388 protein-coding genes, 10 tRNA genes, 3 rRNA genes, 5 pseudogenes, 1 riboswitch and 1 other annotated feature (1 of these 408 cut by a window edge) are annotated in these 460215 nt (G+C 68.6%); of the genes and pseudogenes, 197 read left to right on the plus strand and 209 right to left on the minus strand.

What is annotated here, in order from left to right; all coding sequences use genetic code 11:
* Positions 1-102: 102 nt before the first annotated feature.
* Positions 103-543 (plus strand): nucleoside deaminase, encoded by a 441-nt coding sequence (locus BN940_RS11620; RefSeq protein ID WP_043683229.1) that lies wholly within the window; start codon positions 103-105, stop codon positions 541-543.
* Between the two features lie 124 nt (positions 544-667).
* Here the strand turns inward: BN940_RS11620 and BN940_RS11625 are convergent, their stop codons facing one another.
* The gene (locus BN940_RS11625; RefSeq protein ID WP_043683231.1) at positions 668-2953 is read right to left on the minus strand and encodes a nitric-oxide reductase large subunit; all 2286 of its coding nucleotides are present in this window, start codon (positions 2951-2953) and stop codon (positions 668-670) included.
* A gap of 194 nt (positions 2954-3147) precedes the next feature.
* On the opposite strand from BN940_RS11625, the gene norR reads away from it, so the two are divergent.
* The 5 genes from norR (at position 3148) to BN940_RS11650 (ending at position 9202) form a co-directional block, all read left to right on the plus strand.
* Positions 3148-4722 (plus strand): nitric oxide reductase transcriptional regulator NorR, encoded by a 1575-nt coding sequence (norR, locus tag BN940_RS11630; RefSeq protein WP_043683233.1) that lies wholly within the window; start codon positions 3148-3150, stop codon positions 4720-4722.
* A 130-nt stretch (positions 4723-4852) separates the two neighbouring features.
* The gene (locus tag BN940_RS11635) at positions 4853-6643 is read left to right on the plus strand and encodes an ABC transporter ATP-binding protein/permease (protein WP_043683236.1); all 1791 of its coding nucleotides are present in this window, start codon (positions 4853-4855) and stop codon (positions 6641-6643) included.
* 93 nt (positions 6644-6736) lie between these two features.
* The gene (locus BN940_RS11640) at positions 6737-7114 is read left to right on the plus strand and encodes a SirB2 family protein (RefSeq protein ID WP_043683238.1); all 378 of its coding nucleotides are present in this window, start codon (positions 6737-6739) and stop codon (positions 7112-7114) included.
* A 17-nt stretch (positions 7115-7131) separates the two neighbouring features.
* Entirely contained in the window at positions 7132-8031 is a 900-nt protein-coding gene (locus BN940_RS11645; RefSeq protein ID WP_043683240.1) for a LysR substrate-binding domain-containing protein, read from the plus strand.
* The gene (locus BN940_RS11650) at positions 8018-9202 is read left to right on the plus strand and encodes a DUF3734 domain-containing protein (RefSeq protein ID WP_043683243.1); all 1185 of its coding nucleotides are present in this window, start codon (positions 8018-8020) and stop codon (positions 9200-9202) included. Before BN940_RS11645 ends, BN940_RS11650 begins: the two co-directional genes overlap by 14 nt.
* Positions 9203-9289: 87 nt before the next feature.
* Here the strand turns inward: BN940_RS11650 and BN940_RS11655 are convergent, their stop codons facing one another.
* A complete protein-coding gene (locus BN940_RS11655) occupies positions 9290-10210 on the minus strand; it encodes a DMT family transporter (protein WP_043683246.1) in 921 nt (306 codons plus the stop codon).
* A 41-nt stretch (positions 10211-10251) separates the two neighbouring features.
* Between BN940_RS11655 and BN940_RS11660 the strand changes: the two genes are divergently transcribed.
* From BN940_RS11660 to BN940_RS11680, 5 genes are all read left to right on the plus strand, one after another.
* Positions 10252-10791, plus strand: a complete 540-nt coding sequence (locus BN940_RS11660) for a MarR family winged helix-turn-helix transcriptional regulator (protein ID WP_043683248.1) — start codon at positions 10252-10254, stop codon at positions 10789-10791.
* 91 nt (positions 10792-10882) lie between these two features.
* Complete coding sequence (locus BN940_RS11665) at positions 10883-12373, plus strand: efflux transporter outer membrane subunit (RefSeq protein WP_084330656.1); 1491 nt, start codon at positions 10883-10885, stop codon at positions 12371-12373.
* A gap of 19 nt (positions 12374-12392) precedes the next feature.
* Entirely contained in the window at positions 12393-13718 is a 1326-nt protein-coding gene (locus tag BN940_RS11670; RefSeq protein ID WP_084330657.1) for an HlyD/EmrA/EmrK family protein, read from the plus strand.
* 95 nt (positions 13719-13813) lie between these two features.
* Positions 13814-15340: a DHA2 family efflux MFS transporter permease subunit gene (locus BN940_RS11675; RefSeq protein ID WP_043687014.1), complete on the plus strand. Its 1527-nt coding sequence runs from the start codon at positions 13814-13816 to the stop codon at positions 15338-15340.
* Between the two features lie 106 nt (positions 15341-15446).
* A tRNA-Asn gene (locus tag BN940_RS11680) sits at positions 15447-15522 on the plus strand.
* 94 nt (positions 15523-15616) lie between these two features.
* On the opposite strand, the gene BN940_RS20330 is transcribed toward BN940_RS11680, so the two are convergent.
* The 4 genes from BN940_RS20330 to BN940_RS11695 all read right to left on the minus strand — a co-directional run bounded on the left by BN940_RS20330 (position 15617) and on the right by BN940_RS11695 (position 19649).
* Positions 15617-15733, minus strand: coding sequence for a FecR/PupR family sigma factor regulator (locus BN940_RS20330; protein ID WP_084330659.1), 117 nt, complete (start codon positions 15731-15733; stop codon positions 15617-15619).
* A gap of 29 nt (positions 15734-15762) precedes the next feature.
* Positions 15763-17688, minus strand: coding sequence for an FAD-dependent monooxygenase (locus BN940_RS11685; RefSeq protein WP_043683252.1), 1926 nt, complete (start codon positions 17686-17688; stop codon positions 15763-15765).
* A 154-nt stretch (positions 17689-17842) separates the two neighbouring features.
* The gene (gene hpaA / locus BN940_RS11690; protein WP_084330660.1) at positions 17843-18820 is read right to left on the minus strand and encodes a 4-hydroxyphenylacetate catabolism regulatory protein HpaA; all 978 of its coding nucleotides are present in this window, start codon (positions 18818-18820) and stop codon (positions 17843-17845) included.
* A 445-nt stretch (positions 18821-19265) separates the two neighbouring features.
* Positions 19266-19649, minus strand: a complete 384-nt coding sequence (locus BN940_RS11695) for an RNA-binding S4 domain-containing protein (protein ID WP_043683254.1) — start codon at positions 19647-19649, stop codon at positions 19266-19268.
* Positions 19650-19762: 113 nt separating this feature from the next.
* On the opposite strand from BN940_RS11695, the gene BN940_RS11700 reads away from it, so the two are divergent.
* The 4 genes from BN940_RS11700 to BN940_RS11715 all read left to right on the plus strand — a co-directional run bounded on the left by BN940_RS11700 (position 19763) and on the right by BN940_RS11715 (position 23315).
* Positions 19763-20326, plus strand: coding sequence for a DUF488 domain-containing protein (locus BN940_RS11700; RefSeq protein WP_043683256.1), 564 nt, complete (start codon positions 19763-19765; stop codon positions 20324-20326).
* A 210-nt stretch (positions 20327-20536) separates the two neighbouring features.
* Complete coding sequence (locus BN940_RS11705) at positions 20537-20779, plus strand: hypothetical protein (protein ID WP_043683260.1); 243 nt, start codon at positions 20537-20539, stop codon at positions 20777-20779.
* A gap of 166 nt (positions 20780-20945) precedes the next feature.
* Positions 20946-22175, plus strand: coding sequence for a DUF3422 domain-containing protein (locus tag BN940_RS11710; RefSeq protein WP_043683263.1), 1230 nt, complete (start codon positions 20946-20948; stop codon positions 22173-22175).
* Positions 22176-22199: 24 nt separating this feature from the next.
* Entirely contained in the window at positions 22200-23315 is a 1116-nt protein-coding gene (locus tag BN940_RS11715; RefSeq protein WP_084330661.1) for an AI-2E family transporter, read from the plus strand.
* Here the strand turns inward: BN940_RS11715 and BN940_RS11720 are convergent.
* Positions 23266-23634 (minus strand): MAPEG family protein, encoded by a 369-nt coding sequence (locus tag BN940_RS11720; protein WP_043683266.1) that lies wholly within the window; start codon positions 23632-23634, stop codon positions 23266-23268. The genes BN940_RS11715 and BN940_RS11720 overlap by 50 nt on opposite strands.
* 215 nt (positions 23635-23849) lie before the next feature.
* Here BN940_RS11720 and BN940_RS11725 point away from each other — a divergent pair.
* Together BN940_RS11725 and pncB are read left to right on the plus strand one after the other, a co-directional pair.
* Positions 23850-23925: transfer RNA gene (locus BN940_RS11725), tRNA-Thr, on the plus strand.
* A gap of 175 nt (positions 23926-24100) precedes the next feature.
* Positions 24101-25306, plus strand: a complete 1206-nt coding sequence (gene pncB / locus BN940_RS11730; protein WP_043683269.1) for a nicotinate phosphoribosyltransferase — start codon at positions 24101-24103, stop codon at positions 25304-25306.
* Positions 25307-25375: 69 nt separating this feature from the next.
* Here pncB and tldD read toward each other — a convergent pair whose 3' ends face one another.
* Complete coding sequence (gene tldD / locus BN940_RS11735; RefSeq protein WP_043683271.1) at positions 25376-26830, minus strand: metalloprotease TldD; 1455 nt, start codon at positions 26828-26830, stop codon at positions 25376-25378.
* Between the two features lie 65 nt (positions 26831-26895).
* Positions 26896-27714: a carbon-nitrogen hydrolase family protein gene (locus BN940_RS11740; protein WP_043683274.1), complete on the minus strand. Its 819-nt coding sequence runs from the start codon at positions 27712-27714 to the stop codon at positions 26896-26898.
* Positions 27715-27874: 160 nt separating this feature from the next.
* Here BN940_RS11740 and BN940_RS11745 point away from each other — a divergent pair, with 160 nt between their 5' ends.
* Positions 27875-28249: an H-NS histone family protein gene (locus BN940_RS11745; RefSeq protein ID WP_043683276.1), complete on the plus strand. Its 375-nt coding sequence runs from the start codon at positions 27875-27877 to the stop codon at positions 28247-28249.
* Positions 28250-28255: 6 nt separating this feature from the next.
* Here BN940_RS11745 and BN940_RS11750 read toward each other — a convergent pair whose 3' ends face one another.
* Positions 28256-28795, minus strand: coding sequence for a DUF4136 domain-containing protein (locus tag BN940_RS11750; protein ID WP_158386289.1), 540 nt, complete (start codon positions 28793-28795; stop codon positions 28256-28258).
* Between the two features lie 321 nt (positions 28796-29116).
* Between BN940_RS11750 and pepN the strand changes: the two genes are divergently transcribed.
* Complete coding sequence (pepN, locus tag BN940_RS11755) at positions 29117-31819, plus strand: aminopeptidase N (RefSeq protein WP_043683278.1); 2703 nt, start codon at positions 29117-29119, stop codon at positions 31817-31819.
* A gap of 179 nt (positions 31820-31998) precedes the next feature.
* The gene (locus BN940_RS11760; RefSeq protein ID WP_043683281.1) at positions 31999-33009 is read left to right on the plus strand and encodes a class 1 fructose-bisphosphatase; all 1011 of its coding nucleotides are present in this window, start codon (positions 31999-32001) and stop codon (positions 33007-33009) included.
* Positions 33010-33096: 87 nt separating this feature from the next.
* Here BN940_RS11760 and BN940_RS11765 read toward each other — a convergent pair whose 3' ends face one another.
* Positions 33097-34089 carry a quinone oxidoreductase family protein gene (locus BN940_RS11765; RefSeq protein WP_043687026.1) on the minus strand — a complete coding sequence of 331 codons (993 nt, stop codon included), beginning with the start codon at positions 34087-34089 and terminating at the stop codon, positions 33097-33099.
* 219 nt (positions 34090-34308) lie between these two features.
* Here BN940_RS11765 and BN940_RS11770 point away from each other — a divergent pair, with 219 nt between their 5' ends.
* The 10 genes from BN940_RS11770 to trpB all read left to right on the plus strand — a co-directional run bounded on the left by BN940_RS11770 (position 34309) and on the right by trpB (position 43921).
* The gene (locus BN940_RS11770; RefSeq protein ID WP_043683283.1) at positions 34309-35040 is read left to right on the plus strand and encodes a YebC/PmpR family DNA-binding transcriptional regulator; all 732 of its coding nucleotides are present in this window, start codon (positions 34309-34311) and stop codon (positions 35038-35040) included.
* Positions 35037-36338, plus strand: coding sequence for a phosphoribosylamine--glycine ligase (gene purD / locus BN940_RS11775; RefSeq protein ID WP_043683284.1), 1302 nt, complete (start codon positions 35037-35039; stop codon positions 36336-36338). The genes BN940_RS11770 and purD overlap by 4 nt, the downstream gene beginning before the upstream one ends.
* 22 nt (positions 36339-36360) lie before the next feature.
* Positions 36361-37263 (plus strand): oxygen-dependent coproporphyrinogen oxidase, encoded by a 903-nt coding sequence (hemF, locus tag BN940_RS11780; protein ID WP_043683287.1) that lies wholly within the window; start codon positions 36361-36363, stop codon positions 37261-37263.
* Positions 37254-37859 (plus strand): nicotinate (nicotinamide) nucleotide adenylyltransferase, encoded by a 606-nt coding sequence (nadD, locus tag BN940_RS11785; RefSeq protein WP_043683289.1) that lies wholly within the window; start codon positions 37254-37256, stop codon positions 37857-37859. Before hemF ends, nadD begins: the two co-directional genes overlap by 10 nt.
* Positions 37856-38248, plus strand: coding sequence for a ribosome silencing factor (gene rsfS, locus BN940_RS11790; protein ID WP_043683292.1), 393 nt, complete (start codon positions 37856-37858; stop codon positions 38246-38248). The genes nadD and rsfS overlap by 4 nt, the downstream gene beginning before the upstream one ends.
* 14 nt (positions 38249-38262) lie before the next feature.
* On the plus strand, positions 38263-38733 hold the full coding sequence (rlmH, locus tag BN940_RS11795) for a 23S rRNA (pseudouridine(1915)-N(3))-methyltransferase RlmH (RefSeq protein WP_043683295.1): 471 nt from the start codon (positions 38263-38265) through the stop codon (positions 38731-38733).
* A 16-nt stretch (positions 38734-38749) separates the two neighbouring features.
* Entirely contained in the window at positions 38750-40192 is a 1443-nt protein-coding gene (pyk, locus tag BN940_RS11800; protein WP_043683297.1) for a pyruvate kinase, read from the plus strand.
* A gap of 55 nt (positions 40193-40247) precedes the next feature.
* Positions 40248-40874 carry a Maf family protein gene (locus tag BN940_RS11805; protein ID WP_043683300.1) on the plus strand — a complete coding sequence of 209 codons (627 nt, stop codon included), beginning with the start codon at positions 40248-40250 and terminating at the stop codon, positions 40872-40874.
* 265 nt (positions 40875-41139) lie between these two features.
* Entirely contained in the window at positions 41140-42603 is a 1464-nt protein-coding gene (locus BN940_RS11810; protein ID WP_043683303.1) for an Nramp family divalent metal transporter, read from the plus strand.
* Between the two features lie 115 nt (positions 42604-42718).
* Positions 42719-43921, plus strand: coding sequence for a tryptophan synthase subunit beta (gene trpB / locus BN940_RS11815; protein ID WP_043683305.1), 1203 nt, complete (start codon positions 42719-42721; stop codon positions 43919-43921).
* A 268-nt stretch (positions 43922-44189) separates the two neighbouring features.
* Here trpB and rrf read toward each other — a convergent pair.
* The 5 genes from rrf to BN940_RS11840 all read right to left on the minus strand — a co-directional run bounded on the left by rrf (position 44190) and on the right by BN940_RS11840 (position 49589).
* Positions 44190-44302, minus strand: a 5S ribosomal RNA gene (gene rrf, locus BN940_RS11820).
* A 234-nt stretch (positions 44303-44536) separates the two neighbouring features.
* A 23S ribosomal RNA gene (locus BN940_RS11825) occupies positions 44537-47423 on the minus strand.
* A 340-nt stretch (positions 47424-47763) separates the two neighbouring features.
* Positions 47764-47839 (minus strand) — tRNA-Ala (locus BN940_RS11830).
* Between the two features lie 37 nt (positions 47840-47876).
* A tRNA-Ile gene (locus BN940_RS11835) sits at positions 47877-47953 on the minus strand.
* Between the two features lie 97 nt (positions 47954-48050).
* Positions 48051-49589: ribosomal RNA gene (locus BN940_RS11840) — 16S ribosomal RNA — on the minus strand.
* The 16S, 23S and 5S rRNA genes sit together here with 2 tRNA genes alongside, the layout of an rRNA operon.
* Before the next feature lie 1183 nt (positions 49590-50772).
* Between BN940_RS11840 and rng the strand changes: the two genes are divergently transcribed.
* A complete protein-coding gene (gene rng, locus BN940_RS11845; protein WP_043683307.1) occupies positions 50773-52251 on the plus strand; it encodes a ribonuclease G in 1479 nt (492 codons plus the stop codon).
* A gap of 195 nt (positions 52252-52446) precedes the next feature.
* Here rng and BN940_RS11850 read toward each other — a convergent pair whose 3' ends face one another.
* Both BN940_RS11850 and msbA read right to left on the minus strand, forming a co-directional pair.
* The gene (locus BN940_RS11850) at positions 52447-52890 is read right to left on the minus strand and encodes a hypothetical protein (RefSeq protein WP_052355816.1); all 444 of its coding nucleotides are present in this window, start codon (positions 52888-52890) and stop codon (positions 52447-52449) included.
* A 162-nt stretch (positions 52891-53052) separates the two neighbouring features.
* A complete protein-coding gene (gene msbA / locus BN940_RS11855; RefSeq protein ID WP_043683308.1) occupies positions 53053-54837 on the minus strand; it encodes a lipid A export permease/ATP-binding protein MsbA in 1785 nt (594 codons plus the stop codon).
* Between the two features lie 149 nt (positions 54838-54986).
* On the opposite strand from msbA, the gene BN940_RS11860 reads away from it, so the two are divergent.
* Complete coding sequence (locus BN940_RS11860; protein WP_084330852.1) at positions 54987-55901, plus strand: glycosyltransferase family 9 protein; 915 nt, start codon at positions 54987-54989, stop codon at positions 55899-55901.
* Entirely contained in the window at positions 55898-56662 is a 765-nt protein-coding gene (locus BN940_RS11865; protein ID WP_043683314.1) for a YdcF family protein, read from the plus strand. Before BN940_RS11860 ends, BN940_RS11865 begins: the two co-directional genes overlap by 4 nt.
* A gap of 73 nt (positions 56663-56735) precedes the next feature.
* Here BN940_RS11865 and BN940_RS11870 read toward each other — a convergent pair whose 3' ends face one another.
* The 9 genes from BN940_RS11870 to hrpA all read right to left on the minus strand — a co-directional run bounded on the left by BN940_RS11870 (position 56736) and on the right by hrpA (position 71252).
* Entirely contained in the window at positions 56736-57893 is a 1158-nt protein-coding gene (locus BN940_RS11870) for a glycosyltransferase family 4 protein (RefSeq protein ID WP_043683317.1), read from the minus strand.
* Positions 57886-58632, minus strand: coding sequence for a polysaccharide deacetylase family protein (locus BN940_RS11875; RefSeq protein ID WP_148305048.1), 747 nt, complete (start codon positions 58630-58632; stop codon positions 57886-57888). Before BN940_RS11875 ends, BN940_RS11870 begins: the two co-directional genes overlap by 8 nt.
* Before the next feature lie 70 nt (positions 58633-58702).
* Entirely contained in the window at positions 58703-59815 is a 1113-nt protein-coding gene (locus tag BN940_RS11880; protein ID WP_043683323.1) for a glycosyltransferase, read from the minus strand.
* Positions 59816-59822: 7 nt separating this feature from the next.
* Positions 59823-60578 carry a glycosyltransferase family 2 protein gene (locus tag BN940_RS11885; RefSeq protein ID WP_043683326.1) on the minus strand — a complete coding sequence of 252 codons (756 nt, stop codon included), beginning with the start codon at positions 60576-60578 and terminating at the stop codon, positions 59823-59825.
* A gap of 4 nt (positions 60579-60582) precedes the next feature.
* Entirely contained in the window at positions 60583-61425 is an 843-nt protein-coding gene (locus BN940_RS11890) for a polysaccharide deacetylase family protein (protein WP_043683327.1), read from the minus strand.
* The gene (locus BN940_RS11895) at positions 61422-62519 is read right to left on the minus strand and encodes a glycosyltransferase family 4 protein (protein ID WP_043683328.1); all 1098 of its coding nucleotides are present in this window, start codon (positions 62517-62519) and stop codon (positions 61422-61424) included. The genes BN940_RS11890 and BN940_RS11895 overlap by 4 nt, the downstream gene beginning before the upstream one ends.
* The gene (gene dnaE / locus BN940_RS11900) at positions 62516-65995 is read right to left on the minus strand and encodes a DNA polymerase III subunit alpha (protein ID WP_043683329.1); all 3480 of its coding nucleotides are present in this window, start codon (positions 65993-65995) and stop codon (positions 62516-62518) included. Before dnaE ends, BN940_RS11895 begins: the two co-directional genes overlap by 4 nt.
* A gap of 14 nt (positions 65996-66009) precedes the next feature.
* The gene (locus tag BN940_RS11905; RefSeq protein WP_148304954.1) at positions 66010-67266 is read right to left on the minus strand and encodes an ATP-binding protein; all 1257 of its coding nucleotides are present in this window, start codon (positions 67264-67266) and stop codon (positions 66010-66012) included.
* A gap of 146 nt (positions 67267-67412) precedes the next feature.
* Positions 67413-71252, minus strand: coding sequence for an ATP-dependent RNA helicase HrpA (gene hrpA / locus BN940_RS11910; protein WP_043687034.1), 3840 nt, complete (start codon positions 71250-71252; stop codon positions 67413-67415).
* A gap of 147 nt (positions 71253-71399) precedes the next feature.
* Here hrpA and argA point away from each other — a divergent pair, with 147 nt between their 5' ends.
* Positions 71400-72755 carry an amino-acid N-acetyltransferase gene (gene argA / locus BN940_RS11915; protein WP_043683331.1) on the plus strand — a complete coding sequence of 452 codons (1356 nt, stop codon included), beginning with the start codon at positions 71400-71402 and terminating at the stop codon, positions 72753-72755.
* A gap of 139 nt (positions 72756-72894) precedes the next feature.
* Entirely contained in the window at positions 72895-73167 is a 273-nt protein-coding gene (locus BN940_RS11920) for an oxidative damage protection protein (RefSeq protein WP_043687037.1), read from the plus strand.
* A 172-nt stretch (positions 73168-73339) separates the two neighbouring features.
* Here the strand turns inward: BN940_RS11920 and phoU are convergent, their stop codons facing one another.
* A complete protein-coding gene (gene phoU, locus BN940_RS11925; protein ID WP_043683334.1) occupies positions 73340-74077 on the minus strand; it encodes a phosphate signaling complex protein PhoU in 738 nt (245 codons plus the stop codon).
* 212 nt (positions 74078-74289) lie between these two features.
* Entirely contained in the window at positions 74290-74970 is a 681-nt protein-coding gene (gene rpiA / locus BN940_RS11930; RefSeq protein WP_043683337.1) for a ribose-5-phosphate isomerase RpiA, read from the minus strand.
* 211 nt (positions 74971-75181) lie between these two features.
* Here rpiA and BN940_RS11935 point away from each other — a divergent pair, with 211 nt between their 5' ends.
* From BN940_RS11935 to BN940_RS11960, 6 genes are all read left to right on the plus strand, one after another.
* Positions 75182-76006: an SIR2 family NAD-dependent protein deacylase gene (locus tag BN940_RS11935; RefSeq protein WP_043683339.1), complete on the plus strand. Its 825-nt coding sequence runs from the start codon at positions 75182-75184 to the stop codon at positions 76004-76006.
* Between the two features lie 35 nt (positions 76007-76041).
* Positions 76042-77010 (plus strand): helix-turn-helix transcriptional regulator, encoded by a 969-nt coding sequence (locus BN940_RS11940; RefSeq protein ID WP_043683342.1) that lies wholly within the window; start codon positions 76042-76044, stop codon positions 77008-77010.
* Positions 77011-77215: 205 nt separating this feature from the next.
* Positions 77216-78025: an EcsC family protein gene (locus BN940_RS11945; protein ID WP_043683344.1), complete on the plus strand. Its 810-nt coding sequence runs from the start codon at positions 77216-77218 to the stop codon at positions 78023-78025.
* A gap of 136 nt (positions 78026-78161) precedes the next feature.
* Entirely contained in the window at positions 78162-79637 is a 1476-nt protein-coding gene (locus BN940_RS11950; RefSeq protein WP_043687040.1) for an inorganic phosphate transporter, read from the plus strand.
* A gap of 127 nt (positions 79638-79764) precedes the next feature.
* Complete coding sequence (locus tag BN940_RS11955; protein ID WP_043683346.1) at positions 79765-80037, plus strand: type II toxin-antitoxin system RelB/DinJ family antitoxin; 273 nt, start codon at positions 79765-79767, stop codon at positions 80035-80037.
* Positions 80015-80335: a type II toxin-antitoxin system YafQ family toxin gene (locus BN940_RS11960; protein WP_043683349.1), complete on the plus strand. Its 321-nt coding sequence runs from the start codon at positions 80015-80017 to the stop codon at positions 80333-80335. Before BN940_RS11955 ends, BN940_RS11960 begins: the two co-directional genes overlap by 23 nt.
* A 75-nt stretch (positions 80336-80410) precedes the next feature.
* Here BN940_RS11960 and BN940_RS11965 read toward each other — a convergent pair whose 3' ends face one another.
* The 10 genes from BN940_RS11965 to alr all read right to left on the minus strand — a co-directional run bounded on the left by BN940_RS11965 (position 80411) and on the right by alr (position 91465).
* Positions 80411-82558, minus strand: a complete 2148-nt coding sequence (locus tag BN940_RS11965) for an AAA family ATPase (protein ID WP_052355818.1) — start codon at positions 82556-82558, stop codon at positions 80411-80413.
* Positions 82559-82635: 77 nt separating this feature from the next.
* Entirely contained in the window at positions 82636-83445 is an 810-nt protein-coding gene (locus tag BN940_RS11970) for an ABC transporter permease subunit (protein WP_043683353.1), read from the minus strand.
* Positions 83442-84347, minus strand: coding sequence for an ABC transporter permease subunit (locus tag BN940_RS11975; RefSeq protein WP_043683356.1), 906 nt, complete (start codon positions 84345-84347; stop codon positions 83442-83444). The genes BN940_RS11970 and BN940_RS11975 overlap by 4 nt, the downstream gene beginning before the upstream one ends.
* 44 nt (positions 84348-84391) lie before the next feature.
* A complete protein-coding gene (locus tag BN940_RS11980; RefSeq protein ID WP_043683358.1) occupies positions 84392-85516 on the minus strand; it encodes an ABC transporter ATP-binding protein in 1125 nt (374 codons plus the stop codon).
* 5 nt (positions 85517-85521) lie between these two features.
* Positions 85522-86619 carry a polyamine ABC transporter substrate-binding protein gene (locus BN940_RS11985; RefSeq protein ID WP_043683360.1) on the minus strand — a complete coding sequence of 366 codons (1098 nt, stop codon included), beginning with the start codon at positions 86617-86619 and terminating at the stop codon, positions 85522-85524.
* Between the two features lie 11 nt (positions 86620-86630).
* The gene (locus BN940_RS11990) at positions 86631-87332 is read right to left on the minus strand and encodes a 3-deoxy-D-manno-octulosonic acid kinase (protein WP_052355819.1); all 702 of its coding nucleotides are present in this window, start codon (positions 87330-87332) and stop codon (positions 86631-86633) included.
* Between the two features lie 130 nt (positions 87333-87462).
* Complete coding sequence (locus tag BN940_RS11995; RefSeq protein WP_043683362.1) at positions 87463-88239, minus strand: sulfite exporter TauE/SafE family protein; 777 nt, start codon at positions 88237-88239, stop codon at positions 87463-87465.
* A gap of 10 nt (positions 88240-88249) precedes the next feature.
* On the minus strand, positions 88250-89608 hold the full coding sequence (gene radA / locus BN940_RS12000; protein ID WP_043683364.1) for a DNA repair protein RadA: 1359 nt from the start codon (positions 89606-89608) through the stop codon (positions 88250-88252).
* Positions 89608-90324, minus strand: coding sequence for an SDR family oxidoreductase (locus BN940_RS12005; protein ID WP_043683367.1), 717 nt, complete (start codon positions 90322-90324; stop codon positions 89608-89610). Before BN940_RS12005 ends, radA begins: the two co-directional genes overlap by 1 nt.
* A gap of 25 nt (positions 90325-90349) precedes the next feature.
* A complete protein-coding gene (gene alr / locus BN940_RS12010) occupies positions 90350-91465 on the minus strand; it encodes an alanine racemase (RefSeq protein WP_043683370.1) in 1116 nt (371 codons plus the stop codon).
* A 146-nt stretch (positions 91466-91611) separates the two neighbouring features.
* Here alr and hpnC point away from each other — a divergent pair, with 146 nt between their 5' ends.
* From hpnC to hpnE, 3 genes are all read left to right on the plus strand, one after another.
* Positions 91612-92511, plus strand: coding sequence for a squalene synthase HpnC (hpnC, locus tag BN940_RS12015; protein WP_043683373.1), 900 nt, complete (start codon positions 91612-91614; stop codon positions 92509-92511).
* A gap of 32 nt (positions 92512-92543) precedes the next feature.
* Complete coding sequence (gene hpnD / locus BN940_RS12020; protein ID WP_043683376.1) at positions 92544-93407, plus strand: presqualene diphosphate synthase HpnD; 864 nt, start codon at positions 92544-92546, stop codon at positions 93405-93407.
* An 82-nt stretch (positions 93408-93489) separates the two neighbouring features.
* Positions 93490-94797 (plus strand): hydroxysqualene dehydroxylase HpnE, encoded by a 1308-nt coding sequence (gene hpnE / locus BN940_RS12025; protein WP_043683379.1) that lies wholly within the window; start codon positions 93490-93492, stop codon positions 94795-94797.
* Positions 94798-94839: 42 nt separating this feature from the next.
* On the opposite strand, the gene BN940_RS12030 is transcribed toward hpnE, so the two are convergent.
* The 4 genes from BN940_RS12030 to alaC form a co-directional block, all read right to left on the minus strand.
* Positions 94840-95961, minus strand: coding sequence for an ornithine cyclodeaminase (locus BN940_RS12030; protein WP_043683381.1), 1122 nt, complete (start codon positions 95959-95961; stop codon positions 94840-94842).
* 257 nt (positions 95962-96218) lie between these two features.
* The gene (gene thrC / locus BN940_RS12035; RefSeq protein ID WP_043683383.1) at positions 96219-97619 is read right to left on the minus strand and encodes a threonine synthase; all 1401 of its coding nucleotides are present in this window, start codon (positions 97617-97619) and stop codon (positions 96219-96221) included.
* A complete protein-coding gene (locus BN940_RS12040) occupies positions 97616-98920 on the minus strand; it encodes a homoserine dehydrogenase (protein ID WP_043683385.1) in 1305 nt (434 codons plus the stop codon). Before BN940_RS12040 ends, thrC begins: the two co-directional genes overlap by 4 nt.
* Positions 98917-100104 (minus strand): alanine transaminase, encoded by a 1188-nt coding sequence (gene alaC, locus BN940_RS12045; RefSeq protein WP_043683387.1) that lies wholly within the window; start codon positions 100102-100104, stop codon positions 98917-98919. The genes BN940_RS12040 and alaC overlap by 4 nt, the downstream gene beginning before the upstream one ends.
* Positions 100105-100333: 229 nt before the next feature.
* Between alaC and BN940_RS12050 the strand changes: the two genes are divergently transcribed.
* The 5 genes from BN940_RS12050 (at position 100334) to pdxA (ending at position 105183) form a co-directional block, all read left to right on the plus strand.
* Positions 100334-101146, plus strand: a complete 813-nt coding sequence (locus BN940_RS12050) for an alpha/beta fold hydrolase (RefSeq protein WP_158386291.1) — start codon at positions 100334-100336, stop codon at positions 101144-101146.
* 186 nt (positions 101147-101332) lie between these two features.
* Positions 101333-101782, plus strand: coding sequence for an Mth938-like domain-containing protein (locus BN940_RS12055; protein WP_043687051.1), 450 nt, complete (start codon positions 101333-101335; stop codon positions 101780-101782).
* The gene (locus BN940_RS12060; protein ID WP_043683390.1) at positions 101779-102249 is read left to right on the plus strand and encodes a peroxiredoxin; all 471 of its coding nucleotides are present in this window, start codon (positions 101779-101781) and stop codon (positions 102247-102249) included. Before BN940_RS12055 ends, BN940_RS12060 begins: the two co-directional genes overlap by 4 nt.
* Before the next feature lie 20 nt (positions 102250-102269).
* Entirely contained in the window at positions 102270-104150 is a 1881-nt protein-coding gene (locus BN940_RS12070; protein ID WP_084330664.1) for a PhoH family protein, read from the plus strand.
* Positions 104131-105183, plus strand: a complete 1053-nt coding sequence (gene pdxA, locus BN940_RS12075; protein ID WP_052355821.1) for a 4-hydroxythreonine-4-phosphate dehydrogenase PdxA — start codon at positions 104131-104133, stop codon at positions 105181-105183. Before BN940_RS12070 ends, pdxA begins: the two co-directional genes overlap by 20 nt.
* A gap of 194 nt (positions 105184-105377) precedes the next feature.
* Here the strand turns inward: pdxA and BN940_RS12080 are convergent, their stop codons facing one another.
* The 10 genes from BN940_RS12080 to BN940_RS12125 form a co-directional block, all read right to left on the minus strand.
* Positions 105378-106691, minus strand: coding sequence for an IS1380 family transposase (locus BN940_RS12080; protein ID WP_043680420.1), 1314 nt, complete (start codon positions 106689-106691; stop codon positions 105378-105380).
* A gap of 99 nt (positions 106692-106790) precedes the next feature.
* The gene (locus tag BN940_RS12085; RefSeq protein WP_052355822.1) at positions 106791-108281 is read right to left on the minus strand and encodes a cryptochrome/photolyase family protein; all 1491 of its coding nucleotides are present in this window, start codon (positions 108279-108281) and stop codon (positions 106791-106793) included.
* Positions 108278-108742: a nuclear transport factor 2 family protein gene (locus BN940_RS12090; protein WP_043687059.1), complete on the minus strand. Its 465-nt coding sequence runs from the start codon at positions 108740-108742 to the stop codon at positions 108278-108280. Before BN940_RS12090 ends, BN940_RS12085 begins: the two co-directional genes overlap by 4 nt.
* Positions 108743-108747: 5 nt before the next feature.
* Positions 108748-109530, minus strand: coding sequence for an SDR family NAD(P)-dependent oxidoreductase (locus tag BN940_RS12095; protein WP_043683395.1), 783 nt, complete (start codon positions 109528-109530; stop codon positions 108748-108750).
* 4 nt (positions 109531-109534) lie between these two features.
* Entirely contained in the window at positions 109535-110071 is a 537-nt protein-coding gene (locus BN940_RS12100) for a DUF3833 domain-containing protein (RefSeq protein WP_043683398.1), read from the minus strand.
* A 4-nt stretch (positions 110072-110075) separates the two neighbouring features.
* A complete protein-coding gene (locus tag BN940_RS12105; RefSeq protein WP_052355823.1) occupies positions 110076-111380 on the minus strand; it encodes an MFS transporter in 1305 nt (434 codons plus the stop codon).
* Positions 111377-111904 (minus strand): chalcone isomerase family protein, encoded by a 528-nt coding sequence (locus BN940_RS12110; protein WP_242404192.1) that lies wholly within the window; start codon positions 111902-111904, stop codon positions 111377-111379. The genes BN940_RS12105 and BN940_RS12110 overlap by 4 nt, the downstream gene beginning before the upstream one ends.
* 112 nt (positions 111905-112016) lie before the next feature.
* Positions 112017-113240 carry an SAM-dependent methyltransferase gene (locus tag BN940_RS12115; RefSeq protein ID WP_148304955.1) on the minus strand — a complete coding sequence of 408 codons (1224 nt, stop codon included), beginning with the start codon at positions 113238-113240 and terminating at the stop codon, positions 112017-112019.
* Positions 113237-114067 carry a DUF1365 domain-containing protein gene (locus BN940_RS12120; protein ID WP_043687066.1) on the minus strand — a complete coding sequence of 277 codons (831 nt, stop codon included), beginning with the start codon at positions 114065-114067 and terminating at the stop codon, positions 113237-113239. The genes BN940_RS12115 and BN940_RS12120 overlap by 4 nt, the downstream gene beginning before the upstream one ends.
* Positions 114064-115368, minus strand: coding sequence for an NAD(P)/FAD-dependent oxidoreductase (locus BN940_RS12125; RefSeq protein ID WP_043683403.1), 1305 nt, complete (start codon positions 115366-115368; stop codon positions 114064-114066). The genes BN940_RS12120 and BN940_RS12125 overlap by 4 nt, the downstream gene beginning before the upstream one ends.
* A 120-nt stretch (positions 115369-115488) precedes the next feature.
* Between BN940_RS12125 and BN940_RS12130 the strand changes: the two genes are divergently transcribed.
* From BN940_RS12130 to BN940_RS12140, 3 genes are read left to right on the plus strand one after another with little or no spacing between them, the layout of a single operon-like run.
* Positions 115489-116463, plus strand: coding sequence for a MerR family transcriptional regulator (locus BN940_RS12130; RefSeq protein WP_043683405.1), 975 nt, complete (start codon positions 115489-115491; stop codon positions 116461-116463).
* 16 nt (positions 116464-116479) lie between these two features.
* A complete protein-coding gene (locus BN940_RS12135) occupies positions 116480-117082 on the plus strand; it encodes a lipocalin family protein (RefSeq protein WP_043683407.1) in 603 nt (200 codons plus the stop codon).
* A gap of 15 nt (positions 117083-117097) precedes the next feature.
* The gene (locus BN940_RS12140; RefSeq protein ID WP_043683410.1) at positions 117098-118015 is read left to right on the plus strand and encodes a TIGR01777 family oxidoreductase; all 918 of its coding nucleotides are present in this window, start codon (positions 117098-117100) and stop codon (positions 118013-118015) included.
* 42 nt (positions 118016-118057) lie between these two features.
* On the opposite strand, the gene BN940_RS12145 is transcribed toward BN940_RS12140, so the two are convergent.
* From BN940_RS12145 to BN940_RS12185, 9 genes are all read right to left on the minus strand, one after another.
* Complete coding sequence (locus tag BN940_RS12145; RefSeq protein ID WP_043683412.1) at positions 118058-119428, minus strand: replicative DNA helicase; 1371 nt, start codon at positions 119426-119428, stop codon at positions 118058-118060.
* Between the two features lie 193 nt (positions 119429-119621).
* Positions 119622-120077 carry a 50S ribosomal protein L9 gene (rplI, locus tag BN940_RS12150; protein WP_043683416.1) on the minus strand — a complete coding sequence of 152 codons (456 nt, stop codon included), beginning with the start codon at positions 120075-120077 and terminating at the stop codon, positions 119622-119624.
* A 16-nt stretch (positions 120078-120093) separates the two neighbouring features.
* A complete protein-coding gene (gene rpsR, locus BN940_RS12155; RefSeq protein WP_043683419.1) occupies positions 120094-120366 on the minus strand; it encodes a 30S ribosomal protein S18 in 273 nt (90 codons plus the stop codon).
* A gap of 49 nt (positions 120367-120415) precedes the next feature.
* A complete protein-coding gene (gene priB / locus BN940_RS12160; RefSeq protein ID WP_043683422.1) occupies positions 120416-120709 on the minus strand; it encodes a primosomal replication protein N in 294 nt (97 codons plus the stop codon).
* Between the two features lie 19 nt (positions 120710-120728).
* The gene (gene rpsF, locus BN940_RS12165; protein ID WP_043683424.1) at positions 120729-121097 is read right to left on the minus strand and encodes a 30S ribosomal protein S6; all 369 of its coding nucleotides are present in this window, start codon (positions 121095-121097) and stop codon (positions 120729-120731) included.
* A gap of 214 nt (positions 121098-121311) precedes the next feature.
* Positions 121312-122124: a GTP cyclohydrolase FolE2 gene (folE2, locus tag BN940_RS12170; protein ID WP_043683426.1), complete on the minus strand. Its 813-nt coding sequence runs from the start codon at positions 122122-122124 to the stop codon at positions 121312-121314.
* A complete protein-coding gene (gene dxs, locus BN940_RS12175; protein ID WP_043687072.1) occupies positions 122121-123983 on the minus strand; it encodes a 1-deoxy-D-xylulose-5-phosphate synthase in 1863 nt (620 codons plus the stop codon). The genes folE2 and dxs overlap by 4 nt, the downstream gene beginning before the upstream one ends.
* Before the next feature lie 25 nt (positions 123984-124008).
* The gene (locus BN940_RS12180) at positions 124009-124926 is read right to left on the minus strand and encodes a polyprenyl synthetase family protein (protein ID WP_043683428.1); all 918 of its coding nucleotides are present in this window, start codon (positions 124924-124926) and stop codon (positions 124009-124011) included.
* Positions 124923-125201 carry an exodeoxyribonuclease VII small subunit gene (locus BN940_RS12185; RefSeq protein ID WP_043687074.1) on the minus strand — a complete coding sequence of 93 codons (279 nt, stop codon included), beginning with the start codon at positions 125199-125201 and terminating at the stop codon, positions 124923-124925. The genes BN940_RS12180 and BN940_RS12185 overlap by 4 nt, the downstream gene beginning before the upstream one ends.
* 288 nt (positions 125202-125489) lie before the next feature.
* Here BN940_RS12185 and BN940_RS12190 point away from each other — a divergent pair, with 288 nt between their 5' ends.
* A complete protein-coding gene (locus BN940_RS12190) occupies positions 125490-126647 on the plus strand; it encodes an aromatic ring-hydroxylating oxygenase subunit alpha (protein WP_043683431.1) in 1158 nt (385 codons plus the stop codon).
* A 46-nt stretch (positions 126648-126693) separates the two neighbouring features.
* Here BN940_RS12190 and BN940_RS12195 read toward each other — a convergent pair whose 3' ends face one another.
* Together BN940_RS12195 and BN940_RS12200 are read right to left on the minus strand one after the other, a co-directional pair.
* On the minus strand, positions 126694-127560 hold the full coding sequence (locus BN940_RS12195; protein ID WP_043683432.1) for a sulfurtransferase: 867 nt from the start codon (positions 127558-127560) through the stop codon (positions 126694-126696).
* Between the two features lie 25 nt (positions 127561-127585).
* A complete protein-coding gene (locus BN940_RS12200) occupies positions 127586-128461 on the minus strand; it encodes a DMT family transporter (RefSeq protein ID WP_084330665.1) in 876 nt (291 codons plus the stop codon).
* 80 nt (positions 128462-128541) lie between these two features.
* On the opposite strand from BN940_RS12200, the gene htpX reads away from it, so the two are divergent.
* On the plus strand, positions 128542-129417 hold the full coding sequence (gene htpX, locus BN940_RS12205) for a protease HtpX (RefSeq protein ID WP_043683435.1): 876 nt from the start codon (positions 128542-128544) through the stop codon (positions 129415-129417).
* A 25-nt stretch (positions 129418-129442) separates the two neighbouring features.
* Complete coding sequence (locus BN940_RS12210; protein WP_043683437.1) at positions 129443-131098, plus strand: Na/Pi cotransporter family protein; 1656 nt, start codon at positions 129443-129445, stop codon at positions 131096-131098.
* Between the two features lie 70 nt (positions 131099-131168).
* Here the strand turns inward: BN940_RS12210 and polA are convergent, their stop codons facing one another.
* Positions 131169-133889, minus strand: coding sequence for a DNA polymerase I (polA, locus tag BN940_RS12215; RefSeq protein WP_043683438.1), 2721 nt, complete (start codon positions 133887-133889; stop codon positions 131169-131171).
* On the opposite strand from polA, the gene BN940_RS12220 reads away from it, so the two are divergent.
* From BN940_RS12220 to BN940_RS12240, 5 genes are all read left to right on the plus strand, one after another.
* Positions 133888-134559 (plus strand): LOG family protein, encoded by a 672-nt coding sequence (locus BN940_RS12220; protein WP_043683440.1) that lies wholly within the window; start codon positions 133888-133890, stop codon positions 134557-134559. The genes polA and BN940_RS12220 overlap by 2 nt on opposite strands.
* 152 nt (positions 134560-134711) lie before the next feature.
* Positions 134712-135500 (plus strand): transporter substrate-binding domain-containing protein, encoded by a 789-nt coding sequence (locus tag BN940_RS12225; RefSeq protein WP_043683443.1) that lies wholly within the window; start codon positions 134712-134714, stop codon positions 135498-135500.
* A 170-nt stretch (positions 135501-135670) separates the two neighbouring features.
* On the plus strand, positions 135671-136360 hold the full coding sequence (locus tag BN940_RS12230) for an ABC transporter permease (RefSeq protein WP_043683445.1): 690 nt from the start codon (positions 135671-135673) through the stop codon (positions 136358-136360).
* On the plus strand, positions 136357-137067 hold the full coding sequence (gene hisM / locus BN940_RS12235; protein WP_043683448.1) for a histidine ABC transporter permease HisM: 711 nt from the start codon (positions 136357-136359) through the stop codon (positions 137065-137067). Before BN940_RS12230 ends, hisM begins: the two co-directional genes overlap by 4 nt.
* 21 nt (positions 137068-137088) lie before the next feature.
* A complete protein-coding gene (locus tag BN940_RS12240; RefSeq protein WP_043683450.1) occupies positions 137089-137856 on the plus strand; it encodes an ABC transporter ATP-binding protein in 768 nt (255 codons plus the stop codon).
* A gap of 24 nt (positions 137857-137880) precedes the next feature.
* Here BN940_RS12240 and BN940_RS12245 read toward each other — a convergent pair whose 3' ends face one another.
* A complete protein-coding gene (locus BN940_RS12245) occupies positions 137881-138255 on the minus strand; it encodes a hypothetical protein (protein WP_043683453.1) in 375 nt (124 codons plus the stop codon).
* A 79-nt stretch (positions 138256-138334) separates the two neighbouring features.
* Positions 138335-138460 carry a hypothetical protein gene (locus BN940_RS20130; RefSeq protein ID WP_276808398.1) on the minus strand — a complete coding sequence of 42 codons (126 nt, stop codon included), beginning with the start codon at positions 138458-138460 and terminating at the stop codon, positions 138335-138337.
* A gap of 507 nt (positions 138461-138967) precedes the next feature.
* Between BN940_RS20130 and BN940_RS12255 the strand changes: the two genes are divergently transcribed.
* The gene (locus BN940_RS12255) at positions 138968-140014 is read left to right on the plus strand and encodes a DUF4351 domain-containing protein (protein ID WP_052355824.1); all 1047 of its coding nucleotides are present in this window, start codon (positions 138968-138970) and stop codon (positions 140012-140014) included.
* 102 nt (positions 140015-140116) lie between these two features.
* Here BN940_RS12255 and BN940_RS19885 read toward each other — a convergent pair whose 3' ends face one another.
* Both BN940_RS19885 and BN940_RS20335 read right to left on the minus strand, forming a co-directional pair.
* Positions 140117-140596: a GNAT family N-acetyltransferase gene (locus BN940_RS19885; protein ID WP_242404322.1), complete on the minus strand. Its 480-nt coding sequence runs from the start codon at positions 140594-140596 to the stop codon at positions 140117-140119.
* Positions 140570-141298 (minus strand): annotated as a pseudogene (locus BN940_RS20335) (YqiA/YcfP family alpha/beta fold hydrolase); the annotation flags it as partial. The gene BN940_RS19885 and the pseudogene BN940_RS20335, both read right to left, overlap by 27 nt.
* A 168-nt stretch (positions 141299-141466) precedes the next feature.
* On the opposite strand from BN940_RS20335, the gene BN940_RS12265 reads away from it, so the two are divergent.
* Together BN940_RS12265 and BN940_RS12270 are read left to right on the plus strand one after the other, a co-directional pair.
* On the plus strand, positions 141467-142141 hold the full coding sequence (locus tag BN940_RS12265) for a helix-turn-helix domain-containing protein (RefSeq protein ID WP_043683458.1): 675 nt from the start codon (positions 141467-141469) through the stop codon (positions 142139-142141).
* Positions 142142-142326: 185 nt separating this feature from the next.
* On the plus strand, positions 142327-143241 hold the full coding sequence (locus BN940_RS12270; RefSeq protein WP_052355825.1) for a DMT family transporter: 915 nt from the start codon (positions 142327-142329) through the stop codon (positions 143239-143241).
* A 172-nt stretch (positions 143242-143413) separates the two neighbouring features.
* On the opposite strand, the gene typA is transcribed toward BN940_RS12270, so the two are convergent.
* The 8 genes and pseudogenes from typA to scpB form a co-directional block, all read right to left on the minus strand.
* On the minus strand, positions 143414-145234 hold the full coding sequence (gene typA, locus BN940_RS12275; protein ID WP_043683459.1) for a translational GTPase TypA: 1821 nt from the start codon (positions 145232-145234) through the stop codon (positions 143414-143416).
* Positions 145231-145989: a tRNA pseudouridine(55) synthase TruB gene (truB, locus tag BN940_RS12280; RefSeq protein WP_043683462.1), complete on the minus strand. Its 759-nt coding sequence runs from the start codon at positions 145987-145989 to the stop codon at positions 145231-145233. The genes typA and truB overlap by 4 nt, the downstream gene beginning before the upstream one ends.
* Before the next feature lie 35 nt (positions 145990-146024).
* Positions 146025-146435, minus strand: a complete 411-nt coding sequence (gene rbfA / locus BN940_RS12285) for a 30S ribosome-binding factor RbfA (RefSeq protein WP_043683465.1) — start codon at positions 146433-146435, stop codon at positions 146025-146027.
* Between the two features lie 16 nt (positions 146436-146451).
* Entirely contained in the window at positions 146452-149349 is a 2898-nt protein-coding gene (gene infB / locus BN940_RS12290) for a translation initiation factor IF-2 (protein WP_043683466.1), read from the minus strand.
* Positions 149350-149404: 55 nt separating this feature from the next.
* Positions 149405-150889, minus strand: a complete 1485-nt coding sequence (gene nusA, locus BN940_RS12295) for a transcription termination factor NusA (protein WP_043683469.1) — start codon at positions 150887-150889, stop codon at positions 149405-149407.
* Positions 150886-151356, minus strand: a complete 471-nt coding sequence (rimP, locus tag BN940_RS12300) for a ribosome maturation factor RimP (RefSeq protein ID WP_043683471.1) — start codon at positions 151354-151356, stop codon at positions 150886-150888. The genes nusA and rimP overlap by 4 nt, the downstream gene beginning before the upstream one ends.
* A 315-nt stretch (positions 151357-151671) precedes the next feature.
* The gene (locus BN940_RS12305) at positions 151672-153342 is read right to left on the minus strand and encodes a pseudouridine synthase (RefSeq protein ID WP_084330666.1); all 1671 of its coding nucleotides are present in this window, start codon (positions 153340-153342) and stop codon (positions 151672-151674) included.
* Between the two features lie 76 nt (positions 153343-153418).
* Positions 153419-154093 (minus strand): annotated as a pseudogene (scpB, locus tag BN940_RS12310) (SMC-Scp complex subunit ScpB); the annotation flags it as partial.
* Between the two features lie 67 nt (positions 154094-154160).
* On the opposite strand from scpB, the gene BN940_RS12315 reads away from it, so the two are divergent.
* Positions 154161-154237, plus strand: a tRNA-Met gene (locus BN940_RS12315).
* A gap of 117 nt (positions 154238-154354) precedes the next feature.
* On the opposite strand, the gene BN940_RS12320 is transcribed toward BN940_RS12315, so the two are convergent.
* Both BN940_RS12320 and BN940_RS12325 read right to left on the minus strand, forming a co-directional pair.
* Entirely contained in the window at positions 154355-157516 is a 3162-nt protein-coding gene (locus BN940_RS12320) for a bifunctional diguanylate cyclase/phosphodiesterase (RefSeq protein WP_043683473.1), read from the minus strand.
* Between the two features lie 271 nt (positions 157517-157787).
* Entirely contained in the window at positions 157788-159206 is a 1419-nt protein-coding gene (locus BN940_RS12325; RefSeq protein WP_043683476.1) for a 4Fe-4S binding protein, read from the minus strand.
* An 80-nt stretch (positions 159207-159286) separates the two neighbouring features.
* On the opposite strand from BN940_RS12325, the gene BN940_RS12330 reads away from it, so the two are divergent.
* Positions 159287-160306, plus strand: coding sequence for a zinc-binding alcohol dehydrogenase family protein (locus BN940_RS12330; RefSeq protein WP_043683479.1), 1020 nt, complete (start codon positions 159287-159289; stop codon positions 160304-160306).
* Between the two features lie 118 nt (positions 160307-160424).
* Here BN940_RS12330 and BN940_RS12335 read toward each other — a convergent pair whose 3' ends face one another.
* The 8 genes from BN940_RS12335 to BN940_RS12370 form a co-directional block, all read right to left on the minus strand.
* A complete protein-coding gene (locus BN940_RS12335; protein WP_043683481.1) occupies positions 160425-161282 on the minus strand; it encodes an FTR1 family iron permease in 858 nt (285 codons plus the stop codon).
* 25 nt (positions 161283-161307) lie between these two features.
* Positions 161308-161667, minus strand: coding sequence for a cupredoxin domain-containing protein (locus BN940_RS12340; RefSeq protein ID WP_409360373.1), 360 nt, complete (start codon positions 161665-161667; stop codon positions 161308-161310).
* 16 nt (positions 161668-161683) lie between these two features.
* On the minus strand, positions 161684-162220 hold the full coding sequence (locus BN940_RS12345; RefSeq protein WP_043683485.1) for an iron transporter: 537 nt from the start codon (positions 162218-162220) through the stop codon (positions 161684-161686).
* A 142-nt stretch (positions 162221-162362) separates the two neighbouring features.
* Positions 162363-162935, minus strand: coding sequence for a polyhydroxyalkanoate synthesis repressor PhaR (phaR, locus tag BN940_RS12350; RefSeq protein ID WP_043683488.1), 573 nt, complete (start codon positions 162933-162935; stop codon positions 162363-162365).
* 2 nt (positions 162936-162937) lie between these two features.
* The gene (locus tag BN940_RS12355) at positions 162938-163675 is read right to left on the minus strand and encodes a 3-ketoacyl-ACP reductase (RefSeq protein ID WP_043683491.1); all 738 of its coding nucleotides are present in this window, start codon (positions 163673-163675) and stop codon (positions 162938-162940) included.
* Positions 163676-163688: 13 nt separating this feature from the next.
* Positions 163689-165311: a PHA/PHB synthase family protein gene (locus tag BN940_RS12360; RefSeq protein ID WP_043683493.1), complete on the minus strand. Its 1623-nt coding sequence runs from the start codon at positions 165309-165311 to the stop codon at positions 163689-163691.
* Between the two features lie 154 nt (positions 165312-165465).
* Complete coding sequence (gene pgeF / locus BN940_RS12365; RefSeq protein ID WP_052355828.1) at positions 165466-166440, minus strand: peptidoglycan editing factor PgeF; 975 nt, start codon at positions 166438-166440, stop codon at positions 165466-165468.
* The gene (locus BN940_RS12370; RefSeq protein ID WP_043683495.1) at positions 166421-167398 is read right to left on the minus strand and encodes an RluA family pseudouridine synthase; all 978 of its coding nucleotides are present in this window, start codon (positions 167396-167398) and stop codon (positions 166421-166423) included. The genes pgeF and BN940_RS12370 overlap by 20 nt, the downstream gene beginning before the upstream one ends.
* 112 nt (positions 167399-167510) lie before the next feature.
* On the opposite strand from BN940_RS12370, the gene BN940_RS12375 reads away from it, so the two are divergent.
* Positions 167511-168293: an outer membrane protein assembly factor BamD gene (locus tag BN940_RS12375; protein WP_173424593.1), complete on the plus strand. Its 783-nt coding sequence runs from the start codon at positions 167511-167513 to the stop codon at positions 168291-168293.
* Positions 168294-168337: 44 nt separating this feature from the next.
* On the opposite strand, the gene BN940_RS12380 is transcribed toward BN940_RS12375, so the two are convergent.
* Entirely contained in the window at positions 168338-170338 is a 2001-nt protein-coding gene (locus tag BN940_RS12380; RefSeq protein ID WP_043683501.1) for a DNA repair helicase YoaA, read from the minus strand.
* 118 nt (positions 170339-170456) lie between these two features.
* Between BN940_RS12380 and BN940_RS12385 the strand changes: the two genes are divergently transcribed.
* Positions 170457-172832 (plus strand): Tex family protein, encoded by a 2376-nt coding sequence (locus BN940_RS12385; RefSeq protein ID WP_043683504.1) that lies wholly within the window; start codon positions 170457-170459, stop codon positions 172830-172832.
* 97 nt (positions 172833-172929) lie between these two features.
* Here the strand turns inward: BN940_RS12385 and BN940_RS19525 are convergent, their stop codons facing one another.
* The gene (locus tag BN940_RS19525) at positions 172930-173682 is read right to left on the minus strand and encodes a TetR/AcrR family transcriptional regulator (RefSeq protein WP_084330667.1); all 753 of its coding nucleotides are present in this window, start codon (positions 173680-173682) and stop codon (positions 172930-172932) included.
* Between the two features lie 60 nt (positions 173683-173742).
* Here BN940_RS19525 and BN940_RS12395 point away from each other — a divergent pair, with 60 nt between their 5' ends.
* The 8 genes from BN940_RS12395 to BN940_RS12430 are packed head-to-tail and all read left to right on the plus strand — an operon-like array spanning position 173743 to position 185489.
* The gene (locus BN940_RS12395) at positions 173743-175497 is read left to right on the plus strand and encodes a PHA/PHB synthase family protein (RefSeq protein ID WP_043683508.1); all 1755 of its coding nucleotides are present in this window, start codon (positions 173743-173745) and stop codon (positions 175495-175497) included.
* Positions 175498-175500: 3 nt separating this feature from the next.
* Entirely contained in the window at positions 175501-177030 is a 1530-nt protein-coding gene (locus BN940_RS12400; protein WP_084330668.1) for an efflux transporter outer membrane subunit, read from the plus strand.
* Positions 177031-177035: 5 nt separating this feature from the next.
* The gene (locus tag BN940_RS12405; protein WP_043683511.1) at positions 177036-178112 is read left to right on the plus strand and encodes an HlyD family secretion protein; all 1077 of its coding nucleotides are present in this window, start codon (positions 177036-177038) and stop codon (positions 178110-178112) included.
* Between the two features lie 4 nt (positions 178113-178116).
* Entirely contained in the window at positions 178117-180954 is a 2838-nt protein-coding gene (rbbA, locus tag BN940_RS12410; RefSeq protein WP_043683514.1) for a ribosome-associated ATPase/putative transporter RbbA, read from the plus strand.
* A gap of 1 nt (position 180955) precedes the next feature.
* Positions 180956-182089 carry an ABC transporter permease gene (locus BN940_RS12415; RefSeq protein ID WP_043683516.1) on the plus strand — a complete coding sequence of 378 codons (1134 nt, stop codon included), beginning with the start codon at positions 180956-180958 and terminating at the stop codon, positions 182087-182089.
* A 26-nt stretch (positions 182090-182115) separates the two neighbouring features.
* Positions 182116-182862, plus strand: coding sequence for an acetoacetyl-CoA reductase (gene phbB / locus BN940_RS12420; RefSeq protein WP_043683519.1), 747 nt, complete (start codon positions 182116-182118; stop codon positions 182860-182862).
* Between the two features lie 12 nt (positions 182863-182874).
* Complete coding sequence (locus tag BN940_RS12425) at positions 182875-184287, plus strand: bifunctional enoyl-CoA hydratase/phosphate acetyltransferase (protein ID WP_043683522.1); 1413 nt, start codon at positions 182875-182877, stop codon at positions 184285-184287.
* On the plus strand, positions 184284-185489 hold the full coding sequence (locus BN940_RS12430; RefSeq protein WP_043683525.1) for an acetate/propionate family kinase: 1206 nt from the start codon (positions 184284-184286) through the stop codon (positions 185487-185489). Before BN940_RS12425 ends, BN940_RS12430 begins: the two co-directional genes overlap by 4 nt.
* Positions 185490-185514: 25 nt before the next feature.
* Here the strand turns inward: BN940_RS12430 and BN940_RS12435 are convergent, their stop codons facing one another.
* Positions 185515-186111 (minus strand): recombinase family protein, encoded by a 597-nt coding sequence (locus tag BN940_RS12435; RefSeq protein ID WP_052355829.1) that lies wholly within the window; start codon positions 186109-186111, stop codon positions 185515-185517.
* Between the two features lie 443 nt (positions 186112-186554).
* Between BN940_RS12435 and BN940_RS19890 the strand changes: the two are divergent.
* The 6 genes and pseudogenes from BN940_RS19890 to BN940_RS19020 all read left to right on the plus strand — a co-directional run bounded on the left by BN940_RS19890 (position 186555) and on the right by BN940_RS19020 (position 191773).
* A pseudogene (locus tag BN940_RS19890) lies at positions 186555-187672 on the plus strand (EAL domain-containing protein).
* Between the two features lie 175 nt (positions 187673-187847).
* Positions 187848-188459 carry a TetR/AcrR family transcriptional regulator gene (locus BN940_RS12445; protein ID WP_043683526.1) on the plus strand — a complete coding sequence of 204 codons (612 nt, stop codon included), beginning with the start codon at positions 187848-187850 and terminating at the stop codon, positions 188457-188459.
* A complete protein-coding gene (locus BN940_RS12450) occupies positions 188456-189610 on the plus strand; it encodes an efflux RND transporter periplasmic adaptor subunit (RefSeq protein WP_043683529.1) in 1155 nt (384 codons plus the stop codon). Before BN940_RS12445 ends, BN940_RS12450 begins: the two co-directional genes overlap by 4 nt.
* Positions 189607-190809 carry an ABC transporter permease gene (locus BN940_RS12455; RefSeq protein WP_043683532.1) on the plus strand — a complete coding sequence of 401 codons (1203 nt, stop codon included), beginning with the start codon at positions 189607-189609 and terminating at the stop codon, positions 190807-190809. Before BN940_RS12450 ends, BN940_RS12455 begins: the two co-directional genes overlap by 4 nt.
* A gap of 5 nt (positions 190810-190814) precedes the next feature.
* The gene (locus BN940_RS12460; protein ID WP_043683534.1) at positions 190815-191525 is read left to right on the plus strand and encodes an ABC transporter ATP-binding protein; all 711 of its coding nucleotides are present in this window, start codon (positions 190815-190817) and stop codon (positions 191523-191525) included.
* 44 nt (positions 191526-191569) lie between these two features.
* Positions 191570-191773: a hypothetical protein gene (locus BN940_RS19020; protein ID WP_148304956.1), complete on the plus strand. Its 204-nt coding sequence runs from the start codon at positions 191570-191572 to the stop codon at positions 191771-191773.
* Positions 191774-191916: 143 nt separating this feature from the next.
* On the opposite strand, the gene BN940_RS12465 is transcribed toward BN940_RS19020, so the two are convergent.
* From BN940_RS12465 to BN940_RS12495, 7 genes are all read right to left on the minus strand, one after another.
* Positions 191917-193197, minus strand: coding sequence for a sensor domain-containing diguanylate cyclase (locus tag BN940_RS12465; RefSeq protein WP_158386297.1), 1281 nt, complete (start codon positions 193195-193197; stop codon positions 191917-191919).
* 189 nt (positions 193198-193386) lie between these two features.
* A complete protein-coding gene (locus BN940_RS12470; RefSeq protein WP_084330670.1) occupies positions 193387-194415 on the minus strand; it encodes an FAD:protein FMN transferase in 1029 nt (342 codons plus the stop codon).
* Entirely contained in the window at positions 194396-196606 is a 2211-nt protein-coding gene (locus BN940_RS12475) for a PepSY domain-containing protein (RefSeq protein ID WP_043687114.1), read from the minus strand. Before BN940_RS12475 ends, BN940_RS12470 begins: the two co-directional genes overlap by 20 nt.
* Positions 196607-196611: 5 nt before the next feature.
* Complete coding sequence (locus BN940_RS12480) at positions 196612-197088, minus strand: DUF2271 domain-containing protein (RefSeq protein ID WP_043683537.1); 477 nt, start codon at positions 197086-197088, stop codon at positions 196612-196614.
* 55 nt (positions 197089-197143) lie between these two features.
* Positions 197144-197590 (minus strand): PepSY domain-containing protein, encoded by a 447-nt coding sequence (locus BN940_RS12485; RefSeq protein WP_043683540.1) that lies wholly within the window; start codon positions 197588-197590, stop codon positions 197144-197146.
* 232 nt (positions 197591-197822) lie between these two features.
* Complete coding sequence (locus tag BN940_RS12490) at positions 197823-199154, minus strand: CaiB/BaiF CoA transferase family protein (protein WP_084330671.1); 1332 nt, start codon at positions 199152-199154, stop codon at positions 197823-197825.
* Positions 199155-199165: 11 nt separating this feature from the next.
* On the minus strand, positions 199166-200353 hold the full coding sequence (locus BN940_RS12495; protein WP_043683543.1) for an acyl-CoA dehydrogenase: 1188 nt from the start codon (positions 200351-200353) through the stop codon (positions 199166-199168).
* Positions 200354-200470: 117 nt separating this feature from the next.
* Here BN940_RS12495 and BN940_RS12500 point away from each other — a divergent pair, with 117 nt between their 5' ends.
* Positions 200471-201379 (plus strand): LysR substrate-binding domain-containing protein, encoded by a 909-nt coding sequence (locus tag BN940_RS12500; protein ID WP_043683547.1) that lies wholly within the window; start codon positions 200471-200473, stop codon positions 201377-201379.
* A 14-nt stretch (positions 201380-201393) separates the two neighbouring features.
* Here BN940_RS12500 and BN940_RS12505 read toward each other — a convergent pair whose 3' ends face one another.
* The 10 genes from BN940_RS12505 to BN940_RS12550 form a co-directional block, all read right to left on the minus strand.
* Positions 201394-202758 (minus strand): aspartate aminotransferase family protein, encoded by a 1365-nt coding sequence (locus BN940_RS12505; RefSeq protein WP_043683550.1) that lies wholly within the window; start codon positions 202756-202758, stop codon positions 201394-201396.
* Between the two features lie 92 nt (positions 202759-202850).
* The gene (locus BN940_RS12510; protein ID WP_043683553.1) at positions 202851-203531 is read right to left on the minus strand and encodes a TorF family putative porin; all 681 of its coding nucleotides are present in this window, start codon (positions 203529-203531) and stop codon (positions 202851-202853) included.
* A gap of 120 nt (positions 203532-203651) precedes the next feature.
* Positions 203652-205169, minus strand: a complete 1518-nt coding sequence (locus BN940_RS12515; RefSeq protein WP_198408269.1) for an APC family permease — start codon at positions 205167-205169, stop codon at positions 203652-203654.
* Positions 205170-205394: 225 nt separating this feature from the next.
* On the minus strand, positions 205395-206882 hold the full coding sequence (locus tag BN940_RS12520) for an aldehyde dehydrogenase (protein WP_043683555.1): 1488 nt from the start codon (positions 206880-206882) through the stop codon (positions 205395-205397).
* A 15-nt stretch (positions 206883-206897) separates the two neighbouring features.
* Positions 206898-207908 carry a methyl-accepting chemotaxis protein gene (locus tag BN940_RS20135; protein ID WP_043683558.1) on the minus strand — a complete coding sequence of 337 codons (1011 nt, stop codon included), beginning with the start codon at positions 207906-207908 and terminating at the stop codon, positions 206898-206900.
* Positions 207909-208105: 197 nt separating this feature from the next.
* Complete coding sequence (locus BN940_RS12530) at positions 208106-209569, minus strand: sigma-54 interaction domain-containing protein (protein ID WP_043683562.1); 1464 nt, start codon at positions 209567-209569, stop codon at positions 208106-208108.
* Between the two features lie 108 nt (positions 209570-209677).
* Entirely contained in the window at positions 209678-210868 is a 1191-nt protein-coding gene (locus BN940_RS18015) for a PAS domain-containing protein (protein WP_084330673.1), read from the minus strand.
* Complete coding sequence (locus BN940_RS12540) at positions 210868-211833, minus strand: electron transfer flavoprotein subunit alpha/FixB family protein (protein WP_043683565.1); 966 nt, start codon at positions 211831-211833, stop codon at positions 210868-210870. Before BN940_RS12540 ends, BN940_RS18015 begins: the two co-directional genes overlap by 1 nt.
* Complete coding sequence (locus tag BN940_RS12545; RefSeq protein ID WP_043683568.1) at positions 211830-214931, minus strand: heterodisulfide reductase-related iron-sulfur binding cluster; 3102 nt, start codon at positions 214929-214931, stop codon at positions 211830-211832. Before BN940_RS12545 ends, BN940_RS12540 begins: the two co-directional genes overlap by 4 nt.
* Before the next feature lie 78 nt (positions 214932-215009).
* A complete protein-coding gene (locus tag BN940_RS12550) occupies positions 215010-217214 on the minus strand; it encodes an oxidoreductase (RefSeq protein ID WP_043683571.1) in 2205 nt (734 codons plus the stop codon).
* A 62-nt stretch (positions 217215-217276) separates the two neighbouring features.
* Here BN940_RS12550 and BN940_RS19030 point away from each other — a divergent pair, with 62 nt between their 5' ends.
* The gene (locus BN940_RS19030) at positions 217277-217654 is read left to right on the plus strand and encodes a hypothetical protein (RefSeq protein ID WP_148304958.1); all 378 of its coding nucleotides are present in this window, start codon (positions 217277-217279) and stop codon (positions 217652-217654) included.
* 118 nt (positions 217655-217772) lie between these two features.
* Here BN940_RS19030 and BN940_RS12555 read toward each other — a convergent pair whose 3' ends face one another.
* Positions 217773-219134 (minus strand): aspartate aminotransferase family protein, encoded by a 1362-nt coding sequence (locus BN940_RS12555; protein ID WP_043683574.1) that lies wholly within the window; start codon positions 219132-219134, stop codon positions 217773-217775.
* 163 nt (positions 219135-219297) lie between these two features.
* Positions 219298-220791, minus strand: a complete 1494-nt coding sequence (gene pdxR / locus BN940_RS12560) for a MocR-like pyridoxine biosynthesis transcription factor PdxR (protein ID WP_043683578.1) — start codon at positions 220789-220791, stop codon at positions 219298-219300.
* Positions 220792-221037: 246 nt separating this feature from the next.
* On the opposite strand from pdxR, the gene capB reads away from it, so the two are divergent.
* From capB to BN940_RS12605, 9 genes are all read left to right on the plus strand, one after another.
* Positions 221038-222810, plus strand: a complete 1773-nt coding sequence (gene capB, locus BN940_RS12565; RefSeq protein ID WP_043683581.1) for a caprolactamase subunit beta — start codon at positions 221038-221040, stop codon at positions 222808-222810.
* A 36-nt stretch (positions 222811-222846) separates the two neighbouring features.
* Positions 222847-224931: a caprolactamase subunit alpha gene (gene capA / locus BN940_RS12570; protein ID WP_043683583.1), complete on the plus strand. Its 2085-nt coding sequence runs from the start codon at positions 222847-222849 to the stop codon at positions 224929-224931.
* Between the two features lie 62 nt (positions 224932-224993).
* Positions 224994-226337, plus strand: a complete 1344-nt coding sequence (locus BN940_RS12575; protein ID WP_043683585.1) for a purine-cytosine permease family protein — start codon at positions 224994-224996, stop codon at positions 226335-226337.
* A 38-nt stretch (positions 226338-226375) separates the two neighbouring features.
* Positions 226376-227320, plus strand: a complete 945-nt coding sequence (locus tag BN940_RS12580) for an AraC family transcriptional regulator (RefSeq protein WP_043683587.1) — start codon at positions 226376-226378, stop codon at positions 227318-227320.
* Positions 227321-227626: 306 nt separating this feature from the next.
* Positions 227627-228889, plus strand: coding sequence for a 4-aminobutyrate--2-oxoglutarate transaminase (gabT, locus tag BN940_RS12585; protein WP_043683590.1), 1263 nt, complete (start codon positions 227627-227629; stop codon positions 228887-228889).
* A 48-nt stretch (positions 228890-228937) separates the two neighbouring features.
* The gene (locus tag BN940_RS12590; protein WP_043683593.1) at positions 228938-230029 is read left to right on the plus strand and encodes an ABC transporter ATP-binding protein; all 1092 of its coding nucleotides are present in this window, start codon (positions 228938-228940) and stop codon (positions 230027-230029) included.
* A gap of 31 nt (positions 230030-230060) precedes the next feature.
* Positions 230061-231104 (plus strand): ABC transporter substrate-binding protein, encoded by a 1044-nt coding sequence (locus tag BN940_RS12595; protein WP_043683595.1) that lies wholly within the window; start codon positions 230061-230063, stop codon positions 231102-231104.
* 130 nt (positions 231105-231234) lie between these two features.
* Positions 231235-232470 carry an ABC transporter permease gene (locus BN940_RS12600; protein WP_043683598.1) on the plus strand — a complete coding sequence of 412 codons (1236 nt, stop codon included), beginning with the start codon at positions 231235-231237 and terminating at the stop codon, positions 232468-232470.
* A 29-nt stretch (positions 232471-232499) separates the two neighbouring features.
* Positions 232500-233339 carry an ABC transporter permease gene (locus BN940_RS12605; protein WP_043683601.1) on the plus strand — a complete coding sequence of 280 codons (840 nt, stop codon included), beginning with the start codon at positions 232500-232502 and terminating at the stop codon, positions 233337-233339.
* A gap of 131 nt (positions 233340-233470) precedes the next feature.
* Here the strand turns inward: BN940_RS12605 and BN940_RS12610 are convergent, their stop codons facing one another.
* The 5 genes from BN940_RS12610 to BN940_RS12630 form a co-directional block, all read right to left on the minus strand.
* Positions 233471-234814: a tryptophan--tRNA ligase gene (locus BN940_RS12610; protein WP_043683604.1), complete on the minus strand. Its 1344-nt coding sequence runs from the start codon at positions 234812-234814 to the stop codon at positions 233471-233473.
* A gap of 53 nt (positions 234815-234867) precedes the next feature.
* Complete coding sequence (gene zapE, locus BN940_RS12615; RefSeq protein WP_043683606.1) at positions 234868-235959, minus strand: cell division protein ZapE; 1092 nt, start codon at positions 235957-235959, stop codon at positions 234868-234870.
* Positions 235960-235969: 10 nt separating this feature from the next.
* Positions 235970-237397 carry a dihydrolipoyl dehydrogenase gene (lpdA, locus tag BN940_RS12620; RefSeq protein ID WP_043683609.1) on the minus strand — a complete coding sequence of 476 codons (1428 nt, stop codon included), beginning with the start codon at positions 237395-237397 and terminating at the stop codon, positions 235970-235972.
* A 118-nt stretch (positions 237398-237515) separates the two neighbouring features.
* Positions 237516-238727, minus strand: a complete 1212-nt coding sequence (gene odhB, locus BN940_RS12625) for a 2-oxoglutarate dehydrogenase complex dihydrolipoyllysine-residue succinyltransferase (RefSeq protein ID WP_043683612.1) — start codon at positions 238725-238727, stop codon at positions 237516-237518.
* Positions 238728-238767: 40 nt separating this feature from the next.
* Positions 238768-241647, minus strand: coding sequence for a 2-oxoglutarate dehydrogenase E1 component (locus BN940_RS12630; RefSeq protein WP_043683615.1), 2880 nt, complete (start codon positions 241645-241647; stop codon positions 238768-238770).
* Positions 241648-241971: 324 nt separating this feature from the next.
* Between BN940_RS12630 and BN940_RS12635 the strand changes: the two genes are divergently transcribed.
* Entirely contained in the window at positions 241972-244266 is a 2295-nt protein-coding gene (locus BN940_RS12635; RefSeq protein WP_043683617.1) for an NADP-dependent malic enzyme, read from the plus strand.
* Positions 244267-244434: 168 nt separating this feature from the next.
* Here the strand turns inward: BN940_RS12635 and gltA are convergent, their stop codons facing one another.
* The 7 genes from gltA to BN940_RS12670 all read right to left on the minus strand — a co-directional run bounded on the left by gltA (position 244435) and on the right by BN940_RS12670 (position 250159).
* Positions 244435-245730, minus strand: coding sequence for a citrate synthase (gene gltA, locus BN940_RS12640; RefSeq protein WP_043683620.1), 1296 nt, complete (start codon positions 245728-245730; stop codon positions 244435-244437).
* A gap of 19 nt (positions 245731-245749) precedes the next feature.
* Positions 245750-246013 (minus strand): FAD assembly factor SdhE, encoded by a 264-nt coding sequence (locus BN940_RS12645; protein ID WP_043683623.1) that lies wholly within the window; start codon positions 246011-246013, stop codon positions 245750-245752.
* 8 nt (positions 246014-246021) lie between these two features.
* Entirely contained in the window at positions 246022-246738 is a 717-nt protein-coding gene (locus BN940_RS12650) for a succinate dehydrogenase iron-sulfur subunit (protein WP_043683625.1), read from the minus strand.
* Positions 246739-246751: 13 nt separating this feature from the next.
* The gene (gene sdhA, locus BN940_RS12655; protein ID WP_043683628.1) at positions 246752-248527 is read right to left on the minus strand and encodes a succinate dehydrogenase flavoprotein subunit; all 1776 of its coding nucleotides are present in this window, start codon (positions 248525-248527) and stop codon (positions 246752-246754) included.
* Between the two features lies 1 nt (position 248528).
* Positions 248529-248909 carry a succinate dehydrogenase, hydrophobic membrane anchor protein gene (sdhD, locus tag BN940_RS12660; RefSeq protein WP_043683631.1) on the minus strand — a complete coding sequence of 127 codons (381 nt, stop codon included), beginning with the start codon at positions 248907-248909 and terminating at the stop codon, positions 248529-248531.
* The gene (sdhC, locus tag BN940_RS12665; RefSeq protein WP_043687125.1) at positions 248909-249322 is read right to left on the minus strand and encodes a succinate dehydrogenase, cytochrome b556 subunit; all 414 of its coding nucleotides are present in this window, start codon (positions 249320-249322) and stop codon (positions 248909-248911) included. Before sdhC ends, sdhD begins: the two co-directional genes overlap by 1 nt.
* Positions 249323-249388: 66 nt before the next feature.
* Positions 249389-250159: a GntR family transcriptional regulator gene (locus BN940_RS12670; RefSeq protein WP_043683633.1), complete on the minus strand. Its 771-nt coding sequence runs from the start codon at positions 250157-250159 to the stop codon at positions 249389-249391.
* Positions 250160-250354: 195 nt separating this feature from the next.
* Here BN940_RS12670 and BN940_RS12675 point away from each other — a divergent pair, with 195 nt between their 5' ends.
* From BN940_RS12675 to efp, 10 genes are all read left to right on the plus strand, one after another.
* A complete protein-coding gene (locus tag BN940_RS12675; protein ID WP_043683636.1) occupies positions 250355-251344 on the plus strand; it encodes a malate dehydrogenase in 990 nt (329 codons plus the stop codon).
* Between the two features lie 191 nt (positions 251345-251535).
* Positions 251536-252435, plus strand: a complete 900-nt coding sequence (prpB, locus tag BN940_RS12680) for a methylisocitrate lyase (protein ID WP_043683638.1) — start codon at positions 251536-251538, stop codon at positions 252433-252435.
* A gap of 53 nt (positions 252436-252488) precedes the next feature.
* Positions 252489-253727, plus strand: coding sequence for a bifunctional 2-methylcitrate synthase/citrate synthase (prpC, locus tag BN940_RS12685; RefSeq protein WP_084330675.1), 1239 nt, complete (start codon positions 252489-252491; stop codon positions 253725-253727).
* A gap of 25 nt (positions 253728-253752) precedes the next feature.
* Positions 253753-255204: a bifunctional 2-methylcitrate dehydratase/aconitate hydratase gene (locus BN940_RS12690; protein WP_043683641.1), complete on the plus strand. Its 1452-nt coding sequence runs from the start codon at positions 253753-253755 to the stop codon at positions 255202-255204.
* Positions 255194-255493, plus strand: coding sequence for a GNAT family N-acetyltransferase (locus BN940_RS12695; protein ID WP_052355835.1), 300 nt, complete (start codon positions 255194-255196; stop codon positions 255491-255493). The genes BN940_RS12690 and BN940_RS12695 overlap by 11 nt, the downstream gene beginning before the upstream one ends.
* Positions 255494-255683: 190 nt before the next feature.
* On the plus strand, positions 255684-256316 hold the full coding sequence (locus BN940_RS12700) for an OmpW/AlkL family protein (protein WP_043683643.1): 633 nt from the start codon (positions 255684-255686) through the stop codon (positions 256314-256316).
* A 177-nt stretch (positions 256317-256493) separates the two neighbouring features.
* Positions 256494-259079 carry a bifunctional aconitate hydratase 2/2-methylisocitrate dehydratase gene (gene acnB / locus BN940_RS12705; RefSeq protein WP_043683645.1) on the plus strand — a complete coding sequence of 862 codons (2586 nt, stop codon included), beginning with the start codon at positions 256494-256496 and terminating at the stop codon, positions 259077-259079.
* 104 nt (positions 259080-259183) lie between these two features.
* Positions 259184-260386, plus strand: a complete 1203-nt coding sequence (locus tag BN940_RS12710; protein WP_043683647.1) for a DUF2863 family protein — start codon at positions 259184-259186, stop codon at positions 260384-260386.
* A 94-nt stretch (positions 260387-260480) separates the two neighbouring features.
* On the plus strand, positions 260481-261566 hold the full coding sequence (gene earP, locus BN940_RS12715; RefSeq protein ID WP_148305053.1) for an elongation factor P maturation arginine rhamnosyltransferase EarP: 1086 nt from the start codon (positions 260481-260483) through the stop codon (positions 261564-261566).
* Between the two features lie 75 nt (positions 261567-261641).
* Positions 261642-262199: an elongation factor P gene (gene efp, locus BN940_RS12720; RefSeq protein WP_043683651.1), complete on the plus strand. Its 558-nt coding sequence runs from the start codon at positions 261642-261644 to the stop codon at positions 262197-262199.
* Positions 262200-262266: 67 nt separating this feature from the next.
* Here the strand turns inward: efp and mdtI are convergent, their stop codons facing one another.
* Both mdtI and BN940_RS19905 read right to left on the minus strand, forming a co-directional pair.
* A complete protein-coding gene (mdtI, locus tag BN940_RS12725; protein WP_043683654.1) occupies positions 262267-262596 on the minus strand; it encodes a multidrug/spermidine efflux SMR transporter subunit MdtI in 330 nt (109 codons plus the stop codon).
* A 4-nt stretch (positions 262597-262600) separates the two neighbouring features.
* Positions 262601-262942: a DMT family transporter gene (locus BN940_RS19905; protein WP_148304960.1), complete on the minus strand. Its 342-nt coding sequence runs from the start codon at positions 262940-262942 to the stop codon at positions 262601-262603.
* A gap of 118 nt (positions 262943-263060) precedes the next feature.
* On the opposite strand from BN940_RS19905, the gene BN940_RS12735 reads away from it, so the two are divergent.
* The gene (locus BN940_RS12735; RefSeq protein WP_043683659.1) at positions 263061-263936 is read left to right on the plus strand and encodes a LysR family transcriptional regulator; all 876 of its coding nucleotides are present in this window, start codon (positions 263061-263063) and stop codon (positions 263934-263936) included.
* 21 nt (positions 263937-263957) lie between these two features.
* Here the strand turns inward: BN940_RS12735 and BN940_RS12740 are convergent, their stop codons facing one another.
* The 3 genes from BN940_RS12740 to BN940_RS12750 all read right to left on the minus strand — a co-directional run bounded on the left by BN940_RS12740 (position 263958) and on the right by BN940_RS12750 (position 266801).
* A complete protein-coding gene (locus BN940_RS12740; RefSeq protein ID WP_043683662.1) occupies positions 263958-264437 on the minus strand; it encodes a DUF1178 family protein in 480 nt (159 codons plus the stop codon).
* Between the two features lie 2 nt (positions 264438-264439).
* On the minus strand, positions 264440-265069 hold the full coding sequence (locus tag BN940_RS12745; RefSeq protein ID WP_052355836.1) for a thermonuclease family protein: 630 nt from the start codon (positions 265067-265069) through the stop codon (positions 264440-264442).
* Between the two features lie 88 nt (positions 265070-265157).
* Positions 265158-266801: an acyl-CoA dehydrogenase family protein gene (locus BN940_RS12750; RefSeq protein WP_242404193.1), complete on the minus strand. Its 1644-nt coding sequence runs from the start codon at positions 266799-266801 to the stop codon at positions 265158-265160.
* Between the two features lie 121 nt (positions 266802-266922).
* Between BN940_RS12750 and BN940_RS12755 the strand changes: the two genes are divergently transcribed.
* The 11 genes from BN940_RS12755 to BN940_RS12805 all read left to right on the plus strand — a co-directional run bounded on the left by BN940_RS12755 (position 266923) and on the right by BN940_RS12805 (position 278364).
* Complete coding sequence (locus BN940_RS12755; protein ID WP_043683665.1) at positions 266923-267294, plus strand: DUF423 domain-containing protein; 372 nt, start codon at positions 266923-266925, stop codon at positions 267292-267294.
* 103 nt (positions 267295-267397) lie between these two features.
* Complete coding sequence (locus tag BN940_RS12760) at positions 267398-268438, plus strand: adenosine deaminase (RefSeq protein WP_043683668.1); 1041 nt, start codon at positions 267398-267400, stop codon at positions 268436-268438.
* A complete protein-coding gene (locus tag BN940_RS12765) occupies positions 268438-269076 on the plus strand; it encodes a DNA-3-methyladenine glycosylase (RefSeq protein WP_084330854.1) in 639 nt (212 codons plus the stop codon). Before BN940_RS12760 ends, BN940_RS12765 begins: the two co-directional genes overlap by 1 nt.
* A 130-nt stretch (positions 269077-269206) precedes the next feature.
* Complete coding sequence (locus tag BN940_RS12770) at positions 269207-271603, plus strand: NosR/NirI family protein (RefSeq protein WP_084330677.1); 2397 nt, start codon at positions 269207-269209, stop codon at positions 271601-271603.
* A 57-nt stretch (positions 271604-271660) separates the two neighbouring features.
* Positions 271661-273568 carry a TAT-dependent nitrous-oxide reductase gene (gene nosZ / locus BN940_RS12775; RefSeq protein ID WP_043683670.1) on the plus strand — a complete coding sequence of 636 codons (1908 nt, stop codon included), beginning with the start codon at positions 271661-271663 and terminating at the stop codon, positions 273566-273568.
* Positions 273568-274860 carry a nitrous oxide reductase family maturation protein NosD gene (locus tag BN940_RS12780; protein WP_242404194.1) on the plus strand — a complete coding sequence of 431 codons (1293 nt, stop codon included), beginning with the start codon at positions 273568-273570 and terminating at the stop codon, positions 274858-274860. Before nosZ ends, BN940_RS12780 begins: the two co-directional genes overlap by 1 nt.
* Positions 274857-275759, plus strand: a complete 903-nt coding sequence (locus BN940_RS12785) for an ABC transporter ATP-binding protein (protein ID WP_043683673.1) — start codon at positions 274857-274859, stop codon at positions 275757-275759. The genes BN940_RS12780 and BN940_RS12785 overlap by 4 nt, the downstream gene beginning before the upstream one ends.
* Positions 275756-276586, plus strand: a complete 831-nt coding sequence (locus BN940_RS12790; RefSeq protein WP_043683676.1) for an ABC transporter permease — start codon at positions 275756-275758, stop codon at positions 276584-276586. The genes BN940_RS12785 and BN940_RS12790 overlap by 4 nt, the downstream gene beginning before the upstream one ends.
* A gap of 35 nt (positions 276587-276621) precedes the next feature.
* Positions 276622-277182: a nitrous oxide reductase accessory protein NosL gene (locus BN940_RS12795; protein WP_043683679.1), complete on the plus strand. Its 561-nt coding sequence runs from the start codon at positions 276622-276624 to the stop codon at positions 277180-277182.
* Positions 277179-278186, plus strand: a complete 1008-nt coding sequence (locus BN940_RS12800) for an FAD:protein FMN transferase (protein WP_043683682.1) — start codon at positions 277179-277181, stop codon at positions 278184-278186. The genes BN940_RS12795 and BN940_RS12800 overlap by 4 nt, the downstream gene beginning before the upstream one ends.
* A 101-nt stretch (positions 278187-278287) precedes the next feature.
* A tRNA-Arg gene (locus BN940_RS12805) sits at positions 278288-278364 on the plus strand.
* 45 nt (positions 278365-278409) lie between these two features.
* Here the strand turns inward: BN940_RS12805 and BN940_RS19035 are convergent.
* Genes BN940_RS19035 through BN940_RS12815 form a run of 3 tightly spaced genes read right to left on the minus strand, consistent with a single transcriptional unit; the run spans position 278410 to position 280953 of the window.
* On the minus strand, positions 278410-278559 hold the full coding sequence (locus tag BN940_RS19035) for a DUF2474 family protein (protein ID WP_148304962.1): 150 nt from the start codon (positions 278557-278559) through the stop codon (positions 278410-278412).
* Positions 278556-279560: a cytochrome d ubiquinol oxidase subunit II gene (locus BN940_RS12810; protein ID WP_043683685.1), complete on the minus strand. Its 1005-nt coding sequence runs from the start codon at positions 279558-279560 to the stop codon at positions 278556-278558. The genes BN940_RS19035 and BN940_RS12810 overlap by 4 nt, the downstream gene beginning before the upstream one ends.
* Complete coding sequence (locus BN940_RS12815; RefSeq protein WP_043683687.1) at positions 279550-280953, minus strand: cytochrome ubiquinol oxidase subunit I; 1404 nt, start codon at positions 280951-280953, stop codon at positions 279550-279552. Before BN940_RS12815 ends, BN940_RS12810 begins: the two co-directional genes overlap by 11 nt.
* A gap of 147 nt (positions 280954-281100) precedes the next feature.
* Here BN940_RS12815 and BN940_RS12820 point away from each other — a divergent pair, with 147 nt between their 5' ends.
* Positions 281101-282036, plus strand: a complete 936-nt coding sequence (locus BN940_RS12820; RefSeq protein ID WP_043683690.1) for a DMT family transporter — start codon at positions 281101-281103, stop codon at positions 282034-282036.
* On the opposite strand, the gene bioD is transcribed toward BN940_RS12820, so the two are convergent.
* Genes bioD through BN940_RS12840 form a run of 3 tightly spaced genes read right to left on the minus strand, consistent with a single transcriptional unit; the run spans position 282033 to position 285549 of the window.
* Positions 282033-282695 (minus strand): dethiobiotin synthase, encoded by a 663-nt coding sequence (bioD, locus tag BN940_RS19455; protein WP_043683693.1) that lies wholly within the window; start codon positions 282693-282695, stop codon positions 282033-282035. The genes BN940_RS12820 and bioD overlap by 4 nt on opposite strands.
* A gap of 47 nt (positions 282696-282742) precedes the next feature.
* The gene (locus tag BN940_RS19910) at positions 282743-284374 is read right to left on the minus strand and encodes a methyltransferase (RefSeq protein ID WP_084330678.1); all 1632 of its coding nucleotides are present in this window, start codon (positions 284372-284374) and stop codon (positions 282743-282745) included.
* The gene (locus BN940_RS12840; protein WP_409360357.1) at positions 284371-285549 is read right to left on the minus strand and encodes an aminotransferase class I/II-fold pyridoxal phosphate-dependent enzyme; all 1179 of its coding nucleotides are present in this window, start codon (positions 285547-285549) and stop codon (positions 284371-284373) included. The genes BN940_RS19910 and BN940_RS12840 overlap by 4 nt, the downstream gene beginning before the upstream one ends.
* Before the next feature lie 205 nt (positions 285550-285754).
* Between BN940_RS12840 and BN940_RS12845 the strand changes: the two genes are divergently transcribed.
* Positions 285755-287029 carry an adenosylmethionine--8-amino-7-oxononanoate transaminase gene (locus BN940_RS12845; protein WP_043683699.1) on the plus strand — a complete coding sequence of 425 codons (1275 nt, stop codon included), beginning with the start codon at positions 285755-285757 and terminating at the stop codon, positions 287027-287029.
* A gap of 16 nt (positions 287030-287045) precedes the next feature.
* On the opposite strand, the gene BN940_RS18020 is transcribed toward BN940_RS12845, so the two are convergent.
* Entirely contained in the window at positions 287046-287564 is a 519-nt protein-coding gene (locus BN940_RS18020; RefSeq protein WP_148304963.1) for a hypothetical protein, read from the minus strand.
* A 265-nt stretch (positions 287565-287829) separates the two neighbouring features.
* Between BN940_RS18020 and BN940_RS12855 the strand changes: the two genes are divergently transcribed.
* Genes BN940_RS12855 through BN940_RS12880 form a run of 6 tightly spaced genes read left to right on the plus strand, consistent with a single transcriptional unit; the run spans position 287830 to position 293909 of the window.
* Complete coding sequence (locus BN940_RS12855; RefSeq protein WP_043683701.1) at positions 287830-288618, plus strand: SDR family oxidoreductase; 789 nt, start codon at positions 287830-287832, stop codon at positions 288616-288618.
* A 23-nt stretch (positions 288619-288641) separates the two neighbouring features.
* Complete coding sequence (locus BN940_RS12860; RefSeq protein WP_043683704.1) at positions 288642-289886, plus strand: styrene monooxygenase/indole monooxygenase family protein; 1245 nt, start codon at positions 288642-288644, stop codon at positions 289884-289886.
* A gap of 58 nt (positions 289887-289944) precedes the next feature.
* Positions 289945-290874 carry a SphA family protein gene (locus BN940_RS12865; protein ID WP_043683707.1) on the plus strand — a complete coding sequence of 310 codons (930 nt, stop codon included), beginning with the start codon at positions 289945-289947 and terminating at the stop codon, positions 290872-290874.
* Positions 290875-290923: 49 nt separating this feature from the next.
* On the plus strand, positions 290924-291475 hold the full coding sequence (locus BN940_RS12870) for a flavin reductase family protein (protein WP_043683709.1): 552 nt from the start codon (positions 290924-290926) through the stop codon (positions 291473-291475).
* Positions 291476-291505: 30 nt separating this feature from the next.
* Positions 291506-292297, plus strand: a complete 792-nt coding sequence (locus tag BN940_RS12875) for a cyclase family protein (protein WP_043683712.1) — start codon at positions 291506-291508, stop codon at positions 292295-292297.
* A 4-nt stretch (positions 292298-292301) separates the two neighbouring features.
* Positions 292302-293909, plus strand: a complete 1608-nt coding sequence (locus tag BN940_RS12880) for a phytoene desaturase family protein (RefSeq protein WP_043683715.1) — start codon at positions 292302-292304, stop codon at positions 293907-293909.
* A 99-nt stretch (positions 293910-294008) separates the two neighbouring features.
* Here BN940_RS12880 and BN940_RS12885 read toward each other — a convergent pair whose 3' ends face one another.
* The 6 genes from BN940_RS12885 to BN940_RS12910 form a co-directional block, all read right to left on the minus strand.
* A complete protein-coding gene (locus BN940_RS12885) occupies positions 294009-295022 on the minus strand; it encodes an AraC family transcriptional regulator (RefSeq protein ID WP_043683718.1) in 1014 nt (337 codons plus the stop codon).
* Positions 295023-295124: 102 nt separating this feature from the next.
* Positions 295125-295964: a quinol dehydrogenase ferredoxin subunit NapH gene (napH, locus tag BN940_RS12890; protein ID WP_052355839.1), complete on the minus strand. Its 840-nt coding sequence runs from the start codon at positions 295962-295964 to the stop codon at positions 295125-295127.
* Positions 295957-296571 carry a MauM/NapG family ferredoxin-type protein gene (locus BN940_RS12895; RefSeq protein ID WP_052355840.1) on the minus strand — a complete coding sequence of 205 codons (615 nt, stop codon included), beginning with the start codon at positions 296569-296571 and terminating at the stop codon, positions 295957-295959. Before BN940_RS12895 ends, napH begins: the two co-directional genes overlap by 8 nt.
* Before the next feature lie 207 nt (positions 296572-296778).
* Positions 296779-297132: a 5-oxoprolinase subunit C family protein gene (locus BN940_RS20140; protein ID WP_043683720.1), complete on the minus strand. Its 354-nt coding sequence runs from the start codon at positions 297130-297132 to the stop codon at positions 296779-296781.
* On the minus strand, positions 297117-298790 hold the full coding sequence (locus tag BN940_RS20145) for a 5-oxoprolinase subunit B/C family protein (RefSeq protein WP_052355841.1): 1674 nt from the start codon (positions 298788-298790) through the stop codon (positions 297117-297119). The genes BN940_RS20140 and BN940_RS20145 overlap by 16 nt, the downstream gene beginning before the upstream one ends.
* 58 nt (positions 298791-298848) lie before the next feature.
* Positions 298849-299658: a LamB/YcsF family protein gene (locus tag BN940_RS12910; protein WP_052355842.1), complete on the minus strand. Its 810-nt coding sequence runs from the start codon at positions 299656-299658 to the stop codon at positions 298849-298851.
* A gap of 141 nt (positions 299659-299799) precedes the next feature.
* Here BN940_RS12910 and BN940_RS12915 point away from each other — a divergent pair, with 141 nt between their 5' ends.
* From BN940_RS12915 to BN940_RS12940, 6 genes and pseudogenes are all read left to right on the plus strand, one after another.
* Positions 299800-300471, plus strand: coding sequence for a GntR family transcriptional regulator (locus BN940_RS12915; RefSeq protein ID WP_043683723.1), 672 nt, complete (start codon positions 299800-299802; stop codon positions 300469-300471).
* Positions 300472-300833: 362 nt separating this feature from the next.
* The gene (locus BN940_RS12920; protein ID WP_043683726.1) at positions 300834-301814 is read left to right on the plus strand and encodes a TRAP transporter substrate-binding protein; all 981 of its coding nucleotides are present in this window, start codon (positions 300834-300836) and stop codon (positions 301812-301814) included.
* A 74-nt stretch (positions 301815-301888) separates the two neighbouring features.
* Positions 301889-302395 carry a TRAP transporter small permease gene (locus tag BN940_RS12925; RefSeq protein WP_043683729.1) on the plus strand — a complete coding sequence of 169 codons (507 nt, stop codon included), beginning with the start codon at positions 301889-301891 and terminating at the stop codon, positions 302393-302395.
* Positions 302388-303686: a TRAP transporter large permease gene (locus BN940_RS12930; protein ID WP_043683732.1), complete on the plus strand. Its 1299-nt coding sequence runs from the start codon at positions 302388-302390 to the stop codon at positions 303684-303686. The genes BN940_RS12925 and BN940_RS12930 overlap by 8 nt, the downstream gene beginning before the upstream one ends.
* 142 nt (positions 303687-303828) lie before the next feature.
* Positions 303829-304611, plus strand: a pseudogene (locus BN940_RS12935) (pirin family protein); the annotation flags it as partial.
* Between the two features lie 95 nt (positions 304612-304706).
* Entirely contained in the window at positions 304707-305273 is a 567-nt protein-coding gene (locus BN940_RS12940) for an NADPH-dependent FMN reductase (protein WP_043683735.1), read from the plus strand.
* Positions 305274-305382: 109 nt separating this feature from the next.
* On the opposite strand, the gene BN940_RS12945 is transcribed toward BN940_RS12940, so the two are convergent.
* From BN940_RS12945 to BN940_RS12975, 7 genes are read right to left on the minus strand one after another with little or no spacing between them, the layout of a single operon-like run.
* Complete coding sequence (locus BN940_RS12945) at positions 305383-306372, minus strand: UDP-glucuronic acid decarboxylase family protein (protein WP_052355843.1); 990 nt, start codon at positions 306370-306372, stop codon at positions 305383-305385.
* Between the two features lie 4 nt (positions 306373-306376).
* Positions 306377-307396: a glycosyltransferase family 4 protein gene (locus tag BN940_RS12950; RefSeq protein ID WP_052355844.1), complete on the minus strand. Its 1020-nt coding sequence runs from the start codon at positions 307394-307396 to the stop codon at positions 306377-306379.
* The gene (locus BN940_RS12955) at positions 307393-308484 is read right to left on the minus strand and encodes a glycosyltransferase family 9 protein (RefSeq protein WP_242404195.1); all 1092 of its coding nucleotides are present in this window, start codon (positions 308482-308484) and stop codon (positions 307393-307395) included. The genes BN940_RS12950 and BN940_RS12955 overlap by 4 nt, the downstream gene beginning before the upstream one ends.
* Entirely contained in the window at positions 308481-309479 is a 999-nt protein-coding gene (locus BN940_RS12960; RefSeq protein WP_043683742.1) for a glycosyltransferase family 2 protein, read from the minus strand. The genes BN940_RS12955 and BN940_RS12960 overlap by 4 nt, the downstream gene beginning before the upstream one ends.
* Positions 309480-309497: 18 nt before the next feature.
* Positions 309498-310649, minus strand: coding sequence for a glycosyltransferase family 9 protein (locus tag BN940_RS12965; protein ID WP_084330680.1), 1152 nt, complete (start codon positions 310647-310649; stop codon positions 309498-309500).
* Positions 310646-311317 carry a D-glycero-alpha-D-manno-heptose-1,7-bisphosphate 7-phosphatase gene (locus BN940_RS12970; RefSeq protein ID WP_084330681.1) on the minus strand — a complete coding sequence of 224 codons (672 nt, stop codon included), beginning with the start codon at positions 311315-311317 and terminating at the stop codon, positions 310646-310648. Before BN940_RS12970 ends, BN940_RS12965 begins: the two co-directional genes overlap by 4 nt.
* Positions 311318-311323: 6 nt before the next feature.
* Positions 311324-312646: a glycosyltransferase family 4 protein gene (locus BN940_RS12975; RefSeq protein WP_084330682.1), complete on the minus strand. Its 1323-nt coding sequence runs from the start codon at positions 312644-312646 to the stop codon at positions 311324-311326.
* 281 nt (positions 312647-312927) lie between these two features.
* Here BN940_RS12975 and BN940_RS12980 point away from each other — a divergent pair, with 281 nt between their 5' ends.
* Positions 312928-314313 (plus strand): UDP-glucose dehydrogenase family protein, encoded by a 1386-nt coding sequence (locus tag BN940_RS12980; protein WP_043683745.1) that lies wholly within the window; start codon positions 312928-312930, stop codon positions 314311-314313.
* A gap of 48 nt (positions 314314-314361) precedes the next feature.
* Here the strand turns inward: BN940_RS12980 and BN940_RS12985 are convergent, their stop codons facing one another.
* Positions 314362-314598: a hypothetical protein gene (locus BN940_RS12985; RefSeq protein WP_043683747.1), complete on the minus strand. Its 237-nt coding sequence runs from the start codon at positions 314596-314598 to the stop codon at positions 314362-314364.
* Between the two features lie 187 nt (positions 314599-314785).
* Positions 314786-316363 (minus strand): glycogen synthase GlgA, encoded by a 1578-nt coding sequence (gene glgA / locus BN940_RS12990; RefSeq protein ID WP_084330683.1) that lies wholly within the window; start codon positions 316361-316363, stop codon positions 314786-314788.
* Between the two features lie 134 nt (positions 316364-316497).
* Between glgA and BN940_RS12995 the strand changes: the two genes are divergently transcribed.
* From BN940_RS12995 to BN940_RS13010, 4 genes are read left to right on the plus strand one after another with little or no spacing between them, the layout of a single operon-like run.
* The gene (locus BN940_RS12995) at positions 316498-317646 is read left to right on the plus strand and encodes a DUF3182 family protein (protein WP_052355846.1); all 1149 of its coding nucleotides are present in this window, start codon (positions 316498-316500) and stop codon (positions 317644-317646) included.
* Positions 317636-318952, plus strand: a complete 1317-nt coding sequence (gene clsB / locus BN940_RS13000) for a cardiolipin synthase ClsB (protein ID WP_084330684.1) — start codon at positions 317636-317638, stop codon at positions 318950-318952. Before BN940_RS12995 ends, clsB begins: the two co-directional genes overlap by 11 nt.
* On the plus strand, positions 318949-319950 hold the full coding sequence (locus BN940_RS13005; RefSeq protein ID WP_052355847.1) for a putative bifunctional lysylphosphatidylglycerol flippase/synthetase: 1002 nt from the start codon (positions 318949-318951) through the stop codon (positions 319948-319950). Before clsB ends, BN940_RS13005 begins: the two co-directional genes overlap by 4 nt.
* Complete coding sequence (locus BN940_RS13010) at positions 319940-320500, plus strand: ferritin-like domain-containing protein (RefSeq protein ID WP_052355848.1); 561 nt, start codon at positions 319940-319942, stop codon at positions 320498-320500. Before BN940_RS13005 ends, BN940_RS13010 begins: the two co-directional genes overlap by 11 nt.
* 26 nt (positions 320501-320526) lie before the next feature.
* On the opposite strand, the gene BN940_RS13015 is transcribed toward BN940_RS13010, so the two are convergent.
* Positions 320527-320712: a hypothetical protein gene (locus BN940_RS13015; RefSeq protein ID WP_043683750.1), complete on the minus strand. Its 186-nt coding sequence runs from the start codon at positions 320710-320712 to the stop codon at positions 320527-320529.
* A 79-nt stretch (positions 320713-320791) separates the two neighbouring features.
* Entirely contained in the window at positions 320792-321397 is a 606-nt protein-coding gene (locus BN940_RS19055; protein WP_148304964.1) for a PRC-barrel domain-containing protein, read from the minus strand.
* Between the two features lie 316 nt (positions 321398-321713).
* Between BN940_RS19055 and BN940_RS13030 the strand changes: the two genes are divergently transcribed.
* Entirely contained in the window at positions 321714-322448 is a 735-nt protein-coding gene (locus BN940_RS13030) for an endonuclease/exonuclease/phosphatase family protein (RefSeq protein ID WP_043683755.1), read from the plus strand.
* 101 nt (positions 322449-322549) lie between these two features.
* On the opposite strand, the gene BN940_RS13035 is transcribed toward BN940_RS13030, so the two are convergent.
* Positions 322550-324625 carry a hypothetical protein gene (locus tag BN940_RS13035; protein WP_052355850.1) on the minus strand — a complete coding sequence of 692 codons (2076 nt, stop codon included), beginning with the start codon at positions 324623-324625 and terminating at the stop codon, positions 322550-322552.
* 250 nt (positions 324626-324875) lie between these two features.
* On the opposite strand from BN940_RS13035, the gene BN940_RS13040 reads away from it, so the two are divergent.
* From BN940_RS13040 to treY, 6 genes are all read left to right on the plus strand, one after another.
* Complete coding sequence (locus BN940_RS13040; RefSeq protein WP_043683758.1) at positions 324876-325643, plus strand: alpha/beta hydrolase family protein; 768 nt, start codon at positions 324876-324878, stop codon at positions 325641-325643.
* Positions 325640-326143 carry a CinA family protein gene (locus BN940_RS13045; protein WP_043683761.1) on the plus strand — a complete coding sequence of 168 codons (504 nt, stop codon included), beginning with the start codon at positions 325640-325642 and terminating at the stop codon, positions 326141-326143. The genes BN940_RS13040 and BN940_RS13045 overlap by 4 nt, the downstream gene beginning before the upstream one ends.
* A 97-nt stretch (positions 326144-326240) precedes the next feature.
* Positions 326241-326765 (plus strand): DUF421 domain-containing protein, encoded by a 525-nt coding sequence (locus BN940_RS13050; RefSeq protein WP_043683764.1) that lies wholly within the window; start codon positions 326241-326243, stop codon positions 326763-326765.
* A 1-nt stretch (position 326766) separates the two neighbouring features.
* Positions 326767-327825 carry a mechanosensitive ion channel family protein gene (locus tag BN940_RS13055; RefSeq protein ID WP_052355851.1) on the plus strand — a complete coding sequence of 353 codons (1059 nt, stop codon included), beginning with the start codon at positions 326767-326769 and terminating at the stop codon, positions 327823-327825.
* Positions 327822-329642: a malto-oligosyltrehalose trehalohydrolase gene (treZ, locus tag BN940_RS13060; protein WP_052355852.1), complete on the plus strand. Its 1821-nt coding sequence runs from the start codon at positions 327822-327824 to the stop codon at positions 329640-329642. The genes BN940_RS13055 and treZ overlap by 4 nt, the downstream gene beginning before the upstream one ends.
* 7 nt (positions 329643-329649) lie before the next feature.
* On the plus strand, positions 329650-332220 hold the full coding sequence (gene treY / locus BN940_RS13065) for a malto-oligosyltrehalose synthase (protein ID WP_148304965.1): 2571 nt from the start codon (positions 329650-329652) through the stop codon (positions 332218-332220).
* Positions 332221-332280: 60 nt separating this feature from the next.
* Here treY and BN940_RS13070 read toward each other — a convergent pair whose 3' ends face one another.
* Positions 332281-333660, minus strand: coding sequence for a sigma-54-dependent transcriptional regulator (locus BN940_RS13070; RefSeq protein ID WP_043683770.1), 1380 nt, complete (start codon positions 333658-333660; stop codon positions 332281-332283).
* Positions 333661-333919: 259 nt separating this feature from the next.
* Positions 333920-336916, minus strand: coding sequence for an ATP-binding protein (locus BN940_RS13075; RefSeq protein WP_043683772.1), 2997 nt, complete (start codon positions 336914-336916; stop codon positions 333920-333922).
* A gap of 272 nt (positions 336917-337188) precedes the next feature.
* Here BN940_RS13075 and BN940_RS13080 point away from each other — a divergent pair, with 272 nt between their 5' ends.
* Positions 337189-338184, plus strand: a complete 996-nt coding sequence (locus BN940_RS13080; RefSeq protein WP_043683774.1) for an SDR family oxidoreductase — start codon at positions 337189-337191, stop codon at positions 338182-338184.
* On the opposite strand, the gene BN940_RS13085 is transcribed toward BN940_RS13080, so the two are convergent.
* From BN940_RS13085 to BN940_RS13115, 7 genes are all read right to left on the minus strand, one after another.
* Entirely contained in the window at positions 338162-339070 is a 909-nt protein-coding gene (locus tag BN940_RS13085; RefSeq protein WP_043683776.1) for a glycosyltransferase family 2 protein, read from the minus strand. The two genes, BN940_RS13080 and BN940_RS13085, sit on opposite strands and share 23 nt — an antisense overlap.
* Positions 339063-339833 carry a PIG-L deacetylase family protein gene (locus BN940_RS13090; RefSeq protein ID WP_084330686.1) on the minus strand — a complete coding sequence of 257 codons (771 nt, stop codon included), beginning with the start codon at positions 339831-339833 and terminating at the stop codon, positions 339063-339065. Before BN940_RS13090 ends, BN940_RS13085 begins: the two co-directional genes overlap by 8 nt.
* Positions 339830-341569, minus strand: coding sequence for a carbamoyltransferase family protein (locus tag BN940_RS13095; protein WP_052356096.1), 1740 nt, complete (start codon positions 341567-341569; stop codon positions 339830-339832). The genes BN940_RS13090 and BN940_RS13095 overlap by 4 nt, the downstream gene beginning before the upstream one ends.
* A 71-nt stretch (positions 341570-341640) precedes the next feature.
* Positions 341641-342372 (minus strand): SDR family oxidoreductase, encoded by a 732-nt coding sequence (locus BN940_RS13100; RefSeq protein ID WP_043683780.1) that lies wholly within the window; start codon positions 342370-342372, stop codon positions 341641-341643.
* A gap of 210 nt (positions 342373-342582) precedes the next feature.
* Positions 342583-342999: a PRC-barrel domain-containing protein gene (locus tag BN940_RS13105; RefSeq protein WP_043683782.1), complete on the minus strand. Its 417-nt coding sequence runs from the start codon at positions 342997-342999 to the stop codon at positions 342583-342585.
* Positions 343000-343018: 19 nt separating this feature from the next.
* Positions 343019-344206: a BON domain-containing protein gene (locus BN940_RS19925; protein WP_052355853.1), complete on the minus strand. Its 1188-nt coding sequence runs from the start codon at positions 344204-344206 to the stop codon at positions 343019-343021.
* A gap of 184 nt (positions 344207-344390) precedes the next feature.
* A complete protein-coding gene (locus tag BN940_RS13115) occupies positions 344391-347123 on the minus strand; it encodes an ATP-binding cassette domain-containing protein (protein ID WP_043683784.1) in 2733 nt (910 codons plus the stop codon).
* A 207-nt stretch (positions 347124-347330) separates the two neighbouring features.
* Between BN940_RS13115 and rpoN the strand changes: the two genes are divergently transcribed.
* The gene (rpoN, locus tag BN940_RS13120) at positions 347331-348782 is read left to right on the plus strand and encodes an RNA polymerase factor sigma-54 (protein WP_477021188.1); all 1452 of its coding nucleotides are present in this window, start codon (positions 347331-347333) and stop codon (positions 348780-348782) included.
* Between the two features lie 97 nt (positions 348783-348879).
* On the opposite strand, the gene BN940_RS13125 is transcribed toward rpoN, so the two are convergent.
* Together BN940_RS13125 and BN940_RS13130 are read right to left on the minus strand one after the other, a co-directional pair.
* Entirely contained in the window at positions 348880-351183 is a 2304-nt protein-coding gene (locus BN940_RS13125; RefSeq protein ID WP_043683788.1) for a putative bifunctional diguanylate cyclase/phosphodiesterase, read from the minus strand.
* A gap of 197 nt (positions 351184-351380) precedes the next feature.
* The gene (locus BN940_RS13130; RefSeq protein ID WP_242404196.1) at positions 351381-352145 is read right to left on the minus strand and encodes a siderophore-interacting protein; all 765 of its coding nucleotides are present in this window, start codon (positions 352143-352145) and stop codon (positions 351381-351383) included.
* Between the two features lie 122 nt (positions 352146-352267).
* On the opposite strand from BN940_RS13130, the gene BN940_RS13135 reads away from it, so the two are divergent.
* The 12 genes from BN940_RS13135 (at position 352268) to BN940_RS13185 (ending at position 363290) form a co-directional block, all read left to right on the plus strand.
* Positions 352268-352726, plus strand: a complete 459-nt coding sequence (locus tag BN940_RS13135; protein ID WP_043683793.1) for a MarR family winged helix-turn-helix transcriptional regulator — start codon at positions 352268-352270, stop codon at positions 352724-352726.
* 88 nt (positions 352727-352814) lie between these two features.
* Positions 352815-354128 (plus strand): IS1380 family transposase, encoded by a 1314-nt coding sequence (locus tag BN940_RS13140; RefSeq protein WP_043685705.1) that lies wholly within the window; start codon positions 352815-352817, stop codon positions 354126-354128.
* A gap of 284 nt (positions 354129-354412) precedes the next feature.
* The gene (locus BN940_RS13145) at positions 354413-355195 is read left to right on the plus strand and encodes an IclR family transcriptional regulator (RefSeq protein WP_052355854.1); all 783 of its coding nucleotides are present in this window, start codon (positions 354413-354415) and stop codon (positions 355193-355195) included.
* Positions 355196-355760: 565 nt separating this feature from the next.
* Positions 355761-356525, plus strand: coding sequence for an IclR family transcriptional regulator (locus BN940_RS13150; RefSeq protein WP_052355855.1), 765 nt, complete (start codon positions 355761-355763; stop codon positions 356523-356525).
* 55 nt (positions 356526-356580) lie between these two features.
* Positions 356581-356859, plus strand: coding sequence for a RhuM family protein (gene rhuM, locus BN940_RS18615; RefSeq protein WP_084330687.1), 279 nt, complete (start codon positions 356581-356583; stop codon positions 356857-356859).
* 447 nt (positions 356860-357306) lie between these two features.
* Positions 357307-358320: a virulence RhuM family protein/type II toxin-antitoxin system death-on-curing family toxin gene (locus BN940_RS13155; protein WP_043683795.1), complete on the plus strand. Its 1014-nt coding sequence runs from the start codon at positions 357307-357309 to the stop codon at positions 358318-358320.
* Between the two features lie 42 nt (positions 358321-358362).
* The gene (locus BN940_RS13160; RefSeq protein ID WP_043683798.1) at positions 358363-358656 is read left to right on the plus strand and encodes a plasmid mobilization protein; all 294 of its coding nucleotides are present in this window, start codon (positions 358363-358365) and stop codon (positions 358654-358656) included.
* A gap of 57 nt (positions 358657-358713) precedes the next feature.
* Entirely contained in the window at positions 358714-359397 is a 684-nt protein-coding gene (locus BN940_RS13165) for a TrbM/KikA/MpfK family conjugal transfer protein (protein WP_052355856.1), read from the plus strand.
* 11 nt (positions 359398-359408) lie between these two features.
* Positions 359409-360044, plus strand: coding sequence for a lytic transglycosylase domain-containing protein (locus BN940_RS13170; RefSeq protein ID WP_043683800.1), 636 nt, complete (start codon positions 359409-359411; stop codon positions 360042-360044).
* 100 nt (positions 360045-360144) lie between these two features.
* The gene (locus BN940_RS13175; RefSeq protein WP_084330688.1) at positions 360145-360465 is read left to right on the plus strand and encodes a TrbC/VirB2 family protein; all 321 of its coding nucleotides are present in this window, start codon (positions 360145-360147) and stop codon (positions 360463-360465) included.
* Positions 360466-360468: 3 nt separating this feature from the next.
* On the plus strand, positions 360469-360864 hold the full coding sequence (locus BN940_RS13180) for a VirB3 family type IV secretion system protein (protein ID WP_084330689.1): 396 nt from the start codon (positions 360469-360471) through the stop codon (positions 360862-360864).
* Positions 360861-363290: a VirB4 family type IV secretion/conjugal transfer ATPase gene (locus tag BN940_RS13185; protein WP_052355857.1), complete on the plus strand. Its 2430-nt coding sequence runs from the start codon at positions 360861-360863 to the stop codon at positions 363288-363290. Before BN940_RS13180 ends, BN940_RS13185 begins: the two co-directional genes overlap by 4 nt.
* On the opposite strand, the gene BN940_RS13190 is transcribed toward BN940_RS13185, so the two are convergent.
* Entirely contained in the window at positions 363284-363619 is a 336-nt protein-coding gene (locus BN940_RS13190) for a hypothetical protein (protein WP_043683802.1), read from the minus strand. The two genes, BN940_RS13185 and BN940_RS13190, sit on opposite strands and share 7 nt — an antisense overlap.
* A 117-nt stretch (positions 363620-363736) precedes the next feature.
* On the opposite strand from BN940_RS13190, the gene BN940_RS13195 reads away from it, so the two are divergent.
* From BN940_RS13195 to BN940_RS13205, 3 genes are all read left to right on the plus strand, one after another.
* Positions 363737-365050 (plus strand): IS1380 family transposase, encoded by a 1314-nt coding sequence (locus BN940_RS13195; RefSeq protein WP_043680420.1) that lies wholly within the window; start codon positions 363737-363739, stop codon positions 365048-365050.
* 607 nt (positions 365051-365657) lie between these two features.
* Positions 365658-366032: a hypothetical protein gene (locus BN940_RS13200; protein ID WP_043683804.1), complete on the plus strand. Its 375-nt coding sequence runs from the start codon at positions 365658-365660 to the stop codon at positions 366030-366032.
* A gap of 81 nt (positions 366033-366113) precedes the next feature.
* Positions 366114-366875, plus strand: coding sequence for a TrbJ/VirB5 family protein (locus BN940_RS13205; protein ID WP_043683806.1), 762 nt, complete (start codon positions 366114-366116; stop codon positions 366873-366875).
* Here BN940_RS13205 and BN940_RS13210 read toward each other — a convergent pair.
* From BN940_RS13210 to BN940_RS19275, 3 genes and pseudogenes are all read right to left on the minus strand, one after another.
* Positions 366795-368309 carry an IS5 family transposase gene (locus tag BN940_RS13210; protein ID WP_148304855.1) on the minus strand — a complete coding sequence of 505 codons (1515 nt, stop codon included), beginning with the start codon at positions 368307-368309 and terminating at the stop codon, positions 366795-366797. The two genes, BN940_RS13205 and BN940_RS13210, sit on opposite strands and share 81 nt — an antisense overlap.
* Before the next feature lie 339 nt (positions 368310-368648).
* Positions 368649-369532, minus strand: a pseudogene (locus BN940_RS18625) (IS3 family transposase); the annotation flags it as partial.
* Positions 369138-369254, minus strand: a sequence feature (AL1L pseudoknot). It overlaps the preceding pseudogene by 117 nt.
* 12 nt (positions 369533-369544) lie before the next feature.
* Positions 369545-369691 carry a hypothetical protein gene (locus BN940_RS19275; protein ID WP_158386299.1) on the minus strand — a complete coding sequence of 49 codons (147 nt, stop codon included), beginning with the start codon at positions 369689-369691 and terminating at the stop codon, positions 369545-369547.
* A 516-nt stretch (positions 369692-370207) separates the two neighbouring features.
* Between BN940_RS19275 and BN940_RS13225 the strand changes: the two genes are divergently transcribed.
* From BN940_RS13225 to brxL, 12 genes are all read left to right on the plus strand, one after another.
* Complete coding sequence (locus BN940_RS13225; protein WP_043683810.1) at positions 370208-371107, plus strand: helix-turn-helix transcriptional regulator; 900 nt, start codon at positions 370208-370210, stop codon at positions 371105-371107.
* Entirely contained in the window at positions 371104-371934 is an 831-nt protein-coding gene (locus tag BN940_RS13230; protein WP_242404197.1) for a hypothetical protein, read from the plus strand. The genes BN940_RS13225 and BN940_RS13230 overlap by 4 nt, the downstream gene beginning before the upstream one ends.
* Positions 371924-372487: a DUF1788 domain-containing protein gene (locus tag BN940_RS13235; RefSeq protein WP_043683812.1), complete on the plus strand. Its 564-nt coding sequence runs from the start codon at positions 371924-371926 to the stop codon at positions 372485-372487. Before BN940_RS13230 ends, BN940_RS13235 begins: the two co-directional genes overlap by 11 nt.
* 18 nt (positions 372488-372505) lie before the next feature.
* Positions 372506-375967, plus strand: coding sequence for a BREX system P-loop protein BrxC (gene brxC / locus BN940_RS13240; RefSeq protein ID WP_043683814.1), 3462 nt, complete (start codon positions 372506-372508; stop codon positions 375965-375967).
* Between the two features lie 187 nt (positions 375968-376154).
* Positions 376155-377084 carry an Abi family protein gene (locus BN940_RS18630; protein ID WP_084330691.1) on the plus strand — a complete coding sequence of 310 codons (930 nt, stop codon included), beginning with the start codon at positions 376155-376157 and terminating at the stop codon, positions 377082-377084.
* Entirely contained in the window at positions 377081-380437 is a 3357-nt protein-coding gene (locus BN940_RS13245; RefSeq protein ID WP_198408270.1) for an Eco57I restriction-modification methylase domain-containing protein, read from the plus strand. The genes BN940_RS18630 and BN940_RS13245 overlap by 4 nt, the downstream gene beginning before the upstream one ends.
* A gap of 6 nt (positions 380438-380443) precedes the next feature.
* Positions 380444-381772, plus strand: coding sequence for an AAA family ATPase (locus BN940_RS13250; protein ID WP_043683816.1), 1329 nt, complete (start codon positions 380444-380446; stop codon positions 381770-381772).
* A complete protein-coding gene (locus tag BN940_RS19065; protein WP_148304966.1) occupies positions 381769-382140 on the plus strand; it encodes an HNH endonuclease family protein in 372 nt (123 codons plus the stop codon). Before BN940_RS13250 ends, BN940_RS19065 begins: the two co-directional genes overlap by 4 nt.
* 99 nt (positions 382141-382239) lie before the next feature.
* A complete protein-coding gene (locus BN940_RS13255; protein ID WP_148304855.1) occupies positions 382240-383754 on the plus strand; it encodes an IS5 family transposase in 1515 nt (504 codons plus the stop codon).
* Between the two features lie 10 nt (positions 383755-383764).
* Positions 383765-384160 (plus strand): hypothetical protein, encoded by a 396-nt coding sequence (locus BN940_RS13260; protein ID WP_043683818.1) that lies wholly within the window; start codon positions 383765-383767, stop codon positions 384158-384160.
* Positions 384157-386493 (plus strand): BREX-1 system phosphatase PglZ type B, encoded by a 2337-nt coding sequence (gene pglZ / locus BN940_RS13265; RefSeq protein ID WP_242404198.1) that lies wholly within the window; start codon positions 384157-384159, stop codon positions 386491-386493. The genes BN940_RS13260 and pglZ overlap by 4 nt, the downstream gene beginning before the upstream one ends.
* Before the next feature lie 2 nt (positions 386494-386495).
* Positions 386496-388541: a protease Lon-related BREX system protein BrxL gene (brxL, locus tag BN940_RS13270; RefSeq protein WP_043683822.1), complete on the plus strand. Its 2046-nt coding sequence runs from the start codon at positions 386496-386498 to the stop codon at positions 388539-388541.
* Here the strand turns inward: brxL and BN940_RS13275 are convergent.
* Complete coding sequence (locus BN940_RS13275; RefSeq protein ID WP_043683824.1) at positions 388538-388774, minus strand: transcriptional regulator; 237 nt, start codon at positions 388772-388774, stop codon at positions 388538-388540. The genes brxL and BN940_RS13275 overlap by 4 nt on opposite strands.
* A gap of 176 nt (positions 388775-388950) precedes the next feature.
* On the opposite strand from BN940_RS13275, the gene BN940_RS13280 reads away from it, so the two are divergent.
* Positions 388951-390465 carry an IS5 family transposase gene (locus BN940_RS13280; protein WP_148304855.1) on the plus strand — a complete coding sequence of 505 codons (1515 nt, stop codon included), beginning with the start codon at positions 388951-388953 and terminating at the stop codon, positions 390463-390465.
* A gap of 29 nt (positions 390466-390494) precedes the next feature.
* Here BN940_RS13280 and BN940_RS13285 read toward each other — a convergent pair whose 3' ends face one another.
* Complete coding sequence (locus BN940_RS13285; RefSeq protein WP_043683826.1) at positions 390495-391730, minus strand: tyrosine-type recombinase/integrase; 1236 nt, start codon at positions 391728-391730, stop codon at positions 390495-390497.
* Positions 391731-391918: 188 nt separating this feature from the next.
* Positions 391919-392003, minus strand: a tRNA-Leu gene (locus tag BN940_RS13290).
* A 231-nt stretch (positions 392004-392234) separates the two neighbouring features.
* Here BN940_RS13290 and BN940_RS13295 point away from each other — a divergent pair.
* Positions 392235-392771: a nucleoside 2-deoxyribosyltransferase gene (locus BN940_RS13295; RefSeq protein WP_052355859.1), complete on the plus strand. Its 537-nt coding sequence runs from the start codon at positions 392235-392237 to the stop codon at positions 392769-392771.
* A gap of 212 nt (positions 392772-392983) precedes the next feature.
* Here the strand turns inward: BN940_RS13295 and secG are convergent, their stop codons facing one another.
* Entirely contained in the window at positions 392984-393460 is a 477-nt protein-coding gene (gene secG, locus BN940_RS13300; protein WP_043683832.1) for a preprotein translocase subunit SecG, read from the minus strand.
* Positions 393461-393496: 36 nt separating this feature from the next.
* Positions 393497-394246: a triose-phosphate isomerase gene (gene tpiA / locus BN940_RS13305; RefSeq protein ID WP_043683835.1), complete on the minus strand. Its 750-nt coding sequence runs from the start codon at positions 394244-394246 to the stop codon at positions 393497-393499.
* A 352-nt stretch (positions 394247-394598) separates the two neighbouring features.
* Between tpiA and BN940_RS13310 the strand changes: the two genes are divergently transcribed.
* A complete protein-coding gene (locus BN940_RS13310) occupies positions 394599-395144 on the plus strand; it encodes a cytochrome b (protein WP_043683837.1) in 546 nt (181 codons plus the stop codon).
* A gap of 124 nt (positions 395145-395268) precedes the next feature.
* On the opposite strand, the gene BN940_RS20150 is transcribed toward BN940_RS13310, so the two are convergent.
* The 5 genes from BN940_RS20150 to BN940_RS13335 form a co-directional block, all read right to left on the minus strand.
* Positions 395269-397098, minus strand: a complete 1830-nt coding sequence (locus tag BN940_RS20150; RefSeq protein WP_043683839.1) for a methyl-accepting chemotaxis protein — start codon at positions 397096-397098, stop codon at positions 395269-395271.
* A 347-nt stretch (positions 397099-397445) separates the two neighbouring features.
* A tRNA-Leu gene (locus tag BN940_RS13320) sits at positions 397446-397530 on the minus strand.
* Between the two features lie 29 nt (positions 397531-397559).
* Complete coding sequence (locus BN940_RS13325) at positions 397560-399014, minus strand: GGDEF domain-containing protein (RefSeq protein WP_052355860.1); 1455 nt, start codon at positions 399012-399014, stop codon at positions 397560-397562.
* 88 nt (positions 399015-399102) lie between these two features.
* Positions 399103-400206: a PLP-dependent cysteine synthase family protein gene (locus tag BN940_RS13330; protein ID WP_052355861.1), complete on the minus strand. Its 1104-nt coding sequence runs from the start codon at positions 400204-400206 to the stop codon at positions 399103-399105.
* Between the two features lie 20 nt (positions 400207-400226).
* A tRNA-Ser gene (locus BN940_RS13335) sits at positions 400227-400316 on the minus strand.
* A gap of 58 nt (positions 400317-400374) precedes the next feature.
* Between BN940_RS13335 and BN940_RS13340 the strand changes: the two genes are divergently transcribed.
* Positions 400375-401355 carry an NAD(P)H-quinone oxidoreductase gene (locus BN940_RS13340; RefSeq protein WP_043683841.1) on the plus strand — a complete coding sequence of 327 codons (981 nt, stop codon included), beginning with the start codon at positions 400375-400377 and terminating at the stop codon, positions 401353-401355.
* Between the two features lie 113 nt (positions 401356-401468).
* The gene (gene fliD, locus BN940_RS13345) at positions 401469-402731 is read left to right on the plus strand and encodes a flagellar filament capping protein FliD (protein WP_052355862.1); all 1263 of its coding nucleotides are present in this window, start codon (positions 401469-401471) and stop codon (positions 402729-402731) included.
* 202 nt (positions 402732-402933) lie between these two features.
* On the opposite strand, the gene pnp is transcribed toward fliD, so the two are convergent.
* The 7 genes from pnp to BN940_RS13380 all read right to left on the minus strand — a co-directional run bounded on the left by pnp (position 402934) and on the right by BN940_RS13380 (position 410686).
* A complete protein-coding gene (pnp, locus tag BN940_RS13350; RefSeq protein ID WP_043683845.1) occupies positions 402934-405075 on the minus strand; it encodes a polyribonucleotide nucleotidyltransferase in 2142 nt (713 codons plus the stop codon).
* A gap of 159 nt (positions 405076-405234) precedes the next feature.
* Positions 405235-405504 carry a 30S ribosomal protein S15 gene (gene rpsO / locus BN940_RS13355; RefSeq protein WP_043683847.1) on the minus strand — a complete coding sequence of 90 codons (270 nt, stop codon included), beginning with the start codon at positions 405502-405504 and terminating at the stop codon, positions 405235-405237.
* Positions 405505-405628: 124 nt separating this feature from the next.
* The gene (gene pssA, locus BN940_RS13360) at positions 405629-406438 is read right to left on the minus strand and encodes a CDP-diacylglycerol--serine O-phosphatidyltransferase (RefSeq protein ID WP_052355863.1); all 810 of its coding nucleotides are present in this window, start codon (positions 406436-406438) and stop codon (positions 405629-405631) included.
* Complete coding sequence (locus BN940_RS13365; protein WP_043683849.1) at positions 406419-407099, minus strand: phosphatidylserine decarboxylase; 681 nt, start codon at positions 407097-407099, stop codon at positions 406419-406421. The genes pssA and BN940_RS13365 overlap by 20 nt, the downstream gene beginning before the upstream one ends.
* A gap of 209 nt (positions 407100-407308) precedes the next feature.
* Entirely contained in the window at positions 407309-408325 is a 1017-nt protein-coding gene (gene ilvC, locus BN940_RS13370) for a ketol-acid reductoisomerase (RefSeq protein WP_043683851.1), read from the minus strand.
* A gap of 136 nt (positions 408326-408461) precedes the next feature.
* Complete coding sequence (gene ilvN / locus BN940_RS13375) at positions 408462-408953, minus strand: acetolactate synthase small subunit (RefSeq protein WP_043683853.1); 492 nt, start codon at positions 408951-408953, stop codon at positions 408462-408464.
* Between the two features lie 11 nt (positions 408954-408964).
* On the minus strand, positions 408965-410686 hold the full coding sequence (locus BN940_RS13380; protein WP_043683855.1) for an acetolactate synthase 3 catalytic subunit: 1722 nt from the start codon (positions 410684-410686) through the stop codon (positions 408965-408967).
* A gap of 636 nt (positions 410687-411322) precedes the next feature.
* Between BN940_RS13380 and BN940_RS13385 the strand changes: the two genes are divergently transcribed.
* A complete protein-coding gene (locus BN940_RS13385; protein ID WP_043683857.1) occupies positions 411323-413557 on the plus strand; it encodes an FUSC family protein in 2235 nt (744 codons plus the stop codon).
* Between the two features lie 83 nt (positions 413558-413640).
* Here the strand turns inward: BN940_RS13385 and BN940_RS13390 are convergent, their stop codons facing one another.
* Genes BN940_RS13390 through BN940_RS13400 form a run of 3 tightly spaced genes read right to left on the minus strand, consistent with a single transcriptional unit; the run spans position 413641 to position 416813 of the window.
* Positions 413641-415182 carry a malonate--CoA ligase gene (locus tag BN940_RS13390; RefSeq protein WP_043683858.1) on the minus strand — a complete coding sequence of 514 codons (1542 nt, stop codon included), beginning with the start codon at positions 415180-415182 and terminating at the stop codon, positions 413641-413643.
* Between the two features lie 58 nt (positions 415183-415240).
* The gene (gene yaaA, locus BN940_RS13395; RefSeq protein WP_043683859.1) at positions 415241-416014 is read right to left on the minus strand and encodes a peroxide stress protein YaaA; all 774 of its coding nucleotides are present in this window, start codon (positions 416012-416014) and stop codon (positions 415241-415243) included.
* A 16-nt stretch (positions 416015-416030) separates the two neighbouring features.
* Positions 416031-416813, minus strand: coding sequence for a 3-hydroxybutyrate dehydrogenase (locus BN940_RS13400; protein ID WP_043683860.1), 783 nt, complete (start codon positions 416811-416813; stop codon positions 416031-416033).
* Between the two features lie 192 nt (positions 416814-417005).
* Positions 417006-417075: riboswitch (Fluoride riboswitch) on the plus strand.
* Positions 417076-417129: 54 nt separating this feature from the next.
* On the opposite strand from BN940_RS13400, the gene crcB reads away from it, so the two are divergent.
* On the plus strand, positions 417130-417516 hold the full coding sequence (gene crcB / locus BN940_RS13405; protein ID WP_043683862.1) for a fluoride efflux transporter CrcB: 387 nt from the start codon (positions 417130-417132) through the stop codon (positions 417514-417516).
* Positions 417517-417609: 93 nt separating this feature from the next.
* Here the strand turns inward: crcB and BN940_RS13410 are convergent, their stop codons facing one another.
* On the minus strand, positions 417610-418323 hold the full coding sequence (locus tag BN940_RS13410) for a TerC family protein (protein WP_043683864.1): 714 nt from the start codon (positions 418321-418323) through the stop codon (positions 417610-417612).
* A 358-nt stretch (positions 418324-418681) separates the two neighbouring features.
* Between BN940_RS13410 and BN940_RS13415 the strand changes: the two genes are divergently transcribed.
* Together BN940_RS13415 and BN940_RS13420 are read left to right on the plus strand one after the other, a co-directional pair.
* Positions 418682-419518: a universal stress protein gene (locus BN940_RS13415; protein WP_043683867.1), complete on the plus strand. Its 837-nt coding sequence runs from the start codon at positions 418682-418684 to the stop codon at positions 419516-419518.
* Between the two features lie 46 nt (positions 419519-419564).
* Positions 419565-421421, plus strand: a complete 1857-nt coding sequence (locus tag BN940_RS13420; RefSeq protein ID WP_043683872.1) for an ABC transporter ATP-binding protein — start codon at positions 419565-419567, stop codon at positions 421419-421421.
* 12 nt (positions 421422-421433) lie between these two features.
* On the opposite strand, the gene BN940_RS13425 is transcribed toward BN940_RS13420, so the two are convergent.
* From BN940_RS13425 to BN940_RS13440, 4 genes are read right to left on the minus strand one after another with little or no spacing between them, the layout of a single operon-like run.
* On the minus strand, positions 421434-422183 hold the full coding sequence (locus BN940_RS13425; protein ID WP_043683877.1) for a sulfite exporter TauE/SafE family protein: 750 nt from the start codon (positions 422181-422183) through the stop codon (positions 421434-421436).
* Between the two features lie 4 nt (positions 422184-422187).
* Complete coding sequence (locus BN940_RS13430; RefSeq protein WP_043683879.1) at positions 422188-423324, minus strand: metallophosphoesterase; 1137 nt, start codon at positions 423322-423324, stop codon at positions 422188-422190.
* 59 nt (positions 423325-423383) lie between these two features.
* Positions 423384-423611, minus strand: a complete 228-nt coding sequence (locus BN940_RS13435; protein WP_043683881.1) for a hypothetical protein — start codon at positions 423609-423611, stop codon at positions 423384-423386.
* A gap of 1 nt (position 423612) precedes the next feature.
* A complete protein-coding gene (locus BN940_RS13440; protein ID WP_043683882.1) occupies positions 423613-424890 on the minus strand; it encodes a S8 family serine peptidase in 1278 nt (425 codons plus the stop codon).
* Positions 424891-425244: 354 nt separating this feature from the next.
* On the opposite strand from BN940_RS13440, the gene BN940_RS13445 reads away from it, so the two are divergent.
* The 8 genes from BN940_RS13445 to tnpC all read left to right on the plus strand — a co-directional run bounded on the left by BN940_RS13445 (position 425245) and on the right by tnpC (position 432933).
* Entirely contained in the window at positions 425245-426573 is a 1329-nt protein-coding gene (locus tag BN940_RS13445; RefSeq protein ID WP_043687273.1) for a ferredoxin reductase family protein, read from the plus strand.
* Between the two features lie 59 nt (positions 426574-426632).
* Positions 426633-426706: transfer RNA gene (locus tag BN940_RS13450), tRNA-Cys, on the plus strand.
* 369 nt (positions 426707-427075) lie between these two features.
* Positions 427076-427618, plus strand: a complete 543-nt coding sequence (locus BN940_RS19070) for a hypothetical protein (protein ID WP_148304969.1) — start codon at positions 427076-427078, stop codon at positions 427616-427618.
* 640 nt (positions 427619-428258) lie between these two features.
* Entirely contained in the window at positions 428259-429578 is a 1320-nt protein-coding gene (gene istA, locus BN940_RS13455; RefSeq protein WP_084330434.1) for an IS21 family transposase, read from the plus strand.
* Complete coding sequence (gene istB, locus BN940_RS13460) at positions 429575-430372, plus strand: IS21-like element helper ATPase IstB (RefSeq protein ID WP_173424572.1); 798 nt, start codon at positions 429575-429577, stop codon at positions 430370-430372. The genes istA and istB overlap by 4 nt, the downstream gene beginning before the upstream one ends.
* Before the next feature lie 96 nt (positions 430373-430468).
* Positions 430469-430822, plus strand: coding sequence for an IS66 family insertion sequence element accessory protein TnpA (gene tnpA / locus BN940_RS20340; RefSeq protein ID WP_043679159.1), 354 nt, complete (start codon positions 430469-430471; stop codon positions 430820-430822).
* Positions 430822-431178: an IS66 family insertion sequence element accessory protein TnpB gene (gene tnpB / locus BN940_RS13470; protein ID WP_043679156.1), complete on the plus strand. Its 357-nt coding sequence runs from the start codon at positions 430822-430824 to the stop codon at positions 431176-431178. The genes tnpA and tnpB overlap by 1 nt, the downstream gene beginning before the upstream one ends.
* Positions 431179-431199: 21 nt before the next feature.
* Positions 431200-432933 (plus strand): IS66 family transposase, encoded by a 1734-nt coding sequence (tnpC, locus tag BN940_RS13475; RefSeq protein WP_084330628.1) that lies wholly within the window; start codon positions 431200-431202, stop codon positions 432931-432933.
* Between the two features lie 17 nt (positions 432934-432950).
* On the opposite strand, the gene BN940_RS13480 is transcribed toward tnpC, so the two are convergent.
* The gene (locus tag BN940_RS13480; protein WP_043687275.1) at positions 432951-433196 is read right to left on the minus strand and encodes a ribbon-helix-helix domain-containing protein; all 246 of its coding nucleotides are present in this window, start codon (positions 433194-433196) and stop codon (positions 432951-432953) included.
* Positions 433197-433445: 249 nt separating this feature from the next.
* Here BN940_RS13480 and BN940_RS13485 point away from each other — a divergent pair, with 249 nt between their 5' ends.
* Positions 433446-433958, plus strand: coding sequence for a ferritin-like domain-containing protein (locus BN940_RS13485; RefSeq protein WP_043683884.1), 513 nt, complete (start codon positions 433446-433448; stop codon positions 433956-433958).
* A 305-nt stretch (positions 433959-434263) separates the two neighbouring features.
* Here the strand turns inward: BN940_RS13485 and BN940_RS13490 are convergent, their stop codons facing one another.
* The 9 genes from BN940_RS13490 to BN940_RS13530 all read right to left on the minus strand — a co-directional run bounded on the left by BN940_RS13490 (position 434264) and on the right by BN940_RS13530 (position 441667).
* A complete protein-coding gene (locus BN940_RS13490) occupies positions 434264-434473 on the minus strand; it encodes a cold-shock protein (protein WP_043683885.1) in 210 nt (69 codons plus the stop codon).
* A 93-nt stretch (positions 434474-434566) separates the two neighbouring features.
* Positions 434567-434860 (minus strand): hypothetical protein, encoded by a 294-nt coding sequence (locus BN940_RS13495; protein WP_052355864.1) that lies wholly within the window; start codon positions 434858-434860, stop codon positions 434567-434569.
* Between the two features lie 295 nt (positions 434861-435155).
* On the minus strand, positions 435156-436037 hold the full coding sequence (locus BN940_RS18040; RefSeq protein WP_052355865.1) for an AraC family transcriptional regulator: 882 nt from the start codon (positions 436035-436037) through the stop codon (positions 435156-435158).
* Between the two features lie 166 nt (positions 436038-436203).
* Positions 436204-436737 (minus strand): hypothetical protein, encoded by a 534-nt coding sequence (locus tag BN940_RS13505; protein ID WP_043683887.1) that lies wholly within the window; start codon positions 436735-436737, stop codon positions 436204-436206.
* Between the two features lies 1 nt (position 436738).
* Positions 436739-437929: a phosphotransferase family protein gene (locus tag BN940_RS13510; protein WP_043683889.1), complete on the minus strand. Its 1191-nt coding sequence runs from the start codon at positions 437927-437929 to the stop codon at positions 436739-436741.
* Positions 437930-438060: 131 nt separating this feature from the next.
* A complete protein-coding gene (locus tag BN940_RS13515) occupies positions 438061-438795 on the minus strand; it encodes a molybdopterin-dependent oxidoreductase (protein ID WP_148304970.1) in 735 nt (244 codons plus the stop codon).
* A gap of 44 nt (positions 438796-438839) precedes the next feature.
* Positions 438840-439619 (minus strand): tyrosine-protein phosphatase, encoded by a 780-nt coding sequence (locus tag BN940_RS13520; RefSeq protein WP_084330692.1) that lies wholly within the window; start codon positions 439617-439619, stop codon positions 438840-438842.
* A 4-nt stretch (positions 439620-439623) separates the two neighbouring features.
* Positions 439624-440493, minus strand: a complete 870-nt coding sequence (locus tag BN940_RS13525) for an SDR family oxidoreductase (RefSeq protein WP_043683893.1) — start codon at positions 440491-440493, stop codon at positions 439624-439626.
* A 58-nt stretch (positions 440494-440551) separates the two neighbouring features.
* Entirely contained in the window at positions 440552-441667 is a 1116-nt protein-coding gene (locus tag BN940_RS13530; RefSeq protein ID WP_043687303.1) for an oxidoreductase, read from the minus strand.
* Between the two features lie 155 nt (positions 441668-441822).
* On the opposite strand from BN940_RS13530, the gene BN940_RS13535 reads away from it, so the two are divergent.
* Both BN940_RS13535 and BN940_RS13540 read left to right on the plus strand, forming a co-directional pair.
* Entirely contained in the window at positions 441823-442740 is a 918-nt protein-coding gene (locus tag BN940_RS13535; RefSeq protein WP_043683895.1) for an SDR family NAD(P)-dependent oxidoreductase, read from the plus strand.
* A gap of 99 nt (positions 442741-442839) precedes the next feature.
* On the plus strand, positions 442840-444153 hold the full coding sequence (locus tag BN940_RS13540; protein ID WP_043680420.1) for an IS1380 family transposase: 1314 nt from the start codon (positions 442840-442842) through the stop codon (positions 444151-444153).
* Positions 444154-444323: 170 nt separating this feature from the next.
* On the opposite strand, the gene BN940_RS13545 is transcribed toward BN940_RS13540, so the two are convergent.
* The 8 genes from BN940_RS13545 to BN940_RS13580 form a co-directional block, all read right to left on the minus strand.
* Positions 444324-444809 carry a MaoC family dehydratase gene (locus tag BN940_RS13545; RefSeq protein ID WP_198408271.1) on the minus strand — a complete coding sequence of 162 codons (486 nt, stop codon included), beginning with the start codon at positions 444807-444809 and terminating at the stop codon, positions 444324-444326.
* Positions 444810-444858: 49 nt separating this feature from the next.
* Entirely contained in the window at positions 444859-445281 is a 423-nt protein-coding gene (locus BN940_RS13550; protein ID WP_084330693.1) for an FAS1-like dehydratase domain-containing protein, read from the minus strand.
* A gap of 22 nt (positions 445282-445303) precedes the next feature.
* Entirely contained in the window at positions 445304-446752 is a 1449-nt protein-coding gene (locus BN940_RS13555) for an enoyl-CoA hydratase-related protein (protein WP_052355870.1), read from the minus strand.
* Positions 446753-446765: 13 nt separating this feature from the next.
* Positions 446766-447563: an enoyl-CoA hydratase-related protein gene (locus tag BN940_RS13560; protein WP_043683897.1), complete on the minus strand. Its 798-nt coding sequence runs from the start codon at positions 447561-447563 to the stop codon at positions 446766-446768.
* 53 nt (positions 447564-447616) lie between these two features.
* Positions 447617-448387 (minus strand): SDR family oxidoreductase, encoded by a 771-nt coding sequence (locus BN940_RS13565; RefSeq protein WP_043683899.1) that lies wholly within the window; start codon positions 448385-448387, stop codon positions 447617-447619.
* A gap of 54 nt (positions 448388-448441) precedes the next feature.
* Entirely contained in the window at positions 448442-449329 is an 888-nt protein-coding gene (locus tag BN940_RS13570) for an SDR family oxidoreductase (protein WP_043683901.1), read from the minus strand.
* Positions 449330-449364: 35 nt separating this feature from the next.
* Positions 449365-450537: an acyl-CoA dehydrogenase family protein gene (locus BN940_RS13575; RefSeq protein ID WP_043683903.1), complete on the minus strand. Its 1173-nt coding sequence runs from the start codon at positions 450535-450537 to the stop codon at positions 449365-449367.
* A gap of 70 nt (positions 450538-450607) precedes the next feature.
* Positions 450608-451924: a protoporphyrinogen/coproporphyrinogen oxidase gene (locus BN940_RS13580; RefSeq protein ID WP_043683906.1), complete on the minus strand. Its 1317-nt coding sequence runs from the start codon at positions 451922-451924 to the stop codon at positions 450608-450610.
* Between the two features lie 319 nt (positions 451925-452243).
* Here BN940_RS13580 and BN940_RS13585 point away from each other — a divergent pair, with 319 nt between their 5' ends.
* The 7 genes from BN940_RS13585 to BN940_RS13615 all read left to right on the plus strand — a co-directional run.
* A complete protein-coding gene (locus tag BN940_RS13585) occupies positions 452244-452696 on the plus strand; it encodes a MaoC family dehydratase (RefSeq protein WP_043683908.1) in 453 nt (150 codons plus the stop codon).
* Positions 452693-453568 (plus strand): HpcH/HpaI aldolase/citrate lyase family protein, encoded by an 876-nt coding sequence (locus tag BN940_RS13590; protein WP_242404199.1) that lies wholly within the window; start codon positions 452693-452695, stop codon positions 453566-453568. Before BN940_RS13585 ends, BN940_RS13590 begins: the two co-directional genes overlap by 4 nt.
* 54 nt (positions 453569-453622) lie before the next feature.
* Positions 453623-454789 (plus strand): acyl-CoA dehydrogenase family protein, encoded by a 1167-nt coding sequence (locus tag BN940_RS13595; protein WP_043683910.1) that lies wholly within the window; start codon positions 453623-453625, stop codon positions 454787-454789.
* 144 nt (positions 454790-454933) lie between these two features.
* Positions 454934-456751, plus strand: a complete 1818-nt coding sequence (locus BN940_RS13600; RefSeq protein WP_043683911.1) for a DUF1302 domain-containing protein — start codon at positions 454934-454936, stop codon at positions 456749-456751.
* Between the two features lie 20 nt (positions 456752-456771).
* On the plus strand, positions 456772-458127 hold the full coding sequence (locus BN940_RS13605) for a DUF1329 domain-containing protein (protein ID WP_043683912.1): 1356 nt from the start codon (positions 456772-456774) through the stop codon (positions 458125-458127).
* Positions 458128-458218: 91 nt separating this feature from the next.
* The gene (locus BN940_RS13610; RefSeq protein ID WP_158386301.1) at positions 458219-459199 is read left to right on the plus strand and encodes a WD40/YVTN/BNR-like repeat-containing protein; all 981 of its coding nucleotides are present in this window, start codon (positions 458219-458221) and stop codon (positions 459197-459199) included.
* A 16-nt stretch (positions 459200-459215) separates the two neighbouring features.
* A protein-coding gene (locus BN940_RS13615; protein WP_084330694.1) for an efflux RND transporter permease subunit crosses the window boundary here: on the plus strand, positions 459216-460215 show its beginning. 1364 nt of this gene lie beyond the right edge of the window; only the first 1000 of its 2364 coding nucleotides appear in the window; it begins with the start codon at positions 459216-459218; its stop codon lies beyond the right edge, outside the window.

Genomic DNA, 460215 nt, shown 5'->3' on the forward strand with positions numbered 1-460215 from the left:
CGGAGCAGGACCAGAGCGCCAGGCGGGACGGTCCGGCTTCCCCCAGCCGTCCCGCGCCCGTATCATGCAGGCTTCGAGAACCATTTTCCGGGAGACGAAGCCATGAGCGACCCCTTCATGCGGGCGGCCATCGAGGAAGCGCGCCAGGGACTGGCCGAGGGCGGCATCCCCATCGGCTCGGTGATCGTGCATCGCGGCGAGATCATCGGCCGCGGCCACAACCAGCGCGTGCAGAAAGGCAGCGCCATCCTGCACGGCGAGATGGACGCGCTCGAAAACGCCGGCCGCCGCGCAGCCGACGTCTACCGCGAATCCGTGCTCTACACCACCCTGTCGCCGTGCGCCATGTGCAGCGGCACGATCCTGCTGTACGGCATTCCCCGCGTGATCATCGGCGAGAACCAGACCTTCATGGGCGAGGAAGACCTGCTGCGCTCGCGCGGCGTCCGGATCGAGGTCCTGCAGGACCCCGAATGCCTGGAAATGATGCGCCGCTTCATCGCCGAGCACCCGCGCCTCTGGAACGAGGACATCGGGGTCTGAGGACCGGCCAGCCCGCGCGGGAAGCTCCCGGCGGCGCGCACGCGGGAACGAAAAAGCCCGCCTCTTTCGAGGCGGGCCGGGTCGGGGGCCCGTTTCGGGCGCCCCTCGTGCAAGACGAAACCGTTTACGTGCGTTGCGCGGCCAGGCCGGCGTCGGTGGCGGGGGCCGGAGCGGCCTTGCCGTCCAGCAGCGCGGTCACGACCTGCCACATCACGCCCAGGCCGCCGACGATGAACACCACGTCGCCGAAGGTGCGCGTCCAGCGCAGCGTCTGCAGGATTTCCTGCTGCATGAAGACCTCGCCGCGGGCCCACCAGGTGCCCACGCTGTAGCTGGCGTGGAACTGCATCAGGCCGATGGGCAGCAGGCTCAGGGAGATCATCATCACCAGGCCGATGTTCATGCACCAGAACGCCGTCTTCATGAGGCTTTCATTGAACTGCATGTTGGGACGCAGGTAGCGCAGCACGAACAGCGTGAAGCCCAGGGCCAGGAAGCCGTACACGCCGAACAGGGCCGCGTGCGCGTGCACCGCCGTGGTGTTCAGGCCCTGGATGTAGTAGAGCGCGATCGGCGGGTTGACCATGAAGCCGAACACCCCGGCGCCGAGCATGTTCCAGAAGGCCACGGCGACGAAGAACTTCAGCGGCCAGCGCAGGTTTTCCATCCACGGCGCGCGGTCCTTCAGGCGCCAGTTTTCCCAGGCCTCGTAGCCCAGCACGACCAGCGGCACGACCTCCAGGGCGCTGAACGAGGCGGCGATGGCCATGATCGGAGTGGTGGTGCCCGAGAAATACAGGTGGTGCAGGGTGCCCGGCGTGCCGCCCAGCATGAACAGCACGGCCGAGCTCAGGCTGGCGATCGTGGCGCCGCGCTTGGACACCAGGCCCATGGTCGAGAAGATGAAGGCCAGCGCCGCGGTGGCGAACACTTCGAAGAAGCCTTCGACCCACAGGTGGACCACCCACCAGCGCCAGTATTCCATGACCGAGAGGTGGGTCTTCTCGCCGTAGGCCAGGCCGGCGCCGTAGAACAGGCCGATGCAGACCACCGAGGCGCTGAACAGGGCCAGCAGGTTCTTGTCGCCCTTCTGCTTGAACGCGGGCACGATGCCGCGCAGCATCAGGAACAGCCAGAACACGATGCCCAGGAACTTGCCGATCTGCCACAGGCGGCCGAGCTCGACGTATTCATAGCCCTGGTGGCCGAGCCAGAAATTCCATTCGGCCGGCAGCAGGTGGGCGATGGCGGCGAAGTTGCCGGTGAACGAGCCCACGACCACCAGGACCAGCGCCCAGAACAGGACGTCCACGCCGAGCTTCTGGTGCTTGGGGTCCTTGCCGCCGTTGAGGATCGGCGCCACGAACAGGCCGATCGCCAGGAAGCCGGTGGCGATCCAGAACAGGGCCGCCTGGATGTGCCAGGTGCGCACCAGGGAATACGGCAGCCACTGGGACACGTTGATGCCGTAGAAGGTCTGGCCTTCGACCGTGTAGTGCGCGGTGAAGCCGCCGATGAAGATCTGCGACACGAACAGCGCCACCACCAGGAACAGGTACTTGCCCAGCGCGCGCTGCGAGGCGGTCAGCGGAATCTGCAGCACCGGATCGCGGGCCGGCACGGGACCCGCGTCGTCGTGCTCCTTGTGCGTGAACGCCCAGCCCCAGACCAGCAGGCCCACGCCCGCGATCAGGATGATCACGCTCATCACGGACCAGATGATGTTTTCCGCCGTCGGCACGTTGTCGATCAGCGGCTCGTGCGGCCAGTTGTTGGTGTAGCTGGCGACCGAGCCCGGCCGGTCGGTCGAGGCGGCCCAGGCGGTCCAGAAGAAGAAGTTCGCCAGGCGGGCGCGCGCTTCCGGCGAGGGCAGCGTGGCTTCCTTCATGGCGAAGTGCTTGCGCGACTCGTGCAGGGAGGCGTCGTCGCCGAACAGCTTGTCGTAGTAGGCGGCCGTCTCGGCGATGGCCTGGGCGCGCCGGTCGGACACCGTGACGGCGCCGGTGGCGGCATCATAGGTGTTCTTGCGGTACTCTTCCTTCAGGCGGCGCTGCAGCACGGCCTGGGCGTCGCCGTCCAGCTGGGAGAACTTCATCCCGTACTGCTGCTCGGCGGCCAGGTCCAGCCAGGCGGACAGTTCGCGGTGCAGCCAGTCGGCGGTCCAGTCCGGCGCCTGGTAGGCGCCGTGGCCCCAGATGGAGCCGACCGTCATCCCGCCCGCGGACTGCCAGGCGCTCTGGCCGTCCAGGATCTGGGCTTCGGTCATCAGGACCTTGCCGTCGGTGGTGACGACCTGGGCCGGAATGGGAGGAGCCTGGTTGTAGACTTCCTTGCCCATCCATCCCAGGATGCCGAATGCCACCACAAGAACGCCGATCAGCGTCCACCATAACTTCTTGTACTCACCCATTCTGCGCTCCTTCTGCAGCCGCGAGAGGTTCCGGTTACGACGCCGGGGGGCGTCACGTGTGTTGCTTCATCCCTCATCAAGCAATATGCGTGCCAACTCCCTCACCTAGGGAAACTACTGATATAAATCAAAAGAGGTATTTTTTACCCTTTCTAACAGGGTATTAAATACCATTACATGGTATAAAACACCCCATGGAAACGACGCTTCTGAACGATCTGTCCGCCGATCTGCCCGACGGCGTGCGCCTGCAGCGCGCCGCCACGGCCATCCGCGAGGCCTTCGCCTGCGACGCCGTCGGCCTGCTGATGCTCGACGCCGCCGACACCCTGCACATGGTCGCCGCCTCCGGGCTGGCCCACGAAGCCCTGGGCCGGCGCTTCGTCGTCGCCCAGCATCCGCGCTTCGCCACCATCCTGTCGCGCCGCGAGCCCACCTGGTTCGATCCCGAAAGCGTGCTGCCCGATCCCTACGACGGCCTGCTGGACGACCGCAAGGGCTCGCCGCTGCCGGTGCACGACTGCATGGGCATGACGCTGTACCGCCAGGACCGCCCCTGGGGCATCATGACGCTGGACGCGCTCACCACCGGCGCCTTCGACGAGGCCGCGCGCGCGCGGCTGCGGCGGCTCGGCCTGATCCTGCAGGCCGCCGTGCGCGTGACCGACCTGGAGCGCGAGAACCGCCAGCTGCGCCAGCTGGGCAGCACCCAGCAGGGCCTGGAGCACATCGGCGAGGCCACCGAGATCCTCGGCCACAGCGAGGCCATCCAGTCGCTGCTGCACGAACTGGATCTGGTGGCCGACTCGGACCTGCCCATCCTGCTGCTGGGCGAGACCGGCGTGGGCAAGGACCTGTTCGCCCGCCGCCTGCACCGGCGCTCGCGCCGCAGCCAGCAGCCCATGATCCAGGTGAACTGCGCGGCCCTGCCCGAGTCCCTGGCCGAAAGCGAGCTGTTCGGCCACGTGAAGGGCGCCTTTTCGGGGGCGACGTCCGACCGCCCCGGGCGCTTCGAGGCCGCCCAGGGCGGCACCCTGTTCCTGGACGAGGTCGGCGAACTGCCGCTCAGCCTGCAGGCCAAGCTGCTGCGCGTGCTGCAGAACGGCGAGATCCAGCGGCTGGGCACGGACCAGGTCATCAAGACCGACGTGCGCATCATCGCCGCCACCAACCGCGACCTGAAGGCCAACACGCAGGCGGGGCTGTTCCGCACCGACCTGTACCACCGCCTTTCGGTCTATCCCATCCCGATCCCGCCGCTGCGCGAGCGCGACCGCGACGTCCTGATCCTGGCCGGCCATTTCCTGGAGTTCAGCCGCGCGCGCCTGGGGCTGCGCGGCGTGCGCCTGTCCTACGAGGCCGAGCGCGCCCTGCGCCAGTATCCCTGGCCCGGCAACGTGCGCGAGCTGGAACACGTCATCAGCCGCGCGGCGCTGAAGATGCTCAGCCGCGGCGCCTCGCGCGACCAGGTGCTGACCATCGGCCCGGAACTGCTGGACCTGGACATCCCCGCGCCCGAATCCCCGCCGCCGGCGCCGGCGCCCGCCCCCGTCGGCCCGGACGGCGAAGCCGCCCCGCCGCCGGCCGACGCCATCGTCCCGCTGCGCGACAGCGTCGAGGCCTGCCAGCGGAGCGCCATCGGCGCGGCGCTGGCCGCCCACCACGGCAACTGGGCACGCGCCGCGCGCGCGCTGGGGCTGGATTCCAGCAATCTGCACAAGCTCGCCCGCCGCCTGGGCATGAAGCCCGAGCCGGGCGCCCTGTCCTGAACCGATTCCGGCCGCCGCGCGCCGTCGCCGCGCCGGAACTATTCCGCATCGCCGCGCCTCCAACTACAATCCTCACGCTCGGCCCGGTCCGGCGGGCGCCTCCGATCGTCCTACAAGGAACCGCATCCCCATGCAATGGCAAGACGTCCTGATCGAAAGCGGCCTGTGGCTGGCCAAGGCTTACGCGCTCACCCTGCTGGCCGGCGCCGCCGTCGTCTGGGGCCTGACGCGCTTCACGCGCTGGGGGCGCCAGTTCCGCCGCCTGAGCGCCGGCTACTTCTCCCTGCGCCGCAGCTGGAAGCCGCTCGCCGGCGTCGCCCTGATCCTGCTGCTGACGCTCGCCGCCGTGCGCCTGGACGTGCTGTTCTCCAATTGGTACAACACCATGTACAGCGCGCTGCAGGCGCTGGACGAACCGGGCTTCTGGGCGGCCATGCTGCTGTTCTCGCTGCTGGCGGCCGTGCACGTGATCCGCTCCCTGTTCGATTTCTACGTCCAGCAGGCCTTCGTCGTGCACTGGCGCGAATGGCTCAATGAGCAGCTGCTGGGCCGCTGGATGCAGGGCCAGGCCTACTACCGCTCGCAGTCGCTCAGCAACCTGGCCGACAACCCCGACCAGCGGATCCAGCAGGACATCACCAATTTCGCGCAGACCTCCATGACCCTGGCCGTGGGGCTGATCAACGCGCTCGTGTCCACCATCGCCTTCACCGTGATCCTGTGGAACCTGTCGGGCCCCATGACCGTGCTGGGCCACGAGATCCCGCGGGCCATGGTGTTCCTGGTCTTCATCTACGTGTTCCTGGCCACCCTGCTGGCCATCTGGATCGGCAAGCCGCTCATCCGGCTGAACTTCCTCAACGAAAAGCTGAACGCCGACTACCGCTACGCCCTGGTGCGCGTGCGCGAATACGCCGAAAGCATCGCCTTCTACCGGGGCGAGCGCGTCGAGGGCCGCACGCTGAGAAACGGCTTCGCCCAGGTGATCGGCAACGCCTGGGACATCATCTACCGGTCGCTGAAGTTCCTCGGCTTCAACTTCGTCGTGACCCAGACCGCGGTGGTCTTCCCCTTCATCCTGCAGGCGACGCGCTTCTTCTCCAAGCAGATCAGCCTGGGCGACCTGATCCAGACCGCCCAGGCCTTCGGCCGCCTGCAGGAGAACCTGTCCTTCTTCCGCAACATCTACGACAGCTTCGCCACCTACCGCGCCACGCTGGAGCGTCTGGCCGGATTCGACGACGCCATCGACGCGGCCCGCGCCATGGAACTGCCGCGCACCCATCAGGACGGCGCGCGCCTGGCGCTGCTGGGCGTGACCGTCAACCGCCCCGACGGCCAGGCGCTGATCCGCGACCTGAGCCTGGAAGTCGCCCCAGGCCAGCCGCTGCTGGTGCGCGGCCCGTCGGGCTCGGGCAAGACCACGCTGCTGCGCATGATCGCCGGCATCTGGCCGCACGGCTCGGGCGAGATCATCCGTCCCGACACCTCCGCCCTGTTCCTCGCCCAGAAGCCCTACCTGCCCCTGGGCACCCTGCGCCAGGCGCTGCACTATCCGCAGCCCGCCGACGCGGTCCCGCCCGGCCAGGACGAGGCCATCCTGGACCAGGTGCAGCTGGGCCATCTGCGCGACCGGCTCGACGTCGAGGACGACTGGAGCCGCATCCTGTCGCTCGGGGAACAGCAGCGCCTGGCCTTCGGCCGCCTGCTGATCGCCCGGCCGCAGGCCGCGTTCCTGGACGAGGCCACCTCCGCCATGGACGAGGGCCTGGAGGACGCCATGTACCGGCTGCTGCGCGAACAGCTGCCGGAGGCCCGAATCATCAGCGTGGGCCACCGCGGCACCCTGCGCCGGCACCACCGCCACGAGCTCGTGCTGCAGGGCGAAAGCGGCGGCTGGACCTTGAATCCGATCGAATGACCCCGCGCCCGGCCCGGGCCGCGCCCGTCCGGCGGCCCGGGTACGGTACACTCGTCCAGGCCGCGCCGGCCTGCCGCACCCACTTCCAATGCCATGAATTACTACTTTCCCATCAAGCACCTGCACGTCACGGCCGTCAGCCTGAGCATCATCCTGTTCCTCATCCGGGCCTACTGGTCCGTGACCGGATCGCCCCTGCTGCAGAAGCGCCTGGTGCGCATCCTGCCGCACGTGATCGACACCGTGCTGCTCACCTGCGGCGTGATCCTGGCGGCCATGATCGGCCCCGAGCAGCCCTGGATCCTGACCAAGATCGTGCTGCTGATCGCCTACATCGGCGTGGGCACCTACGCCATCAAGCGCGGCCGCACGCCGCGCACGCGGCTGATCGCCGCCGTGTGCGCCGTGGCGATCTTCGTCTACATCGTCGGCGTGGCCCTCGCCAAGAGCCCCGCGGGCTGGTTCGCCTGACGGCGGGTTCGCCCGCCATGCTCGGCCTGAGCATCCGCCAGCTCGAAGTCTTCGTCGCGGTCGCCACCGCCGGGGGCGTGCGCCAGGCCGCCGACCAGCTGCACCTCACCCAGCCCGCCGTCAGCATGGCCCTGGGCGAGCTGGAACGCCAGCTGGGCGCCCCTCTGTTCGACCGCGAGCGGGGCCGCCTGCGCCTGAACGCCCAGGGGGCGGAACAGCTCCCCCTGGCGCGCGAGATCCTGGAGCGCCTGGGCGACATGCAGCGCCGCCACCACGAACCCGGCGGCGCCCTGGAAGGCGAACTGCGCATCGGCGCCAGCAACACGGTCGGCAACTACCTGGTGGGAGAGCTGCTGGGCCCCATCGCGGCCCGCCACCCCATGGTGGCCCTGCACCTGACCGTGGACAACACGCGGGACATCACGCGCATGCTGCTCGACCACGCCGTGGACGTCGCCTGCGTCGAAGGCCCCGTGCATCATGCCCAGCTCGAAACCCTGCCCTGGCGCACCGACGCGCTGGTCGTCTGCGCCGCGCCGGCCCACCCCCTGGCGCAGCGCGCGCGGCTGCAGCCGCGCGATTTCGCCGACGCCCGCTGGATCCTGCGCGAACGCGGCTCGGCCACCCGCAGCCTGACCGAGCAGGCCCTGACCGCCCTGCCCCCGGGCCGCATCCTGCTGGAGCTGGGCCAGATCGAAGCCATCAAGCAGGCCGTGATCGCCGGCCTGGGCATCGCCTGCCTGCCCTACGCCGCCACCCTGGACGCCGTGGCGACGGGCCGGCTGCGCGTGCTGCGCACGCCCTTCCTGCAGCTGGACCGGCGCCTGTCCATCGTGCTGCACCGCAGCCGCTATCGCGGCGCCCTGATCGAAGCCTTCCTGCAATCCCTGGAGACCGGAACCCATGCCCAAGAATGAACCCCGTCCGGCGACGGCCGCCCGCGCCTACGAAACCCGCGCCCTGGTGCTGCAAGGCGGCGGCGCGCTGGGCGCCTACCAGGCGGGCGTCTACGAAGGCCTGCACGAGGCGGGCGTCGAGCTCACCGACCTGGCCGGCATTTCCATCGGCGCGCTGAACATCGCCCTGATCGCCGGCAATCCGCCCGAACGGCGGGTGGAGCGGCTGCATGCCTTCTGGAACACCATCTGCCAGCCCTACGTCGGCCCGGCGGCCAACCCGCTGTTCGAGCACAGCCTGTTCCAGATCAACGACCTCGCGCGCCAGTTCCTGGGCGCCGTGCACGCCGGCAGCGCCCTGATGGTGGGCCAGAAGGGCTTCTTCCGCCCGCGCTTCCCGCCGGCCGCCCTGTCGGCCGCGCTGGACCCGGCCTGCGTGGGCCACTACGACACCCGCCCGCTGAAGGACACGCTGGAGGCCCTGTGCGACTTCGACCGCATCAACGACGGCGGGCTGCACGTCTCGGTCGGCGCGGTCAACGTGCGCACCGGCAATTTCGCCTATTTCGACAACCGCCGCATCCGGCTGCGGCCGGAGCATTTCATGGCCTCGGGCGCCCTGCCCCCGGCCTTCCCGGCCATCGAGATCGACGGCGAGTACTACTGGGATGGCGGCCTGGTGTCCAACACCCCCCTGTCCCAGATCCTGGAGCAGAACCTGGGGCGCGACACGCTGGTGTTCCAGGTGGACCTGTGGTCGGCGCGCGGCCCCGTGCCGCGCAGCCTGAGCGAGGTCGGCGACCGCATCCAGGACATCCGCTATTCCAGCCGCACCCGGCTGGTGACCGACCAGATGCAGGCCTACCGCAGGATGCAGCGCCTGCTGCGCGAGGTCCTGGACCAGGTGCCGGCCAGCCGGCGCAGCGCCGATCCGGCCTGCCAGAAGGCCGCCGCAATGGCCAGCGACAAGCGCAGCAACGTGATCCACCTGATCTACCGCGACAAACCCTACGAGCAGCACTTCCGCGACTACCAGTTCGGCCTGGCGACGATGCGGGAGCACTGGGCCTCGGGCCTGCAGGACATCCGCAAGACGCTGGCCCATCCGCGCTACCTGGCGATGCCCGAGAACGCGGCCGGGTTCATCACCCACGACGTGCACCGCGACGAGATCGAGCAAGGCATGAAGTGAGCCCCCGCCGGCCCGGAGCGGCGGGATGCGGGAGCGCCGCGCCCGAAAGGGACCACCGCGGGGACCGCCGCGCCGGAACGGCCGCGCTCAGCCCCGCCCCTTCGGCCGGTGTCCCAGCACGATGGCGGAAACGGCCACCAGGACCGTGCCCGCCACCTGGAGCAGCGTGATCGGCTCGCCCAGGAAGAGCCAGGCCAGGAACAGGATCGACACCGGCCCCAGCAGCCCGAGCTGGGCCGTCAGCGGCGCGCCGATGCGCGCCACCGACCACATGATCATGAAGGTCGGCAGCACCGTGTTCAGCGTGGCGTGGACCAGCGACAGGCCGTAGACCGGCAGTTCCTGATCCAGCCCGGCCAGGCCCTTGACCGCGAAGAAGTGCGCCATCGTCACCCCGGCCGACACCGTCATCGCATAGGCCGTCAGCCGGGTCGCCGTGACCCGCTCGACCAGCTCGCCCGAGCCGATCAGATACATGGAATAGGAGAACGCCGCGCCCAGCACGCAGGCCGAGCCGAGGACGACGTCCTCGCCCGAGAGCGAGAGGTCGGCCCAGAACACCAGCGCCACCCCGCCGTAGGCCAGGGCCATGGCCAGCCACTGGCGCGGGGCGATGGGCTTGCGCAGGAACCAGGCGGAGAACAGCAGCACGAAGGTCGGCGAGAGGAACAGGATCAGCCGCTCCAGCCCGGCGGAAATGTACTGCAGCCCGAGGAAATCCAGGAAGCTGGACAGGTAGTAGCCGATGAAGCCCAGCAGCGCGATGCGCAGGCTGTCGCGCCGGTCCAGCCGCGCCAGCAGCCCGCGGCGCACGCGCGCCATCTGCGCCAGGGCGATCGCGGCGAAGAACGGCAGCGCCAGCAGCATGCGAAAGCCGATCACGTCCAGCGCATCCACCCCGTGCAGGTACAGCAGCTTGGCCACGATCGCCTTGGCCGAGAACAGCACGGCTCCCAGGCCCGCCAGCACGAAGCCGGTCCAGAACATGCCCCGGGAAGGCGGTGTCATTTTATTTGCCTAGTCAGATATTGTTGGGTTAGAATTTTAACATGCAAGATACCCGGCCCGACGGCCCCCCCTCTCCTCCGCAGGGCGGCGCCTGCCAGCACTATGGCGGCGTCCCCGGCGATCTCGGTCCCGAACGCAACGTGGGCCTGCTCGTCAAGCACGTGCACGTCCTGCTGCACCGGATCATCGACCTGCAGGTCTGCCCCCTGGGCCTGACGGCCAACCAGTGGCGCCCCCTGATGCTGATCCTGCACCGCGGCATCGACACTCCGGCCGAACTCGCGCGCACCCTGGACGTGGACACCGGCGCCACCACGCGCATGCTGGACCGCCTGGAATCCAAGGGTTTCGTGCGGCGCGAGCGCGTGCCCGAAGACCGGCGCGTCGTGAAGATCGTACCGACCGAAGCGGGCCGCGCGGTGGGCGCCCGGATCCTGCCCGCCATCGCCCAGACGCTGAACATCCACCTGAGCGGCTTCTCCGAAGACGAAATCCACATGCTGATCGCCCTGCTCAAGCGCATGATCACCAACGGCGAACGGCACCTCCAGCAGGCCGCGGACCGCCCCGACACCCCCTGACGATTCCTCCAGGCACGAAAGCCGCTGCCCGCGTCCTATAACTGTCTAGTCAGATACAGACCCAATCAATAACATTCAGCTTCCTGTCAGCATGAAACCCCTCATCCCCCTGCTGCTCGCCCTGTCGCTTTCCGCCTGCGCCCCCATGGACCCGGGCACGCCCGCCACCCGCGCGCTCGACGCCCAGACCCTGGGTTTGTCCGACGACGCCATCGCCTGGCCCGGTGAACGGTGGTGGACGCGCTACCAGGACCCGCAACTGGACGGCCTGATCGACCAGGCGCTGCGCTCGAACCCGTCCCTGGACGCCGCCGCCGCCCGCGTGCGCGCCGCCCGGGCCGCCGCGCGCGGCGCCCGCGCCGTGCAGTGGCCGCAGGTCAATGCCAACTACCACCTGACGCGGCAGCGCTACAGCGAGAACTACATCTATCCGCCGCCCCTGGGCGGCTCGTACCAGACCGACACCGGACTGGGGCTGCAGCTGGACTTCGACCTGGACCTGTGGGGCCGCCAGCGCGCGCTGACCGGCGCCGCCGTCCAGCGCGCCGCCGCGGCCGAAGCCTCGCGCCGGCAGGCCCGCGTGCTGCTGGTCTCGGCGGTCGCCCAGGCCTATTTCCAGCTGCAGAACGCCCGCGCCCAGGCCGACGCCATCGGCCACATCGCCAGCAAGCTGCAGGAAGCCCTGGACATCACCCGCGACCGCTACAGGAACGGCCTGGGCACCCAGGTGGACGTGGACCAGGCCGACTCGGCGGTCTCGTCCGCGCGGGTGCAGCTCAGCCAGGCGCGCAACAATGCCCAGCTGCTGCACCACCAGCTCGCCGCCCTGCTGGGCCAGTCGCCCGAGCAACTGCCGGACCTGGCCGCGCGCCCGGGCGCCGCGCTGCCGCCCGACGTGCCCGGCCATCTGCCCATGGCCCTGCTGGGCCGGCGCGCCGACATCACCGCCGCCCGCCTGCAGGCCGAGGCGGCCGGCGCGGAAGTCTCCGCCGCCAAGGCCGATTTCCTGCCCAACATCGACCTGTCGGCCAGCTTCGGCTACCTGTCGCTGGGTCTGGACAAGCTGGTGCGCGGCAGCAGCGAGAACTACGGCGCCGGCCCGGTCATCACCCTGCCGATCTTCAACGCCGGCGGCCTGAACGCCCGGCTGGAAGGCCGCCGCGCCGAGCGCGACGAGGCCATCGCCCGCTACAACGAGACCATCCTGGGCGCCCTGCGCGAGGTGGCCGACGCGCGCGACTCGATCCATTCGCTGCAGGACCAGATCCGCCACCAGGAAGCCAGCATGAAGGCCATCGCCTCGGCCTACGACGTGGCCCTGAGCCGCTACAAGGCCGGCCTGGGCGACTTCGTGCAGGTGCTGCTGGCGCAGAGCGAGGCGCTGAAGCAGACCGTGCAGACCACCGACCTGCACGCCCGCGCCTACATCCTGGACGTGCAGCTGGCGACCGCCCTGGGCGGCGGCTACGTCCAGGACGACGGCGCGCCGCGCGCCGCCGGCGGGAATCCGGCCGCCGGGAATCCGGCCCCTTCGGCTCCGGCCGCCGGGCAGCCCGCCGCCACGCATCCGACTCAACCGTGAACCTTACCCCGACCGCATCATGACCGTATCCAGCCCCAGCACTTCTCCCGCCCGCACCCGCCTGCTGCTCTGGGCCACCGGCGTCTTCGTCCTGGCCGCCCTGCTCTACGGCGCGTGGTGGCTGCTCTTCGCCGGCCATTACGAATCCACGGATGACGCCTACGTCCACGGCAATCTGGTGCAGATCAGCGCCCAGATCCCCGGCACGGTGGTCGCCATCGGCGCCGAGGAAACCCAGTCCGTCGCCCAGGGCGCCCATCTGGTGACCCTGGACGACAGCGACACCGGCATCGCACTGGCCCAGGCGGAGGCGGCGCTCGCCCAGACCGTGCGCCACACCCAGACCCTGTTCGTGCAGAACGACGCCCTGGCGGCCGACGTCGCCGTGGGCGAGGCCAACGTCGCGCAGGCGGAAACGCAGCTCAGCAAGGCGCGCAACGACCTGCAGCGGCGCGACGCGCTGCGCGGCACCGGCGGCGTCAGCGGCGAGGAACTGCTGCACGCCCAGGTCGCCGTGAAATCCGCCGAGGCCGGCCTGGCCCAGGCGCGCGCCGGCCTGGCGGCCGCGCGCGCCAAGCTTGCCACCAACCAGGCCCTGACCCGCGGCAGCACCGTGGCCACCCACCCCGACGTGCTGCAGGCCGCCGATCAGGTGCGCCAGGCCTGGCTCGCCGGCGTGCGCACCCGCATCCCGGCCCCGGTGGGCGGTATGGTCGCCCAGCGCTCCGTCCAGTTGGGCCAGCGCATCCAGCCGGGCACGCCGCTCATGACCATCGTGCCGCTGGACAGCCTGTGGGTGGAGGCCAACTTCAAGGAAAACCAGCTCGACGCCATGCGGCCCGGCCAGCAGGCCACCCTGCGCTCCGACCTGTACGGCGGCAAGGTCACCTACCACGGCACGGTCGCGGGCATCGCCGCCGGCAGCGGCAGCGCCTTCGCCCTGCTGCCGGCGCAGAACGCCAGCGGCAACTGGATCAAGGTCATCCAGCGGGTGCCCGTGCGCATCCGCCTGGACCCCAAGGAACTCCAGGCACATCCCCTGCGCGTGGGCCTGTCCATGACGGTCGAGGTCGATCTGAACTCCGCGCCCGAACGACAGGCCACCGAAGGCGGACAGGGGCGGAGCGGCCAGGCGGCCGAAGCGGCCCTGAGCACCCCGGTCTTCGACCACGACCCGGCCGAGATCGACGCCCGCATCCGCCAGATCATCCAGGACAACATCGGCTCGGCGGACGCGCCCGGCCTTTCCCGCGGCGGCGCCGCCCCGGCGGGGACGGCCGGCACCGCCCAGGGCACGCCCGGCAGCGCCAAAGGCACGGCCGGCCACGCCAAGGAAACGCCGTGAGCAGCGCGGCCGCCACGCCGGAAGACCAGGCCGGCCCGCGCCCGGACGACGCGCCCGCCGCGCCGGCCCAGCCGGCCGCCACGGGCTATCCGCCCCTGGAAGGCAGCGCCCGCGCCTTCGGCACCATCGCCCTGTCGGCCGCGGTGTTCATGAACGTGCTGGACTCGTCCATCGCCAACGTCTCCATTCCCACCATCGCCGGCGACCTGGGCGTCAGCGCCACCCAGGGCACCTGGGTGATCACCTCCTTCGCCGTCGCCAACGCCATCACCGTGCCGCTGACCGGCTGGCTGACGCAGCGCTTCGGCCAGGTGCGCCTGTTCGTGCTGTCGGTGCTGCTGTTCGTCATCAGCTCCTGGCTGTGCGGCTTCGCCTGGTCGCTGGAATCGCTGGTGTTCTTCCGCGTGCTGCAGGGCGCGGTGGCCGGGCCGATGATCCCGCTGTCGCAGTCCCTGATGCTGGCCAGCTACCCCAGGGCCAAGGCCGGCATGGCCCTGGCGCTCTGGTCCATGACCATCCTGGTCGGCCCCATCGCCGGGCCGCTGCTGGGCGGCTGGATCTCGGACAATTATTCCTGGTCCTGGATCTTCTACATCAACGTGCCGGTCGGCCTGCTCGCCGGCTGGGCCTCGTGGCAGGTCTACAAGGACCGTGAATCGCGCCGCGTCCGCCTGCCCATCGACCGCATCGGCCTGTTCCTGCTGGTCGTCTGGGTCGGCGCCCTGCAGCTGATCCTGGACAAGGGCAAGGAGCTGGAATGGTTCGCCAGCCCGCTGATCTGCGTGCTGGCCGTGGCCACGGTGGTGGCCTTCGTCTATTTCGTGATCTGGGAGCTGACCGCCGCCCACCCGGTGGTGGACCTGACCCTGTTCGCCCAGCGCAATTTCACCTCCGGCACCATCGCCCTGTCGGTCGCCTACGGCGTGTTCTTCGGCACCGTCGTGCTGCTGCCCCTGTGGCTGCAGAACACCATGGGCTACACGGCCACCTGGGCGGGCGTGGCTTCGGCCCCGGTGGGCATCCTGGCCATCATCCTGTCGCCGGTGGTGGGCAAGCTGCTGGCCCACCACGACCCGCGTCCGATCGCCACCATCGCCTTCCTGATCTTCGCCCTGATCAGCTACATGCGCGCCCAGTTCAACACCAGCGTGGACCTGTACACGGTGATGCTGCCCACCTTCATCCAGGGCGCGGCCATGGCGACGTTCTTCATCCCGCTGACGACGATCTCCCTGTCGGGCCTGAGCCCGGACCGGATCCCCGCCGCCGCCGGCCTGTCGAACTTCTTCCGCCTGGTCTGCGGCGCCTTCGGCACCTCGATCACCACCACGATCTGGGACAACCGCGCCTCGCTGCACCACAGCCGCCTGACCGAAGCCGCCCGCCCCGGCGAACCGGCCTTCGACCACATCATGGGCGGCCTGCAGAGCCTGGGCGTGGACCCGCAGCGCGGCGCGGGCATGCTCGACCGGGTGATCAACCAGCAGGCCTACACGATGTCGGCCACCGACATCTTCTACGCCTCGGCGCTGATCTTCCTGGTCCTGATCGGCCTGATCTGGCTGGCCCGGCCGAAGTCGGCGGCCCACGGCGGATCGGGAGCGGCGGCGGGGGCGCATTGAGCCTCACTCCAGGGGATGCAAGGGGCGCGTCAAACCCGCCAACCCGCTTGTCACCCCGCTTTGCGCACACACGGAAATTTATGCTATAGTTTCGCTTCTTCGCAGTTCCCCGATAGCTCAGTCGGTAGAGCGACGGACTGTTAATCCGCAGGTCCCAGGTTCGAGCCCTGGTCGGGGAGCCAAGAAATTCAAGGACTTAGGTGAAAACCTAGGTCCTTTTTGTTTGCCCGCATGCGTTTGTCCCTATGCGCCGCGATAGGGCCGGGCGCCTGGGCGTCAGTCACGAAGGCCTTGCGCCCGGCGGTATTCCCGCGCATGCTCCGAAGACGCCCGCAGCCAGGCCTCGAACCGCCGGCGCTCGGCTTCGTCCATGCCCTCGGACTTCCCGCGCATATCCCGGCGACCATCACGGGCGCCCGGATTTACCCCAGCATGAACCCATCGAAGAACCGGCTCAGTTCGGCATGGGCATCGAGCGGCAGGATGCTGGCGATGTGCTGGTCGGGGCGGACCACCACGATGCAGCCCTTCGAGCGGTCGATGCCGCGCTGCTCGAAGATGTCGTGCGCCTCGGTCGTCTGGAAGACCTTTTCGTAATCGCGCAGGCCGTATTTTCCCTTTGCGGGCCAGAGGAAATCCGGCAGGTCCTCGATGGCCAGGTCCCGTTGCTGGAACACGGCGCAGACATCGATCACCGAATCGACGTCCGTCCCGGCCGGCGTGTATCGTTTCACCGGCGAGGTGTCCGCGCCGGCCAGGAACCCGATCAGCCGGGCCGACCCGGAAGACGCATCCAGCGGGCTTTTCGCATCGCCAAAGAGGAAGATGCGCCAGCGGCCATCCGCCTTGTTCAGGTGTCCCAGCTGCACCGGGCGGCCGTCGGCCACGCGCACGGCCTGGGCGGAATGGAAACGCTGCCCGATCGGGAACCCGCTCGCCAGCGCCTGATGCTCGTGTCCCGTGCACAGCCAGGATTCGTCATAGCCAATCGAGGTGCCGGCGATGAAGCCATTCTGGCGGGCGATGAATTTTTCTATGTCGGCGGTACTGATTTTCGCCGACGAGGCATCTCTTCCGGCCCCCGGGCGGGTGGCGACCAGCGCCGACATTTCGCGGTCGGCGTCGATCAGCATGAAGGCCACCTTGCGGCGCTCGGCCTCGTAAGTCTGCAACAGTTTCGGCTGCGACCTGCCCTGCAGCACCGCCGCCAGCTTCCAGCCCAGATTGAAGGTATCCGGCAACGAGGTATTCAGGCCCCACCCTCCTTTCGGGCTGTGGGTATGGCAGGCATCGCCGGCGACGAAGGCGCGCGGAATCAGATCCTCCGAACCCGCCGGGGTGTCGTCGAAGCGCTCGGCAACGCGCTGCCCGACTTCGTAGATCGACCACCAGGCGACCTCCTTGACCTCCAGCTGATACGGATTCATGATCTGCCGGGCCTTGGCGATGAGATCGTCGGCGTGCAGGTCCAGCTGCGAAGCGCGCTGGTCCTTGCCCAGCAGATCGAGTTCGACGTACAGGCGCACCAGGTAGCCGCCTTCGCGCGGCACCAGCATCACCGCGCCGTTGTCCTTCGACTGGATGAAGCTCTTGACCCGGATGTCCGGGAAATTCGTCACCGGCAGCACGTCCATCACGCCCCAGGCCTTGTTGGCCGAGTCGCCTTGCAGCTCGATCCCCAGACTCTTGCGCACCGTGCTGCGGGCGCCATCGCACCCCACCACATAGCGGGCCTTGACGGTTTCGACCTTGCTCGACTGGCTGGCATCGTTGCGCTCGAAGGTCGCGGTGATCGGATGCGCGCGCAGGTCCTGGGTCAGGTTCCGATCCACCACCAGTTCCAGCAAGCGGCGGTTGTAATGCGGGACCAGATGCGTGACCGAATGCGCCATGCCGTCGAGCAGGATGTCGTGCAGGCGCGCCTGGTTGACCACCCCGTGGGTGAACTCGGACAGCCCCAGCCGCGCATCCGCCACCCTGTGCGTGCGCTTGATCTGCTGCGGATTCTGCGCATCCGGCTCCCAGAAGGCGTTCTGGTGCAGCTGATAGGCTTCCTTCACCAGCAGTTCGCTGCTGTTGAAGGCCTCCATGATTTCCATGGTCCTGCAGGAAATGCCGTCCGCCTGGCCGAACAGCATCGGCCCGGACTTCTGCTCGACGATGCAGGTCCTGATATCGGCAAAATCCGCCAGTTGCCGCGCCAGCGCCAGGCCCGCCGGACCACAGCCGACGATCAGCACATCGACCTCTTTCGGCAGATCGACCATCGGCGGCGGGGGCGCGGGCTCGCGCGCCGCATCGGGAATCTGGTAATTGCCGGGCTTGAAGCCGTTCAGATGGTACTGCATGAGCGCGCTCCTTCCGTCGTGGCATCGAGATCGCGGCGCAGGCCGGCCGGACGTGCTTCGCCGGCGGGTGGGCGGCTGCCGCCGGCACGGAATTTACCGGGGCGCAGGGTTTCGGGGGGCATGGCGTCTCCGCTGTTTCTGACTGTTGGAGACACTATGATAGGAGCATGGAGGGGGTGGGCTGAATGCAGCTTTCGCCGTTAATCTTGGACTTTTCGCAAGGCTTCACGGCGATTCCCCGCCGTGAAAGATAGTCGCTCGGCGACATGCCGACATGGCGGCGGAAAAACCGCGAAAAATAGGCCGGGTCGCAAAAACCCAGGGCGAAGCCTATCTGGTTGACCGACTGGCCGCTGTGCAGCAGCAGGCGCTTGGCCTCCTGCAGCTGGCGCTCGAAGATCAGCTGCTTGGACGACATGCCCGCCAGGCGCCGGCAGATCAGGTTGAGCCGCGCGGTGGTCAGGCCCAGCTCGCCGGCATAGCGTTGCAGGGGCCAGTGCTCGGTGTAGCGGGCCTCCACCAGCTGATTGAAACGATGAAACTGCAGCAGGTCATGGGCCGGCACGGGATTGTCATGCTGCGCCTGCTCGACCAGGTGCAGCAGCTTGGCCAGGATCAGCCGCAGCAGGGCCAGCAGGTTGGCCTCGCGGCCGTCGCGCCGGCCGGCGAATTCGTCGGCCACCTGATGGAACAGAGGTTCCAGGTGCGCGGCGACGCGGGCGGCCTCGCCCCGCTGCTCGCCCAGGCTGACGCACAGCGGCTGGTTCAGCCGGAGCGACAGGGCGGCTTCGCCGTCGAACAGCTTCCATACCAACTGCTGGCGCACGGTGATGACCTGGCCCTCGCAGGCCGCATCGGTGACGAAGGCATGGGGGACGCCGGGCGGGGTCAGGAAGCACAGCGGACCGTCCAGGCGGTATTGGAGATCATCCAGGTAGAGGTGGACGTGGCCGTTGTGGAGGTAATGGATCTGGAAGAAGCGGTCATGGCGATGCACCGCCACGCTGCGGCCGAAGAATTCGCAGAGACGGTCATGGCCGTCGTAGTGAAAGTCGGCGTCGGCGTAGCGCTGATCGTAGACCTGGCCAAGATCGAGGATCGGGATGCTGGCGAGGCGTCGCCTGGAGTTCATGTCTGGCCAATGGCTCATGGCAGCTCGGAACCGGAAGTGCGGAAGGGCGAGCTCCCGCCCTGAAGGCTGAAGGGGCCCTATTTAGCTAATATGTTAACAGAACAGCTTGGGATTCTTGCAAGACATCCCGTCCAGGGGGACGCCCCGGCGGACGGCGCTCCCGCCCCTCCATGTGGACGCTCCGGCGGACGGGCGTCCGTCCCTCCCAGCGGACGATTCAGTGGCGAAAGCCTGCGGCCGCCTTCACCGCCACGATGAGCAGCGGCGGGCCATCGCCGACGGCCCGCAGGCGGCCGCGGAAGTGGATGAACGTGTCTTCGGGTCGATGCTGGAATGCATGCGCCGCGCATGCCCGGCTGTCCATGGACCGAGGCGGCTGGCCGCATGATGCGGGGGTGGAACACGGTCCGCCGGACGGATGATGGCGAGCCGGGATGGCTTGCGATCAGCGCCCCCGCCACCGGTCCATCTGCCGCCGGTCGCGCTTGGTGGGGCGGCCCTCCTCGAAATCCCGGGCCGGCTCGGGCGCCAGGCGGCGCATCTCGGCGGCCTGTTCCCGCGCCGCCACGCTGTCCGGGGTTTCCTCGTACAGCAGCGCGGCCTTGGGCGCGGGGCCGCGCACCAGGCTGAGCGCGCGCACCCGGACCCGCACCGGCGGGCTGCCGGCGCGGCGCACCTCGATCAGATCGTCCACGGCGATCTCGCGGGCGGGCTTGACCGGCTGGCCGCCGACCAGCACCCGCCCGGCGTCGACCTCGTGCGTCGCCAGGCTGCGGGTCTTGAAGAAACGGGCGGCCCACAGCCATTTGTCCAGTCGCATCCTGTCCATCGCGCCTCCATCCTGCCTGTCCGCGGCTTCCCGGGGGGCCCGCCGCCTGCCGGGGGCCGCCGGCCCTGCCGCCCGGCTTGTCCCCCACCCAAGAGAAGGATTATCGTCGATCCATGGCGAACCCCCTCTACACCATCGGCCACTCCAACCGCAGCCTGGACGATTTCATCGCCCTGCTGGCCCAGGCGGGCATCGAATGCCTGGCCGACATCCGGACCGTGCCGCGCTCGCGCACCAATCCCCAGTTCAACCGGGACAGCCTGCCCGAGACCCTGGCGCCCCACGGCATCGCCTACGAGCACATGGCCGAGCTCGGCGGCCTGCGCGGCCGGTCGAAGACCGTGCCGCCGGCCACCAACGGCTACTGGGAAAACGACAGCTTCCACCACTACGCGGACTACGCGCTGGGCGATGCGTTCCGCCAGGGGCTGGAGGCGCTGATCGCGCAGGGCCGGGCGCGGCCCACCGCCATGATGTGCTCCGAGTCGGTCTGGTGGCGCTGCCACCGCCGCATCGTGGCCGACCACCTGATCGCCCGGGGCATTCCCGTGTTCCACATCATGGGCGCCGGCCGGCTGGAGCCGGCCAGCCTGACACCCGGCGCCGTGGTCCGCGACGACGGCTCGGTCGCCTATCCGGGACCGCAGGCGGCGTTCAACCCGCCGTCAGCCTCGTAATCAGCTGCTTCCGGCACGGGTGCGCCGCCCGGCGGAGACCCGCGCCGCGCCTGCTGCCGCATGCGGCCGCTGCCGGGCGGGGCGGAACACCTGATTACAAACGGCGGAAAGACCGCGAAGAACTTCCCTCCCGCCCGCCGCTCTGAGCATCAGGTGGTCCGCCACCGGCCCGGACACAGGGGTGTCGGGGCGTTCTCTGGAGTTGATGTCATGACGACACGTTCCCGCATTGCCTTCCTGGTCGCCTGCTCGGCCGCCGCCCTGGGTCTCACCACGGCATCCGCCTTCGCCGCCGACGCGCCCGCCGCCGGCCAGCCCGCCGCGCAATCGGCACCGCAGCATGCCGGCAAGAAGATGCCCGCCCGGAAAATGGCCGCTCATCACGCCAAGACGGCCAAGAGCCACCCGGGCGCGAAGACGCACCACGCCCAGACGCCGAAAACGCCGGCCTGAGCGCCTCCCCCCACACCCCGGGCGCGCGCCCGGGCCCATCCCGACGCCGCGGGCTCCCACCCGCGGCGTTCCGCGTTTTTCATGCTGCCTTTTTCATACTGCGGGGCGGGGACTTCCGATACACTGGTTCCCTTTTCCATTTCCCCCTCTCGTCCCGACCCGCCGCATGCATCCGCACCGCAACGCCCTGCACAACGAACTGCACGCCCGTCCCTCGATGTACTTCGACGCGCCGGCCCAGGTCTTCCACCTGGCCTTCCTGGACGAGCACGAGGCGGCGGAAGCCATCGTCCGCTCGCTGTGCGACCGCCACGTCGCGCTGGCCGACCCCAGCCTGCCCCAGGGCGAGTTCCCGGTGGGCGGCGCGCGGCTGAAATGGGAGCGGCACACCGAATTCCTCACCCTGACCCTGGTGCTGCCCGGCCCCCAGGCCACACCCTGGGCCGCCCTGCCGCCCGTGCTGGCCGAAGTCGCCGAGGCCCACAGCGCCCTGCTCGTCAATGCCGACCAGGTCTGCGTGGAATCCGAGACCAGCTGGCGCGGCTCGATCGAAGACTACGGCTTCAAGGATCCGGTGGGCTCCAGCCTGGACGACGGCAAGGCCATCGTCTGGAGCGACCTACGCCTGAACGGCAACGGGCTGAACCGCATCCTGGTGCTCAACCGGCAGTTCGACGGCCGGCGGCTGGGCCGCATGGTGCGCCGCCTGCTGGAAGTCGAGACCTACCGCCTGATGGCGTCCCTGACCCTGCCCGTGGCGCGCGCCCTGAGCGCCGAACTGCGCCAGTACGAGCAGGAACTGGCCGCCCTGTCCGATGCCAACGCCCGCGCGGAATCCCAGGACATCAAGGCCCTGCTGGAACGCATCACCCGCCTGTCGGCCCGGATCACCCAGACCAGCGCCCGCACGCGGCTGCGCCTGAGCGCCACCGAGGCCTACGCCCAGCTGGTCTTCGAGCGCATCGCGGAACTGCACGAAAGCCGCACCGGCGACTGCCAGCAGCTGGGCACCTTCATCGCCCAGCGCTTCCGCCCCACGGTGCGCTACTGCGCCTCCACCGACCAGCGGCTGAGCCGCATCGGCAGCGCCGTGTCCCACCTGAGCAGCCTGCTGCAGGCCCGCGTCCAGGTCGAGATGGAGGAGCAGAACAGCCAGATCCTGCAAAGCCTGAGCACCCGCGCCGAAACCCAGATCAAGATCCAGAAGGCGGTGGAAGGCCTGTCCATCATCGCCATCAGCTATTATCTGTTCAGCCTGTTCAAGCTGCTGTACCAGGGCATGCTCACGCTGGGAATCGAGCTGCCGCCCCGCACGGCGCTGCTGGCCGGCACGCCGCTGGCGGCGCTGATCATCGGCGCGATCGCCTACCGCATCCGCAACACCCGGCGCCACTGACAGTCCCGACTTCCCTGCCCGATCATGCCCACCCTGCACTTCCGTAGTTTCCTGCTGCTGCTGGCCGCCGTCTCGATCGCCTTCATCAGCATCCTGCTGCCCTTCTACCCGGCGATCTTCTGGGGCGGCGTACTGGCGGTGATCTTCCGTCCCCTGTACCGGCGCCTGCTGCGCGCCGTGGGCGGGAACAGCCCCAGCCTGGCGGCCTTCCTCACGGTGCTGTGCATCACCCTGATCGTGATCCTGCCGATGCTGTTCATCGCCGGCGCCCTCGCCAACGAGGTCGCCGGGCTGTACACGCGCATCAATTCCGGCCAGCTGAACCTGGGCGTCTACTACGAGCAGATCGTCGGCGCCCTGCCGCCCTCCGTGCACGGCTGGCTGGATTCCTTCGGCGTGGGCGACCTGCTCAGCATCCGCGAGAAACTGTCCACCGGCGCCCTGCAGGCCAGCCAGTTCCTCGCCAAGCAGGCCGTCAACATCGGCCAGAACACCTTCCAGTTCGTGGTCGGCCTGGGCATCATGCTGTACCTGCTGTTCTTCCTGCTGCGCGACGGGGCCGCCATCGTGCCCAAGCTCAAGCGCCTGATCCCCCTGGAAGACTCGCACCGCCACGGCCTGTTCCAGAAATTCGCCACGGTGGTGCGCGCCACGGTCAAGGGCAACATCGTCATCGCCGCCACCCAGGGCCTGCTGGGCGGCCTGATGTTCGCCTTCCTGGGCATCCAGGGCTCGCTGTTCTGGGGGGTGATGATGGCCTTCCTGTCCCTGCTGCCGGCGGTGGGCGCCTCGCTCATCTGGGTGCCGGTCGCCATCTATTTCCTGGTCACCGGCGCCCTGTGGGAGGGCGTCGTCCTGATCCTGTTCGGCGTGCTGGTCATCGGGCTGCTGGACAACCTGCTGCGCCCCATCCTGGTGGGCAAGGACACCAAGCTGCCCGACTACGTGGTGCTGATCTCCACCCTGGGGGGCCTGTCGGTGTTCGGCCTGAACGGCTTCGTCATCGGACCGCTGTTCGCCGCGCTGTTCATCGCCTGCTGGGACCTGTTCCCCGACGCGGTGGCCCAGCACCAGCAGGGGCTGCGGGACATCAGGCCCACAGAATCGCCAGATTCACCGCCAGAGCGGCTCCCCAGATGAGCGAGCGCACCGTGCCGCGCCCCAGGATGTAGGCCAGCACGTACAGCACCCGCAGCGCCACCCAGGCGCCCATCAGGCCTGCCAGCCGCTCCGGCTGCGCCCCGGCGTACAGGGCGTACAGCACCGCGGCATAGAAGAACGGCAGGCCCTCGAACAGATTCGCCTGCGCCGCGTTGGCGCGCGCCCGCCAGCCCTGCTGGGCGGCCAGCCAGGGGCGCGGATCGTCGTTGTCGAACCTGCGTCCGCCCACCTTGGCCGCCACCGCGGCCCCGTACGGCAGCACGGCCGCCGCCACCATCAATCCCTGGATCCAGCTCATTCCGGCCTCGTTCTGCGAGATGTTCGATGCGGATATTATGACGGCATCCCATGAGGACGGCATCCGGGGGGGCGGATTTTGGCGCCATGCCGCCACTTGCCGTCGCCTGTCGCCTTCCAAATCGCAGAAAAAATCATGTACAATGGCTGGCTTTGGTGGTGAGCAAGAATTTGCTTTGCCGCCAGATCGGCGGGGTGCCTCATGCACCCGCCGTCGCCGGCTTAGCTCAGTTGGTAGAGCAGCTCATTCGTAATGAGAAGGTCGGGGGTTCGACTCCTCTAGCCGGCACCAGGATTCAAGCGGCTTTGCGGGCATTTCGCAAAGCCGCTTTTTCTTTGTCCGGTATTTTTTCGGTCATCGGCCGCCGCCTGGACGTGGGCGCGCATGGCCCGCGGCGGCGCCGGAATGGTTCGTTTGAAATCCGCTAACATGGACCGAATCGTCCACCCCTCAAGGCCGCCCGGGCATGCCGACCGAATCCTTCGTTCCCGTGATCGAATCCCTGCTGGATACCGATCTGTACAAGTTCACGATGTGGCAGGCCATGCTGCACCGCCATCCGGCCGCGCAGGCCGAATACCGCTTCATCTGCCGCGACCGTCCGGAATATCCGCTGGCGGCGCTGGCGCCGGAGATCGAGCGGCAGCTGGACCACCTCTGCGCCCTGCGCTTCCAGCCCGAAGAGCTCGATTACCTGCGCGGGCTGCGCTACATCAAGTCCGATTTCGTCGATTTCCTGTCGCTGTTCCACTTCCAGCGCCATTTCATCCGCGTCTCGACCCGCGGCGACGCGCTGGACATCGTGGCGCAAGGCCCGCAGGTCCACGTGATGGCCTTCGAGGTCTTCGTCCTGGCGATCGTCAACGAGCTGTATTTCCGCCGCCACCAGACGCCGGACGTGCTGGCGGAGGGACGCCGGCGACTGCAGGACAAGATCGCCCTGCTGCGGGATTTCGGCCGCGAGCCGGCGCGGCGCTTTCCCCTGCTGATCTCGGATTTCGGCCTGCGGCGGCGGTTTTCCCGCGCCTGGCAGACCGAGGTGGTGACGGCCCTGCGCCAGGCGGTGCCGCAGTTCGTCACCGGCACATCGAACGTCGCGCTGGCGCGCGCGCTGGGTCTGGTGCCGGTGGGCACAATGGCGCACGAATACCTGCAGTCCTACCAGGCCTTCGGCAAGGTGCGGCTGCGCGATTTCCAGCGCGCCGCGCTGGAGGACTGGGTGCAGGAATACCGCGGCGACCTGGGCATCGCCCTGACCGACGTGGTCGGCATGGACGCCTTCCTGGCGGACTTCGACCTGTATTTCGCCAAGCTGTTCGACGGCCTGCGCCACGATTCGGGCGACCCGATCGCCTGGGGCGAACGGGCGATCGCCCATTACCGGACGCTGCGCGTCGATCCGGCGGGCAAGCGCTTCGTGTTTTCCGACGGGCTGGACCTGCCGCGCACGCTGGCGCTGTACCGCCACTTCGCCGACCGGGTGCAGCCGGCCTTCGGCATCGGCACCAACCTGACCAACGACCTGGGCCCCATGCCGCTGAACATCGTCATGAAGCTGTTCCACTGCAACGGCATGCCGACCGCCAAGCTGCCCGACAGCCCCGGCAAGGTCCATTGCACCGACGAGACGTTCCTGGCCTACCTGCGTCAGGTGTTCGGCCGCGCGGCCTGAACCCCCCTCACGCCGCGACTTGCGCCCACCTCGCCGCTTGCGGGCGGCGGAGCGGCGAAAAGGCCCGGACTACGCCGTGCCGCCGACGGTCAGGCCGTCGATGCGCAGGGTCGGCATGCCCACGCCCACGGGCACGCTCTGGCCTTCCTTGCCGCAGGTGCCCACCCCCGAATCCAGGGCCAGGTCGTTGCCGATCATGCCGATGCGGCCCATGGCCTCGGGGCCGCTGCCGATCAGCGTGGCGCCCTTGACGGGATGGGTGACGCGGCCGTTCTCGATCAGGTAGGCCTCGGACGCCGAGAACACGAACTTGCCGCTGGTGATGTCCACCTGGCCGCCACCGAAGTTGACGGCGTACAGGCCGCGGTCCACCGAGGCGATGATGTCCTTGGGGTCGTCGCGCCCGGCCAGCATGTAGGTGTTGGTCATGCGCGGCATGGGCAGGTGCGCGTAGGATTCGCGCCGGCCGTTGCCGGTGGGGGCCTGCTTCATCAGCCGGGCGTTCATGGAATCCTGCATGTAGCCGCGCAGGATGCCGTCCTCGATCAGGACGTTGCGCTGGGTGGGATGGCCCTCGTCGTCCACGTTCAGCGAGCCGCGCCGGTCGGCCAGCGTGCCGTCGTCCACCACCGTGACGCCGCGCGAGGCCACGCGCTCGCCGATGCGGCCGGAAAACACGCTGGAGCCCTTGCGGTTGAAATCGCCTTCCAGGCCGTGGCCGACCGCCTCGTGCAGCAGGATGCCGGGCCAGCCCGAACCCAGCACCACCGTCATCTGGCCCGCCGGCGCCGGCCGGGCTTCGAGATTGACGCGCGCCTCGTGTACCGCGCGCTCCACGTAGCCGCGCAGGATCTCGTCGGTGAAATAGGCCAGGCCGGTGCGGCCGCCCCCGCCGCCGTGGCCCATTTCCCGCCGTCCCTTGCGTTCCGCGATGACGGTCAGGGACAGGCGCACCAGCGGGCGCACGTCGGCCACCAGGCGGCCGTCGCTGCCGGCCACCAGGATGACGTCGTACTCGGCCGCCAGCCCGGCCATGACCTGGATGATCTCCGGGTCGGCGGCGCGGGCCATGCGTTCGACCCGCTCCAGCAGGGCCACCTTGTCCGGGGCGGACATCGAGTCCACGGGATTGACGGCCGCGTACAGATGGTGCGGCGTATCGACCCCGCCGTCGACGCGGCAGCGGCCCGCGCCCTGGCGCGCGATGGTGCGCACCGCCGCGGCCGAGGACATCAGCGCCTGCGGCGACAGGCTGTCGGAATAGGCGAAGGCGGTTTTCTCGCCGCTCACGGCCCGCACGCCCACGCCCTGGTCGATGGAGAAACTGCCGGTCTTGACGATGCCTTCTTCCAGGCTCCAGCCTTCCGAGCAGCTGTATTGGAAATACAGGTCGGCATAATCGACCCGGTGGCTGTGGATATCGGACAGTGCGCGCGCCAGATGGGATTCGTCCAATCCCCAGGGTTCCAGCAATAATGTCCGGGCGGTATTCAGGGCATCCAGGCCCGGTTCAACAATTTTCATCTGACACCATTCATCAATCGATCGTCGCGCCGCGCCCGCGCGCGGCCTTTTTTTGCGTTTCGCATTCACAGGACCCGGTGGCGCAGCGCGGGCAGGGATTCCCGCACCGCCGCCAGGCGATCCGCGTCCAGCGTGCCCGCGGCCACGCCCGGGCCTTCGGGCACGCAATCCAGGATTTCGCCCCAGGGATCGATCAGCATCGAATGACCCCAGGTGCGCCGGCCGTTGGCATGCGTGCCGCCCTGGGCGCTGGCCAGCACGTAGCACTGGTTCTCGATGGCCCGCGCGCGCAGCAGGACTTCCCAGTGTACCGAACCCGTGGTCCAGGTAAAAGCGGCGGGCAGCACCATCAGACGCACGTCGCCCTGGGCGCGGAAGAATTCGGGGAAACGCAGGTCGTAGCAAATGCCCAGGGCGGTGCGGCCGAACGGCATGTCGAATACCGGCGGAGGCCCGTCGCCGGGACGGATGGCGCGGGATTCGTCGTAGGATTCCTCGCCGCGCTGAAAACCGAACAGATGGATCTTGTCGTAGCGCGCGCACGCCCGGCCCTGGGGATCGTAAACCAGGCACGTGTTATGGACGCGGTCCGCGTCGGGACTGCGCAGGGGCAGCGTGCCGCCCACCAGCCAGATGCCGTGGCGCCGCGCCTGGTCCGAAAGAAACGCCTGGATCGGCCCGTCGCCCGGCGTTTCGGCGAGCGGCAGTTTATCCGTATCCCGGCGGCCCATGAAACAGAAATATTCCGGCAGCGCCACCAGCGCCGCGCCGCCGGAGACGGCATCCCCGATCCCCAGCGCCGCCTGCTCCAGATTATCCGCCACCTCCATCCCGGATACCATCTGCACCGCCGCGACCGCCATCGAATGGTCCTGACCGCTCATGAATGCTCCCGATTATCGAATGAATGCCGCGCCATGGTCACACCTCGAAATGGAATGCGTCGCGCACATTGCCTGAAATAAGTTTAAAATCACTCGCCAGTATTCAAATGCCGGTTCTTTTGAATCCCGCCATATCGATCGACCACGAACGGAGCCATGAATGACCCGTACCAGCTATAACACCGAAAAATCCCGCCTCGAAAAAGAAATGGCCAAGATCCAGAAAAGGATTCAGTCGCTGCAGGCCAAACAGCGCCAGCCCAAGATCGCCGCGATCGTGCGTTCGATGCGTGAATACGACATCAGTCCGGAAGAAATCGCCGCGGCCTTCAGCCGCAAGCCGGCCAGCCGCGCACGCGTCGCCTCGCCGCGCAAGGCCGCCACCGCCACCAAGCGCGTGGTCGCGCCGAAATACCGCCATCCCGAAACCCAGGCCACCTGGACGGGCCGCGGCAAGGCGCCGCGCTGGATCACCGATGCGGAAGCCGCCGGCACCCCGCGCGAATCCTTCCTGATCGCCGCCGAATCCGCCTGAGCGGATTCACTGCACAGGATACCGCACCTCGACGACCTGGCCATTGCGGCCGGGGAAGCGGTCGAAAATGGCGCGCGCCAGATACGGCATGGCGGCGCCCAGCTGATCCTGCCGGCTGGACGCCACCGCCGTGGCGCGATAGACCTCGCGCCCCTGCTGCGTCCGGTCGTCGATGCGCACGGACAGGGTCATGCGATACACGTCCACCGCGACGGTCTGGATCGCCGGCCCCATCCCCCAGGCCCAGCGGGGATGATGAAACCCGACATAAGGCCCGTAGAAGCCCGGATACATGTAGGGATCGACGAATTCCTGGCGCCATTCGCGCTCGCGCGGGCTGCCGTATTCGATATGCACCGTGAAACGCGCCTGGGCTTCCGCATGGGCCTCGACCAGTCCGGTCGGCCCCAGGGCGGCACGCACCGTGTCGGCGTACGTCTGAAACTGCAGATTATTGCGCTGCGTCTCGTCGGCCGCGATCCAGTAGCTGGCCCCCTGGGCGTTTTCCGGCCACTGCTGATAGCGCGTGACCTGCGCGGAAAACACCGAGGCGCATCCGCCCAGCAACAGCGCCAGACATAATCCGGAAAACCACCGGATCCATCCGCGCCCCCTCTGCATCCCGCCCAGGCCACCGTCCTTCATCGCACATCCCATTCCGATTCCAAAAACCCGTCCGGCGCGAAACCATTCACGCGGCCCATTCACGCGGCCCCATTTTCGCGGTCCGCGCCGCAGCCGGTCATATCAGCCATCATAGGCGCAGCCGCGCCGCGCGAGAAGCCGGCCGTTGCACTCCGATACAGGCGGGGACGGACGCGGCGGGCCGACTACAATGAGGGCACGAAACCGCTTTCGGAACAGACCATGCGCACGGATACCGCCCCCACCATCTTCCGCCAGGACTACGTCCCCTACCCCTACCGGCTGCCCCGGGTCCGGCTGGAATTCGACCTGGCGGCGGAATCCACCCGGGTGCGCTCCGAACTGCGCTTCGAGCCCGCCCCCGGCACCGCGCCCGGCACCCCGCTGGTGCTGCAGGGCGAGGACCTGGAGCTGGTCGAGGTCCGCCTCGACGGCCGGCCGCTGGCCGCCGACGAATACCAGCTGGCCGACGACACGCTCAGCCTGGTCCCGCCGGGCCACGGCAAGCCCTTCACCATCGGCATCGTCAGCCTGTGCCGCCCGGCAGAGAACACCACCCTGATGGGCCTGTACGTCTCGGGCGACAAGCTCTTCACCCAGTGCGAGGCCCAGGGCTTTCGCCGCATCACCTGGTTCCCGGACCGGCCCGACGTGATGGCGCGCTTCGAGGTCCTGCTGCGCGCCGACCCGGCCGCCTATCCGCTGCTGCTGTCCAACGGCAACCTGATCGAGCAGGCCGGCCTGCCGGACGGCCGCCACCAGGCCCTCTGGCGCGACCCCCATCCCAAGCCCTGCTACCTGTTCGCCCTGGTGGCCGGCGACTTCGACTGCATCGAGCGCACCGAGACCACCCGCAGCGGCCGCGAAGTGCTGCTGCAGGTCTACAGCGACAAGGGCTACCGCGAGCAGACCCGCTGGGCGCTGGACTGCCTGGCCAACGCCCTGCACTGGGACGAGCGGCGCTTCGGCCTGGAACTGGACCTGGACCGCTTCATGGTGGTGGCGGCGCGCGACTTCAACATGGGCGCGATGGAAAACAAGGGCCTGAACATCTTCAACGCCGCCTACGTCCTGGCCGACCCCGCCACCGCCACGGACGCCGCCTACCGCGGCATCGAGGCCGTGATCGGCCACGAATACTTCCACAACTGGACCGGCAACCGCGTGACCTGCCGCGACTGGTTCCAGCTGTCCCTGAAGGAAGGCCTGACGGTCTTCCGCGACCAGGAATTCTCCGCCGACATGCTGGCCGCGGGCCTGCCGCCCGCCGAGGCCGCCAGCGCCCGCGCCGTCAAGCGCATCGACGACGTGCACACCCTGCGGCTGGCGCAGTTCCCCGAGGACGCCGGCCCCATGGCGCACCCCATCCGGCCCGACAGCTACCAGGAGATCGGCAATTTCTACACCGCCACGGTCTACGAGAAAGGCGCCGAAGTCATCCGCATGCAGCACACTCTGCTCGGCGAGGACGGGTTCCGCGCCGGCATGGACGAATACTTCCGCCGCCACGACGGCCAGGCGGTGACCTGCGACGACTTCGTCGATGCCATGGAATCCATCTACGCGCAACGGCACCCGGGCCAGGATTTCTCCGTCTTCCGGCGCTGGTACGAGCAGGCCGGCACCCCGCGCGTGCGGGTGCGCTCGCACTACGACCCCGCCGCCCGCGCCTGCCGCATCACCCTGGAGCAGCGCTGCGCGCCGGCGGGCCTGGAGGCCCGGCAATCCCCGCCGCCCGAAAAACCGCCCCTGCACATTCCCCTGGCCATCGGCCTGATCGACGCGGACGGCCGCTCCATGCCCATCCAGTGGGAAGGCGAAGCGCGCGACACCGTGGTCCTGGAACTGCGCGAGGCGAGCGGCACCTGGACCCTGACGGACATCCCGCGCGCACCCGTCCTGTCGCTGCTGCGCGGCTTTTCCGCCCCCGTCATCCTGGAAACCGACCGCACGGCCGACGACCTGGCCCTGCTGGCGCGCCGCGATCCGGACCCCTTCGCCCGCTGGGACGCGGTCCAGGAAACCGCCCACCGCCACCTGCAGGCCTGCATCGAGGCCGGCCGCTCCGGCGGCCCGCAGCCGGCGCTGGACACGCTGCTGGAGATCTGGCGCGCCGCGCTGAAAGACGAACGACTGTCGCCCGCCTACCAGGCGCGGCTGCTGGCCCTGCCCGCTCTGCGCGAGGTCATCGACCGCGGCGAGCCCATGGATCCGCAGGCCGCGGTGGCGGCCTGGACCCGTACCCGGCAGGCGCTGGGCGCACGGCTGGCCGATGCCTGGCGCGCCGCCTACGACGCCCTGGCCGACGACGGCGGCCCCTATTCGCCCGACCCGGTCTCGTCCGGGCGCCGCGCGCTGCGCAACCTGGCGCTGGACAACCTGCTGGCCGGCCAGGCGCCGGGCGCCGTCGAGCTGGCCCTGGCGCAATACCGCCAGGCGCGCAACATGACCGAAAGCCTGGGCGCGCTGACGGCCCTGCTGCAGCATGCGCCGCAGGATGCCGCTGGGCCGCTGGCCGACTTCCATGCGCGCTGGCGCGACGACCCGCTGGTGCTGGACCGCTGGTTCGGCGCCCAGGCGGGCGCGCCCGGCTGCACGGTGGCCGGCGTGCGCGCCCTGATGGCCCTGCCCGACTTCTCGCTGCGCAATCCCAACCGCGCGCGCGCCGTCGTCTTCCGCTTCTGCCTGGACAACCCCGGCAACCTGCACACCCCGGAAGGCTACGACTTCTGGGCCGAGCAGGTGCTGGCGCTCGACGCCCTGAACCCGGAAGTCGCCGCGCGGCTGTCGCGCGCCTTCGACAACTGGGCGCGCCACGAGCCCGTCGCCCGCGCCGGCATGCAGGCCGCCCTGCGGCGCGTGCTCGACGCCCCGGGCCTGTCGCGCAACGTCCGGGAAATCGTTTCAAAAGCACTTGCCACTTAGCATGTCCTTTTGCCGCCGTTTTGCCGCCGGGATGGGCCCGGACATGGGGCGGTCCTCATGGACTGCCCATGCCGGGCGAATCCGAGCGGCATGCAGGCCGCGAGGCGGACGCCAGTAGGCACAGCCCACGCAGCGCTACAACAAACATTTACTGATTCCATTTTCTTCAGGGAGCCACCTTGAAATACAAGACCTTGACCCAGTACCTGGTCGAACAGCAGCGCGAACACAAGGCCGTCTCGGCCGACGTCCGCCTGCTGATCGAAACCGTGTCGCGCGCCTGCAAAGCGATCAGCCACGCCGTCAGCAAGGGGGCGCTGGGCGGCGTGCTCGGCAGCCTGGGCACTGAAAACGTCCAGGGCGAGGTGCAGAAGAAGCTCGACGTGCTGTCCAACGAGATCCTGCTGGAAGCCAACGAATGGGGCGGCAACCTGGCGGCCATGGCCTCCGAGGAAATGCAGACCATCCACCGCATTCCCAACCACTACCCCAAGGGCCAGAACCTGCTGCTGTTCGACCCCCTGGACGGCTCCTCGAACATCGACGTGAACGTCTCCATCGGCACGATCTTCTCCGTGCTGCAGGCGCCCGCCGAAGCCGCCGGCCGGGAAATCGCCGAAGCCGACTTCCTGCAGCCCGGCACCCGCCAGGTCGCCGCCGGCTACGCCGTCTACGGCCCGCAGACCATGCTGGTGCTGACCGTGGGCGCGGGCGTCATGGGCTTCACGCTGGACCGCGAGATGGGGTCCTGGCTGCTGACGCACGAGAACATCCGCCTGCCCGAGCAGACCGCCGAATTCGCCATCAACATGTCCAACATGCGGCACTGGGAAGCGCCCGTGCGCCGCTACATCGACGAATGCCTGCAGGGCGAGACCGGCCCCCTGGGCAAGAACTACAACATGCGCTGGATCGCGTCCATGGTGGCCGACGTGCACCGCATCCTGACGCGCGGCGGGGTCTTCATGTACCCGCGCGACGCCCGCGCATCCGGGCGCAAGGGCAAGCTGCGCCTGATGTACGAGGCCAATCCCATGAGCTTCCTGGTCGAGCAGGCGGGCGGGCGCGCCGTCGACGGCGCCGGCCGCATCCTGGACATCCAGCCCGAGGCCCTGCACCAGCGCGTCGGCGTGATCCTGGGCTCGCGCGAGGAAGTCGAGCGCCTGCAGCGCTACCACCAGGAAGCCTGATCCGGCCCGCGCCGGGCCGGCCGGAGCGGCCCGCGCGGCCTTCGACCCGGCGGGCCCGGTGCGGCCCAGGGCGGCCTCTCGGCGGCCTCAGTCCAGCGTCAGCACCGTCGCGCCGGCCGTGGCGCGCGCATTCAGCGCCTCGTGCGCCTGCGCGGCCTGCGCCAGGGTGAAGCGCTGGCCGATGACGATGTCCAGCTTGCCGGCCGCCACCAGATCGAACAGCTCGGTGGCGGCGGCCTGCATGGCCTGGGCGGTGGCCGCGTAGGTCGCCAGCGTCGGCCGGGTGACGTACAGCGAGCCCTTGGCCGCCAGCACGCCCAGGTTCACGCCTTCGACCGGGCCGGACGCATTGCCGAAGCTGACCATCAGGCCGCGCGGCTGCAGGCAGTCCAGCGAGATTTCCCAGGTGCTCCTGCCCACGCCGTCGTAGACCACCGGGACCTTGCGCCCTTCGGTCAGTTCCTTGACCCGGGCAACGATGTCTTCCCGCGAGGAGTCGATCACTTCCCAGGCGCCGTGGCGGCGCGCCAGCGCCGCCTTTTCCGGGGTGGACGCGGTGCCGATCAGGCGCACGCCCAGCGCGCGGGCCCACTGGCAGGCGATCAGGCCCACGCCGCCCGCGGCGGCATGGAACAGGATCGTCTCGTTGCCCTGCAGCCGGTAGGTCTGGCGGAACAGGTACTGCACCGTCAGGCCCTTGAGCATCAGCGCGGCGGCCTGCTCGAAGCCCACGCCGTCGGGGATCCTCACCACCCGGTCGGCCGGCACGTTGCGCAGCTCCGCGTAGGCGCCGATGGGGCCCTGGCCGTAGGCCACGCGGTCGCCCGCGCGCAGGTGGCGCACCTCGGTCCCCGCCGACTCGACCACGCCGGCGGCCTCGAACCCCAGGCCGTGCGGCAGCGGGTTCGGATACAGCCCCGTGCGACAATAGATGTCGATGAAATTCAGGCCGACCGCCTTCTGGCGGATGCGCACCTCGTGCGGCGCGGGAGGCGGGACGTCCACTTCTTCCAGCCGCATGCATTCCGGGCCGCCATGCTCATGGACGAGGATCGCCCGGGCCTTCTCCGTTTTTTCCACGATGGACACCTCCGGCCCCGCCGGGACCCGACTGTTCGACACCGGACCAGACTAGCATGAATTCCCGCCAGGCCACGATGGCCGTCCACGCCGCCGCCGTCCCGTTCGGGCTGACCGGCATCTCCGGCGAGCCGATCCAGGGCGGCGCCGCAGACTGAATCCGCCCAAGGCGCTAAAATCCAGGGTTCGTTGAACGCTTCCTCTAGAACTCCACACATCATGGCCGGACACAGCAAATGGGCAAACATCCAGCACCGCAAAGGGCGTCAGGACGCCAAGCGCGGCAAGCTCTGGACGAAGATCATCCGTGAAATCACCGTGGCCGCCCGTGCCGGCGGCCCCGACCCCGACGCCAATCCCGCCCTGCGCCTGGCCTGGGACAAGGCCACGTCCGCCAACATGCCCAAGGACAACATCCTGCGCGCCATCCAGCGCGGGGCCGGCACCGAGGACGGCGCCAACTACGAGGAAATCCGCTATGAAGGCTACGGCATCGGCGGCGCCGCGCTGATCATCGACTGCATGACCGACAACCGCCAGCGCACCGTGTCCGAAGTGCGCCACACGCTCGCCAAGCACGGCGGCAATCTGGGTCAGGACGGCAGCGTGGTGTTCATGTTCAAGCACTGCGGCCAGTTCATCTTCGCCCCCGGCACCTCGGAAGAGCAGGTCATGGAAATCGCCCTGGACAACGGCGCCGACGACGTCCAGACGGACGAGGAAGGCGTGATCGAGGTCACCTGCGAGCCCGGCGACTACGCCGGCCTGAAGCAGGCCTTCGACGCCGCCGGCCTGACGGCCGAGATCCACGGCGTGGTCATGAAGGCCCTGTCCAAGGTCCAGCTCGCCGGCGAGGACGCCGAGCGGATGCAGAAGATCATCGACCTCCTGGAAGACCTGGACGACGTCCAGGAGGTCTACACCACCGCCGTCATGGACGAGGCCGAATGAAGCTGCTCGTCATCGGCTCCGGCGGCCGCGAACACGCCCTGGCCTGGCGGCTGTCCCAATCCCCCCGCGTGCAGAAGATCTACGTCGCGCCCGGCAACGGCGGCACCGCGCAGGCGCCGCTGATGGAAAACGTGCCGCTGCAGGACATCGACGCCCTGATCGAATTCGCCCGGCGGGAAAAGATCGCCTTCACCGTGGTCGGCCCCGAGGCCCCCCTGGCCGCCGGGATCGTGGACGCCTTCCGCGCCGCCGGGCTGCGCATCTTCGGGCCGACGCGGGCCGCCGCCCAGCTGGAAAGCTCGAAGGACTACGCCAAGGCCTTCATGGTGCGCCACGGCATCCCCACCGCCGCGTACGCCACCTTCACCGATGCCGGCGAGGCCCGCGCCTACATCCGCACCCAGGGCGCGCCCATCGTCGTCAAGGCCGACGGCCTGGCCGCCGGCAAGGGCGTGGTCGTGGCCCAGGACCTGGACGAAGCCTTGGCCGCCATCGACCACATGCTGGGCGAAAATGGCGCCTTCGGCGCGGCCGGCGCGCGCGTGGTGGTCGAGGAATTCCTCGACGGCGAAGAAGCCAGCTTCATCGTCATGTGCGACGGCCAGCACGTCCTGCCGCTGGCCACCAGCCAGGACCACAAGCGCCTGCTCGACGGCGACGCGGGACCCAACACCGGCGGCATGGGCGCCTATTCGCCCGCGCCCATCGTCACCCCGGCCCTGCACAACCGCATCATGCGCGAAATCATCCAACCGGCGATCCAGGGCATGGCGCACGACGGCATCCCCTACACCGGCTTCCTCTACGCCGGCCTGATGATCGGCCCCGGCCCCGACGCCAGCCGCAGCCTCAAGGTCCTGGAATTCAACTGCCGCCTGGGCGACCCGGAAACCCAGCCCATCATGCTGCGCGTGAAGAACGATTTTTCCGAGACCCTGGAACACGCCGTGGACGGCACGCTGGACCAGGCCGGAATCGACTGGGACCGGCGCACCGCCGTGGGCGTGGTGCTGGCCGCGGCCGGCTACCCCGACGCCCCCCGCAAGGGCGACCCCATCACGGCGCTGGCCCCGGACACCGCCGAACGCGTCACCTTCCACGCCGGCACCACGGCCGACGGCGGCCCCCTGCGCACCAGCGGCGGGCGGGTCCTGTGCGTCACGGCGCTGGCCGACTCCATCCGCCGCGCCCAGCAGGCCGCCTACGAAGCCGTCAACCAGACCCAGTTCGAGGGCCGCCAGTTCCGCCGCGACATCGGCTGGCGCGCGCTGGCCGCCGCAGGCAAGCGGCACGACTGATCACCGAAGCACAGGTCCCGCCATGCACGTCCCCGTCTCCCTGGTCCACGACACCTTCTCCGACCTCCAGGACCGCATCGTCCGGTCTCTGGAAGCGCTCGAAGGCGGCGCCTTCGGCCGCGATCCCTGGACGCGCCCGGAGGGCGGCGGCGGCGTGGCCCGGTATTGCGAGGACGGCGCGGTCTTCGAGCGGGCCGGCGTGCTGTTCAGCCACGTGCACGGCGACGCCCTGCCGCCCTCGGCCAGCGCCCACCGGCCCGAGCTGGCCGGCCGCGGCTGGGAAGCCATGGGCGTGTCCATGGTGCTGCATCCGCGCAATCCACACGTGCCGACCACGCACATGAACGTGCGCCTGTTCGTCGCCCACGGCCAGGGCGGCGACGCCGACGTCTTCTGGTTCGGCGGCGGCCTGGACCTGACGCCCTACTATCCGGTGGAGGCCGACGCGCGCCACTTCCACCAGGTGTGCCACGACGCGGTCGCCCCCTTCGGGGACGACAAATACCCGCGCTACAAGGCCTGGTGCGACGATTATTTCCTGCTGCGCCACCGGGGCGAGACGCGCGGCGTCGGCGGCCTGTTCTTCGACGACCTGAACGCGCCGGATTTCGACACCTGCTTCGCCCTCACCCGCGCGGTGGGCGACTGCTTCATCCCGGCCTACGCGCCCATCGTCCAGGCCCGCCGCGACACGCCCTACGGCGAGCGCGAACGCGACTTCCAGGCCTACCGGCGCGGCCGCTACGTGGAATTCAACCTGGTCTACGACCGCGGCACGCTGTTCGGCCTGCAGTCGGGCGGGCGCACCGAATCCATCCTGCTGTCCATGCCGCCCGTCGCCCGCTGGCGCTACGACTGGACGCCCGAGCCGGGATCGCCCGAATCGGCCCTGGCCGACTATCTGCGGCCGCGCGCATGGCTGTGACCCCCCAGGTCGGGCTGCTGGGCGGCAGCTTCGACCCGGTCCACCGGGTCCACATCGCGCTGGCGCGGGCCGCCCGGGACGCCCTGGGCCTGGAATACGTCGAACTGCTGCCCGCCGCGCGCCCCTGGCAGCGCGGCCGCCTGGGGGCCACGCCGGAGCACCGGCTGCGCATGCTGGAACTGGCCTGCGCCGGCGACCCCGGCCTGCGCGTCAATCCCATCGAGCTGCACCGCGCGGGCGACACCTACACCATCGACACCCTCGCCGCCCTGCCCGCCACGGCCCGCTACACCTGGATCCTGGGCTCCGACCAGCTCGCCAACTTCCATACCTGGCACCGCTGGCGCGAACTGCTGCAGCACGTCCGCCTGGCGGTGGCCGAACGCCCCGGCACCTCCGCCACGCCGCCCCCCGAACTCGCGCAGGCCCTGGCGCCGGGCGGACTGGTCCGGATTCCCTTCACGCCGCAGCCGGTTTCCGCCACGGCGATCCGCCGGGACCTGGCGGCCGGCCGGCCGGTGGACGCGCTGCTGGACCCCCGCGTGCTGGACTACATCCGAACCCATCGGCTCTACCTGGACCCCGAAACTCCATGAATCTGCAAAAACAGCAACGCCTCGTCATCGACGCCCTCGAGGACGCCAAGGCCCAGGACATCAAAGTCTTCAACACTACGGGCCTGACGGGCCTGTTCGACCGCGTCGTCATCGCCAGCGGCACCTCCAACCGCCAGACCCGCGCCATCGCCAGCCACGTGGCCGAGCAGGCCCGCAAGCACGGCCTGCAGATCGTCGCCTACGAGGGCGAGGACACCGGCGAATGGCTGCTGATCGACCTGGGCGACATCGTGGTGCATTGCATGCAGCCGGCCATCCGCGCCTACTACAACCTGGAAGAAATCTGGGGCGCCAAGCCGGTACGCGTGCGGCTGCTGCCCACGGGCCCGGCGCAGGCCAGCGAGCCCGGCGAGCCGGACGAAGACTAGGCGCGGCCCGCCCCATGAAGCTCCTGATCTACGCCGTCGGCACCCGCATGCCGGCCTGGGTCCAGGCGGCGTGGCAGGACTTCGCCAAGCGCATGCCGCGCGACTGCGCCCTGGAGCTGCACGAAATCCGCCCCGAGCCCCGCACCAGCGGCAAGACCGCCCAGCAGCTCATGCACGCCGAGGCCCAGCGCATCGAGGCCGCCCTGCCCGCGCAGGCCTGGCGCGTCGTCCTCGACGAACACGGCCGCGACCTGACGACCCGCGAGCTGGCCGGCCACCTGGAAGCCTGGCGGGCCGGCGGCAGCGACGTCGCCTTCGTCATCGGCGGCCCCGACGGGCTGGACCCGGCCCTGAAACGGACCGCCCGCCAGACCCTGCGGCTCTCGTCCCTGACCCTGCCGCACCCCATGGTGCGCATCCTGCTGGCCGAGCAGCTCTACCGCGCCTGGACCCTCCTGGCAGGCCATCCCTACCACCGCGACTGAAAGGAGACTCACGACCATGACCGCCCGCCGCCGCACCAAGATCGTCGCCACGCTGGGGCCCTCGACCTCCAGCCCCGAACGCATCGAAGCCCTGATCCTGGCCGGCCTGGACGTGGCCCGGCTGAACTTCTCGCACGGCAGCGCCGACGACCACCGCGAGCGCGTCCGTCTGGTGCGCGAGATCTCCGCCCGCCACGACCGCCACATCGCCCTCATGGGCGATCTCCAGGGGCCGAAGATCCGCATCGGCCGCTTCGCCGCCGGCCCGGTCATGCTGAATCCGGGTGACACCTTCACCCTGTCCATCCGGCACCCGCTGGACGCCGGCACCGCCGGCATCGTGGGGATCGAATACCCGCCATTGGTCCAGGACTGCACCCCGGGCGACGAACTGCTGCTCGACGACGGCCGGGTCATCCTGCGGGTCGAATCCGTGGACACGGAAGCCGTCCACACGCGCGTCGAAGTCGGCGGGCCGCTGTCCGACAACAAGGGCATCAACCGGCGCGGCGGGGGCATCTCGGCGCCCAGCCTGACCGACAAGGACCGCCAGGACATCCTGCTGGCCGCCGAACTCGAACTGGACTACGTGGCGGTGTCGTTTCCCCGCGCGGGGGCCGACATCGAGCAGGCGCGCCGGCTGGTGCGCAAGGCCGGCAGCTCCGCCTGGATCATCGCCAAGATCGAGCGCGCCGAGGCCGTGGCCGACGACGCCGCGCTGGACGACCTGATCCGCGCCAGCGACGGCGTGATGGTGGCCCGGGGCGACCTGGGCGTGGAAATCGGCGACGCCCGGCTCGTCGGCATCCAGAAGCGCATCATCCAGCACGCCCGCACCCTGAACAAGCTGGTGATCACCGCCACCCAGATGATGGAATCCATGATCGCCAGCCCGATCCCGACCCGCGCCGAGGTCTCCGACGTCGCCAACGCGGTGCTCGACTACACCGACGCGGTCATGCTGTCGGCCGAATCGGCCTCGGGGCAATACCCCGTCGAGGCGGTCCAGGCCATGGCGCGGATCTGCCTGGGCGCCGAACAGGAACCCACCAGCATCAAATCCCACCACCGCCTGGGCGAGACCTTCTCGCGCTGCGACGAGACCATCGCCCTGGCCAGCATGTACGCCGCCAACCACTTCCCCGGCATCAAGGCCATCATCAGCCTGACCGAAAGCGGCCACACCCCGCTCATCATGTCGCGCATCCGCTCGGGCGTGCCCATCTACTGCTACACGCGGCACCCCGCCACGCAGCGCCGCGCCGCCCTGTTCCGCGGCGTCTACACCGTGCCCTTCGACGCGGCGACGCTGCCGCCCGCGGAGGTCAGCGAGGCCGCCATCGACATCCTGCGCCAGCGGGGCCTGCTGCGGCCGGGCGACTGGATCATCCTGACCAAGGGCGATTTCTACAGCGACAGCGGCGGCACCAACGGCATGAAGATCCTGCGCGTGGCCTGAGCGCGGCTCGAACTCCGGCCCGCATCCCACCATCCCGAAACCCGTTCCAGCCGCCATGCCGCCCTTCGTCCTGCTGGCCTCCGCCAGCCCCCGCCGCCACGAGATCCTCGACCAGCTCGCCATTCCCCACGGCATCCTGCGTGTGCCCGCGCCGGCAGGCGAGGACGAGCCCCGCCTGCCGGGCGAGCCGGCCGCCGACTACGTGCACCGCACCGCGCGGGACAAGGCCGAACGGGCGGCCGCCTGGCTGGCCTCGGGCGGCACGCCCGATCCGCTGCCCGAAGCCTGGCCGCCCGGATGGCGGGACGCGCCCATCCTCTGCGCCGACACCACGGTCATCCTGGACGGCGACGTGCTGGGCAAGCCGCGCGACGCGGCCGACGCCGCCGGCATGCTGCGCCGCCTGTCCGGCCGGGAGCACGCGGTCCACACCGCCGTGGTCCTGGCGCGCGGCGGGCGCTTCCACGAGGCGGTCAGCATCAGCACGGTGCGCTTCCAGCCGCTCGCCGACGCCGACATCGCGGCCTACGTCGCCAGCGGCGAGCCCTTCGGCAAGGCGGGCGGCTACGCCATCCAGGGCCGGGCGGCCGCCTTCGTCGTCCATCTGTCGGGCAGCCACAGCGGCGTCATGGGCCTGCCGGCGCACGAGACCGCCCGGCTGCTGGCGCAAAGCCCCGGCTGAGGCGGAGCTCCGGCTGAGACCCGGCCTGGCGGCCGGTCCGGGCTCCTGGGATCCCGGCTCGAGATCCCGGCTCGAAACCGCGGGCTGGAATACCGGTCCGGCATACTGGTTAACCCTCGTTTAGGCTTCGACTATCTTGACCATTGCCGCCCGGCCCCCTAGCATGAACTGACGTCTCGCTGAATCCGGCAGGCGCGCGGTGATGGCCATGGCTGCATCGCATGACCATCGTGGCACACAACCTCACCTCGAAGAGGTCCCACACATGGTCGATCCAGCCGTCAGTCCAGACCCGTCCTCCCAGGCCGCCAGCGAAATCCGCAGCCACAATCTGCCTCCCGCCACCTACCGCGACCTGCCCGAACCGCTGCCCATGAAGAAGGTCATCGGCCCCAGCGTGCTTCTGCTGGCCGGGTCCATCGGCTCGGGCGAATTCGTGCTGTGGCCGTACATTTCCACGCAGACGGGCCTGGCGCTGGTCTGGCTGGCCACCATCGGCATCCTGACCCAGTATTTCCTCAACATGGAAATCACGCGCTACACGCTGGCCACCGGCGAGACCGCGGTGACGGGCTTCACGCGGCTGTGGAAGCCCTGGAGCTGGCTGTTCATCATCATGGCCGTGATCCCCTGGATGTGGCCCGGCTGGGCCACGGGCAGCTCCACGGCGCTGACCTACGCCTTCGGCCTGTCGGCCGATGCCGTCATCCCGATCACCATCGCCTCGCTGGTGCTGATCGGCATCATCCTGACCATTTCGCCCGTGGTCTACCAGACGGTCGAGAAGATCCAGTTCTTCCTCGTCGCCCTGATCGTGCTGTTCATGATCTACATCGTCGTCGGGCTGCTCGACGGCCAGACCTGGGGCGCGCTGGTGGCGGGCTTCACGACCGAGATCCCGAAGATCCCCGAATCCATCGGCAAGCTGCCCATCGCCCTGCTGCTGGGCGCCATCGCCTTCGCCGGGGCCGGCGGGGTGATGAACCTGGCGCAGTCGAACTGGGTGCGCGACAAGGGCCTGGGCATGGGCGCCCATCTGCCCAAGATCGTCTCGCCCATCACCGGCCAGGAAACCACCGAGGCGGCGATCGGCTATTTCTTCCGCCAGGACGAAGCCAACCTGCGGCGCTGGAAGGGCTGGTGGAAAGTCGCCGACCGCGAGCAGTTCGTCACCTTCTTCGTGCTCGGCCTGTTCGCCATCCTGCTGTTCATGATGCTCGCCTACATGTACGTCGGCGTCGGCAGCACCGCGCAGAACTTCGATTTCGTGCGGCTGCTGGGCGAGACCCTGAACGAGCGCGTCGGTCCCTGGGTCGGGCCGGCCTTCTGGTTCACCGGCGTGGTGGTGCTGCTGTCGACCAACCTGACCGTGCTGGACATGATCGGCCGCATCGTGGCGGACATCGCCAAGACCAACTGGCTGCGCGACAGCCAGACCTGGACGGAAAGCCGCCTGTACTTCCTGGTGGTGTGGCTGATGGTGGCCTTCGGCTCCATCATCCTGCTCTCGGGCGTGAGCCAGCCGCTGCTCCTGCTGGTGATCGCCTCGGCGCTCAACGGCCTGGTGATGTTCGTGTATTCCGTGCTGCTGATCCAGCTGAACCGCTGCATGCTGCCGCGCACCATCGGCCTGGGCGGCGCCCGCTACGTCGCCATCCTGTGGGCCGTGCTGTTCTACGGCGGCTTTTCGATCTACCTGGTCATCAACCAGTTCGGCAAGCTCTTCTGATCCTTTCCGATCCTTCGGCCCCGCCGCGCCGGGCCGGACGCGGCGGGGCCGATGCGATTAAACTGATCTGCAACCATTCTTTTCCAACCCAGTCTTTCAACCCGAGCTGCAGATCATGACCTCATCGTTTGCCCCCATGCCCGACGCCGAAGGGTTCTTCGGCCCCTACGGCGGCCAGATCGTCCCGCCCGTCCTCAAGCAAGTCATGGACGACATCGGCCGCGCCTACGCCGAGATCACCCGGCGCGAGGATTTCCAGCAGGAACTGGCCGGTCTGCTGGCCGACTACGTCGGCCGCCCCAGCCCGATCTTCCATGCCCGGCGGCTGTCCGAACGGCTCGGCGGCGCCCAGATCCATCTCAAGCGCGAAGACCTGAACCACACCGGCGCGCACAAGATCAACCACTGCCTGGGCGAGGCCCTGCTGGCGAAGTTCATGGGCAAGAAAAAGGTCATCGCCGAGACCGGCGCGGGCCAGCACGGCGTGGCGCTGGCCACCGCCTGCGCCCTGGTGGGCATCCCCTGCGAAATCCACATGGGCCAGGTCGATATCGAGAAAGAACATCCCAACGTCACCAAGATGCGCATCCTGGGCTGCCGGCTCGTCGCCGTGACGCGAGGCGCGGCCACCCTGAAGGAAGCGGTGGACAGCGCCTTCGAGGAATACCTCTCCAATCCCCAGGACTACTTCTACGCCATCGGATCGGTGGTCGGCCCGCATCCCTTCCCGATGATGGTGCGGGACTTCCAGAGCGTCATCGGCCGCGAGGCGCGCCAGCAGTTCATGGAACGCCACGGCCGGCTGCCGGACTACGCCTGCGCCTGCGTCGGCGGCGGCTCGAACGCCATGGGCCTGTTCACCGCCTTCCTGGGCGATGCCGAGGTCCGGCTGGTGGGCGTCGAGCCCGCCGGCGAAGGCACCGACCGGCCCGGGCGCCACGCCGCCACGCTGAGCATGGGCAAGCCCGGCCAGATCCACGGCATGAAGTGCTACGTGCTGGAAAACGCCCAGGGCGAACCCGACGTCGTGCACAGCATCGCCTCGGGCCTGGACTACCCGGGCGTGGGGCCGCAGCACAGCTATCTGAAGGACGTCGGCCGGGTGCGCTACGACACCGTGACCGACCAGGAATGCCTGGATGCCTTCATGACCCTGTCGCGCGTGGAAGGCATCATTCCCGCCCTGGAAAGCGCCCATGCGGTCGCCTGGGCGATGCGCACCGCCCCCACGCTGCCGCGCGACGGGCACATCCTGGTGAACCTGTCCGGGCGCGGCGACAAGGACGCGGACTACGTCGCACAGGTGCTGGATCTCTGAGTCCGGAACTCCGCGCCCGGAAACGCGAAGGCCCCCGGGGGACGTGATCCCGCGGGGGCCGGTTTTCTGCGGCGGCCTTGTGCCGTTTCGTGGGTGGCCGGGAGGCCGGTCTGGCCGCCCGTGCGTGGTCCGGAGACGCGCCGTGGCCGCCCGTGCGTGGCCTGGCAACGCGCCGTTGCGGGAGCTCGCGCTGCCTGGCGCGCGGCGCCCCCCCCCCCAAAGACAAAGCCCCTGCAGAGGTTATCTGCAGGGGCTTTGAGGCATAGAAGCCTGACGATGACCTACTTTCACAGGTGTCCACCCACTATCATCGGCGCGAAGGCGTTTCACTGTCCTGTTCGGGATGGGAAGGAGTGGGTCCACCTTGCTATGGTCGTCAAGCATAACTGGTTGCGGTCGAGTCTGGGGCCGCGAGGGCCTTGGACTGGATCGCCAATTTGGAAGAAGCACTGCGCGGCAAGCCTAGCGGGGCTGCGGCGCTTGCAGTGTTTGACGCGACGGGCTGCATTGTAGCAGACTCGGGGCGCCTTGCACTGGGGTTGCGTTGTTTCGTTCAATTGTGTCGGCTACACACACACGATCACTACGTTCCGTTGCGGTACTCCGCAAGGTTATAGGATCAAGCCGCACGGGCAATTAGTACTGGTTAGCTGCACGCGTTACCGCGCTTCCACACCCAGCCTATCAACGTCCTGGTCTCGGACGACCCTTCAGGGGGGTCAAGCCCCCGGGATACCTAATCTTCAGACGAGTTTCCCGCTTAGATGCCTTCAGCGGTTATCTCTTCCGTACATAGCTACTCGGCAATGCCATTGGCATGACAACCGATACACCAGTGGTACGTCCACTCCGGTCCTCTCGTACTAGGAGCAGGCTCCGTCAAGTATCCAACGCCCACGGCAGATAGGGACCAAACTGTCTCACGACGTTTTAAACCCAGCTCACGTACCTCTTTAAATGGCGAACAGCCATACCCTTGGGACCGGCTACAGCCCCAGGATGAGATGAGCCGACATCGAGGTGCCAAACACCGCCGTCGATATGAACTCTTGGGCGGTATCAGCCTGTTATCCCCAGAGTACCTTTTATCCGTTGAGCGATGGCCCTTCCATACAGAACCACCGGATCACTATGACCTGCTTTCGCACCTGTTCGACTTGTCAGTCTCACAGTCAAGCACGCTTATGCCATTGCACTATCAGCACGATTTCCGACCGTACCTAGCGTACCTTCGTACTCCTCCGTTACACTTTAGGAGGAGACCGCCCCAGTCAAACTGCCCACCATGCACTGTCCCCGACCCGGATAACGGGCCAAGGTTAGAACCGCAAACAGACCAGGGTGGTATTTCAAGGTTGGCTCCACCGAATCTAGCGACTCGGTTTCAACGCCTCCCACCTATCCTACACAGGCCGGTTCACAATCCAATGCAAAGCTACAGTAAAGGTTCATGGGGTCTTTCCGTCTAGCCGCGGGTAGATTGCATCATCACAAACATTTCAACTTCGCTGAGTCTCAGGAGGAGACAGTGTGGCCATCGTTACGCCATTCGTGCAGGTCGGAACTTACCCGACAAGGAATTTCGCTACCTTAGGACCGTTATAGTTACGGCCGCCGTTTACCGGGGCTTCGATCAAGAGCTTGCACCCCATCACTTAACCTTCCGGCACCGGGCAGGCGTCACACCCTATACGTCGACTTTCGTCTTTGCAGAGTGCTGTGTTTTTAATAAACAGTCGCAGCCACCGATTCTCTGCGGCCCCTTCATGCTCCAGGCGCGAGCCTGTCACACTACAAGGGCATACCTTCTCCCGAAGTTACGGTATCAATTTGCCGAGTTCCTTCTCCTGAGTTCTCTCAAGCGCCTTGGAATATTCATCCCGTCCACCTGTGTCGGTTTGCGGTACGGTCTCGTGAGACTGAAGCTTAGAGGCTTTTCCTGGGACAACTTCCAATCAGTCCAGGAACCGAAGTTCCTGTCCAGCCACACCCTTGAATTACGCGCCCGGATTTACCTAAGCGCCTTCTTCGATGCAGCAACGGGGACATCCAACACCCCGATGACCTTCTGCCATCCGTCCCCCCATCGCATCTCACGACGGTGCTGGAATATTAACCAGCTTCCCATCAGCTACGCATCTCTGCCTCGCCTTAGGGGCCGACTCACCCTGCGCCGATGAACGTTGCGCAGGAAACCTTGGACTTACGGCGAGGGGGCTTTTCACCCCCTTTATCGCTACTCATGTCAGCATTCGCACTTCTGATACCTCCAGCAGCCTTTACAAGCCACCTTCGCAGGCTTACAGAACGCTCTCCTACCGCGTGCACTTGCGTGCACACCCGCAGCTTCGGTAACTGGCTTAGCCCCGTTACATCTTCCGCGCAGGACGACTCGATCAGTGAGCTATTACGCTTTCTTTAAAGGATGGCTGCTTCTAAGCCAACCTCCTGACTGTCTATGCCTTCCCACTTCGTTTCCCACTTAGCCCGTTTTAGGGACCTTAGCTGGCGGTCTGGGTTGTTTCCCTCTTGAGTCCGGACGTTAGCACCCGGTGCTCTGTCTCCCACACTGTACTTGCCGGTATTCGGAGTTTGCCATAGGTTGGTAAGTCGCCATGACCCCCTAGCTATAACAGTGCTCTACCCCCGGCAGTAATCATGTGAGGCACTACCTAAATAGTTTTCGGAGAGAACCAGCTATCTCCAGGCTTGTTTAGCCTTTCACCCCTATCCACAGCTCATCCCCTAACTTTTCAACGTTAGTGGGTTCGGTCCTCCAGCACGTGTTACCGTGCCTTCAACCTGGCCATGGATAGATCGCCTGGTTTCGGGTCTACACCCAGCGACTGAATCGCCCTGTTCGGACTCGCTTTCGCTACGCCTTCCCTATCCGGTTAAGCTTGCCACTGAATGTAAGTCGCTGACCCATTATACAAAAGGTACGCAGTCACCCCTCAAGGAGGCTCCTACTGTTTGTATGCATACGGTTTCAGGATCTATTTCACTCCCCTTCCGGGGTTCTTTTCGCCTTTCCCTCACGGTACTGGTTCACTATCGGTCGATCACGAGTATTTAGCCTTGGAGGATGGTCCCCCCATCTTCAGACAGGATTTCACGTGTCCCGCCCTACTTATCTGACGCCTAGTCCCACACATTCGATTTCGTCTACAGGGCTATCACCATGCTGCGGCCGGCCTTTCCAGACCGTTCGACTATCGACTGTGCTAACTCGTCAAGGCTGCTCCGGTTTCGCTCGCCGCTACTGCCGGAATCTCGGTTGATTTCTTTTCCTCGAGCTACTGAGATGTTTCAGTTCACCCGGTTCGCCTCGTTACCCTATGTATTCAGATAACGATACTCCATCGCTGGAGTGGGTTTCCCCATTCGGACATCTGCGGATCAAAGCTTGTTTGCCAGCTCCCCGCAGCTTTTCGCAGGCTACAACGTCCTTCTTCGCCTGTGATCGCCAAGGCATCCACCATATGCACTTATTCGCTTGATCCTATAACTTTGCAGATTACAGGAACTGAGTTTCGCGTGTTTGTGCCGTTCAATTCCATCAAGGCTCGTCAAGCATCATCCCTTGCGGAACGACCCTGACTGAATCTTAAGAACTTTTGAACAATTGATTTTGCAATCACAACCCGTAAATTACCCTTCACGACAATCAAGTCGATCATGATATTTACATTGTTGTGCTTCTTCCAGATTGTTAAAGAACATGGTACTTCACCGATCGGCACCTCTCGATGCCGGTTCAGTCAGCAGCACCCTGGACTCTCGCCCAAGACGCTCTTGACTGAAGATCCTGCGTGTCCACAAAAACCCACCGCACAAATCGCTGGTGGAGGATGACGGGATCGAACCGACGACCCCCTGCTTGCAAAGCAGGTGCTCTCCCAGCTGAGCTAATCCCCCAGAACCCGTCGCCCGAGCACGCCCCGACAACGAACCGTGGTGGGTCAAGATGGATTCGAACCATCGACCCCCGCCTTATCAAGACGGTGCTCTAACCGACTGAGCTACTGACCCCTTGAGTCTGCTTTTCATGCAGGCCTGGACTTCAGACCATGTACCAAACAGCCGATAAGCGTGAGCGCTTCAACAACAGGCTTTGCTGTGAGCTCTTAAAGGAGGTGATCCAGCCGCACCTTCCGATACGGCTACCTTGTTACGACTTCACCCCAGTCATGAATCTCACCGTGGTAAGCGCCCCCCTTGCGGTTAGGCTACCTACTTCTGGTGAAACCCACTCCCATGGTGTGACGGGCGGTGTGTACAAGACCCGGGAACGTATTCACCGCGACATGCTGATCCGCGATTACTAGCGATTCCGACTTCACGCAGTCGAGTTGCAGACTGCGATCCGGACTACGATCGGGTTTCTGAGATTGGCTCCGCCTCGCGGCTTGGCAACCCTCTGTCCCGACCATTGTATGACGTGTGAAGCCCTACCCATAAGGGCCATGAGGACTTGACGTCATCCCCACCTTCCTCCGGTTTGTCACCGGCAGTCCCATTAGAGTGCCCAACTGAATGTAGCAACTAATGGCAAGGGTTGCGCTCGTTGCGGGACTTAACCCAACATCTCACGACACGAGCTGACGACAGCCATGCAGCACCTGTGTTCCGGTTCTCTTGCGAGCACTCCCAAATCTCTTCGGGATTCCAGACATGTCAAGGGTAGGTAAGGTTTTTCGCGTTGCATCGAATTAATCCACATCATCCACCGCTTGTGCGGGTCCCCGTCAATTCCTTTGAGTTTTAATCTTGCGACCGTACTCCCCAGGCGGTCAACTTCACGCGTTGGCTGCGCTACTAAGGTTAATAAACCCCAACAGCTAGTTGACATCGTTTAGGGCGTGGACTACCAGGGTATCTAATCCTGTTTGCTCCCCACGCTTTCGTGCATGAGCGTCAGTATCATCCCAGGGGGCTGCCTTCGCCATCGGTATTCCTCCACATCTCTACGCATTTCACTGCTACACGTGGAATTCTACCCCCCTCTGACGTACTCTAGCCCGGTAGTTAAAAGTGCAGTTCCAAGGTTAAGCCCTGGGATTTCACACCTTTCTTTCCGAACCGCCTGCGCACGCTTTACGCCCAGTAATTCCGATTAACGCTTGCACCCTACGTATTACCGCGGCTGCTGGCACGTAGTTAGCCGGTGCTTATTCTGCAGGTACCGTCATTAGCACAGGTTATTAGCCCGCGCCGTTTCTTCCCTGCCAAAAGTGCTTTACAACCCGAAGGCCTTCATCGCACACGCGGGATGGCTGGATCAGGGTTGCCCCCATTGTCCAAAATTCCCCACTGCTGCCTCCCGTAGGAGTCTGGGCCGTGTCTCAGTCCCAGTGTGGCTGGTCGTCCTCTCAAACCAGCTACGGATCGTCGCCTTGGTAGGCCTTTACCCCACCAACCAGCTAATCCGATATCGGCCGCTCCAATAGTGAGAGGTCTTGCGATCCCCCCCTTTCCCCCGTAGGGCGTATGCGGTATTAGCCACGCTTTCGCGTAGTTATCCCCCGCTACTGGGCACGTTCCGATACATTACTCACCCGTTCGCCACTCGCCACCAAAGAGCAAGCTCTTCGTGCTGCCGTTCGACTTGCATGTGTAAAGCATCCCGCTAGCGTTCAATCTGAGCCAGGATCAAACTCTTCAGTTCAATTCCTGTAATCGTATTTCCTCAACCATCGAGATGGTCGGTTCATACGTCGCTATGCTCAAAGAAAGACGAAGTCTGGTTAATTAAACCTTACTTCTTCATTTCTGTAGTATGAGCACTTGGTACATCGGTTGTGCTTCTCCGGGCCCGAAGCGGTTCGTGAGAACCTCATCGATCCGGTCAGCGCCGCTTGTCATCAAGCGCCCACACTTATCGGCTGTTAAGTTTTTAAAGAGCAATTCTGCGTTAAGCAGAGAAACGAGATTATGAAGAACTTTTTACGTCGTGTCAAGTGGCTGTGTTTCGCACATTTGTCAGATCGCTTTTGCGAACCGGCCCGAACTTCGTTCAAACCGCACTCAAAACCACCTGGCATCCACCTGACCGACAAGACCTTCACGCCTCGCTGTCGAGCCCGAAATTAAAACACATCAGCGTTTCAATGTCAAGCCTGACTGGCCCCGGCTGCGGATCGAAACCCCGCCGGTCTTCGCTGCCGACTGCCGTCTTCGGATCGGGCCAAACGCCTGCAAATCCGAACACTTCCGCCTGCGCCCGGTCCCTGCAACGCTTCGGTAAAACCGATTCATCTAGGGGTTAACCCGAGTGCCTGGCGGCGAAGAAACGAGACTATAGCACGCTTTTTTGGAGAAGGGCAAATCGGAGCGGACAAGCGGGCGAAAAATCCGCTTTTCTCTGGGAGGGCCCAGGAGGTTCGGTATGGGGCGCCGCTTCGGTGGGGGTTGCCGCTTCGGTGCGGGACGCTGCTTCGGTGGGGGTTGCCGCTTCGGTGCGGGGCACCGCCTGGGCAGCTCGGCCGGTGCGCGCCCCCTGCCGGAACAGGCTGCGAACAGTCCCGGCAGGGGGCGCGCACCGGCCCTACGCGAGGAGGGGCGCTGGTTAAAAAAGCGGCGGCTGAAAAAAGCACCGGCTGTAAGGAGGGGCGGCGGCTGTAAAGAGGGGCACCGGCTGTAAAGAGGGGCACCGGCTGTAAAGAGGGGCACCGGCTGTAAAGAGGGGCACCGGCTGTAAGGAGGAGTGTCGGCTGTAAAGAGGGGCGGCGGTTTTCTGGGGCGGCGCTGGACAGTCCGCGGGGGGACCCCTTCATCGGAGACTCTTCCGCCTCGTGGGCGGCCCGAGGTGATAAATTCATGGTCAATCCTCCATCAAAGAACAGGCTCTCATGCCCAGCAGCGAAGACATTCTCATCAACGTCACTCCCTTCGAGACCCGCGTGGCCCTGACCGCGCAGGGGGTGGTGCAGGAACTGCACATCGAGCGCAGCATCCAGCGCGGCCACGTCGGCAATCTGTACCTGGGGCGCGTGGCCCGGGTGCTGCCGGGCATGCAGAGCGCCTTCGTGGACATCGGCCAGGAGCGGGCGGCCTTCATCCATGTGGCCGACCTGCGGCAAAACCGCCATGCCCGCACCGGCAGCGGCGACCATACGCCGCCGACCCCCATCGAAAAGCTGCTGTTCGAGGGACAGCCGCTGCTGGTCCAGGTGATCAAGGATCCGCTCGGGACCAAGGGCGCGCGGCTGTCCACCCACATCAGCATCGCCGGCCGGATGCTGGTCTACCTGCCGCATGAGCCGCACATCGGCATTTCCCAGCGCATCGGCAACGAGGCGGAGCGCAATGCGCTGCGCGAGCGGCTGGTGGCGCTGAAGCCCGCCGACGAGCCCGGCGGGTTCATCGTGCGCACCCAGGCGGAGGACGCCAGCGACGAGGAGCTGGCGGCCGACATCGCGTACCTGCGCACGCTGTGGGCCAACATCCAGACCCGCGTGCGCCAGGTGCCGGCGCCCTCGCCCGTATACGTCGAGCCGACGCTGGCGCAGCGCGTGCTGCGCGACATGGTGACGCCCGACACGGCGTCCATCACGGTGGATTCGCGCACGGTGACCCAGGAATTGCGGGAATGGGCGCAGCGCTACACGCCGTCGGTGGTGGACCGCATCCACCATTACAGCGGCAACCGGCCGCTGTTCGACACGGCGAACGTGGACGAGGAGATCGCCCGCGCGCTGTCGCGGCGCGTGGACCTGAAATCCGGCGGCTACCTGATCATCGACCAGACCGAGGCGCTGACGACGGTGGACGTGAACACGGGCGGTTTCGTGGGCGGGCGCAATTTCGACGACACGATCTTCAAGACCAACCTGGAGGCGGCGGTCGCCATCGCCCGGCAGCTGCGGCTGCGCAATCTGGGCGGAATCATCGTGCTGGATTTCATCGACATGGACGACGCCGGCCACCAGGCGTCCGTGCTGGCCGAGCTGAACAAGGCCCTGGCCCGCGACCGCACCCGCACGACGGTCAGCGGCTTCAGCCAGCTGGGGCTGGTGGAGATGACCCGCAAGCGGACCCGCGATTCGCTGGCGCACCAGCTGTGCGAGCCCTGCCCCACCTGCGCATCGCGCGGCACGGTGCGCACGCCGCGCACGCTGTGCTACGAGATCCTGCGGGAAATCCTGCGCGAGGCGCGCCAGTTCGATCCCAAGGAATTCCGCATCGTCGCGGCGCAGGCCGTGATCGACCTGTTCCTGGAAGAGGAAAGCCAGCACCTGGCGATGCTGGGGGATTTCATCGGCAAGCCGATTTCGCTGGAGGTCGAGGCCAGCTACAGCCAGGAGCACTACGACATCGTGCTGCTGTAGCGTACTGCCGTAGCGTGCTGCTGCAGGGCACTGCCATAGCGGGCTGCCGTAGCGTACAGCCGTAGCATGCTGCTGTAGCGTACTGCCATAGCATGCCGCCGTAGCGTACTGCCATGGCATGCCGCCGTAGCGTACTGCCATGGCATGCCACCGTAGCGCACCGCTGCAGGGTACCGCCGTAGCGGCGCGGGCGCGTCAGTCTCCGATCGCGTCCAGCTTGTTTTCCCAGCTGGTGTCGGCCTGGCAGGAGTCGGGCTTCATCATGGCGGTCATCATGCGGTGCACCCGGTCCATCTGCCCGGCATGGTAGCTGTAGGCCTGGACGTTGATGCTGCGGTTGTGCAGCAGCGTGAGGCTGAGCACGATGCTGCGGTCCCAGCCGGCGTCGGGCGTGGGGCGGTAGACGACGCGCCCGAAGGCCGATTCGCCGGGCACCATCTCGAAGGTGTAGGTCTCGCCGCAGGTCCGCGCATGCCGGAACAGGTTGCGCTGGACGCCGGCGAAATCGATCGGCAGCCGGCGGCGTTCCGTCAGCAGGTACCGCTCGGTCTCCAGCTGATCGAGCCCCAGGCCGGCCGGCTGCGCGGCGCAGCCCGCCAGGACGACGGCCAGGGAGGCCAGGGTAAGGGTGATTCTCATCGTGCGACTCCGGAAATGGCTGACTGGACGGCTTGACTGAATGAACGGCTTGACTGAACGAACGACGTGAAGAACGAACGGCTTGACTGAACGAACGGCATGGCTGAACAACGACAGGGCCGAACGGCGGCGGGCACGCCCGAAGGGCTCCGGGGGCGGGCCTCAATCTCCGAGCGGGACATCCTGGAACTGCAACTGGTACAAGCGGGCGTACAGGCCGCCGGCCGCCAGCAGCTCGGTATGGCTGCCCTGTTCGACGATCTGCCCCTGGTCCAGGACGACGATGCGGTCGGCCTTCTGCACGGTGCTGAGCCGGTGGGCGATCACCAGCGTCGTGCGGCCGGTCATCAGGCGTTCCAGCGAGGCCTGGACCTGGCGCTCGGATTCGTTGTCCAGGGCCGAGGTGGCCTCGTCCAGGATCAGGATCGGCGCATCCTTGATGAGGGCGCGGGCGATGGCCAGGCGCTGGCGCTGGCCGCCGGACAGCGCGCTGGCGTTGCTGCCGACACGGGTATGGATGCCCTCGGGCAGGCCGTCGACGAATTCCAGCAGGCTGGCCGCCTCCAGCGCCGCGCGGATGCGGTCTTCCGGCACCTCGCCGAGGATGCCGTAGGCGACGTTCTCGGCCACCGTGCCGTCGAACAGGACGACGTCCTGGCTCACCAGCGACAGCTGCGAGCGCAGGGCGCCGAGCCGCAGCTCGCGCACGTCGATGCCGTCGATCAGCACCCGGCCCGCGGTGGGCTCGACGAAGCGCGGCAGCATGTTCACCAGCGTGGTCTTGCCGCTGCCCGAGCGCCCCACCAGCGCCACGGTCTGGCCGGCCGGGACCGTGAGCGTCACCTGGTCCAGGGTGTCGCGGCCCGCGTCGGGAAAGCGGTGCGTGACGGCCTGGAAGACGACCTCGCCGCGCAGGCGGCCGTCGATTTCCCGGGTGCCGGTGTCCGCCTCGACCGGCTCGTCGATCAGGGCGAAGACGCTTTCGGCGGAGATCAGCATGCGCTGCGCCGCGCCGGCGATGTTGGTGAGCCGTTTCAGGGGGTCGAAGATCTGGCCCAGCGCGGCCATGAAGGCGGCGAAGCTGCCCACCGTCAGGCCGTGGTGGTTGGCCTGGTACAGGGCCACGGCGACGACGATGGCCACCGACAGGGCGACGAAGAACTGCGAGATCGGCGACATGGCCGAATCCGCGCTGGCCGCGCGCATGGCGAAGCGGCGCAGGCGGGCGTTGACGTAGGCGAAGCGCTCGCGCTCGCGCGCGTAGCCGTCGAACAGCTTGATGACCCGCTGGCCGTCGATGCCTTCGGAGACGACGTGGGTCAGCTCCGCGTTCATGTTGATCGTGTCGCGATTGATGCGCCGCAGGCGGCGGATGAAATAGCGCCCCGTCACGACGGACAGCGGCAGCATCACCAGCACGATCAGCGTCAGCTGCCAGGACATGTACAGCAGCACCGCGAGCAGGGCCACGACCGTGAGGGATTCGCGCACGATCACGCGGATGACCTCGGTGGACAGGCCGCTGACGTTGCCGGCGTCGATGGTGAAGCGGTTGAGCAGCCGCCCGTGGTCGCGGGCGCGGAAGGTCTCGTCGGACATGCCCAGCAGGCGGTCGAACATGTCGCGGCGCAGCGCCAGCAGCATGTTGTTGGCGACCCAGGACATCAGGTAGGTGCCGCCGAAGGTGCACAGGCCGCGCAGCAGCATCAGGCCGACGACGGCCAGGGGGATGGACCAGATGTAGTCGGGCTGGGCGCCGGTGAAGCCTTCGTCGAGCAGGGGCTTCATGATGACCGCCAGCAGGGGCTGGGTCGCGGAGGCGATGCTGAGCAGCACCAGGGCCAGCAGGCCGACCTTCCAGTCCCGTCCCAGGCGGACGTAGATCTGCCGCCACAGCTCCAGGCGCACGGGGCGGCTGTCCACGGGATGATCGGTGGTGGTCTTCACCCGGCACGCTCTCTTATATACTTTGGGAACCACGCATTTTAGCCCGTTCGCGCCTCCGGACCGCGGCGGGCGCCGGAGCCGCCGCGTTGACACCCTCCCCCAGCCCCGTCCTGTACGTCCGCCTGCCCAACTGGGTCGGCGATGTCTGCATGAGCCTGCCCAGCCTGGAAGCGCTGCTGGCCACCGGCCTGCCCGTCGTCGCCTGCGCGCGGCCCTGGGCGGGTGATCTGCTGGCGGCCTATCCGCTGGCCGGCTTCGTCCCGATGCAGGGCGCCTGGCGCACCGACCGGGCGGCCGTGCGCAATGCGCGCCGGCAGGCGCGCCACGGACGGCCCCTGGGCCTGCTGCTGCCCGATTCCCTGTCCAGCGCCCTGGTGTTCCGTTTCGCGGGCATCCCCTGCGCCGGCTACCGCGACGACGGCCGCAGCCTGATCCTGCGCTGGCCCTGCGCCAAGCCGGCCGGGCCGCTGCACGCGGTGCAGTCCTGGTATCACCTGACCCGCCACGCGCTGGCGCAATGGCGCCTGCCGCAGCCGCCCCCCCAGCCCGCCGAGGAACTGCGCTGGCGCGCCGCCATTCCGCACGAGGACGAGGCGGCCCGCGCGCTGTCCCGGGCGGGGCTCGCCAGCGGCGGGTTCGTGCTGATCGCGCCGACGGCGACGGGGCTGCACAAGGGCCGCGTCAAGGTCTGGCCGGGATTCGACAGCCTGACACGCTCCCTGCAGGCGCGCGGTCTGACGGTGGCCATGGCGCCCCCCGAGGCCGAGCGCCAGGCCGCGCGCGAGGCGGCGCCCACCGCCCTGCTGCTGCCGCCCCTGGGCCTGGGCGCCTTCGCGGCCCTGACCCGGCGCGCGGCCCTGGTGATCTGCAACGATTCGGGGGTCTCGCACCTCGGCGCCGCCGCCGGGGCGCGGCAGATCACCCTGTTCGGCGTCACGGACTCCGCCCGCACCGGCCCCTGGTCGAACCGGGCCGTGCGCATGGGCCGCATGGGCGCCTGGCCGGCCGCCCCCGAGGTCCTGTCCACCGCGCTGGATCTCATCGACACGCCTCCCGCCGCATGACGCTCACCGCTTTTCTCGGCAACCTGCTGATCCCCCTGAACCTGTCGGTCACCCTGCTGGTGCTGGCGCTGCTCCTGTTCATCCTGCGCTGGCGCAAGACGGCCGGCATCCTGGCGGCCGGCGCCCTGGCCTGGGTGCTGTTCTGGTCCCTGCCGACGTCCTCGCTGTGGGCCGGAGGCCTGCTGGAGCAGCGCTACCCCTACCAGGCGGCGGCGCAGATGCCGACGGCCCAGGCCATCGTGGTGCTGGGCGGCAATTCCGCCAACGGCCGGCGCAACTGGTTCGAGCCTTACGACCGCAACACGGCGATCCCGCGCACCGACACGGCCGCCCGGCTGTACGCGGCGGGCCGCGCGCCCCTGATCGTGGTCTCGGGAGCCGCCCTGGACGGCGGCCAGAGCGAGGCGGCCATGATGGCCGCGGCCCTGGAGCGCGAGGGCGTGCCCGCCCAGGCCATCGTGAAGGAAAACCAGAGTGACACCACGCGCGAGAACGCGGTCTACACGGCCCGGCTGCTGCGCGACCGGGGCATCGAGCGCTTCCTGCTGGTGACCTCGGCCCTGCACATGCCCCGGTCCATGGCGAGCTTCCAGAAGCAGGGCCTGAACCCGATCGCGGCGCCCTCGCCCCCCCAGATCGTGGTCCCGGACGACCCCGATTTCTCGTTCTGGCTGCCGGACCTGCGCGCGCTGAACGCCAGCCGGTCGATCATCAAGGAATACCTGGGGCTGCTGGTCTACTGGGCGCGCGGCTGGGCCTGAGGCCGGGGGCCGCCGGCGAAGCGCCCGCGCGTCCGCCGCTCCCTTTGCCGGAGGACGCGGAAAGCGCCGGGATTCAGGACGGGGCGCCGGCGCGCTCGCGCAGGATGTCCGCGTACAGGTCCAGGTACCGGCGCGCCACTTCCGGCCAGGCGTGGCGCGCCAGCACGTCCTGCGCGCCGGCCAGCAGCCGCTCGCGCAGGTCCGCATCCGCGCGCAGCCGCCCGATGGCCTGCGCCAGTTCGTCCGCGCGCTCGGGATGGCTGAGGACCAGGGCTTCCGCACCCGGCCGGACGTACTGGGCGAAACCGCACCAGGGCGCGGGGCTGAGGATCACCGGCAGGCCGAAGGACATGGCCTCCAGCGGCGCCATGCCGAAGCTGTCGTTCAGGGTGGGATGCACGTACAGGTCGGCCGCCTGGTAGTAGGGCTCGACCTGCGAGGTCTCCGCCACCAGGTGGGTGCGGCGGCGCACGGACTCCGGCGCGCGGGCCACGCACTCGCGCGAGGCCGCATTGGCGCCGACCACCAGCAGCAGCACGTCGTCGGGCAGTTCGGCCAGCGCGCGCAGCACGGTGGGCAGGCCCTTGCGCATCGGATTGCGCGCCACCAGCAGGCACAGCGTGCCCTCGGCCGGCAGGCCCAGCCCGGCCCGCGTCCGGCGGCGCCGTTCGGCGGAGACCGGCTCGGCCTGCGCCACGCCCGGGGCGATGACGGGCGCGTCCAGGGCCGGGCCGTAGGCCTGCGCCAGCTGGTGGGCGATCAGCTGCGACACCGCCACCACCCGATGGCCCGGGCGCGGCGCCACGCGGCGCGCCTCCAGGCCGAGATAGGTCCGCACCCGGGGGCTGAGGCGCGACAGCCAGCGCCGCAGGCCGGGCATGGGCTGCACCCGCCAGCGGTAACGCACCGGCGTGACGTGCACGACCTCCACGTCGCCGCACCAGCCGTTCATGTGGGAATGGACGATGTCGAAGCCCGGGCGCGTGGCGCGCGCCGCGCGCCGGGCGAACAGCCAGACCCGGATCCAGCTGGGCCAGCGCCGGCCGACCGCGATCGGCCGGAACGGCAGCTTCAGGTCGCAGGCGGGGTCGTATTCCCGGGCGAAGACCGTGACCCGGTGGCCGGCGGCGGCCAGTTCGCGCATCAGCGCCACGCCGTAGGCCTCGGCCCCGCCGTAGCGGTTGCCGAAACGATCGACGACGAAGGCGATGGACAGGGGGGATTCAGCCATGCGCGGCGGCTTCGGCCTTGCGGCGGCGCCTGTCTTCGAGCTGCGTCAGGCATTTCTGCAGGAAACGCAGCAGATGGGTCGAGCGCATGACGGCCACGCGCGGCAGCGCGTAGGGATCGTCGTCCGGCCGCGCCAGGCCGCGCGCGGTGGTGGTGGCGCTGTCGTAGCCGGCGGCGCGCGCGACGTCCGCCAGCGCGGGCGTGAATTTGCCGTAGGGATAGCAGAAGGCCCGCACCGGAGCGCCCGCGATCTGCTCCAGCGCGTCGCGCGAATCGCGGATTTCGTTGACGGCGAGCTCCGGCGAGATGCGCGGCAGGACGGGATGGTTCAGCGTATGCGAACCGGCCTCGTGGCCGGCGGCCACCCAGGCGCGCACCCCGGCGGCGTCCATCAGCGGCGCGGGCGGCACGCCTTCGTCGGCGTCCCAGACGTTGCTGCCGCCCAGCTGACGCACGACGAAGTAGTTGGTGGCCTCGAAGCCGCATTCCTCCAGGACCGGAACCGCGTGTTCCAGCACGTTGGCATAGCCGTCGTCGAAGGTGATGCCGACCACCCTGCCCTGCTTTTCCCCGCGCAAATAGGGCATCAGGCGGGCCATGGACAGCCCCCGGTAGCCCAGGCGCCGCAGCCACAGCATCTGGCGCCGGAAATCCCGGGGATGCACGGTGAGGCCCCGGTAGGGCGTACCGCGCGGTCCGGGTTCCCCGATCTGGTGATACATGAGGATAGGAATCATCAGCGGATTATATCGGGCCGCCCGGGCCCGTCCATCCCCACCGCAGGCATGATGGACGGATCGCGCCGGGCCGCTAGTCCTGCGCACAGACCTGCCGGTAGAACTCCAGGGTGCGCCGCGCGAAGACCTGCATGGAGAAGCTCTCCTGCGCGCGGGCGCGGGCGGCGGCCGGCATGCCGGCCGGGATCGGCTGCGACAGCCGCTCCCGCAGCCAGGCCTCGGCCGCGTCCACGTCGCCGGCCGGGACGATCCAGCCGTCCACGCCATGGCGCACGACCTCGGGCAGGCCGCCCACGTCCGACACCAGCGTCGGCAGGCCCATGGCCAGGGATTCGCAGGCGGCGAAGGAACAGGCCTCGTGGAAGGACAGCACGAAGCCCGCGTCGGCGGCGGCCAGGATGCGCTCCGGATCGTTCACCAGGCCGGGGAACACCACCAGGCCGTCCAGGCCCAGGGCCTGAAAATCCTGCTGCAGCCGGCCGCGCGGCACGTCGCCCGCCACCAGCACGCGCACCCGCCGGCGCTGCTGCTGCGGCAGGCGGGCGAGCGCCTGGGCCAGCACCAGCCAGCCCTTGTCCCGGTCCGTGCCGCCGACGCTGGCGAGCACCAGGACATCCGCGGGCGTCTCTCCCAGCAGGGCGCGGCGGGCTTCCCGCGCGTCGGCGGGCGCCCAGGGGCGGAAGCGCTCCGCATCGACACCGTGATGGATGGCGCGCAGCGGCCGGTGACGGTAGGCCGACCGGCGCAGCATGGCGGTGACGAACTCGCTGACGCCGATCGCGCCCTCGGTGGCGCAGCGCGCCCGCAGCCAGTGGCCGAAGCCCTGCACCGGCATGGTGTTGTGCTTGGTCCAGACGATGCGCGGCGGGCGGCGCAGGCCCAGGCGGGCCAGCATGGCCTGGCGATGATCGGCCGAGCCGTTCACGTGGACCAGGTCGAAATCGCCCTCGCGCAGCAGGCGGCGCAGGTGCGCGACCTCGGCCAGCATCGGCGCCGGGCGCGTGCTGAAGGAGGCGGCCACGCAGCGCACCCCCGGAATCCGGCCGGCCTGGACATACAGGCGGCTGGTGCCGGGCGTGGCCACGGTCACCTGGTGCGCGCCCTGGAAGCACCGCGCCAGGTTGACGACGTAGGTGGCGTGGCCACCGCCGTTGCGGGGGTGGAAATTGGTGTAGAGGATCCTCATGCCTTCTTCAGGAACGCCGGGACCCGCGTCCCAGCCAATACAGTTTCACGTAACGATAGAAGCTGCCCGTGGCCGCCATGCCGGCCAGCACCAGCCCCTGCCAGCCGTCCAGGAAGCCGCGCCGCAGGACGTAATGGCGCACGAAGGTCCAGAGGCCGTGGCCGAACGGCCCCAGCGCCGTGGTGCGGCGCCCCCGCTCGAAGGCCGCGCGGGCCGCCTCCGTGGAATAGCGGTTGATTTTATCGATGAATACTTCCAGGGTGGCGTAGGGGTAATGCAGGAAGTGCCCGGACAGCGTGCCGGTCCGGCCCCGGACCTCGACCCGCTCGTGCACGGCGGCGTCGGTGAAGCGCCCCGCCTCGCGGCGGAACAGGCGCACCACGTAGTCCGGCCACCAGCCGCTGTGACGGATCCAGCGGCCGCAGAAGTTCGACAGCCGGGCGATGCGGTAGGCCTCGGCGGCAGGCGCCCCGATGGCCTGGCGGATCGCCCCGGCCAGCTCGGGCGTGACCCGCTCGTCGGCGTCGATGGACAGCACCCAGTCGCCGGTGGCCAGCGCCAGGGCGCGGTTCTTCTGCGGACCGAAGCCGGGCCAGTCCGGCGCGACCTCGACCCGCGCGCCGCGCGCCCGGGCGATCTCGCGGGTCGCATCGGTGCTGCCGGAATCGAGCACGATGATCTCGTCGGCGAAGGCCACGGAATCGAGGCAGTCGCCGATGTGCGCGGCCTCGTTCCGGGTGATGACGATGACCGACAGCGTCATGCCTTCACCCCGCGTAGCGCTGGCCGCGCTTCCACCGCTTCCAGGCGTTGAAGGCCGGCGCGACGAGGGGATGGGCCGCCACGCGGATGCGCCGGCCGACCGAGGCGCCGGAAGTGTCGCGCACGGCGAAGCGGAAGATCGAGGCCGGATCCGAGCCGGGCCGGTTGCGGCCGAAGGCGCGCGTCGTGTACAGGTGGCGGAATCCTGCCGCCTGGGCGACGCGGACGTAGTCGGGATCGAAATAGCCCTGCGGCCAGCACAGGTGGTCGGAGACCTCGCCCAGATGCCGCGCCAGGCAGGCGCGCGACTGCGCCAGTTCGTCGGCCATGCGGGCGTTCTTGTCGCCCGCCTGCTTGTCCCAGCGGGTATGGGTATGCGTGTGGCTGTGGAATTCGCAGACCCCGCCGGCCCGCATCCGCTCGATCTCCGCCCAGCGCAGGGCGATGCCGGCGGCGTCGCCCGCGGCCACGCGGCGCATGCATTCGGCGTGATCGGGCGTTTCCGGCAGCGCCGCCCCGCCCTCGCCCGCGCAGGCGCGCGCGGGCCCGTCGCCGATCCAGGACGTGACCAGGAAGATGACGGCATGGAAGCCGTATTCGCGCAGCAGCGGCCAGGCGTGGACGTAGTTGTCCAGGTAGCCGTCGTCGAAGGTGATCAGCACGGAGCGCGCGGGCGCCGGCGTGCCCGCCAGGTGCGCGGCGAATTCGTCGCAGCTCAGGCTGCGGTAGCCGTGGTCCCGCAGCCAGGCCAGCTGGTCGCGGAAATGTTCCGGCGTGACGTTGATGGCGCCCCCGGCGGGGGTGACGTGGTGGTACATCAGCACAGGGACTATGCGGTGCCTGCTCATGGGGCGCGCTCCTCCAGCCATCGTCCATAGCATTGCTCGGTGCGGCGCACCAGGCCGTCCAGGGTGAAGCGGTCGCCTTCGCGCACCGCCCGCATGCCCGCCAGGCCCATGGCGCGGCGGCGCGCCGGATCGTCGATCAGCGCCGTCAGCGCCGCGGTCAGCGCCGCCGTGTCGCGGGGGGGCACGAGCAGGCCGGTCTCGCCGTCGCGCAGCATCTCCGACACCCCGCCCACGTCCGTACCGATCACCGGCAGGCCGGCGGCGGCGGCCTCGACGAAGACCGTGCCGGAGGCCTCCTGCTCGGTGGCCAGGGCGAACAGGTCGAAGCCGGCCAGCACGTTGGGAATGTCGGCGCGGCGCCCGGTGAAGAGGATCTTGCCGTCCAGCCCGAGCGCGCGCACGTGGGCCCGCAGGTTTTCCAGGGTGGGCGAGCCGTCGCCCACCAGCACCAGGAAGACGTCCGGTCGCGCCAGCAGCCCGGCCATGGCGTCGATCAGGGCGCGATGGCCTTTTTTCTCGCGCATCACGGACACGCAGCCGACCACGACGGCGTCGGTCGGCAGGCCCAGCTCGGCGCGCAGGGTGGAGTGCTCGACCGGGTCGGGCAGCGGAATGGGGGAATAGACCGTGGCCACGCGCTCGGGCGGGGCGCCGTGCTCCAGCAGCAGGCGCCGCACGTGCTCGCTGACCGTCGTCACGCAATGCGGCACGCCGGTGTACGACACCAGCGAGCCCGGCCTGACCGCCAGGTGCCGCGTGCGCACGATCAGCGGCGTGCCCGCCAGGCGCGCCGCCACGCCCGCCAGCATCGTGTCGCGGCGGCTGTGCGTGTTCAGCACGTCGAAGCGGCCGTCCTTCAGGATGCGCCGCAGGCGCAGCACGCCGCGGAAGTAGTTGCGCGGGCCGTCCATCGGCATCGTGTGCACCGTGAAGCCCTCGTCGGCCAGGCGGCGCGCCAGCCGGGCGTGCGGCTGGCAGGCGGCTTCCATGTGATGCCCATGCGCACGCATGGCGCACATTTCCTTGAAGATGCGGTTTTCCTGGCCGCCAAAGCCGGTCGCCGCCTCGGAATGCAGGATGCGCAGCGGCTTCATCCGTAGTGGATCTCCACGTTGTCATGGGACAGCCACTGCCGCGCGTCCGCGATCAGGGTCTCGTCCATGCGCACGCGCCAGTCCTCGCCCAGGCGCAGCAGGCAGGAGAAGCGCGCGCCGTTCAGGCGCAGTTCCACCGGCACGCCGGCTTCGGCCGAGCGCCAGGGCGCCAGCAGGCCCTCCAGGCGGCCGGGGTCCAGATCGCCGGACACGGACAGGCGCAGGCTGCGGGCGCGGCTTTCGCGCACGCGCTGCAGGTCGTAGAGTTCGTCGGCCGACACGCGCAGGCCGCCGGAATAGTCGTCGTGGCTGACGCGCCCCTGGATCACCAGGGGGCGGTCTTCCTTCAGGCTCTGGCGGTGCTGCTCGTAGAGTTCGTTGAAGATCGCAACCTCGATCTGGGCGCTGCCGTCGTCCAGCAGGGCGTAGAGCATCTTGCCGCGCCGGGTCATGCGCACGCGCACTTCCGCCAGCACGCCCGCCAGCCACTGCGGCCCGCGCGAGGGCGCCAGCCGCGCCAGCGGCGTGGGCGCGATGCGGCGGATCTCGTCGCGCCAGGCATCGAAGAGGTGGCCGCTGAAATAGAAGCCCAGGGCGGTCTTTTCTTCCGTCAGGCGGGTTTCCAGGTCCCACGGCGGGACGCGCGCGAGTTCGTCGGCCACCAGCGCGTCGGTGTCGTCGTCGAACAGCGAGACCTGGTTGGCGTTGCGCTCGGCCTGCTCGGCGGCCTCGATGGCGCTGCCCAGGGCCTCCAGCAGGGCCGCGCGGTTGGGCTCCAGGGAGTCGAAGGCGCCGGCGCGGATCAGAGCCTCGATGGTGCGCCGGTTGACGGCATGGCGGTCCACCCGGGCGCAGAAATCGAACAGCCCGGTGAAGCGCCCGCCCGCCTCGCGCGCCGCGATGATGGCTTCCACGGCGGACTGGCCGGTGCCCTTGACCCCGCCCAGGCCGTAGCGGATGGTGCGCGGCGGGCGGCCCCGGGCGGTGTGCTCGTCAGCCACCGGCGCGAAGCGGTAGCCGGATTCGTTGACGTCGGGCGGCAGGACGGCCACGTCGTTTTCCAGGGCATCGCGCCAGAAGACCTGGATCTTGTCGGTGTCGTCCATGTCCGACAGCATGGTCGCGGCAAGGAATTCCGCCGGATGGTAGACCTTGAGCCAGGCGGTCTGGTAGGAAATCAGGGCGTAGGCGGCCGAGTGGCTCTTGTTGAAGCCGTAGCCCGCGAACTTCTCCATCAGGTCGAACAGGTGGGCGGCGAGTTCCGGATCGTAGCCCTTCCTGGCCGCGCCTTCCTGGAAGATCACCCGGTGCTTGGCCATTTCCTCGGGCTTCTTCTTGCCCATGGCGCGGCGCAGCAGGTCGGCGCCGCCCAGGGAATAGCCGCCGATGATCTGCGAGATCAGCATCACCTGTTCCTGGTAGACGATGACGCCGTAGGTGCTCTTGAGCACGGGTTCCAGGTCGGGGTGGAAGTAATCGACCTCGGCGCGGCCGTGCTTGCGGTTGACGAAATCGACCACCATGCCGGATTCCAGCGGCCCGGGGCGGAACAGCGCCAGCAGGGCGACCACGTCCTCGAAGGTGTTGGGCCGCATGCTTTTCAGCAGTTCCTTCATGCCGCGCGATTCGAGCTGGAACACCGCCGTGGTGTTGGCCGCCGACAGCAGGTCGTAGGTGGCCTGGTCGTCCAGCGGCAGGGCCATCAGGTCGAAGTCGCGCTTGTCCGGATTGAACTCGCGCACGTAGCGCACGGCCCAGTCCAGGATGGTGAGGTTGCGCAGGCCCAGGAAGTCGAACTTGACCAGGCCGGCGGCCTCGACGTCGTCCTTGTCGAACTGGGACACGACGCTGGACTCGCTGCCCGGCTGGCAGTACAGGGGGCAGAAGTCGGTCAGCTTGCCTGGCGCGATCAGCACGCCGCCGGCGTGCATGCCGATGTTGCGCGTCAGGCCCTCCAGGGGGCGGGCCAGGTCGATGAGGGCGTGGATTTCCTCGTCGGTGTCGTAGAGTTCGCGGAAGGCGGGCTCGTGTTCCAGCGTGCGGTCCAGCGACCAAGGATCGGCCGGATTGAAGGGGATCATCTTCGAGAGCCGGTCGCAGACGCTGTAGGGCATCTCCAGCACGCGGCCGACGTCGCGCACCACGGCCTTGGCGCCCAGGGTGCCGAAGGTGGCGATCTGGCTGACGGCGTCGCGGCCGTACTTTTCCTTGACGTATTCGATGACCCGTTCGCGGTTGTCCTGGCAGAAATCCACGTCGAAGTCGGGCATGGACACGCGCTCGGGATTGAGGAAGCGCTCGAACAGCAGGTCGTAGCGCAGCGGATCCAGGTCGGTGATCCCCAGGCTGAAGGCCACCAGCGAGCCGGCGCCCGAGCCCCGCCCCGGCCCCACCGGCACGCCGTGGCTCTTGCCCCAGTTGATGAAGTCCTGCACGATCAGGAAGTAGCCGGGAAAGCCCATGCCGATGATGGTGCGGCATTCCAGGTCCAGGCGTTCCTGGTAGGCGGGCATCTGGCGGGCGCGTTCGTCGGGGTCCGGATACAGCTGGACCATGCGGCGCGCCAGGCCCTCGTTGGCGAGCTGCACCAGGTAGTCGTCCAGCGACACGCCGTCGGGCGTGGGGAACAGCGGCAGCTGCGGCTCGCCCAGGGTCAGGGTCAGGTTGCAGCGGCGCGCGATCTGCACCGCGTTGGCCAGGGCCGAGGGCACGTCGGCGAAGCGGCGCGCCATGTCGGCGCTGTCGGGCATGTACTGCTCGGCCGTGAAGCGCCGCACGCGGCGCGGATTGCCCAGCAGTTCGCCTTCGGCGATGCAGACGCGGGCCTCGTGGGCGCGGAAGTCGGACGGCGCGATGAACTGGATGGGGTGCGTGGCCACCACCGGCAGGCCGCAGTCCGCCGCCAGGCGCAGCGCCGCCTGGACGTAGGCCTCGTCGCCGTCGAAGCCGGCGCGCTGCAGCTCGATGAAATAGCCGTCCGGGAAATCGGCGGCCCACTGGCGCGCCAGGCGGCGGGCCTCGTCGTCGCGGCCGGCCTCCAGGGCCTGGCCCACGTCGCCCGCGCGCGCGCCCGACAGGGCGATCAGGCCGTTCCTGCCCGACAGCCATTCGCGCCGCAGTTCCGCCCGGCCCCGCTGGCTGTTTTCCGTCCAGGCGCGCGACAGCAGTTCGCACAGGTCCAGGTAGGCGGCATGGCAGGAGGCCAGCAGCAGGACGCGGAAGGGCTTGTCCTCGTCGGCCGGATTGTGCAGCCAGGCGTCGCAGCCGGCGATGGGCTTGATGCCGGCCTTGCGGGCCGCCTTGTAGAACTTGATCCAGCCGAACAGGTTCGCCAGGTCGCTGATCGCCATGGCCGGCTGGCCGAATTCCCGCGCGCGGCCGATCAGGTCGGGGATGCGCGCGATCCCGTCCACCACGGAAAATTCCGAGTGGCTGCGCAGGTGGACGAACAGGGGGGTATCGGGGGACGTGGTCATAAGAGGGATTGTACTTAGGCTGGAGGACTTGCCCGCCCCCACAGGGTGGACAGGGGGGCGGCCCAGAGGCCAGGGCCCAAAGGCATCGTTTCCGCGCCGTCGTACAGCAGAACGCCCATCCTGAATCGCTCTCCCGCCGCCCCGGCCAGTTTTCTCAGGCCGCGCAAATCGCGCTCCTTGACCGTGGCCGCCGCCTTCACCTCGACGCAGACCAGCCGCCCCGCCGCATTCTCGATGACCAGATCGACCTCGAACCGATCCACGTCCCGGTAGTACAGCAGCCGATAATCGCCTTCCGATACGCCGGCATGCTTGAGCAGCTCTCCGAACACGAAGGACTCCAGCACGTGGCCGAACCGCGTGCGGTCCTGACGGATGCCTTCCTCGTTCAAGTCGAGCAGCGCGGCCAGGAGGCCCGAATCGATGAATTGCAGCTTCGGGGTCTTGACGACACGATTGAGGCGGTTGCGCGCCCAGACCTCGACCCGCTTGAGCAGGTACATATGCTCGAAAGCCGCCAGATACCGGGCGGCCGTCTTGGCATCCAGCCCCACCTCGCCGCCCAGTTGGGTGTAATTGCACATCTGCCCGGCCATCTGCGCCAAGGCCTTCAGGAAGCGGGGCAATTGATCCAGTTTTTCGATGCTGGCCACTTCGCGGACATCCCGCTGGATGAGCGCGTCCGTGTACTGCCGCATCCAGGCGGCACGGCGCCTGGACGAATGTCTGGCGATCGCTTCCGGGTAGCCGCCGGACAGCACGCGCCCGATCAGGCCATCGCCCTGCACGAGGGGTTCGGCTTCCAGGATGCGCCCGGCAAAGGCATGATCGATCCAGTTGGCGTCATGCGACACGAGTTCGCTCTGGGACAGGGGCAGCAGACGCAGGGTTTCCATCCGGCCGGCCAGGGAGTCGGCCACGGCCGGCAGGGCCATCAGATTGGCCGAGCCGGTGAGAAGGAATCGTCCGGGCCGGCGATCCTCGTCCACGCTTTTCTTGATGGCCAGCAGCAGCTGGGGCGCACGCTGGACCTCGTCGATGACCGCCCGATCGAGATCCCGGACCAGGCCCACGGGATCCTCGCGCGCCGCCAGCAGGGTCAGTTCGTCATCCAGGGTCAGGTAGCGCAGCCCCTGCTGCGCCACGCGGCGCACCAATGTCGTCTTGCCCGACTGCCGGGGCCCGGCCAGCAGCACGACCGGCGTATCGCCCAGGGCTTCGGCAATCCGCGGCTCGATCCAGCGGGGATACAGGGGCGGCGCGATCATCATCGGGGAACCCTGACGTAAATACAGGCCCATATTACCGTGAATCAGGGAATTCAATGACGTGGATTCAGGAAAACAATGACGTAAATCCGGGAATTCGCATCCGTGAATTCCGGAATCCAGAAAGCCGGAACCCTCTCCTTCTCTCTCTAGCGCGGCAGGGCGGCCCAGGCCTTCTCCAGGCGCTTGACCGAGACCGGGAAGGGCGTGCGCAGGGTCTGGGCATAGAGCGCCACGCGCAGTTCCTCCAGCTGCCAGCGGAAGGCGTCGAGCCGGGCGTCGGGCGCGCCCTTGAGCGCCGCGCGCGCGCGCTGCCAGGGCGTGGTCAGCCGGGCGATGTCGGCCATGGCGGCGGCGTCGCGCGCGGGGTCGGCGCGCAGCTTGTCGATGCGCATCTGCGCGGCCTTCAGGTAGCGCGGCAGGTGCCCGAGCTGCTCGGGCGGCGTGTCGCGCACGAAGGCCGGCCCCACCAGGGCGTCGAGCTGCTGGCGGATGTCCTGCTGTGCCTGGGGCCAGGGACGGGCCTGCGGCAGTTTCTTCAGCAAGGCGGCGCGCTCGGCCAGGATGGCGCCGGCCAGGCGGGCCAGCTCCTGGGCCAGCAGGCCCAGGCGCGCGCGGCCTTCCGCGCAGCGCCGCTCGAAGGCCGCCGCGTCGGCGGGCCAGGGCTCCATCAGGCAGGCCTGGTCCAGCGCCGCGTCGATCAGCTGGTCGCGCAGTTCCTGCTGGGTGCCCAGGTCCATGTACAGCATGCCCATGCGGGTCAGGTCCGGCAGGTTCTTTTCCAGGTAGCGCACCTGTTCCCGCAGCGCCAGGCGGAACAGCCGGCGCAGGCCGACCGCGTGCACGCGCCGGGCCTCCTGGGGATCGTCGAAGACGTCCAGGTCGCAGGATTCGCCGCGGTCGCGCAGCGCCGGGTAGCCGATCAGGGACTGGCCGCCGCGCTGGATCTCCAGCAGCTCGGGCAGCTCGCCGAAGGTCCAGGCCGTCAGGCCCTCGTGGTCCAGGACGCGCGAGGCCTGCTGGTCGCGCGCGGCCAGCTGCTGGAACGAGGCCTGGGCCTGGCGGCCGTGCTCGGCGCGCAGCTGGTCCAGATTGCGGCCGCCGGAGAGCATACGGCCGTGCTCGTCCACCACCTTGAAGTTCATGAACAGGTGCGGCGGCAGGGTCTCCAGCTTGAAGTCGGTAGGCTGGACGCGCACCCGGCACTGTTCCCAGATGTCCCGCGCCAGGGCGTCCAGCAGGCCCATGCCGGGATCGGCGGCGCGCTCGAACCAGCGCTCGTGGAAGCCGGCCGCGTAGTCGGGCAGCGGCACGCAATGGCGGCGCAGCTTCTGCGGCAGGGATTTCAGCAGCAGATGGACTTTTTCCTTGAGCATGCCCGGCACCAGCCATTCGCAGCGCGCGGCGTCGATCTGGTTGAGCGCGAACAGCGGCACGGTCAGCGTCATGCCGTCGCGCGGCGAGCCGGGCTCGAAATGGTAGTCCACCGCGAGTTCGGTCCCGGCCCAGGCCAGGCGGCGCGGAAAGACCTCCGTCGTGACGCCGGCGGCGTCGTGGCGCATCAGTTCGTCGCGGCTCAGGTTCAGCCGCGCGGCCGCCTCGGCGTCCAGGCCCTTGTACCAGGCCTCCAGCGTGGCCGTCTGGCACACGTCGGCGGGGATCTGCCGGTCGTAGAAGGCGTGGATCAGCGCGTCGTCCACCAGGATGTCCGGGCGGCGGCTCTGGTGCTCCAGCCGCTCGATGGACGCGATCAGCCGCCGGTTGTGGGCGATGAAGGGCAGCTTGCTGTCGATGTCCCCCGGCACCAGGGCGTCGCGGATGAAGATTTCCCGCGCGGCCCTGGGATCGACGCGGCCGTAGTGCACGCGGCGCCCGGTGTACACCGGCAGGCCGTGCACGGTGCCGCGCTCGTTGGCGACGACCTGGCCGGCCTTCTTTTCCCAGCGCGGGTCGGACCAGGCGCGCTTGAGCAGGTGGGCGCCGGCCCGTTCGACCCAGGCCGGCTCGATCTGCGCCACGCAGCGGGCATACAGGCGGGTGGTCTCCACCAGCTCGGCCGCCAGCACCCAGCGGCCGGCCTTCTTCTGCAGGGGCGAGCCCGGATGGATGGCGAAGCGGATGTCGTGCGCGCCCTGGTACAGGCCGCCGTCCTCGGATTTCATGCCGATGTTGCCCAGCAGCCCGGCCAGCAGGGCCATGTGGATCTGCTCGCGCGTGGCCGGGGTCTGGTTCAGCCGCCAGCCCTGCTCGCGCGCCAGGGTCAGCAGCTGCGTGTGCGTATCGTGCCATTCGCGCAGCCGGATGGGCGAGAGGAACTTCGCGCGGATCTGGTCCACCAGCTTGCGCTGCGAGGCCTTGTGCGCGACCTGCTCGCCATACCACTGCCAGAGCTTGAGCCAGGCGAGGAATTCCGACTGCTTGTCGTTGAACTGGGCGTGGGCGTTGTCGGCGGCCTCGCGCGCCTGCATGGGACGGTCGCGCGGGTCCTGCACGGACAGCGCCGCGGCGATGACGAGGATTTCCGCCAGGCACTGGTGTTCGTGCGCGGCGAAGACCATGCGCGCGATGCGCGGATCGACGGGCAGCTTGGCCAGGACGCGGCCCACGTCCGTCAGGCGGTTGCGCTCGTCGAGCGCGCCCAGTTCCTGCAGCAGCTGGTAGCCGTCGGCGATGGCCCGGCCGGTGGGCGGCTCGACGAAGGGAAAGGCCTCGATGTCGTCCAGGCGCAGGGATTTCATGCGCAGGATGACGGACGCCAGGGACGAGCGCAGGATTTCCGGGTCCGTGAAGGCCGGCCGCTGCTTGAAGTCGTCCTCGGCGTACAGGCGGATGCACACGCCCGGCCCCAGGCGGCCGCAGCGGCCGGCGCGCTGGTTGGCCGAGGCCTGGCTGACGGGCTCGATGCGCAGCTGCTCGACCTTGCTGCGCCAGGAATAGCGCTTGATGCGCGCCAGGCCGCTGTCCACGACGTAGCGGATGCCCGGCACGGTGAGCGAGGTCTCGGCCACGTTGGTGGCCAGCACGATGCGCCGGACGTTGCCGCGCGGATGGAAGATCTGCTCCTGCTCCGCGCGCGACAGCCGCGCGTACAGCGGCAGCACCAGGGCGCCGGCCGGATGGCGCTTGCGCAGCGCCTCGGCGCATTCGCGGATTTCGCGCTCGCCGGGCAGGAAGACCAGCACGTCGCCGGTGCCGTGGCGCGCGCATTCGTCCACGCCGTCCACCACGGCATCGACCAGGTCGCGCTCCTCGTCGCCCTGCGCCGGCTTGCGGCCGGCGGAATCCTCGTCCCCGTCGCGCCGCACGGGACGGTAGCGCAGTTCCACCGGGAACAGGCGGCCCGAGACCTGGATCACCGGCGCCGGCCGCTCCGGCGTGCCGAAATGCCGGGCGAAGCGGTCCGCGTCGATGGTGGCCGAGGTGATGATCAGCTTCAGGTCCTTGCGGCGCGCCAGCAGGCGCTTGAGGAAACCGAGCAGGAAATCGATGTTCAGGCTGCGCTCGTGCGCCTCGTCGATGATGAGGGTGTCGTAGCGGCGCAGCAGCGGATCGCGCTGGGTCTCGGCCAGCAGGATGCCGTCGGTCATCAGCTTGATGGCCGTCGCCGGGCCGGCGCGCTCGGAAAAGCGGATCTGGTAGCCCACCCAGTCGCCCAGTTCGGTCTTCAGTTCCTCGGCCACGCGCTGCGCGACGGACGTCGCGGCCAGGCGGCGCGGCTGGGTGTGGCCGATCATGCCGGCGCGGCCGCGCCCCAGCTCCAGGCAGATCTTGGGCAGCTGGGTGGTCTTGCCCGAACCGGTCTCGCCGCAGACGATGACCACCGGATGCGCGGCGATGGCGCGCGCGATCTCCTCGCGGCAGGCGCTGACGGGCAGGTCTTCCGGATACTGGATGGGCGGCAGGGGGCGGTCGCCGGCGCCGGCGGGCGGGCGCGGCTGCGCGGCCCGGGCGGGCGTCCGGCGGGTCGGCTGCGATGGATTTTCTGGCAAGACGTCGGGTTCCACGAAGGGATGAAGCGTGCTGTCCGCCCGGCGCCACAGAATGCGGCCGGGAAAGGACAATCGCTCATTATAATTTCGCTATCGCCCGAGACGCCCTTCCCCCTTCATTCCCCGCCGCCGAATCCGCCGCCCGCCATGAGTTCCACTGAAACCGACACCTATTCCGCCCAGGACGCCCCCGAATTCGCCCCCGCGCAGTTCGTGCGCTGGTTCCGCGAGGTCGCGCCCTACGTGCACGACTTCCGCGGCAAGACCTTCGTGGTGGCCTTCGGCGGCGAACTGATCGAGGACGGCGGACTGGAGGACCTGGTGGCCGACCTGTCCCTGCTGTCGGCGCTGGGGATCAAGCTGGTCCTGGTGCACGGCTCGCGTCCCCAGGTCAACGAGCAGCTGCGCCTGAAGGGCCAGACCACCCAGTTCGGCCGCGGCACGGAGCCCACCAGCCCGGAAGCCCTGGAATGCGCCAAGGAGGCCGCCGGGGAAATCCGCCTGGACATCGAGGCCGCCTTCAGCCAGGGGCTGCCCAACACGCCCATGTCGCACGCCAAGATCCGCGTGATCTCGGGCAATTTCGTCACCGCGCGGCCGGTGGGCGTGATCGACGGCGTGGACTACCGGCGCGCCGGCACGGTGCGCAAGCTCGACATCGAGGCGATGCGCAACGTCATCAGCCAGGGCGCCATCGTGCTGCTCTCGCCGCTGGGCTTCTCGCCCACCGGCGAGGCCTTCAATCTGGCCATGGAAGACCTGGCCACCAACGCCGCCGTGGCGCTGCGCGCCGAAAAGCTGATCTTCCTGACGCAGAACCGCACCGTCACCGAGACCGACGGCTCGGTGGACACCGAACTGGCCCGCAAGGACGCCGACGACCTGCTCGCCCAGGGCATCCTGGACGAGGACACGTCCACCTTCCTGCGCCACGCCTCCCTGGCGGTCAAGCGCGGGGTGGCGCGCGCGCATCTGGTGCCCTACACCATGGACGGCAGCATCCTGCTGGAAATCTTCACCCACGACGGGGTGGGCACCATGGTGGTCGAGGACACCCTGGAAGACCTGCGCCCGGCCATGGCCGACGACGTGGGCGCCATCGTCCAGCTGATCGAGCCCCTGGAGGCCGACGGCACCCTGGTGCCGCGCGGCCGCGCCGTGATCGAGCGCGACGTGGAAAAATTCACGGTGCTGGAGCACGACGGCGTGATCTACGGCTGCGTGGCCGTGATCCCCTACCTGGAGGACGGCATGGCCGAGATGGCCTGCCTGATCGTGCACCCCGAATGGCAGGGCACGGGCGACGGCGAGAAGCTGCTGCGCCACGCCGAGACCAGCGCCCGCGCCCTGGGCGCCCGGCGCCTGTTCGTGCTCACCACGCGCACCTCGCACTGGTTCCTCAAGCGCGGCTTCGTGCAGGGCGGCGTCTCCGACCTGCCCCACGAGAAGCGCGCCCACTACAACCATTCGCGCAACAGCCTGGTGTTCATCAAGCGGCTGTAAGAAACCGGACGGCGGGACGGGCGCCTGGCGGGATGCCATGTCCGGGCGGCGGCGCGATCACGGCCCGGCGCGGCCCCGGCCCGCGGCCCCGCGGGGCTACAATGCCGGCTTTCCCCACAGCGATGACGAGGCGCCCGACATGGCACGCATGATCCAATGCCGCAAACTCAAGCGCGAGGCCCAGGGCCTGGACTATCCCCCGTACCCCGGCGAACTGGGCGTGCGCATCTGGCGCGAGATTTCCAGGGACGCCTGGGCCAAGTGGCTGGACATCCAGACGCGGCTGGTCAACGAGAACCACCTGAGCCTGGCCGACCCCGAGGCGCGCAAGTTCCTCGCCGGACGGATGCAGGCGTTCCTGTTCGACGACCAGGACGTCGAGGCCCAGGGCTACGTGCCGCCCGGGGCCTGAGTGCCGCCCGGGGGCTGAGTGCCGCCTGGGGCCTGAGCGCGGCCCCGACTCGCCCCGCCGCTGCGTGAACGCCAGGCGGGCACCGCGGCGCGGGGCCGCCTGCGTCCTTCAGGCCCGCCCTGCGGCGCGGGGCCGTCTGCGCACGGCCTTCGGGCGTGTCCCGCGGCGGGGATCAGCCGCGCGTGTCCTTCGAGGCGTCGCGCGGCTCGGGCGGCTCGCCGCGCGCCAGCCGTTCGGTGTTGGTGACGCCCGTGTGGCGCACATCGTCGCCGCGCACCATGTAGATCACGCGCTCGGCCATGTTCTTGGCGTGGTCGCCGATGCGCTCCAGCGCGCGGGCGATGAAGATCAGGTCGATGGAGCGCGAGATCGTGCGCGGATCCTCGATCATGTAGGTGATGATGTGGCGCAGGGAGGCCTTCCATTCCTTGTCCACGTCCTTGTCGTTGCGCACCACCTGGGCGGCGGCGACGGGATCCTCGCGGGCGAAGGCGTCCAGCGCCGCCCGGATCATGCTGGCCACCGCGTCGGCCATGTGGCGCAGTTCCACCACCGGCTCGTAGGATGAATCGGACTCGTGCAGGCGGCGGGCCACCTTGGCGATCTTCTCGGCCTCGTCGCCGCAGCGTTCCATGTCGGTCAGCATCTTCGAGATCGACAGCAGCAGGCGCAGGTCGCCCGCGGTGGGCTGGTTGCGCGCGATCAGCTGGCTGATGCGCTCGTCGATGTCGACCTCGAACTGGTTGACCTGCCGCTCGTGCTCGCGGACCCGGTCCACCAGATGCAGCTCGCCGCGGGACAGGGCCTGCATGCCGTCCAGCACCATGGATTCGACCAGCCCGCCCATCTGCAGGAACATGGACCGCGTCGTTTCGAGCTCGCTGTGAAATTGCTTGTTGGTGTGTTCCAATCCGGGACCTCTGTCTGCCTGTGTCTGGGGGCCGTCCAGGCGCGTTCAACGAGCGCAAAGCGTACCATCGCACCCGCCGCCTGGGAAGGAACCCCCAGCATAGCAGCGCCATGTGACGGAAACATGACGGCGGGCCCACGTCCCGTCCCGGCCCGGTCCCGCCCTCCCGCAGGGCAAGGGAGAGGGAGAGCGGGGGCGCCGCCGGGCCGGCTTCAGTCGAGCAGTTCCAGTCGCGACACGCCGTCCTGCCCCGCCACCAGCGCCACCTGGGCGCCGGAGATCGCGAACAGACCGCAGCAGACCACGCCCGGGATGTTGTTCAGCAGCGCCTCGAATTCGGCGGGATCGCCGTAGTTCAGGCCGGAAACGTCCAGGATCTGGTTGCCGTTGTCCGTGACGAAGCCTTCGCGCAGGCACGGCTGCCCGCCCAGCTGGCGCACCTGCCGGGCGACGGCCTCGCGCGCCAGGGGGATGACCTCGATGGGCAGCGGAAAGGCGCCCAGGCGCTCGACCAGCTTGGACTCGTCGACGATGCAGACGAAGCGGTCCGCCACCGAGGCGACGATCTTCTCGCGCGTCAGCGCCCCGCCGCCGCCCTTCACCATGTTCAGCTGGGGGTCGATCTCGTCGGCGCCGTCCACGTACAGCGCCAGCGCGGCCACGTCGTTCAGGTCCAGCACCTCGATGCCCGCCGCCCGCAGGCGGCGCGTGCTGCGCTCCGAGCTGGACACCGCCGCGCGGAATTCCTGCCGGTGGGGCGCCAGCAGGTCGATGAAGCGGTCCACCGTCGATCCCGTTCCCACCCCCAGGATGCTGTCGGGCTGCAGTTGCGGCAGCACGTGGTCGAGGGCGGCCTGCGCCGCCTGTTGCTTGAGTTCGTCCTGAGTAAGCATGGGGATGTCCGGAGAGGGTCTGGGAGGCCCGTATTGTAATTTGCAATGGTCCCGTTCCTCGCAATGGCCCCCGTTCCGTCATGGCACCCGTCCCGTAACGGCGCCGTTCCGGCGACGCATCTTTCCGGCGACGCATCCTTCCGGCGACGCATTCTGTCGTGGGCCGCCGCTAGACTGGCTTTGTGTCCCCACTCGCAAAGGAATCGCAGCAATGCCGCCCACCGAAGCACAATGGAACCGCGCCCTGGACTACCTGCGCGCAGCCCAGGGGCTGCTGATCACCGCCGGCGCCGGCATGGGCGTGGATTCGGGCCTGCCGGACTTCCGCGGCAAGGAGGGCCTGTGGAAGGCCTATCCCGCCCTGCGCCAGGCCCGCCTGGATTTCAAGCGCATCGCGCAGCCCGAGGCCTTCGACCGCTGGCCCGCGCTGGCCTGGGGCTTCTATGGCCATCGCCTGTCCATGTACCGCCGCGCCGTGCCGCACGCAGGCTTCGGCATCCTGCTGCGCTGGGCCGAACGCCTGCCCCATGGCGCCTTCGTCTTCACCAGCAACGTCGACGGCCAGTTCCAGCGGGCGGGCTTCGACCCGGACCGCATCCTGGAATGCCACGGTTCGCTGCACTGGATGCAATGCCACGCCCATTGCCGGTCGCGGATCTGGCCGGCCGACGGCTTCGAGCCGGATGTCGATCCGCATACCTGCCGCCTGCGCTCCCCGCTCCCGCTTTGTCCCGACTGCGGCGCCCTGGCCCGCCCCAACGTCCTGATGTTCAACGACCTGGACTGGGAAATGGCACGCATGGTGGCCCAACGCGACCGTCTGAACGCCTGGCTGGAATCCGTCGGCGGCGACCGCCTGGCCGTCATCGAACTGGGCGCGGGCCAGGCGATCCCGTCGGTGCGCCACTTCAGCCTGCGCACCGGCCACCCCATCCTGCGCATCAACGTCCGCGACAGCGCCATTTCTCCGCGCTGGGGCGTGGGCCTGGAAGGCACGGCGCTGCAGACGCTGCGATGGCTGGACGCCCGCATCTGATCCATACTGGCGGTTTTACGCGCCCCGCCCCCGACATGGCCAAACGATCCTCGACCCTGGAAACCACCCTGCTGGCACTGGAAATGCTGCGCCGGATTCCACGCGCCCCCCGCTCGATCACCGCCGGCGAACTGCACGCGCAACTGGTCGCCAGCGGCTTTGAACGCGACCTGCGCACCATCCAGCGGCAGCTGGACATGCTCAGCACGCACCTGGGCATCGAACGCGACGACGGGAGCGCCCCCTACCGCTACCGGTGGCTGCCGCACGCCAGGCCGCTGGCCATCCCCCACCTGAGCCCGCAGGAATCCCTGCTGCTGAAGCTGGCCGAGGAACACTTGCGCCCCCTGCTGCCTGCCCACCTGATGAAATCCATGGAAGGTTTCTTCGTCCAGGCGCGGCACAACCTGGAACCCGATGGCAATGCCCGGCTGGAACGCGAATGGCCGTCCAAGATCCGCACCGTCGCCACCAGCCAGCCGCTGCTGCCGCCGAAAATCGTGCCCGGCGTGCTGGAGACGGTCAGCGAAGCCCTGTACCATAACCATTGGCTGCGGCTGGACTACAAGAATGCCGCCGGCCGGCGCACGACGGTCGAAGTCATGCCCCTGGGCCTGGCCCAGCAAGGCCCCCGCCTGTATCTGGTGTGCCGCTACCGGGGGTTCGACAACGAGCGCAGCCTGGCCCTGCACCGCATCCTGAGCGCCGGGCAGGCCTCCACCATCCCGTTCGACCGGCCCCGGGATTTCGACCTGGCACAATACGACGCCGACGGCCGCTTCCGCTTCGGCGAGGGCGCGCTCATCCGCCTGCGCTTCCGGATCGACCGGCGTACCGGCCATCATCTGCGGGAAACGCCGCTCTCCAAGGACCAGACGGTCACCGAGTGCGACGGCGACCGGCTGGAAATCGCCGCCACCGTGGTCGACAGCGCCATGCTGGACCAGTGGCTGAAGGGCTTCGGCGACGCGGTGGACGGGGTGCAAAAGGAGGCGGTGGCCTGAGCCGCTGCGCCGGCGTGGCCGGGCGGCGCGCGTCGCTGTGGCTGCAGGCGCGCGTCGCCTCCCCTATCCGGGGGCGCGGGCATGCGCGATGCGACATGCACGGCGCGATTCATAGAATCAGTGTGACGACAAAGCCCTGGCGTCACATTCTGTCGCGTACCGGTCCGATCATGGCTCCGTTCCCATTGTCTCCAGGAGTTTTCCGATGAACGTCACGCCCTTCTCCCCAGCCGACCTCGACGCCCTGCGCCAGGCCCACGCCCTGCTTGAAAACCCGGGCCTGGCCGCGCGCATGACGAACCTGGTCGGCACGCCCATCGAGAAAGTCCTGGACCGGCTGCCCGAAGGCTGGAGCGCCCAGATCGGCCAGGTCACCCGGCTGGCGCTGAGCAAGGCCGCCGACGCCGCCCTCTTCACGATGGACGACAAGCCCCGCGACCGCAGCTCGAACTGGTGGCACAAGGTGGGCGCGGCCGCCACCGGCGGCGTGGGCGGCTTCTTCGGCCTGCCCGGCCTGGCGGTGGAGCTGCCGATCTCCACCACGATCATGATGCGCTCGATCGCCGACATTGCCCGCAGCGAAGGCGAATCGCTGGCCGATCCCGGCACCCGGCTCGCCTGCCTGGAAGTCTTCGCCCTGGGCGGCAAGAGCGCGGCCGACGACGGCGCGGAAAGCGGCTACTACGTGGTGCGCGCGGCGCTGGCGCGCGCCATCAGCCAGGCCGCGGAATACGCCGCCGGCAGCGTCGCCGTCGAGAAAGCCGCCCCGCCCGCCCTGATGCGCCTGATCACGATGGTGGCCGAGCGCTTCGGCATCCAGATCACCGAAAAGGCCGCCGCCCAGGCCATCCCCGCCCTGGGCGCGGCGGGCGGCGCCCTGATCAACACCCTGTTCATCGACCACTTCCAGGACATGGCGCGGGGGCACTTCATCATCCGGCGGCTCGACCGGCGCTACGGCACGGAGGTGGTGCGGCTGGCGTACGAAGACCTGCACGGGCGGCGCGCGGACTGACCCTCCGGCGGGGAACGGTCCGCCGGCGCGGGCGGAAACGGCCGCACGGCCGCCGAAGGGAATGCAGAAAAAGGGGTATTCAAACTTTTTTTCGCAAATTTGCAATAATTCCGCGTCTCCCGAACGTTCCTCCATCATGCTCGACCTATTCTCCGGCTTGCCCCTTTCGGTCGGGCTCAGCCTGGTCCTGGCGCTGGCCCTCGTCCTGGTCTTTGAATTCATCAACGGCTTCCACGACACCGCCAATGCCGTCGCCACGGTCATCTACACCAAGGCCATGCCGCCGCACCTGGCGGTGCTCTTCTCGGGCATCTGCAACTTCCTGGGCGTGCTGCTGGGCGGCGTGGGCGTGGCCTACGCCATCGTCCACCTGCTGCCCGTGGAACTGCTGCTCAACCTGGACAGCGGGCGCAGCCTGGCCATGGCGTTCTCCATGCTGGCCGCCGCCATCGTCTGGAACCTCGGCACCTGGTATTTCGGCATCCCCGCATCCAGCTCGCATACGCTGATCGGCGCGATCCTGGGCGTGGGCCTGGCCAACGCCCTGCTGACCGGCCTGCCCGTGGGCATCGGCGTGAACTGGGGCAAGGCCATCGACATCGGCCTGTCGCTGATCATCTCGCCCGTGGCCGGTTTCATCGTCGCGGCGCTGCTGCTGCTCGGCCTGAAGAGGCTGTTCGCCGGCTCGAAGATGCACAAGACGCCCGAGCAGCGCCGCGCCATCGACAACAAGAAGCACCCGCCCTTCTGGAACCGGCTGGTGCTGGTGCTGTCGGCGATGTGCGTGAGCTTCGTGCACGGTTCCAACGACGGGCAGAAAGGCATCGGCCTGATCATGCTGGTGCTCATCGGCATCGTCCCGGCCAAGTTCGTGCTGGATCCGGCCAGCACGCCCTACCAGGTCCAGCGCACCGTCGACGCCGCCGCCCACCTGGGCGACTTCTACCAGCGCAACGCGGATACGCTGGGCGACTACCTGGCGCTCAAGCGGCCGCTGCGCGCCGATCCGCCCCAGACGGCCCACTGCGATCCCCAGGATACGATGAGCGTCATCCGGGCGGTGCGCCGCAGCCTGGACGGCGTGCGCGTCTATGACGACCTGCCGCCCGACGCGCGCGTGCGCCTGCGCCGCTACCTGCTCTGCCTGGACGACACCGCCCGCAAGGTGGCCGGCCTGGACGCGCTGTCCCTCAGCGAAAAAGCCGATCTGCGGCGCCTGCGCGCCGACCTGACCGCCACGACGGAATACGCGCCGCTGTGGGTGATCGTCGCCGTCGCGCTGGCCCTGGGCGCCGGCACCATGCTGGGCTGGCGCCGCGTGGTGCTGACCGTGGGCGAAAAGATCGGCCGGCAGGGGATGACCTATGCCCAGGGCATGTCGGCCCAGATCACCGCCGTCGCCGCCATCGGCGTGGCCAACGTGTTCAGCCTGCCCGTCTCGACCACCCAGGTGCTGTCCTCGGGCGTGGCCGGCACCATGGTCGCCAACCGCAGCGGCCTGCACAACGGCACCGTGCGCATCATCCTGCTGGCCTGGCTGCTGACCTTCCCGGCCAGCATGCTGCTGTCGGCGGGGCTGTTCAGCCTGGCGGTGTGGGGGTTGGGGGTGTGAGGGGGGCATCGCCGGTATCCTCGGCATCGCTGGTACCCCCGGTATCGCGCATCATGGCATCCGCTCTCTGGCGGCTTGACAGTATCTCAATGGAGATACAGAATCCATGGAAAGGGAGGATCGGCTCATGGCCCATTCCACGATGCTGCACGTCCGGGTGGACGAGGAAATCAAGACGCAGGCCAGCGAAGCACTGGCGGCGATGGGGCTGTCCGTCTCCGACGCGGTACGCATCCTGCTCAAGCGCGTGGTCAACGACCAGGCTTTCCCGCTCGAACTGAAGGTGCCCAACGCGGCCACGCGCGCGGCCATGGAAGAAGCCCGCGCCATCGCACAGTCTCGTGCAGCACGTTTCAGTTCCGCGGACACGCTGCTCGATGGCCTCGAAAAAACCCGCTGACAGCAGGCGGGCCAGGCCTCCCAGGGCGTGCGACTATACCCGGGTTTTTCTCAAGGATTGGGAACGTCTTTCCCGCTCGGGCCGCTACGATCTGACACGCCTGAAGGACGCAATGCTGCTGCTCATCGCGGACGATGCGCCGCTGGGCCCCGAATGGCGGGACCACCCGCTCAAGGGCGAGTGGACCGACCACAGGGAATGCCATATTGGCGGCGATTTCCTGCTGATCTACCGGACGGATGGCCATGCCGTCATCTTCGTGCGGACCGGCACGCATTCGGAATTGTTTGAAGAATGAGGGACGAGGCTTGTCAAGCGACATCAGGAATCGCCCCCTGATAATTATCGATATCAAACACAAACGACAAGTTCTTCAAACAAACCCAATCCCCCTCTTCCCGGCATCCGGCTTCAAATCCATCTCCATCCGCAAAGCCCCCAACACCCCCACATGATCCGCAAAGGGCTTGAACCGGTGCTGACGCGCGATGACGGCGAAATCCCCCGGAGCCAGCATGCGCATTCCATCCAGCACCCGCCAGACGGACTCGCTCGGTTCCAGCAAACCCATCGCCTTGCTGTGCCGCTGATACAAGGCCCGTGCCTGCTCCGGCCTCAGATAATGAAACCGGACCTTCAGGTCGAACCGGCGCAATGCCGCCTCATCCAGGTTGTCCATCAGATTGGTGGAGGCGATGAAAATCCCGGTGAAGGATTCCATTTGCGTCAGCATTTCATTGACCTGGGTGATTTCCCAGGACCGGCTGGCCCCCCGGCGGTCCTGCAGGAAACTGTCGACCTCGTCGATCAGCAGGATCGCACCGTCCCGCTGGGCGGACTCGAAGGCCTCGGCGATCTGTTTTTCGCTTTGACCCACCCACATGGACAGCAGATCGGACGCGCGGCGTACCAGCAGCGGCTTGTCCAGTTCGCGCGCCAGCCACTGCGCCCAGGCGGTCTTGCCGGTGCCGGGCGGGCCGTACAGGCACAGGCGCGCGGATTCCACACGCGCCAGCCCCTGGACCAGGGACGGCAGGTCGGCATCCGCGCAGGACAATGCGGGGTCGTAGGTGTCGGGCAGATCGGCGGCTGACGCCCGCAGCAGCGCATCCTGGCCACAGGCTTTCAATGTGCCGCCGATCAGACGCTCGATGACCGCGCCGGTGTCGGCGTGCGCGGCAGCGCCCGCCGGATCGGATTGCGCCAGATGCACGACATCAACAGCCCGAGTCAACAAGGCCGGCGGCAACTGTTCGATGGCGGACAGGCGCGCCTTGGCGCGCGGCGTCAGCAGGTCCCCGACGGCGGATTCGATCAGTTCCGCCCGCTGACGGCGTGCGGGCACGGGGATTTCGATGACCAGATCGAAGCGGCGCAGGTAGGCCGGATCGATACAGGACACCGAATTGCTGATCCAAAGGGTCGGGACGGGGTTTTCCTCCAGCAGGCGATTGACCCAGGCCTTGCTGATCTGCATATGGGCACTGCCACGGGACACCAGGAATCGGCCCGCCCCCGCAAACACGTCTTCGGCTTCGTCGAACACCAGCACGGGCCGGGGGCTGCGTGCGAATACGCACTGTGCGGTCCGGTAGGCGCGCAGACGCTTGTCGCCGCCAATGGCGTCACCGTCCTCGTCCTCGATGCAGACCTCGAAGGGCGATGCGTCCAGCATCTGGGCCAGCAGGCGGGACAACTGGGTCTTGCCGGTGCCCGGGCGGCCATGCAGCAAGACATTCACGCCGGGACGTCGGTGCGCCAGGGCCTGGCGCAGATAGGGAATCAGGGTGTCCAGCCAGGGCTGCACGTGAACATAGTCGTTCAATGACAGTTCCGGTGCGGGCGGCATGGACACGACACCTTCCAGCAACTCGACAGGTTCCGCATCGCGCGAGATCAGCGTGGCGGCAAACTGATCCGAGACGAACGAGAAAGCGCTTTTGTTGTATTTGGAGCCGACGGACCAGAAGATGCTCAGGAGGCCACTGCGGACCAGGCGTCCTTTGGAAGACAGCGCGGCCTGGATATCGGCCGGCGCGTGCTCCAGCAAGGAGCCCAGGACACGATACATGCGGCTCGGACTCAGGGCATTGCCCAGCAATTCCATGGTTTCGCCCAGCAGCGAGTTATTGGCCAGCAATGCCGTGAATTCCAGGATGGTCCGCTCGGCCGCGGTCAGCCCCATCAAGGGCGCCAGGCGATCCAGGTTGCGACGCAGAGGACTGTCGTCCTCGTCCTGCTCGGCCTGTTCTTGCTCAGCCGCCTCATGCTGTTCGCGCAGCAACCGCAAGACAGTCCTGGGGTCGAAGTCCTCTTCGTCCATATCGACCCAGTCATCCAGGCCCAGAGCACGCGCGATGTCATCGTCATAAAGGCGGTCCTTGTCGATGAATTTGCGATGGCCCTGCAAGGGCACCAGGATGCGCAGCATCCAGAGGTGCGTCTGACGATCCAGGGAACGCTCCGGACGGGCGCTCCCGTTCTTGATCCGGCTTTTTTTGGGGCTGGCGATACGCGACATGAAAAGCTCCTGTGATGAGCTTTCATTGTCCGCATGCGGGCGACAGAATATGTCGCCATCAGAGGGCCGTCAGCCCCCTACCCCGCCCGCTTCGCCGCCTGGATCTGCATGCGGTTGACCGCCACCACGACGATCCCCACGGCGACCATGAACAGGGTCGCCAGGGCGTTGATCTCGGGTTTCAGGCCCAGGCGCACGCGGGAAAAGACTTCCAGCGGCAGGGTCGTGTAGCCCGGGCCGGACAGGAAGGATGCCACCACCACGTCGTCCAGCGACAGGGTGAAGGACAGCAGCCACGCGGCCAGCAGGGCCGGGGCGATCAGGGGCAGCGTGATCTGGAAGAACACCCGCAGCGGCGAGGCGCCCAGGTCCAGGGCGGCCTCTTCCAGCGAGCGGTCCAGGTCGCGCACGCGCGACTGGATGATGACGGCGACGTAGGCCGTGCACAGGGTCACGTGGCCCACCCAGATGGTGAACATGCCGTTGCCGTCGGGCCAGCCGAACACCTTGGACATTTCCACGAACATCAGCAGCAGCGAAATGCCCAGCACGACCTCGGGCATGACCAGCGGGGCGCTGAGCATGCCGATGTACAGGCCGAAGCCGCGGAACCGCCCCATGCGCGCCAGCACGTAGCCGGCCCAGGTGCCGACCGCCACCGCCGCGGTGGCGGTCAGGGTGGCGATGGCGAGCGAGAGCTTCGCCGCCGACAGCAGCGCCTGGTCCTGGAACAGTTCCGCGTACCAGCGCAGCGAGAAGCCCGACCACGAGGTCATCAGCGTGGAGTCGTTGAAGGAGAACACCATCAGGCACGCGATGGGCACGTACAGGAAGCCGTAGCCGACCACCAGCGTGAGGAAGCGGAACCAGCCGCCGCCGCGCTTCATGTCCGCGCTCCCAGCTGGCGGGCCTGGTTGTACTGGAAGATGGACAGGGGCACGAGCAGCAGCAGGACCATCACGCAGGTGACGGCCGCCGCCATCGGCCAGTCGGCGTTGTTGAAGAATTCGTTCCACATCACGCGCCCCATCATCAGGGTGTTGGCCCCGCCCAGCATTTCAGGGATGACGTATTCGCCCACCGACGGAATGAACACCAGCATGGCGCCCGCCACCACGCCGGGCATGGACAGCGGCAGCGTGATCCGCAGGAAGGCGCTCCAGGGCCGCGCGCCCAGGTCGTAGGCGGCTTCCAGCAGGCGGTAGTCCAGCTTCACCAGGTTGGCGTACAGCGGCAGGATGAAGAACGGCAGGTAGGCGTAGACCAGGCCGATGTAGACGGCCAGGTCGGTGCGGTAGATTTCCAGCGGCGCGTCGATCAGCCCCAGGCCCATCAGCAGGTGGTTCAGCAGCCCGTCGTTGCGCAGGATGCCGACCCAGGCATAGACGCGCAGCAACAGCGAGGTCCAGAATGGCAGGATCACGCCCAGCAGCAGCAGGTTGCGGATCTCCGGCCGCGCGCGGGCGATGTGGTAGGCCATGGGATAGCCGATCAGCGCGCAGCAGACGGTGGTGACCAGGGCCATCTTCACCGAGTTCAGGTACACGGCGGCGTACAGGCTGTCGGTGAACAGCAGCACGTAGCCGCGCAGGTGCAGCGCCAGCGTCAGGGTCTGGTCCTGCAGGGTGGCGATGGGCGTGTAGGGCGGGATGCCGAACTGCAGGTCGGAAAAGCTGATCTTCAGCACCAGCAGGAAGGGCACCAGCAGGAACAGCGCCAGCCAGGCGTAGGGCACGCCGATGGCGAACTGCCGGGCGCTGGGGCGGTGGCCGGGAATTTTCAGGTGCATCGGCGGCTCCGGATGCGGGGGGCGGTGAAGGCGGCGGGCCGGCGTCAGGACGCCAGCACGGTCCCGGCGTCGTGGGACCAGGTGACGTAGACTTCCTCGTCCACGCCGGGCGCGTCGGACTGGCTCCAGTCCAGGCTGGGCACGCTGGCCTCGATGGTCTGGCCGGCGTCCAGGCGGATCTGGTAGCGGGCATAGCTGCCCATCCAGGCGACGTGCGACACCATGCCGTGGCCCCAGTTGGATTCGGCCTCGGGGACCTGGCGGCCGACGCGGATCTGCTCGGGTCGGATGGAGACGTGGACTTCCATGCCCAGGGGCTCGCTGATGCCGTGGCTGACGTACAGCGGGCGCGACAGCGCGTCGGTCTCGATCAGCACGTGGTCGGGCTCGTCCACCACGATGGTGCCGGTGAAGAGATTGGTCGATCCGATGAAGCCGGCGACGAAGCGGGAACTGGGAAAGGTGTAGACGTCGTGCGGCGTGCCGCACTGGACGATCTGGCCTTCGGTCATGACGGCCAGGCGGCTGGCCATGGTCATGGCCTCTTCCTGGTCGTGGGTGACCATGATGCAGGTGACGCCGACCTGGCCCAGGATCTTCACCAGCTCGATCTGGGTGGCCTGGCGGATCTGCTTGTCCAGCGCCGACATGGGCTCGTCGAGCAGCAGCAGCTTGGGCCGCTTGACCAGGCTGCGCGCCAGCGCCACGCGCTGCTGCTGGCCGCCGGAGAGCTGGTGCGGGCGGCGGCGCGCGTAGCCGGCCATCTGCACCAGGTCCAGGGCCTCGAACACGCGTTCGTGGATCTCCTGGCGCGGCACGCCTTCCTGCTTCAGGCCGAAGGCCACGTTGGCCTCGACCGACATGTGCGGGAACAGGGCGTAGGACTGGAACATCATGTTGACCGGCCGCCGGTGCGGCGGCAGGGCCGTGATGTCCTCGTCGTCCAGGATGATGCGCCCGGAGGTGGGCTCCTCAAAGCCCGCCAGCATGCGCAACAGGGTCGATTTGCCACAGCCCGAGCTGCCCAGCAGGGCGAAGATCTCGTGGCGCCGCACCGACAGGGAGACGGACTTCACGGCCACCGTGTCGCCGAAGATCTTGACGACGTCGTCCATGCGCACGAAGTCGTCGGCCTCGCCCTGGCGAGGCATGCCGCGCGGATCCTGCATCGCCGTCAGCGCCCGGTCTTGAGCTGCGCCCACATCTGCGTCTGCAGGCGCAGGATGTTCAGGGGCTGCGGCTTGATGACGAACAGGGTGCGCGAGACCTCGGGCGAGGGGTAGATCATGGGGTTGCTCGCGACTTCCTCGACCACGTACTTGCGCGCCTCCTTGTTGGCGTTGGGGTAGTACATGGTGTTGGTGATGGCCGCGTGCACCTGCGGCGTCTCGATGTAGTTGATGAAGGCGTGCGCCTCGTCCACGTGCTCGGCGCTCTTGGGGATGGCCATGGTGTCGAACCAGACCGGCGCCCCGCCGTCGGGGATGACGTAGTCGATGGCGTAGGACTTCTTGGCTTCCTTCGCGCGCGACGAGGCGATCATCACGTCGCCCGAGAAGCCGTAGACCATGCACAGGCCGCCCGAGGCCAGCTCGTCGATGTAGCCCGAGGAGCTGAACTGGCGCACGTAGGGCCGGATGGTCTTCAGCAGGGCCAGCGCGGCCTCGTAGTCCTTGGGATCGCTGCTGTTGGGATCCTTGCCCAGGTAGTGCAGCGCGGCCGGGAAGACCTGCGCGGCCTCGTCCAGGATGGAGATGCCGCAGGACTGCAGCTTGGCCGCGTTTTCCGGCTTGAACAGCATGTCCCAGGAATTCAGGGGCGCGTCCTGGCCCATGAGCTCGCGCACCTGGGTGACGTTGTAGCCCAGGCCGTTGGTGCCGTAGCCCCAGGGGATCAGGTACTGGTTGCCGGGATCGACGGTGGCCACCAGGGCCATCAGGTCGGGGTCCAGGTACTGCCAGTTGGGGATCTTGGAGCGGTCCAGCTTCTGGAACAGGCCGCCCTGGATCTGGCGGGCGGCATAGTGCGTGGACGGCACGACCACGTCGTAGCCCGACTTGCCCGTCAGCAGCTTGGCCTGCAGCGTGTCGTTGGTGTCGTAGACGTCGTAGCGGATCTTGATGCCGGTGGCCTTCTCGAAACCGGAGAGGGTGTCGGGCGCGGTGTATTCGGCCCAGTTGTAGACGTTGACGACGCGATCCTGTGCGGACGCCGGAACCGCGGCGATCAGCGCGGCGGCGGCCAACAGGGTGTGTACGGTGCCGATTTTCATGGCATGGGCCCCTAGCATGGAGGAAAACAACGGGATAACGCATCCCACCACTGCGCTCCGCGCGCGCCGGCTACCTTAACCAAAGACCGACGCAGGCGCAACCGGTTTTTTTCCGCCTGTCCCGGGGATACCACACCCAGACGCGCGCGGTCGAAGTCGATCAGCCAGACTTGATCGTCGGCGTCGAACAGGATGTTGTAGGCGTTCAGGTCCGCGTGCCAGACGCCGGCCGCGTGCATGGCGGCGATGGCCTGTGCGACGGCGGCGGGATCGGCCCGGTCCAGGCGGCCCGCCAAGGCCTGCGCGCCCGCGATCCGGGCGATCAGGATGGCGTTGCGGTAGAACGGGGAAGCGCCCGGGCGCCAGTAGGCCGCGCCCAGCGGTTCGGGCACGCGCAGGCCGGCCCGGCGCAGATGGTCCAGCACCCGGACTTCGGCATAGGCCCGCACCCGGGATGCGCCCAGCCACAGGTAGGATTCGCGGCCGCCCAGCCGGGCGCGCAGGCCGCCGCGCCGGTAGTGGCGCAGGACGGCGGGGCCGTGGACGCCGTCGACGAACCAGGCGGCCTGGCGGCCGCCCTCGCCCACCGGCGCGGCATCGGGCCGGTGGGCGTCGAACCAGCCCGCATCGGCCTGGCCGGCGAAGCGCGCGGGCACGCAGAAGGCGCCGCCTGGGAAACGATGCGCTGCCCAGCCCGGTGGAGTGCAATTCATCGTTCATCTCTCCTTGGATTTGATCGGCATGGCCCGTCTCGACATGAAGCATCCCCCCACCTCGTGCCTTGCAAGGCACTCGGATTCGGCAGGCACAGGACAGTCCGCAGGGACTGTCCTGTGTCCTGCCTCATCCCCGCATCAGCAATAGTCCCATGATGACCAGCAGCATGCAGGCGAAGATCAGCTTCAGGCGCGCCTCGGGCAGCGCATAGGCCAGGCGCACGCCGTAAGGCACGCACAGCAGGCTGCCGGCCGCCAGGGGAATGCCCACCAGCCCATGCGCCTGGCCGTGCCAGGCGTAGGTGGCCAGGGCCACGCAGGTGCCCGGTACGATCATCGCCAGCGCCACCGCCTGGGCCGAGGTCTGGCGCAGGTGGAAGAACGCGGTCAGGAACGGCACCGCCAGCACCGCGCCGCCCACGCCGAAGATCCCGCCGGTCAGCCCGGCGAAGACGCCGACGCAGAAATACCAGCGCTTGCGCACCTGGCCGACCTCGCGGTAGAAGGCGGCCGGGCGGGGCCGGGCGCGGCGCCCCAGGCTCTCGCGGAAATAGAACAGCGCGATCAGGAACACGAAGCCGGCGTAGATGCGGCGCAGCAGCCAGGGGTCCAGGCCCAGGGCGATCCGCGCGCCGATCCAGGTGCACAGGATCGAGCTGCACGCCCCCGCCGCCGCCGAGCGCCAGTCGATGGGCGCGTGCTGATGGTATTTGCGCAGGGTGAGCAGAATGGCCGGCAGCACCATGATCAGCGCCGTCCCCTGGGCGGCCTGCTGCTCGTAGCCCAGGACCAGCCCCAGCAGCGGGATTGCGAACAGGCCGCCGCCGATGCCCAGCACCCCGCCGGAGAACCCGATCAGGCCGCCCGCCGCGAGGCAGGCGGGAATCAGCCAGAGCCCGTCCATCGCGCGCCTTTCAGGACAGCACGCCGAGCACGTCCTCGACGCGGTCGACGGCCTGGATGCGCAGGCCCTCGATGGGCTGGCGCGGCAGATTGGCGCGCGGCACGACGGCCAGGCCGAAGCCCAGCTTGGCGGCCTCGCGCAGGCGTTCCTGGCCGCGCGGGGCCGGACGGATCTCGCCCGCCAGGCCGATCTCGCCGAAGGCCAGCAGGCCGGCCGGCAGCGGCCGGTCGCGCATGGACGACAGGATCGCCAGGGCCACGGCCAGGTCGGCGGCCGGCTCCATGATGCGCACGCCGCCCACGGCGTTGACGAAGACGTCCTGATCGTAGGTGGCGATCCCCGCGTGGCGGTGCAGCACGGCCAGCAGCATGGCCAGGCGGCTGCTTTCCAGGCCCACGGACAGGCGGCGCGGATTGGGCACGTGGGCCGTGTCCACCAGGGCCTGGACTTCGACCAGCAGCGGACGGGTGCCTTCCTGGGTGGCCATGACGCAGGAGCCGGCGACCTCGCGCGAGTGTCCCGCCAGGAACAGCGCGGACGGATTGCTCACCCCGCGCAGGCCTCGGTCGGTCATGGCGAACACGCCCAGTTCGTTGACGGCGCCGAAGCGGTTCTTGATGGCCCGCACCAGGCGGAACGAGGAATGGGTGTCGCCCTCGAAGTACAGGACGGTGTCGACGATGTGCTCCAGCACGCGCGGGCCGGCCAGCGCGCCGTCCTTGGTGACGTGGCCGATCAGGATCAGGGTGACACCGGTCTGCTTGGCGATGCGGGTGAGCTGGGCGGCGCATTCGCGCACCTGCGACACTGAGCCGGGCGCGGCGGTCAGCTCGCCGGAATAGAGGGTCTGGATGGAATCGATGACGGCCACGCCGGGCCGGCGCTCGACCAGGGCCTGGGTGATCTGCTCCAGGCGGATCTCCGCCAGCAGGTCCACGCCGTCGCCCGACACGCCCAGGCGCTGGGCGCGCAGGGCGACCTGCTCGGAGGATTCCTCGCCCGTGACGTAGAGCACCGGGCCGCGTTCGGACAGGCTGGCCAGCGCCTGCAGCAGCAGGGTCGATTTGCCGATCCCCGGGTCGCCGCCGATCAGCACCACCGCGCCGGCCACCAGACCGCCGCCCAGCACGCGGTCGAATTCCTCGATGCCGGTGGGGTTGCGGGCCTGCTCGCGCGCCTCGATGTCGGACAGGCGGCGCACCGGAGTGGAGGCGGCCAGCGGCGCGTAGCGGTGGCCGGAGGATCCCGCCGGCGATTCGCGGGTTTCCTGCAGCGTGTTCCAGGCGCCGCAATGCGGGCAGCGGCCTTCCCACTTGGCGGAGGTGCCGCCGCAGTCCGAGCAGAGGAACAGGGTGCGCGCCTTGGCCATCAGCGGCCCGCCAGGCTGCCGCCGCCGTCCACGCCGATTTCCTGGCCGGTGATGAAGGCCGCCCCGTCGCCCAGCAGGAACACCACGGCGGCCGCGACCTCGTCGGCCTGGGCCAGGCGCCCCATGGGGATGGTGGCAAGCACGGCTTTTTCGGCATCGCTGCCGACCGGGCATTCGGCGCGGAACAGGCCGGTTTCCACCGGCCCGGGCGAGACCGCGTTGACCGTGACGCCGTAGGGCGCCAATTCCAGCGCCCAGGTGCGGGTACAGCCCAGCAGCGCGCTCTTGGCCGCCGCATAGCTGGTGTGCCCGGCCTGGCCATGCACCACGCGCCCGCACAGATTGACGATGCGGCCGGACTTGCGCGCCTTCATGCCCGGCACGAAGGTCTGCACCGCCTGGACGGCCACGCGCACGTTCAGGTCGAAGGCCTGGTAGAGCGAGGCCAGATCGACCTCGCCCAGAGGTTCGGGCATCGCGGGCCCGACGCAGTTCACCACCGCGTCGACCGGGTACTTTTCGCGGATGACGCGCAGCAGTTCCTCGGTCTCGCCGGCGTTGGCCAGGTCGCAAGCGTACAGGTAGCCGGGAAAATCGATGTCGGCCACGTGCCGCGCCAGGCCGACGACGTGACAGCCCTGGTCGGCCAGGCGCTGGCTGACGGCCCAGCCGATGCCCTTGGTGGCGCCGGTGACGAGCACACAACTGTTTTTCATGAAGCATTCCTCCGCAGGCGGGGATTCACAGGACGCGGCGCGGCACCCGGGGCGTCACGGCGGTGAGCAGTTCGTAGCCGATGGTGCCGCAGGCGGCGGCGACCTCGTCCACCGACGGGCCGCCCTGCCCCCACAGCACGACCGGAGCGCCCACCGCCGCCTCGGGCACGGGGTCCAGGTCCACGGCCAGCATGTCCATGGACACCCGGCCGACCAGGCGGGTGCGCACCCCGTCCACCACGATCGGCGTGCCGGTGGGCGCGTGGCGCGGATAGCCGTCGGCATAGCCGCAGGCGACGATGCCGACCCGCATGTCGCGCGGCGCGCGGAAGGTGTGGCCATAGCCCACCGATTCGCCCGCCGGCACCCGGTGCGCGCCGATCAGCCGGGCGGACAGGGTCATGGCCGGGCGCAGGCCGAAGGCATCGGCCGGCTGGTCGGCGAAGGGCGAGGAGCCGTACAGGCAGATGCCGGGACGCACCCATTGCGGGTCGCCGGCGATGCCCGCCGCCAGCCCGGGCGTCAGGGTGGCGGCGGAATTGCACAGGCTGACCGGGCCGGACAGGCCTTCGGTGGCCCGCAGGAAACAGTCGATCTGGGCCCGCGTGACGGCGGGATCGTCGTCCGCGCGGGCGAAGTGGGTCATCGCGCCGACCTGGCCCAGCACGCCGTCGGCCTGCAGGGCCAGGGCGCGCGCGTGGGCCGCGCGGAATTCGTCCGGCTGGAAGCCCAGCCGGTGCATGCCGGTGTTGAGCTTGACGAAGGCGTCGATCTGCCGGGCGACGGGGCTGGATTCCAGCATGTCGAACTGCTCGGCGCAATGCAGCGCGGCGCCGATGCGGTAATGGACCAGCGTGTCGAGGTCGGCGGGCTCGAAGAAGCCTTCGAGCAGCAGCAACGGCCCGGTCCAGCCCAGCTCGCGGCAGCGCACGGCTTCTTCCAGGTCCAGCATGGCCAGGCCGTCGGCCTCGGCGAAACCGGCCAGGGCGGCCTCGATGCCGTGGCCGTAGCCGCGCGCCTTGATCACCGCCCAGATGAAGGGCGCGGCGCCGGAGGCGTCCCGCCGCAGGCGGCCGGCCACCGTGCTCAGATTGTGGGACAAGGCTTCGGTGTCGATCGTCGCCAGGATCGGGCGCGGCATGTAATCCCCCGGAAAGCGGAAAAGGAGGCGACGGCCCCGGAACCGGGCCGCGCGGGCACTTTGAGAATCAGCCCGTCGGGCCGCGGTTGCATCGAGATGAAAAACCACGGCCGGACAGGCTGTCCGGCTAAGTATACTGCCTCATCATGGCCGTCGATCACTACGAAAATTTCCCCGTCGCGTCCCTGCTGCTGCCCGCCCGGCTGCGCCCTGCGGTGCGCGATCTGTACGCCTTCGCGCGCGGCGCGGACGACATCGCCGACGAGGGCGACGCCCCCGCGCCGGCGCGCCTGGAACGGCTGGAAGCCTGGCGCGCCGCGGTCCGGGACCTGGGTGCCGGGCGGCCGATCCGGGCGCCGCTGTCCGACGGCGACCGCGCGATCTTCGCCCGGCTGGGCGACACCGCCGTGCGCCACCGGCTGCCCGTCCAGCCGCTGCTGGACCTGCTGTCGGCCTTCATCCAGGACCTGAGCGTCACGCGCTACGCCGACGAGCCGGCCCTGCTCGACTACTGCCGCCGCTCCGCCAACCCGGTCGGGCGCCTGATGCTGCACCTGTTCGGCCGCACCGACCCCGCGGACCTGGCCCAGTCCGACGCCCTCTGCACCGGACTGCAGCGGGTCAATTTCTGCCAGGACGTGGCCCTGGACCAGGCCAAGGGCCGCTGCTACATCCCCCTGGACTGCCTGGAACGCCACGGCCTCGACCCCGCCGCCCTGGACGCGCGGTGCGCCGATGCGGCCGCGCCGCCGTCCGACACCTGGCGGGACGCGGTGCGCGAGCAGGCCGCGCAGGCCCGCCGCGCCCTGCTGGCCGGCAGCCCGCTCGCCTGGCGCCTGCCCGGCCGCATCGGCCTGGAACTGCGCCTGGTGGTGCACGGCGGCCTGCGGGTCCTGGAAAAGCTCGCCGCGGGCGGCTACGACCCTTGGCGCAACCGGCCCATCCTGGGCCGCGCCGACGCCTTCCTGCTATGCTGGCGCGCATTCTGTACGCCGCGCCCCCGCGCCGCATCGCCCCATGGCTCCTCTGAATCAGTCGAGCGTTAAGCAGGCGCTGCGGATCGGAGAGAATCCATACCATGACGCCTGACGAATACTGCCAGCAGAAGGCCGCGCGCAGCGGCTCGAGCTTCTACTACGCCTTCCTGTTCCTGCCGCCGGAGCGGCGCCGCGCCATCACGGCGCTGTACGCCTTCTGCCGCGAGGTGGACGACATCGTGGACGAGGTCGGCGAGCCCTCGGTCGCGCGGATGAAGCTCGCCTGGTGGCGCGACCAGGTCGGCCTGATGTTCGACGGCAAGCCCGACCATCCGGTGGCCATCGCCCTGGCGCGGCACGTTCCCGCCTTCGGGCTGCGCCCCGAGCCCTTCTACGCCGTGATCGAAGGCATGGAAATGGACCTGGACCAGTTCCGCTACGCCGACTGGAACGCCCTGCGGGAATACTGCTGGCGGGCCGCCGGCGTGGTCGGCGACCTGTCGGCCGCCATCTTCGGCCACACCGACCCGCGCACCCTGGAATACGCCGAGACCCTGGGCCTGGCCTTCCAGATGACGAACATCATCCGCGACGTGGGCGACGACGCCCGGCGCGGGCGCATCTACCTGCCGGCCGACGACATGGCGCGCCACGGCGTGACGGTGGACGACATCCTCGACGGCCACTACACCGAAGGCTTCCAGGCCCTGATGCGCCAGCAGACCGAACGCGCGCGCGCGCTGTACCGCGACGCCATGCGCGCCCTGCCCGAGGCCGACCGCCGCGCGCAGCGGCCCGGCCTGATGATGGCCGCCATCTACGTCGCCCTGCTCGACGAGATCGAGCGCGACGGCTGGCACGTGCTGAACCAGCGCATCGCGCTGACGCCGATCCGCAAGTTCTGGCTCGCCTGGAAGACCTGGGTCGGCGGCGGCCGGGGGCTGGTGCGCCGTCTGGCGCAATGAGCGCGCCGGGCGGCGCCCCCGCGCGAATTCCCTCTCCGGAAGAAGGCGCGCAGCGCCAGGGGGCCGGCATGAGCGCGCCGCGATGAGCATCGCCGTCGTCGGCGCCGGCTGGGCGGGCCTGGCCGCCGCCGTGCGCCTGCGCCGGGCGGGCCGGGCGGTCCGGGTCTACGAGGCCGCCACCGCGCCGGGCGGCCGGGCGCGGTGGATCGACCATCCCGGACTGGGCCTGCGGATCGACAACGGCCAGCACATCCTGCTGGGCGCCTACAGCGCCACCCTGGCGCTGATGCGGTCCCTGGACGTGGACCCGGCGCGGGCCCTGCTGGCCGGGGACCTGGACCTGCGATCGGCCGACGGCGGCCTGAGGCTGCGGTTCTGGCCGCTGCCCGCGCCCCTGCACCGCCTGGGCGTGCTGCTGGGCAGCCGCGGGCTGGACGGCGGGCGGGGCCGGCGCCACCTGGCCCGCGTGTTCGGCGCGCTGGAGCCGCAGCGCGTCGATCCGTGCGCGACCGTCGCGGACTGGCTGGCCGGCCTCGGCTGCCCGCCGGACCTGATGACGCGCCTGTGGGAGCCCCTGTGCGTGGCCGCCCTGAACACGCCGGCGCGGGCGGCGCAGGCGCGCCTGTTCGTCCGCGTGCTGGCCGACAGCCTGGGCGCGGGGCCGGCCGCCAGCCGCATCCTGATCCCGCGCGACGGCCTGCATGCGCTCTGGCCCGCCCGCGCCTGCGCCCTGCTGGGCGAGGGCCTGCGGCGCCAGCGGGTGCGCGCGATCGCACCCGGCCCGGCGGGCGGCTGGCGGGTGGACGGCGAACCGCACGCAGGCGTCATCCTGGCCGTGCCGGCCGCCGAAGCCCGGCGCCTGCTGGCGCCGCTGCCCGGGGCGGCGGACTTCCTGGACGGCTGGACGGAGCCGGCGCACTCCGCCATCGGCACCCTCACCCTGCGGCTTGCCCGGCCCTGGGATTCGGGCCGGCCCATGCTGCTGCTGCGCGACGAGCCGGCGTGCGACGCCTGGGGCCAGTGGCTGTTCGACCGCAGCGCCAGCGCCCGCGCGCACGCCGAACGCCGGCTGGTCCACGTGGTCATCGGCACGGCGGACCGCTACGCGGGCCGGGATCCGGCGCGCCTCGCGGCCGGCGTCATCGCCCAGATCCGCGCCCAGGCGGCCGCGGGATCGCTCCCGCCGCTGCCGCAGATCGAGGCCCACGCCCTGGTCACCGAGCGGCGCGCGACCTTCGACGCCGTCCCGGGCCTGCGGCGCCCCGGCATGGCCACCCCCTGGCCCGGCCTGCTGCTGGCCGGCGACTGGACCGACACCGGCTATCCGGCCGTGCTGGAAGGCGCGGTGCGCAGCGGGCTGGCGGCGGCCGACGGCATCCTCGCCGCCTGAGACCGGCCGGCGCGCGGCGCCCGCGGCCTCACCGACGCGCCGTCACGAGACCAGCGCGGGCCGGCTCTGCGGTTCGCCCCTCTGCTCGCCCCTTTGCTCGCCCCGAAGTTCGCCCTGCAGCCAGCCGTACAGGTCGCGCGGATCCGCCTGCCCCGGCGTGACCTCCACCCAGGTACCCACCTGGTGGGCCTCCGCCTGGGCCTGCAGGAAGCGCAGCGCGGAATAGTCCTCCAGCGCGAACCCGACCGAGTCGAACAGCGTCACCTGGTCCGCCCGCGTCCGCCCCGGCGCGTCGCCCGCCAGGACGCGCCACAGTTCGGTCACGGGGAAATCGGCCGGCATCTGCTGGATCTCGCCTTCCTTGCGCGTCTGGGGCGGGAATTCGACGAAGACCTCGGCCCGGCGCAGGATCGCCGGATCCAGCTCGGTCTTGCCGGGGCAGTCGCCGCCCACGGCATTCAGGTGCATGCCCGGCTCGATCAGGGCGTCGTCCAGCACCTGCGCCCGGCCCTGGAAGGCCGTCACGGTGGTGACGATGTCCGCGCCCCGCACGGCTTCGGCCACCGAATCGCAGAGCCGCACGGACAGCGGCCGCCCGGGCAGTTCGGCCGCCGCCAGATTGCGCGCCAGGCGCTCGGAGGCGCGGCGGTCCAGGTCGTGGAGACGCAGTTCGCGCACGCCCAGCAGGGTGGCGAAGGCCAGCGCCTGGAAGTCGCTCTGCGCCCCGTTGCCGATCAGCGCCATCGAATGGCTGTCGCGCCGCGCCAGGACCTGCGCGGCCAGGGCCGACATCGCGGCCGTGCGCAGCGCCGTGGTCAGGGTCAGCTCGCTCAGCAGGCGGATCATGCCGGTGTCGCAATCCAGCAGCGCGCCCATCGCCATGACGGTGGGCAGGCCGTGGCGCCCGTTGCCCGGGTGGCCGTTGACGCATTTGAAGCTGTAATGCGTGCCGTCGGTGATGGGCATCAATTCGATGGTGCCCTGCTCGGAATAGGCGGCGATGCGGGCTTCCTTGTCGAACTCGGGCCAGCGCAGGTAATCGGCCCGCAGCGTGCCGGCCAGGCCCCGCAGGCAGGCGGGCAGGCCCAGCACGCCGATCAGCCGGGCGACGTCGTGGGTGTCCAGGAACAGGGTGCGGGGCAGCACCGGAGCGGGGGCGTGCATGGCGTGTCTCCTTGGGATGTGATGTTCTGCATGCAGTGTGGCCCAAGGGTAAGACAATGTATATCGCCAATCCTGCCGCTATTCCGCCATGAAACTGGCAGAACGGCACAAGGAATTGGACAGAGTGATCAGTGCGGTCCGCTTCCGCCCGTTCCGCCGTTCATTTTTCCGCCCGTTCTTCCGCCCGTGCCGATGCGCCGCATCCGGCGGCGCGCACGCGCCGCCGGACCGCTCCGGCTCCGGGACGGGCGGCCGCGCTACAGCGCGTGGCGATGCACGTAGTCGGCCACCAGGCGGGCGTCGCAGTCCATGACCTCGACGCGCTGGGGCAGCCGGTCCAGGTCGCGCAGCGCGGCCGGGACTTCCGGCGATTCGCCGGTGGCCTCGACGATGGTCTCGGCGAACTTGGCCGGCAGGGCCGTTTCCAGCACCAGCATGGGCACGCCGTCCTCCAGGTGCTCCAGGGCGACCTTCACGCCGTCGGCCGTGTGCGGATCGATCAGCACGCCGGTCTCGCGGCGGATGTCGCGGATGGTGCGCAGGCGGTCGGCGTGGGTGCTGGCGCCCGCCACGAAGCCGTAGCGCTCCGTGAACGCCGGCCGCAGGCCGGACAGATCGAACTGCCCGGTGGTGCGCAGTTCCTCCATCAGCGCCTGCACGCGGGCCGGATCGCGGCCCACCAGGTCGAAGACGAAGCGCTCGAAGTTCGAGGCGCGCGAGATGTCCATCGACGGGCTGGAGGTGGCGTGCGTCTGGCTGGCCGCGCGCGGCCGGTAGACGCCGGTGCGGAAGAATTCTTCCAGCACGTTGTTTTCGTTGGTGGCCAGCACCAGGCGGCGGATCGGCACGCCCATCTCGCGCGCGATGTGGCCGGCCAGGATGTTGCCGAAATTGCCCGAGGGCACGGCGAAGGACACCGGCTCGCCGGGCCCCTGCGTGGCCCGCAGCCAGCCCCAGACGTAGTACACCACCTGGGCGGCGATGCGCGCCCAGTTGATGGAATTGACGGCGCCCAGACGGTGGGCGCTCTTGAAATCCAGGTCGCCGGCCAGCGCCTTGACGATGTCCTGGCATTCGTCGAACACGCCGCGCACGGCGATGTTGTGGATGTTGGCGTCCTGCAGCGAGTACATCTGGGCGCGCTGGAAGGCGCTCATGCGGCCGTGGGGCGACAGCATGAACACGGCCACGCCGCGCTTGCCGCGCAGCGCGTATTCCGCCGCCGAGCCGGTGTCGCCGGAGGTGGCGCCCAGGATGTTGAGCGTCTGGCCGCGCCGCGCCAGCACGTATTCAAAGACCTGGCCGAGGAACTGCATGGCCATGTCCTTGAAGGCCAGCGTCGGCCCTTCGGACAGGCCCAGCAGCGACAGGCCCGGGCGCAGCGGCTTGACCGGCGCGATGCGCGGGAACACGTCGGGCGCGTAGGCCGCGTGCGTCATGCGCGACAGGTCGCCGGGCGCGATGTCGTCGATGAACAGGCCCAGCACGCGGGCCGCCAGGTCGGCGTAGTCCAGCCCGCGCCAGGATTCCAGGGTGGCCGCGTCCAGCTTCGGCAGGGTTTCGGGCAGCGTCAGGCCGCCGTCGGGCGCCAGGCCTTCGAGCAGGATGTCGCAGAAAGGCTGCGGGGCCATGCCGCCCCGGGTGGACAGGTATTTCACGTGATGTTCTCCACGCGCAGGCGGGTCACGTCCGAACGCACGAAAGGCAGGCCATGGATCGCGCGCAGGGCCTGGTCCACGTCGCCCTCGCGCGCTTCGTGGGTGAGGAAGATGATGTCGGCCTGGTGCTCGCCGTGGGGCTGCTGGAACATCGAGCCCACGGAAATGCCGGCGTCCGACAGCACGCGCGCCAGGTCGGCCAGCACGCCGGGGCGGTCGTCCACCCGCAGGCGCAGGTAGAAGCAGGTGCGCACGTCCGCCATGGGCAGCACGGGAATGTCGGCCATGGCGTCGGGCTGGAAGGCCAGGTGCGGCACCCGGTGCTCGGGGTCGGCCATCTGCAGCCGGGTCACGTCGACCAGATCGGCCACCACGGCCGAGGCCGTGGGCAGCGCGCCCGCGCCCTGGCCGTAGTACAGCGAAGGGCCGACCGCGTCGCCGCGCACCAGCACGGCGTTCATGGCGCCTTCCACATTGGCCAGCAGGCAGTGGTCGGGCACCAGGGCGGGATGGACCCGCAGCTCGATGCCTTCCGGGCGGCGGCGGGTGATGCCCAGCAGCTTGATGCGGTAGCCCAGGCGCTCGGCGTGGACGATGTCCTCGGAGGCCAGGCGGGAAATGCCTTCGATGTAGGCCTTGTCGAACTGTACCGGAATGCCGAAGGCCAGCGAGGCCAGCAACGTGAGCTTGTGGGCCGCGTCCACGCCCTCGATGTCGAAAGTGGGGTCGGCCTCGGCGTAGCCCAGGCGCTGGGCCTCGGCGAGCACGGCGTCGAAGGGCAGGCCGCGCTGGCGCATTTCCGACAGGATGAAATTGGTGGTGCCGTTGATGATGCCGGCCAGCCACTGGATGCGGTTGGCCGTCAGGCCCTCGCGGATCGCCTTGATGATGGGGATGCCGCCGGCCACGGCCGCCTCGAAGGCGACCATCACGCCGCGCGCCTGGGCGGCGGCGAAGATCTCGTTGCCGTGCACGGCCAGCAGGGCCTTGTTGGCCGTGACCACGTGCTTGCCCTGGGCGATGGCTTCCAGGATGCAGTCGCGGGCCACCGTGTCGCCGCCCATCAGCTCGACGATGATGTCGATGTCCGGGTCGCGCGCCAGGGCCATGCCGTCGGTGGTGACGGTGACGTCCGGCCCCACCAGCGCGCGCGCCTTGGCCACGTCGCGCACTGCCACCGCGGCGACCTCGATGCGCCGTCCGGCGCGCCGGGCGATCTCGCCGCCGTTCTGGGCCAGGACCGTCCAGACGCCGCCGCCGACGACGCCCAGGCCGAGCAAACCTACGCGGATCGGTTTCATTTGAGCAGCCCGTCCTTGCGGAACATGTCCTTGATGCCGCGCACCGCCTGGCGGGTGCGCTGTTCGTTTTCGATCAGGGCGAAGCGCACGTATTCGTCGCCGTATTCGCCGAAGCCGATGCCCGGGGACACGGCGACCTTGGCGTCGGCCAGCAGGCGCTTGGAGAATTCCAGCGAGCCCTGGGCGCGGTAGGGCTCGGGGATGCGCGCCCAGATGTACATGGACGCCTTGGGCACGTCCACCGGCCAGCCGGCCTCGTGCAGGCCGCGCGCCAGCACGTCGCGGCGGCTGCGGTACTGCTCGACGACTTCCGCCACACAGTCCTGGGGCCCTTCCAGGGCGGCGATGGCCGCCACCTGGATGGGCGTGAAGGTGCCGTAGTCGTGGTAGCTCTTGATGCGCGCCAGCGCGTTGACCAGCTCGCGGTTGCCCACCATGAAGCCGATGCGCCAGCCGGCCATGTTGTAGCTCTTGCTCATGGTGAAGAATTCCACCGCCACGTCGCGCGCGCCGGGCACCTGCATGATGGACGGCGCCACGTAGCCGTCGAAGGTGATGTCGGCGTAGGCCAGGTCGTGCACCACCAGGATGCCGTGCTCGCGCGCCAGCGCCACGATGCGCTCGAAGAAGGACAGCTCCACGCACTGGGCCGTGGGGTTGCTGGGGAAGCCCAGGATCATCATCTTGGGCTTGGGGATGGTCTCGCGCACCGCGCGCTCGATCTCCTCGAAGAAGTCCAGTCCGGGCGTCATCGGCACCGAGCGGATGTTGGCGCCGGCGATCACCGCGCCGTAGATGTGGATCGGGTAGCTGGGATTGGGCACCAGCACCGTGTCGCCCCGGTCCAGCGTGGCCAGCATCAGGTGGGCCAGGCCTTCCTTGGAGCCGATGGAGACGATGGCCTCGGAATCCGGATCGATGTCCACCCCGTAGCGGCGCTCGTACCAGGTCGAGATCGCGCGGCGCAGGCGCGGGATGCCCTTGGACACCGAATAACCGTGGGTGTCGGGGCGGCGGGCGACTTCCACCAGCTTGTCGACGATGTGCTGCGGCGTGGGGCCGTCCGGATTGCCCATGGACATGTCGATGATGTCCTCGCCGCGCCGGCGTGCGGCCATCTTGAGTTCCCCTGTGATGTTGAACACGTAGGGGGGCAGGCGCTCGATGCGCGGAAAGCTCGTCATGATGGTCCTCGGCAGGTGGGCTGGAGTCGTGCGGATGGATGCGGTGCAGCAAACTCGATAATCTATCGCATGCGTCCGCGACTCGCAAATGGGTCGGCGGCAATGGGCGGACGGGGACGACGATCTCGACGAGCCGGAAGGAAATTCGGCGGTTCCCCGGAATACAATGGTCGGCCTGCATCGGCGCGGCCATCCGCCCTCCGGGCGGCCGTTGAACGAGGAACCGCCCATGACGCAATCGCTCCGCCTGGTTCTTGCCCTGCTTGCGGCCGGCATCGCCCTCGCCGTGTCCGGCGGCGCGCGGGCGCAGGCGCCGGCGCCGAAGATCGGCGTGGTGGTGATGCACGGCAAGGCCGGCTCGCCGAGCCGGCACGTGGCGGAACTGGCGGCCGCGCTGGAGGCCAAGGGTTGCCTCGTCGCCAACCTCGAAATGCCGTGGTCGGGACGGCGCAACTATGATGTCGGCGTCGCCGCCGCCGAGCGGGAAGTCGCCGCCGCACTGGACGCCCTGCGTGCGCGCGGCGCGCAGAAGCTGTTCGTCGGCGGACACAGCCAGGGCGGGCATTTTGCCCTCTACCTCGGCGGCCGGCTGCCGGTCGATGGCGTGATCGCCATCGCGCCGGGAGGCAATTCCAACAGTCCGCAAGCCCGCGAGCAGGTGAGCGAGGCCGTGGCCCTGGCTCGCAAGCGGGTCGGCGAAGGCCGGGGCGAGACCAGGACGCGGCTCGTGGATTACGAGGGTGCGCGCGGCGCCTATCCCGTCGCCGTGGCGCCGGCGGTCTATCTCGACTGGTTCGCCCCCGACGGCCCGTTGAACCGGGTGAAGCCGGAGCACGCGCTGAGCCCCGCCGTGCCGGTCCTGTTCATCGTGCCGACCAGGGACTATCCGGGTCTGCTCAAGGCCAGGCAACAGCGATTCGCCGCCCTGCCGCCGAATCCGCGAACCGAGCTGTACCAGCCGGAGGCCAGCCACACCGGCGCGCCCTCGGCGTCGATCGACCGGATTGCCGAGTGGATGGCCGCCGTGGCAGAGGCCCGCTGAGCGGCGCAGGATGCGCACGGCGCAACACCCATGCAGCCGATTTTTCAACGCCTGGGAGAAAGCCGGCCGCTGCGCGCCGGCACCCCCCGCACGCGGGCTCCGGTCCCGCGGGAAAAGCGCCCCGGCGCCCCGGCACGATCGCCCGATCGATTGCGCTATCATCACGAGGAACACCGGAGCTTGCCCGTGCTATTGCAAAAAGACCTGAATCCCGCGCTCAACACCGTCACCGCCTACGGCGACGGCTTCCTGGAAATCAATCGGGTCCGCTACGACGGCGCCATCTGCTTCGCCCCCGAAGGGCCGGTGCGCGGCCTCGCCCTGCGCGACGTCGCCGACATCGATGCCGCCTTCCTGCAGGACCTGGTCGGCCTGAAGCCGGCCGCGCGCGATCCGCTCGCCTTCCTCGACGACGCGGCCCCCGCCGCCGAGCTGCCCGCGGGCGCGCCCGAGGTCCTGCTGATCGGCACCGGCCCGCGCCAGATCTTCCTGCGTCCCGAAGTGCTGCGGCCGCTGCTGGCGCTGGGAATCGGCATCGAAACCATGACCACCCAGGCCGCCGCCCGGACCTACAACATCCTCATGTCCGAGGAACGGCGCGTGCTGGCCCTGCTGCTACCCGGAGACCCCTCATGACCCCCATCGCCATCGGCCGCCCGCTGCCGCCGCTCACCGCCGAAACCACCCAGGGATCCTTCGATTCCGCCGCCCTGCGCGGCAAGCCCTTCGTGCTGTACTTCTATCCCAAGGACAACACCCCCGGCTGCACCACCGAGGCGCAGGATTTCCGCGACCGCCACGCGCAGTTCCTGGCCCTGGACTGCCAGATCTTCGGCATTTCCCGCGACACCCTGAAGTCCCACCAGGGCTTCGCCGACAAGCAGTGCCTGCCCTTCCCCCTGATCGCCGACTCCGACGAGGCCCTGTGCGCCCTGTTCGGCGTGATGAAGCAGAAGAACATGTACGGCAAGCAGGTGCGCGGCATCGAGCGCAGCACCTTCCTGGTCGACCGCCAGGGCGTCCTGGTCCAGGAATGGCGCGGCGTGCGCGTTCCCGGCCATGCGGACGAAGTCCTGCAGGCCGCGCAAAACCTGGCCGCCTAGGGCCTGTCACAGGAGCCTACATGCCCCTTCCGAAACCGCCGGCCCGCCCGGGCGACATCATCGAAACCGCCGTCCGCGCCGCCCCGCGCGAGACGGCCCCGGCCCCGGCCGTGCCCGGCCCCGCCCTGGACACCTCCCGCTCCACGTCCCGCGGACGGGGGTCGAAAGCCCGCCCGCTCGCCGCCATCCTGTCCAGGCCCGCCGGGCGCGCGGCGCCGGCCGCGCCTGCGCCCGCTCCCAAGCCCGCCCAGGCCTCCACCCCCGCCCAGGCACCCGCCCGCGCACCAGCCCCCGCCGCGGCACCAGCCCCCGCCGCGGCACCGGCGCCCGCCGCGGTGCCGGCCCCCGCCACGGCCGCGGTGCCGGCCGCCCCCGCCCGGACCGCCCGGGCGCCGGCCACGGACAAGCCCGCCCCCGCGAGCCCGGCGCCGGCCGGCGCGGCGCCCGCTCCGGCCCGCCCCGCCGCCGCCCGCGCACGGCCGAAACGCCTGCCCACGGCGCAGCGCAAGCTGTTCGTGCTGGACACCAACGTGCTGCTGCACGATCCCTCGTCCCTGTTCCGCTTCGCCGAGCACGACGTCTTCCTGCCCATGATCGTGCTCGAAGAACTCGACCACCAGAAAAAGGGCATGTCGGAAGTCGCGCGCAACGCCCGCCAGGTCAGCCGCCACCTGGACCAGCTGATCGGCACCGCCGATCTGTCCAAGGGGGTTCCGCTGGATGCGCTGGGCAATGCCGACGCCCTGGGCTCGCTGTATTTCCAGACCCGCCCCACCGACACGCGCCTGCCCCTGGAACTGCCCATGGGCAAGGCCGACAACGTGATCCTGGGCATCGTCCACGGCCTGCGCGAGGAAAACCCCAAGCGCGAGATCGTGCTGGTGTCCAAGGACATCAACATGCGCCTGAAGGCGCGGGCGCTGGGCCTGCCGGCCGAGGACTACCTGAACGACCACGTCCTGGACGACTCCGACCTGCTCTACGACGGCGTCATGCCGCTGCCGGAAAACTTCTGGAACAAGCACGGCAAGGACATCGAATCCTGGCAGCAGAACGGCCTGACCTGGTATCGCGTGCGCGGGCCGCTGTGCGGCCAGTTCATCGTCAACGAATTCGTCTACTACGAAGGCGAGATGCCGCTGTACGCCCAGGTGCGCGAAGTCACGGGGAAAAGCGCCGTGCTCTCCACCCTGCGCGATTTCAGCCACGCCAAGAACAGCGTCTGGGGCATCACCACGCGCAACCGCGAGCAGAATTTCGCCCTCAACCTGCTGATGAACCCGGACATCGACTTCGTGTCGCTGCTGGGCCAGGCGGGCACCGGCAAGACCCTGCTGGCCCTGGCCAGCGGCCTGGCCCAGACCTTCGAGACCAAGCGCTACACCGAAATCATCATCACCCGCGCCACCGTGCCGGTGGGCGACGACATCGGCTTCCTGCCCGGCACCGAGGAAGAAAAGATGCTGCCCTGGATGGGCGCGCTGGAGGACAACCTGGAGGTCCTGCACCAGGGGGCGACGGGCGCGCTCGGCGCTCCCGGCAGCGGCAACGGCCAGGACTGGACCAAGACGCCCGCCATGGACCTGATCCGCTCGCGCATCAAGCTCAAGTCCATGAACTTCATGCGCGGGCGCACCTTCCTCAACAAGTTCCTGATCATCGACGAGGCCCAGAACCTGACGCCCAAGCAGATGAAGACACTGGTCACCCGCGCGGGCCCCGGCACCAAGATCGTCTGCCTGGGCAACATCGCCCAGATCGACACGCCCTACCTCACCGAGGGCAGTTCGGGGCTGACCTACGTGGTGGACCGCTTCAAGGGCTGGCCGCACGCCGGCCACATCACCCTGCAGCGCGGCGAGCGCTCCCGCCTGGCGGACTATGCCAGCGACGCCCTCTGATCCCGGCATCCCGGCCGCGCCCGCCGGCGCGCCCCTGGCCATCACGCTGGGGGACGCCGCCGGGATCGGTCCGGAGCTGATCGCACACCTGTTCGCGGAAGGCCTGCCCCACCCCGCCGTCGTCTACGGCGACGCCGGCGCCCTGCGCCGCGCCTGCCGGGCGCTGGGGCTGGACGGCCGCCTGGAGATCCGTCCGCTGGACGCCCCCGGCGCGGGCACGACGCAGGGCGTGATCGGCGTGCTGAACCGCTGGGACGCGCTGCCGGCCGACCTGCCCTGGGGCCGCGAGGACGCCCGCGCCGGGCGCGGCGCCTACGAATACCTGTGCCACGCCATCGACGACGCCCTGGCGGGCCGCGTGCGGGCGCTGGTGACGGCGCCGCTGCACAAGGGCGCGCTGCACGCGGCCGGCATCGATTTCCCCGGCCACACGGAAATCCTGGCGCGGCGCAGCGGCACGGCGGACTACGCCATGATGCTGGCCAACGACGAACTGCGCGTGCTGCTGGTGACCATCCACATCGCCCTGGCCTCGGTACCGGCGGCGCTCAGCGCCGCGGCCGAACTGCGCGCCATCCGCCTGGCGCAGCGGGCCTGCCGCCAGGCCGGCATCGCCCGGCCGCGCATCGCCGTGGCGGGCCTGAATCCGCACGCGGGCGAAGGCGGCGCCTTCGGCGACGAGGAAGCCCGCCACATCGCGCCGGCCCTCGCCGCCGCGCGCGCCGAGGGCCTGGACGCCAGCGGCCCCTGGCCGGGCGACACCGTGTTCATGCGCGCACGCCAGGGAGAATTCGACATCGTGGTCGCCCAGTATCATGACCAGGGCCTGATCCCGGTGAAATACCTCGGCCTGGACGAAGGCGTGAACGTCACCGTGGGCCTGCCTTTCGTGCGCACCAGCGTGGACCACGGCACGGCCTTCGATATCGCCGGACGAGGCCTCGCCAGCCCCGCTTCGCTGCGCGCGGCCATGCGCATGGCGCTGCGCATGACGGGCGATGCGCCCGGCCGCGCGCCGGTCCCGCCAGGCTGATCCGCGCGGAATCGCGACAGCTAACCCGGACATTTCGTCAGCAAGCCTGTTTAAGTGATTTCCCGGTAGTCCGGCTGCCTCGGCGACGCGGCGGAGGGGATCGGCGGCGCGGGAAGCTGTTTTTCAGTACCGCAGGCGCAATGGTCCCTACCCCCGTTGCTTTATCGCGTGCCGGGGACAGCACTTTCTCGGCGCTACGGGGCCATGGCGCGCGCGGCGTGCGCGTAGACGTGGCGCAGCGGATGATGCGAGGCCAGCAGGATGCGGACCCGCCGGGTATTGCGCACGATGGCCGCACCGACCTTCAGCAGGCGCACCCGGATGGTGGCGGCGCTGGCGCGCTCCAGTTCGGTGCCTCGTAGCGCCGTCTCGCGCAGCCGCTGCATCAGCGTATAGGCCAGGGCCGCCAGCAGCAGCCGGAACTGGTTGGCGGCGAACCGGTGGCAACTGGCGCGCGTACCGAACAGATCGAGTTGCGCTTCCTTGATGCGGTTCTCGGCTTCGCCCCGGGCGCAGTACAGCTGATCGTACAGTTGCATGGCATCGCAGTCCCGGATGTTGGTGACCACGAAGCGCGGGTTCACGCCCTGGGCACCGTACTCCAGGCGGGTGAGCACGCGCCGGGGCCGATCCCACGACCCGGCCGCGTAGGTGAACTCACTGACCAGGCGCTGCTTGCGCCCGGTGCGCTCGTAGCCGTCCTTGAGGATTTCCTCGGCCTGCGCAACGCGCGCCTGAAGCCGTTTATTGCGTGCCAGGCCGATGATGTATTGCACGCCGCTGCGTTCGCACCAGCGGATCAGCGGCTGACGGCAGAACCCCGAGTCCCCACGGATGATGATCCTGACCTCGGGCCATGCCTGACGCAGCCGGTTCACCAGCAGGCGCAGCACCGCCGCCGCGTGCCTGGCCCCGTCAATGCGGCTGGGGCGCAGCAGGCAGGCCAGCATCGACTGGCCGCAGAACACGTACAGCGGCAGATAGCAGTGGTGGTCGTAGTAGGCGTGGAACTGCTTGAGCTCCTGCTCGCCGTGCAGCGGGATATCCGAGGCATCCACATCCAGAATCAGTTGCCTGGGCGCGGTGGCGAAGCTGGCGATGAAGTGTTCAACCAGCACCCCATGCAGCGCCCACGCATCGGCGCGGGTCGCCCCCGTCTCCAGGCGGCTGAGCGTGGGTGAACTGGCCAGGGCACGATCTCGCCCAACAGCCGTTTGCATCAGCAGATCCCCGCGCAGCGTATCGTGGTCGTTCAGGTCTTCGTAGCCGCAGCACAGGCCGTACAGGCGCTGGGCCAGCAGATCGCGCAGGCGGTGATGAATGCGGCCAGCGGCCCGGCGCTCGGTCAAGGCCTTGGCCGCCATGCGCGACAGGCCCGTGCGCGCATCAATTCTTCGCAGCAGCATCAGCCCGCCGTCGGAGCTGAGATCGCCGCCTTGGAAATTGGCCTGTAAATGGCGCCGTCCAAGGCGTCCAAAGTCCAGTTCTTCAGTGGTACGATTTGGCATAGGCGGTTCTTTTTGGTTGTATGGCGTGAGACCCAATAACCATAAGCCCTCGGGCAGGAATCGCCTATTCCTTTTTACCCGCCTGACGAAATTTCCGGGCTAATCCGTTTTGCGCCTGTCGGCAAGAAAGGAAAACCGCCTCAGCGTCCGTTCCCTGGCCTGCGCATGGTCCACGATGGGCAGCGGATAGTCGATGCCCAGGCGCAGGCCACAGGCTGAGAGCGCCGCCGGCTTCATGGCGGCGGGATAGTGGATGTGCGCATCCGGCACGCGCGCCAGTTCGGGCACGTACCGCCGGATGAAACGCCCATCCGGATCGAAGCGCTGCGATTGGGTCACCGGATTGAATATCCTGAACCAGGGCTGCGCATCGCACCCGGTTGAGGCCGCCCACTGCCATCCGCCATTGTTCGCCGCCAGATCATAGTCGTTCAGATGCAGGGCGAAGAAACGCTCGCCCCGGCGCCAGTCGATCCCGAGATCCTTGGTCAGGAAACTGGCTACCACCATGCGCAGGCGGTTGTGCATGTAGCCGGTGTGCAACAACTGCCGCAGGGCGGCATCCACCAGCGGATAGCCGGTGCGCGCCTCGCACCAGGCCTGCCACGCATCGGGCGCCTCATCCCACTGCACCTGATCGAATTCCGGCCTGAACGACTGTGTGGTCACTTGCGGGTGGTGACACAGAATCATGAAATAGAAGTCCCGCCACGCCAATTCGGAAAGCCAGGTCTGCGCGCCGGGACACCCGCCGGCCGCCTGCCGGGCGGCCAGCGATGCCAATCGGCGAATGGACACGGTGCCAAAGCGCAGGTGGACCGACAAGTACGAGACCCCTTTGCGACCTGGATAATCGCGGGCCTCGTGGTAGGCCCCCATGCGCGGCACGAAGTCCCGCAACAATTGCCGCGCACCGCTGATCCCCGTGGGCAGGGGCAATGCTTGCAGGTTCGTCGGGACGAACCCCAGCTGTGACAGCGAGGGGAGCGACTCGCCCTGCGGCGGCGGAGCCAGGTGGCCGGCATGGCGCTCGACCGGGTAGGACTCGAGCTGGAATCCGTCGAGCTTCTCGAGCCAGGCGCGCTTATAGGGCGTGAATACGCTGTAAGGCCGGCCTTGCCGGGTCAGCACTTCATCCCGATCGAGCAGTGCCTGATCCTTATGATCGCTGAAAGCGATGCCTTGTGCGCGCAAGGCATCGGCCACACGCTGGTCGCGTGCGATGGCCTGGGGCTCATAGTCGCGATTCGCCAGCACTTCCCGGACACCGAGCGCCAGGGCCAGTTGCACAATGCAGGCCGGCGCCGGACCATGGCGCACGATGAGTCCGCCGCCGGGCGCCCCGCTCTGCGCCGCCAGCCGCCGCAGGGCCTCGTCGAGTTCCAGCACGCTGGCATGAATGAACTCCACCCGCCGATCATGCCGGGTGGGCAGCGCGTCCAGAATATCGGTATCGAACACGAACACGCAGTAGACGCGCCCGTACCTGCGCAACGCATGATAGAGCGCGGCATGGTCGTCACAGCGCAGATCCCGCCGAAACCAGACGAGCGCACCGGGAGGATGAACAGCGACGGTCAAGTCTTTCATTTGGCGGAGAGCGTTTTGCGCAGCCAGCGCATCAGTCGGCCGAGCACGGGCAATTTTTCATACAGTTCTTCTGCCGCGTCCCAATAATCGCGGTGAAAGGACACGAGGCCCTGGGCATCGAAACGCACCCAGGTCGCGCCATGGATGCACTGGTCCGCTCCGGCGCGCCACCGCCGCATGCGATAGTGGAACTCCCAACACAGAAAGGCCTGATCCGCCTGCGAGCATTGCTGTGTGATCACAAATCGCGGCTGATCCAGCGTGGCGAACATGTGCGCAAAGATCCGGGCGATCGCCGGCACGCCGCGCACTTCGTTGAATGGATCTTTGAATCGCGCATCGGGCGCATAGTAGTGTTCAAGCTGTTCCAGGCGGTCGGGCGAGAGATGCTCATAGAGCCTCACCAGACGCGCCACCGCGGCCCGGCTATCGGTGGCAACACCGGAGTCAATGGATTCCATGCGCGTCAAAGACCTGTCATGCGGTGAACGAGTGCAAAATACCAGCGGTAGGGAAGGATGCGCAGCAGTTTGAGCCAGCACGTGAAACGGCGCGGAAAATGCACCTCGAAACCACCACGCGCCCACCCCCGCAGCATGGCGTCCGCCGCTTGCGCCGGCGTGAGCAGCGCAGGCATGGCGAAATCGTTCTGGCGGGTCAGGGGCGTATCGACGAACCCGGGGTTCACGATACTGACGCCGATGCCATGAGGCCGCAAGTCCAGGAACAGCGTCTCGGCCAGATTGATGAGCGCCGCCTTGGTCGGACCATAGGCCAGCCCTTGCGGCAAACCACGCCAGCCAGCCACACTGGCCACCAGGCTCAGGTGCGGCGCGCGGCCGGCCCGCGCCGACTCCAGCAGTCCCGGCACCACGGCGGCGACCACATGCAGCGCCCCCGTCAGATTGACCTGCTGGTGCTTCAGCAACTCGGGCAGCGCCAGCGAATCCGCCCGCATGGGCCGATAGTGGCCGGCGCAATAACAGACCAGATCCAGAGGGCCTTCGGACCGCAGACGCACGGCGGCTTCCCGCACGGCCTGTGCGTCGGTCACGTCCAGAGCCACCGCCTCGCTTCCCGGGTGGGCCTCGACGAACGCCTGCAGCAAAGGTTGCTGGCGCGCGGACACGATGACCCGGGCGCCACGGGCGTGCAATTGTTCGGCCACCGCCAGGCCAATGCCGCTGGACGCGCCCACCAGCCACACGCGCTTGCCACGCCAGTCCGTCAATGAAGGGTTGAGAGACACCGCGCTATTCCTTTGTGAATGACAGCAGCACTTCACCCAGCGTGATGCCGAACTTGCTCATGGTGGCCCGGTTGAGCATCACCTGCTCATCGACCAGGAACATCCAGTCGTCAAATTGCACCTCATATTCCTTGCCGTCCACCGGCAGACGCAGGGTGTAGTTCCAGCGGAAGGCATTGCCGGATTCCTGGCCCCGGGCCTCCCCGACCACGTCATCGGCGCGTCCCACGTAGCGCCCGCCGTCGAGTTTGGTCAAATGCCAGACACGTCGCTGCTTCGTGCCATCCGAATAGGTGAAGGCTTCGTCGAGCACCCCCTGATTGCCCTCCCAGCGGCAATCCATGATCACGGTAAACCGGCGGGCCACTTCCCCGCTGCGCTTTTGAAAAATGCCATGGGCCCTGATACGGCCATTGAAATAGCGGTCCAGCTCCAGTCTGGGCCGTTGTTCCGCATAGTCGACCACTTTGGGGCCGGCGCATCCAGCCAGCACGGCGGGGCCCGCGATCAGGGCACAAAGAACATGGCGGCGTGTGGTCATGATGTCATCCTTCGGTAGAGTGAGAGGCAATGAACAGCCGGTGCAGCAGCCAGGCGGCGCCCAGCTTGAGTACGCAAGGCAAAAGACCGTAGGTCCAGGCCAGAAGCCGCAGTGCGTGGGGATCCTGGCTGCCGGGCTCATAGCCCAGCCATTGCAGCAAAGGCAGCGTCACCCCGGCGGCCAGCGCGAGGTTGAGCTTGGTGGCCAGATTCCACCACCCCAGGTACGCGCCGTCGCGCACGCCTTGGGCGCCATGGCGCTCGATCAGCAAGCCCAGCAGTGCGCCCGGCACGACCAGATCGGCTCCCAGCGCCGCGCCCGAGAGCACGCAGATGATGGAAAAAGCCGCCACCTGACCGCTTCCCAGGCCCGCCACCCAGCCAAAACAGACCACAGCCAACAGCATGCCGGCGCGCCATGTCCGCTCCAGGCCGAGGCGACGCACGACACGCACCCACAGCGGCATGGAAAGCGCTCCGCTGACGAAGTAGAGCACCAGGAAAAGTGCGACCTGAGACGAGCTGGCCTGAAGCCGATCCTGAGCGAAGAACAGCATCAGTGCGGCCGGGATGGCGCCGGCGATGCCATTGAACAGGAACACGGCCAGCAGGCGCCGGAATGGCCGCTCCTTGAGCGGTTGCCAGAGAAGAACCGCACCGGCGGCCTTCCCCGCCGGCGGCAGGGTCCGCGCCATCGCCGGCGGCCGCGGGGCATGCCACAACGCGAGCCAGGCGAACAGCAGCGCCAGGGCCAGAACCTTCAGCGTATTGTGGGGGCTCCCATTCACAGCGATCGCGCTGGCCGTGATCACGCCCACCAGACCCAGGCCCTCGCGCCAGGCGACGATGCGGCTGCGCTGAACGGCATCCCCTCCGAGACGCACTCCCCAGGCCTGATGCGAAATGATCAGCTGGCTGTGGGCCAGACAAGTGAACAGAAGGCCTGCGACCATCCAGGCCGCCAGGGGCGTCTCCCCCCGCGTCTGGGGGAAAAACAGCCCCGTCATGCCCAGCCCCAGCAGCAGCGCCGAGGCGCCCGCCACCCACATCACGGCCAGGATGCTGTGACGATACAGGTGATCGCTCAAACGCCCCAACAGGGGTTCGACACCCGCGTCCATCAGACGCACGAGCAGCAGCAGCGCGCCCACCAGCGCCAACGGCAGCCCAAGATCACTGGCGTAATAATGGGGCATCACCACATAGATCGGGATCGCGGCAAAAGCCAGGGGCAGCCCCATCAGACCATAGGCCAGGCCATCGCCTGGCGCCATGGACCGCGCCGTTTCCAGGACGGAGGGACGGCTCATGGCCTGGCCTGCGCGAGATGGGACAGCAAGGCGCCGCGCAAATCCGGCTCGGATGTCCGGGGGGACAGCCAGATGCCAAAAAACCGTCTCGCCAGTTCGGCGTCGTCGATGGAGCCAAGCAACTGCGGCCCTCGCCAGACCGACATCCCGCGTCCGGGCAGATACAGCCCCGTGAGACGATCCCCAGGCTGCACATCGGGCAGCACCCCGGCCAGTTCCTTGCGCCAGCGCAACGCCTGACCGGGCATCAGGCCGCCCTGCTGTTCGATTTCTTCGATGGACCGTTTCGCGATGTCGACGCCGGCGAAAGACCGGTGATAGGTCAGTTCCAGAGCCAAGGGGTAGGCACCGAAATCGTCCGCGTCGAACCGCCGCCCCACCCACAGACGGGCATCGTAGATGCGCAGCCCGAAAAAGCGCAGCCGCCCCTCTCCCGCCAGTGCCGCATCGGGCAGCATGCGGCGCACGAAAGCCGGAGGGTCACCCGCCGCGGCTTGCGTCCGGTCCGGCTCGGCGGCCACCACCGGAGCCGCCAGGACAAGTCCGCCGATGAGCAGACGTCGTCTCAGCGTCGAGTGTCCGGGCGGAGCCGGGCGGCCAGCAGGCATGGGTATCGGTCGAGAGGGCATTGCGGATTCAATCTTTGACCAGCGTGTACTGGACCACGTCGATGTTGCCGGTATCGAACGCCGCCTCGCAGTAGGCAAGATAGAATTCCCAGGTTCGCAGAAAACCGGCATCGAACCCTTGGGCCAGCACCTCGGCGCGATGCTGCGTGAAACGCTGACGCCAGCGGCGCAGGGTTTCCGCGTAGTCGGTGCCGAAGGCGAATTCATCGGTCACGCGCAAGCCCGCCTGCCGGGCTTGCGCACGGAACTGCTTCGGGCTGGGCAGGCAGCCTCCCGGGAAGACGTACTGCTGAATGAAGTCCGTGCCCTGGACATAACGTTCGAACAGCGCATCGTCGATGACGATGCTCTGCACGCAGGCCTTGCCACCCGGTTTCAACAGGCGCGCCAGGGCGCCAAAATAGTCAGGCCAATAGGATTGGCCCACCGCTTCGATCATTTCAATGGAGCAGATCGCATCGAACGGCTCGTCCTGGATGTCGCGATAGTCCTGCAGGCGCAAGTCGGCCCGGGGCGCGAGCCCGGCACGCAGCATCCGCTCCCGGGCCCAGGCCAATTGTTCGGAGGACAGGGTGACGCCCGTGACATGTGCCTGGAACTCGCCCGCCGCCATTTCGGCCAGCGCCCCCCAGCCACAGCCGATCTCCAGGACACGGCTGCCGGGTCGCACTTCGGCGCATCGCAGTGCGCGACCGATCTTCGCGCGCTGGGCCCGGGCCAGATCGCCGGACAGATCCCCCTGAAACCAGGCGGCGGAGTAATTCATGCCCGGATCGAGCCAGAGCTGATAGAAGTCATTGCCCAGATCGTAGTGGGCCTGGATATTGCGCTGGCTCCCGGGGCGGGTATTGCGGTGCATCAGGTGACGCAAGCGATAGAGCAGCCGTCCCCACCAGCTTCCATACACCAGCGTTTCCAACGTGTTGCGATTGGCCACCAGCAGGCGCAGCAGATCGGCCAGATGCGGAGTGCTCCAGTCGCCCGCGATATACCCCTGTGCCAGACCGATGTCGCCCGAGCGCAGCACGGAGCCAAACACGCGCCAGTCGCGCAGCCGCAAGCTGGCGTGAGGCTGCCCCCCCTGGCCCAGCTGCAGCATGCGGCCATCGGGGGCTTCCAGATGGAGCGTGCCATGTTGCAGGTGCTGCAACCAGCGCAGGCAGGTGCGCGCGGCGGCGGGCATGTCGGCAGTAAACCCGGATGGAAATGAGGAAGACGTTTTAATGTTCATTGCCAGTCGTCCGAGGGAAAGGAACGGGAAACGGGCTGCGCCGGCGTTTCGGGTTTCGCGTGAACAGGCACCCGTTTCAACCAGAGCAGAAAGGCATTCCAGAGAATGCGGGCCATGACACCCAGCGTCAGCAGGGGGTAGCGCCAGAGCGCGCGGCGACGGCTGGCGGCATTCAACGGTTCGAGCCGCCCAGCCACGCCCGTCAGCAGCATGGGGCCTGCGCTGTCGTGATAATCGACTTTCACCCGGACCGATCGCAGCCCCTGGGGGCCGGTGCGGCGGAATTCGAAGCGGTAGCCGCCCTCCAGGGGGCAGAACGGCGAGACATGAAAGACTTTCCGCGCCTGCAGCACCTGGCCATAGCGGGGGTGATCCAGCACGTAGACATGCCGTTCGCCGAAAGTATTGTTCACCTCGGCCACGATGACGCGCAAACTGCCGTCGGACCGGTGGCAATACCAGAAACTGACCGGTTTGAAGGTGTATCCCAGCACACGGGGATAGCATTGCAGCCAGATCTCGCCTTGCGCATCGTGAATGCCCTCGGCACTCAACAGCGCCTCCAGCCAGGCCAGCGCGCCCCCCTGCAGCGGACCGCGTCCATCGCCATGATCGGTGTCCCGGAAGGCAAGCGCGCCGCTGCGGTTCAACGCCAGGGGCTTCGCCGACTGCGGCCGCTGGCGCAATGTGCGCATGGGCAGCATGAGAAAAAACGTCGGCACGACGAAACGATGGAGGCGCGGACGCAAGCGGGTATGCCAGACGTGGCCGAAACCGATATACGGCTGATTGCCCGGCGGGACATGATGATCGAGGCTCAGGTTCATGCCGCCTCCCGGCGCCGCCATTGCGCCAGCAACAGATCCGCGGCGCGGTAGCCAGACTGCAGGCCATCCTCATGAAAGCCATACCCAGCCCAGGCGCCTGCGTACCAGGTATGCCACACACCCTGCAACTGCGGCAGACGCCGCTGCGCCGCCATGGCCCCGATATCGAATACCGGATGATCGTAATCAAACTCGCCCAGCACCCGCATGGGATCGATGCCGCGGACCGGATTGAGAGACACCAGCACGGGCTGCGCGAACGGCAGCGGTTGCAGACGGTTGAGCCAGTAGTGAAGACAGACGCTGGCAGACTCGCGGACACCATCCGCGGAACGCTCATAGTTCCACGCGGCCCAGGCGGCGCGATGCCGCGGCATCACGGTGGTGTCGGTATGCAGGATGGCGCGATTCGCCTGGTAGCGGATGGCCCCTAGCACCGCCTGCTCTTGCGCGGTGGGATGCTCCAGCATGCGCAGGGCCTGATCGCTGTGTACCGCCAGCACCACGGCATCGAAACGTTCGGTTGCACCCGCCGCATGAATGTATACGCTTGCCTCGTCGCGCCGAACCCGCTCGACAGGTGTCGCCAGGCGGGCATCAAGACCCTGGAGCAGCCTGGCCACATACTGGTGCGCGCCACCGGCCACGGTATGCCATTGCGGCCGGTCCTGCACCTGGAGGAGCCCATGGTTGTGACAGAATCGCACCATGGTGGCCACGGGAAATCTCAGCATCTGATCGGTGGGACAGCTCCAGATGCAGCCCAGCATGGGCAGGAAATACCAGTGCCGGAAGGCCTCGCTGAAGCCATGATGATCCAGAAAATCGCCCAGCGGCCGGACCAAGGCGTCGTCGTCTCCCCGGGTCGCGAGCTGGGTGCACAAGCGGTTGAAGCGCAACAGCTCGCAGAGCATCCCCAGAAAACGCGGGCGCAGCAGATTGCGCCGCTGGGCGAACACCGTGCCAAGACTGGAGCCGCTCCATTCGAGGGCGTGGGCGCCCGCTGGACCGGCGCCCGGCACCTGGACGGAGAACGACATGTCGGAAGGGGCGGTAGTCACGCCCAACTCCTGGAACAGGGCAATGAGTCCAGGATACGTCCGTTCATTGAAAACCAGGAACCCCGTGTCGACCGCATGAGAAACCTGACGGCCATGGACATCCGGCAAATCGACCTGCACAGAGTGCGTGTGGCCACCGAAATAGTCTCCCGCTTCGAACAGCGTCACCCGCGCGTGACCTTTCAGGCGGTGAGCAGCCGCCAAGCCTGAAATGCCCGATCCAATGACAGCGACTTTCATGGTTTTTCCGATTCATCGTCACGCACAGGCACAACCCCGCACGCTACACTGATGACGTAATATACTAGACAAAACCATTTTTGTCCTAGACAATTCAATCAATCCATTCTTCATCCCACCATGAGCCAGATCGCTTCCAACCTCAGCGACACACAGCCTTCCGCGGACGATGCCGGCTTGTCGATCGCCACCGTCGCACGCGAAACAGGCTTGGCCAAAGACACGCTGCGCGTCTGGGAGAAACGCTATGGTTTCCCCAGGCCGGACAGGGATGCTTCGGGCGACAGGCTCTACAGCGCCGCGCAGGTTCAACGACTCAAACTGATCGCGCGGCTATTGGATGCCGGCATGCGGCCCGGAAAGGTCGTCGGACTGGACCTTGAACAGTTGCAAGACATGCTGGCACGGCGTACGGCTGACGTTTCTTTTGATTTGTCCAGGACAAAACAGAAAAATCATGCGACTGACCCATTGCTCGAGGAACTGCTCGACGCCATCGCCACGCATGACCCGAGGGCACTGCGGCATGGACTTGGTCATGCCCAGATGCGCATGGGTCTGGCGCCCTTCGTGACCGATCTGGTCGCCCCGCTGACCACCGCCGTCGGCGATGCCTGGTCTCGAGGACGCTTCGAAATTTACGAAGAGCATCTGTACACCGAGATCATCACCGGCGTGCTGCGTCACGCCATCGCATCGCTGACGCCCCAGCCTGTTGCGCAAAGCCCCAAGGTACTGCTCACGACGGTGCCGCAGGAGCAGCATGGCCTCGGCCTGCTGATGGTCGAAGCCTTGCTGGTGCTGGAAGGCTGTTCCTGCGTCTCTCTGGGCACGCAGACTCCCGTGACCGATATCGTCCAGGCCGCACAGGCCCACCAGGCCGATGTGGTGGCCCTCAGCTTCAGCAATGTGCACAAAGCCGCAGAAGTGCGCACCCACTTGCGCGAGCTTCGCACCCAACTGCCCGCCGCGACGGCGCTATGGGTCGGCGGCTCATGCGCAGCCCTGTACCAATGGTCCATGCCCGGCGTCAGCGCCATCCGGCATCTGTCCGGCCTGCAGCCGCTGGTGGCCCAATGGCGGCACGCCCACTGAATCGATCGAGGACATCATGCGCCCGCTTTCCGACATGCTTCGCACCCTGTTCGCAGGCCTTTCCCGCCGTCAAAGGCGGACGCTTCCCGCCCTGCTGGCCGCCAGCTGCGCGCTGCTGCTGGCAGGCTGCGCAAGCACCCGCCCCCCTCCCGGCGTGACCGCCGTCACCCCATTCGATCTGCAGCGCTACCAGGGGCACTGGTACGAACTGGCCCGGCTCGATCACTCTTTCGAGCGGGGCATGACCGATGTCTCGGCTACCTATACGCCGCTGCCCGATGGCAGTGTGCGCGTGGTGAATCGCGGCTTCCTGCCCGCCAAGGGCCAATGGCGCGAGGCGGTCGGCCATGCGCGGTTCATCGGTTCACCCACGACGGGCTCACTCAAAGTCTCTTTCTTCTGGCCATTCTACGGTGGCTACCACGTGGCCGCGCTCGATCCCGACTACCGGTGGTCGCTGGTGATCGGACCGGATACAGGCTATGCCTGGATCCTCGCTCGCGACAAACAGCTCGACGCCGGGCAGCGCGAAGCCATTCTGGCCCGCGCCCAGGCGCTGGGCGTCGACACTTCGGCACTGATCTGGGTATCCCAGACGCGCCGTGACCCGGCATCGTAACGAGGGGGAAACGCCATGCGTATTCTGCTCACCGGCGGCACAGGCCTGATCGGCCAGGCGCTCTGCCGATACTGGCGGCCGCGAGGGCACCAGCTCTGGGTCTGGAGCCGCAATCCGCTCCAGGTTCCCGAACTGTGCAGTGGCGCGCGGGGCATCGCGCGGCTGCAGGATCTCGATGACGTCGGCCCCATGGACGCCGTGGTCAATCTGGCGGGCGCACCCATCGCCGACCGTCCCTGGACCGAAGCCCGCCGCAGCTTGCTGTGGCGCAGCCGTGTGGATCTCACGCGCACGCTGGTGGACTGGATGGGCCGGCAGGCCGTTCCCCCGGGTATCCTGCTGTCGGGCTCCGCGGTCGGCTGGTATGGCGACCGGGGCGACGAACGGCTGGACGAGGACAGCGCGCCGGGACAAAGCGATTTCGGCAGCCGCCTGTGCATCGCCTGGGAACAGGAGGCGCAACGCGCGAGTCAGTGGGGCGTGCGGGTGGCGCTGCTGCGCACCGCGCCCGTCCTGGCTTCGCAAGGCGGCATGCTGACTCGGTTGTTGCCCGTTTTTCGCCTTGGGCTGGGCGGACGGCTGGGTGACGGCCGGCAATGGATGCCCTGGATCCACATTGACGATCAGGTGGCACTGATCGACCACCTCCTGCGGAACGAATGCAGCGGCGCTTTCAATGCCTGCGCGCCCGAGGCCGTGCGCAACAGCGACTTCACCCGGAGGCTGGCCCGAACGTTGCGGCGCCCCGCGATTCTGCCCGTTCCGGCCTGGACGCTGCGCCTGGCCCTGGGCGAAATGTCCGTGCTGCTGCTCGGCGGTCAAAGACTGGCGCCCGTACGGACGGAAGCGTCCGGATTCGCCTGGATGCACCCGGAACTGACAGAGGCGCTCGCGCAACTGCTGCACGCCCCGCAAGCGCCGGCGGCGCAGTGATCCGCGGGGACCGGGCGGCAGTCCGCCCTTGCTGGCGACTGGTCAGAACCCCGGCGCGGCGGAGAAATTCAGGAAGCGGGTGCTGGAACCCTGGAATGTCAGGCGCACCGTGCCGATCGGACCGTTACGCTGCTTGCCGATGATGATCTCGGCCGTGCCCTTGTCGGGCGAATCGGGGTTGTAGACCTCGTCGCGGTAGATGAAGATGATCACATCGGCGTCCTGCTCGATGGCGCCGGATTCGCGCAGGTCGCTCATGACGGGCCGCTTGTTGGGGCGCTGCTCCAGGCTGCGATTGAGCTGCGACAGGGCGATCACCGGGCAGTTCAGCTCCTTGGCCAGGCCCTTCAGGGACCGGCTGATCTCGGAGATTTCGGTGGCGCGGTTTTCCCCGCCCGAGCCGGACATCAGCTGGATGTAGTCGATGATGATCAGGCCCAGCTGCCCGCACTGGCGCGCCAGCCGCCGCGCCCGCGCGCGCAGTTCCATGGAACTGAGCGCCGGGGTCTCGTCGATGTAGATCTGCGCTTCCTCGACCTTCTGCACGGCGTGGGTCAGGCGCGGCCAGTCGTCCTGGTTCAGCTTGCCGGTGCGCATGCGGTGCTGGTCCAGCATGCCGACCGAGCCGATCATGCGCATGGCCAGCTGCACGGCGCCCATTTCCATGGAGAACACGGCCACCGGCAGGCCCTGCTCGATGGCGACGTGCTCGCCGATGTTCATGGAAAACGAGGTCTTGCCCATGGACGGCCGCCCGGCCACGATCACCAGGTCGCCGGCCTGCAGGCCCGAGGTCATGCGGTCCAGATCGTTGAAGCCGGTGGGCACCCCGGTCACGTCGGAATCGCCTTCGCGGTGGTAGAGCTCGTCGATGCGCTCGACCACCTGGGCCAGCAGCGGACGGATCTCCTGGAATCCGGCCATGCCGCGCGCGCCTTCCTGGGCGATCTGGAACACGCGGGACTCGGCCTCGTCGAGGATCTGCCGGGCTTCCTTGCCCTGGGGATTGAAGGCGGCCGAGGAGATCTCGTCGGCGATCGAGACCAGCTTGCGCAGCATGGACCGCTCGCGCACGATCTCGGCGTAGCGGCGGATGTTCGCCGCCGAGGGCGTGTTGTGCGCCAGCGCGTTCAGGTACGGCAGGCCGCCGCATTCGTCGGACTTGCCGGCCGTGGCCAGGGATTCGTGGACCGTGACGACGTCGGCCGGCCGCGCCAGCGCCACCAGCCGGGCGATGTGCTGCCAGATCAGGCGGTGGTCGTAGCGGTAGAAGTCGTCCTCGGTGAGGACGTCGGCGACCCGGTCGAAGGCGGCGTTGTCCAACAGCAGCCCGCCCAGCACCGACTGCTCGGCCTCGATGGAGTGCGGCGGCACACGCAGGTAATCCAGTTGCGCGTCGGCTTCGATTTCCAAACCCTGTCCTCGATACGGGGGCGCGGCACGGCGCCCGATGAAAGGCCCCCGCGCGGCGCGGGCCGGCGGCGGGCCGCCCGGATCCGCCGAAGCTCGCCGGGCGAATGAAAAAGGGCCGGCGCAATGCCGGCCCTTTCAGCGGCGCCGCGCCATTCCCATCGTGAGAAATGTAGCACGGCGGCGCGGCGGTGCCTCAGGCCATTTCGCCCTGCACGTTGATCGTGATGTCGGCCACCACGTCGGCGTGCAGCGCAACCTGCAGCGGGAACTCGCCCACGGCCTTGATGGCGCCGTCGGGCATGCGGACCTGGGCCTTGTGCACGTCGGTGAAGCCGGCGGCCTGCAGCGCGGCGGCCACGTCCATGTTGGTGACCGAGCCGAACAGGCGGCCGTCGACGCCGGCCTTCTGGCTGATGGTCAGCACGTAGCCGGACAGCTTCTCGCCCACGGCCTGGGCCGCGGCCAGCTTTTCGGCCTGGTGCTTTTCGAGTTCGGCGCGGCGGGCCTCGAATTCCTTCAGGGCGGCGTCGGTCGCGCGGCGGGCGATCTTCTGGGGGATCAGGTAGTTGCGGGCGTAGCCGTCGCGCACACGAACCACGTCGCCGAGGTTGCCGAGATTGACGACTTTTTCAAGCAGAATGACTTGCATGACGGGAGACCTCGGATCAGTTGTGGTTGTCGGTGTACGGCAACAGGGCCAGGAAGCGCGCGCGCTTGATGGCGGTGTCCAGCTGGCGCTGGTAGTGCGCCTTGGTGCCGGTCAGGCGGGCCGGGATGATCTTGCCGTTTTCCTGGATGAAATCGCGCAGGGTGTCCAGATCCTTGTAGTCGATCTCTTCGACCTTGGCGACGGTGAAGCGGCAGAACTTGCGGCGCTTGAACAGCGGATTCTGCTGCCCGAACTTGCGCTTTTCCTTGGTTTTCTTGAAGTAAGCCATGATGGTTGCCTTTATCTCTCTAGGGCCGGGCCCTGCCCGGCATGTTCATTCAGTGTGCCTGCGCGATCCGCTGGATGTGGAACACCAGCCGGTCCGAACCCTGCCGGAGGGGCGCCAGGAATCCGACGGCCTGGACCAGCGCGCCGATCGGCGTCCCGGCCAGTTCCCGGGCCACGTCCCCCAGGGCCACCGCCTGCAGTTCCATGCGGACGGTGCGGGGGGATCCGGCTTCCAGGACCTCGGATTCGTGTGCCATCCGGAGCCGCAGCACCGGCGTGCCCGCCGGCGTGTGGCGCAGCGGCTCGGCCTCGGCCACGCGCGCTGCGATTTCGACCCGGTTCACGGAATGCGCGGGCTCCGGATCAGGAATTCGTGGACTCGGTGGCGGTCGCCTTGCGGGCTTCCTCGCGCTCGACCGACTTCATCATGATCGACGGCTCGGTGTGGGCGTGCCTGGTCTTGACGAACAGGTGGCGCAGGATCGCGTCGTTGTAGCGGAACGAGTGTTCGAGTTCGTCCAGGGCGGTCTGGCCGCACTCGATGTTGAAGCACACGTAGTGGGCCTTGACGAGCTTCTGGATCGGGTAGGCCAGCTGGCGGCGGCCCCAGTCCTCGACGCGGTGGATCTGGCCGCCATTGCTGGTGACCATGGCCTGGTAGCGCTCGATCATGGCGGGCACCTGCTCGCTCTGATCGGGATGCACGATGAACACTACTTCGTAGTGGCGCATGTAAGACTCCTTGTGGATATCTGTGGTGTGGACAGACAGCCCGCCGGCACGATGCGAAATCCCGTCCTGGGAATCACGGACACGCCAAAAATCGGCATGCCACAAGCACGGTCGAGCAAGTAACCCGGCATTCTAGCACATCGGCCGGGGTGAGGGAGTGGACGGCGCGCATCGTCCCTCCGAGGGGTGACGCGCCGGCGTTCCGGCGCCGGCGCTAGGCGCTGCGCACCACCGCGTAGGCGGAATGGTTGTGGATGGACTCGAAGTTTTCCGCCGTGACCTGGTAGGACGCCACGCCGGGCAGGCGCTGCAGCATCACGGCCACGTCGCGCACCAGGTCCTCGACGAATTTCGGGTTCTCGTAGGCGCGCTCGGTGACGAACTTTTCGTCGGCGCGCTTGAGCAGCCCCCAGAGCTCCGACGAGGCCTGCGATTCCACGCCACGGATCAGCGCGTCCAGGTCCACGGCATCGACCGCGTCGTATTCCAGGTCCACGCAGACGTGCGAGCGCTGGTTGTGGGCGCCGTAGTCCGAGATCGCCTTCGAGCACGGGCACAGGCTGGTCACCGGCACCTGGACGGACAGGGAAAAGCGCGGCGCCTCGCCGCGGCGCACGCCGACGCGCCAGCGTACCTGGTAGTCCATCAGGCTGCGCACGCCCGACACCGGCGCGGGCTTCTCGATGAAATAGGGAAAGCCGGCCGCGACGTCGCCCGCGTCGGCGTGCAGCAGGTCGAGCATAGACCGCGCCAGGGCGCACAGGGCCGCGGGCGTCATGGGCTCGCCGCGGTGCGCTTCCAGCAGGGCGATGAAGCGCGACATGTGCGTGCCTTTTTCGTCGGCCGGCAGGGCCACGGTCATTTCCCAGTCGGCGACGGTCGCCTGGGGCCGGCCGGCGCCGGACGCGACCACCAGGGGGTGGCGCACGCCGCGCACGCCCACCCGTTCGATGGCGATGCGGCGGGTGTCGGGTCCGCTTTGCACGTCCGGCATCGACATCGCCACCGGATCCAGCAGGGTGTTCATGAAGCATTCCTTTTCAAGCGCTGGCGTATCGACGCCTCGATTCCACCGGCATCCAGGCCGAGCCCGGCGAGGATGGCCTTCTGGTCCCCGTGATCGATGAATTCGTCCGGCAGGCCCAGCTGCAGGATCGGGCGGACGATCGCCTCCCGGTTCAGCCATTCGGCCACGGCGCTGCCGGCGCCGCCCATGACGGCGCCCTCCTCGACCGTGACGAGCAGGCCGTGGGTGTCGGCCAGCCGCCGCAGCAGGGCCTCGTCCAGCGGCTTGACGAAGCGCATGTCCACCAGCGTGGCGTCCAGCGCCTCGGCCGCCCGCGCGGCTTCTGGCAGCAGCGTGCCGAACACCAGCAGCGCCACGTCCCGGCCCTCGCGCCGCACCACGGCGCGGCCGAGTTCGACCGGCTCCAGGCTGTCGCCGGGATCGGCGCCGCAGCCGGCGCCGCGCGGGTAGCGCACCGAGGCCGGGCCGGGATGGAGGAAACAGGTGTTGAGCAGCAGCCGGGCCTCGCGTTCGTCCGAGGGCGTGGCGATCACCAGGTTCGGGACGCAGCGCAGGTAGGCGATGTCGTAGTTGCCGGCGTGGGTCGCCCCGTCGGCGCCGACGATGCCGGCCCGGTCCAGGGCGAAGGTCACGTCCAGGTTCTGCAGCGCCACGTCGTGGATCAGCTGGTCGTAGCCGCGCTGCAGGAAGGTGGAGTAGATGGCCACCACGGGCTTGCAGCCCTCGCAGGCCAGGCCGGCGGCGAAGGTCACGGCGTGCTGCTCGGCGATGCCGACGTCGAAGTAGCGCCGCGGGAACCGACGCTCGAACTCGACCAGGCCGCTGCCTTCGCGCATGGCGGGCGTGATGCCCATCAGGCGCGCGTCGGCGGCGGCCATGTCGCACAGCCAGGCGCCGAAGACCTGGGTGAAGGTGCGGCGCGCGGGCGTGGCGGGCTTCTGGATGCCGACCGAGGGATCGAACTTGCCCGGGCCGTGGTAGAGCACCGGATCGGCCTCGGCCAGCTTGTAGCCCCGGCCCTTGCGCGTCACGACGTGCAGGAACTGCAGGCCGCCGAGCCGGCGCAGGTTTTCCAGGGTGGGGATGAGCACGTCCAGGTCGTGGCCGTCGATCGGGCCCATGTAGTTGAAGCCCAGTTCCTCGAACAGGGTGGCCGGCGACAGCATGCCCTTGGCGTGGCCTTCGAGCTTGCGCGCCAGCGCCAGCACGGGCGGCACGTGCTGCAACATGGCCCGCCCCATGTTCTTGGCGCGGGCGTAGAACTGGCCCGACAGCAGGCGGGCGAAGTAGTAGTTCAGCGCGCCCACCGGCGGCGAGATCGACATGTCGTTGTCGTTCAGCACGACCAGCAGATTCACGTCGGGGGTGACGCCGGCGTTGTTCAGGGCCTCGAAGGCCATGCCGGCCGTCATCGCCCCGTCGCCGATCACGGCGACGTGCTGGCGATCGATGCCGGCGTTGCGCGAGGCCACGGCCATGCCCAGCGCGGCGGAGATCGAGGTCGAGGAATGCGCCGTGCCGAAGGCGTCGTACGGCGATTCGGCGCGCCTGGGGAAGCCCGAGATCCCGCCGCGCTGGCGCAGGCCGGCCATGGCCTCGCGGCGCCCGGTGAGGATCTTGTGCGGATAGGACTGGTGGCCCACGTCCCAGACCAGCCGGTCGTGGGGCGTGTCGAACGCGTAGTGCAGCGCCAGGGTGAGCTCGACCGTGCCCAGGTTCGAGGACAGGTGGCCGCCGGTGCGCGACACGGAGTCCAGCACGAACGCGCGCAGTTCGACGGCCAGGTCCTTGAGCTCCCGGCGGTCCAGCCGGCGCAGGTCCGCCGGCGACTGGATGCCTTCCAATAGTCTAGTCATGATGCCTTGGATGCAGGGTCTGTCCACGCTAATGGGACCTGCCGATGATGTAGTCGGCCAGCTCGCGCAGGCGGCAGGCCGACGGCCCCAGCGGCAGCAGCGCGGCGCAGGCCTGCTCGCGCAGGCCGGCCAGCAGTTCGCGCGAGCCGTCCAGCCCCATGATGGAGACGTAGGTCGGCTTGCCCTGGGCGGCGTCCTTGCCGGCGGTCTTGCCCAGGGTGGCCGAATCGGCGGTCACGTCCAGGATGTCGTCCACCACCTGGAAGGCCAGGCCCATGGCCGAGGCGTAGGATTCCAGGCCGGCGCGCACGGTGCTGCTGGCGCCGGCCACCACCCCGCCCAGCAGCACGCTGGCTTCCAGCAGGGCGCCGGTCTTCATGCGGTGCATGTGCTGCAGCGCCTCGATCGGCAGCGCCTGGCCGACGCTGGCGCAGTCGATGGCCTGGCCGCCGACCATGCCCTCGCTGCCCGCCGCGCGCGCCAGCAGCCGGACCGCCTGGACCGTCAGGGCCGGCGCGATGGGCATCTGCGCCAGGCAGTCGAAGGCCAGGGGCTGCAGCGCATCCCCGGCCAGCATGGCGAGCGCCTCGTCGTCGAACTGGCGATGCACGGTGGGCCGGCCGCGCCGCAGGTCGTCGTCGTCCATGCAGGGCAGATCGTCGTGGATCAGCGAATAGGCGTGGATCAGCTCCACGGCGGCGGCGGCGGCGTCCAGCGCCAGGTCCTGGGCGGCGGCCGTGCCGTTGGAGGTGCGGCTGGCTTCGCCGGCGGCGTAGACCAGGGCGGCCCGCACCCGCTTGCCCGGCCCCAGGACGGCATAGCGCATGGCTTCGTGCAGGCGCGCGGGATCGTCCTCGGCGGGCGGCAGCAGGTCGTCGAGCACCGTCGCGGTGTGATCCACCCGGTCGCGCAGCCAGGCGTCGAAATTCCCCGCGACAGCGCTCATGTCGCGTCCCGCGCCGCGGCGTCGTCGAAGGGCTGGAGCAGCTGGCCCTGGAGCACCTGGACCTGCTGTTCGACGGCTTCCAGCCGCCGCTGGCACACCTGGGCCAGCGCCACGCCGCGCTGATACAGGGCGATGGACTCGTCCAGGCCCAGGTTGCCGTCGTTCATGCGGCCGGCCAGGTCCTCGAGTTCGGCCAGCGCCGTCTCGAAGTCCTGGGGCAATGGATCGGCGGGCCGGGAAGCCGGGGCCGGCGGCGGGGTTTGATCGTTGACCATGGGTTTCATCTGAGCATTCCAGACTGGATTGTACGGGAACCCCGCCGGACCATGAAACCGCCCCGGCCCCGATCGCCTACGGGGTGGGGTACAATTTCGACCCCTGTCCCGGACCGGGCTTCGCGCCGGGCCGGGACCATGCGGTCCGGTCGCGCCACGCGACCGACCGGCTCGGGCGTTTTTCTTCGCACCGACCCGGCCGCCGTCCCTCGTTCCGCCCGCCAGGATCGCCGGCGCCGGGGCATCCCGGCGGCGATCCGGGCGGTTCCATTCTTGCGGGGGGAACCAATGACCAACCCTTACATCCCTTCCGGCGCCGATCTGGCCAGCCAGCTTCCGGTCCACCACTACTTCGATCCGGCCGTCCTGGCCCGGGAACGGCGCCGCATCTTCGAGCGCAGCGCATGCTACGTGGGCCATGAGAAGATGGTGCCCGACCCCGGCGACTGGCGCACCCTGGCCCACGAGGGCGGCGGCCGGGTCCTGCTGCGCGACCGGACCGACGTGCGCCTGCTGTCGAACGTCTGCCGCCACCGCCAGGCCCTGATGCTGGGCAGCCAGACGGGGCGCGACGCCGATTGTTCGGCCGGCAACCTGTGCGCCACGGGCGGGCGCATCCTGTGCCCGATCCACCAATGGAGCTACGACACCCAGGGCCGGCTGCTGAACGCCCCGCTGTTCCCGGAAAAACCGGACCTGCGGCTGCGGGAATTCCCGCTGCGCAACTGCCACGGCCTGCTGTTCGAGGGCGCGCGCGATCCGCTGGGCGACCTCGGCGGCCTGTTCGAGCGGCCGGAATTCGATTTTTCCGACTACGTGCTCGACCACGTGGAAGTCCATCCCTGCCACTACAACTGGAAGACCTTCATCGAAGTCTACCTGGAGGACTACCACGTCGGCCCCTTCCACCCGGGGCTGGGGCGCTTCGTCACCTGCGACGACCTGGAATGGGAATTCGGCGAATTCCACAGCATGCAGCGCGTCGGCGTCCACCAGGCCCTGGGCCAGCCCGGCACCGAGGTCTACCGCCAGTGGCACGACCGCCTGCTGCAGTACCGCTCGGGCGCCGCGCCCGATTTCGGCGCGATCTGGGTGACGTATTTTCCCACCCACATGATCGAGCTCTATCCCCACGTCCTGGTGCTGTCCACGCTGCACCCCGTCAGCCCCCAGGAGACCGTCAACGTGATCGAGTTCTACTACCCCGAGGAAATCGTCGCCTTCGAGCGCGAATTCATCGAGGCCCAGCGCGCGGCCTACCTGGAGACGGCGATCGAGGACGACGAGATCGGCGAGCGCATGGACGCCGGCCGCCGCGCCCTGATGGAGCGCGGCGAAAACGAATGCGGCCCCTACCAGAGTCCCCTGGAGGACGGCATGGCGCACTTCCACGCCTGGTACCGCCGCATGATGAACCCGGTCACGGATCAGTCCCCCGCGGACTGATCCGTGCCTGGTGAATCGGAGCGCCTTGCAAGGCGCGAGGCGGGAGTCAATCGCCTTTCGCCACCGGCCGGGCGGCGTCGGCGCACCATTCGCTCCAGGATCCCGGATACAGGGCCGAGCCGCGCAGGCCGGCCAGTTCCATGGCGAAAAGGTTGTGGCAGGCGGTGATGCCCGAGCCGCACTGATGGACGATGCCGCGGTCCAGCCGGCCGCCCAGCAGGGACTCGAATTCCGCGCGCAGTTCGGCGGCGGGCTTGAAGCGCCCGTCCGGGCCCAGATTGCGTTCAAACGGCCGGTTCAGCGCCCCCGGGATGTGCCCCGGCACCGGATCGATGGGCTCGACCGCGCCGCTGAAGCGCTCGGGCGCGCGCGCATCCAGCACCGTGAAGCGCGGCTCGTCCAGGTTGGACAGCACGGCGCGGGCATCGACCACGGGCATCGAGGGCTTGCCCGAGAGGACCAGCCCCTGGATCGCCTGCGCCTCGCTCAGCGAGGGCGCGCGCGCGCCGGTCTCGACGGCGCCGCCGGCCGCCAGCCAGGCGGCCCAGCCGCCGTCCAGCACCGAGACGGATTCGTGCCCCAGCCAGCGCAGCATCCACCACAGGTGCGCCGCGAACATGGCGTTGCCGGCGTCGTAGACCACCACGTCGGTGCGGGCCGTCAGGCCCTGGGCCCGCATCAGGGCGGCGAAATCGGCGCGATCCGGCAAGGGGTGGCGGCCGTTGCGCCCGGTCTTGAGGGCGCACAGCTGGGTTTCGTGGTCCAGGTACAGGGCCCCGGGGATGTGACCCGCTTCGTAAGCCCGCCGGCCCGCCTGATGGTCCGCCAGGTCGTGGCGCACATCGAAGACCAGGCAGCCCGGCCGGGTCAGGCGCTCGCGCAGGGCCTCGGGCTGAATCAGCAATGCGGTCATGACGGGTTTACCTCCTTCGTGAAAACTAGGCCGCGCCGCGGACGCCCCGCAGGGCGCGCGCCTCGGTGTATGTGCGCCAGACCGACAGGAGGCCGGAACCGATGATCAGCGCCATGCCGGCCCAGGCCAGCGGCGCCGGCCGGTCGCCCCAGAACAGGACGCCGATCAAGGCGGCAAAGATGATGGTCATGTACTGCAGCGCCGCCGTCAACAGGGTAGACCCCAAGCCGAAGGCCCGGGTCATGGCCAGCTGGCCCACCAGCCCCGCCACGCCCAGCCCGACGAGCGCCAGCAAGGCCAGGGGGTCCGTGGTGCGCCAGCCCTGCAGCGCGATGCCGCCCAGGCCGCTCAGGCAGACGCCCAGGGAGAACAGCAGCACCGTGCGCCATTCGGGCTCGCCGATCTGGCCCAGCTGGCGGATCTGCATCATGGCGACGGCCGCCAGGCCGCCCGCCCCCAGCCCCATCAGGGCCGCGATCCACTGGTCGTGCTGAATGCTGGGGCGCAGCACGCCCAGCACCCCGAGAAAACCCGCCAGCACGGCCAGCACGCGCACCGGGTCGCGCTGCGCGCCGCCGAAGAACAGCATCCAGCCGGCGATGAACAGCGGCGCGGTGTAGTTCAGGCTGACGGCCGTGGGCAGGGGCAGGCGGGACAGCGCGAAGAAGCCCAGCCACATGGACGTGATGCCGCTGAGATTGCGCCAGACGTGCAGGCGCCAGCTGGACGGACGGATCGTGCGCCGCGTGGCGCGCGCCCAGAAATACAGCAGCAGGACGGAGGGGATGCCACGGAACAGGACGATTTCCGGCAGCGTGGCGCCGATGTCGGCGGCGACCTTCACGAAGGCCCCCATCGCGGCGAACATGGCGCAGGCCAGCAACATCCACAAAGACTGCATGCGTCACCACGACACGAACAGGAAGCCGATACTATACACTTTGGCCATCATCGTTCCTTTCCTGCGGAGCCCTGCCCCACATGAAGCGCATCATCCTGTTCCTCGCGACCAATCTGGCGGTCGTGCTGGTGCTCAACATCGCCATGAACCTCCTGGGGGTCGGGCGCTATCTCACGGCCAACGGCATCGATCCGGCCGCATTGCTGGTCTTTGCGGCGCTGGTGGGCTTCACCGGCTCGTTCATCTCGCTGCTGATGAGCAAATGGATGGCCAAGACCAGCACCGGCGCCCGGGTCATCGATCCCCAGGCGCCGCGCGACCGGCGCGAGGCCTGGCTGGTGGCCACCGTGCACCAGCTGGCCGACCGGGCCGGCATCGGCCGCCCCGAAGTCGCCATCTACGAAGGCGCGCCCAACGCCTTCGCCACCGGCGCCTTCCGCAACGAGTCCCTGGTGGCGGTGTCCACCGGCCTGCTCTCGTCCATGACCGAGGAGGAAGTCACCGCCGTCCTGGGCCACGAAGTCGCCCACATCGCCAACGGCGACATGGTCACCCTCACCCTGATCCAGGGCGTGGTCAACACCTTCGTCATCTTCCTGTCGCGCCTGGTGGGCTACTTCATCGACCGCGCCGTGCTCAAGAACGAACGCGACGTCGGCATCGGCTATTACGCCAGCGTCTTCGTCTGCGAGATCCTCTTCGGCGTGCTCGCCTCGATCATCGTCGCCTGGTTCTCCCGCCGGCGCGAATTCCGCGCCGACGCGGGCTCGGCGCACCTGCTGGGCGCGCGCGAGCCCATGATCCGCGCGCTCGCCCGCCTGGGCGGGATCGAGGCCGGCGAACTGCCCAAGTCCTTCGCCGCCTCGGGCATCACGGGCGGCGCCCTCGGCGCCCTGTTCGCCTCGCATCCGCCGATCGAGCAGCGCATCGAAGCCCTGCGCCGGCAGGCGGCCTAGGGCGGGCACCGGACGGCCGCCCGCCGTGCGCGAACTCCAGGTCCTGGTCGCCTTCGGCGGCTTCGTCGCCCTGCTGCTGTGGGGCGTGCACATGGTGCAGACCGGCGTACAGCGGGCCTTCGGCAAGGCGCTGGGCCTGTGGATGGGCCGCGCCATGGGCTCGCCCCCGCGCGCCTTCGGCACGGGGCTGCTCATCACCGCCGCCATCCAGAGCAGCACGGCCACCGGGCTGATGATCACCGGCTTCGCCCTGGACGGCCTGGTGCCCCTGGTGCCGGGTCTGGCGGCCATGCTGGGCGCCAACGTCGGCACCACCCTGATCGTCCAGGCCCTGTCCTTCGACCCCACCGCGCTGGCGCCCGGGCTGGTGCTCGTCGGCGTCTGGATGTTCCGCCACTACGAGCCGGGCCGCGCCCGCGACCTGGGGCGGGCCCTGGTCGGCCTGGGCCTGCTGCTGCTGGCGCTGCACGAGCTGGTGACGCTGTTCGAGCCGCTGCAGAACGCGCCGCTGCTGGGCGGCGCCCTGCTCGCCCTGGCCGACGCGCCGGTGATCGCCCTGGCGGCCAGCGCGGCGCTGACCTGGGCCTCGCATTCCAGCGTGGCCGTGGTGGTGCTGATCATGTCGCTCGCCCATCACGACCTGGTCCCGCCGGAGCTGGCCTACGCGCTGGTGCTGGGCGCCAACCTGGGCACCGCCATCAATCCGGTCCTGGAAGGCGGCGGCGAGGGCAACCCCGCCGCCCGGCGCCTGCCCATCGGCAACCTGGGCACGCGCGCCGCCGGCTGCCTGCTGGGTCTGGCCCTGCTGCCCTGGGCCGGCCCGATCATGGCGGCGCTGGGCGACGCCGCGCACGCCGTGGCGAACTTCCACCTGCTGTTCAACCTCGTGGTGGCCGCCTGCTTCATGCCCGCGCTGGAACCCTACGCCCGGCTGCTGCAGCGGCTGCTGCCGGCGCGCGCCGATCCCCACGACCCGGCCCGCCCCCAGTACCTGGACGAATCCGCGCGCGAAGTCCCGTCCGTGGCGCTGGGCCAGGCCGCCCGCGAGGCCCTGCGGCTGACGGACCTGCTGCGCGAATCGCTGCGGCTGACCGGGCAGGCCCTGCTGCGCGACGATCCCCGGGCGACCAGCCAGGCGCGCTACCTGAACGGCGCCATCAGCCAGCTGGACCGCTCGGTGACCGCCTACCTGGCGACCCAGGACCAGGAAAGCCTCAGCGCCGACGACGCGCAGTACCTGAAATCCATCCTGACCTTTTCCATGAACGTCGCCCACGCCGCCGACGTGTCGGGCATGGGCCTGCTGGGCCACGCGGGGCGGCTGCACAAGAAGCACTGGGAGCTGGATCCCGAGCAGCAGGCCGAGCTGGCCGACGTCCTGGAGCGGCTGCAGCGCAACCTGCGCCAGGCCGCCGCCGTGTTCGTCTCGGGCGACCGCGCCGCGGCGCGCGCCCTGGCCTTTGAAAAGGAACACTTCCGCGCCCTGGAAGCCCGCGCGGCCGAGCGCCACCTGGACCGCATCAAGACCGGCCGCATCGACGCCGCCGACATCGGCGCCTTCTACCTGGAAATCCTGCGCGACGCCGGCGGGGTGAACGCCTGCCTGGTCAACGCGGCGGCCTACCCCGTGCTGGACCGCCACGGCGAACTGCGCCCCAACCGGCTGCGCGAATCGGAGTGAGCCCGCCGCGCCGTGCGCGGCGCACGCGGCACGAGCCCGCCGGCCGCGGGACGCGCCCGCGCACCGCCGCTCAGTGCGCGGCGCCCCAGTCGGGGCCGACGCCGACCTCGGCCACCAGCGGCACCGCCAGTTCCGCCACCCCCGCCATCAGCACCGGCACCCGCTCGCGCAGGGCCTCGATCTCGTCGTCGGCGGCGTCGAACACCAGTTCGTCGTGGACCTGCATCACCATCAGGCTGCGCAGGCCCTCGGCGTCCAGCCAGTCCTGCACCGCCACCATGGCCATCTTGATGAGGTCGGCCGCCGTGCCCTGCATGGGCGCGTTGATGGCGGCCCGCTCGGCGGCGGCCGCGCGCGGCCCCTTGGCGCCGGACAGTTCCGGGAAATACAGGCGCCGTCCGAACACGGTTTCCACGTAGCCCTGCTCGCGGGCCTGGCGGCGGATGCGGTCCATGTAGTCGGCCACGCCCGGGTAGCGCATGAAATAGCGGTCGATGTAGGACTTGGCCGCCGCCCGGGTGATGCCCAGGTTGCTCGCCAGGCCGAACTCGCCCATGCCGTAGATCAGGCCGAAGTTGATGGCCTTGGCCGCCCGCCGGTGCTCGGCGTCGACCTGGTCCAGGGGCAGGCCGAAGACCTCGGCCGCCGTGGCGCGGTGGATGTCCAGTCCCTGGGCGAAGGCCTGGCGCAGATTGGCGTCGCCCGACACGTGGGCCATCACGCGCAATTCGATCTGCGAGTAGTCGGCCGACACGATCTTCCCCAGGCTGGACACGAAGGCCGAGCGCACGCGCCGGCCCTCGGCCGTGCGCACGGGGATGTTCTGCAGGTTCGGGTCGGACGAGGCCAGCCGTCCGGTCACCACGGCGGCCTGGGCGTAGCGCGTGTGCACCCGGCCGGTGCGCGGATCGATCATGCGCGGCAGCTTGTCGGTGTAGGTGGATTTCAGCTTGGCGATGCCGCGGTAGTCGAGCAGCAGGCGCGGCAGGGGGTAGTCGGCCGCGAGGCGGGTCAGGACGTCCTCGTCGGTGGAGGGCGCGCCGCCCGCCGTCTTGCGCAGCACCGGCAGCTGCATGCGCTGGAACAGGATCTCGCCCAGCTGCTTGGGCGAATTCAGGTTGAAGGGCTGGCCCGCCAGGGCGTGGGCCTGGGCCTCGAGGTCGATCATCTGCCGGCCCAGCTCGTGGCTCTGCGCCGCCAGCACCTTGGCGTCGATGGCCACGCCGTTGCGCTCGATGCGCGTGAGCACGTCGGAGGTGCGGATCTCCAGTTCGTAGATGCGCTTCAGGCCGGCCTCGGCCTCGACCTTGGGCAGGAGGACCTGGTGCAGGCGCAGGGTGAAGTCGGCGTCCTCGGCGGCGTAATGCGCCGCCTGGTCCAGGGCGACCTCGTCGAAGCCGATCTGGCGCGCGCCCTTGCCGCACAGGTCCTCGTAGGTCGTGCCCGTCAGCCCCAGCCACTGGATGCACAGTTCCTGCAGGTTCACGCGCCGGTGGGACTGCAGCACATAGGCCTGCAGCATGGTGTCGTGGCGCACCCCGCGCAGGGCGACCCCTTCGTTGGCGAACACGTGGGCGTCGTACTTGGCGTGGTGCAGCAGCTTGGGCGCGGCGGGGTCCTCCAGCCAGGGACGCAGGCGTTCGAGCACCAGGGCGCGGTCGAGCTGCTCGGGCGTGCCCGGCCCGCGGTGGCCCACCGGCACGTAGGCCGCGCGGCCGGGCTCGATGGCGAAGGACAGCCCCACCAGGCGGGCCGCCATGGGATCCAGGCTGGTGGTCTCGGTGTCCAGCGCGGCCAGGGGCGCCGCCCGCAGGCGCGCCAGCCAGCGGTCCAGCGCCGCCTCGTCGAGGATGGTTTCGTAATCGATGGCGTCGGGCGCGGGCGGCACCTCGCGCGCCGCGCGGGCGTCCTGGACCGGAATGCGGCCCGGCTCGCCGGTTTCCTCGCGCAGCCAGGTCCGGAAGCCATAGGTCTCGTACAGCCGCACCAGCGTCTCGTGGTCGGGCGGCCGCAGGCCCAGCGCCGCCGGCACCCAGCCGTCCTGCAGCTCGCAGTCCAGGCGCACGGTGAGCAGGTCGCGCGTCATGGGGAAATTCGGCGCCGCCGCGCGCAGGTTTTCCCCGGCCACGCCGCGGATCTCGCCCGCATGGGCGACCAGGGTGTCGATGTCGCCGTATTCGTTCAGCCACTTGACGGCGGTCTTGGGGCCGACCTTCTCCACCCCGGGCACATTGTCCACGGCGTCGCCGGTCAGCATCAGATAGTCGACGATGCGCTCGGGCGGCACGCCGAACTTGCGGATCACGCCCTCGCGGTCCTGGCGCTCGCCCGACATGGTGTTGATCAGCTCCACCCGGTCGTTGACCAGCTGGGCCAGATCCTTGTCGCCCGTCGAAATGATGGTATAAAAGTCGTTTTCGCCCGCCTGGCGCGCCAGGGTGCCGATGATGTCGTCGGCCTCCACGCCCGGCGCCGCGATCACGGTCCAGCCCAGCGCGGCGGCGGCCTCGTGGATCGGTTCGATCTGGGCGCGCAGGTCGTCGGGCATCGAAGGACGATGGGCCTTGTAGTCGGGGTAGATCGTTTCCCGGAACGAACCGCCCGGGGCGTCGAACACGCAGGCTCCGTGGGTCGCCACGTCCTTGTAATCCAGCAACAGCCTCCGTAACATGGAAACGACGCCATACAGGGCTCCGGTGGGTTCGCCGCGCGCATTGCGCAGATCGGGCATCGCATGATAGGCGCGGTACAGGTAGCTGGACCCATCCACGAGCAACAAGGTTTTTTTCATGACGGACAATAAGACGAAACGCGTTTCGGCCGAACAACAGATTCCCACGATTATTGCAGAGATGCGCGCGGCGGCCTCGGCCTTCCAGAAAATCGGCCTGGGCGTGAGCATCTTCGGCAGCGCCCGGGTTCCCCGCGGCCACCCCTTCTACGCCCTGGGCATGGAACTGGGCGCGCGCATCGCGCAGCTGGGCCTGCCGGTGATCGCCGGCGGCGGCCCGGGCCTGATGGAGGCCGCCAACCGCGGCGCCTTCGAGGCGGGCGGGCGCAGCGTCGGGCTGAACATCCGCCTGCCGCGCGAAAAGACCGACAATTCCTACCAGACCGACAGCCTGCACTTTGAATATTTCAATTCGCGCAAGGCCTCGTTCTTCATGCACAGCCTGGCCTACGTGGTGCTGCCCGGCGGCTTCGGCACGCTCGACGAGCTGTTCGAGGCCATCACGCTGGTGCAGACCATGAAGCAGCCGCCCGCCCCCATCATCCTGGTGGGCGTGGAATTCTGGTCCGGCCTGATGGACTGGGTCCGCGACCAGCTGCTGACCCACGGCATGATCGGCCCCTTCGACCTCGACCTGCTGCTGGTCTCCGACGACATCGACGAAATCGTGCGCCTCATCCAGGAAGCCGCCCAGATCGAGCAGCGCCGCGAACCGGCGCTGCCGACCTGAATCCGGCCGCGGCCGGCGCCGGCTCCGCGGCCGGGGCCGGGCATCCCTAGGGGTAATGCTCGATGCGCCCCGGCAAAAACCTGGGTTAACATCACGCCTTGTCACCGTCGGCCGGCGCCACCCGCCGCCCGACCACCCAGGAGAACCATGCGATGAAAACCACCCTGCTCGGGGCCGCGCTGCTGATCGCGGCCGGCCTGATCCCCGCCGTGGGCGCCGCCGCCGACGCCAAGGAACTCAAGATCGCCACCGAAGCCGGCTACCCGCCGTTTGAATACCGCAACCCCAACGGCCAGCTCGAAGGCTTCGACATCGACATCGGCAACGAGCTCTGCAAGCGCCTGAACCGCACCTGCGTGTGGATCGACCAGTCCTTCGACAGCCTGATTCCCGGCCTGCAGGCGCGCAAGTTCGACCTCGCCAATTCCACCATGACCGCCACCGAGGCGCGCAAGAAAGTCATCGACTTCTCCACGCCCATGTACATCGTGCCGGTCAAGCTGATGGTCAAGAAGGGCAGCGGCCTGCAGCCCACCGCCGAATCCCTGAAGGGCAAGCGCGTCGGCGTGCAGCAGGGCACCACGATGGAAACCTACGCGCGCAAGCACTGGGCGCCCAAGGGCGTCGAGGTCGTCGCCTATCCCAGCTACACCAACGCCTACGTGGACGTCACGGCCGGCCGCCTGGACGCCACCTTCCAGGAAGCCCAGAGCGCGGTCGAGGGCTTCCTGAACAAGCCCGAAGGCGCCGGCTACGAGCTCGCCGACATGACGCTGGATGACCCGATCCTGAACGAGCCCATCGCCATGGGCATCCGCAAGGGCAATGCGATCAAGGCCGACGTGGACAAGACCCTCAAGGCCATGCTGGCCGACGGCACGATCCAGGGCTACGCGAAGAAATATTTCGCCGAAGGCCTGATCCAGTTCCCCGCCCAGTGATTTCGCGCCCGCCGCGCCATGCCGCCTGAGCGCGCGCCCGGGCCCGGCCTCCCCGGAGGCGGCCTGGCGGGCTCCGTCCGGCGCGGCGCGGCCGGCTCATCCCGGGCAGGGCGCCGCCGCACCGGCCCGCGGGCCGGAATCCTCCACTCCATCGTCCATCCCCGATACCCATGTTTCTAGACGGCTACGGTCCCCTGCTGCTGGAGGGGACGTGGGTCACCATCAAGCTCGCGCTGCTGTCCCTGGCCGTGGCCGTGGGGCTGGGGCTGCTGGGCGCCTGGGCCAAGCTGTCGGCCTCGTGGGGCGCCCGCCTGGCCGCCACCGCCTACACCACGCTCATCCGCGGCGTCCCGGATCTGGTGCTGATGCTGCTGATCTTCTTCAGCATGCAGATCTACCTGAACGACCTGACCGACCTGCTCGGGCTGGACCCGATCGACATCGATCCCTTCGGCGCCGGCGTGCTGACGCTGGGCTTCATCTACGGCGCCTACTTCGCCGAGACCTTCCGCGGCGCGTTCATGGCCGTGCCCTACGGCCAGATGGAGGCCGCCACGGCCTACGGCATGCGCGAATTCCAGGTCTTCCGCCGCGTGCTGTTCCCGCAGATGATGCGCCACGCCCTGCCCGGCATCGGCAACAACTGGCAGGTCCTGCTGAAATCCACCGCGCTGGTGTCGCTGATCGGCCTGACCGACCTGGTCAAGGTCGCCCAGGACGCGGGCAACGTCACCTTCCGGGTGTTCCTGTTCATCAGCCTGACCGGCCTGATCTACCTGGCCCTGACCACCCTGTCCAACGGCATCCTGTACTGGCTGGACCGCCGCTACAGCGTGGGCGTGCGCGAGGCGCAGCTATGACCGACGTGCTCGAACAGTTCTGGCGCGCCTACCTGTACGCCAGCAACGGCAGCCCGTCGGGCATGGCCATCACCCTGTGGCTGCTGGTGCTGTCGGTGTCGATGGGCTTCTTCGTCTCGATCTTCCTCGCCGTGGCCCGGGTGTCCTCGCGCCGCTGGCTGTCGGTCCCGCTGTGGGCCTTCAGCTACGTGTTCCGCGGCACGCCGCTGTACGTGCAGATCCTGTTCATCTACGCCGGCATCTACAGCCTGGACTTCGTCAAGGGCACCCCGCCGCTGGCGGCGTTCTTCCAGAGCGGCTTCAACTGCCTGGTGCTGGCCCTGACGCTGAACACCGTCGCCTACACCACCGAGATCTTCGCCGGCGCCATCCGCGCCACCAGCGCCGGCGAGATCGAGGCCGCGCGCGCCTACGGCATGACGCGCTTCGCGATGTACCGCCGGGTGATCCTGCCCTCGGCCCTGCGCCGCGCGCTGCCGGCCTACAGCAACGAGGTCATCCTGATGCTGCACGCCACCTCCCTGGCCTTCACCGCCACCGTGCCCGACATCCTCAAAGTCGCCCGCGACGCCAACTCGGCCACCTACCAGACCTTCGCGTCCTACGGCCTGGCCGCCCTGCTCTACCTGTGCCTGTCGTTCGCACTCATCTGGCTGTTCCGCCGGTTCGAGCGCCGCACGCTGGCCTACCAGGGCACCCACCGCTAGGGCCTGTTCATACCGATCCCCATGTCCAAACTCGAAGTACTCAACATCCACAAGCGCTACGGCGACAACGAGGTCCTCAAGGGCGTCTCCCTGACGGCCAACGCCGGCGACGTGATCTGCATCCTGGGCTCCAGCGGCTCGGGCAAGTCGACCTTCCTGCGCTGCATCAACTTCCTGGAAAAGCCCAATCAGGGCTCGGTGTCGCTCAATGGCGAAATGCTGAAGATCGTCCACGACAAGCACGGCGAGCCTCATGCCGCCGACCTGGACCAGCTGCGCCGCCTGCGCTCGAAACTGGCGATGGTGTTCCAGCACTTCAATCTGTGGGCGCACATGAACGTGCTGGGCAACGTGATCGAGGCGCCGATCCAGGTGCTGAAGCTGGGCCGCGCCGAAGCCGTCGAACGCGCCCGCCACTACCTGGCCAAGGTCGGCCTGGACCCCAAGGTCGAAACCCAGTATCCCTCGTCCCTGTCGGGCGGCCAGCAGCAGCGCGTGGCGATCGCCCGCGCCCTGGCCATGGAGCCCGAGGTCATGCTGTTCGACGAGCCCACGTCCGCACTGGACCCGGAGCTGGTGGGCGAGGTGCTGAAGGTCATGCAGAAGCTGGCCGAGGAAGGCCGCACCATGCTGGTCGTCACCCACGAAATGGGCTTCGCGCGCAACCTGGCGTCACAGGTCATGTTCCTGCACCAGGGCGTGGCCGAGGAGGTCGGCGCTCCGGCCGATATTTTCGACAACCCGCAAAGCCCGCGGCTGCGGCAGTTTCTGTCGGGGAATCTGAAGTAGGGCCCGGTCCCGTGCCGGAACGATTCACCATCCGTGGCCGATCACGAAACCGGCCAGGCCCGCAATGGCCATCCCGAAGATGAACAGCATCGCCCAGAGCGGCGCGATGACGTATTTCCTGAAATCCCGCAGCAGGATCTGAACCGCATCCACCATCTCCCCCTTCGCCACGCGGATCGTGTCGTCGAACTCGCGCTTGGCGAACTGGATCTGCTCGTGCAGTTCGCCGGACAGCGTCCGGATGTTGTTGCCGGCCGCCGCGTCGAACTGGGCGGCCGCCTGCTGGATGGAGCGGTCCAGCGCTTCCTGGACCTTGGGCAGGTTCGCGTCCAGGATGTCGGTCGCCGCCGTTTCCAGGGCCTGGCCGAAGTTCTGCGAGGTTTCTTTGAAGTCGAACACGGGCGTGATCCTTTCGGGCGGTTCTTTCGGGCGATCCTTTCGGGTGATCGGTCGGGGGGAGTCCGCGAGCGCGCGGGGTTCAGGCGTCCTCCCGCTGCCTGCGCAGGGACTCGTTTTCCTTTTTCAGCGCCTCGTGGCTTTCGTACAACTCCCAGCCTTTGCGCAGGACGGCGTAGAGTCCAATGATGGCCAGCAGATTCTTCATGGTCAACTCCTGAAAGGATGAAGGGCGGCATCCACCGCCTTTTCCAGAGCGGTCAGGCGGCGGGTCTTGACGGGCCTGTGGCCGCAGCGCGCGCAGACCGGGGAATGCGGGAGCATGCCGCTGGTCTGGCAATGCCAGAACACATTGCCGGCGGGACGGCTGGCGGGCCGGTGGACCCGCTTCCAGCCGCAGGCCGGACATTGCAGCATGAAAGGTTTGGGCGGAACGAGCATGGGGCGGCTCCTGGTTTGGAATGTCCACGGATCGATGCTAGGCGCGGGGCGCGACATTTCGTGTCGCATCGAACGAAAGCCGGGACTGCGCGTTTCATGCCTGGGATATTTTCGTCCGTTCGTACTTCCCAGTCTGGCGAGGAGATCTGGGCGTCTCCAGAATGGGGCTTCCTGCATTCGGAAGCCCGCCATGTCCCATCGGAATGATGCCCCGCCTGCCACCGCCGCTTCTACTGCCGCCCCTGCTGCGGCTGCTCCGGCCGCTCCCGCCGTAGTGGCTACGGATGCTGCTGCCGGTCCCGCTGCCTCCGCCGTTACCTCTGCCGCTGCCGTCCCCGCCGACGACCACGACAGTCCCTGGAAGGAGGCCCTGGAACTCTTCTTCCGCCAGGCCATCGAACTGCTGGCGCACGCTCTCTACCAGGTCATCGACTGGTCCGTGGCCCCCCAGTTCCTGGACAAGGAACTGCAGGCGCTTGATGTGCCCGACGGCCCGCCCGGCCATGGGCGCCTGCATGCCGACAAGCTGGTGCGGGTGCGCCACAAGGACGGCGCCGACGCCTGGATCCTGGTCCACGTCGAGGTCCAGGGCGGGGGCATGGGCGCTCGCGCGATGGCCCGGATCGCCCAGCGCATGTACCGCTACAGGACGCGCATCGAACACCGCCACGAAGGCCTGAACGCCCGCGCCGGGCGCGCGCCGCCGGCGCTGTTCAGCCTGGCCATCCTGGTGGCCAGCCGATCCGGCCCCGATCGCCTGGAATACCGGCGCGAGTTCCTCGGCCAGGGTGTGTATTTTTCCTTTCATGCCGTACACTTGTCTCAGTGGCTGAGCCGCTGGGGCGAGCTGGAATCGCTGGCGCGCACGAACCCGTTTGCCGTGGTGATCCTGGCGCAGCTGCAGGCCCTGCGGTATCGGACCGGGGCGCAGCGGCTGGAGCCCACCGTCTCGCTGGTGCGGCTGCTGTACGGATACGGCTACGACCGGGAACACATCCAGCCGCTGCTGCGGCTGATCGAATGGATGCTGCGGCTGCCTGCGCAGCAGGAGCCGGCCTATCTGGCGGCGGTGGAACGCCTGGAACAGGAGCGCAAGATGAGCTATGTGATGATTGCCGAACGCCGCGGCATTGCGAAAGGACTGGAACAAGGCCAGGTCAAAGGCCAGGCCGATCTGCTGCTGCGCCTGATCGAACGGCGCTTCGGCCCGGTGGATGCGGAAACCACGCAGCGCATCCGCGCCGCGGGGGCACCGGAACTGGAAGCCTGGTCGCTGAACATCCTGGACGCCCCGACCCTGGACGAGATCTTCCGCTCCTGATCCCTGGCGGGATCGCTCCCGCATCGTTCAAGACCGCTGCCGCATCACCCGGCGCGGGATGATATTCGCGCCCACGCCCTCGCGGGGCTGCTCCGGCAGCCTTCAGAACCGCCGCCGCATCACCCGGTGCGGGATGCCCGCGTCCATGAAGGTGTCGCCCTCCTCCACGAAACCGTGGCGGGCGTAGAAGGGCCGGGCCTGCAGTTGCGCGTCCAGCACGACTTCCGCATCGCCACGGCGGCGGGCCGCATCCATCAATGCGGTGAGCAGCAGCGAGCCGACGCCCTGGCCGCGCCAGGCCCTGCGCACGGCCATGCGGCCGATGTGGCCGTCGGGCAGCAGGCGGCCGGTGCCCATGGCCTGCCCGTCGGCATCGTAGGCGATGGCGTGCAGGCATTGCGCGTCGCGGGCGTCCAGCTCTTCTTCCAGCGGCACGCGCTGTTCCTCGACGAAGACCTCCAGGCGGATGCGGCTGGCCTCGACGCCCAGCGCGTCCCAGTTGCCCGTGACGACGCACCGGCCAGCGGCATCCCGCGCTGCCTCGGCCGATGATCCCGGATCGCCCAGGGCGAAATCCAGCACCTCGGGCAGCCAGTCGGCGAAATCGGACATGCCGTGGTCGCTGCCCTCGATGATGCGCTGGCGGCAGCCCGCGAAGCGCGCCCGCATCTCGCGCCAGTCCAGGACCTCGTCGCCGGTGGCGGCCAGCAGGAAATAGCGTTCCGGCCGCGTCAAGACCTGGATGTCGGCCTCGGCCCGCGCCAGCTCCTCCACGTAGCCAGGCAGGAATTCAAACGGCGCATCGCCGTGGAAGGTGCGGTGCGAGCCCACCTGGGTCGCCAGGTCGCGCGCCGCATGGACGACGGGATTGAGCAGCACGGCGCGGCAGCCCAGGCGCTCGGCCAGCCAGGTGGCGTAAAAGCCGCCCAGGGACGAGCCGACGACCGTCAGGCGGTCCGCAGCGTCCTCGCCGGACGGCGCCCGGCCCCCCTGCCCCTCTCCGGCGGGCGTATCGTCGCCGGCTGGCGGCGCACCGCCCGAACGTCCGTCGCCGGACGGCGCATCGGCAGCTTCGGGCGCCGCGCCTGGGCATGGGCCGGCAGCCCCCGCGCCCAGGCGGTCCCGCACCAGCCCCAGGGCCAGTTCCAGCGCGGCGGCCGGACTGGCGGGCAGCTGCGGGCAGCACCAGTCGGACGCCAGGCCGCGCTCGGCCAGGGCCCGGGCCATCAGGCGGGCCTTGAAGGAATCGGGAGAGGATCGGAATCCGTGCAGGTAGAGGATCATGAAAAACGCGGCGCGGCGTTCCGGGCGCCACGGCGGCGCGCGACGGAGCCGTGGGCCCATTTTAAGCGGCCCCGCCGCCAGCAGCGCCGTGCGGCACACCGCCGGCGCGCCGCAAGACGCTGTAAGATCGACGCATCCGCATTCCCGCATCCCGATCCCTTCCCCGCCATGCCGCTACTCGAACCGGTCAGCACGCTGCGCATCTACGATGGACAGGCGAACGTCCACGTCCACGATCATGCGCAGGTGATGATGCCGCTGGCCGGACGCATGGAACTGGAAGTCGACGGGCATGCCCTGTTCACGGATCCGTCCTGCGGCATGCTGATTCCGGCGGGCGCCCGGCACGCCTATTGCGCGCAGCCCGGCACCCGCATCCTGGTGATCGACGCGCCCGAATCGGCCGGGCTGGAGCGGCTGCGGCGTTTCGCCCTGACGCCGGCCTGCCGCGCCCTGGGCGGCCAGGGCGACGCCGCGCGGCAGCTGGCCCTGCTGCTGGACCTGCCCACGGTGCTGGCCTCGCGCCGGGGCCTGGATCTGGCGCGCCTGGACGCCGCCCTGGCCGGGGCGCTGCACGAGGCCTGGCCGACGGCCCGCATGGCGCGGCTGTTCAACCTCAGCCCGCAGCGCTTCCACGCCCGGCTGCTGGAGCTCACCGGCCGCACGCCGGGCGACCACCTGCGCGCCCTGCGGCTGGAGCGCGCCAGCCGGGCGCTGGCGCGCGGCGCGACGCTGGAAGCCGTCGCCGCGCAGGTCGGCTACCGTTCGGGCAGCGCCCTGGCCTATGCGCTGCGGCGCGACCGGGGGACCGGCGCCCGCGCGCTGCGCCAGCCCGCATCCTGAATCCGCCTGCGGCGCGGACGCCTCCGGCCACCGCCACGGCGCGGCACATACCCGAGCGCCACCGCACCATCGCCTCCACACCATCGCCGCCGCACCATCGCCACCGCACCATCGCCGCCAGCCCCCGGACGGACCATGAGCGTTTCTCGACAGACGCCCGGCGCTGGATACGCCATCATGAGGACATGAGCACGACATCGAATCCTTCCCCCGCCGCCTCGCAGGCGCGGCCCCTGCAAGGCATCCTGCTGGTGCTGGGCGCCGGCATGCTGTGGGGCACCACGGGCACGGCCCAGAGCTTTTCCGACGGCGCGCTCTCGCCCTACTGGGTGGGCGCCCTGCGCCTGGGGGTTGCGGCCCTCTTCTTCCTGGCCTATGCCGGCTCGGTCAATGGCCTGCCCCACCTGGGCCGCCAGCTGGCGGGCCTGGACTGGCGCCGCACCGCCTGGGCCGGCGCCTGCATCGCGGGCTACAACCTGGCGTTCTTCGCCGGGGTGAAAGCCACGGGCGTGGCGGTGGGCACGGCGCTGGCCATCGGCAGCGGCCCGATCTGGGCCGGCCTGCTGCAGCTGGCCGGCGGCGCGCGGCCCGGCGCCGGCTGGTGGGCCGGCACGCTGCTGGCGGTGGGCGGCGGCGTGCTGCTGGTGTTCGGCCGCGCCGGCGCGCTCCAGGCCGATCCGCTGGGCATCGCGCTGTGCCTGGCCGCCGGCCTGACCTACGCGCTCTATACCCTGCTGAACAAGCGGCTGGTGGACCGCTCGGCGCCGGCCGTCACCACGCTGGGCGTGTTCCTGGTGAGCGCCCTGCTGGCCCTGCCGGCCGCCGCGCTATGGGCCGGGCCGCTGCAGATCACGGCCTCGGGCTGGCTGGTGGTGGGATTCCTCGGCATCGCCTCGACGGGGGTCGCCTACCTGCTGTTCACCACGGGCCTGCGCAGCATCAGCGCCGCCAGCGGCGTGTCGCTGGCCCTGATGGAGCCCGTCACCGCCTTCCTGCTCGCCCTGGTGGTGGTGGGCGAGCGGCCCGGCGCGCTGGCCTACGCCGGCCTGGCGGCACTGCTGGCCGGACTGGCGATCGTGATCCGCGCCGAGACACACTGACATCTCCGCCCGCCGCCCGTGCGGGCAACCTCACACCCTGCGTCGACCTGCGCGTCCAGGTTCCCCGGGACGCTGTTGGAGCCTACCCCCACATTCCCGGCGAAGCCGCCAAAATGCGACCTGCGTCCCGGGGAACCTGGACGCGCAGGTGAGATCTCCCTTGAAAGCCCGATCAGGCCGATTCGCGCAGGCTGCGGCGGCGTTCGTGCTCTTGCAGATAGCGTTTGCGCAGGCGGATCGACTTGGGCGTGACTTCGACCAGCTCGTCGTCGGCGATGAACTCGACGGCGTACTCCAGGCTCATGGCGATGGGCGGCACCAGGTCGATGTGCTCGTCCTTGCCGGAGGCGCGGACGTTGGTCAGCTTCTTTTCCTTGATGGGATTGACCACCAGGTCGTTGTCGCGCGAATGGATGCCGATGATCATGCCTTCATAGACCGGATCCTGGGGCGACACGAACATGCGGCCGCGCTCCTGCAGCTTCCACAGGGCGTAGGCCACGGCGGTGCCGTCGTCCTGGCTGATCAGCACGCCGTTGCGGCGCTCGCCGACGCCGCCCTCGCGCACCGGCGCGTAGTCGTCGAAGATGTGGCTCATCAGGCCCGTGCCGCGCGTGAGCGTCATGAATTCGCTCTGGAAGCCGATCAGGCCGCGCGCCGGGATGCGGTATTCCAGACGGGTGCGGCCGCGCCCGTCGGGCTGCATGTCCTGCAGGTCGCCCTTGCGCCGGCCCAGCTCTTCCATCACGCCGCCCTGGTGCGCATCCTCCACGTCCACGGTCAGCAGCTCGTACGGCTCGCACTTGACGCCGCCGATCTCCTTGAACATCACGCGCGGACGCGACACCGCCAGCTCGTAGCCCTCGCGGCGCATGTTCTCCAGCAGGATGGTCAGGTGCAGTTCGCCCCGGCCGCAGACCTCGAACACGGTGTCGTCGTCGGTGTCGTTCACGCGCAGGGCGACGTTGGACTTCAGCTCGCGGTCCAGGCGGTCGCGCAGCTGGCGGCTGGTGACGAACTTGCCTTCGCGCCCGGCCAGGGGCGAGGTGTTCACCATGAAGTTCATGGTCAGCGTGGGCTCGTCGATGCGCAGCATGGGCAGCGCCTCGGGCACGGCCGGGTCCATCAGGGTGCAGCCGATGCCGATGTCCTCGATGCCGTTGATCAGCACGATGTCGCCGGCCTCGGCCTCGTTCACCAGCTCGCGCTCCAGACCCTTGAACTTCAGCACCTGGTTGACGCGGCCCTTGAAGGACTCGCCCTCGGGGCCGAACTTCACCGCCACGTCCTGGCCGGCGCGCAGACGGCCGCGGTTGATGCGACCCACGCCGATCTTGCCGACGTAGCTGCTGTAGTCCAGGGAAATGATCTGCAGCTGCAGGGGACCGTCGGCGTCGTCGTCGCGCTGCGGCACGTATTGCAGGATGGCGTCGAACAGGGGCCGCATGGTGCCCGAGCGCACGTCGTCGGTCAGCCCGGCGTAGCCCGACAGGCCCGAGGCGTAGATCACCGGGAAATCCAGCTGCTCCTCGGTCGCGCCCAGCTTGTCGAACAGGTCGAAGGTGGCGTTGACGACGTAGTCCGGGCGCGCGCCCGGGCGGTCGACCTTGTTGACCACCACGATGGGCTTCAGGCCCAGCGCCAGCGCCTTGCGCGTGACGAAGCGGGTCTGCGGCATCGGGCCTTCGACGGCATCGACCAGCAGCAGCACGCCGTCCACCATGGACAGCACGCGCTCGACCTCGCCGCCGAAGTCGGCGTGGCCCGGGGTGTCGATGATGTTGATGTGCGTGCCTTCGTATTCGACGGCGCAGTTCTTGGCCAGGATCGTGATGCCGCGCTCGCGCTCGATATCGCCCGAATCCATCACCCGCTCCGACACCTGCTGGTTGTCGCGGAAGGTGCCGGACTGCCGCAGCAGCTGGTCGACCAGTGTGGTCTTGCCATGGTCCACGTGGGCGATGATGGCCACGTTGCGCAAAGCTCGTTTCATAGAATGTTGTCCTCGGTGGAAGCGCTTGCCGGGCGCAGACCGTCCGGCAAGGCGTGTAAAGGGATCAGCGCCGCGGCCGGCGCTTCCATGGCCTGCAGGGCTTCCAGCCCCACGGCCTGCTCGATCGAAAACGGCCCGACGGCGGTGCGCCGCAGGGCCGACAGGTGCGCCAGGCAGCCCAGGCGGCGGCCGATGTCCTGGGCCAGGGTGCGCACGTAGGTGCCCTTGCTGCAATGCACCCGCAGCCGGGCGCTGCGGCCGTCGCAGGCCAGCAGCTCCAGCGCATGGATCACGATCCGGCGTGGCGGGCGCTCCAGCTCGATGCCCTGGCGGGCGTATTCGTACAGCGGCCTGCCGTCGCGCTTGAGCGCCGACACCATGGGCGGGATCTGCTCGATCTCGCCCCGGAACGGAGCCAGCGCGGCTTCCAGCGCGGCGGCGTCCACGCCGGCGAAATCGTCCGGCGCGCGCGCCGTGACGTGGCCCGTCAGGTCGCCGCTGTCGGTCTCCTCGCCGAAGGCCAGGGTCGCCTCGTAGACCTTGTCGGCCTCCAGCATGGCGGCGGAAATCTTCGTCGCGCGGCCGAAGCAGCAGATCAGCAGGCCCGTGGCGAACGGGTCCAGCGTGCCGGTGTGGCCCGCCTTGCGGGCGTCCACCGTACGTTTGGCGCGCTGCAGCGCATGGTTGCTCGACAGGCCCTCCGGTTTGTCCAGCAACAGGACTCCGTCGAGCATCTGCCCGCGTCGGGAAGCCATCGTTCAATCCGTCCAGATGAGTGACGACCGCCCTGTCAGGGCTGGCCGTCCGGGTCTTCGAGTTCGGGGATGTCCGAAGCGCCCGCCTGGGGACGGTTGGCCCGATCGATCAGTTGCGTGAGTTCGATGCCGCGTGCCAGCTGCGCGTCGTGCACGAAGCGCAGGGTGGGCACCGTATGGATGTGCAGCAGCCGGAAGAGCTGCGAGTGCAGCCAGCCCGCCTTGTCGTTGAGGGCCTGGGCGGCGGCTTCGGGCTCGGCGCCCAGCACGGTGAAGTAGACCTTGGCATGGGCGTAGTCGGCCGACAGATCGACGCCGGTGAGCGTGATCAGGCCGGCGCGCGCGACGTCGAGCTCGCGCTGCACCAGGGCCGCCAGGTCCTTCTGGATCTGGTCGGCCAGGCGCGTGTTGCGTCCGGGATTCGGCTTGGATTTATGACGACCCATGATTCATGCCGCGCGCTCAGAGCGTGCGGGCGACTTCCTTGATTTCAAAGACTTCGAGCTGGTCGCCCACCTGGATGTCGTTGTTGCCCTTGAGCGTGATGCCGCAATCGAAGCCCGCCTTGACTTCCTTGACGTCGTCCTTGAAGCGGCGCAGCGAATCCAGCGAGCCGGTCCAGTGCACCACGTGGTTGCGCAGCAGGCGGACCTGGGAATCGCGGCGCACGAGGCCTTCGAGCACCATGCAGCCGGCGATGTTGCCCACGCGCGACACGGTGAAGATCTCGCGGATCTCGACCAGGCCGATGACTTCCTCGCGCTTTTCGGGCGCCAGCATCCCCGACATGGCGTTGCGCACGTCGTCGATCGCGTCGTAGATGATGTTGTAGTAGCGCAGGTCGATGTCGTTGGTCTCGGCCAGCTTCTTGGCCGGGGCGTCGGCCCGCACGTTGAAGCCGATCACCACGGCGCCCGAGGCGATCGCCAGATTGACGTCGCTTTCGGAGATGCCGCCCACGGCCGCGTGCACCACCTGCACCCGGACCTCGTCGGTGGAGAGCTTGAGCAGCGACTGCACCAGCGCTTCCTGGGAGCCCTGGACGTCGGTCTTGACGATCAGCGGCAGGGTGCGCACGCCCTCGCCCAGGTTGTCGAACATGGACTCCAGCTTGGCCGCCTGCTGGCGGGCGAGCTTGACGTCGCGGAACTTGCCCTGGCGGAACAGGGCGATCTCGCGCGCCTTGCGTTCGTCGTTCAGGACCAGGACCTCGTCACCGGCGGCCGGGACCTCGGCCAGGCCCTGGATCTCGACCGGGGTCGAGGGGCCGGCTTCGGAGGTGGGCTTGCCGGTGTCGTTCAGCATGGCGCGCACCTTGCCGAAGGCCACGCCCGCCAGCACGGCGTCGCCGCGATGCAGGGTGCCGCTCTGGACCAGGATCGTGGCCACGGGGCCGCGGCCCTTGTCCAGCCGGGCCTCGATGACGATGCCCTTGGCCGGCGCGTCGACGGGCGCCTTGAGCTCCAGGATCTCGGCCTGCAGCAGGACGTTTTCCAGCAGCTCGTCGATGCCCTGGCCGGTCTTGGCGGACACGGGGATGAAGGGCACGTCGCCGCCGTATTCTTCCGGCACGACCTGCTCGGCCACCAGTTCCTGCTTGACGCGCTCGGGATTGGCTTCCGGCTTGTCGATCTTGTTGATCGCCACGACCAGGGGCACGTTGGCCGCGCGGGCGTGGTGGATGGCTTCCCGGGTCTGGGGCATGACGCCGTCGTCGGCCGCCACCACCAGGATGACGATGTCGGTGGCCTGGGCGCCGCGGGCGCGCATGGCCGTGAAGGCCTCGTGGCCCGGGGTGTCCAGGAAGGCCACCACGCCGCGGTCGGTCTTGACGCTGTAGGCGCCGATGTGCTGGGTGATGCCGCCGGCCTCGCCGGTGGCGACCTTGGTGCGGCGGATGTAGTCCAGCAGCGAGGTCTTGCCGTGGTCGACGTGGCCCATGACGGTGACCACCGGCGCGCGCGGCAGGGCCTCGGCCTCGTCGGAGGATTCGGTGTCGGCGAGGAAGGCTTCCGGATCGTCCAGCTTCGCGGCGATGGCGGTGTGGCCCAGTTCCTCGACCACGATCATGGCCGTTTCCTGGTCCAGGATCTGGTTGATGGTGACCATCTGGCCGAGCTTCATCAGATGCTTGATGACTTCGGCCGCCTTCACGGACATCTTGTGGGCCAGGTCGGCGACGGAAATCGTCTCCGGCACGTGGATCTCGCGGGCGATGAATTCGGCCTGCATCGGTTCCTGGTGCTCGGCCTGGCGGCGGCCCTTGCCGCGCGCGCCCTTGCCGCTGCTGCGGCCGCCCTTGCCGCCCGCGCGCCAGGCATCGCGCCCGGCGCCCGGCGACAGCGTCTCGGCCTTGGAAGGCTTCTTGCGGCCGTCGTTGGACCAGCTCGAGGACACGTCGGCGGTCTTGATGACCTTTTTGCCCTCGGATTCCTTCTTGGCGGGAGCCGCCTTGGTGCCGGCGGGCTTGTGCAGCGTGCCGGTGGTGGCGGGCTCCTCGGGTTCCGGCGCGCGCAGGACCTTGCGCGGCTGGCGCATCATTTCGCGCAGGGCGGCGGCCTCGGCCTCGGCGGCGCGGCGGGCGCGCTCGCGGTCGGCGTCGGCCGGCGCGCGGCGGGCCTTGCCCGGCGTGGCCTGCGGCGCAGCCACCGGCGCGGAGGATGCGGCTGCGGGTTCGGTACGCGAAGCCGGCGGTTCGGCGGCCGGCGCGGGTTCGAGCGCGGCGGGCGCCTGGGCCGCGGGCTCGGCAACAGGGGTTGTGCTCACGGTGTCCTGTTTGGTTGCGGTCGGGGCCTGGGCCTCGGCGGGTTCGTTCTGCTGTGCGTCGGGCTCGGCCGGCGCGGGGGCGGCCTCGGCCGCCGGCGCGGCCGGCGCGGCCGGCGCCGCCTGGGGCGCAGCGGGCCCGGCCGGGCGGCTCTCGGCGGCCGGCTGGGCCGCGGCGGCGGGCTCGGTCCGGACGGCGGGCGCTTCCGGCGCCGGCGCGGCGGCGGCCGGGGCGGCCGGGGCGGCAGGCGCTGCGGTCTGGGCGGCGGCTTCGGCCCGGGCGGCCTCGGCCGGCTCGGGGCGGTCGCGCTTGACCAGCACGCGCTTCTTGCGCACCTCGACCTGGATCGTGCGCGAACGGCCGGAACTGTCGGCCTGGTGGATCTCGGACGTCTTGCGGCGCGTCAGCACGACCTTCTTGCCCGTGTCGGAACCGTGCGAACGCCGCAGGGATTCGAGCAGGGCGCTCTTGTCTGCTTCGGTCACGTCGGCGTTCACCGAGTCCAGCTCGACGCCGGCCGAGCGGAAATGATCCAGCAGGACGTTGGCGGGCATGTTCAGTTCTTCGGCGAATTGGGCGACGGTGTTACTCGGCATTCGACTCTCTCTTTCACTACGTTGAAGGGCTGCGCGGTTCGATGCGACGTGGCGATCAGGCCTCGTCGTCCTCGAACCAGTGGGCCCGCGCCTGCATGATCATGTCGCTGGCGGTGTCCTCGGGCAGCCCGGTCAGTTCGGCCAGCTCGTCCGCGGCCAGTTCGGCCAGGTCGTCGAGCGTGGTGATGCCTTTTTCGGCCAGCTTCGCCACCAGGGCCGGGTCCATGCCCTTGATTTCCAGCAGGTCGCGGGCGGTCTGCACGCGCTCTTCCTGGGCGATGGCCTCGGTCAGCAAGGCGTTGCGCGCACGCGTGCGCAATTCGTTGACGGTTTCCTCGTCGAAGGCCTCGATATCCAGCAGTTCCTGCAGGGGCACGTAGGCGATTTCCTCGAGACCGGTGAACCCTTCGTCGATGAGGATGTCGGCGACTTCCTCGTCCACGTCGAGTTTCGTGATGAAGGTGTGGCGCAGCGCCGCGCGTTCGGCATCCTGGCGGCTCTGGCTTTCCTCGGGCGTCATGATGTTGATCTGCCAGCCGGTCAGCTCGGACGCCAGGCGGACGTTCTGCCCGCGCGCGCCGATGGCCTTGGGGAGGTTTTCCTCGTCCACCACCACGTCCATCGCGTGCTTGTCCTCGTCCACCAGGATCGATTCGACGTGCGCCGGCGCCAGCGCGCCGATCACGAATTCCGCCGGGTCGTCGGCCCACAGGACGATGTCCACCTGCTCGCCGCCGAGCTCGTTGCGCACGGCCGTGACGCGCGAACCACGCATCCCGACGCAGGTGCCGATCGGATCGATGCGCTTATCGTACGCCACGACGGCGATTTTGGCACGCACGCCCGGGTCGCGGGCGGCCGCCTTGATTTCGAGCAGGCCCTGCTCGATCTCGGGGACTTCGTTCTCGAACAGCTCGCGGATGAAGTCGGGCGAAGTGCGCGACAGGATGACCTGCTGGCCGCGCGCGGCGTGATCGACCTTCAGGACGTAGGCGCGCACGCGGTCGCCGGCGCGGATGTTTTCCTTGGGGATCATCTCGGTGCGCGGCAGGCGGGCCTCGACCTTGCCGATCTCGACGATGGCGTCGCCCTTGTCCAGGCGCTTGACGGTGCCGGACACGATGGTCTCGCCCCGGTCCAGGAAGTCGTTGAGCACCTGCTCGCGCTCGGCGTCGCGGATCTTCTGCAGGATGGCCTGCTTGGCGGCCTGCGCGCCGATGCGGCCGAATTCGATGGGTTCGAGGGGTTCTTCGATGTATTCGCCGACCTCGATGCCCGGCACGATGTCCTGGGCGTCGGTGAGGAGTTCCTGGGCGTCGGGCTCCTGCAGGCCGGCCTCGTCGGGCACGACCAGCCAGCGGCGGAAGCCTTCGTGCTCGCCGGTCTGGCGGTCGATGGCCACGCGGATGTCCACGTCTTCCTTGAACCGCTTTTTCATGGCCGAGGCCAGCGCGCTTTCGAGAGCGCCGAACACCACTTCGCGTTCGACGTTTTTTTCACGCGCCAGGGCGTCGACCAACAGCAGAATTTCGCGACTCATCGCTTCTTACCCTTGAAATCGAGAACGGGGTCCAGCCGAGCCCGGTCCACATCGTCAAAAGAAAACGGCAGCGTCCGTGGCTGGCCGGACGGGTCTTCCCAATCCAGGCTGAGCACGGGCGGTTCGTCCCCGCTGGCCCGCAGGATGCCGGTGAAGGTCTTGCGGGAATCGACCGGCTCGCGCAGGCGCAGTTCGATGCGCTCGCCGGCGAAGCGGACGTAGTCCGCCAGGCGGCGCAGGGGCCGGTCCACGCCGGGGGAGCTGACCTCCAGGCGCTTGTAGTCGATGTTTTCGACCTCGAACACATGCGACAACTGGCGGGAGACCTGTTCGCAGTCCTCGATGCGCACCCCGCCGGGGCGATCGATCACCACACGCAAAAGCCCCAGGGGCGCGCGTTCCACATCGACCAGTTCCACATCGAAACCCAGCAGGGCCTGCTGGGCGACCGTCAAGATATCCGCCATAAATTCCAAAAAAAAGGGGCTGTCCCGCAGCCCTTTGTTCGCCCCGGGAAAACCCGAAGCCCATTCAGGAACCGCCGAAGGCTCGCACGTATCGGCCATTGGCCGGCATGCTGGCTGACGTGGCGCCGCTGGCGCGCACGCTGGCAAAACCCCCGGTGGACACAGCACAAAGGTGCTGTAAAGCCTTACATTATAACAGCATTTCTTTGCCCGAAGACCCTTTTTCATGGAAGCCCGCGCACGGGCCGGATCCTGCGGGGAATGGGGCGGACCGCCGCTTCGCCCCGTACCCGCCGCCCGCGGCCTTCCGCGAAATCAGCGGCCGCGGCCGAGGAAGCCCAAACGGGACTCGTGCGCATGGGCGCCCCGGGGCTGGCGTTCGCCGCCCTCGCCGCCCGCCTGCTTGCGCGCGGGCTTGCCACCTGGCTTGGCGCCCGGCTTGCGGCCGGATTTCTGGGCCGCCTTGGGCGGACGCGCCGCCGCGGGCGCGCCCTCGGCGGGGGGCTGCCCCGCCCCGCCCTGGGCCGGCTTGCCCGACTTGCCGGAGCGGGCCGGCTTGCCGGCGGACTTGCCCGCCGGTTTTCCGGCCGCCTTGCCCGCGGGCTTGCCCGGCTTGCCGGGACGCGCGGGACGGGCCTTCGCGGGCCGGCCTTCGGCATGCGTCTCCGCGGCCTCGAAGCCGGGGGCATGGGATTTCCGGGCCGGCTTGCGGCCGGGCTTCGCGGCCTGGCCGGACTTGCCGCCGTCGGGATGGCCGTTGGCCAGTCCGCCGCTGATGAGCAGCCCGGTGGTGAACGGATCGATGCCGCCCTTGCGGCCGCCCGACACCTTCCCCCGGCGGTTCAGGCGCGCGCCGTTCTGGCCGTTCTGGCCCGGCGTGCCGAACCCCGGCGGCAGGGCGCTGGCGTGCGACAGCGGCTGGCGCTCGGACTGGCTGTCGTCCTCGTCGGCGCCGCGCAGCAGGCCCAGCTGCACCATCAGCGCGCCGACCAGGCTGGAATCGAGCTCGTCCCAGCGCCCGCGGCGCAGATTGGTGGGCAGCATCACGTCGCCGAAGCGGGTGCGGATCAGGCGGCTGACGGTCACCCCCGCCGCCTCGAACATGCGCCGCACCTCGCGGTTGCGGCCTTCGCTGAGCGTGACCCGGTACCAGCGATTGCTGCCTTCGCCGCCGATGTAGTCCAGGGAATTGAAATGGGCCTCGCCGTCTTCCAGCTGAATGCCGCTGGTCAGGCGGGCCTGCGCGTCTTCGCCCAGCTCGCCCAGGACGCGGACCGCGTATTCGCGTTCGGCTCCGTAGCGCGGATGCGACAGCCGGTTGGCGAGGTCGCCCGAGGTGGTCAGGATCAGCAGGCCTTCGGTGTTCAGGTCCAGGCGTCCCACCGACAGCCATTTGCCGGTGCGGATGCGCGGCAGGCGGGCGAACACGGAGGCGCGGCCTTCGGGGTCGTCGTGGCTGACGATCTCGCCGGCCGGCTTGTGATAGAGGATGACGCGGGGCAGCTTGCCCGCCTTGGGGCGCGCCACCAGGCGGCCGTTGACGCGGACCTTGTCGTCCGGGCCGATGCGCTGGCCCACGTGGGCGGGCTCGCCGTTGACGGAGACGCGGCCGGCGATGATCAGCTCTTCCATCTCGCGCCGCGAACCCACGCCCGCGTCGGCCAGGACCTTGTGCAGCTTCGGCATGAGGACGTCGCTGTTCAGGTAGCGGTCCAGCCGTTTGGCGGTCGGGTGGGCGTCGTTCAGGTAGTTCAGGGCGCGGTCGGCTTCTTCCGCCGTGCCCGCATCGATGCCCGCGCCGGGATCGGCTGCCCGGGCTTCGGCGCCCGGGGCATCGCCCTGCTGCGCGTCTCCCCGGCGGCGGCGAAACGGCGTACGCAGCTTGCGTCCGCGCGGCTTGCCGTTTTCCGGCCGGCTGTCGGCGGCGGGCGGGGTTTCGGGCGCGTCCGTTCCGGCGCGCGGCATCGTCTCTATTTCTGCTGTCATGGGGTTCGGTGACTCCTACACAAAATTCTGTTCTTCATTCGTCGGGGCCTCGCGGCCGCGGTGCCGGGGGATCGAGCGCATCGGCGCACGCCGCAGCTTCCTGCGCGGGCGCCGGCCCGGCCGCATCCGCGCCGGCCGCCTCGCCGGCTCCGTCCCCGTCATCCACGGCGTCCGCTTCCTGCGCGGCCCGCGGTCCTTCCGCCGCGTCGAACGCCAGGACGCCCAGCGCTTCCGCAGGGTCCTCCGCGTCGAGCGCGGGCAGTTCGTCCAGCGCCCGCAGCCCGAGGTCTTCGAGGAAACGGCGCGTCGTCCCCAGCAGGGCCGGACGCCCCGGCGCGTCGCGATAGCCCAGGGTTTCGATCCAGCCCCGGTCTTCGAGGGTGCGGATGATCTGTGCCGAGACCGTGACGCCGCGGATGTCCTCGATGTCCCCGCGCGTCACGGGCTGCCGCCATGCGATGATGGCGAGCGTTTCGAGCACGGCGCGAGAATAGCGAGGCGGTTTTTCGGGGTTCAGGCGCCCCAGGTAACGCTGCATGTCGGGACGGCTCTGGAAGCGCCAGCCACTGGCGATCTGCACCAGTTCGAGCCCCCGTTCCTGCCAGTCGAGCTGCAGGGCAGCCAGATGGCGGCGGATGTCGTCCCCGGAAATCGTGTCTTCAAAGAGACTGCGCAGATCGGCGACCGAGAGAGGCGCATCGGCGCACAACAAGGCCGTTTCCAATACGCGCAGGATTTCCGTTTCCGTCATTTTAGCTTGAACTCCGCTCGGTTGCTTGCATTATTTTCGCAGACTTGCTATAGTCTTGCTTTCCAGACGCGGGGTGGAGCAGTCTGGCAGCTCGTCGGGCTCATAACCCGAAGGTCACAGGTTCAAATCCTGTCCCCGCAACCAGATTCAGAACGCAGGCCGGATTCCCGTGGAATCCGGCCTGTTTTCGTTTCGGGTGCGGGTATCCGACCCCGGTATTCCGACCCCCGACCGCCAACCCCCGACCGCCCATCCTCCCCGCTACGCCTCGACCCCCGGGGGGGCGTGCGAGCGCATGGCCTGCTGCCGCACCAGGGCCTCGAATTCGGCGGCCGGCAGCGGGCGGCTGAGCAGGTAGCCCTGCCAGGCATGGCAGTGGTGCCGCTCCAGGAAGGCGCGCTGGGCTTCGGTTTCCACCCCTTCGGCGATGACGCGCAGGCCCAGGCTGATGCCCAGGGCGACGATGGTGCGCGCGATGGCCGCGTCGTTGGGATCGGTCAGCACGTCGCGCACGAAGCTCTGGTCGATCTTCAGCTGGTCGAGCGGCAGGCGCTTCAGGTAGGCCAGCGACGAATAGCCCGTGCCGAAATCGTCCAGCGAGAAGCCCACGCCATAGCCCTTGAGCTGCACCATCTTGCGGATCGTGTCCTCGACGTCCCGCAGCAGCAGGCCTTCGGTGAGTTCGAGTTCGAGCCGGCTCGCGTCCGCGCCGCTGCCCGCCAGGGCCGCCAGGGTCTGATCGACGAAGCCGGGCTGGTGGAACTGGCGCGGGCTGACGTTGACGGCCAGGCTCAGGTGCGCGAACACGGGATCCCGGGCCCAGCGGGCCAGCTGCTCGCAGGCGGCGCGCAGCACCCATTCGCCCAGCGGCAGGATCAGGCCGGTTTCCTCGGCCAGGGGGATGAAGGCGGCCGGCGAGACGAAGCCGTCCTGGGGATGGTGCCAGCGCAGCAGCGCCTCGCAGCCGATGATGCGATCCCGGTCCATCTGCGGCTGGTAGAACAGCTCGAACTGGCCCCGCTCCAGGCCGATGCGCATGTCCAGCTCCAGCGTGGCCCGCCGGTGCACCGCGGCCTGCATCAGCGGATCGTAGAAGCGCAGCGTATTGCGCCCCGCCGCCTTGGCCTGGTACATGGCCAGGTCGGCCCGCTTGATGTGCTCGTCCACGCCCTGCTCCAGCCCCTGGAACACCGCCGCCCCCATGCTGACGGTGGCGTGGTAGTGCTCCGCCCCCAGCAGATAGGGCGCGCTCAGCAGCGCCAGGATGCGCTGGCCGATTTCCTCCGCCTGGGCGGCGGCCTCTTCGGGCGAGGCGCCCAGGTCCTCCAGGACGACCACGAATTCGTCGTCCCCATGCCGCGCCACGGTCTGCGAATCGGGCAGGCTGGTCCGCAGGCGCTCGGCCACCTGGCGCAGCATCAGGTCGCCGCTGTCGTGGCCGCGGGTTTCGTTCAGGGTCTTGAAATGATCCAGGTCCAGCATCAGCAGCGCGCCCCAGCGCTGATGGCGCGCCGCCGACGCCAGGGTCTGCTGCAGCCGGTCCAGCAGCAGGCGGCGGTTGGGCAGGCCGGTCAGGGAATCGTAGAAGGCCAGGTAGTTGATTTCCTCCTCGGCCGCGCGGCGCTGGGTGAGGTCCTCCAGGGTCAGCAGGTAGTCGTCGCCCAGCAGGACGCCGGCGACCTCGATCGTCCGATGGCGGCCGTCGCCGCACAGGATGCGGTATTCGCCCGCCGCGATGACGCCTTCACCCGACCGGCGGGCCGCGTCGCACAGGCGCGACCAGCGCTGGCGCGCCCGTTCGCGCACGGCCGGGTCGGGACAGATCCGCGCCCACCAGGCCTGCACGTCCGGGACGTCCTGCTCGGTGTAGCCGAAGATCTGCACGAACTGCCGGTTGCGGAACGCGATGCGTTCGTCGTGCCGCACCAGGCACACGCCCACCGGCAGGTGGTCGAGGATGCTGCGCAGGCGCCGCTCCCGCTCCCGCAGCGCGTCCTGCATGCGGCGCCGCTCGTCGATGTCCTGGATGACGGCGATGTGGTAGTCGGGCGCCTCGCCCGGCTGCCAGATGGGCGAGACCGTCAGGTCCACCCAGATCGGCTCGCCGCTCTTGCGCAGCACGCGCTTCTCGATGCGGAATTCACGGATTTCCCCCGCCTGGACGCGCTGCATCTGTTCCAGGTCCAATGCCAGGTCGTCCGGATGGGTCAGCTGCTGGAAGTCCCGCCGCAGCAGTTCGTCGCGCGCATAGCCGAGGATGTCGCAGTATTTCTGGTTGACGCGGACCAGGCGGCCGGTCTTCACGTCGGTCAGGGATACGCCCACCGCCGCCTGGTTGAAGACGGCGCGGAAGCGTTCCTCGCTGCGCCGCAGGGCCTCGTGGGTGGAGGCGACCTCGGTGTAGGCGCGCGTGCGCTGGCGCGCCGCCAGGGTGGCCAGCGCCGCCAGCAGCAGGGTCAGGACCGCGCCCGCGCCGCCGATCCACCAGGGCATGCGGCGCTCGGTGGGCGACAGCAGGGGATGGCTGGGCGTGAAGCTCAGGCGCCAGGTGCGGCCCATCACGTCCAGCAGGCGGGTTTCCTTCAGCGCCGTCTGGGAGGCGGAATCGCCGGGCGGCAGCACCGAGGCGCCCAGCGCGGCCGGCACCCCCGGCACGCCCGCGCCGCCGACGTCCTCCAGCCGCACCGACAGGCCGCGCAGAAAGCCGGAGGCGCGGATGGCGTCCAGCATCCCGCTGACCCGCACCACGGCGGCGACCGCGCCGATGAAACGGTCGCCCTCGCCGCGATGGAACACCGGGAAGCGCAGGACGAAGGCCGTGCCGTCCTCTTTTTCCTGCAGCAGGGCGAAAGGCGCGGAGGCGGCCGGATGGCCAGTCGCCCGCCCCATCAGCAGGGAGGCCAGGTTGGCGGGCTGGGAGGCGATGTCCAGGCCCCACACGCCCGCGTTGCCCTCCCTGGGCCAGAGGTATTCGACGATGTAGTGGTCGGGCCGTTCGATGCGCGGATGGATGACGGGCACGGCGGCGGCAGCGGGCGCCCCGCTGCGGGCGCGCAGCCGCGCCTCGTAGGCGGGCAGTTCGCGGGCGGGCACCCAGCGCACAAAGGACAGGTTCACCAGTTCGGGATAGCTCTTGCGAACGTCGTGCTGCGTCACCACGCGGTCGAACAGCCGGTCGTCCAGTTCGGGATTCACCGTGAACAGGTCGCGCAGGCCGGCCACGACCTCGGCATAGGCCACGATGCGCTGGGCGATCGCGTCGGTGGAGGAACGGACTTCCTCGGAGAACCGGAGCTGGGCGATCGACCGCCCCGTATCCCGTTGCTGCAGCGCCAGCGCGTAGGTGAGACCGAATCCGAACACGGCCACCGCGAGGCCGGGAAACCAGAGGTTGAATGTTCGTCTTGCGGAAAATGCCGCCATGAGGCTCCTCGATCGTAAGGGCAGGCAAAGACGCAGGGGGTATTCATGCGCACCCCGCCGGGCGGCGGCGCTCCCGGGATAAAGAATAGCGGTTTTTGCCCGGTTGTCGTGGAATGTTTCAAATAGCGGCGCTTGCGGCCTCGAAACGCGCGGTCCCGCCGGGGCGCGTCCCGGCGGGACCGCGGACCCGCCGGCGCGCGAGGCCTGGCGCAGCACGGCGGGCCGGCCCCCAAGCGGCCCGCCGCATCCGGCCCGCCGCGCCGCCGCGGATTCACCAGCGCACGAAGAACAGCACCCAGGCCCAGCAGAACGGCAGCAGGCCGGCGGCCACCAGGACCACGGCCGCCAGCCTGCGCAGCGGCTGGCGCGTGCGCAGGCCCGCCAGCCGCCACTCGAAGCGCAGGCTCCAGGCCAGCGCCAGCGCCAGCAGCGTGAAGCGCACCGGATTGGCCCAGCCGGTGGAGACGCCCTCGTGCTGCAGCAGGGTCAGCGTCGTGGCCGACAGCCCCAGGAACACCCCGGCGCCCGCGGCCGGGATGAGGCCCTGGGCGAGCTTGTGCACGCCCGCCAGGCGGCTGCGCAGCAGCCGGCCGTCCGCATCGCGGACGCCGGGCCGCTCGGCCGCCGGCAGCGCGCGATCGGCCAGCCACAGGCCGCAGAACACGGCCCCGCCCACGACGGCCGCCGCGCCGCCGATGAAGCACAGGATGACGGCGCCGTCCAGCCAGCTGAAGCTGTCGTTGACTTCCGGATAGTGGGTCAGGATGAACCAGGGGGCGCCGTCGGCCAGGGGCCAGTAGATGTCCCGCGCCACCAGCCAGGCCGCGGCGGACTGCTTGAGAGACACGAACCAGGGGCTGGCGCTCCACAGGAAGGCGCCCACCGCCAGGCCCATCAGGCCGAAGACGATCAGCGCCGTCTGCCAGCCGCCGCCTTCGGCCACGTGGACGATCTCGGCTTCCGGCGAGCGCGGCGTCAGCGTGATGGCGCCGCGGTAATCGCTGCAGCGGCCGCACATGTGGCATTCGGCCGCGCCCTGCATGTTGCGCAGGGGCAGCAGCGGCGCGCAGTTGATGGTTTCGGTCCGCCGCACGGGCGCGCGCCAGGCGGCGGCGTCCACCCGGTAGTGCCAGGGCGCGAGCTTGGCCAGCAGGTTGAACACCCCGTTGACCGGGCAGAGGTACTTGCACCAGACGCGCTTGTCGCGCCCGTAGAGCCAGCCGACGATCATGGCGGCCACGGTGGAGCCGCCCAGCACGGCCGCGACCGCCCAGGGATACTGGTAGACGCTGACCAGCTGGCCGTAGATCGTGGTCAGGCTGAAGGCCACGAAGGGCCAGCCGCCCCAGCGCATCCAGCGGGGGATGGCCCGGCCGCGTCCGTGCCGGCTGGCCCATTCGGTCAGCGCGCCCTCGGGACAGAACAGGCCGCACCAGGCGCGCCCGAACAGGGGGATGGACACCAGCACGAAGGGCCACCAGATGCCCCAGAAGGCGAACTGGGCGAGGACGGTGAGGTTGTTGAAGACGGAGGCGGTGCGGTCCGGCAGCGGCATGGCCGCCGGAATCGCCAGCAGGGCGACGTAGACGGCGACGATGGCCCACTGCATCCGCCGGATCGCGCGCTGGTGGTCGCGCAGGAAATCCCCCGCGCGCGCGACGCCGGAACGGAAGGAATGTGACGAAATCATGCGGCTATGCCATTTCACGTCTTGAGGCCAAGGCGGTATTCTCCCCGCATCCCCTCTTCCAAGCAAACAGGAGTTGCCTCATGAAAGCCATCGGATACCGGCAGGCCGGCCCCCTCGACCGCGACGACGCGCTGCTCGACATCGAACTCGATCGTCCCGCGCCCCGGGGCCGCGACCTGCTGGTCGAAGTCGCGGCGGTGTCCGTCAACCCGGTGGACACCAAGATCCGCCGGAACGTGTCGCCCGAGCCCGGCCAGTGGAAAGTGCTGGGCTGGGACGCCGTCGGACGGGTGGCGGCCGCCGGCCCCGAGGCCACGCGCTTCCAGCCCGGCGACGCGGTGTTCTACGCCGGCGCGCTGGACCGGGCGGGCGCCAACAGCGAATTCCACCTGGTCGACGAGCGCATCGTCGGCCGCAAGCCCCGTTCGCTCGGCGACGCCGAGGCGGCCGCCCTGCCCCTGACGGCCATCACCGCCTGGGAAATGCTGTTCGACCGGCTCGACGTGCGGCGCCCGGTGCCCGGCGCGGCGAACGCCGTCCTGATCGTCGGCGGCGCGGGCGGCGTGGGCTCGATCGCCATCCAGCTCGCCAAGGCGCTCACGGACCTGACCGTCATCGCCACCGCGTCCCGTCCCGAAACCCGTGCCTGGGTCCAGGCGCTGGGCGCCGACCACGTCGTGGACCATGGCCAGCCCCTGGCCGCACAGGTCGCGGCCCTGGGCCTCGGCCAGCCCGCCTTCGTGTTCTCGACCACCGCGACCGACCGGCACGCGGCGCAGATCGCCGAACTGATCGCGCCGCAGGGCCGCCTGGGCCTGATCGACGACCCCGAGGCCATCGACGTGAAGCTGTTCAAGCGCAAGTCGGTGTCCATCCATTGGGAATTCATGTACACCCGCTCGATGTTCGGGACCGTGGACATCGAGGAACAGGGCCGCCTGCTGGACGAGGTCTCCCGGCTGGTGGACGCGGGCCGGCTGCGCACCACGCTGACCGAGACCCTGCGGCCGATCGACGCGGCCAATCTGCGAAAGGCGCACGCCTTGCTGGAAAGCGGCCGCGCCCGGGGCAAGATCGTGCTGGAAGGCTTCCGGGCCTGAAGGGCCGAGGCCCCCGGGCCCGGACGCCGCGGACGGGGCGCCGGCGCCCGGGAGCCCACGAACGGGCCCGACGGCGCGCGGGGACCAGCGACCGGCGGCGCGCCAGACCCGCGGCGCGCTACGCCGCCGCGCCCGCCTTGGCCCCGGCGGCGGCCGGCGCGCCCCCGCGCGAGGCGCGGCGCAGCAGCCATGCCACGATGCCCCAGTACGCCAGCCAGATCAGCAGCTGCGACAGCGCGGGGTAGGCGCGGTAGCCGGCGAAATCGGCCAGGACCTTGCCCAGCCCGCCTTCGGTGTCCAGCAGCCAGGACGTATCCCACACCGGGTCCATCAGGGTCGGCAGCACGTCGAGCGAAATCAGCCGGTCCGTGGCCGACACCAGCAGCGCGCCGGCCAGGAGCAGCAAGAGGATTTCCGTCAGCTTGAAGAAGCGCCGCCAGGTGATGATCCGCCCACCCAGCTGCAGCAGCCAGAAGGTCAGCAGCGCCGCCGCGAACCCGCCCAGCCCGGCCAGCACCATGGCGCCGACGCCACCGGCGTCCTGCGAGGACAGGACGGTGCCGTACAGGAAGACCACGGTCTCGCTGCCTTCGCGCGCGACGGCGATCATGACCAGGGCGAGCAGGCCCCACCAGTGATCGCCGCCGACCTGCTCGGACGCGCCCGATTCCAGCTCGCGCTTCAGGCCGCGCCCGTGGGCGCGCATCCAGACGACCATCTGCACCACCAGCCCGCAGGCCGCCAGCGCCATCAGGGCCTGGAACCATTCCTGGCCCTCGTCGGACAGCCAGGAGGAAATCCCCAGCAGCACCAGCGCCAGCGCGCCGGCCAGCAGCAGCCCGGCGCCGACGCCGCCCCACAGCCAGGGCAGGCCGCGCCGGCCTTCCGGCGAGGCGCGCAGCCAGGAATACAGGATGCCGACGACCAGCAGGGCCTCGACACTTTCACGCCAGACGATGAAGCCGACTTGTTCCATGATGATCAGGATCCATCCATGCTCGTCAGGGCTTGGGCAGCACCACCAGGGTGCCCTTCACCTGGGGATGGAAGTCGTCGAAGAAGGGATATTCGCCCGGCCGCGACAGGGTCAGCACCACGAACGAGGTGACCCCCGGCCCGAGCACCTTTTCCTTGCGCAGCGGCAGGCTCTCGAATTCGACAGCCTCGCTGCTTTCGTTGACCAGGACGATCTTGAAGCGGCCCGCCGGTACTTCCAGGCGGGCCGGCTCGAAGGTGCCGTCGGCCTTGAAGGTCAGCGTGTAGACCGGCATGTCGGCGGCGCGGGCCGCCGGCAGCGGCGCCAGCCAGCCCGCCCACGCCAGGGCCGCCAGGGCCATCCAGACGCGCATGCGTGTCGTCATGACAGCCGCCCCGCGATCAGTAGCCGCCCTTCTTGCCGGTGCCGGCATAGACGAACTCGTATTTGACCTCGAAGGTCTTGAACCACGGCGCGACGCCGGTTTCCTTGTCCACGTGGCGGCCGAAGTGGTTGTTGTGCACGGTCTCGGGCGAGCCGATGACGAAGGTCAGGTTGTATTTGCCCGGGCCTTCGAGCTTGACGTTGTCGCCGTAGTGCGGACCGTCGTTGGCCACCATGGGCATCAGGTCGCCCTTGAGGACCTTGTCGCTGCCCTGCTTCTGCAGCACGTACTGGATGTTCAGATACGGCGCCCAGGCGCCTTCGGGCAGGCCGTTCTTGTTGTCCGCCGTGGCGTGGATGTCCGCTTCCAGGTGGATGTCGGAATCCTTCGCGGCGCGCATCATGCCTTCCGGTTCCATTTCCACCGGCTGCAGATAGACCGCCGCCACTTCCAGCCCGTTGAGCTCGCTGGGCTCGCCGATGGGGTATTCGGCCGCCAGGGCGGAAGAAGCCAGGCCGATGCCAGCCAGCGCGACGAACAGTTTTTTCACCATGAACGATCTCCGTGGTAATAAGAGGAATGATTCTCGTTACGAAACTATAACACCCGGAGGCCGGATTGGAACGGGGTTGGATCAAAAAGAATGCGCCGCGAAGGTGCGGCGCGACCGGGCGCGGGGCCCGGCCGGTCCGCGGTCATTTCTTTTTCTTTCCGCCTTCGGGCGGCTGCCCGGCGAAGGGAAAGGCCGAGAACATGGTGCGCGTCTGGTCCTGCATCTGGTCCTGCATCTGGACGAACAGGCCGCGGCTTTGCTCGATGTAGTTGTTCATCATGTTCTGCAGGGCCGGGGTCTGCATGCTCATCAGCTGGGCCCAGGCTTCCGGGCCGAAATGCTGCTGGTACAGCCCCTGGGACTGCTCGGCCATGCGGTCCTGGATGTCCATCAGCACCTGGATGTTCTTTTCCAGGAAGGTGCCCATCACGCCCTGCATGGCGTGGCCGTAGAAGCGGATGATCTGCGCCAGCGCCTCGGCCGAGAACATGGGCACGCCGCCGGATTCTTCTTCCAGGATGATCTGGAGCAGGATGCTGCGGGTCAGGTCGTCGCCGGTCTTGGCGTCGACGACCTTGAACACCGCGTTGTCCAGGACGAGCTGCTTGATGTCGGCCAGCGTGATGTAGGCGCTGGACTGGGTGTCGTAGAGGCGGCGGTTGGGGTATTTCTTGATCAGCCGTTCCGCCTGGGGTGGATGGGTGTGGCGTGCCATGATCAACCCATGTGCAGGCCGCCGTTCAGCGAGAAATCCGCCCCCGTGGCAAAGCCTGAATCGTCGGACGCCAGCCAGGCGACGATGGAGCCGATTTCCTCCGGCGTGCCCAGGCGCTTGACCGGGATGGTGGCGACGATCTTTTCCAGCACGTCGGGGCGGATGGCCCGCACCATGTCGGTGCCGATGTAGCCCGGCGAGACGGTGTTGACGGTGACGCCCTTGCTGGCGACTTCCTGGGCCAGGGCCATGGTGAAGCCGTGGATGCCCGCCTTGGCGGTGGAATAGTTGGTCTGGCCGAACTGGCCCTTCTGGCCGTTGACCGAACTGATGTTGATGATCCGCCCCCACTGGCGGTCCACCATGTCGTCGATGACCTGCTTGGTCACGTTGAACAGGCTGTTCAGGTTGGTGTCGATGACGGCGCGCCAGTCTTCCTGGCTCATCTTGCGGAAGACGCCGTCGCGCGTGATGCCCGCGTTGTTCACCAGCACGTCGACCGGACCGAATTGTTCCTTGACCCTGACGAAGGCCTCGACCGTGGAATCCCAGTCGGACACGTTGCCCACCGAGGCGCTGAACTTGTAGCCCAGCGCGGCCTGCTCGTCCAGCCACTTGGCGTGGTCCCGGCTCGGGCCGCAACCGGCCACCACCGTGAAGCCTTCTTTCGCGAGGCGCTGGCAGATCGACGTTCCGATGCCGCCCATGCCCCCCGTCACGTAAGCCAGTTTGCCGCTCATGGTGTTCTCCTTTTCAGACTGCTTTGACTTTGACATAGCGCCCGGGTGCGGGCTCTATGGCGGGATATTTTCGATTGCCCGGGGTGCGGCGGGCGGGCCGCCAGTCCTCCGAGTGCCCGGCCAGCCATTCCAGCCAGTCGGGCCACCAGCTGCCGCGGGCATGGGCGGCCTGTTCCAGCCAGGCGTCCGGATCGCCCGGCAGGGCGGCGTCCCGATCCTGGGACCAGTAGCCGCGGCGGCCGCGTTCGGGAGGGTTGACCACCCCCGCGATGTGGCCGGATTCGCCCAGCACGAAGCGCAGCGGCCCGCGCAGCAGCCGCGTCGAGGCGTAGGCCGAGGTCCAGGGCACGATGTGGTCTTCGCGCGAGGCGTACAGGTAGGCGGGCATGTCCAGGGCGCCGAGATCGGCGGCTTCGCCGCAGATGCGCAGCTGCCCGGTCATGAGGCGGTTTTCCAGGTAGGTATTGCGGAAATACCAGGTGAAGAACGGCCCCGGCAGGTTGGTGCCGTCGGCGTTCCAGGCCAGCAGGTCGAAGGCCCGGGGGGATTCGCCCAGCAGGTAGTTGGAGCCGACGTAGTTCCACACCAGTTCGGAAGGCCGCAGGAACGAGAAGGTGGTGGCCAGCTCGCCCGCCGTCATCAGGCCGCCCGCGCCCAGCTGCTGCTCGCGCGCGCGGGCATGCTGCTCGTCGACGAAGACGTCGAGGATGCCGGTCTCGCGGAAATCCAGGAAGGTGGTCAGCAGGGTCAGCGCGGCCACCGGGTCTTCGCCGCGCGCACGCGCCACGGCCAGGGCGCTGGCGAGCAGCGTGCCCCCCACGCAAAAGCCCAGGGCGTTGATCTGCGGCTGGCGGGTCACGTCGCGCACGACCTCGATGGCCCGCAGCACGCCGTCCTCGACGTAATCGTCCCAGGTCTTGCACTCGATGCCGTCGGTGTCGTCCGGCAGCGGGTTGCGCCAGGACACCATGAAGACCTCGAAGCCGGCCTGCACGGCATGCTGCACCAGGGAATTGGCCGGCTGCAGGTCGAGGATGTAGAACTTGTTGATGCAGGGCGGCACCATCAGCAGGGGCCGCCGGCGGACCTTCGCCGTCTGCGGCCGGTACTGGATGAGCTGCATCAGGGCGTTTTCGTGGATCACCGTCCCCGGGGTGACGGCGAGATTTTCGCCCGGCGCGAAGGCGGATTCGTCGGTCTGGGTGATGCGGCCGCGCGTCATGTCGCGCATCAGGTTCGCCAGCCCGCGCTGCAGGGATTCGCCGCCGCTGTCGGCCAGGGCCTTCAGGGCGTCGGGGTTGGACGCCAGGAAATTGCACGGCGCAGCGGCCTCGATCCATTGCATGACGGAGAACTGCAGGCGTTCGCGCGCGGCCTCTTCGAGATCGGCGGCCTGCGCCAGGCGCCGCAGCGCATCGGCCATGAGCAGATAGGCATGCGCCGAGAACAGGGCCTGGGGACTGGCGGCCCAGGCGTCGGAAGCGAAACGGCGGTCGGCCGGCGGGGTCAGCGCGCCTTGCCGGAACCGGTCCAGCAGCGCCTGCCACGCCTGGGTGAAATCTGACTGAATGGACGCCAGTTGGGCGGGTGCGACCCCGGGCGGCGTCCGCCTGTGTGAAGAATTCCGATCAGCCATTCCACCATCCCTTGTACTGCAAGGACCCCGAAACGACCCGGGACCTTTCGTTCGTCTATTCTGTCATTGTGGCAAATTGCGTCAATTCGGGTAAGTCGCTAGCCCGAATAGAGCGCATGCCGGAGCCGGCGTGGGTCAAAATAACGGCCCTCCTCTATGTCCACCTCGCGCCTTGCAAGGCACCCGGATCCGTCAGGCACGCCAGCGTCGCCTGGCGGCCCGATCCGGGATCGCGGCGATGGGAAAAATACCGGTCCGCCCGCGTCCAGGTGCATTCTCCGCTCGCCTCCACCCGTTCGACGCCGGCGCGCAGCAGCCGGGCGCGCGCCAGGCCGGCCAGGTCGGCCAGCCATCGAGGCCCCCACGCCGCGCAGCCTTCGGCCGCTTGCATCCACCTCGCGGCCTGCATGCCGCTCGGATTCACCAGGCGCAGGCCAGTCCGCAGAGACTGCTCCGCGTCCAGGCCCATTCCCCCGGAGGGGCGCTTTTTGCCTTGGGGCGGCCCAGCGGCAAAAAGACCGCGATCCGGCTGGAAAACGAAGCAGGCCGCCAGCCCCGGGTCCTGGTCCAGGAAGGCGTCCCGCACTTCCGCGCCGACCTGGAAGGCGGCGGGACCGATGCCCGGGCCGATCCAGGCGCGCCAGCCGTGCGCCGCAGGCGCCCGGCGGCGCATCGCGGCCAGCGTATTTTCCAGCACCCCGGCCGCCAGCCCGCGCCAGCCCGCGTGGGCCACGCCCAGCACGGTGCCGGCCTCGTCGGCCAGCACCACCGGCAGGCAGTCGGCGGTCATGATCGCCAGGGGACGGCCGCGCCGGGTCGTCACGGCGGCGTCGGCGCGGGGGGCGGGTCCGGCCGCGGCGTCCTCCGGCGCGGCATCGGCGTCGAACACGTCGGTGCCGTGCACCTGCTCCAGCCAGAGCGGATCTCCCGGCAGGGCGCGCCGCAGCCGCAGGCGGTTTTCCCGCACGGCCAGCGGATCATCGCCGACGTGCAGGCCCAGGTTCAGGCTGTCGCGGGGCGGCAGGCTCACGCCGCCGACGCGCCAGGTCGAGAAATAGCGCACGCCGGGCCAGGGCTCGCCCGTGACGCCGCGCAGGCCGGGGGCCGGTTCAAGCACGCTCGTCGCCATCGCCGTCCCAGAGGATGCCGTCGAGCACGCGGCGGAAGTCGTCCGGCGGCTCCGCCGTGAAGGCGCAGGGCCGTCCGCTGGCGGGGTCGTCGAAGCCCAGGGCGCGCGCATGCAGCATCTGGCGCCCGGCGCCGGCTTCGTGCCGGCCGCCGTACAGGGTGTCGCCCAGCAAGGGATGGCGCAAGCGGGCCATGTGGACGCGGATCTGGTGGGTGCGGCCGGTTTCCAGGCGGCACAGCACGCGGGACACGACGGTCCCGCCGCAATGGCCGACGCCCAGCGATTCGTAGTGGGTGACGGCGGGCTTGGGCGCCACCGGGCGGTCGGCGCTCATGCGCACCGGCACCCGGGCGTCGCGCCCGATGGGCGCATCCACCGTGCCGCGCCCCGCCAGCGCGCCGTGCACCAGCGCGCAGTATTCGCGCCTGACCGTGCGCGCCTGGAGCTGGCGCACCAGTTGCGTCTGGGCGGTCTCGGTGCGGGCCACGACCAGCAGGCCGGAGGTGTCCTTGTCCAGCCGGTGGACGATGCCCGCGCGCGCCACGCGGGCCAGTTCGGGGTAGCGGAACAGCAGGCCGTTGAGCAGCGTGCCGTGCCAGTTGCCCGCGCCCGGGTGCGTCACCAGGCCGGCGGGCTTGTCCACCACGATCCAGTCGGGCGCGTCGGCCACGACGCGGAAGGCGACGTCCTCGGGCACGAAGGCCTGGTCCTCGGGGGCCTGCTGGGGCCAGACCCGGATGAGGGCGCCGGGCCCCACCCGGGTGCGCACCTTGCCCACGGCGCCATCGACCTCGACGTGGCCGTCCTCGATCCAGGCTTGCAGGCGGCTGCGCGAATGCTGCGGCATCAGGCGGGCGAGCGTCTTGTCCAGCCGGTCCGGCAGGACGTCCAGCGGCAGCTGGAAAACCTCGGGCGCGTCGGGGCCAGTGTCTTCGGTGGCGATATCCGTGTACGGCATGGCGACTAATCATATAATCTGCCGACAATGCTAACACCTTGACCAAGGACGCCCCGTGGCCGCGCATGCCCCCGTTTTCCCGAAAGCCCTGTCAACCCATGTCCGGCTGATCCTGGCTTGCCTGTGCATGGCCCTCGCGGCGGGCTGCAGCTCGACCAAGACCAACGTCGACCCGACCGCCGGCTGGAGCGCGGAACGCCTCTACAGCCAGGCCCGCACGGACATCAGTTCGGGCAACTGGTCCGAAGCCCGCAAGAATCTGGAAGCCCTGGAAGCCCGCTATCCCTTCGGCATCTATGCGCAGCAATCCCTGATCGACCAGGCCTACGTCAACTGGAAGGACGAGGAACCCGAGCAGGCCAAGGCCGCGATCGACCGCTTCATGCAGCAGTACCCCAACCATCCCGGCACGGACTACATGCTGTACCTGAAGGGCATGATCACCTTCACGCCGCCCAGCGCCGTGCTGTCGAACTTCACGCGCCAGGACCCCAGCGAACGCGATCCCAAGGGCCTGCGCGAATCCTACGAAGCCTTCAACGAACTGATCAAGCGCTACCCCGACAGCCGCTACACGCCCGACGCCCGCAAGCGCGCCGCCTGGCTGGTCAACACCATCGCCGAAAACGAAGTCCACATCGCCCAGTACTACTACGAGCGCGGCGCCTACGTGGCGGCGGCCAACCGCGCCCAGACCGTGGTCACCGACTTCGAGGGCGTGCCCGTCGCGGAAAAGGCCCTCTACCTGATGATGCTGAGCTACGACAAGCTCAACCTGCCGGAACTGCGCGACGACGCCAAGCGCGTGCTGGACAAGAATTTCCCGGACAGCAAGTACTACAAGCAGGGCCTGGACGAGCCCGTCAACCGCTGGAACCCCATCAACTGGTTCTGACGCGAAGCCACTGGTTCTGACGCCGGCCCGCCGCCGGGCGCGGCTCAGGCCCCCGCGACATCCTGCCCGGCCGGCTCCCGCCGGCCGGGCGGATGGCCCAGGAAATCCAGGGCCACCTCGGCGTCCCGGGTGCGGGCGAAGGGCGGCAGCCCCTGCCACAGCAGCCGCCCGTAGGGCTTGTCCACCAGGCGCCCGTCGCCCACCACCAGCACCCCCCAGTCGGTCTCGGACCGGATCAGGCGCCCGGCGCCCTGCTTGAGCAGCAGCGCCGCCTGCGGCAGCTGGTATTCCATGAAGGGATTGCCGCCCTCGGCGCGGCAGGCGTTCAGGCGCGCCTCCAGCACCGGATCGTCGGGCGGGGCGAACGGCAGCTTGTCGATCGCCACCAGGGTCAGCGCGTCGCCCGGCACGTCGATGCCTTCCCAGAAACTGGTGCTGCCCACCAGCACCGCGTTGCCGGCCGCGCGGAAGCGTTCCAGCAGCACGCCGCGCGAGGCCTCGCCCTGGCGCATCACCGGCCGGTCCGAGGCCAGCATGCCGCGCAGCAGGACGTCGGCCACCCGGTCGACCGCGCGCAGGGTGGTGCACAGCACCAGCACGCCGCCCGCGCAGGCGTCCACCAGCGGCAGCAGGGCGCGCGCGAACGCGTCCGTGAAGCCGGGGTCGCCCGGCCAGGGCAAGGCGCGCGGCACGTACAGCAGCCCCTGCGCCGGATAGTCGAAGGGCGAGGCCCAGCTGCGCGTCTCGGCGTCCGCCAGCCCCAGCTGGCGCTGGAAATGCTGGAAATCGCCGCGCACCGACAGGGTGGCCGAGGCCAGCACCCAGGACTGGCCCGGCCGCCGGAACCCGGAAAAGATGCGCGCCACCGACAGGGGCGCGCGCTGCAGCCGCACCGAGTGCGCGCTGTGCTCGATCCAGCGCACGGCGGCCTGGTCCTCGGTTTCCGCTTCGCCGCGGGCCGGATGGGCCCATTGCCACAGGCGGGCCCGCAGGGTGCGGGCGGTCCGGGCGGCCGCCGCCAGGTCCGGGTGGCGCTCCTCCTGGGTGCCCAGGGATTCGGTCAGCCCGTCCAGCGCCTGCGCCAGGCGGTCGAGGGACTGGTCGAAGGCCTCGGGCTCGGGGATCTGATCAAAGGTCGCCCGGCCGCCCGGCAGCTTGCCCACCGGGGCGCTGACCAGGCGCAGGTCGCGCGCGGCGGCGTCCAGGGCCTGGCACAGCTCGCTCCAGCGGACGGTTTCACGCGCATGGGCCAGCCCGGCCGCTTCCGCCTGGCGGGCGCAGTCCAGCACCTGGTGCAGCGACAGGCTCTGCCCCAGGAAACGGGTGGCGGTGTCGGGCAGCTGGTGCGCCTCGTCGAAGACCACCAGCCGGGTCTCGGGCAGCAGGTCGGTGATGCCTTCTTCCCGCAGCGCCAGGTCCGCCATGAACAGGGCGTGGTTGACCACCACCACGTCGGCCTCCTGGGCATGGCGGCGCGCCTTCAGCAGGAAGCAGTCGCGCACGTGGGGGCAGTCCTGGCCCAGGCAGTTTTCCCGGGTGGAAGTCACGCGGCTCCAGATGTCGGCGGTTTCCGGCACCTCGGGCAGGTCGGCGCGGTCGCCGCTGCCGCTCTCGCGCACGAAGCGGCGGATGGCGCGCAGCTGGGAGATCTCGTCGCGCGACTTCAGGGCGCGCTCGTCCTGCTCCAGGCGTTCCAGGTGGTAGTGGCAGACGTAGTTGCCGCGCCCCTTGAGCAGCGCCACGTCCACCGGCAGGGCCAGCGCGGCGCGCAGGCGCGGGATGTCGCGGCGGAACAGCTGGTCCTGCAGGGTGCGGGTGCCGGTGGACACCAGCACCTTGCCGCCCGAGAGGAAGGCGGGCGCCAGGTAGGCCCAGGTCTTGCCCGTGCCGGTGCCGGCCTCGGCGATCAGCACGCCGCCGCTGTCGAGCGTGTCGCGGATGGCCTCGGAAAGCTCCAGCTGGGCCGCGCGCGGCACGTAGCCCGGCAGCTGGCGGACCAGCGGGCCGTCGGGGCCGAAGAGGTCGGCGAGGTCATCGGAAAACATGGCGCGGGCACGGCGTGGATAGGGTTCGACCCCCGGATGATACGCCACGCATCCCGGTCCGGCGGGCCGGGTGTGGCAAAATGCGCCGCTTGTACCGGTACTTTGCTTTGCGATATCCATGACTCAGACCAGCCCCGACTCCCAGACCCATGCCGTCGATCCCGCCCGCATCCTGCGGCTGCTGACGGCGGAACTCGACGCGCGGCCCGCCCAGGTCGCGGCCGCCGTGGACCTGCTGGACTCCGGCGCCACGGTGCCCTTCATCGCCCGCTACCGCAAGGAAGCCACCGGCGGGCTGGACGACACGGTGCTGCGCCAGCTGGAAGTGCGCCTGCTCTACATCCGCGAGCTGGAAGGCCGCCGTGTGGCGATCCTGGACTCCATCGCCGGACAGGGCAAGCTGGATGACGCCCTGCGCACGCAGATCCTGGAGGCCGACAGCAAGCAGCGGCTGGAGGACCTGTACGCCCCCTACAAGCCGAAGCGGCGCACGCGCGCCCAGATCGCCCGCGAGGCGGGCCTGGAGCCCCTGGCCGACGCCCTGCTGGCCGATCCCGCGGCCGAACCCGAGGTCCTGGCGGCCGGCTACCTGAACCCCGAGGCCGGCTTCGAGGACGCGCGCGCGGCCCTGAACGGCGCGCGCGACATCCTGGCCGAGCGCTTCGCGGAAAACGCCACGCTGCTCGACACGCTGCGCACGGAGCTCTGGAACACCGGCCGGATCACCGCCCAGGTCGTGGCGGGCAAGGAGACCGAGGGCGCGAACTTCCGCGACTGGTTCGACTTCAGCGAAAGCCTGCGCACCCTGCCCTCGCACCGCATCCTGGCGTTGCTGCGCGGCCGCCAGCAGGGCATCCTGGACCTGCGCCTGGGGCTGGACCCCGAACGCGAGGCCGAAACCCCGCACCCCTTCGTGGCGCGCGTGGCCGACATCCTGGACCTGGACGCGCGCTTCGACGCCCGCGCCACCCCGCGCCAGCACTGGCTGGCCGAAGTCTGCCGCTGGACCTGGCGGGTCAAGCTGCTGACCGGCTTCGAGACCGAGCTGATCGGCCGGCTGCGCGAAACGGCCGAGGCCGAGGCGATCCGCGTGTTCGCCGCCAACCTGAAGGACCTGCTGCTGGCAGCGCCCGCCGGCCCGAAGGCCGTGCTGGGCCTGGACCCCGGCATCCGCACGGGCGTCAAGGCCGCCGCCATCGACGCCACCGGCAAGCTGCTGGAGACCGCCACGATCTACCCCTTCGAGCCGCGCCGCGACGTCGAGGGCAGCCTGCGCACCCTGGCCGCGCTGGTCGCGCGCCACCGCATCGGGCTGGTGGCCATCGGCAACGGCACCGCCTCGCGCGAGACCGAGCGCCTGGTCGCCACGCTGCGCGAGCGCCACCCCGAACTGGCCTTCGAGCGCGTGGTCGTGTCCGAGGCCGGCGCCTCGGTCTATTCGGCCTCCGAGCTGGCGGCCCAGGAATTCCCCGAGCTGGACGTCAGCCTGCGCGGCGCGGTCTCCATCGCCCGCCGCCTGCAGGATCCGCTGGCCGAACTGGTGAAGATCGAGCCCAAGGCCATCGGCGTGGGCCAGTACCAGCACGACGTCAACCAGCGCGAGCTGGCGCGCTCCCTGGACGCGGTGGTCGAGGACTGCGTGAACGCCGTCGGCGTGGACGTGAACACGGCCTCGGCGCCGCTGCTGACGCGCGTGTCCGGGCTGAACCAGTCCCTGGCGCGCAACATCGTCCAGTGGCGCGAGGCGCACGGCGCCTTCCGCAACCGCCAGGCGCTGCGCGACGTGCCCCGCTTCGGCGACAAGGCCTTCGAGCAGGCGGCCGGCTTCCTGCGCATCCCGGGCTCCGACAATCCGCTGGACGCCTCGGCCGTGCACCCGGAAGCCTACCCCGTGGTCGAGCGCATCCTGCACAAGATCGGCCGGCCCGCCACGGCGGTGATGGGCCATGCCGATTCCCTGAAAGGCCTGTCCCCGGCGGACTTCACCGACGAGCGCTTCGGCCTGCCCACGGTGCGCGACATCTTCGCGGAACTGGAAAAACCAGGCCGCGACCCGCGCCCCGAGTTCAAGACGGCGACATTCAAGGAAGGCATCCACGACATCAAGGACCTGGCGCCCGGCATGGTCCTCGAAGGCGTGGTCAGCAACGTCGCCAATTTCGGCGCCTTCGTGGACATCGGCGTGCACCAGGACGGCCTGGTGCACGTGTCCGCCCTGGCCGACAGGTTCGTCAAGGACCCGCGCGACGTGGTGCGCGTGGGCCAGACGGTGCAGGTGCGCGTGCTGGAGGTGGACGTGGCGCGCAAGCGCATCGCCCTGAGCATGCGCAAGGACGATCCGGAGCCGCGCGCCGCGGGCGGCGCGGCCGGCGCCGCCGCCGGCAACGGCCGGCCGGGCGGGCGCGGCGGCCCGCGCGGCGGACGGCCCGACCGGCCCGCCGCCGCGCCCCAGGGCGCCATGGCCGAAGCCTTCGCGCGGCTGAAAAAGGGCTGAGTCCGCATACGGGACGGTCCCCGGCGGGCCGTCCCGTGCCGGCACGCCGCGACGCGGATGCGGGCCGCGAGGCGGACGGCAAGCAGCCCGGCCGGCCTCAGGCGGGATCGGGCGGCAGCAGTTCCAGCAGCAGGCGGCGATGGGCCGCCCGCAGACGCGGCAGCACGGCGCGCACGTGCTCGTCGTCCTGCAGCATCCTCAGCACGGCGCCCAGCAGGACGGGGGCGTGGATCAGCTGCACCATGTCGGTCAGCGCGCTGTCGCGCAGCGCGCCGCTTTCCACCGCGCGCCGCATCAGGGCCTGCTGGCTCTGCAGCAGGCGCAGATGGTTGTCGCGCCAGCCGCCGAGGACATCCGGCATCCGCGGCCCTTCGGCGATCAGCAGGTGCAGCGTACGGATGAAGCGATCGTCCTCCAGCCGCGCATAGGCGCGATCCAGGAAACCGTCCACCAGGTCCGCCAGCGCGGCCTGCGGCTGCCGCGCATCGCCCTGGGGAGCCCGCTCGGGCGGCCGCTCGCCGAACAGCAGGTCCGGCAGCAGCATGCGCTGCATCAGCGCCTGGAACACGGCGTCCTTGCTTTCAAAGTGCGCATACAGGCCGCCCTTGGACAGGCCGGCGCGGGCGGCGATGTCGTCCATCCGCGCCGCGCCGAAGCCGCGCTCCGAGAATTCGTGCAGGGCCGCGTCCAGGATCTGGTCGCGGCGCTCGTGGGCGGGCAGGCGCCGGTTCCTGGGCTGGCGGCCGGCGGGGGCGGCGCGGCGCCCGGCGGCTGGCCAGCGGCGGGCGGATTCGAGGGCGGCGTGTTCGGCATGGCGATTGATTCTGGAAGAAAAGTTCGGCGGCGCCATTGATCTGCATCAGGACTGGCAGGTGAATTATCGACTAAAAAGTCGTTAAGGGGGACCGCCATGCCACCATCTTCCAACGGCCGCACCATCGATTCCCGGGCCGCCGCCCGGGCCACCGATCAATATTTCCACGCCAGCCAGGCGCGCGCCTTCGCGTCGCTCTCGCCCGCCTCGCTCAGCCTGGCGTGGCTGGACTGGGCCCTGCACCTGGCGGCCTCGCCCGGCAAGCAGACCGAACTGCTGCGCCTGGCCGCCAGCCACCAGGGCGAACTGGCGCACTATCTGTACGACTGCCTGCGGGCGTCCGGCGATCCGTCGCGGGTCTGCGTCACGCCGCCCGAGACCGACCGCCGCTTCAGCGATCCGGCCTGGTGCCGCTGGCCGTACAACCTGCTGCACCAGGGCTTCCTGCTGACCCAGGCCTGGTGGGAGGAAGCCACGTCCGACCTGCACGGCACCGATCCGCATCACCTGCAGCAGGTCTCGTTCTGGGCGCGGCAGTGGCTGGACATGATGTCGCCGGGCAACCAGCTCTGGACCAATCCGGTCGCCCTCGACCGCACGGTCCGGGAAGGCGGGATGAACCTGCTGCGCGGCGGCGGCTATCTGCTGGAGGACATCGTCCGCCACCAGGCCGAGATGCCGGTCGCCGGGGCGGACAAGTTCCGTGTCGGGCGCGACGTGGCCGTCACCCCGGGCAAGGTGGTCCTGCGCAACCGGCTGATCGAGCTGATCCAGTACGCCCCCACGACCGAAACCGTGCGCCCGGAACCGGTCCTGCTGGTGCCCGCCTGGATCATGAAGTACTACATCCTGGACCTGTCGCCGCACAATTCGCTGGTCCGCTTCCTGCGCGACCAGGGCTACACCGTCTACTGCATCTCCTGGAAGAATCCCACCGACGAGGACGCCGACCTGGGCATGGACGACTATCTGCGCGACGGTTTCTTCGCCGCCCTGGACGCCATCGGGCGCATCCAGCCGAAGCACCGCGTCCACGCCACCGGCTACTGCCTGGGCGGCACGCTGCTGGCGGTCGCGGCCGCCGCCATGGCGCGCGACGGCGACAAGCGGCTCGCCAGCATCAGCCTGTTCACGGCCCAGGTCGATTTCAGCGAACCGGGGGAAATCGGCCTGTTCATCGACGAAGCCCAGGTCCACATGCTGGAAGCCCAGATGGGGCGGCGCGGCTACTTCAGCGCCGAGCAGATGGCGGGCGCCTTCCAGATGCTGCGGTCCTACGATCTGCTCTGGTCGCGCGCCATCCACGAATACCTGCTGGGCGAGCGCCGGCCCATGAACGACCTGATGGCCTGGAACGCCGACGCCACCCGCATGCCCGCCCGCATGCATTCGCAGTACCTGCGGCGGCTGTACCTGAACAACGACCTGAGCGCCGGCCGCTACCCGGTGGGCGGGCGGCCCGTGTCCGTGGGCGACATCCGGCTGCCGATGTTCGCCGTGGGCACCGTCACCGACCACGTCGCCCCCTGGCGCTCGGTCTACAAGCTGCACCAGTTCTTCCCGGGCGAGCTGAGCTTCGTGCTCACCAGCGGCGGCCACAACGCCGGCATCGTCAACGAGCCCGGCCATCCCCGCCGCCAGTACCGCATCCGCGTCCGCCAGCCCGGCGACCCCTTCCTGCCACCCGACGAATGGATGGCCTCCACCCCGGTCAACGACGGGTCCTGGTGGACCGCCTGGTCGCAGTGGCTGGCGGAGCGCTCGGGCGAGCCCGAGGCCCCGCCGCCCCTGGGCATCCCCGGCCGGCCGGCCCTGGAAGACGCCCCCGGGCGCTACGTGCGGGAGACCTGAGCCATGTCCCGGCAGACTCCGCACCGCCCCTCCCCGCGCGGCGCGCGCACCTCCGGGGCCGGCATCGCCGGCGGCCGGCTCCTGCTGCGCGCCCTGGGCGCCGCCGGCCTGCTGGCCCTGTCGGCCTGCGTCAGCCTGGCGCCCGAGACCCGCCTGCCGCCCCCGCCGGTCGCCGACGCCTGGCCCGCCGACACGGACACGGCCACCGTCCGCGCGCTGCACGACCTGGACTGGGCGCACTACTTCCAGGATCCCGACATGCGCCGGCTGATCGGCCTGGCGCTGGAGCACAACCGCGACCTGCGGCTGGCCGTGCTGCGCGTGCGCGAGGCCGAGGCCGCCTACCGCATCCAGCGCGCCGACCTGGCGCCGTCGGTCGGCGCCCAGGGCAGCATCGAACGCAGCCGCGTGCCCGGCGACCTCACCCTGACCGGCCAGCCGCAGATCCAGTCGCAGCACCAGGCGAGCATCGGCCTGACCGGCTGGGAAATCGACCTCTGGGGCCGGATCCGCAACCTGAAGGACGCCGCGCTGGACGACTGGCTGGCGACCGACGCGGCCCGGCAGGCCGTGCAGGTGGCGCTGGTGCGCCAGGTGGCCGATTCGGTGCTGGCCCTGCGGGAACTGGACCAGCGCGCCTTCCTGGCCGACGAGGCCGTGCGCAACCGGCGCCAGTCCCTGGACATCTTCCAGCAGCGCAAGGCGGTCGGCTCGTCCTCGGAGCTGGAACTGACCCAGGTGCGCACCCTGCTGATCCAGGCCGAATCCCTGCAGGCCCAGCTCAAGCAGGAGCGGGCCGCCGCCGCGCACGCACTGACGCTGCTGGCGGGCACCGACCCCGGCATCGCGCCGACCCGCGGCATCGACCTGGCAGCCACCCGGCTGGCCCGGCTGGAACCCGGCCTGCCCTCCGAGGTCCTGCTGGCCCGGCCGGACATCCGCGCCGCCGAGCATCAGCTGCGATCCGCGCACGCCCGCATCGGCGCCGCGCGCGCCGCCTTCCTGCCGCGCATCGCGCTGACCTCGGGCTTCGGCACGGCCAGCGCCGAGCTCGACGGGCTGTTCGGCGACGGCAGCAAGGCCTGGACTTTCGCGCCGGTCATCGAAGTCCCGATCTTCACGGCCGGCCGCCTGCGGGCCAACCTGGACGTGGCCGAGGTGCGCCGCGACATGGCGGTGGCCACCTACGAGAAAAGCATCCAGACCGCCTTCCGCGAGGTGGCCGACGCCCTGTCGGCCCGCCAGGGCCTGGCCGGGCAGATGGAGATCCAGGCCCGCATGGCGCGCACCCAGGCCGAACGCGCCGACCTGGCCCAGCTGCGCTACGACAGCGGCGCCGCGCCCTACCTGGAAGTCCTGGACGCCAAGCGCGACCTGCTGACGGCCCAGCAGCAGCTGGTGCAGGTCCGCCGCGCCTGGCTGTCGAGCCAGGTGGCCCTGTACGCCGCCCTGGGCGGCGGCGCCGGCCAGGCGCCGGACGCCGCCGCGCCGGCCGCGGGCCGCCCCGCCTCCATCCCCCATCCCGATCCCTGAGCCACATGAACCTCACCGACACAATCAAGAAATCCCTGCCGCTGGTCCTGCTCGCCGCCGTGGCCGCCGGCGCCTACGGCGCCTGGCTCTGGTCCCAGGACCGCGGCCCCGGCCCCGGCTTCATGCAGGGCAACGGCCGCATCGAGGCCACCGAGATCGACATCGCCACCAAGCTGCCCGGCCGGGTCGACCGGATCCTGGTCGACGAGGGCGACTTCGTCCAGGCCGGCCAGACCCTGGCCCTCATGAACCCGGATTCCCTGCAGGCCCAGTTCGAGGAAGCCCAGGCGCGCCAGCGACAGGCCGGCCATGCCGTGGTCGCGGCCCAGGCCCAGGTCGCCCTGCGGGAAAGCGACGTCGCCACCGCGCAGGCCGTCGTCAGGCAGCGCGAGAGCGACCTGTTCGCCGCCCGGCAGCGCCTGAACCGCTCCAGCTCGCTGGTCAAGCGCGGCGCCGCCTCGCAGCAGGAGCTGGACGACGACCAGGCCCGGCTGCACAGTGCCGAAGCCGGCCTGGCCGCCGCCCGCGCCCAGGTGGTGTCGGCCCAGGCCGGCGTGGCGGCGGCCAGGGCCGACCAGGTGGGCGCCGAATCCGCCGTGGCGGCCGCCGCCGCCACGGTGGCGCGCATCCAGGCCGACCTGGAGGACAGCCGCCTGAAGGCCCCGCGCGACGGCCGCATCCAGCTGCGCGTGGCCCAGCCGGGCGAAGTCCTGGCCGCCGGCGGCCGCGTGCTCAACATGCTGGACCTGTCCGACGTGACCATGACCTTCTTCATGCCCGAGGCGGTCGCCGGCCGCATGGCGCTGGGCAGCGAAGTCCGCATCGTCCTGGATGCCGCCCCGCAGTACGTGATCCCCGCCGAAGTCGCCTTCGTCGCCAGCCAGGCGCAGTTCACGCCCAAGACGGTGGAGACGGCCAGCGAGCGCCAGAAGCTCATGTTCCGCATCAAGGCGCGCATCCCCCGGGACCTGCTGCAGAAGCACCTGGAGCAGGTCAAGACCGGCCTGCCCGGCGTCGCCTGGGTGCGCACCGACGCCTCCCGGCCCTGGCCCGACACCCTGACCGTCCGCCTGCCCGGGTAAGCCCATGACGCAGGACGCTTCCGTCGCCCGGATCCAGGGGCTGAGCCACCGCTACGGCAAGACCCGGGCGCTGGACCGCATCGACCTCGACATCCCGGCCGGCCGCATGGTCGGCCTGATCGGCCCGGACGGCGTGGGCAAATCCACCCTGCTGTCGATCCTGGCCGGAGCCCGCGTCATCCAGGAAGGCCGGGCCGAGGTCCTGGGCGGCGACATGGCGCGGCGCGCCCACCGCAAGCGCACCTGCCCGCGCATCGCCTACATGCCTCAGGGGCTGGGGAAGAACCTCTACCCCACTCTCTCGGTCGAGGAAAACCTGCAGTTCTTCGCCCGCCTGTTCGGCCACGGGGCCGCCGAGCGGCGCCGCCGCATCGACGACCTGACCCGCAGCACCGGCCTGCACCCCTTCCTGGCGCGGCCGGCCGGCAAGCTCTCGGGCGGCATGAAGCAGAAGCTCAGCCTGTGCTGCGCCCTGATCCACGACCCGGACTTCCTGATCCTGGACGAGCCGACGACCGGCGTGGACCCCCTGGCCCGCGCCCAGTTCTGGGAGCTGATCGCCCGCATCCGCGCCGGCCAGCCGGCGATGAGCGTGGTCGTCGCCACCGCCTACATGGACGAGGCGCAGCGCTTCGACTGGCTGGTCGCCATGGACGCGGGCCGCATCCTCGCCACCGGCACGCCGGCCGAGCTGCTGCGGACCACGGGCCAGGCGACGCTGGAGTCGGCCTTCATCCACCTGCTGCCGGCCGCCCGGCGCGAGGGCTACGCCCCCGTGGAGATTCCGCCGCTGCCCGGAGACGGCGAGCAGGACATCGCCATCGAGGCCCACGACCTGACCATGCGCTTCGGCGATTTCGTCGCCGTCGATCACGTCAGCTTCCGCATCCGCCGCGGCGAGATCTTCGGCTTCCTCGGCTCGAACGGCTGCGGCAAGTCGACCACCATGAAGATGCTGACCGGACTGCTGCCCGCCAGCGAAGGCCGCGCCTGGCTGTTCGGCCGCGAGATCGATCCCGACGACCTGGACGTGCGCCGCCGGGTCGGCTACATGTCGCAGTCCTTCTCGCTCTACGGCGAGCTGACGGTGCGCCAGAACCTGGTCCTGCACGCCCGCCTGTTCCACGTCCCGCCGGAGCGCATCGACGAGCGCGTCCGGACCATGGTGGCGCGCTTCGGCCTGGGCGAGGCGCTGGACATGCTGCCCGACAGCCTGCCGCTGGGCATCCGCCAGCGCCTGTCGCTGGCCGTGGCCATGGTGCACGAGCCCGAGCTGCTGATCCTGGACGAGCCGACCTCGGGCGTGGACCCGGTGGCCCGCGACGAGTTCTGGCGCCTGCTGATCGCCCTGTCGCGGCGCGACCGGGTGACGATCTTCATTTCCACCCACTTCATGAACGAGGCCGAGCGCTGCGACCGCATGTCCATGATGCATGCGGGCCGCGTGCTCGACAGCGACCGGCCCGCCGAGCTGGTGCGCAAGCGCGGCGCCCGGACGCTGGAAGAGGCCTTCATCGGCTATCTGCTGGAAGCCAGCGGCGAGCCCGCGCCGTCCCCGGGGACCGTCGCGCCCGAGGCCGCCGCGCCTGGGACCAGCGTACCTGGGACCGCCGCACCTGGGACCGCCACGCCCGAGGCGCCGGCGACCCCCGCCGCGGGCGCGGGCGCGAACCCCGGAACCCCCGTCCCCGCGCCCCGCCGGGCGCCGCGCATCCCCTCCTTCAGCCCGGGCCGCCTGTTCAGCACCATGCGGCGCGAATCCATGGAACTGCGCCGCGACCCGGTGCGCGGCACGCTGGCCCTGCTGGGCTCGCTGGTGCTGATGTTCGTCATCGGCTTCGGCATCAGCATGGACGTGGAGAACCTGAGCTTCGCGGTGCTGGACCGGGACAACAGCACGATCAGCCGCGACTATGCGCTGAACCTGTCGGGCTCGCGCTACTTCGTCGAGCATCCCCCCATCCTCGACGAGGCCGACATGGACCGCCGCATGCGCAGCGGCGAGCTGTCCCTGGCGATCGAGATCCCTCCCGGCTTCGGCCGCGACCTGCTGCACGGGCGCACGGCCGAGATCGGCGCCTGGATCGACGGCGCCATGCCGCAGCGCGCCGAGACCCTCAAGGGCTATGTCCAGGGCATGCACCAGCAATGGCTGGCGCAGCAGGCGCGGGAACGCCTGGGCGTGCCGGTCGCCTCGGCGGCCGACCTGGAGACGCGCTTCCGCTACAACCCGGACGTGCGCAGCCTGCCGGCCATGGTGCCGGTGGTCATCCCGCTGCTGCTGATGATGCTGCCGGCCATGCTCACGGCCCTGGCCGTGGTGCGCGAAAAGGAGATCGGCTCGATCATCAACCTGTACGTCACTCCGGTGACGCGGACGGAATTCCTGCTGGGCAAGCAGATCCCCTACATCGGCCTGGCGCTGCTGAACCTCGCGGCGATGTGCCTGCTGTCGGTCACGGTCTTCGACGTGCCGATCAAGGGCAGCGTCGCCACCCTGGCGCTGACCGGCGTGCTCTACTGCGTCGCCGCCACCGGCCTGGGCCTGCTGGCCTCGGCCATGACGCGCAGCCAGATCGCCGCCATGTTCTTCACCATGATCGCCACCCTGATCCCGGCCATCCAGTTCTCGGGCCTGATGGACCCGGTCAGCTCGCTGGAGGGCCTGGGCCGGATCGTCGGCCAGACCTACCCGGCCGCCTACATGTTCACCATCAGCCGGGGCGTCTTCAACAAGGCGCTGGAATTCCGCGACCTCTGGCCCTCGATCTGGCCGATGATGCTGTCCATCCCGGTCATCCTGGGCGCGGCCATCGCCCTTCTGCGCAAACAGGACCGCTGACATGAGGCTGCAATCTTCCCTCGGCACGATCTGGCGGCTGGGCATCAAGGAGCTCTGGAGCCTGTGGCGCGACCCCGTCATGCTGGTGCTGATCGCCTTTTCCTTCACCGTCTCGGTCTACACCGCCGCCACGGCCGTGCCCGAGACCCTGCACCACGTCGCCATCGCCATCGTGGACGAGGACCATTCCCCGCTGTCCCAGCAGATCACGGCCGCCTTCTATCCGCCCCAGTTCATCCCGCCCGCCATGATCGGCCACGAGGAAGTGGACCCCAGCATGGACATCGGCCGCTATTCCTTCGTGCTGAACATCCCGCCGAACTTCCAGCGCGACGTGCTCTCCGGCGGCGCGGCCGAGATCCAGATCAACGTGGACGCCACCCGCATGAGCCAGGCCTTCACCGGCAACGGCAACATCCAGCGGATCGTCCTCGACGAGATCGAGACCTTCCTGCGCGGGCGCAATCCGTCGATGGCCCCGCCGGTGGACCTGGTGCTGCGCGCGCGCTTCAATCCCGCCCTGGAAAAGTCCTGGTTCGGCGGCCTGATGGAGATCATCAACCAGATCACCATGCTGTCGCTGATCCTGACCGGCGCCGCCCTGATCCGCGAACGCGAGCACGGCACCATCGAGCACCTGCTGGTCATGCCCGTCACGCCGGCGCAGATCATGCTCTCCAAGGTCTGGTCCATGAGCCTGGTGGTGCTGGCCGCCGCCGCCCTGTCGCTCAACGGCATCGTGCGCGGCCTGCTGCAGGTGCCGATCGAAGGCTCGCTGCCGCTGTTCTTCACCGGCGCCACGCTGCACCTGTTCGCCATGACCGCCATGGGCATCTGGCTGGCGACCCTGGCGCGCAACATGCCGCAGTTCGGCATGCTGATGATCCTCATCCTGCTGCCGCTGCAGATGCTCTCGGGCAGCACCACGCCGCGCGAGAGCATGCCGCGGTTCGTCCAGGACCTGATGCTGGCCGCGCCGACCACGCACTTCGTCGAGCTGGGGCAGGCGATCCTGTACCGGGGCGCCGGCTTCGAGGTCGTCTGGCCCTCGTTCGCCGCGCTGCTGGTCATCGGTTCCATCATGTTCCATCTCTCGCTGCGGCGGTTCCGTTCGACCATCGGCAGCATGGCCTGATTTCCCACCCCACCAAGGAGCCCACCATGTCCTCTTCCCATACCGCACTGGTCACCGGCGGCACCGGCGGACTCGGCCAGGCCATCGCCCGCGCCCTGCACGAGCAGGGCCACACCGTCCTGGTCGCCCACTCCCCCGGCAACGACCACGTCCCCGCCTGGCTGCAGGCCCAGGCCGGCGACGGCTACACCTTCCACGCCTACGGCGCCGACGTGGCCGACGAAGCCTCGTGCCTGGCCATGGCCGAACGCATCCGGGCCGACGGCCACCGGGTGGACATCCTGGTGAACAACGCCGGCATCACGCGCGACGGCACCTTCCGCAAGATGCGGAAATCCGCCTGGGACAGCGTGCTGCGCACCAACCTGGACTCCATGTTCAACGTCACCCATCCCTTCGTCGACGACATGGCCGAGGCCGGCTGGGGCCGCATCGTCAACATCGCCTCGATCAACGGCAGCAAGGGCCAGTTCGGCCAGACCAACTACGCCGCAGCCAAGGCCGGGATCCACGGCTTCACCAAATCGCTGGCGCTGGAACTGGCGCGCAAGGGCATCACCGTCAACACGGTATCGCCCGGCTACATGGACACGGCCATGGTCGCCGCCGTGCCGCCCGACGTGCTGGAGAGCCAGATCATTTCCCAGATCCCGGTCGGCCGGCTGGGCCGCCCCGAGGAGGTCGGCGCCCTGGTCGCCTTCGTCTGCAGCGACCTGGCGGCCTTCATGACGGGCAGCAACCTGGCCATGAACGGCGGCCAGCACATGTACTGAGGCGCGCACCCCATGAGCGATTCCTCTTCCCTCGCGCCCCTGCGCAACCGCACCTTCGACGAACTGGCCGTGGGCGACCGCGCGCGCATCGAACGCACCCTGGGCCTGCGCGACATCCAGCTGTTCGCCGCGGTCTCGGGCGACGTCAACCCACAGCACCTGGATCCGGACTACGCCGCCCACACGCCCTTCCAGGGCATCATCGCCCACGGCATGTGGGGCGCCTCGCTGATTTCCGCCGTGCTGGGCACGCAGCTGCCCGGCCCGGGCACCCTCTACCTGAGCCAGAGCCTGACGTTCCGGGCGCCCGTCCGGGTCGGCGACACCGTGGCCGTCGAGGTCCGGATCACGGCGCTCGAACCGCAGCACCGGCACGTGCGCCTGGCCTGCGCCTGCACCCTGCCCGACGGCACGGTCGCCATCGAGGGCGAGGCGCTGGTGCAGGCGCCGCTGGAATCCATCGAGTGCGCCCGCACCACGCTGCCCGAGATCCACATCCAGGATCCCGCCCACGGCGGCCTGCACACGCTGCTCGCCCACGTGCGCGGCCTGGAGCCGATCCGGGTGGCGGTGGTGCATTCCTGCGACGAGATCAGCCTGCGGGCCGCCCTGGATGCGCGGCGGGAAGGCCTGATCGACCCGATCCTGGTCGCCCCGCGCGCCCGGCTCGAACGGACCGCGCAGGCCCTGGGCGCCACGCTCGACGGCCTGGACATCCGCGACGTGCCCCACAGCCACGCGGCCGCCGGCCAGGCCGTGGCGCTGGCCCGCGCCGGCGAGGTCGAAGCCCTGATGAAGGGCAGCCTGCACACCGACGAACTGATGGCGGCCGTGGTGGCCGGCGACGGCCTGCGCACCAAGCGCCGCGTCAGCCACTGCTACCTGATGCAGACGCCGCGCTACCCGCGCCCCTTCATCATCACCGACGCCGCGATCAACATCGCCCCCACCCTGGACCAGAAGGCCGACATCATCCGCAACGCCATCGACCTGGCCCACGCGATCGGCGTGGCCGAACCGCGCGTGGCCATCCTGGCCGCGGTGGAAACGGTCAGCGCCGCCATGCCCGCCACGCTGGACGCCGCCGCCCTGTGCAAGATGGCCGACCGCGGCCAGATCACCGGCGGGCGCCTGGACGGGCCGCTGGCCTTCGACAACGCCGTGTCGCTGGCGGCCGCCCACGTCAAGGGCATCCGCTCGGAAGTCGCCGGCCTGGCCGACATCCTGGTGACGCCCGACCTGGAAAGCGGCAACATGCTGGCCAAGCAGCTGATGTACCTGGGCGATGCCGCCAGCGCCGGCCTGGTGCTGGGCGCCCGCGTGCCCATCATCCTGACCAGCCGGTCCGACACCTACGAATCCCGCATCGCCTCGTGCGCCCTGGCCCTGCTGCTGGCGCGCCACTACCGGAGCACCCCCCTATGACCATCGGCCAGACCTCCACGTCCGGGCAAGCCCTGATCCTGGTGCTGAACTGCGGCTCCTCGAGCATCAAGTTCGCGCTGTTCGACACCTCGGCCGATCCGCTGCCGCGCCGCCCGGCCTGGAACGGCAAGGTCCAGGGCATCGGCGGCGAGCGGCCCGACTTCGGCGAGACCGGCGTGGCGCCGTTCGCCGTCCGGCTGGATCCCCAGGCGCCCTACCGCTGCGCCCTGGACCTGATCCTGCGGCGCGTGCACGCCCGGCTGGGCGACGGGCGCCTGGTGGCCGTCGCCCACCGCGTCGTTCACGGCGGCAGCAAGTACTTCGCGCCGGTGCGCATCGACGCCGGCGTCCTGGAGGATCTGCGCGGCTACGTCCCCCTGGCGCCGCTGCACCAGCCCTTCGCGCTGGAGGCCATCGACATCCTGCTGAGCGAACGGCCCGGCCTGCCCCAGATCGCCTGCTTCGACACCGCCTTCCACCATACCGTGCCGCAGGTCGAGCAGATGCTGCCGCTGCCCTACGACGCCTGGGAACGCGGCCTGCGCCGCTACGGCTTCCACGGCCTGTCCTACGAATACCTGTCCATCGCCCTGCCCGAGCGCCACGGCGACCGGGCGCGCGGCCGCGTCATCGCCGCCCACCTGGGCAGCGGCGCCAGCCTGTGCGCCCTGCGCGACCTGCGCAGCCAGGCCACCACCATGGGGTTTTCCGCGCTGGACGGCCTGATGATGGGCACCCGCACCGGCTCGCTGGACCCGGGCGCCGTGCTCTACCTGATGGAGATCGAGCGGCTCAGCCTGGAGGAAGTCGGCCGCATCCTGTACCACGAATCCGGCCTCAAGGGCGTCTCGGGCATCTCGCCCGACCCGCGCGACCTGCTGGCCGCCGAGGCCCGCGCGCCCCGCGCGCGCCTCGCGCTGGACCTGTACGTGCGCCGCATCGTGCGCGAGATCGGCGCGCTGACGGCGGTGCTGGGCGGACTGGACATGCTGGTCTTCACCGCGGGGATCGGCGAGCACAGCGTCGAGCTGCGCCGGCGCGTCTGCGAAGGCCTGGCCTGGCTGGGCGTGGCGCTGGACCCGGAGGCCAACGCGGCCCAGGCCACGACGCTGTCGACGCCGGACAGCGCCGTACGGGTCGCCATGGAGCCCACCAACGAGGAATGGATCGCCGCCCGGCACGCCCTGGACCTGCTGGGCTGAGACGGTGCGCCGGGCGGACGGCCGGCTACACCGAAGGGGAAGCGGCCAGCCGCCTCAGCGTGGCGACCGACACGCCGAACTGATCGGCGACCCGCGCCGCCGGCTGGCCCTGGTCGAGCAGCGCCCGGGCCGCCAGGCGCTGCTGCGGCGTCAGCGAAGGCGGGCGGCCGATGCGCTGGCCCCGCGCCCGCGCCGCCGCCATCCCCGCCCGGGTCCGTTCGCTGATCAGGGCACGCTCGAATTCGGCCAGCGCCGCCATCATGTGGAACACCAGCTTGCCGCCGGGCGTGCCGATGTCGATCTGCTCGCACAGGGAACAGAAGCCGATGTGCCGCTCTCCCAGGCTGTCCAGCAGCTGGATCAGCCCCGACAGCGAGTGCCCCAGGCGGTCCAGCCGCCAGACCACCAGCCGGTCGCCGGCGCGCAGCGAGCGCAGCAGCCGATCCAGACCTTCCCGGCGCATCGTCGCGCCCGACACCCCGCGATCCACGAAGATCGGGTCACAGCCCGCATTCCTCAGCGCGCGCATCTGCAGGCCCATGTGCTGCTCGTCGGTCGATACCCGGGCATAGCCGAACACCCTGCGGGCCGCACCCGCGCCCTGCGTCTTGCCGATCGCCATGACTCGCTACCTTGACTTCCATTCGCCTTCCCGTCCAGCAGAAAGCGGGCGAACTATAGGGCAGCACGGGCCGGGACAGCGGCGCCACTTATGAGAAAAAGTTTCTTTCCGCCAACGGCGACCCGGCGCCCATCCCGATGATGGGGCGAAGGGCCTCATTCCGACACGGGTCGATCGGATAATTATTTGAAACCTAAATAGTTTCTATTTAATTTTCCTGGATGCACCAAATCGACAATTGTTTTCTCTATATGTTGCCAAAAAACATCGTTTCTTCATGCCAAGAACTTTCAAAAGGGAACCCTTTTGAACACATGGAGAGCGGCGGCACGGCCCGCTCCCCGCTGGATTCCCCGGTGATGAGCGGCGCGCGGGCGCAGATCCGGGTCGGCAACCTGCACCAGCTGGCCCAGGCCCGCGGCGGCGGCCCGCCCGCGCAGGTGATGCGGGCGCTGCGCGATCACCTGATCACGGCGCGCGTCCCGCGCGGATCCATCCGGTTCGCGGGCAATGCCATCGAAGTCGATCTGGCCGGCATCTGGCCGTTCAGCGTGTACTCGGTCTCCCTGGCCGATCAGTTCTGGCGCACGCTGTGCGCCGACCTGGGCGACGCGCCCATCGATTGCGGGGACGACCGTTTCTATCCGCTCCTGCACATCGCCCTGTCGGGCCTGAGCCTGCACGAAGTGCCCCAGGACAGCCTCGACCCCCTCGATCCCGATCCGGCGTTCGCCCCCTGCCAGGCCACCCCGCTCCTGCGCAACGACATCGCGCTGTGCGCGCGCTGGCTGGACGAATTGCGCGCCGGACAGCTGCAGCTGGCATTCCAGCCGGTCCTGCGGATCGATCCCGGGGACGGCGCCTGCCTGTACCAGGAAGCGCTGCTGCGCCGGGCGGAGGATCCCGCGGAATCCCCCGCCGCCGCCATCCAGGCGCTGGAGCGCCAGGGGCTGATCGGGCGGCTGGACTGGAGCGTCCTGTGGACCGTCATCGGCCTGCTGGAAATCCATCCCGACCGTGAACTGGCGTGCAACATTTCGGCGCTGACCCTGCGGCCCAACGCCTGGTGGCGCGAATTGGTCCGCTACCTGTGCGGCCGGCGCGCCGTGGCATCGCGCCTGCTGATCGAACTGACCGAAACCAGCCCATCGCCCACCCGGGATCCGCCCTGCGGCTGATGCGCGAACTGCAGGACACCGGGGTGCGCATCGTGCTGGACGACATGGGCAGCGGACACGCCGAACTGTCGGCCCTGAACGGCGCACGCTACGACGCCGTGAAGATCGACCAGTCCCTGCTGCGGCAGGCGCGCCAGGGCCCCGCCGGACGGGAAACCCTGAAATGGGTCACGCGGGCCTGCGCCCATCGCAGTCCCTGCGTCGTCATCGAAGGGGTGGAAAGCCCCGACGACCTGCACCTGGTGCGATACGCCGGCGCCCAGGCCGCCCAGGGCCATTTCCTGGGCAGGCCAGAAACCGGGCCGGAGTGGAACTTCCGCGAACCCTGCACCGTGCTGAACCGCCTGCAGGAATACCTGACGGATCAAAGGCCCGCGCGGTGATGCGCAGGGTGCATTGAGCACCGGCGGGGCCGGGGCTCCCCTGGACGACACCCTGGACGACGTGTTCCGCGGCTGATTCCGGTCCGCGGCGCGTCCGCGCGGCAGACGGGACCATCGCCACTCCGCGCTTCCCGTGATAAGATAGTAATCAATTACTCTCTTTGCGAGAAACGGGATGCCGCAATCCACTCCGAAACACCTGCCGGCGGACGAACGGCGGGCGGCCACCGTGCGGGCGGTCATCGAGCTGGCCGCCGACCGCAACCCGGCCGACATCACGACGGCCGCCATCGCCCAGCACATGCGGCTCACCCAGGGCGCGCTGTTCCGGCATTTCCCCAGCAAGGAAGCCATCTGGGACGCGGTGATGGCCCACACCAGCGAGACGCTGCTGGCGCGCATCGACGCGGCCGCCGCGCGGGCCGTCGGCCCGCGGGCGGCGCTGGAGGCCATGTTCCACGCCCACGTGGATTTCATCGCCAGCCACCCGGGCGTGCCGCGCATCCTGTTCGCCGAACTGCAGCACGACCGGGAGACGCCCGCGAAGACCCGCGTGCTGGCCCTGCTGGAGCACTACCGCGAACGGCTGCTGGAGCAGGTCCGCCGCGGCATCGACCGGGGGGAATTGCAGGACACGCCGGATGCGGACGCCCTGCCGGTACTGTTCGTGGGCATGATCCAGGGCCTGGTGATCCAGTCCATGCTGGCCGGCGACATCCGGCGCATGAAGCGCCAGGCGCCCGCCCTGTTCGCCCTGTTCCTCCAGGGCATCGGAGCCCGCCCATGAAAGCCCCGCGCATCGACAGGAAACGCGTGCTGCTGGCCGCGCTGGCCCTGGTCCTGCTGGGGCTGTTCCTGTACGTCGCCCTGCAATCCGGGCCGCTGGCCCGCATCCCGGTCACCACGGCCCGGGTTGAGGAAGCCTCCATCCGTCCGGTGCGCTTCGGCATCGGCACCGTCGAGGCCCGCCAGATCCACCGGATCGGCCCGGCCCTGACGGGCCGGCTGCTGCGGCTGGACGTGGAAGTGGGCGATGCCGTGCGGGCCGGCCAGGTGCTGGGCGAGATCGATCCCGTGGACCTCGACGACCGCATCCAGGCCCAGGTGGCGGCGCTGTCCCGCGCGCGCGTGCTGGCGCGGGAATCGGGCATCCGCCAGGACCGGGCCGAAGTCCAGCTGCGCCGCTACGAAACGCTGCTGAAGGCCTCGGCCATCAGCGAGGAGACCGCCAGCGACAAGCGCCACGAGCTGAAACTGGCGCAGGCCGCCCTGGAGGCCGCCACGCGGGAGGCCGAACGGCTGCAGGCCGAACTGGCCGCGCTGCGCGCGCAGCGGCGCAACCTGGCGCTGGTCTCGCCCATCGACGGCTTCGTCCTCACCCGCGACGCGGACCCGGGCACGATCCTGATGGCCGGGCAGGCCATCGTCCAGGTGATCGCGCCCGGCGCGCTCTGGATCGACGCGCGCTTCGACCAGGCCGGCTCCGCCGGCCTGTCCGCCGGGCTGGCGGCCCGGATCGTGCTGCGCTCCCGCGGGCGGGAGCCGGTCGAGGGCCGGATCGTCCGCATCGAGCCGGTCGCCGACGCCATCACCGAGGAACTGCTGGCCAAGATCGCCTTCGACGCCCCGCCCGCGCCGCCGCCCGCCCTGGGCGAGCTGGCCGAAACCACGGTGGAACTGCCGCCCACCCCGCCGGGCCCCGTCGTCTCCAACGCCGCCCTCCGCCACCAGGACGGACGGCCCGGCGTCTGGCGCATCCAGGACGGGCGGCCGGTCTTCGTCCCCATCCGCGTCGGCGCCGCCGACGCCCGGGGCATGGTCCAGGTGCTGGACGGACTGAACGCCGGCGATCTCGTCATCGTCCACAGCGCCAGCCCGCTGACCGCCCGCAGCCGGGTCCGCGCCACCGGTCCGGCGCAGGCGGAGCCAGCGGCATGATCAGCCTGGCCGGACGCGACATCCTGCATGCCTGGGGGAAATTCCTCTTCACCGGCATCGGCCTGGGGCTGCTGATCGGCGTCACGCTGATCATGGCGGGCGTCTACCGGGGCCTGGTGGCCGATGCGCGGGCCCTGCTGGACAACAGCGGCGCCGACCTGTGGGTCGTGCAGAAAGACACCCAGGGACCCTATGCCGAGAACTCCAGCCTGCCCGACGACGCCTACCGCGCCATCCTGGGGCTGGAGGGCGTGGACCAGGCGGCCAACGTCACCTACCTGACCATGCAGGCGCACCATCGCGGCCGCGACGTGCGCATCATGGTGGTGGGCGTGGCCCCGGGCACGCCGGGCGCGACGCCGGGCTGGCCGCCCGGCCTGGTGGCCGGCCGCCAGATCGTCCTGGGCCACTACGAGGCCGTGGCGGACGTGGCGGCCGGCTTCGCCCTGGGCGACCGGATCACCATCCGCCGCCACGAATACGCCATCGTCGGCCTGACCCGGCGCACGGTGTCCTCCAGCGGCGACCCGATGGTCTTCATCCCCCTGAAGGACGCGCAGCAGGCGCAATTCCAGAAGGACAACGACGCCATCCGGCAGAGCCGCCGGCGCGCCGCCGCCAATCCCGGGCTGAACCGGCCCGGCAACGATTCGGCCCTGCGGGCCGTGCTCGACAGCCAGGCGGCCAATCCCTACGTCAACGCCGTCCTGGTGACGCTGGCTCCGGGCGCGGACGCCGCCGAGGCCGCCGCCCGCATCCAGCGCTGGACGCGCCTGTCCGTCTACACGCGCGCCCAGATGGAAACCATCCTGGTGGACAAGCTGGTGGCCTCGTCGGCGCGGCAGATCGGCATGTTCCTGGCCATACTGGCCCTGGTCAGCGCGGCCATCGTGGCCTTCATCATCTACACCCTGACCATGGACAAGATCCGCGAGATCGCCGTGCTCAAGCTGATCGGCACGCGCAACCGCACCATCGCCGGCATGATCCTGCAGCAGTCCCTGGCCCTGGGCCTGATCGGCTTCATGGTGGGCAAGATCGCGGCGACGTTCTCCGCCCCCGTCTTCCCCAAGTACGTGCTGCTGACGCCGGCCGATTCCATCGCGGGCCTGGCCGCCATCCTGCTGATCTGCGCCCTGGCCAGCCTGGTGGCCATCCGCATCGCCCTGCGGGTCGATCCCGCCAACGCCATCGGATGAACGCCATGACCGGTTCCGGCATCCTGATCGAGGGCCTGAGCAAGCGCTATGGCCAGGGCGACACGGCCGTGCTGGCCCTGCGCGACGTCAACATGTCGGTCGCGCCCGGCGAGGTCGTCGGCCTGATCGGCCCCTCGGGCTCGGGCAAGAGCACGCTGCTGAAGTGCCTGGGCGCCGTGATCGACCCGACCGGCGGGCGCATGACGCTGGGCGGCGAGCTCATCTACGACGAGGGCTGGCGGGTGAAGGACCTGCGCGCGCTGCGCCGCGACCGGATCGGCTTCATCTTCCAGGCACCCTACCTGATCCCGTTCCTGGACGTCACCGACAACGTGGCCCTGCTGCCGATGCTGGCGGGCGCGGGCAAGCGCGAGGCCCGCGCCCGCGCGCTGGAAGTGCTGGCCTCGCTGGAAGTCGGACACCGCGCCCAGGCCATGCCCCCGCAGCTGTCCGGCGGCGAACAGCAGCGGGTCGCCATCGCGCGCGGGCTGGTCAACCGCCCGCCGGTCATCCTGGCCGACGAGCCGACGGCGCCGCTGGACAGCGAGCGCGCCATGGCGGTCGTGCGCATCCTGCACCACATGGCGCGGCAGTACCGGACGGCCATCATCGTGGTGACGCACGACGAAAAGATCATCCCCACCTTCAAGCGGATCTACCGCATCCGCGACGGCGCCACCCACGAGGAAGCGGGCGAAGGCCGGCCCTTCGACTGAGCCCGCATTGTCCTGCCTCAACACCGGCGCGCCCCGAATTGCCTATGATCCCCCCATCAGCCCCCATCGAGCGCGACGCCATGTTCTTCCACAGCAACCTGCTCCTGGTCCTCTTCATCCTGGGGATCATCGCCATGTTCATCGGCTTCGGTTTCCGCGACCGGAATCCCGGCATCATCCTGCTGGGCACCGGTTTCCTGGTGGCCCTGTTCGTCGTCATCCGCAAGGCGATCGACGTCTTCGGCTGAGGATTCCCCAAAAGACGCCCCGGGGACGAACAGAACGGCGCGCGCAGGGGAGGCCGCCAGGACGTCGTTGCGCGCCAGCACCCCGTCGGGCCGTCCGCCGTTGCGCGCGACCGCCTGCTTCAAGCGGGCCTCGGCCCGCCCCGTCATGCGGACATTTCCGCCCCGTCCCCGGCCGGGCCGCTCCAGCGGCGATACCGGTTCTTGCCGGATTTCTTCGCCTCGTACATGGCCCGGTCGGCATGCGTCATCAGTTCCTCGACCGTCTCGCCGTCTTCGGGGTGGCGGGCGATGCCGATGCTGCAGCGGACCTGCGCCCGGTGCCGCCGGTCGATGGAAACGGGCCGGCCGACCGCTTCGATGACCCGCCGGGCGATGTCTTCCAGGGCGGCGGGATCGGCCGTCGGCACGCCCAGGGTGAACTCGTCCCCGCCGAGGCGGGAGGCGATCGCGTCGCGGCCCACCAGGTCCCGCAGCCGCCCGGCCACCACGCGCAGCACCTTGTCGCCCCCATCGTGGCCGAAGGTGTCGTTGACCGGCTTGAAATCGTCCAGGTCCAGCAGGAGCACCCCCACCCGGCCGCCCGCCTCCAGGCGCCGCGTGAGCCAGTCCTTCATGCCCCGGCGGTTCGCCAGCCCGGTCAGTTCGTCGCGCAGCGACTGGTGCATGAGCTGGCGGTACACGGTCGCCATGTTGACGGCGACCCGCGCCATCTCGACCGCGGCGTGGATGGTCAGGCGCTCGCCGCGGGCCGGCAGGCGGGGCTGCTCGTTGTAGACCGCGAAGGCCCCCATGGCCTGGCCATCGTCGTCCAGGATCGGGCTGGACCAGCAGGCCCGCATCCCCGTGGTCAGCACCAGGTCGCGGAACGGCGCCCAGTTCGGATGGCGCAGGATGTCTTCGATGAACACCGGCTGGCGCAGATGCATGGCGGCGCCGCACGAGCCCACCGTGGGGCCGATCTCCAGCCCCAGCAGGGCCTGGTTGTAGCGCTCGGGCAGGCCGGGAGCGACGGACTTCCCCACCGTCCTGCCCTCGGGGCCCAGCATCAGGACCGAGCACCGCGCCCCCGGGATCCGGTCCTCCACGAAGCGGCACAGGATGCTCATGGATTCGTCGAGCGGACGGCGCCGGGAGATGGCGCGCAGGATCCGGGCCTGGCCGCGCAGGTAGTGGACGCGCTTGCGCTGGCGGTCGTTGCGCGCGCGCAGGGCGGCGAACTTCGCGCAGCATGCCTCGCGCGCCCGTTCCCGCAACACGAACAGCGCCAGGAAGCCGCAGGCCGGCAGGATCGCCAGCCACAGATACGGCGTCCCGCGGCAGAGCGCCGGCACGACCATGAGCAGGCCCGCCGAGGCGAGCCCGCCGGAGATCAGCAGAACGCGGGAGAAAAAGGGAGAAGCGGACGGCCGGAGCGAGCGGAGCATGGAGGATTCTGAGGTCACGAGCGCGATCCCCTGCATGCCCGTGGAGTTTGAAGCGTGAAGCTATATGTCAAAAATTTAACGGAAAAGACCATCCGCATCCTTAATGGAAGTCAACTGAATTACAGTTATATGCAATGACAAAATAGTCATAATCGCCTCGATGACCCGGCGTTCCGGGGCCCGCCCGCCCTAAGACGCGAAGCGGCCCAGCCCGAACTCCACCAGCCGGCCGCCGCGGCGCAGCAGGAACAAGGCATCCAGTCCCATGCGCCGCGCCAGGGCCGGTCCTTCGTCCGGCCCCGCCACCAGCAGGGCCGTGGCCCAGGCGTCGGCGTCCATGCACTCGGCCGCCAGCACCGTGACGGAGGCCACCGGATTGCGCACCGGCGCCGCCCGGCGGCCATCCATGGTGTGCGCCAGGCGTTCGCCGCCGATCCGGACCCAGCGGCGGTAATCGCCCGAGGTCGCCACCGACAGGTCGGCCAGTTCGATCACCCCGTGCGCCGCGCGGCGTCCCTCCTGCGGGCTTTCCAGGGCCACGGCCCAGGGCCGGCCGTTGGCGCGGGCGCCGCAGGCCCGCAGTTCGCCGTCCAGGCCGACCAGGGCGTGGCCCACGCCATGCAGGGCCATGACCTGGGCCATCCGGTCCACGGCGTAGCCCTTGGCGATCCCGCACAGGTCCAGGGTCAGGGGCGCCCGCTTGCGCGCGCGGCCCTGCTCCCGGTCGAGGTCCAGCCAGAGATGGGCGGGACGATGGTCCGCGGCGGCGTGCCGGATGGCGGCCGGATCGGGCGTGTCCGCCGCCGCGCCGAACCCCCAGGCATCGACCAGGCCGCCGACGGCGACGTCATAGGCGCCGCCGCTCAGCGTGCCGATGTCCAGCGCCCGCGCCAGCACTTCGAGCACGGCCTCCGGCAGCGTCACCCAGTGCCCCGGCTCGGCCCGGTTCAGGCGCATCAGGTCGCTGTCCGGCTTCCAGGGCGACATCTGCGCATCCACCGATTCCACGACCCGCGCCAGGCCGCGCGACAGCGCCCCATGGTCGAAGTCCGGCTGCGCCTGATAGCGCGCCGACCAGCGCGTACCCATGGCCGGACCGCTCAGGGTGGATTCGGAAAACGCGGTCGGCGCGGGGCGGGCGGGCGGCGCCGCGCCGCGCGCCGCTGCGGGCCGGACGGCGGGCGCGGCGGCCGCCGGATCAGAATACGTCTTCGGCATAGCGTCCCCTTTCCCGCAGTCCCCGCACGTCCAGGCCGAGCGGGCGCAGGATCTCGTCCAGCGCCTCGGCGACCCCGGCCGCCATGGGCCGGCTGCCGCAGACGCGCAGCACGGCGCCCTGGGCCACCAGCGCCCGCAGGCGGTCCGCATCGCGGCGCAGGGCGTCCTGCACGTAGCCGCCGCCCTCCTTGATCCTGGAAAAGGCCGTGCGCAGCGCGGACAGCCGCCCTTCGTCCAGCCAGCGGCGCAAGGCGGCGCCGAAATAGAAATCCTCGTCCGGATTGCGCGCCCCGAAATACAGGAACATGGGCGTCTTGCGGACGTTGTCGCGGATGAAGCCCGCCAGGGGAGCGACGCCGGTACCCGCGCCGATCAGCACGACGGGACGGCGCGCGGCATCCAGGGTGAAGCCCGGATTGGGCTTGATGAAGGCCTGGACAGGATCGCCGGGCTGCAGGCCGTGCAGGAAGCCGGAACAGACTCCGCCAGGCATCCGCCGCACGCAGATTTCCACGAAGCCGTCGTGAAATCCCGAGGCCAGGGAATAGTAGCGGGGCACCGGGCTGCCGGGCGGCACGATGCCCACCAGGTCGCCCGCCTTGAAATGCGGCATGCCGCGGCCCCGCAGCCGCGCCAGCGGGCCATCGTCCCGCCAGCGCAGGCGCAGGATGGCGGCCGGGCCGGCGGCGCCGCCCGCATAATCCAGCCGTTGCGCCAGTTCCAGGGAAAAGGTCGGCGGAATGCGCGGCACGTAGTCCAGCACCAGCGCCTCGCCCAGGGCTTCGGACAAGGCCGCGCCCCAGCGGCCGAACTGCTGCGCCGACTGCTGGTGGATGCATTCCAGCGGCAGGGTTTGCGGCCAGCCGGCATCCCGCAGGGCACGCTCCAGCGCCTCGGCGTAGCCGCAGAAGGCCGGGAACTGGCGGTCGCCGAAGCCCAGCACCGTCACCGGCGCGGTCCCGGCCGTCTGGCCGGCGATCCGCTCCAGCGCCCGGGCGGCATGCGCCGGAGCCTGGCCATCCCCGTAGGTCGCGGCCAGGATGAATATCTGGCGGGCCGATCCGGGCGCCTGGAATTGTTCCAGCGGCGCGGTGTGCACCGCATGGCCGTTGCGCGCCAGGGCGTCGTGCAGCGCCTTGGCGAAACCCCAGGTCGTGCCGCCCTCGCTGGCCACGAAGATCAGCATGTCGGCCCGCCGCGCCGGCCCGTTGTTTTCCAGACGCGGCGCCTGGGCCCTGCCCTGCCGCCAGATCAGGAACCCGGTGATCCAGAACACCGGAATGCACAGGCCCGCCAGACCCAGGATCAGCGCCCAGGCCCACAGGCCCTGGCCGGTGTGCAGGGCGTAGACCCAGTCGTAGAGGACGCGCGCGGCGGGGGCCGGCTGCCAGGCCAGCACGTGGCCGCTGCGCCGGTCGATCCAGCCGTCGCCGGCGTCGGTGGACACGGTCCAGACGTCCTCCGGATCGTCCGCCGCCGGAAAGTTCAGCTTGCGCAGGCCGTCGGCCGACAGGGCCTGCAGCAGCGGCAGGGCGTCCGCCGTCCGGTCGGGCTGTTCGCCGGGCGCGGAGACGGCGTCCGGATCCGCGTCCGCATCGGCCGGAATCAGGCCGAAGGTCGTCGCGCTCATGTAGAGCGCGGTCAGCGAGGAGAGGGCCAGGACCAGCACCAGGACGCGGCCGCCGATCCCGTGGAGGCGCTGGACCGGAGTCCCGCGGATGCGGCCGGACACGAGGCGGCGCCAGCCGCCCAGGCGCCAGGCCAGCATCAGGGTTCCGGACAGCGTCAGCAGCAGCATGGCCAGCGCGACCCCGGCCGCGCCCAGGCGGCCCGCATCGTCCAGCATGAAGGAGCGGTGCAGATTGCGCACCCAGCGTTCGACGGCGGACGCCTGGTAGTCACCCAGCACCTGACCGCTGGCGGGGTCGATCCGGCTGGCGCGTGCCTGGCCGCCGTCGAAGGAGTACGCGACGATGTCGCCCGAGGGCAGGCGGCGGATTTCCTCGATCCCGGGCACCTGGGCCGCCGCCCGCTGCGCCAGGACCGCCACCGGCAGGCCGGGTTCGGCCTGGACGGCCCGCCAGGTGTCGCGCACCGGGAAGAAAGCCAGGATCAGTCCGGTGAGACCGACCAGCAGGGCCAGGGCGCCGGCCCACAGGCCCAGCCAGCGATGAATCTGCCGCCATTGCATGACGATCACTGCGCCTGATAGCTGAAGGACTGGATGAACTGGCGCCCGGCGGTGGACTGGCCGGCGCCGGCCGCGGTCAGCGGCACACGGATTTCGGACGGGCTGTCGCGCATGTCCTCCACGGCGGCGTCGATGCGGATCTCGTAGCCGGCGTCGAACAGGGCGTCGGCCAGATCGGCGGTCACCTTCAGCGTCCGGCCCTCGCCCACGCTGGCGCCGGTCACGCCGTCGAGCCGTGCCGCATCCCCGGCCGACAGCCGGTTCCAGTCGCTCAGATGCTTGTAGTACTTGGCCTTGCCGCCGGCCACCCACAGGGTGCCCGCGTAGGCGCCCTGGGCGTCGGTCAGGTAGACCGCCAGGTAGGCGCCGTCGCCGCCGTAGTTCTTCAGGGTCGTGGACAGGGTCACCGTGCGGCCCTGCGCCAGGGCGGGAACGGCCAGGGCGGTGGCGGCCAGCAGGGCCGCGATCGAACAGGTCTTCATGGGTTGCGAGGTTTTCATGGACTATGCTCCTGTGGAAATTTCAGCCGGGGACGGATCATTCGATCCGGGCGCCGGAGACGGACACCGCGGCGGACGGCTTGCCCGCCCCGGCCGCCGGGGCGGCGGACGGCAGGGCGCTTGGCGCCGCATCGCGGGGATTGCGTGAATCGCGGTGATCGCGGTCCCGGTCGCGGCGGCGTTCGCGGTCATGATCGTCGTGGTCGCGGTACTTGATCTTCACGATTTCCAGCGTCGCGGGATCGAGCTTGGCCTTGAAGGCGCGGCCCTGGGCGTCCTCGCCGCGGACCTCGTAGCAGCCGTCGTCGATCTTGACGCGCTTCAGGTTCCAGCCTTTCTGGCGGGCCATCTGGGTGACGGCCTCGCGGGTCTGCCAGCGCTCGATGGGCACGTCGCAATCGTCGCCGGCCGCGGCCGGCGCGGCGGCCAGGCCCAGCGACGCGGCCAGCAGGCAGGCGCCGAGCGTGTTCCAGGCTTGCTTCATGGAAGGTCCCCCATTCATCCGGCCGCCGGGCGGCGGCCATCCATGCTTCCATCGTAGGGACGGAAACATTGACCTCAGATGAACGCGGGGGCGATCCGGGCGCCGATGGGCCCGGACCTTGATACGGATCAAACCCGCCGGGACGCGGGAGCCGCGCCGGCCAGGCCCGCGGGGGAAAGGACCGCGCCCGGGCTCGCCCCGCAGGGTGGGGCTTGCGCCCGGGCAGGCGCGGTCAGACCACGCCGCGCGCGCGCAGGGCCTCGATTTCGGCCGGCGCCAGTCCCAGCACTTCTTGCAGCACGTCGGCCGTGTGCGCCCCCAGGGGCGGGGGCGGCAGGCGGTAGTCCACCGGGGTGTCCGACAGGCGGATGGGGCTCGCCACCAGCGGCACCGCGCCGGTCTCCGGATGCGGCATCTCGATGCGCAGGCCGCGTGCGCGCACCTGGGCGTCGTCGAACACCTGCTCCATGGCGTTGATCGGGCCGCAGGGCACGGCTTGGGATTCCAGCGCTTCAACCCAGGCGGCCGTGGTGCGGGCCGTGGTCAGGTGCCGCAGGAGGGGGATCAGCGCGTCGCGGTGCTCCACCCGCGCGCGGTTGGTGGCGAAGCGGGGGTCCCGCGCCAGGTCCGGCCGGCCGGCTTCCTCGCAGAAGCGGGCGAACTGGCCATCGTTGCCGATCGCCAGGATCATGTGGCCGTCGGCCGTGGGAAAGTCCTGGTAGGGCACGATGCTGGGATGCGCGTTGCCCAGCCGCCCGGGGCTGCGGCCGGTGGCCAGGTAGTTCATGGCCTGGTTCGCCAGGCAGGCGACCTGCACGTCCAGCAGCGCCATGTCCACGTGCTGGCCGGCGCCCGTACGCTCGCGCGCGGCCAGCGCGGCCTGGATGGCGTTGGCCGCGTACAGGCCGGTCAGGATGTCGGTCAGCGCCACGCCGGCCTTCATCGGCCCGCCGCCCGGTTCGCCGTCGGGCCGGCCGGTGACGCTCATCAGGCCGCCCAGGCCCTGGATCAGGAAATCGTAGCCGGCGCGCGCCGCGTAGGGCCCTGTCTGGCCGAACCCCGTGATGGAGCAGTACACCAGGCGCGGGTTGATGGCACGCAGGCTGTCGTAGTCCAGGCCGTAGCGCGCCAGCCCGCCCGCCTTGAAGTTTTCCACCAGCACGTCGGACCGGAGGGCCAGCCGGCGGATCAGGTCCTGGCCCTCGGGGCTGGCCATGTCCACCGTCACCGAGCGCTTGTTGCGGTTGGCGCACAGGTAATAGGCCGCGACACGCGACTCGCCGCCGTGGTCGTCGGGCATCCACGGCGGCCCCCAGCCGCGCGTGTCGTCGCCCTCCCCGGGGCGCTCGATCTTGATCACGTCCGCGCCCAGGTCGCCCAGGATCTGCGTGGCCCAGGGGCCGGCGAGAATGCGCGACAGGTCCAGGACGCGGATGTGCGACAGCGCGCCGCGGGGGGCGGCGCCCAGGCCGGCGCCCAGGCCGGCATCCGATCCGGCGCCGGGCCCGGCCGGGCCGGCGGCCTGTCCGTCCGGGCCCGGCGCGGCGGGAGTCTCTTGCGCCATGGCCGCGCTCCTCAGTTGGCGAAGGCGGCGATGCCGGTGATGGCGCGCCCCAGGATCAGGGCGTGCACGTCATGCGTGCCCTCGTAGGTGTTGACGACTTCCAGGTTGACCAGGTGGCGGGCGATGCAGAATTCGTCGGAAATACCGTTGCCGCCCAGCATATCGCGCGCCGTGCGGGCGATGTCCAGAGCCTTGCCGCAGGAATTGCGCTTGATGATGGAGGTGATCTCCACCGGCGCCTGGCCCTCGTCCTTCAGGTGGCCGACGCGCAGCACGGCCTGCAGGCCCAGGGTGATCTCGGTCAGCATGTCGGCGAGCTTCTTCTGGATGAGCTGGTTGGCGGCCAGCGGGCGGCCGAACTGCTTGCGGTCCAGCACGTACTGGCGCGCGGTCTCGTAGCAGGCCTCGGCCGCGCCCAGGGCGCCCCAGGCGATGCCGTAGCGCGCCGAATTCAGGCAGGTGAAAGGCCCCTTCAGGCCGCGCACGTCGGGGAAGATGTTTTCTTCCGGCACGAAGACCTCGTCCAGCACGATCTCGCCCGTGATCGAGGCGCGCAGGCCGACCTTGCCGTGGATGGCCGGCGCCGACAGGCCCTTCCAGCCCTTTTCCAGGATGAAGCCGCGGATGTCGCCGGCCTCGTCCTTGGCCCAGACCACGAACACGTCGGCGATCGGACTGTTGGTGATCCAGGTCTTGGCGCCCGTCAGGCTGTAGCCGCCCGGCACTTTCTTCGCCCGCGTGGCCATCGAGCCCGGGTCCGAGCCGTGGTCGGGCTCGGTCAGGCCGAAGCAGCCGATCCATTCGCCCGAGGCCAGCTTCGGCAGGTATTTTTCCTTCTGCGCGGCGGTGCCGAAGGCGTCGATGGGCACCATGACCAGGGAGCTCTGCACGCTCATCATCGAGCGGTAGCCGGAATCCACCCGCTCCACCTCGCGGGCGATCAGCCCGTAGCAGACGTAGTTCATGCCCGCGCCGCCGTACTGCTCGGGAATCGTGGCGCCCAGCAGGCCGAGTTCGCCCATCTCGCGGAAGATCGCCGGATCGGTCTTTTCATGGCGGAAGGCTTCCTGCACACGGGGCAGGAGGCGGTCCTGGGCATAGGCGCGCGCGGCGTCGCGCACCATGCGCTCGGTGTCGGTGAGCTGCTGGTCCAGCAGCAGGGGATCGAGCCATTGGAACTGGGCACGGGATGCGGACATGGGAGTCTCCGGAAAAGAAAAGTTCTGTATGAGTGATATTCACGCATCCTATCGGGATATTTTCCAGGACACAAACGATATAAACTGCGTTATCTGTGACTTTCAATCACTCCGGACATGCGCAAACGACTGCCCAGCACCCAGGCCCTGCAGGCCTTCGAGGCCGCCGCGCGGCACGAGAGCTTCACCCGCGCCGCCCAGGAACTGTCCCTGACCCAGGGCGCGATCTGCCGCCAGGTCGCGGGCCTCGAAGCCCTGGTCGGCGTGCCGCTGTTCCAGCGCGCGCGCCGGGGCGTGCGCCTGACCGACGCGGGCGAACGCTACAGCCGGCTGGTGCGCCGGCAGCTGGACGCGCTCGAACGCGACACCCAGGCGGTCATGGCGCACCAGGGCGGCGGCGTGCTGGAGCTGGCCGTGGTGCCGACCTTCGCCACCCGCTGGCTGCTGCCGCGCCTGGCGGCGCTGCGCGCCGAGCGCCCCGGCCTGCAGGTCAACATGTCCACCCGCACCCATCCCTTCCTGTTCGAGGACACCGAGTTCGACGCCGCCATCTACTCGGGCGACCCGCGCTGGCCCGGCACCCAGGCCCACTTCCTGATGCGCGAGAATCCGGTCCCGGTCTGCAGCCCGAAACTGGCGCGCGGGCCGCTGGACGCCGCCGGCATCGCCGCCCTGCCCCTGCTGCAGCAGAGCACCCGGCCCACCGCCTGGCGCGAATGGTTCGCCTCGGCCGGCGTCGCGGCGCCCGCCGCCATGGCGGGCATGCGGCTGGAGCTGTTTTCCATGCTGTCCCAGGCGGCGGGCGACGGGCTGGGCGTGACGCTGATTCCGCCGTTCCTGATCCAGCGGGAGCTGGCCCGGGGCACCCTGGCCGTGCTCAACCCGCACAGCGGCCCGGGCCAGCGGGCCTTCCACCTGATCGTTCCCGAGCGCAAGGCCACCCTGCCCGCCCTGGTGCATTTCCGCGACTGGCTGGTCGGGCAGGCGCGGGATGGCGGCGCGCCGGCGGACGAGCCCGCGGCCTGATCCAACGCGCCGGGTCACGGCAGCCGGGCCGCTTCTTCCTCCAGCGACCGCGCGAAGCGGTCCGCCAGCGTCTCGACCTGCGCCTCGGTGATGATCAGCGGCGGGCAGAAGGCCACGCTGTCCTGGATGCCGCGCAGGATCAGGCCGTTGTCCTGGGCGCGGCGCACGACCTGCGCACCCGCCCGGCCCGGCGGATCGAACGGCGCACGGCCCGCCTTGTCGGCCACCAGCTCCACCGCCGCGATCAGCCCCACGCCGCGCACCTCGCCCACCAGCGGATGATCCCCCAGCTCCCGCAGCCGGCGCTGCAGCACCGCGCCGGCCGCGGCGGCGTTGTCCACCAGCCCGCGTTCCTCGATGATGCGGATGTTCTCCAGCGCCACCGCCGCCGCCACCGGATGGCCGCTGGCCGTGTAGCCATGGCCGAAGGTGCCCAGCTCGCCGCTGTGGCGCGTGATCACCGAGGCCACCCGCTCGTTCATCAGCACCGCCGCCAGGGGCTGGTACGACGAGGTCAGCTGCTTGGACAGCGTCATGAAGTCCGGCTCGATGCCGTACAGCTCGGAAGCGAACATCCGCCCCGTGCGCCCGAAGCCGGTGATCACCTCGTCGGCGATCACCAGCACGTCGTACTTGCGGCACACCGCCTGCATCTTCGGCCAGTAGGCCTCGGGCGGCACGACCACCCCGCCCGCCCCCATCACCGGCTCGCCGATGAAGGCCGCCACCGTCTCCGGCCCTTCGGCCAGGATCAGCGCCTCCAGCTCGGCGGCCAGCCGCTCGGCGAACGCCGCCTCGGTCTCGCCCGGCAGACCCTCGCGGTACCAGTGCGGGCAGCGCGTGTGCAGGATGCGCGGCAGCGGCAGGTCGAAGCTGCGGTGGTTGCCCGCCAGACCCGTCAGGCTGGCCGAGGCCACCGTCACGCCATGGTAGCCGCGCTGGCGGGCGATGATCTTCTTCTTGTCCGGACGGCCCAGGGCGTTGTTGTAGTACCAGACCATCTTGACGATGGTGTCGTTGGCCTCGGAGCCCGAATTGGTGAAGAAGGCCTGGGCCATGCGCCCGCCCGTCAGCCCGATCAGCTTCTCGGCCAGCTCGATCGAGGGCACGTTCGATTTGTGGCTGAAGGTGTGGTAGAAGGGCAGGCGCTGCATCTGCTCGTAGGCCACCTGCGCCAGGCGCGGCTCGCTGAAGCCCACCGCCACGCTCCACAGCCCGGACATGCCCTCGATGTATTCCTTGCCCCCGGTGTCGTACACGTGGATGCCGTGGCCGCGGTCCATGATGCAGGGGCCAATGCCCTGGTGCTGAACCGCGTTGGTGTAGGCATGCAATTGGTAGCGCACATCCTGCCGCGCCAGCGTTGCCGCTCTGTTCATGATGACTCCTGTCGATGCCGCCCCCGGGGCGGGAAATGCGCCCCGGGGCGGAACGGTCCATGCGGATGAACGAAAACGATTCATCCGCCGATTCAGAAAGCGGCGGTCAAGCCGAGGATGAAGCGGGTATCCCTGGAATGATCCACCACATCATTCTTGCGATTGGCCCCGGCGATCGTCCCGGACAGGGAAACGGATTCATTCAAGGCGTAGTCCAGGCCGATGCTGTAGTCGAACTTCCCCCGCAAGTCCGCGGCGTCGAAATCCTGGTAGCCCACGCCAGCCGTCAAGTTCAACCGCTCCATGAGCGGATGCGTATAGGTCAGCCGGTAGTACATATCGTTCTTGTTGATCTCTTCCCGCACGCCGCGATAGACCTTGAACGTCAGCCTCTGATAACCGAGGCTCGCGTAGATCTCGCCCGCATTCCACGAGGCGTCCCCTGGATAGATGTAGTGGACGTAGCCCACATCGAACAGCCAGTCCTGGGCGAACCCGAGCCGATATCCCGCGTACAGGTCCACCTCCATGCCCGCATTGCCGAACTGGCCGGTGGAGTTCCAGTTTCCGACGTACAGTCCATTGTCGAAGGCATAATCCAGCCCGCCCTGGAGGGCTGGCCGGATCGCGTCGTCCCGCCCCTCCTGGTCGACTCCGCGGTCCTTGTACAAGGAGACGACGCCAAGATTCGCGCTCCATTCGGCGGACGACACCAGGGGCAAGGAAAGGGCCAGGCACCCGAGGGCGACACCAACATAGTGAGAGATTTTCATTTTTCTCGTTTCCAGATCAGTTTTTCGATGACCAGCCGCCACCCGGCGGCCGGATCCTCTACACGGAAAAACCGCACGCGACACGAAGGCCCAAGGTCCCGGGTCCCGTGCATGGGGGCATTACCGCGTCACGCATATGGCGTCGCCATGCGCCGCGCTGCTGCGGCAATAAGGCCGGTGCGTGAGCATGTAGAAAAACCCGACGCCCAGGACGATAGCCATCGAAAGCAGCACGATATAGTTGTCATACCAGGCGGCGTCCGGCGTACGCGGCCATGCGATATTGACGATGGCGGCCACCCCATAGGCCAATGCCAGCACATTCACCAGCAGGCCCCAGCCGCCCAGGGTGAATTCACCGGACGGCTGCCAGCCCTTCAAGCGCGCCCGCAGCGCAGCCAGGACCACCATCTGGAAAGCGATGTAGATTCCGACGGCGGCAAAAGAAATGATCTTCACCAGCGCATCCGTCGAAACCAGGGCGCTCAGGACCACGATTCCGGGGACGATGCCGGCCAGGATCAAGGCGTAGGGCGGCACGTGCCTGGCGTTGGAAAAGCGGGAAAAGATCCCGCTGCCAAAGATCATGTGATCGCGGGCATAGGCGTATACCATGCGGCTCGCCGCCGCCTGCAGGCTCATCGCGCAGGAGAGGAACGAGATCAGCACCACGCCGATGACCAGCCAGCTGCCCACGCCGCCAAACGCATTCTTCAGGAGAATGGGGACGACATCCCCCTGGACGCGGCCTTCGATGACATCCCGATAGTCGACGACGGACAGCAGCAGGGCGAGACAGACGAAGGTGGCGGCGACGCCACCGATATAGATCGTCCGCCGCATGGCCTTCGGGATGCGGCGTCCGGGATTGGGCACTTCCTCGGCGACATCGCCACACGCCTCGAAACCATAATACTGGTACACGCCGATCAGGCTGGCGGCAAGGAAGGCCCCCAGATACGAACCATCGGTGTTCGCGCCGAAAGTATCGAAAATGACCCCGATGCCGTGATGGCGCTCGAAGATCAGGAGATATCCGCCCACGAAAATGGCGCCCAGGATTTCGGCGATGAAGCCGATCATGGCGGCACGGGCCAGAACCTTCGTGCCCATCATGTTGATGATGGTCGCCACCAGGATGACCAGCAGGGCGAACAGGACCGTGTTTTCGGTCGATGGTTCGAAACCGGCCAGTATCGCGGTGTAGGGCGCCGCGCCATACGTCACCCCGCCGATGGTGGCGAACAGGGCCATGATATAGATCCAGCCCGTCATCCACGCCCATTTCCGCCCCCAGAGGCGCCGGGCCCAGGGATAGACCCCGCCGGCCAGCGGATACTGGGACACGATCTCGCCGAAAACCAGGGCCACCAGGAACTGGCCCGCCCCCGCGACCAGCAGGGCCCAGATCATCGGCGGCCCGCCCACGGCCAGCGAAGACGAGAACAGCGAATAGATACCCACCACCGGCGAAAGGTAGGTGAATCCCAGCGCGAAGTTTTCCCAGAGCGTCATCTCCCTGCGAAACTCGGATTTATACCCCAGCCTTGCCAGTTGCTCGGCGTCACTGTCGATGACACCACTCGTGATTTTATGTCCCACCATGTTCTCCTTGAAATTGACGACATCTTTTTGCAAGATGGTTCTTTATGGAATCTCTGAACAAGTCATCACGCCGCATGCATCTGCTTGCCGCTCGACTTGTTCAGAGGCTCCTTATGAAGACAGCAAGAAAGTCGATACCGGAAACGCTCCTCGACGGCCGGTATTCGCACGCGGCCGCACGGATTTCTCACAAAAGGCACGCACCGGATCCTGTTCCGAAGAACGGGATCCCCCGCACCCGGGCGTCGCCCTCCCCGATCACCCCAGATTGATCCAGACCGATTTCGTCTGCATGTGCGCCAGCATCGTGTCGAAACATTTGTCCCGCCCCTGACCGGATTGCTTGTACCCGCCCCACGGCTGGGTCATGTCCCCATGCTCGTAGCAATTGACCCAGACGATGCCCGCCTGGATGTCCCTGGCCATCCGGTGGGCGGTATTGAGATCCCGGGTCCAGATGGAGGATGCGAGGCCGTAGATGCTTCCGTTCGCGATTTCGATGGCCTGCTCCTCCGTCTCGAATGACATGACCGCGCCCACGGGGCCGAAGATCTCCTCGCGTGCGATCTTCATGTCGGGCGTGACATCCTTGAACAGAGTGGGCTGCACATAACTGCCCGCCGACAACCCGTCCGGCCGCCCGCCCCCCAGAACCAGTTCGGCGCCGTCCTCCCTGCCGCTTTCGATGTAGCCGAGCACCCGGGTCTGCTGCTCCCTGGTCACCAGGGGCCCCATCGTGGTTTCGGGGTCCAGAGGATCGCCCGGCTGGAAGCGTCCCGCCTCGCGCAGGAATTTCTCGACGAAATCCGGATAGATGGATTCATGCACCAGCAGCCTGGAACCTGCGCTGCAGACTTCGCCCTGGTTGGTATAGATCCCATTGACGGCATACGTGACCGCCATATCCAGATCGGCATCCCGCATGAGGATCTGGGGGCTCTTGCCGCCGCACTCGGTGGTCACCCTTTTCATGTTGGACTGGCCGGAATAGATCATCATCAGCTTTCCGACTTCGGTGGAACCGGTGAAGCTGATCTTGTCCACATCCATATGCAGAGCCAGGTGGCGCCCAATCTCCTCGCCAAAGCCGTTGACGACATTGAAGACGCCCTCCGGAATGCCGGCCTCCGCCAGCAGACGGGCCAGGAGAAGCGCGCTCATCGGGGTCTGCTCGGCCGGCTTCAGGACCACCGAATTCCCCGCCGCAAGGGCGGGCGCCACCTTCCATGCGGCCATCATCAGGGGATAATTCCAGGGCGTCACACAGGCGACGACGCCCAGCGGCTCCCGCACGATCATGTGCAAGGCGGACGGGTCCGTGCTGGTGACCATGCCATCGATCTTGTCGATCGTCTCGCCGAAGTACTGGAACGTCAGTGCCGAGAAAGGCACGTCGCCGCTCACCAGTTCGGTGATCGGCTTGCCCATGTCCAGGCAGTCCAGCACGGCGAACTCGTCGGCATGCTTTTCGATCAGTGCCGCCGCGCGGTAGAGCACCGCCATGCGGTCCCGGGGCGCCATCCGGGACCACACGCCGCTCCTGAAGGCGCGCCTCGCGGCCGACACCGCGCGGTCGACATCTTCCACGCCACCCTGCGCCATTTCGGCCAGGACGCGCCCGGTCGCCGGATTGACGCTCTCGAAGCGCCGGCCCTGTGCCGCATCGACGAATGCCCCATCGATGAACAATCGGGTCTCGGGCCGAATTTCCGCCGCCATGTCGTGCCAGTATTTAAGGGATTTCATGTGCTCTTTCTCCTGTCAGGTCAACAATTTCTGAATGGTTCTCGCGGCATCCACGGACTCGGCTGCCAACGTCTTGATCTCGCGCGCGACCACTGAAAATCCCCTGCCGGCCTGTCCCGCGCGGGCGGCCTCGATCGCGGCATTGATCGCGAGCAGGTTCGTCTGATCCGAAATGTTCTTGATCACGTCGATCACCTGGGAAATCCGGCCATGCTTTTCCTGCACCGAGGAAATGGCCTCGTCGTGCAGGCATGCGGCCCGCTTCTCATCCGATATGTCGCGCACGGCGCCGATGAGATAGCGCAGCTTTCCCCCGGCATCGACGAATCCCTTGCCCCGCTCCCGGTACCAGACGTCGCCGCGCGTCTTGTGGCGCATCCTGTATTCAATGGTGTAGGCATCCGACCAGTCGGCCCTGGCCACATAATCCTGGATGGCCTGGATCAGCCTTTCGTAGTCTTCCGGATTCACGATCCTCTGGTAATCATCCCAACTGTCCGTGAATTCCTCGCGGGTATACCCGATCAGATTCCTGAATTGATCGGACCAGCGCAATTCGTTCTCCGGATGATCGATATCCCCGCCGATGATCGCCAGTTCGTAGCAGCCTTCCGTCAGCGTCTGCCGCATCAATTCCGCCATCGCATTCCTGGCCCGCAGCCGCTCGATTTCCGCCTGCTGGGAAAGCGCGGCATCCCCGAGGCGCCTTATTTCCAGTTCCAGCGCCTCGCGGGACTGGATTTCCCGCCTTGCGCTGGCCCGCAGGCCCTCCACCACCCGAACGAAATCGACGGCCCCCTCCGTTCCCGCGGGCGCCGCCTCCCCGACGGCCGATCCGAACGCCCGGGAGATGCCCTGCCATTGCGCCCGCAGTTTCTTCAACGCGCCGTGCAGCCTGGGATAACACGCCAGGCGATCCAGGCCGCCGTCCGGATCAGGCGCCGGACCCGGGCCCTCATTCATGATGGTTTCGATGGACAGCGCAATCCCGTCGCACAAATCGCGCCTCATGCGATCTCGCAGCATCCTGTCTCCTGTGGTTCATGGATGTCATCGTTCTTATTCCATTACCAAAGAAGCAAGACCCATGCCAACTCAAGATGAAACTCTTAAGTCCATGAAATAAAAGGCCTGGATTTATACTCTTGATTTGAATCAATACGATTCAGCGCGCAAAACCCCCATTCCCGATGGCGTCATGCAACGGTCGCTGCATCCGCGCATCAAGAACCGTCGGCATTGCTCTTGCGAACGATCGTCGCGATATCCACGTTCAGCAGTTTCGCCGCTCCCCGCTTGCTGCCCGCCTGGAGGATGGCCGAATCGATGAGTTCCTTTTCGTAGGCGCGAACCGCCTGCCGCAAATCGAAACCCTCGCCGAAAGAAGCCGCGGCGGGCTTCGGGCCGGACGGCGGACAGGGGCACACGTCGAATTCGTCGAGGGGACCATCCAGGTCTATCAGGTGCTCCGGCAGCGAATCGGCGGAAGCCACTTCCTCGCACATCACGGACAGGTATTCGATGATGTTCTGCAATTCCCGGATGTTTCCCGGGAACGAATACGACAGCAGCCGATTCCGGCAGCCCTCGTCCAGGCACAGGGGCACCGGCCGCCGGGCATTGACTTCGCGCAGGAAATGATCGATCAGCAGCGCCAGCAGATTCTTCCGCTGCCGCAGCGGCGGAACGACCAGCGTGATGACGTTGAGGCGGTAATACAGGTCCCGCCTGAACGCCCCGGCCCGGACCGCAGCCCGCAAATCGCAATTGGTCGCGGCGATGACCTGCATCCGCAGGTGCCGGGGCGCCGTGGCCCCCACACGCTGCACCACGCCCTCCTCCAGGACCTGCAGGATCTTGGCCTGGGACTGCAGGGGGATCTCGCCGACCTCGTCGAGAAACAGCGTGCCGCCGTCGGCGGCCTCGATCAGGCCTTTCTTGCCGCGAGTCGACGCGCCCGTGAACGATCCTCTTTCGTACCCGAACATCTCGGATTCGAACAGGGTATCCGGGATCGCGCCGCAGTTGATGTGCACGAAAGGACGGCCTTCCCCCTGGCTGGAAGCCTTGTGCAGATACACCGCGAGCTGCGATTTGCCCACACCCGACTCGCCCAGCAGAAGAAGCCGGCTGCCCAGGGCCATCGCGCGCAACCCTTGCTCCAGCAGGCGCGAGGTATCGGGACAGGTGACGAACGGAATTTCCAGGTCTCCGGCATCGTCCTTCTTGAGACCGGAGATCATGCCCCTGCCAAGCAGCTTCGACGTCTTTTGCGACGTGGACACCCGCCCGGCATTGTTCTGGATGATGATCAGGAAATACCTGCCGTTGTCGTTCGGCGAGCCCAGGACGCGAGTGATCAGCGTGTAGCTGCGGTCGTCCGCATCGAATACCTCCCGGCTGATCCTGAGACCCTGGATGACATCGTCCATCAAGGCGTCGTAGATGATCTGGCTCTGGGACAGCAGGTTGCGCAAGGGCTGCCCCACGGCCATCTTGCGCGAGACCTCGTTCATGCTCTCGGCGGCCGTGTTCATGTAGGCGATCAGGCCGGTATTGTTGACCACGATCAGGCCGTCGGGCATCTGGTCGCACAGGGCCCACAGGCGGTCGTCGGCAAAAAACTGATCCAGATCCTCCGCGCTGACCGCGCTTGGAAACGCGTCTCTCAGGCTGAAAAATTTCATCTCCCCTCCACGCAGGGGATGCCCTGCACAAGTCCATCCGACCGCCGTATTCCCGCTCGCGGCGCGCATCCGCCGCCCGGTCCGCCGATCACGCCGGCGGCGGACCGGTCAGACGGCGGCCGGGCACAGCATCAGTACGAACCGATCCGGTACGTCGTCGCCGATGGGAAAACTCTGGGCGTTGCAAGCGATGCGCGACCCATCGGGCACCCGCACGGTCGTGACCCACCGCTGATGGTTGATGCCATACCACTTCCTGTCATTTGGCAGCGGGGTATTCAGATCCACGATCGACTGGATGTCCTGCCCGAAGAAATCATAGGGAGACCAGCCGAACAGCTTCTGAAAGGCGGCATTCACGGCCAGCAGCCGGCGGCCTCTGTCGATCACCAGGATGGCGTCGGGCATGGCGTCCAGGATGCTGCGCACGTCGGAGGCTTCCCGGGCCAGGCGGGTCCTGGTCCGGCGGTAGCCGGTGACATCCCGTGTGGTGCCCCACATGCGTATCAGGAACCCGTCCAGGATCTTGCAGTGCACGGTGTTTTCCATGTACATGATGGAGCCGTCATGATCCGTATCGATGCTCAGCGCATTCTCGACATGACATCCCGACTTGATGATTTCCATGACGAACGCTTCGTTTTCCTGATTGCGGGGAAAATAATGCGAGACCGGCTGTTCGTTCAGATCCATGCCCTCCGGCAGGTCGTACAGCCGGGCCATGGCTTCATTGCACATGAACCAGCGGCATTCGTTCTCGAAGACCTGCCGCACGATTTCATGCATCCCCCGGCCCAGATCGACCGGCTCGGAGAAATCGATGCACCACATGGCTTCCGAAGCCGCCTGGACCAGTTCCCGATTGATTTCCTCGGAACGGATCAGTTCTTCGAGTTCGGGGCTGGCCTGCACACCCAGGGGAATAGTCGCGCGCAGGCGATACTCCGGTCCGGCGCCCACGTTCTCGATCAGGCCGATCAGCCGGGCGTGGCGCGCCTCTCCCGGAAACCTCAGGCCCAGCACCCGATAGGCGGAACGCATGCCCGCGGCGCGATTCCGCATGAACTCCCGGATGTCGAAGGCCGAGCGCACATCCAGGACGTCGATCGCCCGGCAGGGCACCCCGTCGCCGAGCAGGCCGGCCGCCGTCCGGTTCATGGCAACGATTTCCAGATCGGCATCGATCTCCAGCACCAGGACGGATGCGTCCATCGCAGGCGCCGCCGGCCTTCCGGATGCAGCCGACGCCGAACGGGACTGAAGCCGGGGTTTGCGCCCGGTCGCGGGATCACGCAGCATCAGGACAGTTTCTCCATGGCGTCGGCGAAATCGAACACGTCCATGACCGCCCCGTACGTGGCAAAGTTGAAAATCGGAGCGTTGGGATCGGTATTGACGGCGATGATCGTCTCGACATGCTTCATGCCGTGCAGATGCTGCACGGCCCCGGAAATCCCCAAGGCGACATACAGCTTGCAGCTCGCGGCCACCTTCCCGGTCAGACCGACCTGATGCGCCTTGTGCAGCCAGCCCGAATCGGCCACCGGCCGCGAACAACCCAGCGTCGCCCCCAGTCTTTCAGCCAGCGCCTGGAACCGCGGGATATTTTTCTCATCCTGAACGCCGCGGCCGACCGACAGAATGAACTCGGCCTTGCCGATGTCCACGCCCGCGGCCGGCGCCTCGACGAAATCCAGATGCCGGGTCCGGCGCCCGGCCACGGGCGCCAGATCGATCTCGGCCTCGCGGATTGCGGCGGCGCCCTCGCCGGACGGCGCCTTGAAGGTGGCGCCCCGCACCGTCATGACCACCAGGGGCTTGCCGGGAAACTCGAGCTCGATGTTCACCTTGCCCGCGTATCCGCTGCGCGTGGCACGCAGCCTGCCCTCTTCAAGACCGATCCCGAAGACATCCGCGGCGAACCCGCTGCCCAGCCGCGCGGCAATGCCCGCGGCGATGCCCAGGCCGCTGGCCGAATGGCCGATCAGGACCAGCCGGGGCCGCTCCGCCTCGATGATCGAACACAATGCCTGTTCAGCGGTCGCCGCATCGAAGTGCTCATCGCCCGCCGCGGCCAGCACGACGGAGTCGACGCCCGGCAGATTCATCCGCGCCCCGAACGATGCGGCGTCCCGGCCGACGATGGCCACGCTCACGGGACCGCCGATGGCGTCCTTGACCGACAGGGCCGCGCCGACGAGCTCGCCGCTGACATCCGACAACACGCCGCGCGTATGCTCGGCAACGACAAGTATTCCGCTCATGCCTTGGCCCCCATCTTTTCCTGAATGATCCTGATCACCCGGGAAGCGACTTCCTCGGCGCTTCCTTCGAGCATTTCGGCGCGATTCGCCTCGGGCACCACCAGCCGGTGAACCAGCGCGGCGCCCTGGCCCACGGCGTCGGCCCCCACATCGATATTTAATATTGGCTTGGCCTTGGCCAGTTTGATCATGCGCATGGTTGCGTACCGGGGGGTATTGGCCCCGGTCTGCATCGTGACCAGGGCGGGCACGGGCAATCCGACCCGATGCCCCACGCCCCCTTCGAGTTCCCGCGTGACGACCATCTCCGCGCCGCCGTCCCATTCCGCCTTGACGACGAGCGCCGCCGAAGGCATGTCCAGCAGCCTGGCCAGCGCGATGCCCGTCGAGCCCTGTGCGAGATCCCCGGACTGGGCCCCGGCGATGACGAGATCGGGCGTCTCGGCCATGACGAAGCCGGCAAGCACCCGGGCAATCGTGATCGGATCGGCACCCGCCAGCGCCTCACCCCAGATCCGGACGCCCCGGTGCGCGCCCTTGCCCAGCGCCTTGCGCAGGCCATCCTCCGCCTCTTCCGCCCCCACGGACACCACGACGACCTCTCCGCCGCCCAGTTGCTCGGTGAACAGCAGCGCCTGCTCGAGCGCCGTGTCGTCCCATTCGTTGAGCAGGTACTCGAAAGATTCGGGCGTGATCGTCCTGCCATCGCCGGAGAACCGGAAATCATCGCTCAGCTTGCCGATCTGCTTGATGGGCACGACGATGCGCAATCCCTCCTTGGCGGGCGCCTGGTAGCCGGGCAGGGCGACCGGCTCGACGGGCGCGACGCGCCACGGCGCCGCCTCCGGGGGAGACGCCTCATGCGCCGCGGGGGCCGCCATGGCCGCCCCTTCCCCCGCCGCGATGCTTTCCGCACGAGGTGCGGCCAGCAGCCCCGCGGCATGCTGCTCGAGCCATGCATCCAGGCGGTGCTGCACCGATACCATCACCCGGTCCGCCATCGAATCGGCGATTTTTTCCATCAGGACGGGCAGGTCCCGCAAGTCGAACTCCTCCAGATCGATGGCTCTGGCAACCAGTTCCGCAATGTCTTCCACGACGAGCATCTCCTCCAATCCAGCCGTTTTACGTGCATCCTCGAACATCGTCAGGTCTTTCGGGCAGCAGGTCGCAAAAACCTGGATGCCCAGCTCCGCCGCTTCCCGCATGCGCAGCTCCGACGGCTTGGCGGCGCCCGGCTGATCGGGAATCCAGAACCTTCCGCCGCCGGCGCCGCAGCAGAACGAGTTGTCGCCATGGCGCGGCATTTCCACCAATTCGCACCCGATCAGGCCAAGCAGCCGGCGCGGCGCCTCGTAGACCTTGTTCAGGCGGCCCAGATGGCAAGGGTCGTGATAGGTCACGCGCAACCCGAGCGGCCGTACCGCCTTCAGGGCGCCGGATTCGAACAGTTCGCACAGCACTTCCGTGTAGTGCAGGACCGGCGCCATCCTGCCGAACTCCGGATATTCGTTGCGCAGGGTGTTGTAGCCATGCGGGTCCGTCGTGAAGATCCGCTGGAAAGGCCTGGCCCTGGCCATCTGGTCCAGGTTGTGCTCGACCAGGGACTCGAACAGGCCTTCCTCGCCGACCCGGCGCACATCGTTGCCCGCCGTTCTCTCGCCGTCGTACAGCAGGCCGAAGTCGAAGCCGGCCGCCTTGAGCAGGCGCGCCACCGTGCGGCTGACGCGCTGATTGCGCGGGTCGAACGACGCCTGGTCGCCGACGAACCACAGGGAATCCGCCGGCTCCTTGCGGATGTCCTTGACATGGAATTCCAGTTCCGCCGTCCAGGCTCCCCGCTTGCGGGCGGGCTCCCCGAAGCTGTTTCCGCAGACGCCGATCGTATTGAGGACATTGCGCAGCAAGGGGTCCAACTGATCGTTTTCCACCAGCCGGCGGCGCATCTGCAGGATCTTCACCGGATGCTCGACGCCCACCGGGCATATTTCCAGGCAGGCGCCGCACATGCGGCAGGCCCACAGCGTGTCGGGATGGATCACACCCCCTTCCAGCAGGCCCTTTTCCTGCGTGCAGGACTGGGCGCGGTCATTGTGCAGACGCAGGTCCAGGATGAAATCCCTGGGGCTGAGCGGATATCCCGCCGTCCGGGCGGGACAGGCCTCATGGCAGCGGCCGCACTTGGTGCAGGCGTCCAGATCGAGCATGTCCTTCCAGGAAAACTCGGCGATGTCGCCCACCCCGACCGCCGCCGCCCCGGGATCGACCTTCGGCAGGCGGCGCAGCGCCAGGGGATCGCGCGAAGCCAGCGAACCCAGGGCGGCGATCATGTGCTTGGCCTTGTACCAGGGGATCGTGGCGACGAACGCCAGCGCGGCCACGCCGTGCACCCACCAGTTGACGGCCCGCAGGCGCGACAGGGCGCCGGCATCGAGGCCCAGCGCCCGCAGCGACCCGCCGATCGCCCGGCCCACCGGCTCCCATGCAGCCCACGAGGGGCTCTCCATCGCATGGCGCACGCCTTCCTGCAGGAAGCCCGTCAGCACGATGACCAGCAGCGCGCTCAGAAAGATCCAGTCCTCGATCCGCCACGCGGCGGCGGCTTTCCTGAGCGTGTCCTCGCCGGCATAGCTGCGCAGATAATTCAGCTTGGGCAGGCCGAACCGGGCGCGCCGCACCATCATCATGGCCAGCCCGGTGGCGACCGCCACGCCCGCCAGGTCCAGGACCAGGCTGAAGACCAGGAAAAACCCGCCCTTCCAGAACGACACGCCGAACAGAGGCCGGACGATGTCGTAGTCCAGCGTGATGACGGACGTGCCGATGAACAGCAGCACGAAGCCGAAGAATATGCCCGCGTGCGCCATGCCCGCATACCGGTCGCGCCGGCGGACCGTGCGATGGGTCAGCATGTCCGCGACCATGCGCCGGACGCCTCGCCACAGATCGAGCGGTACGGGCGAAGCCCTGCCGCGCGCATATTTCAGGATGCTCCTTGCCACCCCCAGGACCGCCGCACCCATGGCGGCGATCCCGATGACGTAGAAAAAGAACAGCCCGGACGACGGCAGCGCCCAAAAAAGCTCCCTGGTTTCCATTGCTCTCTTTCCGAATGATGGAGGTCGCCGGGTCCGTCACGGGACGGACCCGGGGGTGCGGCCCTCAGGCGGCCGGACTCAATCGACCTCGACCTTGGGCCGCGGATCTCCCAGCTTCGGGAAGGTGTCGTGTCCCCACACCTGGCGCTCGCGAATCCACGGCAGCGGATATTCCGGATGCGGGCCATCGAACTCGCGCGCCAGGCGGTGGCCTTCGAACATCGCCTGGAGCGCCTGCATCGGCGCCTTGCAGTCGCCGATCCGGTAGACGGCTTCGATGCCGTTGGGCTCCCACTCGGCCTTGCGCTGCTTCAGTTCGCGATACAGCGCGTCCTCCGAGATGCGGGACGTCAGCAGGATGACCGAATCCGCCTCGACCTCCATCGTTCCGGGATTCAGGCGGCGCGGCACCGCGCCCGTGGTGGGGCCGGCGAGGTCGGGGCCATGGCGGTACATGTAGCCGAGCGTCACCTTGCCGGGCTCGATCCTGTCGATCCAATGATTGCGGATCGTGGGGATGCCTTTCTCATTGAGCATCCGCTTGTTGTTCTGAACCTCCAGGGTGAACTGCCCGTAGTCGGCGATTTCCGAAAGGTTCGTGACATAGGTGACCTGCATCCCGAGATCCGCCATCATTTCGGTCAGCGTGATGCCCAGGAAATGGCCCTCGGCATCCATCACCAGGACCCGCTTGCCCACCAGCGGCTTGCCCGCCACGATCTGTTCCGGCGTGAAGACATGCGGCAGCGAAGTGTCGGCACCCGGGATCGGCCGATGGCCCTCCGGCCCCACCCCATCCGTGCGCCAATGGGAACCGGTCGCGACGACCACCCGGTCCGCGCCGTATTCCAGGATATCCTGGGCCGACATCTTGCCGACGCCCAGATGGATCTCCACGTTCTTCATCTTGCGCAGCTGGATTTCCCGATAGGTGATGACGCGGCTCCACTCGTTCAGGCGAGGCAGCTTGCTGACCCAGCGCCAGTGTCCGCCCAGCTCGGCCTCGGCCTCGCGCAGATGCACCGTATAGCCGCGCTCGCCCAGGACACGCGCGCATTCCAGGCCGGCCGGCCCGGCGCCGACGACGAGCACGGAACAGGGATCCCGCGCCGGCTCGAATTTCTCCGGGTGCCAGCCGCGCCGGTATTCCTCCATCGCCGTCTGGTTCTGCGTGCATTGCAGCTGCCCGACCTGATTGAACTTCGAGACGCACATGTTGCAACCGATGCATTCGCGGATGTCTTCCAGCCGGCCCTCGGAGATCTTGTTGGGCAGGAACGGGTCGGCGATCGAGGGACGCGCGGCGCCGATGATGTCGGCCACGCCGCCGCGGATGATGGCGACCATGTCGTCGGGGCTGGTGAACCGGCCGTTGGCGACCACCGGCACGCCCTCCACCACGCTCTTGGCGTCCTTGACGAAGGGCGTCATCCAGCCCGATTTGCGATAGCGCGATACGCCGGCGTCCTCTCCCCATTCCTCGTAATCACCGATCTTGACCGACCAGAGATCGCAGACTCCCTCGCGGTGCATGAGCTCCATGAAGCGGACCCCGTCCTCCTTGGCCTCGATCCCGCCGTCCGGACCATGCAGGGTATCGACCTCGAAACGGGTCGTGATGGCGCAGGAGTGCCCCAGTTCCCTCTTGAGCGCCGTCATGAGCTCGATGTAGAAGCGCGCCCGGTTTTCCAGGGAGCCGCCGTATTTGTCGGTGCGGTGGTTGTAGCGGGGTTCCAGGAACTGGATCGGCACGGTGCTGTCGCCGCCCGACACCTCCAGCAGATCGAAACCCGCCTGCTCCGCGCGTTTCGCGGCCAGCACGTACATATTGATGACGGCCTTGATGTCGTCATGATCCATCTCGCTGCCATACACCGTGCGGGACGGGAACATATTGGACACCAGGCCGGTGGGCGCGCGCCCGACTTCCCGCGATTCGAGGCAGGGCGCATGGATCCCGCTGTACCAGAGCTGCACGCCCACCAGGCTGTCGTGCCGATGCGCCATATCGCACATGTAGCGCAGATTGATCACGTCGCCCTCGTCCCACAATCTGGCGGACGTATAGGGATATTCGTCGGCTTCCGGGTGGATCGAACAGTATTCGGTGAATACGACCCCCCAGCCGCCCTCGGCCTTCATGGCGCGGAAATGCGCCTGGGTCCCCGGACGCTCCGAGCCCGGCCCCGCGCAATGCGAAGTCTGGAAGAACCGGTTGCGCGAGACCTTGGGGCCGATCTGGATGGGGTCGAAGAGAATGTCGTATTTGGGATCGCGAGCCATGAATTGTCTCCAATGTACTGGTTGGGAAAACGGCCCTGCATCCTGCGGCGCCCGCTCTCAAAATGATCGCAGGCGCCGCCGATGATCGGATGCACGGCAAGGAACGAGGACGATTCCTTTCACGATCATTCAAAGCAAAACCCATGCCAACATCGGAAACACGTGCCCCACGACAAGCGTCGCAAAAAAATCAGGACATCGGCCGGAAAATCGCTGCATATCTGCATACATGCGCCGCCTGGCGATGCAATAAATCATCGGCATCCGGCATGCCGCCCATGGACCCTATTGATTCGCATCAAGAACGCGCTCTGAAAATCGGCTCTCGAGGCAATCCCCCGCCGCTCCACCGCCTTTTTCAATCTCATGTTTTTTCGGCGCGTATCGGAAAATGGGCGGTAAGAAAATCCGATATGAAAATGATTCCCGGCATCGAATGAAACGCGCACGGCCCCGGAAACGGCCCTCGCCGCCTGAATCAGGGACGAATGCCGCTCCCGGAGCCGTGCCGGATGGATGGCCCCGCCCCGAAGCATGGGGACGGGGCCAGGCGTGAGATCAGAGAGACCGGGCCGCTTCCTCCAGCGACTGCGCGAACCGGTCCGCCAGCGTCTCGACCTGCGGCTCGGTGATGATGAGCGGCGGGCAGAAGGCCAGGCTGTCCTGGATGCCGCGCAGGATCAGGCCGTTGTCCTGGGCGCGGCGCACGACCTGCGCGCCGGCCTTGCCGAGCGGATCGAAGGGCGTGCGGGCCGCCTTGTCGGCCACCAGCTCCACCGCCGCGATCAGGCCCACGCCGCGCACCTCGCCCACCAGCGGATGATCCGCCAGTTCCCGCAGCCGGCGCTGCAGCACGGCGCCGGCCGCCGCGGCATTGGCCACCAGGCCGCGTTCCTCGATCACGCGGATGTTCTCCAGCGCCACGGCGGCCGCCACCGGATGGCCGCTGGCCGTGTAGCCATGGCCGAAGGTGCCCAGCTCGCCGCTGTGGCGCGCCAGCACCGAGGCCACGCGCTCGTTCATCAGCACCGCCGCCAGGGGCAGGTACGAGGAGGTGAGCTGCTTGGACAGGGTCATGAAATCCGGCTCGATGCCGTACAGCTCCGAGGCGAACATCTTCCCCGTGCGGCCGAAGCCGGTGATGACCTCGTCGGCGATCACCAGCACGTCGTACTTGCGGCACACCGCCTGCATCTTCGGCCAGTAGGTCGCGGGCGGCACGACCACGCCGCCCGCGCCCATCACCGGCTCGCCGATGAAGGCCGCCACGGTGTCCGGCCCCTCTTCCAGGATCAGGGCCTCCAGTTCGGCGGCCAGGCGGTCGGCGAATGCGGTCTCGGTCTCGCCCGGCAGGCCCTCGCGGTACCAGTGCGGGCAGCGCGCGTGGCGGATCTGCGGCAGCGGCAGGTCGAAGCTGCGGTGGTTGCCTTCCAGGCCGGTGAGGCTGGCCGAGGCCACCGTCACCCCGTGATAGCCGCGCTTGCGGGCGATGATCTTCTTCTTGGCCGGGCGGCCCAGGGCGTTGTTGTAGTACCAGACCATCTTGACGATGGTGTCGTTGGCCTCGGAGCCCGAATTGGTGAAGAAGGCCTGGGCCATGCGCCCGCCGGTCAGGCCGATCAGCTTCTCGGCCAGCTCGATCGAGGGCACGTTCGATTTCTGGCTGAAGGTGTGATAGAAGGGCAGGCACTCCATCTGGCGGCGCGCGGCCTCGGCCAGCCGCGGCTCGCTGAAGCCGACCGCCACGCTCCACAGTCCCGACATGCCCTCGATGTATTCCTTGCCCTCGGTGTCGTACACGTGGATCCCGTTGCCCCGGGCCATGATGCAGGGGCCTTCCTCGCGCAGCCGCGGCGCGTTGGTGTAGGAATGGAATTGATAGGCCACGTCGTTGCGGGCCAGGGTCTCGTTCGTCGTCATGTCAGGGTTTCCTTCAAGTTCCGTCCGTGGAAATAATCAATCGATCGGGCAATGCGGGTGATGCGGGGGTGAAGCGGGTGATGCGGGTGATGCGGCCCGCGCGGGCCTGTGCGGACCCGTGCGGGCAATATGGCAAACCGGGCGGCGCGCCCCCTGCGGGGCGTCAGACGTAGCGGCGGATGACGCGCGCCAGGGCGTCGAAGGCCGGCCGGATCTCCTCGGGCGTGGCGCCGGCGTAGCCCAGCAGCAGGCCGGGCCGGGCATGCGTCCGATCCATGTAGTAGGTGCTCAAGGCGCGCGTGACCACGCCCTGCTGCAGGGCGTCGCGCTCGACCAGGACGTCGTCCACGCCTTCGGGCAGGGCCAGCACCAGGTGCAGGCCGGCGGCGTCGCCGACGATCTCCAGCGTGTCGCCGAAATGGCGGCGGATCCCGTCGATCAGGCAGGCGCGCCGTTCGGCATAGCGGCGGCGCACGCGGCGGATGTGCGAGCTCAGGTGGTCCTCGCGGATGAATTCGGCGAGCACCGAGTGCAGCATCATGTTGCCCTCGCGGTAGAGTTCCGCCACCGCGTTGGCGAAGGCGCCCGACAGCGCCTCGGGCACCACCAGGAAGCCCACGCGCAGGCCCGGGCACAGGGTCTTGCTGAAACTGCCGGCGTACAGCACGCGCCCGTCCTCGTCCATGCCCTGCAGGGACGGCAGCGGGCGGCTGCCGTAGCGGAATTCGCTGTCGTAGTCGTCTTCCAGGATCCAGCACGAGACCTGGCGCGCGTAGTCCAGCAGCATGCGCCGGCGCGCCAGGCTCATCACCATCCCCAGCGGATACTGGTGCGAAGGCGCCACGACGATGAGGCGCGGCGGCTGAGCGCGCTCGGCCTCGCCGGGCCACAGGCCCTCGTCGTCGACCCGGATCGGCACGAGCTTCAGCCCCGCCGACGCCAGCAGGTTGCGCACGCCCCAGTAGGCCGGCTCTTCGATCCAGACGGTGTCGCCCGGATCGCACAGCAGCCGGACGGTGACGTCGATGGCCTGGTGGATGCCGGTGGTCATGACGACCTGCGCGGCCGTGCTGCGCACGGACCGCACGCTGCCGAGGTAGTCGGACAGCGCCTGGCGCAAGGGGCCGTAGCCGCCCGCCGGCGCGTAGCGCATCAGGTCCCAGGGACCTTCGCGCCACTGGCGGTTCTGGATGCGCGCCCAGGTCTTGAGCGGAAATTCGCGCACGTCCGGGATGCCGGGCATGAAGGCGCCCGACTGGCGGTTGGAAAAGCCCAGGTGCGCCAGCAGCCGGCTGCCGCGGCGCGACAGGTGCGCGTCGCGGCCCGCGCCGTGCGGCGCCTGCTCTTCGCGGGCGTCTTCGGGGGCCACGGGCGCTTCGACCAGGTCCTGGCTGATGTCCTGGACGTAGGTGCCGCGCCCCACGCCGGCGTGGACGTAGCCTTCTTCGGTCAGCTGGTCGTAGACCTGGAGCACGGTGTTGCGCGCGATGCGCAGGTCGGCCGCCAGGTCGCGCGTGGACGGCAGCCGCGCGCCAGCCGCCATGCGGCCTTCGAGAATGGCCCTACTGATCAACGCATAGAGCCGCTGATAGGCAGGACTATCGCCCGCAGGATCAAAGTGCTGCTGCAGCCATTCCGAAAGAACAAAGGATTCCAAATTGGCTCCATTAATATAATTTAAAATGGTTTAAATACAGAACCATATGGACAGTATAGGTGAAACCGATCCGCAGGGGAATAGCCCGGACAGGTCTTCGCATGGCTGTTCCTTCAGCGGCAACCCGTCCTTCCTCCGGCGCCAATTTTCTCCAGGACCAAATCTTTAACCTAGGAGGTACCGAGCCGCACGCGGCGGAAACGAATCGTGCGGCTGCTCATACCAAGAACTCTCCTGGAGACATGCATGACCCAGCAACTCGACCCCATCACCCTGGCCGTCGTCCGGGGCGCGCTCGAAACCACACAGCGCGAAATGACGATGACGCTGGAGAAAACCGCCCGCTCCAGCGTCTTCAACGTGGCCCACGACTACAGCAACGCCCTCTTCAACCACCGGCCTGAAATGATCCTGCAGGGCCAGGACATCCCCATCCACCTGGGCGGCCTGATCCCCGCCATGAAGGCCGTGGCCGCGTTCTTCGGCGACGACATCCACGAAGGCGACATCATCTACCACAACGATCCGGCCTACATGGGCAGCCATATCCTCGACTGCTGCATGTACAAACCCGTCTTCCACGAGGGCCGACTGGTCTTCTGGGCGGTCTGCAAGGGCCACGTGACGGACATCGGCGGCCCCGTGCCGGCCGGCTACAACCCGGACGCCAGGGAAATCTTCGCCGAGGGACTGCGCATCCCGCCCGTGAAGCTCTGGGAAAAGGGCAGGCCCAGGGAAGACGTCATCAACTTCATGCTCACCAACATGCGCTCACGCCGCGACCAGGAAGGCGACCTGAGGGCCCAACTGGGCGCGGTGAACGTAGGCGCGCGCAACCTGAGCGCATTGCTGAGGAAATACGGTGTCGAGACCGTGCAGGCCTGTATCGACGAACTGCTCGACATGGCCGACCGCCACATGCGCGACATCATCCGTTCGGTGCCGGACGGCAGCTACCGGGCCGAGGCGGTGCTCGAAGACGCCGGCCACGGCTACGGCGATCTGACCATCGGCGCCCAGGTCGACATCCGGGGCGATACCTGCAGCATCCGCATCTCCAGCCCGCCCCAGATTCCCTATTTCATCAACTCCTACGCCGGCAACTCGATCTCCGGCGTCTACCTGGGACTGATGATGTTCGCCCAGCTGGATCCGCCCTACAACGAGGGTCTGTATCGCTGCATCCACGTGGACCTGGGCCCCGAAGGCACGCTATGCAACGCCGCCGAGCCAGCGCCACACGTCAACAGCACGACGACCCCCATGGAAACCCTGGCCGATGCCGTGCGCCTCGCCCTGGAGCAGGCGGACCCGTCGCGCGCCGTGGGGTCCTGGGGCCATTCGAGCGGCCTGAACATCGCCGGCATCGATACGCGCAACCAGGAAGAATACGTGACCATGGTGCTCGCCTCGCTCATTTCGGGCGCGGGCGCCACCGCGTACATGGATGGCTGGAATGCCTGCGGCCCGCAATGCTGCTTCGGCGCCCTGTATTCCGGCGACATTGAAATGCTGGAACATTCCTACCCGATCCTGATCCACCGCTACGGCCTGATTCCCGACAGCGGCGGCGCCGGCAAACACCGCGGCGGCTGCGGCACGGTCTGGGAAGTCGAACCCCTGGACCACACCATGACGGCGGTGAGCTTCGGCGAAGGCCGCTTCCAGCCCGCCCTGGGCGCGCGCGGTGCGGTCAATGCCCGACCTGGACTGAAGGTGGGCCGCATCGAGATCCGCGAGGGTGCCGGACGGGTGCGCACCGTGAAGGAGAACGCGATCTTCACACTGAAGGAAGGCCAGCGGATCGCCAGCTACAACCCCGGCGGCGGCGGCTGGGGGCCGGCGCGGGAGCGCGATCCCGCCGCCGTGCTGCGCGACGTGCGCAACGGCCTGGTGTCGATCGAAGCCGCGCGCGACGAATACGGCGTGGTCATCGACCCCGACACCCTGGAACTGGACGGCAAACGCACCCGGGACCTGCGCGCAAACACCCCGCAATCCGATGCGCTCGTTGCCTGAGCCGCCCCAGCCCGACACAACACAGAGGAAGACATCATGACGACTTATCGACTGGGCGTGGATGCCGGCGGCACCTTCACGGACTTCATCCTGGCGGACCAGACCGGCAACGTGCGACTGTTCAAGGCGCTGTCCACTCCCGAGGACGGCACGCACGCGATCTCGGACGGCCTGGGCCAGATCTCGGAGGCGCTGGGCCAGCCGGTCTCCGCCATCCTGGCGAACACGGAACTGTGCGTGCACGGCACGACGGTGGCCCTGAACGCGCTCATCCAGCACAAGGGTGTGAAAACCGGCCTGATCTGCACCGCGGGCCACGAAGATTCCATTGAAATCCGCCTGGGCCACAAGGAAGAAGGCCACCGCTACGACGGCCAGTATCCTCCGGCGAAGATGCTGGTCGAACGCCACCTGCGCCGCCCCATCCGCGAACGCACCCTGAGCGACGGATCGGTGCGCGAGCCGCTGAACGAGGACGACGTGCGCGCGGCCTGCGAATTCTTCCGCCGGGAAGGCGTGGAGGCGGTCGCCATTTCCTTCCTGTGGTCGGTGCTGAACGACGGCAACGAGCGCCGCGCGGCGGAAATCGTGCGTGAAATGCTGCCCGACGTCTACGTGTCGGTCGGCACCGAGGTCTACCCGCAGATGCGTGAATACACACGGACCTCCACTGCCGTCACCAATGCCTACCTGGGACCGGTCCTGCGCCGCTACGTGACGCGCATCGACCAGTATTTCCGGGACCAGGGCGCCGTGACACCCGTGCGCTACTACCAGTCCAACGGCGGCATGGCCTCGCTCGAAGTCATGGCCTCGCGCGCGGTCAACGCCATCAACTCCGGTCCCGCCTCGGCGCCCCAGGCGGCCATGCACATCGGCAAGCCCTTCGGCCATGAGAACCTGATCACCGTCGACATGGGCGGCACGTCGTTCGACATGACGCTCACGCACGGCGGCGTCACCAACGTCAGCAAGGACATCGATTTCCTGCGCTATCGCATCGGCACCCCCATGGTGCAGGTGGAGACGCTGGGCGCGGGCGGCGGCTCTCTTGCCTGGATCGATGCCATGGGCGTGCTCAACGTCGGTCCCGGCAGCGCCGGCGCGAATCCCGGGCCGGCAGCCTATGGCCGCGGAGGCACCGAGCCCACCGTCACCGACTCGAACGTGGTGCTGGGCTATCTGAATCCGGAATACCTCCTGGGCGGGCGGCTGAAGATCGATCGCCAGGCCGCCTACGACGCGATCGACAGGGTCATCGCCCGGCCGCTGGGCATCTCGCCGGAAAAAGCCGCCTATGGCATCCACAGCATCGTCAACCACAACATGGTGAGCGGCATCCGCCGGGTGACCATCGAACGCGGCCATGATCCGCGCGACTTCGTGCTGGTGGGCGCGGGCGGCGCCACCAGCCTGCACATCACCGCGCTCGCGCGCGAAATCGGCATCCGCACGGTGCTGATCCCCAAGCTCGCCTCGGGCCTGTGCGCCTTCGGCCAGATCCTGTCGGACATCAAGTACAACCTCATGGCGGCCTGCCCGATGCGCCTGGACGGCCATGCCTCGCTGGACCGCATCGAACGGAGATTCCAGGAGCTGCGTGACCAGGCCCTGACCCTGCTGGAAAAAGAGGAAGGCATCCACCGCGACCGCGTGTCCTTCAGCCGCGGCATCGACATGCGCTACGTCGGCCAGATCCATGAATGCTCGGTCAGCATCGGCTCCCTGCCCGTGAACGCCGACACGATCGGCGAAATCCGCCGCGCCTTCGACGCCATGCACGAGCAGCTCTTCACGTACTCGGAGCCCGAGAGCGAAGTCGAGATCGTCAACATCGAGAGCATCGCGCTTCTGCGCAGCGATCATGCCGTGCGGCAGAAGATCCCGCCGGGAGGCCGGGTGGCCGACGCGCTGCTCACGCGCCGTCCGATGATCTTCAGCGCGGACGGCTCGGCCATCGACGCGCCGGTCTACGACGGCGCCAAGCTGGGCGAGAACGACGAACTGGCCGGCCCGGCCGTCATCGAAGAGGTCACCACCACCATCGTCGTCGACCCCGACTGGCACATCCGCCTGGATGCGAGCGGCACCTACATCCTGCGCGACCAACGAACGCCATGAACGCGCGCCATTGAAACAGACCTTCCGCACACCACAAGACCAGCGGAACAGGAGGAGACAAAATGACAACGCAAGCGCAAGGCGGGGCGCAGGCCGCCGCCGAGGAAATCGCCGGGGCGATCCCGGCCCGCGCCCGCATGGGCAAGCTGGGATTGACCATGGCCTGGTGGGGCGTGTGCAGCGCCATGTTCTACCTCGTCGTGGCCGCATCGCTGGCACACCAGTTCGGCACCCTGAACGCCATCATCGGCATGGCGCTCTCGGTGCTGACCTATGGCGTGATCAACGGCATCATGGCGCGCTACGCCATCCGCACCGGACTGTCGGTCGCGCTCTTTTCCCGGGTGCTCTTCGGAGACTTCGGGGCCTCGCTCGCCACCCTGATCTTCTTCGCCACCGCGCTGTACTACGGCGTGTTCGAGAGTTCGGTGATGGCCGTGGCCCTGCAGGCCTACTTTCCGTCCGTGCCCCTGAACCTGGCCTACCTGATCGTCATCGTCTACGGCATCGTCCTCGTCTTCGGCAGCATCCAGACCTGGCTCGACAAGCTGAACGGCGTCCTGCTGCCGATCTACCTGGCCGGACTGGCGGTCGCCGTGCTGCTCACGATCACGAGCCGCGGCTACAGCAACGACTGGCTGTTCCTGCAGCCCGGGGGAGGGCCGGTCGAACACGGCTGGTGGCACTGCTACACCTATTACATGGGTGTCTGGATCCTGATGATGTACACGTTCGACTACGCGCGCTATGGCCGCAAGGAGGACGAGTCCTACCATGCCCGCTTCAACTTCGGCATTCCCTTTTACCTGGTCACCTTCCTGCTGAGCGGCCTGGCCGGCATCTTTCTGGCGTCCGCGCTCGGCACCACGGGCGAAGCGGGCGTGGTGATCAGTCTGGTGCAGCTCATGGGTTTCGGCGGCCTGGTATTCGCCTGGGTGACGCAGACACGGATCAATACCGCCAATTTCCACCTGGCCACCACCAACATGCATGCCTTCTTCGAGCGTCTGCTGCGCCTGCGGCTGCCGCACTGGACATGGGCGATCCTGGTGGGCGCGCTCGCCTACGTGATCATGCTGGCGGACGTGTTCAGCTACATCCTGCAGGCCCTGGCCTACCAGGGGGTCTTCGTGGTCGCGTGGGTGGGCGTCGCCCTGGTGCATATCCTGCTGCACCCGGCCGGCACCGATGCCGCGCGGGCGCTCACGGCCGGCGCCGCGGCGCATCGGACGTTCAACCCGCACGGCCTGCTGGCCTGGTTCACGGGCACGGCCAGCGGCCTGCTCCTGATGCACGATGCCGGCGTGGCCTCGTTCTCGGCTCCCGCCACCTTCATCGTCTCCTCGATCGTGTACGCGGCCGCTGCGCGCCGTGGTTCCGGATTGCGCCAGGCAGGCCTAGAATGAAGCGGGCGACGAATCCGACAGATCCCGGAGGGACGAGCATGTACAGCCGATACTCCACTCGCGGCATTGCCGACCAGGACAAGTCCCGCTACTGGGAGGCCGCGGTCAACGATGCCTACTTCGATCTGAAGCTCACCTTCCAGGAAACCCGCACGTTCGATGCCACACTGGATTTCTGGGAAATCGGCCGCCTGTCCCTTTCGCGCCTGTATTCCCAGGCGCTGCAATATCAGCGCCTGGGCCAGCATTGCACCAATGAAAGCGACAGTTTCCTGGTCAATGTGCCCGAACTCAGCGAAATCCACTTCGAGCAGATGGGACGCAGCACCTGGTGCGCACCAGGCGGCTTCATCCTGGAAGACAGCCGCGAACCCTTCCTCTTCCAGCATCCCAAGGCAAACGCCATGTGGGTGCTGAAGATCCCTGGCGACCTGCTGCGCTCGCGGCTGCGCAATCCACGCGCCTATTGCGCCACATTGTTCGATGCCCGCGATGGCGCGGGCTCTTTGTTCGTCAACTATCTCAAGCTGCTCATCGAGCACCGCCAGGATCTGCCCGAAACGACACAGGCGCTGATGGGAATGCACACGGTCGATCTGCTCGCCGCCACGCTCGAACGCAACCCCAAGGTCCTGCATTCGGAAGACTCGGCGGTCCGCAACGCGCACCTCAAGCGGGTGGAAACCTATATCCGCACACACCTCGACAACCCCAACCTGAAGCCCGACCTGATCGCCCAGGCCTGTCATCTGTCCACTCGCTACCTGCACATGCTGTGCCGCGAAACAGGTTGCAGCGTGTCGGATTGGGTCCGTGAATTGCGCCTGCAGGAAGCCCATGCGCAACTGCGGTACCGCCCCGCCAGCACCCAGATCGGCACCATCGCCTACCAGCTCGGGTTCACGGACCAATCCAAGTTCTGCAACCAGTTCAAGGCCCGCTTCGGCATGACACCCGGCGAGGCGCGCAATCCGGCGCGCTAGCGGGCCGCCTGGCCGGTCCTCGCCGTCGAATCCGGCGCACGTCCAGTGAACGGCGCGCCGATGCAGCCGCTTCCGCGCTTGCGGACCCTGTGGGATCGGGCCGATTGGCTCCCGCAGACCAGAATGGATAAGGGAAAATCCCAGGTCCACAGGCCGCCATCCTGATTTCCCTCTGCTTCCGAGTGAAATCGGTATTTTCCGCCAATTGGTTCCTTCAATAATAATTAAATGGGTCTATTTGACAAACCAAAATAAAAGTATATTGGCCGAAAAAACAGAACCACGCATCACCCAGCGGAGACAAGCATGACGCAACACAACCAGGACTGGCAGGTCCGCAAGAACGCGGCCATCCCCGACGGCATCGGCATCGCCTGCGATTTCTATGCCAGCCGCGCGCTGAACGCCGAACTGTGGGACGTGGAAGGCCGGCGCTACATCGACTTCGCGGCCGGCATCGCCGTGGCCAACACCGGCCACCGCCACCCGCGCATCGTACAGGCCATCCGCGCGCAGCTGGACGCCTTCACCCACACCGCCTTTCAGGTCGCGCCCTACGGCTCCTACGTGGAATTGGCCGAGCGCATCAACCGCCTGGCGCCCGGCGCGCACTCCAAGAAGACCGCCTTCTTCACGACCGGCGCCGAGGCCCTGGAAAACGCCGTCAAGATCGCGCGCGCCGCCACCGGCCGCACCGGAATCGTGGCCTTCTCCGGGGCCTTCCATGGCCGCACCTTCATGGGCATGGCCCTGACCGGCAAGGTCGCCCCCTACAAGCAGGACTTCGGCCCGCTGCCGGCCGAGGTCTACCACATCCCCTTCCCCACTCCGCTGGACGGCGTCACCACGCAGGATTCGCTGCGGGCGCTGGACCTGCTGTTCAAGGCCGACATCAGCCCGCAGCGAGTGGCGGCCATCGTCATCGAGCCGGTCCAGGGCGAAGGCGGATTCAACGTCGCCCCGCCGGAACTCCTGCGGGCGCTGCGCGAACGCTGCGACGCCCACGGCATCCTGCTCATCGCCGACGAGGTCCAGACCGGCTTCGCCCGCACGGGCCGGATGTTCGCCATCGAGCATTCGGGCGTGACGCCCGACCTGATCACCATGGCCAAGAGCCTGGCGGGCGGCATGCCGCTGTCCGGCGTCTGCGGCCGCGCCGAACTGATGGATGCCGCGCCGCGCGGTTCGCTGGGCGGCACCTACGCGGGCAATCCGCTGGCCATCGCCGCCGCCCTGGCCGTGCTGGACGTGATCGACGCAGAGGGCCTGATCGCGCGCGCCGAGGCCCTGGGCCAGCGCCTGCGCCAGGCGCTGGCCGGGTTCGGGCACCCGCGCGTGGCCGAGATCCGCGGCCTGGGCGCCATGGTGGCCGCCGAATTCCGCCAGCCCGACGGCCGGCCCGACCCCGACACCGCCGCCCGCATCCAGCGCCGCGCCCTGGAGCGCGGGCTGGTCCTGCTGACCTGCGGCGCCTACGGCCAGGTCATCCGGTTCCTCTTTCCCCTGACAATCCCCGATGGCCTGCTGGAGGAAGGACTGGCTATCCTCCGGGAATCCATGGCCGGCTGAAGTCCGTTCCGGCCGTATCCCGTCCATCCGCATCCGGAGACACTCCCAATGTCCGCAGTTCTCCCTCCCGAGCCCCTGGTCCGGTTCCAGGGTGTCCAGAAATCCTACGACGGCAGCCACCTGGTGGTGCGCGACCTCAACCTGGACATCCATCCCGGCGAGTTCCTCTCGCTGCTCGGACCCTCCGGCTCGGGCAAGACCACCTGTCTGATGATGCTCGCCGGCTTCGAGTCCCCCACCCGCGGCGACATCTTCCTCGAAGGCCGGCGCCTGAACGACGTCCCGCCCCACCACCGCAACCTGGGCATGGTGTTCCAGAACTACGCGCTGTTTCCCCACATGACCGTCGAGCGCAACCTGGAATACCCCCTGAAGGTGCGCAAGATGCCCGCCGCCCAGCGCGCCCAGCGCATCCACGAGGCCCTGTCCATGGTGCAGATGCAGGACTTCGCCAAGCGCTACCCCGCCCAGCTCTCGGGCGGCCAGCAGCAGCGCATCGCCCTGGCGCGCGCCCTGGTCTTCCAGCCCAAGATCGTCCTCATGGACGAACCGCTGGGCGCGCTGGACAAGCAGCTGCGCGAGCACATGCAGCTCGAGCTCAAGGCGCTGCACCGCCAGCTGGGCATCACCTTCGTCTACGTCACCCACGACCAGAGCGAGGCGCTGACCATGAGCAACCGCATCGCGGTGTTCAACCAGGGCGTCATCCAGCAGGTCTGCGCCGCCGACACCCTGTACGAAACCCCGTGCAACCGCTTCGTGGCCGGCTTCGTGGGCGACAGCAACCAGTTCCCCGGCACCGTGCGCGCCCTCGAAGGCGAGCGGTGCCTGGTCGAGCTGGCCGGCGGCATCCAGCTGCGCGGCCTGAACGTCCAGGGCCTGGCGGCCGGCGCCGCCTGCGTCGTGGCCATGCGCCCCGAACGCATCCAGGCGGCCCCCGAGGGCGGCGCCAACGCCTTCCGGGCCCACGCGGTCGACGAGGTCTACTTCGGCGACCACGTCCGCCTGCGCTGCCGCCTGGACGGCGGCGACACCTTCTTCGTCAAGATGCCCCTGGCCGCGGACGCCGGGGCGCACGCTCCGGGCACGCGCATCCCCCTGCGGATCGACCCCGGGCACGTCCGCGTTTTTCTCCCCTGACACACCCCCACCAAGACACAGGAGACATGCCATGAAAACCCAACCCATGCTGACGGCCCTGGCGCTCGCGCTCCCTCTGGCGCTGGCCCAGGCGCCCGCCCAGGCGCGCGACCTGACGGTCGTGAACTTCGGCGGCGCCAACGGCGATGCGCAGAACGCGGCCTTCATCCAGCCCTTCGAGAAGGAGACCGGCAAGAAGGTCATTCCCGTGGCCTACAACGGCGAGCAGGCCAAGGTCAAGGCCATGGTCCAGGCCAAGAACGTCGTCTGGGACGCCGTCGAGGTCGAGACCGGCGACCTGGGCCGGGGCTGCGACGAGGGCCTGTACGAGAACATCGACTGGGGCACCATCCTGAACAAGGGCGACCTGGTGCGCGGCGCGCTGAAATACTGCGGCGTGGGCACCTTCGTGTGGTCCACCGTCCTGGCCTACAACGCCGAGACGCTCAAGACCCCGCCCACCGGCTGGGCCGACTTCTGGGACGTGAAGAAATTCCCCGGCAAGCGCGGCCTGCGCAAGGGCGCGCACTACAACGTCGAATTCGCCCTGATGGCCGACGGCGTGCCGCCGCAGGACGTCTACAAGGTCCTGGCCACGCCCGAAGGCGTGGACCGCGCCTTCAAGAAGCTCGACGAGATCAAGCCCTACGTGCAGTGGTGGGAGGCGGGCGCCCAGCCGCCGCAGATGCTGAGCGCCGGCGACGTCGTCATGTCCGCCGCCTACAACGGCCGCATCGACGCGGCGCAGCGCGAAGGCCGGCCGCTCAAGGTCGTCTGGAACCAGAGCGTCTACGACTTCGACTACTGGGTGATCCCGGCCGGCTCGCCCAACAAGGACCAGGCGATCGAGTTCATCCGCTACGCCAGCTCGCCCAAGGCGCAGGCGGCCTATTCCCAGCACATCGCCTACGGCCCGATCAGCAAGGAAGCCATCGGCATGCTCAAGCCGGAGATCCTGGCCAACGTGCCCAATTCCCCGGCCAATGCGCGCAACGCCCTGTTCAACGACCTGGAGTTCTGGACCGACCACGGCGAAGAGCTCGAGCAGCGCTTCACCGCCTGGGCCGCACGCTGATCCGACGCGGGGCCGGCCGCGCGCCGGCCCCTTCCGACCACCCGGGCCCGTTCGCACGGATCCACACGAATTCGCGCGAATCCACGCCGTCTCCGCGACCGGTGCGGACGGACTCTACAGGAATTCCGCCATGGACACGACCCTCGACGATCCCGGCGCCATCCGGCGCGCCATGCAAGCCGCGCAGCGGCGCCGCACCTGGCGCGCCCTGCTGCTGGTCGGGCCGCTGGCCCTGTTCCTGCTGGCGATCTTCGTCATCCCCATCGCCGCCCTGCTCACCCGCGCCGCCGACAACCCCGAAGTCATCGACACCCTGCCCCACACCCTGCAGGCGCTGACCCGCTGGGACGGGCGCTCCCAGCCGCCGGACGCCGCCTTCGCCGCCCTCGCCCAGGACCTGGCCCACGCCAAGAACTCCCCCGCCGCCGGCGAACTCGCCCGCCGCCTGAACTACGAGATCTCCGGCTACCGCTCGCTGATCTTCAAGACCCTGCGGCGCATGCCGCTCGACGCGGCCGACGCGGCCGACGCCCGCGCGCAACTCACCACCCTGGACAAGCGCTGGGCCGATCCCGCCTACTGGGCCGTCATCGCCAGCAACGACCGCGCCTGGACGCCCTACTACCTGCTCGCCTCCCTGGACCTCAAGCTCGACGCCGACGGCCGCATCGTGGCCGCGCCCCCCGACACCTCCGCCTTCCAGGAAATCTTCTCGCGCACCTTCGTCATCAGCCTGGTGGTCACCCTCGTCACCCTCGCCCTGGGCTATCCCCTGGCCTACTGGATCACCCGCCTGCCCAAGCGCCAGGCCAACCTGGTGCTCATCTGCATCCTCATCCCCTTCTGGACCTCGGTGCTGGTGCGCATCGCCGCCTGGGTCGTGCTGCTGCAGCGCGAAGGCCTGATCAACGGCGCCCTGGGCAGCCTGGGCCTGATCGCCGAGCCCCTGCCGCTGCTGTTCAACCGCCTGGGCGTCTACATCGCCATGGTCCACATCCTGCTGCCCTTCATGGTCCTGCCCCTGTACAGCGTCATGCAGTCCGTGCCGCCCACCTACCAGCGCGCCGCCGTCTCCCTGGGCAGCCACCCCTTCGCCGCCTTCTGGCGCGTCTACGTGCCCCAGACCTACCCCGGCGTGGCCGCCGGCTCGCTGCTGGTGTTCATCATCGCCATCGGCTACTACATCACCCCCGCCCTGCTGGGCGGCGCCGGCGACCAGATGATCAGCTACTACGTCGCCTACTTCACCAACCAGACCATCAACTGGGGCATGGCCAGCGCCCTGGGCCTGATCCTGCTGGCCGCCACCCTGCTGCTCTACACCCTGTACCGCCGCATCTCCGGCAAGGAACTGGCCCTGAACTGACCCAGGCAGGCCCCGCAAAGGACACGACCATGTTCAAGACCGATTTCCCGCCCTACCTGTCCGCCACCGAGCGTGCCTGGCATTACGCCCTGCGCATCCTGTGCGCGCTGATCCTGCTGTTCCTGCTGCTGCCTATCCTGGTGATCGTGCCGCTGTCGTTCAACCAGAGCTCGCTGCTGCTCTACCCCATCGAGTCGTTCTCGCTGCGCTGGTACCAGACCCTGTTCCACTCCGACGAGTGGGCCCGCGCCACGGCCAACAGCTTCATCGTCGCCCCCGCCGCCACCCTGCTGGCCACCGTCCTGGGCACGCTGGCCGCCGCCGGCCTGCACCGGGCGCAGTTCCGCGGCAAGGGGCTGCTCATGGCCGTGCTCATCTCGCCCATGATCGTGCCGCTGGTGGTCACCGGCCTGGGCATCTACCTGTTCTTCGCCCCCTACGGCCTGGTCAACAGCTACAGCGGCCTGATCCTGGCGCTGGCCGCCATCGGCGCGCCCTTCGTGGTCACCACCGTCTCGGCCACGCTGCAGGGCTTCGACCCCAACCTGCTGCGCGCCAGCTACAGCCTGGGCGCCGGCCCCGTCCAGACCTTCTTGCGCGTGACCCTGCCCATCATCGCCCCGGGCGTGATCGCAGGCGCCCTGTTCGCCTTCGCCACCGCCTTCGACGAGATCGTCATCACCCTGTTCCTGGCCGGCCCCGAGCAGACCACCCTGCCGCGCCAGATGTTCACCGGCATCCGCGAGAACATCAGCCCCGTCATCGCCGCCGTGGCCACCATCCTGATCCTGTTCTCCACCGCCCTGCTGCTGGCCCTCGAATGGCTGCGCGGCCGCGTCGAGGCCAAGACCGTGCGGCTGAACGGCTGAAGAACGGGGCGGCTGAATGGCTGGAGGACCGGGCGGCGAACGGCCGGACGGCCCGGCCGCCACACGCGCCGCGCCGGCGGCGCGCGGCGGACCGCGCGCCCTGTCAGACCCGGGCTGTCGGACCCGGGCTGTCAGACCTGCGCCAGGGCCTCCAGGACCGCCGCCAGGCGGTCGGCCGGCACGCGCGCCCAGCGCAGGCCGTCGGCCTCCAGCTCGACGTGGCCGTCGGCCCCGGGCGCCAGGCCCGACAGGTCGCGCTCGGCGAAGGAGCGGCCCAGGCTGTTCAGCACCTTGGGGTCGCCGAAGGGCTCGGACAGCAGCAGCTCGGCGCCGTCGGCGCCGAACAGGCGCTGGCGGAACCGGCCGTCCTCGTCCCGGAACGACACGATCCGCGCGCGTCCCGCGCGCGCCGCGCCGGCGGCCCCGGACGCCGCGTGCGGCGCGGCCGCGCCGGCGACCATGCGCAGGCCCACGGCCTCGCGCAGGCGGGCCATCATGGGGGTGGCGATGCGCCGCGCCTTGGCCGCGCCGGCCTGCAGGATGTCCTCGATCCGCTGCGGATGGGCCATCAGCTCCGCGTAGCGCGCGCGCATCGGCCCGATCTGGGCCTCGATCCGCTCGCACAGCGCCTGCTTGGCCTCGCCCCAGCCCAGCCCGCCTTCCAGGGCGGCGCGGAAGTCCGCCGCCTGCGCCGGCGTGGCGAAGGCCTGGTACAGCGTGTACAGGTGCGAGCCCTCGGCGTCCTTGGGCTCGCCGGGCAGGCGCGAATCGGTGACGATCCGCGCCACGGCCGCTTTCAGCGCCTTGGCGCCGCCCTCGAACAGGGGGATGGTGTTGTCGTAGCTCTTGGACATCTTGCGCCCGTCCAGGCCCGGCAGCGTAGCGACGGCCTCGTCGATCTGGACTTCCGGCAGCACGAACAGGTCCTCGCCGCCGCCGTACAGGTGGTTGAAGCGCTGGGCGATGTCGCGCGCCATCTCCAGGTGCTGGATCTGGTCGCGCCCCACCGGCACGCGGTGGGCGTTGAACATCAGGATGTCGGCGGCCATCAGCACCGGATAGGAAAACAGCCCCATGGTGACGCCGTCGTCAGGCTCGACGCCCTTGGCGACGTTGGCGTCCACCGAGGCCTTGTAGGCGTGCGCACGGTTCATCAGGCCCTTGGCCGTGACGCAGTTCAGCATCCAGCACAGTTCCGGGATTTCCGGGACGTCCGACTGGCGGTAGAAGGTCGTGCGCTCGGTGTCCAGGCCCGCGGCGATCCAGGTCGCGGCGATCTCCAGCCGCGAGCGCGCGATGCGCGCCGGGTCGTCGCACTTGATCAGCGCGTGATAGTCGGCCAGGAAGAAGAAGGCGTCCACGCCCGGCTGGGCGCTCGCCTGGATCGCGGGGCGGATGGCGCCGGCGTAATTGCCCAGGTGGGGGGTGCCCGAGGGGGTGATGCCGGTCAGGACGCGGGTGACGGGTGTGCTCATGGGGTTTCCAGGGGAATTGCCAGACATTGCCGACGGCGGGGCGCGCCGCGCCCCTACAGGACGACCGAGGCCCGGCGCGTCTCGGCCAGGTATTCGCGCGACTGCATCTCCATCAGGCGCGACACGGTGCGGGAAAACTCGTTCGCCATCGGGCCTTGAGTATATAGCTCATCGGCCGGGCACTGGGCCGACAGGATCAGCTTGACCTTGTGGTCGTAAAGCACGTCCACCAGCCAGGTGAAGCGGCGCGCCTCGGAGGCCTGGCGCGGGCTCATGCGCGGCACGTCGGACACGATCACGGTCTGGAAGCGGTCGGCCAGCTCCAGGTAGTCGTTCTGCGAGCGCGGCGTGCCGCACAGCGCCATGAAGTCGAACCAGACCACGGTGCCGGCCAGCGCCACCGCGCGGATCTCGCGGTTCTCGATGGTCAGGACGGGCTTCTGCCCGGCGGTGTCGGCCAGGCGCTCGAAGGCCGAGCGCAGTTCGTCGTGCGTCGCGGCCACGATGGGCGTGATGTAGGTGCGCAGCTGCGCCAGGGTGCGGCGCCGGTAGTCCACGCCCGCGTCCACGTTCAGCACGTCCATCTTTTCCTGGATCAGGGCGATGGCCGGCAGGATGCGGTCGCGGTGCAGGCCGTCCGGGTAGAGCGTGGAGGGCTCGTAGTTCGAGGTCATGACGAAGGAGGTGCCATGCTCGAACAGGCGCAGCAGCAGCCGGTACAGGATCATGGCGTCGGCCACGTCCGACACGTGGAACTCGTCGAAGCAGATCAGGCGGTAGCGCGCGGCGATCTTGCGCGCCACGTGGTCCAGCGGATCGGCCTCGCCGCTGACGGCGCGGATCTCGCGGTGCACCCCGCGCATGAACTCGTGGAAATGCAGGCGCACCTTGCGCTTGACGGGCACGGTCAGGTAGAACGCGTCCATCAGGAAGCTCTTGCCGCGCCCGACGCCGCCCCACAGGTAGACCCCGCGGGGCACGGCCGGGCGCAGGAACAGCTTTTTCAGGCCGTTGGAGCGCTGGCGCTTGAACTCGATCCAGTCGTCATAGTACCGCTGCAGGCGCGCGACCGCCGCGCGCTGGGCCTCGTCGGCGACGAAGCCCCGCTCGCGCAGGGCCTGCGCGTAATACGCGCTGACATCCATCGTCAGCGGCTTACAGGTTCAGCGTGCGCTTGTCGACGGCCAGGGCGGCTTCCTTGACGGCTTCGGACAGGGTCGGGTGCGCATGGCAGATGCGCGCGATGTCCTCGGCGGCGCCGCGGAATTCCATGATGGTCACGGCTTCGGCGATGAGTTCGGAGGCCATCGGCCCGACGATGTGCACCCCCAGGACCTCGTCGGTCTTGGCGTCGGCCAGGATCTTGACGAAGCCGGTGGTGTCGCCCAGCGCGCGGGCGCGGCCGTTGGCCATGAAGGGGAAGCTGCCCGCCTTGTAGTCGCGGCCCTCGGCCTTCAGCGCCTGCTCGGTCTTGCCGACCCAGGCGACCTCGGGCGAGGTGTAGATGACCCAGGGAATGGTGTCGAAATTGACGTGCCCGTGCTGGCCGGCGATGCGCTCGGCCACCGCCACGCCCTCTTCCTCGGCCTTGTGCGCCAGCATCGGGCCGCGCACCACGTCGCCCACCGCCCAGACGTTGGCCAGGTTGCTGCGGCAGTCCTCGTCCACGACCACGAAGCCGCGCTCGTCGAGTTTCAGGCCCACCACGTCGGCGCCCAGGCCGGCGGTGTTGGGCACGCGGCCGATGGACACGATCAGGTGGTTGACCGACAGCTTCTGCTCGGCGCCGGCCGCGTCCGTGTACTGCACGCTGACGCCCTTGGCGGAGGTCTTGACCTCGCCGATGCGCACGCCGGTCTGGATGTCCAGGCCCTGCTTGGTCAGCGCCTTCTGGGCTTCCTTGGCGACGTCGCGGTCCACCGCGCCGAGGAACTCGGGCAGGGCTTCCAGGATGGTGACCTCGGCGCCCAGGCGGCGCCAGACGCTGCCCATTTCCAGGCCGATGACGCCCGCGCCGACGATGCCGAGCTTCTTGGGCACGGCGGGGATCCGCAGCGCGCCGTCGTTCGACAGGATCAGTTCCTCGTCGAAGGGCACGCCCGGCAGCGCGCGCGCGCTGGAGCCGGTGGCGACGATCACGTGGCGGCCTTCGAGGTCTTCGTCGGTCTTGCCGGAGACCTTCACCGACCAGCCGAAGTCGGTCTTGGCGGCCAGCGAGCCGGTGCCGTGGAAGAAGGACACCTTGTTCTTCTTGAAGAGGAACAGGATGCCTTCGTTGTTCTGCCTGACCACCGTGTCCTTGCGGCCGATCAGCTTGGCCAGGTCCAGGCTGACGCCCTTGGCCGTGATGCCGTGCTCGGCGAAGTGGTGGTTGAGCTGCTCGTAGTGCTCGGACGACTGCAGCAGGGCCTTGGACGGGATGCAGCCGACGTTGGTGCAGGTGCCGCCGGGCGCGGGCTTGCCGGCCGGGCTGGTCCAGGCGTCCACGCAGGCCACGGCCAGGCCCAGCTGGGCGGCGCGGATGGCGGCGATATAGCCGCCGGGGCCGGCGCCGATCACGATCACATCGAATTGTTTTGCCATGATGAATTCTCGAATGGGTTGGGGATCCCCTGCATCGGGGGATCCGGCGGGCACGGCTCAGGCGCATGCCCGCCGGGCGCGCCCCGGACGGGCGCGCGAAGCGAAGCACTGTCCGGAATCAGACGCCCAGCAGCAGGCGCTGCGGATCTTCCAGCGCGTCCTTCATGGCCACCAGGGCCAGCACGGCCTCGCGGCCGTCGATGATGCGGTGGTCGTAGGACAGGGCCAGGTAGTTCATCGGACGGATCACGATCTGGCCGTTTTCCACCACCGGGCGGTCCTTGGTGGCGTGGATGCCCAGGATGGCGGACTGCGGCGGATTGATGATCGGGGTGGACAGCATCGAGCCGAACACGCCGCCATTGGAAATGGAGAAGGTGCCGCCGGTCAGTTCGTCGAGCGTGAGCTTGCCGTCCTGCGCGCGCCGGCCGAAGTCGGCGATCTGCTTTTCGATGTCGGCCAGCGAGAGCTGGTCGGCGTTGCGCAGGATGGGCACCACCAGGCCGCGCGGGCTGCCGACCGCCACGCCGATGTCGAAGTAGCCGTGGTAGATGATGTCCTTGCCGTCCACCGAGGCGTTGACGACCGGGTAGCGCTTGAGCGCCGCGACGGCCGCCTTGACGAAGAAGGAGGTGAAGCCGAGCTTGACGCCGTGTTCCTTTTCAAAGGAGTCCTTGTACTTCTTGCGCAGGTCCATGATGGCCTGCATGTTGACCTCGTTGAAGGTCGTCAGGATGGCGTTCTCGGATTGCGACTGGATCAGGCGCTCGGCCACGCGGGCGCGCAGGCGGCTCATGGGCACGCGCTGCTCGGGACGGCCGTCCAGGCCGACCGGCACCGGGGCGGCCGGCGTGGCGGGCGCCGACGGGGCCTGCGGCGCCTGGGGCGCGGCGTTCAGCGCGTCGGCCTTGGTCACGCGGCCGGCGCGGCCCGTGCCCTCGACGGTGGCGGGATCGATGCCTTTTTCGGACAGGATCTTGCCGGCGGCGGGCGAGGCCACGGCGGACTTGGCCGCCGGCTTGGCGGCCTCGGCGGGCGCGGCCGGGGCGGGCGCGGGCGCCGCGGCGGCCGGAGCGGCCGCCGCCTTGGCGTCGGTGTCGATGCGGGCCAGGACTTCGCCCGAAGTGACGGTGCTGCCATCGCCCTTGACGATCTCGGAGAGCACGCCCGAGGCCGGCGCCGGGACTTCCAGCACGACCTTGTCGGTTTCGACCTCGATCAGGATCTCGTCGGCCTGCACGGCTTCGCCGGGCTGCTTCTTCCAGTTGAGCAGGGTGGCTTCCGACACCGATTCGGAAAGCTGCGGGACGAGGACTTCGGTAATGGCCATGATGATTCTTCCGTTTTGTCTGTATTTGAAGGAGGTCGGATTACTTGATCAGCGAGAAGCTCTTGAGCTTGGGCGAAAAGGCCTGCTCGATCAGGGCGCGCTGCTGCTCCTGGTGCTTGGCCAGGTAGCCCACGGCGGGCGAGGCCGAGGCCGGGCGGCCTGCGTAGCCGAGCTTCTGGCCGTCGCTCATGTTCTCGTACAGGTGGTGCTGCACGTAGAACCACGGCCCCTGGTTCTGCGGCTCGTCCTGGACCCAGACCAGCTCCTTGGCGTTGGGATATTTCTGCAGTTCGGCCTGGAAGGACTTGTGGGCGAAGGGATAGAGCTGCTCGATGCGCAGGATGGCCACGTCCTTGCGGCCCTGTTCGGCCCGCGCGTGGACCAGGTCGTAGTAGACCTTGCCGGAGCACACCTGCACGCGCTTCACGTCGGCCGGCACGATCTCCGCGTCGGTCTCGCCGATCACGGGCTGGAAGGTGCCGGTGGCCAGGTCCTCCAGGGGCGAGGTGGCGTTCTTGTTGCGCAGCAGCGACTTGGGCGTGAAGAGGACCAGCGGCTTGCGGAAGGGCCGGATCATCTGGCGGCGCAGCACGTGGAAGATCTGCGCGCCGGTGGTCGGCTGCACGGCCTGGATGTTGTTGTCCGCGCACAGCTGCAGGAAGCGCTCGATGCGCGCCGAGGAGTGCTCGGGACCCTGGCCTTCGTAGCCGTGCGGCAGCATCAGCACCAGGCCGCACTGGCGGCCCCACTTGGCCTCGCCGGAGGTGATGAACTGGTCGATCACGACCTGGGCGCCGTTGGCGAAGTCGCCGAACTGGGCTTCCCAGATGGTCAGCACGTTGGGCTCGGCGGTGGCGTAGCCGTATTCAAAGCCCAGCACCGCGGCTTCGGACAGCACGGAGTCGATCACCGTGAACGGCGCCTGGTTCTCGGAGACGTTCTGCAGCGGCACGTAGGTGCCGTCGTCCCAGCGCTCGCGCTTCTGGTCGTGCAGCACGGCGTGGCGGTGGGTGAAGGTGCCGCGGCCGGAATCCTGGCCGGTGATGCGGATGGCGTAGCCGTTGGCCACCAGGGTGGCGAAGGCCAGGTGCTCGCCCATGCCCCAGTCCACGGGATGCTCGCCGCGCGCCATGGCCAGGCGGTCGGCCAGCAGCTTCTTGACCAGCGGATGCACGGTGAAGCCGTCCGGCACCTGGGTGAGCCGTTCGCCGATGCGGGTCAGTTCGGCCAGGGGCACGCCGGTGTCGGCGTGGTCCGTCCATTTGGCGCCCAGGAACGGCGACCAGTCGGTGGAATACTTGTTCTTGTAGTCGGTCAGCACCGGCTCGACCGTGCGCTGGCCGTCTTCCATGAGCTGGCGGTAGTCCTTGACCATCTGGTCGGGCTCGTCCTCGGCCAGCACGCCCTGCGCCACCAGGCGGTCGGCGTAGAGCTTGCGCGTGCCGGGGTGCGTGCCGATGCTCTTGTACATCAGCGGCTGGGTCAGGGACGGCGTGTCCTGCTCGTTGTGGCCCAGCTTGCGGAAGCAGACGATGTCCACGACCACGTCGTGCTTGAACTGCTGGCGGTAGTCCAGGGCCAGGCGGGTGACGAAGACCACGGCCTCGGGATCGTCGCCGTTGACGTGGAAGACGGGGGCCTCGATCATCTTGACCACGTCCGTGCAGTACAGCGTGGAGCGCGTGTCGCGCGGGTCCGAGGTCGTGAAGCCGATCTGGTTGTTGATGACGATGTGCAGCGTGCCACCCGTGCCGTAGCCGCGCGTCTGGGCCAGGTTCAGGGTTTCCATCACCACGCCCTGGCCGGCGAAGGCCGCGTCGCCGTGCACCAGCACCGGCAGGACCTGGTCGCCGGCCGCGTCGCCGCGGCGATCCTGGCGGGCGCGCACGCTGCCTTCGACCACCGGGTTGACGATTTCCAGGTGCGAGGGGTTGAAGGCCAGCGACAGGTGGACCGGGCCGCCGCGCGTGGACAGGTCGCTGGAGAAGCCGTTGTGGTACTTGACGTCGCCGTCGCTCAGGGACTGGGCGTGCTTGCCCTCGAATTCGGCGAACAGGTCGCCGGGCATCTTGCCCATGATGTTGACCAGCATGTTCAGGCGGCCGCGGTGGGCCATGCCCACGACGATTTCCTGGACGCCGTTCTCGCCGGCGTGGTTCACGACCTCGTCCATCGAGGCGATGAAGCTCTCGCCGCCTTCCAGGGAGAAGCGCTTCTGGCCGACGTACTTGGTGTGCAGGAAGCGTTCCAGGCCTTCGGCCTCGGTCACCTGGCGCAGGATGTTGCGCTTTTCGTCGACGGAGAGCTCGGGCACGCCCAGCGTGGATTCCAGGCGCTCCTGGATCCAGCGCTTGACCGCCGGATCGGAGATGTGCATGAATTCGGCGCCGACGTTGCGGCAGTACGTGTCACGCAGGGCCTTGAGGATGTCCCGCATGGTCATCGTGTCGGCCTTGGTGAAATACGTGTTCGTGGCCGAATAGATCTGGTCGAGGTCGGCCTCGGACAGGCCGTAGAAGGCGGGATCCAGTTCCGGGATTTCCGGACGGTCGCGGCGCTTCAGGGGGTCGAGCTGGGCGATGCGCGAGCCCAGCGAGCGGTAGGCGGCGATGATCGACTGGACGTAGACCTGCTTGCTGGCGATGGCCAGGGACTGGTCGGAGGCCTGCGCGGGGCGGATCTGGAAGGCGTTCTCGCGGGCGCGCTGGGCGAAGGAGGCGACGATCGGGGCGTGGGCCTGGTCGCGGGTGGCTTCGCGGCCATCGACGGCGGGCTGGTGCTGCAGCTGATCGAAGTAGGAACGCCACTGGTCCGGAACGGAACCCGGGTTGTCTAGATAGGCTTCGTAGAGGTCTTCTACGTAGGGCGCATTGGCGCCGAACAAATAGGAATTGGACTGGAGTTCTTGTTCCGTGGACATTGTGCGCTTCACCTGACGGGTGCTTCACCCGAACGATGCAGATTGAAAAACCTTCCGCGACTCGGCCAGACCGATGGGCGGATAGCAGGGGCAGAAGGCAGTGGTACGACGCCTTGCATAAGCCGTATTAAGGCCAGAGTATACCCGCCCCACGACACGGGTTTAAACTGGTCGGCCGAAAACGCCCGTTCCAGGCCGCTTTTCGCCCGGCTGGCGTTGGGATTAACAAACACTCCGGCGGCCCGGCGGCGAAAATCCGATGCGGGCGAATCATTCCCTCACCGACACGAACGATATAAAAACCTCGCAGGAGCACAGGCACCCATGGACCTGAAGAACGACCGCGCCAAGATGGCGCTCGACTACCACGCCTACCCCACGCCCGGGAAGATCTCCGTGGTCCCGACCAAGCCGCTGGCCAACCAGGACGACCTGAGCCTGGCCTATTCCCCCGGCGTGGCGGCGGCCAGCATGGCCATCCACGCCGAGGGCGAGGCGGCCGCGGCGAAATACACCTCGCGCGCCAACCTGGTGGGCGTGGTCACCAACGGCACCGCCGTGCTCGGCCTGGGCAACATCGGCCCGCTGGCGGCCAAGCCCGTGATGGAGGGCAAGGGCTGCCTGTTCAAGAAATTCGCCGGCATCGACGTCTTCGACATCGAGCTGAACGAGCGCGACCCGGACAAGCTGGTGGACATCATCGCCGCGCTGGAGCCCACCCTGGGCGGGGTCAACCTCGAGGACATCAAGGCGCCGGAATGCTTCTACATCGAAAAGAAGCTGCGCGAGCGCATGAAGATCCCCGTCTTCCACGACGACCAGCACGGCACCGCCATCATCTCCTCGGCCGCCGTCCTGAACGGACTGAAGGTCGTGGGCAAGGACATCGGCCGCATCAAGCTGGTGTGCTCGGGCGCGGGCGCGGCCGCCATCGCCTGCCTGGACCTGATGGTCAAGCTCGGCGTCTCGCGGGAAAACGTCTACGTGGTCGATTCGCGCGGCGTGATCTGGGAAGGCCGCGACGAGCAGATGGAGCCCAACAAGGCCCGCTACGCCCAGAAGACCGACGCCCGCACCCTGGCCGACGTCTGCAAGGGCGCTGACGTGTTCCTCGGCTGCTCGGCCCCCGGCGTGCTGACCCAGGACATGGTGCGCACCATGGCCGACCGCCCGCTGATCCTGGCCCTGGCCAACCCCGATCCCGAGATCCGCCCCGAGGACGCCAAGGCCGCCCGTCCCGACTGCATCATCGCCACCGGCCGTTCGGACTACCCGAACCAGGTCAACAACGTGCTGTGCTTCCCCTTCATCTTCCGCGGCGCGATGGACTGCGGCGCCACCGTCATCAACGAGGAGATGAAGCTCGCCTGCGTCAAGGCCATCGCCGATCTGGCCCAGGCCGAGAGCAGCGCCGAGGTCGCCGGCGCCTACGCCGACCAGGACCTGTCCTTCGGCCCGGAATACATCATTCCCAAGCCCTTCGACCCGCGCCTGATCGTGCAGATCGCGCCGGCCATCGCCGAGGCGGCGGCGGCCTCCGGCGTGGCGCGCCGCCCCATCGAGGACATGGACGCCTACCGCCAGTCCCTGATGAGCATCGTCTACCACTCCGGCCAGCTGATGCGCCCGCTGTTCCGCCAGGCCAAGTCCGCGCCCAAGCGCGTGATCTACGCCGACGGCGAGGACGAGCGCGTGCTGCGCGCCGCCCAGACGGCGCTGGACGAGAAGATCGCCTTCCCGATCCTGATCGGCCGCCCGGCCGTGATCGACATGCGCATCCAGAAGTTCGGCCTGCGCCTGGTGCCCGGCGAGAACGTCGAGATCGTCAACCCCGAGGACGACTCGCGCTTCAACGAGACCTGGAGCGCCTACTACAAGCTGCGCGGGCGCGACGGCGTCACGCCCGACATCGCCAAGGCCATGGTGCGCAAGCACAACTCGCTGATCGGGGTGATGCTGCTGCAGCGCGGCGACGCCGACGCCATGCTCTGCGGGGTGGCCAGCCGCTTCGACAACCAGCTGAAATACGTCGAGGAAATCATCGGCCTCAAGCCCACGGCCCGCACCTACGCGGCCATGAACGTGCTGATGCTGCCGACCCAGACCCTGTTCATCTGCGACACGCACGTCAACGAGGACCCCACCGCCGAGCAGATCGCCGACATGACCATCCTGGCCGCCGAGGAAGTCCGCCGCTTCGGCATCGTGCCCAAGATCGCCCTGCTCTCGCACTCCAACTTCGGCAGCCGCCCCACGGCCTCGTCGCGCAAGATGGCCGAGGCCCGGCGCCTGATCGCGCAGCGCGCGCCCGAGCTGGAAGTCGACGGCGAGATGCACGCGGACTCGGCCCTGTCCGAGACCATCCGCGTCAAGGCCTATCCCGACACCACCCTGAAGGGGCCGGCCAACCTGCTGATCACGCCCAATCTGGATGCCGGCAACATCACCTACAACATGCTGAAGATGACCGGCAGCCACGGCGTGGCCATGGGCCCGGTGCTGCTGGGCGCCGCGCGCCCGGTGCACATCCTGACCACCAGCTCCACGGTGCGCCGGATCGTCAACATGACGGCCCTGGCCGTGGTGGACGCCCAGCAGGAGGCGGGCGAGACGGTCTGATCGAAGGCCCCGGCCGTCCGGGCCGGGAAGTCTTCCGGGCCGGGAAGTCGTCCGTCCGGAAGTTCGGAAGATCCCCGCCGGGCCGCCCGCGCGGCGGGGCCGGACAGGAAAAACGGGCCTTGCGGCCCGTTTTCATTGCTGCGGCGAAACGGAAGGGAAACGGAAGGATTACTTCACGTCGCGCACCGCGGCGCCGGTGTACAGCTGGCGCGGACGGCCGATCTTGTAGTTGGGATCGGACAGCATCTCGTTCCACTGGGCGATCCAGCCCACCGTGCGGGCCAGGGCGAAGATCGCCGTGAACAGCGAGGTGGGGATGCCGATGGCGCGCTGCACGATGCCCGAATAGAAGTCCACGTTCGGGTAGAGCTTGCGTTCCACGAAGTACGGGTCTTCCAGGGCGATGCGTTCCAGTTCCATGGCCAGCTTGAACAGCGGGTCGTTGTGCAGGCCCAGGGAATCCAGGACTTCGCGGCAGGTTTCCTGCATCAGCTTGGCGCGCGGGTCGTAGTTCTTGTAGACCCGGTGGCCGAAGCCCATCAGGCGCACGCCGGAGTTCTTGTCCTTGACCTTTTCCATGAACTCGCCGACCTTGGCCACGCCGCCCTGGGCCTGGATGCTTTCCAGCATGTTCAGGCAGGCTTCGTTGGCGCCGCCGTGCGCCGGACCCCACAGGCAGGCCACGCCGGCCGCGATGGCGGCGAACGGGTTGGTGCCCGAGGAGCCGCACAGGCGCACGGTGGAGGTGGAGGCGTTCTGCTCGTGGTCGGCGTGCAGGATGAAGATGCGGTCCAGCGCGCGTTCGACCACGTCGTTGACCTGGTAGTCGTCGCAGGGCGTGGCGAACATCATGCGCAGGAAGTTGCCCGTGTAGGACAGGTCGTTCTTCGGGTAGATGATGGGCTGGCCCAGCGAGTGCTTGTACGCCATGGCGACCAGGGTCGGCATCTTGGCGATCAGGCGGATCGCGGAGACCTCGCGGTGGTGCGGGTTGGTGATGTCGGTGGAGTCGTGGTAGAAGGCCGACAGCGCGCCCACCAGGCCCGTCAGCACCGCCATGGGGTGCGCGTCGCGGCGGAAGCCCTGCAGGAAGGTGTGCATCTGCTCGTGCACCAGGGTGTGGTGCGTGACGATGTCGTCGAATTCCTTCTTCTGGTCGGCCGTCGGCAGCTCGCCGTTCATGATCAGGTAGGCCACCGACAGGAAGTCGCAGCTCGTCGCCAGCTGGTCGATCGGGTAGCCGCGGTACAGCAGCTGGCCCTTGTCGCCGTCGATGTAGGTGATGGCGGATTCGCAGGAAGCCGTCGCCATGAAGCCGGGGTCGTAGGTGAACATCCCGGTCTGGCCGTACAGCTTGCGGATGTCGATCACATCCGGGCCGACCGTGCCCTGGTAGACGGGGAATTCGACCGAGGGGCTGCCGTCGGAGAACGATAGCGTGGCTTTTTTATCGGATAGCTGCATGTGAATCTTCCTTTAAGTATTACATCGCTTTCATCTGCTCGACGAGCCGGCGGATGTCGGGGTCGTCGTAGGAGCCGGACAGGTCCACGCGTCCCAGCAGCACATCGAGCAATTCGTTGTCGCCCATTTCAAAAAGCCGCGTCAGTGCCCGGACGTCGGTCTCGGTCAGCCGCGCTTCGTGGGCGTCCAGGAAGCGCGTGATGATGAGATCGTTCTCGAGCAGGCCGCGGCGCGCCCGCCAGCGCAGGCGGGCGCGGTCCAGGACGGACAGGTCGCCAGACATGACCGTTCCTAGACCGTGCGGCGCACGAGCATTTCCTTGATCTTGCCGATCGCGGCCGACGGGTTCAGCCCCTTGGGGCAGACGTCCGTGCAGTTCATGATCGTGTGGCAGCGGAACAGGCGATAGGGATCTTCCAGGTTGTCCAGGCGCTCGCCGGTGGCCTCGTCGCGCGAATCGGCGATGAAGCGGTAGGCCTGCAGCAGGCCGGCCGGGCCGACGAACTTGTCCGGATTCCACCAGAAGGACGGACAGGCGGTCGAGCAGCAGCCGCACAGGATGCACTCGTACAGGCCGTTCAGTTCCTCGCGTTCCTCGGGCGACTGCAGGCGTTCCTTTTCGGGGGGCGGCGTGTCGTTGATGAGGTAGGGCTTGATCGAATGGTACTGGTCGAAGAAGAAGGTCATGTCCACGATCAGGTCGCGCACCACGGGCAGGCCGGGCAGCGGCTTGAGGACGATGGGTTCCTTCAGCGTCAGCAGGTTGGTCGTGCAGGCCAGGCCGTTCCTGCCGTTGATGTTCATGGCGTCGGACCCGCACACGCCCTCGCGGCAGGACCGGCGCAGGGCCAGGCTGTCGTCGAGCTCGTTCTTGATGCGCAGGATCGCGTCCAGCAGCATCTTGTCGGTCGGCTGCAGCTCGACCTCGAACTTCTGCATGTACGGCCGCTCGTCCTTGTCCGGATCGTAGCGGTAGATCTCGAATTTCACGATGCGTTTTTCACTCATGACGATGTCCAGATTAGAAGGTGCGCGGCTTGGGCGGGATGCTTTCCATGGTCAGGGGCTGCATGCGCACCGGGGTGTATTCGAGGCGGTCGTCTTCGGCGAACCACAGGGTGTGCTTGAGCCAGTTCACGTCGTCGCGTTCCGGGTATTCCTCGAGCGCATGGGCGCCGCGCGATTCCAGCCGGTTGGCCGCCGACTTGGTGGTGGCGCGGGCGACCTCGATCATGTTGGCCACTTCCAGGGCCTCGATGCGGGCGGTGTTGAAGACCTTGGACTTGTCCGAGAAATAGATGTCCTGCACTTCCGGCACCAGGCCGGCGATGACTTCCGCGCCTTCCTTGAGCAGGTCGAGCTTGCGGAACACGCCGCAATGGGCCTGCATGGCCACGCGGATCTTGTTGGCCACGTCCTGCGCCTTCTCGCCCGAGGTGCGGGATTCCAGGCGGTTGACGCGGTCCAGGGAAGCGTCGATGTCGGTGTCCGGCAGCACCTTGTGGCTGTGCTCGCGTTCCGGGTGCTGGGAGACGATGAAGTTGCCCGCCGAGCGGCCGAACACGATCAGGTCCAGCAGGGAATTGGTGCCCAGGCGGTTGGCGCCGTGGACCGAGGTGGCCGCGCATTCGCCGATCGCGTACAGGCCGTTGACGATCTTTTCCTGGCCGTTGACGCGCGTGACGACCTGGCCGTGGTAGTTGGCCGGGATGCCGCCCATCTGGTAGTGGATCGTCGGCACGACCGGGATCGGGTCCTTGATCGGGTCGATGTTGGCGAACTTGATGGCGATCTCGCGGATCGAGGGCAGGCGCTTGGTGATGGTTTCCGCGCCCAGGTGGTCGAGCTTGAGCAGCACGTAGCTGCCGTCGCCGCAGCCGCGGCCTTCCTTGATTTCCTGGTCCATCGAGCGCGACACGAAGTCGCGCGGAGCCAGGTCCTTGAGCTGGGGCGCGTAGCGTTCCATGAAGCGCTCGCCGTCCTTGTTCAGCAGGAAGCCGCCTTCGCCGCGCACGCCCTCGGTGATCAGCACGCCCGCGCCGGCCACGCCGGTGGGGTGGAACTGCCAGAACTCCATGTCCTGCAGCGGGATGCCCGCGCGCGCGGCCATGCCCAGGCCGTCGCCGGTGTTGATGAAGGCGTTGGTGGTGGCGGCCCAGATCCGGCCGGCGCCGCCGGTGGCCAACACGGTGTGCTTGGCTTCCAGGACGTAGATCTCGCCGGTTTCCATTTCCATCGCGGTCACGCCCAGCACGTCGCCGTCGTTGTTGCGCAGCAGGTCGAGCGCCATCCATTCGACGAAGAACTGCGTGCGGGCGGCGACGTTGCGCTGGTAGAGCGTGTGCAGCATCGCGTGGCCGGTGCGGTCGGCCGCGGCACAGGCGCGCTGGACGGGCTTTTCGCCGAAGTGCGAGGTGTGGCCGCCGAACGGGCGCTGATAGATGGTGCCGTCCGGGTTGCGGTCGAAGGGCATGCCGAAGTGTTCGAGCTCGTACACGGCGTTGGGCGCTTCGCGGACCATGAATTCGATCGCGTCCTGGTCGCCGAGCCAGTCGGAGCCCTTGACGGTGTCGTACATGTGCCATTGCCAGTGGTCTTCGCTCATGTTGCCCAGCGAGGCGCTGACGCCGCCCTGGGCGGCCACGGTGTGCGAGCGCGTGGGGAAGACCTTGGTGAGCACGGCCACGGACAGGCCGGCCTGGGCCAGCTGCAGCGAACAACGCAGGCCGGCGCCGCCGGCACCGACGACCACCACATCGAACTGGCGGCGCGGAAGGGATTTTTTGACAGCGGCCACGTTATAGACTCCAGAGAATTTGACCGAAGAAGACCACCGCGGCCACCAGCCAGAGGATGGTCAGGACCTGCAGAAACAGGCGCAGGCCGTCGGAATGGGCGTAATCCATCCAGATGTCGCGCACGCCGACCCAGGCGTGCCAGGCGAGCGACAGGAAGGCCAGCGTGGCGAGCAGCTGCCCGACCGGCAGCGTGCCGACGGTGAAGGCGAAGAAGGCGCGCCAGGACTCGAAATCCAGGCTGGGGACCAGGACGGCGTACAGGACCAGGACCAGGGTGTAGACCGCCATGATGACGGCGGTGGCGCGCTGGACGATGAAATCGCGCGTGCCATAGTGCGCGCCCACGACCAGGCGCTTGCGACCGATGCGTTCTTGAGCCATTACCATGCTCCAAAGAGTTTCAGACCGAAGATCACGGTCAGGGCCAGGGCCACGCCGATCACCAGGGCGCCGGAGCGCTGCGAGGGCTCGCGCGCATTGCCGACGTGCAGGTCCAGCGTCAGGTAGCGGATCCCGGCGCAGAAATGGTGGAAGTAGCCCCACATCAGCACCAGCAGCACGATCTTACAGGCCGGGCTCGCCACCCATTCCTTCATGGCGGCGAAGGTCTCGGGCGACTGCACGCTTTGCGCGAACAGCGGCACGATCACCAGCGGCAGCGCCAGGAACAGCAGCGCGCCGCTGATCCGGTGCATGATGGACGCTTTGGCAGCCGGGGGCAGCCGGTAACTCATGAGGTCGGTCAACCCCAGGTTACGGAACTGCGGGCGCGGCTTTGTGGCTGATTCAGACATGATGGCCTCGTAGTTGGAAAATGGAAGGAATTCTGGACTCAACCGGCATTTTCGCCGATCCGCGGGTCAATTCAAACTGTTCCGGTAATGGTACCGCTCCGTGACGTAATGGCCGCGGCGCAATTCCATGGGGCGGTCGCCGTAGGTGTAGGCGATGCGCTCGACCTGCAGCAGCGGGCTGCCGGGCGGGATCCGCAGCAGTTCGGCCTGGACGTCGGTCGCGGCCACGGCGCGGAGCTTTTCCTCGGCGCGCACCATGCTGACGCCGAATTCCGTTTCAAACAGGGCGTACACGGGGCCGCGGTAGCGCAGCAGCGATTCCAGGGTCAGGCCCTTGAAGATGCTGCCCGGCAGCCAGATGTCGTCGAGGATGGTGGGCACGTCGTCGAAGGACAGCACGCGGCGCATGTTCACGACCGCGTCGCCGGCGCGTAGGTCCAGGGCGGCGGCGATCTCGGCCGAGGCCTTGGCGCGGCGGCAGTCGAGGATCTGGCTGCTGGACACGCCGGTGCGGCCGTCGTCGGGCGCCAGGCGCAGAAAGCGGTAGCGCACCTTGGCCTCGTTGTGCGTGGCCACGAAGGTGCCCTTGCCCTGGCGGCGGATGAGCAGGTTTTCGGCGGCCAGTTCGTCGATGGCCTTGCGCACGGTGCCCTGGCTGACCTGGAAGCGGGCCGCCAGTTCGAGTTCGCTGGGGATGGATTCGCCCGGCTTCCATTCGCCCCGGTCCAGGCCCTGCAGGATCAGACCCTTGATCTGCTGGTACAGAGGACTGAACGCGGCGCTGTGGGGCGCGCGGCTCGGCGTCTGCGGGCGATCGATCGGGGGGGAATCGGACATGTCGGTCAGGGGTGCTGCGGGGCGGCCGTGCTACGGGATGAAACAACGCATTTTCGCACTTCCGGGGCCGGATGTCTAATACTCTTCTGTCTTATATAAGATATAAGACCCTTGACGCTGGCCGATGAAATACACTACTCTTTTCGGCGATTTCGCATACCACCGGATATCCTCTCACCCTATCGGAGAATCACCATGTCCAAACCCGCCATGCGCGTCGCGGTCACCGGCGCCGCCGGCCAGATCGGCTATGCCCTGCTGTTCCGCATCGCCTCGGGCGAAATGCTCGGCAAGGACCAGCCCGTCATCCTGCAGCTGCTCGAGATCCCCGACGAAAAGGCCCAGAAGGCCCTGCAGGGCGTGATGATGGAGCTGGAAGACTGCGCCTTCCCCCTGCTGGCCGGCATGAGCGCCCACAGCGACCCGCGCACCGCCTTCAAGGACGCGGACGTCGCCCTGCTGGTCGGCGCCCGTCCGCGCGGCCCCGGCATGGAGCGCAAGGACCTGCTGCACGTCAACGCGCAGATCTTCACCGCCCAGGGCAAGGCCCTGAACGAAGTCGCCAGCCGCGACGTCAAGGTGCTGGTGGTCGGCAACCCGGCCAACACCAATGCCTACATCGCCATGAAGTCCGCCCCGGACCTGCCGGCCAGGAACTTCACCGCCATGCTGCGCCTGGACCACAACCGCGCGCTGTCGCAGATCGCCACGAAGACCGGCAAGGCCGTGGCCGACATCGAGAAGCTCATCGTGTGGGGCAACCACTCGCCCACCATGTACCCGGACACGCGCTTCGCCACCATCGGCGGCCAGTCCGTCCAGGCCCTGGTCAACGACGACGCCTGGATCCGCGACACCTTCATCCCCACCGTGGGCAAGCGCGGCGCGGCCATCATCGCCGCGCGCGGCCTGTCCTCGGCCGCCTCGGCCGCCAACGCCGCCATCGACCACATCCGCGACTGGGTGCTGGGCTCCAACGGCAAGTGGGTCACCATGGGCGTGCCCTCCGACGGCTCCTACGGCATCCCCGAAGGCATCATCTACGGCGTGCCGGTCACCACGGCCAATGGCGAATACACCCGCGTCGCCGGCCTGGAGATCGACGCCTTCTCGCGCGAGCGCATGGACTTCACCCTGAACGAACTGCTCGAAGAGCGCGACGGCATCGCCGAACTGCTGAAGTAAGCCCCCCGGCGGCGGGTACGCGGCCGCGAGGCCGCCGCGCCCGCCGCCGAATGTCCGGCCGATGACAGACAGCCCGGCCCGCCGTGGCCAGAATGCCCCTGCCATCGACTGGTACCGCGCCCCGCGTCCGGGGCGCATGCTGCCGCGAATCCGGGCACGCCGGGCGCCGGCGGCCCACCGGAGCGTCCATCATGACCCGTCCCGCCTCCCCCGGCGCCCTGCTGCGCCAGGCGCTGACCGAAGAATCCCCCCTGCAGATCGTGGGGACCATCAACGCCAATCACGCCCTGCTGGCCCAGCGCGCCGGCTACCGCGCCATCTACGTGTCGGGCGGCGGCGTGGCCGCCGGCTCGCTCGGCCTGCCCGACCTCGGCATCAACACGCTCGACGACGTCCTGACCGACGTGCGCCGCATCACCGACGTCTGCGACCTGCCGCTGCTGGTGGACATCGACACCGGCTTCGGGCCCTCGGCCTTCAACATCGCCCGCACCGTCAAGTCCCTGATCAAGTTCGGCGCCGCCGGCTGCCACATCGAGGACCAGGTCGGCGCCAAGCGCTGCGGCCACCGGCCCGGCAAGGAAATCGTCAGCACCGAGGAAATGGCCGACCGCGTCAAGGCCGCCGTCGATGCCCGCACCGACACCGATTTCTACGTCATCGCGCGCACCGACGCGATCGCCGTCAGCGGCGTGGACGCGGCCCTGGAGCGCGCGCACGCCTGCGTCGAGGCCGGCGCCGACGCGATCTTCGCGGAGGCGTCCTACGACCTGGACACCTACCGCAGGTTCTCCGACAGCCTGGGCGTCCCCCTGCTGGCCAACATCACCGAATTCGGCAAGACGCCGCTGTTCACGGTCGACGAGCTCAGGAGCGCGGGCGTGGGCATCGTGCTCTACCCCCTGTCGGCCTTCCGCGCCATGAACAAGGCCGCCGAGGCCGTCTACCAGGCCATCCGCCGCGACGGCCACCAGCACCAGGTGCTCGACCTGATGCAGACGCGCGAGGAGCTCTACGACCGGATCGGCTACCACCGCTACGAAGAGCAGCTCGACGCCCTGTTCCAGCAGGGCAAGAACAAGGCGTCCTGACCCGGACCCGACCCCGAACCGAATTTCGTCACACCCGCTCAAGGAGACTCCCGATGGCGACCAAGAACACCCCCGCAGCCCGGAAAACCCCCGCCCGCAAGGCCGCCGCGCCCCAGGTGCCCGCCGTCCAGGCGGACGCGCCCGCCGCCGCGCCCGCCGGCCCCAAGCCCAAGAAATCCGTGGCCCTGTCGGGCATCGTCGCCGGCAACACCGCGCTGTGCACGGTGGGCCGCAGCGGCAACGACCTGCACTACCGCGGCTACGACATCCTGGACATCGCCGACACCTGCGAATTCGAGGAAGTCGCCCACCTGCTGATCCACGGCAAGCTGCCGACCCCGGCCGAGCTCAAGGCCTACAAGGAAAAGCTGCGCCGCCTGCGCGGCCTGCCGGTGCAGGTGCAGATCGCCCTGGAGGCCCTGCCCGCCGCGAGCCACCCCATGGACGTCATGCGCACGGCCGCCTCGGTGCTGGGCTGCGTGCTGCCCGAAAAGGACGACCACAACCTGCCCGACGCGCGCGACATCGCCGACCGCCTGATGGCCAGCCTGGGCTCGGCGCTGCTCTACTGGTACCACTACAGCCACAACGGCCGGCAGATCGACGTCGAGACCGACGACGACAGCATCGGCGGCCATTTCCTGCACCTGCTGCACGGCGAGACGCCGTCCGACGAATGGGTCCGCGCGATGCACACCTCGCTGATCCTGTACGCGGAACACGAATTCAACGCCTCCACCTTCACCGGCCGCGTGATCGCCGGCACGGGCTCGGACATGTACTCGGCCATCACCGGCGCCATCGGCGCGCTGCGCGGCCCCAAGCACGGCGGCGCCAACGAGGTCGCCTTCGAGATCCAGAAACGCTACGACACCCCCGACGAGGCCGAGGCCGACATCCGCCGCCGCGTCGAGGCCAAGGAAGTCGTGATCGGCTTCGGCCACCCGGTCTACACCGTGTCCGACCCGCGCAACCAGGTCATCAAGGCCGTCGCCAAGCGCCTGTCCAAGTCCGCCGGCTCGACGAAGATGTTCGACATCGCCGAGCGCCTGGAATCCGTGATGTGGGACGCCAAGAAGATGTTCCCCAACCTGGACTGGTTCTCGGCCGTGTCCTACCACATGATGGGCGTGCCCACCGCCATGTTCACCCCCCTGTTCGTGATCGCCCGCACGGCCGGCTGGTCGGCGCACATCATCGAGCAGCGCATCGACAACAAGATCATCCGCCCGACGGCCAACTACGTCGGCCCGGAAGACCGCAAGTTCGTCCCCCTGGCCAAGCGCAAGTAAACCGCACTTCTCTTCAGGAACATCCATGTCCGCTCCCATTTCCAACGTCCGTCCCCAGCCCGACCAGGTGCTGGTGGACATCGTCGACTACGTCCTCGACTACAAGATCGACAGCGCACTGGCGCTGGAGACCGCCCGCAACTGCCTGATCGACACCCTGGGCTGCGGCCTCGAGGCCCTGGAATACCCGGCCTGCCGCAAGCTCATGGGCCCGATCGTGCCGGGCACCATCGTGCCCCACGGCGCCAAGGTCCCGGGCACGCAATTCCAGCTGGACCCGGTCCAGGCCGCCTTCAACATCGGCTGCATGATCCGCTGGCTGGACTTCAACGACACCTGGCTGGCCGCCGAATGGGGCCACCCGTCCGACAACCTCGGCGGCATCCTGGCCGTGGCCGACTGGCTGTCGCGCAACGCCGTGGCCGCCGGCAAGCAGCCGCTGACCATGCGCGCGGTGCTCGAAGGCATGATCAAGGCGCACGAGATCCAGGGCTGCATCGCGCTGGAGAACTCCTTCAACAAGGTCGGCCTGGACCACGTGGTGCTGGTGAAGGTCGCCTCCACCGCCGTGGTCTCGCAGATGCTCGGCCTGTCGCGCGAGGAAACCATCAACGCCGTGTCGCTGGCCTGGGTGGACGGCCAGAGCCTGCGCACCTACCGCCACGCGCCCAACACCGGCAGCCGCAAGTCCTGGGCGGCGGGCGACGCCACCAGCCGCGCCGTGCGCCTGGCCCTGATGGCCCGCACCGGCGAAATGGGCTATCCCTCGGTGCTGACCGCGCCGGTGTGGGGCTTCTACGACGTGCTGTTCAAGGGCCAGCCCTTCAAGTTCCAGCGCCCCTACGGCAGCTACGTGATGGAGAACGTGCTGTTCAAGATCTCCTTCCCCGCCGAATTCCACTCGCAGACCGCGGTGGAATGCGCCATGCAGATCCACGACAAGCTCAAGTCCCTGGGCAAGACCGACGCCGACATCAGGAAGATCACGATCCGCACGCACGAGGCCTGCATCCGCATCATCGACAAAAAGGGTCCGCTGAACAACCCCGCCGACCGCGACCATTGCATCCAGTACATGGTGGCCGTGCCCATCCTGTTCGGCCGCCTGACCGCCGCCGACTACGAGGACGGCGTGGCCGCCGACCCGCGCATCGACGCGCTGCGCGACAAGATGGTCTGCGTGGAAGACCCGGCCTTCACCGCCGACTACCACGACCCGGACAAGCGCTCCATCGCCAACGCGCTGACGGTCGAATTCACCGACGGCACCAAGCTCGACGAGATCGTCTGCGAATACCCGATCGGCCACAAGCGCCGCCGCAAGGACGGCATCCCGCTGCTGGAAGCCAAGTTCCGCAGGAACCTGGCGCGCCAGTTCCCGGCCCGCCAGCAGCAGCGCATCCTGGACGCCTCGCTGGACCAGGCGACGCTGGAAGCCATGCCGGTGCACGAATACGTGGATCTGTATGTCATCTGACGCCCATCCCGGCCCGGCCCGGGCCATCCGCCACGACGAGGCCGCCCGCCGTTTTGAATGGACGGAGGAAGGCCACGCCTGCGTGCTGGACTACACGCTCGACGGCGCGGTCGCGTCGTTCACGCACACGGGGGTGCCGGCCGCCGTGGGCGGGCGCGGCATCGCCGCCGACCTGGTGCGCTGCGGGCTGGAGACCGCCCGCGCGCGCGGCTGGAAGGTGCGCCCGCTGTGCTCCTACGTGGCGGCGTACATGCGGCGGCATCCGGAATACCAGGATCTCGCCGCCTGAGCGGCCCGGGCGTCGGCCCCGCGCGCCGCGGCGTGCGGGGCCGGCCCGCCCGCGCGGAAGCGGGCGGACGGCGGAAACGCTAATAAAGCAGCGAGAAATGCGGTTTCCTTGATTCTGATTAAGTCTCCGGAATCCGCCTTTCGACACAATACGATCTCCCATAACCACACCATACCTAGGGAGATCCCTCATGGCATTCCGCCTTCGCCACACCGCCCTCGCCTGCGCACTGGCAGCCGGCTCGATCGCCGCCGGCCCCGTTCTGGCCCACGAAGCGGGCGACATCCTGCTGAAGGTCGGCGTCACGCACGTCGAGCCCAAGTCCGACAACGGCACCGTCGCCGGCGGCACCGTCAATCTGGACATCGACGGCAGCACCCGTCCCAGCTTCAGCCTGACCTACATGGCCACGCGCAACATCGGCATCGAACTGCTGGGCGCCTACCCCTTCAAGCACACCATCAACGCCGACGGCATGGGCAAGATCGGCTCGACCCAGCACCTGCCGCCCACCCTCAGCCTGCAATGGCACTTCCTGCCGGACGCCACCTTCCAGCCCTACGTGGGCGTGGGCCTGAACTACACGACCTTCTTCGACACCAAGACCAGCGGCGCGCTGTCCGGCAACGACCTCAGCCTGGACGATTCCTGGGGCGTCGCCGCCCAGGTCGGCGTGGACTACAAGCTCAACGACCGCTGGTTCCTGAACGCCGACCTGCGCTACATCGACATCCGCTCCACCGTCCACCTGAACGGCGCGGACATCGGCAAGACCAAGATCAATCCCTGGGTCGCCACCATCGGGGTCGGCTACCGCTTCTGAGCGGCCTGCCGACGTCCCCCGGGGCCGGGCGCCGCCCGGCCCGCATGGAATCCGGAGACACGGAGAACGGGCGCTCGGGTCTTTGGTCTTATATCTTATATAAGACTATTGCCTGATGGCCGGGCTTGCCGGTAAAATAGCGCCGTTCTCCAACCCTCTCTCCTGGGGCATCACTCCATGCTGGACTCCTACCGCACCGAAGCCGCCGCCCGCGAGGCGATCGGCATCCCGCCGCTTCCCCTGACGGCCAAGCAGACGGCCGACCTGATCGAACTGCTGAAAAACCCGCCCGCCGGCGAAGCCGAATTCCTGCTGGACCTGTTCACGCACCGCGTCCCCGCCGGTGTGGACGATGCCGCCCAGGTCAAGGCGTCCTACCTGGCCGCCGTCGCGCTGGGCAAGGAGTCCTGCCCCCTGATCGACGCCCGCCGCGCCACCGAGCTGCTGGGCACCATGCTGGGCGGCTTCAACATCAGCGCCCTGATCGAGCTGCTGGACCACGCCGACCTGGCGCCGGTCGCCGCCGAGGGCCTGAAGAAGACCCTGCTGGTCTTCGACGCCTTCCACGACATCGAGGAAAAGGCCAAGGCCGGCAACGTCCACGCCCAGGCCGTGCTGCAGAGCTGGGCCGACGCCGAATGGTTCACCAGCCGTCCCGAAGTCCCGCAGAGCATGACCCTGACCGTGTTCAAGGTCACCGGCGAGACCAACACCGACGACCTGTCGCCCGCCCCCGACGCCTGGAGCCGCCCCGACATCCCGCTGCACGCGCTGGCCATGCTGAAGAACCCGCGCGACGGCATCGTGCCCGACGCCCCCGGCCAGGTCGGCCCGATCAAGCTGCTGAACGAGCTCAAGGCCAAGGGCCACCTGGTCGCCTACGTCGGCGACGTGGTCGGCACCGGCTCCTCGCGCAAGTCGGCCACCAACTCCGTCATCTGGCATACCGGCGAGGACATCCCCTTCGTGCCCAACAAGCGCTTCGGCGGCGTCTGTCTGGGGGGCAAGATCGCCCCGATCTTCTACAACACCATGGAAGACTCCGGCGCGCTGCCCATCGAGCTGGACGTGTCCGCCATGAACATGGGCGACGTCATCGAACTGCGCCCCTACGAAGGCAAGGCCCTGAAGAACGGCCAGGTGATCTCCGAATTCCAGTTGAAGTCCGACGTGCTGCTGGACGAAGTGCGCGCCGGCGGCCGCATTCCGCTGATCATCGGCCGCGGCCTGACGGCCAAGGCCCGCGCCGCGCTGGGCCTGCCGCCCACGACCCTGTTCCGCCTGCCCGAGGCCCCGGCCGACAGCGGCAAGGGCTATTCCCTGGCGCAGAAGCTGGTCGGCCGCGCCTGCGGCCTGCCCGAAGGCCAGGGCGTGCGCCCCGGCACCTACTGCGAGCCGCGCATGACCTCGGTCGGCAGCCAGGACACCACCGGCCCCATGACCCGCGACGAACTGAAGGATCTCGCCTGCGTGGGCTTCTCGGCCGACCTGGTGATGCAGTCCTTCTGCCACACCGCCGCCTATCCCAAGCCCGTGGACGTCAAGACCCACCACGAACTGCCCGCCTTCATCAGCACGCGCGGCGGCGTGGCGCTGCGCCCGGGCGACGGCATCATCCACTCCTGGCTGAACCGCATGCTGCTGCCCGACACGGTCGGCACCGGCGGCGACTCGCACACCCGCTTCCCCATCGGCATCAGCTTCCCGGCCGGCTCCGGCCTGGTCGCCTTCGCCGCGGCCACCGGCGTGATGCCGCTGGACATGCCCGAATCCGTGCTGGTGCGCTTCAAGGGCGAAATGCAGCCCGGCGTCACGCTGCGCGACCTGGTCAACGCGATCCCGCTGTACGCGATCAAGCAGGGCCTGCTGACGGTCGAAAAGAAGGGCAAGAAGAACATCTTCTCCGGCCGCATCCTCGAAATCGAAGGGCTGCCCGACCTGAAGATCGAACAGGCCTTCGAGCTGTCCGACGCCTCGGCCGAGCGCTCCGCCGCCGCCTGCACCGTGCGCCTGAACAAGGAGCCGATCATCGAATACCTGAACAGCAACATCACGCTGCTCAAGTGGATGATCGCCAACGGCTACCAGGACGCCCGCACGCTGGCGCGCCGCATCAAGAACATGGAAGCCTGGCTGGCCAACCCGCAGCTGGTCGAGCCCGACGCCGACGCCGAATACGCGGCGGTGATCGACATCGACCTGGCCGACATCAAGGAACCCATCGTGGCCTGCCCGAACGACCCGGACGACGTCAAGACGCTGTCCGACGTGGCCGGCACGGCCATCGACGAGGTCTTCATCGGCAGCTGCATGACCAACATCGGCCATTTCCGCGCCGCCGCCACGCTGCTCAAGGGCAAGCGCGACCTGCCCTCCAAGCTCTGGGTCGCCCCGCCCACCAAGATGGACGCCGGCGAGCTGACCAAGGAAGGCCACTACGGCACCTTCGGCACGGCCGGCGCGCGCATGGAAATGCCGGGCTGCTCGCTGTGCATGGGCAACCAGGCCCAGGTGCGCGAAGGCGCCACGGTGTTCTCCACCAGCACGCGCAACTTCCCCAACCGCCTGGGCAAGAACTCCAACGTGTTCCTGGGCTCGGCCGAAATGGCGGCGATCTGCTCCGGCCTGGGCCGCATCCCCACCCGCGAGGAATACCTCGAGGCCATGGGTCTGCTGGCCAAGGACAGCGAAACCATCTACCGCTACATGAACTTCGACCAGATCGAGGACTTCACGGCGGTGGCCAGCACGGTCGAGGCCTGATCCGCGCATTGCAGGCATCGCACGCACGAACCCGGGGCCTCGGTCCCGGGTTTTTTTCATTTCAGTGCAGGTACACTAGGGTCTGCTCTGTTTACCGATCCACCATGCCCCCTCGTTCCCGTTCCTCGTCCCTGTCGCGCACGTCGCAAACCCTGATTTCCCTGGCCGAGGCGCTGTCGCGCTCCGGCAGCCACCTGGAAGACGTCTACTGGGAAGGCCGTCTGGGCGAAGCCCTGGACAAGGCCCTGGGCGCGCGCCACGGCCGCGCCGTGGAATCCGCCCTGGACGTCCTGCTGGAGCAGCGTTCGGCCGCCTATGAAATCCTGGTCGAACTGGCCGAAGCCCGTTCCGAATCGCTGATGCCCGGGCCCGACGGCCAGGACTGCGACACGCTGCTGATCTCGGCGCCGGTCCTGGCCTGGTCCCGCTACCGGCTGCCCCCCGGCCGGCTGGACGCGGCCCAGTCGCAGGCGCTCGAAACCCTGCTGGCCGAAACCGTGCTGGGGCCCGAGGCCCGCGTCGCCCTGCTGCCGTCGCTGGTCCGCTTCGACCGCCTGCCGCAGTCCTTCCAGGAAACCCGCGGCTGGACCCAGGCGCTGGCGCAGCGCGCCCTGGGACTGCGCCGCGACGGCCCCGCGCTGCGCGACGCCGAGGCCCCGGAAGACCTGCTCGCCGATGTGTTCTTCCTGGTCGGCGCGGTGGTGGTGCCGCGCGGCGGCGCCGTGTTCCAGTGGCAATCCCCCCTGCCCGCCGAAGCCCCCGACCAGGAAGCCGTCACCCGGCGCTGGGCCGAGGGCTGCGCGCGCATCCTGGAGCCCGTCTTCACCGGCTGCCAGCTCGAATACCTGCGCCCGGAGGCCTACTACACCAGCACCCGCCAGGCCGACCAGGGCATCCGCCCCCTGACGCTGAAGGCGGCCGCCACCTGGCTGCAGACCGCCGCCCGCATCCCGGGCACGGACCTGCGCGCCGCGCTGGTCGCCTGCGGCGAGCAGTCCGTCGAGGAATACCGCATCGGCTTCTGTACCCGCCAGAGCAACGACGTGATCTACGGCTGCGTCTGGCCCGCGCTCAGCCGCGAGGAATCCCAGCCCGAGCCCGACGCCGAGGGCCAGGTGGACACCTGGGACACGATCGCCGCCCTGCTGCGCGAATGCGGCATCCAGGACATCCGCCGCCTGCCCGGCCTGCAGCCCATGGAGTTCTGCGAGGACTGCGGCACGCCGTACTTCCCCAACATGCTGGGCGACATGCAGCACCCCGAGCTGCCGGAGGAAATCGATCCGGAGCCCGTCCAGTTCCACTAGGGAACCCCTGAACCCGGCCCGCCCTCGGCGCCACGGATCCGCGTGACGGCCGCCGTCATCGCCGCGGCGCGCCCCGCCTGACGCCATGAGACTCCTGTCCTTCGACCTGTTCTGCCGCGTCGTCGACAACTACGGCGACGCGGGCGTGTGCTGGCGCCTCGCGCGGCGGCTGGCGGCGCTGGGCCAGTCCGTGCGCCTGTGGATCGACCGGCCCGAGGTCCTGGCGCGGCTGCTGCCGGCCCTGGACGCGCGGGCGGACGAACAGGTCCTGGACGGCGTGCGGATCGGCCCCTGGAGCCATGCGGAACACGCCGCGCCGCCGCGCGGCGGCGTGGTGGTCGAGGCCTTCGCCTGCGCCCTTCCGCCCGCCTACGAGGCCGCCATGGCCGGGCGGGACTGCCTCTGGATCAACCTGGAATACCTCAGCGCCGAATCCTGGGTGGAAGGCTGCCACGGCCTGCCTTCGCCGCAGGCCAACGGCGTGCCGAAATTCTTTTTCTTTCCCGGCTTCACGCCGGCCACCGGCGGGCTGCTGCGCGAACCGGACCTGCTGGCGCGGCGCGACGCGGAGCAGGCGCGCGACCGCGGCCCGCGCCTGCGGGCCCTGACCGGGCTGGCGGCGGCGCCGCCCGCCGACGCCCTGTGCGTGCTGCTGTTCTGCTATCCTGATGCGCCGCTGGCCGGCCTGGGCGCGGCGCTGGCGGACCTGGACCGGCCCGTCTGGCTGCTGGTCCCCGGCGGCGCGCCGCCGGCCGCGCTGCGCGACCAGGGCGGCCTGCGCGTCGTGCCCGTCCCCTTCGTGCCGCAGTCCCGCTTCGACGAACTGCTGTGGTGCTGCGACCTGAATTTCGTGCGCGGCGAGGATTCCCTGGTCCGGGCGACCTGGGCCGGCGTGCCCCTGGTGTGGCAGATCTACCGCCAGGCGCAGGACGCCCACCTCGACAAGCTGGAGGCCTGGCTCGCCCGCGCCCGCTGGCCCGCCCCCGCCGCCGCGCTGATCCGCGCCTGGAACCGGCCGGACGACCGGGCCGTGACCGAAACGCTGCCGGCCGCCCTGCGCGAGCCGGCCTGGACCCGCTGGCGGGCGCGCAGCCGCGCCTGGTGCGCCGAACTGGCTGGCCAACCCGATCTGGGTCAAGATTTGCTGGATTTTTGCCTGCGGCGTCACCAAACGCGCTAGAATGTACAGTTAACTTTTTCAGCATTGCCTCGGAATGCGTTTTGGCACGGGGCACACATCCCCGGAGTTTTCCCCATGAAAATCGCACAGGAACTGCGCGTTGGCAACGTCGTCATGGTCGGCAGCGATCCCCTCGTCGTCCAGAAGGCCGAATACAACAAGTCCGGCCGCAACGCCGCCGTCGTCAAGCTCAAGTTCAAGAACCTGCTCACCGGCAGCGCCAGCGAATCCGTCTACAAGGCCGACGAAAAATTCGAGCAGGTCGTGCTCGAGCACAAGGAATGCACCTATTCCTACTTCGCCGATCCGATGTACGTCTTCATGGACGAGGAATACAACCAGCACGAAGTCGAAGCCGACAGCATGGGCGACGCGCTGAACTACCTCGAAGAAGGCATGACGGTCGAAGTCGTGTTCTACGACGGCCGCGCGATCTCGGTGGAACTGCCCACCATCATCGTGCGCGAGATCACCTACACCGAACCCGCCGTCAAGGGCGACACGTCCGGCAAGGTCCTCAAGCCCGCCAAGATCAACACCGGCTACGAACTGTCCGTGCCGCTGTTCTGCAACATCGGCGACAAGATCGAGATCGACACCCGCACCAACGAATACCGCAGCCGGGTGATGTGATCCCCGCGCAGCGCGCATGAAAAAACCGGGCTCAGGCCCGGTTTTTTCATGCCGTCCGGTTCCCCTGCTACGACAGCTCGAGCAGCAGGACGCCCGATACGATGGCGCAGACTCCCAGCCAGCCGACGCGGCCGAGCCGCTGCCGGAACAGCGCCCGGCCGGCGAACGCGGTCAGCACGATGCCCATGCCGCCCCACAGCGCATAGGCGACGGACAGGTCGATGCCCCTGACCGCCTGGGACAGCGAGGTGAACGAGGCCAGGATGCAGAAGATCCCCAAGGCGCCGGCGGTGCGCCGGCGAAAGCCGTCGGAATATTTGACGAAGACGTTGGCGGCGACCTCCAGGACGATGGCGGCGGCCATGAAGGCGTAATGCACGAGCTCGGCGTTGCGCATGGCGTCATTCCCCCTGCGCCTCGGGCGCGCCGATGCTGACCAGGACGACGCCGACGAGCAGCGCCGCCAGGCCGAGCGCCTTGGCCGGACCCAGGTCTTCGCCGAAATAGCGCAGGCCGATGAAGGTGACGCAGGCGAGGCCGAGCGTTTCCCAGGCGGCATAGGCCAGGGCGATGGGCAGGCGCCTGACGGCCAGCGCCAGGAAATAGAACGACAGCCCGATCAGGGCATACATGAACAGGAACGGGGCAAGGGCGCCGGAATCGGCCACGCGCTTCATGAGCGTCACGCCGGATACTTCGACCGCGACGGCCGCCAGCAGGTACAGCCAAGGGCGCAATGTCATGGTGGCCTTCTTTCAGAAAAGGGTTTTCAGGATCGAGCCAAGTCGATACCCTTATTTTCCACCTGCATTCTGGATTCAAAAAGTTTGAATCCATCTATTTATTTGATAGCATCCTGGCATGCAATGGAATCTCGAGCAATTGCGCCAGTTCGTCGCCACCGTGGAACACGGCTCCATCAGCGCCGCGGCCCGCCGGCTGGGCAAGGCGCAATCGGCCGTGAGCACGGCCATCGGCCTGCTGGAAGCCGATCTGGGCGTGGCGCTTTTCGATCGCGCGAAGCATCGGGCCACCTTGTCCGATGCGGGCCGGGTACTGCTGCTGGAAGCCCGCGAAGTGCTGCGGCAGGCGCAGGCGCTGGACCAGCGCGCCCGATCGCTGGCCGCGGGCGACGAACCCAGGCTGGCGCTGGCCCTGGACGAGGCCTTGCCCTATACGGCGATCCGCGCCCTGCTGCGCGAGCTCTCCGGCCGCTTTCCCGACCTGGAACTGACGCTGCTCAACGGCACCGCCACCGAAGTGGCGGACTATGTCGGCCAGGCGCGCGCCGACGCCGCGTTCCAGTTCGACCGGGGACCGCTGCGGGACGGCTTCGATCAACGCCGCATCGGGACGCTCGCCCAGGGAATCTTCGTGGCCAGCGGCCATCCCCTGGCGGAAAAACCGGCCGTCAGGCGCGAGGACCTGGCCCGCTACCGCCAGCTCGTGATGCGCGCCGAGGATGTCGAGGAAATCATCTACAGCCCGAAGGTCTGGCGTTCGGACAGCTTCTATACCATCGCGGAGATGGTCGCCGACGATCTCGGCTGGGCCACCCTGCCGATCAACGTCGCCGCGTACGACGGCTATCCCAAGCCTTTGCGCCAGGTTTGCTGCCCGTCGCTGGCCCTGCCCCTGTTCTCGATCCGCATGATCTGGCCGCAGGGGCGGGAACTGGGCGCGGCGGCGCGCTGGGCCGGGCAGCGTTTCGCGGAACTGATGCGCGCGTGGGCCTGACGGCCCCGCCATCGCCCGCGCCTACTGCAGGCGGTCGTCGTCCAGGATGTCGGGGATCGGCATGATGGAAATGCCTTCCTCGACCAGCTCGCGGCATTCCTCGGCCGAGGCCGTGCCGCGGATGGGGCGTTCCTCGATCTCGCCGCTGTGCATGCGGCGGGCCTCGTCGGCGAAGCGGGCGCCGACGTCGTCGGTCTGGCGCACGATGCGGCGGATCTGGCGCAGGACTTCGGCCTGCAGGCGGGCCATCTGGTCGCCGGACGGCGCCGCGACCGCCGCCCGCGCCTGGGGCGCGGATTCGGCGCGCGGGGCCGGCTCTGCGCGCAGGTGGCTGACGTTCAGATGCGGCGCCGAGACCCGGCGCGTGATCTGGCCGCTGTGACAGACGGGACAGCGCACCAGCCCCCGGGCCAGTTGGTCCTGGTAGCTGTCCTGGGACGAGAACCAGCCTTCAAAGACATGGTCATGCTCGCACGAGAGGTCGAATACTTTGAGTGCCATGGTCAGCAGATGGAGGTGGGGCGGCCGTTTTCAAGGGCGTCCCAGCATTGCCAGCGCCAGTCCCAGGGGGCGACGGCCCCGGCCTGGCGCCACAGGCCCAGGCGCCGCTCGCGCGCCCGGCGTTCCAGATCCGCGATGGCCTCGTCGCGCAGGTACTTGCCGCCGCCCTGCCGGTTGGCCCAGGCCAGGCCGGCCTCGACCATGGCGCGGTTGGCGGTGCGGCCGTCGGCCAGCGGCACGTCGCAGACGTCGCGCTCGTAGCGGTCCCGCTCGAAGCAATGCAGCGTGAGCGTGCGGCCGGCCACCAGCTCGGCCAGGGCCTTGCGGGCGGCCTGGCCGAACGGCTGGCCGGGCCGCCGGCGGCCATGGCCGGTTTCGGGGGCGTCGATGCTGGCCAGCCGCACCCGATGGCGCGTGCGGCCCGCCAGCAGCGTCAGGGTGTCGCCGTCGGACACGTCCACGACCCGGCCGGACAGGGCATAAGGCTCGCCCGCCTGCGCCGCCGGGGCTGGCACGGCCAGGAACAGCGCGGCGGCCAGCAGCGCCGGCGGGGCGGCACGGGCGCAGACGCCCGGCGGAGCCGCGCGGCCGGGTCGGGCGCGGCGCGAGAAGGAAAAACGGCAGATCGGCATGGAGCAGCGAGAACGGAACGAGAACGGAGCGAGGACGGACCGCAGCGGGAAGCGCGGCCGCTGCCGGCCATTGTAATGGGGCCGCCCGTCACTCCGGCCAGGCCCGCCGCAGCAGGGCGTCCGTGGCCAGCGCCACCGGCCGCACGCCGAACGCATCGCCGCCGGGCGCGCCCAGGCGGCTGTCCACGAAGGCCCGCGACAGCGCCTCCGGCGCATGGCGCAGCAGCAGGTCGGCCTGGACCAGCAGCACCAGATCGCGGGCGATCATCCGGCCCATCGCCTGCTGCTCCTCGGCGCCGAGCGCCAGGGCCGCCAGCAGGCGGTCGGCCGCGGCCCGCAGGGCCGGCTCGCCCGCATGGGCGCGCGCCAGCCCGTCCACCGTCTGGGCGGCAAGCTGGGGCTCCTGGCGGGCGGCGCGCAGGACGTCCAGGCACATGACGTTGCCCGAGCCTTCCCAGATGGAATTGACCGGGGCCTCGCGGTACAGGCGCGCCATGGGGCCGTCCTCGACGTAGCCGTTGCCGCCCCAGACCTCCATGCATTCGGCCGTGACGTCGATGGCGCGCTTGCAGACCCAGAACTTCGCCGCCGGCGTCAGCAGGCGGCGCAGCGCCTGCTCGGCCGGCTGGTCGGCGCGGTCGAAGGCGCCCGCCAGGCGCAGCGCCAGGGCGGTGGCGGCCTCGCTTTCCAGGGCCAGGTCCGCCAGCACCTGCCGCATCAGCGGCTGGTCGATCAGCAGGCGGCCGAAGGCGCGCCGATGGCGGGCGTGATGGATGCCCTGGACCAGCGCCTGGCGCATCAGCGCCGCGCTGCCCAGCACGCAGTCCAGGCGGGTGTAGGAAGCCATTTCCACCAGGGTGGCGATGCCCCGGCCCGGCTCGCCGATCCGGCGCGCCAGCGCGTCCTCGAACTCGACCTCGGCGCTGGCGTTGGAGCGGTTGCCCAGCTTGTCCTTGAGGCGCAGGATGCGCACCGGATTGCGGCGGCCGTCGTCCAGCCAGCGGGGCATGTAGAAGCAGGAATGGCCGTCGCCGTCGCGCGCCAGCACCAGATGTGCATCCGACATGGGCGAGGAGAAGAACCACTTGTGGCCCGTCAGGCGGAACCAGCCCCCGCCCTGCGGCTCGGCGCGGCTGAGGTTGGCGCGCAGGTCCGAGCCGCCCTGGCGCTCGGTCATGCCCATGCCGATCATCATCGCGCGCTTCTGCGCCAGCGGGCGGTCGTGCGCGTCGTATTCGCGGCTGGCGAGCAGCGGCCGGACCGTGGCGAACCAGGATTCGCGCGCCAGCAGCGGAATCGCGGCGCTGGTCATGGTCACCGGGCACAGGGAACCGGCCTCGACCTGGCCGTGCATCAGGTAGTGCGCCGCGCGGGCGACGTGGGCGCCCGGCCCCGGCTCGGTCCAGGCGGCTCCGTGCATGCCCTGGGCGAAGGCCAGCGACAGGAATTCGGTCCAGCCGGGATGAAAATCCACCACGTCGATGCGCACGCCCCGGCGGTCGTAGGCCCGCAGCGCCGGCCCCTGGCGGTTGACCTCGGCCGCCAGCCGCGCCAGATCGGCGCGGCCCAGCCGGGCGCCCCAGGTTTCCAGCTCGGCCTCGCGGCCGCCGGCGCCTTCGCGGCGCACGCCTTCGACCAGGGCCTCGTCGGTGAGATACAGATTGCAATCGGGCAGGTCCGGCACCTGGTTGTCGGCCCCGGGCGCCGACTGCGCCATGTCTTCGCGATCCATGTTCGTGTCCTCCGGCCGCGCGCACGTCCCCGACGCGCTCGACCCCAGTCTACCCGCGATTCCCTGCGGCGGACAGGTCGCGCGGATACAATCGATCCGTCCTTCATCCCGGAGACCCGACGTGACTCCCCGTTTCCTGATCCTGTGCGGCGCCCTGGTCCTGGCGCTGGGCGTGGCGGCCGGCGCCTTCGGTGCGCACGGGCTGAAACGCCTGGTCGCCCCCGAACTGCTGGAGGTCTGGCGCACGGCCGCCCACTACCAGCTGATCCACGGCGCCGGGCTGCTGCTGGTGGCGGCCCTGGCGCCGCGCCTGGCGCCCGCCCCGGCCGCCTGGGCGGGCGGCCTGATGCTGGCCGGCCTGATCGTCTTCAGCGGCAGCCTGTACGCGATGGTGCTGACGGGCGCGCGCGCCCTGGGCGCCATCACGCCGGTGGGCGGGCTGCTGATGATCCTGTCCTGGCTAACGCTCGCCTGGGCGGCTTACATGAAATGATCCCTGCGGATCATTTCATGCCGATCGAATCCGAGCGCCTTGCAAGGCGCGAGGTGGCCCCCCCGCCTATAATGGAGGCCTGCCTAGCACGACTGGAATCCCGATGGCCGCCTCTCCCGATCACGAATGGCGCGACTGGCTGCGCGCCCTGCCCAAGGCCGAACTGCACCTGCACATCGAAGGCACGCTCGAACCGGAACTGATGTTCGAGCTGGCCCGCCGCAACGGCATCGCCCTGCCCTACGCCGACGTCCAGGCCGTGCGCGACGCCTACCGCTTCACCGACCTGCAGTCCTTCCTGGACGTGTACTACGCCGGCGCCGGCGTGCTCGTCACCGAGCGGGATTTCTACGAACTGGCCATGGCCTACCTGCGCCGCGCCCAGGCCGACGGGGTCGTCCACGCGGAACTGATGTTCGACCCGCAGACCCACACCGCGCGCGGCGTCGCGCTGGAGACCGTGTTCGCCGGCCTGGCGCGCGCCCTGCGCGAGGCCCGCGGCGGCCTGGGCATCAGCGGCTACCTGCTGCTCAGCTTCCTGCGCCACCTGTCCGAGGACGAGGCCTTCGCCACGCTGGAGGCCGCCCTGCCGCTGCGCGAAGCCTATGGCGACCTGTGGATCGGCATCGGCCTGGACTCGTCCGAACGCGGCAACCCGCCGGAAAAATTCGCCCGGGTCTACGCCCGCTGCGCGGCGCTGGGCTTTCGCCTGGTGGCCCACGCGGGCGAGGAAGGCCCGCCCGACTACGTGCGCGGCGCGCTGGACACGCTCAAGGTCGCCCGCATCGACCACGGCGTGCGCAGCAGCGAGGATCCCGCACTGGTGCAGGAGCTGGTCCGGCGCCGCGTGCCCCTGACGGTCTGCCCGCTGTCGAACCTGAAGCTGGGCGTGGTGCGCGACCTGCGCGACCACAACCTCGCCAAGCTGCTGCGGGCGGGCGCCATCGTGACCCTCAATTCCGACGACCCGGCCTATTTCGGCGGCTACCTGCTGGACAACTACATCGCCAGCGCCGAAGCCCTGGACCTGGCGCGCGACGAGCTCGTCACCCTGGCCGCCAACAGCCTGAAGGCCTCGTTCCTGCCGCACGCCGAACAGGCCCCGCTGCTGGACCGGCTGTGGGCCGCGGCGGGCCGCAGCTGATGGCCGCAACCGCCCCGCTGTCCAGGCTCGTCACGCCGGCGGATCCGCTCCAGGGCGACTGCCGGCGGCTCGATCGCGCCTTCTACGACCGCCCCGTCGAAACCGTCGCCCGCGACCTGCTGGGGCGCCTGCTGGTGCACGCCACGCCGGCCGGTCCGCGGATCGGCCGCATCGTCGAAGTGGAAGCCTACCTCGGCCCCGGCGACCTGGCGGCCCACACCGCGCGCGGCCGCACGGCGCGCACCCGGGCCATGTTCGGGCCGCCGGGCCACGCCTACGTCTACCTGATCTACGGCATGCACCACTGCATGAACGTGGTCACCGGCCCCGAAGGCAGCGGCACGGCCGTGCTGCTGCGGGCCCTGGCGCCCGTCCTGGGGCTGGACGCCTCCACCAGCGGCCCCGGCCGGCTGTGCCGCGCCATGGGCGTCACCCGCGACCACTACGGCATCGACCTGTGCGGCGACACGCTGTGGCTCGCGCGGGACGACGCCCCGCCGCCCGCCGAGATCGCCGCCGGCCCGCGCATCGGCGTGGACTACGCGGGCGAATGGGCGGCCAAGCCGCTGCGCTTCTTCGTGCCGGGCCATCCGGCCGTCAGCCGCGCGCCGAAGAAAACCGGCCCGACTGCCGCCTGAACGGCGGCGCAAGGCCCGCGGGGCCGCATATTCAGCCGCGTTTAAGATTTCCTTGATCCGGCGCAAGACCAGGGTTAACCCGCACGGCTAGGATGGTGACATTCCTCAGCCACCCATCCCGTCCCCCTTCATGCGCCGCTTCGCCCTCCCCCGACAGTCCCGCTTCGCCAGCCTGCTCTGGATCGCCTCCCTGCTCCTGCTGTGGGCCTGTCTGATCGCCCCGCCGGCCGGGGCGGCCTCCACCCCCCAGGCGGGCGGCGCGCAGCAGGCCTACAAGTTCGGCCAGAGCGGCACGCCCCTGGGCGCCGGTCCCCGGCTGGGCGCCTTCCTGAAGAACATGCGGCCCGCCGACATCTTTCCCGGCGCGGACCGCATCGGGCCGCCGGAGGGCAAGCCCGCCGTGGCCCGCGCCTACGCGGGCGACAAGATGCTCGGCTACGTCTACCTGACCACCGACATCGTCAACACCCGGGGCTATTCCAGCAAGCCCATCGACGTCCTCGTGGGCCTGTCGCAGGACGGCGAGATCGTCGGCGCCAGGCTGGTCGAGCACCACGAGCCCATCGTGCTGATCGGCATCCCGGAATCCAAGGTCCAGGCCTTCATCGACGGCTACGTCGGCAAGAACTACGTCAAGGAGCCCCCGCGCCCGGGCGCCCCGCCGCCCGTGGACATCATCAGCGGCGCCACCGTCACCCTGATGGTCATCGGCGACAGCCTGACCCGCTCGGTGCTGGCCGTGGCCCGGCACTACGGCATCGGCCGGGAAGGCCCGGCCCAGGTCGCCGCCGCCGAGCACCGCGTCCTCGACATGGCGCAGACCGGCACGCAATCCTGGGACGCCCTGCTGCAGTCCGGCGCCGTCGGGCACCTGCGCCTGACCGTTGCCGACGTCAACAAGGCCTTCGAGGAGACCGGCCGCCAGGGCGCCATCGAGCACCCGGAGCCCGGCGACCCCGAGGACACCTTCATCGACCTGTACGCCGCCCTGGTCAGTGCGCCGGCCATCGGCCGCAGCCTGCTGGGCGAGGCCGAGTACGGCTATCTGCGCGACCGCCTCGCGCCCGGCCAGCAGGCCATCCTGATCGCCGGTAACGGCTATTCCTTCAAGGGCTCGGGCTACGTGCGCGGGGGCGTGTTCGACCGCATCGAGATCATCCAGGAAGAAAACAGCTTCCGCTTCACCGACCTGGACCACCAGCGGCTCGCCGACCTGATGGCGGCGGGCGCCCCCGGCTTCCGTGAAGTGGCGCTGTTCACCGTCCCCACCGACGCCGCCTTCGACCCGGTCGAGCCGTGGCGCCTGCAGCTCACCGTGCAGCGCGTGGTCAGCGTGAAGGAAAAGGCCTTCACGGCCTTCGTGCTGAACTACGACCTGCCCAAGGTCTACACTCAGGTCGAGGCCCCGGCCGCGCAGGCCCCGGCGGCGGACGGCGGCGCGGCCGCAAGCGCAGCCGGTGGCGCGGCCGCGGGGCCGGCCGCCACGGACGCGCAGCAGGACGAGGGCGCGGGCGCGGAAGAAGCCGCCCCGGCGCTGTGGAAGCAGATCTGGCTCGCCAAGACCGTGCAGATCGCCATCGTCTCGATCGCGCTGCTGACCCTGATCGCGGTGTTCTTCTTCCAGAACCAGATCGTCAAGCACGAGGTCTTCTACAAGCGCTTCCGCACGGTGTTCCTGATCTTCACGCTGTTCTGGATCGGCTGGTACGCCCAGGCGCAGCTCTCGGTGGTGAACGTGCTCACCTTCACCACGTCGCTGCGCACGGACTTCAGCTGGGAATACTTCCTGATGGACCCGATCGTGTTCATCCTGTGGATCGCCACGGCGATGTCCCTGATCTTCTGGAACCGCGGCGCATTCTGCGGCTGGCTGTGCCCCTTCGGCGCCCTGCAGGAACTGACCAACCAGGTCGCCAAAAAGCTGCACGTGCCGCAGATCAAGGTGCCGCACGGCCTGAACACCCGCCTGGCCGGCCTGAAATACCTGATCTTCCTGATCTTGTTCGGCATCTCGCTGTACGAGCTGGGCACGGCGGAAAAATTCGCCGAGGTCGAGCCCTTCAAGACCGCGATCATCCTCAAGTTCGTGCGCGACTGGCCGTTCGTGATCTTCGCCGCCGTACTGCTGCTGGCCGGGCTGTTCATCGAGCGCTTCTACTGCCGCTACCTGTGCCCGCTGGGCGCGGCCCTGGCCATCCCCGCGCGGCTGCGCATCTTCGACTGGCTGCGCCGCTACAAGACCTGCGGCAACCCCTGCCAGCTGTGCGCCGTGGACTGCCCGGTGCAGGCCATCAATCCGGAAGGCGACATCAACCCGAACGAATGCATCCAGTGCCTGAACTGCCAGCAGCTCTACCACAACGAGAAGCGCTGCCCGCACCTGATCCAGAAGAACGCCAAGCTCAAGCGCCACAAGGCGCCGCCGCCCGACGCCGGCATCCCCGGCGAGGTCGTCGCCAGCCGCAAGCCGACCGTGCGTCCACGCGATCCGTCCGCCGAGCCGCAACCCATTTCGTCGAACCCATAGCGCCCACCCCCGGCGATCCCGCCGGAACGCTATGCCTGCAACCCTAGGGAGTACATCATGTCCGACCACACCAGCGACAAACCCGGCCTGAGCCGGCGGGGATTCCTCGGCACTGCCGCACTGACGGGGGCCGCCGCCGTCGGCGCGACCCACCTGACGGCCAATGCCAAGGACGACAAGAAGAAGGGCCACCAGAGCGTCGAGGTCGCCCCCGGCGAGCTGGACGAATACTACGCCTTCAATTCCGGCGGCCAGTCGGGCGAAGTGCGCATCCTGGGCCTGCCGTCCATGCGCGAACTGATGCGCATCCCGGTCTTCAACATGTGCAGCGCCACGGGCTGGGGCCGCACCAACGAAAGCCGCAAGATCCTCAACGAAAGCCTGACGCCCGAGACGCGCAAGTTCCTCGAGGAAAACCACATGCCGGTGCTGCCCAACGGCGACGCGCACCACCCGCACATGTCCTTCACGGACAACACCTACGACGGCCGCTACATCTACATCAACGACAAGGCCAACACCCGCGTGGCCCGCATCCGCTGCGACGTGATGAAGACCGACAAGATCGTCGAGATCCCCAACGCCGACGGCATCCACGGCCTGCGCCCGCAGCGCTATCCGAAGACCGGCTACGTCTTCTGCAACGGCGAGCACATCGTGCCGCTGCCCAACGACGGCTCCGTGATGGACGACCCGAAGAAGAACTTCTGGGCCATCTACACCGCCGTGGACGGCGAGACCATGAAGGTGGCCTGGCAGGTGCTGGTGGACGGCAACCTGGACAACGGCGACGCCGACTACCAGGGCAAGTATTCCTTCGCCACGTGCTACAACTCGGAAAAGGGCCTGAACGTCACCGAGATGTCGGCCAACGAGCAGGACTGGGCGGTGGTGTTCAACATCAAGCGCATCGAGGAAGCCGTCAAGAACGGCGACTACAAGGAAATGAACGGCGTGCCCGTCATCGACGGCCGCAAGGGTTCCAAGTACACGCGCTACATCCCGGTGCCCAACTCGCCGCACGGCTGCAACGCCGCGCCCGACGGCATCCACGTGGTGTTCAACGGCAAGCTCTCGCCCACCGTCACGGTGATCGACGTGCGCAAGCTCGACGACCTGTTCGACGGCAAGATCAAGGAGCGCGACGTGGTCGTGGCCGAGCCGCAACTGGGCCTGGGCCCCCTGCACACGGCCTTCGACGGCCGCGGCAACGCCTACACCACGCTGTTCATCGACAGCCAGATGTGCAAGTGGAACATCGAGAAGGCCAAGCGCGCCTACCAGGGCGAGAAGGTCGATCCCATCGTCCAGAAGCTGGACGTGCACTACCAGCCCGGCCACAACCACACCACGATGGGCGAGACCAAGGAAGCCGACGGCAAGTGGCTGGTGTCGCTGAACAAGTTCTCCAAGGACCGCTTCCTCAACGTCGGCCCCCTGAAGCCGGAAAACGACCAGCTGATCGACATCTCCGGCGACGAGATGAAGCTGGTGCACGACGGCCCCAGCTTCGCCGAGCCGCACGACATGCTGCTGGTGCACCGCTCCAAGGTGCGCCCCAAGCACATCTGGGACCGCAACGACCCGATGTGGGAAGAGGCCCGCCAGATGGCCGCCAAGGATGGCGTCACCCTGGAATCCGCCGCGAACGTCATCCGCGACGGCAACAAGGTGCGCGTCTACATGACGGCGGTCGCTCCGGTGTTCAGCCTGTCGAACTTCGAGGTCAACGAAGGCGACGAAGTCACGGTGGTGGTCACCAACATGGAGCGCATCGAGGACCTGACCCACGGCTTCACGCTGGGCGGCTACGGCATCGCCATGGAAGTCGGCCCGCAGGCGACCTCCTCGGTCACCTTCACGGCCTCGCGCCCCGGCGTGCACTGGTACTACTGCCAGTGGTTCTGCCACGCGCTGCACATGGAAATGTCCGGCCAGATGTACGTCAAGCCGAAGAAGGCCTGATGTCCATGCGTTCCTTCACCGTCTCCGGCCTGCGGGCGGCCCTGGCCGCCCTGGCGGTCCTGTGCGCCATGCCCGGGACGGTGGCGGCCGCCGTGATCGACGTGCCCGCGGGTTCCGACCTGCGGGCCGCCGTCGCGGCGGCGGCGCCGGGCGACATCCTGAACCTGGCGCCGGGCGACTACCCCGGCAACCTCGTCATCGACAAGCCCTTGACGATCCAGGGGCCGGCCGACCGCAGCGCCCGCATCCTGGGCGAACGCACCGGCCGCACCCTCTGGGTCCAGGCCGAGGACGTCGTCCTGCGCCACCTGACCGTCCGCCATTCGGGCCTGAGCCTGCCCGACATGGACGCGGGCATCTTCCTGGACAAGACCGCCACCCGCGCCCACGTCGCGGACAACGACATCATCGACAATTCCGTCGGCGTCTACCTGTGGGGCGCGCGCGACGCCCTGGTGGAACGCAACCGCATCGTCGGCAACACCGGGCTGCGCGTGAACGAGCGCGGCAACGGCGTGACCGTCTGGAACGCCCCCGGCTCCAAGGTGCTGGACAACGACATCTCCGAAGGCCGCGACGGCATCTTCTCCAACAACAGCCGCGAGAACGTCTTCAGCCGCAACGTCTTCCACAAGCTGCGCTACGCGGTGCACTACATGTACACCAACGACAGCGAGGTCAGCGACAACGTGTCGCGCGGCAACGAGATCGGCTACGCCATCATGTTCTCGCGCCGCCTGGTCGTGCGCGACAACATCGCCGTCGACAGCGCGCACCAGGGCCTGATGCTCAACGCCACGGACGACTCCGTCATCGACGGCAACGTCATCGTGCGGGCCGAGAAGTGCGTGTTCGTCTACAACGCCAACCTGAACGAGCTGGCCGACAACCACTTCCAGGACTGCGGCATCGGCGTCCACTACACGGGCTCCGAGGGCAACCGCATCCACGGCAACGCCTTCGTCGGCAACCAGAACCAGGTGAAATACGTCGGCACCCGCTACCTGGAATGGTCGCAGGCCGGACGCGGCAACTACTGGTCCGACCTGTCCGCCTTCGACCTGGACGGCGACGGCATCGCCGACACCGCCTACCGCCCCAACGGCCTGATCGACCAGGTCGTCTGGCGCGCGCCCAACGCGCGGCTGCTGCTCAACAGCCCGGCCGTCACCATCGTCCGCTGGGCCCAGTCCCAGTTTCCCGCGATCCTGCCCGGCGGCGTGATCGACAGCGCCCCCCTCATGGCGATCCCGGCCACGCCGACCCTGAAAAAATTCGAGGCCCTGCAATGACCGTCACAGCGCCCCCGATCGAACTGCGATCCGTCACCAAACGCTACGCCGCGATGCGGGCCGTGGACAACGTCAGCCTGTTCATCGAACCGGGCGAATGCGTGATCCTGGCCGGCCACAACGGCGCCGGCAAGAGCACCCTGATCAAGCTGATCCTGGGCCTGATCCGCCCCGAGGCCGGCTCGGTGCGCGTGCTGGGCGAGATCGCCGGCACGCCGGCCGCCGCCCGCGCCCGCCGCCACATCGGCTACCTGCCGGAAACCGTGGCCCTGCACCCCTCGCTGACGGGCACCGAGACGCTGGCCTTCTACGCCCACCTGAAGGGCCTGTCCACCGCCGGCAACGCCGCCCTGCTCTCGCGCGTGGGCATCGCCGAAGCCGCGCGGCGGCGGGTGGGCGGCTATTCCAAGGGCATGCGCCAGCGCCTGGCCCTGGCCCAGGCGCTGCTCGGCTCGCCCCGGGTGCTGCTGCTCGACGAGCCCACCACCGGCCTGGATCCGGCCTCCCGGCTGCTGTTCTACGACATCGTCCGCGAACTGCGCGACGCCGGCGCCGCCATCCTGCTGTCCACCCACGCCCTGGCCGAGCTCGAAGGCCTGGCCGACCGCGTCATCGTCATGTGCAAGGGCCAGAAGATCGCCGACGGCACCCTGGGCGACCTGCGCCGCGAGGCCGACCTGCCGGTGCGCATCCGCCTGACGCTGGACACGGACCCCATCCAGGTCCCCGAAGGCTGGCGGCGCCTCGGCGCCGGCCGCATCGAACTGACCTGCTCCGAGGCCGACAAGCTGCGCCGGCTGCGCGACGCCCAGGCCATGCCCGACATCCGCGACATCGAGCTGGAACACCCCGGCCTCGACGAAATGTACGCGCAGTTCCTGCGCCGGGAGGACGCATGAATCCGACCCTGATCCTGATCCGCAAGGAAATCCGCGACGGCCTGCGCAACCGCTGGGTGCTGGCCATCACCGCGCTGCTGGCCATGCTGGCCCTGTCGCTGGGCTTCCTGGGCAGCGCGCCGACCGGCACCGTCAAGGTCGATCCCCTGACCGTCACGGTCGTCAGCCTGTCGAGCCTGTCGATCTTCCTGATCCCGCTGATCGCCATGCTGCTGTCCTACGACGCCATCGTGGGCGAGATCGACCGCGGCACCATGGCCCTGCTGCTCAGCTACCCCATCGCGCGGCGCCAGGTCATGGCGGGCAAGTTCCTCGGCCACCTGGCCATCCTGGCGCTGGCCACGGTGGCGGGCTACGGCATCGCCGGGCTGGCGCTGCAACTGGTGCATGGCGGGCTGGACCTGGAGGCCTGGACGCCCTTCGCCCTGCTGATCGCCGCCAGCATCCTGCTGGGCGCGAGCTTCCTGTCGCTGGGCTACCTGATCAGCGCCCTGGTGCAGGAGCGCGCCACGGCCGCCGGCGTCGCCATCGGCGTCTGGCTGTTCCTGGTGGTGATCTACGACATGGTGCTGCTGGGCGTGCTGGTGGCCGACCAGGGCCGCATCATCACGGCCCCGCTGCTCAACGGCATCCTGCTGTTCAACCCGACCGACGTCTACCGCCTGCTGAACCTGACCGGCCACGAGAACATCGCCATGTTCGCCGGCATGGCCGGCCTGAGCGACCAGGCCTCGCTGTCCACCGGCGTGCTGCTGCTCGCCCAGATCCTCTGGATCGCCGTCCCCCTCGGCCTGGCGGCGCTGGTCTTCAACCGGAGGTCGCTATGAACGCGCCGGACCATTCCCGGCTTCCGGGAAGCGCCATGAAGACGCGCGCGGCGCGCCTGCTCGGCGCGGCCCTGCTGGCCGCCGCCCTGGCCGGCTGCGGCGACGGCGGCGTCACCTCCTCCCTTCCTCCCTCACCCGTGGCCATGACCGACGACGCCGTGGGCCACTATTGCGGCATGAACCTCTACGAACACATCGGCCCCAAGGGCCAGATCCTCCTGCGCGACCGGGACGTCCCGGTCTGGTTCTCCACCATCCGCGAGCTCTTCGCCTACACCATCCTGCCCGAGGAGCCCAAGGCCATCCTCGCCCTCTACGTGCAGGACATGGGCCGCGCGGGCCCGGACGGCAATCCGCCGGCCGACGCCTGGATCGACGCCCGCACCGCCCACTACCTGATCGAAAGCAACGCGGTCGGCGGCATGGGCGCGCCCGACGCCCTGCCCTTCGCCCGGCTGGAGGACGCCCGCGCCTACGCCGAGCGCTACGGCGGCCGCATCGTCGGCTTCAAGGACATGCCGGAGGACTACGTCCTGCGCGCCCCCGAACTCTCTCCCCTCACCACGGGCCGGGAGCCCGTCGGAGCCCCCTCATGAACACGCCTCTTCTTCCCCGCCGCCGGCGGTTCCTCGGCATCCTGGCGGCCAGCGCCGCGCTGGTCGGACCGGGGCCCCTGCGCGCCGCCCTGCGCGATCCCGCCGCCCTGCCCGAGCCGGTCGTCTGGAACGGCGTCGCGCTGGGCGCCGACGCGCAGCTGCAGCTGCTGCATCCCGACCGCGCCCACGCCGAACGGCTGGTGCGCATGGCCGTCGCCGAAGTCCACCGCCTGGAACAGGTCTTCAGCCTGTACCGCGAGGACAGCGCGCTGGCGCGCCTGAACCGCGCCGGCCGCCTGGACGCGCCGCCCCCGGACCTGAGCCGCCTGCTGTCGCAGGCCGTCGCCTTCGGCGAACGCACCGGCGGGCTCTTCGACCCCAGCGTGCAGGTGCTGTGGGACCTGTACGCCGCGCGCGTGCTCGCCGGCCGGCCGCTGCCGCCGGACCCCGCCGAACTGCGCGCCGCGCTGGCCAAAGTGGACTACCGCGCCATCCGCCTCGAGGAAGACGCCATCGTGCTGGAACGCCCGGGCATGGCGCTGACCCTGAACGGCATCGCGCAGGGCTACATCACCGACCGGGTGACCGAACTACTGCGGGCCAACGGCCTGGAACACGCCATGATCGACCTGGGCGAGGCCCGCGGCCTGGGCGCGCCCGCGCCGGACCGCCCCTGGCGCGCCGGGATCGCCGACCCCCGGGAACCCTCCCGCGTCCTGGAGACCATCGACCTGGGCGACCGGGCGCTGGCCACCTCGGGCGGCTACGGCACGCCGCTGGATCCCGCCGGGCACTTCACGCACCTGTTCGACCCGCACACGGGCCAGGCGACGCCGCGCTGGCGCAGCGTCACCGTGCGCGCCGCCGACGCGACGACCGCCGACGCGCTGTCCACGGCCTTTGCCCAGATGCCCGCCGACACGATCCGTGGTATGATTTCGCGCTTTCCAGTCCAGGCATGGCTGATGGCGCCGGATGCCGGCACGCTGATCCGCCTGGGGTGATTGGAAAATGCGCTGAAAAGCGCGTTGAAAGATGCGCTGAAAAGCGCAGCAAGAAGCGGCATGACAAGCCTTGAAAAGCACGTTATAATTTCGCTTCTTTAGCGGCTGTAGCTCAGTTGGATAGAGTACTTGGCTACGAACCAAGGGGTCGTGGGTTCGAATCCTGCCAGCCGCGCCATACAAATCAAGGGCTTACGATGGAAACGTCGTAAGCCCTTGTCCATTATGGCGGCATGATCCCGCGCACCAGCGTGCGCAGCAGCCAGGCCGCCGCGGCGAACGCGGCGAGGCCGCCGGCCCACAGCGCCAGCAGCCACGCCAGCCGGCGCAGCCAGGGGCCCGGCGCGTTCGATTTCCGCGCGTCCGATTTCAATGGTAGCCCTCCCCGGCGCGCACCTTGCCGCGGAACACCCAGTACGACCAGCCGGTGTACGTCAGGATCATGGGGATGACGAGCAGCGCGCCCACCAGGGTGAAGCCCAGGCTCTGCGGCGGCCCGGCCGCCTCCCGGATGGTCAGGATGGGCGGCACCACGTAGGGCCACAGGCTGATGCCCAGGCCGCTGTAGCCCAGGAACACCAGCAGCAGGGTCCACAGGAACGGCGCGGCGCCGGAATCGCGCCGGAGCGCGGCCCGCAGCTGCCACAGCGCCACGCCCACCAGCAGCGGCACGGGCGCGAACCAGAGCAGGTTGGGATAGGAGAACCAGCGCTCCGCGATCCGGGGATGGGCCAGCGGCGTCCACACGCTGACGATGACGATGACGCCGAGGAAGGCCCAGGCCAGCGGCCCGGCGATCCGCACGCAGCGCGCCCGCAGCCCGCCCTCGGTCTTCATCGTCAGCCACGTCACGCCGAGCAGGCCGTAGCCGACGATCAGCCCCAGTCCCGTGAACACCGGAAACGGCGCGAGCCACGGCAGGCCGGCGCCGGAGCGCGTGCCGGGCGCGGCGAAACCGTCCACGAAGGAGCCCAGGACGATGCCCTGGAAAAAGGCCGCGACGACCGATCCGCCCCAGAAGGCGAGATCCCAGCGCCCCCGGGCCGCCGGCGGCGCCTTGAAGCGGAACTCGAAGGCCACGCCGCGGAACACGAGGCCCACGAGCATCAGCACGATGGGCACGCTCAGGGCTTGCAGCACGATGGAATAGGCCAGCGGAAAGGCGGCCAGCAGGCCGGCGCCGCCCAGGACGAGCCAGGTTTCGTTGCCGTCCCACACCGGCGCCACGGTATTGACCATGACGTCGCGGTCGCCGCGGTCCCGGACGAAGGGAAACAGCAGGCCGATGCCCAGGTCGAAGCCGTCCATCACGATATACATCATCACCGCGAAGAGGATGATGATGGCCCAGATGAGGGGAAGATCAATGCCCATGGTCGTCTCGCTCCTGCGCGGCCGAGAGCGGCCGCATCGGCTGGCTGGCCTGGCCCGCGCCGCCGTCGGGTTCGGGCGCCGAATCCAGCGGGTCCTGCGCGAGCAGGTGCATGCCGTACGTCGTGCCGGCGCCGAACACCGCGACGTACACCAGCACGAACAGGGCCAGGGTGAACGCGACCTGCCCGGCCGGATGCGGCGACGCGGCCTCGCTGGTGCGCAGCAGCCCGTACACGACCCAGGGCTGGCGGCCGATCTCGGTGGTGTTCCAGCCGGCCAGGATGGCCGCGAGGCCCGCGGGCGACATGGCCACGGCGAACCGCAGAAAGCGCCGGTTCAGGTACAGGCGCCCGCCCCGGCGCAGCCACGCGCCCCAGAAGGCCAGCGCGATCATCAACAGGCCCAGGCCGACCATGGCGCGGAACGTCCAGAACACGACCGTCGAATCGGGCCGGTCGGCCGCGGGGAAATCCTTCAGCGCGGGGACCTGCCCGTCCCAGCTGTGCGTCAGGATCAGGCTGCCGAGCCGGGGCACCTCGACGGCGTAGCGCGTCTCCTCGGCGCCCATGTCGGGCCAGCCGAACAGGATCAGCGGCACGCCTTCGCCCGGCAACGCCTTTTCCCAGTGTCCCTCCATCGCCGCCAGCTTCGCGGGCTGGTACGCGAGCGTGTTGAGGCCGTGGAAATCGCCGATCACGGCCTGCGCCGGCGCCGCGCCGAGCAGCATCCACATCGCCATCGACAGCATCGTCCGCACCGGCGCGTTGCTGCGGCCCCGGAGCAGGTGCCACGCGCCGGTGCCGCCCACGATGAGCGCCGTGGCGACGAACGCGGCGACCACCATGTGGCTCAGGCGAAACGGAAAGGACGGATTGAAGATCACCCGCAGCCAGTCGACCGGAACCGCCACGCCCCGCACGATCTCGTGGCCCTGCGGCGTCTGCATCCAGCTGTTGGAGGCGAGGATCCACGTGGCCGAGATCAGCGTGCCGAGCGCGACCACGCAGGTCGACACGAAATGCAGCCCCGGGCCGACCCGCTTGAGCCCGAACAGCATCACGCCCAGGAAGCCCGCCTCCAGGAAGAAGGCGGTCAGGACCTCGTAGGTGAGCAAGGGGCCGGTGATGGCGCCCGCGAAGCGCGAGAATCCGCTCCAGTGGGTGCCGAACTGGTAGGCCAGGACGATGCCCGACACCACGCCCATCGCGAACGCGACGGCGAAGGGCCGCAGCCAGAAGCGGTACAGCGTCATGTAGACCGGCCTGCCCGTGGCCAGCCACAAGGCCTCCAGCACCGCCAGGTAGCTGGCCAGTCCGATCGTGATCGCCGGAAAGATGATGTGGAACGAAATCGTGAATCCGAACTGGATGCGCGCAAGCAGGACTGCGTCCATGGGGGCCTCCCTCCTCGCCGACCGAGGGGCGCAGCCGGGCAGCAAGTTTCGTTCCAGGGGACTTCGGTCCGGGCGACCCGGGAATGCCCGGGATTGCCGGGGAATGGCCTATAGTAGCGAGGCCGAACGCCCCGCCGGAGACGACCCTTGCCCCCCACCCCCACTGGAACCCCCGCCCGCCGCACCCTGGCGGGCGTCCTGCTTCTGGTCGTGTCCATGTGGGCGCTGTCGGGGCTGGACGCCAGCGGCAAGTACCTGATGGGCCCCGACGCCGGCGTCGCGCTGTTCGTGGTGTGCCTGGTGCGCTACGGGGTGCACATGGCGCTGGCCATGATGGTGGTCGTCCCGGCCCGCGGCTGGCGGGCCCTGCGCTGCAGCCGCCCGCGCGCGCAAGTGGCGCGCGGCCTGTCCATGCTGGCCGCCACCCTGCTGTTCTTCACCACCCTGCATTACCTGCCACTGGGCCAGGCGACCGCGATCAATTTCCTCGCGCCCCTGATCGTGCTGGCGATCGCGCCCTGGGCGCTCAAGGAGCCGCCCTTCCTGTCGCGCTGGGTGGCGGCGGGCGTGGGCCTCCTGGGGGTGCTGGTGGTGGTGCGGCCGGGCGCGGGGCTGGACCCGGCCGGCACGCTCTTCGGCCTGCTGACGGCCTGCGCGCTGGCGTCGCAGTACATCGCGTCGCGCCGGGTGGCGGTGGACGATTCCTACACGACACTGATCTGGAGCGGCGCCGTGGGCAGCGCCGTCATGGCGCTGGCCCTGCCCCTCTACTGGCAGGATCTCGCGGCGCTGTCCGCGCGGCTCTCCCCGACGCAGTGGCTGGTGCTGCTGAGCACGGGATTCTGGGGCTGCCTGGGGCATTTCCTGCAGATCCAGGCGTACCGGCAGGCGCCCGCCTCGCTGCTGGCGCCCTTCATCTACTTCCAGATCGTCAGCGCCGCCGCGCTGGGCTGGCTCATCTGGGAACAGTTCCCCGATCCGGTGTCCTGGCTGGGCATCGCCGTCGTCTGCGCCAGCGGCATCACGATCGGCCTCGTCGAATGGCGCCGCAACGGCGCCGCGCGCGCCGCCGCGGCATCCTAGGCGGGCGGGAACCCCGCACGCCGCCGCCGGGACCGCCGCACGTCCCGCATCAGGGTGTCCAGCGCGGGGATGCCCGCGGCCACGCGGGCGACCGCGGCCGCATCGACCCGGGCCAGCGGCGGAATCTCCGCGATGATGCGCACCCGCCCGAAACGTTCCAGCGCCTCGCGGTTGCCGGGCGAGGGCGGGCCGTTCATCACCACGCCCAGCACAGGCAGGCCGCGCGCGCGCAAGGCCCGCAGGCTCAGCAGCGTGTGGTTGATCGTGCCCAGCGTGCTGCGCGCCACCAGCACCACGGGCAGGCCCAGGCGGGCGGCCAGATCGATCATCATGCAATGGGCGTCCACCGGCACGTACAGCCCGCCCGCGCCTTCCACGACCAGCGGGACGGCCGTCCGGGGAGGCCGCAGGCCGGATACGTCGAGTGTCACGCCCTCCGCCCGCGCCGCCGCCCACGGGGCCAGCGGCGCCGCCAGCACGCAGGCGGGGGCGTGCAGCACGTGGCCGCCGCCCGGACCGAGCAGGGCCGCCACGGTCTCGGTGTCGCCGGGGGCGGCCGCGACGCCGGTCTGGTATGGCTTCCAGTAGTCGCCGCTCCAGGCCTTGACCAGGATCGCCGCCACCAGCGTCTTGCCCACGTCGGTGTCCGTGCCCGTCACGAACGCGCCCGGGCACGGCCCGGCGCCGGATCCGGCTGCACGCGGCCTCACGGCGAGGCCTCCCCGTGCGCACCGGCCTCGTCCCTGCGCCACAGGCTGAACGCGATCCGGTAGGAGCAGCGTGCGCCGGCGCGGTCGAACTCGGCGCACACGCGGCGCAGCAGCGGCACGGGCAGCGGCCGGCCGTCGGGCCGGGGCGCGGTCGCGCCGATGCCCTTCAGGCCGCGCAGGAACGCCCGGGCGCTGCCGCACTCGTCGACGATGCGCTCCACGTCGATCCGCGCCGCGACGTCCGGGCGGCGGGGGCGCAACGCCCCGGCGGCGGGAAAGCGCATCATGGCCGGGCGCAGCCCCAGGACCTCGTGCGCCCGGCGCCACTCGGCGAACGTCCCGCGCGTCGGCAGGGCGACGGCCAGGTGCCCGGCCGGCGCCAGCAGGGCCGCCAGCCGCGCCAGCCCGCGCGCGGGGTCGCCGAACCACTGCAGGGCCATGCTGGAACAGATCAGGTCGAAGCGCCCGGGTCCGTCCGCCAGCGCCGGATGTTCCCCGTCCATGACCTGATAGCGGCTCGCCCGCCCCGGGCGCAGGCGGCTGCGGGCCTGCGCCAGCATGGCGGGGGACAGGTCCGTGATCGTCCAGTCCGCCTCGGGGAAATGCGCGTCCACCATGCCGGTGAGCAGCCCCGTGCCGCAACCGATCTCGAGGATGCGAGGCCGCACCGGCAGGTCGAGCCGGGCGATCCGCGCCGCCAGCCGGGCCGCGACCTCGCGCTGCACGCCGGCATGGCGGTCGTAATGGGCCGCCGCCGCGCCGAAGCGCGCCGCCACGCCGCCGGGGCGGACGCACGGCGCTTCACCGCCCTCCCCGCCCGCCGGACGGCCAGCCCAGGTCCCCTCCCGCGCTGCCGATGCCGATGCCGGTGCCGGTGCCGGTGCCGGTGCCGATGCCGATGCCGATGCCGATGCCGATGCCGATGCCGATGCCGATGCCGATGCCGATGCCAGCCCATGATGCGCCAGGAAGCCGGCGATGCGCGCGGCGCACCAGTCGGGGGCCTGCAAGGGCAGCAGATGCCCCCCGCCCGGCATCCAGCCGATGGCGCGGCCGGGAAAGGCGTCCGCGGCCATCGGCGCCGGCACCACGGGGTCCGCCGTGCCCGCCAGCACCAGCAGCGGCGCGGCGAGGCCGCGCACATGGGCACGCAGGTCGAGTTCCCGCAGGGCCCGCAGGTCGCCCGCCAGCACCCCCGGGCGCGGCGCCGCGCCCGCTGGGGCCGCGCCGCAGCGCCGCCGGAACTCGTCCACCACGGCCGCCGGCACGGCCTCCAGCCGGTCCGCCATGCGCTGCAGCAGGCGCGGCGCCGCGCCATGGCGGAAGTCGTCGCCCGCACTGAAGCGGGCGAAGGCGTTGATGCCGATCCAGGCGCACGGCCGGCGGCGCGACGGCGCCAGCCGCGCCAGCAGGCGCATGCAGCCGAACGAGTGGCCGATCACCACCAGCGGGCCTTCCGGCAGCGCGTCGTCCGCCACCGGGCCGGAAAAGTAGCCCCGCTCCAGGACCCGCTGCGGCCAGGCCCGCAGCCGGATCCGCAGCGCGTCCCAGAAGCCGGCGTCGAACCCCCAGCCATGCGCGAACACGAGCGTGGGCGGTGCGCGCCCGGGACGGTCCGCGGCATTCATGCGACAGCCTCCAGCGCGCCCGACAGCGCATCGGTCAAGCGGCCGATGTCCGCGCGCGTGTGCGCCGCGCTGAGCGCGATGCGCAGGCGGCTGGTGCCGCGCGGCACGGTGGGCGGGCGGATGGCGGTCACCAGCACGCCGCGCGTCTCCAGCGCCTCGCTCAAGGCCAGCGCCCGGCGCTCGTCGCCGACCAGGACGGGCACGATCTGCGTGCTCGACGCGCCCGTGTCCAGCCCCATGGACCGCAACGCGCCGCGCAGCGCGTCGGCCTTGCCGGCCAGCGCCTCGCGCTCGGCGCGCATCCCGGGCACGAGGTCCAGCGCGGCCTCGATGGCGCCCAGCACGGCCGGCGGCAGGGCGGTCGTGTAGACGAAGCCGGAACAGGCGTTGGCCAGGTAGTCGCACAGCGCCCGGGAGCCGGCGGCGTAGGCGCCGAAGCTCCCCATCGCCTTGCTGAACGTCCCCATGGCGAGATCGACCCGCCCCCCGGCCAGGCCCGACAGGCCCATGCCGTCCGGTCCCAGCACGCCCGTGGCGTGGGCCTCGTCCAGGTAGAGGAACGCCCCGTGCCGCTCTGCCAAGCCGGCCAGCGCCGCCACGTCGCAACGGTCGCCCTCCATGCTGAACACGCTTTCGGTCACGATCACGCGCCGTCCCGGCCGCCCGGCCCGCGCGCGCAGCAGGGCATCGAGGTGATCCAGGTCGTTGTGGCGGAAGCGGATCTGCCGGATGCCCGCCGCCCGGCAGCCCTGGTGCAGGCTGGCGTGGGCCAGCCGGTCGACGTAGACCTGCGCATCGGCGCCCAGCCCCCGTACCAGCGCCGGCAGGATCGCCGCATTCGCCTGCCATCCCGAGGAAAACAGCAGCGCGGCCTGCGTGCCCTTGGCGCGCGCGATCCTGTCCTCGGTCGCGGCGCAGGCCGGCCCGGTGCCGCAGACCAGCCGCGAGGCGGTCGCGCCCGCCCCGTGGCGCCGGGCGTGGCCGCACGCCCGGGCGACGAGCGCCGGATGCAGGGACAGCCCGAGGTAATCGTTGCTGCAGAAATTCAGGAGCTCGCGGCCGCCGAGCCTGCTGCGCCCCGGCGCCGCAGGCTCGAACACGCGCACGCTGCGGCGCAGGCCCCGCCGCTGCGCCTCGCGCAGATGATGCTCGAAAACCGGGTCGAACAGGTCCACCGCCATGCCGCCCTCCCTCCGGGTGAAAAATCCATTGGGAAGCGATAATAGCAAGATGAATGAAATAAACCTGTTTTCGTCACATTTAGATAGGAAATGACGACAAGACGGAGTTGAACGATTTTCCCGCCCATTCGCGCCGAACAGGCCGCATCCGCCCACCAACCCGCCGCCGTCTCCGGCGCCCCTCCAATTGAAACAAATCATGAAAACCGCCCTTCCCGCCTGGCTGGCCGACGGCCATCGCCACATCTGGCTGCCCTACACCCAGATGAAGACCGCCGCCGCGCCGATGCCGGTGGTCCGCACGCAAGGCACCCATATCGAACTGGCCGACGGCCGCATCCTGATCGACGGCATCGCCTCGTGGTGGACCGCCTGCCACGGCTACAACCATCCCCACATCGCCCAGGCCGTCCGGGCTCAGCTCGACAGCCTGCCCCACGTCATGTTCGGCGGGCTCGCGCACGAACCCGCGCTGACGCTGGCCCGGCGCCTGTGCGGCCTGCTCGGGCCGGGCCTGGAGCGCGTCTTCTTCACGGAATCGGGCTCCGTCTCGGTCGAAGTGGCGCTGAAGATGGCCATGCAGTACTGGTTCAACCAGGACGAACCGCAGCGGCGGCGCATCGTCGCGTTCCGCGGCGGCTACCATGGCGACACCTTCGGCACCATGGCGGTCTGCGATCCCGGGGTGGGCATGCACGCCGCTTTCGACGGCGCCGTGCCGCGGCAGGACCTGCATGAACTTCCCACCGACGACGCGCGCGCCGAGGCCCTCGACGCCTGGCTGCGCGGCCATGCCGATCACGTGGCGGCCCTCCTGGTCGAGCCGCTGGTGCAGGGCGCGGGCGGGATGCGGATGCACGCACCCGCCGTGCTCGCGCGGCTGCGCGAGATGGCCGACCGCCACGGCATCCTGCTGATCTTCGACGAGATCTTCACCGGCTTCGGGCGCACCGGGACGATGTTCGCCTTCGAGCAGGCGAGCGTGCGGCCGGACATCGTCACGCTGTCCAAGGCGCTCACGGGCGGCACCCTGCCGCTGGCCGCAACCGTGGCCAGCCGGCGCGTCTTCGAGGGCTTCTGGTCCGACGACCCCGCGCACGCGCTGATGCATGGGCCGACCTACATGGGCAACGCGCTCGCCTGCGCCGCCGCGCTGGCCTCGCTGGACCTGTTCGAGACGGAGCCCCGGCTGGCGCAGGTGCGCGGCATCGAGCGGGCGCTGCGCGACGGCCTGGCGCCCTGCAAGGCCCTGCCCCACGTGCGCGACGTCCGCGTCCAGGGCGCCATCGGCGCGGTCGAGCTGGACCGCGCGCCCGACCGCGCCGCCCTGTGCCGGGCCTTTCTCGATGCGGGCGCATGGATCCGGCCCCTGGGCAGCGTCGTCTACCTGACGCCCGCCTTCGTGATGCCGCCGGAGGAATTGCGGCGGCTGACCGACGCGGTGTGCACCGTGCTGGCCGCGCCACCCGCCTGAGGGCGGGGGTGGCGCGCTACTTCAGCGCCAGCTGGGCGGCGGCCATCTGCTGCGCCTGGTCCAGGGCCATCTCGCGCATCAGCCCGGCGAGCTTGCGGGTGGCCATCATCAGCGCGCCGTTCAGCGCGCTCATCTGCGCCTGGATGCGCAGCAGGCGGGCGCGCCGGACCTCGGGATCCATGCCCTGGTCGGCCTGGACCGCCTGCAGTTCGCGCATCAATTCGGCCAGCCTTTCCCGCAGGTCGCGGATCATCCGCAGCAGGTGCTTGACCGCGTCGGGCAGGTCGCTGTCGTCGATGTCCTGGTAGCGGCCCGAGGCGCCCGAGGCACTGGCAGCGCCCGAGGTGCCCGGGGACGCCGCGGAGGCGGCCCGGGACAGCGCGCGCCCCAGCTCGGAAATCGACGCCCAGGCCGAGGCCGACGCATCCGCGGCGGCACTCCCGGCGGCATTTCCGGCGGCCGCCCTACCGCCGCCGGCGGACGCGGGGCCGGTCGCCGGCGGCAAGGCGGAAGCGAGCGAATCGAGGAGTTTCATGGCGTGATCCCGGCCGCGGGTCCCGACAGGCGCAGCGGCGCCGGCGGCCCCGTCTCCGGCTCTACGGCGGCACGGCCACGATCTTTAATCCGCCCCCTCCCTCAACAAGCCGCAATTCCCGGATAGCCGCCGCAGGATCGAGATATGCGCGGCATGAATTATTCATCACTATTCAATTCATAACTAAAGCAAATCCGCGGGAACGGATCTTCGCCCCGAAGTTCCCCCCGGATCAGGATCAGGACATGGAATCCAAGGAGGCAGCATGAAAGGACTGGCAGGCAAGGCGGTGATCGTCACCGGCGGCGCCACGTTGATCGGCGCGGGCGTGGTGCAGGCATTGCGCGGCTACGGCGCCCGGGTGGCCGTGCTGGACATCGACGCGGCGGGCGGCAGGCGGCTGGAGGACGCCGATCCCCAGGGCATCCGCTTCTGGACGGCGGACATCACCGACGACCGGCAGCTGGAAGAGGCCATCGCGGCCGCCGCGGCGCACTTCGGGCGCCTGGACGGCCTGGTCAACCTGGCGGCCACCTACCTCGACGACGGCCCGCAGTCGGGCCGGGCCGACTGGCTCAAGGCGCTGGACGTCAATCTGGTGAGCGCCGTGATGGCCGCGCGCGCCGTCCGCCCGCACCTCGTGCGGGCCCAGGGCGGGGCCATCGTCAATTTCACCAGCATTTCCTCCAAGGTGGCGCAGACCGGGCGCTGGCTCTATCCCGTCTCCAAGGCGGCGCTGGTGCAGGCGACGCGCAACATGGCCATGGACTTCGCCGCCGACGGCATCCGCGTCAATTCCGTGTCCCCCGGCTGGACCTGGTCGCGCGTGATGGACGAGCTCACCGGCGGCGACCGCGCCAAGACCGACCGCGTGGCGCGGGACTTCCACCTGCTGGGGCGCGTGGGCAATCCGCAGGAAGTGGGCGACGTCGTCGCCTTCCTGCTGTCGGACCACGCCTCCTTCGTGACCGGCGCCGATTACGCCGTGGACGGCGGCTACTCGGCCATGGGGCCCGAGCAGGCCAGCCCGGCCATTCCGCGCCTGGCGCAATGACTTTTCACCCAAGGAGCACCACCATGCCGCGCATCGCAATCGTGGGGGCGGGCCAATCCGGCCTGCCGCTGGCTTTCGGCCTGCTGGCCGCAGGCTACGACATCACCCTCGTCACCAACCGCTCGCCCGACGACATCCGCAAGGGCACGATCCTGTCGAGCCAATGCATCTTCGACCCCGCCCTGCAGATCGAGCGGGACCTGGGCATCAACGACTGGGACGACGTGTGTCCGCCGGTCGAAGGCATCGGCTACGCGGTGCCCCACCCCGAGCAGCCGGGCCGCAAGGCCATCGACTGGAGCGCGCGCCTGCACCGGCCCGCCCAATCCGTCGACCAGCGGGTGAAGATGCCCGCCTGGCTGGAGAAGATCGAGGCCCGGGGCGCCCGGGTCCTGATCCAGAACGTCGGCGTGCCGGAACTGGAAACCCTGGCGCAGGAGCACGACCTGGTCATCCTGTCGGCCGGCAAGGGCGAGGTCGTGCGCCTGTTCGAGCGCGACGCCGCGCGCTCCCCCTTCGACAAGCCCCAGCGCGCCCTGGCCCTGACCCAGGTCCACGGCCTGGAGCCCACGCCCGACTACTCGCGCGTCTCGTTCAACCTGATCCCCGGCGTCGGCGAATACTTCGTCTTCCCCGCCTACACCCTGAGCGGCCCCTGCGACATCATGGTGTTCGAGGGCGTGCCCGGCGGCCCGCTGGACATCTGGCGCGACGTGCGCACGCCGCAGGAGCACCTGGCCGCCTCGAAGCGCTTCCTCGACACCTTCCTGCCCTGGGAAGGCGCGCGCGCGGGCCGGGCGGAGCTGACCGACGACAAGGGCATCCTGGCGGGGTCCTTCGCGCCGACGATCCGCAAGCCGGTGCTCACCCTGCCGTCGGGCCGCATGGTGTTCGGCCTGGGCGACGCCGTCTGCGTCAACGATCCCATCACCGGCCAGGGCTCAAACAACGCCACCAAGGCGGCCAGGATCTACCTGGACGCCATCCTGGCGCACGGCGACCGGCCCTACACCCGGGAATGGATGGAGCAGACCTTCGAGAAATTCTGGGACTACGCCCGCTGGGTGGTGGCCTGGACCAACTCGCTGCTCACTCCGCCACCGCCGCAGGCCCTCAGGCTGCTGGGCGCGGCCAACGAATCGCCCGCGCTGGCCAGCTTCCTGGCCAATGGCTTCAACCATCCGCCCGCCTACTTCCCCGCCTGGACCGACATGGAGGCCACCGAACGCCTGATCCGGGAGCACCAGGCCGTGCCGCTGGCGAGCTGAACACGCCGCCCCCGCCGGGAAGCGGAGCGGAAAAACAGACGACGAAAGGAGACAACCCATGAACACCAAGCAGCTCGCCGCCGCGCTGACGCTGGCGCTGGGCCTGTGCGGCCTGGCCCAGGCCAAGGAAGGCGGCGACCAATATCCCAACGGCGCCGAGAACTGGATGGCGGGCGCCGTGCCCCCGCCGGGCGGCTACTTCATCAACTACGCCGGCTACTACTCCGGCAAGCTGCGCGACGGCAACGGCGACAAGGTCCCAGGCGCCAGCGTGGACGCCTGGTTCGACGCCCTGCGCTACGTCCACGTCACCCCCCACCAGATCCTGGGCGGCAACTGGGGCTGGCACGTCATCGCGCCCCTGGTGCACCAGCGCATCCGCATGGGCGGGGGCTCGGACACCGAGGCCAGCCTGGGCGACGTCACCGTCAGCCCCTTCATCCTGTCCTGGCACCGCGGCAACTGGCACTGGGCCGCGGCGCTCGACGTCTACGTGCCGCTGGGCGAATACCACTCGGGCGAGCCGCGGCGCAGCATCGGCGCGAACTACTGGAGCTTCGAGCCGCTGTTCGCGGTCACCTACCTCGATGAGCAGGGCTGGGAGGCCTCGGCCAAGTTCATGTACAACTTCAAGAGCACCAACACCTCGTTCAGCCCGTTCCAGGGCGGGCCCAAGATGGACTACCGCTCGGGCGACGAGTTCCACATGGACTTCCTGCTGGGCAAGCACTTCGGGCCCTGGGGCGTGGGCGTCTCGGGCTACTACGTGCAGCAGACCACCGACGACACGCTCGACGGCGAGACCGTGTCCTCGGCCTTGGGGCCGTGGTCCGACGGACGCAAGGGCCGGGTGCTCGCCTTCGGCCCCAGCGTGAACTACGCCGCCAAGAACGGCATGCAGTTCATCGCCCAGTGGCAGCACGAGACCCTGGTCAGGAACCGCTTCGGCGGCGACAAGTTCTGGCTCAAGCTCATCATGCCGCTCTGACCCCGTCCGGCCCCGAGGGCGCTCGGGGCCTCTTTCACCAGGAGCCCTCATGCCGTATCCGACCGCCGCCGCGCCCCGCCTTGACGCGGGCGCCTGCCCGCCGCCCCCGCAGGCCCCGGGCGACCTCGACCCGCGCGCCCTGCGGACCCTGCTGGGCAGCTACCCCACGGGAGTCGCCATCGTCACGACCCGCGCCTCCGGCGGACGGCGCGTGGGACTCACCATCAATTCCTTCGCCTCGCTGTCGCTCGACCCGCCGCTGGTACTCTGGAGCCTGGGCAACCACTCCCCCAGCCTCGGCATCTTCCGCGACAGCCGGCACTTCGCCATCCACGTGCTGGCCCGGGACCAGCAGGCGCTCGCGCGGCGCTTCGCCGATCCCTCCGTCCGCGACAAGTTCGAGGGGGTGGCGACCCACGACACGCCCGAGGGCGTGCCCCTCATCGACGGCGCGCTGACGGCGCTGGTGTGCGCGCACGACCGCTGCTGCGACGCGGGCGACCATCTGCTGCTCATCGGCCGCATCGTCGGCACCCGGCAGTGCGGCGGCACGCCGCTGGTTTTCCATGCGGGCCGCTACGCCGCCCTGGCCCCGGCCTGAATCTCTCTCTCCCGAAGGAGGCGCCTTCCCATGACGACCGACACCCAGACCCTGCTGCCCCGACTCGCCGCCCGCCTGGCCGACGGCGGCATCCGCGTCATCGACCTGACCCAGACCCTGAGTCCCTCGTTTCCCGCGCTGCAGCTGCCGCCGCAGTTCGGCCAGGTCCAGCCCTTCAAGATCGAGCGCATCTCGTGCTACGACGAGGCCGGGCCGGCCTGGTACTGGAACAACTTCTCCTGCGGCGAACACACCGGCACGCATTTCGACGCCCCGGCCCACTGGATCACCGGGCGCGACCATCCCGGCAACGGCGTGGACACCATCCCGGTCGAGCGCTTCATCGCCCCCGCGGTGGTCGTCGACGCCAGCGCCGAAGTGGCCCGCGACGACGACTGGCTGCTCACGGTGGAATTCCTGGAAGCGTGGGAGCGGCGCCACGGCCGCATCCCGCAAGGCGCCTGGGTGCTGTTCCGCACCGACTGGTCATTGCGCGCCGACCGGCCGGACGTCTTCCTCGGCATGCGCGAAGACGGCGCCCATACCCCCGGCCCGACCCAGGCTGCGGTCGAATGGATGATCCACGAGCGCCAGGTGCACGGCTTCGGCGTCGAGACCATCAACACCGACGCGGGCCAGTCGTACGCCTGGCCCGTGCCCTACCCCTGCCACACGCTCATGCACGGCGCCAACCGCTACGGCCTGCAGTGCCTGAAGAACCTCGACCAGCTGCCGCCCCGGGGCGCCCTCATCCTGGCGGCGCCGCTGAAGATCGAAGGCGGCTCGGGCAGCCCCCTGCGCGTCCTGGCCCTGGTGGAGTGAGCCCATGAAATACACCGCCGATCCGCAGGCCATTTTCGTCGGCAGCGGCATCAACTCGCTGGTGTCGGCCGCCCTGCTGGCGACGCGCGGCCTGCGGGTCCTGGTGCTCGAGCGCAACGGCCGCCCGGGCGGCTGCATCCGCACCGAAGAGCTGTTTCCCGGCTACCGGCACGAAATCATGTCGTCCTGGTATCCGCTGTTCGTCGGCAGCCCGGGCCATGCCGAACTGCGGCCGGCGCTGGAGGCCCTCGGCCTGGAATTCGTCTCCTGCGACTACGCCACCGGATGGGTGCACCCGGACGGTCGTTCCATCGCCCTGCGCCAGGACCTGGCCGACGCCGCGCGGCGCCTCGACGCCCTGGCCCCGGGCGACGGCCAGGCGCTGGCGGCGGCCGCCGCCCGCCTGTTCGGCGAGGATGCCGCGCTGACGTTCGGCCTGCTGGGCCAGAACCTCTACGGGCGCGGCGTGCTGCGGCTGCTGTTTTCCGAATGGCGCAAGCGGGGCGTGGACGGCCTGGCGGCCTACGCAGCCGGCGCGCTGGAGAGCTTCCGCCACTGGTCCGAGCGCAGCCTCGCGGCGGACGAAACGCGCGCCCTGATGGCGCCCTGGACGCTGCACTCGGGCCTGGGTCCCGACGACGCCACGTCGGCCCTGATCGGCAAGCTCACGCTGGCGGCCGTGGTCGGCTCCGGCATGCCCGTGGTGAAGGGCGGCGGATCGCGGCTGGTGGAAGCGCTCGTCGGCCTCATCGAAGCCCGCGGCGGCCAGGTCCTGACCGATGCGCAGGTCGAGGAGGTCGAACTCGCCGGGCAGGGGCGGCGCCGGCGCGCCACGGGCGTGCGGCTGGCCGACGGCCGGCGCTTCGCCGCCGGCCGGGCGGTCGTGTGCAGCGTGACGCCGCAGCAGCTCTACGGCAGGCTCCTGCCGCACATGCCCGGGCTCGTGCGCGAGCGCGCCGAGGCCTACCGCTACGGCCGGGGCGACATGCAGGTCCATTTCGCCCTGGACGCGCCGCCGGCCTGGCGCGATCCGGAACTGCTGCGGGTGCCCCTGGTGCACCTCACCGAAAGCCTGGAGCAGGTCTGCCTGTCGGTCACGGAGGCCAGCAACGGCTGGCTGCCGGCCCGGCCCACGCTGGGCATCGGCCAGCCGGTGGCGGTGGACGCCAGCCGCGCGCCGCCGGGCGGCTGGATCCTCTGGATCCAGATGCAGGAGCTGCCCACCCGCCTGAAGGGCGACGCCGCCGGCCGCATCGCCATCCCGGCCGACGGCCGCTGGAACGAGGCGGTCCGCGAGGCCTACGCCGACCGGGTCCAGGCGCGGCTGGAACAGGTCATGCCGGACCTGCGCGCCCGCATCGTCGGCCGCCGGGCCTATTCGCCCGCCGACCTGGAGGCGCTGAACTGCAATCTGGTGGGCGGCGACCCCTATTCGGGCAGCTGCGCGCCCGACCAGTTCTTCTGGCTGCGGCCCTTCGCCGGCGGCCAGGGCGCGCGGGGCCACCGCACGCCGGTGGCGAACGTGTACCACATCGGCGCCAGCACCCATCCGGGACCGGGCCTGGGGGCCGGCTCCGGATACCTGGTGGCCGGGATGATCCAGCCCCGCTGAGCCGGCGCGCCTTGGGGCCGGGCGGGCCGCCGCGCCCGGCCCTGCCGAACCCACCGCCCCCGAACCCGCCGCCTCCGATGCCGCCGGCGCCGGCGCGCCTCAGCCGCGGCGGCGCAGGGTCTGGCTGGGGGTCTCGCCGTAGCGCCGCTTGTACTCGCTGCTGAAGCGCCCCATGTGGGAAAAGCCCCAGCGCAGCGCCACGCCGGTCACGTTGCCCGCATCGCCGCCGAGCAGCTCGGCGCGCACGCGTTCGAGCCGCAGCGCGTGCAGATAGCCCATGGGACTGACGCCGAGGAAGTCGCGGAAACCGGCATACAGGCTGCGCACGCTGATCCCCGCCACCTGCGCCAGCCGCTCGACGCTCACCGGCTCGTGGACGTGGGCCTGCAGGTAGTCCTGCACCCGCCGCACGTGGCGCGGCAGCACGGTGCTGCGGCGCGCCGGCGCCGTGGCGGAATAATTGTGCCGCTGCGAGGACAGCAGCACCGACGCCGCCAGCTGTTCGAGGTTGGACAGCACCAGCGGGTGCCGCCCGAGGTCGGGGCACTGCACCGCGCAGTCGGCCAGGTAGGCCAGCAGGCAGCGCCAGGCGGCGCTCTCGCGCCAGCGAAAGCCCGGCTCGAAACGCAGGGGCTCCGCGAGCGGGTGGCCCAGCAGGCCCACCAGCGTGCGCTCGACCAGCGACTGCGACAGCCGCAGCATCAGCTGGTCGTTTCCGGCCAGCCAGCGCATGCGGACCGCCTCGTCGGGATTCAGCACGGAAGCCAGGGCGGCGTCGGAATCGATGTTCCGGCCGTTGCTCTGGATGTGCGCGCAGCCCGCGACCGGCATCTGCACCAGGTAGAAGTCCTCCAGCGGATCCGGATCGATGGACACCGTGGCGCCATAGCGCAGGCGGCTGAGCGAGACCTCGCCGAAACCCGCATGATGCATGCGCGCGTCGAGGGTCTCGCCGGCGCGGAGCAGGCCCAGGCGGTGGGACTTCATCACGCCGCTCACCCGCAGGCGGGTTTCGTCCACGTCGGCGGAGGCGAACAGCAGGCGCTCGGGGTCCTGCAGCAGGCGCTCGATGGAGGTGGATCGCTGACCGTCGCGGATGGATGAGGGTGGCATGTTCGGTCCCCGGCATGTGAAACTTATAGCGGCCCCGGATTCTTGAGCTCCATCAAGAAAAACCCTGAACAAGGCCCTGGCATTATCCGCCGGCCGCGGCGGCTATCCGGAATCCGCAGGAAACCGCGCCGCGGCCCGTCCGGCGACCGAAAACTCGAACACCCGCTGCTCGCAGACGTCGATGCAGCGGCCGCAGCGCAGGCAGTCGATCGCGTCGATCCCCACGCCATGGCCGTCGATCGCCCGCAGCGCCGGGCTGATCACCTGCGGCTCGGGGCAATAGGCGAAGCAGTCGCCGCAATCGTTGCAGGCATCGCGCCGCACGGCCGCCACCCGCACCACGGCATGGCGGCCCACGGCGCCGTAGAAGACCCCGACCGGACAGACGTGCCCGCACCAGCCGTTGGACAGCGCGAGGAAATCGAACAGGAAGATGCCGAGCGCCGCCGTGAGCCCGCCCAGCCACAGGCCGAAGACCAGCGCGCGCATGATCAGGTTGATGGGATTGACCGCCTCCCAGAGCACCACGCCGCCCGCGGCGCTGCCCAGCAGGGCGAGCGCCAGCACCGCGTAGCGCAGCCGCTTGTCGATCCGCAGCATACGGGCCTTGCGCCAGCCCAGGGCGCGGCGCAGTCCCTGGGCGGCGTCGGTCACCAGATTGACGGGGCAGACCCAGCCGCAGAAGGCGCGGCCGCCCACCAGGGCGTAGAACGCCAGCACGGCGAAGCCGCCCCAGAGGGCGCCGCGGGCGAGCGGATGGCCGGCCGCCAGGCTTTGCAGCAGCACGAAGGGATCGGACAGCGGCACGGTCCCGAACCAGACGCTGCTGGCCAGGGTGCCGCTGGCGAGCGGCGCGCCCAGCCAGGAACCGAGCGCGAAAGCGGCCAGGATCAGCCCCTGGCAGACGCGCCGCAGCAGCAGGAATTTCTTCTTTTCAAGCATGGCGGGGCGCGACGCGGATGGCGGCGGAAGGAGCGATGCAATCGTGCTCGCACTTGCCGCAGCCGGTACAGACGTCGGGATCGACCGTGGGCGTGAACAGGCCCCCCATGGGCGTGGGGCCCACCGCCAGCGAAATGGCCCGGCCCTGCAGCGGACAGGCGCGCACGCAGCTGTCGCAGAAGGAATTGCCGACATAGCTGTTGCAGAATTCGGGATGGCTGAGCACGGCCACGCCCATGGCGGCGTCCTCGATGCGCTCCAGCCCCGGGTCGAGCGCCCCGGTGGGACAGGCCCGCAGGCAGGGGATGTCGGCGCACATCTCGCAGGGCACTTCGCGCGCGACGAAATAGGGCGTGCCGCCCTGCGCCGAGCCGTCGGATTCCAGCAGGCGCAGGGTATCGTACGGGCAGGCCTCGACACAGAGCCCGCAGCGGATGCAGGCCGCGTCGAAATCGCGGGCGTCGAGGGCGCCGGGCGGACGGATGCGGGTCAGCGCCCAGGCGGGGGAGGATTCCCGCACCAGCGGCAGGCCCAGGCCGGCCCCCGCCGCCAGCCCGCACAGCCCGGTCTGGAGGAATCGCCGACGAGAAACCTGCCTGATGACCATCGTCCTTCCTGTTCACGCCCCCGATTCCATGATAATGAATGGATTCAGCTCTGAACAATCCGGACTAATACCCAAGCATCCGGGCGGAACGCGGCCGGATGGCGGAGACCGGCCGGCTGGAATCCGGCAGCCCGGAACCTCCTTCCCCGGTCCGCAGCCCGGGCCCATGCTCCGCAGCCCGGGACCCGCGCCCGGCGGCCGGACGGCCTACAGCGGGCGCGGCGCGCGCCGGAAGCGCAGCACCGCGCCGACCGGCACCTGCGCCAGCCGGTCCAGCTGCCCGACCGGCACCACGGCGATGACCGGATAGCCGCCGGTCAGCGGATGATCGGCCAGGAACAGGACGGGCTGCCCGCTGGGCGGCACCTGCAGGGCGCCGGCGACCGTCCCCTCGCTGGGCAGCTCGCCCGCGCGGCTGCGGACCAGGGGCTCGGCGCCCGCCAGCCGCATGCCCACCCGGTTGGACTGCGGCGTCACGATCCAGTCCTGCGACAGCAGCCGGTGCAGGGCGCCGGCCTCGAACCAGTCGTCGCGCGGGCCGGGGATCACGTCGAGGAACACCCGCTCCCCGGCGCGCGGGGGGGCGTCCTCGGGGGCCTCGGGGCCTCGGGGGCCTCGGGGGCATGGGGGGCATGGGGAGCGGCGGCGGCACCGGAGGCCTCGGGGGCGTCGGCGGCATCGCCACCGGGAGCGTCGAGGGCGCCGCCACGGTTCGGGACAAGGCGGCCGATCGGGATCCGGTCGCCCCGCCTCAGGGGCGCGGGCCCCAGGCCGGCCAGGATGTCGGTGGCGCAGCTGCCGAGGACGGGCCGCACCGCCCAGCCGCCGCGCACGGCCACATAGCAGCGCACGCCGGCGCGGACGCGGCCGATCCGCAGCTCGTCGCCCTCGCGCAGTTCGATGGGGTGGCCGGCCGCGGCGGGCAGGCGCATGCCCGAGGCCGAGGTCGCCACCACGGGGGCCGTGGCGCCGGTCACCGCCACCACGGCCCGCCCGCGGCAGACCAGCCGCAGCCCGCCCAGCGCGTGTTCCAGCACCGGCAGGCCGGGCGGATTGTCCACCAGCCGGTTGGCCCGGCGCATGGCCCCGCGATCGAGCGCGCCGGAGCGGGAGACGCCCAGGCGCGTCAGGCCGGGCCGGCCCTCGTCCTGGACCAGGGTCTGCAGGCCCGCGTCCAGCACCTCGCAGGCCGCCGCCGGCTCGGCCGCGGCCGCAGATGCGGCTGCGAGGGCCGATACGGGGGCAGAGGCGGCGGAAGGATCGGAGGAATCGACGAGACCGGAGGACTTGGACAGGCCGGGGAGCGCCGAGGGCGCGGGCGCACCGGCCGCCTCGCGCGACGGCGCCTGCGCCGCCGCGGCCGCCAAGGCCGCCGAACCCGCCAAGGCCGCCAAGGCCGCCGAACCCGCCGAAGCCGCCGAACCCGCCGAAGCCGGCAGGCTCCATACCGCCCCGGGCGCGTCCAGGTCGCGGAAACGCACCTGGAACCCCGGCTGCACCAGGGCCGGCTCGGCCCGGTCCATGTCCCACATGCGCCAGGGCGTCGCGCCCAGCAGCTGCCAGCCGCCGGGGCTGTCGGACGGATAGACGGCGCTGAAATCCCCGGCCACGGCCACCGACCCCGCCGGCACGCGCACGCGCGGCGCGGCGCGCCGGGGCACGCCGTGGAAACAGGGATCGCCGCCCGCCAGATAGACGAAGCCCGGTGCGAAGCCGGCGAAGGCCGCCAGGTAGTCGGTGCCGGTGTGGCGCTCGATCAGCTCGGCGCGCGTCAGGCCGAGCAGGCCGGCGACCTCTTCCAGGTCCTCGCCCGCATAATGCACGGGAATCTCCACCCGGCGCCCGGCGCCCGCCGCCAGGCCCCCAGCCGATGGGCCGGACGGGTCGCCGCCCGCTGCCGGACCGGCATGCGGCAAGCCGGACGGGCCCTTCGCCAGGCCCGCACCTGGCGAACCGGACACGCCACCCGCTGCCACCAGGCCGCCCGCGGAGCCCGCCGCCACGGCGGAGGCGGCGCGCCGCAGCCAGGCGGCCACCGCGCGCGCGGACAGGACGGCCGGATCGAACGGCACCAGCAGGGTGCGGGCCGCGGGGATCACATCCTCCACGCCCGCGGGCCGTGCGCCCAGCGCCTGGAACAGCGCCAGGGTCTCGGCGAGCGAGCCGAGTTCCGCCAGCACCGCGCCGTCGCCGGCCGGCAGGCAGCGCAGCGCCGTCACCGGGCCCCCCGCTTCGCGCCGCGCGCCGGGGCGCGGGCCGAAAAGCCGCCCGGCGCGTTCATGTGGCTCGCGTGTCCGGGGTCCGCGCGCCTTTGGCCTGCCCGTCTTCGACCCGCGCGCCCGCGAACGGCGCCAGGGCGACGCCGGCCGCTTCCAGCCGCTGGCGCACCGCGCGCGCCAGGGCCACGGCCCCCGGGCTGTCGCCGTGCACGCAGATGGAGTCGGCCCGCAGGCGCACGCGGCTGCCGTCGATGGCGGTGATCTCGCCGGTGCGCACCAGGTCCAGCATGCGGTCGGCGACCTGGGCGGGATCGTGCAGCACGGCGCCCGGCTCGCGGCGCGACACCAGCGCTCCCTCGGGCGTGTAGGCCCGGTCGGCGAAGGCCTCGGCCACCACCCGCAGGCCGCGCGCCCGCGCCCGCGCCAGCAGCGGCGAGCCGGCCAGGCCCATCAGGATCAGGTCCGGGTCCAGCGCCAGCAGGGCGGCGATGACGTCCTCCGCCTGGCGCGCGTCGTGCGCGATGGTGTTGTACAGGGCGCCATGCGGCTTGACGTAGCTCACGCGGGTGCCGGCGGCGGCGGCCAGGCCCTGCAGGGCGCCGATCTGGTAGATGACGTCGGCCGCCAGCTCGCGGCTGGTCGGGTCCATGTTGCGCCGGCCGAAGCCGGCCAGATCGGGATAGGCCACGTGCGCGCCGATCGCCACGCCGCGCGCCGCGGCCGCGCGCAGGGTGTCCAGGATGCCGGCCGGGTCGCCGGCATGAAAGCCGCAAGCCACGTTGGCGCTGGTGACGAGGTCCAGCATGGCGGCGTCGTCGCCCATGCGCCAGGCGCCGTAGCTTTCACCGAGATCGCTGTTCAAGTCCATGAGCGTTCCTTATCATTGCAAGACACAGGCCGGATCGTTGAACGATCCGGCAAAAACAGGCCTCCAAAACATTCCGTTCCACGATTCCATCCACTTCCGTTCCACGATTCCACCCACATCCGCCCGATTCCCAGGACAGCCATGAATCCCCGCCATTATCCCAGTCCCGGCACCGCGCCGAGCCTGACCGACACGGTCGCGGAAACCATCCGCCAGCAGCTCATCCACGGCCAGCTGCGGGCGGGACAGCGGCTGTCCGAGGCCGGCCTGAGCGAACAGCTGGAAGTCTCGCGCAACACCCTGCGCGAGGCCTTCCGCATCCTGTCCAAGGAAGGGCTGCTGCGCCACGAACCGAACCGGGGCGTCTCGGTGGTGGTGCCCTCGATCGCCGACATCATCGACATCTACCGCGTGCGCCGGCTGATCGAATGCCAGGCGCTGGCGCAGGCCTGGCCGCGCCATCCCGCCCACAAGCGCATGGAACAGGCCATGACGCACGCGCGCCGCATGCGCGACGCCGGCGACTGGCTGGAGGTGGGCTCGGCCAACATGCTGTTTCACGCCGGCATCGTGGCGCTGGCCGACAGCGCGCGCCTGTCGGCGATGTTCGCCGACATCTCGGCCGAACTGCGGCTGGCCTTCGGCCTGCTGGACGATCCCGAATATCTGCATGCGCCCTTCGTCGATCTGAATGCCCGCCTGCTGGAACTGTTCGAGCAGGGCGACACGGCGACGGCGGCCCGGGATCTGGAGAACTACCTGATCCAGTCCGAGCGCATGGTGCTGTCGGTCTATTCCGCCCGCGTCGATTGAATTCCGCCCGCACCGCCTGAACCATCCCGCACCGCCTGAACCGTCCCGCGTCGGCTCAACCGTCCAGCCTCGGCTGAACACCCCCCCGCCTTGCCGGTGCCCCGGCCGCGCCCCGCCGCGTTCCATGCCGTCAACCCACGCCGGCCATCTCCTTGAACGATCGATGTCCCTGAATTATCGTTGAACAATACAAATAATAAACTCAACGATCAAAGACTACATCCGCTACAAGATCATTCTTATTGTTGATAACCCTGATCGACGCGGGGAGAGGGATGGTCTATCTTTATCGTCAGCCATCGCCGGGGCCCACGCGCGGCCATGCGGCGATGCCCACCCGATCCTTCTCCAGGAGCCCCCCCATGAAGCGTCGCACTTTCTTCGCCACCGCCCTGGTCGCCGGCCTGGGCCTCACCGTCCAGGCCCGTGCCGCCACGCAGTGGGACCTGGCCTCGGCCTATCCGGCCTTCAACTTCCATTCGCAGAACCTCGCCCAGTTCGCCAAGGACGTGGACGCCGCCACCCAGGGCGAGCTGAAGATCACCGTCCACGCCGGCGCGTCCCTGTTCAAGATGCCGGAAATCAAGCGCGCCGTGCAGGGCGGCCAGGCCCAGGCGGGCGAATTCTTCATGGTCAGCTTCCAGAACGAATGGCAGCCCTTCGGCGTGGACGGCCTGCCCTTCCTGGCCGGCAACTACGACGAGGCCTGGAAGCTCTACCAGGCGCAGAAGCCCGCCCTGCAAAAGAAGCTGGACCAGCAGGGCATGGTGCTGCTGTACGCCGTGGCCTGGCCCCCGCAAAGCATCTACAGCAACAAGCCCATCCATTCCGGCGCCGACCTGAAGGGCCTGAAATGGCGCGTCTACAGCCCCACCACCGCCCGCATCGGCGAACTGGTCGGCGCCCAGCCCGTCACCATCCAGGAAGCCGAGCTGTCCCAGGCGCTGGCCACCGGCGTCATCGAAGGCCTGATCACCTCCAGCGCCACCGGCGCGGACAACAAGCTCTACGAAAACATGAAGTACTTCACCAACGTCCAGGCCTGGATCCCGAAGAACGCCGTGGTCGCCAACAAGAAGGCCGTCGAAGCCCTGTCCCCCGCCGCGCGCGACGCGCTGCTGAAGGCCGCCGCGGCCGCCGAGCAGCGCGGCTGGGAAGCCTCGCGCAAGGTCGATGCCGACTCCATCGCCAAGCTGAAGGCCGGCGGCATGGAAATCGTCGAGCCCTCCGCCCAGCTGAAGGCCGACCTGGCCAAGGTCGGGGACACCGTCATCCAGGAATGGACCGCCAAGGCGGGCGACGAGGGCAAGCAGATCCTGGACGCCTACCGCGCCAGCCGCTGACCGATCCACGGGCGGCCCCCGGCCGCCGCCGCGCGCCGGACGGCGCGCGGCCCTCCGACCGCTAGGAACGCATCATGCGTCGATTTCTCGATGGACTCTACACCGCCAGCGGCTGGCTGGCGGGCCTGGGCATGATCGGCGTGCTGCTGATGGTGACCCTGATGATCCTGGGCCGCCTGCTGGGCTTCCCGGTCGGCGGGGCCGACGCCTACGCCGGCTACGCCATGGCCGGCGCCGGCTTCCTCGCCCTGGCCAGCACGCTGAAGCACGGCGAGCACATCCGCGTCACCCTGATCCTGGGCATGCTGCACGGCAAGGCGCGCCGCGGGCTCGAACTCGCGGCGCTGCTCGTCGCCGTGGCGCTGTCGGGCTTCCTGGCCCTGTATTCCGCGCGCCTGGTCTGGCAGTCCTGGTCCTTCCAGGACATCTCCACCGGCATCGACGCCACGCCGATGTGGATCCCTCAGATCCCCATGGCCGTGGGCACCCTGGTCTTCTTCATCGCCTTCCTGGACGAGTTCTGCCTGGAGCTGCTGGGCAGGCGCGCGCCCCCCGCCTCGGAGGAACCCCACCATGAATGAGATCTCGGCCAGCATCGCCCTGATCGTCGTCCTCTTCGCGCTGCTGGGCGGCGGCGTGTGGGTCGGCCTCACCCTGGCCGGCGTCGCCTGGTTCGGCATGGAATTCTTTTCCAGCCGCGCCGCGGGCGACGCCATGGCCATGACCATCTGGGGCAGCTCCAGCAGCTGGACACTGACCGCGCTGCCGCTGTTCATCTGGATGGGCGAGATCCTCTACCGCACCAACCTGTCCGAGAACCTGTTCCGCAGCCTGGCGCCCTGGGTCAATCGCCTGCCCGGGCGCCTGCTGCACACCAACGTGCTGGGCTGCACGATCTTCGCCTCGGTGTGCGGCTCCTCGGCCGCCACCTGCGTCACGGTGGGCCGCATGAACCTGCCCGAACTGCGCCGGCGCGGCTACCCCGACGCGCAGATCATCGGCTCGCTGGGCGGCCCCGCCACGCTGGGCCTGCTGATTCCGCCGTCCATCATCCTGATCGTCTACGGGGTGGCTGCGGAAACCTCGATCGCCAAGCTCTTCATCGCCGGCGTCGTCCCCGGACTGCTGCTCGCCCTGCTGTTCAGCGGCTGGATCGCCGGCTGGGCGCTGCTGCACCCCGAGCGCGTGCCGGACTCGGCCGAAGGACACCTGCCGCTGATGGGCAAGCTGCGCGAATCGCGCCAGCTGATCCCGGTGGTCCTGCTGATCCTGGGCGTGGTCGCCAGCATCTACAGCGGCGTGGCCACGGCCACCGAGTCGGCGGCCATCGGCGTCATCGGCGCCTTCCTGCTGTCGGCCTGGCAGAAGACCCTGAGCTGGAAATCGTTCCGCGATTCCCTGCTGGGGGCCACGCGCCTGTACTGCATGATCGCCCTGATCCTGGCGGGCGCGGCCTTCATGACCCTGTCCATGGGCTACATCGGCCTGCCCCGCCAGCTGGCGGAATTCGTCGGCGGCCTGCACCTGTCGCCCGGCATGCTGATCGTCGCGCTCGCCCTGTTCTACATCGTGCTGGGCTGCTTCCTGGACGGCATCTCCACCATCGTCCTGACCATGGGCGTGGTGCTGCCCATCATCCAGGCGGCCGGCATCGATCCGATCTGGTTCGGCATCTTCCTGGTCATCACCGTGGAAACCGCCCAGATCACGCCGCCGGTGGGCTTCAACCTGTTCGTGCTGCAGAGCATGACCGGCAAGGAAATCACCTACCTGGCGCGGGTCTGCGCGCCCTACTTCGGCCTGATGGCCCTGCTGCTGGTGGTCCTGTGGCATTTCCCCGCGCTCGCCACCTGGCTGCCCGGCCACATGTAGCGCCGCCGGCCCCGCGCCGCGGGCCCCCTGCCGGGGGCCCGCTTGTTTTCCGGGCGCATTCCCGATTATCGTAATCGCGGGGCCGCCCCCACCGGCCCGCACGAGGAACCCCATGACCGCCACCCTGCTGATCGACCGCCGCATGCACGACCTGGGCGGGGGCTTCGTCGTCGGCCGCGTGCTGCCCTGCCGCAAGCGCCGCATGGTCGGGCCCTTCATCTTCTTCGACCACCTGGGCCCGCTGGACGTGGCGCCCGGCGCGCCGCGCGAACTGGACGTCCGCCCGCACCCGCACATCGGCCTGTCCACCGTCACCTACCTGTACAGCGGCGCCATCACCCACCGCGACAGCCTGGGCTCGAACCAGGAAATCCGCCCCGGCGAGGTCAACTGGATGACCGCCGGCAGCGGCATCACCCACAGCGAGCGCCTGGAATACGCCCGCGCCCACGGCGCCACCATGCACGGCATCCAGGCCTGGGTCGCCCTGCCGCGCGAACACGAGGAAACCGCGCCCGAATTCCATCACCATCACGGGGCCGGCGAACTGCCGGAATTCCACGAGGACGGCGTCGCCGGCCGCCTGATCGCCGGGTCCATCGAGGGCGCCGCCGCCCGCGTCCGGACGCATTCGCCGCTGTTCTACCTGCACTGGGACATGGCCGACGGCGCGCGCCGCGCCCTCGGCACCGACTACTCCGAACGCGCCGTCTACGTCGCCCGGGGCGCCGTCGAACTCGACGGCCACCCGCTGGCCGAAGGGCGGATGCTGGTCCTGCAGCCGGGCCGCGCCGCGCAGGTCCGGGCCCGGGGGCCCGCGACCGTGATGCTGCTGGGCGGCGAACCGGTCGGCGAACGGTTCATCTCCTGGAATTTCGTGTCCTCATCCAGGGACAGGCTCGAACAGGCCCGCGAGGACTGGCGCGCCCAGCGCATGAAGCTGCCCGTGGGCGACGACCGCGAATTCATCCCGCTCCCGGGCCGCACGGACGGGCCAACCCCCCAGCAAGGAAACACACGATGTCGCTCAAGCTCCAAGTCATCATCTGCAGCACCCGCCCGGGCCGCGTCGGCCCCGCGGTCGCACGCTGGTTCCACGAATTCGCTCGCAGCCACGGCCGGTTCGACGCCGCGCTGGTGGACCTGGCCGATTTCAACCTGCCTCTCTACGACGAGCCGGTGCACCCCCGCATGCAGCAGTACGCGCACGACCACACCAAGCGCTGGAGCGCCAGCGTGGCCGGCGCCGACGCCTACGCCTTCGTCACGCCCGAATACAACTACAGCCCGCCGCCCGCGCTGGTGAACGCGCTGGACTTCGTCTACAAGGAATGGAACTACAAGCCCTGCGGCTTCGTCAGCTACGGCGGCGTCTCGGGCGGCCTGCGCGCGGCCCAGGCGGCCAAGCTGCAGGTCACCACCCTGAAGATGATGCCCATGGCCGAAGGCGTCGCCGTCCCCATGGTGGCCAAGCATATCCAGGACAACGGCGAATTCGCCTCCAACGAACTGATCGACGCCTCGGCCACGACGCTGCTGGACGAACTACTGCGCTGGGCGACGGCGCTCAAGACGATGCGCGCCTGATCGCCGGATCGCCCATCCGCACCGGATCGTCCATCCGCACCGGATCGTCCAGCGCGCCGATCGCCCAAGCACGCCTGATCGACCCCGGCCGCGCCCGCCCGGGCGCGGCTCAGGGGACTTCGACCTCGACCCGCAGGGCGAAATCGGCGATCGTCCTGCGCAGGCCATCCTGCAGGCCCGTGGCGGGCCGCCAGCCCAGGTGGCGCTGCGCGAGCACGATATCGGGGCAGCGCCGCCTGGGATCGTCGGGCGGCAGGGACAGGCGCACCAGCGGCGCGGACGTCCCGGTCAGGGCGCGGATGGCGCCGGCCACGTCCAGCACCGTGATCTCGCTGGGATTGCCCAGGTTTACGGGCCCGCGGAAGGATGGCGGGCTTTCCATCAGGCGGATCAGGCCCTCGATCAGGTCGTCCACGTAGCACAGGGACCGCGTCTGGCTGCCGTCGCCATAGAGGGTCATGGCATAGCCCTTCAGGGCCTGGACGATGAGGTTGGAGACCAGCCGGCCGTCGTCCAGCGCCATGCCCGGGCCGTAGGTGTTGAAGATGCGGGCGATCTTGGTGCGCACGCCGTAGCGCGCGCCGTAGTCGGAGAACAGCGTCTCGGCGCAGCGCTTGCCCTCGTCGTAGCACGAGCGCAGGCCGACGATGTTCACGTTGCCGCGGTAGGACTCGTGCTGCGGATGCTCCAGCGGATCGCCGTAGACCTCGCTGGTCGAGGCCTGGAGGATGCGGGCGCCGGTGCGGCGGGCGAGTTCCAGCAGATTGCGCGCGCCGTCCACGCAGGTCAGCAGGGTATGCGGCGGATCGGCCTGATAATGCCGCGGCGAGGCCGGGCAGGCCAGGTTGTAGATCCGGCTCAGCGGCCCGTCGATGGGAATGGGATCGACGACGTCGTGATGGATCCAGGAAAACCGCGGATACGCCCGCAGCGCCTCGACCGCGTCGCGCGAACCCGTGTCCAGATTGTCGAGGCAGATCACCACGCATCCCATGTCCAGGAGGCGCCGGCACAGATGCGCCCCCAGAAAGCCGGCCCCCCCCGCCACCAGCACCGGGGCGCGCAGCATGGACCGAAAGTTCTTGTCCTGTCCTTCCATGGCCTTATTCCTGCTCCTGTCCGCCGACCAGGCCGGCCAGCAGTTCGTTCCAGTCGCCGATGTAGCGCTCGATGGAGAAGCGCCGCAGGGCGGTCTCGCGGGCGGCCTGCCCCCAGCGCCGCGCCAGTGCCGGCTCGTCGATCAGCTGCCGCATGCAGGCGACCAGGCGCTGCGGCTGGCTGTCCACCCAGCCGTTGACGCCGTTGGCGATCACGCAGGGCAGCTCGGTGGCGGCGACGCCGACGATCGGCAGGCCGGCCATCATCGCCTCGACGAGCGACAGCCCCAGGCTGGCGTAGCGGATGGGGCTGAAGAAGAAGCGGTATTCCGCCATGTACGCCGCCACCTCCATGTTGGGGACCTCGCCCCGCCCGCCCACCAGTTCCTCGGAGCCCATGCCGATGAGGTCCAGCGGCACCTGCCGCGCGGCCCATTGGTAGAGGTCGGCCCCCACCCGCCGGCCGCGCCGTCCCAGGTGATTGACGACCACGATGCCGCGCGGCCGCTCGCCCGTGTAGAGCGGCCGCGGCGGCGCCACGAGGCCGTGTTCGATGACCTGCGTGCGCACGTCCGCGCAATCCCACATCAGCGCGTTGTGCGGCGTCACGTGCACCAGCACGCCCCGTTCGTGGCGGAACCAGTGCACCGTGCCGGTCGGATGCGGCTCGGGCGGATTGTGTTCGATGTACGCGCAGGGCAGCGCCCGCTGCTCGGGCGTGAGCAGCAGCAGGCGGTCGCGCTCGAAGGCGGCGCGCGACTGGTAGATGACGCAGTCCAGCGCCTCGCGGCACACCTCCCGGGCCGGCACGGGATGCACGTTGGGGCCCCACGGAATGCGCGGCCCGGGCGTCGCGTAGCCCGGCGGGTCGCCGGGCAGCACGGGAATGACGAAGTCGTGCGGCAGCTGGGTGAGGGCATGGAGATAATTGCCGTGCACGTGCCACGTCAGGATGCGCAGGCGGCGGCCGCCGCGCCCACGCCCGCCGCCCGGCGACCCGCTGGGCGCGCCTTCCTCGCGGCTCATGGCCGCTCTCCCCCTGCCAGCAGGCCGCGCGCCAGGCGCAGGACCTCCTCGGCGCCGACCCGCGCGGCGCAGGGATGGCCGGGCACGGGACAGTGATCGTGGGCGCAGGGCCGGCACGGCACGTCCGCATGCAGGACGGGATGCAGGCGCGTATCCAGGGGAGCCCAGCGGGCCACGTCGCTGCCGGAGGCGATCACCACGCTGGGCGCGCGCACCGCCGCCGCGACGTGCGAGACGCCCGTGTCGTTGCAGATCAGCAGGCGGCCGCGCTGCAGCAGGCTGGCCAGCGTGCCCAGGTCCGTGCGGCCGCCCAGGTCGAGCGCCGCCGCGCCGATCGACGCGGCCAGGGAAGACGTCAGCGCGCGCTCCCCCGCGCTGCCCGTGACGCCGATCCGCCAGCCTTCCCGCGCCAGGCGCCGGCCGACCGCCGCGTAGCGCTCCGGCAGCCAGCGGCGGGACGCGAGCCGCGCGCCCGGATGCATGAAGACCATGCGCCGCAGGTCCATGCGCAGGCGCCGCGCCAGTTCGTCGGCCCGTTCGTGGTCGGCGGCCTCCAGCGGGAACTCCATGCCGGGGTCGTCGGGACCGGGCACGCCCAGGTGGCGCAGCAGCAGCAGGTAGCGGACGATTTCCGGCCGCGTGTCGGGCCACGCCATCGCCCAGGGCGCCTGCGCCGACCGGTCCGGCACGAAACCCGCCCACCGGCGGGCGCCCAGCGCCTGGACGATGGCGTTGGAGCGGGCGCCGCTGCCATGCAGCTGCAGCGCCAGATCGAAGCGCCGCTCCCGCATGGCGCGATAGAAGCCGGGCAGTTCGTCCAGGCGCGGGGGCTGCTCCGGAAACGCCGGGTCGCCGGGAAATTCGACGAACTCGTCGATGTAGCGGCGAAAGCGCGGCAGGCAGGAGCGCACGCTCGCCAGGCCGATGAAGGTGATGCGGGCGGCGGGCGCGGCGCGGCGCAGCATGCGCAGGGCCGGCACGGCGCAGAGGAAGTCGCCCAGGTTCAAGGCCCGGAAGACCGCGATGCGGCTCGGCCCGGCGGCCCAGAAGGTCGCGGGATCGCTCATGGCGCCAACGGGATCGCTCATGGCGCCACCCGGCCGAAGCGCCATGCGCCCACCAGCCGCCAGAAAATGGACAGCAGCGGGATCAGCGCGGAGGTCAGCGCCAGGTCGGCGACGTTGCGCACGCTCAGCGCCGTGCCCCGCAGGCGGCGCAGGAAAAAGCCCAGCGTCAGCGCCAGCCACGCCGCGGCCGCCGCCGCGGCGGCGGCGAACCAGCCCGCCAGCAGGCAGACCGGGGCGGCCAGCGCCACGGCGGTGACCAGCAGATAGAACCAGGGCGGCCGCCGGCGGATGCGCTGGCGGTAGTGCAGGCGGTGCTTGCGGTACAGCAGCGCATCGAACATGACCTTGCGCTGCATGGACAGGCCCGCGGCGAAGCGCACGGGCCGCAGCGGATGCACCACCACGGCGTCCGGCGCCCGCTCGATGCGGCAGCCGCCCTCCAGCAGGGAAAAATGCAGGTCGGAGTCCTCCCGCCAGGCCTGGCTGTAGCGCTCGTCGAAGCCGCCCAGCCGCTCCAGCACTGCGCGCCGCAAGAAGCAGTTGGCGGTGACGAACTCGGCCTGCGCCAGCCGCCCGGCGTCCCGTTCGTAGTCCGTGGGCGGATCGGGCACGGGCATGACGACGCGCCCCGTCGCGGCATCGACGTCCGGCGTCATGGCGGCCAGGCCCGCCTCCAGCCAGCGCGCATCCGGCACGGTGTCGTCGTCGGTGAAGGCGACGACCGGCGCGCGCGCCGCGCGCCAGCCCCGATTGCGCGCCCCCGCCGGCCCCTGGGTGGCGGTCACCGGCAGGTAGTGCAGCGCCGGCCGGCCGGCGCCTTCCGGCGCGAGCTGCTCCAGCAGGGCGCGCACGGCCGGATCCGGCGCGTCGTCACAGACGATGATCTCGTAGCGCCCGCCCGGCAGCGTCTGGGCGAGCAGCGCGGCGAGGCACCGCGCCAGCATGCCGGGGCGCCGGTAGGTCGGCACCACGACCGATACGTCCGGGAGCGTGGAGTGCGGGGTTGCTGCGGACATGGATCCTCCTCGTTGCGCTCAGGCGACCAGCGGCCGGGGCGATACGCCGGCCCGCCACGCGAGCAGTTCATGGGCGGCGGCCACGACCCTGCGCGGATCGACGCCCTCCAGGCAGGCATGGGTGCCCTCGCGGCAGACGCTGCTGTAGCAGTTCCTGCAGGGCACGTCGTGATACAGCAGCCGGTGGGGCACCTGCCACGGCTGGTGCTGGGGATTGGTCAGGGCATACAGATCGACCAGCGGCGTCCCCACGGCGGCGGCGATGTGGGCCGGTCCGGTGTTGTTGGAGATCAGCAGGCGGGCATCCTCGATCAGGCACGCCAGCTCGCCCAGGGTGAGCCGCCCGGCCAGGTCGATGACGTGCGAGCGCACCGTGCATTGCGCCAGGATGCCGGCGGTCAGGGCGCACTCGCCGGGGCCGCCCGTCAGCAGGATCTTCAGGCCGCAGCCGTGCAGCAGGGAAATGGCGCGGGCGTACAGGGCCGGGTTGTAGCGCCGCGAGGGCGCGCTGGCGCCGCAATGCGCCACGATCCAGCCCTGGCCGCCGCCCAGTCCGTACGCCGCCAGGATCGCGCCCAGCGAGCGCCGGTCGGCGTCCTGGGTGGCGAAGGACAGGCGCGTGTCCGTGCACGCCGCGCCGACCGTCGCCACCAGGTCCAGCTGGCGCTGGACTTCGTGGCGCACGTACTGGCCGGGCTCGGGATCCCGCACCCAGTGGCTCAGCAGCCGGTACGGGTTCTCGTGCGCATGCGCCAGCACCCGCGGGATGCCCGCCAGGCGGCACATCATCGCCGCCGGCAGCGGGCTCTGGCTGTAGACGGTGAAGATGACCGCCGCATCGAAGTTCCGCTGCCGCAGCGCCTCGATCATGCGCCGGTCCTCGGCGGGATCGTCGGCGGCGTTCTTGACCCACGGCGCATCGTAGGCCACGACTTCATCGACTTCCGGCACGTAGGGCGCCAGCGCGGCGCCCGCGCGCGAGGCCAGCAGCGTGATGCGCCGGCCCCGCGCCGAGCGGCGCAGCGCCCGCAGGGCCGGGGTGGTCATCAGCACGTCGCCCAGATTGTCCAGGCGCACGCAGAGAATGGCGCGCGCGTCGCGCCAGGGATCGGCGGGGCGTGCCGCATCGGACCGCGCGCCCGGGGCGCCCTCCCGGCGCCGCGCGCTCATGCCGTGCCTCCGGATCCGGTGCGCGGGCACTGGACGCTGATCCAGCGGCTGGCCGCGTCCAGGTCGGGCTCGATGCGCTCGGGAATGCGCCAGGCGCCGGCCAGCCACTCGGTCTCGTGGCCGTTGTCCAGCAGGATGGTGCGGCATCCGGCCCGCCGGCCCGCCTCCACGTCGTCCAGGATGTCGCCGACGAACCAGGACTGGCGCAGGTCCACGTCATGGCACGCGGCGGCGAGCCGCAGCAGCCCCGGCGCCGGCTTGCGGCAGGCGCACAGGCAAGCGTAGCGGGCCACGGTCGCGCGCGGATGGTGCGGACAGTAGTAGAAGCCCGCCAGCGCGGCGCCCGCCTCGCGGAACATGTCGGAGAGCCGGTTGCGCACCGCCACCAGGTCCTGCGGCGCGATCTTCCCCAGCCCGATCCCGGGCTGGTTGCTGATGACGATCAGCGGCATCCCGAGCCGGGCCAGCCGGGCCAGCCCCGCCCGCGCCCCCGGCTCGAACCGCATGCGCCCGGGATCGGCGTTGTACGGCACGTCCTGCAGCACCGTGCCGTCCTTGTCGAGGAACACGGCCGGGCCGCGCACCGGCGGGCGCGCGGTCCCGCCCGCGCCCTGCGGCCGCCCGGACGCCGCACCGGCACCGCGCCTGTCCAGATGGTCCACGTTCATCGCCGCTCAATCCTTGGTGGTTTCGGCCGCTTCCCGCGCGGCGCGCGCCAGCGGCAGATCGTAGGACAGCGGCACGCGCGGACCCGAGAGCCGCGGACGCCGCCGGATCAGCACCTCGAAGACTTCGGCCAGCTCCTCGCCCACCTCGCGCCAGGTGAACAGCCGGTTGGCGCGGCGCACGCCCGCCTGCCCCATGCGGCGGGCCAGTTCCGGATCGCGGGCCAGGACGGCCAGCTTCTCGGCCAGGCGGTCGGGGTCCCGGGGCGGCACCAGGAAGCCGGTCTCGCCGTCGGCCACGCTGTAGCGGATCCCGCCGGTGTCCGCGCCCACCACCGGCGTGGCGCAGGCCATGGCCTCGACGGGCGTGATGCCGAAGGGCTCGTACCAGGGCGTGGAGACGAACACGTCGGCCGCGCAGTAGTAGCGCCGCAGCTGGGTGCGGCCGCGCCGGCCGGTGAACTCCACGCGGTCCGGCACGCCCTCCTCGCGCGCGATCTCCCGCAGCCGCAGCAGTTCGGGCACGTCCTGGTCCGTCGGCCGGGCGATGTTTCCGCCGACGACGCACAGGCGCGCATCGACGTGATGGTGGAAGCGCAGCCGGGCCAGCGCCCGGATGACGTTGTCGATTCCCTTGCGCGGCACCATGCGGCCCAGCTGCAGCAGGTAGAAGGCGTCGTCCGGCCAGCCGACCAGCCGGCGCGCCTCGCGCCGGTCCATGGGCGCCATCTCCTCGCCGTCGAAGCCGCAGGGCACCATGCTGATCCGCGCGGGGTCCGCGCCGTACAGTTCGATGAGGTCGCGCCGGTCCTGCGGGCATTCGGCGATGAGGCAGTCGGCGCGGCGCACGATTTCCTCCTCGATGGCGAAGCGGCTGTCGGGAAACCGGTCCGCCCGCGCCTGGTGGCGGCGACGCACCCGCCCGAGCGCGTGGAACGTCACGGCCAGCGGGATGCCGAACCGGCGCGCGACGGGCATGGACGCCATGGCCGACATGAAGAAATTGGCGTGAATGAGATCGTAGGGCTCCTCGGCCACCTCGAAGCAGTCCTCCAGGAAGCGGCCGAACGCCCCCATCAGCGGCAGCAGCTCCTCCTTGGGCAGGTAGCGGGCGGGACCCGCGGGCACGTGGATGACGCGGACGTTCTCGCCCCAGTCGATGACCGGCGGCTGGGACGGGCTGTCCAGCCGGGTGTAGACGTCCACGCGGTAGCCGCGGGCCGCCAGCTGGCGGGCGACGTTGGCCACGTAGATGTTCTGACCCCCGCTGTCCACGCCGCCCGCCGGCGCCAGCGGCGATGCATGCTCGCTCACGATCGCAATTCTTTGCATGAATGTTCTCCGGTGATTGCGGTGCCATGGCCTGGGCGCGGGGGCCTGGCGGCTGACCGCGCCCGGCGACATGGGCGTACGGCGGGGCACAGCAATTTCCGTGCCGCGCCGCTGCTCCGGTCTGCTTCTCCGCCTGGCCGCCGCGCCGCCATTCCGCCGCGCTGCCGCGCCTCCGTCGCCCGCTTCCGGGGCGTTGCCGCGGCACCGTCCGGGCACGCGGATTGCTTCCCGCCCTGGGACGCCGCGACGGCGCCGCCCTCATTCACCCAGCGGGAGGCCTGATGAACATTGCAATAATCGGAACCGGCTATGTCGGACTGGTCACGGGCGCGTGCTTCGCCCAAGCGGGAATCGACGTGACCTGCCTGGACAAGGACCTGCGCAAGATCGAGATGCTGCGGCAAGGCAGGGTGCCCTTTCACGAACCGGGCCTGGAAGCGCTCATCGCGGCCGGCCGCGCGAGCGGCAGGCTGGCGTTCCAATCGACCCTGGAGCCCGACCTGAGCCTGGAGCGGGCCGAGGCGATCTTCCTCGCGGTGGGCACGCCGACGGGACCGGACGGCCGCGCGGCCCTGACCGACCTGCTGGACTGCGCGGCGCTGCTGGCCCGGACCCTGACCCATGGCACGCTGGTGGTGGTGAAATCCACGGTGCCGGTGGGGACCTGCGAGCGGATCCGCACCCTCCTGGAGACGGAGTCGCTGGAAGCGCAGTCGGCCGTTGTCCCCCGGCCCCGCTTCACCGTCGCCTCGAATCCGGAATTCCTGGCCGAGGGACGCGCCGTGGAAGACTTTCTGCATCCGGGCCGGATCGTCATCGGCTGCGACGATCCGGCCGCCTGCCGCCTGCTGCGCAGGCTGTACGCGCCCTTCGACCCGGACGGCAGCCGCACCCTGACCATGGACGTGCGCAGCGCGGAATACGCCAAGTACGCCTGCAACGCCGCCCTGGCGGCCCGGATCTCGATGGTCAACGAGCTGGCCTGCATCGCCGGGCCGCTCGGCGTGGACATGCATGCCGTCTGCAAGGTGCTGAAGACCGACCCGCGCATCGGACCGCACTACCTGCGGCCGGGGGCCGGCTACGGCGGCTCCTGCCTGCCCAAGGACCTGCGCGCGCTGATCGCCATGGCGCAGGATCACGGCGAGCCCGCCTACATGCTGCACAGCGTGGAGACGGTCAACACCGGCCAGTGCGAGCGCCTGCTGGACACGCTGCTGGCCTGCCTGGCCTACGATTTCAAGGGCCGCTGCGTCGCCCTGTGGGGGCTGGCCTTCAAGGCCGGCACCGACGATCTGCGGGAGGCGCCCAGCCTCGCGCTGGCGCGCAGCCTGCTGGAGGCCGGCGCGCGGGTGCGCGCCTACGATCCCGTGGCGGGACGGTCCGCCGAGGCGCTGATCCCGGATTCCATGTTCGAGCTGTGCCCCGACCCCTATCTCGCCTGCGAGGATGCGGACGTGCTGGTCGTGATGACGGAGTGGGAGGAATTCCGCGAGGCGGACTTCGCCCAGGTGGCGGAAAAGCTGAATCTCGCCACCGTCTTCGATTGCCGGCAGCTCTACGACGCCGCGCTGCTGGAGCGGCACGGCCTGCGGCATCTGGAGATCGGCCAGCGTCCCGCGTCCATCTCCCAGCCGCTCACCGACGCGCTGCAGAACGCCGTGTAGCGGGGCCGCGCGGACCGGCGGACCGGCCCGCGGCCTTGCTCCCGCGTCCTACCCGGCGCGGTCGCGCAGGCCGGTGACCCGCTCCTGCTCGGCGCAGCGCGCGCAGCAGAAGATCTGTCCGTCCTTTTCCACGCCGTGGCCGATGACCGGCGTGTCGCAGTGGTCGCAGTGCGGCGCGGCGCCGGCGATCGCGCATTCAAAGCTGTCAAAGGTGTAGGTCCTGCCTTCGCGGGTCAGGGTGAAGGCCTTGTCGTATTCATTGCCGCAGGTATCGCATTTCGCCATCGGAGGCTCCTTCGCTGAAAGTGGTCCAGGGAGCCCCCGACAGGCAAGCGCCATGCCCGGGGCCCGGCACGGAGGCCGGGGCCCGCGGCCCCGGGACGCACGTTCCACGCCTCCTCCACGCCCCCCGTCCCGCGGCTTCCGGGGCGGCGCCGTCCGTCCCGGAAGCCCTCGGCCCGCCGCTCGCCGATCAGGGCCGGGTCCAGGCGGGATCGGCATACCCCAGCAGGCCGGCGCGCCGGCCGCGGCTTTCCTCCTTCACGCCCACGGCCGGGACGCGGGCCGCCGACACGCCGGCCGGCCGCTGGGGGCACAGGGCGCGGTATGCGCGCAGGTACAGCGGCGCCGCCCGCGACCAGCTGAAATCGGTGCGCATGGCGTTGCGCTGCATGGCCTGCCAGATGTCCGGATGGCGCCGGAGCGCCAGGGTCCGGTCGATGGCCGCCGCCATGTCGGCGGCGGAATCGCCGTCGAACAATACGCCGGTCGCCTGGCGCATCGATTCCAGCCCCCGGGCAACGCCCGGGTCCCGGATCGTGTCGGCCATGCCGCCCACGCGCGAGCCGATGGGGATGGTGCCGTAGCGCATGGCATACAGCGGCGTGAGGCCGAAGGGCTCGAAGCGGCTGCCGTGCAGCAGGATGTCGGCGCCCGCGTGCAGCAGGTGCGCCTCGGGCTCCTGGAAGCCGACGTGCACGGCGCAGCGCCCGGGATAGCGCCGGCCGAGATCCTGCAGCGCCGCCTCCAGGGGCTTTTCGCCCCGCCCGAGGATGCACACCTGCAGCTCGGGGTGGGACTCCAGGGCGCCGGGCAACGCCTGCGCCGCCACGTCGGCCATTTTCTGCCGGGTGACGCGGCTGCCCAGCGCCATGACGGCGGCGCCGGAATCCGGCGCCAATCCGAAGCGCTCCTGCAGCCGGCGCTTGCAGACCGCCTTGTTCTCCATCCGGCCGATGCTGAAGTCCAGGCCCGGCAGGTACTCGTCGGCCTGCGGATTCCAGACCGACACGTCGATTCCGTTGGGTATGGAGATGGAGTCGCCGGCGCGGTCGGCCAGCACGCCTTCCAGTCCGCAGCCGAACGCGGGCGTCAGGATCTCGCGGGCATAGGTGCGGCTGACGACGCTGATCAGGTCCGCATGGCGGATGCCGGCCTTCAGGAAATTGAGCCGTCCCCAGAACTCGGCGCAGTCGCTGGTGCAGAAGCTCGGCCGGATTCCCAGGGCCGGCGCGAGGTCCAGGGGAAAGACGCCCTGGAAGGCGATGTTGTGCAGCGTCAGCAGGGTCTTGGGCTCGTCCGCCCGCATCTGCCGCAGATACAGCGGCACCAGCGCGGCGTGCCAGTCATGGGCATGCACGATGTCCGGCCGCTGCACGCCGGGAATGCCCCACGCCACCCGGGCGGCCGCCTGCGCCAGCGCCGCGAAGCGCTCCGCGTTGTCGGGATATTCGTTGCCTTCGGCATCCGCGTACAGGCCGTCGCGGCGGTACAGCGCGTCGTTGCGCAGCAGCAGCACTGGCAGGCCGAGCGAGGGCATGGTCCCGGCCAGCAGCGTGGCCGTCCCGCCCGCCAGGCCCTCCAGCCGGGCGCATTCGTGCAGCGGCCCCGCCTGCTCCAGCGCGGCGGGATAGGCCGGCAGCATCAGGGTGACGTGGGTGTGGCCGGGGCGATGCAGGGCCCGGCACAGGCCGCTCACGGCGTCGCCCAGCCCGCCCGTCTTGGCCAGGGGAAATGCCTCGGCGGAGACCACCAGAATGTTCAGGATCACGGGAACCCTCCCTTGTCGTCGATACCGCAGTGGAGCAATTCGCGTGCCCGGCGCCTCCCGGCAGCCCGGTGCGCACCCCTGCGCGCGGGCATGGCGCTTGCTTTTGCCGGGCTCATCGCGTTTCGGAGAACGACATGGGCAGTGAAGCCATCCCGCGGCGGGACGCGCCGGACGCCGCGCGCATCGTGCTCGCGCATCCCCGCCGCCCGGACGCTTCGGCGCACGAAACGGCGTCCCAGGACGAACTGGCGCGCCGCATCGCCCGGCTGCTCGACTGTCCGTTCCTGACGGAGGCCGAATTCCAGCGGCTGCCGCACGCGGTCCAGCCCTACTGCGTGCCGGCGGAGACCCTCACCGAACGCGAATGCCTGAGCGACTCCAGGCTGGCCGGCATCCGGGGCGAGCAGGATTTCTTCGGCGGGCGGGTGCCGTACGGGTTCGTGGCCAGCAAGGCGATCACCCATGCCCTGGTCGACGCGCACGCCCTGCGGCCGCAGGGATGGTCGCTCCATTTCGGTGCGCGGGTGCGGGACGCGGTCCTGCGCGGCTACACGGCATTTTCCCGGGCGGAAGCCGTCCGCGCCGCGCGCCTCCTGCTGGAGACGGGTCCCGTGCGCCTCAAGCCCGCCCAGGGCAAGGGCGGCCGGGGCCAGCGCGTGCTGGAGAGCGAGGCCGCGGCGCAGGCCGCGCTGCTGGAATGCAGCGGCGCCGACCTGGTCAGGCACGGCGTGGTCCTGGAGGAAAACCTGGCCGACATCCGCACCTACAGCGTCGGACAGGTGCGCGTGGGGCCTCTGGTCGCCAGCTACGTGGGCGAGCAGATCCTGACGCGGGACAATGCGGGCGAGCCGGCCTACGGCGGCTCGGATCTGCGCTTCGTGCGCGGCACGCTGGCCGCGCTGCTGGCCGCCGGCCTGGAGGAAGACGAGCGCCGGGCCGTGGCGCTGGCGGCGGCCTACGACCAGGCGGCCGCCGACTGCTATCCCGGGCTGATCGCCTCCCGGCGCAACTACGACGTCGCGCGCGGCCTCGACGGCTCGGGGGCGGTGCGCTTCGGCGTGCTGGAGCAGTCCTGGCGCGCGGGCGGGGCCAGCATGGCGGAGCTCTGCGCCCTGGAGGCCTTCCAGCGGGAGCCGGCGCTGCGCACGGTGCGCGCCTATACCCTCGAACGGTACGGCGAGGCCGAGGCGCCCCCGCCGTCCGCGCAGCTGGTCTACCGCGGCGAGGACGAACGGGAAGGCCCGATGGTCAAATACGTCGGAATCTGCGCCCATGACGGCTGACGGTCCGGCCGACGGCCGCAACGCCCTCACCCTGCTCGTCAACGGGGAGCAGTATTTCCCGCGTGCGTGGCGGGTGATCGAGGAAGCGCGTTCGGAGATCCTGCTGGAGACGTTCATCCTGTTCGACGATCCGGTGGGACGGGAACTGCGGCAGGCGCTGATGGCGGCGGCGCGCCGCGGCGTCTCCGTGGACCTGACGGTCGACGGCTACGGCTCCGAGGGCCTGTCGCCGGAATTCATCGCGGGGCTCACCGAGGAAGGCGTGCACTTCCATATCTTCGACCCGCGCCCCCGCCTGCTGGGCGTGCGCACCAACATCTTCCGCCGCATGCACCGGAAGATCCTCGTGGCCGACGGCCGGGTCGCCCTGATCGGCGGCATCAATTTCTCCGCCGACCACCTGTCGAGCCACGGCCCCCTGGCCAAGCAGGATTACGCCCTGGAGGTCCGCGGGCCGCTGGCGGCCGACATCCGGGAATTCGCCCGCAATGCCCTGCGCGAGCCAGGCAGGACAGGCCGGCGCAGGCCGGCGCACGCGCTTCCGGACAGGCACGACGTCGCGGAGGGCGCCAACGCGCGCCTGGTGGTGCGCGACAACGGCCGCCATCGCAACGACATCGAGCGGACCTACCGCGCCGGCATCCGCCTGGCGCGCAGCGACATCATCATCGCCAACGCGTACTTCTTCCCGGGCTACCGCCTGCTGCGCGACATCGTGCGGGCGGCGCGCCGCGGCGTGCGGGTCCGGCTCATCCTGCAGGGGCAGCCGGACATGCGGATCGCCCGCTGGGCGGCGCGCCTGCTGTACCAGTACCTGAACGACGCCGGCGTGGACATCTACGAATACTGCAAGCGCCCCCTGCACGGCAAGGTGGCCTGCGCGGACGAGGCCTGGTCCACCGTCGGCTCCAGCAATCTCGATCCCTTCAGCCTGGCCCTGAACCTGGAGGCCAACGTCTTCGTCCAGGATGCCGAATTCACGGCGACGCTGCGCGAGGCGCTGGAGACCCTGCTGGCGCAGGACTGCCAGCCGGCCGCGATCGTCCGGCGGCCGCACGGCGGACTGCGCCACCTGTGGACGGCGGTGGTGGTGTTCCACGTGCTGCGGCGCTTTCCCGCCTGGTCCGGCAGCCTGCCCGCCCACCGGCCGCGGCTGGAGTCGGTGGCCGCGCCGGATCCCGTGCCTGATCCCGCGCCTGACCCCGTGCCCGATCCTGCACCGGGCGCCACGCCGGGCCCTGCGCCACATCGCACGCCCCATCCCGGCCCGGACGCCGGCGGCACCGACGGCCGGACCGATCCATGACGCCCCCGGTCGCCTCCCTCTGGCGGCGCCTGCTGGACTGGTGGCCCCGCATCGCGCGCATCCTGACGCTGGCCGTCAGCATCGTCGTGGTCGTGCTGCTGGTCAAGCTGGGGCGCGGGATCGACTGGCGCGAAGTCTTCCTGGCCGCGCGCGGCATATCCGGTCCGACCCTGTGGGCGGCCGGCGCGCTGGCGCTCTCGGGCTATGCGGCCTATTCCGGCATCGACTACCTGGCGCGGCGCTTCCTCAACCACGCGCAGACGATCTGGAAGACGCTCGCCATCGCGGCGGCCAGCTACGCCTTCAACGTGAACTTCGGGGTGCTGCTGGGCAGCGTGGGCGTGCGCCTGCGGCTGTACCGGACGCTGGGCCTGCGCCACGCGGCCACCGCCGGCGTGGTGCTGTTCGGCTCGGTGACCAACTGGCTGGGCTACTGCTGGATGGGCGGGATCTTCTTCTTCGGCGCGGTGCCGCGCACGCTCGCCGCATGGGGCATCCGCCCCGAAGCCACCCGGGCCGCCGGCGCGGTCCTGCTGCTGGTGGCCTGCGCCTACATGTTCCTCTGCGCCACCGCCGCGCGGCGCCGCTGGACGTTCCGGGGGCATCCCCTGGCGTTCCCCTCGGTCTGGATGGCGCTCGCCCAGAGCGGCCTGGCCGTGGTGTCCTGGAACATCGTGGCCCTGATCCTCTACCTGCTGCTGGAGCGGCAGGTCTCCTATCCGGACGTGCTGGGCATCACGCTGCTCAGCAGCGTCGCCGCCCTGGTGGCCCACGTTCCGGGCGGCCTGGGCGTCACCGAAGTGGTGTTCGTCGATGCCCTCAGCGGACAGCTGGGCGCCCACGAAGTGCTGGGCGCGGTCCTGATGTACCGCGTCCTCTATCAATGGGTGCCGCTGTGCGTCGCCCTGCCCGGCTACCTCGCCGTGGAGCTCCGGGCCAGGCACGCCAGTTGCGGTGCCGGCGGACACGACTTACCGGAGGAACCCTATGAACGATGAAATCAGGCAGGCGCCGCCCTGTCGCCCGAACGCGCTGGACACCCCCATCGACGTCGCCGCCATCCGCGCGGTGGCGCGCAACCTGGAGGAAGGGGCGGTCACGTCCGATTACGCCGGCCACCGCGAGGAAATCCTGGCGCTGCTCGACAGCGCCCTGGCCACCGAACTGCTGTGCGTGCTGCGCTACAAGCGCCACTACCACACGGCCACCGGCCTGGCCAACATGTCCATCAAGGCCGAATTCCTGGAGCATGCGCGCGAAGAGCAGGAGCACGCCGACCAGATCGCCGAGCGCATCGTGCAGCTGAACGGCACGCCGGACTTCGATCCGGCCACGCTGGCGCAGCGCAGCCACGCGGAATACGACGAATCCCTGGACATCCGCGACATGATCCGCGCCAACCTAGTCGCCGAACGGGTCGCGGTGGAATCCTACCGCCAGATGATCGAGAAGATCGGCGACGTCGATCCCACGACCACCCTGCTGCTGACCCGCATCCTGGCCCAGGAGCAGGAACACGCCGACGACATGCGCGACCTGCTGGATTGACTGGCGGGCGCCCGCGGGCGCCCGCCTCATTTCCCCGGCTTGGCGGGGGGCTGGGGCGTGGTGGAGACGGGGTCGCTCGCCGGAAAGGTGTCGTCGAGCGCGTCGTCGAGCGCTTCTTCCCTTTCCTCCACCGTCTTTTTCTCGTGCTGCCGCCGCTGGGGCGAATCGGGCGAAACCGGTTTGCCGCGGGGGTCCTGATGGGCTGCTTGCATGGTGTTCTCCTGCTCGGGTCGGAAGGAAACGGAGGCGCCGCGCGCCGCCCGCCCCTTCCGGGTTTGCCGGCCTGCCGGCCTACTGGACGATCTTCGCGCGGGGCAGCGCCTTGAGCTGATCCTTGGTGTAGCCCTGCAGGATCAGCTTGTCGTCGGAGCGCATGACCTTGTTGAAGGGCACCGCCACGTCGTGCTCGCCCATGCCCAGGAAACCGCCCGCGCCGATCACCACGTCGGTCACCTTGCCGCCGTTGTCCAGGACGACGTCCTTGACGCTGCCGACCTTTTCATCGTTCTCGTTGTAGACCGTTTCGCCGATCATGTCGCTCTTGACGCTCTTGCCGCTGATCTCCTGCGCCGCGGGGGAATTGGCGCCCGAGGCGCCGGCGCCGGCCGGCCCCGTGGTGCCCGGGCCCGCGTCCATGCTCCCGCCATTGCGGGTGGTGCCGGAAGGCGTGCCGGACGTGCCGCCGGTCGTGCCGAACGTGTTGCCGCTGCTGCTGTCGGTGCCGCCGCTGGCCGCGCCGGAGCCGGAACTGCTGCTCGCCCCGCTGGAGCCGCCGGGGGCGGTGGTGGATGGGGGCGACGAAGGGGAGGCCGGAGACGAAGGGGACGTCTGGCCATAGGCCGCGGACATCACCAGCGGCAGGGCAGCGCAAAGGCTGAGGGCAAGGGTTTTCTTCATGTGGATCTCCTGTGTAACGCGCCGGTATTGGCTGCATCCAGGCTCAAGCAAGCCCCATGCCCGGGCCGGCCGCGCGGGCCGGGCAAAGTACTTGCTGCGCAGGGGCGGCGGGCGCCGGGCCCGCCGTGGGCGCACCGGCAGCGAGGAAAGCCATGAATCGGGGAAAGCCATGCGTCGAGGAGAAACATGAATCGAGGAAAGCCATGAAAGCGAGCGAAAACGGCGGAAACGACGGAAACGGCGAAATCGGCGGGAACGACGAAAACGGCGGCGCGGCGGCGCACTCCGGCGCCGGGAGAGGAACGACGGGCCGCCCATGATGCTGCTCACGGTCAACGCCCACAAGGGATTTTCGAGCTTCAACCGCCGCTTCATCCTGCAGGACCTGCGCGCGGCGCTGCTCCAGGCCGCGCCCGACATCGTCTTCCTGCAGGAGGTGATCGGCGCCCACTCGGGCCATGCCAGCAGCCGGCCCGACTGGCCCACGCTGTCGCAGTACGAGTACCTGGCGGACACCGTGTGGCCCGAATATGCCTACGGACGCAACGCGGTCTATCCCGCGGGCCATCACGGCAACGCGGTCCTGTCCCGCTATCCGATCGTCTCGGCCGTCAACCACGACGTCAGCATCGCCGGTCCCGAACCGCGCGGCCTGCTGCATTGCGTGCTGCAGCCGCCCCAGATGCCCCGGCCGCTGCATGCCGTCTGCGTCCACCTGGGGCTGCGCGAAAGCCACCGGCTCCAGCAATTGCAGCGCCTGTGCGAACTGGTCACCCGCCAGATCCCGGCCGGGGAGCCGCTGCTGGTGGCCGGGGATTTCAACGACTGGCGCCAGCGCGCCAATGCCCTGCTGGCGGACTGTGGACTGCAGGAAGTCCATACCCGGCATTTCGGCCGCCCGGCGCGCAGCTTCCCCGCCTTCTGGCCGCTGCTGCGCCTGGACCGCATCTATGTGCGCGGCGTGCGCCGCTCCTCGCCGGGGGCGCGCGCCTCGCGCATCTGGGCGCGCCTCTCGGACCACGTGCCGCTGGTCGCCGAGTTCGATCTGTGATCCGTGCGCGGTTCCGGCCTATGAACATCCGTGTGCCTTGCCGGCCGGTGAACGTTCCCGGCCTGTGAACGTTCCCGGCCGGTGAACGTCCCGCCGACGGTTCACGCGAGGGCGCCGGCCTCCGCGCGGCCGCGCGCTCCCCGGGGAAGGGAAGCCGGGGCCGCCCGCGCGGCGCTTCCCGGCCGGTCGGGGCCATCCGGGCCGCCCAGGCCGGCCGCCTGCGCAAGGGCGCCTTCCAGCAGGCGCGAGAGGTCCTGCAGACCCTGTTCCAGGCTTGCGCCGAACCGCACGGAGACGCACGCCCGGCCGCGCGCCCGCAGTTCGCGCAGATCCGCCTCGGCCTGCGCCGCGTGGCAGGCGGCCAGCGGCTCCGGTGCGCCGTCCGTGCCGTCGGCCCACGCCGCCATGCGCACGAACAGATAAGCGCCGCACGCCGGCCCGCCTTTGTGGAGCTGGCCGCAGGAATGCAGGTAGCGGGGGCCGAAGGCCGCCGTCACCGCCCCGCCGCCGGCATCGCGCAGCTTCTGCTGCCAGCGGGACAGCCACGCCTGCGTCCCGGCGGTGCGCGGCAGGTAGAACAGCAAGGCATGGTAGCCGCCCGGGCCGCGGCGCAGCCACTGCGCCAGCGCCTGCTCGGGACCGGCCGGCGAGTCCGCGGCGCCGCGCGCGCCGGCATCGCGCGCGGCGGCATCACGGGTGCCGACATCGCCCGCACCGCCATCGCCCGCACCGCCATCGGTCGCACCGCCATCGGTCGCGCCCACATCGCTCACGGCGGGCTCGCTCGCACGGACATCGTCCGCGCCAGCACCACCCGCACCGGCTTCGCTTGCGCCCACATCCAGCAGCAGACTGCCCCAGCGCTGCCCGGCGGGCCGGTCCGCAGGCTCCGCTCCCTGCGCCAGCAGGCCGCGGGTGCGCTGCTTGGAGGCCTCGACGTCGGGCTGGTCGAAGGGATTGACGCCGAGCACGTGGCCGGCCACCGCGGTGGCGTACTGCCAGCGATAGAACTCCTGCGCGAGCGCATAGGGCGTTGCGATGCGCACGTGGACCACCGGATGGCCCGCGCGCGCCAGTTCCCGGCCCAGGCGGGTCCGCTCGTCTCCCCGCGCCGGCGATCCCGGCCCCTGCAGCACGACGAAGAGGCGGTCGGAGCCGTACCGGCAGGGCGGGCCGGGGGGCTCGCCGCACACCGGCACCAGGCCCCGCCCCTGCTTGCCGGTGGACTCCGCCAGCAGCTGCTCCAGCCACTCGGCCAGCGGCGCCAGTTCCTCGTCGGCCCAGAACGTGATCTTGTCGCGCCCCATCAGGGCCGCCTCGCCCAGCAGGGCGCCCAGGCGCAGGCCGACGTTGGCGTGGCCGTGCGCGCGCGGGCCGCAGAAGTCGCGCATGGTGCCCGCTTCGCGCAGGAAGGCGATGGGATCGTGGCCCATGAGCGCCAGCGGCACCATGCCGAAAGGCGACAGGACCGAATAGCGTCCGCCGATGCGCGGATCGCCGAGGAACACGGCGGCATAGCCGCCGGCCTCCGCGCGCGCGTGCAGCGGGGTGCCGGGATCGGTGATGGCGCAGAAGCGCTGTCCGACCCGCTGCCGCCCTTCGACCCGGGCCACGTGATCCTCGAAGTGCTGCGCCAGCAAGGTGGACTCCAGCGTCCCGCCGGACTTGCTGGCGACAAGGTACAGGCAATGCGCGACCGGCACCCGCGCCTGCAGCGAGCGCACCTGCTCCGGATTGGTCGAATCCAGGACGTGCAGGCGCAGCCCGCCCTGCGCCGGGGCGAGGACGCTGGCCAGCACCTGGGCGCCCAGGCTGGCGCCGCCCATGCCCAGCAGCACGGCATCGGTGCGCCCCCGGCTGCGCAGGCGCGCGCACAGGCCTAGCCAGCGGTGCGCCACCGCCGCCAGCCGCGCCGGGTCGGTCCAGCCCAGCCATCCGGCCTCGTCCCCGCCGCTCCACAGGCTGGCATCGCCGCGCCAGAAGCGCGCGCTCCAGTGCGCGCCGTCGAGCCGCCGCATGCGCTCGGTCAGGTGCTCGTGCAGGTCCTGCGGCAGGACCATGCGCAAGCGGTTCAGCGCGGGCGCCAGCCGCGAGGCGGAGGAATACAGCGGCGCGAGCCGGGGATGCGGCGCCGGGCCGGCCTCGCGCGCGGCGCGATCGATGAGAGACTGCATCATGACGTTCCTGTGCGTTCCTGCTGTGGTGAGACGCCGGCGGCAGGAGCAAGCCGCGTACCCGGGCAACCGGCAGCCGCCCGGCGCCCCCGGACACGCGGACACGAACCCGCCCGAATCCCTGAACCCCCTGAACCCGCGCCCGGACCCGCGCGTACCCGCGCAGAACCGGGCATGTCGCTTGCTCGCCCAGGCGCGCCGCCGCCTCCCCGGGCGGCGCCCGGGCGCCGCGGGCGCCGGAATGGAGGAATGCATGGCTCAAAGCGACACGGTACGGATCCAGGTGGCCGAGGACGCCATCGAGGGCACGTTCCTGACGCCCCGCAGCAAGGTGCCGGGCGTACTCTTCATCCACGGCTGGGGCGGCCATCAGGACTTCGACCTGAATCGGGCGCGCGGCATCGCCGCCCTGGGCTGCATCTGCCTGACCTTCGACCTGCGCGGACATGCCGCCACCGAGACGCGGCGCTCCCAGGTCTCCCGCGAGGACAATCTGCGCGACGTGATGGCGGCCTACGACACCCTCGCCGCGCATCCGGCGCTCGACAGCGGCGAGATCGCCGTCGTCGGCAGCAGCTACGGCGCCTACCTGGCCGCCATCCTGACCGGCCTGCGCAAGGTGCGCTGGCTGGGGCTGCACGTACCGGCCCTGTACCGCGACGATGAATGGTTCATGCCCAAGGACCAGCTCAACCGCGACGTGCTGCGCACCTACCGCAGCACCCACGTGGCCCCGGAGGGCAACCGCGCGCTGACCGCCTGCGCCAGCTTCCCGGGCGACGTGCTGATCGTCGAATCGGAACGCGACGACTTCATCCCCCACTCCACCATCATGAGCTACCGCTCGGCCTTCCGCCGCGCCCATTCCCTGACCCACCGGATCGTCGACGGCGCCGACCATGCCCTGACCGACAAGAAGGCGCAGCGGGCCTACACCGCGCTGCTGGTGAACTGGATCACCGAGATGGTCACGGGAGCCCGCCTGGCCGGCGCGCCCGTCCCCGGCGGAGAACGCCCATGAGCCGGGTCGAGGACGTCGCCCGCTACATGGGCCTGCAGCGCCTGACCCTGGCCACCGCCGAGTCCTGCACGGCGGGCCTCATCGCCTCGCTGCTCGCGGAAGTGCCGGGCGCCGGGCAATTGCTGGAGTGCGCGTTCGTGGTGTATTCGCCGCAGGCCAAGCTCCATTGCCTGGGCGTCGCGCCCGAGGTGCTGCAGCGGCACAACCTGACCAGCACGGCCGTGGCCCGCGCCATGGCGATGGGGGCCGCCGAGCGCGCGCGGGCCGGGGTGATCGTGGCCAACACCGGCGTGGCCGACGGCGGCGGCGCCGGCGTGCCGGCCGGCACGCAATGCTACGCCTGGCTGCTGCGCGGCGAAGCGGGCAGCCCCACCCCGCGGATCTTCGTCGAGACCTGCCGCTTTCCCGGCACGCGCAACGAAGTGCGCAGCCTCGCAGCGAACTACGCCATCGCGCGCATCCCCCGCTATCACGCGTTGTGGGTGAAGGGCGGCGCCTGAGCCGCCGCGGCCCACGGCGCCGGCCGGAACGATGCCGGCCGCGCGGGCACGGCGCTTGCTCCGCCCCGGGCATCCCCGTTCGCCCGAAGGACGCGCCATGCACCTGCTCACAAGCCCCGACTGGTCGGAAATGCTCGCCTTCTCAGTCCCGCCGCTGGAAACCGTGATCCGGGGCAGCCTGATGTACTGGTTCATCTTCGTCCTGCTGCGGATCGCCGGGCGGCGCGACATCGGCTCGCTGGGCGTGGCCGACATGCTGGTGCTGGTGCTGATCGCCGACGCCGCGCAGAACGGCATGGCGGGGGACTACGTCTCCGTGATCGACGGCATGCTGCTGGTCGCCACCATCGTCGGCTGGACCGTGCTCATCGACCGCGCGGTCTACAGCATCCCCGCCCTGTCGCGGGCGCTGGCCATCGACCACATCTGCCTGGTGCGCGACGGCACCCTCATGCGCCGCAACCTGCGCCGCGAGGCCATCACCGAGGAAGAGCTGATGAGCGAACTGCGGCTGCAGGGCATCGACCGCCTGGCCCTGGTGCGGCGGGCCTACATCGAGGCCGACGGCAACATCAGCGTGCTGCGCGCGCACGGCGCCGGCGCCGCGGCGAAAGGCCGCTGACATGGTCCTGGCCGAGCTTTCCGCCCGCTACGGCGACATCTGGGGCGCCTGGTTCGGCGCCCTGATCCTGGCCGCCCTGATCTACCTCGGCCTGGCGACCCTGCTCAACGCGCTGCAGCGGCGCGCCCACGCCGAAACGCCCCACCGCGCCTATTTCAGGTCGCTGCTGGCGATCCTGGCGCGCAGCAACCGCCTGATTCTCGCGCTGCTCGCGCTGCTGATCGCCGCGCACGCCACCGGCGCCCTCCTGCCCTGGTGGCGCTGGCTGGACGCGCACGTCTGGTTCGCCCTGGTGGCCGTCCAGGCGGCGCTCTGGCTGGATGCCGCCTGCCTGTCGTTCCTGTCCATCGCCAAGGCCGGCACGCGGGCCAGCCCCGTCACCACCCTGCTGCTGTCCTACCTGCTGCGCACCGTCATCTGGATCGTGGCGATGCTCGCGGTGCTGGACAATCTCGGGGTCAACATCACCACGCTGGTGGCCAGCCTGGGCATCGGCGGCGTGGCGGTCGCCCTGGCGGTGCAGACCATCCTGAGCGACCTGTTCGCCTCGATCGCCATCGGCCTGGACAAGCCCTTCGAGCCGGGCGATTTCATCGTGTTCGGCTCGGTGGCGGGCAGCATCGAGCACATCGGCCTGAAGACCACCCGCATCCGCAGCCTGGGCGGCGAGCAGATCGTCTGTTCCAACACGGAACTGCTCAAGCAGACGATCCAGAACTACAAGCGGATGGAGCAGCGCCGCGTGGTCTTCACGCTGCACCTGCCCTACGGCGTGCCGGCCGACACGCTGGCCGCGCTGCCCGGCGACGTCCAGGCGCAGATCATGGCGCAGCCCGATACCCGCCACGACCGGGCGCACATCGCCCGCCTGGGCGACTGGGCCCTGGAACTGGAAGCGGTCTACTACGTCCTGAGCGCCGACTACAACCAGTACATGGACATCCAGCAGGCGATCAACCTGGGCATCCTGAAGGCGCTGGAGGCGCGCGGCATCGTCCTGACGCCGATGGAACGCACCGTCCGGCTGCGGCGGGATCCTCTTGCGCGGCCGGCCTCATGAGCGCCGCCCTGCGCATGGACGCCGCCCCGCACGGCGCCACCGCGGCGCGGCCCTGGGGCGCATTCGCCCAGCCGGACGGCGCGACGCTGTTCCGCCTCTGGGCGCCGCAGGCGCCGGCCGGGATGACCCTGGAAGTGGAGGGCCGGCCGCCGCTGCCCGCCGTCCCCGATGCCGAGGGCTACGTCGAGATCCGGGTCGCCGGCTGCCCGCCGGGCACGCGCTACCGCTACCGCCTGGCCGACGGCACGGCGATGCCCGATCCGGCCTCCCGGCTGCAGAACGGCGACATCCGCGATCCCAGCATCGTGGCCGATCCGGCGCCCTACCCCTGGCGCCACCCGGACTGGCGGCCGCGCCCCTGGGAGGAGTCGGTCATCCAGGAAGTGCACGCCGGCCTGTGCGGCGGCTACGCGGGCCTGTGCCGGCGCCTGCCGGACCTGGTGGCCCTGGGCGTCAACCTGATCGAACTGATGCCCATCGCCGACTTCCCCGGCGCGCGCAACTGGGGCTACGACGGCGTGCTGCCCTACGCGCCCGACCGCAGCTACGGCTCGCCCGAGGACCTCAAGCGCTTCGTCGATTGCGCCCACAGCCTGGACATCGGCGTCATGCTGGATCTCGTCTGCAACCACTTCGGCCCGGACGGCAACTACCTGCCCCGCTACGCGCCCTCGTTCTTCCGCACCGATGTCACGACGCCCTGGGGCGCCGCGATCGACTTCGGCCAGCCCGCCGTGCGGCGGTTCTTCGAGGACTGCGCCCACCGCTGGCTGGACGAATTCCGCATCGACGGCCTGCGCCTGGACGCCGTGCACGCCATCTTCGACGAGGACTGGCTGCGCGCCCTGCCGCGCCGGCTGCGCGAGCGGCTGCCGGGCCGCCGCGTGCACCTCGTGGTCGAGGACGACGCCAATCGCGCCGGCCTGCTGGAAGCCGGCTACGACGCGCAATGGAACGACGATCTGCACCACGTCCTGCACCATCTGCTGACCGGCGAGCGGCAGGGCTACTACGGCGACTACGGCCAGGAGCCCGCCGCCATCCTGGCGCGCTGCCTGGCCGAAGGCTGGCACTACCAGGGCCAGCCCTCGGCCCACCGGGGAGGCGCGCCGCGCGGCACGCCCAGCGCGCACCTGCCGCCCACGGCCTTCGTATCGTTCCTGCAGAACCACGACCAGATCGGCAACCGGGCGCACGGCGAACGGCTGACGGCGCTGTGCCCGAGCACCGCGCGCCTGCGCGCCGCCATCGCCCTGCAGCTGCTCTCCCCCGCGGTGCCGCTGCTGTTCATGGGCGAGGAATGCGGCTCGCGCACGCCCTTCCTCTATTTCACCAGCCATGCGGATCCCGCGCTGGCGGAGGCCGTGCGGCGCGGTCGCAGGGAAGCCGCCGAGGTCCTCATGAACGACGCGGCGCCCCGATCCGAACTGCCGGACCCGAACGCCGAGGCCACCTTCGCCGCCAGCCGGCCCGAGCCCTGCAACGACGCGGGACGCGAGTGGATGGGCTACTACGCCCGGCTGCTGGACCTGCGGGCGCGCTGCCTGGCGCCGCGCCTGCGCGGCGCCCGCTCGCTGGGCGCGCAGGCGCTCGGGCCGGCCGCGGTGCGGGCGGCCTGGCGCCTGGGCGACGGCTCCCGCCTGACGCTCTACGCCAACCTAGGATCCGCGGCCTGCCCCCTCCCGCAGGACCTGCGCGCCGCCGCGCCGGACGGCGGCGCCCTGCGCTTCGAGACCGACTGCGAGGCGCTGCTGCGGTTCCGGCTGGGCGAACTGGCGCCCGACTGCCTGCTGTGCTTCCTGGAGTCCGCGGCATGAGGGCGGCATGATCCCGCGCGCCACGGCCCGCCTGCAGCTGCACGCGGACTTCACCTTCGACGATGCCCGCGCCGTGCTGGACCATTACGCGGCCCTGGGCGTGAGCCACCTCTACCTCTCGCCCCTCACGCGCGCCCGGCCCGGCTCGACGCACGGCTACGACGTCATCGACCCCACCCGCGTCGACGAGGCGCTGGGCGGGCGGGCGGGGCTGCGCCGCCTGGCCGAGGATGCGGCCGCGCGGCGCATGGGCCTGATCGCCGACATCGTGCCCAACCACATGGCCGCCGATGCCCGCAACCCCTGGTGGCGCGACGTCCTGGAGCACGGCGCGGCCAGCGCGCACGCACGGGTCTTCGACATCGACTGGGCCGCCGGCGAGGGGCGCATCCTGCTGCCCCTGCTGCCCCGGTCCTACGGCGACGCGCTGGCGGCGGGCGACATCCGGCTGGTGCGCGGGCACGGCGCCGCCGCGGTGCTCGCGGGCGGGCAGACGCTGCCCCTGGCGCGCGGCGACGGGGACGCCGATCCGCGGGATTTCGATCCGGCCAGCGACGCCGGCCGCGCCCGCCTGCACGCGCTGCTCGAACGGCAGCACTACCGGCTGGCCTGGTGGCGCGCCGCCGCCTGCCGGCTCAACTGGCGGCGCTTCTTCCTGGTCAGCGAACTGGTGGGCGTGCGCGTCGAAGACCCCGCGGTGTTCCAGGCCACCCACGCGCTGATCCTGGACCTGTACGGCGAGGGCCTGCTCGACGGCCTGCGCATCGACCACATCGACGGGCTGGCCGAGCCGGGCGCGTACCTGCGCCGGCTGCGCGCGGCGCTGCAGGCCGCCGCGCCCGACCGCAATCCCTATCTGGTCGTGGAAAAGATCCTCGCCCCCGGCGAGACGCCGGACCGCCGCTGGCCGATCGAAGGCACCACCGGCTACGACTTCATGGACGATGCCGGGGCGCTGCTGCACGCGCCGGCGGCGCGCCGCCCCCTGCTCGCGTTCTGGCGCGCCTGCGGCGGATCGCCGCACCGCCACGCCCGCCAGCTGCGCGCCATCCGCGCCTCCCTGCTCGACCGGCAGATGGCCGGCGAATTCCGCGCCCTCGTCCAGGCCTGGGCGGCGGCGGCCCGGCACGACCCGCGCGCGCGCCGCTGGGGGACGGACGCCTGGCGGCGCCTGCTGCGCACCTGGCTGGCCGGCTTTCCGGTCTATCGCAGCTACGCCGAGGACGGCGGCCCCTCGGAGGCCGACCGCGCGGCATGGGCCGAGGCGGGCCGCGTCGCGCGGACCCGGCTGCCGGCGGAAGACGCCGGCCTGCTGGACCTGTGGCTGGCGTGGCTGGCCCCTCCGTCCCCGCGGGTCCTGCCCGCCCTGCGGCGCCTGCAGCAGCTGACGCCGCCGCTGGCCGCCAAGTCGCTGGAGGACACGCTCTTCTACCGCTACGGACCGCTGCTCTCGCGCAACGAAGTGGGCGCCTCGCCGCGGCGCTTCTCGCTGGACGGAGCGGCGTTCCATCGGCGCAACCTGCGCCGGGCGCGCGACTGGCCCCTGGCGATGCTGGCCACCGCCACGCACGACCACAAGCGCGGCGAGGACGTCCGCGCGCGCCTGGCGGCGCTGACGGAAATGCCCGGCCCCTGGACGCGCTTCGCCCTGCGCTGGCTGGAGCTGCCGCCCCGCAACCGGCTCGTCCCCACGGACCGGTACATGCTGTTGCAGACCCTGGTCGGATCCTGGCCCTCGGCCTGGCCGGCCGACGCGACGCGCCTGGATCCCCGGGCCGTGCGCGCCTGGCTGGCGCGCGTGGCGCAATGGCAGCGCAAGGCGCTGCGCGAGGCCGGGCTGCGCAGCTCGTGGACCGATCCCGATGCCGCCTACGAAGCCGACGCGCAGGCCTGTCTGGACGCCCTCGACCCGGACGCGGAAGACCCGCGGCCGCTCAAGACCCTGGCCGCCTTCGTGGCCCCGCTCGCGGCGCCCGGATGGATCAACGGCCTGGCGCAGGCCCTGCTGCGCAACACGGCGCCCGGCATCCCCGACCTCTACCAGGGCACGGAAACCTGGGACGAAAGCCTGGTCGATCCGGACAACCGCCGCCCGGTCGATCATCGCCGGCTGGATCGGCTGCTGGCCGGTCCGCCACCCCACGCGCCGACGCCGGCCGACTGGCGCGGCGGCCGCGTCAAGCAATACCTGATCCAGACCGCGCTGGCCCTGCGCGCCGCCCATCCCCGGCTGTTCTGCGCCGGTTCGGGCTACGTCCCCGTGGCCGCCGAAGGGCCGCGGGCGCGGCACGTGGTGGCCTTCCTGCGCGGCGGGGGGGACGACTGGGCGCTCGTCGTGGCGCCGCGCCTGTGCGCCCTGCCGCTGGCGGGCTACGCCCGGGGCGAGGCGGCCGAGGCCTGCCGCTACTGGGAGGGCACGGCCCTGGTGCTGCCGCCCGCGGGCGCCGGCGGCTGGAAGGACGTCCTGGGCGCAGGCGCCGCGGAGGCCGGGTCCGACGGCCGTCTGCCGCTCGCCGCGCTGCTGCGGCGCTGGCCGGTGGCGCTGTGCGTCAGGGCGGCCGGGGCTTCCGCACCCTAGGCCCGGGGATCCCCGGCCGCGAAGGCGGAGGCGGAGGCTGCGCCCGGGCCTCCCCGCGGATCAGGTCTCCGCGCAGCTGGTATCGCCGTGCAGGTCCGGCACCTCGTAGCCCGCCGCCGCATAGGCTTCGAGGCGGTTGTAGAGCGTCTTGGGGCTGACGCCCAGGATCGCGGCGGTCTGCTTCTTGACGCCGCCGCAGCACGACAGCGTCGCCAGGATCAGGCGCCGGTCCGCCTCGGCCAGGGTCTCGCCCACCCGCAGGGTGACGCTGCCGGCGGCCTCTTCCTCGTCGTCTTCCCGCATCGCCGAGGGCACGAGCAGGGCGTCGAGCTCGTCGCCCTCGGCCATGATGTAGGAGCGGCGCACCGCATTGCGCAGTTCGCGGACATTGCCCGGCCAGTCGTGCCGCCGCAGCCGCTCGATCGCCGCGTCGCTGAACCGGTTGTTCGTCCCGCCATCGGCGTTGAGCTCGTCCAGGAAGCGGTTGGCGAGCAGGATGACGTCGTCCCCCCGCTGGCGCAGCGGCGGCAGGACCAGCGGAAACACCGCCAGCCGGTAATACAGGTCTTCGCGCAGCTTGCCCTCGCGCACCGCCTCCTCGGGCGAACGGTTGGTCGCCGCCACCACCCGCACGTCGCAGGCGATCTCCTGGTGCGTGCCCACGCGCATGAAGCGGCCGGTCTCCAGTACCCGCAGCAGCTTGACCTGCAGGTCGAAGGACATCTCGGTGATCTCGTCGAGGAACAGCGTGCCGCCGTCGGCGCGCTCGAAATAGCCCTTGTGCTGCCGGTCGGCCCCGGTGTAGCTGCCGCGCTCGTGGCCGAACATCTCGTTCTCGATCAGACTGGGCGCGATGGCGCCGCAATTGACCGCCACGAAGGGCTTGCCGCCCCGCGGACTGCTCTGGTGGATGGCCTGCGCCACCAGCTCCTTGCCCGTGCCGCTCTCGCCCACCACGAACACGGTCATGGCGCTGGGGGCGACGCGCGAAATCTGCCGATAGACGTCCTGCATGGCCTCGGATTCGCCGAACATGCAGCCGAAATGCCCCTGCTCGCCCGACGCGCGGGGCCGGGGCGGCTTGCCGCGGGTGCCCGCCACGCGGCTCATCAGGGTGCGCAGCCGGTCCATGCAGACCGGCTTGACGAGATAGTCTCTGACCCCCAGGCGCAGCGCCTGCACCGCGTTGTCCATGTTGCCGTGGCCGGTGATGATCACCACTTCGCTGCCGACGGCCGCCGCGTTGCGGCATACCTCCATCCCGTCGCCCCCCGGCACGCACAGATCGGCCAGCACCAGATCGGGGGGACGCATGTCCAGCTGGATCAAGGCGTCCTTCACGCACGCTGCCTGAGCGACGGTGTAGCCGCACTCGCGGCCCAGCTCGACAAGCATCTCGCGCACCAGATCATCGTCATCGAGAATGAGCAGATGTGGCATGGCATGTCCTGATCAAGAAGAGATTGGACACCCGAGTGGCCGTTACTCCCGGTTTCGTTATCGATCGGCCCAGGTGCCAAACATAAGCTGCGGGGAGGACATCTACTATGCCTCATCCGGCCTGGACTGTCGGCGATTCCGCGCGAACATTTTCGTTTGTTAGCATTTGCACGCAGTCTGGAAAAAGACTGTGTGCGGATGCGCGGCGTCTTTTCCCGCGCCGCCCTTCCCCGCGCCGGCGGCCGGCGCGGGATTCCCGTCACGGCGCCGGCGGCTCCCGCCCGGCGCCGTCCGCCCCCGCGAGCAGCATGGCGCGCACGCGGGCCGCCAGCACGTCCAGGGTGAACGGCTTGACGATCAATTCCATGCCCGGAGCCGCTCCCGCCGCGTCCTTCGACGCCGCTTCGAGGTGTCCGGTCATGAAGAGCACCGGCAGGCCGGGGCGGCCCTCGCGCGCGCGCTCCGCGAGCGCGCGGCCGTCCATGCCGGGCAGCCCCACGTCGGTGATCAGCAGGTCCACCCGCCCGGCCCGCTCCAGGACGCGTACGCCCTCGACCCCGTCGGCGGCGCACAGCACGGTCGCCCCCAGCCCGGCGATCGCCTCGGTCATCATCTCGCGGACGGACTCGTTGTCCTCCACCAGCAGCACGACCGCCTGCGGCGGCACCTGCCGCTCGTCCGCCGCGGGTTCGGACACGGCCGCGGGCGCAGCCGCCGGCGCCGGCTCTCCGCTGCGGTCCTCGGAATGGCGCGGCAGCCAGATGCGCACCACCGTGCCCTCGCCGACCGTGCTCTCGATGTCCACCGCGCCGCCCGCCTGCTGCGCGAAACGGTAGCAGGTGGACAGGCCCAGGCCGGTGCCCGCGCCCACCGGCTTGGTCGTGAAGAAGGGCTCGAAGGTGCGCGCCAGGACTTCCGGCGTCATGCCGCCGCCGGTGTCGGCCACGGCCACCTCCACGAACTCGCCCGACAGCAGCCGGGGGAAGCGGCGCAGGCGCAGCCCGTCGAGCCGGACGTTGCGTACGCGCAGCGTGATGCCGCCGCCTTCCGGCATGGCGTCGCAGGCATTGATGACCAGGTTGAGCACCACGTTCTCGAACTGGCTGACGTCGCAGCGCACGGGCCACAGCCCCTCGTCGAACTCCATGTCCAGGACGACGCGCTCCCCGGTGTAGCGGCGGAACAGTTCCAGCATGGACCGCAAGGCGCCGGCGACGTCGCAGACGCGGGGATTGACCGGCTGCGGCCGCGAGAAGGCCAGCAGGCGCTGGGTCAGCTGGCCCGCGCGCTCGCAGGCGTCGGTCGCCATGCCGACGTAGCGCGGGATGGCGGCCACGTCGCCGCGGCGCAGGTGGCGCTCGACCAGGTACAGGGCGCCGGAGATGCCCTGCAGGATGTTGTTGAAATCGTGCGCGATGCCGCCCGTCAGGCGGCCGACCGCCTCCAGCTTCTGCGCCTGGCGCAGGGCGGTCTCGGCCTCGCTCAGCGCCTCGGCCTGGGCTTTCGCCTGCGTGTCGTCCCGGCCCGCCAGATACAGCAGCCCCTGGGCGAAGGAGGCCGTCCAGGTGATGCAGCTGTAGCCGCCGTCGCGCCTGCGCAGGCGGTTCTCCAGCGGACGCAGGCCGGAACTCCCGCTCTGGGCGGCCTGGGCCAGGAACAGGCGCGTCATGCGGCGGTCGTCCGGATGCAGCAGGGTCAGGAAGCCGCGCGCCAGGAACTGCTCCGGCGTCCAGCCCAGGATCGCGCGCACGGCGGGGCTGACGTTCAGGAAGCAGCCGGCCTCGTCCATGATGGCCAGGATTTCCGGCGACAGGCGCCAGATGCGGTCGCGCTCGGCGATGGTCTGCTCGACGCGCTCCTGCAATTGCAGCGGATGCGCCGCGCGTTCGGTCGCGTCGCACAGGCGTTCGGCGACTTCCTCGATGCAGGTCAGGTCCGCCAGCTGCGGCCGGAAGGTCTGCGCCGAACGCAGCACCAGGCCCTGGCCGGGCCGGCCCCAGCGGCCCAGCGGCACGACCAGGCCGTTCTCCTCCACGTCCGCCACGCGGGACAGGAACACGCTGCGCTCGCGCAGGATGGCCTTGCGCAGCGCCAGCCGGACCGCGCGCGACAGGGGCGCCGGCACGCCGCTGGGCGACCAGCTCGCCAGCACGCGGATGCCGTCCTCGTGGGGCTCCGGGCTCAGCAGGCAGACTTCGCTCAGCTCGAAATGCCGGCCCAGTGCCTCGCACACCGTCGATTCGATGCGCGCGGGCAGCTCGATGTGCCGCAGCCGGTCGCCCAGCGTCAGCTGGAAATTCTTGCGCCGCTGCTCTTCCAGCAGATTCTTCTCGGCCCGCTTGCGCGCCGACACGTCCAGCTGCATCGCCATCACGCGGTCCGTGCCCTCCCGCCGCAAATGTACTTCGTACCAGGCCGGTATCGGTCCCTCCACGCAGTATTCGATCTGCGCATGCTCGCCGGAGGCGAGGACTTCCGTGAACCGGTCCAGCAGTCCCGCCGGAGCGCGCCGCAGCACCTCCCTCAAGGTCCGGCCCACGCAGGTGCCGGGGGGAAGGCCGCATTGCAGCTCGAAGGCGGGATTGGCCTCCAGCAAGCGTAGTTCCCGGCACGCGCCCGCCTCGTCGCGCACCGCCTCGGCCATGAAAAATCCTTCCCGCATGCCCTCGAACATGCTGCGCCAGCGGCGGGCGCCTTCCCGCAGCGCCTGCTCGGTGCGCTGGCGCTCGATCGCCAGCGCCGCGGTCCGCGCGACCAGGGCGATGGCCTCGACATCGTGCTCCGTCGGCAGGCGGGGCTGGCGATAGTAATTGGAGAACACCCCCAGCAGGCGTCCGCCCACGTGCCGGATCGGCGAGGCCCAGCAGGCGCGCAGGCCGAAGGCGAGCAGGGGATCGCGCCACGCCGCCCAGTCCGGGTGCGCCGCGATGTCTTCGACGTAGACGGGTTCCCCGCTGCAGGCGGCCAGGCCCCAGCCCGCGGCATGCGGCCCCACGGGAACGCTGTCGAGCGCGGCCCGGCACTCGGCCGGCAGGCGCGGCGCAGCGCCCAGGCGCAGCCAGCCTGCCTCGTCGAGGAGATGGATGGAGGTCCACAAGGGTACGCTGGACTGCGCCTCGACCGTGCTCAGCATGTAGGCCAGCACGTCCGCCAGGGACTGCCCGGCGGCAATGCGCTGCAGCATGATGCTTTCGTCTTCCAGCCGCGCCCAGGTGTCGGACCACGGCTTGCCCCGCGAATGGGACCGCGTCAGCATGGCGTCTCCTCTCTGCGAGGCGTCGGCTGTCGGAACGGACCCTCGATTGCCCCCCCTGGTGAACGGCCGGGTTTGCGGCATCATGCGCGCGTTCGATTCCCCGGGCTGTTGCAATGTGAACCAATGTGTAAACACATACGAAGCCCCATGCGAAGCCCCCTGCGCAGCGCGGGCGGGGGAGCCCCGCGAGGCGATCCTTCCGGCACGGGCCTTGCTGGAACGCCGGCTCACGCGCGCATCCGCGAGCGCGCCTCATCACAAGGAGATCCGGCATGAGCGACCCCACTTCCGGCAAGGATGCCGACGCCGCGGCCCAGCGCCAGCGGACACTGCAACGCGAACAGGACGAACGCGACGCGCGCAAGCAGGCGCAGGGCGGCTCGAACCCGCGCGCTCCCGCCCAGCCCGGCACGCACGCGGAACCCGAGCCGCCGCTGCCGGCCCAGCACCAGGAGAAGCCCGGCGACGAATCGCGCCTGAATCCGGCGCCCCGCTACGACGCGCCGGACTATCGCGGCAGCGGCAAGCTGGAAGGCCGGACGGCCCTCATCACCGGCGGGGATTCGGGCATCGGCCGGGCGGTCGCCGTCCTGTACGCGCGCGAAGGCGCCGACGTCGCGGTGGTCTACCTGAACGAGCACGAGGACGCGGACCACACCCGCCGGGCCGTGCTGGCCGAAGGCGCGCGCTGCCTGACGATCAGCGGCGACGTCCGCGACACCCGCTTCTGCGAGGAAGCGGTGGCGAAAACCTTCGAGGAATTCGGCCGCCTGGACATCCTGGTGAACAACGCCGCCTTCCAGGAGCACGCCGACTCGCTGGACGGCCTGACCGACGAGCGCATCCGCGAGACCATCGACACCAACATCGGCGGCTATTTCCGCATGGCCCGCGCCGCCCTGCGCCACCTGCCCGAAGGCGGCTGCATCATCAACACGGGTTCCGTGACCGCCTTGCGCGGCAGTCCCCGGCTGCTGGACTATTCGGCCACCAAGGGCGCCATCCACGCCTTCACGCGCTCGCTGGCGGCCAATCTGGTCGAGCGCGGCATCCGCGTGAACGCGGTGGCGCCCGGCCCGGTCTGGACGCCCCTAAACCCGGCCGACAGCCCCGCCGGCAAGGTCGCGGACTTCGGCCGCAAGACCCAGTACGGGCGCCCGGCCCAGCCCGAGGAGCTGTCGCCCGCCTACGTCTTCCTGGCGGCGCCGAGCTGCTCGAGCTACATCACCGGCATCGTGCTGCCGGTCACCGGGACGGCGGGCGACTGACCGGGGCCGGGCGGCGCTGCGCCAGCCTGACCCGGGCCAGCTGGCGGGCCACGCCGGGGCCGACCGGCCGGCGGCACGCCCCCGTGGCGCGGCCATGCCGGACGGCGTCGCGCAGCGCGAGCCAGCGCGCGCGCCAGTCCGGCAGCCCCGCCAGGACGTTCCAGGCGCCGCTCAGCACGGCGCTCCACGGCAGGCGCATCCACGCCACCAGCAGGGCATTGCGCGCCAGCAGCCGGCGGCGGCCGGAGGCATCGCGGCGGGCCGAGGGCCAGTGCCGCGCCTCGATCTGGGGGGCATACAGGATGCGCCAGCCCCGCTCCAGCAGGTCGAGCGCCAGCAGCGATTCCTCGCAGCCGATGAACAGGGCCGGCCAGTAGCCCCCCGCCTGGCGGAAGGCCGATGTACGAAAGACGCAGGCTCCCGCCAGAAACCCGACCAGGGCCGGGCCGACATCCGGCTCTCCGTCCAGCGGACTGGCGGCCATCAGCGTGCAGGCCGGGTCGACGGCCCCTGACGCCCCCACCAGGACGCGCGCGCTCAGCACGGCGACGTCCGGATGGCGGTCCAGCAGGTCCTGGGCGCGCGCCAGGGCGCCGGGCAGCCAGCACACGTCGTCGTCGCAGAAGGCCACGTATTCGCTCGACACCGCGCGCACGCCCAGGTTGCGGCCCGCCGCCCCCAGGTTAGCGGGCGCGCAGACCAGATGGGCGCGCGGAAAGCGCCGCCGGATCTCGCGCACCGTGTCGTCGGTACTGGCATTGTCCACCACCACCAGCGGCACCTCGGGGGCGGCCGCCCCCAGGCGGCCGAGGGTGCGCAGCACCTCGTCGCGGCGGTTGTGGGTCAGGACGACCAGGCTCAGCCTGGACGGCGCGCGCTCAGCCATCGGCCTGCCCTTCGAGGCTGAGCCGCCAGTAATGCTCCGGCAGCGCGTCGTCGCCCCGCCCCGGCGTCAGGCCGAGGGGGCCGAGCTGGCTGGCGTAGGCCGCCACGGCGCGGCGCTTGACGGGCAGGTCGGCCGGCACGGTCAGCCAGGGCGTGGCGCGGATCCCCCGGGCGCGCAGGGCGGCCAGCCGCTGCTGCACCAGGCCCGAACGGCGGCGATAGAGCGCGTCCTCGTAGGCCACCCACAGGGGGCGGTCGCCCAGGACGCGCCAGGCCATCAGGGCGGCGTCGCTGACCCGCACGTGATCGTCGTGGAACAGGCCCAGCGGCAGCAGCACCAGCCGCGGGCGGATCCGCGCCAGTTCCCGCGCCAGGCGCGGCCCCAGCCCGTCGCAGCATCCCCCGTACTGGCTGTCGAGCAGGTCCAGCCGGATCTCGTCCGCGCGCAGCTGCGCCATGGCGTGCCGGTTTTCCTCGATGCGCGCCAGCACGGCGGCGCGGGCGCTGGGAAAGCCGCAGCGGCGGTCCCAGTCGGGCAGCGGCATGTCCTCCGGCGGCAGGCCGGCGCACACCGTCATGACGATGCTGCCCGGCCGGCCGGCCAGGAAGGCGCCGCACCCCAGCACCGCGTCGTCGAAATGGGGGGAAATGACCAGGATGCCGCCCTCGGGCAGGTCGCGGCGGACTACGTGCGGCGCCTCGGGCTGCGGCGCGGGCCGGCGCGCCGCATGCGGCCGCGGGACGTCCGGCGGGCCCGGGCTCATTGCGGCTTCTCCACGAGGAAGCTGCCGATCGCCAGGGCGTCCAGGGGCGAGGTATAGAACGCCTCCAGCGCATCCCGGGGCGTGCAGACCACCGGCCTGCCGCGCGTATTGAAGGAGGTGTTGACCAGCACCGGCACTCCGCAGCGCGCCTCGAACGCGCGCAGCACGTCGTAATAGCGCGGATTCTGCTCGCGCCGCACGGTCTGCACGCGGGCGGTGCCATCGATGTGGCGCACCGCGGCGATGCGGCCGGCGCACTGCGGCAGGACGTCGTAGACGAACAGCATGAACGGCGAACGCAGCTCGGCGCGGCCCATCGCATCGAACCATTCATGCGCCCGCTCCTCGATCACGACGGGCGCGACCGGCCTGAAGTCCTCGCGGTCCTTCAGGCCGTTGAGGCGCGACTGCATCTGCGGATCGAGCGGCGAGGCCAGGATCGAGCGGCTGCCCAGCGCGCGCGGACCGAATTCCATGCGTCCCTGGAACCAGGCCACCACCTTGTTCTGCGCCAGCAGGCGCGCGGCGGCGGAGGCGATGTCGTCCTCGCGGCGGTATTGCAGGTGGGCCCGCTCCAGCGTGCGGCGGATCTCCTCGTCGCCGTAGGCCGGGCCCAGATAGGCGTCTTCCATGACCCAGCGGCGGCCGTCCGCACGCACCTGGTAGTCGACGTACAGCGCCGCGCCCAGGGCGGTCCCCGCATCGCCGGCGGCGGGCTGCACCCAGACCCGCTCGAAGGGGCCGTCGCGCGCCACGCGCGAGTTCATCACGCAGTTCAGCGCCACGCCGCCGGCCATGCACAGCTCCGCCGCGCCCGTCCGCCGCCACAGCCATTGCGCCATGTGCAGGACGGTTTCCTCGAGCACGGACTGCAGCGAACTGGCGATGTCCATGTGGCGCTGCTCCAGCGGCTCGCCGCGCCGGCGCGGCGGCCCCAGGCGCTCGGCCAGCCGGGCCGGCTGGAGCGCGAATCCGCCGTTGTCGTCCAGGCGCAGGATGTCGCGGAACACCGAGCGGAACGCCGGCCGGCCGTACGAGGCCAGGGCCATCACCTTGTACTCGTCGCTGGCGTGCAGAAAGCCCAGGTAGCGCGTCGCTTCCTCGTACAGCAGGCCCAGCGAATGCGGCATCGAGATCTGCTTGAGGCGGGAGTACTCGCCCGCGGAAAAGTGCCCGTAGCTGGTGGTGACGCCCTCGCCGCGCCCGTCCATCGTCAGCACGGCGGGAGACTGGAACGGCGAGGCCAGGTAGGCGCTGGCCTCGTGGCACAGGTGGTGGTCCAGGAAGACCCAGCGTTCCTGGATGGCTTCCACGGTGGCGCCCTGGAACCGCGCGGCCAGGTGCAGCGGCGCGGCGGCGGCCAGCTGCCGCGGCGCGTTGAGCACGTAGCACAGGAAGAGCGGGTCCCACGGCGAATGGCCGTCCCGGGGCGCGCCGCGCAGCGAGGGCTCCAGCGGCAGGCGGATGTCGCCCTCCGGGGTGACCGAACCCTGGTCCAGCAGGGCCGGATCGAAGGCGTAGGCGATGCGGTGCACGTCGCCCAGCACGATGCCGGCTTCGCGCAGGCAGTAATCGATCGCATGGAACGGCAGCTGCCACGCCGTGAACGGCACCGGCCGCTTGCCGTGCTTGATGCCCGTGAAGCGCTCTTCCTCGGCGGCCGCCACGACCCGGCCGTCGCACACGAGCGCGGCCGAGCAATCGTGGAATGCCGCATTGATGCCCAGGGTGTACATGTTCATTCCCTCCCGTTTCCGCCTCGTTCCCTCGTCCGCATGTCCCTTCCTCGTCCGCGTCCCGGCCGCCTTCACGGCCAGGACGTCTCCTTCATGGGCAGCACCATGATTTCCGGAATGACGCTGTCGTCCGGCTGGGTCAGCACGCAGCAGATCGCCCGGGCCACCCGGTCCGGGTCCTGCAGCGTGCTCACGTCGATGTCGGAAAAGCGCTCCAGCAGGAAGGGCGTGCGCATGCCGCCGGCGATGACGGCGCTGACCTTGATCCCGGTCGGGCGCAGTTCCGCGTGCAGGGCCTGCGTCAGCCCCATCAGGCCCCATTTGCTGGCGTGATAGGCGCAGGCGTTCGGCCAGGCGCGGCGCGCCGCCGTCGAGGCGACGTTGACGATGTGGCCGCCCGCCCGCAGCGACCGGCACGCCTGCCGGGACACCACGAAGGGCCCCGTCAGGTTGGTGCGCAGCACCCGTTCCCAGGTGTCCTCGTCGATCTGATCGATGGGCGCGGTCACGTCGATGGCGGCGCAGTTGATGACGGCGTCCAGCCGGCCATGCCGCTCCAGCACCTGGTCCAGGGCGCGGCGCACCTCGGCGGCCGCGCCCACGTCGGCGACGAAGGCCCGGACGTCGGCGCCGTCGGCGCACAGGTCCTCGGCCACTTCGCGGACGCGGCGCTCGTTGAGGTCCAGCGCGGCGACGTGCGCCTGCGCCGCGCCCAGCCGCGCGCACAGGGCCGCGCCCAGGCCGCTGCCGGCGCCCGTCACGAGCACGACGCGGTCGGCCAGGGGAATGGAATCATCCTGCATGCAAAGAACTCCTGATGGATAGTCGGTCGGATGGGAAATCGGCCGGATGGGAAATCTGTCGGATGGGAAATCTGTCGGATGGGAAATCTGTCGGAAGAAAAACCGGTCGGAAGAAAAGCCGGGCGGCGACCGCTCCCGCGGCCGCTCTGCGCGGCCGCGGGGCGGGACGAGGCCGGGGAGAGTGCCGGCCGCGCCTGCCACCGGCCGCGCCTACCAGTACGGCGGCTGGTCGTAGAAGTCATGGACCCGCCGGGCCCAGGCCTCGTCGGCCATGGACGGCCAGTCGTCCTTGTCGAAGCCGTCAGCCTGGCTCAGGCGCTCGGCGCTGACGTCCAGCACGAAGCACTTGCGGTCGGTGTCCAGCACCAGCGCGTGCCACGGAATGGCATACAGCTTGTCGCCGATGCCCAGCACGCCGCCGCGCGACAGCACGGCATAGGCGATCCGGCCATGGGGCACGTCCAGCATGATGTCCTCGATGGAACCGAGCGTTTCGCCCTGCGGGTTGTAGACTTCGTTGCCTTGCAGCGTATCGGCCGCCATCAGCTCGGGACCCGGTCCCTTGAAGTCGGCCTTGGGGCCGCCGACGATGCGCGCGCCGGCCGCCTGTTGTGTCGTCTGCACCATGGATGTCCTCCTCGATTCATCAAGTATGCTGGCCCGGCGCCTGGCGGCCCGAGCCGGCGCCGGCGGAAGTCCCCGAACCGCCGGAAGATCCCGCGCCGCTGGACGAACCCGAACCGCCCGACGCAGCCGAGCCGCCGGAAGATCCCGTGCCGCCCGAGCGTCCCCGGCCCTCGTCCGCGCTCACCTTGAGCCGGTTCTCCACGTCCTTGACCCCGACGCATTGATCGGCGCAGTCCTCGACGGCATGCTTGGTATGCCGGTCGGGCACGTGGCCCTGCAGCGTGACCTGGCCGTCCTTGACGTTGACTTCCACGTCGCGCACGTCCAGGCCGCTTTCGCTCAGATGCTCGCAAACGTGCTCGCGCACGCGCTCGTCGGAACGCGTGTAGCCCTTGGGGTCCATGCGCTGCTGGTGTCCGGAATGCCGATGCATCCCGCCCTGGCCGGAACCGCCGTAGCCGCCGTACTCGCCGCCCCGGCCGGAACCGCGGGACTGGCCGTAGCCGCCGAATTCGCTGCCCTGCCCATAGCTGCTCTGGCCGTAGTCGCCGTACTCGCTTCCCTGGCTTCCCTGACCGTACCGGCCGCGGCCGCCGCCGTAGCCGCCCTGCCCGCCATAGCCGCCATGCTCGCCGCCGCGGCCGTAGCCGCCGTATTCGCCGCTCCGGCCATAACCACCGTATTCACCGCCGCCGCGGCCATAGCCGCCGTATTCGCCGCCCTGCTGGCCGCGCCCCTGCTCGCGCCGGCCGTAGTCGTAGGGCATGCGGTCTTCGCTGCTCATGCCGTAGCTCTGGCCGCCTTCCAGGTCCCAGCCGCCGCCCGAGCGGCCGCGACGTCCCTGGCCGTATTCCTCGTCCCGGCCCAGCCATTGCCGGTCGCCGTACGGCCGCGTGCCGGGGTAGCGGCCGCCCTGCTCGTACTGCGCCCCCTGCGGGTTGGACTGGCCGTAGCCGTACTGCCCGCGCCGGTGATGGGACGGGCCGCGATCACGCGAATAATCGTCCTGCTCCCAGTAGTCGCCCCGCGACTGCAGGTCGGAGCGGCCGCCGCGGCCCTCGTCGCCCCACGCATCGCGCTGCGAACGCCGCTGGCCGTAGTCGTCGCCGAAGCCTTCGCGCGGGCCGCTATAGTCCTCGCGCTGCCCGCCGTACCTCTGGCCACCTTCCTGCGTCCACCGGTCCCGATATTGATCATCCCGTTGCATATCGACTCTCCTGATTTGAGTGGCACCACGAAAGGCAGCGCCGCATCCCTGCTTGAGCAAGTACCGTGCCGCGACCGGCGCGCGGGTGGCACCGGGCGGAACCTGGCCGAACTGGACCAAGCCGGGCGGAACCTGCCGGACCGGGCGGGACGCGGCGCGAAACCCCGGCTGGGCGTACCCGGCCTCACGGGCTCCCGGCCGGGGTTTCCTTCGCCGGCCGGCGCGAGCGCGCCAGCGTCGCCACGCTGGCCAGCAGCTCGCGCGCGTCCACGGGCTTGCTCAGATGCATCTGGAAGCCCGCCATCAGCGCGCGCAGGCGGTATTCCGGCGACGCATGGCCGGACACGGCGATGGCCGGCAGCTGGCCGGACAGGGCGACGCGCGCCTCGGATTCGCGCGCCCGCACCCGCGCGACCACCTCATCGCCGTCCATGTCGCCCAGGGAGATGTCGCAGACCAGCACGTCGGGCCACTGCGGAAACGCCCGCCCCAGCAGCGCATCCAGCGCCTCGCGGCCGCTCGAATACACCTCGGTGCGCGCGCCGCCGTCGCGCAGCACGGCCGAGAGCATGTCGCGCGCCTCGTCGTGGTCGTCGACCAGCATCACGGCCAGCCCCGACAGGTCGGTCAATCCGGACAGTTCCGCCGACGTCGGCTCCGCCGGCGCGGACGCGGCCGGATCGGGATCGGCCAGGGGCCGCAGCGGAAATTCCACCGACGCGGTCATCGCTCCATCCGCCTCGCGCATCTCGGAGAAATGCCCGCCCTGCCGCTGGATGTCGGCCGCCAGCGCGGCCGGGTCCAGCGCCGCGGCGCGCGCCAGGGCCGGATCGTCGAGCGGCGCCTGGACGATGGCCCCGTCCGGCGAGGCGCGGCCGTCGGTGATGGACAGGCGCGTCACCGGGCCGTCGCGGGCGAGCTTCAGCGCCATGCGGCCGCCCGGCGGCGTGAAGGCCAGGGCGCGCAGGTGCAGGTCCAGGATCAGGCGCTGCAGGGCGCCGGGGTCGCCCGTGATGCGGGCCGCCTCGGCGCCGATCAGGGTATAGAGATTGACCCCGCGGCCACGCAGCAGGTCGCGCGAGGCGTCCAGCACGCCGGCCACCAGGGCGACGAGATTCACGGGCAGGCGCTCGGACTGTCCGCCCGCCGTCTCCAGCGCGCTCAGCTGGCGCTGCAGCTGCCACATCTGCGCATACACGGCGCCGCGCGCGAGCAGCTCCTCGTGCGTGCCGGATTCCGCCACCCGGCCCCGGTCCAGCACCACGATGCGGTCCGCATCGACGATGGTGGACAGCCGGTGGGCGATGATCAGCGTGGTGTGGTCGCGCGCGATGCGGTCGAGCTCCTGCTGGATCGCCCGCTCGGTGCGCGTATCCAGCGCCGAGGTCGCCTCGTCGAAGATCATGATGGAGGGCCGCTTGAGCAGGGCCCGGGCGATGGCGATGCGCTGGCGCTCGCCGCCGGACAGCTTCAGCCCCCGTTCGCCCACCGGCGTGTCGTAGCCGGCGGGCAGGCCTTCGATGAAATCGTGGATGCGGGCCGCCGCGGCGGCCTGGCGGATCTCCTCGCGCGTGGCGCCCGGGCGGCTGTAGCCGATGTTGTAGGCGATGGTGTCGTTGAACAGCTGCGTGTCCTGCGGCACGATGCCGAGCCGGCGGCGCAGGCTGGCGATGCCCACCGCGCGCACGTCCTGGCCGTCCACCAGCACCCGGCCTTCGTCCGGATCGTAGAAGCGCAGCAGCAGCCGCGCCAGGGTGGACTTGCCCGAGCCGCTGCCGCCCACCACCGCCAGGGTGCTGCCGGCCGGGATGCGCAGGTCCACGTCGTGCAGGATGCGCCTGCCCGGCTCGTAGCCGAACGACACGTTCTCGAACGCCACCTCTCCCGGCCCCTGGGCCAGCGCCGGCAGGCCGGGCTCCGCGCCGGGCTCGGGCGGCAGGCGCAGCAGGGCGCAGACCCGCTCGGCCGCGATGAAGGCCTCGCGCGACTGGCGCACGATCAGCCCCAGCATGTTCAGCGGCAGGCAGATCTGGATCATGTAGGCATTGATCAGCACCAGGTCGCCCACCGTCATGCGTCCGCCGACCACCTGCTGCCCCGCCAGCAGCATGACGGCGCCCAGCCCCACGGCGATGATGCCCGCCTGCCCGACGTGCAGCAGCGACAGCGAATTCTGGTTGAGCACCGCCGCTTCCATCCGCTGGCGCAGCACGCCTTCGAGCCGGTCCGATTCGCCCGCCTCGGTCCCGTTGAGCTTGACCGCCTCGTAGTTCAGCAGGCTGTCGACCACCTTGCCGCCCGCCTGGGAGTCGAGGTCGTTGAGGTGGCGCTGCAAGGGGATGCGCCGGCCGATCTGCACCGAGGTATGGACGCCGTACAGCACGAAGGTCGCGGCCACCACGCCGGCGAACGCCAGATCGTAGCCGAACACCAGGATGCCCACCACCGACACGATCTCCACCACCGTCGGCAGCAGCGTGAACAGCGCGGTGCCCACGAGGAAGGAGACGCCCGCCGTCCCCCGGTCCAGGTCGCGCGCCATGCTGCCGGTCTGCCGCGTCCCGTGGAAGCGCGCGCCCAGGGACTGCAGATGGCGGAAGACCCGCAGCGTGAAGATCACCACCGCCCGCTGGGCCACCGGGGAAAACACCACGTCGCGGATCTCCGTGCCCAGGCTGCCGGCAAAGCGCAGCAGCACGTAGCCCAGCAGCAGGAAGACCGGCAGCACCAGCCCGGCCGGCGCGCCGAGCACGTCCACGATCCGCTTCAGCGCGATCGGCACCGCCACCATGAAGAGCTTGGCCGCCACCAGCAGGACCAGGGCGAGCCCGGTGCGCCAGCGCTGCTCCCACAGCACGCCGCCGATGATGCGCAACACCTCGCGCCGGGCAAACGCCGCATCGTCTTCCTTCTCCATGCCGGCACCTCCGCGCCACGTAAAAACTACCGACGATGCGCAATTTCTGTACCCGGGCATCGGCGCCCGCGCGGCGCTCGTCCGGCGCCTCGCGCGCGCGTCCTCTCGGAGGGCCGCCGGCCGCCCACTTGGCATGGATATTGCTTGAAATGAAGTCGTTCCTTGCGACTTCAATGAATGTCGCCACTTCGATGAATGGAGGAAACGTTGAGCTACGCCGGTCCGGAACTACAGCTGCGCCATGGCATGGCGCTCGCTCCCCGTCTGCAGCAATCCGTGAAGTTCCTGCAGATGTCGACCCTGGAATTCCAGCAGGCCGTCCGGCATGCCCTGGAGACCAATCCCTTCCTGGAAGAAGCCGAGGAAGAGTCCGATCCCGTCGCCGCCTGCGCCGACATCGCCCTGTCCACGGCGCCCGCCGCCGGCGGAGAACTGCTGCCCGCCGGGCCCGCCGACACGCTGGACGAGCCGGCGCCGCCCGCCCCGGACGCGCCCGACGCGCCCTACCCCGGCGACTATCCGCAGCCGGCCGCGCAGGGCGACATGGATCCCTTCGCGCACAAGCCCACCCGCCGGTCCCTGCGCGACCGCCTGCTCGGGGCGCTGGGCACGCTGCCGCTGTCGGAGCGCGACCGCATGCTGGCGAGCTACCTGATCGACTCCCTGGATCCGGACGGCTACCTGCGCCAGCCCCTGGATTCGCTGTCGGAGGACGGCGCCTTCGATCCGCCCGCCGAGGAAGCCGAGTGGCGCATGGCCCTGGGTCTGGTGCAGCAGCTGCACGCGCCGGGCATCGGCGCGCGCGACCTGCGCGAATGCCTGATGCTGCAGCTGCGGGCGCGGGAGGACGCCGGCGATCCGGCGCACCGGCTGGCGCGGGCCATCGTGGACGGGCACCTGTCGCGGCTCGCGCGCAACGACTGGGCCGGACTGCGGCGGGAACTGGGGGCGGACGACGCCACGCTGAGGCAGGCCTGCGAACTGATCCGCACGCTCGACCCCAAGCCGGGCCTGCGCTACGACGACAGCCCGATCTCCTACCCGATCCCCGACGTGGTGATCGACAAGGTCGGCGCGCGCTGGCGCGTGCGCCTGAACGAAGCCGCCATCCCCAGGGCGCGCCTGCACCGGCAATACGCGGACTGGTTCCAGCGGGCGCGCTGCGACAGCCGCGAGCCGCTGCAGCGCGAGCTGCAGGAAGCGCGCTGGCTGATCCGCAACGTGGAGCAGCGCTACGCCACGATCCTGCGCGTGGCCGAGGCGATCGTGCTGCGCCAGCGGCGCTTCTTCGACTACGGCGACGTGGCCCTGCGCCCGCTCATGCTGCACGAGATCGCCGAGGACCTGGACATCCACGAGTCCACCGTCTCGCGCGCCACGGCCGGCAAGTACATGCTCACGCCGCGCGGCCTGTACGAATTCCGCCATTTCTTTTCCCGCGAACTGGGCACCGAGGGCGCGGGCTCCTGCTCGGCCGGCGCGGTGCGCGCGCTGATCCAGGAACTGATCGACGCCGAGGACCCGGCGCAGCCGCTGTCGGACGTGGACCTGACCCAGCAGCTGGCGCGCCACGGCATCCTCGTGGCGCGGCGGACCGTCACGAAGTACCGGGGGCAGCTGAAGATTCCCGCGGTGGAACTGCGCAGGGTCCATTACTGAGGACTGGGCCGCTTCCGGACGCCGCTGCCGGACGCCGCTTCTGGGCGCCGCGCCGCGGAGCGTGGGACGCAGAGGGCAACCGCCCGTCCGGACGCGCTCAGCGGTCCGGCCGCGCCGCGCGGACGTGCTGCTCGAACGCCTCCAGCGCCATCGGGCGGCCGAACAGGTATCCCTGGAAGGCCGGGCAGCCGTGCCCGAGCAGGAAGCGGCGGTGCGCCTCGGTTTCCACGCCCTCGGCGATCACGCCCAGGCCCAGGCTGTCGGCCAGCGCGATGATGGAGCGCGCGATGGCCGCGTCGCTGGGGTCCAGCAGCACCCCGCGCACGAAGCTCTGGTCGATCTTGATCTGCGACAGCGGCAGGCGCTTGAGGTAGTTCAGCGAGGAGTAGCCCGTGCCGAAATCGTCCAGCGAGAAGCCCAGGCCGTGCGCCCGCAGCGCGCGCATGGTCTCGATGGCGCTGTCCACGCTGTGCAGCAGCAGGCTCTCGGTGAGTTCGAGCTTGATCCGCGCGGGATCGGCACCGGTCTCGCGCAGCAGCGCGAGGACCTGCGTCACGAAGTTTTCCTGGCGGAACTGGCGCGGACTGACGTTGATCGCCAGGTCCAGGCGGCCGAACGCCGGGTCCGTCCGCCAGCGGGCCTGCTGGCGCAGCGCCGTGTCCATGACCCAGTGGCCCAGCGGCAGGATCAGCCCGGACTCCTCGGCCAGGGGGATGAATTCGGCCGGCGGCACCATGCCGTGCACCGGATGGCGCCAGCGCACCAGCGCCTCGGCGCCGGTCACGCGCCCCTCGCCGTCCACCTGCGGCTGGTAGAGCAGCAGGAACTGGCCCTGGCGCAGGCCGTTGCGCAGCTCGGTCTCCAGCGCCGCGCGGCGGGTCACGGCCTGCTGCATGTCCGGATCGAAGAAGCACAGGGTGTCGCGCCCGGCGTCCTTGGCGCGGTACATCGCCATGTCCGCCCGCTTGAGCGCCTCGTCCACCGACTCCGAGGCGCAGTCCAGCAGCGCCACGCCGATGCTGGCGGTGCAGTGGTATTCCTGCCCCGCCAGGTCGCACGGCTCGCGCAGGCGGGCCAGCATCAGCTCGCCCAGCGCGCGCGCCTGGCGGGCCGCCTCCGGCGCGCTGTCGCTCAGGCCCGGCGCCACCACCACGAAGGCGTCCCCGCTCAGGCGGGCGACGGTGTCCCGTTCGCGCACGCTCTCGCGCAGGCGGCGCGCCACCTGCCGCAGCAGCTCGTCGCCCACTTCGTGCCCCTGGGTGTCGTTCAGGGTCTTGAAATCGTCCAGGTCGAGGAAGAACACCGCCGTGATCAGGCCCGAGCGGGCGCCCTCGGTCAGGACGCGCTGCAGCCGGTCGGCCAGCAGCCGGCGGTTGGGCAGCTGGGTGAGCGCGTCGTAGGAGGCCAGGTGGCGCGCCTCCTCCTCGGCGGCCTTGCGGCCCGAGATGTCCACGTCGAACGAGAACATCTCCGGCGGCTGGCCGGGCGCATCGACGAAGGCATGGCTGGAGAACACGTCCACCGGCGAGCCGTCCTTGCGCCGCAGCCGCGTCTCGCGCGCCGCGGCGACCTCGCCGGTGGCGAACATGCGGGCGATGTCCTCGCGCATCCGCTCGCGCAGGGAAGCCGGGGCGATCAGGCTGGGCAGGCTGCGGCCCATGGCCTCTTGCGCCGTATAGCCGTAGAGCCGCTCCGCCGCCCGGTTCCAGTAGGTCGTGGTGCCGTCCGCGCGATAGCCCTGCACCGCGATCGAAGGGATGTTGAGCAGCACCGAACGGAAGCGCAGTTCCGATTCTCGCAGCCGGGCCGCCGTGTCCGCCAGGACGCGCTCGGTGGCCAGCCGGTCGTCCATGTCCCGCAGCAGCAGGCCCAGCACCACCGTGGCGGACGTGAACGTGAGCAGGAACGGCTGGGCGACCATCGCATTGAAATGCCGCGCCACATCGGCGGGCAGGAACTGGAACAGGCCCAGCACCGCCGCATGCGTCAGCAGCCCGAAGCACGCCAGCGAGACCGGATCCACGTCCAGCCATCCGAGCGTCCGCGCACGGCGGTAGAGCAGGCCCGAGACGGCGCACAGCAGGATCACCAGCAGGCCGACCAGGGCGCCCTCGCCCGCCAGCGACAGCCGCGCCACGGCCGCCATCGCCGCCGCCACCCCGGCCACCAGCGGGCCGCCGAACAGGCCCGCCATGCTGAGCACCACCGAGCGCGCATCGAAGATGACGCCGCGCTCCAGCGCCAGCGGCGTCAGCATGCCGACCACGCAGATGCCGCCGAAGATCAGGCCCGAGAACACCTGCCCCGCCAGCGGCCGCGAACGCCACAGCCGGACGTTCACGCCGTGCAGGAAGCACAGCGCCAGCAGCAGGGAAACTCCTTTGACGAGCTCGATGAACATAGGCTGTCGCGCTTCCGGGGGGGCCCGCCATGCGGGTCGGTGATCCACGCCAAAGCGCAACTATAGCGCACGGGAACGCGGCTTCAGCGCGCCTGCGCATCGATCCGGCCGGCATCGGCCTGCCCCGCTCGCGCGGCGGCGCGAGCCCCGGCGGACAGCGCCCGATCACGAGCGGGCCGCCCCCTCCCGGCGCAGCCTCAGCCGCCGGCGCCGAGTTCCTCGTGGTGCCCCGCCTCGCCCTGCTTCCAGTACGAGGCGATCCGCATGCGGCGCGGATCGGCGCCCGGCCGGGCGAGCAGCCGCTTGCGCAGCAGCGCCATGACGCGGTGCTCGCCGGCGGCCCAGATAAAGCCGGGGCCGGGCGGAATCTCCAGCGCGTCGGCCGCATCGGCCAGCGACTCCACCCACTGCAGGTCCAGCGCCGCGGCGCTGCGCCAGGCGCGCCGGTCGGCGGGGTCGCTCAATTGCACCCGCACCACGGCGCGCGTCCCCGCCGGCAGCTCCGCCAGGCGGCGCTCGATCGCGGGCATGGCCGTCTCGTCGCCCAGCAGCCAGTGCCATTGCAGATCCTCGGGCAGCAGCAGGCTGCCGCGCGGGCCCGCCAGGCCCGCCCATTGGCCGATCGGGGCGCTGCGCGCCCATTCGGCCGCCGGCCCCGTGCCATGGAGGGCGAAATCCATCAGCAGCGTACGGCTGGCGGGGTCGAAGCGCAGCGGCGTATAGTCCCGCATCACGGGGCGCGGGCCTTCGACGTGCGGCCGGCCGTCGACCAGGACGGGCAGGCGCGGCTTGTCCAGTCCCGCCTGCGGCAGGATGAGCTTGACGTGATCGTCGAAGCCGGCGCTCGTGAAATCATGCAGTTCCGGTCCGCCCAGCGTCAGGCGGACGAAGCCGGGGCTGAGGGACTCGCGCGCGAGCACCTGCACGTGGCGCGCCCGGAAAGGATGGCGCACGCGCCGCATGACCGCTTGTTCGTCTGTTTTTCCGGCTGTTTTTTCGTCTGTGGACATGGTTCCCTATTGGTTGTTAAAGTCCACTATTATTGTGCCAATAAGTTGATATAGTCAACAATTAACCGGTCGCCATGAACCCCTCCCTGCCCATCGAGGTCTTCGACAGCCTGCACGAGCTGCTGCACCTGTTCCGCGCGCGCATGCGCAAGGCCATGGAAGCCGTGCACCCCGAACTCACCTTCAACGAGATGCGCATCCTGCTGCGCATGGGCCGCCAGCCCGGCCTGACGCAGAAGGGCCTGGTGGAGCGCAGCCACGCCGACAAGGCCCAGATGGCGCGGCTCCTGGCCCACCTGGAGGAACGCGGCTGGCTGATCCGCAGCGCCAGCGAAAGCGACAGGCGCGTGCGCTGCCTGCGCCTGAGCGCGCAGGGCGAACGGCTTTTCGCGCAGCTGCGCACGCTCCAGGAGCGCGTGGCCACCGAGCTGCTGCGGGACTGTCCGCCGTCCATGCAGGCGGACCTGCTGGCGCTGCTGCGGCAGGCGCGCGACAGCGCCGGCCATTCGGACCGGCCGGGCCGGCCGGACTAGCCTGGATTTTTCACCAAAAGGAATCGGCACATCCCTGAAACCCGCATAAAATCAAGGTGCGAACAAGATTTTGGGGAAAGATGTGCCGATACCAGATCGTACCACCGAACAACTGGACTTTGGGCGGCTTGGACGGCGCCATTTGCAAGCGAATTTCCAGGGTGGCGATCTCAGTTCCGACGGCGGGCTGATGCTGCTGCGAAGAATTGATGCGCGTACCGGCCTGTCGCGCATGGCGGCCAAGGCGCTGACCGAGCGCCGAGCCGCTGGTCGCATCCACCACCGCCTGCGCGATTTGCTGGCCCAGCGCCTGTACGGCCTGTGTTGCGGCTACGAAGACCTGAACGATCACGATACCCTGCGCGCCGATTCTCTGATGCAAACGGCGATCGGGCGGGATCGTCCCCTGGCCAGCTCGCCCACGCTCAGTCGTCTGGAAACGGGTGCGACCCGCGCCGATGCGTGGGCACTGCATGGGGTGCTGGTTGAACACTTCATCGCCAGCTTCGCCACGGCCCCCAAGGAACTGATTCTGGACGCGGATGCCTCGGATATCCCGCTGCACGGCGAGCAGGAGCACAAGCAGTTCCACGCTTACTACGACCACCACTGTTATCTACCGCTGTACGTGTTCTGCGGCCAGTCGATGCTGGCCTGCCTGCTGCGGCCCAGTCGTATTGACGGGGCCAGGCATGCGGCGGCGGTGCTGCGCCTGCTGGTGAACCGGCTGCGCCAGGCATGGCCAAAAGTCAGGATCATCATTCGCGGGGACTCGGGATTCTGCCGTCAGCGATTGATACGCTGGTGTGAACGCAGTGATGTGCAATACATCATCGGCTTGGCTCGCAACAAGCGCCTTCAGGCGCGCGTTGCGCAGGCTGAGGAAGTCCTCAGGCGCGACTACGAGCGCACCGGGCGCAAGCAGCGCATGGTCAGTGAGTTCTCCTACGCGGCCGGCTCGTGGAACCGCCCCCGGCGGGTGCTGACCCGCCTGGAATATGGCGCCCAGGGCGTCAACCCGCGCTTCGTGGTCACCAACCTTGCTGATTCGGATGCCATGCAACTGTACGAACGCTTGTACTGCGCCCGGGGCGAAGCGCAGAACCGCATCAAGGAAGCCCAGCTCGATCTGTTCGGCACACGAGCCAGCTGCCATCGCTTCGCCGCCAACCAGTTCCGACTGCTGCTGGCTGCCCTGGCCTATACGCTCATGCAGCGCCTGCGCGAGACGGCGCTACGAGGCACTGAACTGGAGCGCGCCAGCGCCGCGACGATCCGGGTACGTCTACTGAAAATCGGTGCGGCCATCGTGCGCAATACCCGGCGCGTTCGCATCCTGCTGGCCTCGCATCATCCGCTGCGCCATGTCTACGCGCACGCCGCTCGCGCCATGGCTCCGTAACGCTGAAAAAGTGCTGTCCCCGGCACGTTATAACGCAACGGGGGTAGGGGGAATTGCGTCCGCGGCACTGAAAAATTGCTCCACACACCGCTGATCCCTACTGCTTCATCGCCGGGGCAGCCTGCGCACCCAAAAATCGCTTCAGCAGGTTTGCTGAAGAAATCTTCGGGCTAAGGCGCCGCGATGCCTTCGCCGCGCCGGCGACCTCGCTATCCTTGCTGCGGACACCATGGGATAATTCCGGGTTTCTGCTGATCCCCATACTGGCATCCAGGAGAATCCGCATGCCCCGAAGCGGCACCCAAGCCTCCCTCCAGCCGAATCCCCCGGACAAAGGCGGCATCCAGGTCATTTCCCGCGCCGCCGCGATCCTGCGGATCCTGCAGCGCCACCCCGAAGGACTGTCGCTGGGCGAAATCGGCAAGCTGGTCGGGCTGCCGCGGTCCACGGTCCAGCGCATCGTCGATGCGCTGGACCAGGAAAACCTGCTGATCGCCTCCTCGCCGACGATGGGCGTGCGCCTCGGCCCCGCCCTGCTCTCCCTGGCCGCCGCCACGCGCTTCGACATCGCCGACGTCGCCCGCGGGACGCTCGAAGCCCTGGCCAAGGAAACCGGCGAAACCGTCGATCTGTCGCTCCTGGACCAGGACAAGGCGGTGTTCATCGACCAGATCGCCAGCAGCCACCGCCTGGTCGCCGTCTCGGCGGTCGGCGCCTCTTTCCCGCTGCATTCCGCCGCCAACGGCAAGTCCATGCTGGCGCTGCTGAGCCCGCAGGAACTCGCCCGGCTGAAAAAGCGCATCAGCCTGGGGCGGCACACGCCGAACACGCTCACCACCTGGGATGCGCTCGAACGGGAACTGGCCGGGATCCGCGCCACGGGCATCGCCTTCGACCGCGAGGAGAACTCCGAGGGCATCTGCGCCGTCGCCATGGCCTTCCGCTGCCGCGGCGACGAAATCGCCGCCCTCTCGATTCCGGTGCCGACCCAGCGCTTCGCCGTCCGCGAGCAGGAACTCATCGCCGCCCTCCCCCGGCACTGCAGCACGCTGATCGCCAAGCTCTGAACGCCTGCAACTGCTGCGGTTCGGCATCGGCCAGCGGCTTGGCGAAGCGTTCACGCTCGGTGTGCCGGTGCGTGCAGCACGCGGACAAAAGCCGCCCGCATGCGCGTGTCCAGCGCATCGGTCTTGGCCTGGGTGCTGCTGACCGAACTTCAAGTTCCTGCAACCGCTCGGGCGGCAAGAAGGGACGGTCCGGCTCAGGCGTCCAGTGATCAGAGGCGGGCTTCACACATTCCAGAGGCCGCTCGGACTGCCCGGAGCGGTCCGAGGCGGTCCGAGGCGTAAAGATACAAGGCGGATGTTGGTCTTCTCGCGCAGGCACGGCGGGCAGTGCTCGCGGCAATGGGTGGGGCGGACCGCAGAGGATCTGCTCGCCGGGCAGGAACCCGGCGAGGCCTTCGCCCACCCGCGCCACCGTGCCCCCCTTCCCGTGGCCGAAGACCCGGACCGGGGCGATGATGCCCGCACGCGCGATCCGGCACCCCGCCGGACGACAGCCAGCCCAAAGAAACCATAGTACAATACAATTGTATTGAAACCACACCCTACCGCCAGGCCAGAAACCCCCATGAACGACGTCACCCGGTACGCCGAAAAGCAAGGAATCCAGGTCATCGCCCGGGCCGCAGCGCTGCTGCGGGTGCTGGAAAAGCACTCCGAAGGCATGACCCTCACCGCCCTGGCGCAGCAGGTCGGCCTCGCCCGCTCGACGGTACAGCGCATCGTCGACTCGCTGTCCGACGAGTCCCTCGTGTTCATCGGCACCAGCGGCGGGCGCATCCGGCTCGGCCCCATGCTGCTGTCCCTGGCGGCGGCCACCCGCTTCCCCGTCACCGAACTGATCCGCCCGATCCTCTCCGCGGTGGCCGACGACACCGACGAGACCGTCGCCCTGGGCGTGGCCGAAGCCGATCACGTCGTCTTCGTCGACCGCATCCTCGCCCGCCAGCGCGTCACCTCCATCATCGAAGTCGGCGCCACCCTCCCCCTGCACTGCTCGGCCAGCGGCAAGGCCATCCTCGCCGCGCTGAGCCCCGCCGAACTCCAGGCCGCCCGCGAAACCCTGACCCTGGAAAAGTACACCGCCAGAACCATGACCACCTGGCCCCGGCTGGAAAAGGAACTGGCCGGCATCCGCGCCCAGGGTATCGCCGAGGACAACGAAGAGCACTCCGAAGGCATCAGTTCCCTGGCCATCGCGTTCACCGTCCCCGGCGGCACCCGATGCACCCTGGCCATCACCCTGCCGACCCCGCGCTACCGCGATACCAAGGAAACCCTGCGCGACGTGCTGCTCCACGCCCTCAGGACGATCGAAAAGCGCTTGAACTGAGGGGATCGGCTTTCTCCAGTCCCGCTTTTCTCCAGCTTAAAAGAGGAAATCACGCTTGCCGCCGGGCAGCGCGGCGTCGCGGTCTACAAAGGCTCCGTCATGTTTCTCGGTAGTTCGCCAGGAGGGTCACCGCCAGGAGCGACGAAAACTGAAACACTACAACCTGGACGCCATCATTTCCGCCGGCTACCGCGTCAACTCGACCCGTACCACCCGCTTTCGCCAATGGGCCACACAGGTGCTGCGCCAGCACCTGACCCAGGGCCATACCCTGAGCCAGCAGCGTTTTGAACAAAACGCCGCTGAATTGGAAGTCGCCCCGACCTTGGCATGACCCAGAATCGGCTGCAAACGGCCACGCACGATAAAAATCGATCACACGGTTGCCGCGCTTGCCCTCCGGGGTGCGAAACCGCACCGACCACCGCTTCGTACCAATTGTGGGACCCGACCCGGAACACCCAGACAAGAAAAAACCCGCAAGAACCAGTGTTCATGCGGGTTTTCTTTGATTTCCCGGACTGATCCGGATCAGCCTGGACTATTCGGTGGGTCGGCGAGACTCGAATTGTCGGGTTTCATGCGGGTCTTGAAAGGCCTTTGCCGACGAAATACCCAAACAGATACCCAAAACGACGGGCTTGGCACTTATGTGCTGAAAGCCTCCCGGGACATGCCTGGGTATCCGCGAGGTACTGTATAACGGATCTGCTCCGTACTGAACCACCCCTTTCACTCGTTATTCTACTGAACCCTGCTGCCGCACAGGCGGGAATACGCCATGACCGAAGGACAACAACTGATCATCTTTGAAGCCGAAGCCGGGCAGGTGGAAGTACGGCTGGAAGGCGAAACCGTCTGGCTGTCACAGGCACAGATGGCTGAACTCTTTACGACATCAACCGATAACATTGGCTTGCACCTGAAGAACATCTATATAGAGCAAGAACTCCAGGAAGCAGCAACTACCGAGGATTTCTCGGTAGTTCGCCAGGAGGGTCGCCGTCAGGTGCGACGAACGCTGAAGCACTACAACCTGGACGCCATCATTTCCGTCGGCTACCGCGTCAACTCCACCCGTGCCACCCGCTTTCGCCAATGGGCCACACAAGTTCTGCGCCAGCACCTGACCCAAGGCTATACCCTGAGCCAGCAGCGATTTGAACAAAACGCCGCTGAATTGGAAGCCGCCCTGACCCTGGTGAAAAAAGCCGCCGCAGGCGCAGCCCTGACGACCGATCAAGGGCGTGGCCTGGTCGATGTGATTGCCCGCTACACGCATACGTTTCTGTGGCTGCAACGCTATGACGAAGGTCTATTGGCCGAACCCACCGGCAGCCCGGGCGGGGTGCTACCCTCTCCCGATGAGGCCCACGCAGGCATCGCACGGCTGAAAGCCGACCTGATGGCCCGCCGGGAGGCCACCCCTCTGTTCGGCAACGAACGCGACGACCATTTCACCGCGATCCTGGGCAACCTGGACCAAACCGTATTTGGGGAACCCGCGTACCCAACCGTTGAAGCCAAGGCCGCCCATCTGCTGTACTTCGTCATCAAGAACCATCCGTTTTCGGACGGCAACAAGCGCATCGGCTCCTATCTGTTCGTCGATTTCCTGGCCCGCAATGGCCGCCTGTTGCGCCACAACGAACCTGTGATCAACGATGTCGGCCTGGCCGCATTGGCCTTGCTGGTGGCGGAATCAGACCCGAAAGCCAAAGAGGTGATGATCCGCCTGATCGAAAACATGCTGGCCCCCGCCCAGCCCCGTCAGCAGGTTTCCCCCCACACCTGACTGACACACTGGCGCATAACGCCACCATTTTCAGGAACCCCCATGACTGAACCTCTCTCCGAGGTCATCCGCATCCGGGTGACCCCATCCCATGCTGCGCGGCTGGGCGAAGCCGCAGCCCTGTCCGGCCTGTCCCTGTCCAACTACATCCGCCGCCGCCTGGCTGCCGACGATACCCTCCAGGAAGAACTGACGCTGCTACGCCAGATCGTGGCCGAATTGGGCCAGCTCCGCGATACCCGCACCGCTGCGGTTGAAACCGCCCATCTGGTGCGGGCCATGGCCAAGCCCGAACACATCGCCCTGGCCCAACAGACACTGCTGCAACACCGCTAACCCCTCCCAGGCCACCCTTCGGCCACCTGCTGTCCCCTCTCCCCAGGAAATCTCCCCATGCATACCCTTCCCGCCTTGCGGGCCGGGACGCTGGCGCTTGCCTGCGTCCTGGCTCCCCTTGCCCATGCCTCCGGCACCGCCGACGCTGACCTGTTGACCGGCATCCCGCGCCTGGCCTGCGAAGCCACGCTCTGCCTGTCGTCCAGCCTGCGCCCAGGCGAATGCAGCCCATCGCTGGATCACTATTTCGGCATCCTCAAATACAACCGTCATGGCCTGGATTGGGATGCAACGGTCGCCGCCCGCCGCGCCTTCCTGGCGCAATGCCCTGCGGCCGCAGAACCCGGCATGGCCGAGCGAGTGGACGCCATTTCCCGCGGCGCAGGCAAGTGCGATGCCGACTATCTGAATCGCAGCTACGCGGACACCGCCTACAAATGGCGGCAGCGCGGCTACCGATACGACGCATCCACCGGCAACCGGGAACCCGTCTACGAAGTCCAGCCGCTGCCCACGGTGACGCTGACGCAGTTGCCCGCCTGGTGCGTGGCCTACAACGATCACGCCTGGACTTACGAACTGTCCATCCGCTATGTCGGTCGCCCGACCATGGGCGGGCGCTGGGTCAAGGCTGTGGACTATGACGCGGCCCAGGCCAAATGGGACGCGGATCACAACGGCCAATGGGCCTCTGGCTGGAATTTCTCATTGTCCGACCCCAGGCACCGGGCCGGTTTCTAAGGGGTCGCGCCATGCTTTCTGCCCTGGCCTCCCTCGCCCTTGCCTGCGCACCGCACATTCACCCGGTCACGCTGGACGCACTGATTCGCCACGAGTCGGGCGCACGGCAATACGCCATTGGGGTGAACAGCAAGCGCCAGGCCTCCATCCAGCAACCCGGCACCCTGGAAGAAGCCCAGCGCACCGCCCAGGACCTGATGGCCCGGGGTGTGGATTTCGACGCAGGCCTGGGCCAGATCAACGTGCGCAACTGGCGCTGGCTGGGCCTGGACAGCACCACGGTTTTCGATCCCTGCAAGAATCTGACCGCTGCCCAGACCGTGCTATCCGCCTGCTACGCCAGGGCGCTGCGCCACCATCGCCAGCCGCAACAAGCCTTGCGGGCGGCACTGTCTTGCTACAACACCGGCAACCTCACGCGGGGCTTTGCCAATGGCTATGTGGGCAAGGTACTGGCCCAGGCGGGCATTGTGGTCCCGGCCCTCAAGCCAGACCCCGACAATGCGGCATCCGCTGACGACGCGCAACCCGCCAAGACGGACAGCCCGGATACCGCGTCAGCCCCAACGCCCACCCAGCCACCCGGCACCCCGGACGGCTTCACAGCACATCCCATCGCCGATGGCTTTCAGCCACCGGCCCACTGATCCCTCCGCAGCACCGCATCCAGCGGCCCGCTGCCCTTCCCATTCTTTTCCCACCACACACCCCAACACGCCTGCCGGCGTCTGGGGCAGGAGTCATGCCATGCAAAAAATGCCACACCTCACACTCCAGACAACCCCGCGACATTTCATGGACAGGCTGGTGACACTCTGGATACTGGCAATGGTCAGTCACGCGACATGGGCGCAAACGCTGGGGGGCCTGTCTCGCGCCCGGACCACGCTGCAAACCCTCAAAGACAATCTGGACATCATCCTGCCGATTGCCGCCGTCATCATCGGCGTCATCATCTTCGTGCTGTATTCGGCGGAAGTCATGCGAAAGGATGACGCCATCCGCTGGGGCATCAGCGTCCTGCTGGCTGGTTCCGCCGGTGAACTGGTGGTCCTGCTGTGGAAATAAGCCATGGCTACCCGCAGCACACCGGACGCCCGCACAGGCCACGCCAACCAGCCGCCCGATCACCAGCCCCCGAACACCTATCCCGTATTCAAGGGACTGGGCCGCAAGGCCACCTTCATGGGCATCCCCACCACCCTGATGCTCGGTGCGTTCGTATGCGTGGCCATCATTGCCATGACTGCCGGACTGGCCTGGTGGGGACTGCTACTGGTCGTGATGCCCACGCTGGCCATGCTCACCCGCGATGACGACAAAGCCATCGACATCCTCTGGCTGGAACTCAAGACCCGGCGCACGAATCGCCAGCAGCGATTCTGGCGCGGTTCCAGCTATGCCCCGCAGGGCTACCACCGCCACCGACCCTGGCGCCGTTTGCTTTCCCGAAGGACTCTGCCATGACCGCAGCCACCGCACTGGCCGTTGATGAACGGCTGGTTTCCCGCTATCTGCCCTATTCCCACCATGTCACCGACCGCATCATTGCCTGCGACAACCACGAATACCTGGCGGTCATCAAGGTCGCCGGTCGGGCACCGGACGCCTACGGACAGGCTGAACTGAAAGACTGGATCGAGGCCCTGCACAATGTGCTGCGCGGCCTGCCCATGGGTTCGCTCGGCCTGTATTCTCACATCATCCGCAGGCGTGTGACGGAATACCCCGACAGCACATTTGCACAAGCTTTCGCCACCCGCTTTGATGCGGCCTACCGGGCGACGTTCGACACCTCGGGGCTGATGGTCAATGACCTGTACCTGAGTGTGCTGATCCATCCCGTCGCAGACCCCGTGCTGGGTACCTTCGCCAGCCTGGAAAAGGCGGATGCAAAACGCCTGGCTCACTGGCAGGACGAATCCATCGAACGCCTGGACAGCGCCGTGCGGGCACTGACCGCAGGCCTGTACCGCTACGATCCGCAGATCCTCGGCATCGTGGATCGCCGGGGGCTGGCGTTCAGCGAAACGGCTGAACTTATGGGGTTCCTGCTGTCGGGCACCCATCGGCCCGTGCCGATCAGCCGGGAACGGCTGCGCGAAACCCTGCCGCAGGCCCGTCCCATCTTTGGCCGCCACGGCGAGTTGGGCGAACTGCGCACCGTCGCCGGGTCACGCCTCTTTGGCATGATGGAATTGCGCGACTACCCGGAAGCCACCAAACCGGGCCACCTGGACCGGCTGCTGGGCCTGCCCCATGAGTTTGTGCTGACGCAATCCTGGGGCAGTCACACAGGAGCCGCCGCCAAGAAACTCGTCAAGAAACACCACAAGCTGCTTGTCGACTCGGGTGACGATTCGGTCAGTCAGGTCACGCAACTGACCGATGTGATGGACGATCTGACCTCGGCCCGCCTGGGTCTGGGGGATCACCATGCCACCCTCCTGGTGTATGGCACCTCGGCGGACAGTGTGCGTCAGGCATTGGCGCAGACGGCCACCGCCCTGGCCGAAGACGCCGTAGGCTTTCGGCCCCTGGATCGGGCCTTGGAAGCCGGGTTCTGGGCGCAACTGCCGGGCAACTGGCATTGGCGGCCCCGGCCCGTGCCTGTGACCTCCCTGAATTTCCTGTGCTTTTCCAGCCTGCACAACCAGCTGACGGGCAAGCCTGCCGGAAACCCCTGGGGGCCAGCCGTCACCATGCTGAAAACGCAGACGGGATCGCCCTTTTTCTTCAACTTCCATGCCTCCACGGAAGACCTGGACGAAACCGGCAAACGCCGCCCGGGCAACACCCTGATCATCGGCATGACCGGCACCGGCAAAACCGTGCTGCAAGGCATGTTGCTGACCCAGGCGCAGAAATTCGGGGCTGCCTGCGTGGTCTGGGACAAAGACCAGGGCATGCAGGTACTCATCATGGCCCTGGGCGGGCGGTACTTCAATATCCGCCTGGGGGAGCCGACCGGCTGGAATCCCTTTCAGATGGAAGCCACCAAGGGCAATGTGGCCTTCATGGTGCGTCTGGTCACCTACCTGGCCGAACGCCAGGGCGAAGCCGTCACCACCCGGCAACGGGCGGACATCACCCAGGCGGTCCAGCAGCTGACCACGCTGATTGACCGACCGGCCAGAACGCTGTCCACCCTGAACACCTTGCTGCCCAACCCCTACAGTGAGGACGACACCCGCAGCACCATCCACGCCCGCCTGGCCCCCTGGTGCCAGGGGGGTGAATACGGCTGGGTATTCGACAACCCCACGGACGATCTGGACCTGCAAACCAGCAGTGACCGGCCCGCCCTCTTTGGCTTTGATCTGACGGAATTGCTGGACGATGACGAAGTACGCGGCGCAGCCACCCTGTACCTGAAACACCGCGTCGATGCGCTGCACGATGGGCGGCGCATCATCAATCTGTACGACGAGTGCCAGCACCCGTTGAAGGACGCGCATTTTCAGGAGTCCATGCAGGACGCGGCCCGCACGATCCGCAAGAAAAATGGGGTGCTGGCGCTGGCGACCCAGGAACCGGGGGCCATCATCGACAACCCCGTCGGCGCATCCCTGGTGCAGCAAACGGCCACCCTGATTCTTTTGCCCAACCCCAAGGCCCGCGCCCGCGACTACATCGAGGGCTTTGGCCTGACGGTCGCGGAATTTGAACTGCTCCAGAGCCTGGGTGAAGCCAGCCGCAAGTTTCTGGTCAAGCAAGGGGCCAGCGTCACCGTCGCCCAACTGGATTTATCGGGCTGCGACGACGAACTGCTGGTGTTCTCCGGCAGTCCGGACATGGCGGAAATCGCCGAAGCCGCCGTCGCCCAGGCCGGGACCGACCCTGCCGCCTGGTTGCCGGTCTACCTGGCCGCCGTCAAGCAAGCCCGTCAGTAAACCACGCCGGTCACGCATGACCGGCCCTCCCCATAGGACATCCCACCATGCAGCATGACGCAGATCGGCTGCGGGCTGAACGCGCCCGTAGCCAGGACCAACACCAGGCCCGGCAGGATCAGCAGGCGCACCAGGACCCCGGTTTTTACCAGCGCCTGGGCCTGGAAATGCCGGAATCGACGACCGCAGCAGACACCTTCCTGATCTCGATCTACTGCGAACGCTGGACCCAAGATGATCTGGATCGAGGGCAATTCAGCCAAGGCGAAGCCGTCATCGAGCGCGAAGCCGTCGATGCGGATGAATTGCAGCGTATCGCCCAGGATCACGGCATGGATTCGCCCTCTCCCGGAAATTTCGTCAGGCGGGTAAAAAGGAATAGGCGATTCCTGCCCGAGGGCTTATGGTTATTGGGTCTCACGCCATACAACCAAAAAGAACCGCCTATGCCAAATCGTACCACTGAAGAACTGGACTTTGGACGCCTTGGACGGCGCCATTTACAGGCCAATTTCCAAGGCGGCGATCTCAGCTCCGACGGCGGGCTGATGCTGCTGCGAAGAATTGATGCGCGCACGGGCCTGTCGCGCATGGCGGCCAAGGCCTTGACCGAGCGCCGGGCCGCTGGCCGCATTCATCACCGCCTGCGCGATCTGCTGGCCCAGCGCCTGTACGGCCTGTGCTGCGGCTACGAAGACCTGAACGACCACGATACGCTGCGCGGGGATCTGCTGATGCAAACGGCTGTTGGGCGAGATCGTGCCCTGGCCAGTTCACCCACGCTCAGCCGCCTGGAGACGGGGGCGACCCGCGCCGATGCGTGGGCGCTGCATGGGGTGCTGGTTGAACACTTCATCGCCAGCTTCGCCACCGCGCCCAGGCAACTGATTCTGGATGTGGATGCCTCGGATATCCCGCTGCACGGCGAGCAGGAGCTCAAGCAGTTCCACGCCTACTACGACCACCACTGCTATCTGCCGCTGTACGTGTTCTGCGGCCAGTCGATGCTGGCCTGCCTGCTGCGCCCCAGCCGCATTGACGGGGCCAGGCACGCGGCGGCGGTGCTGCGCCTGCTGGTGAACCGGCTGCGTCAGGCATGGCCCGAGGTCAGGATCATCATCCGTGGGGACTCGGGGTTCTGCCGTCAGCCGCTGATCCGCTGGTGCGAACGCAGCGGCGTGCAATACATCATCGGCCTGGCACGCAATAAACGGCTTCAGGCGCGCGTTGCGCAGGCCGAGGAAATCCTCAAGGACGGCTACGAGCGCACCGGGCGCAAGCAGCGCCTGGTCAGTGAGTTCACCTACGCGGCCGGGTCGTGGGATCGGCCCCGGCGCGTGCTCACCCGCCTGGAGTACGGTGCCCAGGGCGTGAACCCGCGCTTCGTGGTCACCAACATCCGGGACTGCGATGCCATGCAACTGTACGATCAGCTGTACTGCGCCCGGGGCGAAGCCGAGAACCGCATCAAGGAAGCGCAACTCGATCTGTTCGGTACGCGCGCCAGTTGCCACCGGTTCGCCGCCAACCAGTTCCGGCTGCTGCTGGCGGCCCTGGCCTATACGCTGATGCAGCGGCTGCGCGAGACGGCGCTACGAGGCACCGAACTGGAGCGCGCCAGCGCCGCCACCATCCGGGTGCGCCTGCTGAAGGTCGGTGCGGCCATCGTGCGCAATACCCGGCGGGTCCGCATCCTGCTGGCCTCGCATCATCCGCTGCGCCACGTCTACGCGCACGCCGCGCGCGCCATGGCCCCGTAGCGCCGAGAAAGTGCTGTCCCCGGCACGCGATAAAGCAACGGGGGTAGGGACCATTGCGCCTGCGGTACTGAAAAACAGCTTCCCGCGCCGCCGATCCCCTCCGCCGCGTCGCCGAGGCAGCCGGACTACCGGGAAATCACTTAAACAGGCTTGCTGACGAAATGTCCGGGCTCTGCCTCTGACCCACGGCATCAGCCGTACCTCTGGTTTTCGTCCTCGTCCCCGCGTGAGGATCAAGAATATTTCGAGCAAGGTGTGCATAAGTATTACAGCCTGCACATCCATGAGGCCGATGGCCACCGCCCGCAACCGACCGACTGGCAACGCATCGCGGACCTGATCGGCGTGCGCTTCGATCACCCCCTGCAACCCCAGGGACCAGCACACGAAACGGAGGGTCCAGATCTATGCCCGTAAATCCTTCAGGCCTGAACCGACCGCCCACTGCGGACGAGGCCATGGGCATGGCCTGGTGGAACATCCTGAAACCATCTGAGCGGGCGTACTGGCTTACAAAAGCTGGACCCACCAGCAGCGTGGCCGACGCCTCGGCAATCTTCAAGCGGCACCAGAGACACCCCATCAACCTTTCACCATAGGACACCTCATGAACCGACGATATTTCATTGCCGCCTCTGGCGCTTCCTTGCTGACTATCCTGGCCGGATGCAAGACGGAGCCTGACGGGGAGAAGTTCGTGGGGTATTGGAAATCCGATAAGGGAAATCACCCTGCCCTGATCCACATTGAGCGCAACGGCGACAGCTTCCTATTCAAGGAAACGGCCTGGAGCATCATTGGGACGGTCGGCTATCAAACCCGTACCGTCCCTGCCACCATCCAGAAGGCAGACAACATCCTGGTTGTCGCCGATACCGTTCACTTGGCATACAACGAAAAAGAAGATGCCATCGTCTCTGGCCGTATGAAGGCTCACCGCATCACCGAAGCCCAATACCAAAGCGCAATCGGCAAGGAATAGCCATCTGCAGCCCACTTCCTGGCTGCACGACCCAAAAGCCGACGCCTGTCAGCTTTTCATTACCCCTTCGGAGTTCACCTCATGACACGCTGCAAATCATTTGCGGCGGGCATTGCCCTGTCCGCCGTATTCCTCTCACCCGTCCACGCCAGCGGCATCCCCACCGTCGATGCGGCCACTATCGCCCAGCTGCAAGAGCAACTGCTAACCGCCAGAGACCAGCTGAAAAATCTGACCGATCAGTTGGCCACGGCCAAAAGCCAACTGGCTGCTTTCACGCAGTCCAGCGGCTACGGCAACGTGGTCGGCAATCCCGACATCCGCAATCAGCTACGCGCGGCGCTGCCTGCCAGCGCTGAGGATCTGCTGAACCGATCTGGCAGCTCCAGTTTGGATGGCGATGTGGGCCGCATCACGGACGAAGTGATGGCCCCTGTAAATTTCCAGGAGGATCGCCAGGCGCTCTCGAAGCGCGCACTGAATATCGAAGCCACATCCAAGGCCATGAGCGAACGCGCCTACGACTCGATGACCCGACGCCTGGCCAACGTGGATGCCTTGCAAGACAAGATCAACCAGACCACCAACCCGAAGGAAATTGCCGAGCTACAGGCCCGCATCCAGATCGAACAGGCCAACATCCAGGCAGAACAGACCCGGATACAGCTCGCCGGCCAGCAGTTGGATGCGGAGCGCAACCTGCTTCAAGCCCGTGCCGAACGGGTCTACGGCGTCGTCCCTGAAAAATTCATTTGTCCTGTTTCAGGCCGAATTTCCGGCGATCCGAGGCCACGGATTTCGATAGGGCAGGCAGCCCACCGGATCAACCCAATCGCCTCTTGAGCCCATCATGGGCATCAGGCGTTGAATCTGACGACCAATCCACGCAATAAATCGGCACAAAAATAAAGGGCCGATGCCCTTGCGGGCAATCATGCGCAGCAGCCACTTGATATTGAAGCCTGCCGCGCACAACACCGCATGGATCGCATCACCCGTTTGGCCTTTCAAATGACAGCGATTCATTCCATGATCGCTTTTCAGATGCCCAATGACCGGCTCCACCGCCTGGCGCCGTTTAAGCATTCGGCGCTCCTGGTCGGTGAGACGTTTGAATTTGCCTCGGTGTTTAAGGCTATATTCCGGGATCTCGGCATCAACGCCTCGATAGCCCAGATCCGTGTAGACGGTCTGCGGAGCCACGTCCACCGCCTCCATCAGGATGCGGGACTGCTCCAACTGCTCGGCCAGTGTGTGGCCATCGTACGGATTGCCAGGGAAGCTGCGTGCTCCCACGATCAGATTCCCCTTCAAGGTGGTGACAATGCCCACCTTCACTCCAAACTCATAGGGCGTACGGGCCTTGCCCTTGCTGATGCACTCCACCTCATCGGCGTGCCAGCTGTAGACCTTGTCTTTTCCCTTCACCTTCGCGCCCCGACGGCTCTGAGCCGCGATCTTATGTGCGCGAGCCAATAACGGGTCCAAGGCGTCCTGGATGCTCTGCGCCAGCACTGTCTTGTTGCGCTCAATGTCACGCGCCAGACGGCCCAGAATCGTGCGCTGGCGCTTGATCGTCTTATGCATGCGCCGATACTGCTTGGCATGCGCATAGCGGCCCGCTTTCCTGGCCAGCTCCCGGCCTTCCTTGGCGTAGCTCTGCTTTAACGCAATGCCGTGCGCCTTGGCCGCGCAGGCGATCTTCTGGCGCGCCACCTCCAGCAAACGGCTGTCGGTGGGATGCGCCACCGCCTTGGCTTGCACGGTGCTGTCCACTATCACCGACTGCATCGCCGTGCGCTCGATCAGCCCCAGCTTGATGGCCACCACCAAAGTCTGCACCAGCAGCTCTTCGACGCCTTCCTCACCCAACAGCCCCCGGAATCGGCTGATGGCGCTGGGATCGCACGGCAGGCGATTCTCGAAATACTCCTGCCCCGAAAAATACTGCCAGGTGGGTGCATCGCTCCAGCGTTCGCAGACGCCTTCATCGCTCTCGTTGAAGGTGTGCTTCAGATACAGCAGCGAAATCATCAGCCGCATCGGCAGCCGGGGACGCCCCGCGTTTGAATGGCCGGCCCCTACCACGGCCATCGTCGGGCCAAACAGATCAATATCCTCAACCTGCCGGCCGGTGCGCACCTGACGCGCAAAACGGTGTGCGACAGCCGCCTCCAGTTCCTGCCAAGGAATATGCGTGGCAAGCACCGCCAGGGGTTTACGCAGATCAATCATCTGGTCCAGGCGGCTGCGGAAAAAATCGTCAATCTGACTCATGCGGTTTCGGGGCAATCTCCCAGAAAATGAGCCCCAGCGGGCTGTTTTTGGGGGATTTGATAGTCTGGAGTGGCTTTATTTTACAATAAAATCAATGAGTTATTTATAATTCAGGGCCGATTACGGCGGCTGGTTTGGCAACGAAACAAAAGCCAGCAACACGAATGACACGACGAACTGAGGCTGAGTCATGGCCGGCATAACTCCCCCAGTTACTCCACCCTCTGCCCCCAGTGATATTGCTCAATGGGTCATGACTCAGACTGAGAATGTTCTGAGTAACGCTGTCAATGGCCCGATGCAGGCGCTCTTTGAGGCTCTGGCCCCCGTCAAAGGATCGGGTCGCCGGTCATACAAAGCTTGCTCCAGGGCATCGAGCACGAAGTCGGTGGTCATCGACGAACTGGCCCGCCAACCCACGATCCGCTTGGCATAGGCATCGATCACGAAGGCCACATACAGCCACCCTTGCCAGGTCGAGACATAGGTGAAATCGGCCACCCACAGACGGTTGGGTTGATCTGCATGGAAGGCCCGGCGCACCAGGTCACGCGGGCATGGCCTGGAGGCGTCCGGGATCGTCGTGCGCACCCGCTTGCCCCGACGCACGCCTTCGATACCCATGTGCCGCATCAAGCGCTCGACCGTGCAGCGGGCAATGGGCTTGCCCTCCCGACACATCTGGCGCCAGACCTTGCGCGCACCATAGACCTGGAAATTCTGATCCCAGACGCGGCGGATATCCACCATCCGCTGTTCGTCCCTCTGCGCACGATGGCTGCGTAGCGCCGGATTGCGGCACCGGGCGGCGTGACGCCTGTAGGCTGACGGGGCAACCTGCAAGACCCTGCAGATCGGCTCGACCCCGTACAGGTCCCGATGTCCGTCGATATAGGCGTTCACTTCTTCAGTTGGCGGTCGAGCTCCGCCTGGGCAAAAAAAGCGCTCGCCGTCTTCAGGATCTCATTGGCCCGGCGCAACTCCTTGACCTCGCGCTCCAGCGCCTTGATGCGCTCGCGTTCCTCGCTGGTCACGCCAGGGCGCACACCGCTGTCGATCTCCCTGCGTTTGACCCAATCCAACAGCGTGGTCGGCGTGCAGCCGATCTTCGGGGCGATCGAACCGACCGCAGCCCACAATGACGGGTACTCGCTGCGATGATCCTGCACCAGCCGCACCGCGCGTTCGCGCACTTCGGGGGAAAACTTCGTTTGATTTGCCATGACTCCATTCTCTCAAAGCTCGGAGCTTCCGCAAAACCCGGGGTGATTCACCTGATCATCGGACGCCAGCCGATAGCGCCCGCTGGGGCTGCGGACATACAGCGTATGCACATCGTTCATATTGTCGTAGCCCAGCGCGGCGGTGCTGATTTCTTTCATGGTGCTCTCCTTTCGGGGTTATCCGGCTACCGGGGCCGAAGATTCCGAGCCTTCTGTAGGTTTTGCGGTGTTCGCAGTCCTACTGTCTGGCCCGGAGTGCCACCGTTGCCGTGAGTTCGTCGCCTTGCCGCGCTGGATCACGCAGGGACGACCGGAAAGGGGCGGGCACGGAAGCCGCAGCCCGCAGGAGAACGAAGAGAAACGAAGGGACCGGGTGAGTACCCGGCGAAGCGCACCCCTTGCAGGAAGGAGCGCAGTGATACAGTCGGCGTTTTAGGCGGCGCACTCAGGGCAATGGCTGCCCGCACCATGGAGATGGACTGGGAACACTGGCCGCGCGGCGAGCGCCCCTACCGCCAGAGGGCGGTCTGACATAAATCATGCCGTACCCTGCAGGTGCGCTTTCTCGAAGCGCAAAACCAGAACCTTTGTTGTTTTGCTCGATGCACATCATTTTGATGACACCACCGCACTAATCCGATAAACTGGGCAGGTTTGTCACACCTTGCTGCCCATATGCTATCCAGCCCGCCCACGACGCTGTCGCACGCCCAAAAAGACCGCCTCAAGCACATCGAACTGCGCTTGCGGTTTTTGGGCGAAATCGGTCGGGCAGAACTCATGCAGCGCTTTGGCATGGCGTCTGCGGCCGCCTCACGCGATCTGGCGCTGTATAAAGACCTGGCCCCACGCAATATCGACTACGACAGTCGCAACAAACGCTATTACCTGGGCAGCCCCTTCAAACCCCTGTTCAACGTCCCCACGGATCAGATCCTCAGCTGGCTGGCCGAACAGACCGGCGACACGACCGCGCCATCGTCCGATGCCCTGCTGCCCTGCGCAGCCCCTACATCGCTGTCACTGCCCAACCCAGATACCCTGGCCACCGTGACCCGGGCCATCCATGCCCAGCAAGCCCTGCACATCACCTACCACGCACTGACCAGCGGCACCAGCCAGCGTGAGATCGTCCCCTTTGCGCTGCTGAACACCGGCTTGCGTTGGCACACTCGCGCGTTTGATCGCAAAAGCGGCCAGTTTCGTGATTTTGTCCTGACGCGCATCATCAAGCCCAGCCCCAGTCGTACCCCACCCCAGGCGCATGAACGCCCCGAACACGATCTGCAATGGGGGCGCATTCTGGACCTGACCTTGGTGCCCCACCCGGATCGCCCCTACCCCGATACCACCTGTCTGGATTACGGCATGACCGACGGCATGCTGCGCCTGCGGCTACGGGCTGCGGTGGCGGGCTATGTGCTGCGTCTGTATAACGTGGACTGCACGCCCGATCACCACCTGGACGGGGAGGAATACCGTCTGTGGCTGCAAGATGCCCTAGTCCTGTATGGCGTCGATAGCGCGCGGGTGGCCCCCGGTTATCAGGCCCCTAGCACTACGGGGGCCGCATGAGCACGCCGCCCTACCTCCCAAGCCAGCAATCGGCCACGCGGCAAGCACTCCTGGCCCAGCTAGGGTTTCGCTTTGGCATCAACGGCCCCCATGCGGCGCGCACCATGATGCTGGACGATATCCGCCGCCTGCTGGATCACATGGCAGCCAGCGCCGACACAGCCGACTACGCTCAGGCCATCAAAACGCAAAACGTGCTGGGCAAGCCCAGCCAGAAGGCCCGCGACCTGGCCTGGCGGCACTTGCATGGGCTGTATGGCCTCAGCCACGACAACCCACTCTTTCGCCTCATGCGTACGCTCTGGCCACTGTCTGACGCCGCCCAGCCGCAACTGGCCCTGGCGATGGCGATGGCGCGCGATCCCTTGTTGCGCGATACCCAAGCGCTGATTCTGGATCAAGCCATCGGCACCTTCCTGCCCCGCACCGCGCTGGAACACGAACTGGCGCACCGCTATCCCGACCGCTTCAGCACAGCATCACTGAAATCCTTCGCCCAGAACATCGCTGGCACCTGGACTGCCGCCGGGTTTCTGCTGGGCCATACCCGCAAACACCGTGCGCAGCCAGCGCTGACGCCTGAAGCCCTCGTGCTGCTGCTGCTGATGGCCTACCTGGAAGGCCGCAGCGGCCCGCGCCTGTTCACCTCACTGTGGCTGGCCCCCTACCAAGTCGGCCCAGACGCCTTGGCTGCCCTCGCCCAGACCGCCTCACAACGAGGCCTGCTGGTCTTCATGAATGCGGGCGGTGTGCAGGAAATCCGCTTCCCAGGCGCACTCACCCCCGCAGAAGACGCTATTCGCCAGGAGCTCATCCATGTCCTCTAAGATCAACAAACTGGCCAATGCCTGGCGCAATCAGCTCACCGTGCCCTGGCAAGCGGGGCTGGCCGCCATCCAGCGGGTCATTTTTGCGGTGTACGACAAAACCGACGAATTGCGCCTGCGTGCCAGTCTGGGCGAATTTGAGCTGATCACCCAGCAGGCGGGCAAAGACTGGCTGCTGCTGGATGTGACCGATGCCTTTCCGCGCTGGATGGCGGCCCAGGAATACCGCAATGCTTATTTTGAATCCCCAGAAGACCTGGCGGGCTACCCAAGCGGCGAAATTACCGAATTCACGGCAGATCTGACCGCCCAACTGAATACCCAGATCCAAGCACAAGCCACCGCTGACACCGTCGTCGCATTGCTGGGCGTAGGAACACTGTTCGGCCTGGCCCGCGTGTCCACCTTGGTTGAAGGCATCAAAGAATCCGTCCCGGGGCGATTGTTGGTGTTTTTCCCCGGCGAACACCACCCTGAAACCCACGCCTACCGTTTGCTGGATGCCCGCGACGGTTGGAACTACCTGGCCATGCCATTGCTGGCCCGCGACTAACCCCTTCATTCACCTGCCATGCTCAATCAAGAAATCTACCAAAAAGCCCCGGAAGCGACCCATTTGGTGAACCACGGGGTGGCCGAAGTTTCGGAAGACCACTCGCAAGCCGCCCAGGCAATCCTGCGCTACGAGCTGGAAACCTTTGTCTGCGATGGCCAGTACGCCAAAGGCCTGGATTCCATCCTGGAAAAATTCCTGCGCAATCTGGACAGCAACACCGAACAGCCCGGGATCTGGATTTCCGGCTTTTACGGTAGTGGCAAATCCCACCTGGCGAAGATGCTGCGCACGCTCTGGACGGACTACACCTTCGACGATGGGGCTACCGCTCGCAGCCTGGCCGTCTTGCCCGACACCATCCGCGATCACCTGGCTGAACTCTCCACCCAGGGCAAGCGCTACGGCGGGCTGCACGCGGCCGCTGGCAAACTGGGGGCCGGAGCGGGCGACAAAGTCCGCCTGGCGCTATTGGGCATCTTGTTTAAATCCAAGGGCCTGCCTGAAGCCTACAACCAGGCGCAGCTGGTTCTGTGGTTAAACCAGGAAAACCTCCTCGCCCCGGTACAAGACAGTCTGCAGGCTGCAGGCCGTAGCCTGACCCAGGAACTGCCCCATATGTATGTGTCGGGCCACCTGGCCCGCGCCCTATTGGCCGCACGGCCTGATTTGGCAGGCTCCGAAGCCGATGTCCGCAAACTGATCAAAGAACAATTCCCGCAAGTCACCGACATCAGCAGCGACGAACTCATCCGCAGCATCGAATCCACGCTCAGTCTGGACGGCAAGTTTCCCCTGACACTCATCGTGCTGGATGAAGTGCAGCAATACATTGGCACCGACGCCGAACGTGCGTTTCAAGTGCAGGAAGTCACTGAAACCCTGACCAAGCACTTCAACGGCAAACTGCTGTTTGTGGGCACCGGCCAGTCGGCGCTATCGGGCATGCCGAACCTGCAACGCCTGATGGGGCGTTTCCCGGTGCCCATCATGCTGGGTGACTGGGACGTCGAGCACGTCACCCGGCGCATCATCCTGGCCAAAAAGCCTTCGGCACAACCGGCGGTGGAGGCCGTCTGGCGCAACAACCTGGGCGAGATCTCGCGCCACTTGCGCGGCACCAAACTGGAACACGCCACCGACGACGAGCAGGTGATGACCTCCGACTATCCCCTGCTGCCCGTGCGGCGCCGGTTCTGGGAACGAATCCTACGCACCATCGACGCGACGGGCACGGTTTCGCAGTTGCGCAGCCAACTGCGAGTGGTCCACGAAGCGGTGCTGGCTACCGCGAAAGACCCCCTGGGCCATGTGGTCGCGGGTGATTTTCTGTACGACCAGATCGCCGCCAACCTGGTCTCCACGGCGCAGCTCCCCAAGGAAATTTTCGATTACGTCGAGCGCTTTGCTGCGGGTGACGGCACGCAGCCGCTCAAAGCCCGCGTGCTGAAACTGATTTACCTGATCAACAAGCTGCCCGCTGATACGGCCCTGGACCTGGGTCTGAAGGCCACCGAAGACGTGCTGGCCGATCTACTGGTCACAGATCTGGCCGAGGGCTCGGCGTCCTTGCGCAAGCAACTGCCCGATCTATTGACCCAATTGCAGCAAGACGACCGCCTGATCATGGCCTTATCGGGCAGCCAGGGGACCGAATACCGTCTGCAAACCCGCGAGTCAGGTTCATGGTATGACACCTTCCGTGCCCACGAAGCCGAACTGAAAGGGGCCCCGCAGCAGGTAGAACAAAAACGCGCCGAAGCCTTGCGCACCCGCCTGGGTGACGTGCTGAAAAAAGTACGCGTCACTCAGGGTCAGGATCACACCGAGCGCAGCCTGCGCCCCAGCTACGATGAAACCCTGCCGCGCGACCATGCCCAGAACGTGATCCTGTGGATTCAAAATGGCTGGCAAACCGAAGAAAAATCCGTACTGGCCGAAGCCCGCCGCCTGGAGGCCAGCGACCCCACTGTCTTGATCTATCTGCCAGCACAGCACAAAACCGAACTGGCCGATACGCTCGTCACGCTGGAAGCTGCCCGCACGACGCTGCAGCGCAAGGGTAGCCCCACCACCGAAGAAGGCCGCGACGCCCAGCGATCCATGGAAACCCGCCTGGTCACCGCCGAACGCAATCTGGCCAATATCCTGGACAAATTGGTCGCAGACGCCCGCGTCTTCCAGGCTGGGGGCACCGAAATCACTGAAGGCACCGACCTGGCCCAGCGTATTGGCCGAGCCGCCCAGGCCTCGGCCATCCGGCTGTACAGTCAGTTTGATCTGGCCGACCAAACCCACTGGAACAAAGTGCTGGACGAAGCCCGCAAAGGCAACCTCGAAGCCCTGAAGGCCGTGGGCCATACCCGCGATGCCGACCAGCACCCAGTCTGCAAAAAAATCCTGGACTTTATCGGCGCAGGCAAGCGCGGCAATGAAATCCGCGATCATTTTGATGCGCCGCCCTATGGCTGGCCGCGCGATGCCATCGACGGGGCGCTCTACGCCCTGCTGGCCTGTGGGCACCTCAAGGCCCACGACGCCGCCCAGCGGCCAGTCGATGCCAAAAGCCTGGATCGTGCCAAGCTGACCCAGGCACACTTCCAGCGTGAAAGCATTACCATCACCCCACCGCAGCTGATCAAAATCCGCAAGCTGTTTTCCGAAGCGGGGGTGCCCTGCCAACCCAAGGAAGAAGCCCAGAAAACCCCCACACTGCTGGCCAAACTGCGCGAGCTGGCCCAGCACGCCAGCGGCCCGGCACCGGCCCCTGAGGCCGCCGACCAAAGCCTGATCGACAACCTGGCGGCAGAATCAGGCAACGCCCAACTGCTGGCGCTCTATACCCACCAGCAAGACCTGATCGACTTGGCGCACACCTGGACTGCAACTGCCCAGGCCATTGCTCAACGCCTCCCTGCCTGGCAGCAACTGATCACCCTGTTGGATCACGCCAAACACCTGGGGCCGTATGACACCCTGCACGCTGAAACCGAAGCGATTCGGGCGCAGCGCAGCCTCCTGGCACAGCCCGACCCGGTGCGGCCGGTGCTAGACCAAACCGTGCAGCTATTGCGCACGGCCTTGAATGAACACCTACACGCCTACCAGGCAGCGTACCAGGCAGCGGATGCCCAGCTACAGGCCGATGCCGATTGGCAAAAGCTGGACCCCACACAACAGCAAACCTTGCGCCACGCGCACAACCTAGATGCCGAAGCCATCCCCGACCTGTCGTCCACTGAGCGGCTGCAGGATGCCCTGGACACCTGCGGGCTGGAACACTGGGCGTCGCGCACGCAGGCGCTGCCCAACCGCTTTACCGCCGCCCGCATGGCCGCCGTACAACTGCTCAAACCCAACGTGGTGTCCGTGACCCTGCCACGCCGCACCCTGAACGATGCGGCTGAAATTCAGGCCTGGCTGGACGAAGTCAGCGCCCTGCTTCACGCAAAAATTCAAGAAGGCCCTGTGGCACTATGACCCTCACCCATCGACTGATCCAAGAGGGACAAGCCTGCGACCAAGTGCTTTCCATCCACTTTTTGTTTGCGCTCTTTGGTGCAAGCGATGCTACAATGTGCCTAACAACACCCGCCACACTTCAGGTCGGCGCGCAAGCGTCGGTACAGTGCTCCCAGGGCGGGTTTCTCTTTTGTAGGGCCTGCTGATGAAATACACCAAGCAGGCTCTCTCTGAGGCCCAATTATTGGCTCGCTGGCGAGACAAGGGCCTTATCATCAAAGATGAACCAGCAGCGCTGAATGCGCTGCAATTTGTGGGCTATTTCCGCTTGCGTGGATATGCCCTATCCTTGATGACAGCAGCCAACGGCCAACGCATGTTCAGGCCCGGCGTGACGTTCGATGACATCATCCGCAGGTACGATTTTGACCGCGAACTCCGCCGTATTACATTAGGTCAGCTGGAACGAATCGAAGTCGCTATTCGTACGGTCATCAGCAACCACATGTCGTTGCACTACGGGCCGTTTTGGTACATCAACCATCCACAGCAGGTCTTAGGGCAGGCCCCTGGACCTCGCGGAAAACCTGTCCCCTTTCAAATCGGCAAGCTGTTGGCTGATATTGAACGCGACACCCACCGCAGCAAAGACCTGTTCGCACAGCATTACTACGCGAAATATACCGACCCGCTGCTGCCTCCCAGCTGGCTGGTCGCAGAGTGCATTACCTTTCGCCAGTGGTCAAACATCTACGAACATCTCCAAAAGGCTGACCCCCAACAGCCCAACCCCAAAAAAGAAGTCGCCAGGACATTTGGGCTGAGCGTCCCGCTGGTTGGGTCTTGGCTGCATGTCCTGTCTATTTTGAGAAATACCTGCGCCCATCACGGCCGGATCTGGAATCGCCGATTCGTCTTGACTCCAGAAACCTATCAGCAGGCTCAATCGCACTTCGCAGACCCCAGAAGCTATTACTGCCTCGCCGTGGTGATGCGCTTGTTCACCAAACCTGTAGACATGAACGATGAATGGCCCATCCGTTTGTCTGATCTCTTGAAGGCTTACCCGGACATTCCGCCACAGGAAATGGGATTTCCCAACAATTGGGACGCTGACGATCTTTGGAATTCATGATGCCTCACATCCGCCAACCCTTGAGCAAACCCCTGCGCACCCAACTGGAAGCCACCGTCAAGGCGGCGCGTGATGCAGCAGAAACCGGCGCAACAGCAGCCATTGAACAACTGGCGGTCGCTGAATCCCGTGCGCCAGACTACCTGAACGACGAGCGCCGGTCCTTGCGCCGCCGCCTGCGGGCGCATGGCCGTGCATTAGGGGACCCAAAGCATGCCGATGACACCCAGGCGGTGCAACACCTGATCTGGGAAATTGCCTATCAGCACTGGCACCGCATGCTGTTTGCCCGCTTTCTGGCCGAAAACGGCCTGCTGCTCTGGGAACCAGGAGCCCCCGTCTCGCTGGAAGACTGCGAGGCCCTGGCACAAGACCCCGACCCGGACAGCAATCTGGGGGCCCGCACCCGCTGGGAACTGGCAGGAATCCTGGCCGCCCGCATGCTGCCGCAGGTGTTCCAACCCAGCAGCCCCGTGTTCGCGCTGGCCCTGGCCCCCGAACACCAACGCCAGCTGGAAAAACTGCTGGCGGCCCTGCCGGCCGAGGTCTTCCAGGCCAGCGACAGCCTGGGCTGGGTGTATCAATTCTGGCAAGCCAAACGCAAGGACGCGGTCAATGCCTCCGAGGTCAAAATCGGTGCCGACGAACTGCCCGCCGTCACACAGCTCTTTACCGAGCCGTACATGGTGGATTTCCTGCTGCACAATTCCCTGGGGGCCTGGTGGATCACGCGCCACCCGGAGACCCCATGCCCCATACCACTGCCCTATCTGCGGATGACGGACGACGGTACGCCTGCGGCTGGGCGCTTTGAAGGCTGGCCCGCGCATTTGCGTGACTTCAAACTGCTGGACCCCTGCTGCGGTTCAGGCCATTTTCTGGTGGCGGCCTTCCTGATGCTGGTCCCCATGCGCATGGCCGCTGAGGGTCTGAGTGCGCTGGATGCCGTGGACCATGTGCTGGCCGAGAATCTGCATGGCCTGGAACTGGACCCGCGCTGCGTGGAAATCGCCGTCTTTGCTCTGGCCCTGGAGGCCTGGCGTTACCCGGACGAAGGGGGCGATGCCCTGGGCGTACGCCAGGATATGCCCAGCCCGCAAATCGCCTGCTGCGGGCTGGAGGTCGCCGCCACCCCACAAGACTGGATGGCCCTGGTCCCCGATGACGCCCCTCGGGCTGATTATTTGCGCCAGGAACTGCGCCTGCTGCACGCCAGCTTTGCCCAGGCTCCCTTGCTGGGCAGCCTGCTGGACCCCATCCGCAGCCTGAAGAACGATCTGGCCAGCACCAGCTTCGAGACACTCCGAACCCTGCTGCAGGACGCCCTGGCCATTGAAGATGACACGGACAATGAAGCGGGCAGTGCCCAACACGAAGCCGCCCTGGCGGCCCAAGGTCTATTGGACGCCGCCCACCTGCTGGAGCAACGCTACGATCTGGTCGTCACCAATGTGCCCTACCTTTCGCGGGGCAAACAGAGCGACGCACTAAAAGCCTATTGCGCCCAGCACTACCCCGATGCCAAGAACGACCTGGCCAATGTCTTTCTGGAACGCTGCCTGGAACTGGTGCATGGGCCCCAAGGCCCCGCCGGAGTCGTGCAGATTGTCATGCCGCAGAACTGGCTGTTCTTGACCAGCTACAAGAAGCAGCGAGAGGCCTTATTAAAGCGTGTGGAGTGGAACTTGCTGGCGCGGCTTGGGGCAAAGGGGTTTCAAACACCGATGTGGGACTTCAACGTCCAATTGCTCACGGTCACCCGCCGCCCCGCCGCCGAAGGCTTTGTGCTTCATGGTCTGGACGCCAGTGCCCCTAAAGTCGCACAGGAAAAGGCGGCGCTGCTGCGCGAAGACCCATTGGTGGCGGTGGAACAGGCGGGGCAGTTGGGGAATCCGGATGCGCGTATTGCCTTTGAGTCGGTTATTAGTGACAAGCTACTGCGTTCCTATGCAGATGGTTTGGTCGGACTACAAACGAGTGACGACCCAATGTTCACCAGTGGATTTTGGGAGCATCCAAAGCGAGATCAAAGCATCTGGGAGTTCATGCAGGGAACACCAGCAGAACTCAAGCCTGATGCGGGAATGTCATGGCTCGTCCGGTGGGAGCAAGGAAATGGCCTTCTGCTATCACTCCCGTCTGCCTATCCCACCAAAGGTCTTAAAGCATTAGGGAAAGAAGGCGTCGCAATCCATCGCATGCATGTTCTATTCCCATACCATTTTTCTGGGACTCGCTTTCACCAAAACGTGGCTGTAGTTGTTCCCCACGACCCCGTCCACCTCCCCGCCATCTGGTGCTTCTGCTCATCGCCCGAATACAACGAAGCGGTCCGCCGAATCGATCAAAAGCTGAACGTCACCAACGCCACGCTGGTGAAAGTACCCTTCGATCTCGCCCACTGGCAGCAAGTGGCCGCCGAGCGTTACCCCAACGGCCTGCCTAAGCCTTATTCCGACGATCCCACGCAATGGCTGTTCCACGGTCACCCGCAACCGTCGACCGATCCGCTACAAGTCGCCGTAGCGCGCCTGCTGGGCTACACCTGGCCCGCAGAAACGGATCCCGAGATGGCGCTTTCGGATGAAGCGCATGCCTGGATCGGACGGTGCGCAGCCTTGGCCGAGCATGTGGACGACGATGGCATCGTCTGCCTGCCCTCCGTGCGCGGTGAACGCCCGGCCCATGAACGCCTGCTGAACCTGCTGATCGCCGCCTGGGAAACCGTGCAACCCGGCAGCTGGAAACCCGCCGTACTGGACCACCTGCTGGCTGATGCCGACTGCGCGGGCAAGGATCTGGAAATCTGGCTACGCGACAAATTCTTCGAGCAGCACGCAAAGCTTTTCCATCACCGACCCTTTATCTGGCATGTCTGGGATGGCCTGAAAGACGGCTTTTCTGTCCTGGTGAACTACCACAAGCTGGATGCCAAGAACCTGGAACGCCTGATCCACACCTACCTGGGCGACTGGATCCGCCAACAGGAAGACGGCGTGCGCAGCAGCGTCGATGGTGCCCCCACCCGCCTGGCGGCCGCACAAGACCTGAAGCACCGCCTGATGGCGATCCTGGAAGGCGAAGCGCCCTACGATATTTTCGTGCGCTGGAAACCGTTGGCAGAACAAGCGATCGGTTGGAACCCGGACCTGAACGACGGCGTGCGCCTGAACATCCGTCCCTGGATGACGGCTGAAGTGCTGCGCCACAATAAAAAGCCGAAGCTGAACATCACCTGGCAAAAAGATCGCGGCAAAGATGTGGAAAGTGCCCCCTGGTATCCCGTCTTCAAAGGGGATCGCATCAACGATTATCATCTCAGTTTGGCTGAGAAACAGGCCGCCAGGGGGTAATTGCGCATGCACATCGAACGACTCCTGCTCAAAAACTTCCGGGGCATCCGTGATCTGGAAGTGCACTTTACAGAGCGCACGACCACCTTTGTGGGTGTCAATGGGGTGGGCAAATCCACCATCCTGGATGCCTTGGCCATTGCGTTGTCTCAGCTGACCTGGCGCATCAGCGGCAACGCTCAAAAAGCACGTCCGATCAGTCCAAATGATATTCATATCGGCGCCGATTTCGCCCGAATTGAAGTCACTGCGGTCGGTATTTCCAAGCAGCCGGTCACGTGGGGGATCACCACCAACCTTGTCAAAGACGTACAAGACGATCCACTGCGCCGCAGCGACTTGGAAGCACTAAACAAGACCGCCAAGCAGCTTGCCATCGGTTGGCAGTCCATTGATTTGCTGACTGCACTGAACAAAGCGATCAAACAACAGCCTTTGGATGGGAAACCTAAGGCGTCATCAGGATTCCCGTCTTTGCCCTTGGCCGTGTTTTATGACGTCAACCGTGCCGTATTGGACGTGCCCATGCAGATACGGGAAAAATTGCAAAACACTTTTCAGGAAGCCTATCAAGACGCCTTGAGCCACGGTGGCGCGGATTTCAAACGCTTCTTCATCTGGTTTCGCAATCTGGAAGACGCCGAAAACGAAGCGCGTATCGACCAGCCCGAATACCGCGACCCCAAACTGGACGCCGCGCGCAGCGCCATCGAGCAGTTCACTGGCTTTACCGATCTACGCATCCGCCGAAAGCCCAAATTACGCATGACGCTGCGCAAACACGACGAGGAATTCAACGTTGAGCAACTGTCTGACGGCGAGCGCAATATGCTGGCGCTGGTGGGCGACATGGCTCGGCGGCTGAGCATTCTGAACCCGCAGGCGCAATACCCTAACCAGGGAAAAGGGGTCGTCATTATCGACGAAATCGACCTGCACCTGCACCCCCGCTGGCAGCGCGAAGTCGTTGGCAAGCTGGAAAGTGTGTTCCCTCACTGCCAATTCATCCTGTCCACCCACTCGCCCCAAGTCATCAGCGAACTGAAGCCAGAATCCGTCATGCTACTGAAAGATGGGCGCTTGCTGGGACATGCGCCACGGGCGCTGGGCCTGGACAGCAGCGAAGTGCTGGAAGAACTGATGGAAGGTGACGCCCGCAATGTGGAAGTCGCGCAGCAAATCCAATCCATCCACCACCTGCTGGCCCACGATAAAATCCAGGATGCCCAAGTGGCTCTGGACGCACTCAAGGCAAGCACCGGCGATATCCCCGCTACCCTGGAACTGGACGCCGCCATCCAAAGCCTGAAATGGCTGGAGGATGACGCCTCGTGAGAAGCATCCACAAACGCGGCGAGCCGCGCGAACTGATCCAATGGAAGGTCAATAACAAAACCACACCGCAGAACCTGGTCTATCACGGCGGTGGCTTCCCCGCGGAAGCGGTACGCCAGGCGCTGTTGGCAGAACAAGGCCATCTGTGCGCTTACACCATGCGGCGCCTGAAAACGGCCCGCGACTGCCAACAAGCAGGCCAAGACACCACCGCCGCCTGTCATATCGAGCATATCCTGCCGCAACACCGCAAAGTGTCGGGCGAAGACATCGACTATCAAAACATGGTGGCGTGCTTTCCCCCCAGTCAATCCCGTGCGGCTTGCCCATTTGGCGCACATAAAAAATCGGCCCTGAATTATAAATAACTCATTGATTTTATTGTAAAATAAAGCCACTCCAGACTATCAAATCCCCCAAAAACAGCCCGCTGGGGCTCATTTTCTGGGAGATTGCCCCGAAACCGCATGAGTCAGATTGACGATTTTTTCCGCAGCCGCCTGGACCAGATGATTGATCTGCGTAAACCCCTGGCGGTGCTTGCCACGCATATTCCTTGGCAGGAACTGGAGGCGGCTGTCGCACACCGTTTTGCGCGTCAGGTGCGCACCGGCCGGCAGGTTGAGGATATTGATCTGTTTGGCCCGACGATGGCCGTGGTAGGGGCCGGCCATTCAAACGCGGGGCGTCCCCGGCTGCCGATGCGGCTGATGATTTCGCTGCTGTATCTGAAGCACACCTTCAACGAGAGCGATGAAGGCGTCTGCGAACGCTGGAGCGATGCACCCACCTGGCAGTATTTTTCGGGGCAGGAGTATTTCGAGAATCGCCTGCCGTGCGATCCCAGCGCCATCAGCCGATTCCGGGGGCTGTTGGGTGAGGAAGGCGTCGAAGAGCTGCTGGTGCAGACTTTGGTGGTGGCCATCAAGCTGGGGCTGATCGAGCGCACGGCGATGCAGTCGGTGATAGTGGACAGCACCGTGCAAGCCAAGGCGGTGGCGCATCCCACCGACAGCCGTTTGCTGGAGGTGGCGCGCCAGAAGATCGCCTGCGCGGCCAAGGCGCACGGCATTGCGTTAAAGCAGAGCTACGCCAAGGAAGGCCGGGAGCTGGCCAGGAAAGCGGGCCGCTATGCGCATGCCAAGCAGTATCGGCGCATGCATAAGACGATCAAGCGCCAGCGCACGATTCTGGGCCGTCTGGCGCGTGACATTGAGCGCAACAAGACGGTGCTGGCGCAGAGCATCCAGGACGCCTTGGACCCGTTATTGGCTCGCGCACATAAGATCGCGGCTCAGAGCCGTCGGGGCGCGAAGGTGAAGGGAAAAGACAAGGTCTACAGCTGGCACGCCGATGAGGTGGAGTGCATCAGCAAGGGCAAGGCCCGTACGCCCTATGAGTTTGGAGTGAAGGTGGGCATTGTCACCACCTTGAAGGGGAATCTGATCGTGGGAGCACGCAGCTTCCCTGGCAATCCGTACGATGGCCACACACTGGCCGAGCAGTTGGAGCAGTCCCGCATCCTGATGGAGGCGGTGGACGTGGCTCCGCAGACCGTCTACACGGATCTGGGCTATCGAGGCGTTGATGCCGAGATCCCGGAATATAGCCTTAAACACCGAGGCAAATTCAAACGTCTCACCGACCAGGAGCGCCGAATGCTTAAACGGCGCCAGGCGGTGGAGCCGGTCATTGGGCATCTGAAAAGCGATCATGGAATGAATCGCTGTCATTTGAAAGGCCAAACGGGTGATGCGATCCATGCGGTGTTGTGCGCGGCAGGCTTCAATATCAAGTGGCTGCTGCGCATGATTGCCCGCAAGGGCATCGGCCCTTTATTTTTGTGCCGATTTATTGCGTGGATTGGTCGTCAGATTCAACGCCTGATGCCCATGATGGGCTCAAGAGGCGATTGGGTTGATCCGGTGGGCTGCCTGCCCTATCGAAATCCGTGGCCTCGGATCGCCGGAAATTCGGCCTGAAACAGGACAAATGAATTTTTCAGGGACGACTAAAAAGGCAGACTTCGACCCCAGCCAAGGCGGCTTCGTCTCGCCTTTGAGCATCGGCGTCGAGTCGCACTTTACATTCAGCGCTGACGGTGCCATCCAGGGCACGACAGCAGACGGCGCCCACACGATTCAAATCCTGGCCCTGGATCACGCCAGCCTGGTGAACGACCGCGCAGCCGCCATCAAGGGGTGGCTGTCCCCGAAAGGAAAACCGCTGGGTGCCCAGCAAGCACGGCGCTTGATACAAGCGCTACAAGTCCCTGATGCCCAAGACTGCCTACAGCCCTACTGTGAAGCCATCATCCAGGTACTCAGCAAACACGCCACGCGCGAAGAGCGGCGGGCTGCTAGGTTAAAACACAAAGGCAAGTCATGAGTATGCCCGCATCCCTTTCCCAGGCGCTCGCAAACGCACTGCTCACCACCGCCAGTGGCAATACCCATACCTCCGTACCGGTGGCGGCCGTCCTCTGGCCAGACAAAGAATCCGTCTGGCAAGCTGCCCTGCCCGCCATTCGTGAACAGATACCCAACCTGCTGACCCTGGGCGACTATGACCCCGCCACCCGCACCGGTCCGGCCATCTGGCTCAAGGCTGCGCTTGCGGGTGCACTGGATGATGTCCCACTGACAGCAAACAGCCCCGTCATTCTGTACTTGCCCGGCGTCGGCCGCACTGACCTACGGGCTATCGAAAGCTGCCCACGCACGCTGCAACCTCTGGCCGAATTGCAATACCGGGGCGCGTTCTGGAGTCAAACCAATGGCAAAGACTGGACGATCTCGGCCTGGCTGGGCTCAAAAAACGGCGGTCTGGGGTTGAATGTTACCCAGAACCGTGAAACTCAAGAAGCCTTACGCCAGGCACTGGAGGCGGGGGTCTTGCTGGCCCAAGACATCCATAGTTTGCAAGGCCGCACGATTGACGCGCCCTGGTTGCTAAGCCTGATGGCCCCCAATCCCAGCCGCGACGTGCTGGCCTGGATGAACGCCCCCTCTGCGTTTCAAACCCAGTACGCAGGCGTGCGTTGGGACATTTTTGTCCAGCGCTGCCAGACCGATTTTGGCTTCGATCCCATCGCCGACGGGGTCCTCACGGCCGCCGAGCGCTTCACACAAGGATCAGGCCCTTGGGCTGCCGTAGCAGAACTGTACGCAGACTCTTGGCCCAGCTTCCCGGGCCTGCTTGAACTGCTGCGTCGCGTCCAAGCCCCCGATCTGGGCCTGTTTCCAGACCCCGACATCCAGGCAGCCTACCCACAGATCAACGAACGCAGTGAAGCAGCCCTGCGCTACCAGCTGGCCGCCTGCAAGGACATGGACGCGGAGCAGGCCCGACAGACCATCCTCGCACAAGAGCAGGAACACGGCCTGCGCCGCGACTGGCTCTGGAACCGCATGGGGCAAGCTCCCCTGGCTCAGGCACTGGGCCACCTGGCGGCCCTGGCCGAACAGTCACGCCAACTGCCCACCGGCACGACACCCGACGAGCTGGCCAGCGCCTACACCCAACACGGCTGGCAGGTGGATGATGCCGCCTTGCAATCCCTGGCCAGCATACACACGCGGGAAGATACGGAAGCGGTCAGCGCGGCACTGCGCACGGTGTACTTGCCCTGGTTGCAAGAATCCGCGCGGCGGCTACAACACGCCGCCCAGGCACAGGCGGGTCTACCCAGGCCCGCTGCGGTGGCCTCCACGGCGGGCACCTGCACGGTCTTTATCGACGGGCTGCGCTATGACGTGGCGCAGCACCTGGCAAAACGCCTGCAGGCCCTGGGGAATGTCAGCCTCGACCATCAATGGACGTGTCTGCCGTCGGTCACAGCCTCGGGCAAACCGTGGTGTTCGCCGATTACCTCGGCCATCACCGGCCAGCCTGAGGACACCGAATTCAACCCACGCGTGGCAGCCGATGGCAAGCCCCTGTCCAGCCATCATTTTGAACGGATCCTGGCCGAACACGGCATCCAGAAGCTGAAGTCTGCCGAAACGGGTGACCCCCAGGGCCAAGCCTGGGCTGAAGCAGGTGATCTGGACCACTATGGGCACGAGCACGGAATTCGTCTGGCCAAAGACATGTCCCAGCAACTGGATCACATCCTGGAGCGCCTGCACGAACTGTGGGAAGCAGGCTGGACTTGTCTGCGCATCGTGACCGACCACGGCTGGTTGCTGCTGCCCGGTGGCCTGCCCAAAAGCGAATTACCCCGGCATCAGACGGAAACCCGATGGGGCCGATGCGCCGTCTTGAAAGGCAGCGCCATGGGCACGCCGCTGACCTTCGGATGGAGCTGGTGTGACACCGTGCAGATTGCCTTTGCGCCGGGGGTCTGCTCGTTTGTAGCAGGTGCTGAATACGCGCACGGCGGCCTGAGCCTGCAAGAAAGCCTGGTGCCCGTCATCGAATTACGACGTGACCAGAACGCCCCCGCAAGTATCCAGGCCACCATTACAGACATCACCTGGAAGGGGCTGCGCTGCATCGTGCAGGTGGATAGCTCGGCCCCAGATCTGCTGGTGGACATCCGCACCAAAGCAGCCAGCGCCGACACCAGCATTGTGGCCAATCCCAAACGACTAGAATCCGGCAAGGCCAATCTGGCAGTCGCCGATGATGGCAACGAAGGCTGCGCAGCCGTGGTCGTCGTGCTATCTGCGAATGGCCAGGTCATCCAAAAACGGCCCACCACGGTAGGGGAACCCTAAGCATGCAACTTGACGAACTGGATCAAAAAGCCACCCAAGCCTTTGAAGGCTATGTCGTGCGCAAAGACCTGGTGCGCACCTTCAGCCGCCAATTCCCTGTCCCCACCTATGTGGTGGAGTTCTTGCTGGGACGCTATTGCTCCACCACAGACGAAGCGGAAATCCAGGAAGGCCTGGACATCGTGCAACGCCAATTGGCATCGCGCACGGTGAAAGCCGGCGAAGAAGAACTCTTCAAGGCCCATGCCCGCGAAAAGGGCTCGGTCAAGATCATCGACATCATCACGGCCCGTCTGGATTCTAAGACAGACTCATACCTGGCCACCCTGCCCAGCCTGCGTTTGAACGATGTGCGGCTGACGCCCGAGATGGTCAACAGCAACGAACGCATGCTGACCGGTGGTTTTTACGCGGAAGTCACGCTGGGCTACGATGCCTCGATTGCCCAGGAAAAAAACGGCCGCCCGTTCAGCGTAGACGGACTGCGGGCGATTCAGCTTTCCCGCCGCGATGTGCTGGCCGAAATGGGCAAAGCACGCGAATCATTTTCCACGGCAGAATGGCGCCAGCTGCTGCTGCGCAGCGTCGGCTTTGAGGCCGAAACCCTGGACGAACGCGCCCAGGATGCCCTGCTGTTGCGCATGGTGCCCTTTGTCGAACGGAACTACAACCTGGTCGAACTGGGCCCTCGCGGCACCGGCAAATCACACTTGTTCCAGCAAGTATCCCCCTACGCCCACCTGATTTCGGGAGGCAAGGCTACGGTCGCCCGGATGTTCGTTAATAACGCCAGCGGCCAACGTGGCCTGGTCTGCCAGTACGACGTCGTCTGCTTCGATGAAGTCTCGGGCGTCTCCTTCGATCAGAAGGACGGCGTGAACATCATGAAGGGCTACATGGAAAGCGGTGAGTTTTCACGGGGCAAAGAAAGCATCCGCGCGGATGGATCCATCGTCCTGGTCGGCAATTTTGATGTGGACGTGGAGCACCAGCAGCGCGTCGGCCATTTGTTTGGCCCGCTCCCGCCGGAAATGCGCGACGACACAGCTTTTATGGACCGCATCCACGGCTATCTGCCAGGTTGGGATGTCCCCAAACTCAGCCCCGCCCTGCTGACCAATCATTTTGGTCTGGTCAGTGATTTTCTGTCTGAATGCTTCACACAACTGCGCAACCAAAGCCGCGTCGCAGTCTTGCAGAACCGTGTCTTCTGGGGAGGAGCCCTGTCTGGACGAGACCTCACTGCGGTCAACAAGACCGTCAGTGGCTTGCTGAAACTGCTCTACCCCAACCCCGAAACACCCGTCAACGACGAAGATCTGGAATGGGCAGTACGGCTGGCGCTAGAAGTGCGTCGCCGCGTGAAGGAGCAGCAAAAGCGGATCGGATCGGCCGAGTTTCGCAACACGCACTTTAGCTACACACTGGGCACAGAAGGCGTTGAAAAATTCGTTGCAACGCCCGAACTGCAAAGCCAGTCCGGCATCGGCGACGAACCGCTGGAATGCGGTCAGATCTGGGTCATGAGCCCCGGCAACGAGGAAGAACACGCAGGACTGTTTCGCCTGGAAGTCAATGAAGGCCCAGGCAGTGGGGTACGCGTTTTAAATAACCCCGTGCCTGCCCCATTTCGGGAGTCTATCCGTTACGCCGAACAGAATCTGTACGCCCGCGCACAGCAACTGGTCGGCGACCGTGACCCGCGCGCCCATGAATTTTCAGTACAGTTACGCGGCTTCGATGCCACTAAAGCCGGTGCCAAGACGGGCGTGGGGGCCTTGATCGCCCTGTGCAGCGCATTACTGAAGAAATCCGTGCGAGGGGGGCTGGTCGTGGTGGGCGAAATTACGCTGGGCGGCACGATAGAACCCTTGCATAACGCCGTAACCCTGGCCGAGATGGCGGTGGAAAAGGGAGCCCAGGCACTGCTGCTGCCCGTCGCTTGCCGACGCCAGCTATTTGATCTATCGGATGACATGGCCACCAAACTGGATATCGAGTTTTACCAGGATGGCCGCGACGCACTGCTGAAGGCCTTGGCAGATTAACCCTCCCCCCGCAATTCCGGCCAAATCTGCCACCAGTCATCCGGGCGCAACTGCTTCCGGGTGACCTCCCCCCCCGTCAGTTCCTCGATCTCTACACAGCGAATGATCGGCACCGGTCGCGTACCAGCTGCCCAGCCGCTGACGACCTGCACCGGCAGGCCAAGTTTCTGGGCGAGTGGTGTCATCCCGCCCATCAAGGTACAGGCGTGACGTACAGGTTGGAAGTCAGGCATATCTGTTCATAACCATGGCATGAACATGGATTCTATTAGATAAATCAGCTATTTGATCGGCCCTGAATTATAAATAACTCATTGATTTTATTGTAAAATAAAGCCACTCCAGACTATCAAATCCCCCAAAAACAGCCCGCTGGGGCTCATTTTCTGGGAGATTGCCCCGAAACCGCATGAGCCAGATTGACGATTTTTTCCGCAGCCGCCTGGACCAGATGATTGATCTGCGTAAACCCCTGGCGGTGCTTGCCACGCATATTCCTTGGCAGGAACTGGAGGCGGCTGTCGCACACCGTTTTGCGCGTCAGGTGCGCACCGGCCGGCAGGTTGAGGATATTGATCTGTTTGGCCCGACGATGGCCGTGGTAGGGGCCGGCCATTCAAACGCGGGGCGTCCCCGGCTGCCGATGCGGCTGATGATTTCGCTGCTGTATCTGAAGCACACCTTCAACGAGAGCGATGAAGGCGTCTGCGAACGCTGGAGCGATGCACCCACCTGGCAGTATTTTTCGGGGCAGGAGTATTTCGAGAATCGCCTGCCGTGCGATCCCAGCGCCATCAGCCGATTCCGGGGGCTGTTGGGTGAGGAAGGCGTCGAAGAGCTGCTGGTGCAGACTTTGGTGGTGGCCATCAAGCTGGGGCTGATCGAGCGCACGGCGATGCAGTCGGTGATAGTGGACAGCACCGTGCAAGCCAAGGCGGTGGCGCATCCCACCGACAGCCGTTTGCTGGAGGTGGCGCGCCAGAAGATCGCCTGCGCGGCCAAGGCGCACGGCATTGCGTTAAAGCAGAGCTACGCCAAGGAAGGCCGGGAGCTGGCCAGGAAAGCGGGCCGCTATGCGCATGCCAAGCAGTATCGGCGCATGCATAAGACGATCAAGCGCCAGCGCACGATTCTGGGCCGTCTGGCGCGTGACATTGAGCGCAACAAGACAGTGCTGGCGCAGAGCATCCAGGACGCCTTGGACCCGTTATTGGCTCGCGCACATAAGATCGCGGCTCAGAGCCGTCGGGGCGCGAAGGTGAAGGGAAAAGACAAGGTCTACAGCTGGCACGCCGATGAGGTGGAGTGCATCAGCAAGGGCAAGGCCCGTACGCCCTATGAGTTTGGAGTGAAGGTGGGCATTGTCACCACCTTGAAGGGGAATCTGATCGTGGGAGCACGCAGCTTCCCTGGCAATCCGTACGATGGCCACACACTGGCCGAGCAGTTGGAGCAGTCCCGCATCCTGATGGAGGCGGTGGACGTGGCTCCGCAGACCGTCTACACGGATCTGGGCTATCGAGGCGTTGATGCCGAGATCCCGGAATATAGCCTTAAACACCGAGGCAAATTCAAACGTCTCACCGACCAGGAGCGCCGAATGCTTAAACGGCGCCAGGCGGTGGAGCCGGTCATTGGGCATCTGAAAAGCGATCATGGAATGAATCGCTGTCATTTGAAAGGCCAAACGGGTGATGCGATCCATGCGGTGTTGTGCGCGGCAGGCTTCAATATCAAGTGGCTGCTGCGCATGATTGCCCGCAAGGGCATCGGCCCTTTATTTTTGTGCCGATTTATTGCGTGGATTGGTCGTCAGATTCAACGCCTGATGCCCATGATGGGCTCAAGAGGCGATTGGGTTGATCCGGTGGGCTGCCTGCCCTATCGAAATCCGTGGCCTCGGATCGCCGGAAATTCGGCCTGAAACAGGACAAATGAATTTTTCAGGGACGACTACTCTGCCTGTTCGTGCAGAAAATCCGCCCAGACCTGCATGACCTTCCGGCGCTCGTCTTCAAACTTGGCCCGGTCATACGCAGCCTGAACATCATCAGCCTTGGCATGGGCCAACTGTGCTTCCAGCACATCAATATCCACCTTCATGCGCTCACGCGCCACGGTGCGCAGCATGGCCCGAAATCCATGGGTCGCATGCTGCCCCTTGAATCCCATATCGCGCAACGCCTTGCTCAGCGCGTCACGATGCAGATGCGGATTGCCCCGCTTCCCGACGCCAGGGAACACATATTCCCCGCCTCGGTACTGCTGCATCTCCCGGAGCATGACGACCGCCTGACGCGGCAAGCTCACGACATGCTCGACTCGGGTTTTCATTTTGCTGGCCGGAATGAACCACTCCGCCCGGTCCAGATCCATTTCCTCCCAACGGGCAGACGCAACGATACCGGGACGGCAGGCCGTATAGGCTGCCAGCAACAGTCCACCGCGCACAATGCGCCCCTCATGGGCCATGACGGCCTGCATCAGCGGGCCGACACCCTGCACCTTGGTGACCGCAGGAATATGTCCACCTCGATAGCGCGGCAACACACGCTGCAATCTCAGCACCTGGTCATCCCCTCGGATGCCACGCACGATGCAATATTCGACGATGCCATTCAGGCACTGCCGCGCCTTGATCGCAATCGACGGGGTGTCATGCGCCAGCCGGATCAAGACAGGCACCACATCCTTGCTGGCCAGCGTCCGGACATCTGCATGCCCCAGAATCGGCTGCAAACGACCACGCACGATAAAAACATTTTTGTCGTAGGTCGCAGGAGCCCACCCAGGTTTTCGATCTTCCAGCCAGGCATCTGAGATCACGGCGAACGAAAATTTCCTGGCCTCCTCCGCCGCCTGCTGGGCTGCGGCCTCTGCTTCCGTCTGCGAGGCCTTTGCAGCCCGCTGGCGGTCATACAAGCCATCAGGCCGCTCACCCATGCGAACCTGCTGATGCAGGTCCTCAGCGGCCTTATGCGCGTCCGCAACCCCCATATCAGGATAGATCCCGATGACACGGTTGCCACGCTTGCCTTCTGGAGTGCGAAACCGCACCAACCACTGCTTCCCGCCAGACGGCAGCACCACGAGATGAAGGCCTCCCCCTGAGGCCAGCATATAGGTGGCATCACGCGGTCTAGCCTTCCGTACAGCAAGGTCAGTCAACTGTTTCGCAATTTTGGGCATGTTTCGGGTCTCTATGAGGGCCATCCTTGGGCATTTATTTTTTAACATACCCAAACACATACCCAAAAACGTGGGATTGTGTGACCCGACCCGGAACGCCCAGACATGAAAAAACCCGCAAGAACCTAGTGTTCATGCGGGTTTCCGGTACTTTCAGGCTCGTTATGAAACGTCCTGATTTTTAACTGTGGTGCCGTCGGCGAGACTCGAACTCGCACAGCTTTCGCCACTACCCCCTCAAGATAGCGTGTCTACCAATTCCACCACGACGGCGTTTTGCCCTGCGGCAAAGACGGGCATTCTAGCACAAAGACGAGGCCATGGCCGGGCGGCATCGCCGGCCTGGCTCCGCAGGGAGCCGCCGGCGCCCGGCAGCACATCCCGCGAAACGTTAACATCCCACCACCGGAGGCAGGAACAGGCGGCCCCGCCCCTGTCGCCCGCGGAAACGCCCGCTTCACCGGCCGCCCGAACCCATGACCAAGCGCCCACCCGGCTGACGCCATGACCCATGCCACCCACGCCTCCCCCGCGAACCCCTCCGTCTACCTCGCCGGCTTCGATGTCTTCCGCCCGGACGCCATCGAACACGGGCAGCATCTGAAGCGGCTCTGCAGCCGGTACGGATTCGAGGGACTCTATCCGCTGGACAACGCGGCGCCCGCCGGGCTGGCCGGCCGGGCGCTCGCCCGATGGATCTTCGAGGCCAACGTCCAGCTCCTGCGACGTGCGGACTTCGTCATGGCCAATCTCAATCCCTTCCGGGGAGCGGAGCCCGATTCGGGCACGGTGTTCGAGGTGGGTTTCGCGGTGGCGCGCGGGACGCCGGTATGGGTCTACACCGACGTCGCGGCCCCGCTGACGGCGCAGATTCCCTGCGTTCCCCAGGGATCGAGGCTCGCCGACGCGCAAGGCTACACGGTGGAGGACTTCGGCCTGAACCTGAACCTGATGATCGCCTGCAGCGTGGAAGTCGTCATCGGCGATGCGGAAGCATGCCTGCGGCGGATGGCGGCGGACCGGGACGGCCAGGCCGGCTGACGCCGGCGGGCCGGCGCGAAGACGGACTCAAACGCCGGCAGGATCAAACAGCGGCAGACCCAAGCGGCGGCGGGCTCAAAGCCACGGCAGGCTCAAACAACGGCGGACTCGGGCAAGCGCGGCTGACTCCGCGGAAGCGGCGGCAGACTCAAGCGACTGCGGGCTCGCGCAACCGCGTGCGCCGCGCGGCCCGCCGCAATGCCATGCCCGCCTTATTTCTTCTCGGCGGGAGCCGCCGGCACGGACGGTACCGAGGCGTCGCCCGCCGACGGTGCCGCAGGCGCTGCGGGCACCGCAGCAGCAGGCGCGGCGCCCGTGGACGGGGCGGCGGGAACGGACGGGACGGCGCTGCCGCCGCCCACGTCGGGCACAGCGGAACCCGCCGGAGCGGCTTCCTTGGCCGGCGCGGTGAAGCCCTGCATGATGCCGGACTCGATCGGCGAGCCGGCGGGATGGTGGGCCACCCAGGCCAGGCCGCCAGTGGTGACGAAGAACACGATGGCCGCCCACTTGGTGGCGCGCGACAGGAAGTTGGCCGCGCCGGCGGAGCCGAACACGCTGCCGGCCGAGCCGCTGCCGAAGGCGGCGCCCATGTCGGCGCCCTTGCCCTGCTGCAGCAGCACCAGCACGATGACCAGGAGCGAGGAGATGACCTGCAGCGTCAGCAGGATCGAGGAAAGCCATTGCATGATGATAGGACTCCGGACCTTATGGGTGTTCTCGGATCAGGCGGCCGCGGCCGCGATGCCGAGGAATTCTTCGGCGACGAGCGAGGCGCCGCCCACCAGGGCGCCGTCGATGTCGGGTTGGGCGAACAGGGACGCCGCATTGGCGGGCTTCACGCTGCCGCCGTAGAGGATGCGCGTCTGCCCGGCGCCGTGCTGGTTCAGGGACGCGCGGATGAAGGCGTGCACGGCCTGGGCCTGTTCGGGGGTGGCCGTGCGGCCGGTGCCGATCGCCCAGACGGGCTCATAGGCGATGACCATGCGCGCCAGGGCCTCGGCGCCCAGCGCCAGGACCGGATCGAGCTGGTCGCCGATGACGCACTCGACCTGATCGGCGTCGCGGTCGTCCAGGGTTTCACCCACGCAGACGACCGGGGTCAGCCCCGCCGCCAGTGCGGATGCGGCCTTGGCCGCCACCACGGCGCTGGATTCGCCGTGCAGGGCGCGGCGTTCCGAATGCCCGCACAGCGCCCAGGTGCAGCCGAAATCGGCCAGCATGGCCGGGGCGACTTCGCCGGTGTAGGCGCCGTGGGTGTGGACGCTGACGTCCTGGGCGCCCCAGGAAATCTGCGTGTCCGCCAGGGCGTCGCGCGCCTGCGCCAGGTAGGGAAACGGCACGCACACGGCCAGCTGGGCGTCGCCCGCCCGGGCCGCGCCCGCGACCAGTCCGTCGAGCAGCGCGGCATTGGCCGCGAGGCTGCCGTGCATTTTCCAATTGCCCATGACAAGGCGCGTGCGAGTGTGGCTCATTGGTGTCGTCGATCCAGTCAAAGCGGGATGATTGCGGAACGCGCCCGCTTTTCTCGGGGAAAAGCAGGCCCGACCCCGCAAAGAGTAACCCTGAATTGTAGCGTGTTTGCGCGTGCCGCGCCGACTCCGCCCGTCCTGCCGGCCTGGCCGCCGCATCCGGAGGCACGAGGCGAACGAGGCCGGCGCGCTCGCCTGCCCTCCCTTCCGGGCAGGCCATCACATCCTGTATCTTGTACGTGCAAAATGCGTTCCCATTCAGGCTATAGTCAGAACGGCCATTCGGCAGAATCGCATTCGGCAGAATCGCCATTCCATCATCCGCTTGCATCGCTCAGACCAAGAGGGGGATCACATGCCTGCCACACCCACCACCTGGAGCCCGTCGCTCAAATTCCTGCACTGGTCGCTGTTCGTCATCATCGCCGCGGCGGTGGTCTGTGTGGTCGCCGCCGGCGGCTACGAGCGCGGCGATCCCGTCAAGGGACAGCTCATGTTCTTCCACAAGAGCTTCGGGCTGACGGCCCTGGCCTTGATGATCGCCTGGGTGGCGACGCGGCTGAACACCGGCCGCCCGCAGCCTGTCGGTCAATCCTGGCAATTGCGCCTGGCATCCACGGTCCACTGGGCCATGGTCGTCCTGGTGCTCGCCCTGCCGCTGGCCGGCCTGCTGATGTCGCAGTTCGCGCAGCAGTCCGTGAGCTTCTTCGGCCTGTTTTCCATCCCGGTCTGGCTGGACGAGGACAAGGCGGCGGCCAAGGCCATCCACACGGTGCACGCCGGCTTCGCCGGACCGATCCTGGTCGGTCTGGTCGTGCTGCACACCGTCGGCGCCCTCTGGCACCATTTCATCGACCGCGACGGCACCCTGGCGCGGATGCTGCCCGGCAAAGACCGCTGACACATCCGGCCGCAAGGCCGCCGTGCACGCCGCGGCGCCTCCCGCCGCCCGCGAGGGCGCGCGTCTCGGAACCCGCTCCATTCCTCGGTGGCGGCAGGGACGGGAGCGGCCCTCGGGAACGGGCTCAGAACTCGGTCCACTCCTCGGTGCCGGCCGAGGCCGGAGCGGGCTTGCCGGGCGCGCGCAGGGCCGGCTTCGCGGCCGCGCGCGGCGCGGGCGCATCGGCCGGTGCGCCGGAGCGGGGCCGGTGCGGCGCGGGGCTGACGACCTTTTCCGGCGCCGAGGGAATGCGCGCCGGCTGGGCCGCGCGCGCGGCGCCGGCGCCCGCGGCGGCGGCCTCCGCCTGGGCCGCGCGCGCGCCCGCCTGGGCACCGGCCTGCGCACCGGTCCGGGCGCGCGCATGGGCGCCGGCCGCATCGCCCTGGCTCAGCGTGAAGGTGGCGACCAGGCGCGCCAGGGTGTCGGCCTGCTCCTGCAGGCTGGAGGCCGCGGCGGCCGATTCCTCCACCAGGCTGGCGTTCTGGCGCGTGACGTCGTCCATCTGCGTGACGGCGGCATTGATCTCCTCGATACCGGTGGTCTGCTCGCGGCTGGCCGCGCTGATCTCGCCCATGATGTCGGTGACGCGGTTGATGCTGTCGACGATGTCCTGCATCGTGGCCCCGGCGCGCGAGGCCTGCTCGTTGCCCTTGGCGGTCGATTCGACCGAGGTGTCGATCAGGCCCTTGATCTCCTTGGCCGCGCCGGCCGAGCGCTGGGCGAGCGCGCGCACCTCGGAGGCCACCACGGCGAAGCCGCGGCCCTGTTCGCCGGCGCGCGCGGCCTCGACCGCGGCGTTCAGCGCCAGGATGTTGGTCTGGAAGGCGATGGAGTCGATCACGCCGATGATGTCGGCGACCTGCTGGGACTTGGTGTTGATCTCGCTCATGGTGGAGACCAGCTCGGCGACGATGGCCCCGCCGTCGGTGGCGGTCTTGGCGGCCGAGGCGGCCAGGGTGTTGGCCTGCTGGGCGTTGTCGGCGTTCTGGCGTACGGTGGCGGTGATTTCCTCCATCGTGGCGGCGGTCTCGGCCAGGGAGCTGGCCTGCTGCTCGGTGCGCGAGGACAGGTCCAGGTTGCCGGCGCTGATCTGCGCCGAGGCCGAGGCGATGGCGTCCGAGCCGGTGCGCACCTCGGTCATGGCGCTGCGCAGGTTGCGCGTCATGGTGGCCAGCGCGCTCAGCAGCTGGCCGATCTCATCGCTGCCGCGGGCGACGACGTCGGCGCTGAGATCGCGGTGCGCCACGGCTTCCGCCAGTTTCACGGCATGCCGCAGCGGATGGGTGACGGAGCGCGTCACCCGCCAGGCGAACAGCGGCGCGAGGATCAGGGCCAGCAGCGTGGCCACGGCCAGCACGGTCAGGCCCAGCCGGCTCGTGCGCGCGCTCTCCTCGAACAGGCGCTGCACCGAATCGGTCTGCAGTTGCGACAGGCGGTCGATCCGCTCCATCAGCCCCGCCGTCTGCTTGGGCATTTCCTGATTGAAGAAGGCGTCGGCCTCGCCGTAGTTGCCGCTGTCGAGGTCCTTGAAGGCCTGGCTGCGCCGCTGGACGAAGGCCTCGCGGGCCTGGCCGATCTCTTTCAGCAGGCCGGCGGCCTGCGGCTGGGACAGCGCCGCCGCCAGCTGGCCGTCCACCTCGACCGTCTGCCCGTCGGTGGTCTCGATGTCCTGCTTCAGGCGCCGCAGCGTATCGGGATCGGCCGACAGGGTCGCCTGGGTCAGGTTGGCGCTCTTGTTGATCTGCCGCGCCAGCTGCTGGATCAGCGCGGTGGTGCGCAGCCGCTGGTCCAGCGCCTGGTTGTCCTGCTGCGTGTCCAGGATGCGCCAGGCGCCGATGCCCGACAGGACCAGCAGCAGGACGATCACGAAGCCGAATCCCAGGGTCAGCCGGGTGCCGATTTTCAGGTTGCGCATGGTGTGGTCTCGCTGTCGATGGGGACATTGCGGGTCCGACCGAAAACCCCCGTCGCCGACCCGGTCTAAGGATGTTCAATCTTAAAGGGAAGCTCTGCCGCGGCCATCCCGTATCGAATTCTTTCTGTTATGCCGTTCTGCGATAACCGTACCGGGAAACTACCATCCAGGCGGGAATCGAGCACCGCTGCGCTGACGGATGATGCGGCACCGAACAATGTCTTATCGAACAATGCGCTGCCTGGTGATGCACCGCCGAAGATGCGCCGGCGGATGATGCACGGCGCCCCTTCAGCCCCTACGGCAAAAGACGGACGTCCGCAAGACGGACGGGACGCGGAAAACCGTGGTGCCCGAGGCCGGACTCGAACCGGCACGCCTTGCGGCGAGGGATTTTAAGTCCCTTGTGTCTACCGATTTCACCACTCGGGCGCGATGTGATGCGGCATTGTACCGAATGCTCAATCCAGCACGACGGTGTGGACGCGATCCCGCCCCGCCCGCTTGGCGGCGTACAGCTGCGCATCGGCGGCGGCCAGCAGATCCTGGGCGCCGGCGTGGCCGCCCGCCAGGGTGGCGATGCCGATGCTCAGGCGCACGGGAGCGTGGTCCGCCTCGGGGACGCCCGGCAGGTCGAGCCGCGCCACCTCCTCCCGGATGCGCTCGGCCACGGCCCGCGCGGCCTCGGAACCGGTGTCGGGCATCAGGCAGGCGAACTCCTCGCCGCCGTAGCGCGCCGTCAGGTCGGCGGGCCGGACCACGCTGCTGCGCAGCGCCTGGGCGATGGCGCGCAGATAGTCGTCGCCGACCTGATGGCCGTAGTGATCGTTCACGCGCTTGAAATGATCCACGTCCAGCAGCATCAGACTCAGCGGCGCTCCCGTGCGCCGCCAGCGTGCGTGTTCGCGCGCCAGCGCCTGGTCGAAATGCCGGCGGTTGGCCAGCCGGGTCAGGCCATCGGTCTGGCTCTGCCGCTCCAGCTCCCGGTTGGCGGCCCGCAGGGCCTCCTGCTGGCGTAGGATGTACTGGTTGCGCTCGGCCAGCAGGCGGGACAGGCGGCGGTATCGGCGCAGGGCCAGAAAGGACGCCAGGGCCAGCAGCACGGCGACGCCGCTGGCGACCTGCAGCAGCACCCGCTGGCTGCGCTGGGCCACGTAGCGCTCGATGAGCTGGCTCTCGCCCTCTTCGTGCTGCGCGACGGAGTCCGACACGTCCATCGCCGCGAGGTAGCGATCGAACGCCCGCACCAGGCGCCGGTGCTCGGGCGTGTCGCTGAAGTAGAACCGGTAGGCACGCGGGTATTCGCGCAGGATCAGGACGACTTCCAGGTCGAAATACTCGTGGCTGTAGCGCTTCTCGGCGAAAATGCCCCGGTTGTACACCGCCACATCGATCGCGCCCTCGCGCAATGCCTCGAACATCCCGTCGCTGGAGGCCTGATCGTAGGCGACCAGCCGCTCCGCCGGCACGAGCCCCCTGAGGATGGGCTCGAACGCGACGCCGTGCACGACGCCGACCCGGTAGCGCGCCAGGTCTGCCATCTGGTGGATCGCCAGTTCCCGCCCCTTGCGGGCGATGATGGCGTAGCGGCTTTCGTAATAGGGCCGGGTGAACAGGCCGCGCCGTGCGCGCTCGGGCTGCAGGCTCAGCGGCACCAGGACGTCGGCGCCGCCCTCCTGGATCCGGCCGATCTTCTCCGCCACCGTCAGGCCCGGTTCCGGCTCGATCACGTAACGCAGACCGAGCCGCAGCGCGACGAAACACCACACGTCGATGCCGATGCCGGTATAGGTGCGTCCATCCGCCTCGCGGCGCGCCATGGGCGGCGCATCCAGCGCGAGCACGCGCAGGGGCGGCAGGGCGCTGAATTCCGCCAGCGCCTCGGGACTGACGACGACGGATTCCCGCAGGTGCACGCGCCATCGCAATCGGCGACCGGTGCCGCCGGCGCCTGCTGCAGGCCTCCCAGCAGCAGGCCCGCAATGGCCGCCGCCGTCCTCGGGCTCACAGCAGGGAGCCTTCCCCGGTGTCCAGGAAGCGCTCGATGCGCGCGCGCCAGCCACCGATGTCCAGCCGCTGCGCGCGCAGCCAGCCCTCGTCGTAGTAGCTCGTGGCGTACCGGTCGCCGCTGTCGCAGATCAGGGTGACCAGCGAGCCGGTGCGCCCCTGCTCGCGCATGAGCGAGGCCATGCACAGCACGCCCATGAAATTCGTCCCCGTCGAGCCGCCCACGCGGCGGAACAGGCGGTCGGACAGCACGTGCGCCGCGGCGATCGAGGCCTCGTCGGGCACGCGGATCATCTCGTCGATGACGGTCGGGATGAAGGAGGGCTCGACGCGCGGGCGCCCGATCCCCTCGATGCGCGAGCCGGTCGCGGTGACGTCCATGTCGCCGCTCTGCCAGGCCTCGTAGAAGGCCGAGCCCTCGACGTCGACCACGCACAGCCGGGTATCCAGGTTGCGGTAGCGGATGAAGCGCCCGATGGTGGCCGAGGTGCCCCCCGTGCCGGCGCTCATGACCACCCAGGCGGGGACGGCGTGGTGCTCGCCCGACATCTGGCGGAAGATGCTTTCGGCGATGTTGTTGTTGCCGCGCCAGTCCGTGGCCCGCTCGGCATGGGTGAACTGGTCCAGGTAATAGCCGCCCGCCTCGTCGGCGATGGCCTGGGCCGCGCCGTAGACCTCGCGGGCGTGCTCCACGAAATGGCAGCGCCCGCCGAAGCGCTCGATCGCCTGGATCTTCTGCTGGCTGGTCGAGCGCGTCATCACGGCGACGAAGGGCAGCCCCAGCAGGCGGGCGAAATAGGCTTCCGACACGGCCGTCGAGCCCGAGGAGGCCTCGACCAGGAGAGTGCCCTCGCGGATGCGGCCGTTGCAGATGCCGTACAGGAACAGGGAACGCGCCAGGCGGTGCTTGAGGCTGCCGGTGGGGTGCGTGCTCTCGTCCTTGAAGTAGATGTCGATGCCGCGCAGCCCCGGAAAGTCCGGCTTGACCAGGTGCGTATCGGCGGAACGCCTGCCGTCGGCTTCGAGCACGCGGATGGCCCGGCGCGTCCATTCCCGGTTTTCCGGCGTCAGCGCGCTGCGCCCCTTGATGCAGTGATCCATGTCGTGGCTTCCCCGATCAGTGGCGGAAGCGGTGAGATTCGAACTCACGGATGGGTTGCCCCATCGCCGGTTTTCAAGACCGGTCCATTCAACCGCTCTGGCACGCTTCCGCATCGAAGACCGAAAGTGTAGCGCATAATGCCCCGTGCACATTCCAAGGAGCGCCATATGCAAGCCATTGAAATCACTGCGCCGGGCGGCCCCGAAGTCCTGCGCATGGCGGACCGCCCCACCCCCGTTCCCGGCCCCGGCGAAGTCCTGATCGAGGTCGAGGCCGCCGGGGTCAACCGGCCCGACGTGTTCCAGCGCCAGGGCAGCTATCCGCCTCCGGCCGGCGCATCCGACCTGCCCGGCCTGGAAGTCGCCGGCCGCATCGTCGGCGGCGCGCCGGAATCCGCCGGATTCAAGCCGGGCGACGCGGTCTGCGCCCTGGTGGCCGGCGGCGGCTACGCGCAATTCTGCACGGCGCCGGCCGCGCAGTGCCTGCCGGTGCCGGCCGGGCTGTCCATGGTCGAAGCCGCCGCGCTGCCGGAAACCTATTTCACCGTCTGGAGCAACGTCTTCGACCGCGGCGCCCTGGCGCCCGGCGAGACCCTGCTGGTCCACGGCGGCGCGAGCGGCATCGGCACGACGGCCATCGCGCTGGCGCGCGCCTTCGGCCACACGGTCTACGCCACCGCCGGCAGCGCCGAGCGCGTGCGGGCCATCGAAGCGCTGGGCTGCACGCGCGGCATCGACTACCGCGCGCAGGACTTCGTCGCGGAAATCAAGGCGCTGACGAACGGACGCGGCGTGGACGTGATCCTGGACATGGTCGCGGGCGACTACCTGGCGCGCAACATCGAGGCCCTGGCCGACGACGGCCGGCTGGTGATGATCGCCCTGCTGGGCGGCGCGCGCGGCACGCTGAACTGCGGCCAGGTGATGCGCCGCCGCCTGACGGTGACGGGCTCGACGCTGCGGGCGCGCCCGGTGGAATTCAAGGCCCGCATCGCCCGCGCGCTGCGCGAGCGCGTCTGGCCGCTGCTGGAATCCGGCGCGGTGCGGCCCTCGATCCACGCGACCTTCCCGCTGTCCGAGGCCGCGCGCGCCCACGCCATGATGGACGCGGGCGAACAGATCGGCAAGATCGTGCTGACCCTGCGGTAGCGCGGCGTGCCTGCGGGGGCCGGCCCGGCCGGCGGAAACATTCATTTACCAATGGATCACTGAACTTTTCCGCCGGGCCGCTGTCCCAGGGAAACCGCTCACGGGAGTTCATCATGGCCTTGTCCGCAATTTCAGCCGGTTCCCCGGATGTCTCCACGATTTCGTCGCTGGGCGTGGGCTCGGGCCTGCCGCTCGGCACCCTCCTCGAACAACTGGAAACCGGCGAAGACGCGGCCTTGCAGCCCATCCAGAACCAGGAAGACTCGCTCAATGCCGCCCTGTCGGCCTACGGCAAGCTGCAAGGCGCACTCGGCGGCCTGCAGACCGCCGCGCAGACCCTGGCGAGCGCCGGGCAAGCCAGCCGCACCGCCAGCAACGGCACGGGCGGCACGATCACCTTCACCCTGGCCGACGGCACGAGCCACGTACTCGACCTCACGGGCAAGGACACTTCGCTCGGCGGCCTGGCCAGCGCCATCAACGCGGATGCGTCGCTCGGCGTATCGGCCACGATCATCAACGACGGCTCGGGCACCCCCTATCACCTGCTGCTCATCGCCCGGCAGACCGGCACCCAGGCGGCGGTCGCCAGCATCGGCAGCGACAACGCCAGCCTGCAGGACATCCTGGGCTTCACCCAGGGCGCCGGTTCGAGCGTCACCGAAAACCCGGCCAGCAACGCCCTGCTGCACATCGACGGCATCGCCATCACCAGCCAGAGCAACACGGTGGACGGCGCGGTGACGGGCGTCACGCTCGACCTGAACGCGGTGGACGCCTCGCCCGCCACGCTCTCCCTCACCCACGACGACGCGCAGACGATACAGGCCGCGCAAGGCCTGGTGACGGCATACAACAGCGTGCTCTCGACCCTGCAGTCGCTCACCGCCTACGACACCACGACCCAGACCGGCAGTCCCCTCACGGGCGATCCGCTCGCCCTGGAAGTCCAGGAACGGCTGTTCGAGGCGCTCGACACGTCCGTCCCGGGCGGCGCCATCGGCTCCCTGTTCAACCTCGGCCTGAGCACCGATCCCGCCAGCGGGCAGCTTTCGCTGAATGCCGATACCCTGTCCGCCCTGCTCGCCAGCGATCCCGCGGACGTGCGAAGCCTCCTGGGCGGATCGACCGGCATCGGCGGCGCCTTCCAGACCCTGACGGCCGATCTCCTGCAAAGCGGCGGGTCGTTTTCATCGGCCACTGCCGGCGCCAACGACATGTTGAACGACCTGAAGGCCCAGTACGACCAGACCTCCGACCGCATCGCCGCCCAGATGGACACCTATCGCCAGCAGTTCACCGCGCTGGACGCCGCGATGGCGCAGATGAACTCGTTGAGCACCTACCTGACGCAGCAGCTGTCCGGCCTGGGATAGGCGGGCGCACAGACAGGCGGACACGCGGGCAGGCGCCCCGCGCCACGGCGCAAGACACGCGGCGCATGCCCGAAGACACGCGGCGCACGCCGGTTTTCCGGCGCCACATGCGCCTTTTCTCCGGCCGGAACGAAAAAAACGCCACGAAGGCGTCTTTTTCGTTCGCTTCCGCGGCCCCGCGGGCCGCGGAGACGATGCGGGATTACTGCGCGGCCGGAGCGGAGGGACCGCCCTGGGCCTCGATCCCGCCGATCGCCTTGACCGACAGGCGCAGGCGGCCGCGTTCGTCGGCTTCCAGGATCTTGACGCGCAGCGTCTGGCCGACCTTCAGCACGTCGTTGATGTCGGCGATGCGGTAGTTGGCGATCTCCGAGATGTGCAGCAGGCCGTCGCGGCCGGGCAGGACCTGGACGATGGCGCCGAAATCCAGCAGGCGCTGGACGGTGCCCTGGTATTCCTGCCCCACCTCGACGTCGGCGGTCAGTTCCTTGATGCGGCGCTCGGCTTCGTGGGCGCGGTCCAGGTCGGCGCTGGCGATGGTGATGCTGCCATCGTCGCTGATGTCGATCTGGCAGCCGGTTTCTTCGGTCAGCGCGCGGATGGTGGCGCCGCCCTTGCCGATCACGTCGCGGATCTTTTCCGGGTTGATCTTGATGCTCAGCATGCGCGGCGCGAAGTCGGACAGTTCCTGGCGGGAGCCGTCGATGGCCTCGCGCATCTTGCCCAGGATGTGCAGACGGCCTTCGCGGGCCTGGGCCAGCGCCACCTGCATGATTTCCTTGGTGATGCCCTGGATCTTGATGTCCATCTGCAGGGCGGTGATGCCGCCGACGGTGCCGGCCACCTTGAAGTCCATGTCGCCCAGGTGATCCTCGTCGCCCAGGATGTCGGTCAGGACGGCGAACTTGCCGCCTTCCTTGATCAGGCCCATGGCGACGCCCGCCACGTGGTCCTTGACCGGCACGCCGGCGTCCATCATGGACAGGCTGCCGCCGCAGACCGAGGCCATGGACGAGGAGCCGTTGGACTCGGTGATCTCGGACACCAGGCGCAGGGTGTACTGGAAGTCTTCCGCGGCGGGCAGCAGCGGCGACAGGGCGCGCTTGGCCAGGCGGCCGTGGCCGATCTCGCGGCGCTTGGGCACGCCGAAGCGGCCGGTCTCGCCGGTGGCGAACGGCGGCATGTTGTAGTGCATCATGAAGCGGTCGCGGTACTCGCCCATGATCGAATCGATGATCTGCTCGTCCTGCTTGGTGCCCAGGGTGGTGACCACCAGCGCCTGGGTTTCGCCGCGCGTGAACAGCGCCGAGCCGTGGGCGCGCGGCAGCACGCCCAGGCGGATGCTGATCGGGCGCACGGTGCGCGTGTCGCGGCCGTCGATGCGCGGCTCGCCGTTCAGGATCTGGCCGCGGACGATTTCCGATTCCAGGGCGAACAGCATGTTCTCGACTTCGACGCTGTCGGGGGCGTCGTCGCCCCGGGCCGCCGCGTGCTCGGCCAGCTTGGCCTTGACGTCGGCGTAGACCTGGCGCAGGCGCGTGGTGCGCTCCTGCTTGTCGCGCAGCTGGTAGACGGCCTTCAGGGGCTCGAAGGCGGCCGCGCGCACGGCGGTGGCCAGGACCTCGTTGCGCGGGGCGGGCTGCCAGTCCCATTCGGGCTTGCCGGCCTCGGCCACCAGTTCATGGATGGCGTTGATGGCGGCCTGCATCTGCTCGTGGCCGAACACCACGGCGCCGAGCATGACTTCCTCGGACAGCTGTTTGGCTTCGGATTCGACCATCAGCACGGCGGCCTCGGTCCCGGCCACCACCAGGTCCAGCTGGGATTCGCCACGCACCTGCGAGGCGCTGGGGTTGAGGACGTACTGGCCGTCGATGTAGCCCACGCGGGCGGCGCCCACCGGGCCGTTGAAGGGGATGCCGGAGATCGCCAGGGCGGCCGATGCGCCGATCAGGGCGGGGATGTCGGGATCGACTTCGGGATTGACCGACACCGTATGGATGATGATCTGGACTTCGTTGTAGAAGCCTTCCGGGAACAGCGGACGCAGCGGACGGTCGATCAGGCGGGAGGTGAGGATTTCCTTTTCGGAGGGCTTGCCTTCGCGCTTGAAGAAGCCGCCCGGGATCTTGCCGGCCGCATAGGTCTTCTCGACGTAATCGACGGTCAGCGGGAAGAAGTCCTGGCCGGGCTTGGCGGTCTTGGCGGCCACCACCGTGGCCAGCACCACCGTGTCGTCGACGGACACCATCACGGCGCCGCCGGCCTGGCGGGCGACTTCGCCGGTTTCCAGGACGACAGTGTGCTGACCGTACTGGAACGACTTGCTCACTTTATTGAACATTTTCTGATCCTATAAAAGGGGCGCCCGCGAGGCTCCTGCCCGCGACCCGCCCACCGGAGGCGGGGCTGATTGCGGCGACCCATGACAAAAAGCCGCGCACGCTGCGCAAAACGATGCAGCGGGCACGGCTCGTGCGAAGGGGAGCAAAGCCCCCGGGCATTACTTGCGCAGGCCGAGTTTTTCGATCAGCGCGCGATACGAATCCGGGTTGCGGCCCTTCAGGTAGTCCAGCAGCTTGCGGCGGCGGCTGACCATGCGCAGCAGGCCGCGACGCGAATGGTGGTCCTTCTTGTGGGTCTTGAAGTGGCCGGTCAGCTCGTTGATGCGGGCCGTGAGCAGGGCCACCTGGACTTCGGGAGAGCCGGTGTCGCTGGCGGCGCGCTGGAATTGCGCAACGATGTCGGATTTGACGATATCTGCAACAGACATTTTATTCCTCAATGGACAGGCGGCAGCACCGAGGCGCGCTGCCGTGGGATGAAATGAAAACGCCACGCAAATCGTGGCGCGGGGAAGATTATAGCGGATTGCGGCCCGGAACGCGCACATCCGTTCAGGATGGCCCGCTCCCGGCGTCGTCGGCGCCTTCGGCGCTGCGCATGCGCTGCCCCAGGCGGCGCGCCCGGCGCACGCGCCACAGCAGCAGCACCCAGCCCGACAGGCTGTAGAGCACGAACAGGGCGAACAGCACCACCGGCGGATCGCTGGAGACGAAGACGAACACCGCCACCACCACCAGCATGACCCAGAAGGGCACGCTGCGGCCCAGCGCGAAGGACTTGCCGCTGAAGAACGGCGCGTTGGACACCATGGCCACGCCGGCGTAGACCGTCATCGCGAAGGCGGCCCAGGGGATGACGCCGTCGGACAGGGACAGCTTGTTGTCCACCGACAGCCAGACGAAGCCGGCGACCAGCGCCGCCGCCGCGGGGCTGGGCAGGCCCTGGAAGTACTGCTTGTCGACCTTGCCGATGTTGGCGTTGAAGCGCGCCAGGCGCAGGGCGGCGCCCACCACGTAGACGAAGGCGGCCAGCCAGCCCCAGCGGCCCAGGCCCTGCAGCGACCATTCGTACATCACCAGCGCGGGCGCCATGCCGAAGGAAATCATGTCGGCCAGGGAGTCGTACTGCTCGCCGAAGGCGGACTGGGTGTTGGTGAGCCGCGCCACGCGCCCGTCCATGCTGTCGAACACCATCGCCAGGAAGATGGCGATGGCCGCCACGTCGAAGTGCTGGTTCATGGCCTGGACGACGGCGTAGAAGCCCGCGAACAGGTTGGCGGTGGTGAAGGCGTTGGGCAGCAGGTAGATGCTGCGGCGGCGCTGCGGTTCGTCAGGCATGGATTCAGGCTGCTGAGGCGTCATCGCGGGGCGGGACGGGCAGTTCGGCCAGGACCGTGCGGGTGGCCTTGACCTTGTCGCCCAGGGCGACCCTGGGCCGGGTCCCTGGAGGCAAGTATACGTCCACCCGCGAACCGAAGCGGATGAAACCGTAGCGCTGCCCCGCGTACAGCTTCTGCCCCACCTGGGCATGGCACAGGATGCGCTTGGCCACCAGGCCGGCCACCTGCACGGCCGTGACGATGTGGCCGCCGGGCGTGCGCAGCACCATGGCGTTGCGCTCGTTCTCCAGCGAGGACTTGTCCAGGGCCGCGTTGAAGAACCGGCCCGGGAAGTATTCGATGGACTGGACCTCGCCGTCGACCGGGACGCGGTTCGAGTGGACGTTGAACACGTTCATGAAGACGCTGATCTTCAAGGCGGGACGCCCGCCCGCGTAGGGATCGGCCGCGTCCACGACGCAGACGACGCGGCCGTCGGCCGGGCACAGCACCAGGCCCTCGCCCTCCGGCGCCTCGCGCGCGGGATCGCGGAAGAACTGCAGGGCGAACAGCGTGAACACCCAGAACGGGATGGAGACCCAGGGCGACCACCAGGTCACCAGCAGGGAAACGATCGCCGCGCCGGCCAGGATGAGCCAGCCCTCGCGGGCGATCAGGGGATGGGGGTACGGGGGGATTTTCATGGTAGGCGCAAGAATAACCCAATTCGGCATGGGGAGACACGCAAGCGGCATGCCGCCGGACGACGCCGGACGCCGGACGCGGCGCCGGGCCCGCGCCGCGCGCGGACCGGTCCGGCGCGGGGCATGCCCGCTCGCAGACCCGCCGGCGCCCCAACGAAAAACAGCCGGCCCCTCGGCAAGGTGGCCGGCTGTCCGCAGCGTGGAAAGGATCAGTTCTTGGACTGATCCACCAGCTTGTTGGCCGCGATCCACGGCATCATGGCGCGCAGCTTGGAGCCGACCTGCTCGATCTGCGATTCCGCGTTCAGGCGGCGGCGCGAGGTCAGTTCCGGGGCGCCGGCGGCGTTTTCCAGGATGAAGTTCTTGGCGTAGACGCCGGACTGGATGTCGGCCAGGCACTGGCGCATGGCGGCGCGCGTCGCGTCGGTGACGATGCGCGGGCCGGTGACGTACTCGCCGTATTCCGCGTTGTTGGAGATCGAGTAGTTCATGTTGGCGATGCCGCCTTCGTAGATCAGGTCCACGATCAGCTTCAGCTCGTGCAGGCACTCGAAGTAGGCCATTTCCGGCGCGTAGCCGGCCTCGACCAGGGTCTGGAAGCCGGCCTTGATCAGTTCGACGGTGCCGCCGCACAGCACGGCCTGTTCGCCGAACAGGTCGGTCTCGGTCTCCTCGCGGAAGTTGGTCTCGATGATGCCGGCGCGGCCGCCGCCGTTGGCCATGGCGTAGGACAGGGCCAGGTCGCGGGCCTTGCCCGAGACGTCCTGGTGCACGGCCACCAGGTGCGGCACGCCGCCGCCCTGGGTGTAGGTGTTGCGCACGGTGTGGCCCGGGGCCTTGGGGGCGATCATGATGACGTCCACGTCGGCGCGCGGCACGACCTGGCCGTAGTGCACGTTGAAGCCGTGGGCGAAGGCCAGCGCGGCGCCCGCCTTCAGGTTGGCGGCGACTTCGCTGCGGTAGACCTGGGCGATGTTCTCGTCGGGCAGCAGCATCATGACCAGGTCGGCGCCCTTGACGGCCTCGGCGACTTCCTTGACGGCCAGGCCGGCGTTCTCGGCCTTCTTCCAGGACGCGCCGCCCTTGCGCAGGCCGACGACGACCTTGACGCCGGAATCGTTCAGGTTCTGCGCGTGCGCGTGGCCCTGCGAGCCGTAGCCGATGATGGCGACGGTCTTGCCCTTGATCAGGGACAGGTCGCAGTCTTTGTCGTAGAAAACTTTCATGTTGGATACTCCGATTTATTGATTCTGAAACGAGAGGTTGGGATGAGGGGGGGACATGAAATAGCCCCTGCGGACTATTTCATGCCTGAAGCATCCGAGCGGCATGCAAGCCGCGAGACGGGCCGCAGCAGGGGGCTCACAACTTCAATACGCGCTCGCCGCGCCCCACCCCGGAGACGCCGGTGCGGACCGTCTCCAGGATGGCGCTGCGGTCCAGCGCCCCGATGAAGGCGGCGATCTTGTCCTGCACCCCGGTCAGCTCGATGGTGTAGGTCTTGTCGGTGACGTCGATGATGCGCCCGCGGAAGATCTCCGCCATGCGCTTCATTTCCTCGCGTTCCTTGCCGACCGCGCGCACCTTGATCAGCATGAGCTCGCGCTCGACGTGGGGGCCTTCGGACAGGTCCACGACCTTGACCACGTCCACCAGCCGGTTCAGGTGCTTGGTGATCTGCTCGATGATCTCGTCGGAGCCGACCGTGACGATGGTCATGCGCGACAGGGTGGCGTCCTCGGTGGGCGCGACGGTGAGCGTCTCGATGTTGTAGCCGCGCGCCGAAAACAGCCCCACCACGCGCGACAGGGCGCCGGGTTCGTTTTCCAGCAGGATGGAAATCACGTGTTTCATGTCTTATCCCCTCACAGATCCTCGGAACCCAGCAGCATCTCGGTCAGGCCGCGGCCCGCCTTCACCATGGGCCAGACGTTCTCGGTCTGATCGGTGATGAAATCCATGAACACCAGACGGTCCTTGTATTTCGTGAACGCCTCGCGCAGGGCCGGCTCGACGTCGGCCGGCTTGTCGATGCGCATGCCGATGTGGCCGTAGCTCTCGGCGAGCTTGACGAAGTCCGGCAGGGCGTCGACGTAGGATTCCGAATAGCGCGAACCGTACTCGATTTCCTGCCACTGGCGCACCATGCCCAGGTAGCGGTTGTTCAGGCACAGGATCTTGGGCGTGAGGCGGTACTGGCTGCAGGTGGACAGTTCCTGGATGTTCATCTGGATCGAGCCCTCGCCGGTGATGACGGCGACGTCGCGGTCCGGATTGGCCATCTGCACCCCCATGGCGTAGGGCAGGCCCACGCCCATGGTGCCCAGGCCGCCGGAATTGATCCAGCGGCGCGGCTCCGGGAAGGGATAGTACTGGGCCGCCCACATCTGGTGCTGGCCCACGTCGGACGTGACGAAGGCCTGGCCGCGCGTGATTTCCCACAGCTTCTGGACCACGAACTGGGGCTTGATCACCGTGTCGGACGCCTCGTAGTCCAGGCACTTGCGGCCGCGCCAGGCGTCGATCTGCTTCCACCAGGCGTCCAGGCGCCGTTCCGCCACGCCCTGTTCGGCCATGGACTGGGCGTACAGGCCGAGCAGGTCCTGCAGGACTTCCTTGACGTCGCCCACGATGGGCACGTCCACCCGCACCCGCTTGGAGATCGAGGACGGGTCGATGTCCACGTGCACGATCTTGCGCGGCACCTGGGCGAAATGCTTGGGATTGCCGATGACGCGGTCGTCGAAGCGCGCGCCGATGCCGATCAGCACGTCGCAGTGCTGCATCGCCATGTTGGCTTCGTAGGTGCCGTGCATGCCGGGCATGCCGACAAAGCGCTCGTCCGTGCCCGGATAGGCGCCCAGGCCCATCAGGGTCGTGGTGCAGGGCGCGCCGGTCATGCGCACCAGCTTGCGCAGCTCGTCGGCGGCGTCGGCCAGCACGACCCCGCCGCCGGCGTAGATCATCGGACGCTCGGCGGCCAGCAGCATCTGCACGGCCTTCTTGATCTGGCCCTGGTGGCCCTTGGTGACCGGCGCGTAGGAACGCAGCTGGACCGGGGCGCGCGGCGGCGTGTACTTGCACATCGCCACGGAGACGTCCTTGGGGATGTCCACCAGCACCGGGCCGGGACGGCCGGAGCGCGCGATGTAGAAGGCGCGGCGCATGGTCTCGGCCAGGTCCTTGACGTCGCGCACCAGGAAGTTGTGCTTGACGCAGGGCCGGGTGATGCCGACCGTGTCGCATTCCTGGAAGGCGTCCTGGCCGATGGCGTGCGTGGGCACCTGGCCGCTGATCACGACCATGGGGATCGAGTCCATGTAGGCCGTGGCGATGCCGGTGACGGCATTGGTCACGCCCGGACCGCTGGTCACGAGGCAGACGCCGACTTTGTTGGAGGAGCGGGAATAGGCATCGGCGGCGTGGACGGCCGCCTGTTCGTGCCGCACGAGCACGTGCTGGAATTTGTCTTGCTTGTAGATCGCGTCGTAGATGTAGAGGACCGCGCCGCCGGGGTAGCCAAACACATGGTCTACGCCTTCCTCGATCAGACAACGCACGACGATGTCGGCGCCATTGAGTTCCATGATGATTCCTTTCTTGACCCGTATCGAGCACCAAGCGGCCTGATCGGCGGCCCGGGCCAGTCCCGGCGATCCGCGACATGATCCGACGCTGGGCGATTCACGGAATCGCTTTGCCCGGACACATTGCGGGACCAGTCTGCGCCCCTTGGCACAAGACACACGCGCCCATGGGGCGCAACGTGGTGGAAATGGACGCCCCGGACCGCGCTTGTGACACATCCTGGGACATAAAGACGGAAGACGAAAAAAAACCGGGCGTGTGACCCGGGAGCATTCGCCGTATCGGATGGCCGCCATGGGGCCGGCCGATGGGCTAATTTACCGCGTTGCAACATCGGCCGCAAGCGAGCCGGTGCACGGGCCGTGCAAGAGCCGGTGCGCGGGCGGGTCCATGGACCGCTGCAAGGGCCGATGCGAGGACCGGTGCAAGGACCGATACAAGGACCGATACAAGGACCGATACAAGGACCGATACAAGGACCGATACAAGGACCGATGCACAAGCCGGTGCGCGGGCCGGTGCCAGGGTGCAAAGACGCAGCCGGACACCGTTTTTCGCCGCGCACCCGGCCGATCCGGCGGCAATTTTCTATACTGGCGCCATCGCCCCTCCCCTCCTTCCCGGACGCGGCCCGCATGATCTCGCCCACCTCGCAGCTGCAGCGCTTCTTCTACAGCCACTATTTCTTCGGCGGGCTGCGCCAGGCCACGGGCGTGCTGCTGCCGGCCCTGGTGCTGTCCGGCGTCTTCGGCTGGCACGCCGGCGGCTTCGTGGCGGCGGTCGGCGCGGCCTGCGTGGCCATCCTGGACCAGCCCGGCGGCCCGCGGCGCTACGGCATCAACGGCATGTTCGCCGCCCTGTGCCTGGGTTCGGCCACCACGGCCCTGACCGGCCTGGCCTCCAGCCACGTCCTGGCCGTCTGGCTGATCGTGCCCGCCCTGTGCTTCGGCTTCTCGATGCTGACGGTCTACGGCAAGCACGGCGGCCTGCTGGGCTTCGCCTGCCTGCTGATCATGACCCTGACCCTGCGCACGCCGCTGACGCCGGCCGACGTGCTGCAGCACACGCTGACCTCGTTCCTGGGCGGAGCCTTCTACCTGCTCTACAGCGCCGCCGCCCACCGGCTGCTGTGGCACCGCGAAGAACAGCAGGCCCTGTCCGTGGCGCTGTTCGCCACGGCCGACTACATCGCCGCGCGGGCCCGCTTCTACGACGTCCACCAGGACCTGGACGACAGCTACCGCAACCTGATCCGCCGCCAGGCCCTCATGACCGAGGCCCACCAGGCCGCGCGCGACATGGTGCTGCGCGAGCAGCCGCGCGGCACCGCCTCGCGCGCCGACCGCCTGCGCCAGGGGCTGCTGAACCTGTTCGTGGACATGATCAACCTGCTCGACAGCATGGTGGCCACCCACACGGACTACGCCACCCTGCGGCGCGCGCTGCCCGACAGCGACGTCCTGCTGTTCGTGCGCGACGCCATGATGAAGCTCGCCGCCAACCTCGACGGCCTGGCCCTGAACGTGGCGCGCAACCGCCACCACCGGGTGCGCAACAGCGTCAAGGCCGAACTGCGCGCCCTGGAATTCGAGCTGCAGCAGCTGCGCGAGGGCGGCATGCCGCAGTCCGATCCGGAACTCTACGCCCTGCTGGTCCAGGTGCTGCGCCGGCTGCGCAACATGACCCGCCAGGTGGACCGCATGGCCGACCATTCCGTGAACCCGGTCCCGCCGCAAACCGATCCGGAACGCGCGCGCCAGTCGCTGAACCGCTTCCTCACGCGGCAGAAATGGCGCGCGGGGCTGCTGACGCGCAACCTGAACCGCAAGTCCGCGCATTTCCGCTACGCGCTGCGCGTGGCGGTCGCGGCGCTGCTGGCGATGATGGTGGGCGCCCTGCTGGCGCGCACCCCGCTGGTGAACGCGCTGGACCCGGGCATGGCGGGCCACGGCTACTGGATCATCCTGACGGTGCTGGTCATCATGAAGCCCGGCTTCGCGCTGACGCGCCAGCGCAACGGCTGGCGCCTGATGGGCACGCTGATCGGCTGCGGCCTGTCGCTGCCGCTGTTCGCCCTGGTGCACAGCCCCGACGCCTACCTGGTCATCCTGGTGGCCTGCAGCATCCTGGGCTACAGCCTGGTCCAGGTGAACTACACCCTGTCGGCGGTGTTCAATACCCTGTTCGTGCTGCTGGTGTTCCATTTCCTGGCGCCGGGCTCCAACGCCGTGGTGGGCGAGCGCCTGGCGGACACCGTGATCGGCAGCATCCTGGCGCTCACCTGCAGCTACATCCTGCCGTCCTGGGAACGCAACACCCTGGGCGAACTGGCCCGGGCGCTGCGCGCCGCCAACCAGGCCTTCCTGGACAGCGGGCTGGAGCACGTGCGCGCCTGCCGCGCCGCGCGGGCGGCGGGCGCGGCCGACTCTCCGGAGCGCCAGGAAACCGAGGTGCGCTGGAAGCTGGCCCGCAAGAACGTGCACATCGCCTTCAGCAACTTCGCCTCGGCCTTCTACCGCATGATGGACGAGCCCGTCAGCCGCCAGCGCCACGTGCCGGAACTGAACCGCCTGCTGATCCAGAACCACACCCTGGCCTCGCAGATCGCCGCCGTGATCCCGCACCTGGCGCTGATCGACGACGCCCCCGCGGGCATCCGGCAGGCCCTGGCGGCCACGCAGGACGCGCTGGCGGGCCGGGCGGCCGCGCCGCCCAACGTCATCGAGACCGAGGGCGATCACGCCGCCCTCGCCTATCCCCTGCGCCAGATGATCAAGGCCGCGCAGCGCATCGACGAGGAAATGCGGGCGCTGGAAGCGCCGCCGGCCCCGGCGGCCGCGCGGAGCCGGACGGCCGTCTCCGCAGGCTGAGGGCGCGGCCGGGAGCCGGCGGCGCAAGCGGCCCCCGGCCCCCGGCCGACGGCGAAGATGAAGGGATGCCGGCTGGACCGCCCTCAGTCCAGGCCGGCGTACTGCTGCCGCAGCACGTTCTTCTGGACCTTGCCCATGGCATTGCGCGGCAGCGCATCGATCACGTGGATCTTCTTCGGAACCTTGAAATTGGCCAGGCCGGATCTCAGGCCCGCCTGGATGGCGGCCGGATCCACCGACGCCCCGGCGCGCGGCACCACCACCGCCACCACGGCCTCGCCGAAATCCGCATGCGGCACGCCGATCACGGCCGATTCCTGGACGCCGGGCATGGCATCGATGACCATCTCGATTTCCTTGGGGTAGACGTTGTAGCCCCCGGAGATGATCAGGTCCTTGCTGCGGCCCACGATGCTCAGGTAGTCGTCCGGGATGCCCGGCCCGCCCAGCGCGCCGATGTCGCCGGTGCGGAACCAGCCGTCGGCGGTGAATTCCTCGCGCGTCTTTTCCGGCATGCGCCAGTAGCCGGCGAAGACATTGGGGCCGCGCACCTGGATGTGGCCCGGTTCGCCGACCGGGGCCGGCCGGCCGGCGTCGTCCACCACCCGCACGGCCTGGCCGGGCAGCGCCGGCCCCACGGTGCCGGGGATGCGCTCGCCGCGCGCGGCGTCCCAGGGGTTGGAGGCGATCATGCCGGTCTCGCTCATGCCGTAGCGCTCCAGGATGGTCATGCCGGTGCGCGCCTGGAATTCGCGGAAGGTGTCCACCAGCAGCGGCGCCGAGCCGGAGATGAAGAGCCGCATGTGGGCGCAGGTCTCGCGCGTGAAGCGGGGGTCGGCCAGCAGCCGGACATAGTAGGTGGGCACGCCCATCATCAGGGTGCAGCGCGGCAGGTAGCGCAAGGCCTGGTCCACGTCCAGCTTCGGCAGCCAGATCATCCGCGCGCCGGCCAGCAGCGCCCCGTGGGACGCCACGAACAGCCCATGGATGTGGAAGATCGGCAGCATGTGCAGCAGCACGTCGTCGGCGCGCCAGCCCCAGAAGTCCCGCAGGGTGAGCGCGTTGGCGGCCAGGTTGGCGTGCGTCAGCATGGCGCCCTTGCTGCGCCCCGTGGTGCCGGAGGTGTACAGGATGGCGGCCAGGTCGCCGGGGGCGCTGTGCGCGGTCTCGAACGCCGGGTCCATCTTCGCGGCGGCCTCGGCCAGGGAGCCGCCGCCGTCGGCGTTCAGGGTCAGCACCCGGACGGCGCCCCGGGCGCGCGCCAGGGATTCGCACCCGCTTTGGGCGCCGTCCCCGCAGACCACCACGGCGGGCTCGGCATCGCCCAGGAAATAGGCCACCTCGGCCTCGCGGTAGGCGGTGTTCAGCGGCAGGTAGACCAGGCCGGCGCGCAGGGTCGCCAGGTACAGCATCAGGGCCTCGGGGGATTTCTCGACCTGGACGGCGACGCGCGCGCCCGCCGGCACGCCGAACGAGCGCAGCAGCGCGGCCATGCGGCCGCTGATGGCATCGATGTCCGCCCAGCTGTAGGTGCGCCCGGGCGTCTCGATCGCCACGGCGTCCAGGTCGGCGGGGAAGCCGCCCCGCAGCACGGTGTAGAGGTTCGCATTCGCGTCGCGTGCCAATTCATGTCTCCTGTGAGAGCGGCGCGGCGCCGGGCCGCCGCCCGGACCGCCGAACCGCTCAGGCCGGGCGCCGGAACACCAGCCGGTCGGCGGTGGATTCGCGCGGCGCGTAGGCGTAGCCTTCCGCTGCGAAATCGCGCAGGCCCGCGACGGCGTCGATGCCGTGGTCGATGACGTGGCGCGCCATCAGGCCGCGCGCCCGCTTGGCGTGGAAGCTGACGACCTTCCAGGCGCCGTTCTTCTCGTCCTGGAAGACGCATTCGACCACGCGCGCGTCCAGCGCCCGGCGGTCCACGGATTTGAAGTATTCGCCCGAGGCGAGGTTCAGCAGGATGCGCTCGCCGGGCAGCGCGTCCAGGCGCCGGTTCAGTTCGCGGGCGATCCGGTCGCCCCACCAGGCGTACAGGGTGGCGCCCCGGCCGGTGCGCAGCCGCGTGCCCATCTCCAGCCGGTGGGGCTGGATCAGGTCCAGCGGCCGCAGCACGCCGTACAGGCCGCTCAAGATGGCCAGATGGTCCTGCGCCCAGGCCAGCCGGGCGTCGGACAGCTCCGCCGCCCGCAGGCCCTCGTAGACGTCGCCGTTGAAGGCCAGCACCGCCTGGCGCGCATGGCGCGCGTCGGGCGCGTCCACCCAGGCGGCGTAGCGCTGGGCGTTCAGGCGCGCCAGCGCGTCGGACAGGCCCATCAGGGCGGCCAGGTCGTCCGCCGACAGCGTGCGCAGGATCCCGGCCAGTTCGCGCGTCTGCTCGGGAAACACCGGCTGCGACTGCAGCGTCGTGCGCACCGGCGAGTCGTAGTCCAGCTTCTTCGCCGGGGACAGGACCATCAGCATGCGTCGGCCCCCGGGTTCAGCGGGCGGTCCAGCCGCCGTCGATGGACAGCGTGGTGCCGGTCATCTGCGCGGCGGCGTCCGAGGCGATGAACACGGCGGCCTGGCCGAGCTGCTCGGGCGTGACGAATTCCAGCGACGGCTGCTTTTCGGCCAGCAGGTCCTTGGCGGCGGCTTCGATGTCGATGCCCTTCTGCTGCGCCAGCGCCTGGATCTGCTTTTCCACCAGGGGGGTGCGCACCCAGCCCGGGCAGATGGCGTTGCAGGTCACGCCGGTGCCGGCGTTCTCCAGCGCGGTGACCTTGGTCAGGCCGACCACGCCGTGCTTGGCGGCGACGTAGGCCGATTTGTTGACCGAGGCCACCAGGCCGTGAGCCGAGGCGATGTTGATGACGCGGCCGGATTTCTGCTTTTTCATCGCCGGCAGCGCGGCGGCGGTGCAGTGGAACACGGCCGAGAGGTTCAGGGCGATGATGGCGTTCCACTTGTCGACCGGGAAGTCCTCGATCAGGGCGGTGTGCTGGATGCCGGCGTTGTTGACCAGGATGTCGATGCCGCCCAGCGCCTGGATCGACTGCGCGATGAAGTCGCGCGCGGCCTGCGCGTCCATCAGGTCGGCGTTCAGGTAGACGGCCTTGACGCCGAAGTCCTTTTCCAGGCCGGCGCGCTCGCGCTCGATGGCGTCGGCCTCGCCGAAGCCGTTGATGACCAGGTCGGCGCCCTGGCGGGCCAGTTCACGGGCGATGGCCAGGCCGATGCCGCTGGTGGAACCGGTGACGACCGCTTTTTTACCTTTGAGCATGGATGCACTCCTTCCGCAAGATTCGGGAAAACGACCGGTCCAGTGTAACGCGGGACCGCTGAACGGCGCCTTTTGCCACCGGGCCGCCCCAAGGCAAAAGCGCCCCCGTGAGAACCAGCAAGCGGCCGCTGCGCAGCGGGGGGCCCCAGCGTGGGGCACCTTGCGGAACCGGCGGCGGCGCTGCTAACATCGCCCTCATCTGGAGATGGCATTCCTCCACGAAACCGCCGCGCGCGCCGCGGCTGATGATGCCTACGGCCCCCGGCGCACCGCCGGGCCCGTAGGCATTTTTCATTGTCAGACACCGGAGATCGCCATGCCCAGTTCCATCCTCGCCATCTCGCTCGGCGCCTCGCTCGGCGCCCTCCTGCGCTGGGTGCTGGGGCACGCCCTGAACGACGTATTCCCCAATCTGACGCTGGGCACGCTGGCGGCCAACCTGCTGGGCGGCTACATCATCGGCGCGGCCATCGCCGCATTCGGCGGGCACACGGGCCTGTCGCCCCAGATGCGGCTGTTCGTCATCACGGGGTTCTGCGGCGGCCTGACGACGTTCTCGACCTTTTCCGCCGAGCTGGCGGTGATGCTGGAACAGGGCCGGCTGGGGTGGATGGCCACCGCCATCGTCGTGCACGTCGCCGGCTCGCTGGCCATGACGCTGCTAGGCATGGCCACGGTGGCCTGGCTGCGCGCCCTGTCCTGAGACGGGCGCCGCGGCCCGGCCCGCGGGCTCGGCCGGGACAACCTCCGAGGCGCCCCGCACGGGCGCCCCAGGCCCGCGTCCCGGCCCCTTCGGTCAGCCAGCGCTGCCGGCCGCCCGCGCCGCCTTGCGGCTCGCCAGCCAGCGGCCGAGCACGACGACCAGCAGCGCGCCGGCGGCTTCCACGGCCAGCTTCAGCGCCGTGGAGGGCGGGCCCAGGCGATCCGTGACGACGACGTCGGTGACGAGCATGCCGCCCGCGATCCAGCCCAGCAGTCCGGCGCCGAAGGTGACCACCAGCGGATAGCGGTCGATGAGCTTCAAGACCAGCGTGCTGCCCCAGATGATGATGGGCACGCTGACCAGCAGCCCGAAGATCACCAGGCCGAGCTGGTGATCGAGATGGGCGCCCTGGGCCGCGCCGGCGATGGCGATGACGTTGTCCAGGCTCATGACGAAGTCGGCGACGAGGATCGTCTTGACCGCTGCCAGGACCGAGGCGCCTCCGGCGATCTTGCCGTGTCCGCCGTCCTCGGGCAGCAGCAGCTTGATGCCGATCCACAGCAGCAGCAGCGCGCCGACGATCTTCAGGAAGGGGATGTCAAGCAGCGTCAGGGCGAAGGCGATCAGCGCCACGCGCAGGATGATGGCCCCGGCGGTGCCCCACAGGATGCCCTGCATGCGCTGCGCGCGCGGCAGGTTGCGGCAGGCCAGGGCGATGACCACGGCGTTGTCGCCACCCAGCAGGATGTCGATCAGGATGATCTGGAAAACGGCCGCCCAATGGAGCGTCTGAAGAAATTCGAGCATGGGTCCCCCGGTTGCGGGTAGTCGGTTGTCGGAAAAACCGCCGGGAGGATCGGGCCATCTGCATGGCGGGAAGACGAACCTTGCCCTGGGCGGCAAGGTCTTGCTCGCAACCGGATCCGTTCGCTGGATCCCGGGCTGCCCGGGCACCGGGCGCCGCGCAAGCGCGAGACGCCGTCATGACGATGCCGCGGAAAGTGAGCTACTCCCCTTGAGGAGCGGATTATAGACGAATTGCGCCCGTGCGCGGGCTTGCGCTGCGTCAGCCGGGCGCGCGCGGCCGAACCGCACAGGACCCCGGGCCTGGGATAAGATGGGGGGAACGCAGCACAGATTCCACCACACCACGAGGGAGTTTCGTATGCCGGGCCGTATTGCCATCCACCTCAACGACGACACCGTTTGCGAACGCCGCATGGACATCGGCCTGCGGCTGGCCAGGGAGCGCGAGGCCGAAGTCGTCGGCGTCTACCCCTCCGCCAGCGTCGCCGGCCTCCAGCAGGATGAAAACATCCTGCCCCAGGACATCCGCAACAGCCTGCGCAAGCGGCGCGACGAGCACCGGGAGGCCACCCGCACGCTGTTCCTCGACAAGGCCCGTGAAGCGGGCGTGCGGGCCCACTGGCGCGCGCCCCACGGCGACTCCGAGGACGGCCTGACGATGCACGCCCGCCACTGCGACCTGCTCCTGATGAGCAAGGCCGACCCGAACGACAACCTGTCGGCGCTGCGGCCCAATCTGCCGGAATCCGTGGTCATGGCCTCGGGCCGACCGGTGCTGCTCATCCCCAACTTCGGCCCCATCGACACCATCGGCCGGCGCATCCTGTTCTGCTGGGACCAGCGCCGCGAGGCCGCGCGCGCCTTCTCCGACGCCGCGCCGCTGCTGCGCCACTGCCAGGCGCTCGTCGTGCTGGAAATCGACCGCGACGACAAGCTGATGCGCGAGCGCGACATCCACGAGGACGACTTCTCCGACTACTGCGTCAGCCTGGGCTATCCCAAGCCCCGCCACCTGCTGAAGGACAGCAAGGGCTACGGCGTCGGCAACGTCATCCTGAACACCGCCACCGACACCGACACCGACCTGATCGTCATGGGCGCCTACGGCCACAGCCGCATGCGCCAATGGATCATGGGCGGCGCCACCAGCACCCTGCTGGCCTCCATGACGGTGCCGGTGCTGCTCGCCAACTAGATGGAAAAAGGACGGGCGGATCCTCGTCCGCCCGCCGGAGCTTCATTTGCTGCACAGGTTTGAACGTCTGCTCGACCCGTTCCCGCCCGAGGACGCGCCGCTGCCGCCCCAGGGCCTGTTCCCCTTTCTGTGGGCCTGCACGCGCGGCACGCGGCGCTACATCGCCGCCCTGGCGGCGCTGAGCGCGGCCGTCTCGATCTACGAGGCCTGGCTGTTCGCCTTCCTCGGCCAGGTGGTGGACCTGCTGGCCGCCTGGCAGACGGGCACGCAGGCCGCCGCGCACGTCCAGCGCGTGCTGTGGGGCATCGCCATCGTGCTCGTCGCCAGCATCGCCCTGGTGGCGCTGCGCACCACGATGCAGCACCAGGTGCTGGCGATCAACCTCCCCCTGCGGCTGCGCTGGGACTTCCACCGGCTGATGCTGCGCCAGAGCCTGTCCTTCTTCTCCAACGAGTTCGCCGGCCGGGTCACCACCAAGGTCATGCAGACCGCCCTGGCGGTGCGCGACGTGCTGCTGACCTTCAGCGAGATCGTGCTCGGCATCGGCGTGTATTTCTTCACCCTGATCGCGGTGGCGGGCGGCTTCGACGGGCGGCTGATGCTGCCCTTCATCGGCTGGCTCGCGCTCTACGGGCTGGCCATGGCGTATTTCGTGCCGCGCCTGGGCAAGGTCGGGCAGGAGCAGGCCCACGCCCGCTCCTCGATGACCGGGCGCGTGACCGACGCCTACGCCAACATCGCCACCGTCAAGCTGTTCTCGCACACCCGGCGCGAGGCCCGCTTCGCGCGCGCCGCGATGGAGGACTTCCAGGACACGGGCTACCGCCAGATGCGCCTGGTCAGCCAGTTCGAGATCGTCAACCAGACGCTGGTGGCGGGCCTGATCCTGTCGGCGGGCGGCTACGCCCTGTGGCTCTGGCAGGGCGGGCACGTCGGCACCGGCGCGGTCGCCGCGGTCACGGCCATGGCCCTGCGGGTCAACGGCATGTCGCACTGGATCATGTGGCAGATGGCCACGCTCTTCGAGAACATCGGCACCGTGCAGGACGGCATCGCCACCCTCACCCACCCGCCGAAGGTGCTGGACGCGCCCGATGCGCGGCCCCTGGAAGTGCGCCGCGGCGAAGTGGTCTTCGAGGCGGTGTCCTTCAACTACAACGGCGAACGGCAGGTGTTCGACGGGCTCGACCTGACCGTGCGCCCCGGCGAGAAGATCGGCCTGGTCGGGCGCTCCGGCGCCGGCAAGTCCACGCTGATCAACCTGCTGCTGCGCTTCTACGACGTGGACGGCGGCCGCATCCTGATCGACGGCCAGGACATCGCCCACGTGACGCAGGACAGCCTGCGCGGCGCCATCGGCATGGTGACGCAGGACACCTCGCTGCTGCACCGCTCGATCCGCGACAACATCGCCTACGGGCGCCCCGACGCCAGCGACGCGGAGATCCGCGCGGCGGCGGTCCGCGCCCAGGCCGACGAGTTCATCCGCGAACTGGGCGACCCGGGCGGGCGCACGGGCTACGACACCCTGGTGGGCGAGCGCGGCGTCAAGCTCTCCGGCGGCCAGCGCCAGCGCGTCGCCATCGCCCGCGTCATGCTCAAGAACGCGCCGATCCTGCTGCTGGACGAAGCCACCAGCGCGCTGGACTCCGAGGTCGAGGCGGCGATCCAGGAAAGCCTGGACGAAATCATGCAGGGCAAGACGGTGATCGCCATCGCCCACCGCCTGTCCACCATCGCCGCCATGGACCGGCTCGTCGTCCTGGACGAAGGCCGCATCATCGAGCAGGGCAGCCACGCGGAACTGCTGGCGAAGGACGGCACGTACGCGCGCCTGTGGCGCCACCAGAGCGGCGGCTTCCTGGCGCAGGAGCCCGACGAGGCCCTGGAAGCGGCGTCGTGACGCTGCGCGGATTCAGCCGTACGCGCGCACGAAGAACGCCACCGTGATGGCGATCGTCAGGGCCAGCGTACCGTAGCGGACCACCGGCCCCGGGATGCGCCTGCCCACGAGCGCCCCGGCGTAGCCGCCCAGGCTGGCGGTCACCAGCATGACGGCGGTGGCCGGCCAGTCCACGGCGCCGGCGGCGATGAAGATCAGCACGGCCATGGTGTTGGCCGCCGTCACCATCAGCACGCGCGGCCCGCTCATGCGCTTGAGGTCGTGCGCGCCCAGCAGGCCCCACACCGCCACCATCATGATGCCCACGGCGCCGCCGAAGTAGCCGCCGTAGGCGCCCAGGCAGAACTGCAGGCACAGCACCACCGCGCGCGGCAGGCGGCAGCGGGTGCGCACCCATTCCCCGATCCGCCGCCCGAACCCCAGGGCGAACGTCGCCATCAGCAGCAGCCAGGGCAGCGCCGCGTCGAAGGAGCGCGAGGGCAGGGTCAGCAGCAGCAGCGCCCCCGCGATGCCGCCCAGCACCGTCACGATCAGCAGCGGCCGCAGGGGCACCTCGGCCACCCCCGAGAGATTGTCGCGGTAGGCCCAGGCGCTCGCCATGCTGCCCGGGTACAGCGCCACCGTGCTGGACGTGTTGGCCAGCACCGGCGGCACGCCGGCCGCGATCAGCGCCGGCAGGCTGACGAAGGAGCCGCCGCCGGCCAGGGCGTTCATGGCGCCGGCCATGAAGCCGGCGCCGGCCAGCAGCCACAGGGAGTCCATGCGCCTATTTCCCCGCCCGCAGCACGATCCGGGTGATCTCGGACGGCCGCCCCAGGCGGATCGCCAGGCCGTTCCACAGGCCCGTGCCGTTGCTGACGTACAGCTGCATGGGCCCCACGCGGTACAGGCCGGAGACGTAGCCCTCGTTGGCCCACTGCGTCAGCAGGTGCGGCCCCAGGATCTGCCCGCCATGCGTGTGGCCCGACAGCTGCAGCGCCACCCCGGCCTGCGCGTGCCGCGCCGCGCCCTCCGGGCGGTGGGCCAGCAGGATCACCGGCACGCCCGGCGGCAGGCCTTTCAGGGCCGCGTCCAGGTCGGGCCGCGGCTGGCCGAACGACGCCGCCTGGCGGTCCGTGATGCCGGCCACCGCCAGCGCCGCGTCGCCGCGCCGGATGACGACGTGGGCGTTTTCCAGCATGTCCAGGCCCAGCGCCCGGTAGGCGGCCATCCAGCGCCGGTAGTCGGCGTAGTATTCGTGGTTCCCGGGGATCGCCAGCACGCCGTCGCGCGCCCGCAGGTCGTGCAGGGGGCGCACGTCGGCCGCCCGGGCCTCGGGCGAGCCGTCGGCCAGGTCGCCCGTGATCACCACCAGGTCGGCGTCCAGCGCATTGGTCTTCGCCACCACGGCGGCCACCCAGGGCTCGGGCAGCAGGCGGCTGACGTGCAGGTCGGTCAGCTGCACGACGCGGTAGCCGTCGAAGGCCGGCGGCAGGCCGGGCACGGTCAGCTCCAGGTCCTTGACGTCCGGCACCCGCACCGCCTGCCAGGTGCCGATGGCCGACAGGACCAGGGCCAGCGCCCCCAGGGACAAGTTCAGCGTCCGCCCGACCAGCATGGCCCGCCCCGCGCCGCGCGCGAACAGGAACACCAGCCCCGCCGCCACGTCGCGCAGCAGCAGGAGCATCGCCAGCAGCAGGAGCGCGCCGAAGGCCCAGCCCAGGCCGACGAGGATGTCCTGGGGCAGCTCAGGGGAAGCCAGCGAGCCGAAGAAGCTGCGGACGATCCAGTGGTACTGGGCCACCAGGAGAAGCACGCAGGCCAGCGCGGCGCGCGCGCCGATCCCCCACGGCAGAGGCCAGACGAAGCGCACCAGCACGTACAGCCAGATGGTGCCGGTGATGAGCGGCAGCAAAGTACCCATGGATCGAAGCGGAATGCGGTAAAGGCGTCATCTTAACAACAACGCCGCCGCGGCCCCGTTCAGGAGTCTCCCAGGGCCCGGTTGACGCGCTCGGGCTCCACGGCCGACACGCCTTCGACCCGCGCCAGGCCGGGCACCCGGTCTTCCTCGATGCTGCCGGCGATGACGCCCACGGCGACCAGTTCCCGCTCCACCGCCAGCCCCGCCTGCCGGCAATGCTCCACGACCAGGGGATAACGGTCGCGCCACGTCTCGCGCACCAGGACGGTCAGGCGGATCCGGGCCATGTCATGCCTCCGCGGGCGCCCGCGCCAGGCCGGCGCCCACGTCGCGGGCGGGGTCGCTCAGGGCCTGCGCGGACTGCGCCAGCCGCTCGCCCAGGCGGGCGGCGCGGGCGGCGGGATCGGCCTGCGCATGCAGCGCGGCCACGCCCGCCACGAACGGCGTGGCCATGCTGGTGCCGCTGATGCGGTGGTGCAGCTCCGGCGCGGGCCAGGCCGAAAGGACATCGACGCCGGGCGCGGCGATGTCCACCTCGCCGCCCTCGCCCGCCAGGCCGCCGCAGGAGAACGGCGCCACGCGCAGCGCCTCGTCCACGGCGGCCACGGCCAGGATCGAGGGGCAGTTGGCCGGATGGCCCACCGGCGCCACGGATTCCGGGCGATGGCTCTCGTTGCCCGCGGCCGCCACGATCAGGGTGCCGGCCGCCAGCGCGCGCCGGGCAACCGCCTCGAACACGGCCGAATGGCCCTGGCCCGGCTCCACGGGACTGCCCAGCGACATGGAAACGATGTGGCAGCCGTGCTCGACGGCCCAGTCGATGCCTTCCAGGATGCCGCCGTCGCCGCCGCTGCCCTCGTCGTTCAGGACCTTGCCCACGTACAGTTCCGCCTCGCCGGCCACGCCGTAGCGCGGCTGCGCGGCGGGGGCCGCCGGGCCGGCGGCGATGCCCGCGCAATGCGTGCCGTGGCCGTTGCCGTCCTGCACGGACTGGCCTTCCACGAAGGAGCGCGTCTCGATGGCACGGCCGGAGAAATCCGGGTGGGACAGGTCCAGGCCGGTGTCCAGCACCGCGATGCGGATGCCCTTGCCGGTATAGGGCGAGACATCGGCGCCGACCGCGCGCACGCCCCAGGTCGCGCCGGAGCCGGCCTGGCCGCCGGACCGGCTGCCGCTCCGGCCGCGCCCGGCGCGCCCGCCTCCGGCCGGCGCGTCCCCGGCCTGGCCGCACACGGGCGCCCGCATGCGGAAACCGGCGGCGATGGCGTAGACCGTCCGCTCGGGCTCGACGGCCAGGATGGTGCCGTCGCCAGCCGCCGCCGCCTCGGCCAGGCGCTGCCCGACCTGCTCGGTGCAATGCACGCGCGCGGCGCCGATGCGTTCAAAGACCAGGGCGCATGGGGCTTGCCGCGTAAAAGCCGCCATGGCGGCCTCGTCCGAACGGCTGACCACGGGCACCCGGGTCAGCTCGGCGAGTGTCCGGACGCTTCCCGCGGGGTCGTCGGACCGCAACAGGACGAGATAGCGCCGCGTTCCGGCCTGGTCCGTGGACTGTGTGCTGGGCATGGCTTCCTCGCTGCCGGCTGAGGGGATGTTCCACCTTAGCACGGCGGCCGCCGCCGTCCGGCTCCCCGATACGCGCGCTTGCAACATGAAGGATCCTGCCACGTCCGGGGCTACCGCTCCGCTCCACGGGCGGGTCGGCCGTCCCGCCCTGCTGCCCTGCCCCGCTATCCTGCGGCGCTACCTTGCCCGGCTACCTTGCCCTGCCGCGCCGTTCTGCCTCGCCGCGCTACTCCCCGCCTCGCCAGCATGAACCGCGGATGAATGCCGGCTTCACCGCCGATTCAGGCGCCGGATCCCATACTGCCTCCATCGCCGAACCGTTCGGCCATGCGAATGATGAACATGGAACCCCTCATGAAAACCCGGCACCTGCTGCTCGCCTTCCTCGGCATCCTGACCCTGGCGTGGTCCTGGGACGCCTTCTTCCTGAACCCCATCGCCGGCGACGCCCCCTGGGTCGCCCGCACCCAGGCGATCTACCTGACCGGCGTCTGGTCCATGGGCCTGATGTCCCTGGTCATGATCCTGGCCACCCGCCCCGCCTGGCTCGAACCGGCCCTGGGCGGCATGGACCGCATCTACCGCTTGCACAAGTGGGCCGGCATCCTCGCCATCGGCCTGGGCGTGGCGCACTGGCTCATCAAGCTGAGCAAGGGGGTGATGACCGGCCTGATCGGCGCCGCGATCCAGAAGCCCGAGAAATTCCCCGCCCTGGATTTCCTGCAGCCCGGCCACGGACTGGCCAAGGACGTCGGCGAATGGGTCATCTACGCGCTCATCGCCTCGCTGGTGGTCACGCTGTGGAAAGCCTTTCCCTATAAGTCCTGGCGCATCCTGCACCGCGTGATGCCCGCCCTCTATCTCGCCCTGGTGTTCCACACCGCCGCCCTGACCCCGGCCAACTGGTGGCTGCAGCCCCTGGGCCTGATCATGGGCGCGCTGATGCTGGGCGGCAGCGTGGCGGCCGTCCTGGCCCTGGGCCAGCGCATCGGCACCCGCCGCCGCCACGCCGGCCGGATCGAATCCGTGCGCGCCCTGCCCTCGGGCATCACCGAAGTCGAATGCGCGATGGACGCCGGCTGGCCCGGCCACCGAGCGGGCCAGTTCGCCTTCGTCACCTTCGATGCCGCGGAAGGCGCCCACCCCTTCACGATCGCCTGTGCCGACCAGCCGGGGGCGCGGCGCCTGTGCTTCCAGATCAAGGCCCTGGGCGACTACACCAACGGGCTGGCGCGGCACCTGCGCCCCGGCCAGCCGGTGCAGGTGGAAGGCCCCTACGGCCGCTTCGACCACCAGCGCGGCGGCGCCAGCCAGGCCTGGGTCGCGGGCGGCATCGGGATCACGCCGTTCCTGGCCTGGCTCGAATCGCTGCAGGCCCAGCCCGAACGGGCGCCGTGCGTCCAGCTGCACTACTGCGTCCGGGACGCCGCGCACGATCCCTTCGTCGAGCGCCTGCGGCGCCTGTGCGCCCCCCTGCCCCGGATCACCCTGCACGTGCACGACGCCAGCGCGGGCCAGCACCTGGACGCCGAGACCCTGCGGCGCGACCACGCCCAGGCCGGCGGCACACTCGACGTCTGGTTCTGCGGCCCCGCCGGGCTCGCCCACAGCCTGGAGTCCGGCCTGCGCTCCCTGGGCCTGGGAGACGTGTCGGTGCACCGGGAGGCGTTCGAGATGCGGTAACGAGAAATATCGTATAATGCTGGACTTGGCCGGGCCTCACCCGGCCATCGGACATCACCGGCGCAATGGCAGAGTGGTGATGCAGCGGATTGCAAATCCGTGTACGTCGGTTCGATTCCGGCTTGCGCCTCCAAATGAAATCAAGGACTTGCGTTTATGGCGTAGGTCCTTTTTTCGTTTGGGTGCCAACGAAGTGTCAACCGGTGGCGGGCAACGGCCAGGCAGTGGCAGGCTGTGGCGGTTGTTGACACTCGAGGGGCGCTTGGTGCTGGGTGCGGTTGCGGTCTCATATCACAATGGAACCTTAGAGACAAATTTGAGTCCTATGTGATAGAGTCGTGGTACTGCGCTGGTTGGGGGAGCTCTCCTGCAAGTCCTCCGAAGCGCCGAATCTCGTATGTGGATAACTGACCTTCTTGTCTGTTTCCGCTCTTTCGCTGTGCGCGAAACATACCCAAAAATTAGGCTATCCACAACCAGATTAGCGATTCTGGAGCGGTTCGTGCGTCAGAAAATGGTGGTGAGGTTAAAAATGCAAAATCAGAAAAGAGTACAAGTCGGCTTAGTCCGATTCGTTGTCGAGGGCGCAGCCCAAGATAGCGCGCGCTCTCTGGATTTGCTGCGAGACATCGAAACAACCGTCGAAGTCAACGCAATGCTATCTGAGCTGTTCGGAACGGTGGCGGAACGCTGCAAGACGGCCACCCGGGCCATCTGCGCCAAAGACGTGCATGCTGCAAACGAACCGATTGATGATGACGGCGGCCGACTCCACGACATTTTCGACCACGCAATGAGCGTTTTTGAAAGCCTGTATGGCATCATCTCCTCGCGACAAAAATCTGCCATAAGCGATCGATCCCTGCGTCCCGATGACGGAGTTGTTGAGTCCTTTGAACAAGTGCTGATAAACCTAAAAGACGCTCACGATTCTCTCAACGAGATGCTGTGGGCAGTTCTTGAGCACGACGCGAATCTATCTCCTTTATCCGGGAAAGGTCCATTCACGTCCGTAGCGGACCTAATGGCGGCGATCAAGTCCTGATTCAATGGGGCGCGTTCAGATAGACGCCATAGACTACCGTGCGTCGTTCAAGCAGGATCTTTTCAAGGCGCCATCAGATGTGCAGCGTGCCGTCCCGAGGGTTCTGGCACTGCTACTGCAAAACCCGCAGCCGGCAAAATTGCGTCTCCACTCCCTGCAAGGATGTTTCGACCCAAGAATCCTCAAGGTCGATGTTTTTCCGAACAGGTCCTGGCAAATAACCTTCGAAATGGACGGCACAACCGCCACGCTTCGACGTTTGGCCAGGCACAGGGACATAGACCGCCGCCCATAGACCATCAGCCCTCTTCAGAGGGCTTTTTCATGCCATGGCAGGCCTTGGGTCGCCAAGCCTTCGCAATACGTGACGATGGCATCGGTATAGTCCGCCGCGATGTTCGGCGAGGCCGCCTGAGCGACATAGCGATATGGATCCCCAGTTGCTCCAACGCCTCGGGTGAAAAAACCACGCGGTCACTCATCGGATCTTTGCGTGCTCGGCAGCCAGACGTGCGTAAGCGCTCCATCTCCTCCATAATTGTTCGCTCTCGGGCCTTCCGGTGTCAGGCGACATGACAAACTGACCCCCTGGCGACATGGAGAACTGACCCCTTCATGATCACATCAGGAGGGATCATCCATGCAAGAAGCCGAGTACAACCAACCCCTTGTTCAGTCACGGGGGGAACCGATGCAAAGCCCAGAGGATGTCGTCGCCATCGGTCGGCTCAAGGCCTGCGGCTGGGGAACCAAGCGTATCGCCGCCGAATTGGGGATCAGTAGGAACACCGTCAAGCGCTATCTGCGCCAGGGCGGTTGGGCACCGTACGCAAGCCCGCAGCGCATGCGGGCACTCGACGGCGTGGCGCCGTGGCTGCGCGAGCGCTTCATGGCCCATGCAGGCAACGCCGCTGTCGTGCAGCAGGAGCTGCGCAGCGAGCATGGCATCACGGTGAGCTTACGCACGGTGGAGCGGGCCTGTGCCCCGTGGCGCCGGGAGCTGGCCGCCTGCGCTCAGGCCACCGTGCGCTTCGAGACGCCGCCGGGCCAGCAGATGCAGATCGACTTTGGCAGCCGTAAGGCCCAGATCGCTGGTGCGGAAGTCGGCGTGCAGCTATTTGTTGCGACGCTGGGCCACAGCCGTCGCATCTTTGTGCAGGCCTTCCCGCACCAGCACCAGTCGGCCTGGTTTGCTGGGATCGAGGCGGCGCTGCAGCACTTTGGGGGTGTTCCCCGCCAGGTCCTGGTCGATAACGCGCGGGCGCTAGTCGAGCACCACGACGCGGCCAGCCGCGAGGTGGTCTTCAATGACCGGTTCCGCGCGCTGGCGCATCACTGGGGGTTCCGGCCCGTGGCCTGCGCCCCCTATCGGCCGCGCACTAAGGGCAAGGACGAGAGGAGCGTGGGCTACGTCAAGCGCAACGCCATGGCGGGCCACACCTTCGAGTCCTGGGCGCACCTGCAAGCCCACTTGGACTGGTGGATGCGCGAGGTGGCCGATCAGCGGGTGCACGGCACCACGGGCGAGATCCCCGCAGAGCGCTTCCGTCTCGAGCGCCTGCACCTGATGCCGCTGGCGGATCGGCCGCCCTTCGAGCAGACGCGCAGTCTGTCGCGACGCGTCGCGCGCGACGCCACCGTCGAGGTCGACACCAATCGCTACAGCGTGCCGTGGCGCCTGGCGGGGCGCCTGGTACAGGTTCATATCGCGGGCTGCGAGCTGCGCGTGCTCGATGACGGGCGCGAGGTCGCTTGCCACCCCGAGCTTGCCGGGCGGCGCCAGACGCGCTGCCTGCCCGAGCACCTGCAGGGCATCGTTGGCTACCGAGCCCCGGGGCAGCCCTCAAGGTCCACGGCACCCGGCGATCAGGTGCAGGGACCCATTCCCGTCGTGCCACAGGCACTGCTGCAGCGCGACCTCTCGGTCTACGAGGCGATCACCGGCGGAGGCTGGCAATGATCATCCAGGATCCAGACCGGCTCGACGCCATGCTTGGGCGCCTGAAGCTCACGGCGATCCGCGAACGGCTCGATACCCTGCTCGATGAGGCGGCGCGCCAGGAGCTGAGCCTGCGCGAGGCGCTTGCCTACCTGTGCGCGCAGGAGGTGGCCCGCAAGGAGGACCGCCGCATCCAGATGGGGCTGTCGATTGCCCGCTTCCCGTTCGTGCGCACCCTGGACGGGTTCGACTTCAGTGCCCAGCCCGCTGTAGACCCCGCGCAGATCAGGGAGCTTGCCTGCGGGCGGTGGATTGCCAACGGCGATGCGCTGCTGCTGCTTGGGCCGCCCGGGGTGGGCAAGAGCCACCTGGCCGTCGCCCTGGGGCGTGAAGCCGTTCGGGCGGGCTACTCGACGCTGTTCACCACGGCCACGGCGCTGATCACGCAACTGGTGAGTGCACATGCCGCGGGCAGCCTGGAGGAACGCCTGCGTCACTTCGCCAAGCCCAAGCTGCTGATCATCGATGAGCTGGGCTACCTGCCCCTGGAGCCGGGGGCGGCAAACCTGTTCTTCCAGCTTGTCTCGCGGCGCTATGAACGGGGCAGCCTGCTGGTGACCAGCAACCGCGCCGTGAGCGAATGGGGCGAGGTCTTCGGCGACGCCGTGGTGGCTACCGCCATCCTCGATCGGTTGCTGCATCACAGCCATGTCCTCACCATCCGGGGCGACAGCTACCGGCTGCGTACAAAGCGTAAGGCAGGGCTCATCAAACCCAGTTCTGCTGCCATCGGGCAGCCGTTCGTTCAACCGTAGGGGGGGTCAGTTTTAGGTGTCGCCAGGGGGTCAATTCCTGGTGTCGCTTGACATCCGGCATCGTATCGGTGTTGAACAAATACCGGAGAATCGAGAATGTCAGATGGAAAGGAAAGGGATCAGGCTTACTGGGAATCTCATCTGGAGTCGATCACCCGCGAAGGGATCGGCACCAAGGCTTACGCCCAACGTGAGGGTATTGCCGTCTGCAGCCTGTATTATTGGCGCCGACGTCTGAAGGCTCAGTGCCATGGGCCGCAGTTGCCGACCCAGAGCGCGAATGCCACGGCCGCACGGTTGTTCGTGCCTGTGAGCATGGACGCCGGCAGCGTCCCGGTCAACCGCTATATCCTGTCGCTGGGCTGCGACCTGCGCCTGGAGCTACCCGGGCTGCCCAGCCCACAGTGGCTGGCCCAGGTCAGTCAGGCGCTGCAAGGGCAGGCGCGCTGATGCACCCGGGCGCTTCAATCGGGCAAGTCTACCTGTGCTGCCTGCCCGTGGACTTCAGAAAGCAGATCGACGGCTTGGCGGCGCTGGTGGAAAGCGAACTGGAGCTGAACCTGTTTGGCGATGCGCTGTTCGTGTTCGCCAATCGGCAACGCAGCCGGATGAAGATTCTTTACTGGCATCGAAACGGCTTTTGCCTATGGCAAAAGCGGCTGGAGAAAGCACGTTTTGCGTGGCCGGCGCCGGGCTCTGGCCCCACTGTAACGCTCACGCCCAAGGAGCTGGAGTGGCTGCTGGAGGGCTTCGATCTATGGGCAAATTATCCTCACAAAACTCTGGAATATCAATCAGTTATGTAATATTTTGAGGTATAATGTCGCATGTCTGAACGCCATGCGATTCCCCTCCTATCGAACGTCGAAACGGCGCCCCAACCGGGGGGGTTGCCGACCACCATCGAGGCCTTCCACCTGGCCTTACAGGCCGAACGCGAAAAGGTGTTGGCTGAACTGCGGCCTACGCTTGAGCGCGAAATCACCGAACACGTCACGGCACAAATCGAACGCACCGTGGCCGCACAAGTCGAAGCGCATCGCCAGGCCCTTGAGGCGAGCTTCGATCAACGGGTCGCCGCTGGCGTTGCACAAAAGGTTCAGGAAATCCTTGAGCAGTGGCGCCTGAGCCGCCACCGGATGTTCGGCCCCAGTAGCGAGTCACATCAAGGCGAACTGTTTAACGAAGTCGAAGCCCTGGCTGACCAGGCCGCCGGCACTGAAGACGAGCACGAAGGGGAACCAGCGCCTGTACAAGACAAGGCCCGCCCCAAACGCGGCCACCGCCGTGCATTGCCTCCGGAACTGCCGCGCGTTGAGCTCGTGATTGATGTACCCGAAGATGAGCGCCAGTGCCCTTGCGGCACACCTATGGTGCGCATCGGCGAAGACGTGAGTGAACAACTGGACATCGTGCCGATGCAGATCCGTGTCATCCGCACGGTGAGGCCGCGCTACGCCTGCCCCAAGGGCGACCAGGCTCCGGTGCAGCCACCGGCACCGGCGCAGATCCTGCCGCGCAGCAACTTCAGCGCCGGCTTCCTGGCGATGATGGCGGTGGTGAAATACGTGGACGGCCTGCCGCTGGCGCGCTTTGAAAAGGTCTTGGCTCGCCACCAGGTCGAGGTGCCGCGCCAGAGCATGGCGCGGGCCATGATCAAGCTTGCCCAGGCCTTGCAGCCGCTGCACAATCTGGCGCGCGACACCTTGTTGGAGGCGCCGGTCATCTACATGGACGAAACCACGGTGCAGGTCTTGAAAGAACCGGGGCGAAGTCCGACGGCAAAAAGTTATATGTGGGTGCAGCGCGGGGGGCCGCCGGGGCGTACGGCGGTGCTGTTCGATTACGACAAGAGCCGTTCGGGGAAGGTACCGTTGCGTCTGCTGGAGGGCTGGCAGGGCTACCTGATGACGGACGGCTACGAAGGCTATGCGCCGGTGGCCCGCTTGCCCGGTGTGGAGCACCTGGCGTGTGCAGCGCACGCGCGGCGAAAGTTCGTCGAGGCCAAACGCTCCAGCCCCAATGGCAAGAGCGCCCGCGCCGACTACGCGCTGGATCTGTTTGCCCGGCTTTACCGTATCGAGGCCAAGGTGAAAGACGCGAGCGATGCGCAGCGCTTCGAGGCGCGCCAGACGCACAGCTTGCCGATCCTGCAGAAATTGCGCGCCTGGCTGGATGAGACCTTGCCGCTGGTCACCCCCAGGAGCAAGCTGGGTGAGGCGCTGGGGTATTTGTGCAAAGTGTGGCCGCGCCTGATCCGTTACACCGAACGCGGCGACCTGCCCATCGACAACAACCTTCTGGAAGGCGGGGCGATCAAGCCGTTTGTGATCGGACGAAAGGGGTGGCTGTTCAGTGACACCCCCGCCGGGGCGCATGCCAGTGCGGTGCTGTACTCGTTGCTGCAGACGGCAAAGGCCAATGATCGCGAACCCTATGCGTGGCTGCGCTTCGTGCTGGAACGCCTGCCGCTGGCAAGAACGGTCGATGAAATTGAGGCCTTGTTGCCGTGGAATACCCATGACCAGGATTTAGCCATGAATCTGGCTGCCTCGGAATAATGGGGTAGATGCACCGCTTACAGACGTGCGCGTACCTGTTCCGGCGTTACCGCGCGGGACGGATCAGCCTTGAGCGCGTCATAGGCAGGGACAACCTGATGCTGTAGCCAGCTTTCGACAGCACGATCCCGGGCCAGCAGGGCACGCAGCCCATCCCGGATGACCTCGCTTTCGCTGGCATACTCGCCTGTCCGCACCTTGGATTTCACGACATCGGCCAATTCATTGGGCAAGGTGATGCTGAGTTGCTGCGTGGTTCGCATGATGGCTTCCCTTCTTGAAAGCAGGATTTGATCCTGCCGAACCCTGCCGAACCAGAGAAGGAAAATCCAGCCGTCCCAGGCGCATCTCCACTCCCATTCCATGGGGCTCCTCAAAGGCAGCGATTTCCCCACGACCGGGCACAACCCTTGCTGCGGCTTCCCGCAGGGTGGGCCGCGCAATGCCGGCTGCTCCTGCGCGACGCTGCCGCCGGCAGCGTGCCCGACACTGCTTACGCGAAGAGGAAAACCATGGCTACCGAAATGAAAGAGAATCTGCTGGACTGGCTGCGCGACGCCCATGCAATGGAAGAGCAGGCCGAGAAGATGCTGACGGCCACCGCCGAGCGGCTGCAGCACTATCCCGAGCTGCGGGCCCGGATCGAGCAGCACGTCGAGGAGACCCGGCAGCAGGCGCTGCGCGTCCGCCAATGCATCGAACGGCTGGGCGGCGACACCTCGGCCATCAAGGACATCACGGGGAAGATGATGGCCATGGCCCAGGGCCTGAGCGGCATGTTCGTTTCCGACGAGGTGGTCAAGGCGAGCCTCGCCAGCTACGCCTTCGAGCATATGGAGATCGCCAGCTACAAGGCGCTCATCGCCGCCGCCGAGACCTGCGGGGACACGGAAACCAAGCGGCTGTGCGAGCAGAGCCTGGCCGAGGAGGAAGCCATGGCCGATTGGCTGGCCGCCCACCTGCCCGCCACGGTGCGGCAGTTCCTCCTGCGCGACGAAGCCCCCAACACGACAGCCAAGCACTGACCGGCGACGAAGCACCCACACAACGGTCAAACGCTCGACGGCCAGGCACTGACCGCAACGGCGCGGCACCGGCAGGCGGCAGAGCGACCGACCAGCAACCGAGCGACTGACCGGCGGCAGCGCAGCATTAGATGCAGTCCGGCGCCGGTGCGGGTGCGCAGGTCCCGCGACTTGTCCGCGGCCTGCTCCGGCAGGCGGGCGCCCCGCCGGGCGCCCGCAAAAAAGCCGGGCCCCCTGTTTCAGGGGGCCCGGCCGCACTGTGACTTCCCGCGGATCACCGCCCGGAGGCGGTGACTCGCCGGACATCAGAGAATTTGGATCTTGGTGGCCTGCGGGCCTTTCTGTCCGACTGCGGACACGAAAGAGACGCGCTGGTTTTCTTCAAGGGATCGGTGTCCGGAGCCTTGAATCTCCGAGTAGTGCGCGAACAGGTCCTTGCCGCCGGATTCGGGCATGATGAAGCCGAATCCCTTTTCGCTGTTGAACCATTTCACGATGCCGATTTCTGTAGTCAATGTCTTTCCTAAAGGTAAAAGGGAAACTTTCCCCACCCCCACTATGGGGGTTTACTGCGTGCGACACAATCACACTTTCAATTTGTCGCAATTTCAGTTGGTCGCAAATGAAGGGCCGGACGCATGCGATGCGCCGGCCGCCTGCGGGCGCAGCCACGCCGGCCTGGCCGGCTGCGCGCACGCCCGGATGTAGCTGAATGCCTCGGCCTTGGCGAACTCGGCCGCGGCCTGGGCCGACTCGAAGAGCGGCGTGAACCGCATCAGGCGGTCGTGGGTCATGCTGGCGCGGCCGCTGCGGATGGAGACGGAAGCAATATACCGGCCGCCATGATCGCGACGGACCAGGGGAGAGACCAGGTACTTGCCGACCTGTATGGATGGATACATGAAAACCTTTCGATGCCGTCAATGGAGCCGGACATCCGATGAAACAATGGGGGCGCAAAGCGCGTGCGGTTGAACTCTGCCCGCGGCTGGCTCGCAGGGGTGTTCGCTGCAAGCGAGGTGCTGCCGGAAACGAGGGCCCGGGATCGGGCGCGGCCGGCAAAGGAAGAAGGACAAGATCAGTGCCGCGCGTTTTTCATGGAATCATTCTGCACGTCGCGGCAAAGACGGATAAGTGTACCACAACTTACCGTCCACGGCACAAGCCCTTTGACGAGGCATCCATCGGACCGGCGCCTCAATCAGGCGCCGCACTCTTCTTGCGATAGGAGCCGGGCGTCACGCCCAGCACCCGCTTGAACGTCGAAACCATGTGGGCCAGGGAGGAAAAGCCGCACTGGGTGGCGATCTTGGTCAGGGGCAGGCTGCTTTCCTCGATGAGGTGATGCGCCAGTTTCACCCGATACTGGATGATGTAGCGGTGTATCGGCATGCCCATCACCGCCAGGAACCGGTGCCGCAGCAGGCTGGCCGACATCTTCTGCAGCAGGGCGAGATGGGCGATCGTCAGCGGCTCGCTCACATGCGCATGGATATACAGCACCGTCTCGTTGATCGCCGGATCCGAGGTGCGCATCATGTCGCCGCTGCGGTTCCCCAGCGCCAGCCATTCCAGCTGGGCGGTGATGGCGTCGATGATGCGCTCCACGTACCGCACCGGCCGCGGCGCGGTGGGCGAAGAGGAAATCTCGAACATCTGGCGCGACAGGGCCGGCAGCAGCGCATCGTTGATCTGCAGCGGCACGCGATGATCGCCGATCACCTTTTTCAGGGCCTGGTGGGCGTCCCCGGACGTATACAGGAGCTGGAACCAGAGGATCTTGTCGGGGCTGCGGAAATGCATCTCGACGTCGCCGGGGACCAGCATCACGCGATAGGGCATGGCGACGGTCGGCATGTCCTGGCTCGACGGACCGGCATAGGCGTCGATCTTCGTGCCGAAATGCACCGCGATCATCGCCATGGGCAGCGGCGGAATGATGATGACGGACGGCGGCACGGTCACGTACGACTCGATCGCCAGATGATTCGGTCCGCGATTTTCCCAGCGGGAGACGGGTCTCGCATTCACGGCCCGCTGCACCAGCGCCGAGACTTCCTTGAACTGCGGATCGATCATCCCATCCACTCCGGTCGGGTACCAGGCAAGCGCCGCGGACCTGGCCCGGGAAGGGGGCAATTATATCGGACGGCTGCCACGGACGATACGGCGGTCGTCCGAGCCGCTGTCCGGCCGACCGGCGGCAGCCCACGGAGATGCACGCGGAGGATGGGGCCGGCCCGGCTCAATCGAGCAGCGCCTCGATGTCGGGCGGGGCCGAGGCGGCGGACTCCCAGCACTGCGGTTTCATCAGGGCGCGGTCGCGCAGCAGCTGCGCTTCGGACATGGCGAGCAGCACGGACTCGATATGCTCCCGCTCGTCGGCGGAGCCGCCCGCGGCGCAGGCATCGACCAGCGCGCACAGAGAAGCGCGCATCTCCATGATCGCGGCATGGAGCTCCCCGGGATCGGCCCCGCAGCGGCCCAGGACGTCCGCCGCCCGGTCGCGGGCCGCCGCGACTTCGCCGAGGGCCGCGAGCGTGCCGCCGTCCACGGCGTCCAGGGCCGCGAGCGTGCCGGCCGTATCGACCAGGCGCTTGAGCTCGTCCACGTCGAAGCGGAACTGGAGGGGAATCTGGGCCTGCATCAGCTTGAGCATGCCGACGACGAGCTGCGCCTGCTCCACCGCCAACTTGTTGTCGCTCGACACGGCGGGGATGACCACTTCGGTCAGAGCCTTGATCATGGAGCGGATCTGGATTTCGGGCCGCATCTGCATGTCAGTTCGCCTCCTGAATCAGGGTTCTCATTTCATCGACGATCATCCCGCCGATGCCGATCAGCCAGGTGACCAGAATATCCTGGTGGGTTTTGCCGTTCAGGGCGATCCGATAGCCGGTGCCCAGCGTCAGCACAGCGATGCTATAGGCGTTGTAGACTTTGTACCAATGTACTTTCCCCGGATCCACGGTCAGGCCCGAGGCCTTTTCGTACTGTTCGTAGAAGTCTTCCTCGGGCAGCAGGCCGCACACCAGCCGGGTGGTGCCGTCCTCGGCCATGGAAGAAAATACGCGGTTGGTCGTCCAGGCCAGATCCTGGTGGCGGTCGCCGATCCGTCCCAGTTCCCAATCCAGCAGGGCCGTGATCCGACGGTCGTGTTCGGTGTACAGAAAATTGCCGGTCCGGTAATCGGAATGCACCACCGAGGCCCGATCGAGCACCGGCAGGTTGCGCCGCAGCCAGGCGGCCGCGAGGTGCATCATCGGCACGTCTTCCTCGCAGTCCTCGGTCCACACCCGCTCCCACCAGTTCACGCCCCACTCGGCGCACTGGGTCGTGCCCGTGGCGGGATGCTCGAAGGCATCGAGCGCGTCACCGGAATAGTCATGCCGATGGATCCGCGCCAGCAAATCGACGAACTGCGGCGCCAGATCCGCGCGCAGCGGCGCGGGCAGGACGGTCCCCAGCCCGGAGACACCGCTGGCCCCCTGGTCGGGCTTGGTCACCCCCGGGGCGAAGCCGTAGATGAGCGCCGGATAGGGCAGGAATTCGCCTTCGGCGTCACACCAGAAGACGGGCGGCACGGGCACCGTGCCCTCGAGCGCCTTGATGATCTGGAATTCCCGCAGGCGGCTGGTCTCGACGATCGATTCGGCCGGCTCCATCCGCAGCACCATGGCGGTTTTCTCCCGGCCGGCGCCCGGGCGCTCCCATTCCAGATCGAACGCCATCTGCAGCTTGGAAGCGCCGCCGGAAAGCCAGCGGGGGGCATGGATCGCATGGTCGCCGATGCCTTCGGCGCGCAACAGGGCCTCGATGCCGCCGACCAGCTGCTCGATCGTCACCGGAGCGAAAGGCGGCCCGGCACGCCGGCTCAGCTTGCGCGTCAGGATGCGGTCGATTTCCCGTTCACAGGGAAAGCGCCGGCGCAATTGCCCGATCCATGCCGGATCGGGGCGATTCTTGTCCATATCCACTGATGTCTCCTGTTCTTTGGCCTGTCGCCGCCGGACCCCGCCTGGGGGGACACATGCTGCGCAAAGCCGGATCCGGCACGATTATTTTAATTTAGAACTGTATCATACCATATGTATTAGTATTATTACAAGCCGTCCCTGTAATGCTCAAGCGCCTTGCGCATCTTGCGCCGCGCCCCGGGCATCAGCGCGCGATACACGATCCTGATCAACCACGCCGGCACATATCTGGCCCGTTCCTCGAAGGCCACCCTGCCGCGCGGATGATCCATCAGATCCGGATAGGGAAAGGGAAAGCGGTAATTGCGCCTGTCCTTCCAGAACTCGATCGCGGCGAGATGCTTGACGTTCTTGTATCCATAATGGGCCGGCGCCACCAGGCGCAGCGGCGCGCCATGTTCGATGCCCAGCCCCCCGTCGCCGATCCCGTCGGCCAGCAACACATCGTCGGCCAGCAAGTCGCACAACCGCATGCAGCAGGCATAGCCGTCCTGGGCCCGAAAGACGACGAATGTCGCACCATCCAGCGGCTGGGCCAGCGGCACGACCAGACGATGATAAAAATCCGAAAACCGCACTCCGCGCCAGCGCACCCCCCTGTACGACCAGGTCGTCACGCAGTGGAAATCGGATATCTGCTCCACTCGGGGCAGGGTTTCCAGTTCCGCGCCCAGTATCACCGCCCGCCGGACGTCGCCGCCAATGGAGAGTTCGACGTTATCGGGGTTATGGGGGAACCGTCCGGCAAAATGGCCAAGGCCGAAACGGTCGAAACTGGGGTATTCGAACTGCCCGGGCGGCAGCGGTTTTCTTCCGGCATGCATCAGACACCTCCCGAAGGGGCCGCGGCGCGCCGCCACAGCCTTGCTCTCGATACGCCATCCAGAGAAGGACGGCCCAAGGATCAGGCCAGCAAACGCATGCGCAAGCCCGCATGCCCGGCCGCAGTCAAACCGCAGGCGACCCTGAAATAGGCGTCGATGCCGCCGAAATCCCGCCCGATGCAATCCAGGGCCGCCATCAGGTATTCTTCGCGCACGTCGGCCATGACCAGCAACGCATCCAGCGCACGCGGCGGCAGCCCTTCCAGCTCGTCCCCCAGCAGCCCGCGGACCAGCTCGGCCGGCGGGCAACGGGCGCGGGTCAGCAGGTAGTTCTCGAATACATCGTCGCGCGAAACGCCGAGGGCGAAGAGCAGTATGGCGCAGACGAACCCCGTGCGGTCCTTGCCGGCCGTGCAATGCACCAGCGTCACCGGCGATGCGGGGCCCTCCAGTGCCGCGAACAGCTCGGCGAGCACCTCGGCAAACAGACGCGGCATGGCGGCATAGGCGCCCAGGATCCACTGGCGCGCCGCCTCGGCATCGAACGCCGGATCGGCGATGCGTTCGCGCCAGCCGGAAATCCGGACGGCCGCAAGCGCATCGGCCCGCGCGCTGTACAGGGTCCTGGCCGCCCGCCCGGCAGGCCAGCGGCTCTCCGCCCGCTGCCGCTCGTCGGCGGCCCTCAGGTCGCAGACGAGCCCGATGTCCAAGGCCGCGACCCGCCGCAGGTCCTCGTCGGTCAGGCGCGCCAGCGCCTCGGAGCGAAACACGCGCCCCGGCCGGACCGTGCCGCCCCCGGCGCCACGGCACCCGCCGAGGTCCCGGAAATTCGGTGCGCCCATCAGATCCATACGCGCCATGGCCTCAATCCGCTTCGCTCAGCATGGCGGGCGCCTCGGCCCGGTGGAACCCTTCGAACGGCCGGCTGCGCGACGTTTCACCCAGCGTCCAGGTCTGGCGGGCGTTGGGCGTGCCGCCATCCACCCGGATGCAGGTCCCGGTGATGTAGGCCGCCGCCGGCGACAGCAGGAAGACGATCGCGGCCGAGACCTCGGCCTCGGTGCCGAAGCGCTTGAGCGGCACCTTGGCGGCGTATTTCCGCAGCTCGCGGCGCGCCTCCGGGGTATAGCGGTCGAAGCCGCTGGACGCGATCCCGCCGGGCGCCACGGTATTGACGCGCACGCCCTCGGCGGCCCACTCGCAGGCCGCCGTTTCGGACAGCGTGAGCATGCCGCCGCGCGCCGCGGCGGAATGGCCGAAATTCGGCCAGCCATGCCAGATGTCGGCGATGATGTTGACGATCGCGCCGCCATGCGCCGCCATCCAGCGCACATAGGCTTCGCGCATGAAGATGAAGCCGCCCGTCAGGTTGTTGCGCACGACCGCGTCGAAGCCGTTCGTGCTGATGTCCCGCAGCGGCGTCATCCACTGGCCGCCCGCATTGTTGACCAGGCCGTCGAGCCGGCCGGTCAGCTCCAGCACGCCGTCGATCGTGCGGATCACCGCGCCTTCGTCGCGGATGTCGCACGCATGGACGCTGGCGCGCCCGCCGTCCTGGACGATCTCGTCGCGCACCCGCGCGCACTTTTCCTCGGTCCGCCCGACCAGCGCGACGTGCGCGCCCAGCGCCGCGAGTTCGTGCGCGGTACAGCGGCCGATCCCGCTGCCCGCGCCGGTGACGACGATGGTCTGCCCGCTGAAGACCTCGGGATGAAACACGGATGCATACCGCATAGCCATACTCCTCATGATTGGATTGGCGCCGCCTTCGGAAGACGCGGTCCGCCCGCTTTCAGGCCGGTTCGTTCAGGGCCGCGGCCAGGGCCCTCCCGGGATGCCAGCGGGCGGGCCCGGCAAGCTGGAACTGCCGCGAAAACAGATCTCCCGCGCCCAGGACATGCGCGGCCTTCATCGCCCAGCGGGGATCGAACAGGAAAGACCGCCCCAGCGCCACGCAGTCGGCGTCGCCGTCGGCGACCGCCCGCTCGGCCATGCGGGGCCGATGCAGCATGCCCACGGCGCGCACCGGCATGCCGGTCTTCCGCCGGACGCGCCCGGCGTATCCGAGGAGATAGCCGGGGGCCGCGGGGATCCGCACCCCCTCGGCGACCGCGCCGCTCGATATGCAGACGAAATCGACGCCCGCCCCACGCAGCGCCGCGCACACTTCGAGCGTCTCGGAAAAAGGCCGCCCGCCTTCGATCCACTCGTGCGCGTCGATGCGCGCGCCGAGCGCCTTGTGCGCGGGCCACACGGCGCGCACCGCGGCCGCCACGGCCAGGGGGAAGCGCAGGCGGTTGGCCAGCGCGCCGCCATAGGCGTCCGTGCGGCGGTTGGCGAGCGGCGAGAGAAAGCTGGCGAGCAGATAGCCATGCGCCAGGTGCAGTTCCAGGTAATCCAGCCCGGCGCGCAGGGCGCGGCGCGCGCTGCCGGCAAAGGCCTCGGTCACGCGCTCGATATCCGCTTCGTTCATCTCGACCGGCAGCGGACGCTCAGCGCCGAAGGGCAGCGCCGACGGCCCCAGGACCGGCCAGCCCGTGCCGATGGACAAGGCGCCGCCGCCATCCCAGGGGGTGCGGCAGGCCGCCTTGCGGCCCGCATGGCTGAGCTGGATGCCGATGGGAATCGACGCCAGCCGCTTGAGATGGGCCACCAGCGCGGCCAGCGCGGCTTCCTGCCGCGGGTCGTAGAGCCCCAGACAGCCGGCCGTGATGCGGCCTTCCGGCGCGACCGCGGTGGCTTCGAGGGTGAGCGCGCCGGCACCGCCGACCGCCAGCGAGCCGTAGTGCTGCCAGTGCCAGTCGCCGGCCAGGCCGCCCCGGGCGCTGTACTGGCACATGGGAGAGACGAAGACCCGGTTGTCGAGCATCATCGGGCCGATCCGCAGCGGAGAGAACAGGATGGACATGGCGCCCCAGCACGGCTTCAGGACAGGCGGCCCATGCATCCGGCGATGCGCGCGGCCGCCCCACATTAATTAGTATCATATCATACCATATGATATGATTACAATACTCGCCGCGGCTGCCGCGGCGAGGCCCGACATTCAATTCCGGAGACACAATGGAACACAGACTACTGAGCGGAAAAGTCGCCCTGGTCACAGGGGCCGGCCGAGGCGTGGGCCGCGGCATCGCCCTCGCCCTGGCCGCCGCCGGCGCCAAGGTGATCGTCAACGACATCGGCGCATCGGCCGCCGGCGAAGGCCTGGACCAGGGGCCCGCCCACGAGGTCGTCGCAGAAATCCGCGCGGCGGGCGGCGAGGCCGCCGCCGACACGCACTCGGTCGCCGACTGGGACCAGGCCCATGCCATGGTCCAGGCCGCCATCGACGCCTTCGGCCGGATCGACATCGTGGTGAACAACGCGGGGATCGTGCGCGACGCGATCTTCCACAAGATGAGCCGCGAGGAATTCGACGCGGTGGTCGCCGTCAACCTGAGCGGCGCGTTCCACGTCAGCCGCGCGGCGGCCCCCCACTTCAAGGCCCAGAACGGCGGCGTCTACGTCCACATCACCTCCAGTTCCGGATTGATCGGCAATCTCGGCCAGGCCAACTACGCTGCATCCAAGCTCGGGGTGGCGGCGCTCTCGAAAGCCATCGCCATCGACATGCAGCGGTCCAATGTCCGCTCCAACGCCATCGCGCCCTGGGCCTGGACGCGCATGGTCGGCACCATTCCCGCCGACACGCCCGAACAGCAGAAGCGCGTCGAAGGGCTCAAGAAACTGATCCCGGAAAAGATCGCGCCCTTCGTCGTGGCCCTGGCCAGCGACCAGGCGCGGGAAGTCACGGGACAGATCTTCGGCGTGCGCAACAACGAGATCTATCTGTTCACCCAGCCCCGCCTGCTGCGCACGGCGCACACCTCCGACGGCTGGACGCCGGAGACGATCATCGAGCGCGTCCTGCCCATGTTCCAGAACGACTTCTATCCCCTCGCCCGCTCGGGCGACGTCTTCACCTGGGACCCCGTCTAGCCCGGAAATTTCGTCAGGCGGGTAAAAAGGAATAGGCGATTCCTGCCCGAGGGCTTATGGTTATTGGGTCTCACGCCATACAACCAAAAAGAACCGCCTATGCCAAATCGTACCACTGAAGAACTGGACTTTGGACGCCTTGGACGGCGCCATTTACAGGCCAATTTCCAAGGCGGCGATCTCAGCTCCGACGGCGGGCTGATGCTGCTGCGAAGAATTGATGCGCGCACGGGCCTGTCGCGCATGGCGGCCAAGGCCTTGACCGAGCGCCGGGCCGCTGGCCGCATTCATCACCGCCTGCGCGATCTGCTGGCCCAGCGCCTGTACGGCCTGTGCTGCGGCTACGAAGACCTGAACGACCACGATACGCTGCGCGGGGATCTGCTGATGCAAACGGCTGTTGGGCGAGATCGTGCCCTGGCCAGTTCACCCACGCTCAGCCGCCTGGAGACGGGGGCGACCCGCGCCGATGCGTGGGCGCTGCATGGGGTGCTGGTCGAACACTTCATCGCCAGCTTCGCCACCGCGCCCAGGCAACTGATTCTGGATGTGGATGCCTCGGATATCCCGCTGCACGGCGAGCAGGAGCTCAAGCAGTTCCACGCCTACTACGACCACCACTGCTATCTGCCGCTGTACGTGTTCTGCGGCCAGTCGATGCTGGCCTGCCTGCTGCGCCCCAGCCGCATTGACGGGGCCAGGCACGCGGCGGCGGTGCTGCGCCTGCTGGTGAACCGGCTGCGTCAGGCATGGCCCGAGGTCAGGATCATCATCCGTGGGGACTCGGGGTTCTGCCGTCAGCCGCTGATCCGCTGGTGCGAACGCAGCGGCGTGCAATACATCATCGGCCTGGCACGCAATAAACGGCTTCAGGCGCGCGTTGCGCAGGCCGAGGAAATCCTCAAGGACGGCTACGAGCGCACCGGGCGCAAGCAGCGCCTGGTCAGTGAGTTCACCTACGCGGCCGGGTCGTGGGATCGGCCCCGGCGCGTGCTCACCCGCCTGGAGTACGGTGCCCAGGGCGTGAACCCGCGCTTCGTGGTCACCAACATCCGGGACTGCGATGCCATGCAACTGTACGATCAGCTGTACTGCGCCCGGGGCGAAGCCGAGAACCGCATCAAGGAAGCGCAACTCGATCTGTTCGGTACGCGCGCCAGTTGCCACCGGTTCGCCGCCAACCAGTTCCGGCTGCTGCTGGCGGCCCTGGCCTATACGCTGATGCAGCGGCTGCGCGAGACGGCGCTACGAGGCACCGAACTGGAGCGCGCCAGCGCCGCCACCATCCGGGTGCGCCTGCTGAAGGTCGGTGCGGCCATCGTGCGCAATACCCGGCGGGTCCGCATCCTGCTGGCCTCGCATCATCCGCTGCGCCACGTCTACGCGCACGCCGCGCGCGCCATGGCCCCGTAGCGCCGAGAAAGTGCTGTCCCCGGCACGCGATAAAGCAACGGGGGTAGGGACCATTGCGCCTGCGGTACTGAAAAACAGCTTCCCGCGCCGCCGATCCCCTCCGCCGCGTCGCCGAGGCAGCCGGACTACCGGGAAATCACTTAAACAGGCTTGCTGACGAAATGTCCGGGCTAGGACTCGACCGGGGAGTGCAATGCGGGGCGGAATCTCCGCAGGAGCTCCTCCTCGGAGAGCCGGACGTCGGCATGGCCGCTGACGATCCGCCGCCCGTCCTGCGCCCGCATCAGCAGCGCCACCCTGGCCACGCCGCCTTCATATCCGGTCAGGCTCATGCCGATCGTCGTGGCCTGCCCCACCAGCAGCACGCTCTCGAAGCGGGCGCCGAAGCCGCGGATGCTGCCGGCATCGAAATGCCGCGTCAGCATGCGCCCCAGGCGCGCCATGTTCAGCATGCCATGCACGACGAGGCCGTCGAACCCGGCCCTGCGGGCGAAGGCGGGGTCCAGATGCAGCGGGTTGTGGTCGCCGGACGCCTGCGCATAGCGCCTCAGATCCTCGGGCGAGAATGCGGCGCCGGCCTCGTGCAGCACGGCGGGGCCGGACACCGCTTCCGGCATGCGCACGGCAGCCGTGCCTCCCCCATCGACCACAGCCATGCTCCCTCCATCGACAGCAGCCATGCTCCCTCCATCGGCACTCATGAACTCATGCCTCCTCCTTCGGATGGCGCACCAGCACCAGCTGGCGCGAACGCCCCAGCACCTCGCCCTCGTCATTGGAAAACGTCGTCTCGATCGACACGAATTCGAGCGCGCCCCGGCGCCGCTCGTAGATGTCGGCGATCCGGCGCGCCACCTGGACCCGCATGCCGGCCCGGATGGGCGCCAGGTACTCGAAATGCTGTTCGGCATGCAGGATATGCGCCAGATCCGCGCCCAATACCGTCTGCATGATGTGGCGCGAGCTGTCGTTGCGCCCCTCCAGCACCTTCATGAAGGTCGGCGGCGCCCCTTCGTCCGGGCCGGGCGCCGCCACACCGACGGCGGCGGCGAATGCCGCCAGCTCCGCAGCGCTCACGAGCTCCGTGAACACCGGCAGCCGATAGCCGATCAAGTCGCGGTTCAACACGGGCCCGGTCTCCTGCGAAGCGTCACGGGCAGTCCGCGGCCGCCCGGGGCCGGTCGCCGGCCGACAGGCCGGCGGCTTCGGCCCGCCGCTCGCACTCGGCCCGGCCGACGCGCTGCAGGAACGCGAAAGGTCCGCCCGTCCATGCGGGCATGATCCCGGCGACCACCGCCGCGCTGTCGAGCAGCGCCTCGTCGGTCACGCGCCCCGCTTCGGCGGCCTCCTGCGCCCGCAGCGCCACCCCGTACTCCGGCGGCAGGCCCCGGGCCTGCGCCGCCTGCGCGGCCCGCGCCAGGGCGGCCAAGACCAGATCCCTGCCCGGCGTCACCAGGACCGCGTCGGGCCGCAGGCTGCGCGCGGCGATCAGGGCGGCGACGCGCGCCTGGGGATCGCCGTCCCAGAGGATCTCGACCGCCTGGCCGTACGGGCCGCGGGGCGCCGCCCACACGCCGGCGGCGCAGCCGGCGGCCAGCCCGGCCTCGTCCGGGCCGCACGTCCCGACCGGCACGCCGCCGGCCTCCGGCGGAACCTCCAGCGGAATGTCCAGCGACTTCAGGGACCGCTGGCGGTCCAGGAACAGCGCGCGCACCATGTTGCCCGCCACCGGATCCTGGATCAGGCGCACGAAAACATCCATCTCGTTGTCGAGCGCGAGGTCGATCGGCATGGCCCAGCCCTGGATGACGCAGTCCATGATCGCCCGATAGGCCGGATAGCGTTCCAGCAGGGCGTCATCGAGCGCCAGCGCCCGGGCGATGCGTTCATGCGCCCCCGCGTCGCCGGGCCGGATCTCCTCGTCGTCGGTGTCGTAGAACGCGCCGGTGAGATGGCGGGGCTTGCCGCCGTCCATGCCCAGCGCCTTGGCCCGCGCCCGGTCGATCAGCTGGTCGGCGGGCACGATCTCGTCGGCCAGCCCGCAGGCGAGCGCCGCACCCGCGCGCACGGGCTCGCCGCGCAGCAGCATGTCCAGGCCGCGCCGGACGCCGATGAGCCGGGGCAGGCGCTGCGTGCCCCCCGCCCCCGGCAGCAGGCCGAGCTTGATCTCGGGCAGCCCCAGCGCGACGCGCTTGCGGTCGGACAGCACCCGCGCATGGCTGGCCAGGCACAGTTCCAGCCCGCCGCCCAGGGCCAGGCCGTCGACCGCCGCGACGAACGGCTTGGCCGAGCGTTCCAGCCGCCGGAAGAGCCGGCCGAGCCGGCCGCAGAGGTCCACGAGCTGGTCGTGCGTGTCGGTCCGCGCCCGCTCGGTGAACATCCGGATCATCGAAAGATCCGCGCCCACCAGGAAGGAATCCTTGCCCGAGGCGAGGACCACCGCGACGATCCGTTCATCGGACTCGACCCGGTCGAGGAGGCGCTCCAGGGAGTCCATCATCTCCAGGGAGAAGACGTTCATGCTGCGGCCCGGCATGTCGATGCGGGCCAGCAGGACGCCGTCCTCGCCCAGCGCCGTCTTGATGTTCTGATCGGTCACGGCAGGCCACGCCTCACGATGCGTATTTCTTGAAGTCGGGCTTGCGCTTCTCGTTGAACGCGCGCACGCCTTCCTTGGATTCCTCGGTCTGGTAGAACCCCTTGACCGCCGCGACGCCCATGAAGCTGATGCCGCGGATGTTCTCGCTGTCGGCATTGAACGAACGCTTGCTCAGCGCGAGCGCGGTCGGACTGAGCGCATTGATCTCGGCCGCCCAGAGCTCGCACTCGGCATCGAGCTCGTCCTTGGGCACGACCTTGTTGACCAGCCCCATCTCGAGCGCCTGCTGCGCCGTATAGCGGCGGCACAGGAACCAGATCTCGCGCGCCTTCTTCTCGCCGACGATGCGGGCCAGGTAGGCGGTGCCGAAGCCGGGATCGGCGGAGCCGACCTTGGGGCCCATCTGGCCGAACTGCGCCGTATCGGCGGCCAGCGTCAGATCGCAGATCGTGGCGAACACGTGGCCGCCGCCGATCGCATAGCCCTGGACGCGGGCGATCACCACCTTGCGGCAGTCGCGGATGGCGGACTGCAGCTCCTCGATGGGCAGGCCCACCATGCCGCGCGGGCCGTACAGGCCGTCGTCGGACAGGTGGACCTTCTGGTCGCCGCCGGTGCAGAAGGCCTTGTCGCCCGCCCCGCCGAAAATCACGCAATTGACGGTCTTTTCCTCGTCGGCCATGCGGAAGGCCTGGATCAGTTCCTCGACCGTCTGGGTGCGGAACGCGTTGTACACCTCCGGGCGATTGATGGTGATGTGGACGGCGTTCTCGCTCACCGTATAGAGAATGTCCTTGAATGTCTGGCTCATGTGCTCTGCTCCTGAAATCGTGAATGTGAAAAGACCGGCGGGCCGCGCGCCGCTCAGCCGTGCATCGTCAGGCCGCCCGAGATGCTCAGCGTCTGGCCGGTGATGAAGGCCGCGTCGTCGCTCGCCAGGAAGGCCACCATGCCCGGATAGTCCTCGGGCACGCCGATGCGCCCCAGCGGCACGCCGCGGACCATCGCGTTGCGGATCTTCTCGCCCTGCTCGCCGGTGCCGACGAACGCCGTCATCGCCGGGGTATCGGTGGGCCCGGGGCAGACGCAGTTCAGCAGCACGTTGTTGCGCGCGACCTCGCGCGCCAGGGCCTTGGAGAACGCGATCGTGGCGCCCTTGCAGCCCGAGTAGACGACCTCGCCGGAGGAGCCGACCCGGCCCGCATCCGAGGCGATGAAGATCACGCGCCCGCCGCCGCCCCGGCGGACCATGCCGCCGACCACGGCATGCGTCATCTGCAGCGGTCCGAGATAGTTGATGTCCACGACCTTGCGCCAGAAATCGGGCCTGGTCTCCAGAAACGCCATCGGCGTATCCCAGCCGGCGTTGTTGACCAGCGCCCAGGTGGGGCCCAGCCGGGCCTCGATCGACTCGACGGCACGCGTGACCGAACCGAAGTCCGTGATGTCGCACGTCTCGGCCTCGGCCGTGCCGCCGGCGGCGCGGATCCCTTCCACCGCCGCGGCGGACGCCTCGGCGTTCAGGTCGAGCACGCCCACCGCCATGCCCTCCGCCGCCAGGCGCCGGGCGATCGCCAGCCCGATGCCGCTCGCCGCGCCCGTCACCAGCGCAACCTTGTCCTTGAGTCCTCGCACACCTGTCTCCTTCGTCTTCGATAAAAATCCGTTCGTCCGCGCCGGCGGCGGCATTCACACGCTGCGCTGCGCCTTGCTCTGCTCGCTCGCCGCCTTGGCCTTGGCCTTGGCCTGCTCCCATTGCGCATCGCTCATGGCATTGAGGCCGACGAAGGTCGAGGGCGCCGCGAGATGGTGGCCGCCATCGATGGCGATCGTCTCGCCGGTGATGTAGTCGCAGCCGTCCGACAGCAGCAGCAGCACCAGATTGCCCAGCTCGGAAATTTCGCCGTAGCGGCCGGCGGGCACCTGATCGGCCTGGGTGGCGCCCACCGAGCTTTCCTCGGTCGGATTCAGCATCTGCCAGGCGTAGTCGGTCGGGAAGGGACCGGGGGCCACCGCGTTCAGGCGGATGCCATGGCGCGCCCACTCGACGGCCAGGGACATGGTCATGGCATGCACCGCGGCCTTGGCCATGGCGGAAGGCACGACATAGGGCGAGCCCGTCCAGATCCAGGTCACCAGCGTGGACACCACCGAGCCCTTGAGCCCCTGGTCGATCCAGCGCCTGCCGGCCGCCTGGGTCGTGAAGAAGGCGCCGTCCATGACCGTCGAGGAAATCGCCTCGTACCCGCGCGGGCTCAGGTTCTTCGTTGGAGCGATGAAATTCGCGGCCGCGTTGTTCACCAGCCCGGTGAGCGGACCGTGGCCGGACCAGATCTCCGCCATGGCGTCGTCCACGGCCTGGGCATCGCGGATGTCCACGGCCTGCCAATGGACCCTGTCGCCCACTTCCGCGTTGATTTCGGCGGCGGCGTCCGCCAGCACCTGCGAACGCCGGCCCCAGATGTGGACCTGCGCGCCATGGGCCGCGAGGTGGCGGGCCAGGCCCTTGCCGATGCCCGTCCCGCCGCCGGTGATGAGGATGCGCTTTCCGGCCATACAGTCTTCAGCGAACAGCATGTTCTTGCCTCCTTGAGAAACGCGCGGCCGGCGGCTCAGCGGCCGGCGGTCCGGGGGGATTTGCGGGCATCGAAGAGCGCGCGGCCGATCAGGTGCTTCATGATTTCGATCGATCCGCCGGCGATCTTGACGATGCGCGCATCCGCGTAGGCGCGCGCGATCGGGTATTCCCACATGTAGCCCCAGCCGCCGAAGAGCTGCAGGCATTCGTCCACCACCTTGCAATGCAGGTTGGAAAGCCACATCTTGGCCATGGCCGCATCCAGCGCGTCGAGCTTCCCGTCCATGAAGAGCTGGATGCAGTGGTCGGTGAACACCCGGCCGATGACCGCCTCGGTATGCAGCTCGGCGAGCTTGAAGCGCGTGTTCTGGAAGTCGCCGATCGTCTTGCCGAACGCTTCGCGCCCGGCCGTGTATTCCACCGTGTAGTCGATCACCTCCTCGGCCACGACCGCGGAGCGGATCGCCTGGGCCAGGCGCTCCTGCGAGAGCTTGGTCATCATCAGCGCGAAGCCCTGCCCTTCCTCCCCGAGCATGGCGTCGGCCGGCACCCTGAGGTCCTCGAAGAACAGTTCGGACGTGTCCTGCGCCTTCAGTCCGAGCTTTTCGAGATTCCTGCCCCGCTTGAAGCCCGGCAGGCTGGTGTCGACGAGGAACAGCGTGATGCCCTTGGCGCCCTTGCTGGAATCGGTCTTGGCCGCCAGCACGAGGACGTCGCACATCTGCCCGTTCGAGATGAAGACCTTCTGGCCGTTGATCACGAAGTCGTCGCCGTCGCGCACCGCGCGCGTGCGGATGTTCTTCAGATCGGAACCCGCATGGGGCTCGGTCATCCCGAGCGCGCCGATCGCCTCGCCGCTGACCATCTTCGGCAGCCAGCGCTGCTTTTGCGCCTCGGTGCCGAACGATTTGATGTAGGTCGCAACCAGATCGCAATGGATCAGGAAGCCCGGCCCGGTGTACCCGCAGCGCGCGATTTCCTCGAACACGATCACGTCGAAGAGATAATCCAGGCCCAGGCCGCCGTACGCCTCCGGGACGGTGCAGCACAGCAGGCCGGCTTCGCCCGCCTTGAGCCAGACATCGCGCGACACGATGCCGTCCTTTTCCCATTGCTCGTGATAGGGGCGGATCTCCCGATCGATGAATTTCCGCACAGTGTCACGGAACATCTCGTGTTCTGGTCCGAAAAGCCTGCGCTCGATCATTCAGTTTTCCATCAGTAGGTTCGATTTAAGTACGATAGCATACTATATGCTATCAATCAATACATCCACCCTAGACGGCGCCCAGCTGCCGGCCCAGGCGCAGCGCGGCGCGCTCGCCGCTGAACACCGCCGCCTCGACCCCGGCCTGGGAGAAATAATCCCCCGCGAGGCACACGCCGCGCGGCATGGCGGCATGCACCGCGTCGAGCCGGCCATAGTGGCCGGGCCCGGCGATCGTCAGGCCGCGGTCGTAGCGGAAGAGATGGACGAAATCGGGCGCCGGCGCGGGGCCGAAGGCCCGCAGGGTCTCGGCCAGGGCTTCGCGCTCGATGTCCGCATCGCTCATCTGCGCCAGGGGAGGCGTGTTGAAATAGACCCCGACGACCTCGCCGCCCGCCGGCACCGAGCCCGGATGGCGCCGGCTGTGCAGCACCAGGGCGCCGACATTGCGGGTCTCGCCCGGGCCGACCGGCAGGACGATGTCCGAGCGGTGGCGCGGCCAGGGGTTGGTCCGGTAGCCGATGGCGACGTGCGCATATTCGGTATAGGGCGCCTCCATCAGGGTCCGATGGGCGGCCTCGGGGAGATGGGGCTGCAGGAGCCGCGCCGCGACGAAGGCCTCCGTCGCCATCACCAGGCCGTCCGCCTCGTAGGACTGCCCGTCCGCCCACACGCGCCAGCCCTTGTCCAGGCGCTCGACGCGCTCGACCGGCGTGGACAGGTGCAGTTCGGTGCGCCGGGCCGCCCCGATCAGCCATTCGCTGACCTGGCCGACGCCGCCGGGCGGCACCGACAGCCGCATGCGGTGCGCCTGGCGGATGATGGCGTGCGGAAACGGCGTCGACAGCCAGGAAGCGGGCACCGCATACAGGAAATCCATGATGGGGCGCACGATGTATTCGTAGGGCCGCTCGCCCAGGCTCCTGCGCGACCAGGACTCCAGATCCTCGCCGGAATCGAAACGGGCCAGGTCGCCGCCGTCGAAGGGATTGGCGGCCCCGCCGCCGAGCATGAGGCGGACCATGCTCGCCACCATCCTGAGGCGGTCGCCCAGGGTCAGCGTCGGCACCTTGAGATAGCTGGGCAGGGACACGAAGCTGACCGGGTAGCGCGCCCCGTCGCTGTCCAGCAACTCGGCGGCGCCGCCCCAGGGGACCAGCTGGGCATCGCAGCCCATTTCCCGGAGCAGGGCCGAGGTCCGCGGGTAGATCCCCCCCATCAGGAACAGCGCGCCCGTGGCCAGGTTGAAACCGTCCCGGTGGAGCTGCCTGGTCCTGCCGCCCACCCCGTCCGCGGCCTCGAACAGCTGCACCGCATGCTTCTGCTTGTCGAGCGTGTAGGCGGCCGCACAGCCGGCGGGCCCGCCTCCGATGACGATGACCTTCATCGTTGTCTCCCTGTCGTTTGTCGATGTCCGACTGTTTGTCGATGTCCGACTGTCTCCCGGCGGCGCCCAAAGATCACCCACCCTAAGTTAGGCACCGGCCCCCTCCGCCGCACCCAACTTTAGTTAGGCGCCATCCGCGCAGCCTTTGTGCACCATCGAAAAACGGCATCCCCAAAGGACATCCGCCCATTCGAGGCCCTTCGAGGCCATTCGGAGCCATGCGGAACGCGGGACGGCGGGGCAAAGAGCGCTTGCATAGTACGCAAGCATGCTGTAATGTACCATACTATATTCCTAGTTACTTATTCCGGAGACTGGCATGGCCGGTTTGTTCTTCGAGGAATTTCAGGTGGGGCAGGAAATCCGCCATGAAATCCGGCGCACCGTCACCGAGGCGGACAACGTCTGGTTCTGCGGGGCCACCTACAACCCCGCGCAGATCCATATCGACGCCGATTACTGCGCCCATACCGAATTCGGCCGGCCGCTGATCAACAGCATCTTCACGCTGGGCCTGATCATCGGCCTGTCGGTGCAGGACACGACCCTGGGCACCACCGTGGCGAACCTCGGCATGAGCGAAACCCGCTTCCCCGCGCCGGTGTTCGCGGGCGATACGCTGCGCGCGGCCACCACGGTGGTGGCGCTGCGCGACAGCCAATCCCGGCCGCGGCAGGGCATCGTCACGTTCCGCCACGAAGGATTCAACCAGGCGGACGAACTGGTCGTCACCTGTACACGGCAGGCCCTGATGCACCGGAGGCCCGCATGATGAGACTGCGCTCCCTGCTCTTCGTGCCCGGCGACAGCACCCGCAAGCTCCTGCGCGCGCGCGACAGCGCCGCCGACGCCCTGATCCTCGACCTCGAAGACGCCGTCGCGGACGCGCGCAAAGGCATCGCCCGCTCGACCGCGGCCGCCTTCCTGCAGTCGGCCCATCCGAAATCGCGCCCCGCCCTCTTCGTGCGCGTCAATCCGCTGGACACGCCGCACTGCCTGGCCGATCTCGCCGCCGTCGTCGGCCCGGGACTGGACGGCATCGTGCTGCCCAAGGCCAACGGCATCGAGGACGTGACCCGCCTGGGCCACCATCTCGACGCGCTGGAAGCGCGCGCCGGGATGGCGCCCGGGTCGGTCGGCATCCTGGTGGTAGCCACCGAAACCGCGGCCGCCCTGCTGAACGTCAGAGGATACCGGCGCGCGCATGCGCGGCTGCTCGGCCTGACCTGGGGCGCCGAGGATCTGTCGGCCGCGCTCGGCGCGAGCACCAACCGCCGCGAGGACGGCGCCCTCGCGGACGTGTACCGGCTGGCGCGGGCCGCATGCCTGCTGGGCGCGGCGGCCGCGGCGGTGGCGCCGATCGACACCCTGTACGCGGATTTCCGCGATGCCGAGGGCCTCGAACGGGACTGCATCGCATCCCGGCGGCAGGGATTCGCCGGCCGCATCGCCATCCATCCCGCGCAAGTGGACACCATCAACCGCTGCTATTCCCCCAGCGACGAGGACCTCGCCTTCGCCCGGCGGGTGGTCGACGCCTTCGCCGCCGCGCCCGAGGCCGGCACCATCGGCATCGACGGCCGGATGTACGACAGACCCCATCTCACCCAGGCTCGGCGCGTCCTGGCCGCCGCGCAGGCCTGACCCCGCGGCGGCGCGCGCCGGCTCATCGCCCTACTGAAAAACAGGAACGCAGTCATGAATTTCTCCATCGACCCAGATCACCAGGCCATCCGCGACGGCGTCGCGGCGGTGATCGGCCGCTTCGACGACGAATACTGGCTCGCCCGGGACGCCAGCGGCGAATTCCCCCGCGAGTTCCACCAGGCGATGGCCGCCGCCGGCTGGCTGGGCATCACCATGCCGGCGGAATACGGCGGCGCCGGCCTGGGCGTGACCGAGGCGGCGATCATGATGCACGAGGTCGCCTCCCACGGAGGCGGCATGGCCGCGACCTCGACCGTGCACATCAACCTGTTCGGCCCCCACCCCATCGTCGTCTTCGGCTCGGACGAGCAGAAGGCGCGCTGGATCCCCCGCCTGATCCAGGGCCAGGACCAATGCTGCTTCGGCTTCACCGAGCCGGACGCGGGGCTCAACACCACGGCGATCAAGACCTTCGCCGAGAAGGTCGATGGCGGCTACGTCGTGCGCGGGCAGAAGGTCTGGACGTCCACCGCCCAGGTCGCCAACAAGATCATGCTGCTCGCGCGCACCACGCGCCTGGAGGACTGCGCACGGCCCACCGACGGGATCACGATCTTCTACACCGACCTGGACCGCTCGAAGATCGAAGTGCGCCGCATTCCCAAGATGGGCCGCGCCGCGGTCGATTCCAACGCCATTTTCATCGACGAGCTGTTCGTGCCCGAATGCGATCGCATCGGCGAGGAAGGCAAGGGCTTCAGCTACATCCTGCACAGCCTGAACCCCGAACGGATCCTGATCGCCGTGGAGGCCATCGGCATCGGCCAGGACGCGCTGCGCCGCGCGACGCAATACGCCAAGGAGCGCGTGGTGTTCGGTCATGCCATCGGCCAGAACCAGGGCATCCAGCACCCGCTGGCCGAACGCTGGATGGCGCTGGAGGCCGCCTGGCTGATGGCGATGAAGGCCGCCTGGCTGTACGACGGGGACAAGCCCTGCGGCGCCGAGGCCAATACCGCGAAATTCCTCGGCGCGCGGGCCGGCTACGACGCGGCCCTGCAGGCGGTGATGACGATGGGGGGCTTCGGCTACGCCAAGGAATACCACGTCGAACGCCTGCTGCGCGAAGTCACCGTCACCCGGATCGCGCCGATCACCGAGCAGCTGATCCTGTGCTTCATCGGCGAAAAGGTGCTCGGCCTGCCGAAATCCTATTGAGCCCGCCGAAATCCTATCGACCATCCCAAACCGACGGACCCCATTCCATGACCCACACCCACCCGCCGTGACAGGCGCCCCTCGTTCCCACAGAGGAAGCGGCCCCCAGGAGGGCAGCCGTACCCAACCACAGAGGAGACACACATGAAGAACCGAGAAAGCATTCTCGCGCTATGCCTGGCCGGCGCATTCGGCGCGGCCGCCCCGGGTGGCGCGCAGGCCGTGGATTTCCAGCTGGGCGACTGGCAGGGCAACTGGAGTTCCAACGTATCGCTGGAAACCAGCATCCGCGCCCGCGGCCAGGATTCCGCCCTGTACGGGCAGGGCAACGGGGCCGCGCGCGGCCGCACCGACGGCACCGGCAACAACACCATCGACGAGGGCAACCTCAACTACGACAAGGGCGACGTGATCTCGTCCCGCCTCAAGCTGATCTCCGAGGTCGAGCTCAAGAAAGGCACCATGGGCGCCTTCCTGCGGGGCCGCGCCTGGTACGACTACGCGCAGAAGAACCTCGACGTCCGCCTGGGCAACCAGCCCAACGGCTATCGCAAGGACCACCCCCTGTCGGACGACGGCTTCGAGCGCCTGAACCGCTTCAGCGGCGTGGACCTGCTCGACGCCTACGTCTACGACACCTTCACCCTCGCGGGCCAGCCGCTGCAGGTGCGCGCGGGCAACCAGGTCATCAACTGGGGAGAGAGCCTGTTCATCCAGGGCATCAACCAGATCAACCCGATCGACGTAGGCTCGGCCCGCACGCCAGGCTCCCAGGTCAAGGAAATCCTTCTGCCCGTGCCCCTCGTCTCGCTCAACCAGGGCCTGGGCGATATCGGCAGCCTGGAGATGTTCTACCAGCTGCAGTGGAAAAACACGGTGATCGACGCGGGTTGCGGCAATTACTGGGGCATCGCGGGCGGCTCGGTCGGCCTGTATCCCAATAACTGCACCAATGCGATGAGCGTCGCGGGCAGCAGCGCGGACGGCTACCGCACAGGCGCCTATGTGCACACCCTGGACGGCACCAAGCCCGGCAACGCCGGCCAGTTCGGCGTCGCCTTCCGCACCTACGCCGAGCCGATCGACTCCGAGATCGGCATGTACGCGATGAAGATCCATTCGCGCACCCCGAACATCTCGCTGCAATTCGGCGATTACACCGGGTATGGATCCGTCATCCCGTTCGCGGGCAAATGGGAATATCCCGAGGACATCAAGATCTACGGCCTGAGCCTGGCCACCAATGTCCTGGGCGTGTCCGTGGGTGCCGAACTGAGCCACAGCCGGGGCGTTCCCGTCCAGATCGACGGAAACGACCTGCTGTTGAGCGGCATGGGCGCCGGCGGCGCCATCATGCCGGGGGTGTCCATTCCCTTCGGCCCGTATGGACAGGGCGCGCTGGCCGCAGTGGGCGGCGACGGCTACCTGACCGGCTACACCCGCGCCAACAAGACCCAGTTCCAGCTCAACGGCATCAAGGTCGGCAACCGCATCCTGGGCGCCGACCAGTACCTGCTGATCGGCGAAGTCGGCTTCCAGTGGAACGACCTGGACACCGACGCGTTGCGCTACGGCCGTCCGTTCATCTTCGGGCCCGGGCCGGACGCGAGCTACGGCGTGCCGTGCTCGGCAATCAACATTTCCGAGGAAGGCTGCAAGAACAAGGGCTACATGACCAACTTCGCCTGGGGCTACCGGCTCAAGGCCGAGCTCACCTACAACAACATCTTCAACAGCGGCGTCACCTTCCAGCCCAGCGTGTTCTGGTCGCACGACGTCCAGGGCTGGTCGATCGACGGCCAGTTCGCCGAAGGACGGCAGGCCCTGGGCCTGGGCGCGCGCTTCTCGTTCAACAAGAACTACGCCCTGAGCCTGAACGCGGTCCGGTTCAACCGCGGCGCGGACTACGACCCGCTGCGCGACCGCGACTTCTATTCCGCCACCCTGAGCATGAACTTCTGAACCCCCGAGGAGACCAGAACATGAAGAAGCACGCACTTCCGGCGCTGGCCTGCGCCCTGACGATCGGCCTGCTGGCGCCCGGGGCCCATGCCGAGATGAGCCCGGACGAACTCGCCCGCCTGGGCAAGGACCTGACGCCGAACGGCGCGGAGATGGCCGGCAACGCCGACGGGTCCATCCCCGCCTGGACCGGCGGCCTGGCCCAGCCGCCCGCCGGCTGGGACCCGAAGATGGGCTACGTCGATCCCTTCAAGGACGAAAAGCCGCTCTTCACGATCACCGGCGCCAACGTCGACAGCTACGGCGACAAGGTCTCCCCCGGCATGGCCGCGCTGTTGAAGAAATTCCCGAACCAGGCCATGCCGGTCTACAAGACGCACCGGACCTTCGCCAACCCGCCCGAAATCTACGCCGCCACCAAGGAAAAGGCGGCCAAGGCGAAAATCGTCGGCCTGGGCATCGAAAACTACGATGTGCCCGGCACGCCCTTCCCCGTGCCCAAGACCGGCGTCGAGGCCATCTACAACCAGACCACCAAGTATTTCGGCGGCTACAAGGCCTGCCGCGACTGGCTGCCGGTGCGCGCCTCGGGCGACTACTACCGCGTGGGCTTCTGCGAGCACATGGTCCAGGGGCAAAACGTCGTCCCCCACGAGGAGAATCTGGCTTTCATGATCTACGCCGGATACGACGCGCCCTCCACCCTGCTGGGCACCATCTACCTGGTCCGCGACTCGGTGGACTACACCAAACCCGGCGCGGGCCGCCAGGCCTGGATCTACAACGCCGGGCAGCGCCGCGTGCGCCGCGCCCCCGACCTGGCCTACGACAACGTCGACGACGGCACCGAAGGCATGCGCACCACCGACGACTACTGGGGATTCCAGGGCGCGATCGACCGCTACGACTGGAATCTGGTCGGCAAGAAGGAGATGTACATCCCCTACAACGCCTACCGCCAGATGGATCCCTCGCTCAAGTACGCGGACATGATCGACAAGGGCGGCCTCAAGCCCGAGCTGACGCGCTGGGAGCTGCATCGGGTGTGGGTGCTGGAAGCGACCCTCAAGCCCGGCATGTCCCACGTCCTGTCCAAGCGCGTGTTCTACCTGGACGAGGACAGCCACATCATCGCGCTCGCCGACGGCTACGACGGGCGCGGCAATCTGTGGCGGGTCTACACCTATCCGCTGGTCCAGGCCTATGACGCCGGCGTCATGTTCCAGACCAACTTCGTGACGGCCGACCTGAGCAACGGCAACTACATGGTGACCGCCGTGACCAACCAGCGGCCGCAGCCGGCCTATCAGTGGAACGTCAAGGGCGAGGCCAAGGACTTCACCACGGAAGCCATCCGCCGCCGCGGCGTGCGCTGACGCCCCGCTCCGCCCCATGGCGCACCCTCCGCGCACGCCGGCAAGCCGGCGCGCGGCGGGTGCCTGTCCAACCCTCTAGGTAATGACGCGCATGACCACAGTCCGAAGTTCCCTGCTCGCCATGCTCCTGATGTGCGGCGCGCAACTCTGCCTCGCGGCGGGCGCCGCGCACCGCCCGACGGAAGTCCTCTCCGCCGATCGCATCAAGGCGGACCGCACGGCGCTGTTCGACCTGGAGCTTTTCCATGGCGAACTGTTCGCCGTGGGCGAGCGCGGCGTCGTGATGAGCAGCGCCGACGGCGGCAAGACCTGGCTGGGCCGGCAGGCGCCGACCGGCCGGACGCTGGTGCGCCTGCTGCCCATCGACCAGAACACGGCCATCGCCGTGGGCCATGGCGGCACGATCGTGCGCACCGCGGACGGCGGCCACAGCTGGCGGAAGATCGTCGTCGGCGCCGTGGGCGACGATTCGCTGCTGGGGGCGCTGCAGCTCTCCAGCGGGCGCCTCATCGCCTACGGGGCCTACGGCCTCTACATCCAGAGCGACGACCAGGGCAGGACCTGGCGGCGCCGGAAAATCCTCGGAGAGGATTTCCAGTGGCACATCAGCGACGTCATCGAGGTCGGGCGCACGCTCTACCTGAGCGGCGAAGCCGGCACCCTGGCGGTGTCCGCCGACCAGGGCGAAACCTGGACGCCGCTCCCCTCGCCTTACGAGGGCTCGTTCTTCGGCCTGCTGGCGTTGCGCGACGGCGCCCTGCTGGCCTACGGCATGCGGGGGCACGTCTTCCGCTCCGAGGACCGGGGCGCCAGCTGGCGCGCCGTTCCGCTGGGCTCCCAGAGCGCCCTCAACGGCGGCACGGTGAGCGCCGACGGCCGCGTCGTGCTGACGGGCAACAACGGCCTGCTGGCGATCAGCAGCGACGGCGGGCGTTCCTTCAAGCTGCGCACCATGCCCGAGGGTACGCCGCTGGCCAAGGCGCTCTACGCCCCCGACGGGGCACTGGTCTATGTCGGTTATCTGGCCACGGGCCGGATTCCCGCGGAATCCACTGCGGCGCATCATGAATAAGGCGCTTGGAGGCACTATGCATCTCATCGATGAAGCGGGCGCCCGCAAGGTCGAGGAACGGCTCGGCCGCCGGATCGCCACCGCGATCTTCCGCCACCGCCTGATCCTGCTGATCGTGGGGATCCTGCTGACGCTGGGCCTGGGGCTGTCGGCGCTGAACCTGCGGGTGAGCGCGGGCTTCTCCAAGATGATCCCGATCCACCACGAATACATGCGGACCTTCGAGGACTACAAGGCCGATTTCGGCGGCGCCGACAAGGTCCTCGTGGCCATCAAGGTCAAGCAGGGCGACATCTACACCAAGGAAGCGATCGACACCATCCGCGGCGTGACGGAAAGCCTGTTCTACATCCACGGGGTCGAACGCAGCTCGCTGACCTCCCTGGTCACGCCCAACGTGCGCTACAACGAAGTCGTCGAGGAAGGCTTCAAGGGCGGCAACCTGGTGCCGGGAGACTTCGCCGGCACGCCGGAGCAGTTGAAGCAGGTCCGGCTCAACGTCCTGAAATCGGACTGGGTGGGCCGCATCGTCTCGGCCGACATGACCGCGACCATGGCCGTGGCGACCCTGCTGCCCACCGACCCCGACACGGGCCAGCCGCTCGACCTGAACGCCGTCGGCCGGCAGCTGGAGGACATCCGCGCCAAATACACCAACGACCAGGTCTCGGTGCACATCATCGGCTTCGCCAAGTCCACCGCCGAGATCGCCGAGGGCGCCTCCAGCGTGCTGGTGTTCTTCGCCGCCGCCTTCCTCGTCACCGCCCTGCTGCTGTACTGGTATTCGGGCTCCTTCAGGCTCGCCGCCTGCGCGCTGATCGCGGCCCTCGTCCCCGTGGTCTGGCTGTTCGGCACCCTGCCGCTCATCGGCATGGGCCTGGACCCGATGTCGATCCTCATCCCCTTCCTGATCTTCGCCATCGGCGTGTCGCACGCGGTCCAGATGACCAACGCCTGGAAGATGGAAGTCCTGGACGGCCACGACGGCATCGGCGCCTCGCGCAACGCCTTCCTGA

It is taken from the genome of Castellaniella defragrans 65Phen, from assembly GCF_000612685.1.
Taxonomy (GTDB): Bacteria; Pseudomonadota; Gammaproteobacteria; order Burkholderiales; family Burkholderiaceae_B; genus Castellaniella; species Castellaniella defragrans.

What these genes read in the sequence shown, in the direction of transcription:
- BN940_RS11620 (WP_043683229.1), top strand. Translation starts at nt 103, where the DNA reads ATGAGCGACCCCTTCATGCGGGCGGCCATCGAGGAAGCGCGCCAGGGA.
- BN940_RS11625 (WP_043683231.1), bottom strand. Translation starts at nt 2,953, where the DNA reads ATGGGTGAGTACAAGAAGTTATGGTGGACGCTGATCGGCGTTCTTGTG.
- norR (WP_043683233.1), top strand. Translation starts at nt 3,148, where the DNA reads ATGGAAACGACGCTTCTGAACGATCTGTCCGCCGATCTGCCCGACGGC.
- BN940_RS11635 (WP_043683236.1), top strand. Translation starts at nt 4,853, where the DNA reads ATGCAATGGCAAGACGTCCTGATCGAAAGCGGCCTGTGGCTGGCCAAG.
- BN940_RS11640 (WP_043683238.1), top strand. Translation starts at nt 6,737, where the DNA reads ATGAATTACTACTTTCCCATCAAGCACCTGCACGTCACGGCCGTCAGC.
- BN940_RS11645 (WP_043683240.1), top strand. Translation starts at nt 7,132, where the DNA reads ATGCTCGGCCTGAGCATCCGCCAGCTCGAAGTCTTCGTCGCGGTCGCC.
- BN940_RS11650 (WP_043683243.1), top strand. Translation starts at nt 8,018, where the DNA reads ATGCCCAAGAATGAACCCCGTCCGGCGACGGCCGCCCGCGCCTACGAA.
- BN940_RS11655 (WP_043683246.1), bottom strand. Translation starts at nt 10,210, where the DNA reads ATGACACCGCCTTCCCGGGGCATGTTCTGGACCGGCTTCGTGCTGGCG.
- BN940_RS11660 (WP_043683248.1), top strand. Translation starts at nt 10,252, where the DNA reads ATGCAAGATACCCGGCCCGACGGCCCCCCCTCTCCTCCGCAGGGCGGC.
- BN940_RS11665 (WP_084330656.1), top strand. Translation starts at nt 10,883, where the DNA reads ATGAAACCCCTCATCCCCCTGCTGCTCGCCCTGTCGCTTTCCGCCTGC.
- BN940_RS11670 (WP_084330657.1), top strand. Translation starts at nt 12,393, where the DNA reads ATGACCGTATCCAGCCCCAGCACTTCTCCCGCCCGCACCCGCCTGCTG.
- BN940_RS20330 (WP_084330659.1), bottom strand. Translation starts at nt 15,733, where the DNA reads ATGCGCGGGAAGTCCGAGGGCATGGACGAAGCCGAGCGCCGGCGGTTC.
- BN940_RS11685 (WP_043683252.1), bottom strand. Translation starts at nt 17,688, where the DNA reads ATGCAGTACCATCTGAACGGCTTCAAGCCCGGCAATTACCAGATTCCC.
- hpaA (WP_084330660.1), bottom strand. Translation starts at nt 18,820, where the DNA reads ATGAACTCCAGGCGACGCCTCGCCAGCATCCCGATCCTCGATCTTGGC.
- BN940_RS11695 (WP_043683254.1), bottom strand. Translation starts at nt 19,649, where the DNA reads ATGGACAGGATGCGACTGGACAAATGGCTGTGGGCCGCCCGTTTCTTC.
- BN940_RS11700 (WP_043683256.1), top strand. Translation starts at nt 19,763, where the DNA reads ATGGCGAACCCCCTCTACACCATCGGCCACTCCAACCGCAGCCTGGAC.
- BN940_RS11705 (WP_043683260.1), top strand. Translation starts at nt 20,537, where the DNA reads ATGACGACACGTTCCCGCATTGCCTTCCTGGTCGCCTGCTCGGCCGCC.
- BN940_RS11710 (WP_043683263.1), top strand. Translation starts at nt 20,946, where the DNA reads ATGCATCCGCACCGCAACGCCCTGCACAACGAACTGCACGCCCGTCCC.
- BN940_RS11715 (WP_084330661.1), top strand. Translation starts at nt 22,200, where the DNA reads ATGCCCACCCTGCACTTCCGTAGTTTCCTGCTGCTGCTGGCCGCCGTC.
- BN940_RS11720 (WP_043683266.1), bottom strand. Translation starts at nt 23,634, where the DNA reads ATGAGCTGGATCCAGGGATTGATGGTGGCGGCGGCCGTGCTGCCGTAC.
- pncB (WP_043683269.1), top strand. Translation starts at nt 24,101, where the DNA reads ATGCCGACCGAATCCTTCGTTCCCGTGATCGAATCCCTGCTGGATACC.
- tldD (WP_043683271.1), bottom strand. Translation starts at nt 26,830, where the DNA reads ATGAAAATTGTTGAACCGGGCCTGGATGCCCTGAATACCGCCCGGACA.
- BN940_RS11740 (WP_043683274.1), bottom strand. Translation starts at nt 27,714, where the DNA reads ATGAGCGGTCAGGACCATTCGATGGCGGTCGCGGCGGTGCAGATGGTA.
- BN940_RS11745 (WP_043683276.1), top strand. Translation starts at nt 27,875, where the DNA reads ATGACCCGTACCAGCTATAACACCGAAAAATCCCGCCTCGAAAAAGAA.
- pepN (WP_043683278.1), top strand. Translation starts at nt 29,117, where the DNA reads ATGCGCACGGATACCGCCCCCACCATCTTCCGCCAGGACTACGTCCCC.
- BN940_RS11770 (WP_043683283.1), top strand. Translation starts at nt 34,309, where the DNA reads ATGGCCGGACACAGCAAATGGGCAAACATCCAGCACCGCAAAGGGCGT.
- purD (WP_043683284.1), top strand. Translation starts at nt 35,037, where the DNA reads ATGAAGCTGCTCGTCATCGGCTCCGGCGGCCGCGAACACGCCCTGGCC.
- hemF (WP_043683287.1), top strand. Translation starts at nt 36,361, where the DNA reads ATGCACGTCCCCGTCTCCCTGGTCCACGACACCTTCTCCGACCTCCAG.
- nadD (WP_043683289.1), top strand. Translation starts at nt 37,254, where the DNA reads ATGGCTGTGACCCCCCAGGTCGGGCTGCTGGGCGGCAGCTTCGACCCG.
- rsfS (WP_043683292.1), top strand. Translation starts at nt 37,856, where the DNA reads ATGAATCTGCAAAAACAGCAACGCCTCGTCATCGACGCCCTCGAGGAC.
- rlmH (WP_043683295.1), top strand. Translation starts at nt 38,263, where the DNA reads ATGAAGCTCCTGATCTACGCCGTCGGCACCCGCATGCCGGCCTGGGTC.
- pyk (WP_043683297.1), top strand. Translation starts at nt 38,750, where the DNA reads ATGACCGCCCGCCGCCGCACCAAGATCGTCGCCACGCTGGGGCCCTCG.
- BN940_RS11805 (WP_043683300.1), top strand. Translation starts at nt 40,248, where the DNA reads ATGCCGCCCTTCGTCCTGCTGGCCTCCGCCAGCCCCCGCCGCCACGAG.
- BN940_RS11810 (WP_043683303.1), top strand. Translation starts at nt 41,140, where the DNA reads ATGGTCGATCCAGCCGTCAGTCCAGACCCGTCCTCCCAGGCCGCCAGC.
- trpB (WP_043683305.1), top strand. Translation starts at nt 42,719, where the DNA reads ATGACCTCATCGTTTGCCCCCATGCCCGACGCCGAAGGGTTCTTCGGC.
- rng (WP_043683307.1), top strand. Translation starts at nt 50,773, where the DNA reads ATGCCCAGCAGCGAAGACATTCTCATCAACGTCACTCCCTTCGAGACC.
- BN940_RS11850 (WP_052355816.1), bottom strand. Translation starts at nt 52,890, where the DNA reads ATGAGAATCACCCTTACCCTGGCCTCCCTGGCCGTCGTCCTGGCGGGC.
- BN940_RS11860 (WP_084330852.1), top strand. Translation starts at nt 54,987, where the DNA reads ATGAGCCTGCCCAGCCTGGAAGCGCTGCTGGCCACCGGCCTGCCCGTC.
- BN940_RS11865 (WP_043683314.1), top strand. Translation starts at nt 55,898, where the DNA reads ATGACGCTCACCGCTTTTCTCGGCAACCTGCTGATCCCCCTGAACCTG.
- BN940_RS11870 (WP_043683317.1), bottom strand. Translation starts at nt 57,893, where the DNA reads ATGGCTGAATCCCCCCTGTCCATCGCCTTCGTCGTCGATCGTTTCGGC.
- BN940_RS11880 (WP_043683323.1), bottom strand. Translation starts at nt 59,815, where the DNA reads ATGAGGATCCTCTACACCAATTTCCACCCCCGCAACGGCGGTGGCCAC.
- BN940_RS11885 (WP_043683326.1), bottom strand. Translation starts at nt 60,578, where the DNA reads ATGACGCTGTCGGTCATCGTCATCACCCGGAACGAGGCCGCGCACATC.
- BN940_RS11890 (WP_043683327.1), bottom strand. Translation starts at nt 61,425, where the DNA reads ATGAGCAGGCACCGCATAGTCCCTGTGCTGATGTACCACCACGTCACC.
- BN940_RS11895 (WP_043683328.1), bottom strand. Translation starts at nt 62,519, where the DNA reads ATGAAGCCGCTGCGCATCCTGCATTCCGAGGCGGCGACCGGCTTTGGC.
- dnaE (WP_043683329.1), bottom strand. Translation starts at nt 65,995, where the DNA reads ATGACCACGTCCCCCGATACCCCCCTGTTCGTCCACCTGCGCAGCCAC.
- BN940_RS11905 (WP_148304954.1), bottom strand. Translation starts at nt 67,266, where the DNA reads ATGATGATCGCGCCGCCCCTGTATCCCCGCTGGATCGAGCCGCGGATT.
- argA (WP_043683331.1), top strand. Translation starts at nt 71,400, where the DNA reads ATGAGTTCCACTGAAACCGACACCTATTCCGCCCAGGACGCCCCCGAA.
- BN940_RS11920 (WP_043687037.1), top strand. Translation starts at nt 72,895, where the DNA reads ATGGCACGCATGATCCAATGCCGCAAACTCAAGCGCGAGGCCCAGGGC.
- rpiA (WP_043683337.1), bottom strand. Translation starts at nt 74,970, where the DNA reads ATGCTTACTCAGGACGAACTCAAGCAACAGGCGGCGCAGGCCGCCCTC.
- BN940_RS11935 (WP_043683339.1), top strand. Translation starts at nt 75,182, where the DNA reads ATGCCGCCCACCGAAGCACAATGGAACCGCGCCCTGGACTACCTGCGC.
- BN940_RS11940 (WP_043683342.1), top strand. Translation starts at nt 76,042, where the DNA reads ATGGCCAAACGATCCTCGACCCTGGAAACCACCCTGCTGGCACTGGAA.
- BN940_RS11945 (WP_043683344.1), top strand. Translation starts at nt 77,216, where the DNA reads ATGAACGTCACGCCCTTCTCCCCAGCCGACCTCGACGCCCTGCGCCAG.
- BN940_RS11950 (WP_043687040.1), top strand. Translation starts at nt 78,162, where the DNA reads ATGCTCGACCTATTCTCCGGCTTGCCCCTTTCGGTCGGGCTCAGCCTG.
- BN940_RS11955 (WP_043683346.1), top strand. Translation starts at nt 79,765, where the DNA reads ATGGCCCATTCCACGATGCTGCACGTCCGGGTGGACGAGGAAATCAAG.
- BN940_RS11960 (WP_043683349.1), top strand. Translation starts at nt 80,015, where the DNA reads ATGGCCTCGAAAAAACCCGCTGACAGCAGGCGGGCCAGGCCTCCCAGG.
- BN940_RS11965 (WP_052355818.1), bottom strand. Translation starts at nt 82,558, where the DNA reads ATGTCGCGTATCGCCAGCCCCAAAAAAAGCCGGATCAAGAACGGGAGC.
- BN940_RS11970 (WP_043683353.1), bottom strand. Translation starts at nt 83,445, where the DNA reads ATGAAGCGCGGCGGCGGCTGGTTCCGCTTCCTCACGCTGGTGGTCGGC.
- BN940_RS11975 (WP_043683356.1), bottom strand. Translation starts at nt 84,347, where the DNA reads ATGCACCTGAAAATTCCCGGCCACCGCCCCAGCGCCCGGCAGTTCGCC.
- BN940_RS11980 (WP_043683358.1), bottom strand. Translation starts at nt 85,516, where the DNA reads ATGCAGGATCCGCGCGGCATGCCTCGCCAGGGCGAGGCCGACGACTTC.
- BN940_RS11985 (WP_043683360.1), bottom strand. Translation starts at nt 86,619, where the DNA reads ATGAAAATCGGCACCGTACACACCCTGTTGGCCGCCGCCGCGCTGATC.
- BN940_RS11990 (WP_052355819.1), bottom strand. Translation starts at nt 87,332, where the DNA reads ATGAATTGCACTCCACCGGGCTGGGCAGCGCATCGTTTCCCAGGCGGC.
- BN940_RS11995 (WP_043683362.1), bottom strand. Translation starts at nt 88,239, where the DNA reads ATGGACGGGCTCTGGCTGATTCCCGCCTGCCTCGCGGCGGGCGGCCTG.
- radA (WP_043683364.1), bottom strand. Translation starts at nt 89,608, where the DNA reads ATGGCCAAGGCGCGCACCCTGTTCCTCTGCTCGGACTGCGGCGGCACC.
- BN940_RS12005 (WP_043683367.1), bottom strand. Translation starts at nt 90,324, where the DNA reads ATGAAAAACAGTTGTGTGCTCGTCACCGGCGCCACCAAGGGCATCGGC.
- alr (WP_043683370.1), bottom strand. Translation starts at nt 91,465, where the DNA reads ATGCCGCGCCCGATCCTGGCGACGATCGACACCGAAGCCTTGTCCCAC.
- hpnC (WP_043683373.1), top strand. Translation starts at nt 91,612, where the DNA reads ATGGCCGTCGATCACTACGAAAATTTCCCCGTCGCGTCCCTGCTGCTG.
- hpnD (WP_043683376.1), top strand. Translation starts at nt 92,544, where the DNA reads ATGACGCCTGACGAATACTGCCAGCAGAAGGCCGCGCGCAGCGGCTCG.
- hpnE (WP_043683379.1), top strand. Translation starts at nt 93,490, where the DNA reads ATGAGCATCGCCGTCGTCGGCGCCGGCTGGGCGGGCCTGGCCGCCGCC.
- BN940_RS12030 (WP_043683381.1), bottom strand. Translation starts at nt 95,961, where the DNA reads ATGCACGCCCCCGCTCCGGTGCTGCCCCGCACCCTGTTCCTGGACACC.
- BN940_RS12040 (WP_043683385.1), bottom strand. Translation starts at nt 98,920, where the DNA reads ATGAAACCGATCCGCGTAGGTTTGCTCGGCCTGGGCGTCGTCGGCGGC.
- alaC (WP_043683387.1), bottom strand. Translation starts at nt 100,104, where the DNA reads ATGACGAGCTTTCCGCGCATCGAGCGCCTGCCCCCCTACGTGTTCAAC.
- BN940_RS12050 (WP_158386291.1), top strand. Translation starts at nt 100,334, where the DNA reads ATGACGCAATCGCTCCGCCTGGTTCTTGCCCTGCTTGCGGCCGGCATC.
- BN940_RS12060 (WP_043683390.1), top strand. Translation starts at nt 101,779, where the DNA reads ATGACCCCCATCGCCATCGGCCGCCCGCTGCCGCCGCTCACCGCCGAA.
- BN940_RS12070 (WP_084330664.1), top strand. Translation starts at nt 102,270, where the DNA reads ATGCCCCTTCCGAAACCGCCGGCCCGCCCGGGCGACATCATCGAAACC.
- pdxA (WP_052355821.1), top strand. Translation starts at nt 104,131, where the DNA reads ATGCCAGCGACGCCCTCTGATCCCGGCATCCCGGCCGCGCCCGCCGGC.
- BN940_RS12080 (WP_043680420.1), bottom strand. Translation starts at nt 106,691, where the DNA reads ATGCCAAATCGTACCACTGAAGAACTGGACTTTGGACGCCTTGGACGG.
- BN940_RS12085 (WP_052355822.1), bottom strand. Translation starts at nt 108,281, where the DNA reads ATGAAAGACTTGACCGTCGCTGTTCATCCTCCCGGTGCGCTCGTCTGG.
- BN940_RS12090 (WP_043687059.1), bottom strand. Translation starts at nt 108,742, where the DNA reads ATGGAATCCATTGACTCCGGTGTTGCCACCGATAGCCGGGCCGCGGTG.
- BN940_RS12100 (WP_043683398.1), bottom strand. Translation starts at nt 110,071, where the DNA reads ATGACCACACGCCGCCATGTTCTTTGTGCCCTGATCGCGGGCCCCGCC.
- BN940_RS12105 (WP_052355823.1), bottom strand. Translation starts at nt 111,380, where the DNA reads ATGAGCCGTCCCTCCGTCCTGGAAACGGCGCGGTCCATGGCGCCAGGC.
- BN940_RS12115 (WP_148304955.1), bottom strand. Translation starts at nt 113,240, where the DNA reads ATGAACATTAAAACGTCTTCCTCATTTCCATCCGGGTTTACTGCCGAC.
- BN940_RS12120 (WP_043687066.1), bottom strand. Translation starts at nt 114,067, where the DNA reads ATGAACCTGAGCCTCGATCATCATGTCCCGCCGGGCAATCAGCCGTAT.
- BN940_RS12125 (WP_043683403.1), bottom strand. Translation starts at nt 115,368, where the DNA reads ATGAAAGTCGCTGTCATTGGATCGGGCATTTCAGGCTTGGCGGCTGCT.
- BN940_RS12130 (WP_043683405.1), top strand. Translation starts at nt 115,489, where the DNA reads ATGAGCCAGATCGCTTCCAACCTCAGCGACACACAGCCTTCCGCGGAC.
- BN940_RS12135 (WP_043683407.1), top strand. Translation starts at nt 116,480, where the DNA reads ATGCGCCCGCTTTCCGACATGCTTCGCACCCTGTTCGCAGGCCTTTCC.
- BN940_RS12140 (WP_043683410.1), top strand. Translation starts at nt 117,098, where the DNA reads ATGCGTATTCTGCTCACCGGCGGCACAGGCCTGATCGGCCAGGCGCTC.
- rplI (WP_043683416.1), bottom strand. Translation starts at nt 120,077, where the DNA reads ATGCAAGTCATTCTGCTTGAAAAAGTCGTCAATCTCGGCAACCTCGGC.
- rpsR (WP_043683419.1), bottom strand. Translation starts at nt 120,366, where the DNA reads ATGGCTTACTTCAAGAAAACCAAGGAAAAGCGCAAGTTCGGGCAGCAG.
- rpsF (WP_043683424.1), bottom strand. Translation starts at nt 121,097, where the DNA reads ATGCGCCACTACGAAGTAGTGTTCATCGTGCATCCCGATCAGAGCGAG.
- folE2 (WP_043683426.1), bottom strand. Translation starts at nt 122,124, where the DNA reads ATGAACACCCTGCTGGATCCGGTGGCGATGTCGATGCCGGACGTGCAA.
- BN940_RS12180 (WP_043683428.1), bottom strand. Translation starts at nt 124,926, where the DNA reads ATGAGCGCTGTCGCGGGGAATTTCGACGCCTGGCTGCGCGACCGGGTG.
- BN940_RS12185 (WP_043687074.1), bottom strand. Translation starts at nt 125,201, where the DNA reads ATGGTCAACGATCAAACCCCGCCGCCGGCCCCGGCTTCCCGGCCCGCC.
- BN940_RS12190 (WP_043683431.1), top strand. Translation starts at nt 125,490, where the DNA reads ATGACCAACCCTTACATCCCTTCCGGCGCCGATCTGGCCAGCCAGCTT.
- BN940_RS12195 (WP_043683432.1), bottom strand. Translation starts at nt 127,560, where the DNA reads ATGACCGCATTGCTGATTCAGCCCGAGGCCCTGCGCGAGCGCCTGACC.
- BN940_RS12200 (WP_084330665.1), bottom strand. Translation starts at nt 128,461, where the DNA reads ATGCAGTCTTTGTGGATGTTGCTGGCCTGCGCCATGTTCGCCGCGATG.
- htpX (WP_043683435.1), top strand. Translation starts at nt 128,542, where the DNA reads ATGAAGCGCATCATCCTGTTCCTCGCGACCAATCTGGCGGTCGTGCTG.
- BN940_RS12220 (WP_043683440.1), top strand. Translation starts at nt 133,888, where the DNA reads ATGACGGACAATAAGACGAAACGCGTTTCGGCCGAACAACAGATTCCC.
- polA (WP_043683438.1), bottom strand. Translation starts at nt 133,889, where the DNA reads ATGAAAAAAACCTTGTTGCTCGTGGATGGGTCCAGCTACCTGTACCGC.
- BN940_RS12225 (WP_043683443.1), top strand. Translation starts at nt 134,712, where the DNA reads ATGAAAACCACCCTGCTCGGGGCCGCGCTGCTGATCGCGGCCGGCCTG.
- BN940_RS12230 (WP_043683445.1), top strand. Translation starts at nt 135,671, where the DNA reads ATGTTTCTAGACGGCTACGGTCCCCTGCTGCTGGAGGGGACGTGGGTC.
- hisM (WP_043683448.1), top strand. Translation starts at nt 136,357, where the DNA reads ATGACCGACGTGCTCGAACAGTTCTGGCGCGCCTACCTGTACGCCAGC.
- BN940_RS12240 (WP_043683450.1), top strand. Translation starts at nt 137,089, where the DNA reads ATGTCCAAACTCGAAGTACTCAACATCCACAAGCGCTACGGCGACAAC.
- BN940_RS20130 (WP_276808398.1), bottom strand. Translation starts at nt 138,460, where the DNA reads ATGAAGAATCTGCTGGCCATCATTGGACTCTACGCCGTCCTGCGCAAA.
- BN940_RS12265 (WP_043683458.1), top strand. Translation starts at nt 141,467, where the DNA reads ATGCCGCTACTCGAACCGGTCAGCACGCTGCGCATCTACGATGGACAG.
- BN940_RS12270 (WP_052355825.1), top strand. Translation starts at nt 142,327, where the DNA reads ATGAGCACGACATCGAATCCTTCCCCCGCCGCCTCGCAGGCGCGGCCC.
- typA (WP_043683459.1), bottom strand. Translation starts at nt 145,234, where the DNA reads ATGAAACGAGCTTTGCGCAACGTGGCCATCATCGCCCACGTGGACCAT.
- truB (WP_043683462.1), bottom strand. Translation starts at nt 145,989, where the DNA reads ATGGCTTCCCGACGCGGGCAGATGCTCGACGGAGTCCTGTTGCTGGAC.
- rbfA (WP_043683465.1), bottom strand. Translation starts at nt 146,435, where the DNA reads ATGGGTCGTCATAAATCCAAGCCGAATCCCGGACGCAACACGCGCCTG.
- infB (WP_043683466.1), bottom strand. Translation starts at nt 149,349, where the DNA reads ATGCCGAGTAACACCGTCGCCCAATTCGCCGAAGAACTGAACATGCCC.
- nusA (WP_043683469.1), bottom strand. Translation starts at nt 150,889, where the DNA reads ATGAGTCGCGAAATTCTGCTGTTGGTCGACGCCCTGGCGCGTGAAAAA.
- rimP (WP_043683471.1), bottom strand. Translation starts at nt 151,356, where the DNA reads ATGGCGGATATCTTGACGGTCGCCCAGCAGGCCCTGCTGGGTTTCGAT.
- BN940_RS12305 (WP_084330666.1), bottom strand. Translation starts at nt 153,342, where the DNA reads ATGACAGCAGAAATAGAGACGATGCCGCGCGCCGGAACGGACGCGCCC.
- BN940_RS12320 (WP_043683473.1), bottom strand. Translation starts at nt 157,516, where the DNA reads ATGGCGGCATTTTCCGCAAGACGAACATTCAACCTCTGGTTTCCCGGC.
- BN940_RS12325 (WP_043683476.1), bottom strand. Translation starts at nt 159,206, where the DNA reads ATGATTTCGTCACATTCCTTCCGTTCCGGCGTCGCGCGCGCGGGGGAT.
- BN940_RS12330 (WP_043683479.1), top strand. Translation starts at nt 159,287, where the DNA reads ATGAAAGCCATCGGATACCGGCAGGCCGGCCCCCTCGACCGCGACGAC.
- BN940_RS12335 (WP_043683481.1), bottom strand. Translation starts at nt 161,282, where the DNA reads ATGGAACAAGTCGGCTTCATCGTCTGGCGTGAAAGTGTCGAGGCCCTG.
- BN940_RS12340 (WP_409360373.1), bottom strand. Translation starts at nt 161,667, where the DNA reads ATGACGACACGCATGCGCGTCTGGATGGCCCTGGCGGCCCTGGCGTGG.
- BN940_RS12345 (WP_043683485.1), bottom strand. Translation starts at nt 162,220, where the DNA reads ATGGTGAAAAAACTGTTCGTCGCGCTGGCTGGCATCGGCCTGGCTTCT.
- phaR (WP_043683488.1), bottom strand. Translation starts at nt 162,935, where the DNA reads ATGGCACGCCACACCCATCCACCCCAGGCGGAACGGCTGATCAAGAAA.
- BN940_RS12355 (WP_043683491.1), bottom strand. Translation starts at nt 163,675, where the DNA reads ATGAGCGGCAAACTGGCTTACGTGACGGGGGGCATGGGCGGCATCGGA.
- BN940_RS12360 (WP_043683493.1), bottom strand. Translation starts at nt 165,311, where the DNA reads ATGGCTGATCGGAATTCTTCACACAGGCGGACGCCGCCCGGGGTCGCA.
- pgeF (WP_052355828.1), bottom strand. Translation starts at nt 166,440, where the DNA reads ATGGCGACGAGCGTGCTTGAACCGGCCCCCGGCCTGCGCGGCGTCACG.
- BN940_RS12370 (WP_043683495.1), bottom strand. Translation starts at nt 167,398, where the DNA reads ATGCCGTACACGGATATCGCCACCGAAGACACTGGCCCCGACGCGCCC.
- BN940_RS12380 (WP_043683501.1), bottom strand. Translation starts at nt 170,338, where the DNA reads ATGTTTTCCGATGACCTCGCCGACCTCTTCGGCCCCGACGGCCCGCTG.
- BN940_RS12385 (WP_043683504.1), top strand. Translation starts at nt 170,457, where the DNA reads ATGACTCAGACCAGCCCCGACTCCCAGACCCATGCCGTCGATCCCGCC.
- BN940_RS19525 (WP_084330667.1), bottom strand. Translation starts at nt 173,682, where the DNA reads ATGGCGCCGCCGAACTTTTCTTCCAGAATCAATCGCCATGCCGAACAC.
- BN940_RS12395 (WP_043683508.1), top strand. Translation starts at nt 173,743, where the DNA reads ATGCCACCATCTTCCAACGGCCGCACCATCGATTCCCGGGCCGCCGCC.
- BN940_RS12400 (WP_084330668.1), top strand. Translation starts at nt 175,501, where the DNA reads ATGTCCCGGCAGACTCCGCACCGCCCCTCCCCGCGCGGCGCGCGCACC.
- BN940_RS12405 (WP_043683511.1), top strand. Translation starts at nt 177,036, where the DNA reads ATGAACCTCACCGACACAATCAAGAAATCCCTGCCGCTGGTCCTGCTC.
- rbbA (WP_043683514.1), top strand. Translation starts at nt 178,117, where the DNA reads ATGACGCAGGACGCTTCCGTCGCCCGGATCCAGGGGCTGAGCCACCGC.
- BN940_RS12415 (WP_043683516.1), top strand. Translation starts at nt 180,956, where the DNA reads ATGAGGCTGCAATCTTCCCTCGGCACGATCTGGCGGCTGGGCATCAAG.
- phbB (WP_043683519.1), top strand. Translation starts at nt 182,116, where the DNA reads ATGTCCTCTTCCCATACCGCACTGGTCACCGGCGGCACCGGCGGACTC.
- BN940_RS12425 (WP_043683522.1), top strand. Translation starts at nt 182,875, where the DNA reads ATGAGCGATTCCTCTTCCCTCGCGCCCCTGCGCAACCGCACCTTCGAC.
- BN940_RS12430 (WP_043683525.1), top strand. Translation starts at nt 184,284, where the DNA reads ATGACCATCGGCCAGACCTCCACGTCCGGGCAAGCCCTGATCCTGGTG.
- BN940_RS12435 (WP_052355829.1), bottom strand. Translation starts at nt 186,111, where the DNA reads ATGGCGATCGGCAAGACGCAGGGCGCGGGTGCGGCCCGCAGGGTGTTC.
- BN940_RS12445 (WP_043683526.1), top strand. Translation starts at nt 187,848, where the DNA reads ATGCCGCAATCCACTCCGAAACACCTGCCGGCGGACGAACGGCGGGCG.
- BN940_RS12450 (WP_043683529.1), top strand. Translation starts at nt 188,456, where the DNA reads ATGAAAGCCCCGCGCATCGACAGGAAACGCGTGCTGCTGGCCGCGCTG.
- BN940_RS12455 (WP_043683532.1), top strand. Translation starts at nt 189,607, where the DNA reads ATGATCAGCCTGGCCGGACGCGACATCCTGCATGCCTGGGGGAAATTC.
- BN940_RS12460 (WP_043683534.1), top strand. Translation starts at nt 190,815, where the DNA reads ATGACCGGTTCCGGCATCCTGATCGAGGGCCTGAGCAAGCGCTATGGC.
- BN940_RS19020 (WP_148304956.1), top strand. Translation starts at nt 191,570, where the DNA reads ATGATCCCCCCATCAGCCCCCATCGAGCGCGACGCCATGTTCTTCCAC.
- BN940_RS12465 (WP_158386297.1), bottom strand. Translation starts at nt 193,197, where the DNA reads ATGCTCCGCTCGCTCCGGCCGTCCGCTTCTCCCTTTTTCTCCCGCGTT.
- BN940_RS12470 (WP_084330670.1), bottom strand. Translation starts at nt 194,415, where the DNA reads ATGCCGAAGACGTATTCTGATCCGGCGGCCGCCGCGCCCGCCGTCCGG.
- BN940_RS12475 (WP_043687114.1), bottom strand. Translation starts at nt 196,606, where the DNA reads ATGCAATGGCGGCAGATTCATCGCTGGCTGGGCCTGTGGGCCGGCGCC.
- BN940_RS12480 (WP_043683537.1), bottom strand. Translation starts at nt 197,088, where the DNA reads ATGAAGACCTGTTCGATCGCGGCCCTGCTGGCCGCCACCGCCCTGGCC.
- BN940_RS12485 (WP_043683540.1), bottom strand. Translation starts at nt 197,590, where the DNA reads ATGAAGCAAGCCTGGAACACGCTCGGCGCCTGCCTGCTGGCCGCGTCG.
- BN940_RS12490 (WP_084330671.1), bottom strand. Translation starts at nt 199,154, where the DNA reads ATGGCGCAAGAGACTCCCGCCGCGCCGGGCCCGGACGGACAGGCCGCC.
- BN940_RS12495 (WP_043683543.1), bottom strand. Translation starts at nt 200,353, where the DNA reads ATGTCCGCATCCCGTGCCCAGTTCCAATGGCTCGATCCCCTGCTGCTG.
- BN940_RS12500 (WP_043683547.1), top strand. Translation starts at nt 200,471, where the DNA reads ATGCGCAAACGACTGCCCAGCACCCAGGCCCTGCAGGCCTTCGAGGCC.
- BN940_RS12505 (WP_043683550.1), bottom strand. Translation starts at nt 202,758, where the DNA reads ATGAACAGAGCGGCAACGCTGGCGCGGCAGGATGTGCGCTACCAATTG.
- BN940_RS12510 (WP_043683553.1), bottom strand. Translation starts at nt 203,531, where the DNA reads ATGAAAATCTCTCACTATGTTGGTGTCGCCCTCGGGTGCCTGGCCCTT.
- BN940_RS12520 (WP_043683555.1), bottom strand. Translation starts at nt 206,882, where the DNA reads ATGAAATCCCTTAAATACTGGCACGACATGGCGGCGGAAATTCGGCCC.
- BN940_RS20135 (WP_043683558.1), bottom strand. Translation starts at nt 207,908, where the DNA reads ATGCTGCGAGATCGCATGAGGCGCGATTTGTGCGACGGGATTGCGCTG.
- BN940_RS12530 (WP_043683562.1), bottom strand. Translation starts at nt 209,569, where the DNA reads ATGAAATTTTTCAGCCTGAGAGACGCGTTTCCAAGCGCGGTCAGCGCG.
- BN940_RS18015 (WP_084330673.1), bottom strand. Translation starts at nt 210,868, where the DNA reads ATGCTGCGTGATCCCGCGACCGGGCGCAAACCCCGGCTTCAGTCCCGT.
- BN940_RS12540 (WP_043683565.1), bottom strand. Translation starts at nt 211,833, where the DNA reads ATGAGCGGAATACTTGTCGTTGCCGAGCATACGCGCGGCGTGTTGTCG.
- BN940_RS12545 (WP_043683568.1), bottom strand. Translation starts at nt 214,931, where the DNA reads ATGGAAACCAGGGAGCTTTTTTGGGCGCTGCCGTCGTCCGGGCTGTTC.
- BN940_RS12550 (WP_043683571.1), bottom strand. Translation starts at nt 217,214, where the DNA reads ATGGCTCGCGATCCCAAATACGACATTCTCTTCGACCCCATCCAGATC.
- BN940_RS19030 (WP_148304958.1), top strand. Translation starts at nt 217,277, where the DNA reads ATGATCGCAGGCGCCGCCGATGATCGGATGCACGGCAAGGAACGAGGA.
- BN940_RS12555 (WP_043683574.1), bottom strand. Translation starts at nt 219,134, where the DNA reads ATGACGACGAACGAGACCCTGGCCCGCAACGACGTGGCCTATCAATTC.
- capB (WP_043683581.1), top strand. Translation starts at nt 221,038, where the DNA reads ATGACCCAGCAACTCGACCCCATCACCCTGGCCGTCGTCCGGGGCGCG.
- capA (WP_043683583.1), top strand. Translation starts at nt 222,847, where the DNA reads ATGACGACTTATCGACTGGGCGTGGATGCCGGCGGCACCTTCACGGAC.
- BN940_RS12575 (WP_043683585.1), top strand. Translation starts at nt 224,994, where the DNA reads ATGACAACGCAAGCGCAAGGCGGGGCGCAGGCCGCCGCCGAGGAAATC.
- BN940_RS12580 (WP_043683587.1), top strand. Translation starts at nt 226,376, where the DNA reads ATGTACAGCCGATACTCCACTCGCGGCATTGCCGACCAGGACAAGTCC.
- gabT (WP_043683590.1), top strand. Translation starts at nt 227,627, where the DNA reads ATGACGCAACACAACCAGGACTGGCAGGTCCGCAAGAACGCGGCCATC.
- BN940_RS12590 (WP_043683593.1), top strand. Translation starts at nt 228,938, where the DNA reads ATGTCCGCAGTTCTCCCTCCCGAGCCCCTGGTCCGGTTCCAGGGTGTC.
- BN940_RS12595 (WP_043683595.1), top strand. Translation starts at nt 230,061, where the DNA reads ATGAAAACCCAACCCATGCTGACGGCCCTGGCGCTCGCGCTCCCTCTG.
- BN940_RS12600 (WP_043683598.1), top strand. Translation starts at nt 231,235, where the DNA reads ATGGACACGACCCTCGACGATCCCGGCGCCATCCGGCGCGCCATGCAA.
- BN940_RS12605 (WP_043683601.1), top strand. Translation starts at nt 232,500, where the DNA reads ATGTTCAAGACCGATTTCCCGCCCTACCTGTCCGCCACCGAGCGTGCC.
- BN940_RS12610 (WP_043683604.1), bottom strand. Translation starts at nt 234,814, where the DNA reads ATGAGCACACCCGTCACCCGCGTCCTGACCGGCATCACCCCCTCGGGC.
- zapE (WP_043683606.1), bottom strand. Translation starts at nt 235,959, where the DNA reads ATGGATGTCAGCGCGTATTACGCGCAGGCCCTGCGCGAGCGGGGCTTC.
- lpdA (WP_043683609.1), bottom strand. Translation starts at nt 237,397, where the DNA reads ATGGCAAAACAATTCGATGTGATCGTGATCGGCGCCGGCCCCGGCGGC.
- odhB (WP_043683612.1), bottom strand. Translation starts at nt 238,727, where the DNA reads ATGGCCATTACCGAAGTCCTCGTCCCGCAGCTTTCCGAATCGGTGTCG.
- BN940_RS12630 (WP_043683615.1), bottom strand. Translation starts at nt 241,647, where the DNA reads ATGTCCACGGAACAAGAACTCCAGTCCAATTCCTATTTGTTCGGCGCC.
- BN940_RS12635 (WP_043683617.1), top strand. Translation starts at nt 241,972, where the DNA reads ATGGACCTGAAGAACGACCGCGCCAAGATGGCGCTCGACTACCACGCC.
- gltA (WP_043683620.1), bottom strand. Translation starts at nt 245,730, where the DNA reads ATGCAGCTATCCGATAAAAAAGCCACGCTATCGTTCTCCGACGGCAGC.
- BN940_RS12645 (WP_043683623.1), bottom strand. Translation starts at nt 246,013, where the DNA reads ATGTCTGGCGACCTGTCCGTCCTGGACCGCGCCCGCCTGCGCTGGCGG.
- BN940_RS12650 (WP_043683625.1), bottom strand. Translation starts at nt 246,738, where the DNA reads ATGAGTGAAAAACGCATCGTGAAATTCGAGATCTACCGCTACGATCCG.
- sdhD (WP_043683631.1), bottom strand. Translation starts at nt 248,909, where the DNA reads ATGGCTCAAGAACGCATCGGTCGCAAGCGCCTGGTCGTGGGCGCGCAC.
- sdhC (WP_043687125.1), bottom strand. Translation starts at nt 249,322, where the DNA reads ATGTCTGAATCAGCCACAAAGCCGCGCCCGCAGTTCCGTAACCTGGGG.
- BN940_RS12670 (WP_043683633.1), bottom strand. Translation starts at nt 250,159, where the DNA reads ATGTCCGATTCCCCCCCGATCGATCGCCCGCAGACGCCGAGCCGCGCG.
- BN940_RS12675 (WP_043683636.1), top strand. Translation starts at nt 250,355, where the DNA reads ATGTCCAAACCCGCCATGCGCGTCGCGGTCACCGGCGCCGCCGGCCAG.
- prpB (WP_043683638.1), top strand. Translation starts at nt 251,536, where the DNA reads ATGACCCGTCCCGCCTCCCCCGGCGCCCTGCTGCGCCAGGCGCTGACC.
- prpC (WP_084330675.1), top strand. Translation starts at nt 252,489, where the DNA reads ATGGCGACCAAGAACACCCCCGCAGCCCGGAAAACCCCCGCCCGCAAG.
- BN940_RS12690 (WP_043683641.1), top strand. Translation starts at nt 253,753, where the DNA reads ATGTCCGCTCCCATTTCCAACGTCCGTCCCCAGCCCGACCAGGTGCTG.
- BN940_RS12695 (WP_052355835.1), top strand. Translation starts at nt 255,194, where the DNA reads ATGTCATCTGACGCCCATCCCGGCCCGGCCCGGGCCATCCGCCACGAC.
- BN940_RS12700 (WP_043683643.1), top strand. Translation starts at nt 255,684, where the DNA reads ATGGCATTCCGCCTTCGCCACACCGCCCTCGCCTGCGCACTGGCAGCC.
- acnB (WP_043683645.1), top strand. Translation starts at nt 256,494, where the DNA reads ATGCTGGACTCCTACCGCACCGAAGCCGCCGCCCGCGAGGCGATCGGC.
- BN940_RS12710 (WP_043683647.1), top strand. Translation starts at nt 259,184, where the DNA reads ATGCCCCCTCGTTCCCGTTCCTCGTCCCTGTCGCGCACGTCGCAAACC.
- efp (WP_043683651.1), top strand. Translation starts at nt 261,642, where the DNA reads ATGAAAATCGCACAGGAACTGCGCGTTGGCAACGTCGTCATGGTCGGC.
- mdtI (WP_043683654.1), bottom strand. Translation starts at nt 262,596, where the DNA reads ATGCGCAACGCCGAGCTCGTGCATTACGCCTTCATGGCCGCCGCCATC.
- BN940_RS19905 (WP_148304960.1), bottom strand. Translation starts at nt 262,942, where the DNA reads ATGACATTGCGCCCTTGGCTGTACCTGCTGGCGGCCGTCGCGGTCGAA.
- BN940_RS12735 (WP_043683659.1), top strand. Translation starts at nt 263,061, where the DNA reads ATGCAATGGAATCTCGAGCAATTGCGCCAGTTCGTCGCCACCGTGGAA.
- BN940_RS12740 (WP_043683662.1), bottom strand. Translation starts at nt 264,437, where the DNA reads ATGGCACTCAAAGTATTCGACCTCTCGTGCGAGCATGACCATGTCTTT.
- BN940_RS12745 (WP_052355836.1), bottom strand. Translation starts at nt 265,069, where the DNA reads ATGCCGATCTGCCGTTTTTCCTTCTCGCGCCGCGCCCGACCCGGCCGC.
- BN940_RS12750 (WP_242404193.1), bottom strand. Translation starts at nt 266,801, where the DNA reads ATGGATCGCGAAGACATGGCGCAGTCGGCGCCCGGGGCCGACAACCAG.
- BN940_RS12760 (WP_043683668.1), top strand. Translation starts at nt 267,398, where the DNA reads ATGGCCGCCTCTCCCGATCACGAATGGCGCGACTGGCTGCGCGCCCTG.
- BN940_RS12765 (WP_084330854.1), top strand. Translation starts at nt 268,438, where the DNA reads ATGGCCGCAACCGCCCCGCTGTCCAGGCTCGTCACGCCGGCGGATCCG.
- BN940_RS12770 (WP_084330677.1), top strand. Translation starts at nt 269,207, where the DNA reads ATGCGCCGCTTCGCCCTCCCCCGACAGTCCCGCTTCGCCAGCCTGCTC.
- nosZ (WP_043683670.1), top strand. Translation starts at nt 271,661, where the DNA reads ATGTCCGACCACACCAGCGACAAACCCGGCCTGAGCCGGCGGGGATTC.
- BN940_RS12780 (WP_242404194.1), top strand. Translation starts at nt 273,568, where the DNA reads ATGTCCATGCGTTCCTTCACCGTCTCCGGCCTGCGGGCGGCCCTGGCC.
- BN940_RS12785 (WP_043683673.1), top strand. Translation starts at nt 274,857, where the DNA reads ATGACCGTCACAGCGCCCCCGATCGAACTGCGATCCGTCACCAAACGC.
- BN940_RS12790 (WP_043683676.1), top strand. Translation starts at nt 275,756, where the DNA reads ATGAATCCGACCCTGATCCTGATCCGCAAGGAAATCCGCGACGGCCTG.
- BN940_RS12795 (WP_043683679.1), top strand. Translation starts at nt 276,622, where the DNA reads ATGAAGACGCGCGCGGCGCGCCTGCTCGGCGCGGCCCTGCTGGCCGCC.
- BN940_RS12800 (WP_043683682.1), top strand. Translation starts at nt 277,179, where the DNA reads ATGAACACGCCTCTTCTTCCCCGCCGCCGGCGGTTCCTCGGCATCCTG.
- BN940_RS12810 (WP_043683685.1), bottom strand. Translation starts at nt 279,560, where the DNA reads ATGGGCATTGATCTTCCCCTCATCTGGGCCATCATCATCCTCTTCGCG.
- BN940_RS12815 (WP_043683687.1), bottom strand. Translation starts at nt 280,953, where the DNA reads ATGGACGCAGTCCTGCTTGCGCGCATCCAGTTCGGATTCACGATTTCG.
- BN940_RS19910 (WP_084330678.1), bottom strand. Translation starts at nt 284,374, where the DNA reads ATGAATGCCGCGGACCGTCCCGGGCGCGCACCGCCCACGCTCGTGTTC.
- BN940_RS12845 (WP_043683699.1), top strand. Translation starts at nt 285,755, where the DNA reads ATGAAAACCGCCCTTCCCGCCTGGCTGGCCGACGGCCATCGCCACATC.
- BN940_RS18020 (WP_148304963.1), bottom strand. Translation starts at nt 287,564, where the DNA reads ATGAAACTCCTCGATTCGCTCGCTTCCGCCTTGCCGCCGGCGACCGGC.
- BN940_RS12855 (WP_043683701.1), top strand. Translation starts at nt 287,830, where the DNA reads ATGAAAGGACTGGCAGGCAAGGCGGTGATCGTCACCGGCGGCGCCACG.
- BN940_RS12860 (WP_043683704.1), top strand. Translation starts at nt 288,642, where the DNA reads ATGCCGCGCATCGCAATCGTGGGGGCGGGCCAATCCGGCCTGCCGCTG.
- BN940_RS12865 (WP_043683707.1), top strand. Translation starts at nt 289,945, where the DNA reads ATGAACACCAAGCAGCTCGCCGCCGCGCTGACGCTGGCGCTGGGCCTG.
- BN940_RS12870 (WP_043683709.1), top strand. Translation starts at nt 290,924, where the DNA reads ATGCCGTATCCGACCGCCGCCGCGCCCCGCCTTGACGCGGGCGCCTGC.
- BN940_RS12875 (WP_043683712.1), top strand. Translation starts at nt 291,506, where the DNA reads ATGACGACCGACACCCAGACCCTGCTGCCCCGACTCGCCGCCCGCCTG.
- BN940_RS12880 (WP_043683715.1), top strand. Translation starts at nt 292,302, where the DNA reads ATGAAATACACCGCCGATCCGCAGGCCATTTTCGTCGGCAGCGGCATC.
- BN940_RS12885 (WP_043683718.1), bottom strand. Translation starts at nt 295,022, where the DNA reads ATGCCACCCTCATCCATCCGCGACGGTCAGCGATCCACCTCCATCGAG.
- napH (WP_052355839.1), bottom strand. Translation starts at nt 295,964, where the DNA reads ATGCTTGAAAAGAAGAAATTCCTGCTGCTGCGGCGCGTCTGCCAGGGG.
- BN940_RS12895 (WP_052355840.1), bottom strand. Translation starts at nt 296,571, where the DNA reads ATGGTCATCAGGCAGGTTTCTCGTCGGCGATTCCTCCAGACCGGGCTG.
- BN940_RS12910 (WP_052355842.1), bottom strand. Translation starts at nt 299,658, where the DNA reads ATGGACTTGAACAGCGATCTCGGTGAAAGCTACGGCGCCTGGCGCATG.
- BN940_RS12915 (WP_043683723.1), top strand. Translation starts at nt 299,800, where the DNA reads ATGAATCCCCGCCATTATCCCAGTCCCGGCACCGCGCCGAGCCTGACC.
- BN940_RS12920 (WP_043683726.1), top strand. Translation starts at nt 300,834, where the DNA reads ATGAAGCGTCGCACTTTCTTCGCCACCGCCCTGGTCGCCGGCCTGGGC.
- BN940_RS12925 (WP_043683729.1), top strand. Translation starts at nt 301,889, where the DNA reads ATGCGTCGATTTCTCGATGGACTCTACACCGCCAGCGGCTGGCTGGCG.
- BN940_RS12930 (WP_043683732.1), top strand. Translation starts at nt 302,388, where the DNA reads ATGAATGAGATCTCGGCCAGCATCGCCCTGATCGTCGTCCTCTTCGCG.
- BN940_RS12940 (WP_043683735.1), top strand. Translation starts at nt 304,707, where the DNA reads ATGTCGCTCAAGCTCCAAGTCATCATCTGCAGCACCCGCCCGGGCCGC.
- BN940_RS12945 (WP_052355843.1), bottom strand. Translation starts at nt 306,372, where the DNA reads ATGGAAGGACAGGACAAGAACTTTCGGTCCATGCTGCGCGCCCCGGTG.
- BN940_RS12950 (WP_052355844.1), bottom strand. Translation starts at nt 307,396, where the DNA reads ATGAGCCGCGAGGAAGGCGCGCCCAGCGGGTCGCCGGGCGGCGGGCGT.
- BN940_RS12955 (WP_242404195.1), bottom strand. Translation starts at nt 308,484, where the DNA reads ATGAGCGATCCCGTTGGCGCCATGAGCGATCCCGCGACCTTCTGGGCC.
- BN940_RS12960 (WP_043683742.1), bottom strand. Translation starts at nt 309,479, where the DNA reads ATGTCCGCAGCAACCCCGCACTCCACGCTCCCGGACGTATCGGTCGTG.
- BN940_RS12965 (WP_084330680.1), bottom strand. Translation starts at nt 310,649, where the DNA reads ATGAGCGCGCGGCGCCGGGAGGGCGCCCCGGGCGCGCGGTCCGATGCG.
- BN940_RS12970 (WP_084330681.1), bottom strand. Translation starts at nt 311,317, where the DNA reads ATGAACGTGGACCATCTGGACAGGCGCGGTGCCGGTGCGGCGTCCGGG.
- BN940_RS12975 (WP_084330682.1), bottom strand. Translation starts at nt 312,646, where the DNA reads ATGCAAAGAATTGCGATCGTGAGCGAGCATGCATCGCCGCTGGCGCCG.
- BN940_RS12980 (WP_043683745.1), top strand. Translation starts at nt 312,928, where the DNA reads ATGAACATTGCAATAATCGGAACCGGCTATGTCGGACTGGTCACGGGC.
- BN940_RS12985 (WP_043683747.1), bottom strand. Translation starts at nt 314,598, where the DNA reads ATGGCGAAATGCGATACCTGCGGCAATGAATACGACAAGGCCTTCACC.
- BN940_RS12995 (WP_052355846.1), top strand. Translation starts at nt 316,498, where the DNA reads ATGGGCAGTGAAGCCATCCCGCGGCGGGACGCGCCGGACGCCGCGCGC.
- clsB (WP_084330684.1), top strand. Translation starts at nt 317,636, where the DNA reads ATGACGGCTGACGGTCCGGCCGACGGCCGCAACGCCCTCACCCTGCTC.
- BN940_RS13005 (WP_052355847.1), top strand. Translation starts at nt 318,949, where the DNA reads ATGACGCCCCCGGTCGCCTCCCTCTGGCGGCGCCTGCTGGACTGGTGG.
- BN940_RS13010 (WP_052355848.1), top strand. Translation starts at nt 319,940, where the DNA reads ATGAACGATGAAATCAGGCAGGCGCCGCCCTGTCGCCCGAACGCGCTG.
- BN940_RS13015 (WP_043683750.1), bottom strand. Translation starts at nt 320,712, where the DNA reads ATGCAAGCAGCCCATCAGGACCCCCGCGGCAAACCGGTTTCGCCCGAT.
- BN940_RS19055 (WP_148304964.1), bottom strand. Translation starts at nt 321,397, where the DNA reads ATGAAGAAAACCCTTGCCCTCAGCCTTTGCGCTGCCCTGCCGCTGGTG.
- BN940_RS13030 (WP_043683755.1), top strand. Translation starts at nt 321,714, where the DNA reads ATGATGCTGCTCACGGTCAACGCCCACAAGGGATTTTCGAGCTTCAAC.
- BN940_RS13035 (WP_052355850.1), bottom strand. Translation starts at nt 324,625, where the DNA reads ATGATGCAGTCTCTCATCGATCGCGCCGCGCGCGAGGCCGGCCCGGCG.
- BN940_RS13040 (WP_043683758.1), top strand. Translation starts at nt 324,876, where the DNA reads ATGGCTCAAAGCGACACGGTACGGATCCAGGTGGCCGAGGACGCCATC.
- BN940_RS13045 (WP_043683761.1), top strand. Translation starts at nt 325,640, where the DNA reads ATGAGCCGGGTCGAGGACGTCGCCCGCTACATGGGCCTGCAGCGCCTG.
- BN940_RS13050 (WP_043683764.1), top strand. Translation starts at nt 326,241, where the DNA reads ATGCACCTGCTCACAAGCCCCGACTGGTCGGAAATGCTCGCCTTCTCA.
- BN940_RS13055 (WP_052355851.1), top strand. Translation starts at nt 326,767, where the DNA reads ATGGTCCTGGCCGAGCTTTCCGCCCGCTACGGCGACATCTGGGGCGCC.
- treZ (WP_052355852.1), top strand. Translation starts at nt 327,822, where the DNA reads ATGAGCGCCGCCCTGCGCATGGACGCCGCCCCGCACGGCGCCACCGCG.
- treY (WP_148304965.1), top strand. Translation starts at nt 329,650, where the DNA reads ATGATCCCGCGCGCCACGGCCCGCCTGCAGCTGCACGCGGACTTCACC.
- BN940_RS13070 (WP_043683770.1), bottom strand. Translation starts at nt 333,660, where the DNA reads ATGCCACATCTGCTCATTCTCGATGACGATGATCTGGTGCGCGAGATG.
- BN940_RS13075 (WP_043683772.1), bottom strand. Translation starts at nt 336,916, where the DNA reads ATGCTGACGCGGTCCCATTCGCGGGGCAAGCCGTGGTCCGACACCTGG.
- BN940_RS13080 (WP_043683774.1), top strand. Translation starts at nt 337,189, where the DNA reads ATGAGCGACCCCACTTCCGGCAAGGATGCCGACGCCGCGGCCCAGCGC.
- BN940_RS13085 (WP_043683776.1), bottom strand. Translation starts at nt 339,070, where the DNA reads ATGGCTGAGCGCGCGCCGTCCAGGCTGAGCCTGGTCGTCCTGACCCAC.
- BN940_RS13090 (WP_084330686.1), bottom strand. Translation starts at nt 339,833, where the DNA reads ATGAGCCCGGGCCCGCCGGACGTCCCGCGGCCGCATGCGGCGCGCCGG.
- BN940_RS13095 (WP_052356096.1), bottom strand. Translation starts at nt 341,569, where the DNA reads ATGTACACCCTGGGCATCAATGCGGCATTCCACGATTGCTCGGCCGCG.
- BN940_RS13100 (WP_043683780.1), bottom strand. Translation starts at nt 342,372, where the DNA reads ATGCAGGATGATTCCATTCCCCTGGCCGACCGCGTCGTGCTCGTGACG.
- BN940_RS13105 (WP_043683782.1), bottom strand. Translation starts at nt 342,999, where the DNA reads ATGGTGCAGACGACACAACAGGCGGCCGGCGCGCGCATCGTCGGCGGC.
- BN940_RS19925 (WP_052355853.1), bottom strand. Translation starts at nt 344,206, where the DNA reads ATGCAACGGGATGATCAATATCGGGACCGGTGGACGCAGGAAGGTGGC.
- BN940_RS13115 (WP_043683784.1), bottom strand. Translation starts at nt 347,123, where the DNA reads ATGGAGAAGGAAGACGATGCGGCGTTTGCCCGGCGCGAGGTGTTGCGC.
- BN940_RS13125 (WP_043683788.1), bottom strand. Translation starts at nt 351,183, where the DNA reads ATGTTCATCGAGCTCGTCAAAGGAGTTTCCCTGCTGCTGGCGCTGTGC.
- BN940_RS13130 (WP_242404196.1), bottom strand. Translation starts at nt 352,145, where the DNA reads ATGCGGCGCGTGCGCCATCCTTTCCGGGCGCGCCACGTGCAGGTGCTC.
- BN940_RS13135 (WP_043683793.1), top strand. Translation starts at nt 352,268, where the DNA reads ATGAACCCCTCCCTGCCCATCGAGGTCTTCGACAGCCTGCACGAGCTG.
- BN940_RS13145 (WP_052355854.1), top strand. Translation starts at nt 354,413, where the DNA reads ATGCCCCGAAGCGGCACCCAAGCCTCCCTCCAGCCGAATCCCCCGGAC.
- BN940_RS13150 (WP_052355855.1), top strand. Translation starts at nt 355,761, where the DNA reads ATGAACGACGTCACCCGGTACGCCGAAAAGCAAGGAATCCAGGTCATC.
- BN940_RS13155 (WP_043683795.1), top strand. Translation starts at nt 357,307, where the DNA reads ATGACCGAAGGACAACAACTGATCATCTTTGAAGCCGAAGCCGGGCAG.
- BN940_RS13160 (WP_043683798.1), top strand. Translation starts at nt 358,363, where the DNA reads ATGACTGAACCTCTCTCCGAGGTCATCCGCATCCGGGTGACCCCATCC.
- BN940_RS13165 (WP_052355856.1), top strand. Translation starts at nt 358,714, where the DNA reads ATGCATACCCTTCCCGCCTTGCGGGCCGGGACGCTGGCGCTTGCCTGC.
- BN940_RS13170 (WP_043683800.1), top strand. Translation starts at nt 359,409, where the DNA reads ATGCTTTCTGCCCTGGCCTCCCTCGCCCTTGCCTGCGCACCGCACATT.
- BN940_RS13175 (WP_084330688.1), top strand. Translation starts at nt 360,145, where the DNA reads ATGCAAAAAATGCCACACCTCACACTCCAGACAACCCCGCGACATTTC.
- BN940_RS13180 (WP_084330689.1), top strand. Translation starts at nt 360,469, where the DNA reads ATGGCTACCCGCAGCACACCGGACGCCCGCACAGGCCACGCCAACCAG.
- BN940_RS13185 (WP_052355857.1), top strand. Translation starts at nt 360,861, where the DNA reads ATGACCGCAGCCACCGCACTGGCCGTTGATGAACGGCTGGTTTCCCGC.
- BN940_RS13195 (WP_043680420.1), top strand. Translation starts at nt 363,737, where the DNA reads ATGCCAAATCGTACCACTGAAGAACTGGACTTTGGACGCCTTGGACGG.
- BN940_RS13200 (WP_043683804.1), top strand. Translation starts at nt 365,658, where the DNA reads ATGAACCGACGATATTTCATTGCCGCCTCTGGCGCTTCCTTGCTGACT.
- BN940_RS13205 (WP_043683806.1), top strand. Translation starts at nt 366,114, where the DNA reads ATGACACGCTGCAAATCATTTGCGGCGGGCATTGCCCTGTCCGCCGTA.
- BN940_RS13210 (WP_148304855.1), bottom strand. Translation starts at nt 368,309, where the DNA reads ATGAGTCAGATTGACGATTTTTTCCGCAGCCGCCTGGACCAGATGATT.
- BN940_RS19275 (WP_158386299.1), bottom strand. Translation starts at nt 369,691, where the DNA reads ATGAAAGAAATCAGCACCGCCGCGCTGGGCTACGACAATATGAACGAT.
- BN940_RS13225 (WP_043683810.1), top strand. Translation starts at nt 370,208, where the DNA reads ATGCTATCCAGCCCGCCCACGACGCTGTCGCACGCCCAAAAAGACCGC.
- BN940_RS13230 (WP_242404197.1), top strand. Translation starts at nt 371,104, where the DNA reads ATGAGCACGCCGCCCTACCTCCCAAGCCAGCAATCGGCCACGCGGCAA.
- BN940_RS13235 (WP_043683812.1), top strand. Translation starts at nt 371,924, where the DNA reads ATGTCCTCTAAGATCAACAAACTGGCCAATGCCTGGCGCAATCAGCTC.
- brxC (WP_043683814.1), top strand. Translation starts at nt 372,506, where the DNA reads ATGCTCAATCAAGAAATCTACCAAAAAGCCCCGGAAGCGACCCATTTG.
- BN940_RS18630 (WP_084330691.1), top strand. Translation starts at nt 376,155, where the DNA reads ATGAAATACACCAAGCAGGCTCTCTCTGAGGCCCAATTATTGGCTCGC.
- BN940_RS13245 (WP_198408270.1), top strand. Translation starts at nt 377,081, where the DNA reads ATGATGCCTCACATCCGCCAACCCTTGAGCAAACCCCTGCGCACCCAA.
- BN940_RS13250 (WP_043683816.1), top strand. Translation starts at nt 380,444, where the DNA reads ATGCACATCGAACGACTCCTGCTCAAAAACTTCCGGGGCATCCGTGAT.
- BN940_RS13255 (WP_148304855.1), top strand. Translation starts at nt 382,240, where the DNA reads ATGAGTCAGATTGACGATTTTTTCCGCAGCCGCCTGGACCAGATGATT.
- BN940_RS13260 (WP_043683818.1), top strand. Translation starts at nt 383,765, where the DNA reads ATGAATTTTTCAGGGACGACTAAAAAGGCAGACTTCGACCCCAGCCAA.
- pglZ (WP_242404198.1), top strand. Translation starts at nt 384,157, where the DNA reads ATGAGTATGCCCGCATCCCTTTCCCAGGCGCTCGCAAACGCACTGCTC.
- brxL (WP_043683822.1), top strand. Translation starts at nt 386,496, where the DNA reads ATGCAACTTGACGAACTGGATCAAAAAGCCACCCAAGCCTTTGAAGGC.
- BN940_RS13275 (WP_043683824.1), bottom strand. Translation starts at nt 388,774, where the DNA reads ATGCCTGACTTCCAACCTGTACGTCACGCCTGTACCTTGATGGGCGGG.
- BN940_RS13280 (WP_148304855.1), top strand. Translation starts at nt 388,951, where the DNA reads ATGAGCCAGATTGACGATTTTTTCCGCAGCCGCCTGGACCAGATGATT.
- BN940_RS13285 (WP_043683826.1), bottom strand. Translation starts at nt 391,730, where the DNA reads ATGCCCAAAATTGCGAAACAGTTGACTGACCTTGCTGTACGGAAGGCT.
- BN940_RS13295 (WP_052355859.1), top strand. Translation starts at nt 392,235, where the DNA reads ATGACCCATGCCACCCACGCCTCCCCCGCGAACCCCTCCGTCTACCTC.
- secG (WP_043683832.1), bottom strand. Translation starts at nt 393,460, where the DNA reads ATGCAATGGCTTTCCTCGATCCTGCTGACGCTGCAGGTCATCTCCTCG.
- tpiA (WP_043683835.1), bottom strand. Translation starts at nt 394,246, where the DNA reads ATGAGCCACACTCGCACGCGCCTTGTCATGGGCAATTGGAAAATGCAC.
- BN940_RS13310 (WP_043683837.1), top strand. Translation starts at nt 394,599, where the DNA reads ATGCCTGCCACACCCACCACCTGGAGCCCGTCGCTCAAATTCCTGCAC.
- BN940_RS20150 (WP_043683839.1), bottom strand. Translation starts at nt 397,098, where the DNA reads ATGCGCAACCTGAAAATCGGCACCCGGCTGACCCTGGGATTCGGCTTC.
- BN940_RS13330 (WP_052355861.1), bottom strand. Translation starts at nt 400,206, where the DNA reads ATGGATCACTGCATCAAGGGGCGCAGCGCGCTGACGCCGGAAAACCGG.
- BN940_RS13340 (WP_043683841.1), top strand. Translation starts at nt 400,375, where the DNA reads ATGCAAGCCATTGAAATCACTGCGCCGGGCGGCCCCGAAGTCCTGCGC.
- fliD (WP_052355862.1), top strand. Translation starts at nt 401,469, where the DNA reads ATGGCCTTGTCCGCAATTTCAGCCGGTTCCCCGGATGTCTCCACGATT.
- pnp (WP_043683845.1), bottom strand. Translation starts at nt 405,075, where the DNA reads ATGTTCAATAAAGTGAGCAAGTCGTTCCAGTACGGTCAGCACACTGTC.
- rpsO (WP_043683847.1), bottom strand. Translation starts at nt 405,504, where the DNA reads ATGTCTGTTGCAGATATCGTCAAATCCGACATCGTTGCGCAATTCCAG.
- pssA (WP_052355863.1), bottom strand. Translation starts at nt 406,438, where the DNA reads ATGACGCCTCAGCAGCCTGAATCCATGCCTGACGAACCGCAGCGCCGC.
- BN940_RS13365 (WP_043683849.1), bottom strand. Translation starts at nt 407,099, where the DNA reads ATGAAAATCCCCCCGTACCCCCATCCCCTGATCGCCCGCGAGGGCTGG.
- ilvC (WP_043683851.1), bottom strand. Translation starts at nt 408,325, where the DNA reads ATGAAAGTTTTCTACGACAAAGACTGCGACCTGTCCCTGATCAAGGGC.
- ilvN (WP_043683853.1), bottom strand. Translation starts at nt 408,953, where the DNA reads ATGAAACACGTGATTTCCATCCTGCTGGAAAACGAACCCGGCGCCCTG.
- BN940_RS13380 (WP_043683855.1), bottom strand. Translation starts at nt 410,686, where the DNA reads ATGGAACTCAATGGCGCCGACATCGTCGTGCGTTGTCTGATCGAGGAA.
- BN940_RS13385 (WP_043683857.1), top strand. Translation starts at nt 411,323, where the DNA reads ATGATCTCGCCCACCTCGCAGCTGCAGCGCTTCTTCTACAGCCACTAT.
- yaaA (WP_043683859.1), bottom strand. Translation starts at nt 416,014, where the DNA reads ATGCTGATGGTCCTGTCCCCGGCGAAGAAGCTGGACTACGACTCGCCG.
- BN940_RS13400 (WP_043683860.1), bottom strand. Translation starts at nt 416,813, where the DNA reads ATGCTCAAAGGTAAAAAAGCGGTCGTCACCGGTTCCACCAGCGGCATC.
- crcB (WP_043683862.1), top strand. Translation starts at nt 417,130, where the DNA reads ATGCCCAGTTCCATCCTCGCCATCTCGCTCGGCGCCTCGCTCGGCGCC.
- BN940_RS13410 (WP_043683864.1), bottom strand. Translation starts at nt 418,323, where the DNA reads ATGCTCGAATTTCTTCAGACGCTCCATTGGGCGGCCGTTTTCCAGATC.
- BN940_RS13415 (WP_043683867.1), top strand. Translation starts at nt 418,682, where the DNA reads ATGCCGGGCCGTATTGCCATCCACCTCAACGACGACACCGTTTGCGAA.
- BN940_RS13425 (WP_043683877.1), bottom strand. Translation starts at nt 422,183, where the DNA reads ATGGACTCCCTGTGGCTGCTGGCCGGCGCCGGCTTCATGGCCGGCGCC.
- BN940_RS13430 (WP_043683879.1), bottom strand. Translation starts at nt 423,324, where the DNA reads ATGGGTACTTTGCTGCCGCTCATCACCGGCACCATCTGGCTGTACGTG.
- BN940_RS13435 (WP_043683881.1), bottom strand. Translation starts at nt 423,611, where the DNA reads ATGGCCCGGATCCGCCTGACCGTCCTGGTGCGCGAGACGTGGCGCGAC.
- BN940_RS13440 (WP_043683882.1), bottom strand. Translation starts at nt 424,890, where the DNA reads ATGCCCAGCACACAGTCCACGGACCAGGCCGGAACGCGGCGCTATCTC.
- BN940_RS13445 (WP_043687273.1), top strand. Translation starts at nt 425,245, where the DNA reads ATGAAAACCCGGCACCTGCTGCTCGCCTTCCTCGGCATCCTGACCCTG.
- istA (WP_084330434.1), top strand. Translation starts at nt 428,259, where the DNA reads ATGCAAGAAGCCGAGTACAACCAACCCCTTGTTCAGTCACGGGGGGAA.
- istB (WP_173424572.1), top strand. Translation starts at nt 429,575, where the DNA reads ATGATCATCCAGGATCCAGACCGGCTCGACGCCATGCTTGGGCGCCTG.
- tnpA (WP_043679159.1), top strand. Translation starts at nt 430,469, where the DNA reads ATGTCAGATGGAAAGGAAAGGGATCAGGCTTACTGGGAATCTCATCTG.
- tnpB (WP_043679156.1), top strand. Translation starts at nt 430,822, where the DNA reads ATGCACCCGGGCGCTTCAATCGGGCAAGTCTACCTGTGCTGCCTGCCC.
- tnpC (WP_084330628.1), top strand. Translation starts at nt 431,200, where the DNA reads ATGTCTGAACGCCATGCGATTCCCCTCCTATCGAACGTCGAAACGGCG.
- BN940_RS13480 (WP_043687275.1), bottom strand. Translation starts at nt 433,196, where the DNA reads ATGCGAACCACGCAGCAACTCAGCATCACCTTGCCCAATGAATTGGCC.
- BN940_RS13485 (WP_043683884.1), top strand. Translation starts at nt 433,446, where the DNA reads ATGGCTACCGAAATGAAAGAGAATCTGCTGGACTGGCTGCGCGACGCC.
- BN940_RS13495 (WP_052355864.1), bottom strand. Translation starts at nt 434,860, where the DNA reads ATGTATCCATCCATACAGGTCGGCAAGTACCTGGTCTCTCCCCTGGTC.
- BN940_RS18040 (WP_052355865.1), bottom strand. Translation starts at nt 436,037, where the DNA reads ATGATCGATCCGCAGTTCAAGGAAGTCTCGGCGCTGGTGCAGCGGGCC.
- BN940_RS13505 (WP_043683887.1), bottom strand. Translation starts at nt 436,737, where the DNA reads ATGCAGATGCGGCCCGAAATCCAGATCCGCTCCATGATCAAGGCTCTG.
- BN940_RS13510 (WP_043683889.1), bottom strand. Translation starts at nt 437,929, where the DNA reads ATGGACAAGAATCGCCCCGATCCGGCATGGATCGGGCAATTGCGCCGG.
- BN940_RS13520 (WP_084330692.1), bottom strand. Translation starts at nt 439,619, where the DNA reads ATGGCGCGTATGGATCTGATGGGCGCACCGAATTTCCGGGACCTCGGC.
- BN940_RS13525 (WP_043683893.1), bottom strand. Translation starts at nt 440,493, where the DNA reads ATGCGGTATGCATCCGTGTTTCATCCCGAGGTCTTCAGCGGGCAGACC.
- BN940_RS13530 (WP_043687303.1), bottom strand. Translation starts at nt 441,667, where the DNA reads ATGTCCATCCTGTTCTCTCCGCTGCGGATCGGCCCGATGATGCTCGAC.
- BN940_RS13535 (WP_043683895.1), top strand. Translation starts at nt 441,823, where the DNA reads ATGGAACACAGACTACTGAGCGGAAAAGTCGCCCTGGTCACAGGGGCC.
- BN940_RS13540 (WP_043680420.1), top strand. Translation starts at nt 442,840, where the DNA reads ATGCCAAATCGTACCACTGAAGAACTGGACTTTGGACGCCTTGGACGG.
- BN940_RS13545 (WP_198408271.1), bottom strand. Translation starts at nt 444,809, where the DNA reads ATGGCTGTGGTCGATGGGGGAGGCACGGCTGCCGTGCGCATGCCGGAA.
- BN940_RS13560 (WP_043683897.1), bottom strand. Translation starts at nt 447,563, where the DNA reads ATGAGCCAGACATTCAAGGACATTCTCTATACGGTGAGCGAGAACGCC.
- BN940_RS13570 (WP_043683901.1), bottom strand. Translation starts at nt 449,329, where the DNA reads ATGCTGTTCGCTGAAGACTGTATGGCCGGAAAGCGCATCCTCATCACC.
- BN940_RS13575 (WP_043683903.1), bottom strand. Translation starts at nt 450,537, where the DNA reads ATGATCGAGCGCAGGCTTTTCGGACCAGAACACGAGATGTTCCGTGAC.
- BN940_RS13580 (WP_043683906.1), bottom strand. Translation starts at nt 451,924, where the DNA reads ATGAAGGTCATCGTCATCGGAGGCGGGCCCGCCGGCTGTGCGGCCGCC.
- BN940_RS13585 (WP_043683908.1), top strand. Translation starts at nt 452,244, where the DNA reads ATGGCCGGTTTGTTCTTCGAGGAATTTCAGGTGGGGCAGGAAATCCGC.
- BN940_RS13590 (WP_242404199.1), top strand. Translation starts at nt 452,693, where the DNA reads ATGATGAGACTGCGCTCCCTGCTCTTCGTGCCCGGCGACAGCACCCGC.
- BN940_RS13595 (WP_043683910.1), top strand. Translation starts at nt 453,623, where the DNA reads ATGAATTTCTCCATCGACCCAGATCACCAGGCCATCCGCGACGGCGTC.
- BN940_RS13600 (WP_043683911.1), top strand. Translation starts at nt 454,934, where the DNA reads ATGAAGAACCGAGAAAGCATTCTCGCGCTATGCCTGGCCGGCGCATTC.
- BN940_RS13605 (WP_043683912.1), top strand. Translation starts at nt 456,772, where the DNA reads ATGAAGAAGCACGCACTTCCGGCGCTGGCCTGCGCCCTGACGATCGGC.
- BN940_RS13610 (WP_158386301.1), top strand. Translation starts at nt 458,219, where the DNA reads ATGACCACAGTCCGAAGTTCCCTGCTCGCCATGCTCCTGATGTGCGGC.